This window comes from Streptomyces sp. ADI95-16, assembly GCF_003721495.1.
GTDB classification, from domain to species: Bacteria; Actinomycetota; Actinomycetes; order Streptomycetales; family Streptomycetaceae; genus Streptomyces; species Streptomyces goshikiensis.
Map to the genome: position 1 here is coordinate 1,657,867 of NZ_CP033581.1, position 457,501 is coordinate 2,115,367.

At 72.8% G+C, this 457,501-nt stretch carries 406 protein-coding genes, 8 tRNA genes, 3 rRNA genes and 2 riboswitches (1 of these 419 cut by a window edge); of the genes, 142 read left to right on the forward strand and 275 right to left on the reverse strand.

All coding sequences use genetic code 11. The annotated features are described in order from the left end of the window. Window positions 1–11 precede the first annotated feature (11 nt). Entirely contained in the window at window positions 12–368 is a 357-nt protein-coding gene (locus EES41_RS07020; protein WP_123076591.1) for a thioredoxin family protein, read from the reverse strand. Between the two features lie 236 nt (window positions 369–604). Here EES41_RS07020 and EES41_RS07025 point away from each other — a divergent pair, with 236 nt between their 5' ends. Together EES41_RS07025 and EES41_RS07030 are read left to right on the forward strand one after the other, a co-directional pair. Next, window positions 605–1,327: a 1-acyl-sn-glycerol-3-phosphate acyltransferase gene (locus EES41_RS07025; RefSeq protein WP_037797106.1), complete on the forward strand. Its 723-nt coding sequence runs from the start codon at window positions 605–607 to the stop codon at window positions 1,325–1,327. A 399-nt stretch (window positions 1,328–1,726) separates the two neighbouring features. Further along, the gene (locus tag EES41_RS07030; RefSeq protein WP_254211359.1) at window positions 1,727–2,770 is read left to right on the forward strand and encodes an MFS transporter; all 1,044 of its coding nucleotides are present in this window, start codon (window positions 1,727–1,729) and stop codon (window positions 2,768–2,770) included. On the opposite strand, the gene EES41_RS07035 is transcribed toward EES41_RS07030, so the two are convergent. The 6 genes from EES41_RS07035 to EES41_RS07060 form a co-directional block, all read right to left on the reverse strand. Further along, a complete protein-coding gene (locus EES41_RS07035) occupies window positions 2,706–3,311 on the reverse strand; it encodes a transglutaminase domain-containing protein (RefSeq protein WP_123076593.1) in 606 nt (201 codons plus the stop codon). The two genes, EES41_RS07030 and EES41_RS07035, sit on opposite strands and share 65 nt — an antisense overlap. Before the next feature lie 60 nt (window positions 3,312–3,371). Next, on the reverse strand, window positions 3,372–4,433 hold the full coding sequence (locus EES41_RS07040) for a low specificity L-threonine aldolase (RefSeq protein ID WP_123076595.1): 1,062 nt from the start codon (window positions 4,431–4,433) through the stop codon (window positions 3,372–3,374). Then, a complete protein-coding gene (locus EES41_RS07045) occupies window positions 4,430–5,191 on the reverse strand; it encodes an SDR family NAD(P)-dependent oxidoreductase (protein WP_037795339.1) in 762 nt (253 codons plus the stop codon). The genes EES41_RS07040 and EES41_RS07045 overlap by 4 nt, the downstream gene beginning before the upstream one ends. Window positions 5,192–5,217: 26 nt before the next feature. Then, complete coding sequence (locus tag EES41_RS07050) at window positions 5,218–6,642, reverse strand: DUF6421 family protein (protein ID WP_123076597.1); 1,425 nt, start codon at window positions 6,640–6,642, stop codon at window positions 5,218–5,220. 81 nt (window positions 6,643–6,723) lie between these two features. Beyond that, on the reverse strand, window positions 6,724–7,821 hold the full coding sequence (locus EES41_RS07055) for an alpha/beta hydrolase (protein ID WP_123076599.1): 1,098 nt from the start codon (window positions 7,819–7,821) through the stop codon (window positions 6,724–6,726). Between the two features lie 12 nt (window positions 7,822–7,833). Continuing rightward, window positions 7,834–8,955, reverse strand: coding sequence for an LLM class flavin-dependent oxidoreductase (locus EES41_RS07060; protein ID WP_123076601.1), 1,122 nt, complete (start codon window positions 8,953–8,955; stop codon window positions 7,834–7,836). Window positions 8,956–9,004: 49 nt separating this feature from the next. On the opposite strand from EES41_RS07060, the gene EES41_RS07065 reads away from it, so the two are divergent. Beyond that, window positions 9,005–9,655, forward strand: a complete 651-nt coding sequence (locus EES41_RS07065) for a PadR family transcriptional regulator (RefSeq protein WP_164495776.1) — start codon at window positions 9,005–9,007, stop codon at window positions 9,653–9,655. 301 nt (window positions 9,656–9,956) lie between these two features. Continuing rightward, on the forward strand, window positions 9,957–10,649 hold the full coding sequence (locus EES41_RS07070) for a glycerophosphodiester phosphodiesterase family protein (protein WP_008743783.1): 693 nt from the start codon (window positions 9,957–9,959) through the stop codon (window positions 10,647–10,649). A gap of 290 nt (window positions 10,650–10,939) precedes the next feature. On the opposite strand, the gene EES41_RS07075 is transcribed toward EES41_RS07070, so the two are convergent. Further along, a complete protein-coding gene (locus tag EES41_RS07075; RefSeq protein ID WP_123076605.1) occupies window positions 10,940–11,479 on the reverse strand; it encodes a GNAT family N-acetyltransferase in 540 nt (179 codons plus the stop codon). Between the two features lie 168 nt (window positions 11,480–11,647). On the opposite strand from EES41_RS07075, the gene EES41_RS07080 reads away from it, so the two are divergent. The 5 genes from EES41_RS07080 to EES41_RS07100 all read left to right on the forward strand — a co-directional run bounded on the left by EES41_RS07080 (window position 11,648) and on the right by EES41_RS07100 (window position 15,015). Beyond that, the gene (locus tag EES41_RS07080) at window positions 11,648–12,241 is read left to right on the forward strand and encodes a DUF5134 domain-containing protein (RefSeq protein WP_123076607.1); all 594 of its coding nucleotides are present in this window, start codon (window positions 11,648–11,650) and stop codon (window positions 12,239–12,241) included. A gap of 91 nt (window positions 12,242–12,332) precedes the next feature. Further along, window positions 12,333–13,277, forward strand: coding sequence for a M56 family metallopeptidase (locus tag EES41_RS07085; RefSeq protein WP_073780376.1), 945 nt, complete (start codon window positions 12,333–12,335; stop codon window positions 13,275–13,277). A gap of 33 nt (window positions 13,278–13,310) precedes the next feature. Then, the gene (locus tag EES41_RS07090; RefSeq protein ID WP_164495777.1) at window positions 13,311–13,997 is read left to right on the forward strand and encodes a phosphatase PAP2 family protein; all 687 of its coding nucleotides are present in this window, start codon (window positions 13,311–13,313) and stop codon (window positions 13,995–13,997) included. A 4-nt stretch (window positions 13,998–14,001) separates the two neighbouring features. Continuing rightward, window positions 14,002–14,253: a hypothetical protein gene (locus EES41_RS07095; RefSeq protein WP_008743777.1), complete on the forward strand. Its 252-nt coding sequence runs from the start codon at window positions 14,002–14,004 to the stop codon at window positions 14,251–14,253. A gap of 129 nt (window positions 14,254–14,382) precedes the next feature. Continuing rightward, window positions 14,383–15,015: a TetR/AcrR family transcriptional regulator gene (locus tag EES41_RS07100; protein WP_123076609.1), complete on the forward strand. Its 633-nt coding sequence runs from the start codon at window positions 14,383–14,385 to the stop codon at window positions 15,013–15,015. Window positions 15,016–15,044: 29 nt separating this feature from the next. On the opposite strand, the gene EES41_RS07105 is transcribed toward EES41_RS07100, so the two are convergent. Next, window positions 15,045–16,544 carry an LVIVD repeat-containing protein gene (locus EES41_RS07105; RefSeq protein ID WP_123076611.1) on the reverse strand — a complete coding sequence of 500 codons (1,500 nt, stop codon included), beginning with the start codon at window positions 16,542–16,544 and terminating at the stop codon, window positions 15,045–15,047. Between the two features lie 123 nt (window positions 16,545–16,667). Between EES41_RS07105 and EES41_RS07110 the strand changes: the two genes are divergently transcribed. Both EES41_RS07110 and EES41_RS07115 read left to right on the forward strand, forming a co-directional pair. Continuing rightward, entirely contained in the window at window positions 16,668–17,423 is a 756-nt protein-coding gene (locus tag EES41_RS07110) for a DUF305 domain-containing protein (protein ID WP_254211360.1), read from the forward strand. Between the two features lie 52 nt (window positions 17,424–17,475). Further along, the gene (locus EES41_RS07115; RefSeq protein WP_123076613.1) at window positions 17,476–18,840 is read left to right on the forward strand and encodes an FAD-dependent oxidoreductase; all 1,365 of its coding nucleotides are present in this window, start codon (window positions 17,476–17,478) and stop codon (window positions 18,838–18,840) included. Window positions 18,841–18,846: 6 nt separating this feature from the next. Here the strand turns inward: EES41_RS07115 and EES41_RS07120 are convergent, their stop codons facing one another. Then, entirely contained in the window at window positions 18,847–20,019 is a 1,173-nt protein-coding gene (locus EES41_RS07120; RefSeq protein ID WP_123076615.1) for a protein-L-isoaspartate O-methyltransferase, read from the reverse strand. Between the two features lie 290 nt (window positions 20,020–20,309). Between EES41_RS07120 and EES41_RS07125 the strand changes: the two genes are divergently transcribed. After that, complete coding sequence (locus EES41_RS07125; protein WP_164495778.1) at window positions 20,310–21,050, forward strand: helix-turn-helix domain-containing protein; 741 nt, start codon at window positions 20,310–20,312, stop codon at window positions 21,048–21,050. A 25-nt stretch (window positions 21,051–21,075) separates the two neighbouring features. On the opposite strand, the gene EES41_RS07130 is transcribed toward EES41_RS07125, so the two are convergent. The 3 genes from EES41_RS07130 to EES41_RS07140 form a co-directional block, all read right to left on the reverse strand. Further along, a complete protein-coding gene (locus tag EES41_RS07130; protein WP_123076617.1) occupies window positions 21,076–21,423 on the reverse strand; it encodes a helix-turn-helix transcriptional regulator in 348 nt (115 codons plus the stop codon). A 52-nt stretch (window positions 21,424–21,475) separates the two neighbouring features. Next, window positions 21,476–22,612, reverse strand: coding sequence for an NADH:flavin oxidoreductase/NADH oxidase (locus EES41_RS07135; protein WP_123076619.1), 1,137 nt, complete (start codon window positions 22,610–22,612; stop codon window positions 21,476–21,478). An 82-nt stretch (window positions 22,613–22,694) separates the two neighbouring features. Further along, the gene (locus EES41_RS07140) at window positions 22,695–24,257 is read right to left on the reverse strand and encodes a wax ester/triacylglycerol synthase domain-containing protein (RefSeq protein WP_123076621.1); all 1,563 of its coding nucleotides are present in this window, start codon (window positions 24,255–24,257) and stop codon (window positions 22,695–22,697) included. A gap of 220 nt (window positions 24,258–24,477) precedes the next feature. Here EES41_RS07140 and EES41_RS07145 point away from each other — a divergent pair, with 220 nt between their 5' ends. The 3 genes from EES41_RS07145 (at window position 24,478) to EES41_RS07155 (ending at window position 27,304) form a co-directional block, all read left to right on the forward strand. Then, the gene (locus EES41_RS07145) at window positions 24,478–25,581 is read left to right on the forward strand and encodes an exo-alpha-sialidase (protein WP_123076623.1); all 1,104 of its coding nucleotides are present in this window, start codon (window positions 24,478–24,480) and stop codon (window positions 25,579–25,581) included. Between the two features lie 11 nt (window positions 25,582–25,592). Then, a complete protein-coding gene (locus EES41_RS07150; protein WP_123076625.1) occupies window positions 25,593–26,279 on the forward strand; it encodes a uracil-DNA glycosylase in 687 nt (228 codons plus the stop codon). Window positions 26,280–26,389: 110 nt separating this feature from the next. Further along, window positions 26,390–27,304 (forward strand): sirohydrochlorin chelatase, encoded by a 915-nt coding sequence (locus EES41_RS07155; protein ID WP_123076627.1) that lies wholly within the window; start codon window positions 26,390–26,392, stop codon window positions 27,302–27,304. An 84-nt stretch (window positions 27,305–27,388) separates the two neighbouring features. On the opposite strand, the gene EES41_RS07160 is transcribed toward EES41_RS07155, so the two are convergent. Both EES41_RS07160 and EES41_RS07165 read right to left on the reverse strand, forming a co-directional pair. After that, window positions 27,389–28,408, reverse strand: coding sequence for a lactonase family protein (locus EES41_RS07160; protein WP_214351261.1), 1,020 nt, complete (start codon window positions 28,406–28,408; stop codon window positions 27,389–27,391). Between the two features lie 177 nt (window positions 28,409–28,585). Further along, window positions 28,586–29,737, reverse strand: coding sequence for a nitric oxide synthase oxygenase (locus tag EES41_RS07165; RefSeq protein WP_123076631.1), 1,152 nt, complete (start codon window positions 29,735–29,737; stop codon window positions 28,586–28,588). Between the two features lie 425 nt (window positions 29,738–30,162). On the opposite strand from EES41_RS07165, the gene EES41_RS07170 reads away from it, so the two are divergent. Continuing rightward, window positions 30,163–32,844, forward strand: a complete 2,682-nt coding sequence (locus EES41_RS07170) for an ABC transporter substrate-binding protein (protein ID WP_123076633.1) — start codon at window positions 30,163–30,165, stop codon at window positions 32,842–32,844. Window positions 32,845–32,860: 16 nt separating this feature from the next. On the opposite strand, the gene EES41_RS07175 is transcribed toward EES41_RS07170, so the two are convergent. After that, window positions 32,861–34,357: an FUSC family protein gene (locus EES41_RS07175; RefSeq protein ID WP_123076635.1), complete on the reverse strand. Its 1,497-nt coding sequence runs from the start codon at window positions 34,355–34,357 to the stop codon at window positions 32,861–32,863. A gap of 605 nt (window positions 34,358–34,962) precedes the next feature. Between EES41_RS07175 and EES41_RS42855 the strand changes: the two genes are divergently transcribed. After that, on the forward strand, window positions 34,963–37,446 hold the full coding sequence (locus EES41_RS42855; RefSeq protein ID WP_164495779.1) for a DUF4157 domain-containing protein: 2,484 nt from the start codon (window positions 34,963–34,965) through the stop codon (window positions 37,444–37,446). A gap of 36 nt (window positions 37,447–37,482) precedes the next feature. Here the strand turns inward: EES41_RS42855 and EES41_RS07185 are convergent, their stop codons facing one another. After that, window positions 37,483–38,154 carry a TetR/AcrR family transcriptional regulator gene (locus tag EES41_RS07185; protein ID WP_250569117.1) on the reverse strand — a complete coding sequence of 224 codons (672 nt, stop codon included), beginning with the start codon at window positions 38,152–38,154 and terminating at the stop codon, window positions 37,483–37,485. Between the two features lie 70 nt (window positions 38,155–38,224). Continuing rightward, window positions 38,225–39,127 (reverse strand): pirin family protein, encoded by a 903-nt coding sequence (locus EES41_RS07190; protein WP_123076639.1) that lies wholly within the window; start codon window positions 39,125–39,127, stop codon window positions 38,225–38,227. A 242-nt stretch (window positions 39,128–39,369) separates the two neighbouring features. On the opposite strand from EES41_RS07190, the gene EES41_RS07195 reads away from it, so the two are divergent. Beyond that, the gene (locus EES41_RS07195; RefSeq protein ID WP_254211361.1) at window positions 39,370–40,956 is read left to right on the forward strand and encodes an alpha/beta hydrolase; all 1,587 of its coding nucleotides are present in this window, start codon (window positions 39,370–39,372) and stop codon (window positions 40,954–40,956) included. A gap of 117 nt (window positions 40,957–41,073) precedes the next feature. Here EES41_RS07195 and EES41_RS07200 read toward each other — a convergent pair whose 3' ends face one another. Further along, on the reverse strand, window positions 41,074–41,526 hold the full coding sequence (locus EES41_RS07200) for an SRPBCC family protein (protein WP_123076641.1): 453 nt from the start codon (window positions 41,524–41,526) through the stop codon (window positions 41,074–41,076). After that, window positions 41,526–42,248, reverse strand: coding sequence for a TetR/AcrR family transcriptional regulator (locus tag EES41_RS07205; RefSeq protein ID WP_123082322.1), 723 nt, complete (start codon window positions 42,246–42,248; stop codon window positions 41,526–41,528). The genes EES41_RS07200 and EES41_RS07205 overlap by 1 nt, the downstream gene beginning before the upstream one ends. 124 nt (window positions 42,249–42,372) lie before the next feature. Between EES41_RS07205 and EES41_RS07210 the strand changes: the two genes are divergently transcribed. Continuing rightward, complete coding sequence (locus tag EES41_RS07210) at window positions 42,373–43,302, forward strand: SDR family oxidoreductase (RefSeq protein ID WP_123076643.1); 930 nt, start codon at window positions 42,373–42,375, stop codon at window positions 43,300–43,302. A 52-nt stretch (window positions 43,303–43,354) separates the two neighbouring features. Here EES41_RS07210 and EES41_RS07215 read toward each other — a convergent pair whose 3' ends face one another. Beyond that, on the reverse strand, window positions 43,355–43,768 hold the full coding sequence (locus tag EES41_RS07215) for a PaaI family thioesterase (protein WP_123076645.1): 414 nt from the start codon (window positions 43,766–43,768) through the stop codon (window positions 43,355–43,357). A 49-nt stretch (window positions 43,769–43,817) separates the two neighbouring features. Then, window positions 43,818–45,851 (reverse strand): NADPH-dependent 2,4-dienoyl-CoA reductase, encoded by a 2,034-nt coding sequence (locus tag EES41_RS07220; RefSeq protein WP_123076647.1) that lies wholly within the window; start codon window positions 45,849–45,851, stop codon window positions 43,818–43,820. A 210-nt stretch (window positions 45,852–46,061) separates the two neighbouring features. Here EES41_RS07220 and EES41_RS07225 point away from each other — a divergent pair, with 210 nt between their 5' ends. Continuing rightward, on the forward strand, window positions 46,062–46,763 hold the full coding sequence (locus EES41_RS07225) for an alpha/beta fold hydrolase (protein ID WP_250569116.1): 702 nt from the start codon (window positions 46,062–46,064) through the stop codon (window positions 46,761–46,763). Window positions 46,764–46,830: 67 nt separating this feature from the next. Here the strand turns inward: EES41_RS07225 and EES41_RS07230 are convergent, their stop codons facing one another. From EES41_RS07230 to EES41_RS07260, 7 genes are all read right to left on the reverse strand, one after another. After that, on the reverse strand, window positions 46,831–49,869 hold the full coding sequence (locus EES41_RS07230) for a glycoside hydrolase family 38 C-terminal domain-containing protein (RefSeq protein ID WP_123076649.1): 3,039 nt from the start codon (window positions 49,867–49,869) through the stop codon (window positions 46,831–46,833). A 91-nt stretch (window positions 49,870–49,960) separates the two neighbouring features. Further along, entirely contained in the window at window positions 49,961–50,863 is a 903-nt protein-coding gene (locus tag EES41_RS07235; protein ID WP_174261654.1) for a carbohydrate ABC transporter permease, read from the reverse strand. Next, window positions 50,860–51,753: a carbohydrate ABC transporter permease gene (locus tag EES41_RS07240; protein WP_250569120.1), complete on the reverse strand. Its 894-nt coding sequence runs from the start codon at window positions 51,751–51,753 to the stop codon at window positions 50,860–50,862. The genes EES41_RS07235 and EES41_RS07240 overlap by 4 nt, the downstream gene beginning before the upstream one ends. A gap of 44 nt (window positions 51,754–51,797) precedes the next feature. After that, window positions 51,798–53,129, reverse strand: a complete 1,332-nt coding sequence (locus EES41_RS07245; RefSeq protein ID WP_254211362.1) for a sugar ABC transporter substrate-binding protein — start codon at window positions 53,127–53,129, stop codon at window positions 51,798–51,800. Window positions 53,130–53,453: 324 nt separating this feature from the next. Next, on the reverse strand, window positions 53,454–53,828 hold the full coding sequence (locus EES41_RS07250; RefSeq protein ID WP_123076651.1) for a hypothetical protein: 375 nt from the start codon (window positions 53,826–53,828) through the stop codon (window positions 53,454–53,456). A 150-nt stretch (window positions 53,829–53,978) separates the two neighbouring features. After that, on the reverse strand, window positions 53,979–54,914 hold the full coding sequence (locus EES41_RS07255; protein ID WP_123076653.1) for a serine/threonine dehydratase: 936 nt from the start codon (window positions 54,912–54,914) through the stop codon (window positions 53,979–53,981). 172 nt (window positions 54,915–55,086) lie between these two features. Next, on the reverse strand, window positions 55,087–55,728 hold the full coding sequence (locus EES41_RS07260) for a TetR/AcrR family transcriptional regulator (protein WP_073796247.1): 642 nt from the start codon (window positions 55,726–55,728) through the stop codon (window positions 55,087–55,089). Window positions 55,729–55,951: 223 nt separating this feature from the next. On the opposite strand from EES41_RS07260, the gene EES41_RS07265 reads away from it, so the two are divergent. From EES41_RS07265 to EES41_RS07290, 6 genes are all read left to right on the forward strand, one after another. Further along, the gene (locus EES41_RS07265) at window positions 55,952–57,640 is read left to right on the forward strand and encodes an alpha-galactosidase (RefSeq protein WP_254211363.1); all 1,689 of its coding nucleotides are present in this window, start codon (window positions 55,952–55,954) and stop codon (window positions 57,638–57,640) included. A gap of 11 nt (window positions 57,641–57,651) precedes the next feature. After that, on the forward strand, window positions 57,652–60,039 hold the full coding sequence (locus EES41_RS07270; protein ID WP_123076657.1) for an alpha-N-acetylglucosaminidase: 2,388 nt from the start codon (window positions 57,652–57,654) through the stop codon (window positions 60,037–60,039). A gap of 214 nt (window positions 60,040–60,253) precedes the next feature. Continuing rightward, window positions 60,254–60,550 (forward strand): hypothetical protein, encoded by a 297-nt coding sequence (locus EES41_RS07275; protein WP_123076659.1) that lies wholly within the window; start codon window positions 60,254–60,256, stop codon window positions 60,548–60,550. A 22-nt stretch (window positions 60,551–60,572) separates the two neighbouring features. Continuing rightward, entirely contained in the window at window positions 60,573–61,577 is a 1,005-nt protein-coding gene (locus EES41_RS07280; protein ID WP_254211364.1) for a polyprenyl synthetase family protein, read from the forward strand. 114 nt (window positions 61,578–61,691) lie between these two features. After that, a complete protein-coding gene (locus tag EES41_RS07285; protein WP_254211365.1) occupies window positions 61,692–62,876 on the forward strand; it encodes an oxygenase MpaB family protein in 1,185 nt (394 codons plus the stop codon). Between the two features lie 81 nt (window positions 62,877–62,957). After that, window positions 62,958–64,592, forward strand: coding sequence for a molybdopterin-dependent oxidoreductase (locus EES41_RS07290; protein WP_123076665.1), 1,635 nt, complete (start codon window positions 62,958–62,960; stop codon window positions 64,590–64,592). Here EES41_RS07290 and EES41_RS07295 read toward each other — a convergent pair. Beyond that, on the reverse strand, window positions 64,552–65,292 hold the full coding sequence (locus EES41_RS07295; protein ID WP_164495780.1) for a hypothetical protein: 741 nt from the start codon (window positions 65,290–65,292) through the stop codon (window positions 64,552–64,554). The genes EES41_RS07290 and EES41_RS07295 overlap by 41 nt on opposite strands. A 285-nt stretch (window positions 65,293–65,577) precedes the next feature. Here EES41_RS07295 and EES41_RS07300 point away from each other — a divergent pair, with 285 nt between their 5' ends. Further along, window positions 65,578–66,678 (forward strand): esterase family protein, encoded by a 1,101-nt coding sequence (locus EES41_RS07300; protein WP_123076669.1) that lies wholly within the window; start codon window positions 65,578–65,580, stop codon window positions 66,676–66,678. An 18-nt stretch (window positions 66,679–66,696) separates the two neighbouring features. Here the strand turns inward: EES41_RS07300 and EES41_RS07305 are convergent, their stop codons facing one another. The 3 genes from EES41_RS07305 to EES41_RS07315 all read right to left on the reverse strand — a co-directional run bounded on the left by EES41_RS07305 (window position 66,697) and on the right by EES41_RS07315 (window position 70,241). Continuing rightward, complete coding sequence (locus EES41_RS07305) at window positions 66,697–67,965, reverse strand: cytochrome P450 (protein WP_254211366.1); 1,269 nt, start codon at window positions 67,963–67,965, stop codon at window positions 66,697–66,699. Window positions 67,966–68,052: 87 nt separating this feature from the next. Beyond that, the gene (locus EES41_RS42305; RefSeq protein WP_254211367.1) at window positions 68,053–69,249 is read right to left on the reverse strand and encodes an Ig domain-containing protein; all 1,197 of its coding nucleotides are present in this window, start codon (window positions 69,247–69,249) and stop codon (window positions 68,053–68,055) included. A 98-nt stretch (window positions 69,250–69,347) separates the two neighbouring features. Continuing rightward, a complete protein-coding gene (locus EES41_RS07315) occupies window positions 69,348–70,241 on the reverse strand; it encodes a LysR family transcriptional regulator (RefSeq protein WP_164495781.1) in 894 nt (297 codons plus the stop codon). 689 nt (window positions 70,242–70,930) lie between these two features. Between EES41_RS07315 and EES41_RS07320 the strand changes: the two genes are divergently transcribed. The 9 genes from EES41_RS07320 to EES41_RS07360 are packed head-to-tail and all read left to right on the forward strand — an operon-like array spanning window position 70,931 to window position 90,413. Next, window positions 70,931–78,163, forward strand: coding sequence for a type I polyketide synthase (locus EES41_RS07320; protein ID WP_164495782.1), 7,233 nt, complete (start codon window positions 70,931–70,933; stop codon window positions 78,161–78,163). Beyond that, window positions 78,156–83,024, forward strand: a complete 4,869-nt coding sequence (locus EES41_RS07325) for a type I polyketide synthase (RefSeq protein ID WP_123076675.1) — start codon at window positions 78,156–78,158, stop codon at window positions 83,022–83,024. The genes EES41_RS07320 and EES41_RS07325 overlap by 8 nt, the downstream gene beginning before the upstream one ends. Beyond that, on the forward strand, window positions 83,008–83,376 hold the full coding sequence (locus EES41_RS07330) for an acyl carrier protein (RefSeq protein WP_254211368.1): 369 nt from the start codon (window positions 83,008–83,010) through the stop codon (window positions 83,374–83,376). The genes EES41_RS07325 and EES41_RS07330 overlap by 17 nt, the downstream gene beginning before the upstream one ends. Before the next feature lie 5 nt (window positions 83,377–83,381). After that, entirely contained in the window at window positions 83,382–84,212 is an 831-nt protein-coding gene (locus EES41_RS07335; protein WP_123076677.1) for an alpha/beta fold hydrolase, read from the forward strand. Continuing rightward, window positions 84,209–85,372 carry a glycosyltransferase gene (locus EES41_RS07340; protein WP_123076679.1) on the forward strand — a complete coding sequence of 388 codons (1,164 nt, stop codon included), beginning with the start codon at window positions 84,209–84,211 and terminating at the stop codon, window positions 85,370–85,372. Before EES41_RS07335 ends, EES41_RS07340 begins: the two co-directional genes overlap by 4 nt. Further along, window positions 85,369–87,285: a class I SAM-dependent methyltransferase gene (locus tag EES41_RS07345; RefSeq protein ID WP_216827250.1), complete on the forward strand. Its 1,917-nt coding sequence runs from the start codon at window positions 85,369–85,371 to the stop codon at window positions 87,283–87,285. The genes EES41_RS07340 and EES41_RS07345 overlap by 4 nt, the downstream gene beginning before the upstream one ends. Next, a complete protein-coding gene (locus EES41_RS07350) occupies window positions 87,285–88,193 on the forward strand; it encodes a galactokinase (RefSeq protein WP_123076681.1) in 909 nt (302 codons plus the stop codon). Before EES41_RS07345 ends, EES41_RS07350 begins: the two co-directional genes overlap by 1 nt. A 27-nt stretch (window positions 88,194–88,220) precedes the next feature. Next, window positions 88,221–89,447 carry an alkaline phosphatase family protein gene (locus EES41_RS07355; RefSeq protein ID WP_123076683.1) on the forward strand — a complete coding sequence of 409 codons (1,227 nt, stop codon included), beginning with the start codon at window positions 88,221–88,223 and terminating at the stop codon, window positions 89,445–89,447. A gap of 42 nt (window positions 89,448–89,489) precedes the next feature. Next, window positions 89,490–90,413, forward strand: a complete 924-nt coding sequence (locus tag EES41_RS07360; RefSeq protein WP_123076685.1) for an SDR family oxidoreductase — start codon at window positions 89,490–89,492, stop codon at window positions 90,411–90,413. A gap of 18 nt (window positions 90,414–90,431) precedes the next feature. Here the strand turns inward: EES41_RS07360 and EES41_RS07365 are convergent, their stop codons facing one another. After that, window positions 90,432–91,487 (reverse strand): enoyl-CoA hydratase/isomerase family protein, encoded by a 1,056-nt coding sequence (locus tag EES41_RS07365; RefSeq protein WP_254211369.1) that lies wholly within the window; start codon window positions 91,485–91,487, stop codon window positions 90,432–90,434. A 27-nt stretch (window positions 91,488–91,514) separates the two neighbouring features. On the opposite strand from EES41_RS07365, the gene EES41_RS07370 reads away from it, so the two are divergent. Then, on the forward strand, window positions 91,515–92,081 hold the full coding sequence (locus tag EES41_RS07370; RefSeq protein ID WP_123076687.1) for a dihydrofolate reductase family protein: 567 nt from the start codon (window positions 91,515–91,517) through the stop codon (window positions 92,079–92,081). Here the strand turns inward: EES41_RS07370 and EES41_RS07375 are convergent. Then, window positions 92,078–92,851, reverse strand: a complete 774-nt coding sequence (locus EES41_RS07375; protein WP_123076689.1) for a helix-turn-helix transcriptional regulator — start codon at window positions 92,849–92,851, stop codon at window positions 92,078–92,080. The two genes, EES41_RS07370 and EES41_RS07375, sit on opposite strands and share 4 nt — an antisense overlap. A gap of 153 nt (window positions 92,852–93,004) precedes the next feature. On the opposite strand from EES41_RS07375, the gene EES41_RS07380 reads away from it, so the two are divergent. Further along, on the forward strand, window positions 93,005–94,171 hold the full coding sequence (locus tag EES41_RS07380) for an MFS transporter (RefSeq protein ID WP_123082331.1): 1,167 nt from the start codon (window positions 93,005–93,007) through the stop codon (window positions 94,169–94,171). A gap of 98 nt (window positions 94,172–94,269) precedes the next feature. Next, window positions 94,270–94,842, forward strand: a complete 573-nt coding sequence (locus tag EES41_RS07385) for a hydrolase (RefSeq protein ID WP_123076691.1) — start codon at window positions 94,270–94,272, stop codon at window positions 94,840–94,842. Between the two features lie 141 nt (window positions 94,843–94,983). Here EES41_RS07385 and EES41_RS07390 read toward each other — a convergent pair whose 3' ends face one another. Genes EES41_RS07390 through EES41_RS41325 form a run of 5 tightly spaced genes read right to left on the reverse strand, consistent with a single transcriptional unit; the run spans window position 94,984 to window position 97,577 of the window. Beyond that, on the reverse strand, window positions 94,984–95,451 hold the full coding sequence (locus EES41_RS07390; RefSeq protein WP_254211739.1) for an ATP-binding protein: 468 nt from the start codon (window positions 95,449–95,451) through the stop codon (window positions 94,984–94,986). A 5-nt stretch (window positions 95,452–95,456) separates the two neighbouring features. After that, window positions 95,457–95,582: a hypothetical protein gene (locus EES41_RS43795; protein WP_302186152.1), complete on the reverse strand. Its 126-nt coding sequence runs from the start codon at window positions 95,580–95,582 to the stop codon at window positions 95,457–95,459. Between the two features lie 6 nt (window positions 95,583–95,588). Beyond that, window positions 95,589–96,815 (reverse strand): MAB_1171c family putative transporter, encoded by a 1,227-nt coding sequence (locus EES41_RS07395; protein ID WP_123076695.1) that lies wholly within the window; start codon window positions 96,813–96,815, stop codon window positions 95,589–95,591. Next, window positions 96,812–97,366, reverse strand: coding sequence for a hypothetical protein (locus EES41_RS07400; RefSeq protein ID WP_250569603.1), 555 nt, complete (start codon window positions 97,364–97,366; stop codon window positions 96,812–96,814). Before EES41_RS07400 ends, EES41_RS07395 begins: the two co-directional genes overlap by 4 nt. Before the next feature lie 37 nt (window positions 97,367–97,403). Continuing rightward, entirely contained in the window at window positions 97,404–97,577 is a 174-nt protein-coding gene (locus tag EES41_RS41325) for a hypothetical protein (RefSeq protein ID WP_164495783.1), read from the reverse strand. A gap of 289 nt (window positions 97,578–97,866) precedes the next feature. Here EES41_RS41325 and EES41_RS07405 point away from each other — a divergent pair, with 289 nt between their 5' ends. Both EES41_RS07405 and EES41_RS07410 read left to right on the forward strand, forming a co-directional pair. After that, window positions 97,867–98,778, forward strand: a complete 912-nt coding sequence (locus EES41_RS07405) for a methyltransferase domain-containing protein (RefSeq protein WP_123076697.1) — start codon at window positions 97,867–97,869, stop codon at window positions 98,776–98,778. Between the two features lie 3 nt (window positions 98,779–98,781). After that, the gene (locus EES41_RS07410) at window positions 98,782–99,903 is read left to right on the forward strand and encodes a hypothetical protein (protein WP_164495784.1); all 1,122 of its coding nucleotides are present in this window, start codon (window positions 98,782–98,784) and stop codon (window positions 99,901–99,903) included. 1 nt (window position 99,904) lies between these two features. On the opposite strand, the gene EES41_RS07415 is transcribed toward EES41_RS07410, so the two are convergent. Genes EES41_RS07415 through EES41_RS07435 form a run of 5 tightly spaced genes read right to left on the reverse strand, consistent with a single transcriptional unit; the run spans window position 99,905 to window position 104,378 of the window. Further along, window positions 99,905–101,296 carry a cytochrome P450 gene (locus tag EES41_RS07415; RefSeq protein ID WP_123076699.1) on the reverse strand — a complete coding sequence of 464 codons (1,392 nt, stop codon included), beginning with the start codon at window positions 101,294–101,296 and terminating at the stop codon, window positions 99,905–99,907. Continuing rightward, window positions 101,293–101,913 (reverse strand): ATP/GTP-binding protein, encoded by a 621-nt coding sequence (locus tag EES41_RS07420; protein ID WP_123076701.1) that lies wholly within the window; start codon window positions 101,911–101,913, stop codon window positions 101,293–101,295. The genes EES41_RS07415 and EES41_RS07420 overlap by 4 nt, the downstream gene beginning before the upstream one ends. Further along, entirely contained in the window at window positions 101,894–102,253 is a 360-nt protein-coding gene (locus EES41_RS07425; RefSeq protein ID WP_073780262.1) for a DUF742 domain-containing protein, read from the reverse strand. The genes EES41_RS07420 and EES41_RS07425 overlap by 20 nt, the downstream gene beginning before the upstream one ends. Next, window positions 102,250–102,636: a roadblock/LC7 domain-containing protein gene (locus EES41_RS07430; RefSeq protein ID WP_037795596.1), complete on the reverse strand. Its 387-nt coding sequence runs from the start codon at window positions 102,634–102,636 to the stop codon at window positions 102,250–102,252. The genes EES41_RS07425 and EES41_RS07430 overlap by 4 nt, the downstream gene beginning before the upstream one ends. Before the next feature lie 14 nt (window positions 102,637–102,650). After that, window positions 102,651–104,378: a sensor histidine kinase KdpD gene (locus EES41_RS07435; protein WP_123076703.1), complete on the reverse strand. Its 1,728-nt coding sequence runs from the start codon at window positions 104,376–104,378 to the stop codon at window positions 102,651–102,653. A gap of 440 nt (window positions 104,379–104,818) precedes the next feature. On the opposite strand from EES41_RS07435, the gene EES41_RS07440 reads away from it, so the two are divergent. Then, window positions 104,819–105,400 (forward strand): hypothetical protein, encoded by a 582-nt coding sequence (locus EES41_RS07440; RefSeq protein WP_123076705.1) that lies wholly within the window; start codon window positions 104,819–104,821, stop codon window positions 105,398–105,400. Between the two features lie 58 nt (window positions 105,401–105,458). Here EES41_RS07440 and EES41_RS07445 read toward each other — a convergent pair whose 3' ends face one another. After that, window positions 105,459–107,309, reverse strand: coding sequence for a VanW family protein (locus EES41_RS07445; RefSeq protein WP_123076707.1), 1,851 nt, complete (start codon window positions 107,307–107,309; stop codon window positions 105,459–105,461). A 281-nt stretch (window positions 107,310–107,590) separates the two neighbouring features. On the opposite strand from EES41_RS07445, the gene EES41_RS07450 reads away from it, so the two are divergent. The 4 genes from EES41_RS07450 (at window position 107,591) to EES41_RS07465 (ending at window position 111,820) form a co-directional block, all read left to right on the forward strand. Continuing rightward, a complete protein-coding gene (locus EES41_RS07450; RefSeq protein WP_254211370.1) occupies window positions 107,591–108,274 on the forward strand; it encodes a YitT family protein in 684 nt (227 codons plus the stop codon). 79 nt (window positions 108,275–108,353) lie between these two features. Then, window positions 108,354–109,271 carry an ADP-ribosylglycohydrolase family protein gene (locus tag EES41_RS07455; protein ID WP_123076709.1) on the forward strand — a complete coding sequence of 306 codons (918 nt, stop codon included), beginning with the start codon at window positions 108,354–108,356 and terminating at the stop codon, window positions 109,269–109,271. Between the two features lie 67 nt (window positions 109,272–109,338). After that, window positions 109,339–110,181, forward strand: coding sequence for a hypothetical protein (locus EES41_RS07460; protein WP_123076711.1), 843 nt, complete (start codon window positions 109,339–109,341; stop codon window positions 110,179–110,181). 262 nt (window positions 110,182–110,443) lie between these two features. Further along, window positions 110,444–111,820, forward strand: coding sequence for a chloride channel protein (locus EES41_RS07465; protein WP_123076713.1), 1,377 nt, complete (start codon window positions 110,444–110,446; stop codon window positions 111,818–111,820). Between the two features lie 396 nt (window positions 111,821–112,216). Here EES41_RS07465 and EES41_RS07470 read toward each other — a convergent pair whose 3' ends face one another. Genes EES41_RS07470 through EES41_RS07485 form a run of 4 tightly spaced genes read right to left on the reverse strand, consistent with a single transcriptional unit; the run spans window position 112,217 to window position 116,093 of the window. After that, window positions 112,217–113,962 (reverse strand): ABC-three component system protein, encoded by a 1,746-nt coding sequence (locus EES41_RS07470; protein WP_123076715.1) that lies wholly within the window; start codon window positions 113,960–113,962, stop codon window positions 112,217–112,219. Next, window positions 113,940–114,206 carry an ABC-three component system middle component 6 gene (locus EES41_RS07475; protein WP_123076716.1) on the reverse strand — a complete coding sequence of 89 codons (267 nt, stop codon included), beginning with the start codon at window positions 114,204–114,206 and terminating at the stop codon, window positions 113,940–113,942. The genes EES41_RS07470 and EES41_RS07475 overlap by 23 nt, the downstream gene beginning before the upstream one ends. Continuing rightward, window positions 114,203–115,129, reverse strand: a complete 927-nt coding sequence (locus EES41_RS07480; protein WP_164495785.1) for an ABC-three component system protein — start codon at window positions 115,127–115,129, stop codon at window positions 114,203–114,205. Before EES41_RS07480 ends, EES41_RS07475 begins: the two co-directional genes overlap by 4 nt. Before the next feature lie 43 nt (window positions 115,130–115,172). After that, window positions 115,173–116,093, reverse strand: a complete 921-nt coding sequence (locus EES41_RS07485) for a hypothetical protein (RefSeq protein ID WP_216827251.1) — start codon at window positions 116,091–116,093, stop codon at window positions 115,173–115,175. Between EES41_RS07485 and EES41_RS07490 the strand changes: the two genes are divergently transcribed. Continuing rightward, window positions 116,080–119,010 carry an NACHT domain-containing NTPase gene (locus tag EES41_RS07490; RefSeq protein WP_216827252.1) on the forward strand — a complete coding sequence of 977 codons (2,931 nt, stop codon included), beginning with the start codon at window positions 116,080–116,082 and terminating at the stop codon, window positions 119,008–119,010. The genes EES41_RS07485 and EES41_RS07490 overlap by 14 nt on opposite strands. Before the next feature lie 228 nt (window positions 119,011–119,238). Here EES41_RS07490 and EES41_RS07495 read toward each other — a convergent pair. Beyond that, window positions 119,239–119,312 (reverse strand) — tRNA-Pro (locus EES41_RS07495). A gap of 117 nt (window positions 119,313–119,429) precedes the next feature. On the opposite strand from EES41_RS07495, the gene EES41_RS07500 reads away from it, so the two are divergent. Further along, window positions 119,430–119,900 carry a DUF309 domain-containing protein gene (locus tag EES41_RS07500; protein WP_123076724.1) on the forward strand — a complete coding sequence of 157 codons (471 nt, stop codon included), beginning with the start codon at window positions 119,430–119,432 and terminating at the stop codon, window positions 119,898–119,900. A 6-nt stretch (window positions 119,901–119,906) separates the two neighbouring features. Here the strand turns inward: EES41_RS07500 and EES41_RS07505 are convergent, their stop codons facing one another. From EES41_RS07505 to EES41_RS07520, 4 genes are read right to left on the reverse strand one after another with little or no spacing between them, the layout of a single operon-like run. Beyond that, window positions 119,907–120,302 carry a VOC family protein gene (locus EES41_RS07505; RefSeq protein WP_123076726.1) on the reverse strand — a complete coding sequence of 132 codons (396 nt, stop codon included), beginning with the start codon at window positions 120,300–120,302 and terminating at the stop codon, window positions 119,907–119,909. A 5-nt stretch (window positions 120,303–120,307) separates the two neighbouring features. Further along, window positions 120,308–120,940, reverse strand: a complete 633-nt coding sequence (locus EES41_RS07510) for an LUD domain-containing protein (RefSeq protein WP_123076728.1) — start codon at window positions 120,938–120,940, stop codon at window positions 120,308–120,310. Further along, a complete protein-coding gene (locus EES41_RS07515) occupies window positions 120,937–122,511 on the reverse strand; it encodes a lactate utilization protein B (protein ID WP_123076730.1) in 1,575 nt (524 codons plus the stop codon). The genes EES41_RS07510 and EES41_RS07515 overlap by 4 nt, the downstream gene beginning before the upstream one ends. After that, entirely contained in the window at window positions 122,508–123,263 is a 756-nt protein-coding gene (locus EES41_RS07520) for a (Fe-S)-binding protein (RefSeq protein ID WP_123076732.1), read from the reverse strand. The genes EES41_RS07515 and EES41_RS07520 overlap by 4 nt, the downstream gene beginning before the upstream one ends. Before the next feature lie 18 nt (window positions 123,264–123,281). Between EES41_RS07520 and cobF the strand changes: the two genes are divergently transcribed. After that, the gene (gene cobF / locus EES41_RS07525) at window positions 123,282–124,034 is read left to right on the forward strand and encodes a precorrin-6A synthase (deacetylating) (RefSeq protein WP_123076734.1); all 753 of its coding nucleotides are present in this window, start codon (window positions 123,282–123,284) and stop codon (window positions 124,032–124,034) included. A gap of 4 nt (window positions 124,035–124,038) precedes the next feature. Here cobF and EES41_RS07530 read toward each other — a convergent pair whose 3' ends face one another. The 3 genes from EES41_RS07530 to EES41_RS07540 form a co-directional block, all read right to left on the reverse strand. After that, entirely contained in the window at window positions 124,039–125,175 is a 1,137-nt protein-coding gene (locus tag EES41_RS07530; protein ID WP_123076736.1) for an aminotransferase class V-fold PLP-dependent enzyme, read from the reverse strand. A 146-nt stretch (window positions 125,176–125,321) separates the two neighbouring features. Then, window positions 125,322–127,016, reverse strand: coding sequence for a glycoside hydrolase family 71 protein (locus EES41_RS07535; RefSeq protein WP_254211371.1), 1,695 nt, complete (start codon window positions 127,014–127,016; stop codon window positions 125,322–125,324). Between the two features lie 120 nt (window positions 127,017–127,136). Beyond that, window positions 127,137–128,072 (reverse strand): cation diffusion facilitator family transporter, encoded by a 936-nt coding sequence (locus tag EES41_RS07540; RefSeq protein WP_123076738.1) that lies wholly within the window; start codon window positions 128,070–128,072, stop codon window positions 127,137–127,139. Window positions 128,073–128,229: 157 nt separating this feature from the next. Between EES41_RS07540 and EES41_RS07545 the strand changes: the two genes are divergently transcribed. Then, window positions 128,230–128,688, forward strand: coding sequence for a hypothetical protein (locus EES41_RS07545; RefSeq protein ID WP_164495787.1), 459 nt, complete (start codon window positions 128,230–128,232; stop codon window positions 128,686–128,688). Between the two features lie 128 nt (window positions 128,689–128,816). On the opposite strand, the gene EES41_RS07550 is transcribed toward EES41_RS07545, so the two are convergent. The 3 genes from EES41_RS07550 to EES41_RS07560 form a co-directional block, all read right to left on the reverse strand. Further along, window positions 128,817–131,036 carry an NADP-dependent isocitrate dehydrogenase gene (locus tag EES41_RS07550; RefSeq protein WP_123076742.1) on the reverse strand — a complete coding sequence of 740 codons (2,220 nt, stop codon included), beginning with the start codon at window positions 131,034–131,036 and terminating at the stop codon, window positions 128,817–128,819. A 231-nt stretch (window positions 131,037–131,267) separates the two neighbouring features. Continuing rightward, window positions 131,268–131,621 carry a DUF805 domain-containing protein gene (locus EES41_RS07555; RefSeq protein WP_123076744.1) on the reverse strand — a complete coding sequence of 118 codons (354 nt, stop codon included), beginning with the start codon at window positions 131,619–131,621 and terminating at the stop codon, window positions 131,268–131,270. A gap of 338 nt (window positions 131,622–131,959) precedes the next feature. Beyond that, entirely contained in the window at window positions 131,960–132,796 is an 837-nt protein-coding gene (locus EES41_RS07560) for a chitosanase (protein ID WP_123076746.1), read from the reverse strand. Window positions 132,797–133,215: 419 nt separating this feature from the next. Here EES41_RS07560 and EES41_RS42865 point away from each other — a divergent pair, with 419 nt between their 5' ends. Beyond that, the gene (locus tag EES41_RS42865; protein WP_254211372.1) at window positions 133,216–134,367 is read left to right on the forward strand and encodes a class I SAM-dependent methyltransferase; all 1,152 of its coding nucleotides are present in this window, start codon (window positions 133,216–133,218) and stop codon (window positions 134,365–134,367) included. Here EES41_RS42865 and corA read toward each other — a convergent pair. The 5 genes from corA to EES41_RS07590 form a co-directional block, all read right to left on the reverse strand. Next, window positions 134,325–135,407 carry a magnesium/cobalt transporter CorA gene (gene corA / locus EES41_RS07570; protein WP_123076748.1) on the reverse strand — a complete coding sequence of 361 codons (1,083 nt, stop codon included), beginning with the start codon at window positions 135,405–135,407 and terminating at the stop codon, window positions 134,325–134,327. The genes EES41_RS42865 and corA overlap by 43 nt on opposite strands. Window positions 135,408–135,526: 119 nt before the next feature. Next, window positions 135,527–135,850 carry a hypothetical protein gene (locus tag EES41_RS07575; RefSeq protein WP_123076750.1) on the reverse strand — a complete coding sequence of 108 codons (324 nt, stop codon included), beginning with the start codon at window positions 135,848–135,850 and terminating at the stop codon, window positions 135,527–135,529. Window positions 135,851–135,925: 75 nt separating this feature from the next. Continuing rightward, a complete protein-coding gene (locus tag EES41_RS07580; RefSeq protein WP_123076752.1) occupies window positions 135,926–136,468 on the reverse strand; it encodes a DM13 domain-containing protein in 543 nt (180 codons plus the stop codon). A gap of 116 nt (window positions 136,469–136,584) precedes the next feature. Continuing rightward, entirely contained in the window at window positions 136,585–136,980 is a 396-nt protein-coding gene (locus EES41_RS07585; RefSeq protein ID WP_123076754.1) for a molybdopterin-binding protein, read from the reverse strand. Between the two features lie 40 nt (window positions 136,981–137,020). Then, a complete protein-coding gene (locus EES41_RS07590; RefSeq protein WP_123076756.1) occupies window positions 137,021–137,920 on the reverse strand; it encodes a LysR family transcriptional regulator in 900 nt (299 codons plus the stop codon). Window positions 137,921–137,994: 74 nt separating this feature from the next. Here EES41_RS07590 and EES41_RS07595 point away from each other — a divergent pair, with 74 nt between their 5' ends. Continuing rightward, entirely contained in the window at window positions 137,995–138,969 is a 975-nt protein-coding gene (locus EES41_RS07595) for a DMT family transporter (RefSeq protein WP_174261655.1), read from the forward strand. 67 nt (window positions 138,970–139,036) lie between these two features. Here EES41_RS07595 and EES41_RS07600 read toward each other — a convergent pair whose 3' ends face one another. Next, entirely contained in the window at window positions 139,037–140,368 is a 1,332-nt protein-coding gene (locus EES41_RS07600; protein WP_123076760.1) for an aminotransferase class I/II-fold pyridoxal phosphate-dependent enzyme, read from the reverse strand. A gap of 35 nt (window positions 140,369–140,403) precedes the next feature. Here EES41_RS07600 and EES41_RS07605 point away from each other — a divergent pair, with 35 nt between their 5' ends. Beyond that, the gene (locus EES41_RS07605; protein ID WP_123076762.1) at window positions 140,404–141,105 is read left to right on the forward strand and encodes a pyridoxamine 5'-phosphate oxidase family protein; all 702 of its coding nucleotides are present in this window, start codon (window positions 140,404–140,406) and stop codon (window positions 141,103–141,105) included. Here the strand turns inward: EES41_RS07605 and EES41_RS07610 are convergent. Next, on the reverse strand, window positions 141,087–142,046 hold the full coding sequence (locus EES41_RS07610) for a DMT family transporter (protein ID WP_123076764.1): 960 nt from the start codon (window positions 142,044–142,046) through the stop codon (window positions 141,087–141,089). The two genes, EES41_RS07605 and EES41_RS07610, sit on opposite strands and share 19 nt — an antisense overlap. A 509-nt stretch (window positions 142,047–142,555) precedes the next feature. Next, complete coding sequence (locus EES41_RS07615) at window positions 142,556–143,596, reverse strand: DMT family transporter (RefSeq protein ID WP_254211373.1); 1,041 nt, start codon at window positions 143,594–143,596, stop codon at window positions 142,556–142,558. Window positions 143,597–143,777: 181 nt separating this feature from the next. On the opposite strand from EES41_RS07615, the gene EES41_RS07620 reads away from it, so the two are divergent. Then, window positions 143,778–144,206, forward strand: coding sequence for an SRPBCC family protein (locus EES41_RS07620; RefSeq protein ID WP_123076775.1), 429 nt, complete (start codon window positions 143,778–143,780; stop codon window positions 144,204–144,206). 116 nt (window positions 144,207–144,322) lie between these two features. On the opposite strand, the gene EES41_RS07625 is transcribed toward EES41_RS07620, so the two are convergent. Further along, entirely contained in the window at window positions 144,323–144,934 is a 612-nt protein-coding gene (locus EES41_RS07625; RefSeq protein WP_123076777.1) for a PadR family transcriptional regulator, read from the reverse strand. Window positions 144,935–145,119: 185 nt separating this feature from the next. Here EES41_RS07625 and EES41_RS07630 point away from each other — a divergent pair, with 185 nt between their 5' ends. Continuing rightward, window positions 145,120–145,938 (forward strand): PhzF family phenazine biosynthesis protein, encoded by an 819-nt coding sequence (locus EES41_RS07630; RefSeq protein WP_123076779.1) that lies wholly within the window; start codon window positions 145,120–145,122, stop codon window positions 145,936–145,938. A gap of 83 nt (window positions 145,939–146,021) precedes the next feature. On the opposite strand, the gene EES41_RS07635 is transcribed toward EES41_RS07630, so the two are convergent. Together EES41_RS07635 and EES41_RS07640 are read right to left on the reverse strand one after the other, a co-directional pair. Continuing rightward, window positions 146,022–146,825, reverse strand: coding sequence for a CPBP family intramembrane glutamic endopeptidase (locus EES41_RS07635; RefSeq protein ID WP_254211374.1), 804 nt, complete (start codon window positions 146,823–146,825; stop codon window positions 146,022–146,024). A gap of 123 nt (window positions 146,826–146,948) precedes the next feature. Then, window positions 146,949–148,484: a glutamate-cysteine ligase family protein gene (locus EES41_RS07640; RefSeq protein WP_123076781.1), complete on the reverse strand. Its 1,536-nt coding sequence runs from the start codon at window positions 148,482–148,484 to the stop codon at window positions 146,949–146,951. Between the two features lie 494 nt (window positions 148,485–148,978). Here EES41_RS07640 and EES41_RS07645 point away from each other — a divergent pair, with 494 nt between their 5' ends. Beyond that, window positions 148,979–149,590, forward strand: coding sequence for a hypothetical protein (locus tag EES41_RS07645; protein ID WP_008742861.1), 612 nt, complete (start codon window positions 148,979–148,981; stop codon window positions 149,588–149,590). Window positions 149,591–149,858: 268 nt separating this feature from the next. Beyond that, complete coding sequence (locus tag EES41_RS07650) at window positions 149,859–150,065, forward strand: DUF5999 family protein (RefSeq protein WP_073780205.1); 207 nt, start codon at window positions 149,859–149,861, stop codon at window positions 150,063–150,065. A 112-nt stretch (window positions 150,066–150,177) separates the two neighbouring features. Here EES41_RS07650 and gcvP read toward each other — a convergent pair whose 3' ends face one another. After that, window positions 150,178–153,063 (reverse strand): aminomethyl-transferring glycine dehydrogenase, encoded by a 2,886-nt coding sequence (gene gcvP / locus EES41_RS07655; RefSeq protein ID WP_123076783.1) that lies wholly within the window; start codon window positions 153,061–153,063, stop codon window positions 150,178–150,180. A gap of 198 nt (window positions 153,064–153,261) precedes the next feature. Further along, window positions 153,262–153,360: riboswitch (glycine riboswitch) on the reverse strand. Between the two features lie 154 nt (window positions 153,361–153,514). Here gcvP and EES41_RS07660 point away from each other — a divergent pair. Then, window positions 153,515–153,910, forward strand: a complete 396-nt coding sequence (locus EES41_RS07660; RefSeq protein ID WP_123076785.1) for a PRC-barrel domain-containing protein — start codon at window positions 153,515–153,517, stop codon at window positions 153,908–153,910. 1 nt (window position 153,911) lies between these two features. Here the strand turns inward: EES41_RS07660 and EES41_RS42870 are convergent, their stop codons facing one another. The 13 genes from EES41_RS42870 to EES41_RS07730 form a co-directional block, all read right to left on the reverse strand. Continuing rightward, the gene (locus EES41_RS42870) at window positions 153,912–155,915 is read right to left on the reverse strand and encodes a DNA polymerase IV (RefSeq protein ID WP_254211375.1); all 2,004 of its coding nucleotides are present in this window, start codon (window positions 155,913–155,915) and stop codon (window positions 153,912–153,914) included. Between the two features lie 56 nt (window positions 155,916–155,971). Further along, on the reverse strand, window positions 155,972–156,607 hold the full coding sequence (locus tag EES41_RS07675; RefSeq protein ID WP_123076787.1) for a MerR family transcriptional regulator: 636 nt from the start codon (window positions 156,605–156,607) through the stop codon (window positions 155,972–155,974). Between the two features lie 190 nt (window positions 156,608–156,797). Further along, window positions 156,798–157,271 carry a bifunctional nuclease family protein gene (locus EES41_RS07680; protein ID WP_007262890.1) on the reverse strand — a complete coding sequence of 158 codons (474 nt, stop codon included), beginning with the start codon at window positions 157,269–157,271 and terminating at the stop codon, window positions 156,798–156,800. Window positions 157,272–157,345: 74 nt separating this feature from the next. Continuing rightward, window positions 157,346–158,119: a MerR family transcriptional regulator gene (locus EES41_RS07685; RefSeq protein ID WP_174261657.1), complete on the reverse strand. Its 774-nt coding sequence runs from the start codon at window positions 158,117–158,119 to the stop codon at window positions 157,346–157,348. 47 nt (window positions 158,120–158,166) lie between these two features. Then, complete coding sequence (locus tag EES41_RS07690) at window positions 158,167–159,063, reverse strand: FHA domain-containing protein (RefSeq protein WP_123076789.1); 897 nt, start codon at window positions 159,061–159,063, stop codon at window positions 158,167–158,169. Window positions 159,064–159,190: 127 nt separating this feature from the next. Then, on the reverse strand, window positions 159,191–160,000 hold the full coding sequence (locus EES41_RS07695) for a DUF881 domain-containing protein (protein ID WP_123076791.1): 810 nt from the start codon (window positions 159,998–160,000) through the stop codon (window positions 159,191–159,193). A 5-nt stretch (window positions 160,001–160,005) separates the two neighbouring features. After that, window positions 160,006–160,338 carry a small basic family protein gene (locus tag EES41_RS07700; RefSeq protein ID WP_008742851.1) on the reverse strand — a complete coding sequence of 111 codons (333 nt, stop codon included), beginning with the start codon at window positions 160,336–160,338 and terminating at the stop codon, window positions 160,006–160,008. Next, window positions 160,335–161,243: a DUF881 domain-containing protein gene (locus EES41_RS07705; RefSeq protein WP_123076793.1), complete on the reverse strand. Its 909-nt coding sequence runs from the start codon at window positions 161,241–161,243 to the stop codon at window positions 160,335–160,337. Before EES41_RS07705 ends, EES41_RS07700 begins: the two co-directional genes overlap by 4 nt. Before the next feature lie 98 nt (window positions 161,244–161,341). Beyond that, the gene (locus tag EES41_RS07710; RefSeq protein ID WP_073796298.1) at window positions 161,342–163,837 is read right to left on the reverse strand and encodes a mannose-1-phosphate guanyltransferase; all 2,496 of its coding nucleotides are present in this window, start codon (window positions 163,835–163,837) and stop codon (window positions 161,342–161,344) included. Between the two features lie 99 nt (window positions 163,838–163,936). Further along, window positions 163,937–164,527 (reverse strand): CDP-alcohol phosphatidyltransferase family protein, encoded by a 591-nt coding sequence (locus EES41_RS07715; RefSeq protein ID WP_123076795.1) that lies wholly within the window; start codon window positions 164,525–164,527, stop codon window positions 163,937–163,939. Window positions 164,528–164,665: 138 nt separating this feature from the next. Further along, window positions 164,666–164,782 (reverse strand): 5S ribosomal RNA (gene rrf, locus EES41_RS07720). 73 nt (window positions 164,783–164,855) lie between these two features. Then, a 23S ribosomal RNA gene (locus EES41_RS07725) occupies window positions 164,856–167,979 on the reverse strand. Between the two features lie 285 nt (window positions 167,980–168,264). After that, window positions 168,265–169,789 (reverse strand): 16S ribosomal RNA (locus tag EES41_RS07730). Together the 16S, 23S and 5S rRNA genes form the textbook arrangement of a ribosomal RNA operon. 717 nt (window positions 169,790–170,506) lie before the next feature. Between EES41_RS07730 and EES41_RS07735 the strand changes: the two genes are divergently transcribed. Continuing rightward, window positions 170,507–170,956 carry a PTS glucose transporter subunit IIA gene (locus EES41_RS07735; protein WP_123076797.1) on the forward strand — a complete coding sequence of 150 codons (450 nt, stop codon included), beginning with the start codon at window positions 170,507–170,509 and terminating at the stop codon, window positions 170,954–170,956. A 76-nt stretch (window positions 170,957–171,032) separates the two neighbouring features. Beyond that, complete coding sequence (ptsP, locus tag EES41_RS07740; protein ID WP_123076799.1) at window positions 171,033–172,703, forward strand: phosphoenolpyruvate--protein phosphotransferase; 1,671 nt, start codon at window positions 171,033–171,035, stop codon at window positions 172,701–172,703. Window positions 172,704–172,780: 77 nt separating this feature from the next. Here ptsP and EES41_RS07745 read toward each other — a convergent pair whose 3' ends face one another. Then, window positions 172,781–173,743, reverse strand: coding sequence for a hypothetical protein (locus EES41_RS07745; RefSeq protein ID WP_250570142.1), 963 nt, complete (start codon window positions 173,741–173,743; stop codon window positions 172,781–172,783). A 63-nt stretch (window positions 173,744–173,806) separates the two neighbouring features. Next, window positions 173,807–175,789 (reverse strand): acetoacetate--CoA ligase, encoded by a 1,983-nt coding sequence (locus EES41_RS07750; RefSeq protein ID WP_123076801.1) that lies wholly within the window; start codon window positions 175,787–175,789, stop codon window positions 173,807–173,809. A gap of 211 nt (window positions 175,790–176,000) precedes the next feature. On the opposite strand from EES41_RS07750, the gene EES41_RS07755 reads away from it, so the two are divergent. Beyond that, window positions 176,001–178,508, forward strand: coding sequence for a glycoside hydrolase family 31 protein (locus EES41_RS07755; RefSeq protein ID WP_123076803.1), 2,508 nt, complete (start codon window positions 176,001–176,003; stop codon window positions 178,506–178,508). A 99-nt stretch (window positions 178,509–178,607) separates the two neighbouring features. Here EES41_RS07755 and EES41_RS07760 read toward each other — a convergent pair whose 3' ends face one another. Continuing rightward, window positions 178,608–179,129 (reverse strand): NUDIX domain-containing protein, encoded by a 522-nt coding sequence (locus EES41_RS07760; protein ID WP_123076805.1) that lies wholly within the window; start codon window positions 179,127–179,129, stop codon window positions 178,608–178,610. Between the two features lie 29 nt (window positions 179,130–179,158). Between EES41_RS07760 and EES41_RS07765 the strand changes: the two genes are divergently transcribed. From EES41_RS07765 to EES41_RS07780, 4 genes are all read left to right on the forward strand, one after another. Continuing rightward, on the forward strand, window positions 179,159–179,830 hold the full coding sequence (locus EES41_RS07765) for a M15 family metallopeptidase (protein ID WP_250570065.1): 672 nt from the start codon (window positions 179,159–179,161) through the stop codon (window positions 179,828–179,830). A gap of 5 nt (window positions 179,831–179,835) precedes the next feature. Beyond that, window positions 179,836–180,183 carry a DUF962 domain-containing protein gene (locus tag EES41_RS07770; RefSeq protein WP_123076809.1) on the forward strand — a complete coding sequence of 116 codons (348 nt, stop codon included), beginning with the start codon at window positions 179,836–179,838 and terminating at the stop codon, window positions 180,181–180,183. Window positions 180,184–180,288: 105 nt separating this feature from the next. Then, window positions 180,289–180,771: a Zn-ribbon domain-containing OB-fold protein gene (locus EES41_RS07775; RefSeq protein ID WP_254211376.1), complete on the forward strand. Its 483-nt coding sequence runs from the start codon at window positions 180,289–180,291 to the stop codon at window positions 180,769–180,771. Beyond that, complete coding sequence (locus tag EES41_RS07780) at window positions 180,768–181,958, forward strand: lipid-transfer protein (protein ID WP_123076813.1); 1,191 nt, start codon at window positions 180,768–180,770, stop codon at window positions 181,956–181,958. Before EES41_RS07775 ends, EES41_RS07780 begins: the two co-directional genes overlap by 4 nt. Before the next feature lie 208 nt (window positions 181,959–182,166). Here the strand turns inward: EES41_RS07780 and EES41_RS07785 are convergent, their stop codons facing one another. The 4 genes from EES41_RS07785 to EES41_RS07800 are packed head-to-tail and all read right to left on the reverse strand — an operon-like array spanning window position 182,167 to window position 186,625. Continuing rightward, on the reverse strand, window positions 182,167–182,760 hold the full coding sequence (locus tag EES41_RS07785; RefSeq protein WP_241846311.1) for an ATP/GTP-binding protein: 594 nt from the start codon (window positions 182,758–182,760) through the stop codon (window positions 182,167–182,169). A gap of 13 nt (window positions 182,761–182,773) precedes the next feature. Continuing rightward, window positions 182,774–183,184, reverse strand: a complete 411-nt coding sequence (locus EES41_RS07790; protein ID WP_123076815.1) for a DUF742 domain-containing protein — start codon at window positions 183,182–183,184, stop codon at window positions 182,774–182,776. 10 nt (window positions 183,185–183,194) lie between these two features. Continuing rightward, window positions 183,195–183,632, reverse strand: a complete 438-nt coding sequence (locus tag EES41_RS07795) for a roadblock/LC7 domain-containing protein (RefSeq protein ID WP_037797174.1) — start codon at window positions 183,630–183,632, stop codon at window positions 183,195–183,197. Further along, complete coding sequence (locus EES41_RS07800; protein WP_123076817.1) at window positions 183,629–186,625, reverse strand: nitrate- and nitrite sensing domain-containing protein; 2,997 nt, start codon at window positions 186,623–186,625, stop codon at window positions 183,629–183,631. Before EES41_RS07800 ends, EES41_RS07795 begins: the two co-directional genes overlap by 4 nt. A gap of 388 nt (window positions 186,626–187,013) precedes the next feature. Here EES41_RS07800 and EES41_RS07805 point away from each other — a divergent pair, with 388 nt between their 5' ends. After that, on the forward strand, window positions 187,014–187,475 hold the full coding sequence (locus EES41_RS07805; RefSeq protein ID WP_254211377.1) for a hypothetical protein: 462 nt from the start codon (window positions 187,014–187,016) through the stop codon (window positions 187,473–187,475). Window positions 187,476–187,557: 82 nt separating this feature from the next. Here EES41_RS07805 and EES41_RS07810 read toward each other — a convergent pair whose 3' ends face one another. The 3 genes from EES41_RS07810 to EES41_RS07820 form a co-directional block, all read right to left on the reverse strand. Then, the gene (locus EES41_RS07810; protein WP_123076819.1) at window positions 187,558–192,219 is read right to left on the reverse strand and encodes a hypothetical protein; all 4,662 of its coding nucleotides are present in this window, start codon (window positions 192,217–192,219) and stop codon (window positions 187,558–187,560) included. Window positions 192,220–192,272: 53 nt separating this feature from the next. Continuing rightward, window positions 192,273–193,196, reverse strand: coding sequence for a membrane protein (locus tag EES41_RS07815; protein ID WP_037797177.1), 924 nt, complete (start codon window positions 193,194–193,196; stop codon window positions 192,273–192,275). A 97-nt stretch (window positions 193,197–193,293) separates the two neighbouring features. Next, window positions 193,294–194,817, reverse strand: a complete 1,524-nt coding sequence (locus EES41_RS07820) for a hypothetical protein (protein WP_254211378.1) — start codon at window positions 194,815–194,817, stop codon at window positions 193,294–193,296. A gap of 194 nt (window positions 194,818–195,011) precedes the next feature. Here EES41_RS07820 and EES41_RS07825 point away from each other — a divergent pair, with 194 nt between their 5' ends. The 4 genes from EES41_RS07825 to EES41_RS07840 all read left to right on the forward strand — a co-directional run bounded on the left by EES41_RS07825 (window position 195,012) and on the right by EES41_RS07840 (window position 198,246). Further along, window positions 195,012–195,773 (forward strand): LamB/YcsF family protein, encoded by a 762-nt coding sequence (locus EES41_RS07825; protein WP_123082338.1) that lies wholly within the window; start codon window positions 195,012–195,014, stop codon window positions 195,771–195,773. Next, the gene (locus tag EES41_RS07830; protein WP_123076823.1) at window positions 195,770–196,381 is read left to right on the forward strand and encodes an allophanate hydrolase subunit 1; all 612 of its coding nucleotides are present in this window, start codon (window positions 195,770–195,772) and stop codon (window positions 196,379–196,381) included. The genes EES41_RS07825 and EES41_RS07830 overlap by 4 nt, the downstream gene beginning before the upstream one ends. Next, complete coding sequence (locus EES41_RS07835; protein ID WP_123076825.1) at window positions 196,378–197,304, forward strand: biotin-dependent carboxyltransferase family protein; 927 nt, start codon at window positions 196,378–196,380, stop codon at window positions 197,302–197,304. Before EES41_RS07830 ends, EES41_RS07835 begins: the two co-directional genes overlap by 4 nt. 534 nt (window positions 197,305–197,838) lie before the next feature. Beyond that, on the forward strand, window positions 197,839–198,246 hold the full coding sequence (locus EES41_RS07840; protein ID WP_123076827.1) for a DUF3224 domain-containing protein: 408 nt from the start codon (window positions 197,839–197,841) through the stop codon (window positions 198,244–198,246). A gap of 404 nt (window positions 198,247–198,650) precedes the next feature. Here the strand turns inward: EES41_RS07840 and EES41_RS07845 are convergent, their stop codons facing one another. Both EES41_RS07845 and EES41_RS07850 read right to left on the reverse strand, forming a co-directional pair. Continuing rightward, complete coding sequence (locus EES41_RS07845) at window positions 198,651–200,048, reverse strand: HEAT repeat domain-containing protein (protein ID WP_123076829.1); 1,398 nt, start codon at window positions 200,046–200,048, stop codon at window positions 198,651–198,653. A gap of 342 nt (window positions 200,049–200,390) precedes the next feature. After that, window positions 200,391–200,831 carry an ankyrin repeat domain-containing protein gene (locus EES41_RS07850; protein ID WP_123076831.1) on the reverse strand — a complete coding sequence of 147 codons (441 nt, stop codon included), beginning with the start codon at window positions 200,829–200,831 and terminating at the stop codon, window positions 200,391–200,393. Window positions 200,832–201,141: 310 nt separating this feature from the next. Here EES41_RS07850 and EES41_RS07855 point away from each other — a divergent pair, with 310 nt between their 5' ends. Both EES41_RS07855 and EES41_RS07860 read left to right on the forward strand, forming a co-directional pair. Further along, a complete protein-coding gene (locus tag EES41_RS07855) occupies window positions 201,142–201,336 on the forward strand; it encodes a hypothetical protein (protein WP_008743136.1) in 195 nt (64 codons plus the stop codon). A 79-nt stretch (window positions 201,337–201,415) separates the two neighbouring features. Next, complete coding sequence (locus EES41_RS07860; protein ID WP_123076833.1) at window positions 201,416–203,047, forward strand: ATP-binding protein; 1,632 nt, start codon at window positions 201,416–201,418, stop codon at window positions 203,045–203,047. Window positions 203,048–203,082: 35 nt separating this feature from the next. Here the strand turns inward: EES41_RS07860 and EES41_RS07865 are convergent, their stop codons facing one another. Next, window positions 203,083–204,585 (reverse strand): PLP-dependent aminotransferase family protein, encoded by a 1,503-nt coding sequence (locus tag EES41_RS07865; RefSeq protein WP_123076835.1) that lies wholly within the window; start codon window positions 204,583–204,585, stop codon window positions 203,083–203,085. 182 nt (window positions 204,586–204,767) lie between these two features. Between EES41_RS07865 and EES41_RS07870 the strand changes: the two genes are divergently transcribed. The 3 genes from EES41_RS07870 (at window position 204,768) to EES41_RS07880 (ending at window position 207,675) form a co-directional block, all read left to right on the forward strand. Then, window positions 204,768–205,538 (forward strand): glycerophosphodiester phosphodiesterase, encoded by a 771-nt coding sequence (locus EES41_RS07870; protein WP_123076837.1) that lies wholly within the window; start codon window positions 204,768–204,770, stop codon window positions 205,536–205,538. Between the two features lie 71 nt (window positions 205,539–205,609). Further along, entirely contained in the window at window positions 205,610–206,977 is a 1,368-nt protein-coding gene (locus EES41_RS07875; protein WP_123076839.1) for an MFS transporter, read from the forward strand. 323 nt (window positions 206,978–207,300) lie between these two features. Next, a complete protein-coding gene (locus tag EES41_RS07880; RefSeq protein WP_007262928.1) occupies window positions 207,301–207,675 on the forward strand; it encodes an RNA polymerase-binding protein RbpA in 375 nt (124 codons plus the stop codon). Between the two features lie 102 nt (window positions 207,676–207,777). Here EES41_RS07880 and fxsA read toward each other — a convergent pair whose 3' ends face one another. The 4 genes from fxsA to EES41_RS07900 form a co-directional block, all read right to left on the reverse strand. Next, window positions 207,778–208,356: an FxsA family membrane protein gene (fxsA, locus tag EES41_RS07885; RefSeq protein WP_123076841.1), complete on the reverse strand. Its 579-nt coding sequence runs from the start codon at window positions 208,354–208,356 to the stop codon at window positions 207,778–207,780. An 80-nt stretch (window positions 208,357–208,436) separates the two neighbouring features. Beyond that, the gene (locus EES41_RS07890; protein WP_123076843.1) at window positions 208,437–209,297 is read right to left on the reverse strand and encodes a polyprenol monophosphomannose synthase; all 861 of its coding nucleotides are present in this window, start codon (window positions 209,295–209,297) and stop codon (window positions 208,437–208,439) included. Between the two features lie 270 nt (window positions 209,298–209,567). Continuing rightward, window positions 209,568–211,202, reverse strand: coding sequence for an amidohydrolase (locus EES41_RS07895; RefSeq protein WP_123076845.1), 1,635 nt, complete (start codon window positions 211,200–211,202; stop codon window positions 209,568–209,570). Between the two features lie 68 nt (window positions 211,203–211,270). Then, the gene (locus EES41_RS07900) at window positions 211,271–211,711 is read right to left on the reverse strand and encodes an Lrp/AsnC family transcriptional regulator (protein ID WP_030240692.1); all 441 of its coding nucleotides are present in this window, start codon (window positions 211,709–211,711) and stop codon (window positions 211,271–211,273) included. A 219-nt stretch (window positions 211,712–211,930) separates the two neighbouring features. On the opposite strand from EES41_RS07900, the gene EES41_RS07905 reads away from it, so the two are divergent. Next, entirely contained in the window at window positions 211,931–212,377 is a 447-nt protein-coding gene (locus tag EES41_RS07905; RefSeq protein ID WP_123076847.1) for a hypothetical protein, read from the forward strand. 25 nt (window positions 212,378–212,402) lie between these two features. Here EES41_RS07905 and EES41_RS07910 read toward each other — a convergent pair whose 3' ends face one another. Together EES41_RS07910 and EES41_RS07915 are read right to left on the reverse strand one after the other, a co-directional pair. Further along, a complete protein-coding gene (locus EES41_RS07910; RefSeq protein ID WP_123076849.1) occupies window positions 212,403–213,509 on the reverse strand; it encodes a phosphotransferase family protein in 1,107 nt (368 codons plus the stop codon). 65 nt (window positions 213,510–213,574) lie between these two features. Further along, entirely contained in the window at window positions 213,575–214,708 is a 1,134-nt protein-coding gene (locus EES41_RS07915) for a hypothetical protein (RefSeq protein ID WP_123076851.1), read from the reverse strand. A 722-nt stretch (window positions 214,709–215,430) separates the two neighbouring features. On the opposite strand from EES41_RS07915, the gene EES41_RS07920 reads away from it, so the two are divergent. Beyond that, the gene (locus EES41_RS07920; protein ID WP_123082339.1) at window positions 215,431–215,658 is read left to right on the forward strand and encodes a hypothetical protein; all 228 of its coding nucleotides are present in this window, start codon (window positions 215,431–215,433) and stop codon (window positions 215,656–215,658) included. Window positions 215,659–215,927: 269 nt separating this feature from the next. On the opposite strand, the gene EES41_RS07925 is transcribed toward EES41_RS07920, so the two are convergent. The 5 genes from EES41_RS07925 to EES41_RS07945 form a co-directional block, all read right to left on the reverse strand. Further along, window positions 215,928–217,100: an acyl-CoA dehydrogenase family protein gene (locus EES41_RS07925; RefSeq protein ID WP_123076853.1), complete on the reverse strand. Its 1,173-nt coding sequence runs from the start codon at window positions 217,098–217,100 to the stop codon at window positions 215,928–215,930. A gap of 148 nt (window positions 217,101–217,248) precedes the next feature. Then, a complete protein-coding gene (locus tag EES41_RS07930) occupies window positions 217,249–217,944 on the reverse strand; it encodes a TetR/AcrR family transcriptional regulator (RefSeq protein WP_123076855.1) in 696 nt (231 codons plus the stop codon). A gap of 86 nt (window positions 217,945–218,030) precedes the next feature. Beyond that, a complete protein-coding gene (locus EES41_RS07935; protein ID WP_367995771.1) occupies window positions 218,031–218,207 on the reverse strand; it encodes an SCO1431 family membrane protein in 177 nt (58 codons plus the stop codon). Window positions 218,208–218,383: 176 nt separating this feature from the next. Then, window positions 218,384–218,806, reverse strand: coding sequence for an SPW repeat protein (locus EES41_RS07940; RefSeq protein ID WP_123076859.1), 423 nt, complete (start codon window positions 218,804–218,806; stop codon window positions 218,384–218,386). A gap of 118 nt (window positions 218,807–218,924) precedes the next feature. Continuing rightward, the gene (locus tag EES41_RS07945) at window positions 218,925–220,295 is read right to left on the reverse strand and encodes a peptidase C39 family protein (protein ID WP_123082340.1); all 1,371 of its coding nucleotides are present in this window, start codon (window positions 220,293–220,295) and stop codon (window positions 218,925–218,927) included. A gap of 145 nt (window positions 220,296–220,440) precedes the next feature. On the opposite strand from EES41_RS07945, the gene EES41_RS07950 reads away from it, so the two are divergent. After that, window positions 220,441–221,103, forward strand: a complete 663-nt coding sequence (locus EES41_RS07950) for a uridine kinase (RefSeq protein WP_123076861.1) — start codon at window positions 220,441–220,443, stop codon at window positions 221,101–221,103. A gap of 377 nt (window positions 221,104–221,480) precedes the next feature. Further along, complete coding sequence (locus EES41_RS07955) at window positions 221,481–223,436, forward strand: AAA family ATPase (RefSeq protein WP_123076863.1); 1,956 nt, start codon at window positions 221,481–221,483, stop codon at window positions 223,434–223,436. 52 nt (window positions 223,437–223,488) lie between these two features. Here EES41_RS07955 and EES41_RS07960 read toward each other — a convergent pair whose 3' ends face one another. The 10 genes from EES41_RS07960 to ribD all read right to left on the reverse strand — a co-directional run bounded on the left by EES41_RS07960 (window position 223,489) and on the right by ribD (window position 232,124). Next, a complete protein-coding gene (locus tag EES41_RS07960; RefSeq protein WP_123076865.1) occupies window positions 223,489–224,583 on the reverse strand; it encodes a hemolysin family protein in 1,095 nt (364 codons plus the stop codon). Continuing rightward, complete coding sequence (locus EES41_RS07965; RefSeq protein WP_123076867.1) at window positions 224,580–225,956, reverse strand: hemolysin family protein; 1,377 nt, start codon at window positions 225,954–225,956, stop codon at window positions 224,580–224,582. The genes EES41_RS07960 and EES41_RS07965 overlap by 4 nt, the downstream gene beginning before the upstream one ends. 200 nt (window positions 225,957–226,156) lie before the next feature. After that, entirely contained in the window at window positions 226,157–226,621 is a 465-nt protein-coding gene (locus EES41_RS07970; RefSeq protein WP_008743113.1) for a PH domain-containing protein, read from the reverse strand. Window positions 226,622–226,679: 58 nt separating this feature from the next. Further along, complete coding sequence (gene hisG / locus EES41_RS07975; RefSeq protein ID WP_123076869.1) at window positions 226,680–227,528, reverse strand: ATP phosphoribosyltransferase; 849 nt, start codon at window positions 227,526–227,528, stop codon at window positions 226,680–226,682. Window positions 227,529–227,601: 73 nt separating this feature from the next. After that, the gene (locus tag EES41_RS07980; RefSeq protein WP_008743111.1) at window positions 227,602–227,883 is read right to left on the reverse strand and encodes a phosphoribosyl-ATP diphosphatase; all 282 of its coding nucleotides are present in this window, start codon (window positions 227,881–227,883) and stop codon (window positions 227,602–227,604) included. A 35-nt stretch (window positions 227,884–227,918) separates the two neighbouring features. Beyond that, entirely contained in the window at window positions 227,919–228,404 is a 486-nt protein-coding gene (ribH, locus tag EES41_RS07985; protein WP_007262951.1) for a 6,7-dimethyl-8-ribityllumazine synthase, read from the reverse strand. 74 nt (window positions 228,405–228,478) lie between these two features. After that, on the reverse strand, window positions 228,479–229,762 hold the full coding sequence (locus EES41_RS07990) for a bifunctional 3,4-dihydroxy-2-butanone-4-phosphate synthase/GTP cyclohydrolase II (RefSeq protein ID WP_073778821.1): 1,284 nt from the start codon (window positions 229,760–229,762) through the stop codon (window positions 228,479–228,481). After that, a complete protein-coding gene (locus tag EES41_RS07995; protein WP_174261658.1) occupies window positions 229,759–230,415 on the reverse strand; it encodes a nicotinamide mononucleotide transporter family protein in 657 nt (218 codons plus the stop codon). The genes EES41_RS07990 and EES41_RS07995 overlap by 4 nt, the downstream gene beginning before the upstream one ends. Next, on the reverse strand, window positions 230,412–231,041 hold the full coding sequence (locus EES41_RS08000) for a riboflavin synthase (protein WP_123076871.1): 630 nt from the start codon (window positions 231,039–231,041) through the stop codon (window positions 230,412–230,414). Before EES41_RS08000 ends, EES41_RS07995 begins: the two co-directional genes overlap by 4 nt. Beyond that, window positions 231,042–232,124 (reverse strand): bifunctional diaminohydroxyphosphoribosylaminopyrimidine deaminase/5-amino-6-(5-phosphoribosylamino)uracil reductase RibD, encoded by a 1,083-nt coding sequence (gene ribD, locus EES41_RS08005; RefSeq protein WP_123082341.1) that lies wholly within the window; start codon window positions 232,122–232,124, stop codon window positions 231,042–231,044. A gap of 215 nt (window positions 232,125–232,339) precedes the next feature. Further along, window positions 232,340–232,470, reverse strand: a riboswitch (FMN riboswitch). Window positions 232,471–232,813: 343 nt separating this feature from the next. On the opposite strand from ribD, the gene EES41_RS08010 reads away from it, so the two are divergent. Together EES41_RS08010 and EES41_RS08015 are read left to right on the forward strand one after the other, a co-directional pair. Next, window positions 232,814–235,207 (forward strand): chitinase C-terminal domain-containing protein, encoded by a 2,394-nt coding sequence (locus EES41_RS08010; protein WP_123076873.1) that lies wholly within the window; start codon window positions 232,814–232,816, stop codon window positions 235,205–235,207. Between the two features lie 181 nt (window positions 235,208–235,388). Beyond that, on the forward strand, window positions 235,389–236,147 hold the full coding sequence (locus EES41_RS08015) for an SDR family oxidoreductase (RefSeq protein ID WP_123076875.1): 759 nt from the start codon (window positions 235,389–235,391) through the stop codon (window positions 236,145–236,147). Window positions 236,148–236,340: 193 nt separating this feature from the next. Here the strand turns inward: EES41_RS08015 and EES41_RS08020 are convergent, their stop codons facing one another. Further along, window positions 236,341–237,498: an ROK family transcriptional regulator gene (locus EES41_RS08020; RefSeq protein ID WP_123076877.1), complete on the reverse strand. Its 1,158-nt coding sequence runs from the start codon at window positions 237,496–237,498 to the stop codon at window positions 236,341–236,343. A 52-nt stretch (window positions 237,499–237,550) separates the two neighbouring features. On the opposite strand from EES41_RS08020, the gene EES41_RS08025 reads away from it, so the two are divergent. The 3 genes from EES41_RS08025 (at window position 237,551) to EES41_RS08035 (ending at window position 240,999) form a co-directional block, all read left to right on the forward strand. Beyond that, entirely contained in the window at window positions 237,551–238,771 is a 1,221-nt protein-coding gene (locus tag EES41_RS08025) for an MFS transporter (RefSeq protein WP_123076879.1), read from the forward strand. A gap of 61 nt (window positions 238,772–238,832) precedes the next feature. Next, window positions 238,833–240,236, forward strand: coding sequence for a uracil-xanthine permease family protein (locus EES41_RS08030; RefSeq protein WP_123082342.1), 1,404 nt, complete (start codon window positions 238,833–238,835; stop codon window positions 240,234–240,236). Window positions 240,237–240,357: 121 nt separating this feature from the next. Beyond that, window positions 240,358–240,999, forward strand: a complete 642-nt coding sequence (locus tag EES41_RS08035) for a DUF5995 family protein (RefSeq protein WP_123076881.1) — start codon at window positions 240,358–240,360, stop codon at window positions 240,997–240,999. A 290-nt stretch (window positions 241,000–241,289) separates the two neighbouring features. Here the strand turns inward: EES41_RS08035 and EES41_RS08040 are convergent, their stop codons facing one another. The 4 genes from EES41_RS08040 to EES41_RS08055 form a co-directional block, all read right to left on the reverse strand. After that, window positions 241,290–242,987, reverse strand: a complete 1,698-nt coding sequence (locus tag EES41_RS08040) for an NAD(P)/FAD-dependent oxidoreductase (RefSeq protein ID WP_037797193.1) — start codon at window positions 242,985–242,987, stop codon at window positions 241,290–241,292. A gap of 49 nt (window positions 242,988–243,036) precedes the next feature. Then, on the reverse strand, window positions 243,037–243,837 hold the full coding sequence (locus EES41_RS08045; protein WP_123076883.1) for a carbon-nitrogen hydrolase family protein: 801 nt from the start codon (window positions 243,835–243,837) through the stop codon (window positions 243,037–243,039). Between the two features lie 167 nt (window positions 243,838–244,004). Then, window positions 244,005–244,640: a glutathione S-transferase family protein gene (locus tag EES41_RS08050; protein WP_123076885.1), complete on the reverse strand. Its 636-nt coding sequence runs from the start codon at window positions 244,638–244,640 to the stop codon at window positions 244,005–244,007. Window positions 244,641–245,538: 898 nt separating this feature from the next. Next, window positions 245,539–245,733: a hypothetical protein gene (locus EES41_RS08055; protein ID WP_254211379.1), complete on the reverse strand. Its 195-nt coding sequence runs from the start codon at window positions 245,731–245,733 to the stop codon at window positions 245,539–245,541. Window positions 245,734–245,846: 113 nt separating this feature from the next. Between EES41_RS08055 and EES41_RS08060 the strand changes: the two genes are divergently transcribed. From EES41_RS08060 to EES41_RS08080, 5 genes are all read left to right on the forward strand, one after another. Continuing rightward, on the forward strand, window positions 245,847–246,539 hold the full coding sequence (locus EES41_RS08060; protein WP_254211380.1) for a GNAT family N-acetyltransferase: 693 nt from the start codon (window positions 245,847–245,849) through the stop codon (window positions 246,537–246,539). A 257-nt stretch (window positions 246,540–246,796) separates the two neighbouring features. Next, entirely contained in the window at window positions 246,797–248,050 is a 1,254-nt protein-coding gene (locus EES41_RS08065; RefSeq protein ID WP_254211381.1) for an LLM class flavin-dependent oxidoreductase, read from the forward strand. A 19-nt stretch (window positions 248,051–248,069) separates the two neighbouring features. After that, window positions 248,070–249,470: an NtaA/DmoA family FMN-dependent monooxygenase gene (locus EES41_RS08070; protein ID WP_123076889.1), complete on the forward strand. Its 1,401-nt coding sequence runs from the start codon at window positions 248,070–248,072 to the stop codon at window positions 249,468–249,470. Between the two features lie 14 nt (window positions 249,471–249,484). Continuing rightward, entirely contained in the window at window positions 249,485–250,618 is a 1,134-nt protein-coding gene (locus tag EES41_RS08075) for an LLM class flavin-dependent oxidoreductase (RefSeq protein ID WP_123076891.1), read from the forward strand. Window positions 250,619–250,704: 86 nt separating this feature from the next. Next, the gene (locus EES41_RS08080) at window positions 250,705–251,010 is read left to right on the forward strand and encodes a WhiB family transcriptional regulator (RefSeq protein ID WP_123076893.1); all 306 of its coding nucleotides are present in this window, start codon (window positions 250,705–250,707) and stop codon (window positions 251,008–251,010) included. Between the two features lie 85 nt (window positions 251,011–251,095). On the opposite strand, the gene EES41_RS08085 is transcribed toward EES41_RS08080, so the two are convergent. Together EES41_RS08085 and EES41_RS08090 are read right to left on the reverse strand one after the other, a co-directional pair. Next, a complete protein-coding gene (locus EES41_RS08085; RefSeq protein ID WP_030027017.1) occupies window positions 251,096–251,551 on the reverse strand; it encodes an Lrp/AsnC family transcriptional regulator in 456 nt (151 codons plus the stop codon). 10 nt (window positions 251,552–251,561) lie between these two features. Then, a complete protein-coding gene (locus EES41_RS08090; protein ID WP_123076895.1) occupies window positions 251,562–253,031 on the reverse strand; it encodes an amino acid permease in 1,470 nt (489 codons plus the stop codon). A 407-nt stretch (window positions 253,032–253,438) separates the two neighbouring features. Between EES41_RS08090 and EES41_RS08095 the strand changes: the two genes are divergently transcribed. From EES41_RS08095 to EES41_RS08105, 3 genes are all read left to right on the forward strand, one after another. Then, entirely contained in the window at window positions 253,439–254,455 is a 1,017-nt protein-coding gene (locus tag EES41_RS08095) for a GDSL-type esterase/lipase family protein (RefSeq protein WP_008744038.1), read from the forward strand. A 115-nt stretch (window positions 254,456–254,570) separates the two neighbouring features. Further along, entirely contained in the window at window positions 254,571–255,572 is a 1,002-nt protein-coding gene (locus EES41_RS08100) for an SCO0930 family lipoprotein (protein ID WP_164495788.1), read from the forward strand. Between the two features lie 179 nt (window positions 255,573–255,751). Next, entirely contained in the window at window positions 255,752–256,624 is an 873-nt protein-coding gene (locus tag EES41_RS08105; RefSeq protein ID WP_123076897.1) for a LytTR family DNA-binding domain-containing protein, read from the forward strand. A gap of 32 nt (window positions 256,625–256,656) precedes the next feature. On the opposite strand, the gene EES41_RS08110 is transcribed toward EES41_RS08105, so the two are convergent. Together EES41_RS08110 and EES41_RS08115 are read right to left on the reverse strand one after the other, a co-directional pair. Continuing rightward, window positions 256,657–257,520: a class I SAM-dependent methyltransferase gene (locus EES41_RS08110; protein WP_123076899.1), complete on the reverse strand. Its 864-nt coding sequence runs from the start codon at window positions 257,518–257,520 to the stop codon at window positions 256,657–256,659. 22 nt (window positions 257,521–257,542) lie between these two features. Next, entirely contained in the window at window positions 257,543–258,721 is a 1,179-nt protein-coding gene (locus EES41_RS08115; protein ID WP_123076901.1) for an alpha/beta hydrolase, read from the reverse strand. Between the two features lie 469 nt (window positions 258,722–259,190). On the opposite strand from EES41_RS08115, the gene EES41_RS08120 reads away from it, so the two are divergent. From EES41_RS08120 to EES41_RS08130, 3 genes are all read left to right on the forward strand, one after another. Continuing rightward, window positions 259,191–259,466: a hypothetical protein gene (locus EES41_RS08120; RefSeq protein ID WP_123076903.1), complete on the forward strand. Its 276-nt coding sequence runs from the start codon at window positions 259,191–259,193 to the stop codon at window positions 259,464–259,466. A gap of 111 nt (window positions 259,467–259,577) precedes the next feature. Then, window positions 259,578–261,392 (forward strand): cation acetate symporter, encoded by a 1,815-nt coding sequence (locus EES41_RS08125; protein ID WP_123076905.1) that lies wholly within the window; start codon window positions 259,578–259,580, stop codon window positions 261,390–261,392. Beyond that, window positions 261,389–262,624: a sensor histidine kinase gene (locus EES41_RS08130; protein WP_123076907.1), complete on the forward strand. Its 1,236-nt coding sequence runs from the start codon at window positions 261,389–261,391 to the stop codon at window positions 262,622–262,624. Before EES41_RS08125 ends, EES41_RS08130 begins: the two co-directional genes overlap by 4 nt. Window positions 262,625–262,731: 107 nt before the next feature. Here the strand turns inward: EES41_RS08130 and EES41_RS08135 are convergent, their stop codons facing one another. From EES41_RS08135 to EES41_RS08285, 28 genes are all read right to left on the reverse strand, one after another. Continuing rightward, window positions 262,732–264,174: a GuaB1 family IMP dehydrogenase-related protein gene (locus EES41_RS08135; protein ID WP_037797205.1), complete on the reverse strand. Its 1,443-nt coding sequence runs from the start codon at window positions 264,172–264,174 to the stop codon at window positions 262,732–262,734. Between the two features lie 146 nt (window positions 264,175–264,320). Then, window positions 264,321–265,475: an XdhC family protein gene (locus tag EES41_RS08140; protein WP_123076909.1), complete on the reverse strand. Its 1,155-nt coding sequence runs from the start codon at window positions 265,473–265,475 to the stop codon at window positions 264,321–264,323. Continuing rightward, window positions 265,475–266,785, reverse strand: coding sequence for a transposase (locus EES41_RS08145; protein WP_123076911.1), 1,311 nt, complete (start codon window positions 266,783–266,785; stop codon window positions 265,475–265,477). The genes EES41_RS08140 and EES41_RS08145 overlap by 1 nt, the downstream gene beginning before the upstream one ends. 73 nt (window positions 266,786–266,858) lie before the next feature. Continuing rightward, window positions 266,859–267,506, reverse strand: coding sequence for a TMEM175 family protein (locus tag EES41_RS08150; RefSeq protein WP_037799405.1), 648 nt, complete (start codon window positions 267,504–267,506; stop codon window positions 266,859–266,861). A gap of 82 nt (window positions 267,507–267,588) precedes the next feature. Then, window positions 267,589–267,930 (reverse strand): nuclear transport factor 2 family protein, encoded by a 342-nt coding sequence (locus EES41_RS08155; protein WP_037797207.1) that lies wholly within the window; start codon window positions 267,928–267,930, stop codon window positions 267,589–267,591. A gap of 15 nt (window positions 267,931–267,945) precedes the next feature. Then, entirely contained in the window at window positions 267,946–269,523 is a 1,578-nt protein-coding gene (locus EES41_RS41330; RefSeq protein ID WP_164495789.1) for an ATP-binding protein, read from the reverse strand. Next, complete coding sequence (locus EES41_RS08180) at window positions 269,520–270,827, reverse strand: MFS transporter (RefSeq protein ID WP_123076913.1); 1,308 nt, start codon at window positions 270,825–270,827, stop codon at window positions 269,520–269,522. The genes EES41_RS41330 and EES41_RS08180 overlap by 4 nt, the downstream gene beginning before the upstream one ends. 23 nt (window positions 270,828–270,850) lie before the next feature. Further along, a complete protein-coding gene (locus EES41_RS08185) occupies window positions 270,851–271,693 on the reverse strand; it encodes a xanthine dehydrogenase family protein subunit M (protein ID WP_123076915.1) in 843 nt (280 codons plus the stop codon). Further along, complete coding sequence (locus EES41_RS08190) at window positions 271,690–274,158, reverse strand: xanthine dehydrogenase family protein molybdopterin-binding subunit (RefSeq protein WP_250569171.1); 2,469 nt, start codon at window positions 274,156–274,158, stop codon at window positions 271,690–271,692. The genes EES41_RS08185 and EES41_RS08190 overlap by 4 nt, the downstream gene beginning before the upstream one ends. A gap of 5 nt (window positions 274,159–274,163) precedes the next feature. Next, the gene (locus tag EES41_RS08195; protein WP_164495790.1) at window positions 274,164–274,688 is read right to left on the reverse strand and encodes a (2Fe-2S)-binding protein; all 525 of its coding nucleotides are present in this window, start codon (window positions 274,686–274,688) and stop codon (window positions 274,164–274,166) included. Further along, window positions 274,673–275,299: an NADPH-dependent F420 reductase gene (locus tag EES41_RS08200; RefSeq protein WP_123076917.1), complete on the reverse strand. Its 627-nt coding sequence runs from the start codon at window positions 275,297–275,299 to the stop codon at window positions 274,673–274,675. The genes EES41_RS08195 and EES41_RS08200 overlap by 16 nt, the downstream gene beginning before the upstream one ends. 45 nt (window positions 275,300–275,344) lie before the next feature. Next, window positions 275,345–276,829 (reverse strand): aldehyde dehydrogenase, encoded by a 1,485-nt coding sequence (locus tag EES41_RS08205; protein ID WP_123076919.1) that lies wholly within the window; start codon window positions 276,827–276,829, stop codon window positions 275,345–275,347. Between the two features lie 40 nt (window positions 276,830–276,869). Further along, on the reverse strand, window positions 276,870–277,610 hold the full coding sequence (locus EES41_RS08210) for a type 1 glutamine amidotransferase domain-containing protein (protein WP_123076921.1): 741 nt from the start codon (window positions 277,608–277,610) through the stop codon (window positions 276,870–276,872). A 70-nt stretch (window positions 277,611–277,680) separates the two neighbouring features. After that, a complete protein-coding gene (locus tag EES41_RS08215) occupies window positions 277,681–278,424 on the reverse strand; it encodes a MinD/ParA family protein (RefSeq protein WP_123076923.1) in 744 nt (247 codons plus the stop codon). Then, complete coding sequence (locus EES41_RS08220) at window positions 278,425–279,684, reverse strand: PP2C family protein-serine/threonine phosphatase (protein ID WP_123076925.1); 1,260 nt, start codon at window positions 279,682–279,684, stop codon at window positions 278,425–278,427. Then, complete coding sequence (locus tag EES41_RS08225; protein WP_250569174.1) at window positions 279,666–280,121, reverse strand: anti-sigma regulatory factor; 456 nt, start codon at window positions 280,119–280,121, stop codon at window positions 279,666–279,668. Before EES41_RS08225 ends, EES41_RS08220 begins: the two co-directional genes overlap by 19 nt. A gap of 14 nt (window positions 280,122–280,135) precedes the next feature. Then, a complete protein-coding gene (locus EES41_RS08230) occupies window positions 280,136–280,447 on the reverse strand; it encodes an STAS domain-containing protein (RefSeq protein ID WP_008740347.1) in 312 nt (103 codons plus the stop codon). A 16-nt stretch (window positions 280,448–280,463) separates the two neighbouring features. Next, window positions 280,464–282,611 (reverse strand): glycogen debranching protein GlgX, encoded by a 2,148-nt coding sequence (gene glgX / locus EES41_RS08235; protein WP_241846219.1) that lies wholly within the window; start codon window positions 282,609–282,611, stop codon window positions 280,464–280,466. Continuing rightward, window positions 282,608–282,958 carry an STAS domain-containing protein gene (locus EES41_RS08240; protein ID WP_008740349.1) on the reverse strand — a complete coding sequence of 117 codons (351 nt, stop codon included), beginning with the start codon at window positions 282,956–282,958 and terminating at the stop codon, window positions 282,608–282,610. Before EES41_RS08240 ends, glgX begins: the two co-directional genes overlap by 4 nt. Before the next feature lie 37 nt (window positions 282,959–282,995). Continuing rightward, complete coding sequence (locus EES41_RS08245) at window positions 282,996–284,816, reverse strand: AGE family epimerase/isomerase (RefSeq protein ID WP_123076927.1); 1,821 nt, start codon at window positions 284,814–284,816, stop codon at window positions 282,996–282,998. 1 nt (window position 284,817) lies between these two features. Then, complete coding sequence (locus EES41_RS08250; protein ID WP_123076929.1) at window positions 284,818–285,270, reverse strand: VOC family protein; 453 nt, start codon at window positions 285,268–285,270, stop codon at window positions 284,818–284,820. Further along, entirely contained in the window at window positions 285,270–285,881 is a 612-nt protein-coding gene (locus tag EES41_RS08255; RefSeq protein WP_008740361.1) for a DJ-1/PfpI family protein, read from the reverse strand. The genes EES41_RS08250 and EES41_RS08255 overlap by 1 nt, the downstream gene beginning before the upstream one ends. Then, window positions 285,874–287,478: a GMC family oxidoreductase gene (locus tag EES41_RS08260; protein WP_123076931.1), complete on the reverse strand. Its 1,605-nt coding sequence runs from the start codon at window positions 287,476–287,478 to the stop codon at window positions 285,874–285,876. Before EES41_RS08260 ends, EES41_RS08255 begins: the two co-directional genes overlap by 8 nt. A gap of 14 nt (window positions 287,479–287,492) precedes the next feature. Then, window positions 287,493–287,873, reverse strand: coding sequence for a nuclear transport factor 2 family protein (locus tag EES41_RS08265; RefSeq protein ID WP_008740371.1), 381 nt, complete (start codon window positions 287,871–287,873; stop codon window positions 287,493–287,495). 13 nt (window positions 287,874–287,886) lie between these two features. Continuing rightward, window positions 287,887–288,342: a nuclear transport factor 2 family protein gene (locus EES41_RS08270; RefSeq protein ID WP_254211382.1), complete on the reverse strand. Its 456-nt coding sequence runs from the start codon at window positions 288,340–288,342 to the stop codon at window positions 287,887–287,889. Window positions 288,343–288,371: 29 nt separating this feature from the next. Further along, the gene (locus EES41_RS08275; protein ID WP_073778896.1) at window positions 288,372–288,803 is read right to left on the reverse strand and encodes a nuclear transport factor 2 family protein; all 432 of its coding nucleotides are present in this window, start codon (window positions 288,801–288,803) and stop codon (window positions 288,372–288,374) included. An 87-nt stretch (window positions 288,804–288,890) separates the two neighbouring features. Next, on the reverse strand, window positions 288,891–290,534 hold the full coding sequence (locus EES41_RS08280; protein ID WP_123076935.1) for a thiamine pyrophosphate-binding protein: 1,644 nt from the start codon (window positions 290,532–290,534) through the stop codon (window positions 288,891–288,893). 8 nt (window positions 290,535–290,542) lie between these two features. Further along, on the reverse strand, window positions 290,543–291,367 hold the full coding sequence (locus EES41_RS08285) for a type 1 glutamine amidotransferase domain-containing protein (protein ID WP_123076937.1): 825 nt from the start codon (window positions 291,365–291,367) through the stop codon (window positions 290,543–290,545). A gap of 280 nt (window positions 291,368–291,647) precedes the next feature. On the opposite strand from EES41_RS08285, the gene EES41_RS08290 reads away from it, so the two are divergent. The 5 genes from EES41_RS08290 to EES41_RS44160 all read left to right on the forward strand — a co-directional run bounded on the left by EES41_RS08290 (window position 291,648) and on the right by EES41_RS44160 (window position 295,128). Beyond that, window positions 291,648–291,914 (forward strand): UBP-type zinc finger domain-containing protein, encoded by a 267-nt coding sequence (locus EES41_RS08290; RefSeq protein ID WP_037792351.1) that lies wholly within the window; start codon window positions 291,648–291,650, stop codon window positions 291,912–291,914. Between the two features lie 125 nt (window positions 291,915–292,039). Continuing rightward, entirely contained in the window at window positions 292,040–293,674 is a 1,635-nt protein-coding gene (locus EES41_RS08295; protein WP_254211740.1) for an FAD-dependent oxidoreductase, read from the forward strand. A gap of 60 nt (window positions 293,675–293,734) precedes the next feature. Further along, window positions 293,735–294,247, forward strand: a complete 513-nt coding sequence (locus tag EES41_RS08300; protein WP_123076941.1) for a hypothetical protein — start codon at window positions 293,735–293,737, stop codon at window positions 294,245–294,247. A gap of 78 nt (window positions 294,248–294,325) precedes the next feature. Next, a complete protein-coding gene (locus EES41_RS44155; protein ID WP_008740383.1) occupies window positions 294,326–294,655 on the forward strand; it encodes a putative quinol monooxygenase in 330 nt (109 codons plus the stop codon). After that, the gene (locus EES41_RS44160; RefSeq protein ID WP_123076943.1) at window positions 294,652–295,128 is read left to right on the forward strand and encodes a group II truncated hemoglobin; all 477 of its coding nucleotides are present in this window, start codon (window positions 294,652–294,654) and stop codon (window positions 295,126–295,128) included. The genes EES41_RS44155 and EES41_RS44160 overlap by 4 nt, the downstream gene beginning before the upstream one ends. Window positions 295,129–295,228: 100 nt before the next feature. Here EES41_RS44160 and EES41_RS08315 read toward each other — a convergent pair whose 3' ends face one another. The 5 genes from EES41_RS08315 to rpe all read right to left on the reverse strand — a co-directional run bounded on the left by EES41_RS08315 (window position 295,229) and on the right by rpe (window position 298,360). Further along, on the reverse strand, window positions 295,229–295,672 hold the full coding sequence (locus EES41_RS08315) for a barstar family protein (protein WP_123076945.1): 444 nt from the start codon (window positions 295,670–295,672) through the stop codon (window positions 295,229–295,231). Beyond that, entirely contained in the window at window positions 295,669–296,115 is a 447-nt protein-coding gene (locus EES41_RS08320; protein WP_123076947.1) for a ribonuclease domain-containing protein, read from the reverse strand. The genes EES41_RS08315 and EES41_RS08320 overlap by 4 nt, the downstream gene beginning before the upstream one ends. 67 nt (window positions 296,116–296,182) lie before the next feature. Then, the gene (locus tag EES41_RS08325) at window positions 296,183–296,404 is read right to left on the reverse strand and encodes a CarD family transcriptional regulator (RefSeq protein ID WP_031145007.1); all 222 of its coding nucleotides are present in this window, start codon (window positions 296,402–296,404) and stop codon (window positions 296,183–296,185) included. Window positions 296,405–296,510: 106 nt separating this feature from the next. Then, window positions 296,511–297,524, reverse strand: coding sequence for a sugar-binding transcriptional regulator (locus EES41_RS08330; RefSeq protein ID WP_037792315.1), 1,014 nt, complete (start codon window positions 297,522–297,524; stop codon window positions 296,511–296,513). A 149-nt stretch (window positions 297,525–297,673) separates the two neighbouring features. Then, window positions 297,674–298,360, reverse strand: coding sequence for a ribulose-phosphate 3-epimerase (rpe, locus tag EES41_RS08335; protein WP_123076949.1), 687 nt, complete (start codon window positions 298,358–298,360; stop codon window positions 297,674–297,676). Window positions 298,361–298,492: 132 nt separating this feature from the next. Here rpe and EES41_RS08340 point away from each other — a divergent pair, with 132 nt between their 5' ends. Beyond that, on the forward strand, window positions 298,493–299,749 hold the full coding sequence (locus EES41_RS08340) for an MFS transporter (protein ID WP_123082348.1): 1,257 nt from the start codon (window positions 298,493–298,495) through the stop codon (window positions 299,747–299,749). Between the two features lie 1,399 nt (window positions 299,750–301,148). Here the strand turns inward: EES41_RS08340 and EES41_RS08345 are convergent. Both EES41_RS08345 and fmt read right to left on the reverse strand, forming a co-directional pair. Then, the gene (locus EES41_RS08345) at window positions 301,149–302,654 is read right to left on the reverse strand and encodes an RsmB/NOP family class I SAM-dependent RNA methyltransferase (RefSeq protein ID WP_123076951.1); all 1,506 of its coding nucleotides are present in this window, start codon (window positions 302,652–302,654) and stop codon (window positions 301,149–301,151) included. 154 nt (window positions 302,655–302,808) lie between these two features. Then, on the reverse strand, window positions 302,809–303,753 hold the full coding sequence (fmt, locus tag EES41_RS08350) for a methionyl-tRNA formyltransferase (protein ID WP_123076953.1): 945 nt from the start codon (window positions 303,751–303,753) through the stop codon (window positions 302,809–302,811). A 254-nt stretch (window positions 303,754–304,007) separates the two neighbouring features. On the opposite strand from fmt, the gene EES41_RS08355 reads away from it, so the two are divergent. Beyond that, on the forward strand, window positions 304,008–304,547 hold the full coding sequence (locus EES41_RS08355; RefSeq protein WP_123076955.1) for a hypothetical protein: 540 nt from the start codon (window positions 304,008–304,010) through the stop codon (window positions 304,545–304,547). Window positions 304,548–304,673: 126 nt separating this feature from the next. Here EES41_RS08355 and EES41_RS08360 read toward each other — a convergent pair whose 3' ends face one another. From EES41_RS08360 to pyrR, 14 genes are all read right to left on the reverse strand, one after another. After that, entirely contained in the window at window positions 304,674–306,806 is a 2,133-nt protein-coding gene (locus tag EES41_RS08360; RefSeq protein ID WP_123076957.1) for a primosomal protein N', read from the reverse strand. A 99-nt stretch (window positions 306,807–306,905) separates the two neighbouring features. Beyond that, a complete protein-coding gene (gene metK, locus EES41_RS08365; protein ID WP_008740396.1) occupies window positions 306,906–308,114 on the reverse strand; it encodes a methionine adenosyltransferase in 1,209 nt (402 codons plus the stop codon). A gap of 194 nt (window positions 308,115–308,308) precedes the next feature. Then, complete coding sequence (gene coaBC, locus EES41_RS08370) at window positions 308,309–309,523, reverse strand: bifunctional phosphopantothenoylcysteine decarboxylase/phosphopantothenate--cysteine ligase CoaBC (RefSeq protein ID WP_123082349.1); 1,215 nt, start codon at window positions 309,521–309,523, stop codon at window positions 308,309–308,311. Between the two features lie 100 nt (window positions 309,524–309,623). Further along, entirely contained in the window at window positions 309,624–309,896 is a 273-nt protein-coding gene (gene rpoZ / locus EES41_RS08375; RefSeq protein WP_004948662.1) for a DNA-directed RNA polymerase subunit omega, read from the reverse strand. A 63-nt stretch (window positions 309,897–309,959) separates the two neighbouring features. After that, window positions 309,960–310,523 (reverse strand): guanylate kinase, encoded by a 564-nt coding sequence (gene gmk, locus EES41_RS08380; RefSeq protein ID WP_073778917.1) that lies wholly within the window; start codon window positions 310,521–310,523, stop codon window positions 309,960–309,962. Between the two features lie 61 nt (window positions 310,524–310,584). After that, entirely contained in the window at window positions 310,585–310,908 is a 324-nt protein-coding gene (locus EES41_RS08385) for an integration host factor (protein WP_008740406.1), read from the reverse strand. A gap of 316 nt (window positions 310,909–311,224) precedes the next feature. Continuing rightward, on the reverse strand, window positions 311,225–312,064 hold the full coding sequence (gene pyrF / locus EES41_RS08390; RefSeq protein ID WP_302186153.1) for an orotidine-5'-phosphate decarboxylase: 840 nt from the start codon (window positions 312,062–312,064) through the stop codon (window positions 311,225–311,227). Continuing rightward, window positions 312,061–313,170 carry a quinone-dependent dihydroorotate dehydrogenase gene (locus EES41_RS08395; protein WP_123076959.1) on the reverse strand — a complete coding sequence of 370 codons (1,110 nt, stop codon included), beginning with the start codon at window positions 313,168–313,170 and terminating at the stop codon, window positions 312,061–312,063. Before EES41_RS08395 ends, pyrF begins: the two co-directional genes overlap by 4 nt. 81 nt (window positions 313,171–313,251) lie before the next feature. Further along, window positions 313,252–316,560 carry a carbamoyl-phosphate synthase large subunit gene (gene carB, locus EES41_RS08400; protein ID WP_123076961.1) on the reverse strand — a complete coding sequence of 1,103 codons (3,309 nt, stop codon included), beginning with the start codon at window positions 316,558–316,560 and terminating at the stop codon, window positions 313,252–313,254. Beyond that, window positions 316,553–317,710 (reverse strand): glutamine-hydrolyzing carbamoyl-phosphate synthase small subunit, encoded by a 1,158-nt coding sequence (carA, locus tag EES41_RS08405; RefSeq protein ID WP_123076963.1) that lies wholly within the window; start codon window positions 317,708–317,710, stop codon window positions 316,553–316,555. The genes carB and carA overlap by 8 nt, the downstream gene beginning before the upstream one ends. Continuing rightward, window positions 317,707–318,288, reverse strand: a complete 582-nt coding sequence (locus EES41_RS08410; RefSeq protein WP_073778923.1) for a hypothetical protein — start codon at window positions 318,286–318,288, stop codon at window positions 317,707–317,709. The genes carA and EES41_RS08410 overlap by 4 nt, the downstream gene beginning before the upstream one ends. Next, window positions 318,285–319,571, reverse strand: coding sequence for a dihydroorotase (locus EES41_RS08415; RefSeq protein ID WP_073778925.1), 1,287 nt, complete (start codon window positions 319,569–319,571; stop codon window positions 318,285–318,287). The genes EES41_RS08410 and EES41_RS08415 overlap by 4 nt, the downstream gene beginning before the upstream one ends. A gap of 2 nt (window positions 319,572–319,573) precedes the next feature. Further along, window positions 319,574–320,566, reverse strand: coding sequence for an aspartate carbamoyltransferase catalytic subunit (locus tag EES41_RS08420; protein WP_073795910.1), 993 nt, complete (start codon window positions 320,564–320,566; stop codon window positions 319,574–319,576). A gap of 114 nt (window positions 320,567–320,680) precedes the next feature. Next, entirely contained in the window at window positions 320,681–321,259 is a 579-nt protein-coding gene (gene pyrR, locus EES41_RS08425) for a bifunctional pyr operon transcriptional regulator/uracil phosphoribosyltransferase PyrR (protein WP_123076965.1), read from the reverse strand. Between the two features lie 247 nt (window positions 321,260–321,506). On the opposite strand from pyrR, the gene bldD reads away from it, so the two are divergent. After that, the gene (bldD, locus tag EES41_RS08430) at window positions 321,507–322,007 is read left to right on the forward strand and encodes a transcriptional regulator BldD (RefSeq protein WP_007263032.1); all 501 of its coding nucleotides are present in this window, start codon (window positions 321,507–321,509) and stop codon (window positions 322,005–322,007) included. A 182-nt stretch (window positions 322,008–322,189) separates the two neighbouring features. Here bldD and nusB read toward each other — a convergent pair whose 3' ends face one another. The 15 genes from nusB to EES41_RS08510 all read right to left on the reverse strand — a co-directional run bounded on the left by nusB (window position 322,190) and on the right by EES41_RS08510 (window position 335,931). Continuing rightward, window positions 322,190–322,624, reverse strand: coding sequence for a transcription antitermination factor NusB (nusB, locus tag EES41_RS08435; RefSeq protein ID WP_008740417.1), 435 nt, complete (start codon window positions 322,622–322,624; stop codon window positions 322,190–322,192). Window positions 322,625–322,626: 2 nt separating this feature from the next. Further along, window positions 322,627–323,193: an elongation factor P gene (gene efp / locus EES41_RS08440; RefSeq protein ID WP_008740420.1), complete on the reverse strand. Its 567-nt coding sequence runs from the start codon at window positions 323,191–323,193 to the stop codon at window positions 322,627–322,629. A gap of 59 nt (window positions 323,194–323,252) precedes the next feature. Continuing rightward, a complete protein-coding gene (locus EES41_RS08445) occupies window positions 323,253–324,359 on the reverse strand; it encodes an aminopeptidase P family protein (RefSeq protein WP_008740421.1) in 1,107 nt (368 codons plus the stop codon). Between the two features lie 424 nt (window positions 324,360–324,783). Further along, window positions 324,784–325,554 carry an AAA family ATPase gene (locus EES41_RS08450; protein ID WP_123076967.1) on the reverse strand — a complete coding sequence of 257 codons (771 nt, stop codon included), beginning with the start codon at window positions 325,552–325,554 and terminating at the stop codon, window positions 324,784–324,786. Window positions 325,555–325,646: 92 nt separating this feature from the next. Beyond that, window positions 325,647–326,087, reverse strand: a complete 441-nt coding sequence (aroQ, locus tag EES41_RS08455; protein WP_123076969.1) for a type II 3-dehydroquinate dehydratase — start codon at window positions 326,085–326,087, stop codon at window positions 325,647–325,649. Next, window positions 326,084–327,175, reverse strand: a complete 1,092-nt coding sequence (gene aroB, locus EES41_RS08460) for a 3-dehydroquinate synthase (RefSeq protein ID WP_123076971.1) — start codon at window positions 327,173–327,175, stop codon at window positions 326,084–326,086. The genes aroQ and aroB overlap by 4 nt, the downstream gene beginning before the upstream one ends. Then, complete coding sequence (locus tag EES41_RS08465; protein WP_123076973.1) at window positions 327,172–327,690, reverse strand: shikimate kinase; 519 nt, start codon at window positions 327,688–327,690, stop codon at window positions 327,172–327,174. Before EES41_RS08465 ends, aroB begins: the two co-directional genes overlap by 4 nt. Further along, window positions 327,687–328,871 carry a chorismate synthase gene (gene aroC, locus EES41_RS08470; RefSeq protein ID WP_123076975.1) on the reverse strand — a complete coding sequence of 395 codons (1,185 nt, stop codon included), beginning with the start codon at window positions 328,869–328,871 and terminating at the stop codon, window positions 327,687–327,689. The genes EES41_RS08465 and aroC overlap by 4 nt, the downstream gene beginning before the upstream one ends. A gap of 114 nt (window positions 328,872–328,985) precedes the next feature. Next, the gene (locus EES41_RS08475; RefSeq protein ID WP_123076977.1) at window positions 328,986–329,180 is read right to left on the reverse strand and encodes a hypothetical protein; all 195 of its coding nucleotides are present in this window, start codon (window positions 329,178–329,180) and stop codon (window positions 328,986–328,988) included. 38 nt (window positions 329,181–329,218) lie between these two features. After that, window positions 329,219–330,043, reverse strand: a complete 825-nt coding sequence (locus EES41_RS08480) for a shikimate dehydrogenase (RefSeq protein WP_123076979.1) — start codon at window positions 330,041–330,043, stop codon at window positions 329,219–329,221. 6 nt (window positions 330,044–330,049) lie between these two features. Beyond that, window positions 330,050–331,873, reverse strand: a complete 1,824-nt coding sequence (mltG, locus tag EES41_RS08485) for an endolytic transglycosylase MltG (protein ID WP_123076981.1) — start codon at window positions 331,871–331,873, stop codon at window positions 330,050–330,052. A gap of 128 nt (window positions 331,874–332,001) precedes the next feature. After that, the gene (ruvX, locus tag EES41_RS08495) at window positions 332,002–332,472 is read right to left on the reverse strand and encodes a Holliday junction resolvase RuvX (RefSeq protein ID WP_123076983.1); all 471 of its coding nucleotides are present in this window, start codon (window positions 332,470–332,472) and stop codon (window positions 332,002–332,004) included. 2 nt (window positions 332,473–332,474) lie between these two features. After that, window positions 332,475–335,153 (reverse strand): alanine--tRNA ligase, encoded by a 2,679-nt coding sequence (gene alaS / locus EES41_RS08500; protein ID WP_123076985.1) that lies wholly within the window; start codon window positions 335,151–335,153, stop codon window positions 332,475–332,477. Beyond that, window positions 335,153–335,494: a DUF6167 family protein gene (locus EES41_RS08505; RefSeq protein WP_073778945.1), complete on the reverse strand. Its 342-nt coding sequence runs from the start codon at window positions 335,492–335,494 to the stop codon at window positions 335,153–335,155. Before EES41_RS08505 ends, alaS begins: the two co-directional genes overlap by 1 nt. A gap of 8 nt (window positions 335,495–335,502) precedes the next feature. Next, window positions 335,503–335,931, reverse strand: a complete 429-nt coding sequence (locus tag EES41_RS08510; protein WP_123076987.1) for a DUF948 domain-containing protein — start codon at window positions 335,929–335,931, stop codon at window positions 335,503–335,505. A gap of 146 nt (window positions 335,932–336,077) precedes the next feature. Between EES41_RS08510 and EES41_RS08515 the strand changes: the two genes are divergently transcribed. Next, window positions 336,078–338,312 carry an AAA family ATPase gene (locus EES41_RS08515; protein WP_123076989.1) on the forward strand — a complete coding sequence of 745 codons (2,235 nt, stop codon included), beginning with the start codon at window positions 336,078–336,080 and terminating at the stop codon, window positions 338,310–338,312. A 30-nt stretch (window positions 338,313–338,342) separates the two neighbouring features. Here EES41_RS08515 and rpsD read toward each other — a convergent pair whose 3' ends face one another. Next, entirely contained in the window at window positions 338,343–338,954 is a 612-nt protein-coding gene (rpsD, locus tag EES41_RS08520) for a 30S ribosomal protein S4 (RefSeq protein WP_008740451.1), read from the reverse strand. 388 nt (window positions 338,955–339,342) lie between these two features. On the opposite strand from rpsD, the gene EES41_RS08525 reads away from it, so the two are divergent. Continuing rightward, window positions 339,343–339,945, forward strand: coding sequence for a DUF2470 domain-containing protein (locus EES41_RS08525; protein WP_367995773.1), 603 nt, complete (start codon window positions 339,343–339,345; stop codon window positions 339,943–339,945). On the opposite strand, the gene EES41_RS08530 is transcribed toward EES41_RS08525, so the two are convergent. The 5 genes from EES41_RS08530 to EES41_RS08550 form a co-directional block, all read right to left on the reverse strand. Continuing rightward, window positions 339,942–340,628, reverse strand: a complete 687-nt coding sequence (locus EES41_RS08530; RefSeq protein WP_123076993.1) for an HNH endonuclease family protein — start codon at window positions 340,626–340,628, stop codon at window positions 339,942–339,944. The two genes, EES41_RS08525 and EES41_RS08530, sit on opposite strands and share 4 nt — an antisense overlap. Before the next feature lie 83 nt (window positions 340,629–340,711). Then, a complete protein-coding gene (locus EES41_RS08535) occupies window positions 340,712–342,067 on the reverse strand; it encodes a replication-associated recombination protein A (RefSeq protein WP_123076995.1) in 1,356 nt (451 codons plus the stop codon). A 41-nt stretch (window positions 342,068–342,108) separates the two neighbouring features. Next, window positions 342,109–342,723, reverse strand: a complete 615-nt coding sequence (locus EES41_RS08540) for a vitamin K epoxide reductase family protein (protein ID WP_123076997.1) — start codon at window positions 342,721–342,723, stop codon at window positions 342,109–342,111. A gap of 158 nt (window positions 342,724–342,881) precedes the next feature. After that, entirely contained in the window at window positions 342,882–344,141 is a 1,260-nt protein-coding gene (hisS, locus tag EES41_RS08545) for a histidine--tRNA ligase (protein ID WP_123076999.1), read from the reverse strand. A gap of 10 nt (window positions 344,142–344,151) precedes the next feature. After that, a complete protein-coding gene (locus EES41_RS08550; RefSeq protein ID WP_123077001.1) occupies window positions 344,152–344,862 on the reverse strand; it encodes an MBL fold metallo-hydrolase in 711 nt (236 codons plus the stop codon). A gap of 164 nt (window positions 344,863–345,026) precedes the next feature. On the opposite strand from EES41_RS08550, the gene EES41_RS08555 reads away from it, so the two are divergent. Both EES41_RS08555 and EES41_RS08560 read left to right on the forward strand, forming a co-directional pair. Next, entirely contained in the window at window positions 345,027–345,773 is a 747-nt protein-coding gene (locus EES41_RS08555; protein WP_123077003.1) for a peptidylprolyl isomerase, read from the forward strand. Between the two features lie 191 nt (window positions 345,774–345,964). Further along, window positions 345,965–347,194 carry a DUF349 domain-containing protein gene (locus tag EES41_RS08560; protein ID WP_123077005.1) on the forward strand — a complete coding sequence of 410 codons (1,230 nt, stop codon included), beginning with the start codon at window positions 345,965–345,967 and terminating at the stop codon, window positions 347,192–347,194. 102 nt (window positions 347,195–347,296) lie between these two features. Here EES41_RS08560 and EES41_RS08565 read toward each other — a convergent pair whose 3' ends face one another. From EES41_RS08565 to pgsA, 15 genes are all read right to left on the reverse strand, one after another. Next, window positions 347,297–349,720, reverse strand: a complete 2,424-nt coding sequence (locus EES41_RS08565) for a bifunctional (p)ppGpp synthetase/guanosine-3',5'-bis(diphosphate) 3'-pyrophosphohydrolase (RefSeq protein ID WP_073778958.1) — start codon at window positions 349,718–349,720, stop codon at window positions 347,297–347,299. A gap of 212 nt (window positions 349,721–349,932) precedes the next feature. Beyond that, complete coding sequence (locus EES41_RS08570) at window positions 349,933–350,484, reverse strand: adenine phosphoribosyltransferase (protein WP_037792335.1); 552 nt, start codon at window positions 350,482–350,484, stop codon at window positions 349,933–349,935. Further along, window positions 350,481–351,557 (reverse strand): protein translocase subunit SecF, encoded by a 1,077-nt coding sequence (gene secF / locus EES41_RS08575; protein WP_123077007.1) that lies wholly within the window; start codon window positions 351,555–351,557, stop codon window positions 350,481–350,483. Before secF ends, EES41_RS08570 begins: the two co-directional genes overlap by 4 nt. 3 nt (window positions 351,558–351,560) lie before the next feature. Then, complete coding sequence (secD, locus tag EES41_RS08580) at window positions 351,561–353,363, reverse strand: protein translocase subunit SecD (RefSeq protein ID WP_123077009.1); 1,803 nt, start codon at window positions 353,361–353,363, stop codon at window positions 351,561–351,563. A gap of 157 nt (window positions 353,364–353,520) precedes the next feature. After that, window positions 353,521–354,015 (reverse strand): preprotein translocase subunit YajC, encoded by a 495-nt coding sequence (gene yajC / locus EES41_RS08585; protein WP_123077011.1) that lies wholly within the window; start codon window positions 354,013–354,015, stop codon window positions 353,521–353,523. Between the two features lie 164 nt (window positions 354,016–354,179). Further along, entirely contained in the window at window positions 354,180–355,241 is a 1,062-nt protein-coding gene (gene ruvB, locus EES41_RS08590; RefSeq protein ID WP_008740478.1) for a Holliday junction branch migration DNA helicase RuvB, read from the reverse strand. 318 nt (window positions 355,242–355,559) lie between these two features. After that, window positions 355,560–356,192 (reverse strand): Holliday junction branch migration protein RuvA, encoded by a 633-nt coding sequence (ruvA, locus tag EES41_RS08595; RefSeq protein ID WP_008740479.1) that lies wholly within the window; start codon window positions 356,190–356,192, stop codon window positions 355,560–355,562. After that, the gene (gene ruvC, locus EES41_RS08600) at window positions 356,189–356,719 is read right to left on the reverse strand and encodes a crossover junction endodeoxyribonuclease RuvC (RefSeq protein ID WP_073795938.1); all 531 of its coding nucleotides are present in this window, start codon (window positions 356,717–356,719) and stop codon (window positions 356,189–356,191) included. The genes ruvA and ruvC overlap by 4 nt, the downstream gene beginning before the upstream one ends. A gap of 103 nt (window positions 356,720–356,822) precedes the next feature. Then, entirely contained in the window at window positions 356,823–357,575 is a 753-nt protein-coding gene (locus tag EES41_RS08605; RefSeq protein WP_008740481.1) for a YebC/PmpR family DNA-binding transcriptional regulator, read from the reverse strand. 57 nt (window positions 357,576–357,632) lie between these two features. Beyond that, entirely contained in the window at window positions 357,633–358,223 is a 591-nt protein-coding gene (gene pdxT, locus EES41_RS08610) for a pyridoxal 5'-phosphate synthase glutaminase subunit PdxT (protein WP_037792337.1), read from the reverse strand. A gap of 8 nt (window positions 358,224–358,231) precedes the next feature. Further along, entirely contained in the window at window positions 358,232–359,149 is a 918-nt protein-coding gene (gene pdxS, locus EES41_RS08615) for a pyridoxal 5'-phosphate synthase lyase subunit PdxS (RefSeq protein ID WP_008740483.1), read from the reverse strand. Window positions 359,150–359,294: 145 nt separating this feature from the next. Continuing rightward, window positions 359,295–359,837 carry a hypothetical protein gene (locus EES41_RS08620; protein WP_123077013.1) on the reverse strand — a complete coding sequence of 181 codons (543 nt, stop codon included), beginning with the start codon at window positions 359,835–359,837 and terminating at the stop codon, window positions 359,295–359,297. A 110-nt stretch (window positions 359,838–359,947) separates the two neighbouring features. Further along, window positions 359,948–361,111 (reverse strand): glycosyltransferase family 4 protein, encoded by a 1,164-nt coding sequence (locus tag EES41_RS08625; protein ID WP_123077015.1) that lies wholly within the window; start codon window positions 361,109–361,111, stop codon window positions 359,948–359,950. Beyond that, window positions 361,108–362,013 (reverse strand): phosphatidylinositol mannoside acyltransferase, encoded by a 906-nt coding sequence (locus EES41_RS08630; protein ID WP_123077017.1) that lies wholly within the window; start codon window positions 362,011–362,013, stop codon window positions 361,108–361,110. Before EES41_RS08630 ends, EES41_RS08625 begins: the two co-directional genes overlap by 4 nt. Continuing rightward, entirely contained in the window at window positions 362,013–362,678 is a 666-nt protein-coding gene (gene pgsA / locus EES41_RS08635) for a phosphatidylinositol phosphate synthase (RefSeq protein ID WP_008740487.1), read from the reverse strand. Before pgsA ends, EES41_RS08630 begins: the two co-directional genes overlap by 1 nt. A gap of 273 nt (window positions 362,679–362,951) precedes the next feature. On the opposite strand from pgsA, the gene EES41_RS08640 reads away from it, so the two are divergent. Next, window positions 362,952–365,147, forward strand: coding sequence for an elongation factor G-like protein EF-G2 (locus tag EES41_RS08640; RefSeq protein WP_123077019.1), 2,196 nt, complete (start codon window positions 362,952–362,954; stop codon window positions 365,145–365,147). A 141-nt stretch (window positions 365,148–365,288) separates the two neighbouring features. Continuing rightward, complete coding sequence (locus tag EES41_RS08645; protein WP_100582404.1) at window positions 365,289–366,953, forward strand: hypothetical protein; 1,665 nt, start codon at window positions 365,289–365,291, stop codon at window positions 366,951–366,953. A 63-nt stretch (window positions 366,954–367,016) separates the two neighbouring features. Here EES41_RS08645 and EES41_RS08650 read toward each other — a convergent pair whose 3' ends face one another. Beyond that, a complete protein-coding gene (locus EES41_RS08650; RefSeq protein WP_123077021.1) occupies window positions 367,017–367,577 on the reverse strand; it encodes an HIT domain-containing protein in 561 nt (186 codons plus the stop codon). A gap of 67 nt (window positions 367,578–367,644) precedes the next feature. Between EES41_RS08650 and EES41_RS08655 the strand changes: the two genes are divergently transcribed. After that, a complete protein-coding gene (locus EES41_RS08655; RefSeq protein ID WP_123077023.1) occupies window positions 367,645–368,334 on the forward strand; it encodes a potassium channel family protein in 690 nt (229 codons plus the stop codon). Window positions 368,335–368,348: 14 nt separating this feature from the next. On the opposite strand, the gene thrS is transcribed toward EES41_RS08655, so the two are convergent. Then, window positions 368,349–370,325, reverse strand: coding sequence for a threonine--tRNA ligase (gene thrS / locus EES41_RS08660; RefSeq protein ID WP_123077025.1), 1,977 nt, complete (start codon window positions 370,323–370,325; stop codon window positions 368,349–368,351). A 159-nt stretch (window positions 370,326–370,484) separates the two neighbouring features. On the opposite strand from thrS, the gene EES41_RS08665 reads away from it, so the two are divergent. After that, entirely contained in the window at window positions 370,485–370,958 is a 474-nt protein-coding gene (locus EES41_RS08665; protein ID WP_123077027.1) for an N-acetyltransferase, read from the forward strand. A 25-nt stretch (window positions 370,959–370,983) separates the two neighbouring features. Here the strand turns inward: EES41_RS08665 and EES41_RS08670 are convergent, their stop codons facing one another. After that, window positions 370,984–372,189 (reverse strand): hypothetical protein, encoded by a 1,206-nt coding sequence (locus EES41_RS08670; RefSeq protein WP_254211383.1) that lies wholly within the window; start codon window positions 372,187–372,189, stop codon window positions 370,984–370,986. Then, entirely contained in the window at window positions 372,189–372,779 is a 591-nt protein-coding gene (locus tag EES41_RS08675) for a DUF4365 domain-containing protein (protein ID WP_008740498.1), read from the reverse strand. The genes EES41_RS08670 and EES41_RS08675 overlap by 1 nt, the downstream gene beginning before the upstream one ends. Window positions 372,780–372,995: 216 nt before the next feature. Here EES41_RS08675 and EES41_RS08680 point away from each other — a divergent pair, with 216 nt between their 5' ends. After that, window positions 372,996–373,721: a 3'-5' exonuclease gene (locus EES41_RS08680; RefSeq protein WP_123082351.1), complete on the forward strand. Its 726-nt coding sequence runs from the start codon at window positions 372,996–372,998 to the stop codon at window positions 373,719–373,721. A 79-nt stretch (window positions 373,722–373,800) separates the two neighbouring features. Here the strand turns inward: EES41_RS08680 and EES41_RS08685 are convergent. After that, window positions 373,801–373,872: transfer RNA gene (locus EES41_RS08685), tRNA-Val, on the reverse strand. 141 nt (window positions 373,873–374,013) lie between these two features. On the opposite strand from EES41_RS08685, the gene EES41_RS08690 reads away from it, so the two are divergent. Next, window positions 374,014–376,368, forward strand: a complete 2,355-nt coding sequence (locus EES41_RS08690; RefSeq protein WP_123082352.1) for an SCO7613 C-terminal domain-containing membrane protein — start codon at window positions 374,014–374,016, stop codon at window positions 376,366–376,368. A gap of 95 nt (window positions 376,369–376,463) precedes the next feature. On the opposite strand, the gene EES41_RS08695 is transcribed toward EES41_RS08690, so the two are convergent. Both EES41_RS08695 and EES41_RS08700 read right to left on the reverse strand, forming a co-directional pair. After that, window positions 376,464–376,535 (reverse strand) — tRNA-Val (locus tag EES41_RS08695). Between the two features lie 67 nt (window positions 376,536–376,602). Next, the gene (locus tag EES41_RS08700) at window positions 376,603–377,061 is read right to left on the reverse strand and encodes a TIGR02611 family protein (RefSeq protein WP_073774585.1); all 459 of its coding nucleotides are present in this window, start codon (window positions 377,059–377,061) and stop codon (window positions 376,603–376,605) included. A gap of 177 nt (window positions 377,062–377,238) precedes the next feature. Here EES41_RS08700 and EES41_RS08705 point away from each other — a divergent pair, with 177 nt between their 5' ends. Both EES41_RS08705 and EES41_RS08710 read left to right on the forward strand, forming a co-directional pair. Then, entirely contained in the window at window positions 377,239–377,652 is a 414-nt protein-coding gene (locus EES41_RS08705) for an SsgA family sporulation/cell division regulator (RefSeq protein WP_030011909.1), read from the forward strand. A 210-nt stretch (window positions 377,653–377,862) separates the two neighbouring features. Next, on the forward strand, window positions 377,863–378,483 hold the full coding sequence (locus EES41_RS08710) for a CGNR zinc finger domain-containing protein (protein WP_123077029.1): 621 nt from the start codon (window positions 377,863–377,865) through the stop codon (window positions 378,481–378,483). On the opposite strand, the gene EES41_RS41335 is transcribed toward EES41_RS08710, so the two are convergent. Both EES41_RS41335 and EES41_RS08715 read right to left on the reverse strand, forming a co-directional pair. After that, window positions 378,424–378,597 (reverse strand): hypothetical protein, encoded by a 174-nt coding sequence (locus EES41_RS41335; RefSeq protein WP_164495791.1) that lies wholly within the window; start codon window positions 378,595–378,597, stop codon window positions 378,424–378,426. The two genes, EES41_RS08710 and EES41_RS41335, sit on opposite strands and share 60 nt — an antisense overlap. An 87-nt stretch (window positions 378,598–378,684) precedes the next feature. Beyond that, window positions 378,685–379,164 carry a hypothetical protein gene (locus tag EES41_RS08715; protein WP_123077031.1) on the reverse strand — a complete coding sequence of 160 codons (480 nt, stop codon included), beginning with the start codon at window positions 379,162–379,164 and terminating at the stop codon, window positions 378,685–378,687. Between the two features lie 193 nt (window positions 379,165–379,357). Here EES41_RS08715 and EES41_RS08720 point away from each other — a divergent pair, with 193 nt between their 5' ends. Then, a complete protein-coding gene (locus tag EES41_RS08720) occupies window positions 379,358–379,852 on the forward strand; it encodes a DsbA family protein (protein ID WP_037792343.1) in 495 nt (164 codons plus the stop codon). A gap of 10 nt (window positions 379,853–379,862) precedes the next feature. Here EES41_RS08720 and EES41_RS08725 read toward each other — a convergent pair whose 3' ends face one another. From EES41_RS08725 to EES41_RS08735, 3 genes are all read right to left on the reverse strand, one after another. After that, window positions 379,863–380,687 (reverse strand): GNAT family N-acetyltransferase, encoded by an 825-nt coding sequence (locus tag EES41_RS08725; RefSeq protein ID WP_123082353.1) that lies wholly within the window; start codon window positions 380,685–380,687, stop codon window positions 379,863–379,865. Between the two features lie 73 nt (window positions 380,688–380,760). After that, window positions 380,761–381,582: an aminotransferase class IV gene (locus EES41_RS08730; RefSeq protein WP_123077033.1), complete on the reverse strand. Its 822-nt coding sequence runs from the start codon at window positions 381,580–381,582 to the stop codon at window positions 380,761–380,763. After that, a complete protein-coding gene (locus tag EES41_RS08735; RefSeq protein ID WP_164495792.1) occupies window positions 381,579–382,676 on the reverse strand; it encodes a chorismate-binding protein in 1,098 nt (365 codons plus the stop codon). Before EES41_RS08735 ends, EES41_RS08730 begins: the two co-directional genes overlap by 4 nt. Window positions 382,677–382,856: 180 nt before the next feature. On the opposite strand from EES41_RS08735, the gene EES41_RS08740 reads away from it, so the two are divergent. The 5 genes from EES41_RS08740 (at window position 382,857) to EES41_RS08760 (ending at window position 383,318) form a co-directional block, all read left to right on the forward strand. After that, window positions 382,857–382,929: transfer RNA gene (locus tag EES41_RS08740), tRNA-Gly, on the forward strand. 38 nt (window positions 382,930–382,967) lie between these two features. Then, window positions 382,968–383,041: transfer RNA gene (locus EES41_RS08745), tRNA-Cys, on the forward strand. A gap of 1 nt (window position 383,042) precedes the next feature. Then, window positions 383,043–383,114 (forward strand) — tRNA-Val (locus EES41_RS08750). A 20-nt stretch (window positions 383,115–383,134) separates the two neighbouring features. Beyond that, window positions 383,135–383,206: transfer RNA gene (locus EES41_RS08755), tRNA-Val, on the forward strand. Window positions 383,207–383,246: 40 nt separating this feature from the next. After that, a tRNA-Val gene (locus EES41_RS08760) sits at window positions 383,247–383,318 on the forward strand. Between the two features lie 67 nt (window positions 383,319–383,385). Here EES41_RS08760 and EES41_RS08765 read toward each other — a convergent pair. The 3 genes from EES41_RS08765 to EES41_RS08775 all read right to left on the reverse strand — a co-directional run bounded on the left by EES41_RS08765 (window position 383,386) and on the right by EES41_RS08775 (window position 385,122). Next, window positions 383,386–383,691 carry a zf-TFIIB domain-containing protein gene (locus tag EES41_RS08765; RefSeq protein WP_008740516.1) on the reverse strand — a complete coding sequence of 102 codons (306 nt, stop codon included), beginning with the start codon at window positions 383,689–383,691 and terminating at the stop codon, window positions 383,386–383,388. Between the two features lie 65 nt (window positions 383,692–383,756). Beyond that, window positions 383,757–384,701, reverse strand: coding sequence for a phosphotransferase (locus EES41_RS08770; protein ID WP_123077037.1), 945 nt, complete (start codon window positions 384,699–384,701; stop codon window positions 383,757–383,759). A gap of 235 nt (window positions 384,702–384,936) precedes the next feature. Then, window positions 384,937–385,122, reverse strand: coding sequence for a hypothetical protein (locus tag EES41_RS08775; protein WP_037797219.1), 186 nt, complete (start codon window positions 385,120–385,122; stop codon window positions 384,937–384,939). Window positions 385,123–385,673: 551 nt separating this feature from the next. Between EES41_RS08775 and EES41_RS08780 the strand changes: the two genes are divergently transcribed. Further along, window positions 385,674–386,915 carry a serine/threonine-protein kinase gene (locus tag EES41_RS08780; protein WP_123082354.1) on the forward strand — a complete coding sequence of 414 codons (1,242 nt, stop codon included), beginning with the start codon at window positions 385,674–385,676 and terminating at the stop codon, window positions 386,913–386,915. A gap of 28 nt (window positions 386,916–386,943) precedes the next feature. Here EES41_RS08780 and EES41_RS08785 read toward each other — a convergent pair whose 3' ends face one another. From EES41_RS08785 to EES41_RS08820, 8 genes are all read right to left on the reverse strand, one after another. Further along, window positions 386,944–387,756 carry an RNA methyltransferase gene (locus tag EES41_RS08785; protein ID WP_073774591.1) on the reverse strand — a complete coding sequence of 271 codons (813 nt, stop codon included), beginning with the start codon at window positions 387,754–387,756 and terminating at the stop codon, window positions 386,944–386,946. A 58-nt stretch (window positions 387,757–387,814) separates the two neighbouring features. Next, window positions 387,815–389,023 (reverse strand): uroporphyrinogen-III C-methyltransferase, encoded by a 1,209-nt coding sequence (gene cobA / locus EES41_RS08790; protein WP_123077039.1) that lies wholly within the window; start codon window positions 389,021–389,023, stop codon window positions 387,815–387,817. A gap of 276 nt (window positions 389,024–389,299) precedes the next feature. Next, window positions 389,300–392,494, reverse strand: a complete 3,195-nt coding sequence (cobT, locus tag EES41_RS08795; RefSeq protein ID WP_123077041.1) for a nicotinate-nucleotide--dimethylbenzimidazole phosphoribosyltransferase — start codon at window positions 392,492–392,494, stop codon at window positions 389,300–389,302. A gap of 270 nt (window positions 392,495–392,764) precedes the next feature. Further along, window positions 392,765–393,988 (reverse strand): precorrin-6y C5,15-methyltransferase (decarboxylating) subunit CbiE, encoded by a 1,224-nt coding sequence (gene cbiE / locus EES41_RS08800; protein WP_123077043.1) that lies wholly within the window; start codon window positions 393,986–393,988, stop codon window positions 392,765–392,767. A gap of 90 nt (window positions 393,989–394,078) precedes the next feature. Beyond that, window positions 394,079–394,774 (reverse strand): GNAT family N-acetyltransferase, encoded by a 696-nt coding sequence (locus EES41_RS08805; protein WP_123077045.1) that lies wholly within the window; start codon window positions 394,772–394,774, stop codon window positions 394,079–394,081. Window positions 394,775–395,049: 275 nt separating this feature from the next. Further along, a complete protein-coding gene (locus tag EES41_RS08810; protein WP_123077047.1) occupies window positions 395,050–395,916 on the reverse strand; it encodes a MetQ/NlpA family ABC transporter substrate-binding protein in 867 nt (288 codons plus the stop codon). Window positions 395,917–396,051: 135 nt separating this feature from the next. After that, complete coding sequence (locus EES41_RS08815) at window positions 396,052–396,723, reverse strand: methionine ABC transporter permease (RefSeq protein WP_123077049.1); 672 nt, start codon at window positions 396,721–396,723, stop codon at window positions 396,052–396,054. Next, the gene (locus tag EES41_RS08820; protein WP_123077051.1) at window positions 396,720–397,811 is read right to left on the reverse strand and encodes a methionine ABC transporter ATP-binding protein; all 1,092 of its coding nucleotides are present in this window, start codon (window positions 397,809–397,811) and stop codon (window positions 396,720–396,722) included. Before EES41_RS08820 ends, EES41_RS08815 begins: the two co-directional genes overlap by 4 nt. Before the next feature lie 614 nt (window positions 397,812–398,425). Here EES41_RS08820 and EES41_RS08825 point away from each other — a divergent pair. Both EES41_RS08825 and EES41_RS08830 read left to right on the forward strand, forming a co-directional pair. Continuing rightward, a complete protein-coding gene (locus tag EES41_RS08825) occupies window positions 398,426–398,794 on the forward strand; it encodes a hypothetical protein (protein WP_008743324.1) in 369 nt (122 codons plus the stop codon). 7 nt (window positions 398,795–398,801) lie between these two features. Then, window positions 398,802–399,215 (forward strand): hypothetical protein, encoded by a 414-nt coding sequence (locus EES41_RS08830; RefSeq protein WP_107484552.1) that lies wholly within the window; start codon window positions 398,802–398,804, stop codon window positions 399,213–399,215. A 4-nt stretch (window positions 399,216–399,219) separates the two neighbouring features. On the opposite strand, the gene EES41_RS08835 is transcribed toward EES41_RS08830, so the two are convergent. From EES41_RS08835 to EES41_RS08845, 3 genes are all read right to left on the reverse strand, one after another. After that, the gene (locus EES41_RS08835; RefSeq protein ID WP_123077053.1) at window positions 399,220–399,726 is read right to left on the reverse strand and encodes a GNAT family N-acetyltransferase; all 507 of its coding nucleotides are present in this window, start codon (window positions 399,724–399,726) and stop codon (window positions 399,220–399,222) included. 37 nt (window positions 399,727–399,763) lie between these two features. Beyond that, the gene (locus EES41_RS42880; protein WP_123077055.1) at window positions 399,764–400,285 is read right to left on the reverse strand and encodes an RNA polymerase sigma factor; all 522 of its coding nucleotides are present in this window, start codon (window positions 400,283–400,285) and stop codon (window positions 399,764–399,766) included. Window positions 400,286–400,361: 76 nt separating this feature from the next. Further along, on the reverse strand, window positions 400,362–401,522 hold the full coding sequence (locus EES41_RS08845; protein WP_123077057.1) for a glycerophosphodiester phosphodiesterase: 1,161 nt from the start codon (window positions 401,520–401,522) through the stop codon (window positions 400,362–400,364). A 310-nt stretch (window positions 401,523–401,832) separates the two neighbouring features. Between EES41_RS08845 and EES41_RS08850 the strand changes: the two genes are divergently transcribed. After that, window positions 401,833–402,453 (forward strand): 1-acyl-sn-glycerol-3-phosphate acyltransferase, encoded by a 621-nt coding sequence (locus tag EES41_RS08850; protein ID WP_254211384.1) that lies wholly within the window; start codon window positions 401,833–401,835, stop codon window positions 402,451–402,453. Window positions 402,454–402,466: 13 nt separating this feature from the next. Here EES41_RS08850 and EES41_RS08855 read toward each other — a convergent pair whose 3' ends face one another. The 3 genes from EES41_RS08855 to EES41_RS08865 form a co-directional block, all read right to left on the reverse strand. Further along, window positions 402,467–403,948 carry a membrane-associated oxidoreductase gene (locus EES41_RS08855; RefSeq protein WP_123077059.1) on the reverse strand — a complete coding sequence of 494 codons (1,482 nt, stop codon included), beginning with the start codon at window positions 403,946–403,948 and terminating at the stop codon, window positions 402,467–402,469. A gap of 78 nt (window positions 403,949–404,026) precedes the next feature. Beyond that, entirely contained in the window at window positions 404,027–405,571 is a 1,545-nt protein-coding gene (locus tag EES41_RS08860; protein WP_123077061.1) for an MFS transporter, read from the reverse strand. Next, window positions 405,568–406,119, reverse strand: coding sequence for a TetR/AcrR family transcriptional regulator (locus EES41_RS08865; RefSeq protein WP_123077063.1), 552 nt, complete (start codon window positions 406,117–406,119; stop codon window positions 405,568–405,570). The genes EES41_RS08860 and EES41_RS08865 overlap by 4 nt, the downstream gene beginning before the upstream one ends. Window positions 406,120–406,204: 85 nt before the next feature. Between EES41_RS08865 and EES41_RS08870 the strand changes: the two genes are divergently transcribed. Beyond that, a complete protein-coding gene (locus tag EES41_RS08870; protein ID WP_123077065.1) occupies window positions 406,205–406,720 on the forward strand; it encodes an HAD domain-containing protein in 516 nt (171 codons plus the stop codon). A gap of 67 nt (window positions 406,721–406,787) precedes the next feature. Here EES41_RS08870 and bla read toward each other — a convergent pair whose 3' ends face one another. The 3 genes from bla to EES41_RS08885 all read right to left on the reverse strand — a co-directional run bounded on the left by bla (window position 406,788) and on the right by EES41_RS08885 (window position 410,571). Continuing rightward, window positions 406,788–407,765 (reverse strand): class A beta-lactamase, encoded by a 978-nt coding sequence (gene bla, locus EES41_RS08875; RefSeq protein WP_254211741.1) that lies wholly within the window; start codon window positions 407,763–407,765, stop codon window positions 406,788–406,790. Window positions 407,766–407,841: 76 nt separating this feature from the next. Beyond that, window positions 407,842–409,272, reverse strand: coding sequence for an argininosuccinate lyase (gene argH, locus EES41_RS08880; RefSeq protein ID WP_123077069.1), 1,431 nt, complete (start codon window positions 409,270–409,272; stop codon window positions 407,842–407,844). Between the two features lie 105 nt (window positions 409,273–409,377). Further along, window positions 409,378–410,571, reverse strand: coding sequence for an argininosuccinate synthase (locus tag EES41_RS08885; RefSeq protein WP_037797237.1), 1,194 nt, complete (start codon window positions 410,569–410,571; stop codon window positions 409,378–409,380). 169 nt (window positions 410,572–410,740) lie between these two features. Between EES41_RS08885 and EES41_RS08890 the strand changes: the two genes are divergently transcribed. Both EES41_RS08890 and EES41_RS08895 read left to right on the forward strand, forming a co-directional pair. Next, entirely contained in the window at window positions 410,741–412,105 is a 1,365-nt protein-coding gene (locus EES41_RS08890; protein ID WP_123077071.1) for a hypothetical protein, read from the forward strand. A 95-nt stretch (window positions 412,106–412,200) separates the two neighbouring features. Next, window positions 412,201–412,860 (forward strand): L,D-transpeptidase, encoded by a 660-nt coding sequence (locus EES41_RS08895; protein WP_254211742.1) that lies wholly within the window; start codon window positions 412,201–412,203, stop codon window positions 412,858–412,860. On the opposite strand, the gene EES41_RS08900 is transcribed toward EES41_RS08895, so the two are convergent. The 6 genes from EES41_RS08900 to argC form a co-directional block, all read right to left on the reverse strand. Next, entirely contained in the window at window positions 412,847–413,662 is an 816-nt protein-coding gene (locus EES41_RS08900; RefSeq protein ID WP_123077073.1) for a hypothetical protein, read from the reverse strand. The genes EES41_RS08895 and EES41_RS08900 overlap by 14 nt on opposite strands. A gap of 102 nt (window positions 413,663–413,764) precedes the next feature. Beyond that, window positions 413,765–414,301, reverse strand: coding sequence for an arginine repressor (locus tag EES41_RS08905; RefSeq protein WP_008743345.1), 537 nt, complete (start codon window positions 414,299–414,301; stop codon window positions 413,765–413,767). Window positions 414,302–414,308: 7 nt separating this feature from the next. Next, window positions 414,309–415,532 carry an acetylornithine transaminase gene (locus tag EES41_RS08910; RefSeq protein WP_123077074.1) on the reverse strand — a complete coding sequence of 408 codons (1,224 nt, stop codon included), beginning with the start codon at window positions 415,530–415,532 and terminating at the stop codon, window positions 414,309–414,311. Then, window positions 415,529–416,506, reverse strand: a complete 978-nt coding sequence (gene argB / locus EES41_RS08915) for an acetylglutamate kinase (RefSeq protein WP_254211385.1) — start codon at window positions 416,504–416,506, stop codon at window positions 415,529–415,531. The genes EES41_RS08910 and argB overlap by 4 nt, the downstream gene beginning before the upstream one ends. After that, a complete protein-coding gene (gene argJ / locus EES41_RS08920; RefSeq protein WP_123077076.1) occupies window positions 416,503–417,660 on the reverse strand; it encodes a bifunctional glutamate N-acetyltransferase/amino-acid acetyltransferase ArgJ in 1,158 nt (385 codons plus the stop codon). Before argJ ends, argB begins: the two co-directional genes overlap by 4 nt. Before the next feature lie 91 nt (window positions 417,661–417,751). Next, entirely contained in the window at window positions 417,752–418,780 is a 1,029-nt protein-coding gene (gene argC, locus EES41_RS08925) for an N-acetyl-gamma-glutamyl-phosphate reductase (RefSeq protein ID WP_123077078.1), read from the reverse strand. A 176-nt stretch (window positions 418,781–418,956) separates the two neighbouring features. On the opposite strand from argC, the gene EES41_RS08930 reads away from it, so the two are divergent. Next, a complete protein-coding gene (locus EES41_RS08930; protein WP_123077080.1) occupies window positions 418,957–419,412 on the forward strand; it encodes an SRPBCC family protein in 456 nt (151 codons plus the stop codon). Between the two features lie 13 nt (window positions 419,413–419,425). Here EES41_RS08930 and EES41_RS08935 read toward each other — a convergent pair whose 3' ends face one another. Both EES41_RS08935 and EES41_RS08940 read right to left on the reverse strand, forming a co-directional pair. After that, window positions 419,426–420,001, reverse strand: a complete 576-nt coding sequence (locus EES41_RS08935; protein WP_037799421.1) for a histidine phosphatase family protein — start codon at window positions 419,999–420,001, stop codon at window positions 419,426–419,428. A 31-nt stretch (window positions 420,002–420,032) separates the two neighbouring features. After that, window positions 420,033–421,490: a PLP-dependent aminotransferase family protein gene (locus EES41_RS08940; protein ID WP_123077082.1), complete on the reverse strand. Its 1,458-nt coding sequence runs from the start codon at window positions 421,488–421,490 to the stop codon at window positions 420,033–420,035. On the opposite strand from EES41_RS08940, the gene EES41_RS08945 reads away from it, so the two are divergent. Beyond that, window positions 421,489–422,406, forward strand: a complete 918-nt coding sequence (locus tag EES41_RS08945; RefSeq protein WP_123077084.1) for a DMT family transporter — start codon at window positions 421,489–421,491, stop codon at window positions 422,404–422,406. The genes EES41_RS08940 and EES41_RS08945 overlap by 2 nt on opposite strands. A gap of 61 nt (window positions 422,407–422,467) precedes the next feature. Beyond that, complete coding sequence (locus EES41_RS08950; RefSeq protein ID WP_037797244.1) at window positions 422,468–422,665, forward strand: DUF1918 domain-containing protein; 198 nt, start codon at window positions 422,468–422,470, stop codon at window positions 422,663–422,665. Window position 422,666: 1 nt separating this feature from the next. Here EES41_RS08950 and EES41_RS08955 read toward each other — a convergent pair whose 3' ends face one another. Beyond that, window positions 422,667–423,962, reverse strand: a complete 1,296-nt coding sequence (locus EES41_RS08955; protein ID WP_123077086.1) for a glycoside hydrolase family 10 protein — start codon at window positions 423,960–423,962, stop codon at window positions 422,667–422,669. A gap of 154 nt (window positions 423,963–424,116) precedes the next feature. Between EES41_RS08955 and EES41_RS08960 the strand changes: the two genes are divergently transcribed. Further along, the gene (locus EES41_RS08960) at window positions 424,117–425,010 is read left to right on the forward strand and encodes a 3-hydroxybutyryl-CoA dehydrogenase (protein WP_123077088.1); all 894 of its coding nucleotides are present in this window, start codon (window positions 424,117–424,119) and stop codon (window positions 425,008–425,010) included. Window positions 425,011–425,025: 15 nt separating this feature from the next. Here the strand turns inward: EES41_RS08960 and EES41_RS08965 are convergent, their stop codons facing one another. The 9 genes from EES41_RS08965 to infC form a co-directional block, all read right to left on the reverse strand. Continuing rightward, window positions 425,026–425,556 (reverse strand): NUDIX hydrolase, encoded by a 531-nt coding sequence (locus EES41_RS08965; protein WP_123077090.1) that lies wholly within the window; start codon window positions 425,554–425,556, stop codon window positions 425,026–425,028. 53 nt (window positions 425,557–425,609) lie between these two features. Next, on the reverse strand, window positions 425,610–426,947 hold the full coding sequence (locus EES41_RS08970; RefSeq protein WP_123077092.1) for a transcriptional regulator: 1,338 nt from the start codon (window positions 426,945–426,947) through the stop codon (window positions 425,610–425,612). A gap of 495 nt (window positions 426,948–427,442) precedes the next feature. Further along, the gene (gene pheT, locus EES41_RS08975) at window positions 427,443–429,971 is read right to left on the reverse strand and encodes a phenylalanine--tRNA ligase subunit beta (RefSeq protein ID WP_123077094.1); all 2,529 of its coding nucleotides are present in this window, start codon (window positions 429,969–429,971) and stop codon (window positions 427,443–427,445) included. After that, complete coding sequence (gene pheS / locus EES41_RS08980) at window positions 429,971–431,098, reverse strand: phenylalanine--tRNA ligase subunit alpha (RefSeq protein WP_008741872.1); 1,128 nt, start codon at window positions 431,096–431,098, stop codon at window positions 429,971–429,973. Before pheS ends, pheT begins: the two co-directional genes overlap by 1 nt. Window positions 431,099–431,247: 149 nt before the next feature. Continuing rightward, complete coding sequence (locus EES41_RS08985) at window positions 431,248–432,348, reverse strand: ATP-binding protein (RefSeq protein WP_123077096.1); 1,101 nt, start codon at window positions 432,346–432,348, stop codon at window positions 431,248–431,250. Window positions 432,349–432,404: 56 nt separating this feature from the next. Beyond that, window positions 432,405–433,271: an RNA methyltransferase gene (locus EES41_RS08990; protein WP_008741874.1), complete on the reverse strand. Its 867-nt coding sequence runs from the start codon at window positions 433,269–433,271 to the stop codon at window positions 432,405–432,407. A 146-nt stretch (window positions 433,272–433,417) separates the two neighbouring features. Beyond that, window positions 433,418–433,810, reverse strand: coding sequence for a 50S ribosomal protein L20 (gene rplT / locus EES41_RS08995; RefSeq protein ID WP_008741875.1), 393 nt, complete (start codon window positions 433,808–433,810; stop codon window positions 433,418–433,420). Between the two features lie 99 nt (window positions 433,811–433,909). Further along, entirely contained in the window at window positions 433,910–434,104 is a 195-nt protein-coding gene (rpmI, locus tag EES41_RS09000) for a 50S ribosomal protein L35 (RefSeq protein ID WP_008741876.1), read from the reverse strand. A gap of 117 nt (window positions 434,105–434,221) precedes the next feature. Further along, the gene (gene infC, locus EES41_RS09005) at window positions 434,222–434,953 is read right to left on the reverse strand and encodes a translation initiation factor IF-3 (RefSeq protein WP_123077098.1); all 732 of its coding nucleotides are present in this window, start codon (window positions 434,951–434,953) and stop codon (window positions 434,222–434,224) included. 324 nt (window positions 434,954–435,277) lie between these two features. Between infC and EES41_RS09015 the strand changes: the two genes are divergently transcribed. Further along, on the forward strand, window positions 435,278–435,658 hold the full coding sequence (locus EES41_RS09015; protein ID WP_073774625.1) for a DUF1844 domain-containing protein: 381 nt from the start codon (window positions 435,278–435,280) through the stop codon (window positions 435,656–435,658). A 98-nt stretch (window positions 435,659–435,756) separates the two neighbouring features. Here the strand turns inward: EES41_RS09015 and EES41_RS09020 are convergent, their stop codons facing one another. The 3 genes from EES41_RS09020 to EES41_RS09030 are packed head-to-tail and all read right to left on the reverse strand — an operon-like array spanning window position 435,757 to window position 438,470. Then, window positions 435,757–436,503 (reverse strand): SseB family protein, encoded by a 747-nt coding sequence (locus tag EES41_RS09020; protein ID WP_123077100.1) that lies wholly within the window; start codon window positions 436,501–436,503, stop codon window positions 435,757–435,759. 12 nt (window positions 436,504–436,515) lie between these two features. Further along, the gene (gene mycP, locus EES41_RS09025; protein WP_123077102.1) at window positions 436,516–437,715 is read right to left on the reverse strand and encodes a type VII secretion-associated serine protease mycosin; all 1,200 of its coding nucleotides are present in this window, start codon (window positions 437,713–437,715) and stop codon (window positions 436,516–436,518) included. Beyond that, window positions 437,712–438,470, reverse strand: coding sequence for a hypothetical protein (locus EES41_RS09030; RefSeq protein ID WP_123077104.1), 759 nt, complete (start codon window positions 438,468–438,470; stop codon window positions 437,712–437,714). The genes mycP and EES41_RS09030 overlap by 4 nt, the downstream gene beginning before the upstream one ends. 215 nt (window positions 438,471–438,685) lie before the next feature. Here EES41_RS09030 and EES41_RS09035 point away from each other — a divergent pair, with 215 nt between their 5' ends. After that, the gene (locus EES41_RS09035) at window positions 438,686–439,891 is read left to right on the forward strand and encodes an amino acid deaminase/aldolase (protein ID WP_123077106.1); all 1,206 of its coding nucleotides are present in this window, start codon (window positions 438,686–438,688) and stop codon (window positions 439,889–439,891) included. Between the two features lie 19 nt (window positions 439,892–439,910). On the opposite strand, the gene EES41_RS09040 is transcribed toward EES41_RS09035, so the two are convergent. The 4 genes from EES41_RS09040 to EES41_RS09055 form a co-directional block, all read right to left on the reverse strand. After that, window positions 439,911–441,218, reverse strand: a complete 1,308-nt coding sequence (locus EES41_RS09040) for a haloacid dehalogenase-like hydrolase (protein WP_123077108.1) — start codon at window positions 441,216–441,218, stop codon at window positions 439,911–439,913. A gap of 140 nt (window positions 441,219–441,358) precedes the next feature. After that, a complete protein-coding gene (locus EES41_RS09045; protein WP_073795984.1) occupies window positions 441,359–442,153 on the reverse strand; it encodes a 3-oxoacyl-ACP reductase in 795 nt (264 codons plus the stop codon). Window positions 442,154–442,158: 5 nt separating this feature from the next. After that, window positions 442,159–443,523: an aldehyde dehydrogenase gene (locus tag EES41_RS09050; RefSeq protein ID WP_123077110.1), complete on the reverse strand. Its 1,365-nt coding sequence runs from the start codon at window positions 443,521–443,523 to the stop codon at window positions 442,159–442,161. A 72-nt stretch (window positions 443,524–443,595) separates the two neighbouring features. After that, window positions 443,596–444,960, reverse strand: a complete 1,365-nt coding sequence (locus EES41_RS09055; protein ID WP_123077112.1) for a glutamine synthetase family protein — start codon at window positions 444,958–444,960, stop codon at window positions 443,596–443,598. A gap of 77 nt (window positions 444,961–445,037) precedes the next feature. Between EES41_RS09055 and EES41_RS09060 the strand changes: the two genes are divergently transcribed. From EES41_RS09060 to EES41_RS09070, 3 genes are all read left to right on the forward strand, one after another. Beyond that, window positions 445,038–445,784, forward strand: coding sequence for a FadR/GntR family transcriptional regulator (locus EES41_RS09060; protein ID WP_123077114.1), 747 nt, complete (start codon window positions 445,038–445,040; stop codon window positions 445,782–445,784). 129 nt (window positions 445,785–445,913) lie between these two features. Beyond that, window positions 445,914–447,392, forward strand: coding sequence for an ethanolamine permease (gene eat, locus EES41_RS09065; RefSeq protein WP_250570039.1), 1,479 nt, complete (start codon window positions 445,914–445,916; stop codon window positions 447,390–447,392). Window positions 447,393–447,437: 45 nt separating this feature from the next. Then, window positions 447,438–448,139: a gamma-glutamyl-gamma-aminobutyrate hydrolase family protein gene (locus EES41_RS09070; protein ID WP_123077116.1), complete on the forward strand. Its 702-nt coding sequence runs from the start codon at window positions 447,438–447,440 to the stop codon at window positions 448,137–448,139. Window positions 448,140–448,509: 370 nt separating this feature from the next. Here the strand turns inward: EES41_RS09070 and EES41_RS09075 are convergent, their stop codons facing one another. Further along, window positions 448,510–449,448 carry a LysR family transcriptional regulator gene (locus EES41_RS09075; protein WP_123077118.1) on the reverse strand — a complete coding sequence of 313 codons (939 nt, stop codon included), beginning with the start codon at window positions 449,446–449,448 and terminating at the stop codon, window positions 448,510–448,512. A gap of 70 nt (window positions 449,449–449,518) precedes the next feature. On the opposite strand from EES41_RS09075, the gene EES41_RS09080 reads away from it, so the two are divergent. Then, window positions 449,519–450,643, forward strand: a complete 1,125-nt coding sequence (locus EES41_RS09080; protein WP_164495794.1) for a TDT family transporter — start codon at window positions 449,519–449,521, stop codon at window positions 450,641–450,643. A gap of 89 nt (window positions 450,644–450,732) precedes the next feature. Here EES41_RS09080 and EES41_RS09085 read toward each other — a convergent pair whose 3' ends face one another. Further along, entirely contained in the window at window positions 450,733–451,467 is a 735-nt protein-coding gene (locus EES41_RS09085) for a helical backbone metal receptor (protein WP_123077122.1), read from the reverse strand. Window positions 451,468–451,475: 8 nt separating this feature from the next. Beyond that, window positions 451,476–452,087, reverse strand: a complete 612-nt coding sequence (locus tag EES41_RS09090; RefSeq protein WP_123077124.1) for a helix-turn-helix domain-containing protein — start codon at window positions 452,085–452,087, stop codon at window positions 451,476–451,478. A gap of 157 nt (window positions 452,088–452,244) precedes the next feature. Here EES41_RS09090 and EES41_RS09095 point away from each other — a divergent pair, with 157 nt between their 5' ends. The 4 genes from EES41_RS09095 (at window position 452,245) to EES41_RS09110 (ending at window position 456,956) form a co-directional block, all read left to right on the forward strand. Beyond that, window positions 452,245–453,150 carry a 5'-3' exonuclease gene (locus EES41_RS09095; RefSeq protein ID WP_123077126.1) on the forward strand — a complete coding sequence of 302 codons (906 nt, stop codon included), beginning with the start codon at window positions 452,245–452,247 and terminating at the stop codon, window positions 453,148–453,150. Window positions 453,151–453,199: 49 nt separating this feature from the next. Continuing rightward, on the forward strand, window positions 453,200–454,033 hold the full coding sequence (locus EES41_RS09100; RefSeq protein ID WP_123077128.1) for a siderophore-interacting protein: 834 nt from the start codon (window positions 453,200–453,202) through the stop codon (window positions 454,031–454,033). 363 nt (window positions 454,034–454,396) lie between these two features. Continuing rightward, window positions 454,397–455,944, forward strand: coding sequence for a serine hydrolase (locus EES41_RS09105; RefSeq protein ID WP_123077130.1), 1,548 nt, complete (start codon window positions 454,397–454,399; stop codon window positions 455,942–455,944). A 37-nt stretch (window positions 455,945–455,981) separates the two neighbouring features. Then, the gene (locus tag EES41_RS09110; protein ID WP_123077132.1) at window positions 455,982–456,956 is read left to right on the forward strand and encodes an RluA family pseudouridine synthase; all 975 of its coding nucleotides are present in this window, start codon (window positions 455,982–455,984) and stop codon (window positions 456,954–456,956) included. Here EES41_RS09110 and EES41_RS09115 read toward each other — a convergent pair. Continuing rightward, window positions 456,953–457,501 carry the 3' portion of an RNA helicase gene (locus EES41_RS09115; RefSeq protein ID WP_123077134.1) on the reverse strand. Its footprint extends 2,286 nt past the window's final position, so 549 of the gene's 2,835 nt are visible here — the last part of the coding sequence; the start codon falls outside the window, past its right edge; its stop codon occupies window positions 456,953–456,955. The genes EES41_RS09110 and EES41_RS09115 overlap by 4 nt on opposite strands.

The following is a 457,501-nucleotide window of genomic DNA, read 5'->3' on the forward strand; positions in this document are numbered from 1 at the left end:
CCCCCGGGGTGTCATCCGGCGTCCACCGCCGCCCCCAGGGCGGCGATCACGTCCGCCTTGCGCGGCATCCCGACGCCCCGGCGGACGATCCGGCCGGCGCCGTCGAGCACGAGCACCGTGGGCGTCTTCTCGATGCCCAGGGCCCGCACCAGGGCGAGGTTGCGCTCGGCGTCGACCTCGATGTGGGCGACCCCGTCCACCAGCTCCGCCACCTCGGCCAGGATCCGCCGGGTGGCCCGGCAGGGCTGGCAGAAGGCGCTGGAGAACTGCACCAGAGTGGCCCGCTCCCCCGGTTCGGCGCCCAGCTGGGCGCTGCCGAGCCGCTCGCGCTCCTCGTGGCCACCGCTTTCCCGCCCGCGCACGCGCACTCCCCGTCCTCGTCCGCGTACTCATGGGTACGCTCGGTCGCCTGATGGTCCGTACCCTGGTCCGAGCGCCCCGCGAGGGCGCCACATTCCCGGCGTGACGAGAATCTCGCCGGGTGCGGCCCTCTGGACTGGCCAGCAGGCGGCATTTGGGGCACGATCCCCATGGTCGCGTACCTACGCTTCCGTAACTTCCGGCCGGGAGCACCTCCCCAGGCAGAAAGCGGGGTCTCCCCTCCATGGCTGAGCTCGTCTACCCCCCGGTGATCGGCGCCGCGCACACGCTGTTCCGCGCGCTGGACATCCGCATCGACATGAAGGGCACCGAGAACATCCCCCGCAAGGGCGGAGCGGTCCTGGTGTCCAACCACATCGGCTACCTCGACTTCATCTTCGCCGGACTGACGGCGCGGCCGCAGAAGCGCCTGGTCCGCTTCATGGCGAAGGAGTCGGTGTTCCGGCACAAGGTGTCCGGCCCGCTGATGCGCGCGATGAAGCACATCCCGGTCGACCGCAAGCAGGGCGAGGCCGCCTACCAGCACGCGCTGGACGCGCTGCGCTCCGGCGAGATCATCGGGGTGTTCCCGGAGGCGACGATCTCCCAGTCCTTCACCCTCAAGAGCTTCAAGTCGGGTGCGGCGCGGATGGCCCAGGAGGCCGGGGTCCCGCTGATCCCGGTGGCGCTGTGGGGCACGCAGCGGCTGTGGACCAAGGGCCGCCCGAAGGACCTGAAGCGCAGCCACATCCCCGTGACGATGCGCGTGGGCGAGCCGATGGACGCCCCGGCCGACCAGTACGCCGGCGCCATCACGCGCCGGGTGCGCGAGCGGGTGCAGGAGCTGCTGGAGGCCGCGCAGCGCGCGTATCCGGCCAAGCCGGCGGGGCCCCAGGACTCGTGGTGGCTGCCGGCCCACCTGGGCGGCACCGCGCCGACGGCCGCCGAGGTCAAGGACCTCGGCTGAGGATCCGGCCCCCGGCCCGACCTCGGCTCCCGATCCGGCCCCGGTCACGCCCGACCACCGGCTCACGCCCGACCACCGAGCGCGGCCCCGCCTTCCCGGCGGGGCCGCGCTCCGGCGTTCCGGCGGGAGCCGGTGGGTAACGTCTCCTCCGGTCATCGCGCGACACACCAGGGGGAGGGGTCCGGGTATGCACGGGTTCGGGCGGTATCTGGCGGCGGCGGTCTCCGCGCGGTTCGCCTCCGAGGGCATGGGCATGGCCGTGGTGCTGCTCGCCCTGGAGCGGACCGGGAGCGCGGCGTACGGGGCGTACGTACTGACGGCCTGGCTGGCCCCGCACGTGCTGGCGGCCCCGCTCGCGGGCGCGGCGGCGGCCGGGCGCGCCGGCCCCGGCTGTTCCACGTGGCCGCCCTGGGCGGGTTCACCGCGGCGGTGGCCGCGCTCGCCGTGCTGCTGGGCCGGGCCCCGGCGGTGGTGGTCCTCGCGGTGGCGGTGCTCGGCGGCTCCTGCGGGCCGATGGTGACGGGCGGGCTCTCCAGCCTGGTCGCGGGCCTGGTCCCGGCGGGTGCCCGGCGCGACCGGGCGTACGGCTGGGACGCGTCCACCTACAACGCCGCCTCGGTCACCGCTCCGGCGGTGGTCGGGCTGGTCGCGGCGCTGGCCTCGGCGGCGCCCGCGATGGCGGTGCTCGCGGCGTCCGGGGTACTGGCGGCGGCGCTGGCCGCGAGCCTCCCGTACGGGGAACCGGGCCCGGCCCCGGCGTCCGGCGGGCCCCGCGCCGGGCTGGGGGCGGGACTGGCCGCCCTGTGGCGGGTGCGGGAGCTGCGGGCGATCACCTCGGCGACGACGCTGGCCTTCGTCGGCATCGGCTCGCTGACCACCACCTCGGTGCTGCTGGCCGGCACGCTCGGCAGTCCGGGCGCGGGCGGCGTCTTGATGACGGCCTTCGCGCTGGGCGCCCTGGGCGGTTCGCTGACCCTGGGGCGGATGACATCCGTGGAGCCGGGGCGGCTGGCCCGGTGGGCCCTGGCCGGCACCGGGGTGGCGCTGGCGGCGGCCGCGCCGTCCCCGTCGCTCGCGGTCACGGCGGCGCTGTTCGCGGTGGCCGGGGTGTGCGACGGCCCGCTGCTCACGGCCACCTTGCGGATCCGCTCGGAGTGCGCGCCGGAGGCGGTGCGGACCCAGGTGTTCACCCTGGGCGCGGGGCTGAAGCTGACGGCGGCCTCGGCCGGCGCGGCCCTGGTGGGGCTCACGGCCGACGCGCCGGCGCAGCTCCTGCTGGGCGGGATCGCCGTGCTCCAGCTGGCCGCGGCCCTGCTGCACGGCGCGCTGGCCGCGCGCAGGCCCGTACCCGCCGCGCCCGGGCTCGCGGCCGGGGCGGCTACAGCCCCGTCGGCAGGTTCCGCCACAGCTCCGGCCGGTCGGCGGAGCCCCGGAGGGCCGTGAGCACGGCCGGGTGCGGGGCGGCGTACAGCCCGGGGTAGTCGAGCTCGCCGAGCTCGGGGCGTACGGGGAAGGCCAGCCGCTCCCGGTCCAGGGTGAACTGGGCGTCCACGCCGGGCTTGTTGCCGCGCGGGTCGAGGCGGGCCCAGCCGGCGGCGGCGCCGGGCGGGCGCAGCGCGATCAGGCCGTGGAGGGCGGCGTTCGAGCCGTCGTCGGCGGCGAGGAGCTGGTAGCAGAAGGCCGTGGGGATGCCCTGGGCGCGCAGCAGGGCGGCGAGGGCGTGGGCCTTGGCGTAGCAGATGCCGGTGCGGGTGCGGAGCACGTCGGAGGCGCGCCAGGTGACGCGGGGGTCGCCGGAGTCGGCGGAGTGCGCGACGGTGTCGCGGACGTACTCGAAGGCGGCCTTCGCGTAGGCGTACGGGTCGCCGCCCGCGGCGGTCCACAGGGCGTCGGCGGTCTCGCGTACGAGGGGGTGGTCGTGGTCGACCACGTCGTCGGCGGCCAGGTAGGCGGCGGCATGAGGATGCTCCTGGATCATTTCCATGATCCAGGAGCATACCTATGCACGCCAATGCATGCCTATCGAATTATGCGGAGGGCGGGCTCAGCGGGCCAGCTCTTCCTTCAGGGCCTGGAGGAAGCCGTCGACGTCCTCTTCCTGGGTGTCGTAGCTGCACATCCAGCGGACGTCCCCGGCCGCCTCGTCCCAGAAGTAGAAGCGGTAGCGCTCCTGGAGCCGGCGCGACACCTCGTGCGGAAGCCGCGCGAACACGGCGTTCGCCTGCACCGGGTAGAGGATCTCCACCCCGTCGGTCTCGCGCACGCCCGCGGCCAGCCGCTGCGCCATCGCGTTGGCGTGCCGGGCGTTGCGCAGCCACAGGTCCTTGGCGAGCAGGGCCTCCAGCTGCACCGACACGAAGCGCATCTTCGACGCGAGCTGCATCGACATCTTGCGGATGTGCTTCATCTGCCGGACGGCGTCCGGGTTCAGCACGACCACGGCCTCGCCGAACATCATGCCGTTCTTGGTGCCGCCGTAGGACAGCACGTCGATGCCGGCGGTGTTCGTGAACGCGCGCATCGGCACGTCGAGCGAGGCCGCGGCGTTGGCTATCCGGGCACCGTCGAGGTGGACCTTCATGCCCTTGGCGTGCGCGTGCTCGGTGATGGCCTTGATCTCGTCGACCGTGTACACGGTGCCGAGCTCGGTGTTCTGGGTGATCGAGACGACCTGCGGCATCGCGCGGTGCTCGTCCTCCCAGCCCCAGGCCTGCCGGTCGATGAGCTCGGGGGTGAGCTTGCCGTCCGGCGTGGGCACGGTGAGCAGCTTGAGGCCCGCCATCCGCTCGGGCGCGCCGCCCTCGTCGACGTTGATGTGGGCCGACTCGGCGCAGATCACCGCGCCCCAGCGGTCTGTGAGGGCCTGGAGGGCCGTCACGTTCGCACCGGTGCCGTTGAAGACCGGGTAGGCCTGCGCGTACGGACCGAAGTGGCTGCGGAAGATCTTCTGCAGGTACTCGGTGTACTCGTCGTCGCCGTAGGAGACCTGGTGGCCCCCGTTGGCGAGCGCGATGGCCTCCAGGATCTCCGGGTGCACCCCCGCGTAGTTGTCGCTCGCGAAACCGCGTACCGCCGGGTCGTGGTGGCGGTGCGCATCGGTCCTCACGGTTGCGGAGTGAGCCACAGACGCTGTCCGTTCACATCGGTGGCGGGCCGCTCCCAGACGCCGGCGATGGCCTCGGCCAGCTCCTTGACGTCGGTGAAGCCCGCGAACTTCGCACTGGGGCGCTCAGCGCGCATCGCGTCGTGCACCAGTGCCTTGATGACCAGGATCGCAGCCGCGGCGCCGGGGCCTTCCTCGCCCCCCGCCTTGCGGAAGGAGTCGGCGAGCGCCAGCGTCCACGCCTCGGCGGCCGCCTTGCCCGCGTTGTACGCGGCGTTGTTGGCGACCGGCTTGTGCGCGCCGGACTGGCTGATCAGGACGTAGCGGCCGCGGTCACTGCGCAGCAGGGCGTCGTGGAAGGCGAGCGAGGTGGTCTGGACGGTGCGGATGAGGAGCTTCTCCAGGAAGGTCCAGTCCGCGAGGTCCGTCTCCGTGAAGGAGCTGCTGCCGCGCCAGCCGCCGACGAGGTGGACGAGCCCGTCGACGCGCCCGAACTCCTTCTCGGTGTGCTCGGCCCACGCCTTGGTGGCGGCCAGGTCGAGCAGGTCGACGGTCTCGCCGACGACGGTGGCGCCGCCGTGGGCGTAGCGGGCCGCGTCCACGGCCTCCGCGAGGCGCGCCGGATCGGCGTCGGAGGCCACCACGGTGGCACCCGCCTCCGCGAGGCGGAGCAGGGCGGCGCGGCCGGCGGGCCCGCCGGCCCCGGCCACCGCCACCACGGCGCCATGAAGCTTTCCGTTGCCGTTCCCGGACCCGTTCATCTGTGCGGCCTCCTGTGGGCGAGAGCTCACGCGGCGGCTCGCTCTGCCTTGTCGACGTTCTCGGTGTGCCCTGCGTTCAGAGCGGTGATGCCCTTCGTGGAGGCGATCACGCCCTTGAGCTTCTTGGCAAGGGCCTCATAGAACATGCTCAGCGGAAACTCGTCCGGAAGCACGTCGTCGACGAGCTTGCGCGGCGGCTGGGTCAGGTCGAGGGCGTCGGGGCCCTTGGCCCACTTGGAGCCCGGGTGCGGGGCGAGGTACGTAGAGACCAGTTCGTACGCCTTGAACCAGTGGACCAGCTTCGGGCGGTCGATGCCGGCCCGGTAGAGGTCCTCGATCTCGGCGCACAGCTGGTTGGTGACCTGCGGGGCGCGCATCCAGTCGATCTTCAGCGTGTTGTCCGTCCAGCGCACGACGTCGTGCTTGTGGAGGTACGCGAAGAGCAGCTGACCGCCGAGGCCGTCGTAGTTGCGGTTGCGGTCGCCGGACACCGGGAAGCGGAACATCCGGTCGAAGAGGACCGCGTACTGCACGTCACGGCCGTGCTCGTTGCCCTCGGACTCCAGCTTCACGGCCTCCTTGAAGGCGGTGAGGTCGCAGCGCAGCTCCTCCAGGCCGTACATCCAGAACGGCTGGCGCTGCTTGATCATGAAGGGGTCGAACGGCAGGTCGCCGTGGCTGTGGGTGCGGTCGTGGACCATGTCCCACAGGACGAAGGCCTTCTCGCAGCGCTCCTGGTCCTCGACCATGCGCGCGATGTCCTCGGGCAGCTCGATGCCCAGGATGTCGACGGCGGCCGCGGTGACCTTGCGGTAGCGGGCGGCCTCGCGGTCGCAGAAGATGCCGCCCCAGGTGAAGCGCTCGGGGGCCTCGCGGACCGCGATGGTCTCCGGGAAGAGCACGGCGGAGTGGGTGTCGTAACCCGGGGTGAAGTCCTCGAAGGTGATGCCGAGGAAGAGCGGGTTGTCGTACCGGGTGCGCTCCAGCTCGGAGAGCCACTCGGGCCACACCATCTTCAGGACGACGGCCTCGAAGTTGCGGTCCGGGTTGCCGTTCTGGGTGTACATCGGGAAGACCACGAGGTGCTGGAGCCCGTCCGCGCGGCCGGCGGCCGGGTGGAAGGCCAGCAGGGAGTCGAGGAAGTCCGGCACCTCGTAGTCGCCCGCGACCCACTTGCGCAGGTCGGCGACGAGCGCCGCGTGGTACGCGGTCGCGTGCGGCAGCAGCGGGGACAGCGTCTCGACGCCGCCGATGACCCGCTCCACGGCGGCCTCGACGTCGATGCGGGCGGGCGCGCCCTCGGCCTCGAAGTCGATCGAGCCGTCCTTGGCCTGCCAGGGGCGGATCTCCTCCACGGCGGCCTTGAGCTGGGGCCACGCCGGGTGGTCGACCACCCGAGCGGCGGCGGTTATCACGGCACCGCCGGAACCCGGCACAAGAGTTTCCGTCATGTCACTTCCTCCACAGGAGAACCTCACGTCATCACAGCGTATGCAGAGGGGGCTCTTCCGCTCAAGAGGTAACTCGGGAAATTATCCTGTGGTACCCCCCACTCCGCCGGAAGTCTTCCCGTCGTTTGCTGTGGAACTGATCACTCCGCCTAGTCGCCGCACGGCTTGGCGGGCCTGGGGCAGTACGTCGGCCAGCGCGAGGAATCCGTGGAACATCCCGGGGTGGTGGTCGAGCTCCGCCGCCGTACCCGCCGCGCGCAGGGCCCGGACGTAAGCGGCCCCCTCGTCCCGCAGCGGATCGCACCCGGCGGTGACCACGTGGGCGGGCGGGAGTCCGGACGGGTCGGCGGCCGCCGGCGAGGCCAGCGGATCCGCCGGGTCGCCGCCCGGCCCGAGGTACTGCTCCCAGAACCAGCGCAGGTGGGCGGCGGTCAGGAAGCCCCCCTCGGCCCCCTCGGCGGCGGTCCGGTACGAGGCGGTGTCCTGGGCGGCGTCCAGGCACGGGTAGATCAGCACCTGGAGGGCGAGCGCCGGTCCGCCGCGGTCGCGGGCCAGCAGCGCCGAACCCGCCGCGAGGTTGCCGCCGGCGCTGTCCCCGGCGACGACGAGCGCGGCGGGGTCCCCGCCCAGCTCCGCCACCCGCCCGGCGGCCCAGCGCAGCGCGGCGTACGCGTCGAGGACGGCGGCGGGGAACCGGGACTCCGGGGCGCGCCGGTAGCCGACGGACACGATCACGGCCCCGGAGGCCCGGCACAGCGCCCGCACCGTGCGGTCGTGGCTGTCGAGGTCGCACAGCACCCAGCCGCCGCCGTGGCAGAACACGACGGTCGGCCGGGGTCCCGGCCACCGCCCGGGGTCCGGGCGGTAGACGCGGACCGGGACCGGGGGCGCCCCGTCGGGGCCGGGCACCTCGCGGTCCTCGACGGAGCCGACGGCGGGCGGCGGGGCGGCGGACACCGGCGCGGCCGCGAGGATCCGGCGGGCCTCGGCGGCGTCGGTGACGGCGCCGCCGAGATCGGGGAACGCGGCGGCGAGCGCGTCCACGTAGGGCCGGGCGGCGGGATCGAGCCGGGCCGCCGTGTCCGGCGCGTCCGGCGCGTCCGGCGCGTCCGGCACGCCCGCCGCGTCCGGTGCGTCCGGTGCGCCCGCCGCGTCCGGTGCGTCCGGCGCGTCCGTCATCGCGGCGCGGCCTCAGGCGTTCCGGAAGTGCGGGATGACCTTCTCGCCCCACTGCCGCAAGGTCTCCAGACAGGCCTCCTGCGGCACCGTGCCCATCTGGATCAGGCACATGATCTCGTCGGCCCCGGCCGCCGCGAGCCGTTCCACGTAGGCGATGGCCTCGTCCGCGCTCCCGTAGGCGTGGTCGGCGTTGAACGTGGCCGTCGAGGTGGGCCGGACCGGGATGTCCAGCTCGTGCAGCCGCGCCACCACCTGCTCGGCCGCCGCCCGCATCCGCGCCGGCTCGTCCGCCCCGGCGATCACCGCCTCGTCCGGGATGCCGGCGCCGCCGTACCAGTGGCCGATGGACTGGGCGAAGAACCGCTGCCCCCGGACGCCGATCCGGCGGGCCTCCCGCGCGTCGTCGAGCACGATGGTCGGGCAGAGCACCGAGAAGTGGTCGTTGACCACGGTGGACACGAACCGCGCGCCGTCCCGCCCGGCGATCGCCGCGTCGTAGACGCCCCGCAACCGCGCGATCGACTCCGGCCCGGCGAAGCCCATGACCAGCGCCCCGACGCCCAGTTCGGCGGCCTGCGCCAGCGTCTCGTCCCGGCTGCACGCCAGGAACAGCGGCGGATGCGGGGTCTGCGCCGGCCTCGGCAGGATCGGGTGCGGGGCGATGTCGATGAGCTCCCCGCGGTACTCCAGCTCCTCCTCCTGCCAGGCCTTCCCGATGATCCGCAGCGCCTCCTCGACCTCGGCGGTGGTGCGGTCCCGGTCCACCCCGCACAGCGAGGTCTCCTGCTCGGTGCCGCCCCGGCCGGCGCCCAGGTCGAGCCGCCCTCCCGAGAGCAGGTCGAGCATCGCGGCCCGCTCGGCGACCCGGACCGGATGGTTGAAGTTGAAGGGCATGCACACGACGCCATGGCCGATGCGTATGGTGTTCGTCCTGGCCGCGACCCAGGTCAGGAAGATCTCGGGAGCGCTCATGTGCGCGTACCACTTCAGCGAGTGGTGCTCGACGGCCCAGATCCGGTCGAATCCCATCTGCTCGGCGAGCACCGCCTGTTCGACGCAGTCACGGATGACCTGATGCTCCCGTTCCACCGTCGGGTCGGCCAGCTGCGCTTCGAAGATCACGGAGAACTTCACGATGCCTCCAGGGTTGCGTCCCGTGCCCGGCCTTGTTTCGACTAGGAATATGACTAGTAGTCATAAGTCGAAGAAGCAAGACCTGCCACCGACCGCGTGGGCCGTCCTCGGCCTGCTGTCCTTCCCCGGGGAGCGCACCGGGTACGAGCTGAAGAAGTGGGCGGACTCCTCGCTGCGCTTCTTCTACTGGTCACCTGCCATCAGCCAGATCTACGCCGAGCTGCGCCGCCTGGAGGAACTCGGCTACGCGGCCTCCGCCCGCTCGGGTCCGGAGGAGGCGCGGGCCAAGCGCCGCTACGCCATCACCGCCGCCGGGTGCGAGGCGCTGGCGGGCTGGGCCGCGGACTCGGCGGAGGCCGGGCCGCCGGTCCTCAAGCACGGGCTGCTGCTGCGGATCTGGCTGGGGCACCTGGCCGAGCCGGAGCGGCTGCGCGCGAGGGTGGGCGAGCACCTGGAGCACACGCGGAGCGAGCTGGCCGCCGTACGGGAGGCCATGGAGCACGCGCGGGAGGTGCCACAATGGGCCTTCCCGGCGCTCGCGCTCCGCTGGAGCGAGCGACAGCACCTGGCCGAACTGGAGCTGGCCGAAGCCCTGTTGGCCGACCTGGCCGACCTGGACGCCTCGGACGCCCCGGACGCCCCGGCCGCGCCGCACGGCCCGGACGCCCCGGCTGCCCCGGACGCCCCGGAACCGCGCTGACCGGCGCGGACTCCCTTCGGGACCCTCCGCGGAGCCCCGCTCCGGCCGTGGCCGCGGGCGCGCCGCGGGGCCGCGTCAAGCAGCCGGGGACGCGCCCACGCCCGGGTGACACGGCCGGGCCTGCGACGCCGTGCCCGCCCCCGCGCGGCCCTGGCGGGAAAGGGCCACCGGCCCGTTCCGGGTCGCCGCACGGGCGGTCTCATCGCGGGCGCGGCGCACTAGCATGCGTCCTCACCGCGCGCGGCCGGTCGGGACACCGCGACCGCGGCGGGGAGCCGCCGTCGACGGAAGCGAGAGAACCTTGACTTTCCTCACCATCGGTCACCGCGGGGTCATGGGTGTCGAACCGGAGAACACCCTCCGGTCGTTCGTCCGCGCGGAACGCTCCGGCATGGACGTCATCGCGCTGGACGTACGGCTCAGCAAGGACGGCGCCCTCGTCGTCCTGCACGACGCCGCCGTGGACCGGACCACCGACGGCGTGGGCGCCGTCGCCGATCTGACCCTGGCCGAGCTGCGCGAGCTGGACGCCGGACTCGGCGAACGCGTGCCGGTCCTCGAAGAAGCCCTGGACGCCGTCCGGTCCCCGCTCCAGGTGACGGTGCGGGACCAGGCGGCCGCCGCCGCGCTCGCGGCGCTGGTGCTGCGCCTCGACCTGACCGCCCGCGTGGAGGTGGCCTCCTTCCACGAGGCGGTGCTCTCCGAGACGGCCCGCCTGGTGCCGGGCGTACGGACCGCCCTGTACGCGGAGCAGAGCGGCGCCGACGCCCCCGAGATCGTGGACCGGGCGCGGGCCGCGCGGGCCGGGACGGTCTCCCTGGACATCCGGCGGCTCACGCTGGAGACCGTCGGGGCGGCGCACGCGGCCGGGCTGAGGGTGACCGGCTGGACGGTGAACACCCTGGAGCAGCTGCGCGTGGCGCGGGCGCTCGAACTCGACGGTGTGACCACGGACTTCCCGGAAATCCGCAGCACGGGCCGGTTCATGGCCTAGGGCCGGCCCGGCGCCTGGACCGGGCCGGGGCAGGTTCCTCCGGACCGTCCGCGCCAACGGTGGCGGCTGCCCCGCCACGGACGGGCAGGGCAGCACATCACCCCCGGGGCGTGTCGGTCCCCGCGATGTGGGCACACGGGACGTCATGACTCTGCTGCTGCTCTTCCTGCTGCCGCTCGGACTGGCCCTCGTCCTCCTCGCGACCGCCGAACCGACCCACCACGGCCGGCACCGCCAGCGCCGGTGACTCCCGCCCCCCGCGATCGGCCGATCCGGCAACCCCGGTGCCGCTACAGCGGCTTGACCAGCAGCTCGAAGGCCAGGTCGTCGCGGAGCGGGACGCCGAAGCGCGCGTCACCGTAGGGGAAGGGGGTCAGCTCGCCGGTGCGCCGGTAGCCGCGGCGCACGTAGTAGGCGATGAGCTCCTCCCGTACGTTCACCACCGTCATCCGCATCTCCGTGGCGTGCCAGGTCTCGCGGGCGCGCCGCTCCGCCTCGGCCAGGATCTCCCTGCCGAGGCCGGCGCCCTGGAGCCCGGGACGGACGGCGAACATCCCGAAGTAGGCGTGGTCACCGCGGTGTTCGAGCTGGCAGCAGGCGACGAGTTCGCCCGCGCGCTCGACGACGAGCAGGACGCCGTCCGGGGCGCTGATGACCTGGCGGACCCCGTTCTCGTCGGTGCGCTGCCCGTCCAGGTAGTCCGCCTCCGTGGTCCAGCCACCGCGGCTGGCCTCGCCGCGGTAGGCGGACTCCACGAGCTTCACCAGCTCGGGCACGTCCGCCTCCACGGCGCTGCGGAAGTTCAGGGCGGCGGGATTGGCGGTGGACATCGGGGGCTCCGATCTGCGCGGTGACATACGCGGCGCGTATGAGTGGCATATGACATGCCCGGTACGGCAAGGAGAGCCTAACCCGGTCCGGCGTGCGGGCCGCCGGACAAGGGCATCTCTTCCGGTGACGCCGACGAACCGGGGGGTTCCGCCGTGCACGGTCCCGCGATGTCCCTGCCCGCTTCCGTCTCTTCCTGGCTGCTCGTGCTGCTGTGCGCGGTCAGCGGGGCGTACTGCCTCGGGCGGGTGCGCAGATCGAGCGGCGCGGCGGCCCGGGAGGCCGGCCCCGAGGCCCTGATGGGGTTCGGGATGGCGGCGATGGCCGTCCCGGGCGGGTTCGGCGAGGGCTGGCGGGCGCCCGTGCTCGGGGCGGTCTTCTGCGGCGCCGCGCTGCACGCCGGGTGGCTGCTGCGGGGCGGGATCCACCACGCGCATCATCTGGTGGGCTCGCTGTCCATGGTCTACATGGCGTTCATGCCGGGTTCGGGGCACGGGGCCGGCCGGCACGGGGCCGGGCTGCCCCTGGTCACCGGCGCCCTCCTCCTCTATTACGCCGGGTACGTGGTGCTGGGCGGATCCCGGCTGGTCACGGCGGGTGCCGCCGGGGCGACCGGCACCCCGTACCCGCTCGCGGGCGACGGCCAGGACGGCCAGGACGGTCAGGACGGCCAGGACGGCCAGGACGGAGGTCCCGCCGAGGTGATCCGGGCCTGCCGACTCGCCATGGGGACAGGGATGTTGGCGATGCTGCTGGCCATGTGACCTCCCGCCCGCCGGGAGGCAAACGTGTGCTGCGTCACCAAACCCCGCAAGCGATACCCGTGCGCGGGCACCCGCTCATAGGCTGACCGCCATGATGGTCTCCGCCGCTCTCCTGATGCTCGGCGCACTGACCGCGGTGCTCGCCCCCCGCCTGCTGGCCCGGGCCGAGTGGCCCGAGCGCGAACCCGTGGTCGCGCTGTGGGCATGGCAGTGCGTGGTGGGCGCGGTGCTCCTGTGCTTCGCGCTGTCGATGCTGCTGAGCGCCGCCGCGGCCTGGTTCGCGGTACGGGGCCCGCTCTTCGCCGCCGCCCCGCACGGGGTGGTGCACGCGTACGGGCTGGGCGGTCCGCGGGAGGGCGGTCCGTGGGCCGCGGTCACCGCGCTCGCGCTGGCGGGCGGCGCACTGTGGACCGGGGCGATGCTGACCCGCGAGGTGATCCGGGCCCGGGCGCGGACGCGCGCCCAGGGCGCCGAACTGCGCTTCCGGGCCCCGCTGCTGCCCGGGGAGGAACCGGACGGCGCGCGGCTCGTCGTACTGGAGGGGCCGCGGCCGGACGCGTGGTGGCAGCCGGGTGCGAGGCCGCAGCTGGTGGTCACGACGGCGGCCCTGGACCGGCTCAAGGGCAGCCAGCTGGACGCCGTACTGGCGCACGAGCAGGGGCACGTCGCGGCGCGGCACGACTGGCTGCTGCACTGCTCGCGGGCGCTGGCCGGCGGCTTCCCGCAGGTGCCGGTGTTCGCGGCGTTCGAGGCGGAGATGTACCGGCTGGTCGAACTGGCCGCCGACGACGTGGCCTCGCGGCGCTTCGGCCGGCTGACGACCGCGCTGGCGCTGGTCGGGCTGAACGAGGACCGGGGCGTCTTCGGGACCTCCCCGGCTCCGCAGGCGCACGTGTCGCAGCGGGTGCGCCGGCTGCTGTCGGCCGCGCCCCGGTTGTCGGCGGGGCGGCGGCTGCGGCTGACGGCGCTGGCCACGCTGGTCCCGGCGGTACCGCTGATGGTGGCGTTCGTGCCCGGCCTGAGCGCGCTGGCGTAGGGCCCGCGGGCCCGGCGCTGCGAGGATCCCCGGATGCGGAGCGATCGCCTGCGGTGGACCGGGGTCGGCTGCGCGCTGCTCGCGGCGGCCCTGACCGTCCTGGTGGCGGCCGGCTCGGGCCCGGTCGTCTCGTACGACGAGCAGCTCGCGCGGTATCTGCACGCGAGCGCCGTTTCCCGGCCCGGGGTCACTGCCGCGACGCGGGCGCTGAGCGACTGGGCCTGGGATCCCTGGACCATGCGTGGCCTCGCCGCCCTGGCCTGCTGCCTGCTGTGGCGGCGGGGTGAGCGCGGGCGGGCCCTGCGGATCGGGGTCGCCACCGCCGTGGCCGCGGCGGTGCAGCGGGGGCTGAAGGAGCTGGTGGGCCGGGAGCGTCCGGTGTGGCCGGATCCGGTGGACTCGGCGCAGTACGCCGCCTACCCCTCCGGCCACGCGATGACGGCGACGGTGGTGTGCGGGCTGCTGCTGTGGCTGCTGCCCCGCCCCGCACCCGGGACGGCCGGGAACCGGCTTGCGCGAACGGCGTGGGCGCTCGCGGCGGTCTCGGTGGCGGGGGTCGGATTCACCCGGCTGTACCTGGGTGTCCACTGGCTTTCGGATGTCGTCGGCGGCTCGCTCCTGGGCGTGGCCCTGGTCGCGCTCGTGATCCGCTTCCCGGGTCCCGGCCGCCCGGCGCGCGCGGCGAGCGGATGCGTCCCGGTCGACGCCGACCGACGCTGAGGGCATGCGCCACACGCCGATCGTCGTACACCGGATCTCCGCCTCGGGCGGCCGCCAGGTCACGTTTCGCCAGGTCGGGCGGGATGTGGTGCTGGGCGTGGCGCACAACGACGCGGATGTGATCGAGTTCCTGCGCCGGGCGGAGGTCCCGGACCCGGACGAGGTCGTGCTGGGCGAGGACTCGGACCTGATCGCGTGGGAGGGCGACGAGCCGCACGCGTACGAGCCGACGCCCCCCGATCTCGACGTCCCCTGAGGCCTCGAACACGACCGCTCGCGAGCCGGCCGGTGCACCTGCCGTGGGGCGATCCCCCGCGTCGCCCCACAGCAGGCAAATCCGTGCGCTGAGTATATTGGCCGAGAGCCAGTCAACGCAGGAGTAAGCATGTCCCCGCGCAGCGCATCGGTCAATGAAGAATTGCGGAGACGTTCAAGGGAGCGGCTGCTCCACGCCACGGTCGAGCTCGTGGGCGAACGCGGCTACGAGGCGACCACGCTCGGCGACATCGCCGACCGGGCGGGCACGGCCCGCGGCCTGATTTCGTACTACTTTCCGGGCAAACGGCACCTGCTGCAGTCCGCCGTGCACCGGCTGATGCACCTCACCCTGGAAGCGGCGCTGGAGCGGGAGCCGCGTACGGAGGACGGCCGCGAGCGGCTCGCCCGTGCCGTCGACGCGATACTCGGCCTGGCCCGGGACCGGCCGCGGCTGATGCGGACCCATATGGCGGGCATCCTCCAGGCCGAGGGATTCGTACGGTGCTCGGAGCAGCAGCGCCTGGCGGAACTGCTGCGGGAGACGGTGGTGCGGTACGGCTCGCCGGACCCGGACACCGACTACCCTCTGCTGCGCGCGTTGCTGATGGGCGCGGTGGTGGCGGTGCTGCTGCCGGGGGCGCCGATGCCGATGGCCCGGCTGCGGGCCGAGCTGTTCCAGCGGTACGGGCTGGAGTGGGAGCTGGGAGTCCCGCCGGACGGGGGGCCGCCCGGCGGAACCTTTCCCTCACCGCGTCAGTGATGCCTCAGTGACGCCTCACGGCGACCGCGTCAGCGGTAGTCGCGGTAGTCGGGCTGGCTCTGCACGTTGAGGCGGTCCATCCACACCCACTTGGCGCTCTCGGTGCGCCAGTCGTCGAGCCTCAGCACGTCGAGGCCCTTGACGATGTCGTTCGAGTAGATGTGCCCGTTGTAGTAGTAGGCCGACCAGGAGCCGCCGAGTCCGAGCACGTCGGTGGTCAGCGGGCCGCGCTCGAAGTAGCCGATCTCCTTCGGCTTGTCGGAATCGGTGAAGTCCCAGACCGAGACGCCGCCCTGGTACCAGGCCTGGACCATGATGTCGCGGCCGCCGCCGACCGGGATCAGCGAGCCGTTGTGGGCCACGCAGTTCTCGGTGTCGGCCTGGTGGCGCGGGATCTTGAAGTAGCTGCGGAAGGCGAGCTTGCGCTGGTCGCCGCGGCCGGTGATGTCGTAGATGCCGTCGGCGCCCCGGTTCGGTCCGGTGGCCTCGTTGCAGGTGGCACCGCCACCGCCGCCGAGCTCGTCGGTGAAGACGACCTTGTTCGCCCGCTCGTTGAAGGTCGCCGAGTGCCAGAACGAGAAGTTCACGTTGTCCTGGACCCGGTCGATGACCCTCGGCTGCTCGGGCTTGCTGATGTCGAAGAGGATGCCGTCGCCCATGCAGGCGCCGGCGGCCAGGTCCTTGGACGGCAGCACGGTGATGTCGTGGCAGCCGGTGGTCTTGGAGACGCCCGGGTTGACCGGCCCGCCCGGGTTGCCGCCGTCGGGGAAGAGGACCGGGAAGCCGACGACCGCGGCCTGCGTCGGGGCCTTCTTCGGAACCTTGACGACCGAGATGCCGTCGTGCGGGGGCTGGCAGTCGGGGAAGGCCTCGCTCGGGGAGTACGAGGAGACGTAGAGGTAGATGTCGCGGTTGCCCGGAACCAGCGTGTGGGTGTGGGAACCGCAGGCGGTCTCGACGGACTTGATGTACTTGGGGTTCTTCTTGTCCTTGATGTCGAAGATCTTGATGCCCTCCCACGAGGACTTCTCCGTCGCGGGCTGCGAGACGCTGTTGCAGGAGTCGTCGCTGCGGGAGGAGTCGGTGGAGAGGAAGAGCAGGTCCCCGGAGACGGAGATGTCGTTCTGGCCGCCGGGGCAGAGCACCCGGCTCACCGTCTTCGGCGCCTTCGGGTCGTCGATGTCGTAGATCGTGAAGCCGTCGTAGCTGCCCGCGTAGGCGTACCGGCCCTGGAAGGCCAGGTCGGAGTTGATGCCGTCGGGGTTGGCGCTGGGGATGTTGGCCAGGGGCTTGATGTTCCGGCTGTGGACGATCTCGTCCTTGCCGGGGATCTCGCCGGGACTGATGTCCCGGCCCTGGGCGATGCCGGAGCCGAGGCCCGGCGGGGAGCCGGCTCCGGGGGTTAAGTCGCCCGGGTCGGGGGTGGCGGCCGCGGGTCCTGCCGCCAGGAGCGTGGCGAGGAGTCCGGCCGCCGCGACGGCCACCCCCAGACTCCTGTTCCGCACTCTGGTGGTGTGCAACGAGGTCACTGTGCCCTCCCATGGGAGTCCGATCGGTTCCGTTCTTGGTGGGACCGGAACCAGGACCCCGGCAGTATCTTCCTTTCCATGGACATGGCAAAAGGGTTACTTCGCGGATTAGCCGGAGCGGCCGTGGTCTCGGCGACCCTGCTCGCGCTCGCCGGATGCCAGGACGACGACGGGAAGACCGGGGCGAACGGGGCCAAAGACGGCCGGAATCCGGTGATCGCACCCGGCAAGCCGGGCGAGCGGGCCCGTACGCTCTCGCCTGAACAAGCCGCGCGGGAACGGCCCGATGACACCCCCAACGCGGCCGACCAGACCTACGTACGGGGCATGATCGAGCACCACCGCCAGGCCCTCACCATGAGCGCGCTCGCGCCGGACCGGGCGTCGGCGGAGGCCGTGAAGGGGCTCGCGGAGCGGATCGCGGCCGCGCAGAAGCCCGAGATCGGGGCGATGGAGAGATGGCTGGCGCGCTACCCAGCGCCGGGCGGGGCGGGCGCCACCGGGGGCACGGGCGGCATGGGGGGCACGGGCGGCACGGGCAGCGCCGGGGGCGGGGGCACGGGCGGTACCGGGGGCTCCGGCGGCAGTGGGGGCTCCGGCGGCACTGGGGGCTCCGGCGGCACTGGGGGCTCCGGCGGCCACGACCACGGCGCGATGCCGGGCATGGCCACCGAGCAGCAGCTCAAGGAGCTCGCCGACGCCAAGGGTGTCGACTTCGACCGGCTCTTCCTCAAGCTGATGACCGCCCACCACGAGGGCGCCCTGAAGATGGCCGGCCAGGCCCTGGCCGGCGGGAACAACGTGGCGGTCGAGGAGATGGCCACCGAGGTGGTGGCCACCCAGACCGCGGAGATCCACCGGATGCGCGCGCTGGGCTGACGGCCCCGGGCGCCGGTGGCATGCTGGGAGCACCTGCGGGAGGAGCTCCGCCGTGCTTCGTATCGCCGTCGTCGGTTCGGGCCCCAGCGGGGTCTACGCCGCGCAGACCCTGACGCGGCAGCGCGAGGTGCCGGGGGTGCGGGTCGACGTACTGGACCGGCTGCCGGCTCCGTACGGGCTCGTGCGGTACGGGGTGGCCCCCGACCACGAGAAGATCAAGTCGCTCCAGGGCAGCCTGCGCACGGTCCTGGAGGACGAGCGGATCCGCTTCCTCGGCAACGTCGAGGTCGGCGGGGAACTGCTGCCCACCGCGCGACTGCTGGAGCTGTACCACGCGGTGGTGTACTGCGTCGGGGCGGCGCGGGACCGGCTGCTCGGGATCCCCGGCGAGGAACGGGCCGGGGTCCACTCCGCGACGGCGTTCGTGTCCTGGTACAGCGGCCACCCGGACACGGACCCCGGCGCCTTCGACCTGACCGGGGTGCGCTCGGCGGTCGTGATCGGGGCCGGGAACGTCGCGGTGGACGTGACGCGGATGCTGGCGCGGGGCGTACCGGAACTCGCCCCCACCGACATGCCGCAGGCGGCGCTGGGGGCGCTCGGCGCCAGCGGGGTGCGCGAGGTGCACATGGTGGCGCGCCGGGGGCCCTCCCAGGGCAAGTTCACCACCAAGGAGCTGCGCGAGCTGGGCACGCTGCCGGGCGTCGGCATCCGCGTCGAGGAGGCGGAACTGGCCCTGGACCCGGCGTACGCGGACCCGGGCGCGGCCCTGCCCGCCGTGAACCGGCGCAACGTGGAGGCCCTGCGGGGCTGGGCCGCGACCGCGAGCCCGCCGGCCGACGGCGACCGGCGCATTCGCCTGCGGTTCTTCCTGCGCCCGGTGGAGGTGCTGGGCGGCCCGGACGGCGGGGTGAGCGGGGTGCGCTTCGAGCGGACGGCCCCGGGCGAGCGGGGCGCGGTGACGGGCACGGGCGGGTACGAGGACATCCCGGCGGAGCTGGTGCTGCGCTCGGTGGGCTACCAGGGCGTGCCGCTGCCCGGCCTGCCGTTCGACCCGGTGACGGCGACGGTCCCGCACGCGGCGGGCCGGGTGCTGCGCGAGGGCCGTGCCTCGGTCGGCGAGTACGTGGCGGGCTGGATCAAACGCGGCCCGACCGGGGTGATCGGCACCAACCGCCCGTGCGCGAAGGAGACGGCGTCCTCGCTGCTCCAGGACGCGGGCGTACTGGCCCGCCGCGACCTGCCCGAGGACCCGCTGCCCGCCCTCCGCGCGGCGGGCCTGCACCCGGTGGAATGGCCGGGCTGGCTGGCGATCGAGTCGGCCGAGGCCGCCCTGGGCCGCTCCCTGGGCCGCCGCTCGGTCAAGATCCCCGACTGGCCGGGCCTCCTCACCGCCGCCCGCCCCACCCCGCCCTGACCCCCGTCACGCGTACGCACCGCTGCCGCCGCCGCAACGACGGCCGGACCCCCGGCCGACCAGCCGGTCCCGACGGTCGAGCCACACCTGCTGGCCGTCCGCGTCCACCGTGACGCCGAAGCGGGTGAGGTGCGGACGGTCGTTCTCCTCGTACCAGGTGTACGCCGCCGTCACTTCCGCCCAGAGGTCCCGCGGACCCCACGAACGGACCGCACCCTCTTCCCACCAGTCGGCGTACCGGACGACGGTGGCCGAGGTCCCGGCCTCGTCGACGAACTGCACCCGGCGGCCGTCCCCCTCTCCACGATGTGAGTACGAGATGTCCGCGACCTGGAGGCCGATGGCGAAGTCCTGGAGATGGCCCCCTCCGAGGAGCCGCGCGGGGTCGACGGGCGAGGGGCGGGTGACCGGCTCCTCGGGGACCCTCAGGTCCACCGTCGGCCGCTCGGAGCGGATCCACATGTACGCGGCCTCACCGACGAACCGGCCCTCGGCCCGGTTGCCGTCGGCGGTCAGCTTCAGCAGGCCGGCGTTGCTGTAGGCCGTGCCGAACGGAGTGAGGATGACCCCGCCCCGCGCGCACTGGTCCACCCACGCCCGTGGGACGCGCCGCAGCGAGGCCGTGTTCACGATCCGGTCGAACGGACCCCGCGCGGGCACTCCCGCCAGGCCGTCACCGCGGACCAGGTGCGGGGAGTACCCGCACGCCGTGAGGGTGGACGCTCCCCGGGCCGCCAGCGCTTCGTCCACCTCCACGGCCGTGACCCGCCGCGACGTCACGCGCTCGCAGAGCAGGGCGGTGTGGTAGCCGGAGGCGTAGCCGATCTCCAATACCTGGTGCTCCGGCTCCAGATCGAGGTGGTGCAGTTTCCGCATCACCACGTCCAGAGCGGACACCGACGACGTGAAGTCTCCGGTGGCCGGGCCGCTGGCCGCGCTCCCCCCGTCGTCCAGCTGCGTCACCACCGACCTGCCGGGGTTCCAGACGGCGCGCGCCCACCGCTCCGGGTCGGCCAGGCGGTCAACGAACTCCCACCGGCCGTCGGCGTCCTTCACCGGCAGCCAGACCGCGTCCGGTACGAAGCGCTCCCGCTCGACGCGGTCGAAGGCCGCCACCAGCCACGGGTCCCGCAGCAACCCCATGACCGCCAGCGCCCGCCGGCAGACTTCCCTGTTCACTCCGCCGACGCGCCTTCCTGCGGCCGGTCACCGTCAGGGCTGGGAGGCGTGGGCGGAGGCGACCACGGCTTGTCGTCCGGCTCTCCGCCGTGCTTGCCGGAATCCATGAGCATGTACGTTCTCCATCCCGTGGTCGAAGCCGCAGCAGGTCTGCGGGTGCCCCACAGACTGCCAGCCCATTCGGGGACGTATCTGCCCCATACAGGCGGACAGTTGAGACGTCTGGCGATACCGTACGAGAAAGTCCAGACGTCCTGGGGAGCCCCTTGAATACGGCGTTACGAGACGCTATGGCGGATGCGCGCGTGTCTCAGCGGGAGCTCGCGTTCAAAGTGGGCGTCACCCCGAAGAGCGTGGAACGCTGGATCTCGGATGAAGAGCTGATCCCGCACGCGCGAAACCGGCTCGACGCCTGCCGGGTGCTTGGAGTGACGGAAGAGATGATCTGGCCGGAAGCGGTGACTACCCGCGTCAAGGTGGGCAATGATCGGGAGCTCGTTCACAGCTACCCGTACCGCTCCGCCTGCCCGTCGACGACATGGACCGCTTTGGTCAGGGACGCCACGTCGGACTTGCTCCTCGGCGGCTACACGAACTACTTCTTCTGGACCATGATCCCCGACTTTCCCGGCATCGTGCGGCGCAAGACGGAGGCAGGGTGCCGGGTGCGGTTCCTGCTGGGGGATCCGGACGGAGAGGTGACGCGGCAGCGCGAGGTCATCGAGGGGGCGACCCTCACGGTCTCCACGCGGATTCGGATGACCCTTGAGGCCCTGGAACGCCTTGGCCCGCTCCAAGGGCTGGAGGCGCGGTACAGCGATCCTTCAGACGCCGTCAACCACGTCGGACTGTCCGTGTTCCGCTTCGACCACGACGCGCTCGTGACGCCGCACCTGGCCCGGGCCGTCGGCCACGACTCCCCCGTGCTCCACCTGCGCCGGCGAGGCGACGGCGGCATGTTCGACAGGTTCGCGGGCCACGCGGAAGAGCTGTGGGAGAGGGGCGTGCCGACAGGCCTGCGTACCGGATAGGCGGCAGGGCCTGTCGGCGGTGGGGTTAGTCGGACAGGCGGGTGGCCTCGGCTTCGGCGGCGGTCAGGATGCTGGTCAGGAGGCCCGGGAAGAGGGCCTCCAGGTCTTGGCGGCGCAGGGTGTTCATTTTGGCCGTGCCCCGGTACGTCTGGCGCAGGACGCCGCTCTCGCGCAGGACCCGGAAGTGGTGCGTGGTGGTCGACTTCGTCACGGGGAGCACGAAGTGCGAGCACGCCAGCTCCTCCTCCGAGGCCGCCAGGTCCCGGACGATGGACAGCCGCATCGGGTCGGAGAGGGCGTGCAGCACTCCGTCCAGCCGGATCTGGGCGGGCTCCGGGTGGGGAAGGGTGCGGGCCGTGTCACGTTCCGTCATGTCCCTGCTCCACTCGTTCGCTTCACCGGCTCCCATCGTACGAGAGCCGTGGCTACCAGGACCGGTGGTACGGGCTCGGCTGCCGGACCTCCCCGCCCAGCTCGGCGGCCGCCCGCCGGGCCCAGTACGGGTCGCGGAGCAGCTCGCGGCCCAGCAGGACCGCGTCCGCCTCCCCGTCGGCCAGGATCTTCTCGGCCTGCTCCGGGTCGGTGATCAGGCCCACGGCGGCCACCGGCAGGCCGGTCTCGGCCTTGACGCGGGCCGCGAAGGGCACCTGGTAGCCGGGGCCGACGGGGATCCGCACGCCCGGGGCGAGCCCGCCGGTGGAGACGTCGAGCAGGTCCACGCCGTGTTCCTGGAGCAGCCCGGCGAGCCGGACGGTCTCGTCGGCGGTCCAGCCCGCCCCGTCCAGCCAGTCGGTGGCGGAGATCCGGAAGAACAGCGGGAGTTCCTGCGGCCACACCGCCCGTACGGCGTCGACGACTTCGAGGGCGAAGCGGGTGCGGTTCTCGAAGGAGCCGCCGTACGCGTCGGTGCGCTTGTTGCTGTGCGGGGAGAGGAACTCCCCGATGAGGTAGCCGTGGGCGCCGTGGATCTCCACGACCTCGTAGCCGGCGTCCAGCGCCCGGCGCGCGGCGTCGGCGAACTGCCCGGCGATCTCGTGGATCTGATCAATGGTCAGCTCGTGCGGAACCGGGTCGCCCTCCGCGAAGGGGAGCGGGCTCGGCGCGCTCGGGAGCCAGCCGTGCGCCTCGGGGCCGACGACGCCGCCGCCCTTCCAGGTCCGGTCGGTGGATCCCTTGCGGCCGGAGTGTCCGAGCTGGATCCCCGCGACGGCGCCCTGCGCCTTGACGAAGGAGGTGATCCGGCGCAGCGCCTCGACCTGGGTGTCGTTCCAGATGCCGAGGTCGTACGGGGAGATCCGGCCCTCCGGGGAGACGGCGGTGGCCTCCTGGATGATCAGCCCGGTGCCGCCGACGGCGCGGGCGGCGTAGTGCGCGAAGTGCCACTCGTGGGCGACGCCCGCGTTCGGGCCGAAGGCCTCGGCGCTGTACTGGCACATCGGGGCCATCCAGACCCGGTTCGGGATGGTCACCGAACGCAGGGCGTAGGGGGCGAACAGGGCGGCGGAGGCAGCGGGGGCGGCGGGATCCGCGGGGGCCGCAGGGGCTACGGGGGCAGCACTCATCAGGGGTCTCCAGATGTCACCGGACGCGCGCCGGGAATCGGCGGCTCAGTACGAGAGTCACCGTACTACGAGTTTCCTCGTACTACGAGACCTCTCGTACAAATGCGTCCAGCTCGGCCCGCAGCGCCCCGGCCAGCGCGGCCAGGTCCGGCACGGCGGCCGCGTCCGCGACCAGCCCGTAGTGGACGGTGCCCTTGTACGTGGAGACCGCGATGGCCAGGGACTGCCCCCGGGCCAGCGGCGCGAGCGGGTAGACCTCGCGCACCGTGCTGCCGCCGAGGGTGAAGGTCAGGCCGGGCAGCGGGACGCTGGTGACGAGGATGTCGTAGAGCAGCCGGGCGGCCTGCGCGACGAGCGGACCGCCGAGGCGGTGCCCGAGCGGGTGGACGTGGTCGGCGAGCAGGGCGACGGCCCCGGCGCCGCGGGCGGGCCCCGCCTCCTTGTTGCGGTCCATGCCGGCCCGTACGGCGTACAGCCGGCGCAGCGGGTCGTCCTCGGCGAGCGGGAGCCGGAGCAGGTAGCCGGAGAGCCGGTTGCCGGCGCCGGGGGCGGCTCCGGGTCTGCGGCGGGAGACCGGTATCAGCGCGCGGGGTCCCGCGCCGCGGGGCAGGGGGTCGCCGCGCTCGGCGAGCCAGCGCCGCAGGGCGCCCGCGACCAGGGCGATCAGGACGTCGTTGACGGTGCCGCCGGCGACCTTGCGGATCAGGTTGACCTCGTCGAGGTCGAGGGCGAGGCCCGCGACGCTGCGGTTGCCCGCGCCGGCCCCGGGCCCGGGCTCGGCGGCGACGAGCGCGTCCGGGACCCCGAGGGGCAGCCCGGCGCGGGCCACGGCGGCGCCGATCTCCAGGGCCTGGCCGAGGTCGTGGACGCGGGAGGCGAACACCCCGGGCAGCCGGCGCAGGGCGGCGCGGGGGCCGCGCGGGGCGGGCACCGGGCGCACGGGAACCCGTACGGCGGGGCCCGGGGCGAACGGGGGCTCCCGGTCGAAGAGGCCGGCGGCGAGGGCCAGGGCGCCGAGGCCGTCGGCGAGGGCGTGGTGGAACTTGAACAGCACCGCGAAGGAGTCCGGGCCGGGGCCGGCCAGCACGTGCGCCTCCCAGGGCGGCCGGGTCCGGTCGAGCGGCCGGGCCATCAGCGGCCCGGCGGCCGCCCGCGGATCCACCGCACCCGCGCCCGCGGCTCCGGCGCGGCCATCGGCACCGGCCGCCCCCGCGCGGGCGGCGTCGCCGCCGGCATCGACACGAGCGGTGCCGCCGGCCCCGGCACGAGCGGCACCAACGGCGTCGGCACGAGCGGCACCAACGGCGTCGGCGTCGGCCCAAGCAGCGGCCCCGGCGGCGGCACTGCCCCCGGTACGCGCGGCAGCGGCAGCGGCGCCGGCGTCGGCCAGGAAGACGTGCCGGGCCGGGTCGAAGTCCGGGTCGGGGGACCAGACGGCCGCGCCGACGGGGAGCAGGACATCGTGGATGCGGCGCCGCAGGCCCGGCAGACCGGCGCAGCGCTCGGCGAGCAGCGCGGCGGCGCGGGCGGCCGCGTCCGGTCCGTCGGCGCTGAGGACGGCGAGGGCGCCGAGGTGCATGGGGTGCGCGGCGGATTCGATCCGCCAGAAGGCGAGGTCGAGCGGGGACAGGTGCTCGGTGGCCACGGAGTGCCTCTCGCGTGCGGCGGCAGAGGCCGGAAGTCAATCCCTTTCGGTCACCTACGAGCAAGTAACCCGGGCGGAGTCGACACGTGGTCGACCCTTTCGGACCTCCCGCGATCGTTCCGCGCCCACGCGGCGGGCGGCTTCCGGGCCGCTGTCGGCGGGGCGGTGCAGACTGGCTGAAAGCTGCCGTGAAGGACAACGCCGTCCGGAGGTGCCGGTCATGACCGAGGTGCTCCTGCTCGCGGGAACCCGCAAAGGGCTTTTCATCGGCCGCCGCGAGGGCGGCGGTCCGTGGGAGTTCGACGGGCCCCATTTCAACGCCCAGGCCGTCTCCGCGGTCGCGATCGACACCCGGGGTCCGGCGCCCCGGCTGCTGGTCGGCGGGGACAGCGCGCACTGGGGGCCGTCCGTCTTCAGCTCGGACGACCTCGGGGCGACCTGGCGGGAGCCCGCCACGGCGGCCGTGCGGTTCCCGAAGGACACCGGGGCCTCGCTGGAGCGGGTCTGGCAGCTGCACCCGGCCGGTCCGGAGGCCCCGGACGTGGTCTACGCGGGGACGGAGCCGGCAGCGCTGTTCCGCTCGACGGACCGGGGCGAGTCCTTCGAGCTGGTCCGGCCGCTGTGGGAGCACCCGACCCGCGGGGGCTGGGTGCCGGGCGGCGGCGGTGAGGGCCTGCACACCGTGATCACCCACCCCGGCGACCCCGACGCGGTGACGGTGGCGGTGTCCACCGCCGGGGTGTTCCGGACCCGGGACGGCGGGGCGAGCTGGGCGCCGTCCAACCACGGCGTCTCGGCGGTGTTCCTGCCGGATCCGGATCCCGAGTTCGGCCAGTGCGTGCACAAGATCGCCCAGGACGCCGGGGACGGCGGGCGGCTGTACCTCCAGAACCACTGGGGCGTCTACCGCAGCGACGACGCGGGCGGCGAGTGGACCGACATCGGTGCCGGCCTGCCCTCCGACTTCGGCTTCGCCGTGGCCGCGCACCCGCACCGGCCGGACACCGCGTACGTGTTCCCCCTCAACGCCGACTCCGACCGGGTCCCGGCCGGGCACCGCTGCCGGGTCTTCCGCACCCGGGACGCGGGTGCCAGCTGGGAGCCGCTGTCGCGGGGCCTGCCGGCCGGGGACCACTACGGCACGGTGCTGCGGGACGCCCTGTGCACGGACGACGCGGATCCGGCGGGGATCTACTTCGGCAACCGCAACGGCGAGCTGTACGCGAGCGAGGACGACGGGGACAGCTGGCGGCTGCTGGCGGAGCACCTGCCGGACGTGCTGTGCGTCCGGGCCGCGGTACTGCCCGCGGGGATCGGCCAGTAGAGTGACTCACCGTGGCAGCACGACCGTTGAACGAGATCGTCGAGCCGGGCTGGGCCCGTGCTCTTGAGCCGGTGGCGGGGCAGATCGCCGCCATGGGCGACTTCCTGCGCGCCGAGATCGCGGCGGGGAGAACCTACGTACCGGCCGGGGCGAACGTCCTGCGCGCCTTCCAGCAGCCCTTCGACGAGGTGCGGGTGCTGATCGTGGGGCAGGACCCGTACCCCACCCCGGGGCACGCGATGGGCCTGTCCTTCTCGGTGGCGCCCGAGGTCAGTCCGTGGCCGCCGAGCCTGGACAACATCTTCCGCGAGCTGCACGCCGATCTCGGCACGGGCCGCCCGGCGAACGGTGACCTGACCCCGTGGACCCGGCAGGGCGTGCTGCTGCTGAACCGCTCGCTCACCACGGCCCCGCGCAAGCCCAACGCCCATCGCGGCAAGGGCTGGGAGGCCGTCACCGAGCAGGCGATCCGGGCGCTGGCCGCGCGCGGGAAACCGCTGGTGTCGGTGCTGTGGGGCCGGGAGGCCCGCAATCTGCGGCCGCTGCTGGGCGAGTTGCCCGCGGTGGAGTCCGTCCACCCCTCCCCCATGTCCGCGGACAACGGTTTCTTCGGGTCGCGGCCCTTCAGTAAGGCCAATGACCTGCTGGTACGTCAGGGCGCGCAGCCGGTCGACTGGCGCCTGCCGAACGCCCACTGAACGATCAAGTTGAACCGTGTACGACATTCTTCGGATAAATACGGACAGATGCCGCCGGAGGTGGCCCTGCCCGAACACCCGGTTCCGATAAACCAGTAGCATGCGGCGCCATGAGCTCCCCCACTGGGCCCGCAAATGGCCTGCCCGTACGAATGCCGCGACCCCGCCAGACCGGACGGCACCGCCGGCCCGAGCCCGCGGTGGCGCCCGAGGGCGCGCCCGCGCTGGTGCTCGCCGTGCCCGGTGCCCCCTCGGCCGCCTCGCGTGGGCTGGCGGAAGAGATCATCAGCATCGGCCGCTCCGAGCTGCCCGGCCTGGACGCCCGCCTCGGCTTCCTGGAGGGTGCCGAGGGGTCCGAGTTCCCGTCGCTGTCCGGTGTCCTTGACGCCGTCGCGCGCGAGCGCGCCGAGCGCGCGGAGTTCGCCCGCGCCGCCGGGCACGAGGTGCCCGCGCCGACCGGCCCCGACGCCGTCGTCGTCCCGCTGCTCGCCGGCCCGGACGCGGATCTGCTGCGCCGCTTCCGCCAGGCGCTGATGGACTCCTCGGCCGCCGCCGAGCTGGCCGACGTACTCGGCCCGCACCCGCTGCTCGCCGAGGGCCTGCACGTGCGGCTGTCCGAGGCCGGCCAGGCCCGCGCCGACCGCGCGCGCCTCTTCTCCGTGACCACCGCCGCCGACGGCATCATCGTCGCCACCACCGGTGGCGAGGAGGCCGTCCAGGCCGCCGCCGTCACCGGCATGCTGCTGGCCGCCCGCCTCGCGGTGCCGGTGAAGGCGGCCGCGCTGGACCAGGAGGGTTCGGTGGCCGCGGTCGCCGAGCAGCTTCGCCTGGAGGGCTCCACTCAGCTCGCGCTGGCCCCGCACCTGATCGGCCCGGAGGCCGCCGAGGGACTGCTGGACACCGCCTGCAAGGAGGGCGACTGCGTCGCCGCCGAGGTGCTGGGCGCCTACCCGGCGCTCGGCAAGCTGGCCGTCGCGCAGTACTCCGCGGCCCTAGGCCTCAGCCAGGGCGCCGCCGCGCACTGACCCGCTCACGACACGTGCGTACGAGGGCCCGCGCCCCGGATCTCCGGAGCGCGGGCCCTCGTCCGTACGGGGTGGCGGGCCGGGTCAGCCGAAGACCACGCAGGTGGCGGCGGGCACGGCCACCGAGCCGGCCCGGCGCGGCTGCCCGGTCAGCGGGTCGACCTCGAACCAGGTGACGTCCCCGGAGTGCTCGTTGGCCGCGTACAGCCGGCGCCCCGAAGGGTCGGCGGCCAGATCGCGCGGCCACCGGCCACCGCAGGGGACGGCGCCGGTGAGCTGCGGCTTCTCGGCTCCGTCGGCGAGGGAGAGGGTGACGATGGCGTCGGCGCCGCGGACGGCGGCCCAGACGAAGCGCCCGTCGGGCGAGGCGATCACCGCCGAGGGGTAGGCCCGCGCCGCCCCGTGGGCGCCCGCTGGGGCCACCGGGATCTCCGAGACCGGTTCCAGCCGCCCGCCCGCCGGATTCCAGCGGCAGACGGTCAGCTGCGGCTCCAGCTCGTGCAGTACGTAGACCACCCGGCCGCCGGGGTGGAAGGCGAGGTGCCGGGGGCCGGTCCCGGCGCGCAGCGCGGTCTCGGCGTGGACCCGGAGCGCGCCGCCCGCGGGGTCGGGTGCGCAGATCCGCACCGAGTCGGTGCCGAGGTCCACGCTGAGCACCCAGCGGCCGCCGGGGTCGGGCAGCACCTGGTGCGCGTGCGGGCCCGCCTGCCGGTCGGCGTCGAGGCCGGAGCCGCGGTGGCCGAGGACCGAGGCGGGCCCGCCGACGGAGCCGTCGGCGGCGAGCGGGAGGCCGCTGACGCTGCCCGAGGTGTAGTTGGCGGTGTACAGCCGGCGCCCGGCCAGGCTGAGGTGGGTGGGGCCGGAGCCGCCGACGCGGACGGCGGAGCCGAGGGCGGCGAGGCCGTCGCGGGTGGGGCGGAAGGCGCCGACGGCGCCCTGCTCGGTCTCGCTGACGGCGTAGAGCACCCCGGCGCCGCGGTCGAGGGCGAGGTACGAGGGGTCCGGGAGGGCGCGGGTGGCGGTGAGCGGGGTCAGTGCCCCGGTGGCCGGATCCACGGCCGCGGTGGTGATGCCGCGGCCGCCGCCCGAGGTGAAGGAGCCGATGTAGGACCGGCGTTCGCCGCCCCGGTCCGCGTCGGCCGCGCCGTCCGCGTCGCCGCCCGCGCCGCCGGCCGCGTCGCCCGGGCCGCCGCGCGTGCCCTCCCCCGCCCTGTCCGCGTCGTCCACGGAAGTCCCTCCCAGCCGTTCCGGATCCGTCCGGAGCCGACGGTAACAGAAGGTCTAGACCAAGTCCCGTCCCTGGGCCCGGTCCTGCGCGCCGGGGTGGTGCACGTACGCCGGGGAGACCTGCCGGTCCTCGTAGGTGCGGTGGAAGACCGGGGTGGCCGAGCCGGAGATCGGCGGCACGATCCACGACCAGTCCGCGCCCACGTCACGCCCCCGGCGCTCCTCGCGCTCCAGGTGGGTCAGGAACCGCCGGGACTCGGTGTGGTGGTCGGCGATGGTGACCTCGGCCCGGTCGAAGGAGTGCAGCACGGCACGGTTGAGCTCGACCAGCGCCCGGTCCTTCCACAGCGAGCGGTCGCTGGAGGTGTCGAGGCCCAGGCGGCGGCCGACGGCCGGGAGGAGGTTGTAGCGGTCGGCGTCGGCGAGGTTGCGGGCGCCTATCTCGGTGCCCATGTACCAGCCGTTGAAGGGGGCGGCCGGATAGTGGACGCCGCCGATCTCCAGGCACATGTTGGAGATGGCGGGCACGGCGTGCCAGCGCAGTCCCCAGTCGGCCCAGCCGTCGCCGTCGCCGTCGTCCCCGTCGGGGTGCCTGATCGGCACCTCCAGGACCGCGTCGGCGGGGGTGTCGAACCAGCGGGGCTTGTCGTCGACGCCCTGGACCACCAGCGGGAGGAGGTCGAAGGGGGTGCCCGCGCCGCCCGACCAGCCGAGCCGGAGGAGCGCCTCGGTGAGGGGCGCGTTGCGGGCGTCGCCCACGGTGACGGAGTGGTGGTCGCCGTAGCCCGCGTAGCGGACCAGCTGCTCGCTCCAGATCAGCGGGCCGGGGCTCTGCGGGGTGTCCGGGGCGAAGACGGTGATCGTGGGGCGGACCCGGCCGCCGTTGGTCGCCTCGCGCAGGTGCTCGAAGCACTCGGCGGCGATCGCGTCGGAGTCGGTGAGGCCGCGCCGGTCGCGCACGCGCAGCGAGTTCCAGTAGAGCCGGCCTATGCAGCGGTTGCTGTTGCGCCATGCCACCCGGGCGCCGTGGACCAGCTCCTGCGGGGTGTGCCGATAGGTTCCCGACTCCGCGAGCTCGGCCCGTACGGCGGCGAGCCGAGTACGCGGATCACCGGCTCCCGGAGTTTCCCGATGGAAGAGCCGGATGAACTCCTCGGCCGCTCCCCACACCTGAGCGGTGGTGGAACGCCGTTGCAGAATTTCCATTCCGGGCCGTTACCCCCTGTCCTGCCAGATCCACCCTGTACGTGCCGGACGAATGTGCTGCGAACAATGCCCCGTTGTACAGGCGGCAGGTCAGCGGCGTGAGGGGGTGAGGGAGGGAACAACACCTCCGGGCGGTCTTCGTGCATCGGCCTGCGGAAGAGAGCTGACGCGGCGTAGCATCCGTCGCAGTTCTCGTACGCATATGCCCGTAGGCATATCCGATATACCGAAGGCAGTGCATTCCCCGGCGGGAACACGGCCCGCACCGCTAGCGTGACGCACCTCACTGCCGTCGGGGGGCAGGCGGTCGTTCGCGGTCGCCGGGGCGTGGTTCCTCCTTGCCGCGATCGGCCTCCCGGCGGTGTTGTCCCAGGGACGCCGGACCTCGCATCGGCCGCCGTGACGCGCAGAGGAGCAGCGTGCACATGCCGCTTCCACAGAAGATCCACCATCTCATCGACTGCTTCGACACGTTCGCGGGGAACCGGGGCAAGAAGCGCCGGTTACCCGTCATGCTGCTGAGGCGGGATCCCTCGCCGGACGGCACCGTCCGGGAATCGACGGCGCGGACCGTCATCCTGGACTACGAGAAGCGCCTGTACCTCGCGGGGCGCGACCCGAAGGTCCGGCTGGTCCCGCACGCGCTGCTGGAGGAGGGCGAGTTCGCGCCGCAGGACGCGGCTCACGGCGGGCCGGCCCGCGCGGTGGTCGAGCCGCACGTCGCCGTGCTGGACGCGATCGCCGGGCAGCTCGTCTCGATGCCTCCCGGCGCGGGCCGGATCCGGCTGCCGCGCTATGACACCTGCCGCGCCGCGCTGAACGCGACCGTCGACGTCGTCGCGCCCGACGCCGGGGTGCGGCAGCTGCGCGACGAGCTCTACCGCACGCTCCTGCTGCGGCGGGGCGGGCTGGACGCGCTGGCGCAGCTGGCCGGCAACGCCCCGGACGCTCCGGTCGCCAGCCTGTGGGCCGGTGTGGTCCAGTTCCTGGGCGTCCGGGTGCCCCGCTCGTTCTACGGCCTGTGGCTCAGGAGACGCCGCACCCTGCGCTGGGTCGGCAGCCGGCACCCCGACGGCGCGAACTTCCTCCGCATGGCGCTGTCCATCACCACCTGGGGGAACTCCCGGCACAGCCCGGACCTGATCCAGCGCATGCTGTTCATGGCGCTGCTGGGCGACCTGTCCAAGGCGGTGGCGCCGTCCCGCTTCTGGGTCTACCGCGCCCGCCGCCGCTGGTCCTTCGTCCTGCTCCTGCCGGACATCGGCGAAGAGGGCACGCCGATCCGCCGGCTGCTCGACACCTACGCGGACATCGCCCGCAACGAGCCTCCCGCTCCGCTCATGGTCCTGGGGGGCGTGTCCGGTCAGCCGCCCTCCTACGCGCAGCCGCTCGCCCCGGACCCCGGCGACCCGAACGGGACCGCCAACCAGGTGCGCGCGCTGTACGCCCGGCCCGCCGCGTCCGCCGTCTACCTCGTCGACCTGTCCCCCAACGACGACGACGGTCCGGCCAGGAGCTGGGTGCAGACCAAGCCCAAGGTCACCGTGCGGACCAGCGGCCGCGGGGCCTACGTGCGGGCCGTGGCGACCCCCCTCCTGGTACTCGCGCTGGTCGCCGCCGGGATCTCCTACTGGCGCCAGGAACCCGAGCTGCCGCCGTCCTGCCACAAGGTCGGTTCGGGCGAGACCGTCGGCGTCACCGAGGGGCGGGAGTGCCACCTCGCCACCGCGGGCCGGGACGACGAACTGCTCGCCCTGGAAGCGGTCGCCGCGAAGCAGAACGACGACGCGCTGGGCAGTGGCCGGCCGTACCGGACGGTGGTCTTCTTCGCCCCCCTCACGGCGGATCCCGGCGATTCCACCCCCGTCAGCCTGCAGTCCCTGCGGGGCGCCCTGGCCGCCCAGAAACAGATCAACGGCCGCGAGGGGGACGTCGTCCAGATCCGGCTGCTGCTCGCCAACCCGGGGAAGTACTTCGCGTACGGATCGCAGAACGCCCAGGGGCCCGATGTCGCGGCGGAGATCATCCAGCGGAAGGACCGCGAGAAGATAGCCGCGGTCATCGGCATCACCCAGAGCCGGCCCGCGTCCTTCGCGGCGGTGGCGGAGATCTCGGCGGCGAGCATTCCCGTGATCGGCAATTCCGTGTCGGGGAGCAAGATGGTGGACGAGCGGTCGTCGTCCTACTACTTCCAGGTGTCCCCGTCGAACGACCGCGTCGCCCAGGTGATGGCCGAGTTCACCGCGCACTCCGACGAGATCGGAGAGCTGACGACGGCCAAGGAGGGCGCGAGGACCGCCGTGGTGGTCTACGACCCGGACGACGAGTTCTTCAGTTCCGACCTGGCGGAGAAGTACACCAAGCACTACAAGGGCGGACCGGTGGTCACCGTGCCCTATTACGAGAACCGCAGCGGGCAGATCACCTCGTCCGTGGCGCGGGACATCTGCGCCGAAGTCGCGCGGTCGAACGGATTCATCCTCTACGCCGGCCGCTCGGGCGAGATGCCCGAGCTCTTCGACGCCCTCCAGGCGGCCTCGGAGTGCCGCAGGCAGGACGGGCGGAAGGTGGCCGTCCTCTCCGAGAGCACCGCGGCCAAGTACCTCCAGGATCCCGAGGACATGCTGCGCAGGCATTCCCTGCTGAGGCCGTTCTACGTGATGTACAACAATTCCAACGGAAAGGAGACGGCGGACAGTCCGTATTCGGAATTCACCGCCCGGTTCCGGGACGTCTTCAAGGACGGTTCGGTGCCCGAGGGCAACGCGGCGGGGGCCTACGACGCGCTGCAGGTGGCGTCGGAGGCGATCAACGCGGTCTACGCCCAGTACCGGACGGGGACGAACAGCAGCGCGCCGTTCCAGGCGACGGACGTGTACGCGCGGCTCTCGAACCCCGGCATCCAGAACCTCTCGGGTGCCTCCGGGCTGCTGACCCTGAACAGCCGCAACAAGTACCCGCCGAGCGCCGCCGTCTACATCCTGGAGTCGCACCTCGACAAGAGCGTGACGACCTGGATGGCCTGCGGCAACCTGCCCGACCAGCCGCCGAACTCGGCGATGGGCAAGTCGTGGGGGCAGCCCGGCAGGACCCGGGCCTGCCCGTAGCGGCGGTCCCCGCCGGTCAGGCGGCGGGGATCAGCGGAGCCCTCGGGTCGGTGCGCAGTGGGGTCGCGAGGGCGACCAGGGCGTGCTCCAGCCCGTGCAGGTGCGCGAGGGCCGACTCGGCGGCGGCCGCCGGGCGGGGCGCGGCCGGGGCGGTGAGCTCGGCCGCGCCGTGCGGGGCGGTGAGCGCCTCGACGGCCGCCTGCACGCGCCAGCAGGCGGCGGCGAGGCGGGCGTCGTGCGAGGCCTGCGGGTCGGCGGCGACGGCCACGAGGCCGCGTACCTCGCGGGCGCAGTCGTCGAGCAGGGCCAGCACCTGGCGGGCCCGGGCCTTGCGGGCGCGCAGCGGGCTCAGCGGGTGCACGAGGGGGGCGAGGGCCATGCGCACGCGGCCCAGGAGCAGTTCGAGCTCGGCGGCGTGCGGGGCCGGATCGGCGTCCGGGTCGCCGGCGAGGCGGTCGAGGGTGGCGGCGGTGGAGGCCCGTACGCAGTGCAGCGCGCGCTGGATCCAGGCGTCGTTGGCGGCGTGGGTGGTCACCGGGAGCACGATCACGACGGCGAGAGCGGCGCCGAGCGCGCCGATCGCGGTCTCCTGGAAGCGCAGGAGCAGCAGGCCGGGGTGCAGGACGCCGAGGAGTCCGTAGAGCAGTCCGGCCATGACGGTGACGAAGAACATCATCCAGGAGTACGAGGGCGCGGCGGTGTAGAAGATGCCGAAGACGCATACGGCGACCAGCGCGGCGGTGGGCGCGGGGGCGCCGTGCAGCGGTACGGCGATCAGCAGGCCGGCGGCGATGCCGATGACCGTGCCGAGGACCCGGCGGAAGCCGCGCACCAGGGTCTCGCCCCGGGAGGTGGTGTTGACGAAGATCCACCAGGCGGTGCCGACGGCCCAGTACCAGCGGTCGTCGGAGAGGGCCTGGCCGATGGTGAGGGCGAAGCCGCAGGCGGCGGTGGCCTGGAAGGCCTGCCGGGTGGTGGGCCGGGCCAGGCCGGTGCCGGGGAGGCCGGGCGGGGCGGCGGGCGGCGGGGTGCGGCGCTCGATGGGCCACAGGACGAACCGGGCGGCGCCGGCCGAGAGGAGGGCGAGGCCGACGGCGGCGTACAGCTCGGGCAGCTGGCCGGGGCGGGCGTGGAGGAACTGGGTGACGAAGAACATCATGAAGCCGAAGATCCCGAGCGCGTGTCCGCGCGGCCCCCAGCGGCGGGCGTAGACCCCGGCGAAGACGACGGCGAGGAACGCGGCGTCACGGACGAGCGGCAGGTCGTGCAGGGCGGTGGCCAGCGCGAGGACGGGGAACCCGGCGGCGGGCAGCAGGGCGGTGGTCAGGCGCTGGGCGCGCACGGTGGAGTCGAGCACGGTGAAGAGGGCGAGCAGGGCCGCCAGTCCTCCGGTGATGGAGGCGGTGAGGGAGAGCCCGCAGAGCTCGGCCATGACGACGGCGAGAGCGACGCCGATCACCGCCCGGCTGGAGTTCCTCAGTCGCATCAGCCCCGGATCCGGAGCCACGAACATTCTCTTCACGGCGGTGTGCCGCCCCCCTTGCAGTGGTGCGCGCCGGCCCGGCGACCGCCCGGGGGTGGTGGGCGGCGAAGGGCACGGCGAAGGCGCCGCGCTCCGGTCCGGCCTCGTTGCCGCCCGGCGCTGCGCGGCGCCGTAAGTACATGGATACGCCACAGATAAACATGTACGGCCCACTGGCTCAACCGTGCGGCGCTGGACTGTGCCATTGGTACAGCTCTGGAGGGTGAGGTTCGGCCGGTCACGGCCAACGGACCAGCTCGGGGGCACGGTATCGGACCCATGCGTGGATTGCAGGGCGTAGGGGGGCAACCTAGACTGAAAATGATCAATCCGCCAGCCCCATCCCCTTCCCGGATCCCCGCGCGAGCGGGGTGAGACCCATGGCCGAGCGCGTACGTCAGTCGCAGGTCCGCAGCGGCGCCCACCGCGGCGGGCGGGCCCCTCGGACGCCGTCGAAGGCGCAGCCGCGGTCGAGGGGGCGCGCGTGGGAGCGGTACCGAGGGCGGGGGCGGGAACCCGTACGGGACCCGGAACCGGGATCCGGACCGGGACCCGAACCGGGAGTCGTCGAGGCTCCGCCCGGGCTGGCCCGGCTGATGGCGTCCGGCGCAGGCAACCGCGCCGTGGGCGCGTACCTGCGCGAGGAGGCCCGGAGCGCCGAGGGGCGCGAGCTCGCCCCTCCGCTGCGGGCGGAGATGGAATCCCGTCTGGGCGCCGACCTGTCCGCGGTGCGGCTCCACACCTCCACGGCCGCGGCGGAGTCGGCGAACGCGCTACGGGCCAGGGCCTTCACGGTGGACCAGGACGTCGTCTTCGCGGCGGGCGAGTACCGCCCCGGCGACCCGGGCGGCCGCGCCCTGATCGCCCACGAGCTGGCGCACACGGTCCAGCAGGCGCGCGGCGGACCGGCGCCCGCGGGGACGGACCGTACGGAGCGGGCGGCCGCCGCCGCCGCGAGCGCCGCCGGGGCGCGCGGCACGGCCCCCGCGCCGGCCGTGGAGGGGTCCGCGGTCGGCGTGGCCCGGGTGGCGGCCGGGGAGCAGACCCAGGAGCAGGCGGCGCCGGAGAAGCCGGACTCCCTCGGCTTCTGGGGCGACCTGCTGGTCGACGAGCTCGCGGGGGTGGCGGTCGGGTCGGGCTTGCAGCAGCAGATGCTGAAGGCGGCCGTGATCGGCTTCTTCGCGGAGCTGGACCGCCAGATCCAGGATCCGAAGTCGAGGGCCGACATCCACGCCGGCGCCATGGACCTGGCCAAGAGCGGCAACCAGGAGAAGATGATCGCGGCGTACTACGCCGGCGCGGCCGCGGGCCTCGTGAGCCCGCTCACCGACCTCCTGGGCATCGGCGTCCTGCTCGAACAGCTCCAGGCGTTCGGAGGGAAGCTCGCGACCGGCGTCCTGAAGGGCGAGATCGACCTGATCGATGAGGTCACGGGGCTGATCGGGGCGTACGAGGACTTCAAGTACCACCTGGCCGCTTCGCTGATCGAGACCATCAAGGAGCACCCGGAGGACCTCTTCTTCTTCGGCAGCCTCCAGGACGTGGCGGTGCGCAAGGCGGGAGAGGCCGGCCGCACCGGAGCCCGGCGCGTCGTCGCGGCGATCTCCGAGAAGGACGGGGACAAGCCGGCCGCCGCGCCCGAGACGGCGAAGCAGATCCTGACGCAGCACACCGAGGCCGAGAAGGCCGGTGCGGCCAGCGCCCTCACCTCCAAGGCGACCCGGGCGCGGCAGGCCATCTTCCACACGCACCCGGAGCGCCTGGGGTACGACGTGGGGGAGGCGGTCGGCTCCGCCGTCGGCAACCTGCTCATCGCCGTGTTCACGGAGGGCGTCGGCAACGCCGTCACCAGGATCGCGGGCGAGATCGGGCGCGTCTGCCCGGTCCTCGCCCGCGGGGCGGAGGCGCTCGCCGAGATCGGCAAGGCCATCACGGCCGTGGAGAACGCGATCGGCGCCCTCGTCGAAGGGGCGCTCAGCACGCTGAAGGGCCTGGGCAGGATCCTCGGGCCGTTCCGCACGCTGATGACGCGCCTGCGGAACTTCCTGGGCAAGGTCCTCGGCCGGGCGGCCCAACTGGAGGCGGCGGCGCTCCGCGCGGCGGAGTCGACGGCGCCGAAACTCGCCCCCAAGGCGGTGCCCGGGCTCCCGGGTCCGGGCAAGGCGGGCACACCGCACACGAAGCCGTCGGCGGCGCCGAAGCGCGGGCGGCCCGGGCCGGGGGGCGGCGCGGTGAACGACAACGACGTTCCGCTGCGCAGGGGCGAGACGGTGAAGGAGCCCGCCCCCAAGGCCGCCGATCCCACCGCGCGGCCGGAGGCCCCGGAGCCGCACCCGCAGAGCGGGGTCCAGCCGGCGGCCCGGGCCACCGAGGAGCAGGCCGAGGAACAGGCCGCGCAGCAGGTCGAGCAGAAGATCGCGGTCAACGCCCCGCCTCCCGCGCACACCCCGACCACGGCCGTGAAGACCCCGCCGCCCAAGAAGCCCGCGACGCTCAAGGTGGTCCCCCCGCCGAAGGGCGCCCCGGCATCCGTGAAGCCGGTGTCCCCGAAGGGGACCACAGGACCGGGCAAGAAGCCGGTCACGGCCGCGACGAAAGCCGCGCTCGCCGCGAAAAGGGCGGAGGCGCGGGCGATCAAATTCAAGCTCGCCGCCCCGGCCGCCCGCTTCACCGCCCCGCTGACCCTCGCGGAACGGTCCATGATCGTGGAACACCTCTTCGAACAGCAGCCGCTCACGGGTGCGATGAAGGACAGGCTGCGCACCGATGCGAGGGCGTGGTGGAAGAGCGCCACTCAGGGGAAAGGACTACAGCCGGGAGGGGCGTACCAGATCCATCACATCGTTCCCCTGGAATTCGCGCACCAGATACCCGGGAGGTATCCCAACGACCTCGGCAATCTGGTGTTGATGGAAAACGTCACCCACAACCAGTGGCATTCCATCGTCAGCAAGCACCAGCTCGCCCAGGGTCGCCGCCTCACCCTTGAGGAAATAATGACACTTGAGCGGACCACCGTGCCCTACAACAAGGGGAACGTCTTCGTCATCCGGAACGGCAAGGTCGTTCCGGCACTCTGAGGCGCCGCCCGGAGGGACTCGATGGCCCGGTCCGGGTCACACGGCGGCGTAGCGGGCCAGGAAGAGGTCCACGCCGGAGGTGATGACCCGGGAGAGCTCGGCCTCGTCGACCTCGGTGTCGGTCGAGAAGGTGTGCACCAGCTGGAGCACCCCGAGGGTGGCCGCGACGAGCTGCTGCACGGCGAGCGCGGGGTCGGGGACCTCCAGCGTCCCGCGCGCGTCGAGTTCCGTGAACGCCTCGGTCAGCGGGCCGTTGTTCATGTCGTACGTGACCCGGTACCAGAGCTGGCCGAGCTGGGGGAAGCGGTCGATCTCGCCGATGACCAGGCGGCGCAGCGACATGATGTCGGGGCGCAGCACCAGCCTGGTCCAGTCGGTGGTGAAGTTGATCAGCGCGGCCCGCAGGTCCGGGGCCTCGGCGATGGTGGAGCCGCAGCACTGGAGGCCCGCGTACGTCTGGGGCAGGACGCCCCCGACGACGGCGAGGAAGAGGCGTTCCTTGTTGCCGAAGTGCTTGTAGATCGTCGCCTTCGAGACCCCCGAGCGCTGGGTGATGGCGTCCATCGAGGCCGCCGAGTAGCCCTCGGTGAGGAATTCCGCGAGGGCCGCGTCGATGATCGCCTGCCGCTTGCGCTGGGCGGAGTCGGAGGGCCCCGGGATGATCGGGATGCCGTACTCGTCCGTGGCGTTCATCGTCTCGGCGTCCATGCGGGGGCGGTGTCCTTCTGATCTGCTGCGCTGACGGGGGGTCTCTCAGTATATGAACTGAACCGTTCGGTCACACCTCGATGCGCCCCATCAGGCCCCGCTGGTAGTCGAGCTGCGCCTGGTGCAGCTCGGCAACGGTGTTCATGACGAACGGCCCGCTGCGGGCGACGGGCTCGCCGATCGGTTCGCCGGCCAGGACCAGGACCTCGGCGGCCGCGTCCGGGGCGGACACGGCGAACCGGTCACCGTCCTGGCCGAGGACGGCGAGGTGGCCGTTCGGGAGCGCGCCGTCGGGGGTGGCGGCGGCGCCGGACAGGACGTACAGCATGGCGTTGTGACCGGCCGGGACGGTGAACTCGGCGCGGCCGCCGGCCGCGAGGCGGGCGTGCACGACGAGTACGGGGGTGTGGGTGGCGAAGGGGCCGGTCACCCCGTGGGTGGAGCCGGTGATCACGGTGAGCTCGGCGCCCTCGCCGGTGGCGACCGTGGGGATGTCGGCGGGCGAGCCGTACTGGACCCGCGGCGGCGTGCCCTTGAGGCGGGCGGGGAGGTTCACCCAGATCTGGAGCAGGTGCTGCGGGCCGCCCCGCGTGAGCAGTTCGGGGGTGGGGCGGGCGAGGTGGACGAGTCCCGAGCCCGCGGTGAGCCACTGGACCTCGCCGGGGTTCATGACCCGCTTGTGGCCCTCGGAGTCGATGTCCTCCATGGCGCCCTCGATGACGTACTGGATCGTCTCGAAACCGCGGTGGGGGTGCGGCGGAGCGCCCTTGGCCTCGCCGGGCCCGAGGACGTGCGGGCCGACCTGGTCGACCATCAGGAAGGGGTCGACGAAGGGGAGTTCGTCCTGCGGGAAGGGGCGGCGGACCGGGAAGCCCTCGCCCTCCAGGGTGTGGAAGGGCGCGACGACGCGGGCGGTGGAGCGCAGGGTGGCGTCCGGGGCGGCGACTGCGGTGGTGGCTGCGGTGGTGTCCATGCCCCGACTGAACTATACCCACCAGTTCACTGTCAAGACTGAACAGTTCAGTTGGCTGAATGAACCGCTGCGTTTACTCATTTCGCTCCCCCAACACCCTCGGCGTGTCGGCCAGTTGTCCGGATTTCAGGTCATACGCGCGGAGGATCGAGACCAACTCTCGGGGATGATTCGCCCGCGCGGCGGGTGCAACAGGGTGGACTGCGACCATCCCTCAGCCGAAAGGACCGGTCTTCGTGCGCATGAAGCGATTCGCACCGTTGCTCGCCGCCGCCGGACTCGTCGCCACCACCGTTCCCCTGCTGTCCGCCACCCAGGCCACCGCCGCGCCCGGGCCCGACTACGGTGCGCGGAAGCCCGCTTGGCACCGTTGCGGCGCCGACACTCCCGCCTCGTACGAGTGCGCGACCATCAAGGTCCCGCTCGACTACAGCCGTCCGCAGGGCCGCAAGCTCGACCTCGCGATATCCCGCGTCAAGAGCGAGAACCCGGCCAAGCGGCACGGCGTCCTGCTCCTCAACCCGGGCGGCCCCGGCGGATCCGGGCTCGACCTGCCGCTGATGACGGCCGAGGCGATGCCCAAGGAGGTACGGGACCAGTTCGACCTCATCGGCTTCGACCCGCGCGGCGTCGGCCAGAGCAGCCCCATCAGCTGCGGACTGACCGACGCCGAGCAGAACATGGACCGGCCGTACCGGAAGGCCACGTTCGGGGCGGATGTGGCGTGGGCGCGCACCGTCGCCGACAAGTGCCGCGAGAAGGCGGGCGCGGTGCTCCCGCACATCACCACCCGCAACACCGCGCGCGACCTGGACGCGATCCGCGCCGCGCTCGGCGAGCGGAAGATCTCCTACCTGGGCTACTCGTACGGGACCTACCTCGGCGCGGTGTACACGCAGATGTTCCCGAACCGGACGGACCGCTTCGTGCTCGACAGCGGGGTCGACCCGCAGCGGATCTGGCGCGGGATGATCCAGGTGTGGGCGACCGAGGCCGAGCCGGCGTTCAAGCGGTGGACCGAGTGGACCGCCGAACGCTCGGGCGAGTTCCGGCTCGGCGACAGCCCGCAGGCGGTGTCACAGACGTTCTGGGCGCTGGTGGCGCGCGCCGACAAGGACCCGATCGTCGTCGACGACATGAAGATCACGGGCGACGACATCCGGGCCTCGCGGGGCGTGTTCTTCTACCCGGCGCAGGCCGCTCCCTTCGTCAAGTCGCTGAAGGACGCGGCCGACGGCAAGGCCCCGGACGGAGCCACTCCCACCGCCGCCACCGCCGAGCTGAAGCGCGTCTTCCGGACGGCCGAGCCCGCCACGGACAACGGCACCGCCGTCTTCTGGAGCGTGGTGTGCGGGGACACCGGCGCCTGGCCGCGCGATCCGGAGCAGTACCGGCGCGACGCGGTCAAGGACAAGGCCGCGTACCCGCTGTACGGGGACTTCGCCTCGAACATCAAGCCGTGCGCCTTCTGGCAGCGGCCGGTCGAGGCGGCCACGCCGATGAAGACCCGGGCGAACGTGATGACCGTGCAGAACGAGTGGGACTCACAGACCCCGCTGACCAGCGGCCAGGGCCTGCACCGCGCGCTCAAGGGATCGAAGATGGTGCTGGCCAAGGGCGGTGAGGGCCACGGCGTGTACCTCTCCGACCCCAACTCCTGCGCGAACGCGCCGGTCAGTGCCTACCTGACGACGGGCAAGCTGCCGGCCGAGGACGTGACCTGCCAGACGCCGCCGGGTACCGCCGAGCGGCGCGCCTCGCAGGCCCCGCAGGCCCCGCAGGCCCCGCAGAAGCCCCTCCCGCTGCCTTCCACCCCCGGGCGGTTCTGACCCGGTCCCCGACCGGAACGACAGGGCGGGCGCCCTGCCCGCCGGGCACCGCTCACCCCGTGGTGGGCGGTGCCCTTCGCGTGGCGCCGGTGCTCCCGCGAGCCGTCCCGCGGTGACTCACGCAGGGACGGAGGCCTCCACCGCCGCCTTGATCCGGCGGCCGAAGTCGGGGGCGTCCCGGCGGGCGGCCGAGAGCGCCAGCCCGACCAGGAGCTTGCCGAAGCCGTGCCCTTCGAGGGTGTTGAAGATGCGCACCCTGGTGCGGCCGCCCGGCAGCGCGTCGAGGTCGTAGCCGCCCTCGGCGGTGACCAGGTTCTTGCTCTGCTCGCGCCAGCGGATCCGGCTCGGCGGGTCGTGGCCGACGATCCGGAACTCCCGGCTGCTCTTCATCCCGGCGTCCTTGACGGTGCTGCGGAAGACGGTGCCGACCGCCGTCGGGCCGTCCGGCGTCTTGGTGATCTCCTGGACGCGCGGGCTGAACTCGGGGTCGTGACGGCCGTCGGCCAGGTACGCGAAGACCTGCTCGACGGGGCGGTCGATCTCGACGATCGACTCGAACTCTCCGGACATCACCGCTCCTCGCTGGGCTCCCCCACGGCCCACGATCCCAGACGCGCCCGGCCCGCGCGCGCCAGCAGCCCGGACAGCAGCACTTCCAGCGTCTCGCGCAGCGTGTCCTCGAAGTCGAGGCGGAACACCGCGAGCGCGGGGTCCTCCTCGTAGGCGGTGAGCATCGCCGCGCAGGGCTGCGCGTGCGCCCAGACGGATCCGGTGACCATGACGGTGGCCGCGACGAACCGGAAGGCGTCCTCCTGCCCCAGCTCCGGCACATGGGTGGCGACGAGCCCGGCGAGGGCGGTCGCGTTGGCGATGGCGGCGCGCTTGAACTGGGCGGCGACCTGCGGGGAGACGTTGCGCTCCAGGACTGCGGCCTGGGCGCTGATCAGGTCGCACAGCACCGGACGGTCCGCGAGCGCCCGCGCGACGCGGGCCGCCAGCCGGTCGGCCCGCTCGGCCGGCTCGGCCGGGCCCGCGGCCTCGGCGAGCGCGACCTCCAGGTGACCGACGAGTTCCCGGGTGGCGGAGCCGAGCAGCTCCAGCAGGACGTCCTCGCGGGATTCGAAGTACCGCAGCACGTTCGATTTGGCGAGGCCCACGCGGCGGCTGAGTTCGTTCAGGCTGACCTGCGCCACGGGCATCTCCGCGAGCATGTCGGCCGCGGTGTCGAGGATCGCCTCGCGGCGGGCGGCGCGCTGCTCCTCGCTGCGGGCGCGCTGGAACTTCTGGGGCAAGGTCACCACGCCAGCTTACAGACCTGCGGTCTGTTGTTATCAGACCGGCGGTCTGCTAGCGTCGGAGGGCAGGCAACAGACCGCCGGTCTATTACCTGCCCCGCCCCCGTCCCGAGGAGCCCCCATGTACGCCGTCCCCGATCAGTCCGGACAGTTCGTCGTCGTCACCGGCGCCAACAGCGGTACGGGCAAGGAGGCCGCGCGCCGCCTCGCGGAGGCCGGGGCCCGCGTGGTGCTGGCCGTCCGGACGCCAGCCAAGGGGGAGCAGGCCCGCGCCGAGATCCTGGCCCGCCACCCCCGGGCGCGGCTGGAGGTACGCCGGATCGACCTGGCCGACCTGTCCTCGGTCGCCGCCTTCGCCGACGGGATCCTCGCCGACGGCACCCCGCTCGACCTGCTGGTCAACAACGCCGGGGTGATGGCCCCACCGGCCCGGATGACCACGGCCGACGCCTTCGAGCTCCAGTTCGGCAGCAACTTCCTCGGCCCGCTGGCCCTGACGGTACGGCTGCTGCCCGCGCTGCTGGCCGCGCCCGCGCCTCGGGTGACGACCATGAGCAGCCGTACCGCCGACTTCGGCCGGATCGACTTCGGCGACCTCCAGTGGCAGCGCCGGCGGTACGTCCCGATGCTTTCCTACGCGCAGTCGAAGCTGGCCGACCTGATGATGGCCCGGCACCTGGCCGAACTCGCCGCCGAGCGGGACTGGCCGCTGCGCAGCACGGCCGCGCACCCCGGGTACACGAAGACCAACCTCCAGACCGCAGGGGCCAGCCTCGGCCGGGACGAGCCCTCGCGGCTGCACCGCGCGATGAGCGCGCTCGACTTCCTCCCGAAGCAGGAGGTCGGCCCGGGCGCCGAGCCGCTGCTGTACGCGGCCACCAGCCCGGACGCGGTGGCGGGCGGCTACTACGGCCCGGGCGGCCGCTTCGGCCTGGTCGGCCCGACGGCGGAAGCCCGGATCACCCGCCGCGCCCTGGACCGTACGGCCAATGCCCGCCTGTGGTCCGAGGCGGAACGCCTCACGGGCGTCAGCGTCACGGCCGCCCACTGACCTCGGGGCCACCGGCCACGGAACCGCCGGCCGCGAGGCCGCCGGAGCCGGGTCAGCCCAGCAGGGCGTAGACCGTGGCGGCCTTGGCGGCCGGCTCCTCGGAGCCCTCGGGGGTCATGGTGATGTCGGCGAAGGCCATCCGCTTGCCGAGCTTGGTGATGCGGACGTCGATCAGGACGTCCACGCCGGTCACCGGGCGCTGGAAGCTGGTGGACTGCTGGACCGTGGTCATCGGGCCGTACCCGCCGCGCGCGGCGGAGATCGCGATGACCGTGGCGGTGTCCGCGGCGGCCATCAGGGCCTGCCCCGAGAGCCCGCCGCCGTCCCGGGCCAGCGCCTCCGACCAGGGCAGCCGCAGTACGGCGTGCCGCTCGCCCGTCTCCGCGACGGTGAGGCCGAGGGCGAGGACCCAGGGCGCGAAGTTGTCGGCGAGGATCTTGTCCGCGTCTGCCGGTGTCAGCGTCACCGGACGATTGTGGCGGCCCGGGCCGGGCCGCCACAACTCCCCGTACGGGTCAGAGCGTTGCGGCCAGCTCCGTGCCCTGGCGGATCGCGCGCTTGGCGTCGAGCTCCGCGGCCACGTCCGCGCCGCCGATCAGGTGCGCGGCCACGCCGGCGGCGCGCAGCGCCTCGTACAGGTCACGGCGCGGCTCCTGGCCGGTGCACAGGACCACGGTGTCGGCGGGGACGAGCCGCTGCTCGCCGTCGACGGTGATGTGCAGGCCCTCGTCGTCGATGCGGTCGTACGCGGCGCCCGCGACGGAGACGACCCCGCGGTGCTTGAGCTCGGCGCGGTGGATCCAGCCGGTGGTGGTGCCGAGGCCGGCGCCGACCTTGGTGTTCTTGCGCTGGAGCAGCACGACCTGGCGCGGGGGCGCGGGCCGCTCGGGCGCGGCGAGCCCGCCGGGGCCGGTGTACGCGGTGTCGACGCCCCAGTGCCGGAAGTAGACCTCGGGGTCCTGCGAGGCGCCCTCGCCGCTGTCGGTGAGGAACTCGGCGACGTCGAAGCCGATGCCGCCGGCGCCGACGACGGCGACGCGCTCGCCGACGGGGGCGCCGTCGCGCAGGACGTCGAGGTAGCTGACGACGTTGGCGTGGTCCACGCCCTCGATGTCGGGGGTGCGCGGGGTGACTCCGGTGGCGACGACTACCTCGTCGTAGCCCTGGAGGGTGGCCACGTCGGCGCGGGTGTTCAGCCGTACGTCGACGGCGCGCTCGGCGAGCTGGGTGCCGAAGTAGCGGATCGTCTCCTCGAACTCCTCCTTGCCGGGGATCCGGCGGGCGACGTCGAGCTGTCCGCCGATGTGGCCGGAGGCCTCGTAGAGGGTGACGGCGTGGCCGCGTTCGGCGGCGGAGACGGCGCAGGCGAGGCCGGCCGGGCCGGCGCCGACGACGGCGACGGTCTTCTTCAACCGCGTCGGGAAGAGCACGAGTTCGGTCTCGTGGCAGGCGCGCGGGTTGACCAGGCAGCTGGTGATCTTGCCGCTGAAGGTGTGGTCGAGGCAGGCCTGGTTGCAGCCGATGCAGGTGTTGATGGTCTCGGAGCGGCCGGCGGCGGCCTTGGCCACGAAGTCGGCGTCGGCGAGGAAGGGGCGGGCCAGCGAGACCAGGTCGGCGCGGCCGTCGGCGAGCAGTTCCTCGGCGATCTCCGGGGTGTTGATGCGGTTGCTGGTGACGAGCGGTACGGAGACCGCGCCCATCAGCCGCTTGGTGACCCAGGTGTAGGCGCCGCGCGGGACGGAGGTGGCGATGGTGGGGATGCGCGCCTCGTGCCAGCCGATGCCGGTGTTGATGATGGTGGCGCCGGCGGCCTCGATCTCCTTGGCGAGGTGGACGACCTCGTCGAGGGTGGAGCCGCCGGGGATCAGGTCGAGCATCGAGAGGCGATAGATGAGGATGAAGTCCTCGCCGACGGCCTCGCGGGTGCGCCGGACGATCTCCAGCGGGAACCGCACCCGGTTCTCGTACGCACCGCCCCAGCGGTCGGTGCGCTTGTTGGTGGCGGCGGCGATGAACTCGTTGACGAGGTAGCCCTCGGAGCCCATGATCTCGACGCCGTCGTACCCGGCCAGCTTGGCGAGGCGGGCCGCGCGGACGAAGTCCTCTACGGTGCGCTCGACCTCGGCGTCGGTGAGCTCGTTCGGGACAAACGGGCTGATGGGGGCCTGGAGGGCGGTGGGGGCGACGAGGTCCTTGTGGTAGGCGTAGCGGCCGAAGTGGAGGATCTGCATCGCGATCTTCCCGCCCTCGGCGTGCACGGCCTCGGTGATCACCCGGTGCTCTGCGGCCTCCTCCTCGGTGGTGAGGCGGGAGCCGCCCTCGAAGGGGCGGCCGGCGTCGTTCGGGGCGATGCCGCCGGTGACGATCAGGCCGGCGCCGCCGCGGGCGCGCTCGGCGTAGAAGGCGGCGAGGCGTTCGAACCCGCCCGCGTGCTCCTCCAGGCCGGTGTGCATCGAGCCCATGATCACGCGGTTCGGCAGGGTGGTGAACCCGAGGTCCAGGGGGCTGAGCAGGTGCGGGTACCTGCTCCGGGTGCTCTGCGTGCTCATCGGGGTGTGCCTCCTCGCGCGGGGGTGAATGAACCTGTTCTAGCGAGGAGGCGAGGGTTTTGCAACTAGGTGCATAACCGGGACGGGGCGGTCCTCCGCCGCTTCCCCGGCCCCACGGGCCGCTCCCGGCGGAACCTGTGGCGCAGTTCACGCCGGACGCCGCCGCCGAGCCCCGGCGGACCCCCGCCCCGGCCCGGTAGCGTCGGCGCCATGACGGATCGGTGCGCGGTGACGGCGAACGGGGTACGACTGGCGTACGAGGCGTCCGGCCCGGCCGACGGCCCGCCCCTGGTCCTGCTGCACGCGCTCGGCCAGAGCGCCGGGCACTGGGCCCCCGTCCGGGACGCGCTCGCCCCCGGCCGCCGGGTGTACGCCCTCGACCTGCGCGGGCACGGCCGCAGCGAGTGGCCGGGGCGGTACTCGCTGGAGCTGATGCGGGACGACGTGCTCGGCTTCCTCGACGCCCTCGGGCTGGACCGGGTGGAGCTGGTCGGGCATTCGCTGGGCGGGGTGGTGGCCTACCTGGTCGCGGCGGAGCGGCCGCACCGGGTGACCCGGCTCGTCCTGGAGGACGCCCCCGCGCCGCTCCCCCGCGAACCGGTCGCCCCCGTACGGCCCGAGGGCGACCTGGACTTCGACTGGGCGATGGTGCTCGCGGTCAGGCAGGAGCTCGACCGGCCCCCGGCGGGCCGACTCGCCGCCCTGGAACGGATCTCCGCCCCCACCCTGGTCGTCTACGGCGGCCCCGCCAGCCACCTCCCGGCCGCCTCTTTCGACGAGGTCACCCGCCGCGTGCCCGACGCCCGGATGATCACCCTCCCGTACGGCCACCTGATCCACGCGGCCGCACCGCGGGAGTTCGCCGAAGCGGTGACGGCCTTCCTCGCCGCCCCGGCCCCGGCCGGCCGCTAGGCACCCGACCGGTCGGGCCCGGCGCAGGCGACCGCCCGGTCGGGCCCGGCACAGGCGACCCGGCCGGTCAGGCCCCGTCCGGCCGGGCCCGGCGCAGGCGCACCGTCACGATCTGGAACGGGCGCAGGGTGAGGGGCACCGCCCCGTCGGCGGACCGCGGGCCCACCGCCGAGCCCTCCAGCGGGCGTTCCAGCAGGTCGCTCTCGACCGCCCCGGCGACCGGGAAACCCGCCGCCAGCGTGGCCTTCGCCCGCCCGCCGCGCGATTCGTAGAGGCGGACGATCACGTCCCCGCCGCGGTCCTCGGCCAGTTTGACCGCCTCGACCACCACCGCGTCGTTGTCCACCGCCAGCAGCGGGGCGACCGGGCCCGCGCCCGTCAGGGTCCGCTCGGGCAGGTTGAGCCCGTGCCCCTCCCGCACCGCGTCCCCGATCGTCGCGCCCGGCGCCAGCGAGAAGCGCAGGGTGTGCCCGCCCTGGTCGGTCTCGGGATCCGGATAGCGCGGCGCCCGCAGCAGCGAGAGCCGCACCGTGGTGGTCTGGCCGCCGTCGGCGCGCACGCCCCGCGTCACGTCGTGGCCGTACGTGGAGTCGTTGAGGACCGCGACGCCCCAGCCCGGCTCCTCGGCGTGGATCCACCGGTGGGCGCAGATCTCGAACTTGGCCGCCTCCCAGGAGGTGTTGGTGTGCGTGGCCCGGTACACGTGCCCGAACTGCGTCTCGGAAGCGGTCCGTTCGGCCTTCACGTCCAGCGGGAAGGCCGCCTTCAGGAACTTCTCCGTCTCGTGCCAGTCCACCTCCGTGACGATGTCCACCGTCTTCGCGCCGGCCCGCAGGGTGATCGACTGGACCACCCGGGAGGCCCCGAAGGAGCGGCTCACCCGCACCGTCGCCGCGTCCGGACCCGACTCCGCGATCTCCAGCGCGTCCAGCGCGACCAGGTCGGTGACCTTGTTGCGGTAGAACGCGTCGATGTCCCACGCGTCCCACATGTTAGGGAAGTCCGGGTGGACCTGGAGCAGGTTCGCGGCCCCGCCGGGGGCCACCGCCTCGCGGCCCGCCTCCAGGTCGTAGGCCGAGACGAGCAGCCCCCGGCCGTCGATCTCCACCAGCAGCCGCCCGTTGGCGAGGATCTGCCCGCCGCCGTGCCGCTCCTCCAGGGTCACCGGCTGCCCCGCGGCCACCGGCCGCCCCGCGCCGCCGGCCGGGACGCCGCGCCGGGTGTGCGGGGCGCAGTTGAAGACGAGTTCCGCCAGCCCCTCCCCCGCGAGCGCGCGCTGCGCGGCGAGGGTGATCGCGTTCAGCTCCTCCCGCACCCGCGCGTACGTCTCGCGGGCCTCGCGGTGCACCCAGGCGATGGAGGACCCCGGCAGGATGTCGTGGAACTGGTGCAGCAGCACCGTCTTCCAGATCCGCTCCAGGTCCTCGTACGGGTAGTCGTACCCCTCCACCCGCACCGCGGCCGTGGTCGCCCAGAGTTCGGCCTCGCGCAGCAGCGATTCGCTGCGCCGGTTGCCCTGCTTGGTCTTGGCCTGGGAGGTGTACGTACCGCGGTGCAGCTCCAGGTAGAGCTCGCCGGCCCACACGGGCGCGTCCGGGTATTCGGCGTGGGCCTTCTCGAAGAACGCGTCCGGGCGCTCGATCTCGACGCGCGGGGAGCCTTCGAGGTTCCGCTGGCGGCGGGCCCGGGCGAGCTGCTCGCGCGTCGGGCCGCCGCCGCCGTCTCCCCAGCCGAAGGGGGCGAGCGAGCGCGAACCACGCCCCTTCTCCTGGTAGTTGCGGGCGGCGTGCGCCAACTGGGCGCCGCCGAGGTCGCAGTTGTAGGTGTCCACGGGCGGGAAGTGGGTGAAGACCCGGGTGCCGTCGATGCCCTCCCACCAGAAGGTGTGGTGCGGGAACTTGTTGACCTGCGACCAGGAGATCTTCTGGGTCAGGAACCAGCTGGCGCCGGCGAGCTTGACGATCTGCGGCATCGCCGCGGTGTACCCGAAGGAGTCGGGCAGCCAGACGCCCCGCGTCTCGACGCCGAACTCGTCCCTCAGGAACTTCTTGCCGTACAGGAACTGGCGGGCCATGGCCTCGCCGGCCACCATGTTGGTGTCGGACTCCACCCACATCCCGCCGACGGGCACGAACTGCCCGTCCGCGACCTTCTTCTTGATCCGCTCGAAGAGCTCGGGGCGGTACGTCTTGATCCAGTCGAGCTGCTGCGCCTGCGACATGGCGAAGAGGAACTCGGGGTGCTCGTCCATCAGGGCGACCATGTTGGAGGCCGTACGGGACACCTTGCGCACGGTCTCGCGCAGCGGCCACAGCCAGGCGGAGTCGATGTGGGCGTGGCCGACCGCGCTGATCCGGTGCGCGGAGGCGTGGGCGGGGGCCGCGAGCACCCCGGCGAGCCGCGCGCGGGCCGCGGCCGCCGAGCCGGGGACGTCGTCGAGGTCCACCGCGTCGAGCGCGGCGTCGATGGCGCGCAGGATCTCGTACCGCCGGGCGTCGTGCCGTTCCAGCTCGGTCATCAGGTCGTAGAGGACTTCGAGGTCCTGTACGAGTTCCCAGACCTCGGTCTCGAAGACGGCGAGGTCCATCCGGGCGAGCCGGTAGAGGGGCTGGTCCCCGCTGGTCTGCCGGTCGCCCTCGTACGTGGCCGAGTGGTCCACCAGGACCGGGTTGGAGGCGGCTTCGACGTACCACTCGACCCGCTCGCCGCCCGCGGCGCGGTCCGCGACGCGCACCCAGTCGTTGTACGGGTTGAGCGCCTTGACCTCGCCGCCGTCGGCGCGGTGGACCAGGCCCTCGCACTGGAAGCCGGGCATCATCCGGTCGAAGCCGAGGTCGAGGACGGCCTCGACGGTGCGGCCGGCCCACTCGGCCGGGACGGCGCCGGTGACCTTGAACCAGGTCGTGCCCCAGGCCGGGCCCCACGGGTCGCCGACCGCGCAGGGCTCGTAGGTCGCGGCCAGCCCCTCGGCGACCGGGACCGGCTCGCCGGGCGCCTCCCAGCGCGCGAGGGTCAGCGGGACCGGGCGGGAGTGGACGGCGGGCTTGATCCGCTGGGCGAGGACGCGGCGGAGGCGGTGTTCGGTGATGCTGCGGTCGTCATGCATGACGGCTGCTCCAGGGGTGGTCGTCTGACGTACGGAGCGGAGCGGGTGCGGGCGGTGCGGGCAGTGCGGGCGGTGCGAGGGCGGCGGCGGGTCAGGTCTTGACCGCTCCCTCGCCCACGCCCTTGAAGAAGTAACGTTGGAGGGCGAAGAAGAGGAGCATCATCGGCAGGAGCGCGGCCATCGCCCCGGCGGCGATCAGTCGTTGGTCGTTGACGGTGGTGGCGCCGGCCAGGGTCTTCAAGCCGAGCTGCAGCGTGTAGTGGTCGCTGTTGGTGAGGACCAGCAGGGGCCAGAGGAAGTCGTCCCAGGCGCCCATGAAGCTGGTGATGCAGACGACGGCCAGGGCGCCCTTGACGGCGGGCAGGAAGACCCGGGTGAAGCGGGTCCACTCGTTGGCCCCGTCCAGGACGGCGGCCTCCTCGACCTCCCTGGGCACGGCGAGGAAGGCCGCCCGCATGACCATGATGTTGAGGACGGAGACCGCCCCCGGCAGCCAGACGCCGATGAGGGTGTCGACCAGGCCCATCCCGCGGACGGTCAGGAACATCGAGATCATCACGGACTCGAAGGGGAACATCAGGGTCGCCACCAGCACGGTGAAGACGGTCTTGCGGCCCTTCCAGCCGGCCCGCGAGAGCGCGTACCCGCCCATGGCCGCGAACAGCAGGTTCGAGGTGACGGCCAGGGCCGCCACGATCAGGGTGTTGCCGACGTACTGGAGGAGCGGGAAGGACTCGGCGACCCGGACGTAGTTGTCGAGGGTGGGGTGTGAGGGCAGCAGCCCGTCGTAGACGTTCTCGGTGCGGCCGCGGATCGAGGTCAGGAACTGCCAGACGATCGGCCCCAGCATGACCACCAGCATCAGGACGAGCGTGGCGTAGCGGGCGGCCAGGCCGAGCCGCCGACGGGGCGCGGGGCGGGGCGCGGTGCCAGGCGCGGGACGCGGCGCGGGGCCAGGCGCGGGACGGGGCGCGGGGCGGGGCGCGGGGCTCAACTCTCGTCCCCCTTCGACAGGCGGCGGCCCAGCAGGCTGAAGACCAGGGTCAGCAGGAACAGCAGGATGGAGACGGCGGAGGCGTAGCCGGTCTCGCCGGCGAAGCCGAGGCCGACCTGCCGGATGAGGAACGGCAGGGTGCGGGCGCCGCCGCCGGGGCCGCCGCTCTCCCCGCCGAGGATGTAGATCTCGGTGAACACGCGGAGCGCGGAGATCGCGGACAGCGTGCCGACGAGCAGCATCATCGGCTTCACCTGCGGGATGGTGATGCTGAAGAACCGGCGGACGGGGCCGGCGCCGTCGATGGCGGCCGCCTCGTGGAGGGAGACGGAGACGTTCCCGAGGGCGGCCAGGTAGAAGACCATGTAGTAGCCGAGGCCCTTCCACACGGTCACGATCATCGCGGAGACCAGCAGCATGGTGCTGTCGGTCAGGAACGGGACCGGCTCGGAGACGATCCGCAGCTTCTGGAAGACGGTGTTGACGAGCCCGTCGCTGCGCAGCACCCACTGCCAGATCAGGCCGACGACCACGGCGGAGGCGATCACCGGGGTGTAGAAGGCGGAGCGGAAGAACCCGATGCCGGGGATCTTGGCCTGGACGAGGACGGCGAGGGCCAGCGGCAGCAGGACCAGGCAGGGGACGACCACCACCAGGTAGAGCACGCTGTTGCCGGTGGCGACCCAGAAGTCGGGGTCGTCGAAGGCGCGGGTGTAGTTGTCGAGGCCGACGAAGCCGCCGCCGCGCAGGATCTGGGCGTCCGTCAGGGAGAGGACGACCGTGTTGACGAAGGGCCAGAGGCTGAACAGCGCCACCATCACCAGGCCGGGGGCGAGGAAGAGGTAGGGGGTCCACCAGTTCCGGTGGACCAGCCCCGTCTCGGCCTCCATGGCCCGCCGGGCGGCCTTCCCCGCCGGCCCGGTCGGTGCGGGCGTCACCGCCGCGCCGTCTTGGCGAGCAGTTCGTTGGCCTCCTCCTGTGCCTTCCTCACGGCCGTCGCCGGGTCCTGCTCCCCCTTGATGGCCTTCTGCATCTCGCGTACGACGGCGTCGCCGACCTGGTTGGTCCACTGGACGGGCGTGTTGGCGTCGAGCGCGGCCGTCTTCAGCTGCCCGGCGCCGACCGCGCGCGCCACGGTCTCGGCGTCCTTGCCGTCGCCCCGGTCGGAGAAGTACGGGTCGGCCAGGCCGTTGGCGTTGGAGGGGTAGATGGTGGCCTTCTTGGAGAACTCCACCTGGTTGGGGCCGTTGGTGACCCACTTGGCGAACTCGGTCGCCGCGTCCAGGTGCTTGGTGTCCTTCTTGATGCCGAGCGACTGGGCGTAGATCCCGATGTGGCCGAGTTTCCCGGTGACGGCGCCCGCCACCTGGGTGTTGGCGTAGACCTCGGGCGCGTTCTGCTTGATGTCCTTGACGAAGCCCGGGGAGCCGGGGCCGAAGACGAGCTTGCCGCCGCCGTAGAGCTGGTTGATGTCGTCGGACTTGAGCAGGGACTCCTTGGGCATGGCGCCCTTGGCGTACAGGTCCTTCATCCGTTCGACCCACTGCACCGCCTTGTCGGTGTCGAAGGTGAAGGCGTCCCCCTGGCCGTTCAGGATCGGGACGCCCATCTTCTGCCAGTCGCCGGGCAGCCGGCCCTTGGGGTCGGCCATGAACGCGGCGTACCGGCCGTTGGACCCGGCGGCTATCCGCTCGGCGTAGTCGAAGAACTCCTCGACGCTGGTGGGCGGCTTGGCCGGGTCGAGGCCGGCCTTCGCGAAGAGCACCTTGTTGTACGTGAGGATCTCGGGCGTCACGTACCAGGGGTAGGCGTACACGCCTTCGCCCTTGCCGGGGAGCCTGAACTGCTCCCAGGCGCCGGGGACGTAGTCCCGGGCGACCTGCCCGTCGAGCTTGGCGACGTCGGCGAGCATGCCGCGGTCGCCGAGGAGCTGGAAGGAGTCGGTGGAGAGGTTGACGACGTCGGGGAGCGCGCCGGCCTGGGCGTCGGCGACGAGTTTCTCGTTGTAGCCGTCGCCCGGCACGTCCTCCCATCTCACCTTGACCTCGGGGTACTTCCGCTCGAAGGCGTCGATGACGCCCTGGACGTACGCGGTGAAGACGGGTTTCAGCTGGAGGGTGCGGAAGGTGATCTCGCCGGCCACCTTGCCGGTCCGCTCGGCCTCCTTCACCTCCCCGCCGCCCCCGACACCACAGGCGGTGGCCGACAGGAGGGCGCCGGCCGCGAGCGCGGAGAGGGCCACACGGGTCAGGTACGAACGGGTCATCGTCGCCGCCTTCAGGGGGAGTTCCGGCCTCGCCGCCGGAGCGCGGAGCCCACGCTGGCCCGAAAGGGACGGTCCGTCAATGCGGTCAAAGTCCCGGTGGCCGGGTACCCGTACGCGGCGAATGCGGCCGAGGGGACGGCACGCAGACGGACGGCCTCTCGTCAACACGGCATCGACCTGGACTGATGCGCTTTAGTTCTTAACCCCGAAGTGATGATATCGATTCGATAACGACCCTGTTTTTCCTTCAGGGTTTGACTTCTTATGGGCGGTTCCCCGAAGCACGCACTAATGCGCTTTACCAGCCGGCATCGCGGAAACCCGCTACTTCATCTTGTAGTCGGCCTTCTCCGCGAGCCTGCCGTCCTTGAAGCAGAAGCGGAACACGGTGGTGCCGACGCCGTCGCCATCGCCGTTGTCGTCGCTGGAGAGGTACCAGGAGCAGGTGCTGCCCTCGGGTTCGGCCGGACCGCCCTCCTTGAGGGCGTTCTTGACGAAGGTCTCCCCCGAGGGGAGCTTCTTGCGGACGGCGTCCTCGGGGTCGCCGGTCTTGACCGACGTGTACACGTCCGGGTCGACGAGGGTCTTGTCGGCGACGTCGACTATCTTGCCGATCCCGAAGAGGAGCAGCACCACGGCCCCGATCCCCAGGACCAGCGCCACGCCGCAGCCGATCAGACAACCCTTGCGCTGTGCCACGCCCGTTCCTCCGTGCGATCACCGTGTCCGGCGTCCTTCGCCGTGACATCTGCGACCTTCGCAGGAGGGGCGGGCGCCGTACTGTCCTCCAAAGTCTTCGGCTCTCGCAACGATCGTCGTTCGAGGTCGGAGCCGGTTCCCGTCGGTCCGTCAGATACCGGGGGACGTCAGGTCACCGGGGTCGGTGTTCGCCCCGCACAGGACCACGGCTACCCGCCCGCCCAGCGGTTGCGGCGCCGTACGCAGCGCCGCCAGGGCGGTGGCCGCGCCCGCCTCGACCACGATCCGGTGCTCCTCCCACAGCGCCCGCCGGGCGGCGGTGATCGCCGGGTCCGGGACGAGCACCGACCGGACGCCCTCGTACCGCGCGGCCGCCAGCGCGTCCGCCGAGACCCGGGTGGCACCGAGCGAGTCGCCGGCCACCGAGTCCACGGCCACGTCGACGACGCGGCCCGCCTCCAGGGCGGCGTTCAGCGCCCGGGAGTTCTCCGGCTCGGCCGCGACCACCCGTACGCCGTGCTCGCGCGCGGCGGTGGCGATCCCGGCGAACAGCCCGCCGCCGCCGACCGCCACGACCACGGTGTCGAGGCCGGGCAGCGCGGCCCGGATCTCGTCCAGCAGGGTTCCGGCCCCGGCGGCGATCAGCGGATGGTCGTAGGCGTGGCTGGCGAGCGCCCCGCTCGCGGCGGCGAACTCCTCGCACGCGGCGAGCGCGTCGGCGTACCGGTCGCCGACCAGCCGGACCTCGGCCCCGTAGCCCCGCAGCCGCTCCACCTTCACGCGCGGCGCGTTGGCCGGCAGGAACACCGTGGCGGGCACCCCCTGCGCCCGGGCCGCCCAGGCGCAGGCGAGGCCCGCGTTGCCGCCGGAGGCGATGGTGACGCCCGCGTCCGGGAGGGTGCCGGCGCGGTGGTGGGCGGCGAGGAAGTTGCGGGCGCCACGGGCCTTGAAGGAGCCGGTGTGCTGGAGGTACTCCAGCGCGTACCAGACCCCTTCGGCGGCGGGCACCACGGCGGCCGGGCGTATCGCCCCCGCGATCCGGCCGGCGGCGGCGCGTACGGCGGCGTAGTCGAGCTGCTGTTCCATGACGGGATCTCCTCGGGGCGGCGGGCGAAGGCTTCGGTCGGCGGGCGGCTTCCGGCGGCAGGCGCGGCGGGCGGCGGGCGGCGGGCGGCGGGCGGCGGGCGGTTCAGGCTGCGGGCGGTTCAGGCTGCGGGCGGTTCAGGCTGCGGGCGGCGGGCGGCGGGCGGCGGGCGGTTCAGGCTGCGGGCCGGTTGGCCTCGATCAGCTGGCGCAGGGCGCCGTAGTACACCTCGTGGTCGGTCAGCGGCGGCAGCACGTCGGCCAGCCCGCCCGAGAGCACCGGGAACCGCTCCGGGTCGAGCGCGGCGAGCGCCGCCCGCGAGGCGGCGGTGGCCCCGGCCGGGTCGCGGTGGTCGACGAAGGCCGCGCTGCCCAGGGTGAGCAGGTACATCCGGCGGTACGCGGTCATCGCCTCGGCGGGCGTCATCCCGGCGGCCACGCTGTCGGCCAGCGCCGGTTCGACGAGCCGGGCCAGCAGCTGCCGCCCGAGCCAGGGGCGGCCGCCGCGCAGCACCAGCAGCCCGGGGTGCGCGGTGAGGAGCCGGTACAGCGCGGTGAAGCGGAGCTCGGTGGCCTCGGCCCAGCCGGTTCCGGCGGGGACGTCGGGCAGTTGCGCGGCGAGGTGCTCGGTGCACAGGTCCAGCAGTCCGGCGAGGTCGGCGCAGCGGCGCTGGACGGTCGCGTGGGAGACGTCGAGCCGTTCGGCGAGGGCGCGGAAGCTGAGCGCGCCCGGGCCCTCCTCGTCGAGGATCCGCAGGGCGGCGACGGCGATCGCGCCGGGTGTCGCGCGGTCCAGGGCGGCTGATCTCCTAGGCATGCGATACACCGTATCAGACGGCGTAACAGCCACCGTATCCCACGCCACGGCACACACCCCACCCCGACGGAACTCCCCGATCGTGTGACCCCGACTACGGCCATATTGCTGGTCATTGGCCGATATGCGTCGACCGTCGTTGACAGAGGGTAACCACGGCGCTGCACTGGGCGACACGCCCACCCGTCCCCGGTACCGCTCGCCCCCACGTCTAGGAGACCCCGTGCCGCCTCGCCTGCGTGCGTCGCTCCCCTGTCTGACCGCGGTCGCCCTGTTCGCCCTCTCCCTCGCCGCCGCCCCCGCCCCGGCGGCCGCCGAGCCCACCGCCGGCTCCGACACCCCGCTCGCGCTCACCCCGCCCATGGGCTGGAACAACTGGGCGCACTACATGTGCGACATCGACGAGGCGAAGGTCGTCGCGAACGCGGACGCGCTCGTGCGCACGGGGCTCGCCGCCAAGGGCTACGACACGGTGACCGTGGACGACTGCTGGATGCGCAAGAGCCGCGACGCCGGGGGCGGCCTCGTCACCGACACCGCCAGGTTCCCGCACGGCATGGCCTGGCTCGGCGAGTACCTGCACGCCAAGGGCCTCAAGTTCGGCATCTACGAGGACGCCGGCTCCCTGACCTGCGAGAAGTACCCCGGAAGCGGATCCCCGGCCGGCGGCGGCGCGGACCACTACGACCAGGACGCCCGGCTGTTCGCGTCCTGGAAGGTGGACTACGTCAAGATGGACGGCTGCAACCTGTGGGTGCCGCCCGGCAAGACCAAGGAGCAGGCCTACCGCGACGCGTACGGCTCCGTGGCCCGGGCGCTGCGCGCCACCGGCCGGGACATGGTGCTCTCCGCCTCCGCGCCCGCCTACTTCCAGCAGGGCGAATGGGGCGGCTCCGACTGGCACAAGGTGCTGGGCTGGGTCGGCGAGACCGGACAGCTGTGGCGCGAGGGCAAGGACATCAAGGTCTACCAGCCGGCCGCGCCCGGGGCCTCCCGCTGGAGCTCGGTGATGGGCAACTACGGCTACAACCGCTGGCTCGGCCGGTACGCCGGGCCCGGCAACTGGAACGACCCGGACTTCCTGATCGCGGGCGCCCCCGGGCTCACCGCCGCCGAGAGCCGCAGTCAGGTCGGCCTGTGGGCGATGATGGCCGCCCCCTTCATCCTGTCCTCCGACGTCTCCGGGCTGACCCCGGCCGGGGTCGCGGCGCTCGGCAACGCCGATCTGATCGCGCTCGACCAGGACCCGATGGGCCGTCAGGGCGCGGTGGTCTCCTCGAACGCCACCTTCGAGGTCCTGGTCAGGCCGCTGGCGAACGGGGACCGCGCCGTCGCCGTCCTCAACCGGTCCGGCAGCGCCCGGGACATCTCCGTACCGCTGGCCGACATCGGGCTGGATTCCTGCACGGTGAACGCCAAGGACCTGTGGAGCGGGGCCCGCACCGACGTCTCCGCATCGCTGACCGGGAAGCTGGCCGCGCACGACACGGCCGTGTGGCGGCTGCGCCCGCGCGGCTGCGCCGAGGCCGTCCCGACCGGGCAGGTCAACGGCGCGGGCGCGAGGTGCGCCGACGGGGCCAACACCACCGGTGTCGGAGCGGTCGTGATGGCGGCCTGCACCGCGGGCGCCGACCAGCGCTGGACGGTGGGACGCGGCGACGCCAGCCTGCGGCTGGCCGGCGAATGCCTGTCGGCGGGCGAGGACGGCGCGGTGGAGCTCGCGGACTGCGCGCCCGGCGAGCCGGGGCAGAGCTGGACGCACCGGCGGGACGGGGCGCTGGTCGAGGCCGTGAGCGGGCTGTGCCTGACCGCTCCGGCGGCGGCCGCGACCCCGGACGCCCCGGCCGAGCGGCTGCGGCTGACCGCGTGCGGCGACCACCGGGTCGACCAGGCCTGGTCCCTGCCGGTCTGAGGGGGCAGGCGATGACGCACTCACGGACGAACCCGGCGAACACGGCGAGCACGGCAAACCCGGTGGACCCCCCGCCACGGCGACCGCGGGCGCGGCGGGCCGCCCTCGCGGTGCTGCCCGCCGCGCTGCTGACCCTGCTCTGCTCGGGGGCCGCGCCCGGAGCCACCGCTCCGGGCGGCCGCCCGCCCGCGCGGGCCGCCGTACCGGACCCGGCGCCGGAGGCCGTACACAAGGGCGTACGGGAGGACGCGCGGCCGGCGGCCCCCCGGCCGCGAGCCTTCGACGTCGCCCCGGCACGGGCCGCCCTGAAGCGGCTGCTGCCCCGGCACGCCGGGCAGTTCACCCTGGTCCCCGACACGGCCGCCGGGGCCGACACCTTCACGGTGTCGGGTTCGGCGGGCGCCCTCACCGTCCGCGGCTCCACCGGGGCCACCCTCCTCACCGGCGTCGGCTGGTACCTCCAGCACGTCGCGGGCGCCGACATCGGCTGGCCCGGCGACAGTCTCGGGATGCTGCCCGCGAGGCTGCCGGCGGTGCCGGCGCCGGTCACCCGCAAGGCGCTGGTCCCCCACCGGTACGCGCTCAACGACACGGACGACGGCTACTCGGGCCCGTACCGCTCCTTCGAGGAGCACCAGCGGCAGATCGACCTGCTCGCCCTGCACGGCATCAACGAGGTGTTCGTACAGGTCGGCGCCGAGTACCCGTACTACCGGGCGCTCCAGGGCTTCGGCTACTCGGCCGCGGAGCTGCGGGAGTGGATCCCCGGCCCCGGCCACCAGAGCTGGTGGCTGCTGCAGAACCTGAGCGGGTTCGGCGGCCCGGTCACCGAGCGGCTGATGCGCGAGCGCGCCGAACTGGGCGGGCGGATCGCCGAGCAGCTGCGCGGACTCGGCATGACCCCGGTGCTGCCGGGCTACTTCGGCACCGTGCCGCCGGAGTTCGCCGCCCGCAACCCGGGCGCCGCCACGGTGGCGCAGGGTGACTGGGCCGGGTTCGACCGGCCCGACTGGCTGGACCCGTCCTCGCAGGTGTTCCAGCGGCTCGCGGCCTCCTACTACGCCGAGCAGCGCGCGGTGTTCGGGGACAGCGCCATGTACCGGATGAGCCCGCTGCACGAGGGCGGCCGGACGGGCACGGTGGACGTGAAGTCGGCCGCCGGGGCGATCCAGCGGGCCCTGCACGCGGCGCATCCGGGCGCCCTGTGGGCGGTGCTGGGCTGGCAGGACGATCCGGCCGCGGAACTGCTCGCGGGGGTGGACACCTCGAAGCTGCTGATCCTGGACGGGCTGTCCGACCGGTACAACCGCCTCGACCGCGAGACCCGTTGGGGCGGCGCCCCGTACGCGATCGGCACGATCTACAACTTCGGCGGGCACACCACGGTCGGCGCCAACACCTCGGTGTGGATCGACCGGTTCGGCGCCTGGCGGGCGAAGCCCAACAGCGCGCTGAAGGGAATCGCGTACCTGCCGGAGGCCACGGGGACCAACCCGGCCGCCTTCGACCTGTACACGGACCTGGCGTGGGAGCCGGGGCCCGTCGACCAGAAGAAGTGGTTCGCGGCGTTCGCGGCCCGCCGGTACGGGCGGCCCGACGCGGAGGCCGCCGCGGCCTGGGAGGAGCTGCGCAAGGGCCCGTACAGCACCTCCTCGGGGCTGTGGTCGGAATCCCAGGACAGCCTGTTCACCGCCCGGCCGGACCTGGCCGCCGCGGGGGCCGCGTACTGGAGCCCCAAGTCCATGCGGTACCAGGCGGATTCGGTGCGCAAGGCCCTGGACCACTTGCTGAAGGTCAAGCCGGGGCTGCGCGGGTCCAGCGCCTACCGCTTCGACCTCGTGGACACCGCCCGGCAGGCGCTCGCGAACCGTTCGCGGGTGCTGCTCCCGAAGATCAAGGCGGCGTACGGGGCCAAGGACCTCGCCGGCTTCCGGAAACTGACGGCCCAGTGGCGGGACGGCGAGCGGGACCTGGACGCCCTGGTCGGCTCCGATCCGAACTTCCTGCTGGGCAACTGGCTGGGAGCGGCCCGCTCCTGGGGCGCGGACGAGGCCGAGCGGGACCGGTACGAGTACGACGCGCGCTCGATCCTGAGCGTGTGGGGCCGGCGCGGCACCAGCGAGGGCGGTTTCCTGCACGACTACGCGAACCGTGAATGGAGCGGCCTGATCGGCGAGTTGTACGCGCGCAGGTGGGAGGCCTACTTCGGCTCGCTGGAGGACGCCCTGGTGACGGGGACCGCGCCGCGGGCGATCGACTGGCACGGTTTCGAGGAGGACTGGGCGCGGCGCACCACCCGGCATCCGAGCGAGCCGAGCGGAGACCCGTACGCGCTGGCCGCCGGGGTCGCGCGCACCCTCGCCGCTCCCGCCGCAGCGGCGGTGAAGGGCGCCGGCTGAACCACCCCACCGGGGGCGGTGCCGAGCGCCTTCCGGGGCGGTCTCACCCTCCCGTGGGAATCTCGCTACCCGTCCGGGGGAGAAGGACCCGGGCCGCTCGCGGCCCGGGGCGGGCACTCGGTTCACTGGCACGAATCGATCGGGGGCGGCCGCCGGAGCTCGTGCGAGCTCACCGGCGGCCGCCCCTTCCAACGCCGTCAGGAGTGCACCGGGCATGTCCGAGACCGAACCGGAGCGACCGGAGCGGCCCTCAGCGACGCTGGAGCTGCTGACGCTCCTCGCCGCCGGGGCCGCCGATCTGGCGCTCGACCAGTTACGCCAGTCCGCGGACCGGGCCCAAGAGGCACTGCGCCGCTCCGACCTGCGGGAGCTGCTCACGGACGGGGTCGTGGAGCTGCGCAAGCGCGGGGAACTCGCCACCCGCCGGGCGGGCGCGGCGGCCGAGCACGAGAACTACCTGGAGGTCATGGCCCGCCGCGCCGCCGAGCGGGCCGGCCACCCGCGTGCATGACCACACCGGCTTCAAGGAGCGCGTGGACGGGGTACTGGTCCGGCTGGCCGACGAGGAGGAAGAGACCCTCCTCGCCCTGCACACCGAACTCTTCCCGCTGACCGAGCAGTTGCGCCGGTCGCTGGCGCGCGGCAAGCGGATCCGCGCGGCGTTCCTGTACTGGGGTTGGCGAGCCGCCGGACAGCCCGACTGCGAGGCGGTGATCCGGGCCGCGGCCGCGATGGAACTCGTCCACGCGGCGGCCTGCACCCACGACGACATCATCGACGGCAGCCGGATGCGGCACGGCCAGCTCACCGCGCACGCCGCCTTCGACGCCGCCGGACAGCGCTCCACCGCCCTCGCGATGATCCTCGGCGATCTGCTGATGGGCTACGCGGGCCACCTGTTCACCTCCTGCGGGCTGCCCGGGGCCTACCTGGCGCGGACCGTGCCGCTCTGGACCGCCCTGATGCGCGAGACGATGGCCGGGGAGTTCCTGGAGGTGCTGCGCACCGCCGCCGCGCCGGCCCGGGAACCGCGGGTGGCGGAGTCGCTGGAGGTGGCCCGCTACAAGACCGCCAAGTACACGGTGGAACGGCCGCTGCAGCTCGGCTCCACCCTCGGCGGTGGCCCCGGCGCCCTGTCCGAGGCGTTCTCCGCGTACGGGCTGCCGCTGGGCGAGGCCTTCCAACTGCGCGACGACCTGCTCGGCACCTTCGGGGACCCGGCCCGGACCGGCAAGTCGAACCTGGACGACCTGCGGGGCGGGAAGCCCACCGCGCTGCTCGCCCTGACCCTGGAGGCGGCCGGGGAGGACGACCGGCGCCTCCTCGCCAAGCTGGTGGGCAACCCGGAGCTGGTCCCGGAAGAGGCGGCGTCCGTACGGGAGCTGATGGACCGCTGCGGGGCCCGGCAGCGGGTCGAGGACATGATCCGGGACCGGATCGGCCGGGCCGCCGGCGCGCTGGACACCGTACCGATGCCGGCGGAGGCACGGTCCGCGCTGCGCGAGCTGGCGGGCACGGCGGCCGACCGCTCGCTCTAGCCGCGCCACCGTCACCGTCACCGTCACCGTCACCGTCACCGTCACCGTCACCGTCACCGTCACCGTCACAAGAAGCCTTGGACTCCACGAGCCATGACAAGAGGGACGACCGTAGTGAACGCCACCCAGACCACCCCGCCGCGCCCGGCCCGCTACGACGAGGCCGCCCTCGACGTCCTGGCCACCCGGGGGGACCCGCTGGCCGACGCGACCGTCGCCACGCTGATCGAGCGCGGCGAGGTGGGCGACCTCAACACCCTGATGCGGTTCTTCTCCACCTCCGGGGACAAGCTGCCCGAGCGGCTCCCGGCTGCCGCGGCCGAGTACTTCGAGGCCACGGCCATGCCGCCGGACTGGGTGGACTGGGACGTCATGGAGCGGGCCCGGCTGTTCTTCATGGACAACGCGGCCCACATCAACACCGGGCTGGCCTTCGCCGCGATGCCCGTGACCTACGCGGTCCCCCGGCTCGCCCGGCTGCTCTCCTCGACGCACTCCCTCGCGTACCCCTCGCGGCGGATGGCGGGCACCGGGCAGTTCGTCACGTACCTGATGCGGAGCGATTCCTTCGAGGAGGGCGGCAAGTTCATCCCGGCCGCCCAGAAGGTCCGGCTGCTGCACGCCGCGGTCCGCCACCACCTGCGCGGGGGCGGCCACTGGGACGTGGCGCGGGACGGGACGCCGATCTGCCAGGAGGACATGATCGGCGGGTTCGGCATGTTCTCGCTGCTGGTCCTGGACGCCATGCACCGGCTGGGCGTGCACATGACCGAGGAGGGCGCGGAGGCGTACTTCTACGCCTGGCGGGTCGTGGCCGCCATGCTGGGCTGCGACATGTCGGCCGTGCCCGGGACCCTGACCGAGTGCCGCGCCTACCTCGACCTCTACCTGCGGCGCGGCCTCGGCCCCTCGCCCGAGGGGGTCGCGCTCACCACCCGGCTGACCCGGCTGTACGAGGACGTGGTGCCCGGCACCCTCTTCGACCCGATGGTCCCGGCGACCATCCGCTACCTGGTCGGCGACACCATCTCCGGCTGGCTGGAGGTCCCCCGCAGCCCCTGGGACGCGGCGGCCCGGGCCGTGCCCGTCTTCCTCGGGCTGCTGGAAACCATCGAGGACAGCAGCCCGCTCGCGGAGTGGGCGCTCGACAAGGCGGGCTCCGCGCTGGCGGGCTTCGAGCTGTCCGCGCTGACCCGGGGCCGGGTGATGCACCACGCGATCCCGGCGGAACTGAGGCCCGAGTACGGGATGAAGGCCCCGCGCACCGGACGGTGGATCCCGCCCGCGCCGGTGCACTGAGCGCGGGGAGCGCGTCGCGGCGGCGCCGCCCGGGGGCCGGGGAGGATAATTCGTAGCATTCCCGGCGGATGGTGGGCGCGCATGACCTCTGAGAAGACAGCCCCGGGGCAGCCGCACCGCCGCCTGTTCGGCGTCGTCAGCGGGCTGGCCGCCGCGTGCGCCGGGCTGGCGCTGGCGCAGCTGGCCGCCGCCGTGGTGCGCCCCGAGGCCGCGCCGCTCACCGCCGTCGGCGGGGCGGCGGTCGACCGCACGCCCGCCGCCCTCAAGGAATGGGCGATCCGCCAGTTCGGTACCGGCGACAAGCTGGTCCTGACCCTCGGGATCGTCGCCGCCCTCGCCGCGGTGGCGGCCCTGGCGGGGCTGCTCGCCGTACGGCGCCTGCCCGCCGGGATCGCCCTCGCCGGGTGCTTCGGGGTGATCGGGGCGGCGGCCGCGCTCAGCCGTCCCGAGGCCACGTGGAAGGACGCCCTGCCCTCGCTGGTGGGCGGGCTGACCGCGGCCGGGGTACTGTACCTGCTGGTCACGGCGGTGACCCGGCCCCGGCCGGGGGGCGCGCCGGCCGACGGGACCCGGGCGATGGACCGGCGCGGCTTCGGGCGGCTGCTCGTCGCCGTGCTGGCGGTCTCGGCGGGCGCCGGGTACGCCGGGCGCCGCCTCGGCGCCTTCGGCGCGGCGGGAGCGACGGCCTCGCGCGCCGACTTCGTCCTGCCCCGGCCGGCGGTGCCCGCGCCGCCCGTACCGGCGGGAGCGCAGCTGCGGGTGCCGGGGATCTCGCCGTTCCTCACCCCGAACCGGGACTTCTACCGCGTGGACACCGCCCTCGTCGTCCCGCGCGTCGACGCGGACGCCTGGCGGCTGACCCTCCACGGCGAGGGGGTCGCCCGACCCCTCACCCTCAGCCTGCGGGAACTGCTCGCCCGCCCGCTCGTCGAGCACGACATCACCTTGACCTGCGTGTCCAACGAGGTCGGCGGCCCGTACGCGGGCAACGCGCGCTGGCTCGGCGTCCGCCTCGCCGACCTGCTCCGCGAGGCGGGGGTCGAGCCCCCGTCCCGGGGCGGCCCGGCCGACCAGCTGGTGGCGCGCTCCGTGGACGGCATGACCCTCGGCACGCCCGTGGAGGCGGTCATGGACGGCCGGGAGGCGCTGCTGGCCGTCGGGATGAACGGCGAGCCGCTGCCCTTCGCCCACGGCTTCCCCGTCCGCATGGTCGTACCGGGCCTGTACGGGTACGTCTCCGCCTGCAAGTGGCTGAGCGAGCTGCGGCTGACCACCTTCGCGGCGTACGACGCGTACTGGGTGCGCCGGTCCTGGGCGGCCCGGGGTCCGGTCAAGACCCAGTCGCGGATCGACACCCCGCGCCCCTTCGCCGAACCGACCGAGGGCCGGGTGGCGGTGGCGGGGGTGGCGTGGGCGCAGCACCGGGGCATCGCCGGGGTGCAGGTGCGGGTGGACGGGGGCCCGTGGCGGGAGGCCCGGCTGGCGGACGCGGACGGGGTCGACACCTGGCGGCAGTGGGTGTGGCAGTGGGAGGCCACCCCCGGCTCGCACACGCTGGAGGTGCGGGCCACGGACGGCACCGGTGCCGTCCAGACGGGCGAGCGCGCCGGGACCGTCCCGGACGGCGCGACGGGCTGGCACTCGGTGGTGGTACGGGTCCGCTCCCGGGCGGGGATCACGGGCGCGGGCGCGGGGCGAGGATCAGGTCGGTCTTGAAGGCCTCCCGCTCCAGCAGCCAGCCCTGCGGGCGGAGCGCGGCGATCAGGTCGGACCTGAGGTCCACGGCCTCGCGGAGGGTGGCCGCCTTGGCGGTGATCTCGGCGAACCAGGGCGGCTCCCCCGGTCCGGTGCGCAGCGGGGTCACCTGCATCTCCAGGTCGCGGCCGAGGAGCCGGCCGCCGTGGCTGGTCTGGCGTACGGGGCCGTAGACGAGGGAGTTCGCGGCCACGGACTCGGCCCAGCCGGGGGGCTTCGGCGACCATCTGCGGAGCTTGCCGGGCATCCGGTCGCGGGCGAGGGCGCGGGAGGCCTCGGGGCCGGGGAGTTCGCCGGGGGCGAGGTGCGGGGCGGGCTCGCGCTTCTTGTTGCAGAAGTCCAGGGTGGCCCGGGCGTAGCCGAGGTTCACCTGCGGGGCGTAATTGGTGTCGTTCGCGCCGAAGTTGACGGTGCTGGCGATGTCGAGCGCGCGCTGGACGGCCGCCGGGTCCGCGCCGTCGCCCTCGATGGCGAAGCGGGTCTTGTAGGTGAGGCGGATGCGGTCCTCGTCTCCGTCGCGGCGCATCCGGATGATCCAGCGCTGGGCGGCCAGGCTCAGCCGTTCGTCGTCCACGTACTGGGCGGATTCGAAGCGGACGGCTCCGGCGAGACGGAGGGCGGCGGCGGGTCCGGCGAGGGGGGCGCCTTCCGCGTCCAGCACCGTGGCGGGATCGAGTAACAGCTTGACCTGGTAGGTCGGTTCGGCGCATCCGGCCGCCGCGTCCCGCAGGCCGCGAAAGCGGTGACACGGGGCACTCTCCGCGAATCCGTTGATCACAGTGCATACAACGCCGTCCTGGCGCGGGAGGTACGCCCGGGCGGGCCGTGTCGGCCAGCCGTTCGAAGGCCCCCTCATGCGGCTCGACACGGCGCGCACCGGCCCCCTCGCGAGCGGGGCGCACCGTACATTGGCAGCACGACCCAGGACACGTCAGGAGCCCGGACCGTGGAGCTGACCAGTACGTCGTTCCTCGTCACGCTCATCGTCGTCACCGTCCTCGCGATGCTCGCCCTGCTGCTCCTGTGGAACCGGATCCCGGGACCGGGATGGCTGCGCTGGCCGGCGCGGGTGCTGATGATCGGGCTGTGCCAGCTCACCGCGATCTGTGTCGTCGCCGCCTCGATCAACGGCGGCTACGGGCTGTACGCGTCCTGGGACGACCTGCTGGGCACCGACACCGGGCCCGCCTCGGCGATGACCGGGCCGCCGCCGGGGCGGGCCCGGTTCACCCAGGGCGGGGACGGCACCCAGAGCGTCTACTTCCGGGGCTCCCGTTCGAAGCTGGCCGGGCAGGTGACCGTGTGGACTCCCCCGGAGTACGGGGCGCCGGGCGCGGAGCGGACCCGGTTCCCGGTGCTGGTGCTGCTGCACGGGTACCCGGGCTCGCCCCGGACCTGGATCGACCTGGGCGACATGCCGGGCTCGCTGGACCGGCTGGTTCGGGCGGGCGCGTCGCATCCGTTCATCGTGGTGATCCCGGAGCTCTATCCGGGCGGGATGAACACCGACTGCGCCAACATCGGGCCGCACCGGGTGGCCGACTGGCTGGGCCAGGACGTCCCGGACCTGGTCGCCCGGAACTTCCGTACGCTGCGCCGGCCCGAGGGCTGGGGGCTGCTGGGCGTGTCCACCGGCGGGTTCTGCGCGGCCAAGCTGCCGTTGCAGTTCCCGAAGGCGTTCCGCGCGGGCGCGGCCCTGGACCCCGACCCGCTGGTCGGGGATCCGGCGGTGCTCTCCGACCCGGCGGTGCGCGAGCGCAACAGCCCGATGTGGCTGCTCGGACGGACGAAGAAGGCCGACACCGGTCTGTTCCTGGCCACGTCCGCGCAGGACAAGGACAGCCCACCGGCCCAGCTGCGGGTCTTCGCCCGGGCCGCCGAGGGCACCGGAGTCCGGGTCAGGACCCTCGTCCGGCCCCAGGGCGGCCACAACTTCCAGACCTGGAGGGGCATGTACCCCGAGGCGCTGGGCTGGCTGAGTACGGAGATCCCCCCGCCGGGCTCCGGCCGCCCGGGCACCGCGGCGGACGCGGAGGACCGGGAGTGATCTGCCGCTCCCGGCTGGTCAGGACCGGTCCAGGCGGACGGGCAGCGCCTCGACGCTGTTGCCGATGAAGCTGCGCTGGTGCGGGAGTTCGGGCTCGGGGACGGCCAGGTCGAGGTCCGGGAAGCGGGTGAACAGCCGCTCCAGGGCGATGGTGGCCTCCAGCCGGGCGAGCGGGGCGCCGACGCAGTAGTGCGCGCCGTGGCCGAAGGAGAGGTGGCGGGCGGCGGTGGGGCGGGTGACGTCGAAGCGGTCGGCGTCGGGACCGTGGAAGGCCTCGTCGCGGCCGGCGGCCGTGTAACCGGCGAGGACCGGGGTGCCGCGCGGGATCAGGGTCCCGTCGACGGTCAGGTCGCGGGTGGGGTAGCGGAACGGGAACCAGCTGACGGGGCCGTCGAAGCGCAGGGTCTCGTCGACCACGTCCGACCAGGTGGCCCTGCCCTCGCGGACGAGCTCCAGCTGGTCGCGGTGGGTGCACAGCGCGCGGACGGCGTTGCTGATGAGGTTGAGGGTGGTCTCGTGGCCGGCGACCAGCATCAGCCGCATGGTGCCGATGAGTTCGGCCTCGCTGAGCCGGTCCCCGTCGCCCTCGCGGGCGGCGATGAGGGCACTGGTGAGGTCCTCGCCGGGCTGTGCGCGGCGGGCGGCGGCGATGGCGCCCATCAGCTCGACGAGTTCCCGTACGGCGGCCATGGCCTCGGCCGGGGTGGTGTCGGTGGCGATGATCACGGTGTTGGAGAGGTGGTGCAGCCGGCCCCGGTGCTCCGGGTCCACTCCGAGGAGTTCGCAGATCACGCTCATCGGGAGCGGGAGCGCGAAGTGGGTGCGCAGGTCGGCGACGCCGTCGGGGGCTTCGGCGGCGGCCCCGGCGAGGTCGTCGAGCAGCCCGGCGGTGAGTTCCTCGATGCGCGGGCGCAGCCGTTCCACCTGGCGGGCGGTGAAGGCGTTGCCGACGAGGGAGCGGAGCCTGCGGTGGTCGGCGGCGTCGGCGGTGTGCATGCCCTGGGCGTTGGCGAAGACGCGCAGCGGCCAGTCGGGGGCGATGGTGCCGTCGTGCAGGGCCGGGAAGTGCCGGGCGTCCTTGGCCACGTCGGGGTGGCCCAGGAACTCCCGCAGCGCCTCGTGACCGAGCACCACCGCCCCGGGCACCCCGCCGGGAAGCACGACCTCGGACACGGAGCCCCTGGCGCGCAGCCGGGCGTTGAGCGCGTGCGGGCAGCCGCCCGCGGGGTCGATGACGTGGGCGGGGACGTGCGCGGGGGTGGGGGTGGGGGCGTCGGCGGGGTTCAAGCCAAATCTCCTGACCGGGTGGGGGGCGAAACTCGGTCAACAGTGCGTCCCGGGAGCGGTGTTGTACAAGCCCGACACCACCGCGTCTCAGAACCAGCCGATGGTGAGGGGGAAGGTGGCGTCGGCCGTGCTTCCTGTGGAGTCGGTGGCGGTGGCGGTCACCTGGAGGGTTCCGGTGGCCCAGGGTTTGCCGGTGATGCGGCCGGTGGCGGCGTCGACGCTCATGCCCCAGGGGAGTCCGGTGGCGGCGTAGCGGAGGGCGGGTTTGCCCCCGGTGGCAGTGAGCCGGATGACGCAGGACTGGTTGAACTTGCAGGCCTGCGGGCCGGGGTTGGCGAGCTTCAGGTCACCGGGAGTCGGTGTCGGCGTCGTGCCGCACCCCGGGGCGGCTTCCGGCGGCAGCGGGACGCGCCAGATCTGGGTGTCGTTCTCCGACCCGACGAGCAGCCCGGCACAGTCGTCGTACGTCACCGTCTCGCCCTGCGACTGGGCCGGCAGCGCGACGTCCGCCAGCTTGGTGCCCGCCGTGTCGTACACGGAGGCGGTGTTCGCGCCCAGCGGCCCGCCGCTGCGCAGGGCGTACGAGGCCCCCGTCGGCGAGAACGCCCCGTCGGTGGCGAAGACCGGGCCCGGGCGGACGGCGGTGAGGGTGTTGACCTGCCCGGTCACCGGCGGCAGCGGGGCCTTGTAGAGCCGCCCGGCGGCGCCGATGACCTTGCTGGCGACATAGATCTGCCCCGACACGGGGTCGGCGAGCAGGGATTCGGCGTCGTGCCGGCCGTCGGCGTAGGCGAAGCGGTAGGTCACGGGGGTCACGGTGGCGTCGGCCAGCCGGTCGGGCTCGGCGAAGGCGTGGACGGCGATCTCCGCGCGGCCGCTGAGGTTGTCCCCGATGTCGCCGACCAGGATCGCCGGGAGCCCGGCGGCGTCCTTGCCGATCGCGAGCCCTTCCCAGTCGGTGTTGCCGGCACCGGAGACGGTGTAGGTGGCCACGAGCCGGCCGCCCGCTCCGGCGCAGTCGACGGCGAAGACCTGGTTGGTGTTGCCGCTGTCGTTGACGGCGTAGAAGACGCCGGGGTGCTTGCGGCTCATGGCGAGGCCGCTGAGTTCGGCCAGACCTGCGGGCAGCGTGCACTTCCTCTCCGGGGCCGCGGCTGTGGCGCCCGCCGGGGCCGGCCCGGTGGACACGGCCGCGCCGGCCGTCCAGACGGTGGCCGACAGGGCGGTGGCGAGGACCGCGGTCGCCAGGGCGGCGGCTCTCGGGGGTGTGAGGAGTCGATGCATGGCCCTCATATGACAGGCCATCAGAATACGGCGCCAGCGCCAACCGGCGCCCCACTGGGCATCGTTCGGTGCCGTGCGGGCATACCTGGCGGCGGGCTTCATCGGGCGGGCTCCCTTACCGGCGCCTTGCGCCGGGCCTCCGCGATGAACGCCCGGGCGGCGCGGCTCAGCGGGCGCCGCGGGTGCGCGATGCCCACCGGGCGCAGCAGGGGCGGATCGAAGGAGCGGATCTCGGCGCGGTGCCCGAAGGCGCGCAGCGCCACGTCCCGGTACCAGATGAGCGAGCCGCGCCCGTCGGTCACGCCCGTCACCCAGGCGAGCCGCTCGTCGGCCTCCAGCGAGGGCGCGGGCCGGACGCCGAGGCAGCTGAACATGGCCTCCAGCTCGGTGCGGCGCCCGGCGCCCGGGGTCGGCAGGACCATGGGCAGCCCGTCGAGCAGCCGGAACGGCACCGGGTCGGGCAGCCGGGAGCCGACCGGCGAGATCAGCACCACCTCGCGCTCCTGGATGTGGTGCGTGGAGAGCTCCTTGTCGACCGGCAGGTCCACCAGGGCCAGTTCCGCGCGCCCGTCCATGAGCTCCCGGACCAGGTGCTCCCTGCTGTCGCGCTGCTGGATCCGCACGTCCACCCCGGGGTGCCGCTCGGTGAAGCCCGGTATCAGGCGGGCGGCCAGATCGAGGGCCAGCGTCGGCGTGGTGACGAGCGTGAGCGGGACCCGGGAGCCCTTGCCGTGCGCCGTTCCGATGTCGTCGATCGCCTCGACCGCGTCGAGCACGGTCCGGGCCAGCCGGACCACCCGGGAGCCTTCGGGGGTGAGGTCGACCCCTCTGCCCCGGCGGGCCAGGAGGTCGACCCCGAGGTCCCGTTCCATGGCCTGGACGGCCCGGGACAGGGCGGACTGGGCGACGAAGACCGAGGCGGCCGCTCCTGTGATGGAACGGCAGTCCGCGACGGCGACGAGATAACGAAGCTGCGCGAGTGTGGGGGTCATGACCGGACGGTAACCGCGCCCTGCCGTACCTGTAAGGGCCATGCGGTGAACAAACGTCCGACCGGCGCCCCGAGTTCATACCCGGAGGCCGCCGAGGCATGCCGGTCCGGCATGACCCCGTGCCCGTACGGTACGCCGGCCCGTCCGCCGGGGCCGGCCCGCGCGGGCACCATCGCCGCAGGCCACCGCCTCGGCGGGGGGTGCGCGCGGTCCGGCGGGAAGACGCCTTGCGCGAAATGCCTTCCTCCGCATGGCCGTTGACACTGCGGGAAGGTCACCGCACGATGCATCCCGGCGCCAGGGAAGTTGACCACCGTTCAACCGGCCGCGTCCACGGCGGGCCGGACGCGAGCGGGTCCCGCCCGGACGCCACGCAGCCCGAGCACCGCGCAGCCGCAGGCACGGCAGGCACCGCACCGCACCGCAGGCACCGCACAGCCGCAGGCACGGCAGGCACCGCACCGCACCGCTGGCCCCGCACCGCACGGCCGAAGCACCGCAGGTACCGCAGGCACCGCACCGCAGGCACCCGCACCGCACCGCAGGCACCCGTACCGCAGGCACCCGTACCGCGGGTACGCGGGGGCTCCCGCCCCGCGCACTCTCCGCAGTCCTCGTACGGCCCCGGTCCGCCCGGGGTGTGTCGTCCGCCGCGACATGTCACACAGCACCTACTCAGAGGAGCGCCCGTGACCCCCCAGCCCCCGCGATCCGCCCCCACCCGCGACCTCGTCGTCGCGGTCAGCCCGTTCGAAGAGCCGCAGCCACGGATCGTGACCGCCGCCGAACGGGCGGGCGCCCTCGGGCTGCTCGACCTGGGCCGGGATCCCGCCGCCGCCCGGGCCGCCTTCGCCGAACTCGCCCGGCGGCTCGGCGCGGGCCGCCGGTACGGGGTGCGGGTGCCGTGGGGCTGTCCGCTCGGGCCGGCCGACCTGCCGGCCGAGGTGGACACGGTGCTGCTGGCCCACCCGGCCGAGCACACCCCCGAGCGGGTCGCCGCCTGGGCGGGCGCCGCCGGGCGGCCCCGGGTCTGGGCCGAGGCCACCGCCCTCGCGGAGGCCCTCGCGGCGCGGGCCGCCGGGGCCGGGGCGGTCGTCGCCAAAGGGCACGAGGCCGGGGGCCGGGTGGGCGGGGCCACCACCTTCGTCCTCCTCCAGCAGCTCCTCGCCGCCCCCGACCTGCGGATCCCCGTACTGGCCTGCGGCGGCATCGGGCCGCACACGGCGGCCGCGGCCGTCGCGGGCGGCGCGGCCGGGGTGCTGCTCGACGTACAACTGGCCCTGACCGCCGAGGGAGAGGCGGGCCTGCCGGCCGAAGTGGCGGCGGCGCTACGGGCGATGGACGGCTCCGAGACCCGGCTCGTCGACGGCCACCGGGTGTACGCCCGGCCCGACCTGACCCCGCCGCGTGGCCCCGCCGCGGCCCTGCTCGGCGCCCGGGACCTGCGGGCCCAGCTGCTGCCCGTCGGGCAGGACGGGGCCTCGGCGGCCCGGCTGGCCGACCGCCACCGCACGGCGGGCGGGGTGCTCCAGGCCGTACGGGACGCCATCACCGGACACCTGGAGGCGGCGGCCCGGGCCCGCCCGCTCACCCGCCCGCGCCCCGTCGCCCAGGGGCCGATGACCCGCGTCAGCGACCAGGCCGCCTTCGCCGAGGCCGTCGCCGCCGCGGGCGGGGTCCCGTACCTGGCGCTCGCGGTGATGACGGGGCCGGAGGTCCGAAGACTGCTGGCCGAGACGGCGGAGCGGCTCGGGGAGCGCCCCTGGGGCGTGGGCCTGCTCGGCTTCGCCCCGCCCGAGCTGCGCCGCGAGCAGCTCGCGGCCGTCGCCGAGGTGCGGCCGCCGTACGCGATCATCGCCGGCGGCACCCCCGCGCAGGCGGCGCCGCTGGAGGCGGCCGGGACCCTGACCCACCTGCACGTGCCCTCGCCGGGGCTGCTGGAGCGCTACCTCGCCGAAGGGGCGCGGCGGTTCGTGTTCGAGGGGCTGGAGTGCGGCGGCCACGTCGGGCCGCGCGCCTCGTTCCCGCTGTGGGAGGAGCAGATCGAGCGGCTGCTGGCCTGCCCCGAACCGGCCGCGCTGGACGTGCTGTTCGCCGGGGGCATCCATGACGCGCGCTCGGCCGCCATGGCGGTGGCGGCCGCCGCCCCGCTGGCCGGGCGGGGCGCCCGGATCGGCGTGCTGATGGGCACGGCCTACCTGTTCACCGAGGAGGCGGTCGCGGCCGGCGCGGTCCTGCCCGGCTTCCAGCGGGCCGCGGTGGACTGCGCGGACACCGTCCTGCTGCGCACCGCGCCGGGGCATGCCACCCGGTGCGCGGCCACCCCGTACGCCACCACGTTCGAGGCCACCCGGGAGCGGCTCACGACGAGCGGGACCGAGCCGCGCGAGATGTGGGAGGAGCTGGAGCGGCTCAACCTGGGGCGGTTGCGGATCGCCAGCAAGGGGCTGCGCAGGGGCGCGTCGGGCTCGCTGGATCCGGTGGACGCCGAACAGCAGTACGCCGACGGGCTGTTCATGCTCGGGCAGGCCGCCACCCTGCGGACGGGGACCACGACGATCGAGACCCTGCACGCCGAGGTGACCGGGGGCGCCACGGAGCTGCTCGACCGGCGCGCCCGGGAACTCCCGCGCCCGGCCCCCGCCGAGGACGCGGCGGCCGGCCCGTACGACATCGCGGTCGTCGGGATGGCCTGTGCCTACCCGGGCGCCCCCGACCTCGCCGCGTACTGGGCGCGGATCCTGGCCGGGACGGACGCGGTGACCGAGGTGCCGGCCGAGCGGTGGGACCCCGCGCTGTACTACGACCCCGACCCGGCGCGGGCCGGCGAGCGCACCCCGTCCCGGTGGGGCGGGTTCCTCGACCCGATGCCCTTCGACGCCCTCGCGCACGGCATCCCGCCCGCCTCCCTGGCCGGCATCGAGCCGGTGCAGCTGCTGGCCCTGGAGATCTCGGCGCGGGCCCTCGCGGACGCCGGATACGGCAAGGACCGGGCGTTCGACCGCACCCGTACGTCGGTGGTCTTCGGCGCGGAGGCCGGTACCGAGCTGGCCGGCGCGTACGGGCTGCGGGCGCTGCACCCCGGCTACCTGGGCGACCTCCCGCGCGACCTGGACGAGCAGCTGCCGCGGCTCACCGAGGACTCCTTCCCCGGCGTCCTCGCCAATGTGATCGCGGGCCGGGTCGCCAACCGGCTGGACCTCGGCGGCGCGAACTGCACGGTCGACGCGGCCTGCGCCTCCTCGCTCGCGGCCCTGGACCTGGCCTGCCGCCAACTGCGCGACGGCGACAGCGACATGGTGCTGTGCGGGGGCGCCGACGTCCACAACGGGATCAACGACTACCTGCTGTTCGCCTCGGTGCACGCCCTGTCGCCCACCGGGCGCTGCCGGCCCTTCGACGCCGAGGCCGACGGCATCGCGCTCGGCGAGGGCGTGGGCGCGCTGGTGCTGAAGCGGCTCGCGGACGCCGAGCGGGACGGCGACCGGGTGTACGCCGTGGTCAAGGCGGTCGGCGCGTCGAGCGACGGCCGGGCGCTGGGGCTGACGGCGCCCCGGCCGGAGGGGCAGCGGCGGGCGCTGGAACGGGCCTACGCGCGGGCCGGCGTCTCCCCCGCCGAGGTGGGGCTGGTCGAGGCGCACGGCACCGGCACCGTGGTCGGCGACAGCACCGAACTGGCCGTGCTGAGCGAGCTGTTCACCGCCTCCGGGGCGTCCGTCGGCTCCTGCGCGCTGGGGTCGGTGAAATCGCAGCTCGGACACACCAAGTGCGCCGCCGGGCTGGCCGGGCTGATCAAGGCGGCCCGGGCGGTGCACGCCGGGGTGCGGCCGCCGACCCTGCACATCGACACCCCGAACCCGGCCTGGCACGAGGACAGCAGCCCCTTCGCCTTCGTCACCGAGGCCCGCCCCTGGACGGCGCCGGCCGCGCGGCGGATCGCGGGCGTGAGCGCCTTCGGCTTCGGCGGCACCAACTACCACGCCGTGCTGGCCGGTTACGGGGGCGCGGCGGAGCCCCGGCACGGCCGGGAGGAGTGGCCGGCCGAGCTGTTCTGCTTCCGGGGCGAGGACCGGCGGGCGGCGGGCCGGGCGATGGCGCGGCTGGCGGCCCGGCTGGAGCAGAACGACACGGCCGGGCGGCCGTGGGCGCTGCGGGACCTGGCGGCGGAGACGGCGGCCGCCGCCGGGACCGGGCCGGTACGGGTGGCGGTCGTGGCCGCCGGTCTGGACGAGCTGGCGGCCCGGCTGGAGCGGGCCCGGGCGTTCTCGGCGGGCGAGGGGGTCCACGTACGGGAGGAAACGGCGGACCCCGGCCGGGTGGCGTTCCTGTTCCCCGGGCAGGGCAGTCAACGGGTCGGCATGCTGGGCGAGTTGTTCACGGCGTTCCCCGCGCTGCGGGAGCTGCTGGACGAGGCGCCGGCGCCGGTGGTCTCGGCGGTGTTCCCGCCGGGGGCGTTCTCGGCCGGGGCGCGGGCCGCGCAGCGGGCGGCGGTCACCGACACCCGTGTGGCCCAGCCGGCCCTCGGGCTGGCGGGGGCGGCCGCGCACCGGCTGCTGGAGCGGCTCGGGGTCCGCCCGGACTGCGTGGCGGGGCACTCGTACGGGGAGCTCACTGCGCTGTGGGCGGCCGGGGTCTACGGCACTCCGGACCTGCTGCGGCTGAGCGCCCGCCGGGCCGAGGCCATCGTGGCGGCGGCCGGGGCGGATCCGGGGTCGATGGCGGCGGTGTCGGCCGCGCCGGAGGAGGTCCGGGAGATCGCGGAGCGGGCCGGATGCGTGGTGGCGAACCACAACGCGCCACGGCAGTGCGTGATCTCGGGGCCGACGGAGGCGGTGGCCGCGGCGGTGGCCGGTCTGCGGGCGGCCGGGCTCTCCGCCGAACCCCTGCCGGTGGCCTGCGCGTTCCACAGCCCGGTGGTGGCGGGGGCGACGGCCGCGCTCGCCGAGGAGCTGGCCGGGACGGCGGTGGCCGGGGCCACCGTCCCGGTCTGGTCGAACACCACGGCCGAGCCGTATCCGGCCGGGGCCGGTGCCGTACGGGAAACCCTTGCCGGGCAGCTCGCACGGCCGGTCCGGTTCGTGGAGCAGGTGGAGGCCATGTACGCGGCCGGCGTCCGCACGTTCGTGGAAGCGGGGCCCGGGCGGGTGCTGTCGGGGCTCGTGTCCCGCGTCCTCGGCGACCGGCCGCACTCGGTGGTGCCGCTGGACGTGCCGGGCACGCACGGCCTGGTCCGGCTGGTCACCGCGCTGGCCGAACTCGTCGCGGCGGGCGTGCCGATCGCCCCGGAGGCCCTGTTCCGCGGCCGGACGGCCCCCCTGCCCGACCGCGCCCCGCGCCGCCCGGGCTGGCTGGTGGACGGCCACCTGGTCCGCGACGCGGCCGGCGCCCCGGTCCCGGGCGGTCTCCGGCCCGCCCGCCGGGTGTCCGCCCCGGCGGCTCCCCCCGGGGCGCACCCCGCCCCGGCCCCGTCGACCCCCACCACCCGATCGGAGCCCCACGGGATGACGCCGCCCGGATCCTCTCCCCACGCGGAGGCCAACGGAATGCCATACGGAGCCCTGCCCCAGCCCGCCCCGGCCGCGCCGGGCGGCGATCGGCGGGAGGAGGCGGTGCTGGAGTACCTGCGGGGCTCGCGGGCGCTGGTGGAGGCGCAACGGGACGTGCTGCTGCGCTACCTGGGCGCGGCCCCGGCCGCGCCGGCCGCGCCGCACCACCCGGTGCCCCCGGCGCAGGTCAACGGGTGGAGCCCGGCCGCCCTGGTCCCCCCGCCGGTCACCCCGGGCACCGCACCCGCACCCCTGGCCGCAGCCGCACCCGTAGCCCTCGCCGCACCAGGGCTCTGGGGCGAGGCCGCTCCCCCCTCGGACGACGCGGAGCGGACCGCCGCTACGTCGGCCGGGCCGGCCGGGCCGACCGGGCCGGCGTCGGCCGAGGAGGTGATGGAGGTGGTGCTGGAGATCGTCCACACCCGGACCGGCTACCCGTTGGACATGCTCGATCCCGAGCTGGACCTGGAGGCCGACCTGTCCATCGACTCCATCAAGCGGGTCGAGATCATCGGCGCGCTGGCCGACCGGATCGGGCTCCCCCGGGACGCCGCCGGATCGGCCGAGTCGGCCGTCGAGGAACTGTCCCGCATCAAAACCCTGCGGGGCGTCGTCGACTGGGTCACCACCCACACCACCACCGCCGACGCCGATGCCCTCACGGCTCCCGAAGCCGCACACCCGGCCGCTTCGGCTGGCGCAGCCGACGCGGCCGGTGCGGCCGACGCGGCCCGTGCGGCCCGTGCGGCCCGTGCGGCCCGTGCGGCCCGTGCGGCCCGTGCGGCCCGTGCGGCCCGTGCGGCCCGTGCGGCCAGTGCGGCCGACGCGACCGGTGCGGCAGGCGCGACCGGTGCGACCGGTGCGGCAGGCGCGACCGGTGCCGCCGACGCGGCCGGCATGGCCAGCGTGGCCCGTGCGGCCGACGCGACCCGTGCAGCAAGCGCGACCGGCCCGGCCGGTGCGGCCGCGGCCGTCCGGCGGTGGCGGGTGGACGCCGTCCCGATCGGGCGGGCCGACGGGGACGGCGAGGGTCTGCGGGGGCTGCGGATCGGGGTCGTCGAGGACGGTCAGGGCGTCGCCCTCGCACTCGGCGGGGCCCTGCGGGAGCACGGGGCCGAGGTGGTCCCGGTGGCCGGGCAGGGCGGCGTCACCGGCCCGCTCGACGGGCTCGTCGACCTCTCCGCGCTCCGGGCCGGCCACGAGGCCGTCCTGCCCGCCGCGTTCCCCGGGCTGAAGCGCGCCCTCGTCGGCGGCGTGCCCCGGCTGCTCCTCGTCTCCGCCCCCGGCGGCACCGGCCTGCACGGCTTCGCCCGCAGCGCCGCCCTGGAGTTTCCCGCCGCCCTCGTGCGCGCCGTGGACGTCGACCCCAAGGAGGACCCCCGGCAGACCGCGCTGCGGCTGATCGCGGAGCTGGGCTCGGACGCCGGGGAAGGGCTCGCCTCCGTGGGGTACACGTCCGAGGGGACCCGGGTCACGCGCCGGCCGGTGCCCGCGCCCTTGCGGGACGGCCCCGGCGGACCGCCCCTCGGCCCCGGCTCCGTGGTCCTGCTCACCGGCGGCGCCCGCGGCATCACCGCCCAGGCCGCGCTCGCCCTGGCCCGGGCCACCGGCTGCCACGTCGAGCTGATCGGCCGTACGCCCGAACCGGCCCCCGGCGAGGACGCGTTCGCGCAGGCTCGGGACCTGGTCGCGCTGCGCGCCGCGCTCATCGCGGCCGGGCTGCGCACCCCGGCCGAGATCGAGGCGGCCGCCCGCCGGGTGCTCGCCGAGCGGGAGGTACGGGCCACCCTGGCGGCCCTCGCGGGCGCCGCCGCCTCCGTCCGCTACCACCGCGCCGACGTCACCGACGAGCGGGCCGTACGGGCCGTCGTGGCCGACGTACGGGCCCGGCACGGCCGGCTCGACGGCATCGTGCACGGCGCCGGGACCCTGCGCGACGCGCTGCTGCGCGACAAGGAACCGGCCGCGTTCGCCGAGGTGTTCACCACCAAGGTGACCGGCGCCCGCCACCTCGCGGCGGCCGCCGCCGAGCACGGCGACACCCCCGCCCCCGCCTTCCTGGCCCTGTTCGGCAGCGTCGCCGGGGTCTACGGCAACCGGGGGCAGACCGACTACGCCGCCGCCAACGACGCCCTCGACGGCCTCGCCCTCGCCTGGGCGGATTCCTTCCCGGGCCGGGTGCTGTCCGTCGACTGGGGCCCCTGGGCGGCGGAGGCGGGCGGGATGGTCACCCCCGAACTGGAGCGGGAGTACGCCCGGCGCGGTGTCCCGCTGATCGAGCCGGGGGCCGGTACGGCCGCGTTCCTCGCGGAACTCGCGCACGGGACCGACGTACAGGTGGTCCTGATGGCGCAGGACGGCCCCGGCGATGAGTGAGCGGCGGCGGCGCGGCCCCCGGCCGGGCGATGCCGCGATCGTCGGGATGGGCGCGGTGTTCCCCGGCGCCGCCGACCTGGCCGCGTACCGGCGCAACCTGCTCGCCGGGACCGACTGCATCGGCGAGGTGCCGCCCGGGCGCTGGGATCCCGAGGTGTACTACGAGCCGGCCGGCGCCGCCGGGCCGGCGCGGGGCGACCGGTTCTACTGCCGGCGCGGCGGCTTCGTCGACGGTCTGGCCACCTTCGACCCGACCCGGTTCGGCATCATGCCGGCGGCCGCGGAGGGCGCCGAGCCGGACCAGTTGCTGGCCCTGCACGCGACGGCCGAGGCGATCGCCGACGCGGGCGGCGAGGACCGGCTGCCGGCCGACCGCTCCCGGATCGGGGTGGTGCTGGGGCGCGGCGGGTTCATGGGCGTGGCCACCGCCCGGCTGGACCAACGGGTGCGTACGGCGCACCAGTTGGCGCAGACGCTGCGCGAGGTGGCACCGGAGCTGGGCGAGCGGCGGATCGCGGAGGTGCGGTCCGCGTTCCAGGAGGCGCTGGGTCCGGAGCGGCCGGACGCCTCGATCGGGCTGGTGCCGAGTTTCACCGCCGCGCGGACCGCGAACCGGCTGGACTTCCGCGGCCCCGCCTACACGCTGGACGCGGCCTGCGCCTCCTCGCTGCTGGCCGTCGACCAGGCGGTGGGGCTGCTGGCGGCGGGGCGCTGCGACGCGGTGGTGGCGGGGGCCGTGCACCACTGCCACATCGCCACGCTGTGGAGCGTGTTCACTCAGCTGCGGGCGCTGAGTCCGAGCGAGCGGATCCGGCCCTTCGACCGGCGGGCCGACGGGACCCTGCTCTCCGAGGGCACCGGGGTGGTGCTGCTGAAGCGGCTGGCCGACGCGGAACGCGACGGCGACCGGATCTACGCCGTGATCCGCGGCACCGGGGTGGCCGGGGACGGCCGGGCGGCGAGCCTGATGAGCCCGCTCGTCGCCGGCCAGGTGCAGGCGCTGGAGCGGGCCTGGCGGGAGGCCGGGCTGGATCCGCGCGCCCCCGGGGCGCTGGGCCTGCTGGAAGCGCACGGTACGGGCACCCCGGTGGGTGACGCGGCCGAACTGGACACCCTGGCGCAGGTGTTCGGCCCGCCCGAGCCCTCCGGGCGGCCGGGGATCGGCTTCGGCTCGGTGAAGTCGATGGTCGGCCACACCATGCAGGCCTCCGGCATGGCCGGGCTGATCAAGGCCGCGCTCGCGGTGTACGAGGGGGTGCTGCCGCCGACGCTGCACCTGGAGGAACCGCACGCGGAGCTGGCCCGTACCCGGATGCGGCCCGTGACGGCGGCGGAGCCGTGGGAGCGGGGGCCCGGGCCGCGCCGGGCGGGGGTCAACGCGTTCGGCTTCGGCGGCATCAACGCGCACGCGGTGCTGGAGGAGGCGCCCGGCCGCGCCGCCCCGGTCGCCCCCTTGGTCCCGGCCGTGCCCGCCCCGCCGGTACGCCGCTTCCCGCCGCCGGGTTCCGGCGGCGCCGGGGCGCCGGTGGTGGGGGCGGGCGCGCGGGAAGACGTACTGCTGCTCGCGGCCGACGGTCCGGCGGAGCTGGCGGAACTGCTGGCCGCCGGGTCGGCGTCCACGGGCGACGGGCCGTGCCGGCTGGCGGTGGTCGGGCCGACGCCGCGACGGCTCGCGCTCGCGGCCAAGGCGGTGGCGCGGGGGCGGGCCTGGCACGGGCGCGGTGACGTGTGGTTCGTGCCGGAGCCGCTGGGCGGGCGCACGGCGTTCCTGTTCCCGGGTCTGGAGCCGGAGTTCGCGCCGGTCCTGGACGACGTGGCGGACCGGCTGGGGCGGGAGCGGCCCCGGCTCGGCCGCGGACCCGAGCTGATGGAACGGGCGCTCGACGCGATCGCCACGGGCCGCTTCTTCGCGCGGGTCCTGCCGGAACTGGGCATCGAGGCCGATGTGCTGGCCGGGCACAGCCTGGGCGAGTGGGCGGCGATGGTGGCCGGCGGGATGTACCCGCGGGACGCGGCGGACGCCTTCCTGGACTCGCTGCGCCCCGGTTCGCTGAAGGTCCCCGACCTCGTGTACGCGGCGCTGGGCTGCGGGGCGGAGCGGGCCCGGGCGGCGCTGCGCGGGGTGGACGGGGTGGTCGTCAGCCACGACAACTGCCCGCACCAGTCGGTGGTGTGCGGGGACCCCGCCGGGGTCTCGGCCGTCCTGGAGCGGTTGCGCTCGCACGGGGTCCTGGGGCAGGAGCTGCCGTTCCGGTCGGGGTTCCACACGCCGATGTGGGAGCCGTACCTGGGGCAGGTCCGGGCGGCGTTCGCACGACTGCCGCTGCGGCCGGGCGCCGTGCCCGTGTGGTCGGCGACGACCTGCGCGGAGTTCCCCTCCGCTCCGGAGGAGGTACGGGAGCTGGTGGTGCGGCACCTGCTGGAACCGGTCCGGTTCCGGGAGCTGACGCTGCGGCTGTACGAGGACGCGGGCGTGCGGAGTTTCGTGACGCTGGGGCCGGGGAGCCTGCCGGGGTTCGTGGAGGACACCCTGCGGGGCCGCCCGCACCTGGCGGTGTCCACGTCCTCGCCGCGCCTGTCGGGCCTGGACGCCTTGCGCCGCGCCTGCGCGGCCCTCTGGTCCGAGGGCCACGCCCCGGACTGGGACCGCCTTCGCCCCCCGGCGGCCCCGGAGCCGTCCGCCCCGCACCCCGCCGGACCTGCTCCGACGCCCCGGCCCACGCCCGCCGCACCCCCAACGCCCGGCGGTGCCAGTGCCGTTCCCCCGCCGCCCGGCGGCCCCCGGCCCGTCCCCTCGACGCCCGCCGGCGCCCCGGCGGCACGGCCCGGCGGCTCCCGGGCCGTGCCGCTGGACCTCGGGTCCCCGTTGGTCCGCCTGCCCGAGGCGGCGCGCGCCGCGCTGCGCCGAGACCCGCAGCCCGAGCCGGTGCCGAGGCCTGGGCCGGGGCCGAGGCCTGGGCCAGGACCTGGGCCTGGGCCTTGGCCTGGGCCGCAGCCCGAGCCGGTGCCTGGGGCCGGGCCGGTGCCTGGGCCGGTGCCTGAGGCTGGGCCTGGGCCTGGGCCCGGGCCCGGGCCGGGGCCGGGGCCGGGGCCGGGGCCGGGGCGGCCGGTCCTGTTGTCCGCCCTGGACGCGGTTCTGGCCGACACCCGGGCGGCGGCGCGGACCGTCACCGAAGCCTGGACCGCCGCGCCACCGCCTGAGGCTCCGCCCCTGAACCGGGGCGCCGCGAGCCCCGACGGGGCCGGCCGTTCCCCCGGGGGCGTCGCGGAAGGTGCGGGGAGGGCCACGGGGATGCGGCATTCGCTGCGACTGTCGCTCCGGACCCTGCCCTGCGTACGGGACCACCGGGTGTACGCGCAGCCCGACGGGTGGGCCGAGGAGTCGGACTGGTTCCCGGTCGTGCCCATGACGACCATGCTGGAGCTCGCCGCCGACGCGGCCCGCCGCCACACCGGGGCCGGCGCAGCCACCGTCACCGGGTACGACGACGTCCGCGCCCTGCGCTGGCTCCCCGTCGAACCGGCCGTCGACGTCGCCGTCGCCACCCGCGACGACGGCCCCGGCCGGGTCCGGGTCACGCTCGGGGAGTACGCCTCCGTGGTCGTGCTGCTCGGCGGCCCGTACGACGCCCCGCCCGTACCCGACCGCACGCCCCTGACCGCCCCCGGCCCCGCCCCCGTCAACGCCGCCGCGCTCTACCGCGACCGGTGGATGTTCCACGGCCCCCGCTTCGCCGGGGTGCACGAGGTACGGACCGTCGCCGCGGACGGCATCGAGGGCGTCATCCGCGCGCTCCCCGACCCCGGCGCGCTCCTCGACGCGGCCGGGCAGCTCTTCGGGCACTGGATGCAGCTGCGGCTCCCCGTGGACCGGCTGGTCTTCCCGGCCACCGTCGACCGGATCCGCTTCCACGGGCCCCCGCCCGCCCCGCACGCCCTGCTCTCCGTCACCGCCCGGGTCCGGGAGGTCCGTGACGTCACCGTGCGCGGCGATCTGGAGCTGTGCGACGCGGCCGGAAGGGTGTGGGCCCGGATCGACGGCTGGACGTACCGCCGGTTCGGCGCCGACGAGCGGGTCTGGCCGATGAAGTTCACCCCGGAGGTGTGCGGGATCGGCGAACCGCAGCCGGCCGGCTGGTGCCTGGCCCGGCGCCGGTGGACGGACCCCGCCTCGCAGGAGCTGGTGATGCGCCGCTACCTCGGCGCCGCCGAGCGCGCGGCGTACGAGCGGCTCGCGCCCCGCGCCCGCGCGCCCTGGCTGCTCGGCCGGATCGCCGCCAAGGACGCGCTGCGGCAGCTCCTGTGGGACGGCGGCGCGGGGCCGGTGTTCCCGGTGGAGGTGCCGGTCGGCAACGATCCGTCCGGCCGGCCCGTCGTCGGGGGCGCGCTGGCCGCCGGAGTCCGGCTGTCGATCGCCCACAAGGACCGGCTCGCGGTCGCGATCGTCCACCCGGGCCGCCGCGTCGGGATCGACGTGGAGCCGGTCACCGCCGATCCCGGCGCCCTGATCCGCGTCGCGCTCACGCCCGACGAGCTCCGCCTCGCCGAGGAGCTGGCCGCCCGGGACGCCACGGGGCTGCCGGCCGCGCTCACCGCCCTGTGGTGCGCCAAGGAGGCCGCCGCGAAGGCGCACGGCACGGGGCTCGGCGGGCGGCCCAGAGACTGGCGGGTCACCGATGACCCGGGCTCGGGCCCCGGCAGCCTCCGGGTCGCGTCGCCGGACCGCCGCGGCGGGCCCTCGTACCCGGTCCGCACCGCGCCGCTGCCCGAGGACCACGTCGTCGCCTGGACCGCTCACCCGGCGGCGCCCTCCCCCGTCCCCTCCCACCTCATGGAGACCAGCCATGACCACCACCGCTGACACGATCCTCGCGGAGATCACCGGCATGCTCGTGGAGATCGTCGGAGACGAGTTCCTCCTCTCGGAGGAGGTCACGATGCGGACGACCTTCAACGAGGACCTCGCCCTGGAGAGCATCGAGTTCGTCGCGCTCGCCGAGTTGCTGCACCACCGCTACGGCTCCGACGTGGACCTGATGGGGTTCCTCGCGGAGAAGGACATGGACGCGATCCTCGCCATGTCGGTCGGCGAGCTCGTCACGCACATCGGCCGGGTCACGCACGCCTCCCTCGCCCGGGCCGCCTCGGCGAGCGCCCCGGCAGCCCCGGCGGCCCCCGCCGCCCCGTTCCCGACCCCGACCCCGGCGGGCTGACGGCCATGGCGTTCGTCCTCGCCAACGCGCTGCGCTTCCACGTGCAGCGGCTCCCGGCCACCGCCGCGGCGGCCTCGGGTCCCGGCCGGCCCGTGGTGGTCTTCCTGCACGGCCTGGTCGTCGACAACCTGTCCTCCTTCTACTGCCCCCTCGCCCTGCCCGCGGCCCGCGCCGGGCACGAGGTCGTCCTCTACGACCTCCGCGGCCACGGCCGCTCCGAACGCCCCGCCACCGGCTACGACAGCGCCGCCGCCGTGCGCGACCTCGTGTCGCTGCTCGGCGCGCTCGGCCTGGGCCACCGCCGCGTCCACCTGGTCGGCAACAGCCACGGCGGCACCCTCGCCCTGCACACCGCCCTCGCCCGCCCGGACCTGGTCGCCGGGCTCACCCTGCTCGAACCGCCGCTGGGCGGCGCCTGGGTGGAGAACATGGTCGACACCCTCTCGGCGGCCGCGCTCAGCCTGGAGGACAGCCCGGTTCCGGCCGAGCTGCTCTCCCTGCGGCTGCGCAAGGCGGCGAACCTCACCGCGATCGCCGACGACCTGCTGAACCGGACCAGCCTGATCGACGACATGGCCGCGAGCCTCCCCTTCACCCCGGCGGACTACGCCCGGCTCTCCTGCCCGGCGCTGATCGTGTGCGGCGAGCACTCCGAACTGGTGCCGGAGGCGAGGGAACTGGCCCGGCACGCCCCGTACGCCACGATCGAGATCCTGCCGGGCCTGGGCCACGACGTCCTGAAGGAGAGCAGCGGCGTGCTACGGAAATCCGTGCTCGCCCACCTCGAAGCGACGGCCGCCGCGGCGGGAACGGGGACGGGGGCGCTGGTCCGATGAGGGTCCTGTTCACGGTCCCGCCGCTGGCGGGGCACGTCAATCCGACGGTGGCCGTGGGGGCCGAACTGGCCTCCCGGGGCCACGAGGTGGCCTGGTGCGGGCCGGCCGGGGCGCTGGCGCGGCTGCTTCCCGCGCCCGCCCGGATCCTGCCGGCCGGCGAGGAGGCGGGCGGCGCGTACGAGGCGCTGCACGCGCGCTGGCGCGATCTGCGCGGGGTCGGCGCGCTGCGGTTCCTGTGGGAGGAGGCGCTGGTGCCGCTGGCGCGGGCGATGACGCCCGGGGTGACGGACGCGGTCCGCGCCTTCGCGCCCGATCTCGTGGTCGCCGACCAGCAGGCCCTGGCCGGGCCGCTGGTCGCGCGGCGGCTCGGGATCCCCTGGGCCACCTCGGCCACCACCTCCGCCGAACTGACCCGGCCCTTCGCGGACTTCCCGAAGGTCGGCGAGTGGGTCGAGGGGCAGATCGCCGGGCTGCTCGCCGCGTGCGGCGAGGACGCGTCCGGCTGGGACCCGCGGTTCTCGGAGCGGCTGGTGCTGGTGTTCTCCACGCCCGAACTCGTGGGCGCGGCCGACCGGTTCCCGGCGCACTACGCGTTCGTCGGCCCCGCCTTCGGGGCCCGCCCGGCGGCGCCGGTGTTCCCCTGGCACCGGCTGGACCCGGACCGGCGCCGGGTCCTGGTGTCCCTGGGCACGCTCAACCAGGAGGCCGGCGACCGGTTCTACGGCGCGGTGCTGGAGGCGGCCGGACACCTGGGCCGGGACGTCCAGCTGGTACTGGTGGCGCCCGCCGCGCTGATCGGGGCGGTGCCCGCGAACGTACTGGTCCAGGACGGCGTGCCGCAGCTGGAGCTGCTGCCGCACCTGGACGCGGTGGTCTGCCACGGCGGCCACAACACCGTGTGCGAGGCGCTCGCGCACGGGCTGCCGCTGGTGGTCGCCCCGATCCGGGACGACCAGCCGATCGTGGCGCGGCAGGTCGTCGAGGCGGGGGCCGGGGTCCGGGTGCGGTTCGGCCGGCCCCGGGCCGAGGAATTGCGTGACGCGCTCACGGCCGTGCTGGACGACCCCGGCCCCCGCCGGGCCGCCCGGCGGATCCAGGCCTCCTTCGCCGCGGCGGGCGGGACCGCCGCCGCGGCCGACCGGTTGGAGAAGCTGCTATGACACCTCCCGCTTTCCACGGGGTCCGGTGGACCTCCGCGCTGCTGCTGGCCGCGCTCGGCGCGGGTACGGTACGCGCCCGCCGCCGGGTGCGGGCGATCCCGGTGCTGCCGGCGACCCCGCCCGGTTCGGCCGGGCTGCCGCGCGCCGCCGGGTGGCGGCTGCTGACCGCGCGCGGGGTCGAGGCGGACGCGGGGACCTTCCTGGCCGCCTGCGCGCACGCCGAGCGGGAGGGCCTGCGGGTGCTGGACCTGCTGCCCGGGGACCTCGCGGCCGAGCGGCTGCTGGGGCTGCTGCGGCTGGTGGACCCGGCCGGGTACCGGGAGGACCGGCTGGGCGAGGGCCGCGGGGCCGGGTACGCGGTGCTCGTCGCCGAGGAGGTACTGGCCCGCGCCGGGCTGGAGCCGGGCGGGGCGGAGCCGGGCGGGGCGGAGCCGGGCGGCGGACCGCGGCCCGAGCCGGCGGAACTCCTCGCCCTGGTGCGGCGTTTGAAGGAGTACGCGGCCGGCGCGACGGGCCTGGCCGTCGCGCCGGGGCTCAGCGCGGGCCACCCCGCCGAGCCGACCGGGCCGGCGCGGGTCGCCGAAATGCGGGCGCAGGGGCTGCCGCCGGGGGCGCTGGCCGCCGCACAGCTCGGCGGGCTCGCGCTGCTGGCCGGGGTCGCCGCCCGCCAGGGCCGGTGGGGCGCGGCCGCGGCCGGCCTGTACTGGCTACAGCCGTATCTGGCGCTGGGCGGGCCGGGCAGTGCGCTGCGCCCGGCGGATCTGGCCGGGGCGACCGCCGCCCGGCCGGTGCGCTCCCTGCGCGCCGCCGCGGTGACGGCCGCCGCGAGCGCCCGTACGGCGGATCGCCCCGAGGAGGAGGACGCGGCGCGGGCCACCGCCTACCGGGCCGAACTGGCCGCCGGGACGGACCGGTTCCTCGAACCGCGCCGCCAGGACTGCCCCTGGTGCGGTTCGACGCGGCTCACGGTCCGCCTCCGGGTGCCGGACCTGCTCCAGGGCAAGCCGGGCCGGTTCACCCTGGAGCGGTGCGGGGACTGCGGCCACGTCTTCCAGAATCCGCGGCTGACGCCGGAGGGGCTGGACTTCTACTACCGGGACTTCTACGACGGGCGCGGCGGCGAGGGCGCGGGGACCGTCTTCGGGCGGCTCGGCGCCGCGTACCGGGCCCGCGCCGAGATGCTCGGGCCGCACACGCGCGTCTCGGGCCCCGACTCCTGGCTGGACGTCGGCACCGGGCACGGCCACTTCTGCAACGCGGCGCGGGCCGTGTGGCCGCGGACCCGCTTCGACGGCCTGGACATGGGCGACGGGGTCCGCGGGGCCGAACGGCGCGGCTGGGTCGAGGCCGGCTTCCAGGGCCAGTTCCCGGAGTTCGCGGACAAGCTGGCGGGCCGGTACGAGGTGGTCAGCATGTACCACTACCTGGAGCACACCCGGGATCCGCTGGCCGAGCTGGACACGGCCGCGGCCGTCCTGGCCCCCGGCGGCCTCCTGGCCATCGAGCTGCCCGACCCGGAGTCGCGGATGGCCCGGCTGCTGGGTCCGGCCTGGCTGCCCTGGTTCCAGCCGCAGCACCAGCACCTGATCCCGGCGGCGAACCTGCGCGAGGCGCTGGCCGACCGGGGGTTCACCGTGCTGGCCGAGGAGCACGGCCCGGCCCACCAGGGCAATGACTTCGTCGGCGCGGTCGCCCTGACCGCCACCCGGCTGGCCCCGGACCCGGACCGCCCGTGGGCTCCCCCGGCGACGCCCCGGCAGCGGACGGCCGCGCGGGCGGTACGGGCCGCGGCGCTGCCGCTCTTCGCCGGTGCGGCGGCGCTCGACGCGGTGCGGACGGTCGCGGCCCGCCGCACCGACGGCGGGAACGCCTACCGGATGCTGGCCCGCCGCACCCGCGCCGGGGAGCGGTGATGACGGCCGTTCCCGTCGGGGCCGGCGCTCCGGGGCTCGCCCGCCGGGCCACCGCCGACCCGCTGTTCCGGCTCGTCGCCTACGCCCTGGAGGCCGCGCACGAGCGGCCTCCGGCGGCCGTCTGGAGCGCCCCGTACGCCTTCCACCTGGGCTCCCCGGGGCTGGTCGCGGCGGCGGGCTGGCCGGTGGCGGCCGCCGCCGCGCCGCGCGGCGACGGCCTGGTGCGGCTGAGCTCGCTCGGCCACCCCGCCGACAGCTGCGACCTCCCGCTGACCCCGGCCGGGCCGGCGCCCGCCGCTCCGGCCTGGGCCGTGCGGCCGTACGCCGTGCTGCGGGCCCTGGCCCGGGCGGGGTTCGGGTCCGGCGGGACCGACCTGCACCTCCAGGGCTCGCTCACGGCGGCCGCCGGGCTGGCCACGGCGGAGCCCGCCGACTGCGCGGTGGCGCTCGCGGTGGCCGACGTACACACCCGGGCGCAGGAGGAGCCGGACCGCGAGCGGCTGGCCAGGCTGCTGGCGCGGGCGCTGCCGGACGGGGACGACGCGCTGCGCCGGGCGGCGCTGTTCGCCCGGCCCGGTGAGGCGCTGCTGACCACCTCCGGGGGCCGGCGGTACGTGCCCTTCGACCCGGCCGCGTCACAGTCCCGGCTGGTGCTGCTCGCGGTCCGGGGCGACCCCGGGGAGCGGGCGGCGGAGCTGGCCCGGGCGGTGGCGTGCGCCCGCCGGGCCGGGGCGCTGAGCGCGTGGCCGCCCGGGCGGCGGCCGGGGCGGAGCGTGCTGGTGCTGCTGCCCGCGGCACGCCTGACGGCGGTGCGGGCCGCGGTCGCGGAGGAGTTCCGCGGCCGGGGGCGCCCCGTACCGCGCTTCCTGAACATCGCCGTGGCCGGTGCGGCCCGGCGCGAGGAATGACCCACCGATCCCGGGGAGGGACCGCTCATGGCAACACCTTCGGCTGTCGCGAGGCGCAGGACCCGCCGGTCCGCGCTCGTGGCCGCACTCGGCGCGCTCGGCCTGCTGGGCGCCTTCACCATCGCCGACTCGCAGGCCGCGCAGGGCGGTCCGGCCGCGCCGCGGACGGCGGCCGCCGCAGGGCTGCCGTCGTACGACCACGTGGTGGTCGTCGTCTACGAGAACAAGCAGTACGGGGAGATCATCGGGAGCGCGAACGCCCCGTACGTCAACCAGCTGGCGAACGGCGGCGCGAGCCTGACCGGCATGAAGGCGCTGACCCATCCGAGCCAGCCGAACTACTTCAACCTGTTCTCCGGCGCCACCCAGGGCATCACCGGGGACGGCTGCTACACCCCGCAGTCGATGACGGCGCCGAACCTGGGGCAGGAGCTGATCGCGGCCGGCAAGACCTTCGCGACGTACAACGAGGACCTGCCGGCCGAGGGGTCCACGGCGTGTACGAACGGCCAGTACGCGCAGAAGCACAATCCCTGGTTCGCGTTCAAGAACGTACCGCTGAACACCGGGAAGACCTGGGCGCAGTTCCCCCAGAACGACTTCTCCGCGCTGGCGAACCTGTCGTTCGTGATCCCGAACCAGTGCAACGACATGCACTCCTGCTCGGTGAACACGGGTGACACGTGGACGAGGAACAACCTCGACGCGTACGCGCAGTGGGCGAAGGCCAACAACAGCCTGCTGGTCCTGACGTGGGACGAGGACAACTACCTCGGCTCCAATCAGATCGCCACCGTGTTCTACGGCGCGAACGTGAAGACCGGCAGGTACGCGACCGCCTTCAACCACCACCATCTGCTGCGCACCTTCGAGGACCTGTTCGGCACCGGCCACGCGGGCAACGCGGCCGGCGTCCAGCCGATCAGCGAGGTGTTCACCGACGGAACCACACCGACACCGACACCGATACCCACACCCACGCCGACTCCCGGGGATCTGAAGCTCGCCAACCCCGGCCCGCAGAGCTGCAAGTTCAACCAGTCCTGCGTCATCCGGCTCACCGCCACCGGGGGCAAACCCGCCCTCCGCTACGCCGCCACCGGACTCCCCTGGGGCATGAGCGTCGACGCCGCCACCGGCCGCATCACCGGCAAACCCTGGGCCACCGGAACCCTCCAGGTGACCGCCACCGCCACCGACTCCACAGGAAGCACGGCCGACGCCGCCTTCCCCCTCACCGTCAGCTGGTTCTGAGTCCCGCGCGCCCCACGGACGCGGGCGACGTACCGTCGGGGCATGGCGGAACCACAGCGGACACTCGAAGGCAAGGTCGCCCTGGTGGCCGGGGCGACCCGGGGCGCCGGCCGCGGGATCGCGGTCCAGCTCGGCGCGCGGGGCGCGACCGTGTACGTATCGGGGCGCAGCACGCGCGGGCGCCGGTCGGAGTACGACCGCCCGGAGACGATCGAGGAGACGGCCGAGCTGGTCACGGCGGCGGGCGGGCACGGGATCGCGGTGGCCGCCGACCATCTGGTGCCCGCCGAGGTGGAGGCGCTGGTGCGGCGCGTCGACGCGGAGCGCGGGCGGCTCGACGTCCTGGTGAACGACATCTGGGGCGGCGAGCTGCTCTTCGAGTGGGACAGCACGGTCTGGGAGCACGACCTGGACAAGGGGCTGCGGCTGATGCGGCTGGCGGTGGAGACCCATGCCATCACCAGCCACTTCGCGGTGCCGCTGCTGCTGCGGGAGCCGGGCGGGCTGGTCGTGGAGATGACGGACGGCACCGCGGAGTACAACGCGAGCCGCTACCGGGTGTCGTTCTTCTACGACATCGCCAAGTCGGCGGTCCTGCGGATGGCGTTCGCGCTCGGGCACGAGCTGGGTCCGCGCGGGGCGACGGCCGTGGCCCTGACGCCGGGCTGGCTGCGCTCGGAGATGATGCTCGACGCGTTCGGGGTGACCGAGGCCAATTGGCGGGACGCGCTGGAGAGGGTCCCGCACTTCGGCATCTCCGAGACGCCCTCGTACGTGGGCCGGGCGGTCGCGGCGCTGGCCGCCGACCCGGACGTGTCGCGCTGGAACGGGCAGTCCCTCTCCAGCGGGCAGCTGGCCGGGGTCTACGGCTTCACGGACCTGGACGGCAGCCGGCCGGACGCCTGGCGCTACATGGTCGAGGTCCAGGACCCGGACCTGCCGGCGGACGCGACCGGCTACCGCTAGGCGGGCCTTCCGCGCTCGTCACAGGTCCAGTTCGCGGCCCTCCCCGAGCGGGGCGAAGAACCGGGCCACGTCGTCGCCGGTGACCTCGGGCAGGGTGGCGGGTGACCAGCGGGGCGCGCGGTCCTTGTCGATGACCTGGGCCCGGATCCCCTCCACCAGGTCCGGCGAGCGCAGCGCGTTGCAGGAGACCCGGTACTCCTGGACCAGCACCCGCTCCAGCGGCCCCAGTTCGCGTGCCCGGCGCACGGCGGCCAGGGTCACCTTCAGCGAGGTCGGGGACTTGGCCAGGATCGTCTCGGCGGCCTCCTTCGCCGCCGGGTCGCCCTCGCCGAACAGCCGTTCCACGATCTCCTCCACGGTGTCGGCCCGGTAGCACCGGTCGATCCACCCCCGCCGCTCGGCCAGTTCACCGGGGGCGGGCCGGCCGGTGTGCCGCGCGAGCGTCTCCCGCAGCGGTGCTCCGGCGAGCAACTCGGCGGTGAGTTCCGCCAGCCGGCCGGCCGGGACGAAGTGGTCGGCGAGGTCGCAGAGCAGCGCGTCGGCCGCGCCCACGGCGGCTCCCGTCAGCGCGAGGTGGGTGCCGAGCTGCCCGGGGGCGCGTCCGAGCAGGTGGGTGCCGCCGACGTCGGGGACGAAGCCGATGCCCGTTTCCGGCATGGCCACGCGGGAGCGTTCGGTGACGATCCGCACGCTGCCGTGGGCCGAGACGCCGACCCCGCCGCCCATCACGATGCCGTCCATGAGGGCCACGTACGGCTTGGGGTAGCGGGCGATCAGCGCGTTGAGCCGGTACTCGTCGCGCCAGAAGTCCGCCGAGGCCGAGCCGGCGGCCTTCGCGTCGTCGTGTATGGCCCGGATGTCGCCGCCCGCGCACAGTCCGCGCTCACCGGCGCCCCGGATCAGCACCCGGGTGACGGCGGGGTCGCCCGCCCATGCCGTCAGGGCCTCGGAGATCCGCAGCACCATGGGGTGGGTGAGGGCGTTGAGGGCCTTGGGGCGGTTGAGCGTGATCACCGCCGTGGGGCCGTCGGCAGCGAACAGGACCGTGTCGTTCACGGGATCGTCGGTCTTCACACCGGCAAGTATGTAGCGTGGGCGGGCATGGGAAAGATCATCCTGATGATGTCGGTGTCCCTCGACGGCTTCATCCAGGGACCTGAGCGGCAGATCGACTGGCACCGCGTCGACGACGAGCTGCACCAGCACTTCAACGACCAGCTCCGCGCCATGAGCGGTTTCCTCCACGGCCGCGTGGTGTACGAGCTGATGGCGGAGTTCTGGCCGACCGCCGATGCCGACCCCTCGGTCGACGGGCCGACGGCCGAGTTCGCGGGCATCTGGCGGGACATGCCGAAGTACGTGTACTCGCGGACCTTGCGGCAGTCCGACGTCGGCTGGAACAGCACCGTCGTACGGGACGTCGTCCCCTCCGAGGTCGCCGCGCTGAAGGCGGCCGCGGGCGGTGACCTGGCGCTGGGCGGTGCGAACCTCGCCGCCTCGTTCCTCCGGCAGGACCTGGTCGACGCGTACCTGATCACCGTGCACCCGGTGCGGATCGGCCGGGGCACCCCGCTGTTCCCGCCGTCCGACGGGGTGGTGCCGCTCCGCCTCGAAGGCACCCGTACGTTCGGCAGCGGCGTGGTACAGCTCGAATACACCCGCGCCTAGGGGGTGTCAGGGCCGCCCGCGTGCGCGCCGGGGTGGGCGCCCGGGGTGTGTCCGAACGCCCGCCGGAAGACGTCGATGAACGCGCTCGCGGACGACCATCCGCAGCGGTGCGCCACCGCCGTCACCGGGGTGCCCACGGCCAGCAGCCGCAGCGCCTGGTGCAGCCGCAGCTGGGTGCGCCACTGGGGGAACGTCATGCCGAGCTCGGCGCGGAACAGCCGGCTCAGGGTCCGCTCGCCGGCCCCCGCGCCCGCCCGCGCGGCCAGCGCCGCCAGCCCCCGCGGATCGGCCGGGTCCGCGTACAGCAGCGCGCACACCGCCACCAGCCGGGGGTCCGTGGGCGCGGGCAGGTGCAGGGGCTGGAGCGGCGAGGCCTTCAGCTGGTCGAGCAGCACCCCGAGCAGCCGGCGCCGCTGCGGGCTTTCGTCCTCGGGCTCCCGGGTGTAGGCGAGGATCAGCTCCCGCAGCAGCGGTCCGACGGCGAGCACCGCCGGCGCGTCCAGGGACAGCGGGTTGAGGTGGACGGGCAGGCCGACGGAGTGCAGGTCGGTGCGGCCGTACCCGCGGTGCTCGTGCACGGTCCCGGCGGGGATCCACAGCGCCCGGGTCGCGGGGGCCACCCAGGTGCCGGCGTCGGTGGTGATGGACAGCACCCCGGAACCGGCGTAGGCGATCTGGTGGTCGTCGTGCCGGTGCGGGTCGATCCCGACGCCGGTGTCGAGCTCGCGGACGCTGGTCGCGGCCCTCGGGGTGTGGCGGATTTCCTGCATCACCCGGCAATTTATCGGAAGCGCGACGCGCCCCGCGCGGGTGATCCTCGACCGGTGAACCCACAGAACCCGGTGCCGACACAGGCCCCGACAGATCCCCGGAAGCCGCAGGATCCGCTGAACCCCGCCGCATTGCGCCGGCGGACGGCCGCCCTGTCGGCGGGCCACGCCTGCGTGGACGTCTACCAGGGCGCCGTCGCCGCGCTCGTGCCCTTCCTCGTCTCCGAGCGCGGCTACGGCTACGCGGCCGCGTCCGGCATCGTGCTCGCCGCCTCGCTGCTGTCCTCCGTCATCCAGCCGCTGTTCGGGGTGCTGGCCGACCGCCGGCCGATGCCGTGGCTGATACCGCTGAGCACCGCCGCCGCCGGCGTGGGCGTCGCGCTGGTCGGGGCGGACGCCGGATATCCGGCCACGGTGGCCGCGGTGGCCCTGTCCGGGCTGGGGGTCGCCGCGTACCACCCGGCGGCCGCCCGGCTGGTCCGCACCGCGCTGGGCGGCGGCTCCGGACACTCGGCCATGAGCTGGTTCGCGCTGGGCGGGAACATCGGCTTCGCCTGCGCTCCGCTGCTGGTCTTCGCCGCCCTGTCGGTGCCCGGGGCGGCGGGCTGGTGGCTGCTGGCCCTGCCGGCCGCGCTCGGCGCCTTCCTCAACCGGCCCCCGGCCGCCGCCCGTCGGCGCGGCGGAGCGGGCGCGCCGGGCGCCGCGACGCCGGAGGCGGCACCGGGCCCGGAGGACCGGCGGGCGTTCGCGCGGCTGTCGCTGGTCGTCATCGTCCGCTCGGTCGCCTTCACCGGGCTGAGCACCTTCATCGCCCTGTACGTGCGCGAGCGCGGCGGCGGTGAGACCGCCGGGGCCGTCGCCCTGTTCGCCCTCTTCGCGGGCAGTGCGGGCGGCACCCTGCTCGGCGGCCGCCTCGCCTCCCGCTGGGGCCGGGTCACCACCGTGCGCCGGGCCTACGCCGCCGCCGTGCCCGCCATCGCCGGGATCCTGTTCCTGCCGCTGCCCCTCGTCTACGGGTGCGCGGCGCTGGCCGCCGCCGCGCTGTACGTGCCGCTCTCCCTCCAGGTCACCCTCGGCCAGGACTACCTGCCGACCCGGATGGGCACGGCGAGCGGGGTGACCCTCGGGCTGACGGTGAGCGTCGGCGGCGTGGCGAGCCCCCTGATCGGCGCCGCCGCGGACGCGACCTCCCTGCGCACGGCCCTGCTCCCCCTGGCCCTCCTGCCCCTGCTGGCCTGGGCCCTGGCCCGCCGCCTCCCGGACCCCGACCCGGGCGCCCCGGGCGCGGGCGGCTTGCGAGGGCTGCCCGTAGATCCCTAAGGTCGCCCCGAGACCGGCACTCCGCCCGCGTGATCACCGGCGGAGCGGCGCGGTGGCCGGGGCGGAAGCGGAACGCCCCCACGTACCGAGGAGCTCCCATGACCGACACGCTGACGCTCGACTCCAGCACCGCGCTCGTCCTCATCGACCTCCAGAACGGCATCCTGAGCCTGCCGACCGCCAAGCCCTCCTCGGAGATCCTGCGCAACGGGATCGCGCTCGCCGAGGCCTTCCGCGCCCGGAAGCTGCCGGTGGTCCTGGTCAAGGTCGCCTGGTCCCCCGACGGCGGCGATCTGCCGACCACCGATGTGGACCGCCCGGGGCCCGCCATCGCGCCGCCCGCCGCGTTCTCCGAGATCCCGGCCGAGCTCGCCGCCCTCGGTGACGTGGTCGTCACCAAGCGCCACTGGGGCGCCTTCACCGGTACGGAGCTCGACCTCCAGCTGCGGCGGCGCGGGATCCACCGCATCGTGCTGGGCGGCATCTCCACCAGCGTCGGCGTCGAGTCCACCGCCCGTACGGCCTGGGAGCACAGCTACAGCCTGGTCTTCGCCGAGGACGCCACCGCCGACACGGACGCCGCGTCGCACGCGCACAGCTTCGGGAAGATCTTCCCCCGCATCGGCCGGGTCAGCACGACCGCCGAGATCATCGCGGCCCTGAACGCCTGAGCGCCTGGGCGGCGGGCGGCTGAGCGCCTGGGCGGCGGGGCGTGAGCGCCTGGGCACGCATGCGCCCGTGCACCGGTGCGCCCCTGCGGCCAGCCGGCCCGAGCTGAGGACCCGCCCGCGCGGCGCCCCGGCCCCCGGCGGTCACCAGGCCGGGAGCCGCCGTCGCACCGGGGGCGGGCAGGCCACCTCGGCCCACACGCACTTGCCGCCCGCTCCCGGCTGGGAACCCCAGCTACGGGCCAGCCGTTCCACGATCAGCAACCCGTACCCCCCGGGCCGGCCCCCGCCCGCGGGGCGGGGGGACAGCGGCGTCGGCGGCGTCGGGTTCCCGTCCGTCACCTCGATCCGCAGCCGCTCCGGGGTGCAGTCCAGGACCAGGGCGGTCGGCCCGCCCCCGTGCAGGCAGGCGTTGGCGACCACCTCCGACACCAGCAGCAGTACGTCCTCGGCCGCCTCGCGGTCCTCGTCCGTCCCCGGCGGCAGCCACCGCCAGGCGGTCAGCGCCCGCCGGGTGAAGTCACGGCTGCGGGTGACGACGTCGGTGGTCCCGTCCAGCACCAGGCGTCGGATCCGGCCGGCGGGTTCGGGGTGGCGTCCGCGTTCCTCCACGGGGCTCAACCCCCGCTCCACGGCGCCCGGGCCGGGTCGTGGCCGAGCTCCGCGGCGGGCGCGAGGACGACGGCCCCGTCGGCGGCCTCGACCGCCACGGTGAAGCGTTCCCGGTCCACTGGAGTCACCATCCGGCATCACCCCTCACACCGCTCCCCCGGCCCCTGCCCGGATCCCGCCGGGATACGCCTGAGCGCGGGAGTGCCCGCCGTCAGATGGAACGGCGGCCGGCGGATCATCCGGGACACCCGGAGCAGCGCCCGCTGGTCGAGCGCCGGCAGCGCGGTCGCGGTGCCGTCGTCGAGGAGCGGGGGCTCGGCGTCCCCGGACGCCGCCTTGGCGGCCATGGCGTCGACCAGGACGGCGGCCTCCACGGCGGCCGCCACCTTGGCCGGGGCCAGCCGTAGCGCCGAAGCCCGCGCCGCGGCCGCCCGCGCGACGTCCGGGTTCCGGTACGGCCGCAGGGCGAGCCGGCCGTCCTGTACCTCGGCGACCCGCCGGGTCGCCTTGAGCTCGACGTCCCACCACGGCACCGGGAGGGCGGCCGCGACGGCGGGCGTGGCCTCGCGCAGGGCCCGCCACAGCGGACCCAGTCGCAGGAAGACCCGCTTCGCCCACAGGGTGCGCTCCACACTGCCCCCGACCATCGGCAGCACGAAGCCGATCCCGGTGAAGAGGGTGCAGGCGAAGGCGAACCCCCGGGACACCTCGGAGTCCAGCCAGTCCCACCGGGTGCCGCCGCACCAGCGTGCGGTGACGGCGAGCAGTTTCGACCCGTCGAGCCCGATGTTGAGGGCGAAGCCGAGGATGAGCACCCGCAGGCCGCGGCGCAGCCACTTCGGCCCGGTGACGCCCGCGGCCCAGCGCACGCACAGTACGGTCGCCATGACTCCGGCGACGGTGTGGGCGGCGAGGTACAGCAGGATCATTTCCCTGATGAACGGGGTCTTGGCGTAGTACGGGTCGAAGTCCACCCGGCGTTCCACGGGTGCGTCGCCGAGCGCGAAGAGGGTGACGATGCCGATGACGGCGAGTCCGTAGGCGGCCATCAGCCAGCGCACCCAGCGGCCGGCCTTCTCGGGGCTCCAGTCGCGCCAGTAGATGATCAGGGTGAGGACGAGCGCGCTCTCCACGGTGAGCATCGCGTACACCAGCGGCGCGCTGACGTTGGGGATGCCGGTCGCGGCGTTCACCACGCCGATCACGTCGGGGTTGGCGCAGGCGAAGCAGGTGCCGCCGAGGAGCAGGACGCCGCAGACGAGGACGTACAGCGGGTCGCGGTTGTGGCGCAGGCCGGGCGCCTTGCCGAGGAACGCGAGCCACATCAGGCCGGAGACGACCCAGAAGCCGCTGTTCTCGCTCACCAAGCGCCGCCGCCCGCCGGTCCCAGGGAGACGTTGAGCTTGTGTCCGAAGGCGCTGGAGGACTGCGGGACGTGGGCGCCCTTGCCGAGCCAGTGCTTGCTGCGCATGGCGAGCAGGGAGCCGAACAGCTCGCAGGCGCGCTCGCCGTCCTCCCCGCAGTCGGTGCGGGCGGAGGAGCGGGCGGCGATCCGCTCGACGGTGCTGGCGCTCAGGTCGGGGGCGAAGAGGTCGGCGCAGTCCGACTCGCCGAGGATCTGGGCGTGGCCGGAGTCCTCCTCCATGTGCCACAGCTCGTGGCCGAGGATGCCCAGTTGGTGCTCCGGGTCGGTGTTGGCCTCGATGAGGACGAGGTTGCGGGTCCGCGTCCACACGAGCAGGCCGCTGACGGTGCTGACCGGGAAGGACACCAGGTGAGGTTCGACGGGCCGGCCGTGCCGCCTGGCCATCGCCTCGCAGAGCGCGCTGAAGACGACGGCGGGTTCGACGGGAGCGTGCAGCTCGATGCCGCGGATGAGGTCGTCCCGGGTGCGGCGCATTCTCTTGATGTCCATGTCGTCCTTTGACCTGAGGAAGTCGTCGTGCTCCGCGCTACCGGCCGCGCGTAGCGGGGCGCAGCACGCTTTCCGCCAGGCCGAGCGGGGTGGCGGCGCCGCCGGTGGGGCACGGGGGCGCGGCGGGTCGGACGAAGTGGTCGACGCCGTCGGGGCCGAGGAACTCCGCCAGGCTCAGCGCCCGGTCGAGCCCGGGCCCGGGGGGGATCATGATTCGGAATCGTAGGTGCCGGGCGCGGCCCTTCGGAAGAGACGAATCCACAATTGTTGACCCGACCTGCACTATCGGCCATATCTGGGGAAATGATCGCGCCAGTACCCCTTCTGACGTTCACTCAATCCCCATCCACCACTCCTGATGTAACGTCAATTGACCGAAAATGTGGCCGTTTCAAGTGTGGCTATGCTCATGTCCCGAGCGATCACGCATCTTTATCGATCGCTTACGGGCAGAGCGGGGCGGCCGACAACACCCCCACGACCGCAGGACCGGAGAACCGATGGACAGCAACCTCGCCATCCAGCCCCCCACTGGCGGCCAGGCGTTCGACGAGAGCCAAGTGCCGCTCTACTACAGCCGCAAGACGGCCGACATCCTCCACAAATACGGCCCCGGACCGAGAGTCCACTTCCACATGGGGCTCTTCGCCCCCGGCGCCACCCCCAACACGACGGTCTCCCAGCGCGTGCTCAAGCGCCGCATCGTCGAATCGCAGGAGGCGATCGTCGAGCACGCGGCCCGCAGCTGGGGCGCGTACGCCACCCCGCCCGCCCGCGTCCTCGACATCGGCTGCGGGGTCGGCGGCGGTTCCCTCTACTGGGCCCAGGAGCACGGCGCTTCGGTCACGGGGCTCACGGTCGCGGCCGATCACGTCCCCGTCATCGAGGACTTCGCCCGCCAGGCGGGCGTCGGCGACCGGGTGACCCCGCTCCTCGCCGACATCCACGGCTTCAGCACCCGGCAGAAGTACGACGCCGCGTACGCGAACGAGAGCTCCGGCTACATGGACCGCGAGCGGCTCTTCCAGGTGGTGGCGGGGGCCCTGAAGCCGGGCGGCTGGTTCGGCATCCAGGAACACTTCATATGCCGTCCCGAGTGGACCGAATTCATCGACGGCTACTACAAGACCCGGCTCGGCACCCTCACCGAGTACATCACCGCCGCCGAGGCCGCCGGCTTCGAGCTGGAGCAGGACGAGGACGTCACCGACCGGGTCGCCGAGTTCTGGGTGCAGTCCATGGCGTGGAACACCGCCGAGCTCGACGGCGTCGAGCGCTCCGGGATCCAGTCGGCCTGGAGCCGCGAACGGCTCCAGGAGTCGACCATCACCCACGGCAAGCTGTTCCGGATCTGGCGGGACCACGCGCTGGAGACCCGGCTGCTGCTGTTCCGTCTGGGCGGGGGAAACTGACCGATGCCGCCCGTGTACGACGCCGACGCGCACCCGTCCCGCATCGGCTGGCGACTCCCGCCGTTCTACTGCCCGTTCGAGCGCGACCTCATCCACCCCAAGGCGGCGGAGCTCGAAGAGCGGGCCATCGCGTGGATCGACTCGTACGGCCTCTACCCGAACGCCACCGAGCGCGCCTGGGGACTGGCCACCCGTAGCGCCGAGTTCACCAGCCGGATCATCCCGTACGGCGACGTGGAGCCGATGCTCCTGTTCACCCAGTGGAACTACTGGGCGTTCGCCACGGACGACTGGCAGGACTCCGACCACTCGCTCGCGGCCCGGACCGCGGCCGTCGCCGACCACGGCGCGCGGCTGGTCCGCACCGTCGAGACCCCCGGCGCCGGTCTGCTGCCCCCCGGGCCGCACACCGACGCGCTGGAGGACCTGGTGGCCCGTACCCGGGCCGTGTTGACCCCCTTCCAGCTCCGCCGCTTCACCGAGGGCATCCGGGACTGGGTCTTCGGCGCGGCCTGCCAGACGGCCAACGCGGAGCGGGGCGGGATGCCCGGCCTCAACGACTTCGCGGCGATGCGGATGGCGGCGAACGGCACCCGGTTCACCCTCACCTGGTGCGATGTGGCGAACGGCATCGACGTGCCGGCCGACGTGCTGTACTCGGCGCCCGTCCAGGCGCTCACCGACGCGGCCGGGTTCATCGTCAGCTGCGACAACGACCTGTTCTCGTACAACAAGGACGACCACCAGGAGCCGTGGGAGCAGAACCTCCTCAACGTCCTGGCGCTGCGCGACGGTTGTACGCCCGCCGAGGCGCTGCCCGCCGCATTCGCGCTGCGGGACCGGGCGATGACCCTGTTCGTCCGGCTGCGCGAGCAGCTCGGCCGGGGCGCCGGCGAGCAGCTGGGACGCTACCTCGTCCAGCTGGAGCAGTGGATCGCGGGCGACACCGAGTACCACAACCGGGCCCCGCGCTACGCCAGTCCGCGCAACCGCAACGCGCTGCCCGCCGCGGAGGCCTCGTTCGACATCGTCTGGAGCGACACGCCCAGCGACCCGAGCGTCGAGCCGCTGCCGGTCCCGGCTCTCGCCTGGTGGTGGCAGCAGCTCGACGGCTCGTCGCGCTGAGTCAGCCGCGGCCCAGCAGGCGCGTCCACAAGGACGTCCGTCCCGTCGGCCGGCCACCGGCCGGCGGGCCGGACGGCGCGCTTGCCGGCGCGGTGGCCGGCCTGGCCTCGGTCCGGGGCCGGGGGACGGTGACGGGGACGGGCGTGGACCCGGTGACCGTGCTGCCGCGCGGGGTGAACCGCACCGGGAGCGCCACCAGATGACGGGACATCAGCGAGGAGTTCCACTCCAGCTCGCCCTCGGGGACGGCCAGTTCCAGGTCGGGCAGCCGGGTCAGCAGCGTGTCGATGCCGGTGTCCGCGATGGCCCGGCCGATGTCCTGCCCGGGGCACTCGTGGGGGCCGCTGCTGAAGGCCAGGTGGGACCGGTTGCCGTGGACGGGCAGCGTCGCGTCGGGGCGGATCTCGGGGTCGAGGTTGCCCGCGCCGAGGCCCAGCAGCAGCATGTCCCCGGCCTCGATGCGCACGCCGGCGATCTCGGTGTCACCGGTGGCCCAGCGCCCGAGGACCGTCATGAGCGGCGGTTCGTCCCACAGGACCTGCTCCAGCGCGTCCGGCAGCGTCATGTGACCGCCGGAGAGGTTCGCGCGGAAACGGCTGTCGGTGAGCACCATGCGCAGGGTGTTGGCGATCAGGTTGGCCGTCGTCTCGAAGGCGGCGATCAGCACCAGGCGCAGGTGTTCCACGATCTCTTCGTCACCGAGCGCCGTGGGGTGCTCCAGCAGCCAGGTGGTGAAGTCCCGTCCGGGCACCTCCCGCTTGCGCGCGACGAGTTCGCGCAGGGTGACCGTGACGTACTCGCTGCTGATGAGGGCCGTCTCGGTGCCCCGGATCATGTCGCGGGCGGCCTCGACCAGGCGCGGCCCGTAGGACTCCGGCGCCCCGACGAGCTGGGTCATCACCAGCATCGGCAGCGGCTCGGCGAAGGCGGCGACCAGGTCGGCGCGCCCGGACTGGACGAAGGCGTCGATCAGCTGGTCGGCGAAGCGCTTGACGTACCGGCGCACTCCGCGCCGGTCGAAGCGCTCCAGCGACTCGGTGATCGCCCCGCGCAGCCGGTCGTGCTCCACGCCGTCGACGAAGTGGCACACGGGCTGCCAGGCCGTCATCGGGGTCAGCGGGTGGTCCGCCGGGACGTTGCCCTCCTGCATGTCCCGCCAGCGGCGGGGGTCGCGGGAGAACCGTGACGGGGTGCGCGCCACGTCCAGGTTCTCGCGGTGGCCGAGGACCAGCCAGGCCGGGAGGTCGCCGTGGACCAGGACGGGCGCCACGGCGCCGTGCTCGGCGCGCAGCTTCTCGTACAGCCCCATCGGGTCGGCCTCGGCCTCGGGCCCGTAGAGCCGGTGGGCCGGGCAGCCCGGCGGCGGGGTCTGGTCTGCGTACGGGCTGCTCACGATGCCTCCGGGGTCACGGCGATGGAGTGCAGGTAGCGCATGAGCGCCATCAGGACGTCACGGCTGGAGTCACGGCGCCGGGCGTCGCAGACGACCAGCGGCACGGACTCGGGCAGGTCGAGGGCGGCGCGCAGCTCGTCCAGGGGGTGCTCGGGCGCCTCGGGGAAGGAGTTGACGGCGACGACGAACGGTACGCCGCGCTCCTCCAGCCGGCCGATCACGTCGAAGCTGACCTCCAGCCTGCGGGTGTCCACGAGGACGACGGCGCCCAGGGCGCCCTCGAACAGGCCGTGCCAGAGGAACCAGAAACGTTGCTGGCCGGGGGTGCCGAACAGGTACAGCACCAGTTCCTCGTTGATGCTGATGCGGCCGAAGTCCATGGCCACGGTGGTGGAGCTCTTGCGCTCCACCCCCTGGATGTCGTCGACGCCGACCCCGGCCTGGGTCATCGTCTCTTCCGTGGTCAGGGGCCGGATCTCGCTCACCGAGCCGACCAGGGTCGTCTTGCCGACCCCGAACCCGCCGACGATGACGACCTTGACCGCGGCGGCGGCCGTGGCCGGCAGCGCGTCCTCGCGCCGCGGGCCCGCGGGCTTCTCAGAGCTTTCGAAGTCCATCGATGACTGCCTCAATCAGTGCCAGGTCCGGGAGTTGGGCGGGTGCGACGGGTGGGCGTGACAGCACCTGGTTGGCGGCGAGCAGGTCACCGAGCAGTACGGTGACCACGCTCACCGGCAGGCCGAGGTACGCGGAGATCTCGGCCACCGAGAGCGGCGACTGACACAGCCGCATGATCGCCGCGTGCTCGGGCTGCATGCCGGGCCTGGGCCCCGACCTGGCGATGATCAGCGTCACCAGGTCGAGGGAGGTGGACTGTAAAGGTCCGCTGCGACCGCCGGTAATGACGTAGAGCCGCTCGGGGGTGCCGTCTTCCCAGCCCCGGCCCGGGTTGCTCACGCGGGCTGCCCCTCGCGGCGGGGCGGGCTGCTCAGGTGCTCTCCGATCCGGGCGACCAGATCGCGCATCCGCTGGCCCATCAGGCCCGCGTCGACGCCTTCGTTCGCGAGTACGGCGAGGTAGGCGCCGGCCCCGGCCGCCATCAGGTAGAAGAAGCCGCCGTCCATCTCGATGACGACGAGCCGCATCCGCCCGCTGCTGTTGGGGAGTTCGGAGGCGACCGCGCCGGCCAGGCTCTGCAGTCCGGCGCAGGCGGCGGCGAGCCGGTCCGCGGTGTCGGTCTCCGCGCCGTACTGCGCCATGCGCAGGCCGTCGGCGGAGAGCACGATGACGTGGCGGGTCTGCGGAACGCTCTCGGCCAGGTCCTTGAGCATCCAGTCCATATTGGTCGGCTGACTCACGGCTGTCCCCCCTTGCTCGCCGAGTCCGGCGAGGCGTCTGTGTTCTGGCTTGCTCCGCCGGTCCGGCTCGTGGCGGTCTGACTGTCCCCGGACAGGCCGCCCTGGAAGGCGGCCAGCCACATTCCGGGCTGCACCTGGGGCTCGGGCTCGGTCATGGCCCGGGCCGCTTCGGGTGCGGGCGCGGTGGTGCGGTCGTGGGCGCCGGGCAGGGCCGGCGCCGGGGTGTGGGCCTTGCGGCGGCGCTGCGGAAGGCCGTTCGCGGTCCGCTCGGTGACCACGGGGATCTCCTCGTCGTCCGCCGCAAGCCGCGGCCCGGTGGCCGGGCGCGCGGGCTCCGGCCGGGAGTGCTCGGACCGCGCGTGCTCGGGCCTCGCGTGCCTGGGGCGAGCCGCCTCGGGCCGTGCGGCCTCGGTGCGGGCGGGTTCCGGGCGGGCGGGCTGGGTGCGTACCGGCTCCGGGCGGGCGGCCTCGGTGCGGGCGGGCGGGATCGCGGCCTGCGCCGCGGCCGGCCGGGCCGCCGCGGGCAGGGCCGCCCGGGGCCCGGACGCGGTACCGATGCCGTGGGCGACACCGGTGGCGGCCTCGGCGGTGGTGATCAGGGCCTGGGGGATGACCAGGACGGCGCGCACCCCGCCGTACGCGGAGGAACGCAGCGAGACCTGGAAGTCGTACGCCTGCGCGAGGCGGCCGACGACGGCGAGGCCGAGGCGCGGCGTCTCGCCGAGGTCGTTGAGGTCGATGCCCTGCTGCGCCTGGCGCAGCATGCGCTCGGCCCGCTTGCGGGCCTCCTCGCTCATGCTCACGCCGCCGTCCTCGATCTCGACGGCGATGCCCGAGTTCACGTCGACCGCGGTCAGGTGGACCTTGGTCCGCGGCGGGGAGTAGCGGGTCGCGTTGTCCAGCAGCTCGGCGAGCGCGTGGATCAGCGGTTCGACGGCGGGGCCGACGACGGCGACCTGCGAGACGGAGTGCAGCTCCACGCGCTGGTAGTCGATGATCCGCGACATGGCGCCGCGCATCACGCTGTACAGCGGGACGGCCTTGCTCCACTGGCGGCCGGGCCGGGCGCCACCGAGGACGGCGATGGAGTCGGCGAGCCGGCCGATCAGGGCCGTGCCGTGGTCGAGCCGCAGCAGGTCACCGAAGACCTCGGGGCTGTGGCCGTGCCGGTCCTCCATCTCCCGCAGTTCCTGGGCCTGTTGGTGCACGATGGCCTGGACGCGACGGGCGATGTTCACGAACGCGCGCTGCGCGGAGTCGCGCAGGTCCTCCTCGGCGACGACGGCGTCGAGCACCGAGCGCAGCACCGCCTGGTGGGCGGCCCGGAACGCGGGCGTCAGGCCCGGCTCGTAGGCGTCCGGGTCCTCCAGGGAGGCGAGCACCTCATCGGGGAACTCCCCCTTGCGCAGCCGCTCCACGACGTCGGGCAGGAGGTCCTGCGCGAGGCGTACGGTCTCGGCCTCCTGGCGCGACAGGGAAGCCTCCTGGCCCGCGACCGTGGCCCGCAGGGCCGCGATCGCCCTGCCGCGCCGGGCGGCCTCGGCGCAGGAGAGCGCCACGGCGACGAAGGCCACCGCACCGACCCAGGCGACGGGGGTGCGGGCAGGCGCCGAGACGATGACGACGGCGGCCACCGCGGCGGCGGCGGTCACCAGGGCGGGCAGCGCCCACACGACGGGTGAGGTGGGCCCTGGACTTCCGGGCGACGATCCCACTCGAACCATCAGAACCCTCAAACGATCGAAAGCGAATGATCATATGACAACGGCCCGGAAGCTTAGCGGGTTGTGCGCGTTGGTCTTGACAGCAGGTCATGATCTGCGCCCTGTAAGCCCGTTGGGGATACCAGATGTGGCCGAAACCCGCATGTTCCATCAACCGGTCGCGCGCCATCCGCTTCCACTTCCGGTCCGCGCGGGACCCGTGGCGATACGGTTCCGGGCCCCTTCCGGCGGCTTCCGGGCGACTCCCGGACGGCCCTCGCGGATCGGCCGGTTCCCGCTGCGACACGCCCGGCCGAGCGCCGCCGAGTACGCCGGAATTGCCGGGTTCCGCCCGCCACGGCATCCCGATGATCAAGAGGAATCCCAGGTCAGCGACAATCGTTCGGGGCAGGACACAATCCTCGCCCCGCCGATCCACCGACTGAACAGGAGCTGGCGCGTTGAACCAGGAGAGGCGCGAACAAGCCCAGGGATTCCTGCATCCGGACGAGCGGCTGATCGCCGCGTGTCCCTACGAACTGGGGCCCGGCGTACCGCTTCCGCCGGAGGACCTGCTGGCCGCGCCGGAGCCCCCGGACCTCGGCCGGCGCATCGAGGCGAGACTCCCCCGCTCACTGCGGCAGTTGGTCACCCGCGGACACGACCGCGCGCCGGACCCGGTGGAGGACCCCGGCACGGCGCTCGCGCACGGCACCAGCATGGAGGGCGGCTGGCAGAGCGCGGCCGGCCACTTCCTGGTGAGCCGCGCCAACGTGCGGGGCTCGGCCACCGGCGTCCTCGCCGTCACCGACCGGCGCTGGTTCGGGCTGAGCGACGTCTCGCCGCTGTGGCAGGCCACGCCCGCGATGAAGCAGTACTGGGAGGCCCCGAGGTCGGCCATCGCCGCGCTGCGCGCCAGCCCGGGCGTGACGCAGCGGGGCCGGATGGAGATCCAGTTCACCGACGGATCGTGGGTGGCCGTCGTGGCCACCGTCCCGGCGCAGGCGGCACCCTTCGCCGCGGCCGCCGCCCGCCTGCGCTGACGCGGGGCGGGCGGGGGCACACGAGCCGATCGGGCAGGTCAGGCGCGGGGCTCCGGGCTCAGGCGCGGGCCTGCCCGGCGGGGACGGAGGCCGACGCCTGGGACGGCGCGGAGGCCGTCGGCGCGGCGGGCGTCGGCGCGGCGGGCGTCGGCGCGGCGGGCGTCGGCGCGGGGGACGCGGCCGGGCCCTCGGCGTCGCAGGTGACCTCGTCGCGCGGGGTGTAGTGCGTCCGGAAGGTCTCCTTCTTGACCTCCTGGCCACCCTTGACGAAGACGCGGCCGACGGACACGTCGAACCCCTCCAGCGGGGTCTGCACCTCGCACGTCGGGCCGGCGCCCGTGCGCTTGCCCGGCGGGACGGGGTTGGTACGCGGCCCGTGGGTCGCGCGTATCTCGTCGTACTTCTTCGTACCGAGGAAGCTGATGGTCACCGAGGTGTCGGTGGACCGCGCCCGGATGTAGATCGCGTGACCGGAGTCGTTCTTCCAGCGCAGGTCCAGGGTGCCCCAGGCGACGGTGGCCTCCCGGCCCTCGGGGTAGCGCTCGATGTAGAACGAGTGCGCCCCGTGCTCCAGCGGCTTGACGCCCGCGAAGAAGAGGGCGTTGTACATGGTCGTCGCGACCGCCGAGACACCGCCGCCGGGCGACTTCGTGAACTGGCCGTCGTTGATCATGATGCCGTCGACGAACCCGTTCTCCTTGGTCCGCTCGCCGACCGTCTTGTTGAAGCTCCACGTATCGCCCGGCATGACGAGCGAACCGTTGATCAGGTCGACGGCGCGCCCGATGTTGGTGGTGCGGTACGGGGCGGCCGGGAAGTTGACGGTGAAGGACGAGACCTGCTCCTTGATGCCCAGGCGCTCGGCCTCGGCGCCCGTCAGGCGCGGCTGGACGGCGGGTGCGGCGAGCTCGGCGCTACGGGCGGCTCCCGAGCGCGTCAGCAGCGGCATGACCGCGTCCCCGAGGGCCTTGGCCGTGACCTTGAGCCCGGGGCGCCCGGCGTCGGCGACGACCACCCGGTTCGCGGCGTCGGTGCGCAGCGTCGCGTTGCGCGGGGCGGGGGCGGCCTCGGCCACCTGGCGGGCGACCGCGGGGTCGTCCAGCAGCCCCTGCGCGTCGAGGTGGGGGACGAGACGGCCGTGGCCGTCGTCCTTGACCGTCAGGTGCTTGCCGAGCACGGTGGGCGTGATGGTGACGGGCTTCCCCGCCAAGGTGAGGGTGACCGGGCCGGACATCGCGGGCTCGGCGAACTCCTTCATGGCCCGGGCGGTCTCCTGGGGCCCGACGGCCGGGGCCGTCCGCTTCACCGGGAGCGCGACGGGGCCGGACGCCGGGCGCAGGTAGGCGGCGCGGACGGCGTCCGCCGCCTGACCCGCGTGCACGGTGACACCGGTGACGGGGGCGGTGACCTTGGCGGTGCCGTCCTCGAAGGTGATGGCGCCGCTGCGGGCCTCCTGGCGCCGGGCGGCGGCGAGCCGGTCGGCCGCGGCCGTCCCGGCCGGGGCGTCCACCCGGATCACGGGCTCGACCTCGCGGTCCCGCTCGGGCGCGAAGAGGCGGCCGATGACGGTGACGGGGTCGGATCCGTTGTCGGTGGCGCGCGCGGCGGTGGCGGCGGTGTCCACGGACAGGCCGAAGGCGGCGGGAGCGGCCTTCTCGACGCGGTCGCCGATCTTCAGCTCCATCGGCGCCGCGGCGGCGGGGCCGAGCCGGTGATCGAGGGCGGTCTTGGCCTCCGTACGGCTCATGCCGCCTATGTCGACGCCGCGCACGGTGGTGCCGTCGGCCACGGCGCCGCCGGTCACGATCAGGCCGGTGACGTAGAGGCCGCCGAAGCCGAGAACCGCGGCCCCGGCCGCGAGGGGCAGGGCTGTCCGCAGAGTGGCTTTCCGGTCGTGTACGCGTCGCATCTCTCTCCCGGTGGCGCTTGACGTCGATGGCGCCTGGCACCCCACCCGCGAATTCGCAAATACGGCCAGACCGGACACAATCATTCACCAATTCGGACTAAACGGGTCATAAATGTGCCGGTTCTCACGCCGGAAGGGCGAGCCGGGAGACCGGCCCGCCGAAGCGGGCGATCACGGACACCGAAGTAAGGCCACTTGGGTCGGATTGGCCCTGTCGGGGCCGTGGGCGCATGCCACACCGTGAGATCCGTCGATCTTTGGCCCCAGGAAAGGCTCCACCGGTGTCCTCCACCCCTCCGCGACCCGCACCCCGCGCGCGCCGCCTCCCCCGCCGGCTGTCGCAGCTCTACGTCGGCCTCGCCCTGTACGGGGCGAGCTCGGCCTTCCTGGTCCGCGCGGGCCTGGGCCTGGACCCGTGGGACGTCTTCCACCAGGGCCTGGCCGAGCGGCTCGGGTGGAGCATCGGCACCGTGTCGGTGGCCGTCGGGGCGCTGGTCCTGCTGCTGTGGGTGCCGCTGCGGCAGCGGCCGGGGCTGGGCACCGTGTCCAACGTCTTCGCGGTGGGCCTGTCCATGGACGCCACCCTCGCCGTCCTGCCGGACGCGCACGGCCTCGTCCCGCAGGCGGCCCTGCTCACGGCGGGCATCGTCCTCAACGGCGTCGCGACCGGCCTCTACATCTCCGCCGCGTTCGGGCCGGGGCCGCGCGACGGCCTGATGACCGGGCTGCACCGGCGGACGGGCCGCTCGGTGCGGCTGGTGCGCACCGGCATCGAGCTGACCGTGCTCGCGGCCGGTTTCCTGCTCGGCGGCACCGCGGGCATCGGCACGATCGCGTACGCGCTCGCCATCGGCCCGCTGTCGCAGCTCTTCCTGAAGGTGTTCGCCCTGCCCGAGCCGGTCGAACCCGCGCAGGCGCGGGCGGCTGAGGCGGAGGTCGTCCTGCCGCGCGTCGCGGCCTCCTGAACGCCGCCGCGTCCGGCCGCGGCCGCCGCCGCCGGGAAACCGGGTGCGGCCGGGTAAGAGGCGCTGACAGCATGCGGGCATGACCTCAACTGCCGCCGCCCGCGACTCCCTCGAAGGCCTGGCCCTCGGCGACGCCTTCGGGGAGCGCTGGTTCCCGCTCTTCTGGCCGGGCCAGGACCCGTACGAACTGATCCGGGCGCGCCGGACGCCCGAGGACCCGGCCTGGCGCTGGACGGACGACACCGCGATGGCGCTCGCGGTCTACCGGGTCCTGGCGCTGCACGGTGCCACCCACCAGGACCAGCTGGCCGAGGCCTTCGCCGCGGCCTACCTCGACGACGCGTACCGCGGCTACGGGTACGGGATGCACCAGCTGCTGCCCAAGCTCGCCCAGGACCCGTCGAGTTGGCGGACCGAGAGCAAGAACCTGTTCGACGGCACGGGCAGCCTCGGCAACGGGGCGGCGATGCGGGTGGCGCCGCTGGGCGCCTGGTTCCACGAGGACCTCGACGAGGTGGCGGAACAGGCCGTGCTCTCCGCCGAGGTCACGCACGCCCACCCGGAGGCGGTCGCGGGCGCGGTGGCCGTGGCCCTGGCGGCGGCGCTGGCCGCCCGCAGCCGGAACCGGCCCGCGCCGCAGGCCGTGGCGTTCCTGACGGAGGTGGCCGACCGTACGCCGTCCGGGCCGGTCGGGGACGGACTGCGCGAGGCGGCCGCACTCCCCGCCGACACCGGCGCGCGCCGGGCCGCCGCCGTCCTCGGCAACGGCGCGAGGATCCGCGCGAGCGACACGGTGCCGTTCGCCCTGTGGTCGGCCGCCCGGAACCTGGACAGCCTGGCCGACGCGCTCTGGACCACGGCGGAGGGGCTCGGTGACGTCGACACCACCTGCGCCATCACCGGCGGCACGGTCGCCGCCCGTACCGGCACCCGCGCCGTCCCCGGGTCCTGGCTGGCTCGCCGCGAACCCCTTCCCGGCTGGCTCGCCGAGGCCTGAGCCCGCCCGGGTGCGACGCCGGGTTTCACTGCCCGCCGGACGGCGCCCCCGGCACTAGGCTCGGGCCGTGGGACAGCCCGAGCAGCACGCCGAAGGCGCAGGACCGTTCACCACCCGGCTCACCTGGCAGCGCGCCGAAGGGGAAACGGTGGTCTGGGAGTCGCGGCTCGCGCGCCGGCGCGGGGTGCTGTCGGTCCGCGGCCCGGGGGACGCGGCCGGCCGGCCCTCGACCGCCGGCCCGCGGGCGCTGCGCCGGCTGCGCAGGCTCAACGCCATCGCCTCCGGTGCCTTCGTGGCCGGCGGGGCGCTCTTCGCCGCCGGCGCCGCGATCTCCCAGTTCGGCTCGGGCGATCCGCTGCTGAGCGCCTCGGTCTACTTCGCGGGCGGCCTGTTCTTCAACACCGGTGGCTACGTATCGCTCCTCCAGGTGCTGAACGCGCCCCGGCACGCCCCCGGCGGCGGCGCGCTGGTCACGGCCGGCTGGCGGTGGTGGGGGTACGAGCCGATGCGGCTGGACTGGCTGAGCACGTTCGTACTGTTCGTCGGAACCCTCGTGTTCGGCGTCAACCTGCTGGACTCGTTCCTGCGGGGCCTGAGCGTCCAGCAGGTCAACCGGCTCGTCTGGACCCCCGACATGATCGGGTGCGTGCTCTTCCTGATCTCGGGCCACCTCGCGTTCGCCGAGATCTGCCACCGGTCCCTGCCCTGCCTGCGCTCGCGCAGCCTCGGCTGGTGGGTCGTGGCCGTGAACCAGTTCGGCTCGCTGCTCTTCATGGTCTCGGCACTGGCCGCCTTCACCCGGCCCGCCACCGGAAGCCTGCTCAACACGGGCATCGCCAACTGGGGGACGCTGACGGGGGCGGTGTGCTTCTCGGTCGGCGGCGTGCTCCAGCTCTTCGAGCGCCCGTAGGCCGATGCCCTGCCGGTGCCGCGCGGGTACGGCCCGCTGCCGGGCCGTCAGATCCCGGACGCCCCTCCCCCGCGCCGACGCGGCGGATCCCGGACTCCGGAGGCCCTGACGGGCGGGTGAATACGACCGAACTGTCCGTAATGCTGCCATCATCGGACCGAAGGCCGGCCCCGCTCCGCCCGCCGGGGCCCGCGACACTCCCCCTCCAGGCCGTCGTTCCCGGAGCGGCACCCATCGACCAGGACGGCATCGAGGAGCCACTTTGACGTCACCCACTCCGCCGGAACGGCACGGGCCGCCCCAGGGCGGCGGGTTCGCCTCCCTCCGCACCGACCCCTTCGGCCCGCTGCGCACCCGGGGCTACCTCAAGCTCCTCTTCCTCGCCGCCATCCTGGGTGTCGTGCTGTCCGCCGGCGCGTACGGGTTCCTCCAGGCGGTCGATCAGATCCAGCAGGCCCTGTTCGACGACCTGCCCCGGGGCCTCGGATTCGCCCGGCCCCCCGTGTGGTGGCCGCTGCCCCTCCTCGCGCTCTCCGGCCTGCTGGTCGCGCTGTCGATTCGGTACCTGCCGGGCAGCGGCGGCCACGAGCCGGCCGAGGGCCTCAACACCAAGGGGGCGCCCCCCGCGGCCGAAATCGCCGGCATCCTGCTCGCGGCACTGGCCTCGCTCGGCTTCGGCGCGGTGATCGGACCCGAGGCACCGCTGATCGCGCTCGGCGGCGGCATCGCCCTGTACGCGATCCGGCGCGTCCAGCCGACGGCCGACGCCACCACCCAGGCCGTCGTGGCGGCCTCCGGCAGCTTCGCGGCGATCAGCGCGCTGCTGGGTTCGCCCCTGCTCGGCGCCTTCCTGCTCATGGAGACCGCCGGAATCGGCGGGCCCGCACTCGGGCTCACCCTGCTCCCCGGACTGCTGGCCTCGGGCATCGGCTCGCTGATCTTCACCGGGCTCGGGTCCTGGACCGGCGTCGGCGGCGGGCAGCTCGTCATCCCGAGCCTGCCGGCCACCGGCCGCCCGGACCTCGCGCAGTTCTGCTGGGCCCTCGTGATCGGCGTCGCGGCCGCCGCGGCGGGCACCACCATCCAACGCCTCGCGCGGCGGCTGCAAACGGACGTGAAGCGCCACCGCCTGCTGTGGACCCCGCTGCTCGGCCTCGTCGTCGCCGGCCTGGCCATCGCCTACGCCGAAGCCACCGGCAACGACTCCTCGGAGGTGCTCTTCTCCGGCCAGAGCGCGCTCCCCCAGGTCCTGCTCCACGCCGGCGAGTACACCGGGGCCGCGCTCACCCTGCTGGTCGTCTGCAAGGGCATCGGCTACTGCCTCTGCCTGTCGGCGTTCCGCGGCGGCCCGATCTTCCCGGCCCTGTTCATCGGCGCGGCGGGCGGCATCGCCCTCTCGCACCTCCCCGGCCTGCCGTACATCTCGGCCGCCGCCATGGGCATGGGAGCGATGGCGGTCGCCCTGCTCAAGCTGCCGATGACGTCCGTACTGCTCGCCACGCTCCTGCTGGGCTCGGACGGCGTGACCGTGATGCCGCTCGTGATCGTGGCCGTGGTGGTCTCCCACGTGACGGCCTCCCGGCTCACCCCGGCCCCGCCCCCCGAACCGGCCGTCACCCCACCCCCGGTCCCGGCCTGACACCCCCGACCCCGCGCGGGGCCCCCGGAAACAACCGAGGGCCCTGTTCCACTTTCGTGAAACAAGGCCCTGATCTACGACTGCGGAGCGAACTCCCAGTCGGGACGACAGGATTTGAACCTGCGACCCCTTGACCCCCAGATGTGCGGGCCACCGGGATTGTCTGCACATAGCAGACTTAATCCGGGTGCAAGTTGTGCGTGGGGAGGGCTATCGTGCGCCATCGCGCACACCGTATGGTCCCCAGCTGGTCCCCACGGGGATCGCCTCGTAGAGCGATCCCCACAGGCTCCTCCGAGGCAGCCTGGACGGGCAGCAACATGCCGACGCTGCGGGGAACCCCTCCGAAGACGCACACCATCCGTGTCAACTCCGGAGGCGCAGCGGCTTGAACAGTCAGAACCGGAACCCGAACAGCCCGCCGTCTTCGTACTCGTCGTTGAGCCTCGGCTCAACGATGTACGGCGCCGGATCGAAGCCGCCGTCGCTCGCCCGCTGGAGCTTGTCCGAGTTGAAGGTGGCGATGTACTGGAGCCCTTCCTGCTCGGCAACCTCAGCAGCAAGCCGCAACGCCTCAGTGACCTGGCGGTCGTCGACGCCATCGAAGAGGTGACTGTCGTGGACGAGGAAATCGGGACCCCTTCCGTGCCGGTGCGCGAGCACCGCCGCCGTCAGGTCCAGGCAGAAGATCACCATCTTGTTAATGCCAGTGCTGTCCCGGCTGTCGACATGAGCGGTGATCTCCAGGCTGTGCGTGCCTGCGTTGATCCGCAGATACGCTTCACGGTCCTGCCCGTACAGACGGCGGGCGAACCGGGAGAACATCCAGGTCGCCTCGCGTGTCTGCTCCCCGCGCTCCTCCAGATCAAGGGCAAGCTCCTCCTGGAGCTCGGCACGCCGGACCGAGATCTCCCGCCCCGTCGACTCTAGGACCTGCGCGGTCTCGTGCTGCTTCCGGAGCGCTTCGAGGGCCGCCTGTTTCTGGGCGAGGACCTGTTGCAATCCCGTCAGGCCGTCAAGAGCCCCGCCTTCCCGCAGAGACTTGAGCGTGGTGGTGAGCTCCTCCCCCAGGCGCTCGCGCTCCCGTACCCGCTCCGCGAGACGCTGCTCCGTCTCGTCGATCTCGTCGGCGAGATAGCGCCGCCGGTTGCGAACGACCGACGCGTGGAAGCCACGAACGTCGTCGAAGGTCCGGTGCACCTGGCCGGGAAGCACCACACCGAGCTCGCGGTAGGCGGCGTCCAGGTACGCGGTGTCGGGGTCGTTGGCCTCCGCGACAGCTCGCCGGAGGTCGGCCAGGTTACGCCGATCGATTACGTCGCCCTCCGGCAGGGCACGTACTTTCTGGTCCAGTTCGTCGGCCCGCCGTTTGAGGTCCTCGTAGGCGGGCACGACCCGGAAGGACGCGATCTCCGCCTTGAGGTTTTCGACGTCGCCCTCGGCAACGATGATCTTCGCCCGCAGATCCGCCGTGGAGCCGACGACCTGACCCCAGGCGGGGTCGTTTAGGGCTGCCTTCAGCTGCTTGCGCGTGGCCTCCTGTAGCGCGATGGCCCGGTACCCGCCGGCCAGTCTCCAGTCGAGGCCGAGCAGATAGGCAAGGTTGGCGGCGGCCTCGGAAGGAGCCTGCTGCGGGAACGTCCTTACCGGATCGTTGAAAGCGTGCGACCCAACCCGGCGCATGAGCAGCGCCAGCATCGCCCGCCCCGAGATCCCGGCGTGGTCGGCGGGCAGCCGAAACAGTTCCTTCTCGATACGCGCCGACCACTCCGCCAGCGGCATCTCCGCCATGTGGCGGAAGGAAAAGAGGTTCTCGCCGCTCTCCGCACCGGCGAGATCCGTCCGTACCAGATTCGGCTTCGCGCCGCCCCTGGAGACCTGCACTGGTTCGTCGAGACCGGGCCAGTCCAGGAGGAGAGAGAAGGTCGTGGTGCGCAGCGCGGGCCGGGCAGCGAGGGATGTCTTCTTCACTCCCGCACCCAGCAGGAAGTGCAGCAGTTCGACCACGCTGGACTTACCGGTTCCGTTGCGGCTGTCGGTACGGGTGGAACCAGGTGTCGCCTCTGCCACAAGGAGGTTCATTCCCGGCCGGAGGTCGACGGCACGGAAACGCGGGTCGTTAGCTGTCAGCCGTCGCAGCATCACGCCTCCTCCGGGTCAGCAGATCGTCACGGAGCTCGACGACGCCGAGCGAGTAGAGCACATCGAGCCCCAGGACAAACCACTGGAACGAGACCGGGGAGTGGTGTCCGAGACGGGTACGTTCAGCCCGGAACCTCGACCACGTCTGGGTCACGGTCATGGGAGTGTCGAGGACCCGGGCAATCTGGGCGCCGACGGCGAGCAGGGAACGGTCGGGGGAGATCCCCTTGGTGGGGGTGATCACGGTTGACTCCTCTCGGCCGCATCCGGCGCCCAGCCCTCGGGCGGAACGTCATACACATCGCACTGCTGGAAGAAGTAGGCGATCACGATCCAGGCGCAGTACATGGAGCTCAGACTCGGGTTCGCGTTGCCCAGGATGTACTGCTGCAGCGCCGCCCACAGCTTCTCGTCGTCAGGCGTTCCCGCACGGACCTGCTCGTAGTAGACCCGGAATCCCCCTGCCACCCGGTCGTACTCGTCCGGCGAGGCGATCCCCTGGTAGTAGCCGTCCACGAGATAGCTGTGCTTCATCCCCTGGATCAGGGCACTGTGCACATCGCCGGTCAGCCCGTTCCACTGGATCTTGTATTGGTTCACCTCAGGGATGGCGGCCAGGGGTTCCGCGACATGGCGCTGCTCACCCAACTGAGCGAGCAGCACCTCCAGATCGTCGGTGAGCCCGATGCCGTACGTCATCGCCTGCACGGGAAGCTCGCATCCGAGGAGGTCCTCCGCCGCCATCCGGTCGAGGCGCATCACGTCGGCCCACAGGGCATGCCATCCGTAGGGGATCACTCGCCGCGGGCGGAGCTGCTCCTGGGCCTCCGTCATGAGAACACTGAGCTCGGGATGGATCCCCTTGAGGTCGTTGACAGCAAATCGGAACGTGTCGAACGCGTCGGGCCGCTTGGCGAGCGCCTTTTCCAAGTCCGACCGGAATTTGGCCTTGACCTTGTTGATGTCCTCCGTCTGCGGCGAGTAGCAGGCCCAGAGCTCCCGCTCCCAAAGGAGGAGACCGTCGGCTCCCATGTCACCCAGGTTGCCGTGAGTACGGACCGCCACGAAATCCGGATGACGAAGGCTCAGGAGGTGATGAATCAGCTTCTCGAACTGCTCGCCGGGCATATCGGTGAGGTGACTACGCAGGGTGAGGCGCGCAAGCATGCGCTGAGTGAAGTCCACGATTCAGAGCTGTGTGGTCTGCCGCTCACACCCTGGCGCGGAGATCCGCGAGCGGCGTGCCGTCGTCAGTGCACCACACGTCCCACCCGTTGATCTTGCACCGGGCCGCCGCCTCGCAGGCGCCGGAGGGCGAGTCGCAGACCGCGCCGTCCTCCAGTCGCAGCCGGCCCTCCTCGGTCACCTGGGCCGCGTACGTGACGCCCAGATGCCGGCGCTGCCAGGTGAGCCGCTGGCCGGGACTGACGAGGCCCTTCGCGAGCAGAGGCGCAAGCGAAGGCTTGCGCCGCCGCTGGCCGCCACCGCTTGGACCGTCCATGTTGAGGATTCTGCGCAGGACGCTGTTCGGAGTGTCCACCAGAGGCTGCGCTTCGCGCTGGAGCCGCTCGAAGACCTCATCGTCCACAGTGATGGCATGTCCGGCCATGGTGATCCCCCGCCGCCCTGATTCGGAAATTCGGACAAAGCTTACGAGATTCCGAACGGGGTTGTCCACCCCCACGCTCCCCTTCGTCGCCGCACCACAGCCCTGACTGTCGAGGTAGGCACGCCACAAGGCATTGCCGCGGACCTGCTGAACGCTCCAAGGCCAGGAGGAGCTCCTGCCGCCCTTCTCCGCGGAGTTGTACGCCATGGACGTCTCACGCGACTCGAAGCTCCGCGCCACCCGCAAGGCAAGCGAGGAGATAAACGCCGGACGGAATGGGCGGCTGGACCGCACTACGCCGTGTTGGTGATCGACACAGAGAGGGGACTCCCCTTCAGGAACCGCCCGGGCGGTAGGGTTCGACAGCCCCGAATACGCGAACTCCTTGGAGCAGACGGTGACTTGGACGCCAAGGTCAATCTTCCATAGTATGCTGTCGGCGTATCCCTCCGTCCCAGAAGGGAGACCGAGAAGCGTCCACGAGGGCTTCGCCGTCCTCGATTTCGAGATGCGCTTTCTCACCCTCCTCTCCACCGCCGCTATCCGCGCCTCGGGCTCCCAAGCTCCCAAGATCGGCCGATCCCCCGGCCTCGGAGAATGGATCTCACTGCTCCGCGCGAACAGCCGTCAGCTCATGGACTGCCCGGGTTCGCCTCAGGCGCTGGTGGCGCGTGCGGTGTCCCGATCCCTCACTCTCTTCGATCGTGGGGATCCCAGCGCGCCTCCGGAGTTCCGCAACGTCAAGCGTCTCCGGGACCACATCAGTCACGGCGGTCCGCTGCCGACCGGCCATGCGGAATCAGCAACCCTCGACAGCCTGGTGCACGGCATCACGGAAGCCATCACAGAGTGCCTGGACGGTGCCGATGTCCGCATCGAGGCCGCTGGCAGCGACGAACAGCGGCCGGTCTTCGCCTGGGGTGGGGAAGAAGTGCTGCTATGGCCGCTCGTGTACGTGACACAGGCTGGCACCTGGCACCTGTACTCACGATCCGCCCGCAGCGGTGGCCCTGGATACATGTGCTTCGATACGCGAAATGCCATCCGGGTTCCCTCGGACGAATCCCTCATCGTGGCGCTCAACCTTCTCCTGAAGGCCCCACGGACTGATCGCACGCTGCGGGATTTCATCGAAGATGCAGGCAGGGACCTCAAAGGCTTCGCCGAAGAGGACACCGAACCTCTTTACGCGGATCGAGAGCACGGGTTCGAGTACTACTGGGACAAGGCGACCTCCGACGGCACCATGCCACGCCGCGATTACTTCCGGCTCGGTCCCGATAACACGAGGGAATGGCAGCACGCGGACCTCTGGGTCCCCTACTCTCGATACCTCCGCGACCTTGCCAACTGGCAGGTCGTAGCCACCCGGTTCCGCCAGCGCATGGAGCAGATGGAGACTCGTCTAGCGCAGGACGAGCGCGAGACGCTGGGGTGGCCGACGGAGCCGCATCAGAGTACCCGGATGGCCCGCGTCGTCGTGTCCGACATGGACGGCAGCCACAAGCAGCCTGAGTGCTCCTTCGCGGACCTGGTCGGCTCCGTCGATAAGGACCTGCAGGCAAATCGCGGCCAGACCCAGGTGGTCTTCATCAACGGCGAGGCGGGGATCGGCAAGACACGCGCTATGGTCGACGCCGCTCGGTCACGAGCGCGACAGGTCGAGCAGGAGCTGCTGGAGAAGGGCGCTTGTGACCTTCCACTGTTCCTCTATGTCCGCTCAACGGGCCACGTTCTGGACAGCCTCACGACAGTGGTCAACGGAGCTGTCACCGCCACGCGCAACCTAACTGATGGAGGGGTCAAGGCGCTCTGCCGAAACGGTCTGATGATCCTACTCATCGACGGATTCGACGAGCTGCTCGGAGGCGCCGGCTACAGCGACGCCCTCGGCTCCCTGCGTCCGTGGCTCAGCGAGCTCGGGGGCCGAGGGGTTGTCGTGGTGTCCGCACGTTCCTCGTACTACATGGGTCAGTACCGAGCCAGCGCGGAACGAGCCACGGAACAAGGAATGCCCTTCGTACAGCACCGCATCGCGGAGGTGCAGCGCTGGCGCCGACCGGACACTGCATCCTTCCTCGCGGACTACGGCGTCTCGGCTTCAGCCATCGAGACATTGTCGCCACAGGACCGCGAGCTCCTCGGGCTCCCGTTCTTCGCGCGTGCCTTCGCAGAGATCCAGCGCAGCCCCGATTCACGGACAGGCCTCCAGGACAATTCGCTGACGCAACAACTCCTCAGCCAGTACGTGGCCCGAGAAGAGCGGAAGCTCGCTGCCGAAGACGGAAATGGTGCGCTTCTCAACCGTGACGAACTGAATCGTGTGTTCGAACTCGTGGCGGAGACCATGGCCGGCAATGAGGAGCGCGAAGCGGCCGTGAGCGACCTTGAGGGCGCTGCGGAGCAGGCCATAGTCGCGGAGCTGAGCTCCCGAAAGGGACTGCAGAAGCGGCTGCCAGTGCTGTGCGGGCTAACCGGCGTCTCGGGGGACGCTTCGACCAGCCGGTTTCAGTTCCAACACGAGCTGTTCTTCGACCAATTCCTCGCTGGCGCCATCGGCCATTACCTGCGCGAGGGACAGGTCGGTCAGTTCGAAAGGATGTTGAAAGAGTCCCACTGGCGGTCGGCTACCGTCGTTCGCATCGTCGCCGCGGCGGGCCCGGACACCACGGCTGCAGCCCTCGCCGGACTGCGGACGGCTGCGGACCACACGGAGGGCACGACGGTGGCCTCCACGAACCTAGGGGCCCTGTGGACAGCCGTCATCCGCGCCACGGGCCGCATGCCCAACACCAGCATTGTCGGCGCGGTCTTCTCCGAGGAGCTCGACCTCAGTGCAATCGAATGCCCCGGAGGGCGACTGATCGACTGCGAAGTCGACTCGCTGGTCCTGCCGTCCAGCAAGGGCTGGCAGCTGTCCGTCCAGTCCACCCCAATCAAGCGCATGCGGTCCGAGCTCGTCTCGCCGGACCTGTCGGGCCTCCGCGGAGTGCAGCATAAGCATCTGGCGCAGCTCCTCCTTAAGCCTGACACGTTCGCGGACCGCAATGACGAGGTTCTCGCGGCACTGCGCACGCATGGCGTACACGTGGTCGACGCGGATCCCGCAGTCCAACCCAAACTGTCTGCCCTGACGCAGGCCAGCCTGTATTTTCTCGGGTGCCTGTCCCGAAGGGCAGAGCACGCCGTCGTGCTGCGACAGGACCAAACGCCGGAGGACACTCGTCTGTCCTGGGCTCTGACGTACGGTGCCGCCTCGTGGCGCAAGTTCGTCAAGGCTCTCGACGACGCGTCCCTGGCCGTGGTCGAGCCCTTTTCTGCAAGTGGCGAACGGAAGGTGCGTCTCCGCTTGAAGACCAACGCCAGTACGATCCTCGCCAACGACGGGACTCGTCCGGACGTCGACGACTTCTGGCGGGGGTTGGAAGGACGGAAGTGAGCTGCCGTCCTGGCTGCGCTTCGTAGGACCTAGGCTTGCCGACCTCGTTGCACCCGGTCGCTTGCCCCTCGCGCAGGCGCCTCCTACGCACTTGTGGCGCACCTTGACCCAGTCAAGGTGCGCCACAAACTTACTCAGCTGGGACTGGTCCCCAGCTGGTCCCCAAAAACGAGTCAGAGGCGGTTTTGGGTTGCCCCAAAACCGCCTCTGACCTGCGACTCTTTCGAGTCGGGACGACAGGATTTGAACCTGCGACCCCTTGACCCCCAGTCAAGTGCGCTACCAAGCTGCGCCACGTCCCGTTGTGCTTCCGACTGGGCTTCCCACTTGGGGTTTCCCGCCCGGCGGCACATGCAGAACATTACCCCACGCCGAGGGGTGTGCATGCACCGGTAATCGCCGGGAGGGAGGATGAGGGGGTGAACACACGGGATCGGGACGCCGAGGGGCGGGCGCGGAGCGCTCGGCCGCGGGACGGGCTGGGGCGGCCGCTGGCCTACGGGGCGCCCGGGGTGGAGCGGCAGCCCGAGGGGGTGGCGCGGACCCCGGAGGAGACCGTGCGGGAGGCGCAGCGGCTGCTGGACGCGGGGATGCCCTTCCACGCGCACGAGGTGTTCGAGGACGCCTGGAAGACCGGGCCGCAGGGCGAGGCCCCGCTGTGGAAGGCGCTGGCGCAGCTGGCGGTCGGGCTGACGCACTCCGCGCGCGGGAACACGGTCGGCGGGGCGCGCCTGTTGCGGCGCGGAGCCGACGCGCTGGCCGGGTGGGAGGCGGGGCGGGCCCACGGGATCGACGTGGCCGGGCTGGTCCGGTGGGCCGGGGAGCTGGCCCACCGGGTGGCGGCCGGGGAACGCGTCGACGCCGCGGCCGAGGCGCCCCGGCTCCGCTGAGCCTGGCTACGCGGCCTTCGGCTGGAGCAGGTCCCAGCGGTTGCCGTAGAGGTCCTCGAAGACGGCGACGGAGCCGTACGGCTCGTGGCGCGGCTCCTCCAGGAAGCGGACGCCCTCGGCGGTCATCCGGGCGTGGTCGCCCGCGAAGTCTTCGGTGTGGAGGAAGAAGCCGACGCGGCCGCCCGTCTGGTCGCCGACCCGGGAGCGCTGGGCGTCGTCCTTGGCGCGGGCCAGCAGGAGGGCCGATTCGCGGGCGCCGCGCGGGCGGACCACGACCCAGCGCGAGCCGTCCGGCCGGGCGGTGTCCTCGACGAGGTCGAAGCCGACGGCCCGGGTGTAGAAGTCGATGGCCTCGTCGTAGTCGTGGACGACGAGGGAGGTGAGGGCGATGTGTGCGGACATGACGCCTATTGTGCGCCGAGGAGTACGACCTCCAGGGTGCGGGGGCCGTGCACGCCCTCCACCCGGTCGAGCTCGATGTCGCTGGTCGCCGAGGGGCCGGAGATCCAGGTCAGCGAGCGGGTCGGGTCCAGCAGCGGCAGTGCCCGCGGGACGGAGTCCACCACCTGGTCCGGTACCCGCACCACGCAGACGTGGTGGTCCGGAACCAGGGTGATGCGCCGCCGGCCCTGCCCGGGGCCGCCGTCGAGGACGATCGTGCCGGTCTCGGCGATCGCGAGGGCGCAGCCGGTCACCACGCTGTCCACCGCGTCCAGTTCGTACGGGGTGGACTCCGCCCGGTCGTGGACCCGCGCCGGAGCCGCCGCCGCGAGCCAGTGCGGCGGCAGCCCGGCCGGTACGAGGACGCTCCCCGCGCCCCGCGCGGCGAGGAGCCGCGCCAGCAGCGGCGCGAGGCCGTCCTCGTCGGTCCGGTGCACCTTCGCCCGGTACTCGGCGAGGTTCGCGGCGAGGAGGTCCGCCGCCCCGGCCGGGGTGCGGGCGCCGTGGACCCGGAGGTAGTCCCGGGTGACGGCGGGGGCGGGGGCGGCGGTCTCCGTCGCGCGGCGGATGCGGCCCAGGATCCGGTCCCTGCTGCTCATGCCCGCCCTCCCCGCTCCGGCTGCTGCCGGTCCCGCTCTCCCCGCTCCGGCTGCTGCCGGTCCCGCTCTCCCCGCTCCGGCTGCTCCCGGTCCCGCTCTCCCCGCTCCCGCGCCCACCAGTCCCGGAACGGCTCCGCCGGGAGTTCCGGCAGCTCGCGGCTGTCCGTCCACGCCCGCCCGGGCCCCGGCAGCCGGCGCGGCCGCAGCCGCCGGGCGCGGGCCAGCAGCCGCTCCCCCGCGCGCAGCGCCCCCGGGTGGTCCAGGAGCCGCCGGGCGGCCCGCATCGCGGCCCGTTCGGCGGCGTGACCCCGGGCCGGGCGGATCCGTACGCGGACGCCCTCGCGGGTCACCGGTCCGCCCTGGACCACCCGTTCACGCAGGTGGACCAGGACCTCGGGGATGTCGATGGCGACCGGGCAGACCTCGTAGCAGGCCCCGCACAGGGTGGAGGCGTAGGGCAGCGAGGCGTCGATCTCGCTGCCGGTGCCCCGGAGTTGGGGGCTGAGGATGGCGCCGATCGGGCCGGGGTAGACGGAGCCGTAGGCGTGGCCGCCGGCGCGCTCGTAGACCGGGCAGACGTTGAGGCAGGCGGAGCAGCGGATGCAGCGCAGCGCCTGGCGGCCGACCTCGTCGGCGAGGGTGTCGGTGCGGCCGTTGTCGAGGAGCACGAGGTGGAAGGCGGAGGGGCCGTCGCCGTCCGCCCCTTTCGACGGACCCAGCCCGGTCCACATGGTCGTGTACGGGTTCATCCGCTCGGCCGTGGAGGAGCGCGGCAGGGTCTGGAGGAAGATCTCCAGGTCGCGGAAGGTCGGCACCACCTTCTCGATGCCGACGACCGAGATCAGGGTGTCGGGCAGGGTCAGGCACATCCGGCCGTTGCCCTCGGACTCGAAGACGACCAGGGTGCCCGTCTCCGCGACCATGAAGTTGGCGCCGGACACGGCGACCTTGGCGCGCAGGAACTTCTCCCGCAGGTGCAGGCGCGCCGCCTCGGCGAGTTCGCGCGGGTCGTCGCCCAGCCCCTCGGGCGCCGGCCGGCCCCACGCGCCCATCTCCGCCGCGAAGACGTCCCGGATCTCGGCGCGGTTGCGGTGGATGGCCGGGACCAGGATGTGCGAGGGCCGGTCGTGGCCGAGCTGGACGATGAGCTCGGCGAGGTCGGTCTCGTACGCGGCGATCCCGGCGGCTTCCAGCGCCTCGTTGAGGCCGATCTCCTGCGTGGCCATGGACTTGACCTTGACGACCTCGCGCTCTCCGGTGGCGAGCACCAGCCCCGTCACGATCCGGTTGGCCTCCTCGGCGTCGGCCGCCCAGTGGACGACCCCGCCCGCGGCGGTGACGGCCTCCTCCAACTCCAGCAGGTACCGGTCGAGATGGCGCAGCGTGTGGTCCTTGACGGCCTTCCCGGCGGCGCGCAGCCGGTCCCAGTCGGCGAGTTCGGCGACGGCGCGGGCGCGTTTGTCGCGGATGGTGTGCGTGGCGCGGCGGAGGTTGGCGCGCAGCGCCTCGTTCCCGACGGCTTCCCGGGCCGCGGCGGGGAAGGCCGGCATCCCGATGAACGTGCCCGTCATGCCGGGGGTTCCTCCTCGGTCGCGGCCAGGATCTCGGCCAGGTGCAGGGTGCGCAGCGGGGCTCCGCGCCGGCGCAGGATGCCGTCGAGGTGGGCGAGGCAGGAGTTGTCGGCGCCGCACAGGAAGTCCGCGCCGGTGGCGGCCGCGCTGCCCGCCTTGTCTGCGCCCATGGCGGCCGATACGTCCGGGTTCTTGACGGCGAAGGTGCCGCCGAACCCGCAGCACTCCTCGGCGCCGGGCAGCTCCACCAGCTCCAGCCCCTTGACCGCGGCGAGCAGCCGGCGCGGGCGGTCCCCGAGCCCGAGGCCCCGCAGGCCGTGGCAGGAGGGGTGGTAGGTGACGGTGTGCGGGAAGTACGCGCCCACATCGGTGACGCCGAGCACGTCGACCAGGAACTCGGTCAGCTCGTAGACCCTCGGGCCCAGCGACGCCGCGGCCTCGGCGAGTTCCGCGCCCCGCCCCTCGGCCGCCGCCTTCCGCCCGATCCGGGGGTAGTGCTCGCGGATCATCGCCGCGCAGGAGCCGGAGGGGGTGACCACGTACGCGTACCCCTCGAAGGCCGCGGCGGTACGTCGTACCAGTGGTTCGCTCTCGCGGCGGTACCCGGTGTTGTACTGCGGCTGACCGCAGCAGCTCTGGGCCGCGGGGAAGTCCACCTCGGCCCCGAGCCGCTCCAGCAGACGTACGACGGCGATGCCGGTCCGCGGGTACAACGCGTCATTGACGCAGGTGACGAACAGGGCGACACGCATGACGGGCAGAATAGCGGGGTGAAGACGTTCTCAGTGATCGGCATCGGCGCGGGCGACCCGGACCACCTGACCCTCCAGGCGGTCAAGGCGATCGGAGCCACGGACGCATTCCTCATCCTGGAGAAGGGCGAGGAGAAGGCGGACCTGACCGGGCTGCGGCGCGCGATGCTCGACGCGCACGCCCGCCCCGGCCACCGGCTGGTGGAGGGCCGCGACCCGGACCGCGACCGGACCCCGGCCGACTACGCCCCGACCGTGGACGGCTGGCGCAGCGCGCGGGCCGAGATCTTCGAGCGCTTCGTCGCCGAGGATCTGGCGGAGGGCGAGACGGGCGCGTTCCTGGTGTGGGGCGACCCCTCGCTGTACGACTCCACCCTCGCCATCCTGGACGAGGTGCTGGAGCGGGGCCGGGTGGCCTTCGAGCACGAGGTCGTGCCCGGCATCAGCAGCATCTCCTCCCTGCTGGCCCGGCACCGGACCAACCTGAACCGGGTCGGCCGCCCGGTCCAGATCACCACGGGCCGGCGCCTCGCGGAGGGCTGGCCGCAGGACGTGGACGACGTGGTGGTGATGCTGGACGCGCGGCACGCCTTCACCGCGCACCTGGACAAGGACCTCTACATCTACTGGGGGGCCTACGTGGGCACCCCGGACGAGATCCTGGTGCAGGGCCGGCTCGCGGAGGTCTCCGGCCGGATCGAGGAGCTGCGGACCGAGGCCCGCGCCCGCAAGGGCTGGATCATGGACACGTACCTGCTCCGGCGCGGCTGACGCCTCATTCCAGGAAGGCCGGGAGCGCGGCGGCCAGGCGTTCGTACTCCTCGGGCCGGTTGTAGATCTGGCCGCAGACCCGGATGCCGCCGCCGCCCGGCCAGGGCCAGATCAGCACCCGTACGCGCAGCCGCGCCGCCAGTTCCTCCCGCAGCGCGCGGGCGGCCTCCGGGGTCTCGGCGTTCCCCGGCGGCAGCCGCAGCGCGCGCATCGCGAGGCCGTCGGTGTACGGGAGCGGGGCGAGGCCGGGGATCCGGGCGAGCAGGGCCGCTCCGTGGGCGGCGAGGGCGGTGTTGTGGGCCCGTACCCGGGCGGCGTCGAGGCGGTCGAGCAGGTCCAGCCCCTCGGGGGCGGCGAGCCAGCCGGTGTAGTCGGCGGTGGCCCGGTACTCGACGGAGCGCGGGAATCCGTGCCCGTCCTCCCAGGAGGGCACCAGGGGCCGGATCCGGGCGCGGTGTGCCGGGGCGACGGCGAGGACCGCGGTGCCGGGCGGCGCGTAGCCCCACTTGTGGAGGTTCCCGAACCAGAAGTCGGCGCCGCCCGCGAGCGGGTCCGCCACCATGCCGGGGGCGTGGGCGCCGTCGACGACGGTGGTGACGCCGCGGGCCGCGAGCTCGGCGAGCAGCCGGGGCGTGGCGATGACGCGGGCGGTGGGCGAGCTGATGTGGTCGAGGACCGCGACCTTGGTGCGCGGGGTGACGCCGGCCAGTACCGCCTCGCGCACCGCGTCCTCGTCGGGCAGGTCCGGGTCCAGCGGCACGGTGGTGACGGGGGCCCGGCGGGCGGCGGCCGCGACGACGGTGCCGTAGCCGTGGTCGGTGACCAGGATCTCGTCCCCCTCGGCCAGCGGGACGGCGTCGAGGGCCAGGTTGGCGCCCTCGGTGGCGTTGGCGATGAAGGCGATCCCGTCCGGGTCGGCGCCGAGGTGCGCGGCGACGCGGGTGCGGGCGGCCGCGATCCGGTCCGCGACGCCGACGAAGAAGGTGTCGGGGTCCTCGTGGGCCTCGGCCCGCAGCGCTGCCTGGGCCTCCTGGACGGGGACGGGGACCGCGCCGAAGGACCCGTGGTTCAGGTGGGCGATGCCGGGGTCGAGGCGGAACAGGGCCGGCCCGCCGGGGAACGGGGTGGGGCTCACGGGCACGGGGGGTCTCCTTCCGCGTGCGCGGGCCTTCGGGGCGGCCCGCCGCGCGGAGCCTCTCTCCCCGCCGCACCCCTTCCCGAAACCGAACCCGAGACCGAATCCGAGACCGAATCCGGACCAGTCCCGCACGCGCGGGCGCGGCCGGGCTACTCGCGGCCGCTGGTCGCCGCGTAGTACTGGAGGTCCTGGACGGACACCGTGTGGTCCACCGGGTACGGCAGCTCCACGTCCGCCCGGGCCTTCCCGTCCCGTACCAGCACGGCCGAGGCGCTGCCCGCCCGCAGCGGCAGCAGTTCGCTGTGGATCCCGGCCGCGGCCTCGTGGGAGCCCGTGGCGGGGCCGACGGCGGTACGGACGGTCCCCGGCTCCGTGAGGAAGCTGAGCACCTCCACCGTGTCGCGGGGCGCGGCGCTGCCCTTGCGCGGGGCCATCACCAGCGACTGGGCGCCCGTCGGGTCGGCGGCCGCGAACTGGGTGCGGGCGGTGAGGTAGAGGGTGTCGCGGACGACCTTCGGCCAGGCGCCGGTCTTGAACCGGGTCAGGTAGTAGGAGGTGAGGTCCAGGTACGCGTACCCGTTGTGCAGGGAGGGCGCGAACTGGCTGCCCTCGGAGTAGTCGTTCCAGGTGGTCAGCTGGACCCAGTCGGCCCCGTCGTCGATGGCGTGCTGCCAGGTGGAGCGCAGGGTGGCGGTGTTGCCGGCCTCGTCGTAGATGCCCTGGTTGGGGCGGGCGTCCTGGACCGAGACGGGCTGCATCCAGAGCTTGCCCATGCCGTGCGCCCGCTCGGCGTCGCGCGTGGAGCTCTCCTGGCCCACGTAACTGCGGCTGCCCCATTCGGAGAAGCCGTGGCTGATGGGGGCGAACTCCCCGCCGTGCGCTCCGAAGTCGAGGAAGAGGGGGACGAAGGCGGTGCCGATGCCGTGCTTCGACTTGAGGGCGGCGATGACCCGCGTCCACCACTGCGCGCTCTTCGCCTCCGCCTTGAACGGGGAGACGACGAGCCGTCCGTCGCCGAGGCGGTGCGCGGCGGGGGCCTTGCCGAGGGCGGCGAGGGCGTCGGCGAGGACGCCGGGGTCGTCGGTCTTCAGCGAGGTCATGTCCGGCATCAGCATGATCTTGAAGGCGGGGTCCACCGAACGGGCCGCCTCCATCAGGAGGTTGGACCGCTCCCAGTTCTTGCCGGAGAGGGAGAGCATGTCGAGGGTGAACCCGTCGATGCCGGCGGCGCGGGCGGTGCGGACCTCCTGCTGGAGGTTGGCGTACTCCCAGTCGCCGCCCTTGGGCGGGACGGGCAGCGGGCGGTCGCGCAGCAGCCCGCCGTAGCGCTCGTGCTTGCCGCTCTCGCCGGCGGGTTCGAGGTAGTTGCGGGTGTAGTAGTCGCCGTCGGCGGGGGCGTTGTCGAGGGAGAGCGGGTACGGGGTGAAGTAGTGGGCGAACACCAGCTTCTTGCCCGCCTCGCCGGAGCGCAGCGCCGCCGGCTGGGGCATGTCGAAGGGCAGGGCTCCCGCGGGGCGCGGGGCGCCGGAGCCGGCCGGGGTGCCGGTGGCGCGCTTGTCGGGGGTCTTGGGGGCCGGCTCGGGCGCCGCCGTGCCGGAAGGGGCGCCGGTGGTGGGGCCCGCGCCGGGCTCCGTGGACCCGGGCGTGCCGGGGGCGGGCGCGGAGGCGTTCTGGCCCGCGCCGTCCGCGAAGGGGTCCCAGGCGGCGCCGGTGGCGGCGAAGGCGCCGGCCAGCAGGAAGGCGGAGATCAGGAGGGCGAGCAGGGGCCCCCGCCCCCGGAAGCCCGGGCGGCGCCGGTGCGACGGGGGGCGCGCCTGCCGTTCGGTCCGCCGCTCTGCTGCCATGGTGAGCCCTCTCCCGTACGTCCGCCCCGTGTTGGGGTCGCACAGCAGTAGAGCCGATTACCGGCCGCCCGACAACCGTCCCCGGCGCGGCCTTCGTACCCCTGGACGCGGCGGCGGCGTTCAGGCGTGCAGGGCGCTCCCGTCCTCCGGGTGCCCCTCCGGTTCCAGCTGGAGGGTGGAGTGGGCGACGTCGAAGTGCCCGCCCACGCAGGCCTGCAACCGGGCCAGCAGCAGCCCGTGGCCCTCCCCGCGCAGGGTCTGCTCGGTGACGACGACGTGCGCGGTGAGCACCGGCATGCCGGAGGTGACGGTCCAGGCGTGCAGATCGTGCACGTCGAGCACGCCGGGCTCTTCGAGGAGGTGGCGGCGCACGTCGGCGAGGTCCATGTCCTGCGGGGTGGCCTCCAGCAGGACGTGGGCCGCGTCGCGCAGCAGTCCGTAGGCGCGCGGGATGATCAGCAGGCCGATGACGATCGAGGCGATCGGGTCGGCGGCCTGCCAGCCGGTGAGGAGGATGACGAGGGCGCCGACGATGACGGCGACGGAGCCGAGGGCGTCCCCGAGCACCTCCAGATAGGCGCCGCGCAGGTTGAGGCTGTGGTCCTTGGCGTCGCGCAGCAGCCACAGGCCGACGCCGTTGGCGGCGAGGCCGAGGACGGCGATGCCGAGCATCAGCCCGCCCTTGACCTCGACGGGTTCGCTGAACCGGCCGATCGCCGTGTAGAGGACCCAGACGAAGATGCCGAGGAGGAGCAGGGCGTTCAGGACGGCGGAGAAGATCTCGACCCGGTAGAAGCCGAAGGTGCGGCGCGGGGTGGGGGCGCGCTGGGCGAGGGTGATCGCGCCGAGGGCGAGGGAGACCCCGATGGCGTCGGTGAGGCTGTGGGCGGCGTCCGCGAGCAGCGCGAGGCTGCCGGACAGCACCGAGCCGAGCACCTGGAGGAGGGTGATCGACACGCTGATGCAGATCGTCCACAGCAGCCGCTTGCGGTACGTCCCGCTGAGGGTTCCGGCGGCCGCCGGGGGTGCACCGTGGTCATGGCCCATGATCACCATCCGACCACAGGTACCGGCCCGTGGCCCGGCGGCACGGCGTTTTCCCCGGAGTCCGCCATTCCCCTGGCCTTACGGGGGAACTGACGCATAATCATCGACACGCGGCCCGAATCAACCCTCCGCCGCGGAACTGGTCACGCATGCAATGGGGGGCATCGTGCCGATGAGGGAACCCGGCGGCGCCGGAACACTGCCGACCACGTCCGACGAGCTGTCCCGGCTGCTCACCGCCGTACGGCGGGGCCGGGTCCTGACCGTGACCGGGGGCTTCCGCGCACCCCGGAGCCTGCTGGTCCGGGAGGTCGCGCAGCGGATCTCGTCCAACTTCTGCGACGGTACGGCGCTCCTCGCCCTGGAGCGGGACACCGGCGTACGGGAACTCGTGGCCGCGCTGGGTTCCCTACCCGGGATGCCCTTCCTGCCGTACGGGACGGCGAACGCCGCGTCGTGGCTCGCGGAGCGGGACATGCTGCTCGTCCTCGACGACAGCGGCCGGCTGGACGCGGAGGCGCTCGCCTGGCTGCGCTCGCTGCTCACGATCGCGCCCGGGCTGCGGATCCTGGCGGCCGGCAGGCACCCGCTGGCCGTCGGCCAGGGCCGGGTCCACCGGCTCTGACCCCGGGCGTCACCCCGCTGCGGCCAGGGACCCCGCCCGCCACGCGTCGGGCCGGAGTACGCCGCCGCCCCGGCCGGTGGATACCGGCCGGGGCGGGGCGTACCGCAGGATCCGTGGGATCCGTGGGATCAGGCCAGGCTCGCGATCGCCTGGTTGAACGTGGCGGACGGGCGCATGATCGCCGCGGCCTTGGCCGCGTCGGGCTGGTAGTAGCCACCGATCTCGGCCGGGGAGCCCTGGACCGCGATCAGCTCGGCGACGATCTTGTCCTCGGACTCGGCCAGCGTCTTGGCGAGCGGGTCGAAGGCGGCCGCCAGCTTCGGGGCGTCGGTCTGGCGGGCCAGCTCCTGCGCCCAGTACAGGGCGAGGTAGAAGTGGCTGCCACGGTTGTCGATGCCGCCCAGCTTGCGGCTCGGCGACTTGTCCTCGTTGAGGAAGGTGCCGGTCGCGCGGTCCAGGGTGTCGGCCAGCACCTGGGCGCGGGCGTTGCCGGTGGTGGTCGCGAGGTGCTCGAAGGAGACGGCCAGCGCGAGGAACTCACCGAGGGAGTCCCAGCGCAGGTAGTTCTCCTTGACGAGCTGCTGGACGTGCTTCGGGGCGGAGCCGCCGGCGCCCGTCTCGAAGAGGCCGCCGCCGTTCATCAGCGGGACGACCGACAGCATCTTGGCGCTGGTGCCCAGCTCCAGGATGGGGAAGAGGTCGGTCAGGTAGTCGCGCAGCACGTTGCCGGTCACCGAGATGGTGTCCTCGCCGCGACGGATCCGCTCCAGCGAGTAGGCGGTGGCCTTGACCGGCGAGAGGATCTCGATGGTCAGGCCCTCGGTGTCGTGGTCGGCGAGGTACGTCTTGACCTTGGTGATCAGCTGCGCGTCGTGCGCGCGGCCCTCGTCGAGCCAGAAGACGGCCGGGACGCCGGTGGCGCGGGCGCGGGTGACGGCGAGCTTGACCCAGTCCTGGATCGGCGCGTCCTTGGTCTGGCAGGCGCGGAAGATGTCGCCGGCGGCGACCTCCTGCTCCAGGACCGTGTTGCCCTCGGCGTCGACGAGGCGGACGGTGCCCGCGGCGGCGATCTCGAAGGTCTTGTCGTGGCTGCCGTACTCCTCGGCCTTCTGGGCCATCAGGCCGACGTTCGGAACCGAGCCCATGGTGGCCGGGTCGAACGCGCCGTGCGCGCGGCAGTCGTCGATGACGGCCTGGTAGACGCCCGCGTAGCTGCTGTCCGGGAGGACCGCGAGGGTGTCGGCCTCGTTGCCGTCCGGGCCCCACATGTGGCCGGAGGTGCGGATCATGGCCGGCATCGAGGCGTCGACGATGACGTCGGACGGGACGTGCAGGTTGGTGATGCCCTTGTCGGAGTCCACCATCGCGAGGGCCGGGCCCTCGGCGATCTCGGCGTCGAAGGAGGCCTTGATCGCGTCGGCGTCGGGCAGCGCGCCCAGGCCGTTCAGGATGGTGCCGAGGCCGTCGTTCGGGGACAGGCCGGCGGCGGCCAGGGTCTCGCCGTAGCGGGCGAAGGTCTTCGGGAAGAAGGCGCGGACCACGTGGCCGAAGACGATCGGGTCGGAGACCTTCATCATCGTGGCCTTGAGGTGCACGGAGAACAGGACGTCCTCGGCCTTGGCGCGCTCGATCTGGGCGTTCAGGAAGGTGCGCAGCGCGTCGACGTGCAGGACGGACGCGTCCACGACCTCACCGGCGAGGACCGGTACGGAGTCGCGCAGCACGGTGGCGGTGCCGTCGGCGGCGACGTGCTCGATGCGGAGCGTGCCGGCCTCGGAGATCACGGCGGACTTCTCGGTGGAGCGGAAGTCGTTCTCGCCCATGGTGGCGACGTTCGTCTTCGACTCGGAGGTCCAGGCGCCCATGCGGTGCGGGTGCGCCTTGGCGTAGTTCTTCACCGAGGCCGGGGCGCGGCGGTCGGAGTTGCCCTCGCGCAGGACCGGGTTGACGGCGCTGCCCTTGACCTTGTCGTAGCGGGCGCGGGTCTCGCGCTCCTCGTCGGTCTTCGGGTCGTCCGGGTAGTTCGGGAGGGCGTAGCCCTGGCCCTGGAGCTCGGCGATCGCGGCCTTCAGCTGCGGGATCGAAGCCGAGATGTTGGGAAGCTTGATGATGTTGGCTTCCGGCGTCTTCGCCAGCTCACCGAGCTCGGCGAGGGCGTCCGCGATGCGCTGGCCCTCTTCCAGGTGCTCCGGGAAGCTGGCGATGATCCGACCGGCCAGGGAGATGTCACGGGTCTCGACATTCACACCGGCCGTCGACGCGTACGCCTGGATCACAGGCAGGAACGAATACGTCGCGAGGGCCGGGGCCTCGTCAGTGTGCGTGTAGATGATGGTCGAGTCAGTCACCGGATGCTCCGCTCCACAGTCTGCGTCTCTCGTCTGCAACATTGCTCGACATCAAGATATCTCGTGATCGGGCCGGTCTGGACAGCCCCCTGCCCGAGTCTCGGGGAGACGCGCGTCACCCGGTGCCCCGCGCGGCCTCCCGGAACGGGGTGAGCGCCGCCACCGGCTGTTTCCAGCCAGTGGCGGCGCTCAGATACTCAGGCACTCACGCACCCGGGCGTACGGACCCGATCAGGCGTGGACGGCCTTCGGGCTCGGGCCGTACTCGTTCGGCTGGGCGTGGCCCTCGCTCGCCATGAGGACCAGGAGCCAGATGCCACCGATCAGCGGGACGAGGGAGATCAGCAGCCACCAGCCGGACTTGCCGGTGTCGTGCAGGCGACGGACGCCGACGGCCAGACCCGGGAGGAGGACGGCCAGCACGTAGATCGCGTACAGGAGCGGGTACGTGCCGATCAGGCTGTCGATGACGGCGACGATGATCAGCGCGATCAGGTTGAAGAGCGTGAACATCCAGTACTCCTGCCGGCGGGCGCGGCCGGAGAAGACGGTGTACTTCTTCAGAACGTCGGTGTAGTAGTGCATGAGTCCCCCCAGAGGACGGTTCGTGGGCCCGTCCTGCTGGAGCAAGCCGGGGCAGAACTTATGCCCCGCTTACGCGGCGGTCAAGCCAGTTCGCAAGACGCCAGAAGAGCCACTTTCCTTGAGATCATCAACCAAACCCATGGGTACCGGGCGCCACTTGGAACCCGCTGATCGCGCCATGTCACACCGGGTGAGGACACAAGGGCGACAACGGGCATTTCGTCCGGCCCAAGTGACGCACGGGCCCTTCGAATCAGGCTCGAACACGCTCTTGCCATCACCGCCGCGGACGTCTCCGCGCCCACATCGTTACGGCTCTGCGACCTACCCCGGCCGATTCAGCCGATGTGGAAGGAGTCCCCGTAAACCTTCCAGTCGAGCGGGGCATTGAGGTTCAGATTGCCCTTCTTGAGGAAGACCCGCTGGGCGGTGTCGACCCGGCTGGTGTCGCTGTGCGCCTCCTCCTGCTTCATCGCCCAGACACGGGCGTCGAGGAAGGCGTTCAGCCAGGTGGTCTCGTTGCCGCCCTGGGCCGGGGGCTTGGCCTTGGACAGCGCCCGCTTGCGGATGTTGCGGAAGCTGGTGGAGTCGGTGCCGTCGCCATGCATGACGATGGCGTCGTAGTACATGAACTGGCCGAGCGTGCCGACCCCGTCGGACTTGCCCTGCTTGACCGAGGGGTTGAAGTAGACGCGGTCGCGCTCGTGGTCCTGGGCCTTCTTGAACTCGCCGTCCTGCGCGGCCTTCGCCCAGTCCTTGGTGAAGTTCGGGTCGAGGCCGGCGTGTGAGTCGCTGCCGTTCACCCGGCGCAGCGCCGGAAGGTACTTGGCGAGCACGTTGCCCGGTTTGACCTGCGTGTAGTACTCGACGAGGTCGAGCATGTCGCCGGTGCCGGAACAGAAGCCGATGATGCCGGCGGTGTAGCCGCGCTCGTCGCCTATGTCCTCGATGTACTTGTACTGCGCCTTCCAGTCCAGCGAGGAGTTCTCGGCGCTGGAGACGATCTGCATGGCGATCTCCTTCTTCGCCGGGTCGTCGAGGCCGGTGGCGGCGGCCGCCGGGGCTGCCGGGGCCGCGTGTGCGGCGGCGGATGCGGCCGTCGCGGGGGCGGCCGTCGCATGAGCGGCGATCGGGGCGGCGAGGAGCGCCGTCCCGAGGAGCGCTCCGAACGCCATCGTCTTGCGCTGAGGAGTGAACACAAGGCCTCCGTAGGGGGGTTGAGGCTTTCCGATTCCGTTAGGAAACTTTCCTACCAGACATTCGGAGCGGGGAACACCCCTCCGGCCGGGGCGGCGGCTTTGGATCATTGACCAGGCCGGGAGCGCGCGACCGGAGGCTTTTCCGTGTCCGAAACCAGTCGCCCGGGCGGTGCGCCGGTTGTTTGACTGGCGGCACGCTCCGAAGGCGGTCCGGCACGGCGTTTGCGGCTCTCTCGCCCTGCCGGCGGCCCCCGGAGCCGAGGGAGGTGTCCCCGCGCGCCGACAGCGGTGTACGGCGCGCGGGGCCCTGGCATATGCGGCTCCAGATCCGGCATCCTTACGCATATGCGGCCGCTGGCGGCCGTCTGAGCCCGCAAGCGAGGGTGGAGGCCCCGATGGCCGTAGTCGTGATCGGTGAACCCGCGTCGCAGCCGGGCGGCGCGCTCCCCCCGGCGGTGACCGCCGCCTTCGAGGCCGTCGGGCTGCGGACGCACCTGTGCCGCCCCGGCGACGGCGACCCCCTTCCGGCCACGCTCACCGGCGCCGACGCGCTCGTCCTGGCCTGCGCCGGGCCCGAGGCGTTGCCGCTGCTCCGCGCGGCCCTGGCCGCCGAGGTCCCGGTGCTGGCGCTGGGCGGCGGGGCGCCGTTGCTGGACCGGGCCGCGGCGCAGCCCCCGCCCCTGCCCGCGGCGGCGGGCGCCGACCCGCTGCGCGGGGCCGGGGAGGCCGCGTACGGCCACGGCTTCCGGAGGCTCGGCGGGAGCGCCTGGGTGCTGCCGGGCCCGCTCGGGGACCCGGCCGGCGCCGCCCCGCTCCACCGGTTCGCCGCGCTCGCGGCCGCCCGGGCCGAACACACCGCCACCCGCGCCTTCTTCACCCCGCGCGCCGACGCCTGGGAGGAGCGGTTCGCCTACCAGGCCCCGGCCTACGAGGCCGCCGTCGCCCGGATGCGGCTGTCGCCCGGGCAGACGGTCCTGGACCTCGGCTGCGGCAGCGGCCGCGCCCTGCCCGCGCTGCGCGCGGGGGTCGGCGCCGCCGGCACGGTGCTCGGCGTGGACCTGACCCCGGCCATGCTCACGGCCGCCGCCCGCGCGGGCCGGCGGGGCCCGGCCGGGCTGCTGGTGGCGGACTGCGGCCGGCTCCCGCTGCCGGCCGGCGCGGTGCACGGGATCTTCGCCGCCGGGCTGCTCGACCACCTGCCGCAGCCGCGTACCGCGTTGACCGAGTGGGCCCGGGTCAGCGCCCCCGGCGCGGAACTGCTGCTGTTCCACCCCTCGGGCCGTGCCGAACGGGCCGCCCGGCACGGCCGTCCCGTCAGCCCCGACGACCCGCTCGCCGAGCCGAACCTGCGCCCGGCGCTGGACGCGACGGGCTGGCGGCTGGCCGAGTACGAGGACGCGGTCACCCACTTCGTGGCCCGCGCCCGGCGGTCGGGCGGGCCGGCCAGCGCGCACGGCGCGGACCGGGCCGACAAGGCAGACAAGGCCGACGCCCGCCGGAGGGTTCAGAGCCAGCCGTTGCGGCGGAAGCCCCGGTGGATGACGTAGCAGATGACGGCCATGACGACGAGGACGGCCGGGTACCCGTAGGTCCAGTGGAGTTCCGGCATGTGGTCGAAGTTCATGCCGTAGACGCCGCAGACCATCGTCGGCACGGCGACGATCGCGGCCCACGCCGTGATCTTGCGCATGTCCTCGTTCTGGGCGACGGTCACCTGCGCGAGGTGCGCCTGGAGGATCGAGTCGAGCAGCGCGTCGTACGCGCCGATCTGCTCCGTGGCGCGGGTCAGGTGGTCCGCGACGTCGCGGAAGTACGTACGGATCTCCGGCGGGATGACCGGTATCGGCTGCGTGGCCAGCTGCTGGAGCGGCCGGGCCAGCGGGGCCACCGCCCGGCGCAGTTCCAGGAGTTCGCGCTTGAGCTGGTAGATCCGGCCGGCGTCACCGCGGCCGCCGTACTCGCTGAACACGGCGGTCTCGACGGCGTCTATGTCGTTCTGCACGGCGTCCGTGACGGCCATGTAGTCGTCCACGACGTGGTCGGCCATCGCGTGCAGCACGGCGGCCGGTCCCTTGGCGAGCTGCTCCGGCGAGGCTTCGAGTTCCTCACGGACCGGGCCGAGGGTGCCGCGGCCGCCGTGCCGGATCGTGATGACGAAGTCCTCGCCGATGAAGGCCATCAGCTCGCCGGTCTCCACCACCTCGCTGGTCGCCGTCAGCTCCTCGTGCTCGACGTAGCGGACGGTCTTGAAGACGGAGAACAGGGTGTCGTCGTAGCGCTCCGCCTTCGGCCGCTGGTGTGCGTTGACCGCGTCCTCGACGGCGAGCGGGTGCAGCCCGAACAGCGCGGCGAGCCCGGCGATCTCCTCCTGCGAGGGCTCGTGCAGGCCGATCCAGACGAACCCCTCACCCGTCTTGCGGACCCTGCGCAGGGCTTCCTCGACCTCGGCGCAGCCCTCCTGCCGTACGCCCTCGTGGTAGACCACGCAGTTGACCACCGCGCTGCCGAGCGGGGAACGGGCCGGGTGGCTGAGGTCGACGGCCCGCCGGTAGCCGCGGCTCACGGCCCGGCGGAGATTGCTGAACATGGACAACGCGGTATTCCCTTCGGCGGATCACCGGCCAGTGTGCCACCGCCGCCGATCCGCCCCCGCCAGGCGGGTCGGGCGACAGCCCCGCGAGCCCGGCATGATCCGAAGGACAGGCCCTAGCCGCGTCGCCCGGTCCGGGACGCGCGGGCCGCCGAGAAGGCCGCCACGAGGAAGAACGCCACGCCGACGAGCCCGCAGAGCATGCCCGCCGCCGAGAGGACGAGGACCACACCGGTCCCCGCGTCCAGGATCCGCGGCACCGCGTTGAGCGGCGCGGGGAGCCAGAAACCGATCATCGCCAGCGCCAACCAGCGCGGTTCGGCGACCCGTGCGCGCAGCCGGGCGGGTGTGCGCCCGGTCAGGACGAGCAGCGGCAACGGCAGCAGAAGCAGCGAGATGAAGACCAGTCCCACGGCGTGGAACAGCGCGTTTCCGTTCATCGGTCCCCTCCGGTGCGAGAGGTCAGACTAGCCCGCACGACGCTGACGCGTTCATGCCGCCCCCGCGCCCGTCCGTTACGCGGGCCTCGCGAGCGGCGCCGCCCCGAAGGACACGTCGAAGCGGTCGCACCAGATGGCGACGCTGGTGTACTCGGACACGTTCAGCCCGGCCGGGATCTCGTAGTTCTGGTCGCCCTTGTTGCCCTTGAGCTTGCCCAGGCTGACGTACTTGCCGTCGTCGAAGACGCGCCAGCCGGCCACGCCCTCCTTGACCGGGGCGTCGGTCAGCCACACCCGCAGGTCGGGGCCGTTGCTGGTGTCGAGGTTCTCCAGGCGCAGGGTGTAAGAGCCGTCGCCGAGGCGGATCACCTTCGCGGTGCCGGAGGTGGTGTGCTCATGGCTGATCAGCGACCCCTCGGCCACGGTACGGGGCGCCTGCGCCGCCGGCCCGGCGGCCGCGGGCGCCGAGGCGCCCGGCAGGGCCTCCGTCACGGTCGCGTCCTGCCACAGCTTCCACGGCTGGAACCAGTACGTCCCGACTCCCAGCACGACCACGGCCGTACCCAGCAGCGCCCACCGCCACCTGCCCCGCACCCACACCACGACGACCATCCCCATTTCACACGTGCTCGCACCGGCCGCGCCGGCGTCACCCCATCCAACCCCCTGCGGCCGCCCTCCCCCACCCCCGAACCGATGACGAAACCCTTACGTCGCTCCGGGGGCGCGGCGCGTCAGGGGCGGTCGACGAAGACGCTGGTCGACTTCACCCGCGCCGTGGCCCGCGCGCCCACGGCCAGGCCGAGTTCCTCGACCGCCTCCCGCGTCAGCAGCGACACGATGCGGTGCGGCCCCGCCTGGATCTCCACCTGGGCGTCGACCGTGCCGAGCTTCACGGCGGTGACGATCCCGGGGAAGGCGTTGCGCGCCGAGGTGTACGGGGCGTCGCCCTCGCCCTCCGCGCCCTCCTGCGCGGCCTGGACGCAGAACGCCGCCAGGTCGGGCCCGTCGACCATCCGCCGGGCGCCTTCCCGACGGGTCGGGAACCGCTCCGCGTCGGCCCAGCGCCGGGCCGTGTCAACGCTGACGCCGAGCAGCCGCGCCGCCTGGCCGATCGTGTAGGACTCCATACCGGAAAGCCTAGCTCCGCATCCATCCGCGGCAGACGGCCTACACGTTGAGCGCGGCCACCTGGAGCGCCTCGACGGCCGCCCGGATCGAGGGCCGGCGGTCCGCGTCGGCGCGCCAGACGACGTACACGTGGCGGCGCACCGCGTCGCACACCGGCAGCAGCCGGACCCCCGCCGGGACCGGGCCGCGCCCGAGCCGGGGCGTCACGCACACCCCGAGCGCGGCCTCGACGAAGGCCAGCTGGGTGTGGTGCTCCTCGGCGATGTGCGCGATGCGCGGCTCGATGCCGGTGCCGCGCAGGGTGTAGACGAGCCACTCGTGGCAGAACTGGCCCTCGTTCCAGGAGATCCAGTCGTCCTCGGCGAATTCGGCGAGGCTGATCCGGTCGCGGTCGGCCAGCCGGTGGCCGGTCGGCACCGCGATGTCGCAGGAGTCTTCGAGCAGGTGCGCCCGCGTCAGCTCCGCCGGCACCGGCATCCGCTTGTTGTGCCAGTCGATGGCGAGGGCCAGGTCGAGGTCCCCGCGGACGACGGCCGCCATGCTCTCCTCCGGCTCCTGCTCCCGTACGAAGGACCGCAGTTCGGGGTGCGCGGCGCGCAGCGCGGTCAGCGCCCCGGGCAGCAGCCCGCGCATGGCGGTCGGGAAGGCCCCGATCCTCAACTCACCTACGGCACAACCCCGTTGGGCCTCCACATCGGCCTGGGCCAGCTCCACCTGGGAGAGGATCCGGGCCGCGTGATCGGCGAGCAGCCGCCCGGCGTCGGTGAGCCGGACGCCGCGCCCGTTCTTGGCGAGCAGCGGCTGGCCGATCTCCCGTTCCAGCTTGGCCATCTGCTGGGACACGGCGGAGGTGGTGACGTGGAGGCCATCCGCCGCGCCGCTGACCGAGCCGTGGCGGGCGAGGGCGTCGAGGGTGCGCAGCCGCTCCAGGTTCAACATGTAAGCGATGCTACGTCGTCCCCGCCAAGAAGTCTCGCTTGTTCTACGAGGTTGAACACCGCAAAGTTAGCTCCATGAGCGCACCCGCCACCCCACGCCCCACCCTCTCCACTCCGGCCGCCACCGCCACCCCCGCCGCCGCCATCACCACCCGGCCCACCGGTCTGGACTGGCGGCTGCGCTTCGCGCTCCTCTCGGTCATCTGGGGCTTCAGCTTCCTCCTGATCAAGGTCGGCACCGAGGCGTACGCACCGTTCCAAGTCGCCCTCGGCCGGGTCTTCTTCGGCGCGCTCGCCCTGCTGACCGTGCTCCTGGTCCGCCGCGAGGGCCTGCCGCGCGGCCGGCGCACCTGGGCCCACCTCACGGTGGCGGCGCTGCTCCTGAACACCGCCCCGTTCTCGCTGTTCGCGTACGCGGAGCTCAGCATCCCGTCGAGCCTGGCGGGCATCTGCAACGCGACCTCGCCGCTGTGGGGCATGGCGCTGTCGCTGGTCGCGCTGTCCGAGGACCGGCCGACGCGGCGCCGCTTCGCCGGCCTGGGCCTGGGCTTCCTCGGGGTGCTGACGGTGCTCGGCGCCTGGCAGGGCTTCTCCGGCGTGGACGCCAAGGGCACCGCGCTGGCCCTGCTGGCCTCGCTCTGCTACCCGATCGGCTGGATCTACGTCCGCCGCACGCTGGCGTCGACGCCGGGCTCGCCGGTGGCACTGACCGGCGCCCAGCTGCTGGTCTCCACGCTCCAACTGCTCCTGGTCAGCTCGCTCTTCACCTCGGCCCCGACCTCGTTCCCGCTGTGGCCCACCCTGTCGGTGATCGCCCTGGGCGCGCTGGGCACGGGCATGGCCCTGCAGATGCAGTACGGCCTGGTGACCGAGGTCGGCCCGACGACCGCCCAGATGGTCACGTACTTCATCCCGGTGATCGCCACCACGGCGGGCGTCGCCCTCCTCGGCGAACAGCTCCACTGGAACACCCCGGTCGGCGCGGCCATCGTCCTCACCGGCGCCGCCCTCACCCAAGCCCGCCGCGAATCCAGCCCCGCCGACGCCTGAGGCGGTGGGCGCGGGGGCGGAGCCCCGACGACGGCGGCGCACCGCCCCCGCGCCCACCGCCCCGCCCTCAGCCCACCCGCCCCCCGCCCACCGGCCCCACGGCGGAGCCCACCGCGTCCGCGAGCTGCTCGATCTCCCCCGCCCCGACCCCGGACACCGTGATCCGGATCCCGGGCCCGGAGTCCACCCGGAACCTCGCCCCGGGCGCCACCGCCCATCCGGCGGCCAGCAGTCGCGTCACCGCCCCCGTCTCGTCCCCCACCGGCACCCACACGTTCATCCCGCTCCGCCCGTACGCCGCGACCCCCCGCCGCGCCAGCGCCGCGACCAGCCCGTCCCGCCGCTCCCCGTACGAGCGCGCCACCGCCGCCCGGTCCACGGCCCCCGATTCCCACAGCTCCACCACCACGTCCTGGAGGAGCCGGCTCACCCACCCCGGGCCCAGCCGCTGCCGCCCCCGCACCCGGTCCATCGTCACGGCGTCCCCCGTCAGCACCGCCACCCGCAGGTCCGGCCCGTACGCCTTGGCCGCGGAGCGGACCAGCGCCCAGTGCCGGGTCACGCCGCCCAGGGAGCACAGCGGCAGGTCGACGATGCCGTGCCCGTGGTCGTCGTCGACCACCAGCGTCTGCGGGTACCGCTCCAGCAGCGCCCGCAGCTCCCCGGCCCGGCCCGCGCCGACCGCCGCGCCGGTCGGGTTCTGGGCCCGCGCCGTCACCACCAGGGCCCGCGCCCCCTCGGCCAGCGCCCGCGCCACCGCCTCGACGACCGGCCCGTCGTCGTCCACGGCGACCGGCAGCACCCGTAGCCCCAGCGCGGCCGCCAGGTCCAGCACGCTCCCCCAGCCCGGATCCTCGACCGCCACCGCGTCCCCCGGCCTCAGGTGCGCGACCAGCACCCGCTCGATCCCGTCGAGCGCCCCCGAGGTCACGCCCACCGGCCCGGCCGGCACCCCGTCCGCGTCGAAATCGGCCCGGGCCCGCCGCGCCAGCTCAGGGGCCACCGGGTCGGCCCCGTACAGCACCGGCTCCCGCGCGCAGCGCCGCGCGGCCGCGGCCAGGGCCCCGTCCAGCGAGGGCAGCAGCGACACGTCGGGATTGCCCGCCGCGAGGTCCCGTACGCCCTCCGGCACCGGCATCCGCAGCGCGTCGCGCGGAGCGCTGGCCGGCCGCGCCCGGACCCGGCTGCCACGCCGCCCGTTCGTCTCGATGACCCCGCGTTCCCGCAGGGTCCGGTACGCGGCGGCGACGGTGTTCGGGTTCACCCCGAGCTCTACGGCCAGCTCCCGCATGGGCGGCAGCAGCGCTCCGGGCGCGAGCGCGCCCGATCCCACGCCCGCTTCGACACTGGCCGCGATGTCCGATGCGCGGCGCCCAACGATCCGATAGTCTCCTAGCACAAAGACAAGTATGCACTAGTACAACGGAGTCCGCCATGGCCTCGACGACCGAGACGACGAACGCGCGACGGGCGACAACGCCCGGCACCGCCTACGAGCCCACCGACCGCACGGTCCCCAGCCGCTCCCGCGAGCGGGCGCGCTACGACCGCGAGACGGTGCACTCGATACTCGACCAGGCCTACCTCTGCCACCTCGGTTTCATCCGCGACGGAGCGCCGGTGGTCCTCCCGACCCTCTTCGGCCGGGTCGGCGAGCGCCTCTACCTCCACGGCTCCACCGGCTCCCGCCCCCTCCTCGCCACCGCCAAGGCCGATCCGGGCCTGCCCGTGTGCGTGACGGTGACGCACGTCGACGGCCTGGTGCTGGCCCGCTCGGCCTTCCACCACTCGCTCAACTACCGCTCGGTCGTCGTGCACGGCACCGCCCACCAGGTCACGGACGAGGCCGAGCGCCGGATGGCCCTGAACGCCCTGGTCGACCAGGTCGTGCCGGGCCGCTCGGCCGACTCCCGGCCCGCCGACGCCAAGGAGCTCGCGGCCACCGCCGTGATCCGGCTGGACCTCACCGAGGTGTCCGCGAAGGTCCGTACCGGCGGGCCGAACGACGACCCCGAGGACCTGGACCTGCCGTTCTGGTCGGGCGTGGTCCCGGTCGCCCCGGCGTACGGAACCCCGGTCCCGGCCGCCGACCTGGCCCCCGGCATCGCCGCCCCGGACTACCTCGCGGCGCTCTGAACCGCCCGGGCGGGCCGTACCCGCGGCCCGTCCACCGGGCGCCGCGCCTCGGCGGCGATCAGCGCGCCCACCGCGGTCAGCAGCAGTACGGTGCCCAGCACCACGGCACCGGTCAGCCGCTCCCCCAGCAGCAGGACGGCGATCACGGCCGCGCTCACCGGCTCGATCAGCATGATCACGGACACCGTGGCGGCCCGCACCGAGGCGGCTCCGGTGAAGTAGAGCGCGTACGCCAGGGCCGTCGGCACGGTGGCGACGTACACCAGCAGCCAGACCACCCTCCCGAGCTCGACGGTGTGCGGAAGCAGCCCCTCCACCACCGCGAACGGCAGCAGGCACACCGCGCCCACCGCGGTCGACCACACCGTGGTGACCAGCGGGTCCCCGCCCGCCCCGCGCTGCCCGAGCCAGCGCGCCCGCAGGGTCATCCCCGCGTATCCGGCGGCCGACAGCAACGCCCACCCCACCCCGAGGGGCCGCACCTCGCCGCCCCCGCTGCCCAGCACCAGCACGGCCAGCCCGGCGAGGGCCCCGCTGACGGCGACGACCCCGCCCGTACCGAGCCGCTCACCCATCCAGCGCCGCGCCCCGAGCGCGATCAGCACCGGCCCGGCGCCCAGGGTCACCACGGTCCCGACCGCGAGGCCGGTCTCCTGCACGGCGGCGAAGTAGGCGGCCTGGAACAGGGTGAACATCAACCCCGTGGTGACCAGCGAACCCACCGAAGGCCGCACCGCCCGCCGCGGCCGACGGCGTACGGCGAGCACCCCGAGCAGCACCACCAGCCCGCCGGCGCAGCGCCAGAAGGTGAGGGAGAGCGGCCCGAGGTCACTGGCCAGGAAGAGCAGGGAAGCCGCCGCTCCGGCGGTGCCCCAGGCCGTACCGGCGATGACGAGGTACAGCAGACTGCGCCCGGAAGAAGCGGGCGATTGGTTCAACACGTGTGTCTCCGCGCATGCGTGAGGGATGAGAAAGAGGAGTCATCGCATCGCGGGCAGCGCCAACCCGCCCGGGAACGCCCGGGCCTGGGTCTCGTACGAGGGGGCCTGCCGCCCGCGCTAGGCGGCGGGAGGCGGAAGCACGGTCAAACGCATGATCGCCACCCTACGGCCTCCCCGCCACCCGGACCAGCCCAAGCCCCCACCGGACCCTCTCCTCGCAGGTCACGCCGGTACGCGAGCCCCCACCAACCGACGCCCGGCAACGGACCGGACGACCACCGGCCCCTCCCCGCAGGTCAGGCTCGAACATCAACCACGAAGCACCCGACACCCGGCAACGGACTGGACGACCACCGGCCCCTCCCCGCAGGTCAGGCTTGAACATCAACCACGAAGCACCCGACACCCGGCAACAGACAGGACGACCACCGGCCCCTCCCCGCAGGTCACGCTTGAACACCAACCACCAAGCACCCGACACCCGGCAACAGACAGGACGACCCACCCCCCTAGGCCTGCGCTTGCACCCGATCCAGCACGGCCGACTCACCAGGCCCACCAGACCCACCCGACTTACCCGGCTCGGCCGACTCACCCGGCTCCACCACCCCCACCAGCTCCACAGGACCCCCCGGTCCCCCCGCACCACCGGACCGCGAGGACTGGGCGATGAACGCCCCGCCCAGCACCAGCCCACCGCCCACGATCTGCCAGGTCGAGAGGTGCTCGCCCAGCAGCACCCACGCCAGCACCGTCGCGATGACCGCCTCCAGGCAGGCCACCACCCCGGCCACCTGCGGCGAGAGCCTGCGCACCGAGACCACCCCGGTCAGGTACGCGAAGACGGTGGCGATCAGCACCACCCAGGCCAGCAGCACCCCCGCGGGCACCGAAAGGCCGCCCATCGCGGCCCGCCCGCCCAGCACCTGCCAGTCGATCTCCCAGGGCCGGGCGATCACGGTCATCACCAGCGTGCCGACGATCATTCCGTACGCGATCACGCCGAGCGGGTCGGGGACGTCGTCCCCGTCGGCGCCCTGGTCGGCGAAGACGAAGTAGCAGGCCTGGCAGCAGGCGGCGGCGAGGCCGAGCAGCACGCCGAGCGGGTCCAGGCTCAGCCCGGCCCAGATCTCCACCACGCACGCCAGGCCCACGACGGCCACCGCCGCCCCGGCCGCGGCCGCCCGCGTGACGGGCTTGCGCTGGACGAACCGGATGTAGCCGAGCAGCAGGGCCGGGCCCAGGTACTCCAGCAGCAGGGCCACGCCCACGGGGATCCGGGACAGGGAGGCGAAGTAGAAGGCCTGCACACCGGCGACGGCGACGAGCCCGAAGCCGGCCAGCAGCAGCGGTTTGCGGCGGACCAGATCGCGGTGGCGCCAGGCCAGCGGGGACAGCACGAGAGCCGCCCCGGCCACCCTGAGCCACACCATGTGCAGCGGGTCCAGCCCCGCCTCGATCAGCGGCTTCGCCGCGACTCCCGAACCACCGAACGCACACGCCGAGACGAGGGCGAGGCCCAGTCCGGCGTTCTTCCCTGACGCTTGCATCCGGCCATCATGACAGGACCGGTCAGCACCGTCACGGGCGTGACACCTGTTGAGACGGACTCGATACCGCCCTGACCGGCGGACACGGGCCCGGCGCATTTCTGACAGGTCGTCAGTATTGAATGTTCCGGCCCCCGGGGCTACGTTCCGCCGCACGTACCCGACGAGAAGGGGTGGCCGCATGGCCGAAGTCACCGCGGAATCACGCATCGAGGCGCCCGCCGCGAAGCTCTGGGCCCAGCTGACGGACTGGTCGGCGTACGGCCAGTGGAGCATGACCCACACCAATTTCCCCAAGGGCGGCCCCGAGACCCTCGCGGTGGGAGCCACCTTCGAGGAGAACATGAAGATGATGGGCTTCCCGGCCGAGGTCGCCTGGACCGTCTCGGAGCTGGAGAGCGAGCGCCGCTTCGCCATCACGGGCAAGGGCCCGATGGGCGTCGCCATCCTCACCCGGTACACCCTGATCCCCGACGGCGAGGCCACGACGGTCCGCATCGACGGGGAGTTCAACGGGGCCGCCGTCTCCCTGATGGCGGGCAAGCTCAAGGACTCGGCCACCGCCGCGCTGAACGAATCGCTCCGCAAGCTCGCCGGCCTGGTCACCTAACGCCGGACCACCACCGCCACCGCCATCGCCACCACCGCCACCACGGCCCCTCCATACGCCGACGCGCCCCGCGAGAATCCTCGCGGGGCGCGTCGCGCAAATGACCTCCGGCCGGCTCAGTGCTCGTCGGCCAGGATCAGATAGAGCTTCTTGCGGGCGTCGTTGATGACGGCGACGGCCTTGTCGCGCTGCTCGGGCGAGCCGGTCTTCCAGACCTGGCCGAAGGCCTCCATCAGGCCGATGCCGGCCGTCCGGATCTCGCTCATCGCCTCGCGGTCGAAGCCGCGGCCGGCGTCGTCCCAGGGGGCGGCGGAGCCCGACTCAGCCTCGGTGCGGCCGGCGTCGGTGAGCGTGAACAGCTTCTTGCCGCCCTCGCTCTCGCTGGTGATCAGCCCCTCGTCCTCCAGCAGCTGGAGGGTCGGGTACACCGAGCCCGGGCTGGGCTTCCAGGTCCCGCCGCTGCGCTCGCCGATCTCCTGGATCATCTCGTAGCCGTGCATCGGCCGGTCGGCGAGCAGCGCCAGGATCGAGGCGCGTACGTCACCGCGCCGGGCCCGGCCCCGCGGTCCGCCGCGGCCGCCGCGACCACCCCAGGGCCCGCCACCGAAGCCGGGCCCGAACGGCCCGAAGGCGGCGCGCCGCCCCTGGAACTCCTCCCGACGGTCCGGCCCGCAGTGACCGTGACCCCGTCCGTGTTCATGTCCGTGTCCGTGTCCGTGTGAACGCATGGCTGCGCTCCTCTCGTCATTCGTCGTGGATCAAGACCTTCGTCGGCGTTCCCTCACTCCGACATCTCCACTATCACTGATCGATCGCGATGCGTCAACGATATATCGGAAACTCTTCGACGATAGAGCCATCCACACTCGATTGGCCTTTGTCGACGATCAAGGAGCCCTCCTACCGTCGGGGCATGCGCCTCCGAATCGTCGACGCCTTCACCGACCGCCCGTTCGCCGGGAACCCCGCCGGGGTCCTGCTCCTCGACGACGGGTTTCCCCCGGACCCCTGGATGCGGCGGGTCGCCGCCGAGGTGAACCTCTCCGAGACGGCCTTCGCCCACCCGCTGCCACCCGGCGGCGACGCCGACTGGGCGCTGCGCTGGTTCACCCCGGCCGCCGAGGTGGACATGTGCGGCCACGCCACCCTCGCCACCGCCCACGTACTGGCGTCGACCGGTCTCGCCACCGGGCCCGTCCGCTTCGAGGCACGCTGCGGGATCCTCACGGCGGACGCCGCCGAGGACGGTGCGATCACCCTGGACTTCCCGACGTCCGCACTGACGCGGGTCGAGCCGGCTCCGGAGGTGAGCGCCGCGCTCGGCGCGGCGATCCGCTCGGTCCACGACACGTCCGAGCACGTCGGCGACCTGGTGGTCGAGCTGACGGACGAGCGGACCGTACGGGAACTCGCCCCGGACCTGCACGCCCTGCGCGGCTACGCCCGCCGCGGGATCATCGTCACCGCGCCCGCCGAGGACCGCTCGCGCGGGTACGACTTCGTCTCGCGCGGCTTCTTCCCGGCCGTAGGCATCGACGAGGACCCCGTCACCGGCAGCGCCCACACCGCCCTGGCACCGTTCTGGGCCGCGCGCCTGGGCCGTACGGAACTCGTCGGCCTCCAGGGCGGCATCCGTCAGGGCCTCGTCACCGTCCGCCTCCGCGGCGACCGCACCCTGCTGACGGGCCACGCGGTCACCGTCATCGACGGCGACCTCCTCGCCCGCCCCTGATCCGGCGGCGCAGCCAAGCCCCTGGAACAAGGGGAACAGAGAGGCAGAGGGGCAGAGGGACAGGGGCTCAGGGCGTACGGGAATCAGGGCGTCGGCAGCCAGCCCACCTTGCCCGCGAGCAGGGCGTACCCGCCGAAGGCGACGATGTCGAGCAGCGCGTGCGCGACGACCAGCGGTGCCACCCGGCCCCAGCGGCGGTAGGCGAGGACGAAGACCACGCCCATCACCATGTTGCCGATGAAGCCGCCGATGCCCTGGTACAGGTGGTACGAGCCGCGCAGCGCCGAGCTGGCCAGCAGCGCGGCCATCGGGGACCAGCCCAGCTGTCCCAGCCTGCGCAGCAGGTAGGCCAGCACGATGACCTCCTCCACCACGGCGTTCTGCAGCGCGGAGAGGATCAGTACCGGGAACTTCCACCACACGTCCGGCAGCGCCTCCGGCACCACCGTCAGGTTGAACCCGCCGGCCCGCGCCGCCAGGTAGAACGCCAGGCCCGCGCTCCCGATCCCGGCGGCGACCATCGCACCCCGGCCCAGGTCCCACAGCGGCCGGGTCCGGTCGAAGCCCAGCACCCGCAGTCCGGGGGCGCCCTCCCGGGTCAGCAGATGGGCCACCAGCAGCACCGGCACCAACGCGCTCGCGATGCCGAACAGCTGCCAGGCGAGGTCCAGCCAGGGCCGGCCGGGGGCGTACGAGCCGTTGAGCGTGGCGGCCTGGTCCTTGAGGCCGCCCGGCTTGGTGAGCGAACCGATGAAGCTGATCAGCGCCGAGACGCCGCTCGCGCCCAGCGACAGCGCCAGCACGAGCAACGTCTCGTTCCGCAGGAGCCCGCGGTCCTGCCCGCCCAGTTCCCCGGCCACCGGCTCCGACTCCGACTCCGTCCGCACGCCCGACTCCCGTCCCGCCAACCCGCGGCGCTGACCGCCCCGACCACCCCATACTGCCTCGTCGGCCGGAGAACGGGATCACCGGACGACCGGGGAGGGCCACGGCACACGATCCGCGCGGGCTCAGCGCCCCGTCGGTATCGAGGCGCTCACCTCCTCCTCCGTGATCCCGACGGGCCAGGTGTGCACGGGGTCGCCCTTGTGCATCAGCTCGCTGTAGCGCCGGGTGGTGGCGGCCAGCGCCGCGTCCCGCTCCAGTCCGGCCGCGAGCGCCCGGTGGTACGTGCCCACCTGCCAGGTCGCCCCGTTCGCCCGCCGCCGGCACCGCTCCTCGATGATGCCGAGGTAGTGGTCCCGGTCGGCCGGCTCGATGCCCCAGGCGTCCAGCCCGGCCGCCGCCATCGGCAGCAGCTCGTCCAGTACGAGCCGGACCGCGGGCACGCTCGCCAGGCCCCCGCCCCGGCCCCGCCGCGGCCAGCGCAGCCGCGCGTCGATCCCGTACCGGCAGGCCGCGTCGAAGTTGGCCTCCGCCTCCGCGAACGGCAGCCGGGTCCACACCGGGCGCTGCTCGTCGGCGAGGGTCCGTACCAGCCCGTAGTAGAAGGCGGCGTTGGCCACCACGTCGACCACGGTGGGCCCGGCCGGCAGCACCCGGTTCTCCACCCGCAGGTGCGGCACCCCGCCGGCGACCCCGTACACGGGCCGGTTCCACCGGTAGATCGTGCCGTTGTGCAGCACCAGCTCCTGCAAGCTCGGCACCCCGCCCTCGCCGAGCACCCGCAGCGGCTCCTCCTCGTCACAGATGGGCAGCAGGGAGGGGAAGTAGCGGACGTTCTCCGCGAAGAGCTCGTACGCGGAGTCCACCCACCGCTCCCCGAACCAGGTCCGCGGCCGTACCCCCTGCGCCTGGAGCTCGGGCGGCCGGGTGTCGGTGGCCTGGGTGAACAACGGCGGCCGCGACTCCCGCCACAGCTCGCGCCCGAACAGGAACGGCGAGTTGGCACCGACGGCTATCTGTACGGCGGTCACGGCCTGCGCCGCGTTCCACACGTCCGAGAACCGCGCCGGGGTCACCTGGAGGTGCAGTTGTACCGAGGTACAGGCGGCTTCCGGGACGATCGACCCGGAGCTCCAGGTGAGCCGCTCGACCCCGTCGATGTCGAGGGTGAAATCCTCCCCCCGCATCATCAGGATCTGCTCGTTCAGCAGCGAATAGCGGTCCACGGCCGAAAGATTCGCGGTGACCAGGTCGGCGCGCGAGATCGTCGGCAGAATACCGATCATCACCACGCCGGCGTCGATCTCCGACGCCTGCCGGTGGGCATATGCCAAACCGGCGCTCAGTTCTTCGGCGAGCTGGTCGAATACCCGGCCGCCCAGCCGGTGCGGCAGGACGTTCACCTCCAGGTTGAACATTCCGAGTTCGGTCTGGAAATCAGGGCTCGCAATCCGCTCCAGAACCTGGGCATTCACCATGCGCGGCAAACCGTCGGCACCCGCGAGATTCAGCTCGATCTCCAGCCCCATCATGTTCTTCGGGCGATCGAACCTCTTCTCGGCCAGAAGCCGCTCCAGTCCCTCAAGGCACTCGTGAAGCTTCCTCCGATACCGTTGCCGATCGGACAGGTCGAATCCGCCTGCCACGACCTTCTCCCCCATCGAAGTGTCCCTCCTCGACTGGCCCTGGCCCTGGGCACCCAGGCGCGCGTTACGGTCGATGATGCCCCGGCGGGATGATCGATAACTCCCGGGGGGCCTGCGTGGCGGGGAGCGCGCGCCGGTTTGGCCGACGGGCGCCACGGCACATTCACCTGGCAACTCTCCTCGCGCAAATTCCGCGTAGACATTGCCGATTCCGGATAACCGGCGCTTTCCAGCCGAGCCCCCGTCCGGTAACCTCCGAGGTCAGCGCGGGATGTTCACGCGCAACCGGCATGAAACCCCTGGCAGCGGGACCGGTAAACGCCTTGTCGGCAATAGCCGGGACAGCTAGCCGAAACATCACGTGAACACATGTCGTATAAACTCCGCAAACGAGGCAGAGAGTTGGCGCGCGGCCATTGCACCTCAGCCCCCCTCTGGCCCCAGAATGCGACAGCGCCGTCAGAACATTCCCCAGCACCACAGGTCTCCCAAGTGAGAGGCGACCCACCATGCCGCTGCACGTCCCTCCGGCTCCCGCGCCCGCCCTGCGCAGCGTCCTCTCGGCACTCGGTTCCCCCGCGGCCGTCAACGACGCGCACACCCCGGCCCTGCGTGCCCATCAGGGGCCGATGACCGTCGAACTCCCGCTGCCGGTGCACGTCCTCGACCGGTTGCACACCTCCCACCTGGCCGCGGGCGGCCGGCCTCCCCGCACCCGGCTCACCGGATGGCGGTTCCTGATCCGCGGCGGCGACCGCTTCATCGCCGCCGCCGACACCCGGCTGACCCCGGAGGGCTGGGTCTTCTCGCACTTCTTCGAGGGCCCCTACGTCGCCGCCACCGAACGCGCCCTGCGCCAGGCGGAGTCGCTCGGCAGCAACTTCCAGCCGAGACTCCTCTCCGTGCCGGAGCTGTACATGCTGACCCTCTGGCTGCACGGGGCGGTGGGCGCCGACGCCTCCGCCGGGCTGCCCGCCGCCGCGGACCTGCTGGTTCCGCTGGCTCCCGCCCCGCCCGGGATCGCCGCGTACCGGCCGCACCCGGTGTCCGAACTCCTGCCGGTGCTGACGCACCGGCTGACGCCTCCGCTGCCGCCGGAACTGGCCGCCCCCGCCGCCTGACCATCCCTTCCACCCGGACGGCCCATTCGGCCTAGCCCACTCGGGCCCCCGGCTAACCACCCGAAATGACAGGGGAGTTGACTTGAACCGCCCGCACGGGTGATGCGTCATCACTGTATGAGGACAGCTACCGGGAAATCCCTCCGGACACAGTGCCGTAGGGCAACACTGGGACCCTGACCGAACCGAGACAGTGATACGGGGGGCGGCCATGAACAAGGCTTCGAGCCGCAGCAGCCAGACCACACCGCAGCGAAAGAACGCATCCATGTGCAAGCACCAGCCAGCGTGCCCGTCAGCCGACTCCGCCGACCGGGAGGCCGCGCACCCCGTGGCCAATCACCCGGAACAGGGCTGGAGCCTGCTGTGCAATGGTGTCCTGCTCTTCGAGGACACCGGTGAGCTGCTGCCGGACGGCCAGATCATCGCCCCGCACCGCCCGCTCGCGGCGGCGCACGTGGCGAAGGCGGCCTAGCCGACGACAGCCCACCGCGTTCGTGTACGGCGAAGGGGCCGGCCCCGGAGCTGAGCTCCCGGACCGGCCCCTTCGTCATGCCTCGGACTCACCCGTTCGGCGAGCCCGCGGCTCAGTTGTCGTACTCGTCCAGCGGCGGGCAGGAGCAGACCAGGTTCCGGTCACCGAAGGCACCGTCGATGCGGCGCACCGGCGGCCAGTACTTCTCGGTGGCCGTGACACCACCCGGGAAGACGGCCTCGTCGCGGCTGTACGGGTGGTTCCACTCGCCGCCCAGCGCCGCCGCCGTGTGCGGGGCGTTGGCCAGCGGGTTGTCCTCCAGCGGCCACTCGCCGCCCGCGACCCGCTCGATCTCGCCGCGAATGGCGATCATCGCGTCGCAGAAACGGTCGATCTCGGCGAGGTCCTCGGACTCCGTCGGCTCGATCATCAGCGTGCCGGCGACCGGGAAGGACATGGTCGGCGCGTGGAAGCCGTAGTCGATCAGACGCTTGGCGATGTCGTCCACGCTGACGCCCGTGGCCTTCGACAGCGGGCGCAGGTCGATGATGCACTCGTGCGCGACCAGGTTGCCCGGGCCCGTGTACAGCACCGGGTAGTGCGGCTCCAGGCGCTTGGCGATGTAGTTCGCGCCGAGCACCGCCACCTGGGTGGCGCGCTTGAGGCCCTCGCCACCCATCAGGCGGACGTACGACCAGGAGATCGGCAGGATGCCGGCCGAACCCCACGGCGCGGCCGAGATCGGACCGACGCCCGTCTCCGGACCCGCGGTGGGCTGGAGCGGGTGGTTCGGCAGGTACGGGGCCAGGTGGGCCCGGACACCGACCGGGCCGACGCCCGGACCGCCGCCGCCGTGCGGGATGCAGAAGGTCTTGTGCAGGTTCAGGTGCGAGACGTCGCCGCCGAAGTGACCCGGCTTGGCCAGGCCCACCAGGGCGTTGAGGTTGGCGCCGTCCACGTAGACCTGGCCGCCGGCCTCGTGCACCTGCGCGCAGATGTCGGCGACGTGCTCCTCGAACACACCGTGCGTCGAGGGGTAGGTGATCATCAGCACGGCGAGCTCGTCGCGGTGCAGCTCGATCTTGGCGCGCAGGTCGGCCGCGTCCACCTCGCCGTCATCGGCGGTCTTGACGACGACGACCTTCATGCCGGCCATCACGGCGCTGGCGGCGTTGGTGCCGTGCGCGGACGAGGGGATCAGGCAGACGGTGCGCTGCTCGTCGCCGTTCGCGCGGTGGTAGGCGCGCACGGCCAGCAGGCCGGCGAGCTCACCCTGGGAGCCGGCGTTCGGCTGGATCGAGACCTTGTCGTATCCGGTGACCTCGCAGAGACGTTCCTCCAGCTCGGTGATGAGCGTGAGGTAGCCCTCCGCCTGCTCCACCGGGGCGAACGGGTGCAGCTGGCCGAACTCGGGCCAGGTCACCGGCTCCATCTCGGTGGTCGCGTTGAGCTTCATGGTGCAGGAGCCCAGCGGGATCATGCCGCGGTCCAGCGCGTAGTCCTTGTCCGAGAGCTTGCGCAGGTAGCGCAGCATCGCGGTCTCGGAGCGGTGCTGGTGGAACACCGGGTGCGTCAGGTACGCGTCCGAGCGCAGCAGGCCCTCGGGCAGCGACTCCGCGGTGGTCTCGTCGAGCGCCTCGATGTCGGCGGTGACGCCGAAGGCGGCCCAGACGGCCTCGACGTCGGCGCGCAGCGTGGTCTCGTCACAGGCGAGGGAGACCAGGTCGGCGTCGACCTGGTACAGGTTGACCCCGCCCTCGCGGGCGGCGGCGACGACCTCGGCAGCACGGCCCGGAACCCGGGCGGTGATCGTGTCGAAGTACGAGCCGTGGACGATCTCGACCCCGCCGGCCGTCAGACCGGCGGCGATCAGCGTCGCGTAGCGGTGGGTGCGGCGGGCGATCGTCCGCAGGCCGTCGGGGCCGTGGTAGACGGCGTACATGCCGGCCATGACGGCGAGCAGCACCTGCGCGGTACAGATGTTGCTGGTGGCCTTCTCGCGGCGGATGTGCTGCTCGCGGGTCTGGAGCGCCAGGCGGTACGCCTTGTTGCCGTCCGCGTCCACGGAGACGCCGACGAGGCGGCCGGGCAGCGAGCGGGCGTGCTTGTCCTGGACGGCCATGTAGCCGGCGTGCGGTCCGCCGAAGCCCATCGGGACGCCGAAGCGCTGCGTGGTGCCGACGGCGATGTCCGCGCCGAGCTCGCCCGGGGAGGTCAGCAGGGTCAGCGCGAGCAGGTCGGCGGAGACGGCGACGATCGCGCCGAGCCCGTGCGCCTGGTCGATGACCGGCTTGATGTCCCGTACGGCACCGGAGGCGCCCGGGTACTGGACGAGGACGCCGTAGACGCCGCGCTCGGCGATCTCGGCCGGGATGCCGTCGGACAGGTCGGCGACGACGACCTCGATGCCGATCGGCTCGGCGCGGGTCTCGATGACGGCGATGGTCTGCGGCAGCGCGTCGGCGTCGATGAGGAAGACGTTGCCCTTGGCCTTGCCCACCCGGCGGGCCAGGGTCATGGCCTCGGCGGCGGCGGTGCCCTCGTCGAGCAGCGAGGCGCCGGAGGTCGGCAGGCCCGTCAGCTCGGCCACGACGGTCTGGAAGTTCAGCAGCGCTTCGAGGCGGCCCTGCGAGATCTCGGGCTGGTACGGCGTGTACGCCGTGTACCAGGCCGGGTTCTCCATGACGTTGCGCAGGATCACCGGCGGCGTGAAGGTCCCGTAGTAGCCGAGGCCGATCATCGACGACAGCACCTGGTTGCGGTCCGCGAGCTGACGGAGCTCGGCGAGCACCTCGGCCTCGGTCCGCGCGTCGGGCAGGTTCAGCGCCTCGGCGGTCTTGATCACATCCGGTACCGCGGCGGCGGTCAGCTCGTCCAGGGAGCCGTAGCCCACCTGGGCGAGCATCTTCGCCTGCGCCTCGGCATCCGGGCCGATGTGGCGCTGCTCGAAGGGGATGCCTCGCTCCAGCTGAGAGAGCGGAATGCGGTTGGCGGTCATGTACGGAGGCCTCCTGGTCGTACGACCTGCGAGGGGCACCACGGCGCGGGCACCCGGACGGCCTCCCCCTCTGTCATCTGCACCTGAGAGCTTCGCCGGTCCTGTCGGGGGTCGCCCTTGAGGTCCGACTTTCACCGTCGGTGAGGAGCGGCACCGGCATTGCGCTCCCGGTACCCGCCCCTGCTTTCCAGAGTGGCCTCACCACGTGCGGTACGTATGCCTGAGAGATTCCGGGGAGGATTTGCTCCTTCGGCGCCTCCGTCGAACTCACTCGGAGGACTCTCCCGCACAGGGTCGACAGCCGCCACCCAGCCTACCAGCGAGGGTCTGGGGGCTCCCTCAAGTGGCTCTCTTCTCCGATATGCACTTTTGTAGTCGGTACGGAGGAGTTGCGACGAGTGCGACGAGTGCGACGAGTGCGCCGAGTGCGACCAGAAGGAGGGACGGGACCGTGCAGACCGACATCGATCCGCGCAACCTGATCGGCCGCAAGGCGTTCGACCGGAACGGCACCAAGATCGGCACCGTCGACGAGGTGTACCTCGACGACGCCACGGGCGTCCCCGAGTGGGCCGCCGTCCGGACGGGCCTGTTCAGCCGGGACGCGTTCGTACCCCTGGAGCCGAGCGAGATGGTCGGGGACACCCTGCGGGTGCCCTTCGAGCGCTCCCTCATCAGGGACGCCCCCGACTTCGGGGTCGGCCGCCACCTCTCTCCCGAGCAGGAGCTGCAGCTCTACCACCACTACGGCCTGGACGTGGCCCTCCCGAGCGACTTCCGCCGGTCACTGCCGCCGGCCCCCGGCTCCGACCGCGACTTCGGCCACCTGGCGGGCGAGGACGGCTGACTCACTCGGCTCCCGCCGCAGGCCCGTCCCCCACCAGCGGCAGCGGATCGGAAGGCGCCAGCTCCGGATCGTCCACCCGGAACGTACGCACCCGGCCCGGCCCGGACCCGGGCCGCTCGAACCGCACGGTCACCCGCCCCACCCCACTCCCCTGCACCCACCCCGCCCCATAAACGGCATGCCACACATCACTCCCCGCCCCCCACCGTCTCCCCACCCCGACGCCCTCAGCACCCCCGGCGGCCCCAGCAGCCACGGCACCTCCAGACACCCCGGTGCCCCCAGCGCCCCCAGGCACCCCGCCCCCAGCGGCCCCGGCGCCCCCTGCACCCCCAGCGACTCCGGTGCCGCCGGGCACCCCGGCGGCCCCGCCGGCTCTCGGCGCACCGGAAGCGTCGGCCGCGTCGACAGTCCCACCGGCTTCACCGGACCCGGCCCCGGGCGTACCGGCGCTCCTGGGGGCCCCATCTGCCCCGTGCACCTCGGCAGCCGCAGCGGATCCGTCCGGGCCCGCCTCTACGGCCCCATCAGCGCCGGCACTCACCCGCGCACCACCAACACCCCCAACGGGGTCCAGACCGGCCCCAGACGCCCCGACAGCCCCGAGCACCCCGCCAGCCCCAGCGAGCCCGTCCGAGCCGTCGCCCGGGTCCACCCCTGCCGCCCCGGCAACCCCGCCAGTCACCTGCGCACCACCGACACCCCCAACAGGGTCCAGACCGGCCCCAGACGCCCCGACAGCCCCGAGCGCCCCTGCGACCCCAGCGGGCGCGTCCGGGGCGGTGCCCGGGCCCGTCTCCGTGGCACCGCCGGCACCGCTACTCGCCCGCGCGCCCCCGGCATCACCCGCATCACCCGCATCACCGGCACCGGCACCGGCACCGGCGGGGTCCGGGTCGGCGGGGTCCGGACCCGCCACCTCCCCCTCAGCGGCCAGCGCAAAGGCGAAGAGGTCTTCCTGCGTGTAGTCCGCCAGCCCCGACACCCCCACGCCCAGCAGCCGCACCCCGCCCGTGGTGTCCACCGATTCCAGCAGCCGCGCCGCCGCCTCCCGCACCACCGCGACGTCGTCGGTCGGCCCCCGCAGCGTCTCGGACCGGGTCAGCGTCGAGAAGTCGTACCGCCGCACCTTGAGCACGATCGTGCGCCCCGAGTGCCCGGAGTCCCGCAGCCGCCCCACGCACCGGTCCGCGAGCCGCTGCACCTCGTACCGGATCCGGACCCGGTCGTGCAGGTCCACGTCAAAGGTGTCCTCCACGGACACCGACTTCGTGTCCCGCTCCGCGACGACCGGCCGGTCGTCCAGCCCCAGCGCCATCCGGTGCAGGCCCACCCCGTGCGACCGGCCCAGCATCCGGACCAGCTCGTCCTCGCCGGCCTCGGCCAGCTCCCCCACCGTGGTGATCCCGGCCCGCCGCAGGTGCTGCCCGGTCACCGGCCCCACCCCGGGCAGGGTCCGGACGGACATCGGCGCGAGCAGCTCCCGCTCGGTGCCCGGCTCGATCAGCAGCAGCCCGGCCGGCTTGGCCTCCTCGGAGGCCACCTTGGCCAGCATCTTGGACCCCGCCAGCCCCACGGACCCGCTGAGCCCCGTCGCGGCCCGGATGTCGGCCCGCAGCCGCTCCCCCGCGGTCCGGGCCGCCGCCGAGTCGAAGGCGACCCCGCCGGCCTCCAGGTCCACGAACGCCTCGTCCAGGCTGAGGGGCTCCACCAGCGGGGACAGCTCGCGCAGCAGCCCCATGACGATCTCGCTGACCGCCTGGTACAGCCGGAAGCGGGGAATGAGGTACGCGCCGTTCGGGCAGAGCCGCCGCGCCTGGGCCATCGGCATCGCCGAATGCACCCCGAACCGCCTGGCCTCGTACGAGGCGGTGGCGACGACCCCGCGCGGACCGAGCCCGCCGACGATCACGGCCTTGCCGCGCAGGCTCGGCTTCGACGCCTGCTCCACGGAGGCGTAGAAGGCGTCCATGTCCAGATGCAGGATGGTCGGCGCGGCTCTCACCCCACCGATGCTGCCCTACGCCACTGACAACGGCGGGAGCAGCACGGCACGGCCGCCTAGACGGCCCGGTTGCGCCGGGCGGCGAGCTCGTCGGCCGGGTTGTGCCCGACCACCGTCTCCCCGGTGTCGACGCGCTCCCCGTGCAGCTGGGACAGCGTCTTCTCGACGTCGCGCCAGACCACGCCGACGGCGATCCCGAAGATGCCCTGGCCGCCTTGGAGCAGGCTGACCACCTGGTCGGAGGAGGTGCACTCGTACACGGTGGCGCCGTCGCTCATCAGCGTCATGCGCTCAAGGTCGGCGAAGTCGCGGTCGTGCAGGTGCTGCACGGCGGTGCGGATGTTCTGCAGCGCCACCCCGGTGTCCAGGAAGCGCTTGACGATCTTCAGGACGACGACGTCCCGGAAGCTGTACAGCCGCTGCGTGCCCGAGCCGTACGCCGGGCGCACGCTCGGCTCCACCAGCCCGGTCCGCGCCCAGTAGTCGAGCTGCCGGTAGGTGATACCGGCCGCGGCGCACGCCGTGGGTCCCCGGTAGCCGACCTGCTCGGGCGCCGGTTCGCCGCCCGCCGCAGCCACTGGCGTCGACTCCGGCTGACGGCGCGCCGCGCCCGCACCGCCGCGCAGCGGGTACGGCCCAGCCTCACTCCGTACGGGGATGCCCCCGGTCGTACCGTCGCCCGTGATCCTCACGCCGACCCTCCGTCCTTGACCTGCCACCTTGAAGGTAGGCAGTCACCAGGGGTGCGTCAACGATCGCCACACTCGGCACGCCGAGTGATAATCACCCTGAGAGTGGTTTCGCGTGCCCTTTATCGGGGAAAGGCTACTCGAATGGGCTGGTTGTCCACGGTGGACAGCGCGGTCGGCGCGGCCGCCGCGCTCACTGCGGCCCGGTGCCGAAGTCCTCGGGCGAGATCTGGTCGAGGAACTCGCGGAACTTCTCCACCTCGTCCTCCTGCTCGTCCGGAATGGCGATTCCGGCGTCGTCCAGCACGCCGTCACTGCCGTAGATCGGCGTCCCCGTGCGCAGGGCCAGCGCTATGGCATCGGAAGGCCGCGCGCTCACCTCGACCCCGCTGGCGAAGACAAGCTCCGCGTAGAAGACGCCCTCCCGCAGATCCGTGATGCGGACCTCGGTGAGCTCCTCGCCGACCGCCTCCAGCACGTCCTTGAACAGGTCGTGTGTCAGCGGCCGGGCAGGGGCCATGCCCTGCTGCGCGAAGGCAATGGCGGTCGCCTCCCCTGGTCCGATCCAGATGGGGAGGTACCGGTCGCCTCCCACTTCACGCAGGAGCACGATCGGTTGGTTGGAGGGCATTTCCACCCGGACACCCACAACGTCGAGCTCGTTCACACAGCAACCCTAGGACCTGCCCGGCCGGTTTGGGTAGTCGGGCCCGCATCGGACCCTTCCCGGACGCTCCGAGATCAGGACAGCCGGACCCCGAGAGCCGTCTGCACCAAGGCCTCGTGGAGCCGTACGGACAGTCCCGCGAGTTCTTTCAGGGTGGCCTCGGCATGCGCCCTGGTCTGCGGGTTGCGGTGCCGGCGCAGGGGTGCCACGACCTGCTCCACCAGGCCCGCCTCGCGGTCCGCGGCGGCCTTCATCGCCCGCAGGTGGCGCGGCTCCAGCCCGAAACGGCCGAGATCCGCGATCAGCCGGGCCACGGTGACCGCCTCCGCGTCGAATCCGCCGCCGGGCGCCTCGCCCAGCAGCCCGTACGACTCCCACTCCACCAGCTGGGCCTCGTCCACGTCAGCGGCGGCGAGCAGCTCTCCGCGCCCCACCCGGGCCGGTGCGGCCCGCTCCCGGCCCACCTCCCCGTACACGGCGGAAGGGCTGCCCGGGTCCACGGTGTCCGCGTGCGCGGTGGGCGCGGGGATACGGATCTGCTCGCCCCGGGCCAGCGCGTCGAGCTGCTCCCGGATGACCTTCAGCGGCAGGTAGTGGTCGCGCTGCAACCGCAGGACGCGGGCCAGCCGCTCCACGTCGTCCGTGCTGAACTTGCGGTATCCGGAAGGTGTGCGCCGGGGCTCGACGAGCCCCTCCGCCTCCAGGAAACGGATCTTCGAGATCGTGACTTCGGGGAACTCGTCGCGCAGCGTGGCCAGCACCGTGCCGATGCTCACCAGCCGCCCGGCCGAGCCGGAGCTACCGGCGGTGCCACTCATCGGGGCACCGCCGGGCGGGGTACGCAGCATGGGACCTTCCCTCTGGGGGTAACCCCCGGACGGAGTCCGGGGGTGGGTCAGATGCCCCGCAGGCTCGCGTAGAAGACCAGCCGGTACTTGCCGATCTGAACCTCGTCACCGTTGTGCAGGGCGACGGAGTCGATCGGCTCACGGTTCACGTACGTGCCGTTGAGGCTGCCCACGTCGGAGACGGTGAAGCCACCGTCCTGGCTCCTGCGGAACTCGACATGCCGCCGGGAGACGGTGACGTCGTCCAGGAAGATGTCGCTCTGCGGGTGCCGGCCCGCCGTGGTCAGCTCGCCGTCCAGCAGGAAGCGGCTGCCGGAGTTGGGACCGCGCCGCACGATGAGCAGAGCGGAACCCGGAGGCAGTGCTTCCACCGCGGCCTGGGCCTCGGGGGACAGTGAGGACGAACCGTGCGGTTGTCCCGACACCTCGGCCTCGTAGGCCTCCAGGCCCGAGATCGAGATGGTGGACGTGGTCTCCGAGGCACGCTCCGGCGTCAGACCCGGCCGCAGCGGCGCCCCGCAGTTGGAGCAGAACCGGCTGGCCGCATCGCTGCGGTGGCCACACCTGCTACAAACCTGCTCGGCCGACATGGACGGCTCCTCGCGCCGCGGCTGCCCCGCGGAGGCATTGGTGGCATACGGGTCGGAGGCAAACCCTCCACCCGAACTTGAGGTTGATGGTTCACCGAAACCTATGCGGCCGGTACCGGCAGGGTCAACAGCCGACGCGCCCTGCGCGCCCGAAACATCACCGCGGCCCGCGACCTCGTCGCGGAAGAGCGGCCGGTCGCCCTGCCCTTCCACGTCTCCATGACCGGCGCGGTGCCTGGATCCACCGCTTTCCTCGCGGTTCTTCTTGCCGAACAACTTCTCAAACAACTTCACGGGCGATTCCCCTTGACCGAAACAGACCCGCCCGTGGGGCAGGACGAACTCCGAATGCACACACCTGCCGACCCGGACACACTCACAACGTCCGTAACCACCAGACAGTTTCCACCACGCACCGCGGCTTCGGTGCGCCGACCCCCCGCAGGCCTCGACCCGCGTGAGCTCCATCTTCCGCCCCGCCTCACGGCGATGACGACCGAGCGTAGTCAGGCTGCTCCGCAGCCCGCAAGGCGTCCACAACGATCTTCGCCGACCGTGTGACGGCCACGCCCGCCTGCTCCTTCTCCAGCGTCTGCACGACACCGCCGGGAATGTTGAGCGCCGGCTCCAGATCCTGCGGCTTCCCGATCACCTTGAATTCGTAGGGTTGTGAGATCTTCTTACCGTCGATCCCGATCCCTCCGCCCTCATCCGAGAAGTAGGAGCCCGCCACGACGCGCACGCCATTGATCTGGATGGCCTCCGCGCCGGCGGCCCGCAGCTCCTGGAGGGTGTCCAGCAACTGGTCCGACCGCACCTGGCCCTTCGGATCGGTGATCTTCAGGGTGATACCGGGCCCCTGAGCTGCCACGGTACCGGCCAGAATGCCCAGTTGCCGCTCCTTCTCCACGGTCTGCCGCCGCGCCTCCTCGGCTTGGTTGGAGCTGCTCTCCAGCTCCTTGCGCTGGTCCTCCAGCTTCTGCTTCTCGTCCTCCAGACGCTTGGTCCGCCCGTCGAGCTCGTCGAGGATCCGCACCAGGTCCTCCTGGCGGGCTCCGCGCAGCGCGCTGGAGTCGCTGTTCGACCGCACCTGGATCGCCAGGCCCAGCCCCAGCAAGAACAGCAGCGCCGCGACGATCAGTTGGGCCCGGCTGATCCTCGGCGGCCACAGACCGGCCGCCAGCCGCTGCCGGCCCGTCTGCTCCGGCTCCGTGATCTTCGCCGGCTCCTCTTTAAGAGGCCGCTCGGGAACGTTCGGTTCCGAGGGAGGGGTGTCGTCGTTCGCGTTCATCGGCCTCACGCCCGGAAAACGTGCCGACGGATGGCCGCGGCGTTGGAGAAGATGCGGATGCCCAGGACCACGACCACGCCCGTGGACAGCTGCGCACCGACCCCGAGCTGGTCACCGAGGAAGACGATCAGCGCGGCGACCACCACGTTCGACAGGAACGACACCACGAAGACCTTGTCCACGAAGATGCCGTCCAGCATCGCGCGCAGACCGCCGAACACCGCGTCCAGCGCCGCCACCACGGCGATCGGCAGATAAGGCTCCACCACGGCCGGCACCTCGGGCCGGACCAGAAGTCCGGCCACCACTCCGGCCACGAGGCCCAGTACCGCGATCACGATGCACCCTTCTTCGGCTCTTCTGCTGTAGCTGTCCGTACGGTCAGGCTCGACGCGGCCGGCAGCCGTACGTCGTTCTCGGCGGTCAGGCCGTAGCGGATCCCGTAGCTCTCCTGCAGCACGTGCAGGTACTGACCGTCGGCGGAATTCTGGAACGTCGGGCCGAGCCGCTTCTTGTCACCGATCGCCAGCACTTCGTACGGCGGCACCAGCGGCTTGTTGTCGACCAGTATCGCGTCACCCGCGGCCCTGATCGCCGACAGCGCCGTCAAGCGCTGCCCGTTGATGGAGACCGCCTCCGCCCCGGACTGCCACAGTCCGTTGACGATGCGCTGCATGTCCCGGTCGCGCACCCGGCCGGTGTCCGAGAACCCCGCGCTCTCCCGCGGTCCGCCGCCCCCGCCCGACGAGGAACCCTTGGCGTCGTCCACGACCAGCTTCACACCGGGCCCGCGGACCTCCGTGGCACCCGACAGCAGCCCCACGAGCTGCCCCTGGTCCCCGCCGCCCTGCTGCTTGAGGGCCGCGCGCTGGCGGTCCGCGACGGTGCCGCGCAGCCGCTCGATGTCCCGCTCCACCCCGTCCGCGTGCTCGTCCGCGCGCTTGACCCGGTCGATCAGCTCTTGGCGCTCCTTGGCCAGCACCGGCGCCGACACGCGCGCCTGGGCGGCGCCCAGCGTGACCACCATCGCCGCGAGCACCAGCCCCGCGGCGAGCCCCAGCTTGGCCTTCAGCGTCCGCGGCAGTCCCGCCGTACCGTCGGCCCGGCGCTGGGCCGTGGCCTGCGCGTAGCCCTCGTCGAGACCGTGGTCCATCACGTGGGTCAGCAGCGACATGGAAGCGTCCGGGCGCGCGGGCGGCGTGGCCGAACTCCGGTTGTTGGGCGGCTGCGACATGCCGCACATCGTCGCATGTCGGCCCCGTACACACCGAATGCGGCCGACCGGTGGGACGGAGCGGGCGAACAGCCGCTCAGCCCCACCGGACGCCGATCATCCGCCGCTCAGTGCCCGGCGCCGTCCACCACGGCCGCCCATTCGTCCAGCAGCGCCTGCGCGGACGCCGCGTCGGGGCCCTCGGCCCACAGGTGCGTCACCGCCTCCGCCGGGTCCGGCAGCACCAGCGCCCACCGACCGTCGGTCTCGACCACCCGCACGCCTTCGGTGGTGTCCACCTGCCGGTCCCCGGCCGCCTCCACCACGCTCCGCATGACGAGCCCCTTCACGGCCCACGGGGTGGGCACGTCCCGCTTGAGCACGTGCGCCCGCGGGATCCGCGCGTCGATCTGGCTCAGCGTGAGCTGCGTCCGCGCCACCAGCCCGATGAGCTGCACGAACGCGGCGGAACCGTCGAAGACGCTGCTGAACTCCGGAACGATGAACCCGCCCCGGCCGTCCCCGCCGAAGATGGTGTCCTCCGCGCGCCCCACCCGGGTCAGGTCGTCGGGCGAGGTCGTCGTCCACTCCACCTGCGTCCCGTGGTACGCGGCCACCTGCTCGGCGATACGGGTCGTGGTCACCGGAAGCGCCACCTTGCCGCTGCGCTTCTCGGCCGCGACCAGATCGAGCAGCACCAGCAGCGCCCGGTCGTCCTCGATGATCCGCCCGCGCTCGTCCACCAGCGAGATCCGCTCGCCCACCGGGTCGAAGCGCACCCCGAAGGCCGCCCGGGACGAAGCCACGATCTCCCCGAGCCGGACCAGCCCGGCCCGCCTCGTCTCGGCGGTCTCGGTCGGCCGGGACTCGTCCAGCCCCGGGTTGACGGTGAGGGCGTCGACCCCGAGCCGGCCCAGCAGGCTGGGCAGCACGAGCCCGGCGCTGCCGTTGGAGGCGTCGACGACCACCTTGAGCCCGGAATCCGCGACCCCGGTGATGTCGACCCGGCGCAGCAGGGAGCCGGTGTAGGCGTCGAAGACGCTGCCCGGGAACTGCAGGTCGCCGATCTCGCCGGGGAAGGCCCGCCGGTACTCCTGGCGCGCGTACACGCGGTCCAGCTTGCGCTGCTGCTGGAGCGAGAGGTCCGCTCCCCGCTCGTCCAGGAACATGATGTCCACGGAGTCGGGCACCCCGGGCGAGGTCCGCAGCACGATCCCGCCGGCGCTGCCCCGCGCGGTCTGCTGCCGCGCCAGGGGCAGCGGTACGTTCTCCAGGTCGCGCACGTTGATCGCGCTGGCCTGGAGCGCCGAGATCACGGCCCGCTTGAGCGCGCGGGCACCTCGGGAGTGGTCGCGGGCCGTGGTGACGGTGGCGCCCTTCTTCAGGGTCGTCGCGTACGCACCGGCGAGCCGGACCACCAGTTCGGGGGTGATCTCCACGTTCAGGATCCCGGAGACTCCGCGCGCGCCGAACAGATGCGCCTGGCCGCGCGACTCCCAGATCACCGACGTGTTGACGAAGGCGCCCGCCTCGATCGTCTTGAAGGGGTAGACGCGCACGTTCCCCTGGATGATCGATTCCTCGCCGACGAGGCACTCGTCCCCGATGACGGCCCCGTCCTCGATCCGGGCGGCCCGCATGATGTCGGTGTTCTTCCCGATGACGCAGCCGCGCAGATTGCTGTGGGCCCCGATGAACACGTTGTCGTGCACGACGGCCTTGTGCAGGAAGGCCCCGCTCTTGACGACGACGTTCGACCCGATGACGGTGTGCTCTCGGATCTCAACGCCGGCCTCGACCTTGGCGTAGTCCCCGATGTACAGCGGCCCGCGCAGCACCGCGTCCGGGCTCACCTCGGCGCCCTCGGCGATCCACACCCCGGGGGAGATCTCGAAGCCGTCCATCTCGACCTGGACCTTGCCTTCGAGTACGTCGGCCTGCGCCTTGACGTAGCTCTCGTGCGTGCCCACGTCCTCCCAGTAGCCCTCGGCGACGTAGCCGAAAATGGGCTTGCCCTCCTTCATCAGCTGCGGGAAGACATCACCGGACCAGTCCACCGGAACATCCGGGTCCACGTAATTGAAGACTTCGGGCTCCATGACGTAGATGCCGGTGTTGACGGTGTCCGAGAACACCTGCCCCCACGTCGGCTTCTCCAGGAAGCGCTCGACCTTTCCTTCCTCATCCACGATGGTGATGCCGAATTCCAGCGGGTTCGGCACCCGGGTCAGGCACACCGTGACGAGTGCGCCCTTCTCCTTGTGGAATCTGATCAGATCGGTGAGGTCGAAGTCGGTGAGCGCATCGCCGGAAATGACGAGGAACGCGTCGTCCTTCAAGGCCTCCTCGGCGTTCTTCACGCTGCCGGCGGTGCCGAGTGGCTTCTCCTCGTTGGCATACGTGAGCTCCATTCCGAGCTCTTCGCCGTCACCGAAGTAATTCTTGACCAGCGATGCCAGGAACTGCACGGTGACCACGGTCTCGCTGAGCCCGTGACGCTTGAGCAGCCTGAGCACGTGCTCCATGATCGGCCTGTTGGCCACCGGCAGGAGCGGCTTGGGCATGCTTGAGGTCATGGGGCGAAGACGCGTACCTTCGCCACCGGCCATCACGACGGCCTTCATGTCGGAAGAGTCCTCCTTGAGAGACGACGTTCTCGCCGACCTCACCCGTCCCGGACGGTGATTCCGCAACTCCTCCGCGTCATCCGGCGCCGAGCGAGCTCAATCGGCCGTGGTGTCCGCCTTCACCAGCCGACGGACTTGCACCACGTAAAGGATTCCTGCCCACCAATAGAGGGTTGTACCCCATCCGGCGAACGCCCATCCGAAAACTGCGCCCGTCCAGGCCAACCAACCCGTGCCGTCACTGAGCAGCAGCAACGGGAACGCGTACATCAGGTTGAAGGTCGCGGCCTTGCCGAGGAAGTTCACCTGGGGCGGCGGATAGCCGTGACGGCGCAGGATCCAGACCATCACGAGGAGCATCAGCTCACGGGCCACCAGCGCGGCGGTGAGCCACAGCGGCAGAATCTCGCGCCACGTCAGACCGAACAGCGTGGACAGGATGTACAAGCGGTCCGCGGCGGGATCCAGCAGCCTTCCGAGGCTGCTGATCTGATTCCACTTGCGCGCGAGCTTCCCGTCGAGGTAGTCACTGACCCCGCTGAGCAGGAGGACGGCCAGAGCCCACCCGTCGTACTCCGCCAGAATCAGCCACAGGAACAGGGGTACGCCGGCGAGGCGAGCCATGCTCAGGACGTTCGGAATGGTGAAAATTCGGTCAGTCTGAACCCGAGTCTCCTGGACCTCCACCCGGGGGCCTCCACTGTGACTGTAGAAATGTTGAACCTGCCCCCTGACCCTACAGGAGTGCGGGTGTGGGCCCGGCGGGCCCCAAACGCAGAAAAGCCCCGCACCAGTTACCTGGTGCGGGGCTTTCCCACAATGATTGTTCGGCGGCGTCCTACTCTCCCACAGGGTCCCCCCTGCAGTACCATCGGCGCTGAAAGGCTTAGCTTCCGGGTTCGGAATGTAACCGGGCGTTTCCCTAACGCTATGACCACCGAAACACTATGAAGTTAACCAACCGGGCATAAACACGGTCGTTACTTCAGAACTAACACAGTGGACGCGAGCAACTGAGGACAAGCCCTCGGCCTATTAGTACCAGTCAGCTCCACCCGTTACCGGGCTTCCACATCTGGCCTATCAACCCAGTCGTCTACTGGGAGCCTTACCCTCTCAAGGAGGTGGGAATACTCATCTTGAAGCAGGCTTCCCGCTTAGATGCTTTCAGCGGTTATCCCTCCCGAACGTAGCCAACCAGCCATGCCCTTGGCAGGACAACTGGCACACCAGAGGTTCGTCCGTCCCGGTCCTCTCGTACTAGGGACAGCCCTTCTCAATATTCCTACGCGCACAGCGGATAGGGACCGAACTGTCTCACGACGTTCTAAACCCAGCTCGCGTACCGCTTTAATGGGCGAACAGCCCAACCCTTGGGACCGACTCCAGCCCCAGGATGCGACGAGCCGACATCGAGGTGCCAAACCATCCCGTCGATATGGACTCTTGGGGAAGATCAGCCTGTTATCCCCGGGGTACCTTTTATCCGTTGAGCGACGGCGCTTCCACAAGCCACCGCCGGATCACTAGTCCCGACTTTCGTCCCTGCTCGACCCGTCGGTCTCACAGTCAAGCTCCCTTGTGCACTTACACTCAACACCTGATTGCCAACCAGGCTGAGGGAACCTTTGGGCGCCTCCGTTACCCTTTGGGAGGCAACCGCCCCAGTTAAACTACCCATCAGACACTGTCCCTGATCCGGATCACGGACCGAGGTTAGACATCCAGCACGACCAGAGTGGTATTTCAACGACGACTCCACAACCACTGGCGTGGCCGCTTCAAAGTCTCCCACCTATCCTACACAAGCCGAACCGAACACCAATATCAAACTGTAGTAAAGGTCCCGGGGTCTTTCCGTCCTGCTGCGCGAAACGAGCATCTTTACTCGTAGTGCAATTTCACCGGGCCTATGGTTGAGACAGTCGAGAAGTCGTTACGCCATTCGTGCAGGTCGGAACTTACCCGACAAGGAATTTCGCTACCTTAGGATGGTTATAGTTACCACCGCCGTTTACTGGCGCTTAAGTTCTCAGCTTCGCACGCCCGAAAGCGCACTAACCGGTCCCCTTAACGTTCCAGCACCGGGCAGGCGTCAGTCCGTATACATCGCCTTACGGCTTCGCACGGACCTGTGTTTTTAGTAAACAGTCGCTTCTCGCTGGTCTCTGCGGCCACCCCCAGCTCACGGAGTAAATCCGATCACCAGTGATGGCCCCCCTTCTCCCGAAGTTACGGGGGCATTTTGCCGAGTTCCTTAACCATAGTTCACCCGAACGCCTCGGTATTCTCTACCTGACCACCTGAGTCGGTTTAGGGTACGGGCCGCCATGAAACTCGCTAGAGGCTTTTCTCGACAGCATAGGATCATCCACTTCACCACAATCGGCTCGGCATCAGGTCTCAGCCTTAATGAGGGACGGATTTGCCTACCCCTCGGCCTACACCCTTACCCCGGGACTACCACCGCCCGGGCTGGACTACCTTCCTGCGTCACCCCATCGCTTACCTACTACAAGTCTGGTTCGTCGGCTCCACCACTTTCCTTTCCCCGAAGGGTCCGGAACGGCTTCACGGACTTAGCATCGCCTGATTCGATATTGGGCGTTTCAAAGCGGGTACCGGAATATCAACCGGTTGTCCATCGACTACGCCTGTCGGCCTCGCCTTAGGTCCCGACTTACCCTGGGCAGATCAGCTTGACCCAGGAACCCTTAGTCAATCGGCGCACACGTTTCTCACGTGTGTATCGCTACTCATGCCTGCATTCTCACTCGTGAACCGTCCACAACTAGCTTCCGCTGCTGCTTCACCCGGCACACGACGCTCCCCTACCCATCACAACACCCGTTGGGGCTATACGCTGCAATGACACGACTTCGGCGGTACGCTTGAGCCCCGCTACATTGTCGGCGCGGAATCACTTGACCAGTGAGCTATTACGCACTCTTTCAAGGGTGGCTGCTTCTAAGCCAACCTCCTGGTTGTCTCTGCGACTCCACATCCTTTCCCACTTAGCGTACGCTTAGGGGCCTTAGTCGATGCTCTGGGCTGTTTCCCTCTCGACCATGGAGCTTATCCCCCACAGTCTCACTGCCACGCTCTCACTTACCGGCATTCGGAGTTTGGCTAAGGTCAGTAACCCGGTAGGGCCCATCGCCTATCCAGTGCTCTACCTCCGGCAAGAAACACGTGACGCTGCACCTAAATGCATTTCGGGGAGAACCAGCTATCACGGAGTTTGATTGGCCTTTCACCCCTAACCACAGGTCATCCCCCAGGTTTTCAACCCTGGTGGGTTCGGTCCTCCACGAAGTCTTACCTCCGCTTCAACCTGCCCATGGCTAGATCACTCCGCTTCGGGTCTAGAGCGTGCAACTCAATCGCCCTATTCGGACTCGCTTTCGCTACGGCTTCCCCACACGGGTTAACCTCGCTACACACCGCTAACTCGCAGGCTCATTCTTCAAAAGGCACGCAGTCACGACCGTTGTTCCGAAGAACAACGGCGACGCTCCCACGGCTTGTAGGCACACGGTTTCAGGTACTATTTCACTCCGCTCCCGCGGTACTTTTCACCATTCCCTCACGGTACTATCCGCTATCGGTCACCAGGGAATATTTAGGCTTAGCGGGTGGTCCCGCCAGATTCACACGGGATTTCTCGGGCCCCGTGCTACTTGGGAGATTCTTAAGCAAGCCGCTGATGTTTCGTCTACGGGGGTCTTACCCTCTACGCCGGACCTTTCGCATGTCCTTCGACTACATCAACGGTTTCTGACTCGCCGACCGGCCGGCAGACCGATCAAAAGAATTCCCACAACCCCGCATGCGCAACCCCTGCCGGGTATCACACGCATACGGTTTGGCCTCATCCGGTTTCGCTCGCCACTACTCCCGGAATCACGGTTGTTTTCTCTTCCTGAGGGTACTGAGATGTTTCACTTCCCCTCGTTCCCTCCACACTGCCTATGTGTTCAGCAGTGGGTGACAGCCCATGACGACTGCCGGGTTTCCCCATTCGGACACCCCCGGATCAAAGCTCAGTTGGCAGCTCCCCGGGGCCTATCGCGGCCTCTCACGTCCTTCATCGGTTCCTGGTGCCAAGGCATCCACCGTGCGCCCTTAAAAACTTGGCCACAGATGCTCGCGTCCACTGTGTAGTTCTCAAGCAACGACCAGCCACCCATCACCCTCATCCCTAAGGACCAGGTTCACTGGGGCCGGCATCGCGAAGATAAGACCTTACGGCCGTACCTTCAGATACCCAACAACGTGCCAGGCACGATCCCCCGTCAGTGACTCACTTTCCACGCCGAAGCAGTACTCGTGATCCATCCAGGAAACCGTGCCAAATAATCAACGTTCCACCCATGAGCTGACCGTGCAGAACATTTGTCTGCAATCGGTACTGTGCTCCTTAGAAAGGAGGTGATCCAGCCGCACCTTCCGGTACGGCTACCTTGTTACGACTTCGTCCCAATCGCCAGTCCCACCTTCGACAGCTCCCTCCCTTACGGGTTGGGCCACCGGCTTCGGGTGTTACCGACTTTCGTGACGTGACGGGCGGTGTGTACAAGGCCCGGGAACGTATTCACCGCAGCAATGCTGATCTGCGATTACTAGCAACTCCGACTTCATGGGGTCGAGTTGCAGACCCCAATCCGAACTGAGACCGGCTTTTTGAGATTCGCTCCACCTCACGGTATCGCAGCTCATTGTACCGGCCATTGTAGCACGTGTGCAGCCCAAGACATAAGGGGCATGATGACTTGACGTCGTCCCCACCTTCCTCCGAGTTGACCCCGGCGGTCTCCTGTGAGTCCCCATCACCCCGAAGGGCATGCTGGCAACACAGGACAAGGGTTGCGCTCGTTGCGGGACTTAACCCAACATCTCACGACACGAGCTGACGACAGCCATGCACCACCTGTATACCGACCACAAGGGGGGCACTATCTCTAATGCTTTCCAGTATATGTCAAGCCTTGGTAAGGTTCTTCGCGTTGCGTCGAATTAAGCCACATGCTCCGCTGCTTGTGCGGGCCCCCGTCAATTCCTTTGAGTTTTAGCCTTGCGGCCGTACTCCCCAGGCGGGGAACTTAATGCGTTAGCTGCGGCACCGACGACGTGGAATGTCGCCAACACCTAGTTCCCAACGTTTACGGCGTGGACTACCAGGGTATCTAATCCTGTTCGCTCCCCACGCTTTCGCTCCTCAGCGTCAGTAATGGCCCAGAGATCCGCCTTCGCCACCGGTGTTCCTCCTGATATCTGCGCATTTCACCGCTACACCAGGAATTCCGATCTCCCCTACCACACTCTAGCTAGCCCGTATCGAATGCAGACCCGAGGTTAAGCCTCGGGCTTTCACATCCGACGTGACAAGCCGCCTACGAGCTCTTTACGCCCAATAATTCCGGACAACGCTTGCGCCCTACGTATTACCGCGGCTGCTGGCACGTAGTTAGCCGGCGCTTCTTCTGCAGGTACCGTCACTTTCGCTTCTTCCCTGCTGAAAGAGGTTTACAACCCGAAGGCCGTCATCCCTCACGCGGCGTCGCTGCATCAGGCTTTCGCCCATTGTGCAATATTCCCCACTGCTGCCTCCCGTAGGAGTCTGGGCCGTGTCTCAGTCCCAGTGTGGCCGGTCGCCCTCTCAGGCCGGCTACCCGTCGTCGCCTTGGTGGGCCATTACCCCACCAACAAGCTGATAGGCCGCGGGCTCATCCTTCACCGCCGGAGCTTTCAACCCCCACCCATGCGGGCGGGAGTGGTATCCGGTATTAGACCCCGTTTCCAGGGCTTGTCCCAGAGTGAAGGGCAGATTGCCCACGTGTTACTCACCCGTTCGCCACTAATCCACCCCGAAGGGCTTCATCGTTCGACTTGCATGTGTTAAGCACGCCGCCAGCGTTCGTCCTGAGCCAGGATCAAACTCTCCATGAATGTTTACCCGTAATCGGGTGCACACGCACTTAGAGCGGGTCAGTCATGTCGGAATAAGACCGACTGACCACTGCGTCCTCGCTGTGTAATTGCCTGCAAGCATCACCCGAAGGCGACCTCACAGGTCTTTTTCAAAGGAACCTCATCCACCGAAGTGGACGGGGTATCAACTTCTGGCGTTGATTTTTGGCACGCTGTTGAGTTCTCAAGGAACGGACGCTTCCTTTGTACTCACCCTCGCGGGCTTTCCTCCGGGCTTTCGTTCTTCGTTCTTGCGTTTCCGACTCTATCAGAGTCAGTCCCGCTCGCTTTCCAGGTGATTCGCTTTCGCGTTTTCCCTTTCCGGCGGTTCCGACTCTATCAGTGCTTTTCCTTCGCTCTGACCACTCACCGTCTTGCCGAATGGCAGGCAGGCAGAAGTCGAGATCAAGATCGGTACTTAAGAGGAGGAGTCCCGTCCATCGGCAGTTCGCGAGATGTTCACGCGGTGCGTCCTGGCGGGAGACTCGACAGTACAGGCCTGCCGGTGCCCAAGCAAATCGATTCAGGCGTATGGTCTAGTCCACTACTCTGTCGCGGGAGCACGTCGTGACCTCGTTCGAGAGGTGCACTTCGGGCGGAACCGGGACATCTAATGACTTACCCTTCTGAAAGTATGCCGTCCAGGACAGATTGTGACGGTGACATGAAGAAGCCCCACCCCCTGGGAGGCCCCCCATGACCAGCGTGACGTCCCCACTTGCCGGGCGTGCGATCGGACTCGCGGCAGTGCCCGATCCGGTCTTCTCCGGCGCGATGGTGGGACCGGGCACCGCTATCGACCCCGTGCGTGAGCCCTCGGAGGCGGTGGCCCCCGTCGACGGTGTGGTCGTCTCCCTTCACCCGCACGCGTACGTGGTCGTCGACAGCCAGGGGCACGGCGTGCTCACGCACCTCGGGATCGACACGGTTCAACTCAACGGCGAGGGCTTCGAGCTCCTCGTCAACAAGGGCGACACCGTGACCCGTGGTCAGGCCGTCATCCGCTGGAACCCGCAGGCCGTCGAAGCGGCCGGCAAGTCTGCGATCTGCCCCGTCGTGGCGCTGGAGGCCACCCCGGACTCCCTCTCCGACGTCGTCGAGTCCGGAGACGTGAAGACCCACGACGCCCTCTTCGGCTGGCACTGATCCTTGTCCGCCCGCACAGGCGGGTCGGACAACCATCGCGGCGGCTGGGCTCGCCGCTCTATCGGAGACGGGTGAAATGGAGACAACGCTGCGAGGCGTCGGCGTGAGCCACGGTGTGGCGATCGGCGAGGTCCGGCACATGGGCACGGCGGTTCTCGAACCGCCGGCCAAGCAGATCGCCGCTGCGGAGGCGGAGCGCGAGCAGGGGCGCGCCCGTCAGGCCGTCAGCGCGGTCGCGGCCGACCTGATCGCGCGCGGCCAGCTGGCCGGCGGCGAGGCCCAGCACGTGCTTGAGGCTCAGGCCATGATCGCTGAGGACCCCGAGCTCATCGCGGACGTCGACCGCCGCATCGCGGTCGGCAGCACCGCCGAGCGTGGCGTGTACGACGCGTTCGCCGCCTACCGCGAGCTGCTCGCGGGAGCCGGCGAGTACATGGCCGGCCGGGTGGCCGACCTGGACGACGTGCGCAACCGGATCGTGGCGCGCCTGCTGGGCGTGCCGATGCCGGGTGTGCCGGACAGCGACGAGCCGTACGTACTGATCGCGCGGGATCTCGCCCCCGCCGACACGGCTCTGCTGGACCCGGCGCTGGTGCTCGGCTTCGTGACCGAGGAGGGCGGGCCGACCAGCCACAGCGCGATCCTCGCGCGGGCGCTGGGCGTGCCGGCCATCGTGGCGCTGCCGGGTGCGGGTGAGATCGCCGAGGGCACCCTGATCGCCGTGGACGGCAGCACGGGTGACCTGTTCGTGGACCCGTCGGCCGAGAAGCGGGCCGAGCTGGAGGCCGCGGCCGCGGAGCGCAAGGCCGCTCTGGCCGCGTCGTCCGGTCCGGGTGCCACCTCCGACGGGCACAAGGTGCCGCTGCTCGCCAACGTCGGCGGTCCGGCGGACGTGCCGGCGGCCGTGGAGGCCGGGGCCGAGGGTGTGGGCCTGTTCCGCACCGAGTTCCTGTTCCTGGACGACAGCAAGAAGGCGCCGTCCGAGGAGAAGCAGGTCGAGTCGTACCGCAAGGTGCTCGAAGCCTTCCCCCAGGGTCGTGTCGTCGTCCGTGTGCTGGACGCCGGTGCGGACAAGCCGCTGGACTTCCTGACGCCGGCCGACGAGCCGAACCCGGCGCTGGGTGTGCGCGGTCTGCGCTCGCTGCTGGATCACCCGGACGTGCTGCGCACGCAGCTGACCGCGCTGGCGAAGGCCGCCGAGGGTCTGCCGGTCTACCTTGAGGTCATGGCCCCGATGGTGGCCGACCGGGCCGACGCGAAGGCGTTCGCGGACGCGTGCCGCGAGGCCGGGCTGCGGGCGAAGTTCGGCGCGATGGTGGAGATCCCCTCCGCCGCGCTGCGGGCGCGCTCGATCCTCCAGGAGGTCGAGTTCCTGTCGCTGGGTACCAATGACCTGGCGCAGTACGCCTTCGCCGCCGACCGTCAGGTCGGTGCGGTGTCGCGGCTGCAGGATCCGTGGCAGCCGGCGCTGCTCGACCTGATCGCCATGTCGGCGGATGCCGCCAGGGCGGAGGGCAAGAGCTGTGGTGTGTGTGGCGAGGCCGCTTCGGATCCGCTGCTCGCCTGTGTGCTGACCGGTCTGGGTGTCACCTCTCTGTCGATGGGTGCCGCGTCCATTCCTTATGTACGGGCGAGGCTGGCCAAGCACACGCTCGCGCAGTGCGAGCGCGCGGCGGCCGCCGCGCGCGCCGCGGACAGCGCCGAGGAGGCCCGGGTGGCCGCGCAGGCGGTGCTGTCCGGCGAATAGCAGGACGGTTGGTGTGGTGTCGAGGGGCCTTCGCCGGTGGCGAGGGCCCCTCGGCCGTTTTCCGCGGGCTCCCTCGCTCAGTGGTGCGGGTGTGGTTCGTCCACCTCGTAGCCGGGGCAGTATTCGACGCCCGGTTCGGGGGCGACGGGGTCTCCGGTGTCGGCGTCCGTGCAGTAGGCGTTGAACACGGACGCGGCGGAGAGGGGGACCAGCCGGCCGCGGTCCAGGCGCCAGCCGTGGACCCGGTCGCGGCCTTCAGCCGTGCTGCGGAGCACCAGTCCCCCGGGGCCGCCCAGGGCGATGCCGGCGGCGAGTACGGTCACGAAGTCGAGGCCGTCGCGGCCCTCGATGCGTGGTGGGGCGTCGGGATCGTCGGTGACGGCGTCGGCGTGGAGGACGGCGACGAGCTGTTCCTCTTCGGTCGGGATGCTGCACACCAGGTGGTGGTGGCCGGGGCCGGCGCCGGCCACCAGGCGTTTGAGTGCGTCGGCGGCGCGCTCGAAGGACGCGTGGCCGATGTCCTCGCCGCAGTCGGCGCAGCTGCCGACACCGGTCAGGAGCATGGTCGCGTACTCCCACATGCTCTGGCGGACGGCTTCGTCGAGGAGGAGCGGGACAAGTTCCTCGATGGGCTGGCCGGTGTAGGCCAGCCCTCCGCTGCTGCCGGCGAGCTCGGCGGTGAAGCGGGTGCGGGTATGGGCGGTGTCCGGGTCGAGGCCGTGTTCCCGGCAGAACACGGCGTACTCCTCGGGGTCGAAGAGGGCGACGGTGGTGTGGATGCCCTGGGCGGCGAGGGACCGGAGCAGTCCGTCGACCTGGCGGAGGTAGTCCTGGTGGTCCTCGAAGGTGAAGCTGCGGTAGTCGCGCATGGCCGCGAAGTCCCCGGCGTCGGCGAGGAGGCCGACGGTGCTGGGGACTTCGCGGCGCAGGGTGCGGCGCCCGCTGCTGCGGCCGGCGCCGCCGCTCCTCTTGCCGCTCCGGCCGCCGGGCCGGCTCTGCTGCTGCGGTGTCTCGTGCGTGGTCTTGTCGGTCGGTGGCATGGCTCCCCCTGAGTGGCGCAATCACTTGCTCACTCACAGTAACCATGCCCACTGACAGTGGCCTCAGCCCTGGGCGCGGGTGCGGCCGAGCTCCTCGTAGAAGGGCAGCAGGTCGAGGTTGTCGACCGAGCCCGCGTTGACCGCCTTGGCCAGGGGCGTGCCCTGGAGGAGGCGCTTGACCGGGACTTCGATCCGCTTGCCGGTGAGGGTGTGGGGGATGGCCGGGACCTCGATGATCTCGTCGGGGACGTGGCGCGGGGACAGCTGCTCCCGGATGGTCGTCTTGACCCGGGCGCGGAGGTCGTCGTCGAGGGTGGCTCCGGGGGCGAGGTGGACGAAGAGCGGCATCCAGTAGCCGCCGTTCGGCTCCTCCAGGCCGATGACCAGGGATTCCTTGATCTCGGGGAGGCGTTCGACGGCCTCGTAGATGTCGGCCGAGCCCATCCGGACGCCCTGGCGGTTGAGGGTGGAGTCGGAGCGGCCGTGGATGACGACCGAGCCGTGGTCCGTGATGGTGATCCAGTCCCCGTGCCGCCAGACGCCGGGGAACATCTCGAAGTAGCTGTCGCGGTAGCGGCTGCCGTCGGGGTCGTTCCAGAAGTGGATCGGCATGGACGGCATGGGGTTGGTGACGACGAGTTCGCCGAACTCGCCGACGAGCGGCTTGCCGGACGGGTCCCAGGCCTGGAGGTCGGTGCCGAGGCAGGCGGCCTGGAGCTCGCCGATGTGGACGGGGAGGGTGGGGACGGCGCCGGCGAAGCAGCTGCAGACGTCGGTGCCGCCGCTGACGGAGGCGATCCAGAGGTCTTCGGCGACCTCGTCGTGCAGCCAGCGGAAGCCGTCGGGCGGCAGCGGGGAGCCGGTGGTGGCCACGCACTTCACGGCGGAGAGGTCGAAGTCCCGGCCGGGGTGGACCTCCGCCTTGCGGCAGGCCATCACGTACGCGGCGGAGGTCCCGTAGAGGGTGGCCTTCGTCCGTTCGGCGATCCGCCACTGGGCGCCGGTGTCGGGGTAGCCGGGGCTGCCGTCGTAGAGGACGACCGTCGTGCCGGTGAGCAGGCCGGAGACGAGGAAGTTCCACATCATCCAGCCGGTGGAGGTGTACCAGAAGAACCGGTCCTCGGGGCCGAGGTCGCAGTGCAGGCCGAGCTGCTTGAGGTGTTCGAGGAGGATGCCGCCCTGGGACTGGACGATGGCCTTGGGGAGGCCGGTCGTACCGGAGGAGTAGAGGACCCAGAGGGGGTGGTCGAAGGGGACGGCCTCGAAGACGGGCTCGGTGGTCGCGGCGGTCAGGTCCGACCAGGCCAGGGTGCCCTCGGGGGCGTCGGTGCCCAGCAGCGGGATGTGGACGACGGCGCGCAGCGAGGGGAGCTCGGCGCGCAGCTCGGCGACGGTGTCGCGGCGGTCGTGCTCCTTGCCGCCGTAGCGGTAGCCGTCGACGGTGAACAGGACGACGGGCTCGACCTGCTGGAAGCGGTCCAGGACGCTGCGGGCGCCGAAGTCGGGGGCGCAGGAGGTCCAGACCGCGCCGACGGCGGCGGTGGCGAGGAGGGCGGTGACGGCCTCGGGGATGTTGGGGAGGTAGCCGCTCACCCGGTCGCCGGGGCGTACGCCGAGGGCGCGCAGTTCGGCGGAGAGGGCGCCGACCTGGCGGCGGAGCTCGGCCCAGGTGACGGGGACGGCCTCGTGGGTCTCGTCGACGTGGAGGAGGGCGGCCTCGTCGGCGCGGGCCGGGTCCTCGGCGGCGCGCAGGGCGTGCTCGGCGTAGTTGAGGGTGGCGCCGGTGAACCAGCGGGCGCCCGGCATGGCGCGGTCGGCGAGGACGGACTCGTACGGGGTGGTGAAGCGGACGTCGAACCACTCGGCGACGGCCTGCCAGAAGATGTCGAGCTCGTCGACGGACCAGCGGTGCAGGGCCGGGTAGCCGCCGGCCGCGGGGGCGCCGAAGCGTTCGGCGGCCCAGGCCTGGAAGGCCGTGATCCGGGCCGCGGCGATCCGGTCGGGGCCGGGGGACCAGAGGGGCTGCGGCGTGCTGGCTGAGGTCATGGGTCGGCTCCCGGTCAAGTCTGCGGCTCGCGCTTCGTGTGCGTACGGTGCCATCGCGCGGTGGGTGTGCGCGTGGCGGCTCACAGGGACGATGCCATGTGATCGACATCCGCACCAGAGCTGTCGGGGGCGGTCGCTCTTGATCCATTTATCGGTGAACGGAAGTTGAACGCGGCCCGCTCGGGCGGGGCCCGGTGGCAGGGTGAGCGGCATGGACGGTCGTGATCTGGTGCGTGCGGTGGCGGAGCTCGGTACGGCGCGGGGGCGGGGCGCGTGGCGCTCGGCCTGGCGCCACCGGCGTGCGGACGCGGTGGCGCTCCCGCGCCGGGGCGCGGAGCGGGCGCGGGTTCCGGGGCTGCTGACGGGGACGGAGCCGCGTCCGGGCGGGGGCGTGCTGCGGTTCGCGCGCTCCGAGCTGCTGGTACGGGTGACCGTGGGCGGGGCGGTGTTCTGGAGCTGGGACGGGGCGGAGCCGACGCCCTCGTACGCCGTGACGGGCGGCGGGCCGGAGCCGGATCCGCGCGCGGCGCTGGAGGCGGACACCGGGGGCGGCTGGCGTGTGGTGTCGGAGCGGGTGACGGTCGCGGTGTCCCGGCTCGGGGCGGTGGAGGTACGGACTCCGGGCGGGACGGTGCTGCGCCGGGAGCTGCCGCCGCGCTGGTGGGAGCCGGTGGGGCCGGATCCGGAGGCGGACTCGGCCGGGGCCGGCGCGGGCGACGGGGCCGGAGCCGACGCGGGCGGCCGGGCCGGGGCGGCCGGAGGCGACCGGGCCGGGGTCGGCGGAGGCGACCGGGCCGGGGTCGGCGGAGGCGACCGGGCCGGGGTCGGCGGAGGCGACCGGGCCGGGGGGCGTGAGGCGCGGTGGTTGTCGCGGGCCGAGGTGCCGGCCGACGCGCGGTTCTTCGGGCTCGGCGGCCGCGCGGCGGGGCCCCGGCTGCGGGACGGCGCGTACCGGCTGTGGAACACGGACCCGAAGGGCGGTTTCGGGCCGGGGGACGATCCGCTGTACATCACGATGCCGGTGCAGATGGTGGTCGCGGACGCGGGAACGCACCTGGTGTTCCACGACAACACCTGGGACGGGCGCGTGGTGCTGCGCGAGGGCGAGGAGGGCGCGGGCTCCGGGCCGGACCGGCCGGGGACGAGCGAACTGCGGATGGAGGGCGGCCCGTTGCGGTGCTGGGTGCTGGTGGGGACACCGGCGCGGGTGCTGCAGGGCTGGTCGGGGCTGACGGGCGCGGCCGCGGTGCCGCCGGAGTGGGCGCTGGGCTACCAGCACGCGCGGTGGGGGTTCGGGAGCGCGGCGGAGGTGCGCCGGGTGGTGTCCGGCTACCGGGAGCGCGGGCTCGCGCTGTCGGCCGTGCACCTGGACATCGACCACTACGACGGGCACCGGGTGTTCACGGTGGACGAGGAGAAGTTCCCCGATCTGCCGGGTCTCGCGGAGGAGTTGCGGGGTCAGGGGGTGCGGCTCGTCTCGATCGTCGACCCGGCGGTGAAGGCGGGTGACCCGGTGCACGCGGCGGGGCTGGAGGTCGGCGCGCACGGGGCGTTCGTACGGGACGCGCGGGGCCGGGAGGTGCGGGGCGAGGTGTGGCCCGGGGAGTGCGCGTACCCGGACTTCACGGATCCGGCGGTACGGGAGTGGTGGGGCGGGCTGTACGGGGAGCGGCTCGCGCGCGGGTTCTCCGGGGTGTGGCACGACATGAACGAGCCGGTGTCCTTCGCTCCGTTCGGGGACGCGACGCTGCCCCGTTCGGCGCGGCACGCGCTGGAGGGGGCGGGCGGGGACCACCGGGCCGCGCACAACGTGTACGCGCTCGGGATGGCGCGGGCGGGCTGGGAGGGGCTGGTGCGGCTGCGGCCGGACGAGCGGCCGTTCCTCTTCTCGCGGTCGGGGTGGGCGGGGATGCAGAGGTACGGGGGTACGTGGTCGGGGGACGTGGAGACGGGCTGGGAGGGGCTGCGGGCCTCGCTCGCGCTGGTGCTGGGGCTCGGTCTGTGCGGGGTGCCGTACTCGGGGCCGGACGTCGGCGGTTTCGGCGGTTCCCCGTCGCCGGAGCTGTACCTGCGGTGGCTGCAACTGGGTTCGTACCTGCCGTTGTTCCGGACGCACTCGGCGATCTGGGCGGGGCGGCGGGAGCCGTGGGAGTTCGGTCCGGAGGTGGCGGAGCACGCGCGGGCGGTGCTGGCGGAGCGGGAGCGGCTGCGGCCGTACTTCGTGACGCTGGCGCATCTGGCGCGGCGGACGGGGGCGCCGTACGTGCGGCCGCTGTGGTGGGGGGCTCCGGAGGACCGGGCGCTGCGGGACTGCGAGGACGCGTTCCTGCTGGGGGACGCCCTGTTGGTGGCCCCGGTGCTGGAGTGCGGCGCGGACCGGCGGGCGATCCGGCTGCCGCGGGGGCGGTGGTACGACACGGTGACGGGGGTGGCGTACGAGGGGCCCGGCCAGGTGCTGCTGGACGCGCCGCGGGGGCGGATCCCGGTGCTGGCGCGGGCCGGCTCGGTGCTGCCGGTGCGTTCCGGCGGCGGGGTGAGGCTGGAGGTGTGGGCCCCGGCCCGGGGGCGGACGGGCGGCGGGGTGGTCATCCGGGACCCGGGGCCGGGGTTCGGGGCGGGTGAGGTCGAGCGGTACGCGGTGCGGTGGGCCGGTGACGCGGTGCTGGTGGAAACGGAGTCCGGGGCCCCGGCGGAGGGCGTCACCGTGCGCGGGCTCTGAGCGCGGCCGCCGCGCCGTGCCGCGGTAACCGCAGACCCAGGACGGCGGCCATCGGCCCGGCCCGGGGCTGTCAGCCCGGGGCCTCGTACGGGGCCGGGTTCACAGGCCGGCGGGGGTGTACTTCCCCTCGAACCAGGCGGTCGCGGCGCGGGTGTGGAGGGGGAAGGCCAGGTCCGTCGGGCCGCGGAGGATGTGCCAGCCCGTCGTTTCGTCGGTCGCGACGGACGGCGGGAGGGCGGCGGCCGGGCGGGGCGGGAGGAGGCCGAAGAGCAGCAGGTGACCGGCCGGGGAGCTCATGGCGTCGGCCAGGACGACCTCCGAGGCCGGGGCCTCGATGCCGGTCTCCTCGCGCAGTTCGCGGACCACGGCCTCGCGCCAGTCCTCGCCGCATTCCATGAACCCGCCGGGCAGGGCGATGCCGCCGGGCGCGGGTTCTGTCGTACGGGTGATGACCACCAGTCCGGTGCCGTCCTCGTCCCGGACCGGGAGGAGGGTGACGGCGACGGGGAGCGGGTTGCGGTAGTGGACGGCGCCGCACGCGGGGCAGGTTCGGGGCCAGGCGGACGTGTCGAACGGGGCTCCGCAGGTGGAGCAGTGCGAGTCCCTCAGCTGTGCCGGCATGCGGCGATGGTATGCCAAGGGGTATGAGGATGCTGGCTGTTGTGACCCTGCTGGCGGGGTTGGTCGCCGGGTCGGCGGCGCCCGGGTTCGTGGCGCTGGCGGAGGTGGATCCCACCATCGGGCAGGACGTGCGGTACGCGGGTGCGCACAACTTCACCGGCGGGCGGGTGCCGGGTTACGAGGAGCCGGTGTGCCTGCTCGCCCGCCCGGCCGCCGAGGCGCTGCGGCGGGCGCAGCGGGAGCTGTTGCGGAGCGGGTACGCGCTGAAGGTGTACGACTGCTACCGGCCGCAGCGCGCGGTGGACCGGTTCGTGCGGTGGGCCCGGGACGAGTCGGACCAGTCGACCAAGGCGGAGTTCTATCCGGGGGTGGCGAAGAGCCGGCTGATCCCCGACGGGTACATCGCCGAGAGGTCGGGGCACAGCCGGGGCAGCACCCTCGATGTGACGCTCGTACGGCTGCCCGCGCGCCGGGAGCTGGACATGGGGACCCCGTTCGACTTCTTCGATCCGCTCTCGCACACGGACGACCGGCGGGTGGGCGCGGTGGCGCGGGAGAACCGGCGGCGGCTGACGGGGGTGCTGGGGCGGCAGGGTTTCGTGAACCTGCCCGAGGAGTGGTGGCACTTCACGTACCGGCCCGAGGCCTTCCCGGACCGCTATTTCGACTTCCCGGTGTCTGTCGGGTCCGTCCGCCCCTGAGTACCGTGCCAGGCATGACTTTCCGTTCGTACGAGGAATTCTGGCCCTACTACGTCGCCATGCACTCCCGCTCCGCCACCCGCTGGGTGCACCTCACCGGGACGCTCACCGGGCTCGCCGTGACGGCCTACGGGCTGGCGCGCGGCCGGAAGCGCTATCTCGCGGCCCTGCCGCTGATCGGGTACGGGACCGCTTGGCCGGCCCATTTCCTGATAGAGGGGAACAATCCGGCCACGTTCGGGCATCCCGTGTGGTCGCTGCGCGGGGACGCGCGGATGATCCGGATGATGCTGGCCGGGCGTGACGGGGAGCTGGCCGTGATCGCCGAGAAGTGGCTCACCGAGAACCGGTGACCCGGCGCCCCTCCCGTGGCAGACTTCTGACGGTTCGTCAGGTCACGATGCCTCGCGCTGCCTCCGGGAGGGGTTTTGGAACGCACACGTACACGTACGCCCGTCGTGAGCGGGTGGTTCGGCGACAGCGGCGCGGAGGGCGGGTTCCGGCTGCTCGGCACCCGCTGCTCGGCCTGCGCCGCGGTGTTCTTCCCGCGCGAGGACGCGTACTGCCGCAACCCGCACTGCGCGGGGGACGGTGAGCTCGCCGAGGTCCCGCTGTCCCCGCGCGGGCGGGTCTGGTCTTACACCGACGGGCGCTACCGGCCGCCCGCCCCCTACGTGTCCGACCCGGACGTGCCCTGGGAGCCGTACACGCTGGTCGCGGTGGAGCTGGAGGCCGAGGGATTGGTGGTGCTGGGGCAGGCGGTACCCGGAGTGGGCGTCGCCGACCTGGCGATCGGGATGGAGGTCGAGGTGGTGGGCGGCGTGCTGGACGAGACCGCAGAAACGACCTGGACCACCTGGCGGTTCCGGCCCGTGACCGACGGGGACGGGGACGGAGCCGAGGGAGACGGGGCCGGCGGGGACGGGGAGGTGCGGCCGTGACCGCCGACATCGCCGTCCTCGGAGCCGGGATGCACCCCTGGGGCAAGTGGGGCCGGAGTTTCGTCACGTACGGGCGGGCCGCGGCCCGGGCCGCACTCGCCGACGCCGGGCTCGACTGGACCGACGTCGGATCCATCGTCGGCGCCGACACCGTGCGCTCGGGCTACCCCGGCTACGTCGCCGGCGCGACCTTCGCCCAGGCGCTCGGCTGGCAGGGCGCACGGGTGACCAGCGTGTACGCGGCCTGCGCCTCGGGCGCCCAGGCGATCGGCGCGGCGCGGGCGCAGATCCTGGGCGGGCTGGCCGACGTCGTCCTCGTGGTGGGCGCGGACGCGGCGCCCAAGGGGTTCTTCGCCCCGGCGAGCGGGGACCGGCCGGACGATCCGGACTGGCTGCGGTTCCGCGTGCTGGGGGCCACCAACCCGGCGTACTTCGCGCTGTACGCGCGGCGCCGGATGGCTCTGTACGGGGACACCGCCGAGGACTTCGCCCAGGTGAAGGTGAAGAACGCGGCGGCCGGGGCGCTCAACCCGAACGCCCGCTACCGCAAGCCGGTGACCGCGCGGGAGGTGGCTGCCTCGGCCGTGGTCGCCGATCCGCTGCGGCTGCTGGACATCTGCGCGACCTCCGACGGGGGCGCGGCGCTGGTGCTGAGCAGCATGGACTTCGCGCGGGCCCGGGGGGTCACCGATCCGGTGCGGATCCGTGCGGTGTCGACCGTCACGCCGACGTATCCGCGGACGGTGCTGGACCTGCCGGACATCGCCACCGACTCGGTGACGGCGGTGCGGCCGGCGGCCGGCTCGTTCCGGGCGTCGATCGCCCGTGCCGCCTACGAGGAGGCCGGTCTCGGCCCGGACGACCTCTCGCTCGCGGAGGTCTACGACCTGTCCACGGCCCTGGAACTGGAGTGGTACGAGGACATCGGGCTGTGCGCCGAGGGGGAGGGCGCGAAGCTCCTACGGGAGGGGGCGACCGCGCTGGGCGGGCGGGTGCCCGTCAACACCAGCGGCGGGCTGTCCTCGTTCGGGGAGGCGGTGCCGGCGCAGGCGATCGCCCAGGTCTGCGAGCTGACCTGGCAGTTGCGCGGAACGGCGGCGGAGCGGCAGGTTCCGGGGGCCCGGGCCGGGATCACCGCGAACCAGGGGCTGTTCGGGCACGGCTCGGCCGTGATCGCCGTCCGTTAGGGCAGGTCAGGAGCCCGGCCGGGGTGCCCGGGGCGCCCTGCCGGAAATCTCCCGGCAGGGCGTGCCGCGCGAGTGCTTGACGGTCCCTGGTGGCGGGTTCACACTCTCCCCACAGTCTCGCGCCGCCGGCGAGAGCCTCGATCCCCCCATGAGAGCAGCGGCCCGTACCCCAGTCGGCGGGGGTACGGGCCGCCTCCGTGCCGGGCGGTCAGGTGCCCGCCGTCAGGCTCTGTCTGCGGGCCCGCGCCAGGGACATCGCGTGTTCCACGACCCCCACCAGCACGTCCTTGACGGACTCCCGGTCGCGCGCGTCGCACAGCAGCACCGGCACCTCGGGGTCGAGGTCCAGGGCCTCCCGTACGGTCACCACCGGATGGCGGTCGGCGCCGTCGAAGCAGTTGACCGCGACCACGAAGGGGAGCTGGCGCCGCTCGAAGTAGTCGATGGCGGCGAAGCAGTCGGCGAGGCGGCGGGTGTCGGCGAGGACGACCGCGCCGAGCGAGCCCTGGGACAGCTCGTCCCACAGGAACCAGAACCGGTCCTGGCCGGGCGTGCCGAACAGGTACAGCACCAGGTCCTCGCGCAGCGTGATGCGCCCGAAGTCCATGGCCACGGTCGTGGTGTTCTTGCCCTCCACTCCCCCGGTGTCGTCGATTCCCATGCCGGGTTCCGAGAGGAGTTCCTCGGTCCGCAGCGGTCTGATCTCACTCACCGCACTGACCAGGGTGGTCTTTCCCACCCCGAAGCCGCCCGCGACCAGGATCTTCAGGGTCAGCGGCTCGACCGGCGACACGGCATGCATCGCGCCGGTGCGGCTAGAGCGCCCGAAGGCCATCGATCACCTCACGCAGAATGGATTCATCGGGCAGTTCGGCCGGTGGTACCGGCCGGGTCACATGGACCAGTTCCTCGTCGACCAGGTCTCCGATCAGGACTCGGACCACCCCGATCGCGAGGTCGAGCTCGACCGCGAGTTCCGCGACCGACTGTGGGCGTCCCCGGCACAGCCCCAGGATGTGGGCGTGTTCCGGGGACAGGGTCATGTCCCAGACCGGGTCGTCGGCCGCCGCTTCGGCGACGACGAGCGCGATCAGGTCGAGCCGGTGCTGGCCCGCGTGGCTGGTCCGGCCGCGGGTCATCGCGTACGGACGGACCACGGGGCCCGCCTCGTCGTCGAACCAGTGCGGGTGGGCTGGGGTGGGGCGGTCCTGGCCTGAATCGCTCATGCCGTCCGACTCACCCTCCGGCTGGCAGCCCGGTCCGCGGGGCGGTCGCCAGGTGGTCACCGACTCGCTTGACCATCAGGGTCATCTCGTACGCGACCTGGCCGACATCGGAGTCGGCGTCGGAGAGCACGGCGAGGCAGCTGCCGTCCCCGGCGGCCATGACGAACAGGAACGCCTCGTCGAGTTCGACGACGGTCTGGCGGACCCGGCCGGACTCGAAGTGGCGGCCGACGCCCTTGGCCAGGCTGTGGAAGCCCGAGGCCACGGCGGCCAGGTGCTCGCTGTCCTCCCGGGTCAGGTCCGCGGAGCTGCCGGTGGGCAGGCCGTCGCCGGAGAGGACCACCGCCTTGCGGATGCTGCCGACCTTGTCGACGAGTTCGTCGAGGAGCCAGTTGAGCGGGCCGGAGCCGCGGCCCCTGGTGTCGTTGCCGGTCTGCGGTGCGGTCATCGACCGTCCCCCTCGTTCTCGTTCTCGGTCGCGGGACCGGTGGCGGCGGACGTGCCTGCCCCGGCCTCCGGCTGCTGCTGTGCGTCCTGTTGCTGTACGTCCTGCTGCCGTGCCGCGCGGCGCTGCTGGGCCGCGTGCTGTTCGCGGCCCGCGGTCCAGCCCCGCTGGAGCGCCGACATGCGGTTGCGCACGTCGTCCGCGTCGCGGTCCTCCAGCGGCTCGGCGGCGGCTTCGGCGGACCCGGCGGACGGGGCGTTCTTGAGCTGGGGGGCCAGGTTGGCCTGGCGGACCCGGCGGGGCAGCCCGCCGGGGCCCGGGGCGGGCTGGGGCCGGGCGCCGCCGGGGTCGGTTCCGGCGGGCGCCGGCCTGGGCGCGGCCGCCGACGGGGGCGTGGAGGTGGACGGGGACCGGCGGACCATGGACACCGGGCGGGGCTCGACGCGGCGGCCGTGCTCGGCGACCAGGGTCGGGGTCGGCCTGCGGCGCGGGAGGGGCACCGCGCCGCCGGCGCGGGGGCCGTCGGGGCGGGCGCTGTCCACCCGGGAGTGGTCCAGCCGGACCGGGCCGGTGGGCGGCAGCGGCTCCCGCTGGCGGTCTCGGTCGCGCTCGCGCTCACCGAACCGCTCGCCGAACCGCTCGCCGTCGGGCCGCTCGGCGGCGTTGCGGTCCGCAGCGCCGCGGTCGGCCCCGTTCCGGTCGGCGGCGTTCCGGTCCGCGCCATTGCGGTCCGCGCCGTTGCGGTCGTTCTTCCAGCCGCCGGCGCGCTGCGGGAGCCCCAGCAGGGAGCTGCGGGGGGTGCCGTTCGGCGGGGTCTCGTCGTCCAGGGTGGCCATGGGCGGGCGGCCGCCGCCGTTGCGCCCGGCGATCCCGGTGACCTCGTCGAGGCCCGCGAGGCCGGCGGGGGCCTCGGTGCGGTCGATGCCGTCCAGCCCGAGGACGCTGAGCGGGGCTTCCAGCTCCACCGGCCCGTGCAGCACTCCGGCGGGCAGCGGGCGGCCGGAGGCGGCGCGGCCGGGCCGGGCGCGCTCGACGGCGGCCTGCGCGGGCCGCGGGGAGCGCTTGCCGTCGGTGAGGCGGATGCCGGTGCCGTTGGTCTCGGGGGCCTCGGTGAGCAGGTCCGCCGGGAGGAAGACGACCGCGGTGGTGCCTCCGTAGGGGCTGTGCTGGAGAACGACCTTGACGCCGTGGCGGTGGGCGAGGCGGCTGACGACGAACAGGCCCAGCCGGTCGGTGTCGGAGAGTTCGAACTCGGCGGTCTCGGCGAGCCGGAGGTTGGCGTCGAGCAGCGCCTCCGGGTTCATGCCGAGGCCGCGGTCGTGGATCTCCAGGGTGAACCCGTTGGCGACGCGCTCGCCGTGGACCTGGACGGCGGTGTGCGGCGGGGAGAACACGGTGGCGTTCTCCAGGAGTTCGGCGACGAGGTGGGTGACGTCGGCGACGGCCGGGCCCTCGATGCCCAGGCGCGGGAGGCGGCGCACCTCGATGCGCTCGTAGTCCTCGACCTCGGCGACGGCCGCGCGGACGACGTCCATCAGCTGGACGGGCTTGCGCCACTGGCGGGAGGGCGCGGCCCCGGAGAGGATCACCAGGCCCTCGGCGTGGCGGCGCATGCGCGTGGTCATGTGGTCGAGGCGGAACAGGTCGGCGAGTTCCTCGGTGTCCTCGGTGCGCCGTTCCATGGTGTCGAGGAGGGTCAGCTGGCGGTGCAGGAGCACCTGGTTGCGGCGGGCCAGGTTGACGAAGACCTCGGAGACCCCACGGCGCAGTTCGGCCTGCTTGACTGCGGCCTCGACGGCGGCGCGCTGGAGGCTGTTGAGGGCCAGGGCGACCTGGCCGACCTCGTCCTTCTCGAATTCCAGGCGGGGCGCCTCGGTCTCGACGTCGACACTCTCACCGGCGGCGAGGCGGCGCATGACGCTGGGCAGCCGGACGCCGGAGGCCTCGTGGGCGTCCTTGCGGAGCCGGGACAGGTCGCGGACCAGGTCGCGGCCGATGCGGACGGAGAGGACGACGGAGACGACGAGGGCGATGAAGCCGAGGATGCCGGCGATGGCGGCCTGGATCAGGACGTCCATGGCGGCGGGCTCGACGCGCTTTTGGTAGGCGTCGCCGGCGGCGGTGCCCATGGTGGCGAGGTCGTCGAGGGCCTTGGTGGCGGCCTCGTCCCACTGGGCGGCGGTGACGGCGCGCGGGGTCTTGGTGGCGCCCGCGCTGATGAACCGTTCCTCCGCGTCGCGCAGGGGCGTGGTCTGCGGGCCCATCCAGTACGACTCGAAGCGGTCGCGGTCCTCGCTCGGCAGGATCGCCAGGTTGAACTCGTACAGCAGGCGGCGGTTGGCGGCGAAGTCGGAGACGTGCCGGATGTCGGCGGCGCTGACGTTGCGGGCGACGAGGGCCGAGGCGATGACGGCGTCCTCGCGGGAGAGCGTCTCGCGGGCGCGGGTGATGCCGACGAGGGCGCGGCCCTGCTTGTCCAGCTCCACGTTCTCCAGGGCGTGGAGATTGAGGAGGAATTCGTAGCAGGGGTCGACGAGCCGGCTGTAGAGCTCCAGGGCCTGGCTGGGGTCGAGGCTGTTCTGGTCGATGGAGCGGCGCAGCGCGGCGATGCCGCGGAAGGCTTCGAGGATGGAGTCCAGCCGCTGGGTGGTGCCCTCGCTGAGCTCGTCGAGGACCTCGGGGTCCTTGGCGTTGGCGCTGATGCTCTCGACGGCGGCGTCGGTGGCGGCGCGGCTCTTGGCGAGTTCGGCGGTGGCGACGGAGGAGCGGGGGTCGCCGACGACGACGAGGGTCTGGCGGCGTTCCTTCTGTATGACGCGGACGACGTCCTCGATGGGGTAGCCGACCTTGTCTATGACGTAGGCGACGTCGAGGAGCTGGACGGCCTGGCGGCCGGTGATGACTGTCGCGAAGCCCCAGAGGGCGGTCAGGGAGACGAGCGGCACAAGGAGCAACGCCACGATCTTCCGGCGGATGGACTTCCCGCGAAAGCGCATGGCCTCCCCAGCCTCCCCCAGCTCAACCCCATTGGCGGGGGTCGGTGTTCCGTCATTTAAACGGCGTGAGCCTACTACTGCCACGCAGCGGGTTCGAAGGCGTGTCCGGACGTTTTCGGCCGGGCCCGGGGACGGAGATCACGAGTTGTCCGGTCATTCCGGTCACGAGCGGACCGATATGTGGCAGATGACACTTGGTGGGGTGTCAGTTCCCGCTACGTGATGGATGGCTGGAATTCTTCGTTCCGCGTTGTCCGGGCGCGGGTGGGGTGTCCGCGCTCCGGGAATCTCTCGGCCGTCCCGAGCGTCTATCCGAGTGGGGCGGGTAAGTCGGACTTACCCGGAACCACTGCGGTATGACGGGCCGCGTGGAGGGAGGGAGCGGACCATGCGGATGTACGAGGACGGCGGCGCGCGCAGGGCGGGGCGGTCGCTGTGGGTGGAGGAGGAGTCGCCGCGGCGCAGGCTGCCGGACCCGGTGCGGGAATCGGCGGTGCGGGCGGTGCTGATCGTGGCCGTCACGCTGACGGAGGCGACGATCGCGTTCCTCCTCATGGTGACCGGCTCCTGGCTGGCGTTCCCGATGGCGCTCTGCGGGATAGCCGGGACCGTCGTGGCCACCTGGGCCGTGCTGGACGTGCTGATCACCCGGCAGATGTGGAACCAGCGGCACGGGGTGGTGTCGCAGCCCAGCAGTACGGCGCGGGCCCGCCGCCGGGAGGCCCGCGCGTCGGCGCCCGCCCGGGGCGGGCGAATACGGCAGCAGCAGGCGGAGGCGGCCGGCCGGGCCGCCGCCTGGCAGGCGGCGGCCGGGGACCGGCGCTACCAGCCGGGCGCCGGCCGGGGCTGACCCCGTACGTCCCGGCCCGCCGGGCCCGGGCCGGGCGGGGCGGGGCGGGGCGGGTCAGGCCGGGCGGGTCAGGCCGGGCGGGTCAGGCGCCGGCCGTGGAGCGGCGGAACATACGGGTCGCCGTGATCTCGCCGTGGATCGTCTCCTCGTCCGGGGACTGCTGCGGCAGGCCCGGGCGCAGGTGCTCCTCGACGCTGATGTACTTCAGGCCCGCGCGCAGGTCCGCGTCGTTGCGCAGCCGGATGACCAGCGGGAACTCGGCGAGGGCCGTGGTGTCGAACAGGCCGGTCGTATAGAGCAGCTGGACGCCGAGCGCGTCGGACACGGCCCGCTGGAGCTCCAGCAGGTACGTCGCGTTCGCGCGGCCGATCGGGTTGTCGAGGAACAGCGTGCCGGCGTGCCGGTGCTTGTCGCGGCCCCGGTCGTTGCTGCGCAGCGCCGCCATCGTGCAGTACAGCGCGATCGCGGCGGTCAGCAGCTGCCCGCCGGAGAAGACGTCGCCCATCTGACCGACGGGGACCCGCTCGGCGCGCAGCACCGCGTCCGGCTTCAGGATCTCGACGGAGATGCCCTTGGGTTCCAGCGCCGCCTGGACACCGCGCAGCAGCAGCGACATGCCGTCGCGGCGGCCCTCGCCGAAGGAGGCGGTGCTGTTCTTCTTGACGGCGGCGCGGGTCGCCTCGTCGATGACCTCGCCGAGCCGCTCGGTGAGCGTGGCCTGGTCGGGTTCCTCGAAGCGGATCCGCAGGAACTCCTGGCCCGACCACTCCCCCAGGCCCTCGGGGAGCTGGGAGAGCCGCTGGGCGGAGCGCAGCGTGGCCAGGGAGGACTCCACCAGCCCGCGGAGCCGGTCGACGATGCTGTCGCGGTTGCGCTCCAGCTGCGCCAGCTCGTCGGTGAGGACGCGCAGCCGGGGGGCGAAGGCCGCCGCCCAGGCCGCGGCGTGCTCGGGCAGGGCGGAGGCGGGCAGTTCGCGGATCTGCTGGCGCGCGGGGGTGCGTACCTGCTCGTAGCGGTTGGCGTTGGCGTGCCGGACGAGGATGTCGCTCGCCTCGCGGACCGCCGACTCGGCGGCCGAGAGGTCGGCCGCGCAGCCGCGCAGCGAGCGGCGGGCCTCGGTGGCCGACTGCCGGGCCTCCTCCAGCGTGCCCGGGTGCGGCGCGGGCGACTGCTCGTCCTCGTCGTGCCCGTGGTCGCGCAGCAGGTCCCGCAGCTGGGCGGCGGTCTCCTCGAAGCCGCCGGCGCCGTCCTCGGCGGTGCGGTGGGAGCGCAGCAGGTCGGCGTGGGCGGCCCGGGCGCTCTCCACGGCCGCGGTGTGGGCGGCGAGCTGGGCGGTGGCGGTGCGCAGCAGGCCCTGGGCCTGTTCGACGTCCCCGGGGATCATCTCCTCGGGCAGCTCGGTGTGCGCCTCGCCCTCGGTGGGGGCGTGCCGTTCGGCCTCGCCGCGCAGCCGGCCGAGCTGCTCGCTCGCGGTGGAGGCGCGGGACTCCAGCATCTGGACGAGGGACTCGGCGCGGGCGGCGGCCGCCTGCCGGGAGGGGCCGTCGGCGCCGTCGGTGCCTTCGAGGAGCTGGGCGGCGCGGGTGCGGACCTTGTTGGTGAGGCGGTCGAGTTCGGTGAGCGCGGCGCTCTCGTCGCCTTCGGCGCGGGCCTGTTCGGCGCGCAGGTCGGCGCCGACGCCGACCTTCTCGTAGAGCTGGGAGGCGGCGCGGTAGGCCTCGCGGAGGTCGGGCAGCGGGGCCTTGGGCGCGCCGTCGTCCTCGGGGAGGGCCTCGGGGGCGCCGGCGATCTCGGCGCGTTCGGCGCGCAGGGCGCGGGCGGTGCGGCGGGCGTCGTCGGCGGCGCGCTGGGCTGCGCGGCGGTCCTCGTCGGCGGCTCGGGCCCGATCCAGGCAGACCTCGGCACGGGCCTCGGACTCGACGGCGTCGTCGGCGAGTTCGCGGACCTTGACCTGCCAGCCGGCCCGCTCGCGCAGCCGGAAGGCGAGCCCGGCGAGGGCGTCGGCGGCGCGCCGGGCCCGCTGGGCGGTGTCCTGACGCTCGTCGCGGACGCGGGCGGCGTCGGCGGCGGTGTCCTCGGCCTCGGCGCGTACGGTACGGGCCTCCGCGAGCTCGGCGTCGGCCTCCTCGGCGAAGGTACGGGCGGCCGCGGCCTGTTCGGCCAGCTCGGCGAGGCGGCCGGGCGGGCAGCCGGTGCGCCAGGAGCCGAGGCGGGCGGCGAGCTCGCGGTCGCCGGAGAGCCGGGCGGCGAGGTCGCGGATCTCGGTGTCGCGGGCGGTGGCGCGGGTGCGCAGCGCCTGGCGCTCCTCGTCGGCGGCGTGCTCGTCGTGCATGGCCGGGTTCGGCGGTACGAGGAACACCCCGGTGTCGGAGTGGTCGGCGGGCGGCACGGGCGCCAGCAGGGCGGCGGCGGTGCCGACGGCCACGGTGGAGCGGGGCAGCAGGGCCGCGCCGGAGAGCACCTCGCGGGCCCGGTGGTGGGTGTCGGGGTCGGTGATGACGACGCCGTCGACGAGTTCGGGGCGGGCCGCGAGGACGGCGGCGTGGTCGGCGGGGTCCACGGACTGGGCGAGGTAGCGCCAGCCGGGCAGGGCGGGGATGCCGTGTTCGCCGAGGTACTCGACGGTGGCCAGGACGTCGGGGCCGGGCGGCAGCAGGCCGCCGTCGCCGAGGGCGCCGAGGATCCGGGCGTCGTCGGCGGCGGCGGTGCGCAGGTCGAACAGCTGCCGTTCGGCGGTGGCGACGCCTCGGGTGAGCAGTTCGCGCAGCTCGTCGGCGTTGCGGTCGAGGTCCGCGACCGTGAGCCCGCCGGCGGCTCCGGCCGAGCCGGCCGGTGTGCCGGATGCCGCTGGGGCGCCCGGCGTGCCCGTGCGCGGGTGCGGGAGGAAGGTGTCGGGGGTTGACGGGAGGCCCAGCAGCTCCGCCAGGCGCGGGGCGGCGGCGAGGGAGGCGGCCGCCCGGTGTTCGGCGTCGTGCGCGGACTCGGCGGCGTCGGCGGCGTCCGCCGCGCGGGCGGCGGTGAGTTCGGCGCGGGATTCCGCGGCGGCGGCTTCGCGGGCGGCCTCGGCGGCGGCGCGGGAGGCGTCGCGGGACTCGTCCCAGGCGGCCACGGCGGTCTTCTCCGCGTCGGCGGCGGCCAGGGCGGCGCGGGCCGGGTCGGCGTCGGGGGCGGTGTCGTCGAGCCAGCCGGCCCGGACGGCCTCGGCGGTCTCCTGCTCGACCTCTCCGAGGCGCGAGCGCAGGTGTTCGGCCTCGCTGCGGGCCCGCTGGGCGGCGGTGGCGGCGGCGGTGGCGTCCCGGTGGGCGGTCTCGCCGAGGTCCTGGAGGGCCGCGGAGCGCTCCTCCTCCTCGTTCGCGACCCGCTCGCCGTGTTCGGCGGCGGTGTGCAGGGCCCGTACGAGTGCGGCGGCGGCCGTGGCGCGCGCGGCGAGCGCCGGGGCGGCGTCCCGCTCGGCTTCCAGGATCGCGGCGGCGACGCGCGCGGAGCGGTCGGCGGCGGCGCGGTGGCGCAGCACGGTCTCGGCGGCCTGCCAGGCGGCGTGCAGGGTGCGGGCTTCGAGGAGCTCCCGGCGCTGGGCGGCGGCGGCCTTGTCGGCGACGGTCAGGGCCAGCGAGGCGTGCCGGTAGGCGAGTTCGGCGGAGACGGCGGCGCTGCGGTCGCGCGCGGACTCGGCGGAGGTGACGGCGTGGGCGGCGCCGGTGACCCGCTGGGCGAGGTCGGCGGCGCGGCCGCGTTCCTCGCCGGCGCGGGCGGACAGCCGCCGGGCGAGGGTGCGGGTGCGGCGTTCGGCGCCCGCGTGGACGTCGCGCAGCCGGGAGCGGGTCCCGGCCGCCTCGACGATCTTGGTGAGGAGGTCCACGGAGCCGGCGGTGAAGTCCCGTTCGGCCATCAGCTCGCCGCGCCGGCCGAGCTTGTTGCCGAAGCCGTGGACCAGGTCGGCGAGGCCGTCGGTGTCGCGGGTGTCGGTGACGGCGCGCAGCAGCAGGTCGGTGAAGTCGGAGTCCTTCTTGACCGCGAAGAGACCGGCGGCCTCGCCCTCGTCGGCGTTCATCTCGCGCTGGTAGCGGAAGAGTTCGGGGTCGAGGCCGAGTTCGGTGAGGTGCTCGTTCCAGCGGTCGTGGATCTCCTCCCAGACCACCTCCAGGTGCGGGTACGCCTTGCCCGCGTCGGTGAGGGCGTCGCGGAAGCCCTTCATGGTGCGGCGGCGGCCCTGGGCGCCGGAGGCGCCTTCGACGGACGGGCGCACGGCGGTGGCCTCGGCGACGGGGAGGTTGTCGAGGCTCAGGCCCGGGCCGGGGCGGAAGGAGTACCAGGCCTCGGCGAACTTGCGCGGGTCGCCCGACACCTGGCGGCCGCGCCATTCGCTGACCTTGCCGACGACCACGCACTCGCCGGTCTGGGTGTGCTGCCATTCCAGGGCCACGTGACCGCAGTCGTCGGCGAGCAGGAACTTGCGCAGGACGCCGGAACTGGCGCCGCCGAGGGTGTTGCGGTGGCCGGGGAGCATCACCGAGAAGATCAGCTTGAGCAGGACGGACTTGCCGCCGCCGTTCTCCAGGAAGAGCACGCCGGCGGGCGCGGGGCGCCGGGGCGGGCCGGTGGGCTCGTCCTCGAAGAACTCCGCCTGGGTGGGTGCCGGGTGGGGCACCGGCTCGCCGACTCCGCGCAGGTCGAGCACGGTGTCGGCGTAGCGCGCACCGGCGGGCCCGATGGAGTAGAGGCGGATCCGGGACAGCTCGTACATGGCGGCGGACTCTCGTGAATTCTCGGTACGGAGGGGTACGGAGGGCAGGTGGCTCAGGCGTGGAACGGCAGGCCGGCGTCGGCCGCGAGTTCCAGGTCGTCGCCCTCGGGCGGCGGCAGGAGGGTGGCGGAGCCGTCGCTGACGGGGACCACGCCGAGTTCCAGGAGTTCGGCCATGGCCGAGCTGCCCGCCATGTCGCGGACCTGGAGCTGGTAGCGGGGGGTGGTGCGGTAGGTGCCTCCGGAGTCGTCGCCGGTGCGCTGGAGGAACCCGGAGTCGGTGAGGAAGGCGGCGGCCTTGCCGACGATGCCGGTGGTGGATCCGGCGAGACGGCGGGCGTCCTTGGTGGCGCCGGTCGAACTGCGGCGGGCGTAGACGCGCCAGGCGGCCTCCAGGCCGGGGGCGTCGGAGGCCGGGTCGGTGTTCTCGCCGAGTTCCTCGGCGCGCTCCTCCAGGCGGCGGCAGGTCTGGCGGACGAACGCGTCGACCCCGTTGACGGTGATCCGGCCGATGTAGCCGTCGTCGGCGAGGTCCTCGGGCCGGGGGAAGGCGAGGGCGGCGACGGCCAGGTGCGCGAGGCCGTGCAGGAACCGGTCGGCGGAGTCGGCGGCGGTGCGGCGGGCGTAGTCGCCCATGCGGACGGCGAAGACGGAGTCCTCGTCGGCGGCGACGGCCATCCCGGCGCGCGCCGACACCTCCAGGACGACGAGGCCGAGGCCGGTGGCGACGGCGTCGGCGAGGCGGCCGAAGGCGGGGTCCTCGCGGTAGCGGCGCAGCAGTTCGGCGTACTCGGCGTCGCGCGCGGGGAGCAGCTTGGGCTGGAGCCCGAAGGCGACGAGCCGGGCCGCGTCCGCGGCGTCGGCGGGCGTGACAGTCCCTCCGGGGGCGGGCGCGACGGGGGCCGACGGGGTGTCGGCCTCGCTCCACGCGGGGTGCCGCTCGCTCCACGCGGGGTGCTCGGCGTGGTGGTCGCTCACGGGTGGGTCTCCTCGGTGGGGTGCGGTGCGGGGTGGTGCGGTGCGGGCTCGGGGGGTGCGGTGGGCGGCCGGTACGGACGGGGCGGCTCCGGGGTGGTCACAAGGCCTCCGAGCGGGCCGCGGCCATGCCGGCGGCGTCGAGGAGGGCGGTGCCGACGATCAGGTCTGCGCCGCCGAACTCCGGGTCGTCCAGCTCGGTGCCGTCGTCCACGGCGAAGAGCAGCCGCTCCTCGCCCTGCCGGTAGGCGGTGCCGACCGCCGGGCTCGCGGCGTGCACGGCCAGCAGCGCCACCAGGTACGGCAGGTCCGGGTCGGCGCGGCGGGCCTGCGCGAGCAGCCCGGAGAGGCGGCGCGGGGCGTCGTGCGGCAGGTCCAGGAGCTCCATGGCGCGGGCGAGCTGCTCCTCGCTGAAGCGGCTGTCGTCCGGGGTCGCGATGAGGTCGGGCTCGGGCATCTCCACGCCGAGGTGCTCCCGCTCCACGGGCGGGGTCAGCAGTATCTCGACGAGGTCGGCGACGCGGACGGAGACGGGGGTGCGCAGGCCGGTGCCGGCCGCGAAGAAGGCGTCGGTGACCCGGCGGGCCTGCTCCACCGGGAGCGGCAGGACGGGCGCCACGAGCTGCCCGTACAGGTCGATGCCCGAGCGCGGCGCGGGGGCGGCGAAGGCCTGGCGGTCCTGCTCGGCGCGGAACAGCGGGCCGGCGTCCAGGAGGCGGGACTGGAGCTGGGTGTGGCGCCGGATGCAGTCCTTGACGATGTCGACCAGCTCGGCGGCGCGCCGCTTGTTCTCCGCCGTCTTGGAGTCGAGCACGGCGTCGGCCTCGTCGCGGGCCTTGCGGATGTTCGTGAGGATCGCGTTCTCGTGGCGGTACCGGTCGGCGACGTGGTCCAGGGCCTCGGCGATCATGTCGGGGACGGCCTGGAGCCAGTCCACGGCGCGCACGTTGCGCCGCGTCGCGTCGAGGGTGCGGCGCAGGGTCTCCGCGTACTGGACGGTGCGGTAGCGGGCCTGTTCGGCGGCGAGCTGCGCGTCGGCGAGGCGGCCCCGGCTGATCAGGACCTCCAGCTTGACCTCGGCGGCGATCTGGGCGCTGGTGACGTCCGTGTCGAGGGCGCCGACCAGCACGTTGACGGCCTCGTCGGTGGTGCGCAGGTAGACGGCGCCGCCGTAGCCGGGGACTTCCTCGATGAGTTTGAAGTCGTAGTCGCGGCGTACGTAGACCCCGTCGGGGCCGAAGGTGCCGTAGATCGCGCGGAAGCCCCGGTCGACGCTGCCGACGTTGATCAGGTTCTCCAGCACCCAGCGGGCCACCCGCTCGTGCTCGGCGGCCGGGCGGTCAGGGGCCTGGGCGGCGACGCGGGGCAGCAGCCTGGCCACTATCTGCTCGTGGTCGGCGCCGGTGTCGAAGTCCATGTTGAGCGTGACCAGGTCGATGGCGGCGAGCGCGACCTCCGCCATCGCGTAGCCCCCGTACTCGCCCGCCAGATTGGCCTTGCGTACGTCGAGGTCGTGCAGCGGGGCGGTGCAGGCGAGGGCGCGCAGCCGCCGGGCCAGGCCCTCGTCGGCGGCCGGGCCCGGCGCCGGGGACGAGAGGGGCTTCGCCTGGGCAGGGAGAGTCACGGACAAAGACTAGGCGCTGTTGCTGACAACATCCCAAACGGCATGGTTCGGCCGGATCGGTCCCGGGGTGGCGGGGAACGCGGGACGGCCGCACGGGGAACGCGGCACGGCCTCGCGGAGAACGTCGCACGGCCGCGCGGGCGCTGTTCTACGCTCACCGCATGGCTTCCATGATCGCACCCCGGATCGCTCCCCTGATGGACCTGAACGCCGACCTCGGCGAGGGCTTCGGGCGCTGGACGCTGACCGACGACGAGGCGCTGCTGTCCGTCGTCACGTCCGCCAACGTGGCGTGCGGCTTCCATGCCGGGGACCCCTCGATCATGCGGCGGGTCTGCGAGCTGGCGGCGGAGCGGGGGGTGCGCATCGGGGCGCAGGTCTCCTACCGGGACCTGGCGGGCTTCGGGCGGCGCGCCATGGACGTGCCGCCGGATGAGCTGGCGGACGAGGTGGCGTACCAGATCGGCGCTCTGGAGGTCTTCGCCCGGGCGGCCGGGTCCAAGGTGTCGTATGTGAAACCGCACGGCGCGCTCTACAACCGCACCGTCCACGACGCGGGCCAGGCGGGCGCGGTCGTCGCCGGGATCCGGCTCGCGGCGGGCGCGCACGGGCTCCCCGTCCTCGGGCTGCCCGGGTCACTGCTGCTCGCGGCGGCCTCGGAGGCCGGGCTGGCCCCCGTACAGGAGGCCTTCGCCGACCGGGCTTACACCTCCGCAGGGACCCTCGTACCGCGCGGGGAACCGGGGGCCGTGCTGCACGATCCGGACGCGGTGGTCGCGCGGGCGGTACGGATGGCCGCCGAGGGCGCGGTGACCCCGGCCGACGGTACGGCCCCGGTGCCGGTCGCCGCGCGCTCGCTGTGCCTGCACGGGGACACCCCGGGGGCCGCGGTCCTTGCGCTGCGGGTCCGGGAGGCGCTGCGCACCGCCGGGGTCCGGGTGGAGGCGTTCGCGTGAGGGCGCTGGTGGCGGGCTCCGAGGGCCTGCTGCTCGAAGTGGACTCCGCGGCGCAGGTGGCCGCGCTCCACGCCGAGCTGCTGCGGCGCCGGGCGGAACTCGGCCCCGTACGCGACATCGTGCCCGCCGCCCGGACCGTACTGCTGGACGGGGTGCGGGAACCGCGCGCGCTGGCGGAGCGGATCTCCCGCTGGGAGGTGCCGCCGCTGGCCGAGACCGAGGGGCCGCTCATCACCGTCCCGGTGCGGTACGACGGGCCGGACCTCGCCGAGGTGGCCCGGCTGTGGGACGTGACGGAACGGGAGGTGGCCGGGGTCGTCGGCTCGCTCGTGTTCCGGGTGGCCTTCTGCGGGTTCGCGCCCGGCTTCGGGTACCTGACGGGGCTGCCCGAGCGGCTGCACCTGCCGCGCCGGGCCACGCCCCGCGCGGCCGTCCCGGCCGGCTCGCTGGCGCTGGCGGGCGAGTACGCGGGGGTGTACCCGCGCTCCTCCCCCGGCGGCTGGCAGCTGATCGGGGCGACGGACGCGGTGCTGTGGGACCCGGAGCGGGACCCGGCGGCGCTGTTCGCGCCGGGGGTACGGGTGCGGTTCGAGGAGGCGGGGACATGAGCGGGGCGCACGGGCTGCTGGTGCTGCGGGCCGGGGCGCTGACGACCGTCCAGGACCGGGGACGGCCCGGGTACGCGCACCTCGGGGTGCCCCGGTCGGGCGCGCTCGACGCGGGGGCGCACGCGCTGGCCAACCGGCTCGTGGGCAACCCGGTGGACGCCGCGACCCTGGAGACCACCCTGGACGGGGTGGCCCTGCGGGCGCTGGCCCCGGTGACCGTCGCGGTCACGGGCGCGCCGTGCGCGGTACGGGCATCAGGTCGCGCGGTCGCCTGGGGCGAGCCGGTGTGGCTGCCGGGCGGGGCCGAACTGGAAGTGGGCCGGGCGGAGTCGGGGCTGCGGAGCTACGTCGCGGTGCGGGGCGGCTTCGGCGTACCGGCGGTGCTCGGCAGCCGGGCGACGGACCTGCTGTCGGGGCTGGGACCGCCGGTACTCGCGGCGGGGACGCTGCTCCCGGTGGGCCCACCGGGACGGGACCCGGCCCGCGGAGCGGACGGGGCGGGGGCGGGGGCCGGGGCGGCGGGGGCGGGGGCCGGGGCCGCGGGCGCGGCGGGCTCGGCGGGCTCGGAACTGGTGCTGCCGTTGCGGCTGGGGCCGAGGGCGGACTGGTTCACGGCGGAGTCGATCGCGGGGCTGTGGCGGTCCGGGTACCGGGTGTCGGCCCTGTCCAACCGCATCGGGCTGCGCACGGAGGCGGGCCCGCCGCTGCGACGGGCGCGGGGCGGCGAACTGCCGAGCGAGGGCATGGTCTTGGGCGCGGTCCAGGTGCCCCCGGACGGCCTGCCGGTGGTGTTCCTGGCCGACCACCCGGTGACGGGGGGCTACCCGGTGATCGGCGTCATCCCCGAGGGCCCGCCCCTGGACGCGGCGGCCCAGACCCGGCCGGGGACGGGGGTCAGGTTCGTGCGGGCCGGGCGGAATTGAACAGTGCTGGGGGCTTCCCGCCAGTCTCACTGTCCTTCCGGTTCGGTCCGGCCTGTCAAGGGCGCTCCTCCTCGTTCCTCGTCGTCGCGTCGCTTCGCGATGGCCTCCGGCCACCCTTGACAGCCCGGCCCGCCCCGGAATGCCAAAGACTGTCGGGAAACCCCCAAAGAACGGTCAGGGGGGCGCCTGACCACCGAGCCGTACTGAGACGCCCGACCGGGACTCCTGCCCAGCGGAGAACGCCGCCCCGCTTCCAGCCTCGCCGGCGTTTGAGGCGCGGGGCCTGGGGCGGAGCCCCAGAAAGCCCCGAGCGCAGCGAAGGGGACCCACCGCGCATCAGATCGCTACCCGCCTACCACTCGGCTCAGCGACTGCGGACCGGCCGTGGCTGAACACAAGCCGCCCACACTCACCGGGCACTTCTCGCCCCACGCGGCTGCGGACCGGCCGTGGCTGGGCGCGCCCTCACTACGCGGCGCGTGCCGTTGGGGCTGGTCAGGGCCCGTTGTCAGAGGGCGTCATTACGATCGGGCCATGAGAGCTTCCGGAACGTTCAGCGTCAAGGGCTTCGACCCGACCGACGTGGCGCCTACTCCCTCCGTGACCACCGGAGTTGCGGTGGGGGTGATGACGATGGAAAAGCACTTCGAGGGGGAAATCGTCGGCCATTCGGCGACCCTGTTCACCTCTGCGTTCGACCAGGCGAAGGGTGTGGGTACCTACCTGGCCATGGAGTCCTTCGAAGGGGCACTGAACGGCCGCGAGGGCACGTTCAACTTCGCGCATTCCGCCACGACGCACGGTAGTGACCGTGTCAACGAGTTCTTCGTGATCGTGCCGTCGAGTGGCACCGGTCAGCTGACCGGTATCACCGGATCGGGTGGGCTGACCGTCGATGCCGACGGTACACACCGGGTGTGGTTCGACTACGAGCTCAGTTGATCTCAGCCACGGCCGGTCCGCAGCCGCTGAGCCGAGTGGCAGGCGGGTAGCGATCTGATGCGCCTGACCGCTGGTTTGGTCAATCTGGACACCGTTTGGTGCAGGTTCGGGAGGGTTTCCGCCCGGAGGGCGGCGTGTCCGCTATGCACGGGTCCCGGTCGGGCGTTTCGCGATGGCTCGGTGGTCATGGTCCCCCCTGACCGTTTCTTCGGGGGCTTCCCGACAGTCTTTGGCATTCCGGGGCGGGCCGGGCTGTCAAGGGTGGCCGAAGGCCATCGCGAAGCGACGCGAACGCAGTGAGCGCCCTTGACGGGCCGGACCGACACGGAAGGACAGTGAGACTGACGGGAAGCCCCCAGCACGGTTCCATCCCGCCCGGCCGGGTTCCGGTGGCGGCCGGGGTGTTACACCGCCGACTCCGGTGCTATCCGGCTCCGGACCGCCGACTGCACGTCCTCTTCCTCGGCGGGGTCCGCCGCCAGGTGGCGCAGCCGGGGGGCGACGCGGGCGTCCGCCGTTTCCGCGTGGAGGGCCGCCACCTCGCGGGTGGTCTCCTCGCAGTCCCACAGGCACTCGACCGCGAAGCCCGCCGCGAAGGAGGGGTCCGTGCTGGCGAGGGCGCGGGCCGCGCGGCCGCGCAGGTGGGACGAGGACGTCTCGCGGTAGATGTGGCGCAGCACGGGCGCCGCGCAGCCGATGGAGAGCCGGCCGGCTCCGTCCACCAGCGGGAACAGCCCGAGGCTGTCCGGGCCGGCGCCGCGGACCGTGGAGCGGAGGGCTCCGAGGACGAGGCCGGTGTCCTCGGCTCCGCCGCGGGTGGCGAGGAGGGCGGCGGCAGCCGCGCCGAGGGCGTCGGGGCGGTGGGCCCAGAGCCGGGCGCGGTCGATGGCCGCGGGGCCGTACATGCGCTGGTAGGCGGCTACGGCGGGCTCGTCCCCGGCGGCTTCGATGAGGTCGAGGACGGCCGGGTTCTCCGGTTCGGCGACGACCAGGTGGTGCAGGGCGGTGGCGCGGGCGGCCTCGCCGGCGGCTCCGGCGGCGGCCGCGAGGACCGCGGAGCGGTCCTCGGGCCCGGCCACCGCGGCGAGGCAGCGGGCGGCGGGGACGTGCAGCGGGGTGCCGCGGCGCAGTCCGTCGGCGGCCCAGTCGAAGACGGCCTGGACTCCCCAGCCGGGGCGGGGCCCGCTGGGTGTCAGCTGGCGCTGCCAGCGGTCGAAGGAGCCTTGCTGGCGGGCGGCGCGCAACCGATCGCCGAATGCGGGCGTCTCTTCCCAGAGGAACCAGGGCCTCGGCTCGTACGCGTCGCGGATGGCGGCGGCCAGCCGCGCCTCGCCGTCGGCCGTGGCCGGGAATCTGGCGAGGACGGGCGTGGCGAGGCCGCGCAGTCCTTCGTCGTCGTCGCGCAGGGCGAGTTCGTCGAGGGCCCAGGACCAGTTGGCGCCGCGGGCGGCGTACCGGCGCAGCAGCATGAGCGCGTCGTCGCGACCGTAGGAGGCGAGGTGACCGAGTACGGACAGGGCGAGGCCGGTCCGGTGGTCGTCCTCGTCGACGAGGTCGTCGGCGCTGAAGAGGTGGGTCTCGATCTCGCCGAGGGGGCCGTCGAGGTCCAGGTAGAGCCTGGCGTAGTACAGGGAGCGGTTCTCGACCTGCCAGTCCTGGCGCGGGTCGCGGAGCACACACTGGTTGAGTGCCGCGAGGGCCTCGACCCTGGGTGCGGCCAGGGCGTGCAGCGTGCCGTCGCCGCGACCCCGCTGGAGGAGCCCGAGCAGGGTGCCGCTTGGCGCTATGACTGGTTCGAACATGGGAATGGCCTCAAATCAAGCTGGGGACGCAACCGGGAATCGGGATTCACAGGGCCGCGTAACAGCATGTGAGGACGTCCGCCGTCATGTTCCGCTCGATGTAGACCATTGCCTTCTCACTCTCGTCGGTGCTTCGCGGCCAGGGCGGCCGGTGCGGCAGGTGATGGGACCGGACACCCTTCGTGTCCAGCCCGCTCCTGCCCGTCCGTCATGTTCGCGAATCGAATCCGACGCCATGATGACTCAGCCGGTTTGTGCACCGCGACCACATTTACGGCCGCCGTGATCAACCTGTGAGGTAGGTATCGGTCGATCGGCGCCCAGGTGGCGGCCAAAAGCGGACTACTTGGCTCCGAAGAGTTCCAGCAGGTCGTCCTTGGCGAACATGCGGGCGGTGTCCACGGCGGAGGGCGTTCCGGCGGCCGGGTCGGCTCCGCCGGCGAGCAGCGCGCGGATGACGGCCTCCTCGCCCTTGAAGACGGCGCCTGCGAGCGGGGTCTGGCCGCGGTCGTTGGCGCGGTCGGCCTCGGCGCCGCGGGTCAGCAGGGCCGTGACGGTGGCGGCGTGGCCGTGGTAGGCGGCGAGCATCACGAGGGTGTCGCCGCGGTCGTTGGTGAGGTTCGCGGGGACCCCGGCGTCGAGGTACGCGGTGAGCGTGACGGTCTCGCCCTGGCGGGCCAGGTCGAAGATCTTGGTGGCCAGTTCGATGACGTCCTCGTCAGGGGCGTCGTGGGATCCGGTGGATCCGCTGGATCCGGTGCCGCCGGGGATGTTCTCGCTCATCGTCCGTACCGCCTTTCACTCGCTGCTGGGTGAGTTTCCCCAGGCCGGGCGGGCATGGGGGCGTACGGCGCCGCGTCCGTACGGGTGAATCGCCAGGGTAGCGCCCGGGCCCGCACATGACGGGGTTCGACTGAGGCAAAGATCACCCTTGACCCGCTTGACCCCCCTTCGCCCCGGCCGCGCAAGCCGGGGAGGGCCGGTCAAGTGAAAAACCTCAGGATTCACTCGGATGCACCTTTTGTCGCATTGATACTTCCTGTGAGCCTGGAACAACTGATGGTGACTGCCCCCACTACCAGGAGAACCTCCCATGGTCTTGTCGATCTCAGGTGTCGTCCTACTCGGCATCATCTGCTTCCTGTTCTTCAAGAAGGACGGGATGAAGCTGTCGCACGCGTTCGTGTGCGCGCTCTTCGGCTTCTTCCTGGCCGGCTCCGCCATCGCCCCCAGCATCACGGCGAGCACCGCGAGCCTCGCGAGCCTGCTCGGCGGGATCAAGCTCTAGGCCACCGCCGAGCGAGTGGTACCGAGACACCACGCCACACCCGAAGCACCCGCCACACCGACAACTCCAGGAGACGCCCGTGGCCCGGCGCCCACTTCCCCGCATCCTCATCAGCGGCACCGCGTCGCTGGCCCGGGGCCGCGACTTCGCGCGCACGGCCGCCGACAGTGCCACGGACGTCCTCCATCCGCTCCTCGTCATCGGACGCGGCCTGCGCGTCCTGGCCTCGGCCGGGCGGCGCAAGTGGGCCGGGACCCCCAAGGACAAGCGCGGTCCCGCGCTGTTCCTGGGAGCGGCCTGCGTCCTCGTGGTCGCGCTCGTCCCCTACGGTCCGCTGCTCGCCCTGATCACCCTCATGGCGGCGGCAGCCTGGCAGGGACGGGCCCGCACCCCGGTGAAGACCGGTCCCAGCGACGCCGAGACCGAGCGGCTCGGCTCCCTCTACGAAGCCCTCGTGCCGTACTTCTCCATCCCCGAGGACCCGAACCCCCTCTTCGCCCACGGCGGGAGCTGGGACCAGGCCTTCAGTGGCTACGAGTTCGACGAGGCGGGCCGCCTCACCCGGCTGCGCATCCGCTACCCGGCCTACTTCACCGATGGCGAGGCTGCCTCACGGGCCCGGATCGAGGCACTGCTGCACGCCAAGTCCGGGCGCGGACGGGAGTACCGCTTCGACTGGGACGAGGAGGGCAACCAGCTCGACCTGAGCGTGCTGGCGGCGCTGCCGACGGGCATCGCCGCCCAGCCGTTCGTCACCTCCCCCGGTGAGACCGTGCTCGGATTCACCGACGCCGGCAGCGTGCGGCGCACCCTGCCCGTCCTGGAGGGCGACGAGCCGCGCGACGTGCCGCCGGTGATCTGGCGCACCGGCCCGCGCTCCACCGAGCCGCACCTGCTGGCCGTCGGCCAGCCCGGCAGCGGCACCTCCACCCTGCTGCGCTCCATCGCCCTCCAGGCCCTCCGGCACGGGGGCGACGTACTGATCGTCGAGGGCGGCGACACCGGCGAGTTCGCCTGCCTGTCCGGCCGTACGGGCGTCCTGGCCGTGGAATGCGGCGCGACGGGGGCGCTGGCCACGCTGGAGTGGGCCGCGCACGAGACCGAGCGGCGGCTGATCGCCGGCCACCGGGCCCGCGAGGCCGGCCGGCCGGCGCCCGAGGACATCCGGCGCCCGCTGTGGATCCTGCTGGACCAGCCGAGCGTGCTGGCCCACCTCGCCGTCTCCGAGGGGCACCCCGATCCGCTCGGCCGCCTCCAGGTGCCGCTGCGGCACGGCCGGGCCGCGCACGTCACGGTGGTGGTGGCCGAGCACTTCGACCACCTGGAGCTGCTGAACGACGCCATCTGGCAGCACACCCGGGCGCGGATCGTGCTCGGGCCCGCCGCGATCCAGCAGACCGCCGACGTCCTGGGGCTGCCGCCGCACACCACCCCGACCGCGCAGGTCCCGCCCGGCCGCGGGTACGCGCGGCTCGGCACGGGTCCGGTGCACCGGCTCCAGGTCCCGGCCACCCCGGACCCGTACGACGACGCCACGCACGCGGCGCACCGCCAGGCGGTCCTGGAGCTGCTGCCCGCCCGCAAGCCGGCCGTGGCCGGTCACCACCTCACGCTGGGCAAGCCGCTCCAGGGGCACCAGCCCCCCGCCCAGGCGCAGGCCCCGGCGATCGACGCCCCGGAGATCCCCGAGGTGCCCGCCGAGACGCCCTGAGGGCCCGCGCCCGAGGGCCCGGTCCGGCGGGGCCGCTACGCCACGAAGGTGCGCGGCGGCTCGGCTCCGCTGCCGCCCGCGCCCGTGCCGACCAGTCGGGCCGCCGCCGCGAGCCGGGCGGCGGCCTCCTCGGCCACGGGGCCGCCGACGGTGAACGGGAGCCGGACGTACCCCTCGAACGCCCCGTCCACGCCGAACCGGGGGCCCGAGGGGACCCGTACGCCGACCCGCTCCCCCACCTCGGCCAGCCGCGAGCCGGACAGCCCGCCCGCGCGGGCCCACAGGGTCAGCCCGCCCCGCGGCACCTCGAACTCCCAGTCCGGCAGTTCCCGGCGGACGGCCGCGACCAGCGCGTCCCGGTTCTCGCGGGCCTGGTCCCGCCGGATCCCGACGGCCTCCTCCCAGCCCCCGGTCCGCATCAGCCAGTTCACCGCGAGCTGTTCCAGCACCGGAGTGCCCAGGTCGGCGTAGGCGCGCGCGGCGACCAGGCTCCGGATGACGTCGGGAGCGGCGCGGACCCAGCCGATCCGCATCCCGGCCCAGAAGGCCTTGCTGGCGGACCCGACGGTGATCACGGTCGACCCGGCCGGATCGAAGGAGCACACCCGGCGCGGCATGGCCACGTCCGGATCCAGCTTGAGTTCGGCCATGGTCTCGTCCACGACGAGTACGGTGCCGGCCGAGCGGGCGGCCTCGACCATCGCGCGGCGCTGGTCCTCGGAGGCCAGGGCGCCCGTCGGGTTGTGGAAGTCGGCGACGACGTACGCGAGGCGGGGCGCGGCGTCGCGCAGCACCTGCCGCCACACGGTCATGTCCCAGCCGCCGAGCCCGTCGCCCATGGCGACCGGTACGAGGCGGACGCCGGCGGCGCGCATCAGCTGGAGGATGTTGGCGTAGGAGGGGGATTCGACGGCGATCCGCTCCCCGCGCCCGGCGAAGAGGCTGCAGATGGCGTCGATCGCGCCCATCGCGCCGGTGGTGACCATGATCTGCTCGGGCATGGTCGGGATGCCGCGCTCGGTGTAGCGGTCGGCGAGCATCCGGCGCAGCGCGGGCAGCCCGGCCGGGTAGTCCCCGTGGGTGTGCGCGTACGGCGGGAGTTCCTCCAGGGCGCCTTGGACGGCCTTGGTGAGCCAGGGCTCGGGGGCCGGGAGGGCTGCGCAGCCCAGGTCGATCATGGAGCCGAGGGACTCGGGCGGCAGGGGTTCCAGGCCGCGCGCGGGCAGCGGGTTCCCCGCGGGTACGGAGGTCCAGCTGCCGGCGCCCCGGCGGGATTCCAGGAACCCCTCGCCGCGCAGCGCCTCGTAGGCGGCGGCGACGGTGGTGCGGCTGAGGCCGAGGGCGACGGCGAGTTCCCGCTCGGCGGGCAGCCGGGCGGCGACGGGGACGCGGCCTTCGAGGACGAGCAGCCGGATGCCGTCGGCGAGGGTGCGGTACGCGGGCGGCTTGCGGGCGCCGGCCACGGCGGTCGGCCGCTGCTGGGAGCCGATGAGGCGGGCGAGCTGTGCGGCACCGACCGCCGAGGTCCACTGAGCCATGCTGTCCGGTCCACCTTCGTCGAATTGGCCCCGACCGGCCCCAGGTGCGACCGGTATTGGATTGCTTCCGTAGCCCAGACTGTCACGCGTGGATCCTGCGGGGCCAGGGCCCGGCCGGATCGGCACGGAACCGACCGAGGGGTCGTTCGGGCGGGGTGCCGCGCAGGGGGCATACTGCCGCCGTGACGCAACGACCCCCTCGCCACCCGTATCTGGACCACTCGGGTCCGATCCCCTTCGCGCACCGCGGCGGGGCCGCCGACGGGCTGGAGAACACCACCGCCGCGTTCCGCCGCGCGGCCGACGCGGGCTACCGGTACTTCGAGACCGACGTGCACGCCACGCTGGACGGGAAGCTGGTCGCCTTCCACGACTCCACCCTGGACCGGGTCACGGACCTGCGGGGCCGGATCTCCGAGCTGCCCTGGAGCCGGCTGCGGGAGGCCAGGGTCGGCGGCAGCGAGCCGCTGCCGCTGCTGGAGGAGCTCCTGGAGGAGTTCCCGGACTCCCGCTGGAACATCGACGTCAAGGCGGAGTCGGCGGTACACCCCCTCGTCAACCTGATCGCGCGGGCCGGCGTCTGGGACCGGGTCTGCGTGGGCTCGTTCTCGGAGGGCCGGGTGGCCCGGGCGCAGAAGATCGCCGGCCCCCGGTTGGCGACCTCGTACGGGGTGCGCGGGGTGCTGGGCCTGCGGCTGCGCTCGCTGGCGATCCCGTTCGCGCTGCGGGTGGGGGCGGTGGCGGCGCAGGTTCCGGAGACCCAGGGCGGCGTCCGGGTGGTCGACGAGCGCTTCGTACGCACCGCGCACGCGCGGGGACTCCAGGTGCACGTCTGGACCGTGAACGAACCGGAACGCATGCGGGCGCTGCTCGATCTGGGTGTCGATGGCATCATGACCGACCGGATCGACATCCTGCGCACGGTGCTGGAGCAGCGCGGGGCCTGGGCCTGACGACGCCCGCGCCCGCCCGCGGCCCGGCGTCGGGGCGGTGGCGGGGACCAGCGAGGGGACACCAGGTGAGTGTGCGCACGACGGAAGAAGCGGAACCGGGGGCCGAGGACGGCAGAGCCGGCGCCGCGGCGCGCAAGCGCGAACAGCACGGCTGGTACTTCTACGACTTCGCGTGCTCGGTCTACTCGACGAGCGTGCTCACCGTGTTCCTGGGGCCGTACCTGACGGCGGTGGCGAAGGCCGCCGCGGACTCCGAGGGGTACGTCCACCCGCTGGGCATTCCGGTCCGGGCCGGGTCGTACTTCGCGTACACGGTGTCGGTCTCGGTGATCGTGGCCGTGCTGATCATGCCGCTGGTGGGGGCGGTCGCGGACCGCACCGGGCGCAAGAAGCCGCTGCTGGCGGTGACGGCGTACACGGGTGCGGCGGCGACGGCCGGGATGTTCTTCCTGGACGGCGACCGCTATCTGCTGGGCGGGCTGCTGCTGATCGTGGCGAACGCGGCGCTGGCGGTGTCGATGGTGCTCTACAACGCCTTCCTGCCGCAGATCTCGACGCCCGACGAGCGGGACACCGTCTCCTCGCGGGGCTGGGCCTTCGGGTACACCTCGGGCGCGCTCGTCCTCCTGCTGAACCTCGTCCTCTACCAGGGGCACGACTCCTTCGGCATCTCCGAGGGCGTGGCGGTGCGGATCTGCCTGGCCTCGGCGGGCCTGTGGTGGGGGGCCTTCGCGCTGATCCCGCTGCGCCGGCTGCGGGACCGGGCGGTCGTGCGGGAGCCGGGGGCGGGGCCGGCGGTCAGCAGGTGGCGCCAGCTCGTCGCGACGCTGAAGGACATGCGGCGCTATCCGCTGACCCTGTCGTTCCTGCTCGCCTACCTGATCTACAACGACGGCGTGCAGACGGTGATCTCCCAGGCCTCGGTCTACGGCTCGGAGGAGCTGGAGCTGGAGCAGTCCACGCTGATCGTGGCGGTGCTGCTGGTGCAGGTCCTGGCGGTGGTCGGGGCGCTGGGGATGGGGCGGCTGGCGCGGGTGTACGGCGCCAAGCGGACGATCCTGGGGTCGCTGGCCGCGTGGGGGCTGACGCTGGCGGCGGGCTACTTCCTGCCGGCCCGGACGCCGGTGTGGTTCTTCGCGCTCGCGGCGATGATCGGGCTGGTGCTGGGCGGCAGCCAGGCGCTGTCGCGCTCGCTGTTCTCTCATCTGGTGCCGGCGGGCAAGGAGGCCGAGTACTTCTCCGCGTACGAGATGAGCGACCGCGGGCTGAGCTGGGTGGGGCCGTTGGTGTTCGGCCTGACCTATCAGGTCACGGGCAGCTACCGGGACGCGATCATCTCGTTGGTGTTCTTCTTCGCACTGGGTTTCGTGCTCCTCGCCAGGGTGCCGGTGCGGCGCGCGGTGCGGGCGGCGGGGAATCCTGTTCCCGAGCGGATCTGAGAGGGATCCGAGGGTATGCGGGAGTGACGGTGTGACCGAATTCTCTGGCGAATTCCGAACGGATTTCGACGTTGAAGCCAAGGGCCGGTAGTGTACGCCTTTGACCTGCCAGGCGGACCGTTACTGCGCGCTAAAGAAGTGAAGACGTTGGGTGACATCTGCTGCCAGATGTGACAAAACGGGCATTGGTGGGTACAACAAGGGGCGGCACGACGGGCGACGCATGACCCGGAGCGGGAATCTATACCGCCGACCGGACGTTGACCGGATGACGACGACAGCGACACCTGTCCTGTGGGCGACAAGCCCGGGAGGCACGATTCATGAGTGAGCGAGCTCTCCGCGGTACGCGGCTCGTGGTTACCAGCTACGAGACGGACCGCGGCATCGATCTGGCCCCGCGCCAGGCGGTGGAGTACGCATGCCAGAACGGACATCGATTTGAGATGCCGTTCTCGGTTGAGGCAGAAATTCCGCCGGAGTGGGAGTGCAAGGCGTGCGGCGCCATGGCACTCCTGGTGGACGGGGACGGGCCCGAAGAGAAGAAGGGCAAGCCTGCGCGAACGCACTGGGACATGCTCATGGAGCGACGCACCCGCGAGGAGTTGGAGGAGGTGCTGGCCGAGAGGCTGGCGGTCCTTCGTTCCGGCGCCATGAACATTGCCGTGCATCCGCGGGACAGCCGCAAGTCCGCCTGACAGCCGGACTGAGCACGAGCGACAAAGCCGAGGGGCCCCCACCACATCTGATGTGGTGGGGGCCCCTCGGTCTTTCGCCGCGCCGTTCGCGCCCTACGCCGGTCAGGGGGTCAGCGGCGGCCGGTACCCGGTGTCGGGGCCCTGCTGCCGGTCCTCACGGATGACCTCGCCCGGGATGACCTCACCCGGAACCACCTTGCCGTCCGGGTAGTGAATGCGGGCCTGCTGGAAGGCGTCCCCGAAGGACCCGGCGGGCGCCGCGGCCATCTTGCGCTCCAGGGAGCGCGCGGCCCGGCGGCCGACCAGGGCGCGGACGGGCGGGAGCAGCAGGAGCAGCCCCGCGACATCGGACAGCAGGCCCGGCATGATCAGGAGCAGGCCGGCCAGCATCGTGAGCCCGTTGCCGCCGCCCGGCTGCTGCGGCGTGGGCGGCACGCCCTGCTGAGCCTGCTGGAAGGTTTCCGTCAGGTTCTTGAAGGCACGCCGCCCGGCGCGCTTGATGACCACCACGCCCAGCACCATCCCGCCCGCGAGCAGCGCGGCGACGGCCAGCCCGCCGGCCTGGCTCGCGACCAGGCTGAGCAGCCAGATCTCCAGGATCAGCCAGGCGGCTACCGCCAGGGGGAGGAACGTACGGACGGGCGAGCGCCGTCGGGGGGCCGTCGAGATGCCGGTCGTCATACCGTCCAGTGTGCCTGGGTCGGTGTAAAAGCGGCCTCAGTCGGAGGTACCGGACATCCCCTAGGGGCCCCCGGGCGGGGTCAGCCCTCCTTGGGCTCCGTCTTGGGCTCCGTCTCGGCCTTCGTCTCGGCCTTCGGATCCGTCTTGCCGAGGGCCAGGTCCGTCAGCTTGGCGGTACGAGCCTTCAGGCCCCACTGGGTGACCCGCCAGAGCGCCTCGACGACGATGTCCTTGCTCATCTTGCTGTCGCCGAACTCGCGCTCGACGAACGTGATGGGCACCTCCACCACGTGGAAGCCCTGGCGCACCGCCCGGCGGGCCAGGTCCACCTGGAAGCAGTAGCCCGCCGAGGCCACGTCCTCCAGGCCCAGGCCCTCCAGGGTCTCGCGGCGGAAGGCGCGGTAGCCGCCGGTCACGTCCCGGATCGGGACGTCCAGGAGCAGCCGCGAGTACGTGGAGCCGCCGCGCGAGAGCACCTCGCGGCTCTTGGGCCAGTTGACGACCCGGCCGCCGGGGACCCAGCGGGAGCCGAGCACGAGGTCGGCGCCGGCGAGGGCGGTGAGCAGCCGGGGCAGCTCCTCCGGCTGGTGGGAGCCGTCGGCGTCCATCTCGACGACGACCCCGTAGTCGCGCTCCAGGGCCCACGAGAAGCCCGCGAGGTAGGCGGCGCCGAGGCCTTCCTTGCCCTTGCGGTGCAGGACGTGGACGTGGTCGTCGGAGGCGGCCAGTTCGTCGGCGAGCTTCCCGGTGCCGTCGGGGCTGTTGTCGTCGGCCACCAGGACGTGGGCGGCGGGCACCGCCGCGCGGACGCGCCCGACGATCAGCCCGATGTTCTCGGCCTCGTTGTAGGTCGGAATGATCACCAGAGCCGTGCCGAGTGGGCCGTAGCTCCGTGGTCCGCCGTCGCTCACTGGGTCCCCTTGTGTGTTCTCGTCCGACATCACGTCACAGGAGGATGATTTTAGAACAGCGATCGGAGCCCGCGGTCCTTCGGGCCGGTCCGGTTCCCGCTGGCTGCGGGCCCCCGGGACCGTTGTCTACTGGACCTCCGGGCTCCGATCCGGGGCCACCGCCGCCCGGCGAAACCTTCCCTCGCCCCCGAGGCGCGGGCGCGCTGAGCTCACGGATCCTTCCGGTACGGACGTCCTGATGGTGGACCCGGCCGAACCTATCCGGGTCCGGCCGCCCGTACCGAACCGGGGCCCGCCGGATCACCCCTGTGGGCGTACGAATGCCTCCCGGCCACCCACGACCGTGGCGAGGCACACCGGAAGATCCCGGCCGGGGCTCAGGTCGGGCAGTCCGGGGGTGCCGGAACGGGGGTCGGTGGACCAGCGGGCGACCCGGTCGTCGGGGGCCTGGACCACCAGTGCCCCGGTCTGCCAGACGGCGTAGTCGGCGGGGGCGCCGGGCACCAGGACGCCCGCGTCGTCGCGGCCCAGCGCCCGCCAGCCGCCCCGGGTGTGGGCCGTGAACGCGGCCCGTACGGAGATCCGGTGCTCGGGCGTCCGGTGGAAGGCGGCGGCGCGGACGGTGCCCCACGGGTCGAGCGGGGTGACGGGCGCGTCGGAGCCGAAGGCGAGCGGCACGCCGGCCTTGAGCAGGGCGGCGAAGGGGTTGAGCGTCCGGGCGCGGTCGGCGCCGAGGCGGTCCGCGTACATGCCGTCCGCGCCGCCCCAGGCGGCGTCGAAGGCGGGCTGTACGGAGGCGGTGAGGCCGAGTTCCGCGAACGCGGCGATGGTGTCGGGGGTCATCATCTCGGCGTGCTCGACGCGGTGCCGGGCGGCGCGGACGCGGTCCAGGCCGACCTTGGCGACGGCCGCCCGGGCGCCCTCGACGACGGCGGTGATGGCGGCGTCGCCGATGGCGTGGAAGCCGGCCTGGAGGCCCGCCTCCGTACAGGCGGCGATGTGTTCGGCGACGGCCCGCGCGTCGAGGTAGCCGGTGCCGGTGTGGCCGGCGTCGGCGTACGGGGCGTGCAGGCAGGCGGTGTGGGAGCCGAGGGCGCCGTCCACGAAGAGGTCGCCGGCGGCGCCGACCGCGCCGAGGGCCTTGACCTGGTCGAGGTCGCGGTCGGCCCAGTAGCCGAAGACGCGCGGTCCGGGGCGGCTCGCCGCCAGCTCCAGGAGGGCGGTGAAGTCCTCGGCGGAGGAGATGCCGGGGCCGCCGCACTCGTGCACGGAGCCGATGCCGAGGGAGGCGGCCCGGTCCAGGGCGGCCCGCTGGGCCTCGGCGCGCTGGGCCGGGGTGACGGCGTCGAGTGCGGCGGCCCGTACGGCGTGGTGGTCGTCCCGGGTCAGCGGTTCGTCGTCGCGCGTGCGGACGCCGGGGACGAGGTCGAGCAGGGCGGTGGTGACGACGGCGGAGTGCACGTCGATGCGGCTCAGGTAGAGCGGGCGGCCGCCGGTGGCCCGGTCGAGTTCCTCGCGGCGCGGGGCGCGCCGCTCGGGCCAGCGGGCGGCGTCCCAGCCGTGGCCGAGGAGCACCCGGTCGGCGGGGCGGGCGTCGGCGTACGCGCGCACCCGGTCGAGGGCGTCGGTGAGGGAGCGGGCCGTGGAGAGGTCCAGCCCGGTCAGGGCCAGGCCGGCGGAGGTGGTGTGAACGTGGGCGTCGGTGAAGGCGGGGGTGACGAGCGCCCCGTCGAGGTCGACGACCTCGTCGACGCCCTGGACGAAGGCGTCGGCGGCGCCCTCGGAGCCCACCCAGGCGATGTGGCCGCGCTCGACGACCATCGCGGTGGCGAAGGGGTCGGCGGGGCTGTGCACTTCGCCGCGGCGCAGCAGGACGGTTCGGTGCGGTGCTGTTGCTCCGGCGGCGGTGGCGGAGTCGGCGGTGCGGTCAGTCATGCGGACCAGTCTCGCGGGTCCGTACGGGCGCTCCGACCGCGGCCCCCCGGGCGGGCGGCGCCCTGCGGTCACACGCGGGGCGGCCGGGCCTCGTAGGGGGTGGAGAGGACCACGGTGGTGCGGGTGGAGACGTGGGCGAGGGCGCGCAGCCGGCCGAGCAGGTCCTCCAGCTCCAGCGGGGTGGCGACGCGGACCTTGAGGATGTAGTTCTCGTCGCCCGCGACGCTGTGGCAGGCCTCGATCTCCGGGACGCCGGCGAGTCGCTCGGCGATGTCGTCCGGGGCGCTCGGGTCGAAGGGCTTGACCGAGATGAAGGCGGTCAGGGGCAGCCCGACGGCCTCGGGGTCGACGACGGCGGCGTAGCCGCGGATCACGCCGCGCTGCTCCAGGCGGCGTACCCGCTGGTGGACCGCCGACGTGGACAGTCCCGTGGCCTTGCCCAGATCCGTGTAGCTCATCCGCCCGTCCCGCACGAGCAGGTCTACGATCTGGCGGTCCAGCTCCTCCATTGCGCTCATAGCCGCACAACCTACGGCCCAACACCGCTCCTCGCCCAGCGGTGTCCATGGATGAACCGGCACCTGCGCCGGGCATGTGACCAAGGCCACAGGAGTGAGAGGGCGTATGCCGGTCCGTTGTTGGTTACTCGTGCCGGGCTACGGGAAGTGCTTGCTGTGGCCGTGGCCGAAGAACCTGCCCGCCCGGCCCACCCAAGGGGGAGTACATCCATGCTGAACACCAAGCGCGCCGGTCGCACCGAACCGGAGCCCCTCGAACTCCTCGTCGGCTCCGAGGACGACGACTACCTCGAAGACGCCGAGGGCTTCGAGATCCACCACGCGATCTGCCCCGACTGCGGCCAGTCGATCGCGCTCGTGGCGGACGAGGAGCACCTCCCGCAGCACGCGCTCTGCCTGAGCCCGTGGAACCCGTTCGGGCTCACGGTGTGCGCGGGTACGGGCCGGCCGGTCTCCGACGCGCTGGCGGCCGTGGGCACGCTGCACGGCGAGGGCGACGCGCAGGAGCTGGAGCCCGTCGTGCTGCTGACCCTGCCGCAGGGGCTGGACTGGCGGACGCAGCCGTTCTCGCACGTCGGCGGCCCGGGCTCGCGTCCCGTGCGGGTGCCGGCGGCGGCGCTGCCGCCGCAGATGCGGCAGCACGCGCAGGCGGCCTGAGCCGGCCGGGGTCACCGGGCCGGGTTCACCAGTACGTGCCCTGCACCATGGCGGCGAGGCCGGCGTGGTGCAGGATCAGGCCGTCCGGGTCGGCGGGGATCTCGACCTCCCCGAAGTGCGCCTGCCGGTAGGCGATGCGCAGCATCACGATGCCGTGCCGCAGCGCGGCGTACAGGGTGTGGAACTCCATGGCGCGCGGGGTGTGTCCGGTGAGGTCGGCGTAGCGCCGCTCCAGGTCCTCGCGGCGCAGGAAGTCGGGCAGGCCGGTCTGGCCGAAACTCACCGTCAGGTCCTGGAAGAAGCGGTGCAGGTAGACGGTCCAGCCGAGGTCCACCTCGCGCGGGGCGAGGGCCGCCATCTCCCAGTCGAGGACGGCCACGGGGGCGAAGCCGTCGGGCTCGTAGACGACGTTGCCGATGCGGGCGTCACCCCAGTTGAGAACGGCGGGGCCCTCGTCGGCGGGCCAGAGTTCCTCCAGCCTGCGGAAGGCCCGCTCCAGTAGCGGGGACGGCGCGAGACCGGCCACCACCCAGTCGTAGTAGGCGCGTTGGGCGTCGACATGACGGCGCAGCGGGCTTCCCGGCCCCGGCGGGAGCAGGAACTCGGCCTCCTTGGCGGGGAACTGGTCGTGCAGGCGGGCGAGCAGGGAGATGCTCGCCTCCTGGAGCACGGCGCGCTCGGCGTCGGTCGCGGCGTGCAGCCAGTTGCCCTCGTAGGTGTAGGGCATGACGTCGGGCGGTACGCGGCCTTCGGCGCGGGCCATGACGAAGAAGGGGGCGCCGAGCGGGCGGGGGTCCTCTTCCAGCCACAGCACGCGCGGGACGGGCAGGTCGGTGTGCTCGGCGACCAGACTCATCACACGGTGCTGGCGGGGCATGTCGTACGTGGGGAACACGGTGTAGGCGGCCGGGTCGGCGGCGAGGCGCAGTGCGCAGGCGCGGACCGGGGCGTCGGGGTGTTCGAGGTCGAAGAGCAGGGTCTCGCTGGACATGCCGTTGGAGCCGGGGACCCGGGCGCCGGTGACCTTCGCGCCGGGCAGCCGGGTGTCGAGCCAGTCGGCGAGGCGCCGGCCGAGTTCCCCGGGCTCGCGGGTGGTGGTGCGGGGACGTGGTGCGGATGCCGCGGCCGTCATGGGATGCCCTTCCTGTCCTGCCGCGTACCCGCGTACGGGATGCCGCGTGCCGCCTTCGGCGGGGGTCACTGGGCGACGGAGCCGTAGTCGGCGAAGCCGCTGGGGTCGTGGCGGCCGAAGCTGCCGTGCTCGAAGATGCCGAAGCCGGTCCGGCCGTCGAGGGTGAAGCGGGCGCAGTGGTCGGTGACCCCGAAGGCGGCCGTGGGGTGGGCGGCGGGGTCGCAGAGGTCGTAGACGCGGCGGTCGGTCCAGCCGCGGCCCTGCCAGGTGCCGTGCTGCCAGTCGGCGGCGGGCGGGTAGCCGGCGCCGACGGCGAGCGGGGAGGAGGCCAGGATCTCCACGCCGAGTTCGAGGGGTTTGCGGGCCGGATCGGTGAGGTGCACGACGGCGCTCTCGGGGTGGCGGGTGCCGGGGCGGTAGCGGATCTCGGTGTGGGGCCAGCCGAGCTGGACGTCGCCGCGGCCCTCGCCCTCGGGGAAGACCTGGACGGCTTCGCTGAGGGTGCGGTGGCCGTCGGCGTCCTCCTGGGTGATGACCATGAGGAACCGGTCCTCGAAGCGGACGGGGATCCAGAGCCAGTGGAAGCCCTCGGGGCGGTACTCCTCGGCGGCGCGGCCGCCGTCCTCGCCGGGGAGGGGGCGCACGCCCCAGCTGCGGTCGCGGGTGCCGGTCCACTCGTGGGGGGTGAGGGCGTACTCCTCGCCCTTGGCGCGGAGGGTGCCGGTGACGTGGCCGGCCTGGACGAACCGGCGGCCTTCCAGCATGAGGCGGTCGCCGCGGCGCTGGACGTGGTGGGGCTCCCAGACGGCGGGGAACTCGGCGGTCCAGGTGACGTCGTAGGAGAGCCCTTGCGGGTCGGCGGGGTCGGCCTCGCACTGGAGGGTGATCCGCTTGAGGGGTTCGTCGACGATGATCCGGAGCGGGCCGACGGAGAGGTTCATGCGGTCGTCGGAGAGGGCGTCGGAGGCGCGGACGGCGAGGAGTTCGTCACCGACGCGGAGGGTGGCGTAGGCGTCGATGACCCCGGCGTTGGGGTAGACGCCGAGGCCGAGGATGAGGACGGCCCGGCCGGCGTGGTCGAAGACGTGGAAGATGCAGCGGTCGTAGGCGTTCCGGTCGCCGCTGACGAGGTGGCGCATCGACAACGGGGCCTGGTGGATGGGGTATTCGTCGAGCGGTACGGGGCGGTCCGCGGGCACGGCAAACCTCCTGGGCACGGGGTCAGGCGGAACGGCGAATATGACGGTACGTCAGAAACCGTGCCGGGGGCCATAGTCCTGGCACGCACTGACACCCCGTCATTCCATGCCGCTCCGCTGGCCGCGGGGTTACGGGGGGGGTGGCGCCGGGCGCGCCGGGCCGGGCGGCCCGCTCCCGCGCCACCGGCAGGCCCCTGGCCCCTGACCCCGAGGAGGTTCGCGGCGAGCCGGCAGGGCGCGGGCGACGAGGTTCGTGGCGAGCTGGTCCGCGAGCAGCTCCGGGCCCAGCGCTCCGAGGGCGCCGCGGCGGCCGGCGGGGCGGGGGCGAGGAGGGCCGGCCCGCACACGGCTCCGGGCTCAGCGCTCCGAGGGCGCCGCGGCGGCCGGCGGGGCGGGGCGACGAGGTTCGTGGCGAGCCGGCCCGCACACGGCTCCGGGCTCAGCGCTCCGAGGGCGCCGCGGCGCACGATGCCGGCGGTGCCGACCGGCACGTCCATCCGGCCGTCGAGCTCCCCTTCGGCGGGGAAGGCGGCCGACAGCGGTGCACGGCCGCTGCCCTGCCGCCCGATCGCGACCACGTCGGCGCCCTCGGCGGTGGAGCCCTGCCGTCGGCGGCAAGGTCAACGGCTCGTCGGGCGCCGGCGGGAGGGGTGGGGACACGTCGAACGGATGGGCGCGGGGTGGGGGCGGTTACCGGGGGTGCGGTGGCGCGTTGGCCCGGTATGACGACGCTTGAGACTGCCACGCCACGGACGGGGCGCCGTCGGCGGCCGACGCCGCCCGGCTACGAAGAATCGGTTCAGCATCGGCACCCCGATCCGCCCATCTACCGTGACCTGCTGGCCCGCTGGTCCGACGACGGCCGGACCCTGCCGGGGCAGGGCGACCCGGAGTGGACCCGGGTCCTCTCCTCGCCGATCTGGCCGAGCGGCCCGCTCTTCGGCGGCTGACCGCCCCCGCGCCGAGCGCGGCACGCGCCGAAGCGCGACACGTGACCGACGCGCGGCACCCGCCGAAGCGCGGCTCGTGGCCGACGCGCGGCACCCGCCAACGCGTGACACGTGGCCGACGCTCAGCACCCGCCAACGCTCGGCTCACGGCCAGCGCACGGCACCCGCCGAAGCGCGGCTCGTGGCCGCCACGCGGCCGCCGCGCCCCGGGTGCCGCCGCGCGGGGCGGGGTCCGGGGTGCGCTCCGGGAGCGGCGCGGGCGGCCCCGGTCAGCGGGTTTCGGGGCCCGCCAGGTGGCGGGCGATGACCATGCGCTGGATCTGGTTGGTGCCCTCCACGATCTGGAGCACCTTCGCCTCCCGCATCAGCCGCTCCACCGGGAAGTCCGCCGTGTAGCCGTAGCCTCCGAGGATCTGGACCGCGTCCGTCGTGACGGCCATCGCCGCGTCCGTACAGAACAGCTTGGCCATCGCCGCCTGCCGGGAGAACGGCTTGCCCGCGTCCCGCAGCCGCGCCGCCGCGAGGTACAGCGCGCGGCCCGCCTCGATCTTCGTCGCCATGTCGGCCAGCATGAACCGCAGGCCCTGGAAGTCCGCGATGGGGTGGCCGAACTGCTTGCGGTCCAGCGCGTAGGTCACGGCCTCGTCCAGTGCCGCCTGGGCGACGCCCACGGCGCAGGCCGCGATGCCGAGGCGGCCGGCGTCCAGCGCGGCCAGCGCGATGGTGAAGCCCTGGCCCTCCTCGCCGATGCGGCGCGAGTCCGGGACGCGGACCCCGTCGAAGTGCAGCTGGGCGGTGGGCGAGCCCTTCATGCCCATCTTCTTCTCGGGGACGGCCGCCGTCAGGCCCTCCACGTCGCCCGGGACCAGGAACGCCGTGATGCCCTTCGGGCCCGGCGCGCCGGTGCGGGCCAGCACGGTGTAGAAGTCGGCGACGCCGCCGTGGGTGATCCAGGCCTTGGTGCCGGTGATGACCCACTCGTCGCCCTCGCGCACCGCCTTGGTGGTCAGCGAGGCCGCGTCGGAACCGGCGGCCGGCTCGGACAGGCAGTACGCGCCGAGCAGCCCGCCGCCGAGCATCTCGGGCAGGTGGGCGGACTGCTGCTCCTTGGAGCCGTAGCCGGCCAGGCCGTGGCAGGCCAGCGAGTGCACGCTGACGCCGAGGCCGACGGTCAGCCGGGCCGCCGCGAGTTCCTCCAGGACCTGGAGGTAGACCTCGTACGGCTGCTCACCGCCGCCGAACCGGCCGTCGTACGGAAGACCGAGCAGCCCGGCCTCGGAGAGCAGGGTGAAGACCTCGCGGGGGAAACGCCCGGAGTCCTCCTCCTCGGCGGCCCTTGGACGGATCTCCCGCTGGGCGATCTCGCGTACGAGGGCGAGGAGGTCCCGGGACTCCTCGGTGGGCAGCTGACGGTCCACCGGCTGCGGGGCGCGGTCTGTCATGGCGGCGCTCTCCTCCCTGGTCGGGCACGGCGGCGGCGCGTGAAGGTGTGGGACGCGACGCCGGGTCTCGGTGCTCTCACAGCCGATGCTGCCCTTTCGGATCACGAAAGGGGCTGATCAGTGGCTGCGGCGGCTTGAGTATGCCCGATCAGGCGCGTCCCGTCACCGGGGCAAGATCATCGGCCTGACCGAACGGTCCTTCGGGAAGGGGCGGCGGGGGACACTCCGGGACGAACTCCCCGATGACCGTGAGCGTGGCGCGCAGCTGGCGCACCAGGAGGGCGCCGAGCCGGTCCCGGTCCGGCCGCCCCTCGGCCCCGTCGGCCGGTGCGGCGATCCACTCCAGCGTCGTGCCCTCGACCGCGGCGAGCCATCCCACCAGCGCGAGCCGGGCGATCGGCGGGATCTCGCGCCGCCCGTAGGCGCCCTCGGCGATGGCGGCCACCAGCTCCTCGCGGACGGCGTCCCGGATGGCGAGCACCTCGGCGTCGGAGCCGACGCCGCCGGTGACGATGGTGCGGTACGCGGCCTGGTGGTGCTCGGCGTAGACGAGGTAGCCCTCGATGGTGCGGCGCACCCGCTCGGCGCCCGGGAGGTCGGTGTCCCCGCCGGCGCGGGCGACGAGCTCGGCGACGGAGTCCTCGACGATGGCGAGGTAGTAGCCGCGCTTGCTCGTGAAGTAGTAGTAGATCAGCCCCTTGGCGACGCCCGCCTGTTTGGCGATGTCGTCCATGGAGAGCGCGTCGTACGAGGTGTCGGCGAACAACCGCCGCCCGATCGCGATGAGTTCCGCTCTGCGGGTCTGTGAGCGCAGGGTCGAGCCACGCTGTTGACTATTGTTCAAATCCGGCCCCAGCCTCGAACTGCCTCAGGATGCCGGAAGTATGGCAGAGCCGTCCTGGAGGGCGGACCCGGGCCGGGAGGAGGCCGTCAGAGCCAGCCGACCTGGGTGACGAACATGGCGACGACGACCACCAGCGTCCAGCCGAGCACGTGCTCCAGCCAGGAGGAACCGTCCTCGGGGCCGCCGGTCCGCAGGAGGTTCCGGGCGCGGGTGGTGAGATCGGTGGCTGAGGTGGCGGCGGTGGGGTCTGCGGTCGCGGTCATGGCGTCCAATGTGCCAGCGTTCGCGGCTTTCGCGGTAGATGATGCTGGTCACTCGTGGCGCACGTCACGCCGCCCGCGGTACGTCGCCGCCCGGCGCCGGGCGGCGACGTACCCGCTCCGCTCCGGACATCGTCGAGCCCCGGCCGGATCGCGACCGGGGCCCGGCGTGCTCGGGGTCAGGCGGCGCGTTCGCGGCCCGCCATGCCGGCCATGGCCAGGGCGAGGCACAGGGCGACGGCTCCGGTGATGACGTTGTTGACCACGGTGCGGGTCGTGTCGACATTGCCGGCGACGACCCAGGGAGCCACGATCGTCCAGGCTCCGAGGCCCACCGCCGTCCAGGCCATCGCGTGGGTGCGCTCGTAGGCGGAGCCGAGCCCGCTCATGCACACGCAGTAGGCCAGGCCGGTGATCAGGTTGTTGACGGCCAGCGCGCCCAGGACGCTGAATCCGGCGATCCACGGGGAGGCCGCCAGGTACAGGCCCGTGATCAGGGCCAGCGCCTCCACGGCCTGGGCGGCGGGGGTGCTGGTGACCCGCTCGAACCGCGTCCTCATCTCGGCGAGGTCCGGGTGGTGTTCGATGCTGTGAGTGGTCATGGTGGGCCGCCTCCACGTAGAAACGTTTATACGCCCTTTATGCCCCATATTGCGCTTGTCATACCTCGCGGTCAACGGTTGCGGCGACGGTACGTCCGGCTTCCTTCCGCCCCTGCCCTCACAGCACCCCGACCGCCCTCAGCGCCGCGATCTGGGCCGGGTTCGGCCGGGCCGGGGCGTAGAGGTAGCAGATGCCCCCGCTCCCCGAGACGACCTTGCCGGCCGTGTTGTGGCGCTTGGTGCGCAGCCAGATGGTCTCCCATTCGGCGCGCTCGTAGACGCGGCGGACGGCCGCGTTGTCGGCCGAGTTCGGGTCGTTGGCGATCACGTCTCCGGCCGCGGTGAAGCCGATGACGGTCATCAGGTGGCCGGCCGTGCCGTAGCCCGCCCCGGTGAGCTCCTCGGGACGGAAGGACTGGGAGGTGATCGCGGGGATGCCGGCGCGGACCAGGGTCTCCAGGTCGGCGAGGGAGCCCAGCCGGGTGACGACGCCGCCGAGCCCGCGGTAGGTGGCGGCGTACGCGGCGTTGAAGGGCCAGTTGCCGCAGCCCTTGTAGGCGGCGTCGTAGGTGGAGCGGGCCGCGTGGCAGACCTGCGGGTCCTTGTACGTGCGGTCGACCCAGCCCAGGGCGCCGGCGCTGGCCCTGCCGCCCCAGTACTCGATGATCATCTGCGAGGAGGTGGGGCTGCACCAGGCCTCGCCGCCGTTGTCGTACTCGGGGTACTGGCCCTTGTGGGTCTCCTGCGAGTAGCGCGGGACCTTCAGTTCGTGCGCCTCGCCGGAGGAGGGGGCGGAGGCCGGGACGGTGAACCGGTCCGGGACGTCGGAGACCATGGCGCCGGCCAGCCAGACCAGCGGTCCGCCGTCGGCGCCGGGCCTGCGGTGGAGGGTCAGGCGCAGCTGCCAGTCCCTGATCCGCAGCCCGCCCGCCGGGTGGTCGACGGCGAGGGTGTCGGTCCAGACGGTGCTCTTGCCGTCGGTCTGGCCGTCCACGGAGGTGCGGCGGATGTCGCCGTCCCCGGCGGCCCAGCGGCCCATCACGTACCAGGGGCCGGTGACCCCGTCGGTGTAGGTGGGGCGCAGCTCGATCTGGATCCAGGTGCCGGCCGGGGTGCGGGCGTTCCAGGAGGCGATGGCCTCGGTGGCGGGTACGGCGGAGCGGTGGACCGGGGAGGTCCAGGTGGCGTACTCCCAGGTGGTCTTCTTCCCGGTGTGCGGGTCCTGGTACTCGGTGCGGCCGGCGGGGGTCTCGATGCGCAGGGCGGGCCGGTCGCCCGCGGCGGCGGCGGTGCCGTGGTGGGTGCCGGCCAGCCAGTGGGCGTGCGCGTACCAGAACCGGTTGTCGACCGTAGCCGGGGTGGCCGCTCCCCCGGTAGGGGCGGAACGGGCGGCTCCGGCGGCCGAGGAGCGGCCGCCGGGGACGGTGGCCGTGGCGGCGGCCGCGAGGGCGACGGCCAGCAGGGCCCGGCGTGGTGTGGCTGCGGTCATCGGCGTGGCCCCCCTGGGGTCGGTGCGGTGGGTCGGCTGCTCCACCCTTCCAGTTCCCGGTGCCCGGGTGCCGAAGCCACGACTCCGCGTCGGGGTGACATCGAGGGCGCTCCGGTGCCGGTACCCCGCCCTCTAGGCTGGCCGGGTGGAGTCACGCAGGTCACATCAGTCTGACGAGTCACATGAGTCACTCGAATCCCTGGCGCGCGAGCTCGCCGCGCTGCCCCCCTCGCTCGGCCCCGTGCGCCTGATCGGCATCGACGGGCACGCCGGTTCGGGCAAGAGCACCTTCGCCGGGCGGCTCGCCGAGGCGCTCGGCGGGGTGCCGGTGCTGCACCTCGACGACATCGCCACCCACGAGGAGCTCTTCGGCTGGCAGGAACGGCTGCGCGCGCAGGTGCTGGAGCCGCTCGCCGCCGCGCGGCCCGCGCACTGGGCCCCGTACGACTGGGTCCTGCGCCGCTTCGGACCGGAGCGGGTGCTGGACCCGGTGCCGGTGCTGCTCGTCGAGGGGGTGGGGGCCGGGCGGCGGGCGCTGCGGCCGCACCTGGCGCGGCTGCTGTGGATGGAGACGCCGCGCGCGCGGTCCTGGGGGCGCGGGCGAAACCGGGACGGGCGTGAACTCTCCGACTTCTGGGACGGATGGGAGCGCGCGGAGCTCGCGCACTTCTCGGATGATCCTTCGCGCCCCTTCGCCGACACCCTGGTACGCCAGAGCGGTACGGGATACGAGTGGTCTTCCGGGACGGGTGCGACCTCAGGAACCTCCCCTTCCATCACTGATGGTGACGGGCTCCCCCAGGCCTGAGCCGCCTCGGAAATCCGCCCGCGCGGGCCCGCTCCGACGCGCTTGACCGGGGGCCCGCGGCCGCCGTACGTTCTCCATGCACGGCCTGCGAAGGCCGCAGCGGACGCGAAGCCCCCGATTGTTCCCCCGTGATCGGGGGCTTCGTTCTGTCCGCGGCCCGCTCCGCACCGCCGCCCCGCGCCCCCGTACCGCCCCGACAGTTCACCCTGAGTCACCGTGCGCCCTCGGCGCACCGGCGCTACCGGTGGCCGCCGCACCCTACGTAAGGTGCGTAACCGCAGGTACGATGCAGCCCTGATTTCATCGGCGCAGGAACAACTCGCGCGTGCCACGCGGGGGTTGCCGCGCACCACGGGGGCAGGCTTGTGGGGGATGTGATGGACTTCGGCACTCCGGGCAGCACGCACGCCCCGGCCGAACTCGCCTGGCTGCGCGGGGTCGACGCCTGCACCATGGGCGCGTACCCGCAGGCCGAGGAGGAGTTCCGGGCCGCCGTACGGCTCGATCCGGCGATGGCCGACGCCTGGCTGGGCCTGCACGCCCTCCGGGTGGACACCACCAACGCCTTATTGCGCATGTACGCCCACCGGGACCGGTTCGGGGAGCAGCGGGCCCGGCACCGGCGCACGCTGAACTCCTGGTACTGGCTCGGCTGGTGGGTACAGCCGGTGCTGGAGAGCCCCCGGGACCTGCTGCTCGCCCACGCCTCGCACTGGCTGGACGGCCGCCACGTACCGGAGCTGGACCAGGCGCTGGCCGCCCTGCCGCCGGTGGACACCGATCCGCAGGTGCGGTTCCTGCACGCCTGCCGGGCGTATCTGGTCAAGGACTGGGAGCAGTTGGTCCGGCACACCGAGCCGCTGGTGGACGATCCGCTGCTGGGCATCGAGGCGGGCCTGTTCGGCGGGATGGCCCGGGTCCGGCTGGAGATGTACGGGCAGGCCGAGCCGCTGCTGTCGACGGCGCTGATGCGCTGCCGCAGCGAGCAGCCGCAGCGCAAGGAGCTGCGCTACTGGCTGGCGCGGGCGCACGAGGGCACCGGGCGCAGTGCGGCGGCGCTGCCGCTGTACCGGGCCGTGCACCGGGTGGACCCGGCGTTCATGGACACGGCGGCGCGGCTGACGGCGATCGAGGACAGCGACTACGTCGACGGCGCGGACGGCTACGCGGGCTTCGGCGGGCACGTGGCCGGGGGCGTCGCCGGTCACGGCCTGTCCCCGCTCGGCGGGGACTTCGCGGCGGTGGCGCTGGGCGGGGGCGGCGGTCCCGTCCAGGACATCGCGGCCGACGGCCAGCCGGACGGCGATCCGCCGGCCGCGCCGGAGCCGCCCGGCCAGCGGTTCGCGCCGCCGTCGGACGCGGGCCGGCCGCAGGGCGTACGACGCAAGGCGTCCGTACCGCCGCAGGGCGCCCCGGTGGGGCTGCCGCCCGGGCCGGCCGATCCGCGGGCCCTGGCCGAGGCGCTCGCGGAGCTGGAGCGGATGGTCGGCCTGGAGCCGGTGAAGCGGCAGGTGAAGGCGTTGTCCGCGCAACTGCACATGGCCCGGCTGCGCGCCGGGCAGGGGCTGCCGGTGCAGCCGCCGAAACGCCATTTCGTGTTCTCGGGGCCCTCCGGCACGGGCAAGACCACGGTGGCCCGGATCCTGGGCCGGGTGTTCTACGCGCTGGGGCTGCTGGGCGGGGACCACCTGGTGGAGGCGCAGCGGGCGGACCTGGTGGGCGAGTTCCTCGGGCAGACCGCCGTGAAGGCGAACGAGCTGATCGATTCGGCGATCGGCGGGGTGCTGTTCGTGGACGAGGCGTACAGCCTGTCCAACTCCGGCTACAGCAAGGGCGACGCGTACGGGGACGAGGCCCTCCAGGTGCTGCTGAAGCGGGCGGAGGACAACCGGGACCACCTGGTGGTGATCCTGGCGGGCTATCCGGCCGGGATGGACCGGCTGCTGGCCACCAATCCGGGGCTGTCCTCGCGGTTCACGACCCGCGTGGACTTCCCGAGCTACCGGCCGCTGGAGCTGACCGCGATCGGCGGGGTGCTCGCGGACGCCAACGGGGACCGCTGGGACGAGGAGGCCCTCGACGAGCTGCGCAGCATCAGCGGGCACGTGGTCGAGCAGGGCTGGATCGACGAGCTGGGCAACGGGCGCTTCCTGCGCACCCTGTACGAGAAGAGCTGCGCCTACCGGGACCTGCGGCTGGCGGGTTTCGCCGGAGAGCCCTCGCGGGACGATCTGGCGACGCTGCGGCTGGCGGACCTGATGCAGGCGTACGGGGAGGTCCTGTCGGGCCGTGGGCCGCAGGACCGCGATCGCCCGGAGCCGCCGCCGATGTAGTGCGTCGGCGGCGGCTCCGGGGCCGGTGCGGGCCGGGACTCGCCCGGCGGGGTCAGACCGCCAGCGCTTCCCCGGAGCGTGCGGCCACGGCCAGGCCGGGCTCGCGGCGGGCCGCCGGGGCGGTCCGGTGCGCGGGGTCCCGTACCTCGCCGACGAGCATCTCCAGGACGTCCTCCATGGCGACCAGGCCCAGGATCCGTCCGGCCGGGTCGGCGACCTGGGCCAGATGGGTGGCGTCCCGGCGCATGACGCTGAGGGCGTCGTCCAGCGGCAGGGTGGAGCACAGGGTGGTCATCCGGCGCCAGACCCGCTGGGGCACGGCCCGCTCCCGGTCCTCCAGGTCGAGTACGTCCTTCACGTGCAGGTAGCCCATGAAGGCGCCGCCGTCGGAGCGGACGGGGAAGCGGGAGTACCCGGTGCGGACGGTGAGCTGCTCGATCTGCCGCGGGGTGACCGAGGGGCCGACGGTGACCAGCCGGTCCCGGGCGAGGAGGACGTCGGTGACCCGGCGGCTGCCCAGTTCCAGGGCATCTTCCAGGCGCTCCTGTTCGACGGCCTCCAGGAGCCCGGCCTGCCGGGAGTCCTTGAGCAACCGGCCGAGCTGGGCGCTGGTGTAGACGGCCTCGACCTCGTCCTTGGGCTCGACCTTGAAGAGGCGGAGCACCCAGGTGGCGCAGGCGCCGAGCGCGGTCGTGATCGGTCCGCAGAGGCGGGCGAAGGCGACCAGGCCGGGGCTGAACCAGAGGGCGGTCTTCTCGGGGGCGGCCATGGCGAGGTTCTTGGGGACCATCTCGCCGATGACCAGGTGCAGGAAGACCACGGCGGCCAGCGCGAACGCGTAGCCGAGGGGGTGGATCAGGCCCTCGGGCACGTGGACGGCGTGGAAGACGGGCTCCAGCAGCCGGGCCACGGTGGGTTCGGCGACCGCGCCCAGGGTGAGCGAGCAGACGGTGATGCCGAACTGGGCGGCGGCCATCATCCGGGGCAGGTTCTCCAGGCCGTGGAGCACCTGGCGGGCCCGCTTGGAGTCGGCCGCGAGGGGCTCGATCTGGCTGCGGCGGACGGAGACGAGGGCGAACTCGGCGCCGACGAAGAAGCCGTTGGCCAGGACCAGGAGCAGGGCGAACAGGAGCTGGAGGGCGTTCACCGGCCCACCGCTTCCAGCCGGGCGGGCGCGGGCACCGCGGCGACGGGCACGGAGTCGGCCGCCGGGGCGGTGCGGACCAGCCGGACCCGTTCGGCGCGGTAGCGGCCGACCTGGCGGACGGACAGCTTCCAGCCGGGCAGCTCCGCGCGGTCCCCGGGGGCGGGGATCCGGCCGAGCAGGTCGGCGACGAGCCCGGCGACGGTCTCGTAGGGGCCCTCGGGCACTTCGAGGCCTATCCGGCGCAGGGTCTGGACGCGGCAGCTGCCGTCGGCCTCCCAGGAGGGGCGGCCGTCCTCGGCGGGTACGGGGGCCAGTTCGGGGCTCTCGTCCTCCGCCAGGTCGTGCTCGTCGCGGACCTCGCCGACGAGTTCCTCCACGATGTCCTCCAGGGTGACCACGCCGGCGGTGCCGCCGTACTCGTCGACGACGACGGCCATCGGCTGTTCGCTGCGCAGCCGCTCCAGCAGCGGCTGTACCGGCAGGGAGCCGGGCACCAGCAGCGGGGCGACGCAGATCCGCGCCACGGTGGTGCGGGCCCGCTCGGCCTCGGGCACGGCGAGGGCGTCCTTGAGGTGGACGACGCCGGTGACCTCGTCGATGCGGTCGCGGTAGACGGGGAAGCGGGACAGGCCGGTGGCCCGGGTCAGGTTGAGCACGTCGGCCGCGGTGGCCGTGTGCATCAGGGCGCTGACCTTCACCCGCGGGGTCATGACGTGCTGGGCCGTGAGCTCGCCCAGCGAGAGGGTCCGTACGAAGAGGTCGGCGGTGTCCTGTTCGAGGGCGCCGGCCTGGGCCGAATGGCGGACCAGGGAGACCAGTTCGCCGGGGGTGCGGGCCGAGGCCATCTCCTCGGTCGGCTCCACGCCGAGCGCCCGGACGAGCCGGTTGGCGACGGCGTTCAGGCCGGCGATGACCGGCCGGAAGGCGCGGGAGAAGACCTGCTGGGGGCCGGCGACGACCCGGGCGACCTGGAGCGGGCGGGAGACGGCCCAGTTCTTCGGGACGAGTTCTCCGACGACCATCTGGACGGCTGAGGCGAGCAGCATGCCGATGACCACGGCGACGCCGGAGACGGCTCCCTTGGGGAGGCCGGTCGCGGCGAGGGGTCCGGAGAGCAGTCCGGCGAGGGCCGGTTCGGCCAGCATGCCGACGACGAGGGAGGTGATGGTGATGCCGAGCTGGGTGCCGGAGAGCTGGAAGGACAGCTCCCGCAGGGCCTCGACCACCGTACGGGCACGGCGGTCACCGTCGGCTGCGGCGCGTTCGGCCTCGGGTCTCTCCACCGTGACGAGGCCGAATTCGGCTGCCACGAAGAAACCGTTGGCGAGGATCAGCGCGAAGGCCGCCACGAGCAGAAGTAGCGGGATGATCATGCCGCCGCCTCCGGGGGGAGGGCGGCGCGGGTATAACCGGACGATCCGTCCATTGCTGGAAGGAGTCACTCCTCAAGTAGCAGTTGCCCGCGGGCCACGGGGTCCCGGGGCCGGTGGGAGGGCACACGGTCGTGCCCCGCCACCAGGGTAGTCATTGAGATCGCGGCCGCAATGGGACGCAGCGACAAGGGCGGCTCGGCTCAGCGGCCGTTCGAGCCGGTTCCCCGGTTTTCGGCGAGGGCCCGCAGGGCGCGGGCATCGCCGATGGCCTGGGCCTTGGCCACACCGGGCTGGATGCCGAGGGCGGGCAGGCTGGTGCCGTCGCTCAGGTCGAGGAACACCCACGGGTCGCCGGGGCGCAGGTTCACCCGGAGGATCTGGGCCCACTCCAGGCGACGGGTGGTCGTCAGGTTGACGACGGTGACCCCGGTCTCGTCCGCGACCACCTTGGGGCGGCTGAGCAGGACGAGTACGGAGGTCAGCAGGACGGCGGTGAAGACGAAGCTGATCCGCTCGCCCGGGCTGAGGTTCTCCAGCAGTACGGCGATCGCCGTGATGGTGGCGAACATGGCGAGCCCGACGCCCAGCAGGACGGCCCGGGTGCGGGTCGGCCGGAAGGTGACCGGCAGGGCGGGCGGTGCGGGCTGGGCGGCGGACTCGGCCATGATGCTGGTGATGCCTTCTGGAGGGGGTGTACGGATCGGGTGACCGCGTGCGTACGGGTCAGAGACGGCAGGCGTGGATCGAGGTGGTGAGGATCGCGCGAGCGCCGACCTCGTACAGGTCGTCCATGATCCGCTGGGCTTCCTTGGCGGGGACCATCGCGCGGACGGCGACCCAGCCCTCGTTGTGCAGCGGGGAGACGGTCGGCGACTCCAGGCCCGGGGTGAGGGCGACCGCGCGCTCCAGGTGCTCGGCGCGGCAGTCGTAGTCCATCATCACGTAGCTGCGGGCCACCAGGACGCCCTGGAGGCGGCGCAGGAACTGCTGGGCGCGCGGGTCCTCGGCGTCGGTGGAGCTGCCGCGGATGACGATCGCCTCGGAGGTCATGATCGGCTCGCCGATGACCTCCAGGCCGGCGTTGCGCAGGGAGGTGCCGGTCTCGACCACGTCCGCGATGATCTGGGCGACGCCGAGCTGGATGGCGGTCTCGACCGCGCCGTCGAGGTGGACGACGGAGGCGTCGATGCCCTGCTCGGCGAGGTGCTTGGCGACGATTCCCTCGTACGAGGTCGCGATCGTCATCCCCGTGAAGTCTTCCGGGCCCTTCGCGGTGCCGGGCCGGGTGGCGTAGCGGAAGGTGGAGCGGCCGAAGTTCAGCGGCAGGATCTCCTCGGCGCTGGCGCCGGAGTCGAGCAGCAGGTCCCGGCCGGTGATGCCGATGTCGAGCTTGCCGGAGGCCACGTAGATCGCGATGTCCTTGGGGCGGAGGTAGAAGAACTCCACCCCGTTCTCGGGGTCGAGGACCACGAGCTCCTTGGACTCCTTGCGCTGCCGGTAGCCGGCCTCATGGAGCATCGCCGACGCCGCTCCGGAGAGTGAGCCCTTGTTGGGGACGGCGATGCGCAGCATGGGGTTTCCTTTGGTGCGTAGGTTGCGAAATGTCGGCTGTGGCGGGCGGGGGGCCCGCGGGAGGAGCTCGGGCCTAGAGGTGCGCGTAGACGTCGTCGAGGGAGATCCCGCGCGCCACCATCATCACCTGGACGTGGTAGAGCAGCTGGGAGATCTCTTCGGCGGCGGCTTCCTTGCCCTCGTGCTCGGCGGCCATCCAGACCTCGGCGGCCTCCTCGACGATCTTCTTGCCGATCGCATGGACGCCCTTGCCCACGAGCTCGGCGGTACGGGAGGTGCTGGGGTCGCCGTTGGCGGCCTTGAGCTGGAGCTCGGTGAAGAGCTCTTCGAAGCTCTTGGAGGGTTCGTTCGCCATGATGGTCCTCAGAATAAGGGGTCCCCCGCCGCCACTCAGCGCCAGGGTTCGCTGACGGTCCGCAGGGTCATGGCGGTGGAGACGGCGGCGGTGACCGCTTCGTGCCCCTTGTCCTCGTTCGACCCCTCAAGCCCGGCGCGGTCCAGCGCCTGCTCGTCGTTGTCGCAGGTCAGGACGCCGAAGCCGACGGGGACTCCGGTGTCGATCGACACCTGTACCAGGCCTTGGGTGACGCCCTGGCAGACGTAGTCGAAGTGCGGGGTGCCGCCGCGGATGACCACTCCGAGCGCGACGATGGCATCGTAACCGCGACCGGCGAGTACCTTCGCCACCACGGGCAGCTCGAAGCTGCCCGGGACGCGCAGCAGGGTGGGCTCGTCGATGCCCAGCTCGTGCAGGGCCCGCAGGGCGCCGTCGACCAGACCGTCCATGACCTTCTCGTGCCACTGGGCCGCGATCACGGCCACCCGGAGGTCGCCGCAGTTCTTCACGCTCAGTTCGGGTGCGCCCTTGCCGCTCACAGCTCTGCTCCTCGGTGCGTTACGTACGTGGTGTGGTTCGGTCGGGTGTTGCGGGTGGTGCGGGTGGTGCGGGTCTACTGGTTGCCGCAGGCGGCCGTGGTCACTGCCCCGTCCAGCCAGGGCAGGTCGTGGCCCATCCGGTCCCGCTTGGTGCGCAGGTACCGCAGATTGTGCTCGCCCGCCTCGACCGGCATCGGTTCCCGGCCGGCGACGGTGATGCCGTGGCGGACCAGCGCCGCGGACTTCTCGGGGTTGTTGGTCAGCAGCCGGACGCTGCGCACCCCCAGGTCGGCGAGGATCTGCGCGCCGGCCCCGTAGTCGCGGGCGTCGGCGGGCAGGCCGAGTTCCAGGTTGGCGTCCAGCGTGTCGCGGCCGCGCTCCTGGAGTTCGTACGCGCGCAGCTTGGACAGCAGTCCGATGCCGCGTCCCTCGTGGCCGCGCAGGTAGACGACCACGCCGCGGCCCTCGGCCTTGATGCGGGCCATGGAGGCGTGCAGCTGGGGGCCGCAGTCGCAGCGCAGGGAGTGGAAGATGTCGCCGGTCAGGCACTCGGAGTGCATCCGGACCAGGATGTCCTCGCCGTCCCCGATCTCGCCGTGGACGAGGGCGACGTGCTCGACCCCGTCGACGGTGGAGCGGTACCCGTACGCCGTGAAGTCGCCGTGGGCGGTCGGGAGGCTGACCTCGGCCTCGCGGCGCACGGTCGGCTCGGCGGAGCGGCGGTAGGCGATCAGGTCCTCGATGGAGATGATCGTCAGGCCGTGCTTGCGCGCGAACGGGATCAGCTCGGGCAGCCGCAGCATGACGCCGTCCTCGCCGGCGATCTCCACGATGGCGCCGGCCGGGCGCAGGCCCGCGAGGCGGGCGAGGTCGACGGCCGCCTCGGTGTGACCGTTGCGTACCAGGACCCCGCCCGGCTTGGCGCGCAGCGGGAAGATGTGGCCGGGCCGGACGAAGTCGGCGGGCTGGGAGACGCCGTCGGCGAGCAGCCGCAGGGTGGTGGCGCGATCGGCGGCCGAGATGCCGGTGCTGACGCCGTGGGCGGCGCTCGCGTCGACGGAGACGGTGAAGGCGGTCTTCATCGACTCGGTGTTGTGCTGGACCATCTGGGGGAGTTCGAGCCGCTCCAGTTCGGGGCCCTCCATCGGCGCGCAGATCAGGCCGCGGCACTCGCTCATCATGAACGCGACGATCTCGGGGGTGGCCTTCTCGGCCGCGATGACGAGGTCGCCCTCGTTCTCGCGGTCCTCGTCGTCGACGACGACGACCGGGCGGCCGGCCGCGATGTCACGGATGGCCTGCTCGACGGGGTCGAGGCGGAAGGTCTCGGTCTCGCTGGGCACGGGCTTGAGGGTCATGCCGTTGCTCCTTCCAGGGCCGTGGCGGGGTTGGTGCGCGAGCGCTGGTACCAGTCGTAGGCGCCCCACAGGACGAGCGCGCCGTAGATGACGTAGACGAAGGCGGAGAAGGCGTAGCCGCTCGTGTAGGCGAGGGGGACGCCCACCGCGTCGACCAGCAGCCAGGCGAACCAGAACTCGACCATGCCGCGCGCCTGGGCGTACATGGCGACGATCGTGCCGACGAAGATGTACGCGTCGGGCCACGGGTTCCACGACAGGCTGGGGAACAGGGTGAAGAGTCCGCCGACGGCGAGGGTGCCGAGGGCTGCCGCGCCGAGGAGGTAGCCCCGCTCGCGCCAGGTGGCGAACCGGACGGCGAGCGTGCCGTCCTGGGCCCGCTGCCTGCCGAGGCTCCACTGCCGCCAGCCCCACAGCGCGACGATGACGACGACGAGCTGCTTGCCCGCGTTGCCCGAGAGGTGGCCGGCGGCGAAGGTGAGGAAGAGGATCGCCCCGGACAGGAGCTGGGCGGGCCAGGTCCAGATGGAGCGGCGCCAGCCGAGTGCGAGGGCGATGAGGCCCATCGTGTTGCCGACCATGTCGGACCACAGGATGTGCTGGCCGAAGAGCGTGAACGCCTCGGTGGTGCCGAGCCAGTTCAGGGCGTTCACGACCGCTCCTCCCCGGCCTTGGCGGAGAGCGGGTCGACGCCGGCGGCGAGCAGGCGCTCGACGTACTTGGCGAGGACGTCCACCTCCAGGTTGACCGGGTCGCCGGGCTGCTTGATGCCGAGCGTGGTCAGGGCGAGGGTGGTGGGGATCAGGCTGATGGTGAAGTGGTCGGCCGCGGCCTCGACCACGGTGAGGCTGACGCCGTCGACCGTGATGGAGCCCTTCTCCACGACGTACCGCGACAGGTGCGCGGGCAGCGCGACCTTGACGAGCTCCCAGTGCTCCGAGGGGGTGCGGGAGAGGATCTCGCCGGTGCCGTCCACGTGTCCCTGGACCAGGTGGCCGCCGAGCCGGCCGCCGAGGGCCATGGGCCGCTCCAGGTTGACACGGGAGCCCTGTCCGAGGGTGCCGAGGCTGGAGCGGTTCAGGGTCTCCTGCATGACGTCGGCGGTGAACTCGCCGTCGGCGGTCTCCACGACGGTCAGGCACACGCCGTTGACGGCGATGGAGTCGCCGTGCTTGGCGCCGTCGGTGACGACGGGGCCGCGCAGGCGGAAGCGGGAGGCCTCGGCGAGCTGCTCGACGGCGGTGACCTCGCCCAGTTCTTCGACGATTCCGGTGAACACTCAGCGCTCCTTGGGGGCGGTGGGGACGGCTTCGGGGACTGCGGTGACGCGGAGATCGGGGCCGATGCGGACGGTCTCGGTGATCCGGAGCCGGAGCGCGTCGGCGATCGTGTCGATGCCGGCGTCGCCGAGGGCGGTGCGGCCGGCGCCGAGGAGGACGGGGGCGAGGTAGCCGACGACCTTGTCGACGGCTCCGGCGGCGACGAAGGCGCCGGCCAGGGTGGGGCCGCCTTCGAGGAGGACGGAGCGGACTCCGCGCCGGTGCAGTTCGGCGAGCAGGGCGTGGACGGAGATCCCGTTGGCGTCGGCCGGGAGCCGGACCAGGTCCACGCCGGGCAGGTGCCCGGTGTCGGCGTCCTCGGCGACGGCGATGAGGGTGGGGGCGGCGTCGTCCAGGACGCGGGCGCCGGGCCGGACGGTGGCGCGGGTGTCGAGGACCACCCGCAGCGGCTGGTCGGCGGGGTCCGTGCCGGGGCGGCCGCGGACCGCGAGGTGCGGGTCGTCGGCGCGCAGGGTGCCGGAGCCGACGACGACGGCGTCGGCCTCGGCGCGCAGCCGGTGGACGTCGGCGCGGGACTCCGGGGAGCTGATCCAGCGGCTGGTGCCGTCGGCGGCGGCGATCCGGCCGTCGAGGGTGGCGGCGTACTTCCACAGGACGTGGGGGCGCCCGCGCCGTACGGAGGTCAGCCAGGCGGCGTTGCCCTCTTCGGCCTCCTGCTCCAGCAGCCCGGCCTCGGTGGCGATCCCGGCGGCGCGCAGGGTGGCGCCGCCGCCGCTGGCCTGCGGGTTCGGGTCGGAGACGGCGTAGACCACACGGGTGACGCCGGCCTCGATGAGGGCTTGGGCGCAGGGGCCCGTCCGGCCGGTGTGGTTGCAGGGCTCCAGGGTGACGTAGGCGGTGCCGCCGCGGGCCGCCGCGCCCGCCGCGCGCAGGGCGTGGACCTCGGCGTGCGGGCCGCCGGCCCGCTGGTGCCAGCCCTCGCCGACGACGGTGCCGCGGGCGTCGGTGATGACGCAGCCGACGACGGGGTTGGGGCTGGTGGAGCCGAGTCCGCGGGCCGCGAGCTCGATGGCTCGGCGCATGGCGGTGGCACGGGTGTCGGGTGCTGCGTGCGCGGCGTGGGTCGCCACCGGGTCCTCCTGCCTCATCGGGCACGGACTCCGGGGCCTGTCGGGATACGACAGTTGAGCGGGACACCACACGCGGGGACGCCGAGGCCGGAAGAACGGTCCGATCGGGCACGCCCCCAAGGGTGTGCCGATGAACCGCCGACGGCGGCGTACCGGTGACTGGCCCGCCGCGCACTGCCTCCCATCCGGACTTTAACCGTCGGTCCAGGAATTTCACCTGGTCAACCGGCCGCTGGCTGCGGACGGGTCGCGGACTATAACCGCCGGTTCGGAATTACACCGACCCCGGAGTGCGCTGCTACTGGTACTAGGGCCAGTGTGCCACGGGTGATCGGCGGCCATGCGAGTGAGGACCTGTGGCCTGACTCACAGCGGGGGGTTTCGCGCCGCCCTTGTCAAGGCCGCGTCGCGCCGGTCCGGCGGTCGGTACCGGACCGGCGCGGCGGGCCGCCCGGGCCGGACCACCACCCCTCCCCCACTTTGGTCCAGACCTATTGACGGTTTGGTCTAGTCCTCTTAACGTTCCCTTCATCCTCCCCGGGAGACAGCCCGTCAGATGTGCGCACGTCACGGGCCAACGAGCGCCACCCGTCCGCAAGTTGTGTCCGTGTCCTGACACCCTCCCCTCCCCAGGAGGCACGATGCCGTCCCCCACCCGTACGAGAGCGATGCTGCTGGCATCCGGCGCGGCGATCGCCGGACTGCTGCTACCGGCACTGTCGACGACCTTTTCGCACGCCGCCTGGGGGTCCCCCCGGACGGAGTCTGGGGGGGAAGGCTGTCGCCCCGACGGTCTGTACAAGACGGCCGGCGCCGACGTCCCGTACTGCTCGGTCTACGACTCCGAAGGCCGCGAGAAGATGGGCCCCGACCACCAGCGCCGGGTCATCGGCTATTTCACCGGCTGGCGCACCGGCAAGGACGGCACGCCCGCCTACCTCGCCAACAACATCCCGTGGTCCAAGGTCACCCATCTGAACTACGCCTTCGCGCACGTCGGCGCCGACAACAAGATCTCGGTCGGCGCGGACAACGCGAACAACGCGGCCACCGGGATGACCTGGCCGGGTGTCGCGGGCGCCGAGATGGACCCCGCGCTCCCCTACAAGGGCCACTTCAACCAGCTGACCAAGTTCAAGAAGCAGTACCCGAACGTGAAGACCCTGATCTCGGTCGGCGGCTGGGCCGAGACCGGCGGCTACTTCGGTGACGACGGCAACCGGGTCGCCTCCGGCGGCTTCTACTCGATGGCCACCAACGCCGACGGCTCCGTCAACCAGGCCGGCATCGACACCTTCGCGAACTCCTCGGTCGAGTTCATCCGCACGTACGGGTTCAACGGCGTCGACATCGACTACGAGTACCCGACCACCATGAAGGACGCGGGCAACCCGCTGGACTGGCAGCTGTCCAACACCCGCCGCGCCGGCCTGGTCAAGGGCTACGCGGCCCTGATGAAGTCGCTGCGCGAGAAGCTCGACCGCGCGGGCGCCACCGACGGCAAGCACTACCTGCTCTCCGTCGCCGCCCCCTCCTCCGGCTACCTGCTGCGGGGCATGGAGACGTTCCAGGTGCAGCAGTACCTGGACTACGTCAACATCATGTCCTACGACCTGCACGGCGCCTGGAACGAGTACGTCGGCCCCAACGCCTCGCTCTTCGACGACGGCAAGGACGCCGAACTGGCCGCCGCGGGCGTCTACTCCACCTCCCAGTACGGCGGTGTCGGCTACCTCAACACCGACTGGGCCTACCACTACTTCCGCGGCTCCATGCCCGGCGGCCGCATCAACATCGGCCTGCCGTACTACACCCGCGGCTTCAAGAACGTGCAGGGCGGCACGGACGGTCTGTGGGGCAAGGCCCCCGCGACCACCTGCCCGGCCGGCGCAGGTCTGACCAAGTGCGGTGACGGCGCGGTCGGCATCGACAACCTGTGGCACGACAAGGACACCAACGGGGCCGAGTCCCCGGCGGGCTCCAACCCGATGTGGCACGCCAAGAACCTGGAGAAGGGCGTCGTCGGTGACTACGTCACCGCGTACGGCTTCCCCGCGAACACCACGCTGACCGGCACCTACGCCCGCAAGTACGACTCCACGCTGGTGGCGCCGTGGCTGTGGAACGCGCAGAAGAAGGTCTTCCTGTCGACCGAGGACGAGCAGTCCGTCGCCGCCAAGGCCGACTACGTGGTCAACAAGGGCATCGGCGGCACGATGGTCTGGGAGCTGGCGGGCGACTACTCCTACAACTCCGCCAAGGGCCAGTACGAGAGGGGCGACACGCTCACCTCCCTGATGTACGACAAGTTCAAGGCGGCCGCCCCCTACGGAGCGAAGAAGGCCAGCGGCGCGCTGCCGGCGCAGGCCGTGGACATCAAGACGGAGTTCACCGAGTTCAAGCTGGGCGACTCCAACTACCCGATCACCCCGAAGCTCAAGATCACCAACAACACCAAGGCCACGCTGCCCGGCGGCACCGAGTTCCAGTTCGACTACGGGACCTCGGCCCCGGCCAACGCCTCCGACCAGTCCGGCTTCGGCACCAAGGTGATCGCCGTCGGCCACAGCGGCAGCAACGTCGGCGGCCTGAAGGGCGACTTCCAGCGGGTCTCGCTGAAGCTCCCGGCCTGGCAGACGCTGGCCCCCGGCGCCTCGGTGGACCTGGCGTTCAACTACTACCTGCCGGTCTCGACGCCCTCCAACTGGACGGTGAACATCTCCGGCACCACCTACGCCCTCGCCGGGGACCTGGCGCGCGGCACGACGGTCACGGAGCCGGGCGGCAGCCAGCCCCCGACCACGCCGCCGACCACCCCGCCCACGACCCCGCCGACCACTCCCCCGACCACGCCGCCGACCACGCCGCCGGGCGGGACCTGCGCGAACCCGGCGTACGCCGCGGGGACGGTCTACAACAGCGGCAGCCTCGTCTCGCACAAGGGCCACAACTGGAAGGCCCAGTGGTGGACGCAGAACGAGGAGCCCGGCACCACCGGTGACTGGGGCGTCTGGAAGGACCAGGGAGCCTGCTGACACCCCGCGGGTAAAGGCGTTGTGAGGACCCGGTGGCCCGGCGTCCACCGGGTCCTCCCGCGTGTGGGGACGCGGGCGGCCCCGGAAGGGCCGAGACTTCTTCGGCCACGACCGGCACGTTCTCGCGGGCCGGCCCGTCCGTACCGGTGAACGCATCTCTCGCAGGGAAGGGACGCACACGATGAGCACCATCCTGGTCACCGGAGGCACCGGGAACCTCGGCGCGCTGGTCGTCACCCGGCTGCGGGACGCGGGACACGAGGTCCGCGTCCTGAGCCGGCACGCGAAGGAGTACCCGGTCGACCTGACCGACGGCAGCGGGCTGGACGCTGCGATGGCGGGCGCGGAAGTCGTCGTGCACTGCGCGAGCAGTCCGCGCGGGGGCGACGACCGGGCCGCCGGACACCTGATCGAGGCGGCCCGGCGGGCCGGGACGGTCACGAACGTCGTCTACATCTCGATCGTCGGCGTCGATGTGGTCCCGTTCGGCTATTACACGGTGAAGTACGAGGTGGAGCGGCTGCTGGAGGAGTCCGGGCTGGGCGTGACGATCCTGCGGACGACGCAGTTCCACGACCTGGTGGCGACGCTCCTGGACGCGCTGGCGAAGGTCCCGGCGCCGCTGCCGCTGCCGTTGCCCAAGGGGGTACGGGTGCAGTCGGTCGCGGTCGAGGAGGTGGCGGCGCGGCTGGCCGAGCTGGCGGTGCCGGTGCCGGCGGGCCGGGTCCCGGACATGGGTGGTCCGGAGATCCGTACGCTGGCGGACCTGGGCCGCTCGTACCTGGCCGCGACGGGGCGCCGGCGGCGGATCCTCGCGGTGCCGCTGGCCGGGAAGGCGTACAAGGCCTTCGTGCGCGGCGGCCACCTCGCCCCGGGGCACGCGGTGGGGCGCCGCACCTTCGCCGACTTCCTCGCGGAACGCGCTGCCCGTACCTCTTGAGGCTCCCGGGATCAGTCGCCGAGCGGGAGCGGACGGTCGGGGGTGGGCTCCTCCGCGGCACGTTCGGCGATGGCCGGGGCGCAGACCATGAGGGCCGGCTCCCGCGCCGGGAGGCAGGCCGGGACCGCCGGCCGGCCTTGGAAGGCGGCCGGGACCGCCGCGCAGCCGGAGAAGGCCGGGCGGGCGGCCCGCGTCAGGGGGCGAAGAGGGTGGCCTGGGCGGCTTCGCGGGCGGCGAGGCGGGCGCCCGTCAGGACCGCCGGATCCCCGAGGGTGGTGGCGAGGACCGCCGTCGTCACCGGGGTCAGCTCGGCCAGCCGGCCGGCGACGCGCGCGGCGAGCTCCGGCCCGCCCGCGCGGCCGAGTCCGCCCGCCAGGACCACGCACCCCGGGTCCAGCACCGCCGCGACGGCCGCCGCGCCCAGCGCCAGCCGCCGCGCCAGCGCGTCGAGGAACGCCTCCCCGGCGGCGCCCGCCACGGCCTCCTCCACCGGCCCCCCGTAGCCGTGCTCCGCGGCCAGCGCGGCCACCGCCGCCCGGCCGGCCAGCGCGTGGAAGCCGCCTCCGCAGTCCGTGGCGGACGGCAGCCCGGCCGTACCCGGCACCGGGAGGAAACCGATCTCGCCCGCCCCGCCGGACGCGCCCCGCCGCAGCCGCCCGTCCAGGACCACGGCCGCGCCGACCCCGGCGCCCAGCCAGAGCAGCACGAACGAGTCCAGCTCCCGCGCCACCCCGACGCGCTGCTCGGCCAGCGCCGCCAGGTTGGTCTCGTTCTCCACCACCACCTCGGCCGGCAGCCGCCGCCGCAGGGCCGCCACCAGGTCCCGGTGCCAGGCCGGCAGCCCGCTGGTGTCCTCCAGTACGCCGCTGTCGGGGGCGACCATGCCCGGGGCGCCGACCACCACCGTGTGCAGCCGGTCCGCGCCGGCCTCCCGGGCGAGCGCCTCCAGCCGGTCCACCGCCTCCTCCACCGCGTCCACGGGCAGGGCCGCCCGGGCCAGGGGCCGCCCGAGCAGGTCCGCGATCACCGCCGTCGCGCTGTCCGTCCGTACGTCCAGGGCCGCCAGGTAGGCGCGGGCGGCGACGATCCCGTACAGCCGGGCGTTGGGGCCGCGGCGCTGCGCCCCGGACTCGCCGACGACCTCGATCAGCCCGGCCTCGGTCAGCCGCTCGACGAGGTCGGCGACGGAGGGGCGGGAGAGTCCCGTCATCTCCTTGAGCTGGGTGGCCGTCAGGGGGCCCTCCTCCTGGAGGAGTCCCAGCGCCAGCCGGTCGTTGAGGGCCCGGGCCGTGCTCGGGGAGGCGGGCGACGGAGCGGGGGTCAGGGCCTTGGCAGGAGTCACGGCGCTCATCCTAGGAGTTCCGGCATAACTATCAGGCAGGTTCCCTGATAGTTTACTTGTCATGACCGGGGACACCGACAGCACCCTCAGCCCGGCGCGGCTGCGCCGTGCCCGCCACGCCATCGCCGCCGTCTTCTGCGCCCACGGCGCGGTGACCGGCTCCTTCGCCACCCGCATCCCGTGGATCCAGGAGAACGCGCAGCTCAGCGCGGGCACCCTGGGCCTGGCCCTCGCGTTCCCCGCCCTGGGCGCCGCGTTCGCGATGCCGCTCGCCGGCCGGATCAACCACCGCTTCGGCGCCCGCGCCGCGCTGCGCGGGCTGCTGGCGCTGTGGACCCTGGCCCTGATCCTCCCGAGCCTGGCCCCGAACCTGCCGGCGCTCTGCCTCGTGCTCCTCGTCTACGGGGCCACCGCCGGGATGTCGGACGTGGCCATGAACGCCCTCGGCGTGGAGACCGAGAACCGGCTCGGGCGCTCGATCATGTCCTCGCTGCACGGCATGTGGAGCGTGGGCGCCCTGATCGGCTCGGCCGCCGGCACGGTCGCCGCGCACTCCGGGACCGACGCGCGGCTGCACCACCTGATCGCGGCGCTCGCGCTGACCGCCGTCGGGCTGATCGCCGTACGGGGGGTGCTGGACCTGCGCAGCGGCGCGGACGACGACGCTCCGCCGCACTTCGCGCCGCCTCCGAAGTCGGCGCTGCTGATCGGCGCGATCGGGTTCGCGGCGGTCTTCGCGGAGGGCGCGAGCCTGGACTGGTCGGCGGTCTACCTGCGGGACGTGCTGGACACCGACGCGGGCCTCGCCGCCGCCTCCACCACCGCCTTCGCGCTGACCATGGCCGTGGCGCGGCTCGCCGGGGACCGGGTGGTGGACCGGTTCGGCCCGGTGCGCACCGTACGGGCGGGCGGAGTACTGGCCACCGGGGGCGGAGTGCTGGTGGTGACGGCCGCTCATCCGGCGGCGGCCCTGGCCGGGTTCGCGCTGATCGGCCTGGGGATCGCGGTGGTGGTCCCGCTGGCCTTCGCGGCCGCGGGGCGCAGCGGGCCGGCCCCGGCGCAGGCCATCGCCGGTGTCGCGACGATCACGTACACATCCGGCCTGATCGCCCCGTCCGCGATCGGGGCGGTCGCGGACGCGACCTCGCTCGTGGTGTCGTTCGGGCTGGTCACGCTGCTGGCGTTCGCGCTGGTCGTGGGCGCCTCCGTACTGCGGCCGAAGCCGGCCGTGACGGACTCCCGGACGGCCGGCAGGGACGAACCGGCCGGTATCCGGCCGTAATATGTCGCTGGCCGCCCTGCGGCCGGATCGCGTGACCCCGGCGGAACGGAAGTGGTGGAACATGGGCCTCGGCGTGGGCTGGACCCTGCACGGAGACGGGCGGACCCCCGCCCCCGGCGCGGTGGTACGGCCGGACGAGCGGCTGTCGTGGCCGCGGACCGCCGGGCTCGGCGCCCAGCACGTCGTGGCGATGTTCGGGGCGAGTTTCGTGGCACCGGTGCTCATGGGCCTGGACCCGAACCTGGCCATCATGATGTCCGGCGTCGCGACGGCGATCTTCCTGCTCGCGACGCGCGGCCGGATCCCCTCCTACCTCGGCTGCTCGCTCGCCTTCGTGGGCGTCGCCGCCGCGATCCGGGCGGGCGGCGGGGACAGCGCGGTGGTCACCGGCTCGGTCTTCGTGGTCGGCGGGGTGCTGTTCCTGGCCGGGCTCACCGTGCGCCGGTTCGGGGCGCGGGTCATCCACACCGCGATGCCGCCGGTGGTGACGGGCGCGGTGGTGATGCTGATCGGCTTCAACCTGGCGCCGGTGACGGCCTCGACGTACTGGCCGCAGGACCAGTGGACGGCGCTGGCGACCATGCTGGTCACGGGGATGGCGGTGGTCTGCCTGCGGGGCTTCTGGTCGCGCATCGCGATCTTCCTCGGGCTGCTCTTCGGGTACGCGCTCTCCTGGGTCCTCGACCTGGTCCTCGGCAAGATCCACTCCCCGGCGGGCGGGACCGCCGCCGTGGACCACTGGCGCCTGGACCTCTCCGGGGTCGGCGAGGCCGACTGGATCGGACTGCCGTCCTTCCACGCCCCGGCGTTCGAGTGGTCGGCGATCCTGATCGCGCTGCCGGTGGTGATCGCCCTGATCGCGGAGAACGCCGGGCACATCAAGGCGGTCGGCGAGATGACCGGCGACCCGCTGGACGACGAGCTCGGCACCGCGATCGCCGCCGACGGCGCGGCGTCCATGCTGTCCACGGCGGTGGGCGGCCCGCCGAACACCACGTACTCCGAGAACATCGGCGTCATGGCCGCGACCCGCGTCTACTCGACGGCGGCCTACTGGGCGGCCGCCTGCTTCGCCCTGCTGTTCGGGCTGTGCCCGAAGTTCGGGGCGGTCGTCGCCGCGATCCCCGGCGGGGTGCTCGGCGGGATCACCGTCATCCTGTACGGCATGATCGGCCTGCTCGGCGCGCAGATCTGGATCACCGGCCGGGTGGACCTGCGCAATCCGCTGAACCTGGTACCGGCCGCGGCGGGCATCATCATCGGCATCGGCGGCGTGACGCTGCGGATCACCGACAGCTTCGAGCTGGGCGGGATCGCGCTCGGCACGATCGTGGTGATCACGGGCTACCACACGCTGCGGTACTTCGCCCCGGCGCACATGAAGCAGGAGGAGCCGCTGCTCGACGGGGGCACCTCCGCCTACGACGACGGGCCGGCCGGGGACGCCCGGGGCGCCGGGGGCTGAAGCAGCTCAGGGGACTCGGGGGACTCGGGGGACATGCCGAGTTGACGGGGCTTCGCCCGAACCGGCGAAGCGTACGGCCAAGTTCCCCGGATCGGCGCCGGCGGCTGCGACGCTGCCTCCCATGGAAGCGGTGCTCGCGCGGATGCGCGCCCTGGATCAGCGGCTCCCCCAGCGGGACGGCGTCGCCGTCTTCAACCGGGTGTACCTGACGGTGACGGAGACCCTGCACGAGCGCATCTCCCACGGGGCGTTCCCCGTGCCCCGGCGGGCGACGGCCCTCAGCGCGCGGTTCGCGGAGCGCTACCTGACGGCGGTGGAGGCCGAGCGGCCGCCGGCCTGCTGGCGGCCGCTGCTCCAGTACCGCCGGCACCCCGGGGTACGGCCGCTCCAGCACGCGCTGGCCGGGATCAACGCGCACATCGGCCATGACCTGGCGCTGGCGGTGGTGGCGACGTGCCGGCACCTGGACTGCGAACCGGCGGCGCTCGAAGCGGACTTCGACCGGGTGGGCGACACCCTGGTCTCCCTGGAGGAGCACATCCGGGAGGACCTGATGCCGGGTCCGGACCTGCTGGAGATCGCGGACCCGCTGACGCATCTGGTCGGCTCCTGGAGCCTGGAACGGGCCCGCGCCGGGGCCTGGGCGGCGGCCCGCCTGCTGTGGGCGCTGCGCCGCTCGCCCGAACTCACCGCCGAGTTCACCCAGTCGCTGGACGCCGGCGTCGGCCTGGTGGGCCGCTGCCTCCTGACCCCCCGGGGCTGACCGGGCCGCGCCCGGCCGCTCAGGGTCCACCGGGTGACCGGTTTCCGCACGCACCGGCTGCGGGTGCAGGACCGCTCGCGGACGCCCCGGCAGCGGTTCGCCGCGTTGCGGACCTGCCCGACCGAGTTCGCCCCGTACGGTTTCCGCTCGACCTACCACCACCTGCGCCGCAGCGCCGGGGCTGAGCCATTGAAAACGGGCCGCCGCCGCGATGTTTGCGCGGGGGCGGCCCGTGGTCACGGGGCCGGAGGGACCGGTGGGGTTCCTGCGGCGGTGGTGGCTCGGGGAGGTCAGTCCTCCGGGAGCTCGACCGGGGCGATCTCGTCGTACACGTCGCCCGGGCCCGGGTTGGTGGAGTCGGTGGAACCGCCGAGGTGGTGCATGACGCCCCACACCGCGTTCAGGGCCGTCTGCACGGCGCCCTCGGCCCAGCCGGCCGTCCAGGAGATGTCGTCACCCGCGAGGAAGATGCCCCGCTTGTCCTCCGGCAGGCGGTCCTGCATGAAGTGGGTGAACAGGCGGCGCTGGTAGCGGTAGTGACCGGGCAGGTTCGCCTTGAACGCGCCCATGAAGTAAGGCTCGTTCTCCCAGGACACGGTCACCGGGTTGCCGATGATGTGACGGCGGATGTCGACGTTCGGGTAGATCTCGCCGAGGGACTTCAGCATGACCTCCATCCGCTCGTTCGCGGACAGCGGCAGCCACTTCAGGCTGTCGTCGCACCACGTGTACGAGAGGCAGATGACGGCGGGCTGGTCCGGGCCGTTGTCCAGCAGGTACGTGCCGCGGGTCATCCGGTCCGTCAGCGTCATCGACATGACGTCGCGGCCGGTCTGCTCGTCCTTGTCCAGCCAGAACGGGCGGTCCACCGGGATGAAGAGCTTGGAGCTCTCCATGTAGTGGGTGCGCTCCATCGCCGTCCAGTGGTCGATGGGGAACAGCGAGTCGTCGCACGCGATCTTGGACAGCAGCATCCACGACTGCGCGGTGAAGATCGCCGCGCGGTACGTACGGATGTCGCCGGAGGCGTCGGTGACCGTGATGCGGTTGCCGGCCGTGCGGTGCAGACGGGTCACCGCGGGGCGCGGGGTGCCCTCGTGCAGGGAGGACAGCGAGGTGCCCTGGGCCCAGTGGACGATCTTCTCGGGCTCGCGCTCCCACAGGCGCAGCGGCAGCTGCTGCGAGCCGCCGACGATGCCGCGGTGGTGGTCGTCCGCCTCGGTGTAGACGACGCGGAGGATCTCCAGGATGGAGTTCGGGAAGTCGGTGTCCCAGCCGCCCGTGCCGAAGCCGACCTGGCCGAAGATCTCGCGCTTGCGGAAGGACTGGAAGGCCTCGGACTTGCAGAGGAAGCCGTAGAAGGTCTCGTCGTCGAGCTTCTCGACCAGCTTGGCCCAGATCTCCCGGATGCGCGGGACGTCCCGCTCGCGCATCGCGGTGTTCATGTCGGAGAAGTCGGCGCCCTCGTCGAGGCAGGCGTTCCACGCGTCGGCGACGTCGCGGTAGACCTGCGGGAGGTCGGCGATCGTCTCGGCGTAGTGGGTCTCGCCCTTGAGGTCCACGACCGTCGAGGGGGTGGCCTCGGCGAGCGGGTTCGGGAAGGGCTCGGTGACCAGGCCGACCAGGTCGATGTAGTGCTGGAGCGCCGTGGAGGACGGCGGGAAGCGCATCGCGCCCATCTCCGCGGTCAGGCCCTCGGTGCCGGTGCCCTCGAAGCCGACGGTGCGCAGCCGGCCGCCGATCTGGTCCGCCTCGTAGACGACGGGCTTCAGGCCCATCTTCATCAGCTCGTAGGCGGAGATGATGCCGGACAGCCCGCCGCCGATGACGGCGACCTCGGTGCCGAGCTCGGTCGCCGGAACCTGACCCAGACCCGCCGGGTGGGCGAGGAAGTCGTCGTACGCGTACGGGAAGTCCGGGCCGAACATGGTGATCGGCGGCTGACCGTCGCTGTGCGGGACGGCGGTGGTGGGCACCGTGGACGTCATGGGGTACGACTCCTTGCAGGGTGGGGCAGGGGGGAAGGCTCGGGCGGGCTCAGACCAGGGAGGCGTAGAGCCCGGGCCGCCGGTCGCGCAGGTAGGGGTTGGCCGCGCGGGAGGCCCGCAGCAGCTCCGGGTCGACCTCGCCGACCACCGTCTCCTCGCCGCGGCCGGCCCGGGTGCGGGTGACTCCGTCGGGGCTGGCGAGGCAGCTGAGGCCGACGAACTCGAACTCGCCCTCGGGGCCGGTGCGGTTGACGTACGCGATGTACATCTGGTTCTCGAAGGCCCGTACGGGGACCAGCTGCTCGGCGACGAACTGGAACGGGTGCATCTGCGCCGTCGGGACCAGGAGGAGGTCGGTCCCGGCGAGCGCGTGGGCACGGACGTTCTCGGGGAACTCCACGTCGTAGCAGATCATGATGCCGATGCGGAGGCCGTTCAGCTCCGCCTGGACGACGGGGGTGTCGCCCGGGGTGAAGGCGTCCTGCTCGAAGCAGCCGAAGAGGTGCGTCTTGCGGTAGTTCGCGAGCGGGGTGCCGTCGGGGCCGATGAGCTGCGCCGAGTTGTACACGGCGTCGCCGGCGCGCTCCGGGTAGCCGTACAGGACGGCGATCCCGTGGCGGCGGGCGATCTCGCCGATGGCGCGGGCGGACATGCCGTCGGCCGGTTCGGCGATGCCGGGGATGTCCTGGAGCTCCAGCGCGTAGCCGGTCAGGAACATCTCCGAGGTCACGAGGAGCCCCGCCCCGCCCCGCGCGGCACGCTCCGCGGCCTCTTCGAGCGCCTTGAGGTTCTCGGCGGTGTCGCCGAGCCGACCGGAGCTCTGGAGGAGGGCGGTGCGCAGCGGGGGCATGGGCGTACCTCTGTGAGTCTGTGACAGGTGGGGTGGGTGTGTCATACGAAGGTACGTTTGCGCGTTCGATCGCGACAAGCCATGACTGTTGCGCTCTGCGCATCGATTCGTTGCGTCTTCCGGACGCGGGGCGGCGATTCGTTGCGCGGGGGCGTTTGCGCGGGGCGTTACGCGGGGAGCCGGAAGGCGGGGTGCGCGGCGAGACCTCGCAGGTACGAGCGTACGTGCGGGCCGGGCGCGGGCGCCGTGGCGGGGTGCCGGAGGGCGACCCAGAGGTCGGCGTCGGCGATGGTCGGCCGGTCGCCGGGGAGGGCGTACGGGTGCACCGCGAGCCGGTGCTCGACGGACTCCAGGGCGGCGGACCGCTCGGCGCGCGGGGCGGCGGGGTCGAGGAGCGCGCGGACGGCGTCGGCGTGGGCCGCGGGGACGGGCGGACTCAGCTCGGGCCGGCCGGCGAGCCGGAGGGCGAGGTCGTCGAGGATGTCCGGCGTGTGATCGCTGACGACGCGGCCGCTCCAGGTGTCACAGAGGGCGGGGACGGTGAGGGACCCGGTGTGGTGGTGCCGGGTGGCCTCGTAGGCGCGGCGGAGCCCGGCGTGGTCGGGGGCGTCGGGGGTGAGGGTGGTCGTGGACACGTCGCCCTCCAGCCCGAGGAGGGCGAGGGCGATCCGGACCCGCAGCGAATCCCGACACCCGGCGCGGAGGTAGAGGTGGTACCGGTGCGGCGCGGGCGAGAACCCGGCCCCGATCCGCCCCCGCAACGCGGGCCCCGAACCGGTCCGGGGCAGTGACATCTGAAGCATGGCTCTCCTTCTTCTGCGTACGTATGCGTATACGTCCACGCCCGCACCCCGCGAGCGCCATGTACCCCTCCCGCCGACGGCGGGGGCACCCCGGGCGGGGCCGTCGGATCCGCTCGCCGCGCCCCGGTGCGATGGGCGCGGTGAGCCGGGCCGACCGGGCGGCCACGACCGCGACCCTGGCGGGGTCGCGGCCCGGCCGCACGCGGTGCGTCCGGCCCGGTGGAGGCCGCCACGGCGCCGGGCCGGAGCCCCGGCCGTGCCGGGCCGGGCCCGACCGGCCCGGCACCGGCCCGCGCCCCGGGCACACCCGGCCGCCCGGGGCGCGGAAGGCTGGGACACCGCCTGCGGGCCGGGCGGCCCCGGACAGCGCCTGGGAGGCGTTGCGGAAGCCGCGCGGACCGCGTACGAACCCGGCCGGCGCGGGCTGGCCGGCCGCCCCCGTGGGGCATCGCGACACCCGCCCCGACACCGGCGAGGGCCGCTACGCCCGGCAGGCACCGCACGAGCCGGGCGGCACCGGCCCGGGACTGGCCGGGGCGGCCACGCCCGGCAGCCGTTGCGGGGCCGCACGGCACCGGCCCCGGCCGCCGGCCGCCCGGGGGCGGTGGGTGGGGCTGATGGCAGGTTCCGGCTCGGCCGGGCCGACGTGGCCGGACCGGCCGGAAGCAGGCCGGATCCGGGCGCCGCCTCGGGTACGGGGCCGCCGTGCCAAGGCCGGGTGGCGGCCACGCGGCCGGACCAGCCCGGGCCTCATGGCGGCCTCGGAGCCGAAGGCCGGGTGGCGGCCACGCGGCCTGACCAGCCCGGGACCCGTGGCCACCTCCGAGCCGAGGGCCGGGTGGCGGCCTCGGAGCCGAGGCCGGGTGGCGGGATCGGGGCCGGGTCGGGTCGGGTCGGGTTAAAGGGGGCCCGGGGTGGCGCTGCAGACGCGGAGGAGGTCTATGTGCAGGCGGCGGGTGAGCCAGCAGCGGCGCAGCGGCGGTCCCGCCGCATCCCCTTCGCGGCGGCGCGGCGTACGGGCCGTACGGGCCGTGCTCATCGGTCCGCCCCATCCCTCCGCAGCGGCCAGCGCACCGGTGGATACGCTGATCACGGCGGGCACTTGAACGCGTGGCCGCCGTCCCCCGCAGTCTCGTGGCGGCGCGCCGGGCCGTCAAGAAGGCGGTGGCGGTCGGCCGTACGCCCCGACGGAAGGAGATCCGCGCCATGTCCCCCGAAGACGCAGCCCTCGACAACCCGGTCTGGGCCGCGCTGACCGGCCCGCACGCCGCCTTCGCGGAGGTGTCCGGGCTCGCCGCCCGCTACCAGGGCGACACCACCCCGTTCGCCGCGCTCGCCGACCCCGAAGACCCCCTGGCCTGGGCGGATCTGGCCGCGCTGGCCGGTCCCGGGATGCCCGTCTGGGTCACCGGGCTGCTGACGCCGCCGCCGGGCTGGGAGACCGTCGCCACCATTCCCGGCGTCCAGCTCGACGGCCGGGCCGTACGGGCCGTGGCCGCGCCGGACGCCGTCGCGCTCGGCCCCGCCGACGTGCCGGAGATGACGGAGCTGGTCGAACTGGCCAAGCCCGGCCCGTTCCTGGCGCGCACCGTCGAGCTCGGCACGTACCTCGGGATCCGGCACGAGGGACGGCTCGTCGCGATGGCCGGGGAGCGGATGCGGCCGGCCGGCTGGTCGGAGATCAGCGCCGTGTGCACCCACCCCGACCACCGCGGCCAGGGGCTGGCCGGCCGGCTGATACGCGCGGTCGCGGCCGCCGTCCGGGAGCGCGGCGACAGCCCGTTCCTGCACGCCGCCGCGGACAACACCCGCGCCGTCGCGCTGTACGAGTCGATGGGGTTCACGCTGCGCCGCCGTCCGGACTTCCTCGGGCTGCGCACGCCTGACAAGAAGCCGTAACACGGCGTTCGTCGCCGGGCGGTAGCGTCGACGCGAGGAACAGCGGAGGCGGAGAGGGGGCGGTGGTCGTGAACGCGTCGCGCGGCATTGCCGTACGCCCCGTCCTGCGCCCGGTCCGGCTGTTCTCGCGGGCGCACATCGACCTCGTACGGGTCGCCGCCTCGCTCTGTCCTTCCTGACCTGCTCTCGCGTCCGCGCCGCGGCGTCCTCCCGACGCCGGCGGTCCTCCACGCCTGCTCGGGAAAGGCCGCTCCGCCATGCCCTCCCCCTCCTTCTCCCTCTCTCCCTCCCCCGCCCTGCACCTGGCCGTCGCCCTCGACGGCGCCGGCTGGCACCCGGCCGCCTGGCGCGAACCGGGCACCGAGCCCACGCGGTTGTTCACCGCCGCCCACTGGGCGTCGCTCGTCGCCGAGGCCGAGGCCGGCCTGCTGGACTTCGTCACCTTCGAGGACTCCCTCGCCCTCCAGTCGACGCATCCCACGGAGTCCGACGGCCGCACCGACCAGGTACGGGGCCGGCTCGACGCCGTGCTCCTCGCCGCCCGGGTGGCGCCGCTGACGCGGCACATCGGGCTGGTGCCGAGCGTGGTCGCCACGCACACCGAGCCGTTCCACGTCTCCAAGGCCGTGGCCACCCTCGACCACGTCAGCGGCGGGCGCGCCGGGCTGCGCGTCCGGATCTCCGGGCGGGCGGACGAGGCACGGCACTTCGGCCGCCGGTCGCCCGGCGAGGGCCGCGCCGGGCTGCTCGACGAGGCGGCCGACCACATCGAGGTGGTCCGGCGGCTCTGGGACAGCTGGGAGGACGACGCCGAGATCCGGGACGTGGCCACCGGGCGGTTCATCGACCGCGACAAGCTGCACCACATCGGTTTCGAGGGGCGCCGCTTCAGCGTCAAGGGGCCCTCGATCACGCCGCGGCCACCTCAGGGCCAGCCCCCGGTCAGCGCCCTCGCCGCCGACAGCGCCGCGTACCCGCTCCTCGCGCGCGCCGCCGACATCGGGTACGTGACCCCGCGGGACACCGACGAGGTCCGTGTCGCCGTCGCGGGCGTCCGGGGCGCCCGGGAGGCGGCCGGCGGGGACCCCGGCCGGCCGGCGCACGTCTTCGGGGAGCTGACGGTGTTCCTCGGCGACACCCGGGCGGCCGCGGCGCGCCGGCTCCAGCGGCTGGACGCCGCGCACGGCTCGGCGTACACGAGCGACGCCGCGGTGTTCACGGGCACGCCGGCGCACCTCGCGGACCTGCTGCTGGAGTGGCGGGCGGCCGGGCTGTCCGGGTTCCGGCTGCGGCCCGGGGTGCTCGCGCACGACCTCCCGGCGATCACCCGGGGCCTGGTCCCGGAGCTCCAGCGGCGGCGCGCCTTCCGGCGGTCGTACGAGGCCTCCTCGCTGCGCGGCCTGCTGGGACTCGCCCGCCCCGCCAACCGGTACGCCACCCCCGCCGGCGCGGACGCCGCCGTCCCCGCCCGCGCCGTCCCCGCCGTCCCCGCCCGCGCCGCCCGCGCCTGATCCGGAAGGACCGGTCACGATGAACAGGCCGCTCAAGCAGATCCACCTCGCGGCGCACTTCCCCGGGGTCAACAACACCACCGTGTGGAGCGACCCGGCCGCCGGGAGCCACATCGATTTCGCCTCGTTCGCCCACTTCGCCCGCACCGCCGAGCGGGCGAAGTTCGACTTCCTCTTCCTCGCCGAGGGCCTGCGGCTGCGCGAACAGGGCGGGCGGATCCACGACTTGGACGTGGTCGGAAGGCCCGACACCTTCACCGTGCTGGCCGCCCTGGCCGCCGTCACCGAACACCTCGGGCTGACCGGCACCATCAGCTCCACCTTCAACGAGCCGTACGAGGTGGCCCGGCAGTTCGCCAGCCTCGATCACCTCTCGGGCGGCCGGGCCGCCTGGAACGTGGTCACCTCCTGGGACGCCTTCACCGGCGAGAACTTCCGGCGCGGCGGCTTCCTGCCGCGCGACGAGCGGTACGCGCGGGCCCGGGAGTTCCTGGCGACCGCGCACGAGCTGTTCGACTCGTGGGACGGCGGGGAGATCCTGGCCGACCAGGAGTCCGGGGTCTTCCTGCGGGACGCGGGCGCGGGCGCCTTCGCGCACCGGGGCCCGCACTTCGACATCTCGGGGCACTTCAACGTGCCGCGGAGCCCCCAGGGGCGGCCGGTGATCTTCCAGGCGGGCGATTCCGAGGAGGGCCGGGAGTTCGCCGCCGCCGACGCGGACGCCGTCTTCAGCCGGTTCGCCTCGCTGGAGGCCGGCCGGGCCTTCTACGCCGACGTCAAGGGCCGGCTCGCCCGCTACGGCCGCACCCCGGACGAGCTGAAGATCCTGCCCGCGGCCACCTTCGTACTCGGCGACACCGACGCCGAGGCGCGGGAGCTGGCCCGGGAGGTGCGGCTGAAGCAGGTCAGCGGGGCCACCGCGATCGCGTACCTGGAGCACGTCTGGAACCGTGACCTGTCCGGATACGACCCGGACGGGCCGCTGCCGGAGGTCGACCCCGACCCCGGGGAGAACACCATCGCCCTGGGGCGGGCCAGCGTGCGGCAGTTCCGCGACCCGTTCGCGGTGGCCAAGGAGTGGCGGGAGCTGGCCGCCGCCCGGAACCTGTCGATCCGGGAGCTGGTGATCGAAACCACCGGCCGGCAGTCCTTCGTCGGCTCCCCGGCGACCGTCGCGGACTCCATCGACCACCTGGTCCAGGAGGACGCGGCCGACGGGTTCATCCTCGTCCCGCACCTCACGCCCGGCGGCCTGGACGTCTTCGCGGACACCGTCGTCCCGCTGCTCCAGGAGCGCGGGGTGTTCCGCCGCGAGTACACGGGGCGCACCCTGCGCGACCACCTCGGGCTGCGCGACGCCCCCGGACCGGCCGCCCCAGGGGCCCTGACCGCGTCCGGCCGCACCGCCGCCCACCGCTGAGGAGCGTCCCGCCCATGCCCGGTACACCGCTCGGGGTCCTGGACCTCGTACCGATCACGTCCGGTTCCACCGCCGCCGACGCGCTGCGCGCGAGCATCGACCTCGCCCGGCAGGCCGAGCGGTTCGGCTACGCCCGCCATTGGTTCGCCGAGCACCATCTGAACCCGGGTGTCGCCGGGACCTCCCCGGCCGTGCTGCTGGCGCTGACCGCCTCGGCCACCTCCACGATCCGGCTCGGCTCCGGCGCGGTCCAGCTGGGGCACCGGACGGCGCTGTCCACCGTCGAGGAGTTCGGGCTGATCGACGCCCTGCACCCGGGGCGGCTGGACCTGGGCCTGGGCCGCTCGGCGGGCCGGCCGCCGCAGCGCACGGGCCCGCCGCCGAGGCCCGCGCCGGCGGGCGGGTACACGACGGAGAACGGCCTGCGCATCCCGCCGCCGTTCTCCTTCTCCCACCTGCTGGGTCACCCCCGGGTCGCCCTCCAGGAGCGGTTGCTGAACCTGCCCGGGGCCCGCCCGCAGGACTACGCCGAGCAGGTGGGTGACGTACTGGCCCTGCTGCGCGGGGAGTACCGGTCGCAGGAGGGGGTGGCGGCGCACGCCGTCCCCGGCGAGGGGGCCGACGTACAGGTGTGGATCCTCGGCAGCAGCGGCGGGGTGAGCGCGCGGACGGCCGGGGAGAACGGGCTCCGGTTCGCGGCGAACTACCACGTGAGCCCGGCGAGCGTGCTGGAGGCGGCGGCGGGCTACCGGGAGGCGTTCAAGCCGTCGGCCGGGCTGGACCGGCCGTACCTGACGGTGTCGGCCGACGTGGTGGTGGCACCGGACGAGGCGCAGGCGCGGGAGCTGGCCACCGGGTACGCGCCGTGGGTGCACGGCATCCGTACGGCCAAGGGCGCGATGCCGTTCCCCACGCCGGCCGAGGCGCGGGCGCTGACCCGGTCGTGGACGGCGGCGGACCACGCGCTGGTCGCGGACCGGGTGGAGACCCGGTTCGTCGGCTCGCCGGGGACGGTCGCCGACCACCTGGAGCGGCTGCGGGACGCCACCGGGGCGGACGAGCTGCTGGTCACGACGATCACGCACGGCCACGCCGACCGGGTGCGCTCGTACCGGCTGCTGGCGCGGGAGTGGGCGCGCAGGCGGTAAAGGCGTTGCGTCTGGGCGGGTTTCGGCGGGCGGTGAGTGGTCACACGCGCAGGGGTGACCGCCGCTTCCCGAGGAAGGGACCTGCCATGACCGACGACACCCGCCTGCCCGGACCTGCCGCGCACCACTGGCAGTGGCAGCTGCGCGCGGCCTGCCGGAGCCTGGGGCCGGAGCCGTTCTTCCACCCCGCCGGTGAGCGGGGCGAGGACCGTGACGAACGGGACGAGGCCGCCAAGCGGGTCTGCGCCGGCTGCCCGGTGCGGACGGCCTGTCTGGAACACGCGCTGCGCACCCGGGAGTCCTTCGGCGTCTGGGGCGGCCTGACGGAGGAGGAGCGGCGCACGCTCCTGACCCGGGCCGCCCGCCGCCCCGAACCCGCCGGCCGGCGCTAGGTCCCACTGACACCGCCGCCCGCAGCCGGACGAATCGGCTGCGGGCGGCGAGGTGTTGGGGGGCGGGGCTCCGGAGCGGTGTCGCTCAGGCGGGGGCGCCCGAGGTGAAGCGGCGCAGCAGCGGGGAGAGGACCAGGACCGACTTGGTGCGCTCCACGAAGGGCTCGCCGGCGATCCGCTCCAGGACCCGCTCGAAGTGCCTCATGTCGGAGGCGAAGATCTGGACGAGGGCGTCCGCGTCGCCGGTGACGGTCGACGCGGACACCACCTCGGGGTACCGCTCCAACCCTCGCCGGATGTCGTCGGGCGAGGTGTTGTGGCGACAGTAGATCTCGATGAAGCCCTCGGTCTCCCAGCCCATCGCGGCGGGGTCGACGCGGACGGTGAAGCCGGTGATGGCTCCCTCGGCCCGCAGCCGGTCCACGCGTCGCTTCACGGCGGGGGCCGAGAGCCCGACCTCGGAGCCGATGTCCGCATAGGAGCGGCGGGCGTCCTCGGCGAGGGCGTGCACGATGCGTTCGTCGAGATCGTTCAGTCGCACTGCGGGTCGATCACTTTTCTGCTGTGACCACTTCTGCCGTGGCCAGTCCGGAGCGGCGGATGCCGTACAGGAAGTAGAACACGAGGCCCACGATCATCCAGCCACCGAAGACCATCCACGTGGCCGAGTCCAGCTCGAACATCATGTAGGCGCAGGCGATGGCGCCCAGGATCGGGGTGACGGGGAAGAGCGCCACCTTGAAGGTGCGCGGCATGTCCGGGCGCGTCCTGCGCAGGATGATGACGGCGACGTTGACCAGACCGAAGGCGAACAGGGTGCCGATGCTGGTGGCGTCGGCGAGCTTGCCCAGCGGGATGAAGGCCGCGAGGGTGCCGCAGAACAGGGAGACGATCACGACGTTGGTGCGCGGGGCGCCGGTCTTCTCGTCGACCTTGGCGAAGACCTTGGGCACCAGACCGTCGCGGGACATCGCGAAGAGGATGCGGGTCTGGCCGTAGAGGACGGCGAAGACGACGGAGAAGATCGCGATGACGGCGCCGGCGGCGAGGACGACGCCCCAGACGCTGTTGCCGGTGACGTCGGTCATGATCTGGGCGAGCGCGGCCTCGGTGCCCTCGAAGTCCTTCCACGGCATGGCGCCGACGGCGACGAAGGCGACGAGCACGTAGAGGGCGGTGACGATCGCCAGCGAGAGCATGATCGCGCGCGGCAGGTCCTTCTTCGGGTTCTTGGCTTCCTCACCGGCGGTGGAGGCGGCGTCGAAGCCGATGTAGGAGAAGAAGAGGGTGGAGGCGGCAGCGCTGATGCCGGTGACGCCCAGCGGGGCCAGCGGGGTGTAGTTGCCGGACTTGATGCCCATGACACCGATGCCGATGAAGAGCAGCAGGGTGACGATCTTCACCCCGACCATGATCGAGTTGACCGTGGCGCTCTCCTTGGCGCCGCGCATCAGGAAGACCATGGAGAGCAGGACGACGACCAGGGCAGGCAGGTTGATGAACCCGCCCTCGCCCAGCGGAGCGGAGACCGCCTCGGGGACGGTGACGCCTATGGTGCCGTCGAGGAGCTCGTTGAGGTACTGGCCCCAGCCGACGGCGACGGCCGCCACGGAGACGGCGTACTCCAGGACCAGGCACCAGCCGCAGATCCAGGCGATGAGCTCGCCCATGGTGGCGTACGCGTACGAGTACGAGGAGCCGGAGACCGGGACGGAGCCGGCCAGCTCGGCGTAGGAGAGCGCCGAGAACAGGGCGGTCAGACCCGCGAGGATGAAGGAGATCGTCACGGCGGGGCCGGCCTTGGGGGTGGCGGTGCCGAGGACGACGAAGATGCCGGTGCCCAGGGTGGCGCCGATGCTGATCATGGTCAGCTGCCACATGGTGAGCGAACGGCGCAGCGAGCCGCCCTCGCCCTGGCCACCCTCGGCGACCATCTGCTCGACCGGCTTGCGGCGCAGCAGAGGGTTCACAGGCTTGCGGGGCTCGGAAGTGAGCGGTGGCGCCTGGCCGGTTTCGAGCACGGGGGGTCTCCTTTGACACTGCGGGTGGGGATAAGGCGTCGACCGCAGCGGTCCTGAGCAGGAGCAGGCGTGCGCGAGGCGCGCCTGGGCATGGGGGACCGCCGAGCAGGCGGTCCACGCCACTCCACGTACAGCGAGTGAGCCTACGAGCTGAGTGATAGCGCCCGTAATGCACCATCCTTGCACATTGCCGAACGATCGTTGCGCGGATCTGTCCCAGATGGCCCTTTGTTGCGCGCGGATGATCGATCACTGCGCGGTCACTCTCCGCTCCGTTCTCCTGACGCTCGCCGGCCGCGGCGCACCGCGGCGCCCCCGGCGGTCGAACCGGCTCCGGGAGGGGTACGGAAGAACCGGGCGGCCCCGGGAGCGGCACGGCAGCCGTACCCGACGAGCGGAGGCGATGCGTGAGACCACTGAGCGGCGCGGAGGACCCGTGGCAGGACCCCGGGCCGTTCCTGCGCGGGGTCGCCTGGCTCGACGGCGGGCGTCCCGTCCGGGCCGACCCGGCCGACACCATGCGGCTGCCCTGGGACACCGGCGAGCGGGCCACCCTGCCCATCGGCGTCCGGCTGGAATTCACCGCCGGGACGGCCCGGGCCGTGGAGATCCACTACCGGGCCACCGTCCCCGGCCCCACCGACGCGCTGCGCGACCTCGCGCACGGCTTCGCCCTGTGGAACCGGCACGGCCGCCTCGACGAGGTGTACACCGAACCGGCCGCCGAGTCCGTCGTCCGCATCGGACTCCCGCCCCGGCACGGCCCGTTCACCGTCCACCCGCCCGAGAGCCAGGGCCCGCTGATCCTCGGCCTGCGCGGCATCGGCGGCCCCCTCTCCCCCGCCCCGGCCGCCCCGCGCTGGGTGGTGCACGGGGACTCCATCACCGAGGGCTGGTGGTCCACCCGCCCCGCGCACGGCTGGCCCGCCGTCACCGGCCGGGCGCTCGGCTGGGACACCGTCAACCTCGGGTACGCGGGCGCCGCGCGCGGGGAGCTCGCCACCGCAGAGCAGCTCGCCGGACTCCCCGCCGATGTCCTGACGCTCGCCTTCGGCACCAACTGCTGGTCCCGCGTGCCCCATTCGGCGCCCCTGCTGTACGAGACCACGCGCGCGTTCCTCGACCTGCTGCGCCAGGGCCACCCCAGGACCCCGGTGCTGCTCGTCTCCCCCGTACTGCGCCCCGACGCCGAACGCACCCCGAACAAACTCGGCGCCACCCTGGGCGCCCTGCGGGACGCCATGGAGCGCGCCGTCCGCGACCGGACGGCCGCCGGGGACTCCTTCCTCGCCCTGCTTCCGGGGCGTGACCTGCTGGGACCCGAGCACCTCGCCGACGGACTGCACCCCAACGACTCCGGACACCAGGTCCTCGGCCTCGCTGTGGCCACGGCCCTGCGGCGGTCCGGGTTCGACGGAACATGAGTGAGACAGCACACAGCACCCGCACTGAACACCGTGGACCCCTCACCCCGTGTTCTGCACGAAGTTGGCGCGGCCCCGGTCGCGGCAGGAGAGACAGCACACGGGAGAGAACACGATGGGCATCAAGCGCGGAACCACCCTGGCGGCCGTGGCAGCGGTCGTCGCCCTCACGGCGACGGCCTGTGGCGGGGACGACTACAAGGCTGCGGGCACCGCCCAGCCCGTCGCGGCCGCCTCTCCCCAGTCGAAGGCCGGGGACTACGGCTCCGAGACCCCGGCGAACAGCGCCGCGGGCGTCGGCGCCAAGTCCGCCGCCGGGCAGCTGGCGGTCGCCGACAACGAGAAGATCGGCTCCTTCCTCGCCGACAGCTCCGGGCGCACCCTCTACCGCTTCGACAAGGACACCGCCAAGCCCCCGAAGTCCAACTGCGAGGGCGACTGCGAGAAGACCTGGCCCGTGGTCGCGGCAGGCGATGCCACCGCCGCCGCCGGCATGGACCCGGCGCTGCTCGGCGAGGTCGTCCGCGGCGACGGCACCAAGCAGCTGACGATCGCCGGCTGGCCCGCGTACCGTTTCGGCAAGGACGCCAAGGCGGGCGACGTCAACGGCCAGGGCGTCGGCGGCGTCTGGTTCGCGTTCGCCCCCGACGGCAAGAAGGCCTCCAAGGCGGAGGCCCCGGCCGCCTCGGCCGCCCCGAAGGCCTCGGCCGCCCCGGAGGCCCCGGAGGCCCCGAAGGCCCCGAAGGCGCCCGCCGAGGGCCAGGACGGACGGCTGAGCGTCGCCAAGGACCCGAAGCTCGGCGACCACGTCGTCGACGGCAAGGGCATGACCGTCTACCGGTTCAAGCCGGACACCGCATGGCCCATGGTCTCCAAGTGCACCGGCGACTGCCTGGCCAAGTGGCCGGCGGTGGCCCCGGCGGAGAAGGGCGAGGGCATCATCGAGAAGAACTACCTGGTGCTCGACCGCCCGGACGGCAAGAAGCAGCAGACGGTCAACTGCTGGCCCGTCTACACCTTCAGCGGTGACAAGCAGCCCGGCGACATCAACGGCCAGGGTGTCGGCGGCACCTGGTACGCCGTCGCCCCCGACGGCAAGCCGATCACCGTCAAGTAGCCGTCCGCGGGGCCGGCCGGCCCCCCCCTTACCGGCCGGCCTCCCGGACATCCCGCCGCCCGCCCGGTCACCCGCCGGGCCCGCCCCCCACGCCCGACCGCGCGGCCCTCGCCCTACCTCCCCCGGGGCGGGGGCCGCGCACCGTTCCGCCACGGCGGACCACTGCCTACACTCCCCCCATGCTGCGCGCACTGGCCGTCGACGACGAGAAGCCGCTCCTGGAGGAACTCCTCTACCTGCTGCGCTCCGACCCCCGGGTGCACAGCGCCGAGGGGGCCTCGGACGCCACCGAGGCGCTGCGCCGGGTCACCCGGGCGCTGGAGAGCGGCCCCGACGGGCCCGACCGCATCGACGTGGTCTTCCTCGACATCCACATGGCCGGGCTGACCGGGCTGGACATCGCCCGGCTGCTGGCCGGGTTCGCGCGGCCGCCGCTGATCGTGTTCGTCACCGCCCACGAGGGTTTCGCCGTACAGGCCTTCGACCTCAAGGCCGTGGACTACGTACTCAAGCCGGTGCGCCCGGAGCGGCTGGCCGAGGCCGTCCGGCGGGCCTGCGTACAGCTGGGCGGGCCCGCCGGGGCGCCGGCGGCCGCCTCCGGGCCGCCGGTACGGGGCAAGGCGCCGGCGACCGCGGGGGCCCGGCCGGCGCCGCAGCCGCCGCAGCCGCCCCTGCCTGCGCACCGCCCCGTTCCCGAGGTCACCGTCGCCGACCGCGCCGCCGACCAGATCGCCGTCGAGCTGGGCGGGGTCACCCGCTTCGTGGCGATCGCCGACATCGCGTACGTCGAGGCCCAGGGCGACTACGCCCGCCTCCACACCGACGGGGGCAGCCACCTGGTGCGGATCCCGCTGTCCACGCTGGAGCAGCGCTGGGCGGCGCGCGGGTTCGTCCGGATCCACCGCCGCCACCTGGTGGCGCTGGGCCGGATCGACGAGCTCCGGCTGGACGCGGGCACCACCAGCGTCCGGGTCGGGGCGGCAGAGCTCCAGGTCAGCCGGCGCCACGCCCGGGAGCTGCGGGACCTGCTGATGCGGCACGCGACGGGCTGACCGCCCGGCCGGCTGACCTGCTGCCCCTCGCGTCAGCCGGCCGGCGGCGCGGCCCGCAGCCGGGCCACGGAGTAGGCCGGTGCGCCGAGGGCGAGCAGCCGGAACAGGCCGCCGGCCGCCCGGTGGCCGAGGCTGATGCGCTCCATGACCCGGTGGTCGCTCACCTTCTCCCAGCCGGGCGCCGAGCCCGCGAGTCCGCGGCCGCCGCGGGCGCCGGAGCGGAACCGCGCCCCGGTCGCCCTGACGATCGGGTGCAGCCCGCTGAGGGCGATCCTCGGGTGGAAGTAGTCCGCCACCAGCTCGGCGGCGGGGAACGCGGTCCTGCAGGAGACCAGGAAGGACCGCAGGCCGGCCTGGTCCAGGTACATCAGGACGCCCTCGGTCAGGACCAGGACGTTCCGCCGCTCCCCGACCAGGGGCAGCAGCCGCTCCGCCCACTCCGGCTCGGTGATCGAGGCGGGGAACACCCGGGTCAGGTCGCCGGGCAGCAGTCGGGCGCGCAGTTCGACGACGTCGGGCACGTCGACGCCGAGCCAGGTGACGGAGCCGGGCAGGGCGCCCGCGAGCCGCTCGGCGCGGGTGCCGAGGCCGATGCCCGCCGAGACGACCACCGCGTCGGGGTGTTCCCGGCAGAAGGCGGCGGTCAGCTCGTCGAAGACGATGGCCCGGTGGACGGAGCCGAGCGCGTTGCCGCGGTCGGTCAGCACCTCGGGCGCCCGGTAGCCGGTGGCGGCCAGTACGGAGGCGGCCGCGGGATCGCGGAAGGAGGTGCCGGGAAGGAGTTCGGCGGCGTGGGCGCGGCCGTAGAGCGGGGTGAGCAGGGTCTTGGCCACACCGCTGAGGCCGTGGGCCGGGCCGCCGCTCCCGGGAGCGTCCGGCGTGGGCGTGTTCGACATGGGGTGAGCTCCTCCGGCCGGTTCAGCCGCTGCGGTGGAACACGACTTCCGGGTCGGCCGGTGCCGGGCCGTCCAGGCGCGGCGCCGGTGTCCCGCGCAGGTGCAGGCCGAAGAAGTCGCCGACGTAGGCCCGGGTGATCTGCTGGGAGCGGGTGCCGGAGAGCGGGGTCTCCGGGTGGTCGTAGCCCACCTGGTCGCCGAGCACCGGCCAGTCGGTGAAGCCGGGGTGGCCCGCTCCCGTGACGGTCAGCCAGCGCTTCCAGCCGTCCAGGCGGGGCCAGGAGTCCTCCCAGGAGGTGTCGGGGAGGTCGGGCGGCAGGAGGGCGGGGTCCTCGGCGAGCATCAGGAACGGGCGTCCGCCGAGGCCGCCTTCGGGGACCGGGGTGAAGAACGTGCCGTCCATGTTGACCCCGGCGTCCACGCGCGGGTCGGCGGCCATGGTGGCCGAGGCCGCGGCCCCGCCGATGGAGTGCCCGGCCATGCCGATGTGCCGGGCGTCGATCAGCCGGGAGTAGCGCCACGCGGGGTGCGGGCCGGTGAGCCGGTCCAGGGCGAAGGAGACGTCACGGGCCCGGCCTTCGGTGACCCGGTGCAGCGACCCGTCGGGGAACACCTGCTCGCAGGCCTTGCAGGAGAGCGTCCGGCCGCCGGGGAAGAGGGTGCCGTCCGACTCGTACGCGTGGTCCACGGCGGCCACGACGTAGCCGCGGCTGGCGAGGTCCTCGGCCAGGGTGGTCAGCGTGGAGCGGGGCATGGTGAAGCCGGGCGAGAGCACGATCAGCGGGTGGCGCTGCGCGGCGGGCCGGGGCAGGGCGCCGTCCCGGGCGTGGGTGCGGGTGGCCGCGAGGCGCTCGGGGGTGACGTACTCGCCGAGCCGGCCCCGGTCGGTCAGCAGCGCCTTGGCCTCGGGAACGGCCATGTAGGGGGCGGGAGTTCCGGTGTGCGCGAGCGCGGGGTAGTAGAGCGAGAGCAGCAACTCCCGGTCGACCGTGGGAACCCAGGGGTCCTTGCGCTCCCGGTCCACGAGGTGGAGGGTGTCGCGGCCCACCGCCAACGCGCCCGTGGGGCGCGGGAGTTCGAGTCTCGTGGGCTGGCCGGCCGGGGCGGGGCCGGCTGCGGCGGCAGGGGTCGCGAGGGTGCCGGGCGCGGCGAGGGCCAGACCGGCGGCCACGGCCGTCAGCGCGCGGATGATCTTCTTCATGCCCGCACCCTAAGTGAATTAAGGCAAGGCTTACCTAAGTTTTCGGAGAACGGCCGGACCGGACCGCCGGGTTGCCCGCCGGGGCGCCGCCGGCCGCGGCCGCACCACCGGTCTGGACACCGCCGCACCACCCGCCCGGACACCGCCGGGGCCGACCGTCCGGACACCGCCGCACCACCCGCCCGGACACCGCCGGGGCCGACCGTCCGGACACCGCCGCACCACCCGCCCGGACACCGCCGGGGCCGACCGTCCGGACATCACCGCACCACCCGCCTGGACACCACCGCACCACCCGTCCGGACACCGCCGGGGCCGACCGTCCGGCGTGCGGCGGCTGCCGTTCGTCGCGCCGGGAGGGACGTACGGCGATCCGGCACTGCCGTCGGCCGCAGCGGCTGCCGAGCGATCCGCCACCGCCCCGCCCCGCGCGTATCGTGGATCTTCCGGCCCGGAAGCAGGGGGTGTCATGTCCGAGATCCAGGCGCTGCTCGACGCCCTGAGCGGACTTCCCCGGACCCGCCCGGCCGGACCCGCGGAGGCCGAGGCGCTGCTGGCCCGGCTGCGGAGCGCGGCCGCCCGCTGGGCCGACGTGCTCTACGAGGCGCACGAGGGGGTCCGGCAGGAACTGCCGCCCCGCGCCGAGGCGGCCCTGACGCTGGCCTTCCGGCGCGCGGAGGAGTCGTACGTGGAGCTGGAGATCGCGCTGCGCGACTGCGCGGAGCACCGCGACCCCGCGATCTGAGACCGCCCGGCCGAGGCCGGGTCAGACGTGCCGGAACACGCCTGTCGCCCGGTCCGGGCCCTGCGTAGACTCCGGTCACCCCGCTGCCCCGCCCCGAAGGAACCGGCCCCCGTGAACCAGACGTACGCGCTGACCGCGGTCACCGTCGTCGTCCTGGTCACCGTGCTGGTCGGGGCGCTCGGCCTGCGGATATCCCGGACCACCTCCGACTTCTACGTCGCCTCGCGCACCGTCGGCCCGCGCCTGAACGCGGCCGCCATCAGCGGGGAGTACCTCTCCGCGGCCTCCTTCCTCGGCATCGCGGGGCTGGTGCTGCTCCAGGGGCCGGAGATGCTCTGGTACCCGGTCGGCTACACGGCCGGATACCTGGTGCTGCTGGTGCTGGTGGCGGCCCCGCTGCGGCGCTCGGGCGCTTACACGCTGCCGGACTTCGCCGAGGCGCGGCTGGAGTCACTGGCGGTGCGGCGGATCGCGGTGCTGTTCGTGATCGGCGTCGGCTGGCTCTACCTGTTGCCGCAACTCCAGGGCGCCGGGCTGACGTTGCAGATCCTGACCGGGGCCCCGCACTGGGTGGGCGGGGTGGTGGTCGCCGTGGTGGTGACGGTGGCCGTGGCCGCCGGCGGGATGCGCTCCATCACCTTCGTCCAGGCCTTCCAGTACTGGCTGAAGCTCACCGCCCTGCTGGTGCCGGCCTTCTTCCTGATCGCGGCCTGGGCCGGGGACGGCGGGCCGCGCGCCCGCTTCGACGCCCCGGCCGTCTTCCGCGAGCACACCGTCGTCACCCTCGCCGACGACGTACGGCTGACCTTCGACGAGCCGCTCACCCTGACGGTGACGGGGCAGGTGGACGGCCGGTCCTACGCGGGCGAGCCACTGACCCTGGCCGCCGGGCGGCACGCGGTACGGGCCCGCGCGCGGCTGGAGTTCACCCCGGGCAGCGCCGTCCCCGAGGCCCGGGCGGAGGCGGGGCTGGGCGTGTCCAGCTGGTCCGAGCCGCTGTCCGGGAACCGGCCGGAGTTCCGGCTGTACGCGACGTACGGGCTGATCCTGGCCACCTTCCTCGGCACCATGGGGCTGCCGCACGTGGCGGTGCGGTTCTACACCAGCCCGAACGGGCGGGCCGCGCGGCGCACCACGCTGGTGGTGCTGGGGCTGGTCGGCGTCTTCTACCTGCTGCCGCCGGTCTACGGGGCGCTCGGCCGGATCTACGCCCCCGAGCTGGCGCTGACCGGGACGGCGGACGCGGCGGTGCTGGTGCTGCCGGAGCGGGTGGTGGGCGGGGTGCTCGGCGACCTGCTGGGGGCGCTGCTGGCGGGGGGCGCCTTCGCGGCGTTCCTGTCGACGGCCTCGGGGCTGACGATGGCGGTGGCCGGGGTGCTGCACCAGGACGTGCTGCCGACGCGGGGGGTGCGCAGCTTCCGGGTCGCGGCGCTGTTGGCGATGCTCGTACCGCTGGGCGGCAGCGTGGCGGCGACGGACGTGCCGGTGGCGGACGCGGTGGCGCTGGCGTTCGCCGTGTCGGCCTCGTCGTTCTGCCCGCTGCTGGTCCTCGGGATCTGGTGGCGCGGGCTGACGCCGCCCGGGGCGGTGGCCGGGCTGGTCACCGGGGGCGGGGCGGCGCTGAGCGCGGTGCTGGCGACGCGGGCGGGGCTGGCCCCGGTGGGCTGGCCGCACACGCTGCTGGCGTGGCCGGCGGTGTGGTCGGTGCCGCTGGGGTTCCTGACGATGGTGCTGGTCTCGCTGGCGACCCGGTCGCGGATTCCGGCCGGGACGGCGGCGACACTGGCCCGGCTGCACCTGCCGGAGGCGCTGTACCCGTCGGAGCCGGGCCCCGGCCGCAGCCCCGGCCGTACGGCTGACCGTACGCCCGGCCGTACGCCCGGTCCCGGCCCCGGCGACGCCGCCCGCGCGGGCGGTGCTCCATGACCGGAGCGGTGCTCTCGGTACTGGCCGTCGCGGGCGCCGCCCTGCTGCTCGGGACCGGCTGGGCCGCCGGCCGGTGGCAGTCCCGGCGCGGCGAGCGGGCGGCCGGGCCGGATCTCGGGACGCCCGTGGAACGGGCCACCTTCCACACCCTGCACACCGCCTCGCTGGCCGCGCCCCCGCTGCGCGCCGGCCTGACCGAGGACGCCGCCCGCAAGGCGGCCCGGCGCCTGCGGTCGCTGCTCGGCACCGAGGCGCTGTGCCTCACGGACCGGGAGGCGGTACTGGCCTGGGACGGCCCGGGCGCCGACCACCACCAGCGGCGGGCGATGGCCCGGGTGACGCTGATGCTGGAGTCCGGGCGCAGCCAGAGCGTGCGCACCGAGTGCCAGCGCCCCGGCTGCCCGCTGAAGTGGGCCGTGTTCGCCCCGCTCACCGGCGAGGACGGGATGCTGGGCGCGCTGGTGGCGTACGGGTCGCGGGAGTCGGCGGTGCTGGTGCGGGCCGCGACGGAGGTGGCCCGCTGGGTCTCCGTACAGCTGGAGCTCTCGGAGCTGGACCGCTCGCGGACCCGGCTGATGGAGGCGGAGATCAAGGCGCTGCGGGCGCAGATCTCCCCGCACTTCATCTTCAACTCCCTCGCCGCGATCGCCTCGTTCGTGCGGACCGATCCGGAGCGGGCCCGGGAGCTGCTGCTGGAGTTCGCGGACTTCACCCGCTACTCCTTCCGGCGGCACGGTGAATTCACCACGCTGGCCGAGGAGTTGCGCTCCATCGAGCAGTATCTGGCACTGGCCGGGGCCCGGTTCGGGGACCGGCTGAAGGTGACCTTGCAGGTGGCGCCGGAGGTACTGCCGGTGGCGCTGCCGTTCCTGTGCCTGCAGCCGCTGGTGGAGAACGCCGTCAAGCACGGGCTGGAGGATTCGACCCAGGAGTGCCGGATCACCATCGCCGCCCGGGACGCGGGCGCGGAGGCGGTGATCACCATCGAGGACAACGGCGTCGGCATGGATCCGGCCCTGCTGCGCCGCATCCTGGCCGGGGAGCGGACGGGCTCCTCCTCCGGCATCGGACTGCCGAACGTGGACGAGCGGATCCGCCAGGTCTACGGCGACGCGTACGGCATGGTGCTGGAGACCGGCCCCGGCGCCGGGATGAAGATCACCCTCCGGATCCCCAAGTACCGCGCGGGCGTCCACACGTCCCCTCCGGGAGAGCGCCGGCCCCCCTCCTGACCGCCCCGGCGGACCGACCTGCCCCGGCGGACGCGCCGCGGCCCCGGCGCGTCCGCGAGGGACGGGCCGGGGCCGCGGTGGTGGGACGTACCGGGGAAGGGACCGGCCTAGCTCCAGCTGGCGTGGAGCGGCTTGCCCTCGGCGTAGCCCGCCGCGGACTGGATGCCGACGACGGCCTTCTCCTCGAACTCCGCGAGGGAGCCGGCACCGGCGTAGGTGCAGGAGGAACGGACGCCCGCGATGATCGAGTCGATGAGGTCCTCGACGCCCGGACGGGCGGGGTCCAGGAACATCCGCGAGGTGGAGATGCCCTCCTCGAACAGCCCCTTGCGGGCCCGGTCGTACGCCGACTCCTCCGACGTCCGGTTCTGCACCGCACGCGCGGACGCCATGCCGAAGGACTCCTTGTAGAAGCGGCCGTCGGCGCTCTGCTGGAGGTCGCCCGGGGACTCGTACGTACCCGCGAACCAGGAGCCGATCATCACGTTGGAGGCGCCGGCCGCGAGGGCCATCGCCACGTCACGCGGGTGCCGGACGCCACCGTCGGCCCACACGTGCTTGCCGTACTTCTTCGCCTCGGCCGCGCACTCCAGCACCGCGGAGAACTGCGGGCGGCCCACGCCGGTCATCATGCGGGTGGTGCACATCGCGCCGGGGCCGACACCGACCTTGATGATGTCCGCGCCGGCGTCGATCAGGTCCTTGACGCCCTCGGCCGCGACGATGTTGCCCGCCACGATCGGGACCTGCGGGTCCAGCGCGCGGACGGCCTTGATCGCGTTGATCATCGATTCCTGGTGGCCGTGCGCGGTGTCGATGACGATCGTGTCCACGCCCGCGTCGAGCAGCTGCTTGGCCTTGCCCACGAAGTCGCCGTTGATGCCGACGGCGGCCGCGATCCGCAGCCCGCCCTTGGCGTCCACGGCCGGCGCGTACAGGGTCGCGCGCAGCGCGCCCTTGCGGGTCAGGATGCCGACGAGCCGGCCGTCCTTGTCGACGGCGGGGGCCAGCTTGCGGTGGCCGGCGTCGAGCTGGTTGAACGCCTGGCGCGGGTCGATGTCGGCGTCGATGAGCAGCAGCTCCTTCGACATGACCTCGGAGAGCTGGGTGAAGCGGTCCACGCCGGTCAGGTCGTGGTCGGTGACGACACCGACGGGCCGGTTCTCGGCGTCGACGACGACACCGGCGCCGTGCGCGCGCTTGGGCAGCAGGGACAGGGCGTCGGCGACGGTCTGGGTGGGCGCCAGCGTGATCGGGGTGTCGAGCACGTGGTGGCGGGTCTTCACCCAGGAGATGACGTCGGTGACGACCTCGATCGGGATGTCCTGGGGGATGACGACGATGCCGCCGCGGCGGGCGACGGTCTCGGCCATCCGGCGGCCCGCGATGGCGGTCATGTTCGCCACGACGAGCGGAATGGTGGTGCCGGTGCCGTCGGGCGAGGAGAGGTCGACACCCTGACGGGAACCCACCGCGGAGCGGCTCGGCACCATGAACACATCGTCGTACGTCAGGTCGTACGGCGGCTTCAGGTCATTGAGGAAACGCACGTGCAGAACATCCCAGTCGAGTCGGAGGATCCCGTCATACCCAGCGGGGCAGCCGAGGAAAACGCACGTACTTCATTCTCCCACGTCCCGGCGTTCACCAGGCCCGGGTGGATCGTCCAGGACCCGATGGCCCGGGTGGTTCTTTCCTACGGGACTTTGGTCCCGAAAGGGGCGCCGACCCGCCGGTGTACGGGTCCTGCGAGCCCGGCCAGCGGAAGGACGGAGCCGCCGTTGCGGACGGCCGTGAGTTCGGCGGCGATGGCGAGGGCCGTCTCCTCGGGGGTGCCGCCGCCCAGGTCCAGGCCGATGGGCGAGCGCAGCCGGGCCAGCTCCCGCTCGGTGACCCCCTCGCCGCGCAGCCGCGCGGCCCGCTCCCCGTGGGTGCGCCGCGATCCCATGGCTCCTATGTAGCCCAGCGGCAGCCGCAGCGCCAGGGCCAGCAGCGGTACGTCGAACTTGGCGTCGTGGGTGAGCACGCAGACGGCGGTACGGGAGTCCAGCCGGCCCGCCTCCCACTCGGCGGCCAGGTGCCGGTGCGGCCAGTCCACGATCACCTCGTCGGCCTCGGGGAAACGGGCCGGCGTGGTGAACACGGGCCGGGCGTCGCACACGGTGACCCGGTGTCCGAGGAAGGCCCCGATGCGCGCCAGGGCGGAGGCGAAGTCGATGGCCCCGTAGACGATCAGCCGGGGCGGTTCGGCGGCGGATTCGACCAGCAGCGTCAGCGGCTGCCCGCAGAGGCCGCCGGCCGTGCCCAGCTCGGCGGTGCCGGTCCGGCCGGCCAGCAGCAGCGCGCGGGCCTGCCGGGCGGCGGCCCGGTCGAGCTCCGTACCGCCGCCCAGGCCGCCCTCGTAGGAGCCGTCGGCGTGGACGGCGAGGGCGCGGCCGAGCTGCCGCGGCGGCCCGGTGACGACCCGGGCGAAGGCGGCCCGGGCCCCGCCGAGCGCGGCGTCGAGCACCGAGCCGAGCACGGGCCGGACCGGGTCCTGCCCGCGGACCGGGGTGACCAGGACGTCGAGGACTCCCCCGCAGGTCAGCCCGACGGCGAAGGCGTCGTCGTCGCTGTATCCGAAGCGGTGGACGCCGCTCTCGCCGGAGGCGAGCGCGTCGAGGCAGATCTCGTGCACGGCGGACTCCACGCAGCCCCCGGACAGGGAGCCGAGCGCGGTGCCGCCGGCGTCGACGGCCAGCGAGGCGCCCGGCCCGCGCGGTGCGCTGCCGCTGACGGCGACCACGGTGGCCAGGGCGAACTCCCGCCGGGCGGCGCACCACGCGCGTAGCTCTCCGGCGATGTCGAGCATCAGCGGATGTACTCGCGGCGCGGGGTCTGTCCGGGCAGTCGGGGGGTCTGCCCGGGTATGAGCGGTCTTGGTGGCCTCGGCGGCAGCACGGTCTGCTCGCCGGGCCGGGCGGAGGGGCCCGGGTAGGCGAGGGGGCCGGGGTCGGGGCGGTGTCCTCGGGCGCCGAGCAGCATGGCGGCGTGGGCCACGCTGGCGAGGGTGGCGTGGTGGTGCCAGCCCCGGAAGGAGCGGCCCTCGAAGTCGCGGATCCCCACGGGTTCGCAGGTGTCGGAGAAGTCGAGGGACACCCGGTCGGTGAGTTTGGCGAGCAGGAAGAGCTGGGCGAGGGGCCGGTCACCGATGTTGGTGATCCAGAACTCGGACGGCAGCATCGCGGCCTCGGTCCAGGCGCCCACCAGGAGCAGCGGGGTCGGCGGGGCGGGGACCGGCCGGTCCTCGCAGGGGGTGGCGAGGATGGCGGCGGAGGTCAGCAGGGTCACCGATCCCTCGGCGCGGCCGTGCCGGGTCCATTCGACGACGCGGCGCTGGGAGCGCAGGGAGTCGATGAGTTCGCGGGCCGGCGCGGTGTGCGGCCCGGGCTTGTGGCGGCCGGCGCCGCCGAAGGAGACGGGCAGGGTGCCGTCGACCTTGAAGACGAAGGGGATGTCCTGGAGCGCGAACGACTCGACGCAGTGCGGGAGATCGCTGTTGGCGACCTCCATCACCACGGGCCGGCGCTGGAGTTGCCAGCTCGCGGCCATGCGCTGGACGGCGTGCACCGCGTCCTGGGCGGGGGTCAGGGAGCGGGCGGTGTCGGGGATGCCGGCCCGCCGCCGGCGCAGCAGCTCGCTGGTCCAGGGCCCGGGGAGGGTGAGGGTCCATTCGACCGGGAAGCTGGCCTCGCTGGAGGCGAGCCAGATCCCGCTGGCCTGCTGGCAGTTGGCGGTGCGGCCGAGCTGGGGGACGAACTGCCGGCCGACGCCGACCGAGCGGTCGCCGGCCTTCTCGACGACCATGGGCTGGATCACCCAGGCGAGCGGCCGCTGCGCGGTGCGTTCGAGGTGCTGGGCGAGGGACCGGCGTACGGGGGTCCAGTCCCACGGGGACTTGCTGATGAACTGCTGGAGGCTCTGCTCGACGGAACTGGCCCCGGTTCCGGCAATGTTTCGGATTGTTTTCTTCCCGGCCGTTCCCACCAGACCGTTCAGATATACGCGGGCCCAGTTGCGCTGGTCCCGCCGGGGTAAGGACTCGAAGAAGAGCGAGATCAGTACGTCGATCAATTCGGAGATTTCCTTGGTGGAATCCTCCGGCAGGACTAAGCGAGCCATCTGGTGCCTCCCCCGCGACCAGCTAGATCCAATACCCTACTTGACCGCGGAGAACGGCCGTAGGCCCCGGCGGCTACTTCCTGAGGTCGCTGGCAGTTTCGAGCCGCTCTTCCTCTACCACGAGGGGGATGGGGATCTGGTTCGCCGCATAGTAGATCGCGATCAGGAAGTGTGCGACAAGAGTGAGCGGTGCGGAGACGAAGGCCAGGAGGACCGTGAGGGGGTAGGCGATGGCGCCGAGGCCGAAGCGGACCCGGGTGGCGCGGGCGCCTTCCTTGTCCACCTTTTCGTTGAAGAGGTGGCCGACCCGCGTGACGTACCACCAGAAGCCCAGGAAGGCCAGGGCATAGGCGACGGTGACGCCGCTGTAGAGGACCGCGGCCGCATTGGCGGAACCGCCCTCTTCCATGAGGTGTTCGGCGAGGACATTGGTCGTGTAAGGAATCACCGATACCACCATCAGCACCAGGAGATTCAGGAACAACAGCGGTCGGTCCACCCGCCTGAGATGGCTGAAGATGGTGTGGTGATTCACCCACATGACACCGATGATGAGGAAACTCACCACGTAGGCGGCGTAATGCGGCCATTGCTCCCGGACGCCCTGCCAGAAGTGGGATCCGGTTTCTTCCGGAACCTTTAACTCCAGCACGAGAATCGTGATGATGATGGCGAATACGCCGTCACTGAATGCCTCGACCCGCCCGGTTTCGCGTTCCATGACCTCCCCTTTGCCTTTGCCCTGCACATACGGGGAGGGCGTTCCCCCGCCCTCCCCGCACACGCTACCCAGGTTTCGGGCCTCAGCCGCCGAAGCCGGCCGTCTGGCGCCAGATTCGGCCATCGCGGACGACGAGCGTCCCGAACGCGTGCTCCGGTTCGCCGTTGAGGTTCATGATCGCCCGGTAGAAGATGGTGTCTTCGGTTTCGATGTACTCCTGGAGTTCGACCAGGGTCGGCTTCACCGTGAGGTAGCCGGTGAACGTCTCACGGACGGCTTCGATGCCGACGGACGCCCCCTCGAAGCGGAGCAGTACGGCGTCGTCGGTGTAGTTCTTCATCACCGCCTCGATGTCCAGGGCGGCCAGGGCGTCCATCTGGCGGACGAACACCGGGTGCAGTTTCGAGATGTCGTACTCGGCCATGTCGACTCCATTCCTTCACGTGGTGGAGCTGCTGGTGGAGCGGTCGGTGGTGCGGGCGGTGGAGCTGGTGGTGGAGCTGGTGGCGCCGGCGCCGGGCTCCGCGCCGGCGCTCTGACCAGGGACGTCGTCGACCACGGCGCAGGCCGGCGCGTTCCCCGCGAAGGGCAGCCGGATGACCATCCGGGTCTCCCCGGGCCGGGAGCGGGCGGCGATCGACCCGTGGTGGCGCTGGGTCACGATGCGGTAGCTGAGGTGCAGCCCCAGGCCCGTGCCCTTCCCGACGTCCTTGGTGGTGTAGAAGGGTTCGAAGATCCGCGGCAGGGAGTCCTCCGGGATGCCCCGGCCGGTGTCGGTGATCTCCACGACCATGCAGACGCCCTCGGTCCGGACGCGTAGCGTGAGTACGCCGGAGCCCTCCATGGCCTCGGCGGCGTTGTCGACCAGGTTGGTCCACACCTGGTTCAACTCGCTGGGATAGCCCGTCAGTTCGGGCAGGTCGGGCTCGTACTTCCGTACGATGCTGATGCCCGCGAGCTTCGCGCGCAGTACGACCAGCGTGTTCTCCAGCCCGTCGGTCACCGAGAAGGTCTGCTCGGGGGCGCGGTCGAGATTGGCGTAATCGCGGGTCGCCGCCACCAGTTGGGAGATCCGCGGACCCGCCGCCCGGAGCTCGGCGGCCAGCGACCGGGTCTCCAGCAGCGCCGCCAGGTGGTCCAGGGCGGCGGGCAGGGCCGGCTCACCGACGCCTTCCAGCCGCTCCAGCAGCCAGCCCAGCTCCAGCCCGAGGTCCGAGATCCCCGAACCGAGCAGCCCGGCGCGCTCGGTGCCCGCCTCCTGCGCCCAGTCGGCGATCTCCTCCTCGGCGTCGGCCTGGGCCAGCGGGTCGGTGATCTCCGGCGGCGGCAGCTTGTCGAGCTCCTCCGCCAGCCGGTCCAGTACGGAGCGCTCCGCGCCCGAGGCGGCCGCGCCCCAGGCGTACGCGGTCCGGGTCAGCCGCTCCAGGGCGGGCGCCAGTTCCTGCGCGGCCCGGGCCACGGCGGCGGCCGGGTTGTTCAGCTCGTGGGCCAGCCCGGCGGCGAGCGTGCCGAGCGCCTCCACGGTGGCCCGCTTGCGGGCCTGTACCTCGGAGGACTTGATCCGCCAGGCCAGCACCGGGATGAGCACCGCGGCCACCCCGTGGCAGCGGGTCAGCATCTCGAAGAACACCGGCTTCGGGTACGCGACGACGGTCGTCGTCGGCCCGCTCGCGGCGGCGGTGGCCACGTACGAGCCGTCAGTCAGCAGGGGCAGCTCCCCGGTGAAGCGGTGCGCGGCGGAGGGCTTGCCGTCGTGCTCCTCGGCGGCCGCGCTCTCCTCCTCGGTGGAATGCCGGGTGAGCACCTCCTCGCGGCCGTCGACCACCTTGGTGACGACGAGGCCCCCGGCGAGCAGCACGTGGAAGCCGGTGGCCTCCTCGCCGTCCCGGAAGAGGACCTCCCCGTCGCCGAGGACTCGGGGCTCGGAGACCGAGACCAGCCAGTCCAGCTGCTCCTCGGTGAGCCCTTCGAAGATCTCCAGCCCGCTCAGGGCCGTGCGCAGCTCCGGCTCGGTCATGCCGTCCTTCCCTCGGCCCGGGTACGGGCGGCCAGTCGCAGGGTCACCAGCAGGGCCAGCGCGCACACGGCGGCGACGGCGGCCATGAAGCCGACCGAGGTGCGGTGCAGACCGTGGATGTTGGTCAGCATGCCGGCGAGCACCGCCGGCACGCTCATCGCCAGGTACGCGAACACGTAGACGGCGGCGGTCAGTTCGCCCCGGTGCTCCGGTTCGGCGAGGGCGCTCAGCGCGCGGAAGGAGCCGAGGAACGCGGCGCCCCAGCCGCTGCCGAGGACGGCGGTGGCCACCAGGAACAGGGCGGCTGATCCGGTGCCGAGCGAGAGCAGCACCAGACCCAGCCCGGCGAGCAGCCCGAGCAGCCCGATGACGGCGGTGCGCAGCGCCTCCGTAGCGCCCAGCAGCAGCTGCGCCGCGGTGGCGGCGCCGGCGAGCAGGGCCACGGTGGCGCCGCCGACGAGGTAGTTGGTGCTCTGGAGCAGGGACAGCGCGAGGTGCGGGCCGAGCGAGAGGTAGAAGCCGCCCACGGACCAGACGGCGACGATGGTCAGTACGAGGACGGCGAACCGGCCGCGCACCGCCGCCGGGATCCGGATCCGGCGCGGTACGACGCGGAAGCCGCCGCCCGCGCCGGGAGCGCTCTCGGGCATCCGGGCGACTCCCGCCAGGGAGAGCGCGAACGCCCCGATCAGCAGCAGGTAGCTGAGCGCGGTCGGCGCGGGCGCGTACTGGACGAGCAGCCCGGCCCCGATCCCGCCGAGCCCGATGCCGACGGTCGGCCCGGCGCTGTTGACCTGCGCGCCGAGCGCGGGCCGCGAGCGCGGGGTGAGTTCCAGCAGGGCCGCGCCCATCGCCCCGGTGGCGAGGCCCACGGCGAGGCCCTGGACGGCGCGGGCGGCGAGCAGCATCCCGAGGCCCTGGGAGCCGGCGAACAGCCCCATGGAGACGATGGCCAGGACCAGGCCGGCGCCGAGTACGGGGCGCCGGCCCAGGGTGTCCGACAGGGAGCCGAACAGCAGGAGCCCCGCCAGGACGGTGACGGCGTAGAGGGCGAAGACCACCGTGATGGTGCCGGAGGACAGGCCCCACTCCTGCTGGTAGAGCACGTAGAGGGCGGAGGGTACGGAGGAGGAGAGCATCAGCAGGACCAGGACGGCGCCCACCACCCAGAAGCCCGAGCCTCTCGGTGCGCCGGCCGTCCGGGCGGCTGGGTTCAAGGTCACCCCCGTGGTCGGCGCGGTCGGCACGATCGGCGTGGTCAGCGTCGTCGGCGTGGTCGGCGTGGACGTCTGGTCCGGTTCCACTGCAACTCCCCCGTGGTGGGCGGTCAGGCGACTGCCTGGACCGCCCTCGCGAGCGCGCGGGCGGTCAGTACCCCCGCGAGGTGGCCGAGGTATTCGGCCGAGGTGCCGCGCCCGGGGACGAACAGTTCCCTGGGCTCGGCGCGGAACGCCGCGAGGACGGCGTCGGTCGTGTACGGGCCCCCGCCGAGGCGGTCCTCGACCCCGCGCAGGCGCAGCGCGCGCGGGGTGGCGCCGGTGACGGCGATCCGCGGCCCGTCGGAGGTGATGCGTACGGCGGTGGCGCAGACCGGGTAGCGGGTGGCCCGGTCGGCGGTCTTCTCGAAGGCGGCGGCCGGCCCCCCGGCCGGCGCGAGGAGCGCGGTGACGACCGATCCGGCGGGCGCGCCGGTGACGGCGAACTCCTCGGCCGGTACGGTCGACCGCCCGCCGGGGCCGGCCAGTTCGACCAGCGCGTCGGCGGCGACGGCCGCGACCGGCAGGTCGGTGGCCCGCCCGGTGGCGGCCAGGTTCCCGCCGACGGTGCCGAGGTTGCGGACCTGCGGGTCGCCGTTGGCGCGGGCCGCGGCGGCCAGCTCCGGGGCCTCGGCGAGCACCCGGGGGTGCGCGGCGAGTTCGGCGAGGGTGGTCAGGGCGCCGATGCGCAGTCCGCCGCCGGGCCCCTCCTCGATGCCGCGCAGCTCGTCCACGTGCCGGATGTCCACCAGCAGCGGGCCGCCGGCCGGGTCGAGGACGATCTCGCCGGTGCGCAGCGCGGGCAGCAGGGTCTGGCCGCCGGCCAGCAGCCGGGCGCCCCGGGTGCCGGACAGCAGGGTCAGGGCCTCGTCGAGGCCGACGGGCCGGACGTAGTCGAAGTCGGTGAGGATCACTGGGCTTCCCCTCTCAGGCGGCGCCAGACCTTCTCGGGGGTGACGGGCATGTCGATGTGCTCGACACCCAGGTCGCGGAGGGCGTCGACGACGGCGTTGACGACGGCCGCGGCGGGCGGCACGGTGGCGATCTCGCCGGCGCCCTTGGCTCCGAGCGGGTTGTGCGGGGAGGGCGTGGTGGTCTTGTCGAGGGTGAAGAACGGCGCGTCGAAGGCGCGCGGCAGCGCGTAGCGGGTGAGGTCGGAGCTTTCGAGCAGCCCGTTCTCGTCATACACGGCGTGTTCCATCAGCGCCTGGCCGAGGCCGTGCATGATGCTGCCCTCGATCTGGCCGAGGACCACCTTCGGGTTGCCGATGTTCCCGGCGTCGTCGACGGCGGTGTAGGCCACCACCTCGGTCTCGCCGGTGAGTTCGTCGATCTCGACGACCGCGACATGGGTCCCGAAGGGGTAGTTGAAGTCCGGCGGGTCGAAGTGGGTGGTCTCGTCGAGGGCCGGCTCGATCTCCGGCGGCAGCCCCCAGCCGTACCACATGGCCATGGCCAGCTCGGCGAAGGTCTTGGTGTTCTCCGGGTTGCCGTCCTCGTAGACCTTGCCGCCCTCGTAGACCACCTTGTCCTCGGGGACGCCGAGGAACACGGCGCCGGCCTTGACCAGCTTCGCCTTGAGCTTGCGGGCGGTGAGGGCGACGGCGGGCGCGGCCATGCTGTAGGAGCGCGAGCCGTAGGTGCCCTGTCCGTACGGGGCCTTGAGCGTGTCGCCCTCGTACACCTGGACCTGCGCCGGGTCGATGCCGAGCTCGTCGGCGGCGACCTGCGCGAAGACGGTGCCGTGGCTCTGGCCGGTGGAGGCGGAGCCGACGGTGACGGTGACCTCGCCGGTCGGGTGGACGCGGATGTTCGCGCTCTCCCAGGTGCCGCCGAGCATGCCCTCCTTGGACATCCGGGTGGAGGGGCCGACACCGCAGATGGCGACGTAGCTGGCGATGCCGACGCCGAGCCGCTTGCCGCGGGCGCGGGCCTCGGCCTTGCGGGCGGGCATCCCGGCGTAGTCCGACAGTTCCATGGCCCGGTCGAAGTTGAGCTGGTAGTTCCCGGAGTCGTACGTCCAGCCGAGGCCGTTGTCGTACGGGAACTTCTCCTTCGGCACCAGGTTCTTGCGCCGTACGGCCGCCGGGTCCATGCCGATCTCCGAGGCGTACCGGTCGACCAGGCGCTCCATCAGGAACGCGGCCTCGGCGCGCCCGCTGCCGCGCTGGGCGCCGAGCGAGACGGTGTTGGTGAAGGCGGCGTACACCTCGCAGAAGGCCGCGTCGATGTCGTACATGCCGCTGATGGAGCGTCCCATCAGGGCGGTGGCGACACCGGGGCCGATCGTGGAGGGGTAGGCGCCGAGGTTGGCGTAGCTGGTGGCGCGCACGGCGGTGATCCGGCCGTCGCGGGTGCCGGCGAGCACCACGTGCTGGCGGTGGTCGCGGCCCTGGACGGTGGAGTTCATCAGTCCGGTGCGGGTGTCCACCCACTTCACGGGCCGGCCGAGGGCCTTGGAGAGCAGCAGGACCAGCGCCATGTCCGGGTACAGGTAGCCCTTGGTGCCGAAGCTGCCGCCGACGGTCGGGGCGATCACGCGGAGCTTGTTGAAGGGGATGCCGAGGACCAGCGCGGAGAGCAGGAAGCGGTGGTTGTGCGGGCCCTGGGTGGAGGCGTAGAGGGTGTACTCCCCGGTGGCGGCGTTGTAGTCGCCGACCGCGCCGCGGGGTTCGATGGGGCTGTTGATGGTGCGCTGGTTGACCAGGTCGAGCTCCACGGTGACCTCGGCGACGGCGATGGCCGCGTCGGTGCGGTCCTTGTCGCCGCAGGTCCAGTACGCGTTCAGGTTGCCGGGAACGGCCTCGTGCAGCTGGGGCGCGCCCTCCTTGAGGGCCTCGTCGGCCAGCGTGACCACGGGCAGCGGCTCGTAGGCGACCTCGATGGCGGCGAGCGCGGCGGCGGCCTGGCGCGGGGTCTCGGCGACGACGACGGCGATGGGGTCGCCGACGTGCCGGACGGCGTCACCGGTCAGGACGGGGCGGGCGCCGGGAAGTCCGTAGGGGTGGGGCGGGAAGTGGCTCTCGACCCCGCCGGGTATCCAGATGCAGGGCAGCGGCATGACGTCGGTGAAGTCGGCCGCGGTGGCCACCTTGAGCACGCCGGGCAGCTGTTCGGCGGCTTTGGTGTCGATGGAGAGGATCTTCGCGTGGGCCACCGGGCTGCCGAGGATGGCCATGTGGGCGGTGCCGGGCAGGTTGATGTCGGCGACGTACGTGGCCTCGCCGCGCAGCAGCTGCGGGTCCTCGCGGCTGTCGAGCGGCTGGCCGAGCACCCCGTTGCCGTAGGACGCGGTCTCAGCGGTCTCCGCGGTCCCTGCGGTCTCAGCGGTCTCCACGGCCTCCGTGACCTCCGTGGTCTCCCCCGTCACTGTGGTCATCTCCCTCACACCTCCTGTGCGACGGCGGTGGACGCCGCGGAGTCGGCGGGCACCTCGGCCCGGGAGGCCGCGCAGGCGCGCTGCACCCCGCGCACGACGCTGTGGTAGCCGGTGCAGCGGCACAGGTTGCCGGTGAGCCACTCGCGGATCTCGGGCTCGGTGGGGGCCTCGCCGTCGGCGGTGGCCTCGACGAGCTCGCCGAGCGCCATGACCATGCCGGGCGTGCAGAACCCGCACTGGGTGCCGTGTTCCTGGCGCAGGGCCTCCTGGAGGCCGGTGAGTTCACCGCCGGTGGTGGTGATGCCCTCGATGGTGGTGACCTCGGATCCGGCGGCCGCCACGGTGAGGACCAGGCAGCTCTTGACGGACTTGTCATCGAGCCGAACGACGCAGGACCCGCACTGGCCGGTGTCGCAGCCGACCTTGGTGCCGGTCAGCCCGAGGCCGTCGCGGAGCCGCTCCACGAGCAGTTCGTTCGGCGCCGCCGCGAATTTCTCGGGTCTTCCGTTGACATTCAGTGTGAGATCCATGCGAGCGCCTGCGCTTCCGTGAGCGACCGGTTGAAGAGGGGCCCGCCGGGCTGCTGGAGAATTCCCCCGGAGTGCAGCGGACCGGTGTCCACGGGAGCGAATCCGAGATCCGTGATGACTCCCGCGACGATTTCCTTGGCTTTCCCGTCGTCGCCGGCCACGAAATGGGCCAGGCGCTGTGACCCCTCTCGGCCCGGTTCGGTGCCGGCGACGGCGAGTGTCTCGAAATGCATGGTGTTCAGGGATTTCACGATCCGCGCGCCGGGATACCACTCGGCGACGAGTTCGCTGGAGCCGCGCCCGCCCGGCTCCCGGGGTGCGCCGGGGCCGCTGAAGGCGTTCGTCGCGTCGACGATCACGCTGTCGCGGACGGCGTCCTGGGGCAGCAGGCCCCGGACGCCGTCGAACGGCACCATCAGCACCAGGAGTTCGCTGCGGTCGGCCGCTTCGGCGGGGTGCGCCGCCGAGGCCGCCGGGCCCAGTTCGGCCAGCAGCGGTCCGATGCTCCGGGGGCCCCGGGCGTTGGCGAGCACCACCTCGTGGTCCGCCGCCACCAGGATCCTTGCGAGCGTGGAGCCGATCCGCCCGGTGCCGATGATGCCCAGTCGCATTGCCGCTCCTTCGGGAGGGTGCTCGGGAGGTGCTCGGGAGGGTGCTCAGTCCATGCCGATCCAGACCGACTTGGTCTGGGTGTAGCTCTCCAGGGATTCGGGCCCGCACTCGCGGCCGAATCCGGAGGCCTTGTAGCCGCCGTAGGGGACGGAGGGGTCGTACTGGTTGTAGCAATTCACCCAGACGGTGCCGGCCTTGATCTGCGAGGCGACCCGGTGGGCACGCCGCAGGTCCTTGGTGTGGACGCCGGCGGCGAGGCCGTACGCGCTGTCGTTGGCGATGCGCACGGCGTCCTCCTCGGTGTCGAAGGGGATGATCGACAGGACCGGGCCGAAGATCTCCTCCTGGGCGATCCGCATCCCGTTGTCGACGCCGGTGAAGACGGTCGGCAGGAAGTACAGGCCTTCGGAGGAGGCGCCCTCGGGGGTCCAGCCGGTGCCGCCGGTGCGCAGGACGGCGCCTTCCTTCTCGCCGATCTCGATGTACGAGCTCACCTTGTCGAACTGGCCGCGGTGGGCCAGCGGGCCGAACAGGGTGGCGGGGTCGCGCGGGTCGCCGGGCCTCAGGGCGGCGGCCCGGCGCACCAGGCGCTCGACCATCTCGTCGTGGACGGGACGCTGGAGCAGCAGCCGGGAGCCGGCGGTGCAGATCTCGCCCTTGTTGTAGTAGATGCCGAAGAACGCAAGCTCCTCGGCGGCGTCGAGGTCGGCGTCGGCGAAGACGATGTTGGCGGACTTCCCGCCGAGCTCCATCGTCACCTTCTTCAGGGTGCCGGCCGACTTGCGGATGATGGACTGGCCCACGACGGTGGAGCCGGTGAAGGCGATCTTGTCGATGCCGGGGTGGTCGCTGAGGGTCTGGCCCAGCTCCACGCCGGGACCGGTGACCACGTTCAGCACCCCGTCCGGGATCTCCGCCTCCTGGAAGAGCTCGGCGATCTTCAGCGCGGTGAGCGGGGTCGCCGGGGAGGGCTTGTGGACCACCGTGTTCCCCGCCGCGAGCGCCGGTGCGATCTTCGTCATCGACAGCAGCAGCGGGAAGTTGAACGGGGTGATCGCGCAGACCACGCCCAGCGGTTCGCGCAGGGTGTACGCCAGCTGCCCGCCGGCCGGGGCCCGCGAGGAGCCGTCGACGCGGGTCACCGCCCCGGCGTAGTAGTGCATGAGCTGCGCGGCCATGGGGGCGTCGACCGTGCTGGAGAAGGCGAACGGCTTGCCCATGTCCACCGTCTCCAGCAGGGCTATCTCCTCCAGGTCGCGTTCGATCAGCTCACCGACCCGGTTCAGCCTCAGCGCGCGCTCCTGGGCGGACAGTCTGCTCCAGGGCCCCTCCTCGTACGCCGTGCGGGCGGCGGCCACGGCCGCGTCCGCGTCGGCGGCGGTGGCCTGGGCCACCGGCACGATCTCCTGTCCGTCCACGGGGCTGATGTCCGGCTCGGTCCTCCCGTCCTGGGAGGCGACCCATTTGCCGCCGATGAACAGCTTGCCGGGGTTGGCGAGGGGCGGACCGCTCAGCTCACGCTTGGTCATGGCTGCCTTCCGGTGTCGGGTGCGGGGGCGCGCGGTGGTGCTAGCCCTTCGCGAGCTGCGTCAAGAAGGTCTCGGCGAGGGCCTTGGAGGAGTACGGGTTCTGGCCGGTGGTGAGCCTGCGGTCCACCACCACGTGCGAGTCCCAGATCGCTTCGGCCTTCTCGTACCGGGCACCGAGCCGGGTGAGCTCGGCCTCCAGGATCAGCGGGAGGCGGCCGGCCATGTTGGTGACCAGCTCCTCGGCGTGGGAGAAGGCGGTCATCCTGTAGCCCTCGAACGGCCACCGGCCCTCACCGTCGCGGAGCGCGAGGAGCGAGGTGTGTCCGTGGCAGACGGTGGCCAGCGGCTTGTCCTGGGCGATGGCCCACCGCAGGATCTGGGCGAGCTCGTCGGATTTGGGCAGGTCGCCGATGGCGCCGTGGCCACCGCTGACGTAGATGCCGTCGTAGGCGGCGATGTCCTTCTCGCCCAGGCTCTCCAGGGCGATCGGGTTCCGCAGCTCGGGGCTGTCCGCGATGACGCGGACGTACTCGGCCGCGTTGGCCTCGTCCTCGTTCGGCGAGCCCTGGGGACGGACCCACTGGAGGAACTGGGGGTCGATGCTGGTCTGGTCGACCGTGGGTGCCCGCCCCCCGATCGTCGCCAGGTCCACGGTGTGGCCCGCGGCCTTGAAGAGGGTGAAAGGAACCACGAATTCCTCGGCCCAGAATCCCGAGGGGTGCTGTTCCCCGTCCAAGAGATGGAGCGTTGCCTTGGCCGTCATGACGACGAGAATCTTCATGACTGTTCTCCTTGTTCTGGAATCGCTGCCGATTCAACACGCCGCCCGCGAGGGGCGTAAGGGGGGAGCGTCAGGCGCGTGATACTTCGTCACGTGCGTCCAACGCGGAGATGATGGTGCGGAATTCACCGACCAGGGGGTGGTCGGGATGGGCTTCGGCGAATATGCGTTCGCCGCACAGAGCGGCCATTTCCGGCGCGTAGGGGAGGATTCCGGCCAGGGGTGCGTCGTACGCCGCCTCGGCGCGCCGGCCGACCTCGTCCCGGTCGACCCCTGCCGGGGCCATGCTCATGACCAGGGCGCGCCGGCAGGGCAGCCGCCCGGCCAGGGCGAGCGTCTCCTCGACCCCGGAGAGGTCGATGCGGTCCGCCCGCGCCAGGATCATCAGGACGTCGGCGCTGGCCATGGCCGTCACCGACTCGTTGTTGAGCCCGGCGTGCGTGTCCAGCAGCAGCACATCGAGCGCGAGGTGCCGCGACAGCCGGTCGAACCCCTCCGGCAGCAGCCCCACGTCGTACCCGGTGGACATGAGCTCCCGCAGGGCGGCCGTCCCGGTCCGGGCCGGTACGACGTACAGCCCGGGCGCGCCGGCCTGCTGGGCCGCCGCCTCGATCTCGCAGCGGCCGAGCAGGTAGTCGGCCAGCGAGAAGCCCGGCTCCAGCCGGAACAGCAGGTCCAGGGTGGGCGAGTGGATGTCGGTGTCGACCACCCCCACCCGGCGCCCCCCGGCCGCGATCAGCAGCGCGAGGTTCGCCAGCACCGAGGACTTCCCGGTGCCGCCGCGGTGCGAGTGCACCACGATGGTCCGGGTCATCTACGCCACCACCCGGTGGTCCGCGCCGTCCGCGCGCGGCCCCCGCGCCGCGCGTGGCCGGTGCAGGGCCAGCATGGTGACGTCGTCGTGCTGTTCGGCGGTGCCGGTGTGCTCGCGCACCGCCAGGTCGATCCGGTCGACCACGTCCTTGCCGCTCACCGGGGGGCCGGCGAGCAGGTCCAGCATCCGTTCGTCACCGAGGAAGCTGCCGCCCGGGCAGCGGGCCTCGGGGACCCCGTCCGTGAACACGAAGAGGGTGTCCCCGGGATCGAGCTGGGCGTAGCCGAGGGTGTAGACGCAGTCGGGCAGGACCCCCACGGCCGGGCCGGTGACGTCCAGCGGGACCGGGTCGCTGCCGTCGGCGCGCAGCAGCAGCGGCGGGTTGTGGCCGCCGTTGATGTAGACGAGGCTGCCGGTGACCGGGTCGAGCACCCCGAAGAACAGGGTGGCGAAGTAGCCCTGCCGCAGGTGGTTGCGGGTGAGGTAGCCGTTGGTCGCGGTGACCGCGTTGAGCAGCGGAGTGGCGCCGACGACCGGAGTGCGCCGGCCGCCGCCGGCCCGGCCGGCCGCCATCAGGTGCTGGAGGCCGCTGTTCTCGGCGGTGTGCCGCAGCAGGGAGCGGATGAGCGCCATGAACAGCGCCGCTCCGACCCCCTTGTCGCAGACGTCGGCGACGACGACCGCGAGCCGTCGGCCGCGGGAGATCTCGAAGACGTCGTAGAAGTCCCCGGCGACCTGCCGGGCCGGCCGGAAGCGTACGTCGATCTCCCACCCGTCCGGGACCGGCAGCGATTCGGGCAGGAAACCGGCCTGGATCTCCCGGCCGATCTCCAGTTCCTTCTCGTACCCCATGAGCTCGGCCCGGGCGTCGGCCTCCCGCAGGGTGCGGCCGAGTCCGGCGCGCTCCGAGCAGCTGTGCAGCCGGGCCCCGACCAGGGCGGGCAGGAAGGGCGGTACGAGGTAGTCGTGGCCGAGCCGGACGTGCTCCTCCAGGGCGGCGAACCCGGCCACGGTCCAGACGACCACGATGGGTGCCCCGGCCCGGTGGCGCAGCCGGCGCACGGCCGTGCGGACCGACTCGCCGTCGGACTCGGCGGGGACGAGCAGCACGTCGGCGACGGGCAGCTCCTCCGTATCGCCGTACATCAGGTCGGGCAGGGTGCGGGTGACGAGTTCCGCGTCCATCGTCCGCAGTGCGTCGTACAGCTGCGGCGGCGGGGGCGGGTACTCGTCGAGGATGATCACGGTCGTGGAGGGCATGGGTCCGTCCCCTCAGCCTTCACAGTCAGCGTGCTGATGTTGCGGCCGTCCCTGCGGGTGTAGCTGAATTCGTCCACGCTGGTCAGCGCCAGGTGGATGCCGAGACCGCCGACCCTGCGCCGCTCCGGGGGGAGCCCGGGGACGGGGGGCAGGCAGCCCTCGACGGGGTCGAAGGCGGGTGCGGTGTCCTCGATCGTGATCCGCACCCCGCCGGGACCGGAACGGCCCCGGACGGTGATCCGTCCGTCGCCGCCCCGGTACCCGTGCATCACGATGTTCGTGGCCAGCTCGTCCACGGCCAGCCGGATCCGGTACGCGGCGCCCTTGTCGAGGCCCGCCCCCCTGGCCAGCCGAAGGACGAACGCGGCGATGTCGCCCAGTGCCCCCACCGTGGCGGGCACGTCCAGCGCGGCGGGCGTCCTCGCCAGTTCGACCATCTCACTCACCGGTGTCAGTCATCGGAGAGCAGGATGCTGCGGTCCAGCCCGGCCGTCCGGATGGTCCGGGACACGGGCTCGATGGCGCCGACCACCTTGATGGTCACGTGGTCCGCCACCTTCTGCTGGGCGAAGACCAGGGAGCGCAGTCCGGCGCTGGCCATGTAGCCGACGCCGGCCATCCGGATCTCCACGGTGCTCGTGCCGTGCCCGGCGGCCTTCTCGATCGTCTGGTGGAAGTCCGGCGCGGTCTTGGCGTCCAGCTCGCCCGTCAGCTCGATCACGGTGGTGTCGCCCTCGATGCTCAGGGACACGGAAAGCGGCATGTCAGGTCTCCTTCGGTCAGGGCGTCCCGGTCGTCTCGGGATCGTTCGTGCGGCCCACCAGGATCACGACGGAGCGGGGGCCGATGAGGTACTTTCCGGCGTTGTCCAGCTCCTGCTCCGCCCCGGGGGTGCGGATGTCGTACGGCGCTTCGGCCCCGGTGTCGGCGAACAGGTGCCAGCTCCGTCCGCCCGGGAGGGCGGGCAGTTCCAGGTCGTGCGACTCCCAGTGCGAGTTCATGGCCACGTACACCACGTCGTCGTCCCCGGTGCCGCAGCGGGCCACCGCCAGCAGCCGGCTCTCCGGCGACCAGTCGGGCTGCCAGGCCCGCTCCCCGTGCCAGCTGATGTCGGGCAGCCCGAGGCTGTCCCGGAGCGCTCCGGTGGGGTGCGAGGTGGAGCGCAGCTCGCGGTGGCGACCCCGGAAGGCGATCATCTCCCGGGTGAAGCGGAGCAGTTCGGCGTTGTCGTCGACCTGGTCCCAGTCGAACCAGGACAGCTCGTTGTCCTGGCAGTACGTGTTGTTGTTGCCCTGCTGCGTCCGCGCGACCTCGTCCCCGGCCAGCAGCATCGGGATGCCCTGGCTGGTGAAGAGGATGGCGAGGGCGTTCTTCATCTGCCGCAGCCGCAGCGCGTTGATCCCGGGGTCGTCGGTCGGCCCCTCCGCCCCGCAGTTCCAGCTGGCGTTGTCGTTCCCGCCGTCGTTGTTGCCCTCGCCGTTGGCCTCGTTGTGCTTGTCGTTGTACGAGACCAGGTCGGCCAGGGTGAAACCGTCGTGCGCGGTCAGGAAGTTGACCGACGCCGAGGTGCCTCGGCTGGAGTACAGGTCCGGCGAGCCGGCGATGCGGGTGGCGAGCTCCCCGGTGATCCCGGGGTCGCCCTTGAGGAAGCTGCGCACGGTGTCGCGGTACTTGCCGTTCCACTCCGCCCAGCGGCCGTACGCCGGGAAGTTGCCGACCTCGTAGAGGCCGCCCGCGTCCCACGCCTCGGCGATGAGCTTGGTGTGCCGCAGCACCGGGTCGTAGGCGAGCAGTTCCAGCAGTGGCGGGTTGGGCAGCGGGGTGCCGTCCGCGGACCGGCCGAGGATGGCGGCGAGGTCGAAGCGGAAGCCGTCGATGTGGTAGTCGGCGACCCAGTGGCGCAGGCAGTCGAGCACGTAGTTGCGCACGACGGGGTGGTTGCAGTTGACCGTGTTGCCCGTGCCGCTGAAGTTGAAGTAGTACCCCTCCGGCGTGAGCATGTAGTACGTGGCGTTGTCGAGCCCCTTGAAGGAGATCGTCGGGCCCTGCTCGTTGCCCTCGGCGGTGTGGTTGAAGACGACGTCGAGGATGACCTCGATGCCCGCCGCGTGCAGGTCCTTGATCAGGGTGCGGAACTCGTCACCCTGCATGCCGTAGCGTCCGGTGGCCGCGTAGCCGGCCTTGGGCGCGAAGAAGGAGACGGTGTTGTAGCCCCAGTAGTCGTAGAGCTTCTCGCCGGTCTCCGGGTTGCTGCGCGGGTTGTCGCACTCGTCGAACTCGAACACCGGCAGGAGCTCGACGCAGTTCACACCGAGTTCCTTCAGGTACGGGATCTTCTCCCGCAGCCCCGCGAAGGTGCCGGGGGCGGTGACGCCCGAGGAGGGGTGCCGGGTGAATCCGCGCACGTGGGTCTCGTAGACCACGAGGTCCTCGGCGCGGATGCCCAGCGGGGTGTCGTCGCCCCAGTCGAAGTCCTGGAGGCAGACCCGGGAGCGGTACTGGTAGCCGCGGCTGCGGTCCGGTTCCACGCCCCACACGTCGCGGCCCGCGATGAGCCGCGCGTACGGGTCGGAGAGGACCTGCCGGGCGTCGAAGCGGTGTCCGGAGGCCGGGTCGAAGGGACCGTCGGCCCGGTAGCCGTACTCGATGTTCTCGTGGTCGAGGCCGAAGACCGTCATGGCGAAGACGCTGCCGGTGCGGAATTCCTCGGGGAATTCCAGCTCGGCCATCGGCTCGGGCTCTCCGCGCTTGTAGATGACCAGGGACATGGAGGTGGCCTGGTCGGAGAAGACGGAGAAACTGACCCCGCCGGGGACCACGTTGGCCCCGAAGGGGAAGGGTTTGCCGGCGCGGACGCGGTACCCGCCCACCTCGTGGGTCGGGTACGCGTCGACGCGCAGCACCAGCTCGGACTGGGCCTCGGTCATCGCACGGTCCCCGCCTGGACCTTGGCCTCGGCCGCCGCCGCCTCGCCCGCCTCGAAGAAGTCGAGGAACCCGGTGGCCGACATGACGAACCGGACTTCCTCGCTCACCCCGTAGAGGGTGACGGAGACCCCGGCGTGCTGGGCCTCGCGGTAGACGACGAGCAGGGTGCGCAGCCCCGCGCTGGAGACGTAGGTGACGGCCGTGAGGTCGATGCGCAGCGGCCGGCCCTCGCGCACGAGCGGCAGCAGTGCCTGCAGCATCGATCCGGAGGTCTCGCTGTTGATCTCGCCGGTGGCGACGAGCACGGTGCTCGCCTTGTTCCGGCGCTGCTTCAGGTTGAGAGTCATGATGTTCCCCTCTTCTCGGGGCGCCCCCCGTTGGGCCTTACTTGGTCACCGGCCGCAGCCGGACCTTGACCTTGACCCGTCCCTGGACGTCGGGCAGCCGGACGCTGAGGCCCTGCGCGTCGAAGTCGGTCCACGGCTTCTCGTCGATCTCGACGGACGCGACCTGGACCGAGCCCGCGGGAAGCAGGTCGGGCGAGACGCGCAGCACGCGGTCGGGCAGGTTGGTCGGGTCGGGCTGGAAGTGGAAGTCCATCTCCCGGCCGTTGATGAGCAGGTTGTTGTAGACGGCGGAGAGGTAGCAGAGCTCCGCCGAGTGGTACATGGACATCGAGTGGCTGCCCTTGAGCCGCTCGGTGCCGAGCAGGTACGGCGTACCGCTGGCGAGCACGTTGAAGTAGACGGCACCCTCGTCGTGGTCGAGGAAGAAGGTGTTGTAGAAGGACTGCGCCTGCCGCGCCTCGCGCAGGAAGTCGTCGCCGCCGACGGTGCCGTTCAGGATGAGGTAGGCGAGGATCGCCTGCTCCTGCTGCCACCAGGCCTTTCGGTCGTGCCAAGCGAAACGATACGCCTCCTGGTCGCCCTGCTTGATCCGCTCGACGACGTCGTACCAGCCGCCGCGCTGCACGTCGCTTCCGACGGCCGGCATGATCTCGCCGATCTTCTTGGCGAGGTCCTCGTACGCCGGCTTGGGCTTCAGCGAGTTCATCCGCATCAGGTTCCAGGCGATCTTCAGGTTGTGCCCGACCACCGCGCGGTTCTGCTGCCAGCTGTGCGCGGTGTCGTGCGACCAGTCGCGGAAGAAGCGCTCCTGGACGAAGGGGCTGTTCTTGTAGTCCGGGAACCTGTCCGCGATGGTGTCGAAGGTGTACTCCAGGAAGTCGGCGTAGGTCTGGTCGCCGGTCGCCAGGTACAGGTTGATGAGGTACGCGGGGGCGTGGTCGCCGACCGAGTTCCAGTTCTTGCGCTCGGCGTTCTCGCCGAGGGACTCGTGGTCCGCGCTGAACAGGATCGGGTCGATGTGCGAGTAGTAGCCGCCCTGCTCCGGGTCCTTGAAGAACTTGTCGAACAGCCGGATCGTGGCGTCCGCGTCGTTCTTGATCCGGATGTCACCGGTGACGCGGTACGTCTGGATGGGGCCGGCGAGCGCGTAGATCTGCTCGTACATCGGGATCGCGTCGTAGTCGTCGGAGAACTCCGAGGTGAACAGCTTGCGTTCGGAGTCGCCGTCCACGCTGATGCCGTGGTACCAGAAGACCACGTCCTCCTCGCTGTCCACGACCCGCATGTGCTTGCGCAGGTACTCCGTGCCGCGCTCGGCGACCTCCAGGTACTCGTCCTTGCCGGTCAGCAGGTAGGCCGAGGCCATGCCGTAGACCAGGCGGGAGATCGTGTCGGTCTCCTGGACATGACTGGCGGTCTTGTCACCGCCGAGCCGGACCTCGGTGCGGTACTCGGTGAAGTCCACCGGCCCGTCGCCGAACTGCGCCCGAATGTAGAAGTCGGCCAGCGACTCGATCTGCTTGACCCACCAGCTGCCCTCCTCGAAGCGGTAGTCCTCCGCCCCGCGGCCCAGGAACACCAGGCGCTTGGCGTCGAAACGGCCGCCGTGCTCCGGGTAGTGGACCCCGTAGACGAAGAGGAACCGGCCCGGCGAGAGCATCTCGTCGATGTGCCCGGAGGCGTCGATGTACGGCTCGTCCAGGTTGCGGACCAGCTCGGCGCTCGGGTCGCCGGCCAGCGAGACGTCGAACTCGCGGCCGTCCGAGGTCCTCAGCCGCAGCAGCCGGGTGCCGGAGTCGAAGCGGACGACATAGCCCGCGATGGTGTCGGAGAAGGAGAAGCTCACGGCGTCCGCCATGTCATGCACCGTCCTTATTCTCTGAAGGCGTGCGGTCGTCCTCGAATCCCTGGCTGACCTCGACGATCACCCCGTCGGGATCGCGGACCCACACGGTCCGCCACCCGCAGATGAAGTCGTCGAAGTCCAGCGGCCCCAGGGTCACTTCGGCCGCGTCACCGAGCGATGCCAGGAACGCGTCCACGCTGTCGGTCTGAAAGGCCAGGTGCCGCATCCGGCCGGGCGCCTGCGGCCCGTCCTCGTGCGCCGCGCCCGCGGGGGCGGCGTCGGCCGCGAAGAGCTCCAGGTACGCGTCCCCCTTGCGCAGGAACACGATCCGCGACTCCCCGAGATCGACCACCCGGGCCCGGGAGAAGCCGAAGTACCGGGTGTAGAACTCCTCGGTGGTCTTCTGGTCCGCGCAGTTCAGGCCCACGTGCGACCAGACCATCACCTGCTCCCCGGCGCCGGCCATCAGCCGGTCCCCCGGCCCCGCCCCGCCGCGATCAGCTCGATGATGCGGCGGGCGAACAGGTGGTGGTGCGCGCCGGTGCGGCCGGTGACCAGGTCACCGTCGACCACCACGTCCTCGTCGACGTACTGGGCTCCCATGTTGCGGACGTCACCGATGAGGTTGTTGTGGCACACCACCTTGCGGCCGCGCACCTTCCCCGGGATCGAGGCGGCCAGCCACATGCCGTGGCAGATGATCCCCTTGAGGACCGTCGGCTCCTCGAACGCCCGGCGCAGCAGCTCCGTCGCCGGCGCGAGGACGTCCACGTCCTCCGTGTAGCGCAGCCGGTCGGCCACCATGCCCGAGGGCACGATGATCGCCGCGTACCGGCGCAGCTCCTCGTCGCTCAGCCCCTCCAGGGACCGGCTGGCGGTGAACGGGGCCCGGTACTCGTGCCCCGAGAAGGTGATGGAGTCGTTGCCCCACAGCCGGGTCAGGAAGTCGACCTCGGCGCCCTCCTCGGCGAACCGGTGCTGGTAGTAGAAGATCTCCGGCTCGTAGAAGTCGCTCTCGACCAGGACCGCGATCCGGGTCCCGGACAGCGCGCCCTCGCGCAGTACGGCGTCAGGCACGGGAGGTCCCCCTCAGGAAGTCCGCCGCGCGCTCGGCGATCATCGCGATGGCGGTGTGGCAGTTGCCCGACGGGACGGCGGGCATCACGCTGGCGTCGACGACGCGCAGGTTCCGTACGCCGTGCACCCGCAGCTCCGGGTCGACGACGGAGAGGTCGTCGATGCCCATGCGGCAGGAGCCGGACTGGTGGTGGTAGCTCTCCGACTTCTGCTTCACGAAGGTCCGCAGCTCGTCGTCCGTGACGTGGCCCGGCCCCGGCTGGAGCTCCTGCTTGTACCAGGGCGAGAACGCCGAGGTCGCGAAGAGCTCCCGCGCGGTCTTGACGCCCTGCACCATCCGCTCCAGGTCCCACCGGTCGCCCAGGTAGTTCGGGTGGATCAGCGGGTGGGCCAGCGGATCGGCGCTCGCCAGCCTGATCCAGCCGCGCGAGACGGGACGTACGACACCGGGCAGGATGCTCACCGTGTTGGGGTGGTCCTGGCCGACGATCACGTCGAACGGCACGTGCACGAAGGCGATCTGCAGGTCGGGAGCGGGCAGGCCGGGCCGGGAGGACAGGAATAGAGCGCTCTCGGACAGGTTCTGCGCCGGTGGCGGCAGCTCCTGCGTGACCTCCGCCATCAGCCCGGTCAGGACGTGGTTGTGGAAGTTCTCGCCGACCCCGGGCAGCGCCGCGGTCGGCTTGATGCCGTGCTCGCGCAGCTGCGCGGGCTGCCCGATGCCGGAGAGCAGCAGCAGCTTCGGGGACTCGATCGCCCCGGCCGCCACGATCACCTCCCGGCGGGCCCGTACGGTGTGCGGCCCGGGCTCGCCGGCCGTGTCGCCGACGGTCCGGCCCGGGAACCCGGCGGGCGGCGCCAGCTGGGCGTACTCGACGCCCGTGCAGGTGTCGCCGTCGAAGAGCAGCCGGGTGGTCTGCGCGCTGGTGCGCAGGGTCAGGTTGGAGCGCTCCAGGGCCGGCTCCAGGTAGGCGGCGAGGGTGCCCTGGCGGCGGCCGTCGGCCACGTCGATGTGGTGCCAGCCGGTGCCGAAGAGCCCGCGCCGCGGGCCGTCGGTGTTGAAGTCCTCGATCTCCTCGTGGCCGAGCTCGACGGCCGCGTCGATGAAGGCGCGGGAGACCGGGTTCGGGCCGTGCCGTCCGGCGTGCGTGATGCGCTGCGGGCCGCGGGTGCCGGTGGTGGCGGCGGTCGCGTCCTCCTGGCCCTCCAGCAGGGCGAAGTAGGGCAGGACGTCCTCGTACGCCCAGCCGGCCGCGCCCTGGTAGGCCCAGTTGTCGAAGTCCGAGGCGTGGCCCCGGATGTGCATCATGATGTAGAGGTTGCTGCTGCCGCCGGGGGCCTTGCCGCGCGGTTCGTACGTACGGCGCCCGTCGAGGCCGGGCTGGGGGACGCTGGTGTAGCCCCAGTCGACGGGCCCGCCGAGCAGCTTGTACCAGGAGGACGGGTCGTCCACCTCGGGCGGGATCCGGGAGCCGCCGGCCTCCAGGACCAGGACGGAGACGTCCGGGTCCTCGGAGAGGCGGTTCGCCAGGACGCTGCCGGCGGTGCCGGATCCCACGATGACGTAGTCGTACTCGTCTGTGTCGGTGATGGCCACGATCGGTTTCCCCCTCAGTCCTGGCTCAGCACCTGGAAGGGGACGGTGTCGTGGTAGTTCGCCATGTACGCGATCTTTCCGTCCACGATCCGGAAGAAGTTCATGACCTCGGCCTCGATCGCCTCGCCGGAGGCGCTGACGGCGCTGAGGTGGGAGACGGCAGCGGCCTTCTCGCCGTCGACGATGAAGTGCGCGGGCTCGTTCCGGAAGACCCGGTACATGGTGCCCATGCCCTTCATCATCGAGCGCAGCACCTCCAGGCCCTCGATGTGGCCGGCCAGCTGCTCGTCCATGACCTGGTCGTCGGCGAACAGGTCGCACCAGCGGTCCCAGTCCCCGGCGTTGGCGTATTCGTAGTACTTCTCAAGGATCTGTCGTGCGTCCACAGCGCTCATCGCGCTCCTCCCCCTATCGGTCCCGGCGGGTTCCGTCGGGCGCGAACGGCGCCCAGAACTGGCTGAAGGCGGTCGCCGTGTCCCCGAAGAGACCGTCACGGCCCTCGACGATCCGGCCGTCCCGCCACCGCATGAAGTGGAATACCGGGTAGTCCATCCGCTCGTACGGGGACCGGCTCTCCCGGTCCGCGCCGTCCCGCAGGGCGACGTTGCGGCACACGTCGGCGCTGCAGTCCTCGCCGACCAGGACCGCCTGGATGTCCATCCGGAAGGTGCCGCCCGTGAGCTTGTGGGTCTGGCCCATCAGCTCCAGGAAGGCGTCCAGGCTCTCGTACCAGCCGGCCAGCGGGTGGCTGCCCGGCACCAGCCAGCGCAGGTCCTCGGAGTAGTACCCCAGGATGCGGGCCCGGTCGCCGGAGCCGAGGGCGGCGTAGGCGGCCTCGACGCGCTCGCGCGTCACTTCGGTCATCGTGGCTTCTCCTTCGCCTTCGCAGCCGCTCAGAGCGAGCCGGAACCGGGCATCGGCGCCAGGTCGTTGACGGTGTACTGCTTGATCAGCGGCCCGTCGGGGCCGGCCACCACCGTCCAGGTCTGGTCGGCGTCGAAGCCGAGCCACTCGCTGCGGGCGGCCGGCGGGTCCCAGATCTTGGCCTGCCAGTTGACGATCACCCGGACGATGGCCCGGTCGCCCTCGATGACGGGCTCCACCTTCGTGACCGTGTGCACCTCGTCGAAGAACCGGCTGGTCACGGCCGCGTACCAGCGGCCGAAGCCCTGGTGTCCGAGGAAGGTGTCCTCGGGGACCTTGAACTCCAGGTCCTCGGTGATGAGGGCGAGCACCCGGTCCAGCGGCAGGTGCTGGTCCAGGGCCACGTACCAGTTCTCGGCGAAGCTGCGGATCGCGTCCTCGGTCAGCCGTTCGGCGGGCATGCGGTCTCCTCCTGTCCGTACGGATGTGGTGTGCGGGGCGGATGACGCTGTGCGGGGCGGGTGCCGTGGTGCGGGCGGCGGCGTGCGTCAGATCTGGACGTCCACGAGGAACGGTCCGGGGTGGGCCAGCATCCGGCCCACGGCGGCGACCGCCTCGTCCGGCTTCTCCACGCGGACCCCGTCCGCGCCCAGCGACCGGGCCAGCCCGGCGAAGTCGATCTCGGGGTGGGAGAGGTCGAAGGAGCCCGGGAAGCCGTGCTCGGGGATCTCCCGCTCGCGCCAGTACTGGGCGATGTTGTCGTCGAGCAGCCGGTACTTGCGGTTGTTGCAGACCACGAACTTGGCGTTGATCCCGTGCCGGACCGCGGTCCACAGCGCCTGGTAGGTGTACATCGAGCCGCCGTCTCCCGCGAACCCGACGACGAGCCGGTCCGGATGCGCCAGCTGGGCGCCGACCGCGCCCGGGAAGCCCACGCCCAGCGAGCCGCCCCGGGTCAGGTGGTAGTCGCCGGGCCGCTCGGGCGGCAGGTACTTCGTGACCAGCGGCGAGGTGGTCAGCGCCTCGTCGAAGACGATCAGGTCGCCCCCGGTCCGCTCGGCCAGGGTCCGCAGGAAGACCGCCATCGGCGTGCCGTCCCGCTCGTCCTCCCCGGACCGCAGGGCCAGCGCCCGCTCCCGGGTCCGCGCGTCCAGCCGGGCCGCCGCGGCCGCCCGCCGCGGCGCCGTCAGCCGGCGCTCCAGTACGCCGGCCAGCGCGCGCAGCGCCTGCTTGGGGTCGGCGGCGAGCCCCAGGTCCACCGGGTGGTTCTTGGCGATCTCGTACGCGTTGAGGTCGATGTGGACGACCTTCGCGTCCGCCCGGAAGGGGCTCTCCAGCTCGGGGAACACCTCCGGGAAGACATAGGTGCCGACGATCAGCACCCCGTCGGCGGCGCCCACCAGCTCCTTGCTGTGCGGGCCGAACATGTGGCCCGTCTGGCCCCGGCGCAGCGGGTGCGAGGCCGCGATGTTCACCTCGGAGGAGTCCACCTCGTACACGTCCGCGCCCAGCAGCTCGGCGACGGCGACGAGTTCGCGCTGCGCGCCGGAGAGCGAGACCCCGTCACCGACGAGGACGATCGGCCGCTCGGCGGACGCGAGCAGTGCGGCCGCCCGTCCCACCGAGGCCGGCGAGGGCGCCACGTCCGTGAGCGGCACCGCGGCGGGCAGGACCGGCTCGGAGTTGAGCTCGTCCAGCACGTCCATCGGCAGGGCCACGAACACCGGGCCGCGCGGCGGGGTCAGGGCGATCTTCACGGCCCGGCGGATGGTGCGCAGTACGGAGTGCCGGTCGGTGACCCGGGTCGCGTACTTGGTCACCGGCTTGGCCATCGCCACCAGGTCGGACGCCATCTGCGCGTCCATCGCGTCGTAGCGCACCCCGGCGTCGCCGGCGACGACGACGAGCGGGGTGTGCCCGCGCAGCGACTGGTAGAGCATGCCGATGCCGTTGCCCAGCCCCACTCCGGAGTGCAGTTGGAGCAGGGCCGCTCCGCCGGTGGCCCGGGCGTAGCCGTCGGCGATGCCGGCGGCCACGGTCTCCTGGAGGGCGAGGATGTACGAGAAGTCCCGCGCCGCGTCGACCGCGTCGAGGAATCCCTGTTCCACGGTCCCCGGATTTCCGAACATCACCTTCAGGCCGTCGGCCTTGAACTGCTCGATCAGCCTTTCCCGTCCGGGAGTGGCTTCCATGATTCCCCCTACCACCCGTAACGGGTGAGACCGTCCTCCAGGACTTCCACGATCTTCTGCCCCGTCAGATATGAATCAGGGGTGGAACGGCCGGTCACGAACGGGAAGTCGACGATCACCGAAAGCGGGTGACCGAAATTCCCGTGATACGCGCCGCGCGGCCCGGTGGCATCGCGCAGGATGTACTCCAGCGGATACGGCGGCGGGCCCATGTTGAAGTCGGTGCCGAGGAATCCGGTGCCGTCCTTGTAGTCGTACTCCTTGCAGTGCCCGGTGACGTGCTTGCCCCAGATGATGCTCTTGCGGTCGCCCCAGTCACGGGCGAAGGCCAGGCAGGCCACGCCGTAGCACTCCGCCGCCACGACCTTGCCGGCCTTCTTGAAGGCCAGGATCAGGGCGTGCACGCGCTCGTTGTTCGCGAGGTCGACGATGGGCCCGCTGCCGCCGACGATCAGGATCGCGTCGTAGCCGGCGATGTCGGACTCCAGCTTGTCCAGATCGCGGTGGTACTGCTCCAGCTTGGGCAGATAGCTCTCGTCACTCGTGTACGGACGCTCGGGGACCCACGCCTCGATGTCGAGCGGCGAGTCCAGCCGGCTCGACTGCTCGAACTCCCGCCCCAGCCGGGCGTTCTCCTCGGTGGTGACGGAGCGGCCCAGCGGGGGGTCGACGTAGCTCGCGTCGAGGCTCGGCGGAAGAGCGTGCGCACGCTTTCCGGTCGGTGTGGCGAATACGACTTCATAGCCCCGCTCATCGAACTTGGATACCGGGCCTATCAGTTCTTCGGCCCAGTAACCGTGTTCGGAGACAATGACCAGAATCTTTCTGCTCACAGATTCCTCCAGGCGCCGCCTGTTGTCGTTGGCGTTCCCCACACTGCGTGCGGCCAGGGCCTGCGTCAAAGCGCCCGTATGCGACTTCGTGAGGTAGGAACCCAGGTCACCCGGACACCTCAGGTAGTAGTCCGCGGACCTGAGGAAGTCGGCTCAGGACTTCCTGACTTCGGCCGAATCGGTGAACCATCTCGCGAGTCCCGCCCTATGGTCTGGACGCGTCGTGAATCACTGACGCGAGGGGCAAGAGTGCATGAGGAGAGGGACGGGGACGATGACGATGGACCTGTTGTGCACACACATCGATCAGATACGTCCGGTGAAGCCCGGCACGGAGGGCTGCGAGGAATGCCTGGCCCTCGGGGACAGCTGGGTGCACCTGCGGATGTGCCTCAGCTGCGGGCACGTCGGATGCTGCGACTCGTCGAAGAACCGTCACGCCACCCGGCACTACGGCAGCACCGACCACCCCATCGCGGCCTCGCACGAGCCCGGTGAGGACTGGGCCTGGTGCTACGCCGACAAGCTGATGCTGGACCCGGCGTGAGCGCGGCCCCGGAGAACGCTCCGGCCACCAAGACCGCGACCAAGACCGCCGCCAAGACCGCCGGCCCGGCCACCGCCACGGCGGCCGCCGAGCGGGCCGAGAGCCGCAAGCCCGTCATACTCGCCGTGGACGACGACCCGCAGGTGCTGCGCGCCGTCCGCCGCGACCTGCGCAGCGCCTACGGCGACCGCTACCGGGTGCTCGGCGCCTCCTCGGCCGCCGACGCCCTGAAGATCCTGGACTCGCTCGACGAACGCGGCCACGACCCCGCCCTGTTCCTCGTCGACCAGCGGATGCCCGACGTCACCGGCGTCGAGTTCCTGCTCGAAGCCGTCAGCCGCTTCCCGGACGCCCGCCGCGTGCTCCTGACCGCCTACGCGGAGACGGACGCGGCGATCACGGCCATCAACCGGGTCCGGCTGGACTACTACCTGCTCAAGCCGTGGGACCCGCCGCACGAGCGGCTCTTCCCCGTCCTGGACGACCTGCTGTCGGACTGGCTGGCCACCTACCGCCCCGCGTACGACGGGATCATCGTCGCCGGCCACCTGGTCTCCCCGGGCACCCACGCCGTCCGGGACTTCTTCACCCGCAACGGCCAGCCGTTCCGCTTCCTCAACGTCGAGCGGGACCCCGAGGCGCTGACCCTGATCGCCGCCCAGCCCGACGCGGCGCTCCCGCTCGTCCGCTTCCCGGACGGGGCGGTGCTCTCCGCCCCGACCGACACCCAGCTCGCCCAGCGTCTGGGTCTGGCCACGACCGCCTCCCGCCCGCACTACGAGTGCGTCATCGTCGGAGCGGGACCCGCGGGCCTCGCGGCCGGCGTCTACTCGGCGTCCGAAGGCCTCTCCACCCTCATGCTGGACTCCCGCGCCCCGGGCGGCCAGGCCGGCACGTCCAGCCTGATCGAGAACTACCTCGGGTTCCCGTCGGGCCTCTCGGGCGGGGACCTCACCCGCCGGGCCACCATCCAGGCGTCCCGGTTCGGCGCCGAGATCCTGCACCCGGTGGAGGTGACCTCGCTGACCCGGGACGACCCCGCCAAGATCCTGACGCTGGCGGACGGCACGGAGATCAGCGCGGAGACGGTCCTGCTGGCCACGGGCGTCTCGTACAACCGGCTGGAGGCTCCGGGCGCGGACCGCTTCGAGGGGGCGGGGCTCTACTACGGGGCGGCCACCACCGAGAGCTCGGCCTGCATCTCGCAGCACGTGTTCATCGTCGGCGGCGCCAACTCGGCCGGTCAGGCGGCGGTGCACTTCGCCAAGTACGCGGCCCGCGTGACGATCCTGGTCCGCGCGCGGTCGCTGGACGCGAGCATGTCCCGCTACCTGATCGACGAGATCGACCGCACCCCCAACATCGAGGTCAGGGTCCGCACGACGGTGGTGCGGCTGGACGGTGACGAGCACCTGGAGAAGCTCACCCTCCACAACGCCGACACGGGCGAGGACACCGAGGTCCCGGCCCGCTTCATGTTCACGTTCATCGGCGCGCGTCCGCACACGGACTGGCTGTCGGGCGTCGTGGAGCGCGACGAGTACGGCTTCGTCCTGACCGGCTCCGACCTGATCTCCAACGGCGGCGAGCTCCCGGCCGAGTGGAGCCTCGAACGGGCCCCCTACCCGCTGGAAACGAGCGTCCCCGGCGTCTTCGCGGCCGGTGACGTCCGGGCCCACTCGGTCAAACGGGTGGCTTCCGGCGTGGGCGAGGGCGCCATGGCGGTCTCGCTGATCCACCGCTACCGCTCAATGGGCTGAGAGCGAACAACCGGCCCGGCCGCTTGCGATCACGACGCGAGCGGATGCAACGTTAATTACATGATTACAGCCGAACAGAGCGAACAGCTCCGCACGTGGTTCGCCGAGCGCCTGCCGGTGGACGTCTTCGAGTCCCTCGTCTCGGTCACGGTCGACCGCGAGGAGATCACGGTCGTCGGGGCCATCCCGGCGACCGAATCGGTGAAGGAGTTCCGCGAACGCACCCGCGAACAGCGCATCGAGGTGGCCCGCGAGGCGGAGGAGCTCTACCGCCGCAAGGTCGCCTGGGGCGTCCAGTCGGGCACCGAGCGCCACCTCTTCACGCACCTCGCGGTCCCCGTCATGACCCGGCTGCGCCAGTCCGAACGCCAGGTCCTCGACACCCTGGTCGCGGGCGGCGTCGCGCGCAGCCGGGCCGACGCCCTCGCCTGGTGCGTCCGCCTCGTCGGGCGCAACACGGACGAATGGCTCGGCGACCTGCGGGAGTCGCTCGACAAGGTCCAGCAGGTCCGCGCCCAGGGCCCGGACGTCAAGGAATCCGGCGCCGACTCCATGAAGTCAGGGGACGAATAGGTAAAACCGTCGCGAGGACCGCCATGATCCCGGGAGGGTAGCCGGGACCACCTGAACCCAGGGAGAGGCACGCACACCATGACCACGACCGTCGAATACATCCGCTACCGGATCGCATTGGACGACCAGCAGGCCTTCGAGGACGCGTACACCAGGGCCGCGGAGGCCCTGGCCGCCTCGCCCGAGTGCGTCGACTACGAGCTGACCCGCTGCTCGGAGGAGGCCGAGCGCTACATCCTCCGGATCCGCTGGACCTCGATCGACGCCCACCTCAATGGCTTCCGCAAGGGTGAGCACTTCCCGGCGTTCTTCACCGCCATCCGCCCCTACGTGACGGCCATCGAGGAGATGCAGCACTACCTCCCGACCGCGGTGGTCGGAACGGGAAAGGCCAGCACGGACTCATGAGCACCACGCCCAGCACGCCCACGATCTACGAATGGATGGGCGGCGACGAGGCGATGCGGCGCCTCACGGACGCCTTCTACGCCCATGCCCTCCAGGACGAGATCCTCGCCCCCGTCTTCGCGGGCATGGACGCCGAGCACCCCCAGCACGTCGCGGTCTGGCTCTCCGAGGTCTTCGGAGGCCCGTCCGACTACACGGCCCACCACGGCGGCCACCAGCACATGGCCACCAAGCACCTCGGCCGCGGCATCACCGAGAAGCAGCGCCGCCGCTGGGTGGACCTGCTCATGGACACGGCCGACGAGGTCGAACTCCCGACGGACCCGGAGTTCCGCGCGGTGTTCACCTACTACATCGAGTGGGGCACCCGCATGGCCCTGATCTACTCGGGCCCCAACCCGCCCCCGGTGGACGCGGCCAAGATCCCCGTCTGGTCCTGGGGCCAAACCCCACCCTGGATCCCGAAGACCTGACCCGATCCAGCCCGCCGGCTCTTCCGGCCCGTCCGGCGCTCGAAGACCGGGTCCGGGCAGAGCCCGGGGAACGGAGAAAGGGCGGGGCGGGGAGAGAACCTCACTCCCCGCCCCGCACCCGCTCCCCGGACGGCCCGGCCGCCTCCCCGAGCAACACCACCAACGGCACGCCCCCACCGTCCCGCCAGAACTCCACGGCGGACTCCAGCACCTCCGTGAACGTCTCCCACTCCCCCGCCCGCGCCCGGGCGAACTCCCACCACCCGGTCACGGCCACCAGCCGCCCCGGCGCATCCGCCTCGCCCGGCGCATCCGGCGCATCCGCGCCCCCCGGCAGCCACGACAGATCGATCAGGGCATCCGCCAACGCGTCCCAGTTCCCGCCGAACCAGCCCGGCACCCGCAACGCGTCCCCGCACCGCCGCATCAAAGCGGCCTTGCTCCGCACCCCGGCCAGGTCCAGCCGCACCGTCACCCACCCCGCCGCCCCGGCATCGGCCAGCGCGGCGTCGATCGCTTCGAGCGGTCGCGGATCCAGGCTCATCGGAGAACCGCCTTGAACGTGTTGTAGTGGTCGTCCGTGTAGTAGAACTCCCCACCCGCGCCCGTCACGATCCGCCGGGCCCCGCGGTCCCGTTCTCCCGGCGTCCTCACGGTGAACTCGTGGTAATAACCGCGGCCCTGCTTCGGCAGCGCCTTCTCGAAGTTCCCGAAGACGGTCCCGTCCTGCCTGTACGGGTACGGCCCGCCCTCGTCGATCAGCGCGAGCACGTCACGCGCCTGTTGCGGCAGCGCGGAGGCCCGTACGGTCGCCATCCCCTTGGCCCACCCGGGCACGGCGGGCGTGGCAGCACCACCGGACGGCGGTGACGGCGGCGCGGTCTCACCGGCACCGGCGCCGCACCCCACCGCACCGATCAGCGCGGCACAGAGGAACAACGCCCCCAGCACGCGCAGCAGCGATCGGGGCACGTTCCGAAAGATCATGCACCGATCGTGCCAAATATCCGATTCGCCCGCGAATCGCGTGCGAACCGGCCCTGCGCTCCTCAGTTCAGAGCGCGGCCATCTTGGTGTAGGGACTCAGGATCCGTTTCTGGACCGATCCGAAGTCGACGAGGACAGCGATCCCCTCCTCGATACCGACGACACGGCCGAGACCGTGCTCATCGTGAGTAACCCGGTCGCCGACGCTGAACTGCCGGAGCGGCGGTTCCACGGGGGCCTTGAACGGGCTGGACGGCAAATGGCGGCGAGGTACTGCTGACTTTGTCATTGAGACCAGTATGCGCCCCGCAGGCCGCCTCGCGGTCCGCCGTTCGGATCTCAATTCCAGCACCATCCGCACCACACACCTTGCGGACCCCGGATCCGACGCCGGATCAGTCGTCCGGGTCGGCCCGGTCCAGCGCCGGCCGCAGCCCCGGGGCCGACTCGGTGAGCAGGTAGTCCGCGACCGCCGTGTCCGTGACCAGGCTGGTCACCAGCCCCGACCGCAGCACCGCCCCGATCGCCGAGGCCTTCCGCAGCCCGCCCGCGATCGCCACGACCTCGGGGATCCGCCGCAGCCGGTCCGCCTCCACGGTGATGCACCGCTCGCCGAGGTCCCGGCCGACCCGGCGCCCCTCGGCGTCGAACAGGTGCGCCGACATCTCGGCCGCGACACCCAGCGAGGCGTAGTGCGCCCGCTCCTCGTCGCTCAGCATGTCGTGGACGGTCGAGATCCCCGGCTCCCACGAGCCGATCGAGACGGCCGCGACGGTCACCTTGTCGAAGTACTCGAACGCCCGGGCGATCCCCGTCTGCGACCGCAGCGCCGACGCGGTCGCGGGATCGGGCAGCAGCATCGGCGCGTAGATCGGGTGGGCGTCCCCGCCGGAGACCTGCGCGGCCCGCCGTACGGCCTCGACGGAGCCGCGCTCGGCGGTCCCGGCGTCGTACACGCCGGTCAGCTGGACCACCGTGCAGGGCGGGAGGCGGTGCAGGGAGGCGGCCATGTGGATGGTCGACCGCCCCCACGCGAGACCCAGTACGTCGCCCTCGTTCACCAGCTCGCCCAGCAGGTCGGCCGCGACCGCGCCCAGGTTCTCCGGATCCGGGGCGTCCTCGGTCGCGTCGGCCGGGGACTCCACCACGACGGCGTGCCGCAGCCCGTACCGGGCCCGCAGCGCGTCGGAGCGCTCCGCGTCGAGCTCGGCCGGAACCCGGATCTCGATGCGTACGAGGTCACGTTCCAGGGCGGTCTCCAGGACCCGGGCCACCTTGAAGCGGCTCACACCGAACTCCTCGGCGATCTGGATCTTGGACTTGCCCTCCAGGTAGAAGCGGCGCGCCATGGCCGCCGCCTGTACCAGCTCCGCGGGTCCCATCCGCAGGGCTGACCGTCCCGCCGACATAGCAGACACCGCGTTCTCCTCACTGCTGTTCACACTCTCGTGTTCACACTCTCGACTCGTCGTTCATCCTGTCAGATCCAACGGCCCCTGATCAGCCCGGACAGCTCCCGTTCACCAAGCTGTTCACGAACCCTCGCCCAGGGACGCCCCTAGTGGTCGCAGCCCCACGGCGCGGCGGCGATCGCCGCGCCCGCCTGCTCGCGCAGCGTCCGCACCGCGGCGGCCGGATCGACGGCCCCGTATACGGCACTGCCCGCGACGAACACGTCGGCGCCGGCCTCGGCCGCGCGCTCGATGGTCGTCGCGGAGACCCCGCCGTCGACCTGCAGCCACAGGTCGAGCCCGTGCTTGGCGATCATCTCCCGGGTGCGGCGGATCTTGGGCAGCATGATGTCGAGGAAGGACTGCCCGCCGAAGCCGGGCTCGACGGTCATGATCAGCAGCATGTCGAGCTCGGGCAGCAGGTCCTCGTACTGCTCGATCGGGGTGCCCGGCTTCAGCGCCATGGCCGCCCGGGCCCCCTTGGCCCGGATCTCCCGCGCCAGCCGCACGGGCGCCGCCGCGGCCTCGGCGTGGAACGTCACGGATCCGGCCCCGGCCTCCACGTACTGCGGAGCCCAGCGGTCGGGGTCCTCGATCATGAGGTGCAGGTCCAGCGGAATGTCCGTGGCCCGGCTGAGGGACTCCACGATCGGCATTCCGAGGGTGAGGTTCGGGACGAAATGGTTGTCCATGACGTCGACATGCAGCCAGTCCGCGCCCTCGACTGCCTTCGCCTCCTCGGCGAGCCGGGCGAAGTCCGCGGACAGGATGCTGGGATTGATCTGAACGGCCATGCCCCAAGCCTGCCATGCCCTCGCACGGTTCCGGCCATGACCCCGAATCTCGTGACTACCGCAGCACCGCTTAAATGATCATGGAGAACATTTCAATTGTCCTTCGGAGTCACCTCCGGCACGGTACTGCTCATGACAACGCAGCCCACCGGCGTGCCCGTCGCCCCGGACATCACGACCGCCGACCCCACCCCCTGGCGCAACAAGGACTTCCGCACCCTCTTCACCGCCTCCACCCTCAACCAGCTCGCCACCAACACCGGCCAGGTGGCCGTCCCGCTGCTCGCCCTCACCGCCCTCGACGCCACGGCCGCGCAGGTCGGCGCCCTCGCCACGCTCTCCACCCTCGCGTTCCTGCTGATCGGCCTGCCGGCCGGCGCCTGGGTCGACCGGCTGCGCACCCGCCGGGTCCTGATCGCCTCCGACCTCGCCCGCGCCGCCCTCTACGCCTCGCTGCCCGTCGCCTGGTGGCTCGACGCGCTCACGTTCGCGCAGCTGTACGCCGTCGTCCTGCTCGGGGGCTGCGCCACCGTCTTCTCCGACATCGGCTCGCAGAGCGTGCTGCCCCGGCTGATCGGCCGCGACGGCCTGGTCCGGGCCAACGCGGCCATCGTGACCCTCATGGCCGTCGCCAACATCGCGGGCCGCGGCGCCGGCGGAGCCCTGGTCGCCGCCCTCACCGCGCCCTTCGCCCTCGCGTGCGCCTCGACCGCCTACCTCGCCTCCGCGCTCCGCCTGACCCGCATCGGCGCCGCCCCGGCCCCGCCGGCCGCCGACCGCACCCGGCTGACGACCCGGATCCGGGAGGGGCTGCGGCACGTCCTGGGCCACCCGGAGCTACGCGCCCTGGCGCTCAACTCCACGCTGAGCAACCTGGGCGGCGCGATCATCAACACCATGCTGCCGGTGCTGTTCGTACGGGAACTCGGGCTCTCCCCGGCCTCCCTCGGCCTGTTCTGGGCGGCGGGCGGCATCGGCCTGCTCCTCGGCGCCCGCCTGGCCCGCCCCTTCGCGGCCCGCGTCGGCTACGGCCGCGCCCTGGTCCTCAGCCTCACCCCGGCCACCCTGCTGGTACCCCTGCTGGACCGCGGCCCGTGGCTCTGGCTGGCGGGGGCGGGGTGGACGCTGGCGATGACGACGATCGGCGCGAACAACGTCCTGGGCGTCAGCCTCCGCCAACACCTCACCCCGGACCCCCTCCTGGGCCGTATGAACGCCACTTTCCGCTTCATGCTCACCGGTGCCCTGGCCCTGGGCGCCGCCACCTCAGGCCTCCTGACGGAGCTCACGACCCTCGGCACCACCCTCTGGACGGGCGCGACCATCACGGCCCTGGCCTGGATCCCCCTCTCGCTCTCCCCGGTACGGAAAAGGGTGAGGGGCGTGTGAGGCGCAGGAGCCACCGAGCCGGGATCGAACAGCGCTGGGGACTTCCCGCCAGTCTCACTGTCCTTCCGTGCCGATCCGCCCCGTCAAGGGCGCTCCTCCTCGTTCCTCGTCGTCGCGTCGCTTCGCGATGGCCTTCGGCCACCCTTGACAGCCCGGCCCGCCCCGGAACGCCAATAAGCCTGCCGGGAACCCCCCAAAGAAACGGTCAGGGGGAGCCTGACCACCGAGCCGTACCGAGACGCCCGGCCGGGGCTCCCGCTCGGCGGAAACGCCGCCCGCACTCCAGCCCCGCCGGCGTTTGAGGCGCGGGGCCTGGGGCGGAGCCCCAGAAAGCCCCGAGCGCAGCGAAGGGGACCCACCGCGCATCAGATCGCTACCCGCCTACCACTCGGCTCAGCGGCTGCGGACCGGCCGTGGCTGAACACAAGCCGCCCACGATCGCTACCCGCCTGCCTCTCGGCTCGGCGTCTGCGACCCGCCTGTGGCTGGACACAAGCCGCCCACGATCGCTACCCGCCTACCACTCGGCTCAGCGACTGCGGCCCGCCTGTGGCTGGACACAAGCCGCCCACGACCGGAACCACAGTGCGGACCGGCCGGCGGCCGCAGGTAGTCGGGTGGTGTGGCCTGAGACGGTCGGATGCGTCATTTCATGCAGGTTGGAGGCCATCGGACCTCCAGAGACCCCAATCCCACCCCAATCCCACCCCAATCCTGTCCAGATTGTGGCGGTTTGGCGGGTGGGTGTGGGCTGTCGGGTCGCCCTGACCGCAATCCAGGCTGATCTCTTCGTCTTCTGGCTACAAGAACCACAGACAAGCCGCAGCCGCGTGAGGTGAGACGCGTATGGCGAGCGTGGGCGGCTTGTCTCCAGCCACGTCCGGGCCGCAGTCGCGTGGGGCGAGAAGTGCGCCCAGTGTGGGCGGCTTGTGTTCAACCACAGACGGGCCGCAGCCGCGTGGGGCGAGACGCGTGTCGGGGCCATGGGCGGCTTATGTCCAGCCACGGCCGGGCCGCAGCCGCTGAGCCGAGTGGTAGGCGGGTAGCGATCTGATGCGCCTGACCGCCGCCTTGGTCAATCTGGACACCGTGGGGTGCAGGTTCGGAAGGGTTCCGCCCGGAGGGCGGCGTTTCTGCCAAGCCGGAGCCCCGGCCAGGCGTCTCACTCGGGCTCGGTGGTCATGCTCCCCCCTGACCGTTTCTTCGGGGGGTTCCCGACAGTCTTTGGCATTCCGGGGCGGGCCGGGCTGTCAAGGGTGGCCGGAGGCCATCGCGAAGCGACGCGACGACGAGGAACGAGGAGGAGCGCCCTTGACAGGCCGGACCGAACCGGAAGGACAGTGAGACTGGCGGGAAGCCCCCAGCACGGTTCGACCCCGCCCCGGGAGCTACCGCTCCCCTACGCCGTCCGCCGCAGCAACGCCAGGTACATCGCATCGGTGCCGTGCAGGTGCGGCCACAGCTGGACGTCCGGGCCGTCGCCGAGCGCCGGGACGCCCTGCATGAACGGGCGGGCGTCGATCAGTTCGGCCGACACCGGCTCCGCTCCCGCACCGCGCCCCTTGAGGACGTCGTCCACGACCACCCGGGTCTCCGCCAGGTGCGGGGAGCAGGTCGCGTAGCCCACGACCCCGCCGATCCGTACCGCCGACAGCGCCTCCCGCAGCAGCCCCCGCTGGAGCGGCGCGAAGCCCTCCAGGTCCTGGGGGCGGCGGCGCCAGCGCGCCTCCGGGCGGCGGCGCAGCGCGCCCAGGCCGGAGCAGGGCACGTCCATCAGCACGCGGTCGAAGGATCCCGGTCGCCACGGCGGCCGGGTGCCGTCCGCGGTGATGACCTGGTACGGGCCCGGATTGCCGGCCAGCGCCTTCTCCACCAGGCGCGCGCGGTGCGGCTGCTTCTCGGAGGCCAGCAGGAACGCCCCGCGCTCGGCGGCCAGCGCCGCCAGCAGGGCCGCCTTGCCGCCCGGTCCCGCGCAGCCGTCGAGCCAGCGCTCGTCGCGGCCGTCCACGGGCACGGCCGCCAGGGCCATCGCCACGAGCTGGCTGCCCTCGTCCTGGACTCCGGCGCGGCCTTCGCGCACCGCCTCCAGCGCGCCCGGCTCGCCGCCCTCGGCCATCCGGACGGCGTACGGGGACCAGCGCCCCGGCAGCGCCGAGTCCTCGCCGACGGCGTCGAGCAGTTCCTCGGTCGTGGACCGGCCGGGCCGCGCGACCAGCGTGACCTCGGGCCGCTCGTTGTCGGCCTCCAGCAGGTCCTCGATCCCGGCGCGGCCGCCGCCCAGCGCGTCCCACAGGGCGCTGACGACCCAGCGCGGGTGCGAGTGGTAGACGGCGAGGTGTTCCTCGGCGTCGTCCTCGTAGGGCGGCGCGACCTTCTCCAGCCAGGCGTCGAGGTCGTGCGCGGCGATCTTCCGCAGGACGGCGTTGACGAACTTGGCGCGCCCGTCGCCGAGCACCACCCGGGCCAGCTCCACGCTGGCCGAGACCGCCGCGTGGCTGGGGATGCGGGTGCCGAGGAGCTGGTGGGCGCCCAGGGCGAGGACGTCCAGGACGGGCGGGTCGACCTCGCGCAGCGGCCGGTCGACGCAGGCGGCGATCACCGCGTCGTACGTCCCCTGGCGGCGCAGGGTCCCGTAGACGAGTTCGGTGGCCAGGGCCGCGTCCCGCGCCTCGAAGTTCTCGTCCTGGCGGGCCTTGCGCAGCAGCGGCGGCAGGACGAGGTTCGCGTAGGCGTCACGCTCGTCCACCGCCCGCAGCACCTCGAAGGCCAGCATCCGGACGGGGTCCTTCTGCGGCCGGCGGTACGGCTTGCCCGACTGGCCGCCCCGGTTGCCCGACTGGCCGGACGGCTTGCCACCCCCGCCCGCGGCGGGTCGACGACGAGGCTGACGAGGCTGTTCGCTCACGTGAAAGGTGCTCCGGGGTTACGAGGCGCTGCTGATACGGAAGGCCGGTACGGAAGGCCGGTACGGAAGGCCGGTACGGAAGGCCGGTACGGAAGCCGATACGGACGGCCGTGGACAGGGAAAGCCGCCGATACGGCAGGCAGTACGACTGGGATCAGCCTACGTCGGCCCCGCCGAGCCGCTCGCCGGGGGCGATCCGCACTCCGCGGGCCCAGTCGGCGCCCTTCATCGGCTTCTTGCCCTGCGGCTGCACCCAGAGCAGTTCCACGGCGTGCGAGCCGGTGCCGACGCAGACGCTGTTCTTCGCCGGGGCCAGCTCGCCCGGCGCCAGGTCCGTGCGGTCGGTGACCAGGCCGAGCGAGATCAGCTTGAGCCGCTCCCCGCGGAAGACGGTCCACGCGCCCGGCGCGGGCGTGCAGCCGCGTACGACGCGGTCGGCCCGCATCGCCGGGGCCTTCCAGTCGATCCGGGCGTCCTCGACGGTGATCTTCGGCGCGAGCGAGAGCCCGTCGGCCGGCTGTGCCACGGCGCGCAGCGTGCCGTCCTCGATGCCGTCCATGGTGGCGGCCAGCAGTCCGGCGCCCGCGAAGGCGAGACGGGTGAGCAGGTCGCCGCTGGTGTCGGTGGCGCGGATCTCCTCGGTCAGGTGCCCGTAGACGGGCCCGGAGTCCAGCCCCTCCTCGATGAGGAAGGTGGAGGCGCCGGTGACCTGGTCGCCGCCCATGATCGAGTGCTGGACGGGCGCGGCCCCGCGCCACGCGGGCAGCAGCGAGAAGTGCAGGTTGACCCATCCGTGGCGGGGGATCTCCAGGGCGCTCTTCGGGAGCAGCGCGCCGTAGGCGACGACCGGGCAGCAGTCCGGGTCGATCTCGCGGAGCCGGGCCTGGAAGTCGGGGTCGCGCGGCCGGGCCGGCTTGAGGACCTCGATACCGGCCTCCTCGGCGCGTTCGGCGACGGGGCTGGCGACGAGACGGCGGCCGCGGCCGGCCGGTGCGTCGGGCCGGGTGATGACGGCCGCGACCTCGTGCCGCCCGGAGGCGATGAGGGTGTCCAGGGCGGGCACGGCAACCTCGGGGGTGCCTGCGAAGACGAGCTTCACTGGGGTCCTACCTCGCTATCTCGGCTGTCAGCAGCACACCAGTCTATGGGGTGTCCGCCGGGCGGCCCACCTGCGCGGTTGAGGGGGCGTACACGCACTCACGCGCCCTTCGCATATGCCGACACGCCCCCCTAGCGTGACCTGGGCGCCGGGTGGCGCGTTGGTCAAGAGAGATTGACCGAAACCGGGCCGCCGACGAGAACGGTGTCTGCGACCCTATCCGCTCTTCAGCACCGGTTCGAGAGGCTTCTTCAATGGCCGACCACGCCACCCACGACGCCCAAGCACGGGCCAGCCTGCACCTGTTGGTGCGGGACATCGAGCGGGTTCGCCGGCAGGTGGATGCTCTGCGTACGCTCACCGCCCAGCTCGGCAACGTGTACCGCCCGCGCCGCTCCGGTCCCTCCACGGGCTTCGTCGTGTACGGGAGGGCGCCCGCGCCCACCGTCCGTCTCGCGCAGGAGCTGCGCGACAGCGTCGAGACCCTGGTCACCGCCGCTGTGGACTTCGACCGCTCGCTCGGCTTCTCGTGGGACGCGGTCGGTTCGGCCCTCGGCGTCACCAAGCAGGCCGTACACCGCCGTTACGGGGCCCGCCGGGCGCAGGCCGCCGCCGAGTCCACCGCCGAGCAGCAGCCGGCCGAGGGGGCGACCACCCGGACGCTGGGGCCGCTCCCCACGGTCCCCGCCGCCCGCTCGGCCCCGCCGCAGCCGGTGCGCGAGGAATCCCAGAGCGCGGCGGGCGCGAGCGCCGCCACCCGTTCCCCGGCCTTCCCGGGCCCGCGGGGCGGTTGACGCCGTCCCGGCCGCCGGGACGCCGACCCCCGACGGCTCCGCCCTACCCACCGACCCGCCCCCGGCGGGCGTCCCCTCCCCCGGCCCCCGCCGGGAGCGCGGCGCTCCGCCGGGGGCGTTCGGCGCTCAGCCGATGTCGGGCGGGTCGATCCGGACCCGGACCGATTCGGCCGCCGAGACCCCGCGCGCCAGCCGGGCCGCCTGGGCCGCCTTGAGCGCGGCGGCCAGCGCCGCCCCGCTGCCCGGCGGCACCCGGACCAGGGCCCGCTCCCCGGGCGAGGGTTCGCCGCGCCGGCCCGGCAGCGCCACCGGGCCCAGGATCTCCGCGTCCGGCGGCAGTTCGGCGGCGGTGAGGAAGGCTTCGACCGCCTCGGCCCGCCCGGCCACGGCGGCCATCCGGGACACCGGCGGGAACCCCAGCTGGGCCCGCTCGGCGAGTTCCCGTACCGCGTGGCCCACCGGGTCCCACCGCACCAGCGCCTGGACCGGCCGCAGCGTCGGCTCGGCGACCACGACGACCTGCCCGGCCCCCCGCACCAGCGAGGCCGCGCCGATCCAGCGCCGCAGGGCGTCCTCCCCGGCGCGCAGGTCGGGCCGGGTCAGCATGGCCCAGCCGTCCAGCAGCAGCGCGGCCGCGTACCCCTCGCCCGCGGCGACGGGCTCGGCGCCGGGGGTGCACACCACCAGCGCCGGCCGGTCCGGCACCTCGTCCAGTACGTGGTCCCGCCCGGAGGTCCGTACGGGCACGGCGGGGAAGGCCCGCCCCAGTTCCTCGGCGGTCCGCCGGGCGCCGACCACCTGGGCGCGCAGCCGGAACGCGCCGCACTCCTCGCAGTGCCAGGCCGGTTCGGCCCGCCCGCACCAGCCGCACCGCAGGTCCCGCTCGTCGGGAGCCTCCAGCGGTCCCGCGCAGACCGTGCACCGGGCCGGTGTCCGGCACCGCTCGCAGGCCAGCCGCGGTACGTAGCCCCGCCGGGGCACCTGTACCAGTACGGGCCCGGTCTTCAGCCCCTCCCGTACGGTCTCCCACGCCAGGCTGGGCAGTCGCGCGGCGCGCGCCGCTCCGTCCCGGGCCAGCAGCTCGTCCCCGACGGTCCGGATCCGGGGCGCGCAGGTCCGTACCGTCTCGCGGGCGGCGACCAGCGGTCGCGCCCAGCCGGACTCGACGAGCTGGGCGGCCTCCACGGTGCAGCTGGTGCTCCCGGCGAGGAATCCGCAGCCGTCGCTGACGGCGCGCAGTTCCAGCACCTCCCGGACGTGCGGGAACGGGGCGTGGTCATCGCTGTGGCTGGAGTCCCCGTCGTCCCAGATCGCCACCAGGCCGAGGTCCCGCACCGGAGCGAACATCGCGGCCCGGGTGCCGATGACGGCGCGCACCGAGCCCCGGTGCACGGCGAGCCACTGGCGGTAGCGCTTCTCCGGTCCGGACTCGGCGGTCAGCAGCGCGTGCCGTCCCTCGCCGAGCAGGGCGGTGAGCGCCGCGTCGACCCGGGCGGCGGTGCGCCCGTCGGGCAGTACGGCGAGGGCGCCGCGGCCGGAGGCGAGGGTGGCCGCCATGGCCCGGGCCAGTTCGTCGGCCCAGCCGGGGCCGGGCAGCGCGGTCCACACGGCGCGCGGGGCGGCGCCGGTGGCGAGGGCGCGCAGGAAGGCGGGGCCGGCGCCGTACCGCGCCCAGCCGCCGGGTTCGGGCACGGCGGGCGCGGGCAGCGGCTCGGGGGACGGCTTGGCCTCGGCGCGGGCGTTGCGCGGGGGCAGGGCGAGCTGGAGGACATCGGCCAGGCTGCCCGCGTAGCGCTCGGCGACGGCCCGGGCGAGGGCCAGCATGCGGGGGCTGAGGACCACCTCGGGCGAGACGACGTGGGCGAGGGCGGCCAGCGCCCCGCCGTAGTCGGATTCGGCGCGGCGCTCGACGATGAAGCCGTCGATGAGACCGCCGCCCTCCCGGCGGCCGCCGTGCACCTGGTGGGAGCCGGCTCCGAAGCGGACCCGGACGCGGACGCCGGGCTGCGCGGCCTCGGAGAGCTCGGCGGGGACGGCGTAGTCCCAGAGCTGGTCGAGGTGGAGGACGCCCTTGTTGACGAGGATCCGGGCGACGGGGAGCTCTTCGGCGAGCGCCGCGCCCCGCCAGGTGCGCGGCTTGGCCTTCGGGGCCTTGGCCTTCGCTCCGGCGACCATCTCCCGCATGAGCGCGAGCTGCTCCGGCGGGCCGCCGGGACCCTGGTCCCCGCCCCGCTGCTCGGACTCGTTCGCGCTGCTCACACCCGCATTCTTACCAAACCCCACCGACAACGGGCGGGTCCGGGACGGAACGCGGACGGCCCCGGACCGCGAGGGTCCGGGGCCGTACGTGGTGAGGTCTTACAGACCGGCGGCCTGGCGCAGGGCGTCCACGCGGTCGGTGCGCTCCCAGGTGAAGTCCGGCAGCTCGCGGCCGAAGTGGCCGTAGGCGGCGGTCTGGGCGTAGATCGGGCGCAGCAGGTCCAGGTCGCGGATGATCGCGGCCGGGCGGAGGTCGAAGACCTGGCCGATGGCGTCCTCGATCTTCTGGACCTCGACCTTGGCGGTGCCGAAGGTCTCGACGAACAGGCCCACCGGCTCGGCCTTGCCGATCGCGTAGGCGACCTGGACCTCGCAGCGCGAGGCGAGACCGGCGGCGACCACGTTCTTGGCGACCCAGCGCATCGCGTAGGCGGCGCTGCGGTCGACCTTGGACGGGTCCTTGCCGGAGAAGGCACCGCCACCGTGACGGGCCATGCCGCCGTAGGTGTCGATGATGATCTTGCGGCCGGTCAGACCCGCGTCGCCCATCGGGCCGCCGATCTCGAAACGCCCGGTCGGGTTGACCAGCAGGCGGTAGCCCTCGGTCTCCAGCTTGATGCCGTCCTCGACCAGCTGCGCCAGCACGTGCTCGACGACGAACTCGCGGATGTCCGGAGCCAGCAGCGAGTCCAGGTCGATGTCCGCAGCGTGCTGCGAGGAGACGACGACCGTGTCGAGGCGGACGGCCTTGTCACCGTCGTACTCGATGGTGACCTGCGTCTTGCCGTCGGGGCGCAGGTACGGGATCGTCCCGTTCTTGCGGACCTCGGACAGCCGGCGGGAGAGCCGGTGCGCGATGTGGATCGGGAGCGGCATCAGCTCGGGGGTCTCGTCGCACGCGTACCCGAACATCAGGCCCTGGTCGCCCGCGCCCTGCTTGTCGAGCTCGTCCTCATCGCCCTCGACCCGGGTCTCGTAGGCGGTGTCGACACCCTGCGCGATGTCCGGGGACTGCGCGCCGATGGACACCGACACGCCGCACGAGGCGCCGTCGAAGCCCTTCTTCGAGGAGTCGTAACCGATCTCCAGGATCTTGTCACGGACGAGCTGCGCGATCGGCGCGTACGCCTTCGTCGTCACCTCGCCCGCGATGTGCACGAGACCGGTGGTGATGAGGGTCTCCACGGCCACGCGAGAGGTCGGGTCCTCGGTGAGGAGCGCGTCGAGGATCGTGTCGCTGATCTGGTCAGCGATCTTGTCGGGGTGGCCCTCGGTCACGGACTCCGAGGTGAACAGGCGGCGGGACACATCGCTCCCTGGGGTTGCAGCGGCTGCTGGCTGATCATTTGGCGGAACCACATCGGGGGCTGCGCCCGATCACGTTCCGGGTGCAGTTTATCGGTCCGCACCGTTTACCGGACCACCCGTCTCGCCTTGTGGGAGACGTGTGACCTGCGGCACTCCATTCTGACGCACGGAATTGCCGGGGAGAAGGGCGCCACTCAGGCGGTTCGGCGGGCGAGTCGCGCGGCGACCTGATCCCAAATGGCGTCCGCCAGGGCTTCCTTCGGACCATGGGCGACCGGCGTCTCGGTCCCGTCGGATGCCAGGATGACCGCTTCGTTCTCCTCGGAACCGAAGGTCTTGGTCTCGCCGACCTCATTGACCACGAGAAGATCACATCCCTTGCGGGCGAGTTTGGTCCGCCCGTTCGCCAGGACGTCGTCCGTCTCGGCGGCGAATCCGACGACGATCTGGCCCTCCCTCGCCCGTTCGGCCGAGATCTCCGCAAGGATGTCCGGATTTCTCACAAGGTTCACCGGGGCCGGCTCCTGGCCGTCCTTCTTCTTGATCTTGCCGTCGGCGTAGACGGCGGGCCGGAAATCGGCCACGGCCGCCGCCATCACCACGGCGTCCGCGTCGGCGGCCGCCTTGAGCACCGCCTCCCGCAGCTGCAGGGCCGTCCCCACCCGTACGACGTCCACCCCGGCCGGGTCGGCCAGCGCGGTGTTGGCCGCCACCAGCGTGACCCGGGCGCCGCGGGCGGCGGCGGTGCGGGCCAGGGCGTAGCCCTGCTTGCCTGAGGAGCGGTTGCCGAGGAAGCGGACCGGGTCGAGCGGCTCCCGGGTGCCGCCCGCGCTGATCACGATGTGGCGGGCGGCCAGGTCGGGCTCGGCCGCGCCGCGCGCCAGGACCCTGCGGCAGACCTCGTAGATCTCCTCGGGGTCGGGCAGCCGTCCCTTGCCGGTGTCCTTGCCGGTCAGCCGGCCGACGGCGGGCTCGATGACGATGGCGCCCCGGCGCCGCAGCGTGGCCACGTTCTCCCGGGTGGCGGGGTGCTCCCACATCTCGGTGTGCATCGCGGGCGCGAAGACCACCGGGCAGCGGGCGGTGAGCAGGGTGTTGGTGAGGAGGTCGTCGGCCAGTCCGTGGGCGGCCTTGGCCAGCATGTCGGCGGTGGCCGGGGCGACGACGACGAGGTCGGCGCCCTGCCCGATGCGGACGTGCGGGACCTCGTGGACGGTCTCCCACACCTGGGTGCCGGCCGGGTTACCGGACAGCGCGGCCCAGGTGGCCTCGCCCACGAAGTTCAGGGACGCCGCCGTGGGGACCACCCGCACCTCGTGCCCGGACTCGGTGAGCCGGCGCAGCAGCTCGCACGCCTTGTAGGCGGCGATGCCGCCGCTGACTCCGAGCACGACCTTCGGCTTACCCACCACACACGCCCTCTCTCGCTGATCGTCGTACGTGTCTATGACACACCACAGGCCCGGCAGATGTTCTGCCGGGCCTGTGGTGAAAGGATTTCTCGGTGCCTTACTGGGCCGGGGCCTCGATGGCCTCGGAGGTCAGCAGACCCGCGTTGATCTCGCGCAGCGCGATCGAGAGCGGCTTCTCGTGGACGTGGGTGTCCACCAGCGGGCCGACGTACTCAAGCAGGCCCTCACCGAGCTGCGAGTAGTACGCGTTGATCTGACGCGCACGCTTGGCCGCGTAGATCACGAGGCTGTACTTCGAGTCCGTGGCCTCGAGCAGCTCGTCGATCGGCGGGTTGATGATGCCCTCGGGCGCGGTGATGGAAGAGGACACGCTCTACCTTCCGAAGAATGGGTGAATGATCAAGCATTGACCGAAATGAACAACGGTCAACGATCAGACAACTTCCATCAAGGCTAGCAGCTCGCGCGCCACGTCCTCGACGGAGGTGTTGACCAGGGTGGTGTCGAACTCGGACTCGGCAGCCAGTTCGACCTTGGCGGACTCCAGACGGCGCTGGATGACCTCCGGTGATTCGGTTCCCCGGCCGGTGAGCCGGCGGACCAGCTCGTCCCAGCTCGGCGGCGCCAGGAAGACGAGCTGGGCCTCGGGCATCGACTCGCGGACGAGCCGGGCGCCCTGGAGATCGATCTCCAGCAGGACCGGTTCGCCGTTGTCCAGGCGCTCCAGCACCGCGCCGCGCGGAGTGCCGTAGCGGTTGCCCGCGAACTCGGCCCACTCCAGCAGCTCGCCGTTGGCGATCAGCTTGTCGAACTCGTCGTCGTTGACGAAGAAGTAGTGGACTCCGTGTCGCTCACCGGGCCGCGGCTTGCGGGTGGTGGCCGACACCGAGAGCCATACCTCCGGGTGGACCTTGCGCATATGCGCGACGACCGTGCTCTTGCCGACACCCGAAGGGCCGGAGAGCACGGTCAGCCGCGGACGAACCTCTGCTGCCATAGAGCGATTATCCAGCTTCTCGGGACTGCCTGAGAACGCCGGGAGAACTTCAGGCGACGCGTCAGCCGGCGGGAGTGCCGAACTCACGCTCCAGAGAGGCGATCTGATTGGAGCCGAGACCTCGGACACGCCGGGATTCGGAGATGCCGAGGCGCTCCATGATCTGCTTGGCGCGGACCTTGCCCACGCCAGGCAGGGACTCCAGCAGGGCGGAGACCTTCATCTTGCCGATGACGTCGTTCTCCTGGCCCGTCTTGATGACCTCTTGGAGCGAAGCGCCGGAGTGCTTGAGTCGATTCTTCACCTCGGCCCGCTCCCGGCGAGCCGCGGCGGCCTTTTCGAGCGCGGCTGCGCGCTGTTCAGGGGTAAGGGGCGGAAGAGCCACGCCTACGTCACCTCGGATGTCGAACTGTCGGATACGGACCGGTGGGGAGCCCGAAGGCACCACACCAGGCGAGCCCCCGAACAGCGCCGATAATCGCTCGCTGCTCGTTCACTCTGCTCGGAGACTAGCGTCCAAGGCCGCTCCAGTCAGCGAGAACGAACGAAAAGTCCTGGTCAGCCTCCACTGAACCGTACATCACGGACAAATCACCCCGGTTTTGTCCGGTGAAAGACGTTCGAATTTCGTCAAGAGGTGCGACACGCTCCTCCGGAGAGGCCGTCGGAGGTTCCTCCGGAGGAGCGGAACGGCACTCCGATCAGGCCGAAACGGCCTTGCGGATCTCCTCGGCGAACCCGGCGGCCGACGCGCGGAGCGCGGCCGCGTCCGGACCGTGCTTCAGGACGCCCCGCGAGACGTTCGGGACGACGTTGCGCACGGCCGCGCCGAAGACGGCCGGCAGATCGGCCGCGGTGGCACCCTGGGCGCCGATGCCGGGGGCCAGCAGCGGGCCGTTGATGTCCAGGTCGAAGGAGGACAGGTCGCCGAGCGTGGCGCCGACCACGGCTCCGAAGGAGCCCATCGGAACGGCGCCCTCGTTCTCCGCCGCGAGGTGCGCCAGCATCGTCGCGCCGATCGAGCGCCCGTCCTCCCGTACGGCGCGCTGGACCTCGGCGCCCTCCGGGTTGGAGGTGAGGGCGAGGACGAACAGGCCCGCGCCGGACTCGCGCGCCAGCTCCACGGCCGGGGCGAGCGAGCCGTAGCCCAGGTACGGGGAGACCGTCAGGGCGTCCGAGAACAGCGGCGAGGAGGGCGACAGGAACGTCTCGGCGTACGCGGCCATGGTCGAGCCGATGTCGCCGCGCTTGGCGTCCATCACGACGAGCGCGCCCGCCGCGCGGGCGTCCGCGACGGTCCGCTCCAGCACGGCGATGCCGCGCGATCCGAACCGCTCGAAGAAGGCGGCCTGCGGCTTGAACACCGCGACCTCCTCCGCCAGCGCCTCGACGACCGTGCGGGAGAAGGCCTCCAGCCCCGCGATGTCGTCGCTGAGGCCCCAGGAGGCCAGCAGGGCCGCGTGCGGGTCGATGCCCACGCAGAGCGGGCCACGGGAGTCCATCGCCTCGCGGAGGCGGGTGCCGAACGGGGTCACGGTCACTGCGAGGCCTTTCGGGTCTCGGCGCCCACCGCTTCGGCGAGGGTCGCGTACGGGCTGTCGGCCAGGCGCGCGGCCAGGCCCTTGTGGATCGCGCGGGCGTAGAACGGGCCCTCGTAGATGAAGGCGCTGTAGCCCTGGACCAGGCTCGCGCCGGCCAGGATCCGCTGCCAGGCGTCCTCGGCGTTCTCGACGCCCCCGACGCCCACGAGGGCCAGGCGGTCCCCCACGCGGGCGTACAGGCGCCTCAGGACCTCCAGGGAGCGCTCCTTGACCGGCGCTCCGGAGAGCCCGCCGGTCTCCTTGACGAGCGAGGGGTCGGACTTCAGCCCCAGGCCCTCGCGGGCGATGGTGGTGTTGGTCGCGATGATGCCGTCCAGGCCCAGCTCCAGGGCGAGGTCCGCGACGGAGTCGACGTCCTCGTCGGCGAGGTCCGGCGCGATCTTGACGAGCAGCGGGACCCGGCGGTCCGTGACGGTGCGGTCGGCGGCCTCGCGCACGGCCGTCAGCAGCGGCCGCAGCGACTCGGTGGCCTGGAGGTTGCGCAGGCCGGGGGTGTTCGGCGAGGAGACGTTGACCACGAGGTAGTCGGCGTGGCGGGCCAGCCGCTCGGTGGAGGCGACGTAGTCCCCCACGGCCTCCTCCTCGGGCACGACCTTGGTCTTGCCGATGTTGACGCCCACGACCGTCTTGAAGACGGCCTTGCGGGCCGCCAGACGGGCCGCCACGGCCTCGGAGCCCTCGTTGTTGAATCCCATGCGGTTGATCAGCGCGCGGTCCGGCACGAGCCGGAACAGCCGCTTCTTCGGGTTGCCGGGCTGGGCCCGCGCGGTGACCGTGCCGATCTCGACGTGGTCGAAGCCGAGCATCGCCATGCCGTCGATCGCGACGGCGTTCTTGTCGAAGCCGGCCGCGAGCCCGAAGGGGCCGTGCATCCGCAGCCCGAGCGCCTCGGTGCGCAGCTCCTCGTGCCGGGGGGCGAGGGCCGCCGCCACGAAGGTGCGCAGCACGGGGGTGCGGGCCGCGCCGCGGATCCAGCGGAAGGCCGCGTAGTGGGCCCGCTCCGGGTCCATCCGCTTGAAGACCAGGTTGAAGAACAGTTCGTACATGTCGAAGATCCCTTGTGCGCTCATGACGAGGGGGACACCGACGCGCGTCGCGCGTCCGTGTCCCCCTCCTCGTACGGGCTGCTAGTCGCGGGCCGCGGTCAGCTGTTCCGCGTGCTCCTGGAGCGAGCGGACGCCCACGTCCCCGCGGTTGAGCGCGTCGATGCCCTGCACGGCGGCGGCGAGCGCCTGGACCGTGGTCAGGCACGGGACGCTGCGCGCCACCGCCGCGGTACGGATCTCGTAGCCGTCGAGGCGGCCGCCGGTGCCGTACGGGGTGTTGACGATCAGGTCGACCTGGCCGTCGTGGATGAGCTGGACGATGGTCTTCTCGCCGTCGGGGCCCTCGCCCTCGCTGAGCTTGCGCACGACGGTGGCGTTGATGCCGTTGCGGCGCAGGACCTCGGCGGTGCCGGAGGTGGCCATCAGCTCGAAGCCGTGGGCGACGAGCTCGCGCGCCGGGAAGATCATCGAGCGCTTGTCGCGGTTGGCGACGGAGATGAACGCGCGGCCCTTGGTGGGCAGCGGGCCGTAGGCGCCGGCCTGCGACTTGGCGTACGCCGTGCCGAAGACGGTGTCGATGCCCATGACCTCGCCGGTGGAGCGCATCTCCGGGCCGAGGACGGTGTCCACGCCGCGGCCCTGGATGTCGCGGAAGCGCGACCACGGCATGACGGCTTCCTTGACGGAGATCGGCGCGTCGAGCGGCAGGGTGCCGCCGTCGCCGGTCTTGGGCAGCATGCCCTCTTCGCGCAGCTCGGCGATGGTGGTGCCGAGCGAGATGCGGGCGGCGGCCTTCGCGAGCGGGACGGCGGTCGCCTTCGAGGTGAAGGGGACGGTCCGGGAGGCGCGCGGGTTGGCCTCCAGGACGTAGAGGATGTCGCCCGCCATCGCGAACTGGATGTTGATCAGGCCGCGGACGCCGACGCCCTTGGCGATGGCCTCGGTGGAGGCGCGCAGGCGCTTGATGTCGTAGCCGCCGAGGGTGATCGGGGGCAGGGCGCAGGCGGAGTCGCCGGAGTGGATGCCGGCTTCCTCGATGTGCTCCATGACGCCGCCGAGGTAGAGCTCGGTGCCGTCGTAGAGGGCGTCGACGTCGATCTCGATCGCGTCGTCGAGGAAGCGGTCGACCAGCACGGGGCGGGTCGGGGAGATCTCGGTGGACTCCGCGATGTACGAGGACAGCCGGTCCTCGTCGTAGACGATCTCCATGCCGCGGCCGCCGAGCACGTACGAGGGGCGGACCAGGACCGGGTAGCCGATCTCGTCGGCGATGGCCTTGGCGCCCGCGAAGGTGGTGGCGGTGCCGTGCTTGGGGGCCGGCAGGCCGGCGTCGGCGAGGACCTGGCCGAAGGCGCCGCGGTCCTCGGCGGCGTGGATGGCCTCGGGCGAGGTGCCGACGACGGGGACGCCGTTGTCCTTGAGCGCCTGGGCGAGACCGAGGGGGGTCTGGCCGCCGAGCTGGACGACGACACCGGCGATGGGGCCGGCCAGCGACTCGGCGTGGACGATCTCCAGCACGTCTTCGAGCGTCAGCGGCTCGAAGTACAGGCGGTCGGAGGTGTCGTAGTCCGTCGAGACGGTCTCCGGGTTGCAGTTGACCATCACGGTCTCGTAGCCGGCGTCGCTGAGGGCGAAGGAGGCGTGGACGCAGGAGTAGTCGAACTCGATGCCCTGGCCGATGCGGTTCGGGCCGGAGCCCAGGATGATCACCGCGGGCTTGGTGCGGGGCGCGACCTCGGACTCCTCGTCGTACGAGGAGTAGAAGTACGGGGTCTTCGCGGCGAACTCGGCGGCGCAGGTGTCGACCGTCTTGTAGACCGGGCGGACGCCGAGGGCGTGGCGGACCTCGCGGACGACGTCCTCGCGCAGACCGCGGATCTCGGCGATCTGGGCGTCGGAGAAGCCGTGCCGCTTGGCCTCGGCGAGGAGCTCGGGGTCGAGCTTCTCGGCGGCGGCGAGCTCGTCGGCGATCTCCTTGATCAGGAAGAGCTGGTCGACGAACCAGGGGTCGATCTTCGTGTACTCGAAGACCTCTTCCTGGGTGGCGCCGGCGCGGATGGCCTGCATGACGGTGTTGATGCGGCCGTCGGTCGGGCGGACCGCGGTGGCCAGCAGCTCGGCCTTGTCACCGGGGTCTCCGACGAAGGTGAACTGCGAGCCCTTCTTCTCCAGGGACCGCAGGGCCTTCTGGAGGGCCTCGGTGAAGTTGCGGCCGATGGCCATGGCCTCGCCCACCGACTTCATCGTGGTGGTGAGGGTGGCGTCGGCCAGCGGGAACTTCTCGAAGGCGAAGCGCGGGGCCTTGACGACGACGTAGTCGAGGGACGGCTCGAAGGAGGCCGGCGTCTTCTCGGTGATGTCGTTGGGGACCTCGTCGAGGGTGTAGCCGATGGCCAGCTTGGCGGCGATCTTGGCGATCGGGAAGCCGGTGGCCTTCGACGCGAGCGCCGAGGAGCGCGAGACGCGCGGGTTCATCTCGATGACGATGACGCGGCCGTCGGCCGGGTCGATCGCGAACTGGATGTTGCAGCCGCCGGTGTCGACGCCGACCTCGCGGATGATCGCGATGCCGATGTCGCGCAGCCGCTGGTACTCGCGGTCGGTGAGCGTCATGGCCGGGGCGACGGTGATGGAGTCGCCGGTGTGGACGCCCATCGGGTCGAAGTTCTCGATGGAGCAGACGACGACGACGTTGTCCTTGGTGTCGCGCATCAGCTCCAGCTCGTACTCCTTCCAGCCGAGGATGGACTCCTCCAGGAGCACCTCGGTGGTCGGGGAGAGCGTGAGGCCCTGGCCGGCGATGCGGCGCAGCTCGTCCTCGTCGTGGGCGAAGCCGGAGCCGGCGCCGCCCATGGTGAAGGAGGGGCGCACGACGACGGGGTAGCCGCCGAGGGTGTCGACGCCCTTGATGACGTCGTCCATCGTGTGGCAGATGACCGAGCGGGCGGACTCGCCGTAGCCGATCTTGGCCTTGACCGCCTCGACGACGCCCTTGAAGAGCTCGCGGTCCTCGCCCTTGTTGATGGCCTCGACGTTGGCGCCGATGAGCTCGACGCCGTACTTCTCCAGCACACCCTGCTCGTGCATGGAGATGGCGGTGTTGAGCGCGGTCTGGCCGCCGAGGGTGGGGAGCAGCGCGTCGGGGCGCTCCTTCGCGATGATCTTCTCGACGAACTCGGGGGTGATCGGCTCGACGTACGTGGCGTCGGCGATCTCCGGGTCGGTCATGATCGTCGCGGGGTTGGAGTTGACCAGGATCACCCGCAGGCCCTCGGCCTTGAGGATGCGGCAGGCCTGGGTGCCGGAGTAGTCGAATTCCGCGGCCTGGCCGATGACGATCGGGCCGGAGCCGATGACCAGGACGGACTGGATATCGGTGCGCTTAGGCACGCTCGGCCTCCATCAGGGCGGTTTCCATCAAAGACGTGAAGCGGTCGAAGAGGTAGGCGGCGTCGTGCGGGCCGGCTGCCGCCTCGGGGTGGTACTGGACGGAGAAGGCCGGCTGGTCGAGCAGCTGGAGGCCTTCGACGACCTGGTCGTTCAGGCAGACGTGGGAGACCTCGGCGCGGCCGTAGGGGGTCTCGGAGACCTTGTCGAGGGGCGCGTCGACGGCGAAGCCGTGGTTGTGCGCGGTGATCTCGACCTTGCCGGTGGTGCGGTCCTGCACCGGCTGGTTGATGCCGCGGTGGCCGTACTTCAGCTTGTACGTGCCGAAGCCGAGAGCGCGGCCCAGGATCTGGTTGCCGAAGCAGATGCCGAAGAGCGGCGTCTTGCGGGCGAGGACGCCCTGCATGACGGCGACGGGGCCGTCGGCGGTGGCCGGGTCGCCCGGGCCGTTGGAGAAGAACACGCCGTCGGGGTTGACCGCGTACACGTCCTCGACGGTGGCGGTGGCGGGGAGCACGTGCACCTCGATGCCGCGCTCGGCCATCCGGTGCGGGGTCATGCCCTTGATGCCGAGGTCCACGGCGGCGACGGTGAAGCGCTTCTCGCCGATCGCGGGGACGACGTACGCCTCCTTGGTGGCGACCTCGGCGGAGAGGTTGGCGCCCTTCATCTGCGGGGCGGCCTGGACGCGGGCCAGCAGGGCCTCGTCCTCGGCGATCGCCACGCCGGAGAAGATGCCGACGCGCATGGCGCCGCGCTCGCGCAGGTGGCGGGTCAGGGCGCGGGTGTCGACGCCGGAGATGCCGACGACGCCCTGCTTGACCAGCTCCTCGTCCAGCGAGCGCCGGGAGCGCCAGTTGGAGGGGACGCGCGCGGGGTCGCGCACGACGTAGCCGGAGACCCAGATGCGCGAGGACTCGGGGTCCTCGTCGTTGACTCCGGTGTTGCCCACGTGCGGGGCCGTCATGACGACGACCTGGCGGTGGTACGACGGGTCGGTCAGGGTCTCCTGGTAGCCGGTCATCCCGGTGGAGAACACGGCCTCGCCGAAGGTCTCCCCCACAGCGCCGTAGGCACGGCCGCGGAAGATCCGGCCGTCCTCCAGGACGAGTACGGCGGGAGCTTTGGCTGCTCCCCTGGTGGAGGTCGTCATCGTTCGGCGCCTTCCGTCGTGATGGATGAGTTCATGTGGTTGATCGCCTCGACCCAGGCGGCGTGCTCGGCCGCGCGGTCGGAGCGGAATCCGGAGTCGATCAGCTTGTCGCCGTGCGCCCATGTGACGACGAGCAGACCGCCCTCGGTGAGTACCTTGCCCGCGATTCCCTTGTCGAGGCGGGCGCCGCGCAGCTGCGCGGCCGGTACGAAGAAGTCGTTGGCCCCCGGACGGACCACGTCGAGGCCCGCGTCGGTGAGCGTGAGCTCGACCCGGCTGCGCAGGCCCAGACCGTGGGCGACGATCCGGTCGAGCCATTGCCCGGCGGTGGTGGACCCGTGGTACCGGCCGGTCAGGGCCAGCCGGTGCTCGGGGAGACCGCTCGGGGCGGCGGGCAGCTCCGGCAGATCGCTCTGCAGGGCGCCGCGCCATTTCCAGCCCTGCCGCATCAGCCAGTACACGAACGCGATGAAGACGAGCAGACCGACGACCCACGAGATGCGGGCGCCCCAGTCCGTCACCTCCGCCGACTGTCGTTCGGCGGCCTCGGCGGCCAGTTGGATTACTGCAGGTGTCACGCCAGCGTCCCGTCCACGACCGTTGCCCGGCCCCGCAGGAAGGTGTGAGTGACGCGTCCCGGCAGCTCGCGGCCCTCGTAGGGCGTGTTGCGGCTGCGGGAAGCGAACTGTGCGGGGTCCACGACACCACGGTACGAGGTGTCGACCAGGGTCAGGTTCGCGGGTTCACCCACCGAGACGGGACGGCCGTGGTTGTCCAGGCCGCCGATCCGGGCCGGGGCGAAGGACATCCGCTCGGCGACGCCCGCCCAGTCGAGCAGTCCGGTCTCGACCATCGTCTGCTGGACGACGGAGAGCGCGGTCTCCAGGCCCACCATGCCCATGGCGGCCGCGGCCCACTCGCAGTCCTTGTCCTCGTGCGGGTGCGGGGCGTGGTCGGTGGCGACGATGTCGATCGTGCCGTCGGCGAGCGCCTCGCGCAGGGCCGTCACGTCGCGCTCGGTGCGCAGCGGCGGGTTGACCTTGTACACCGCGTTGTACGAGCGGACGAGCTCGTCGGTGAGGAGGAGGTGGTGCGGGGTGACCTCGGCGGTGACGTCGATGCCGCGGGACTTGGCCCAGCGGACGATCTCGACGGAGCCGGCGGTGGAGAGGTGGCAGATGTGCACGCGGGAGCCGACGTGCTCGGCGAGGAGCACGTCGCGGGCGATGATCGACTCCTCGGCCACGGCGGGCCAGCCGCCGAGGCCGAGCTCGGCGGAGACGATGCCCTCGTTCATCTGGGCGCCCTCGGTCAGGCGGGGCTCCTGGGCGTGCTGGGCGACGACGCCGCCGAAGGCCTTCACGTACTCCAGGGCGCGGCGCATGATCACGGCGTCGTCGACGCACTTGCCGTCGTCGGAGAAGACGGTGACGCGGGCGGCGGAGTCGTGCATCGCGCCGAGTTCGGAGAGCTGCTTGCCCTCCAGGCCGACGGTGACGGCGCCGATGGGCTGCACGTCGCAGTAGCCGGATTCCTTGCCCAGGCGCCAGACCTGCTCGACGACGCCGGCGGTGTCGGCGACCGGGAAGGTGTTCGCCATGGCGAACACGGCGGTGTAGCCGCCGGAGGCGGCGGCGCGGGTGCCGGTCAGGACGGTCTCGGAGTCCTCGCGGCCGGGCTCGCGCAGGTGGGTGTGCAGGTCGACGAGGCCGGGGAGGAGCGTCTGGCCGGCGGCCTCGATGACGGTCGCGCCCTCGGCGTCCAGGCCCGTGCCCACGGCGGCGATGGTCTCGCCGTCGATCAGGACGTCCTGCGCCTCGCCGCCGAGTACCTTCGCGCCACGGATCAGGATCTTGCTCATGGTTACTTGCTCTCCTCGGTGCGCGCGGCGGCGGGGGTGGTGGTGACGGCGGGCTCGGAGCCTCCGAGCAGCAGGTACAGGACGGCCATCCGGGTGGAGACGCCGTTGGCGACCTGCTCGACGGCCGTGCAGCGGTCGGAGTCGGCGACCTCGGCGGTGATCTCCATGCCGCGGTTCATCGGGCCGGGGTGCATCACGATGGCGTGCTCGGGCATCTTCGCCATGCGGTCGCCGTCGAGCCCGTACCGGCGGGAGTACTCGCGCTCGGTCGGGAAGAAGGCGGCGTTCATGCGTTCGCGCTGCACACGCAGCATCATCACCGCATCGGACTTCGGCAGCACCTCGTCGAGGTTGTACGAGACCTCGCAGGGCCAGCTCTCGACGCCGATCGGGACCAGCGTGGGCGGGGCCACCACGGTGACCTCGGCGCCCAGGGTGTGCAGGAGCTGCACGTTGGAGCGGGCCACCCGGCTGTGCAGGACGTCGCCGACGATGGTGATGCGGCGGCCGCCGAGGTCCTTGCCGAGGCCGGCGTCGCGGCCGACGAGGCGGCGGCGCATGGTGAAGGCGTCCAGCAGGGCCTGGGTGGGGTGCTCGTGGGTGCCGTCGCCGGCGTTGACGACGGCGGAGTCGATCCATCCGGAGGTCGCGAGCCGGTAGGGGGCGCCGGAGGCGTGGTGGCGGATGACGACCGCGTCGGCGCCCATGGCCTCCAGGGTCAGCGCGGTGTCCTTCAGGGATTCGCCCTTGGAAACGGAGGAGCCCTTGGCGGAGAAGTTGATGACGTCGGCGGAGAGCCGCTTGGCGGCCGCCTCGAAGGAGATCCGGGTGCGGGTCGAGTCCTCGAAGAAGAGGTTGACGACCGTGAGCCCGCGCAGGGTGGGCAGCTTCTTGATCGGCCGGTCCGCCACGCGGGCCATTTCCTCGGCGGTGTCGAGGATCAGGACGGCGTCGTCGCGGGTGAGGTCGGCGGCCGAGATGAGGTGGCGCTTCATCTGGATGGCTCCGTAAGTCGGGGAGGGCAGGCTGAGGGTGCCCGGTACGGCGGGCAGGGCGGTGCTGGGCAGACGTCGCCGCGGTCCCCGCGCGGGGGCCGGGCGCGCGGCGGGCTAGAGCCCTGCTGCCTGGACGGTCCGCTGGCCGAGCAGTACGGCGTCGCGGCCGTCCTCCTCCTGGAGCTGGACCTTCACGGTCTCCCGGAGCGAGGTCGGGAGGTTCTTGCCGACGTAGTCGGCGCGGATCGGCAGTTCGCGGTGGCCCCGGTCGACGAGGACCGCGAGCTGCACGGCGCGGGGGCGGCCGATGTCGCCGAGCGCGTCGAGGGCGGCGCGGATGGTGCGGCCGGAGAAGAGCACGTCGTCGACGAGGACCACGAGGCGGCCGTCGATGTCGTCGCCGGGGATCTCGGTGCGGCCGATCGCGCGGGCGGGCTTCATGCGCAGGTCGTCGCGGTACATGGTGATGTCGAGGGAGCCGACGGGGATCTTCGTGCCGGTGATCTCTTCGAGCTTGGCGGCCAGCCGGCGGGCGAGGTAGACACCGCGGGTGGGAATGCCGAGGAGCACCACGTCGTCGGCGCCCTTGGCGCGTTCGACGATCTCGTGGGCGATGCGGGTGAGGACCCGCGCGATGTCCTGCGCTTCGAGTACGGGGCGCATGTCATCGGTGCTGTGCTGCTGGGTGTCCATGGATGGACCTCCTTCTCCGCCTCACGGGACGGACCTTAAAGGACGTCTGATGTACGCCGTCCACGGTAGCAGGGGCGATCGCGCGGCCCGCAAGGGGGGCGGCCTGGAACCCCTCTCGCGGGGCGATCAAGACCATTCGGCTTGACGCATCCAAGTAACGCTGCGTAACCTCACAGTGAGTTACCAGCCGCGCGGCTGAACCGCATGCAGTCCATGTAGTCACAGCGTCACAGCGTCCGGGAGCGTTATGTCCAGCGAATACGCCAAACAGCTCGGGGCCAAGCTCCGCGCCATCCGCACCCAGCAGGGCCTTTCCCTCCACGGTGTCGAGGAGAAGTCCCAGGGCCGTTGGAAGGCCGTGGTGGTCGGTTCTTACGAGCGCGGAGACCGCGCCGTGACCGTCCAGCGCCTTGCCGAGCTGGCGGACTTCTACGGGGTTCCGGTGCAGGAGCTGCTGCCGGGTACGACCCCCGGCGGAGCGGCCGAGCCGCCGCCGAAGCTGCGCCTCGACCTGGAGCGCCTGGCGGGCGTACCCGCCGAGAAGGCCGGCCCCCTCCAGCGTTATGCGGCCACGATCCAGAGCCAGCGCGGGGACTACAACGGCAAGGTGCTGTCGATCCGCCAGGACGACCTGCGCACCCTGGCCGTGATCTACGACCAGTCGCCCTCGGTCCTGACCGAGCAGCTCATCAGCTGGGGCGTGCTGGATGCGGACGCGCGCCGCGCCGTTGCCCACGAGGACATCTAGTCCCAGCAGCAGGACCAGCAGAAACGTTACCGGCGGGTGCCGGGAGGCCTGAGAGGGCTTCCCGGCACCCGCCGGTTTCTTCGTGGGCGGCGCGGGTGGATGCCGGCTCCATACGGAAGGGCCCGCAGCTCGTGCGCTGCGGGCCCTTCCGTATGGCGTGGTACCGGTGACTGGCGGCGCGGTCAGCTCTCGCTGCGGCGCAGGCTCGGCTTCAGGTCCTTGAAACGGGCCAGCAGCCCGTTCACGAACGAGGGCGACTCGTCCGTGGAGAACTCCTTGGCCAGCTGGACGGCCTCGTCGATGGCCACGGCGTCCGGGGTGTCGTCCACCCAGATCAGCTCGTAGGCACCGAGGCGCACGATGTTCCGGTCCACGACCGGCATGCGGTCGAGGTCCCAGTCCACGGCGTACGTGATGATCAGATCATCGATGCGGTTCACCTTGTCGGCGTAACCCTCGACGAGATCCATCGTGAAGGCGCTGACCGGCGGCTGCCGGTCGTCCGACCGCGCGTGGCGGATCCAGTCCGCGAGGACGTCGCGCACGGGCACCCCGCGCTGGTCGGCCTCGAACAGGATCTGGAAAGCGCGCTTGCGCGCGTTGCTCCGGGCAGCCACGGTTAGCTGTTCACCCGGCCGAGGTAGTCGCTGGTGCGGGTGTCGACCTTGACCTTCTCGCCGGTGTTGACGAAGAGCGGGACCTGGATCTCGTGACCGGTCTCCAGCTTGGCCGGCTTCGTGCCACCGGTGGAGCGGTCGCCCTGGACGCCCGGGTCGGTGTGCTCGATGACGAGCTCGACGGCGGCCGGGAGCTCGACGTAGAGCACCTCGCCCTCGTGCTGGGCGACGGAGGCGGTGAAGCCCTCGATGAGGAAGTTGGCGGCGTCGCCGACAGCCTTCTTGCTGACCATCAGCTGGTCGAAGGTCTGCATGTCCATGAACACGAAGTACTCGCCGTCCATGTACGAGAACTGCATGTCACGGCGGTCGATGGTGGCCGTCTCGACCTTCGTGCCGGCGTTGAACGTCTTGTCGACGACCTTGCCGGAGAGCACGTGCTTGAGCTTGGTGCGCACGAAGGCCGGGCCCTTGCCGGGCTTGACGTGCTGGAACTCGACGACGGACCAGAGCTGGTCACCGTCGAGCTTGAGCACCATGCCGTTCTTGAGGTCGTTCGTGGAAGCCACGGTTGCGGAATCTCCTGCACTGGAAGACCACGGATGCGCGCACGGCCCGGTGTTGCGGGCTAGAGCGCGAGCAGCTCCTTGGTCGTAATGGTGAGTAGCTCGGGACCGCCGTCCGCCTCGGGGCGTACGACGAGCGTGTCATCGATCCGGACACCTCCCCGGCCGGGGAGGTGAACCCCCGGTTCGACGGTGACCGGCACGCAAGCGTCCAGTTTACCCATTGCCGTAGGTGCAAGCTGCGGGTCCTCGTCGATTTCGAGTCCGACACCATGTCCGGTCCACGGGGAGAGGGCTTCACCGTGCCCCGCGGAGTCCAGTACGGAGCGCGCCGCGTGGTCGACCTCGCGGTACGCGGCACCCGGTACGAGCGCCTCGCGGCCGGCCCGCTGAGCCGCGAAAACAAGATCGTAGAGCTCGATCTGCCAGTCGGCCGGGCTGGTGCCGATGACGAAGGTACGCCCGATCTCACAGCGGTAGCCGCGGTAGTTGGCGCCGAGGCAGACGGTGAGGAAGTCCCCCTCCTCGACCCGGCGGTCGGAAGGCCGGTGCCGGGAGCGGCCGGAGTTCGGGCCGGTGCCGACGGAGGTCGGGAAGGCGGGGCCGTCGGCGCCGTGGTCGACGAGACGGCGCTCCAGCTCCAGCGCGAGGTGCCGTTCCGTCCGGCCGACGAGGATCGACTCCAGCAGCTCGCCGAGGGCCTGGTCGGCGATCTCGGCGGCGATGCGGAGGCAGGAGATCTCCTCCTCGTCCTTGACGAGGCGCTGCTGCTCGACCGAGAGGCCGAGGTCGGCCAGGCGGAGCCCCGGCGCGACGGAGCGGAGGGCGCGGTGACGGGCGACCGTGAGGTGGTGCTCCTCGACGGCGAGGGAGTCGGCCCGTACGACGGCGGCCATGTCTCCGGCGGCGACGGCGGGATCCGCGCCGGGGGCGGAGAGCACCGACACCCGCAGGTGCTCGTCGAGGCGGCCCTCGTCGGCCTCGCCGGTGGGGGTGTGGGAGCAGAACAGCATGTCGTCGGAGGGCCCGACCAGCAGCGCGGCACCGGGCGGGGACGCCCCGGCGAGGTACCGGACGTTCGCCGGCCGCGTGATCAGCGCGGCGGCGTTGCCCGCTGCGGCACAACGGTCGCGAAGCAGGCCCCTGCGGGTCGCGTACACGTCTGACATGACTCCGAGCCTACGAGCGCCTCGCCCATCCGGCCTGACGAGCGCCGCCGTCCGATGCCCCACGCCTGTCCGGCGCCCGGCACATCCAGCCCCGCCGGCGGGCACATCCAGCCCCGGCGGCGGGCACATCCGGCCCGGCGCCCGGCACATCCAGCCTCGGCGGCGGGCACAACCAACCTCGCCGGCGTTTGAGGCGCCGGTCGGGGCGGAGCCCGGTGCCCGGCACATTCAGCCTCGCCGGCGTTTGAGGCGCGGGTCCGGGCGGAGCCCGGTGCCCGGCGGAGCCGGGTTTCCTGGGGCTCCGCCCCAGACCCCGCGCCTCAAACGCCGACGAGGCTGAGATTGCCCCGGCAGGGCTGAGATTGCCCGGCGGGGCTGGAACGTGCCGCCCGGACTGGGAGGGACCGCGTAACAGCCGGAGAGGCTAGAAGGCGGGAGCCGTGATGGCGCGCGCCAGGGTCTCGTCGAGGGCCCGGGCCGTCGCTTCGACGTCGAGGTGCGAGTTGTCGATGATCGGCAGGCCAGAGCCGTACCAGCCCGCCATGCGGCCGTGGATCCGCGCGACTTCCTCGTCGGACAGCCGCCGGTTCCCGGACCGCTCCGCGTTCCGCTCCAGGACGATCTCCAGCCCCGGCAACAGCACGACCGGCAGCAGGTGCGGGCCCACGTGCCGTTTCCAGCCGCCCAGGCCCACCACCGGCCGGTCCGGGAAGACCGCGTCGTCGAGGATGCAGGAGATCCCGTTGGCGAGGTAGTTGCGGGCGGCGAACCCGCAGGTGCGGCGGGCGAGGCGGTACTGCGCCTCGGAGTGGTCGTTCCAGCCCGCCTGCGGGTCCGCGAAGCCGGAGCAGACCCACTCCCGGACGTCGTCCAGGCTCACGTGCGCGGTCGGGACCGGCCGGGTGCTGGCCCAGTGCCGGGCCACGGTGGTCTTCCCCGCGCCGGCCGGGCCGATCAGCAGCACCGCGAGCGTCGCCCCGCCGGTACCCGGCGCCACGGGCGCCACCGGCGGCAGCGGGATGTGCCCCGTCGGCTCCTGCCCGGGGACCGGAAACGGAACCGGGATCGGCGCCGGCGGCGGTGTCGGCCACCCCTGCGCCGGCGGTATCGGCGGCTGCGGCGGGGGCGTCACCGGAGGCTGCTGTCCGGGCTGCTGCCCCCAGCCCGCTCCCCCGTCCCCGACTTCTTGCTGCATCCGCTGCCACTCCGTCTCGTTCCAGGTACTGATGCGAGAACGTTATATGACCGCGCGCCCCCCGACCGCCCACCGGCGGCCGGGGGGCGTCGTCAGGCGGAGACTTTCTCCGCCAGCGCGCGCAGCGCCAGCCGGTACGAGCCGAGGCCGAACCCGGCCACCGTCCCGGTCGCCACCGCGGCGATGACCGAGGTGTGCCGGAACTCCTCGCGGGCGTACGGGTTCGAGATGTGCACCTCGATCAGCGGCGCGGTGCGCTGCGCCGCCGCGTCCCGCATGGCGTACGAGTAGTGCGTGAACGCGCCCGGGTTGATCACGACCGGGATCTTGCCGTCCGCCGCCTCGTGCAGCCACCGGACCAGCTCGCCCTCGTCGTTGGTCTCGCGGACCTCGACGTCGAAGCCGAGCTCCTCGCCCAGCGTGCGGCAGCTCTCCACCAGCCCCGCGTACGAGGTGGCCCCGTAGACGTCGGGCTCGCGGGACCCGAGCCGGCCCAGGTTCGGGCCGTTCAGGACGAGGACCCTGCGGCTCACGCCGACACCTCGCCGTACGCGGCGATCAGGTGCGCCGGGTCCGGGCCCTCCAGGACGGTGGGCTTGCCCAGGCCGTCCAGGACGATGAAGCGCAGCAGGTTGCCCCGGGACTTCTTGTCGACCTGCATGGTCTGGAGCAGCTTGGGCCACTGGTCGCCGCGGTAGGTCAGCGGCAGCCCGACGGCGGCGAGGATCTCGCGGTGGCGGTCGGCGGTCGCGTCGTCGAGCCGGCCGGCCAGCCGGCCGAGTTCGGCGGCGAAGACCATGCCGACGGAGACGGCCGCGCCGTGCCGCCACTTGTAGCGCTCGTTCTTCTCGATGGCGTGCGCGAGGGTGTGGCCGTAGTTGAGGACCTCGCGCAGGCCCGACTCCTTGAGGTCGCTGGAGACCACGTCGGCCTTGACCCGGATGGACCGCACGATCAGCTCGGCCGTGTGCGGGCCCTCGGGCGTACGGGCCGCCGCCGGGTCGGCCTCGATCAGGTCGAGGATCTCCGGGTCGGCGATGAAGCCCGCCTTGATGATCTCGGCGAGGCCGCTGACGTAGTCGTTGACCGGCAGCGAGTCGAGGGCCGCGAGGTCGCAGAGCACCCCGGCCGGAGGGTGGAAGGCGCCGACGAGGTTCTTGCCCTCGGCGGTGTTGATGCCGGTCTTCCCGCCGACCGCCGCGTCCACCATGGCCAGCACGGTCGTCGGGACCGCGATCCAGCGCACCCCGCGCAGCCAGGACGCCGCGACGAAGCCCGCCAGGTCGGTGGTCGCCCCGCCGCCCACGCCGACGATCACATCGGTACGGGTGAACCCGGACTGCCCGAGCGCCTTCCAGCAGTACGCCGCGACCTCGATGGTCTTGGCTTCCTCGGCGTTCGGCACCTGGATGGCCACGGCCTCGTAGCCCTGGTCGGCCAGGTCGTCCCGCAGCGCCTCACCGGTCGAGGCCAGCGCCTCGGGGTGGATCACGGCGACCCGCTGGGCCTTCGTACCGATCAGGCTGCCCAGCTCGCCGAGCAGCTGCCGGCCGACCAGCACGTCGTACGCCTCGTGTCCGGCGCTCGCGCCGACCTGGATGCGCGTCACCTGGTCTGTCATACGTCCTTCAACTCCAGAGCGTCGAGGACCGCCTGGGCGACCTCTTCGGGGGTGCGGTCGTCGGTGGCCACCACGACGCGCGCGACTTCGGTGTACAGGTGGCGGCGGGCCTCCATCAGCTCGCGCCACTGGCGGCGCGGGTTGACGGCGAGCAGCGGGCGCGCGGCGCCCAGGCCGACGCGCCGGACGGCTTCCTCGACGTCCATCGACAGGTACGCGACGGGCAGCCCGGCGAGCAGCTCGCGCGTGCCCCCGTCGAGGACGGCGCCGCCGCCGAGGGAGAGCACTCCGGTGTGCTCGGCGACGGCGGCCGCGACGGCCCGGCGCTCCAGCTCACGGAAGTGCGGCTCGCCCTCGTCGATGAAGAGGTCGGAGATCTCCCGGCCGGTGGCCGCGACGATGTCGGCGTCGGTGTCCCGGTAGGGGGCGCCGAGCCGTTCGGCGAGGAGTTCTCCCACCGTGGACTTGCCGGACCCCATGGGGCCGACCAGGACGATCTGCGGGCCGTGGCTCACCGGATGCGCAGGTGTTCGAGGTAGGACCGGACGTTGCGGCGGGTCTCCTCGACCGAGTCGCCGCCGAACTTCTCGACGACGGCGTCGGCCAGTACGAGGGCGACCATGGCCTCGGCGACGATGCCGGCGGCCGGGACGGCGCAGACGTCGGAGCGCTGGTGGTGGGCCACCGTCGCCTCGCCGGTCGCCACGTCCACGGTCGCGAGCGCACGGGGCACGGTCGCGATCGGCTTCATCGCGGCGCGCACGCGCAGCAGTTCACCGGTGGTCAGGCCGCCCTCGGTGCCGCCGGAGCGGCCGGAGGTCCGCTTGAGGCCCTCGGGGGTGGAGACGATCTCGTCGTGCGCCTGCGAGCCGGGGACGCGGGCCAGCTCGAAGCCGTCGCCGACCTCGACGCCCTTGATCGCCTGGATGCCCATGAGGGCGGCCGCGAGGCGCGCGTCGAGACGACGGTCCCAGTGGACGTGCGAGCCGAGGCCGACCGGAACGCCGTAGGCGAGGACCTCGACCACACCGCCGAGGGTGTCGCCGTCCTTGTGGGCCTGGTCGATCTCCGCGACCATCGCCTTCGACGCGTCGGCGTCGAGGCAGCGCACCGGGTCGGCGTCGAGCTTGTCGACGTCGGCGGGGGTCGGGTAGACGCCGTACGGGGCCTTCGCGGCGGCCAGTTCGACCACGTGCGAGACGATCTCGATGCCCGCGACCTCCTTGATGAAGGAGCGGGCGATGGCGCCGAGGGCGACGCGCGCGGCCGTTTCACGGGCGCTGGCGCGCTCCAGGATCGGGCGGGCCTCGTCGAAGCCGTACTTCTGCATCCCGGCGAGGTCGGCGTGCCCGGGCCGCGGGCGCGTCAGCGGGGCGTTGCGGCCGGTGTCCTTGAGCAGCGAGGGGTCGACCGGGTCGGCCGACATGACGGTCTCCCACTTCGGCCACTCGGTGTTGCCGATCATGACCGCGACCGGGGAGCCCTGGGACAGGCCGTGGCGGACACCGCCGAGGAAGGTGATCTCGTCCTGCTCGAACTTCATCCGGGCACCGCGGCCATAGCCGAGCCGGCGCCGGGCCAGGTGGTCAGCCACCAGCTCGGTGGTGACCGGGACGCCGGCGGGAAGGCCCTCCAGCGTCGCCACCAGCGCCGGTCCGTGGGACTCTCCGGCGGTCAGCCAACGCAACCTGCTCAACGATGCTCCTCATGCTCGCGCCTGGCTACTGCGACGGCGCGACCGGGTGCGCGGCCCGGACCCGCCGTACTTGATCCTCCCATGTCCGGCGGCCGGGACCGCGCTCCGGTCCAGCTATCGGACGGTGGACCGGCGCCCCCGCAGCCACTTCCCGGCCTCCCAGAGCACCGCGAAGGCCAGCAGTCCCCCGATGGTCCACTTCGCCCAGCCGGGCACCGCGTCTCTGACCAGGACCCCGATGAAACGGAACACCCCGCCCGCGATGTCCCACCGCCCGGCCAGTATCTGGCTCGATTCCGCCGTCTCCACGCCGTCCCCCCTCGCTCCCGAACACGTGGGTGAGAAGCCTAACGGGAGCGGAGCGCGGCCTCTCCCGCCGCACGCATGGCGGCCAGCGGCGCCCGGGGCCGCCCGGTCATCCGCTCGACCTGGAGGACGGCCTGGTGGACGAGGAGGTCCAGGCCGCCGATGAGCTTGCCGCCGCGCTCGGACCAGGCCGCCGCGAGGGCCGTCGGCCAGGGGTCGTACAGGACGTCGAACAGGGTCCCCGCGCCGTCCGGTACGGAAGCGGCCAGGGCGTCCGTGGTCCCGGCCGGGGTGGTCGCGATCACCAGCGGCTCGGCCAGCGCCTCGGCCGCCAGCGACCAGTCGGCGGTACGGACGGGCACGCCGAGGCGCTCGCCCCACTGCCGCATCTCGTCGGCGCGGGCGCGCGAGCGGACGTACGCCGTGACCTCGCCGGTGCAGATCCGCGAGAGCGCGGCCAGCGCCGAGGAGGCGGTGGCGCCCGCGCCGAGGATGGCGGCGGACGGCACCTTCTCCACGCCGCGCTCGTGCAGCGCGGAGACGATCCCGGGGATGTCGGTGTTGTCGCCGAGACGGCGGCCGTCCTCGGTGAAGACGACCGTGTTGACGGCCTCGACCGAGGCGGCGGTGTCACTGATGCCGTCGAGCAGCGGGATGATCGCCCGCTTGAGCGGCATCGTCAGGGACAGCCCGGCCCACTCGGCGCCGAGGCCCGCCATGAACTCCGGGAGCGCGGCCTCGTCGATCTCGAACCGGTCGTACGACCAGTCGGCGAGGCCGAGCTCCTGGTAGGCGGCGCGGTGCAGCACCGGTGAGAGGGAGTGCTCGATGGGCGAACCCAGCACCGCGGCCCTTATGTGTGACATGTACCGCTACCCGCCGTTCTTCTGCTTCTGCCGCGCCTGGAACTCGGCGACGAGCTTGAGGTGCTCGTCGTAGGTCTTGGTGAAGGTCGTCTTGTTGCCGTCGACCGACACGAAGAACATCCAACCGCCGTGGTCCGGGCTGAGCGTAGCCGTCAGCGCGTCCATGCCCGGGTTCCCGATCGGACCGGCGGGCAGACCCTTGATGAAGTGCGTGTTGTAGGGGCTGTTGAACGCCTGGGCTTCCTTGAGGTTGAAGTTGATCTCGCTCTGGCCCTTGGCGTAGTTGTACGTCGAGTCGAACTCGATCTTCTGGTTGGTGACGTCGTTGGTCTTCTTGAGGCGGTTGTAGACCACCTCGGACATCTTCCGGAAGTCGTCGTGGTTCTTGCCCTCGGCGTTGACGAGGCTGGCGACCGTGACCACCTGGAGCGGATTCTCCAGGCCCAGCTCCTTGGCCTTGCCCTCGACGCCCAGCTCCGCGTACTTGTCGCTGGCGTTCTTGACCATCTGCTTGAGCAGGGACTGGGGGGTGCTCGACTTGGTGAGGTCGTAGCGCGCCGGGTACAGGAAGCCTTCGAGGGGGTCCATGATCTTCGGGTTGTTGTTCGCCCAGGCCGGCAGGCCGAGGTTCTTGACCTCCCGCTGGGCGACCTCGGCGGTCGTGCCCTGGGGCTGGCCGAGCTTCCTGTCGATCGCCTCGTACACCGTGGCGTTGCGCATGCCCTCGGCGATGGTGATGACGTTCAGCTTGCTGGGGTCGGTCATCAGCTCGACGGCGGCCGCGGCCGACATCTTCTTCTTGAGCGGGTAGACGCCCGGCTGGATGGCCTTGCCCTTGGGGTGGAGGCCGGCGGCGTTGACGAACGCCTGGGCGCTGGCGACGACCCCGTTCTCCTGGAGGATCGTGCCCATCTTGAAGAGGCCCGTGCCCGGGGGGATCTCCACGTCCACGGTCTCGTCGAGGCCGGCGCCCGCGAAGTCCGCGGGGGCGCCGAAGCGCGCCTTGAGGTAGGTGTAGCCGTAGTACCCGCCGCCGCCGACCACGCCGACGATCACCACGGCGGCGATCAGGCAGGCCATGCCGCTGCGCTTCTTGGGCTTGTCCCCGCCCTTGCCCTTCGAACGGCCCGGGCGGCGGCCGCCGCCGCCCGCCCCGTCGGGCTCGTCGTCGTCCTCGTCGCGGTCGGCGAAGAAGGAGCCGGGCTCCTCCTCGTCCTTCGCCTCCTCGGCGTCCTCCTGCCACTCCTCGGCCTCCGGTTCCGGCGCCAGGTGGCGCTGGTTCGGGGGCTGCGGCGGCGGATAGGCCTCGGGGGTGCTGTACAGGTCGGGGGCCTCGCCCGTGTAGCCGCCGACGGGCTGCTGGGTGTACGGGTCGACCGCCACGTAGGGATCGGCCGGCGTGGTGACCTGCGGGCTCTGGCCGGTGTCCCAGACCTGGCCGGCGTACGTCGGCTGCTGGTGCTGCTGCGGCTGCTGGTGCTGCTGCGGCTGCTGCTGGTGCTGCTGCTGGTACTGGGGTTCCTGGTACTGCTGCGGGGCATAGCCCTGCTGCTGCCCGGGGTACTGCTGCTGCGGCTGCTGCGGATACGGCTGGTGCTGCGGCTGCTGGGCGTACGGATCGTGCGGGACCTGCTGCGGCTGCGGGTACGACGGCTGCTGCTGGTACTGAGGCTCCTGGTACCGCGGCTCCTGCGGATACCGCTGCTGCGGGTCACCGGCCTGGGGCATCTGACCCTGCTGGGTCTCGTGCCCGTTCCACCCCTGGTCGCCGTACAGCGGGTCCTCGGGGTGCCACGGTTCGGAGCCGCGGCCCCGGCCATACTCAGTCATCGATCCCCTAGCGCCGCGAGACGAAGGCCACGGTTGCGTTCTTCCGCGACACCCGGTACCGCCTCTTTGGTGGTGGGCGACGGCTGTTCGAATGCCGTCTCATCGCGCGGAACGTTACCGTATCGCGATCAGACAACCACTTCGACGCACTCGCCGGGCGGATTACCTGATACCCGTTCGGTCTCAAGAGCGTTCTGAAGGATCACCACGGCGGCGGCCTGGTCGATGACCGACCGCCCCTTCTTGGCGTTCTTCCCCGACGCACGCAGCCCCTGGGCGGCGGTGACCGTGGTCATCCGCTCGTCCACGAGCCGGACCGTCACCGGCTTGATGCCCTTGGCGAGTTCACCCGCGAAGGCACGGACCTTGGCCGCTGCCGGCCCCTCCCGCCCGCTGAGCGAGCGGGGGAGGCCGACCACGACTTCGAGGGGCTCGTACTCCTCGACGAGCTGCCGCAGCCGCCGGTGGGCGAACGGGACGTCCCGGCCCGGCACGGTTTCCACCGGTGTGGCGAGGACCCCGTCGGGGTCGCAGGAAGCGACCCCGATCCGGGCGTCCCCGACGTCGATGGCGAGCCGGCGGCCACGGCGCAGAGTCATCGTCAGACCGTCTCGACGACGAGGCGCTCGACCGCGGCGATGGCCTCGGGGACGGCGGCCGGGTTCTGGCCACCGCCCTGGGCCACGTCCGGCTTGCCGCCACCGCCGCCACCGAGGGTCTTGGCGGCGGTACGGACCAGGTCGCCGGCCTTGAGACCGCGCTCGCGGGCGGCCTCGTTGGTGGCGATGACGGTCAGCGGGCGGTCGTTCGCCGTGGTGAACAGGGCCACGACGGCCGGGCGGTCACCCTGGATGCGACCGCGGACGTCGAGGACCAGCTTGCGCAGGTCGTCGGCGCCGGTGCCGTCCGGGACGCTGCCGACGACGAGGGCGACACCACGGATGTCCTGGGCGCCCGCGGCGAGACCGGCGGCGGCCTGGAGGACCTTCTCCGCGCGGAACTTGTCGATCTCCTTCTCGGCGTCCTTCAGCTTGCCGAGCATGGAGGCGATCTTCTCCGGCAGCTCCTCCGGACGTCCCTTGACCAGCTCCTGGAGCTGGGCGACGACCGTGTGCTCCTTGGCGAGGAAGTTGTACGCGTCCACACCGACCAGGGCCTCGACGCGGCGCACGCCGGAGCCGATGGAGGACTCGCCGAGCAGCTTCACCAGACCCAGCTGGGCGGTGTTGCCGACGTGGGTGCCGCCGCACAGCTCCTTGGAGAAGTCGCCGATGGTCACGACGCGCACGCGCTCGCCGTACTTCTCGCCGAACTCGGCGATGGCGCCCTGCTTCTTCGCCTCGTCGATGCTCATGACCTCGGCCGTGACGTCGAGCTCGCGGGAGAGCACGTCGTTGATCTTCTGCTCGACGTCGGTGAGGACCGTGCCGGGGACGGCGTTCGGCGAGCCGAAGTCGAAGCGGAAACGGCCGGGCGAGTTCTCGGAACCGGCCTGGGCGGCCGTCGGGCCGAGGGCGTCGCGCAGCGCCTGGTGCGTCAGGTGCGTGGCCGAGTGGGCGCGGGCGATGGCCCGGCGGCGGTTGATGTCGATGGCGGCGTACGCGGAAGCACCCACCGTCACCTCGCCGACCTGGACGGAGCCCTTGTGCACGGAGACGCCCGGGACCGGCTGCTGGACGTCGCGGACGTTGATGATGGCGCCCGAGTCGAGCTTGATGCGGCCCTGGTCGGCGAGCTGGCCGCCGCCCTCGGCGTAGAAGGGGGTGCGGTCGAGGACGACCTCGACCTCGTCGCCCTCGGAGGCGGCGGGCGCGGAGACGCCGTTGACCAGGAGGCCGACGATGGTGGACTCGCCCTGGGTGGTGGCGTAGCCGGTGAACTCGGTGGCGCCGGAGCCGTCGGCGATCTCCCGGTAGGCGGACATGTCCGCGTGGCCGGTCTTCTTGGCCTTGGCGTCGGCCTTGGCGCGGTCGCGCTGCTCCTGCATCAGGCGGCGGAAGCCGGGCTCGTCCACGGAGAGGCCCTGCTCGGCGGCCATCTCCAGGGTGAGGTCGATCGGGAAGCCCCAGGTGTCGTGGAGCAGGAACGCCTTGTCGCCGGAGAGGACGGTGCCGCCGGCGGCCTTGGTCTCGGTCACGGCGCTGTCGAGGATGTTGGTGCCGCCCTTGACGGCCTTGAGGAAGGCGGCCTCTTCGGCGAGCGCGACCGTCTCGATGCGCTTGCGGTCGGTGACCAGCTCCGGGTACTGCTGCCCCATCGTGTTGATCACGACGTCGACCAGGTCCTGGACCACCGGGCCGGTGGCGCCCATGAGGCGCATGTTGCGGATGGCGCGGCGCATGATGCGGCGCAGCACGTATCCGCGGCCCTCGTTGCCGGGGGTGACGCCGTCGCCGATGAGCATGACGGAGGTGCGGATGTGGTCGGCGACCACGCGCATCGAGACGTCGGTGGCTGTGCTGGCGGCGGAGCCGCCGTAGGGCACGCCGGTAATTTCGGTGGCCTTGTCCATGACCACGCGCAGGGTGTCGGTCTCGTACATGTTCTGCACGCCCTGCAGGATCATCGCGAGGCGTTCGAGGCCGAGACCGGTGTCGATGTTCTTCGACGGCAGGTCACCGAGGATCGGGAAGTCTTCCTTCCCGTCGCCGGCGCCGCGCTCGTACTGCATGAAGACCAGGTTCCAGATCTCCACGTAGCGCTCGTCGTTGACGGCCGGGCCGCCCTCGACGCCGAAGTCGGGGCCGCGGTCGTAGTTGATCTCGGAGCACGGGCCGCAGGGGCCGGGGACGCCCATGGACCAGAAGTTGTCCTTCTTGCCCAGGCGCTGGATGCGCTCGGCGGGAACGCCGATCTTCTCGCGCCAGATCGTCTCGGCCTCGTCGTCGTCGAGGTAGACGGTGATCCAGAGCTTCTCGGGCTCAAGGCCGTAGCCGCCGTCCGCCACGGAGCCGGTGAGCAGCTCCCAGGCGTACTTGATGGCGCCTTCCTTGAAGTAGTCCCCGAAGGAGAAGTTGCCGCACATCTGGAAGAACGTGCCGTGGCGGGTGGTCTTGCCGACCTCTTCGATGTCCGGCGTACGGACGCACTTCTGCACGCTGGTGGCGCGGGGGGCCGGGGGCTTGGTCTCGCCGAGGAAGTACGGCTTGAAGGGGACCATGCCCGCGTTGACCAGCAGCAGAGTCGGGTCGTCCGCGATGAGCGACGCCGAAGGGACAACGGCGTGACCGCGCTCCTCGAAGAAGCTCAGCCAGCGGCGGCGGATTTCAGCCGACTCCATCAGTGGTCCTCATTCCGGTCGTACGAAAACTTCATGTGGGTGGTCTTGTCGTTCTGGATGGCCCGCGTCCGCCTCGGCCCGGGGAGGGCGGTGACGTTGTCGGGCCGGTCTGGGTCCTGGTGGAGTCCCAGTGCGTCGTTCAGCTCGTCCTCGCGCTGCGTCATTCCCGCCTTGACGTCGAGGGCGAAATCCTTGAGGCGGTGACCCGCCTCGACGGCCTTGTCCGCGGCCTGCGCGGCGAGGCTCTCCGGCGTCAGCTTCTTGAGCTGGCGGTTGACCTTGGTGGTGGCCCACACGCCGGCGGCGGCGCCTGCGGTGAACCAGAAGGCTCGGCGGAACATCGGAGGTCTCAGCCCTTCTGCTTCCGGCGCCGGGCGGCCGGCACCGTACGGCCGACGATCACGGTGCGCCGGGTGGTCTTCTGCGGAGCGTCGTCGGTCTTGCCCAGCGCCTTGCGGACTCCGTAGCCGAAGGCCGCGACCTTGACCAGCGGGCCGCCGAAGGCGGAGGCCACGGTGGAGGACAGCGCGGAGGCGTTCGAGGTCACTTCCTGGACGTCGCTCGCGATGGCGTCGACGCGGTCGAGCTGCGTGCGCGCGGAGCGGACGGTCGTGGAGGCGTCGGCCAGCAGCGGGACGGCCTGATCGGTCACGTCGGCCACCAGCTTGGTGGTCGCTTTGAGCACCTGGGCCAGTCTCACCAGCACCACGGCGAGGAAAGAGACCAGGATGGCCCAGAAGACGGCCACGAGGATCCCGGCCACCTCTCCACCGGACACGTTGCACCGCTCCCTGCACATCGATCAGTACGCGAAAAGTCGTCCTCCGACCCTATCGCGCCGGAGATCCGCCGCCGTACCGGAATTCCGGTGCCGGGCTCCTCGCGTTGTACGCGGCGCATCCGGACCAGTACCCTCCGTGTCCCATGCGACAGCGACCCCTTCACACGAACACCCGGGGCAATCTTCCCTCAGAGCTGAGCGGCCTCGTCGGGCGGGGTGGCGAACTGGGCGAGCTGGCGCGGCTGCTGGAGTCCTCGCGGCTGGTCACCGTGACCGGGGTGGGTGGGGTCGGCAAGTCCCGGCTGGTCCTGGCGGCGGCCCGGCGCGTCGCCGAGCGGGCGGCGGGGCCCTCGGACGGCGCGCCGGAGGGGCTGCGGGAGGAGCCGCAGGAACGCTACTTCGACGGCGTGTGGCTGGCCGAACTGGCCTCCGTACGGGAACCGGAGCTGCTGGAGCTGACGCTCGCGGAGGCCCTGGGGCTGACCGACCACACCACCCGCCCGCCCCGGACCGTACTGGCCGAGCACCTGGCCGGGCGGCGGCTGCTGCTGGTCCTGGACGGGTTCGAACAGCTGGTGGAGGAGACCGCCGGGCTGGTACGGGAGCTGCTGGTCCGCTCTCCCGGCCTGCGGGTGCTCGCCGCCGGACGGCGTCCGCTCGCCCTCGACGGGGAGCAGGCGTTCCCGCTGGCCCCGCCGGCCCCGGAGGAGGCCCTGGCCCTGCTGTGCGCGCGGGCGGCGGCCGCCGATCCGGGCTTCACGGTGACGGAGGCCGGCCGGCCGGTGCTGGTCGAGCTCTGCGCCCGGCTGGACGGGCTCCCCCTCGCGCTGGAGCTGGCGGCCGGCCGGCTGCGGGCGCTGTCCCCGGCGCAGCTGCTGGCCCGGCTGGAGGACCGGTTCGCGCTGCTGACGGGCGGAACGCGCGGGGCACTGCCCCGGCACCGGGCGCTGCGCACCGCGATCGGCTGGAGCCACGAGCTGTGCACGGCGCCGGAGCGGCTGCTGTGGGCCCGGCTCTCGGTGTTCGCCGGGCAGTTCGACCTCGACGCCGCCGAATACGTGTGCTCGGGCCCTGACCTGCCGGTGGAGTCGGTGCTGGACCTGGTCGGGGAGCTGCTCGCGCAGTCGCTGCTGTGCCGGGTGGAGACGGGGGCGGGGGTCCGCTACCGGATGCTGGAGACCGTACGGCTCTACGGGGCGGGCTGGCTGGAGTCGCTGGGGGACGCGGCGCGGCTGCGGCGGCGCCACCGGGACTGGTACACGGGACTGGCGACCTGGTGCGAGCTGGACTGGTTCAGCCCGCGCCAGCACGAGGTGGCCGCGCTGATGGAGGCGGAGCTGGCGAACCTGCGGCTCGCGCTGGAGTGCTGCCTGGAGGATCCGGAGGAGGTTCACCTCGGCCAGTACCTGGCGGGGACGCTGTGGTTCTACTGGGCGGGCTGCGGGCGGCTGACCGAGGGCCGGCACTGGCTGGACCGGGCGCTGGAGAACCTCCCGGAGGCGGGGTACGAGGGCTCGCGGCTGAAGGCGCTCTGGGTGCTGGGCTACGTGGCGGCCCTACAGGGCGACTCGGTGGCCTCGATGAGCGCCCTGTACGAGTGCCGGGACGGGGCCGCGCGGACGGAGAACCCGGTCGCGGCGGCGTACGCGGTGCACCGGCTGGGCTGCCTGGCGCTGGTCTCGGACGACATGGCGCGGGCCGGGGAGCTGCTGGGCTCGGCGCTGGAGCGCTACCGGGAAGCCGGGGAGCTGAACAGCAACGTGCTGATGTGCCAGGTCGAGCTGGCCATGGCGCTGGCCTTCCAGGGCGATCTCGCGGGCGCGCTCTCGCTGTGCCGGGAGGTCCGGGACATCTGCGAGGAGCGGGGGGAGCGCTGGACGAAGGCGTACGCCCTGTACGTACTGGCGTACGCGGCCCTGGACGCGGGCGGCACCGGGGAGGCGCGGCGGCTGCTGGCCGAGTGCGTGGCGATCAACCACGTCTTCCGGGACCTGGTGGGGCTGGTGCTGGCGGTGGAGCTGCTCGCGCTGGTCACGGTCACCGAGGGCGAACCGGCCGAGGCGGCGGTGCTCCAGGGCGCGGCGGAGCCGATGTGGGACGGGGTGGGCCTGCGGCTGTTCGGCTCGGGGTACTTCAACGCGCCGCGGCTGATGTGCCAGGAGCGGGCGGGTGAGCTGCTGGGCGCGGAGCGGTACGCGGCCTGTGCCGGGCACGGCCGCGCGCTGGCGCTGGACGAGCTGGTCGAGCGGGCGCTGCGGGGTCCGGAGCCGAGGCCGGTGCCCGCGCTCCCGAGGCCCCGTACGGCGGCCGGGCGGGCGGCGGGGTACCCGGGAAGCAGGAAACCCGCCGGCTCCCCCGAGGGGGAACCGGCGGGCTGACCAGCCAGTGAGGCTACGTCCGCGGATGAATCAGCGGGCGTAGTACTCGACGACGAGCTGCTCGTCGCAGATGACCGGGATTTCCTTGCGGTTCGGGTCGCGGTCCAGGCGGAAGGCCAGGGCCTTCAGGTTGACCTGCAGGTAACGGGGGGTCTCGCCCTCGCCTGCGTAGCCACCCTCACGGGCAACCTGGAACGGAACCTTCTCGCGGCTGCGCTCGCGAACGGTGATGACGTCGTCCGGGCGGACACGGAACGACGGCTTGTCGACCTTGTCACCGTTGACCTCGATGTGGCCGTGAACGACCATCTGGCGGGCCTGGTAGATGGTGCGGGCGATGCCCGAACGCAGAACCAGGGCGTCGAGGCGACGCTCGAGCTCGACGACGAGCGCCTCGCCCGTCTTGCCTTCGGCCTTCTTGGCGCGGTCGTAGGCGCGAGCCATCTGACGCTCAGAGATGTCGTACTGGGCGCGCAGACGCTGCTTCTCGAGCAGACGAACCTTGTAGTCCGAGTTCTGCTTGCGGCCACGGCCGTGCTCGCCCGGCGGGTAGGGGCGGGCCTCGAAGTACTTGACGGCCTTCGGGGTCAGCGCAATGCCGAGGGCACGCGACTTCTTGACCTTGGGTCGCTTCTGGTTCACGTGGAACCTACCTCCATGTAAGTTAGGTGAGGCTTACCTTAGCGAGGAGGACGTAATGTCTCGACCACATGGGATCCCCCTGCCCAGTGCGCGTCGAAGTTCGGGTTCCAACGAAACGGAATCCGCTTTCGACGACGATAAGCAAGGTCAGCCGCGTCCCAGGGAAGGCGTTCGGCAGCTCACCGGAGCCGAACGCGTACGAACCCTCGTAGAGTCCAACGCCTCAGTATCCCTCACGCTGCCGGGTGCTTTCGACCAGGGCGAGTTCGGGACAGGGGTGGTGGCCGCGCGGACCGTCACCCCGGACGGGGACGTGATTCTCCTTGTTCCAGGGGAATCCGCGGCTGCCAGGGCAGCCGCTTACGCCCAGGACGACGACCTCAGGGCCGTGATCGAGATCACGGATGTGGCGCCGGTGTCCGTGCCCCATCGTATCCGAGGCCGCGCGTGGCTGGCCGGGTGGCTGACGCGGGTGCGCGGGGACGACCGCGCGGTGTGCGCGGCGCTGATGGCGGAGCGGCACCCGGTGGGCGAACTGCTCGGAGTGCACGGCGGCGCCTCCTACGTCCTGCTCCGCCTTGAGGTCGGCGAGATCTCGGTGGACGACCTGTGGGGCGCCGACCACGTCGACCCCGAGGACCTGGCGACGGCCGAGCCGGACCCGCTGGTGCACCACGAGACGGAGGTGCTCCAGCACCTGGCGTCCGCGCACGCGGACCGCGTCGCCGACCTGTGCGGGCTGCTCGGATCGCGCGAGGCCGACGGGATGGCGGCGGTACCGCTGGCCCTGGACCGGTTCGGCCTGCGGGTCCGCTTCACGGGCGGCGGCGTCTCGTCGTTCGACGCCCGCTTCGACTTCCCGGACCCGGTGGCCGACGCGTGCGGGCTGCGGCAGGCGATGCGGCGGCTGTTCGCGGCGGCCGGCGAGCGGCCGGAGGACCCGGCGGACGACCCGGCGGACGACAGGGCCGCCGACCGGGCCGCCGACTAGCAGGTGGCCAGCATCGCGCCGAGCGCCGCCTTCTCGGGCGCGGTGACGGACAGCCCGTACCTCGCCTTGATCCCGGTGTAGCGGCGGGCGTACTCGCACCAGTACGTCTTGAGCGGCGGCTTCCACTTGTCGGCGGTCCTGCTGCCCTTGTCCTGGTTGGTCCGTTTGTCGACGGCGAGGAGCACGTCGAGGTCGTTCGCGTACTCCAGCCTGCGCCGCGGCGTCCAGGCGTACGCCCCGGCGCGCCAGGCCGCGCCGAGGGCGACGACGTGGTCGGTCTCGATCTGCGAGGCGCGGCGGTAGGAGTAGGGCAGCCGCTTGCCGGTGTACGGATCGTCCAGCACTCCCGAGACCACGACGCAGCGGTTCCGGTCGCCCTCGCGGAGCTCCTTCAGGTCCCGGCGCAGGACGTCGTCCCGGGTGTCGCAGCCGTTGCGGCCGCCGGTGGCGTCGGTCTCGTCGGACCAGTAGCGGCCGAAGTTCTCGCGCTTGTACGTCTGCCAGTTCCCGCCCCGCTCGACCTTGAGCCCGGCCAGCTGGGCCTCGGCCGCCGCCGCCCCCGGCGGAAACCCGGGCCCGACGAGCGGGAGCGCGCTCCCCCGGGGCGGCCCGGGGTTCCCGTGATGACACCCGCTGATCAGCAGCGCCGCCGCCACGGCGATGAGCGAAGCCCTACGTCCCATGCCAGGACCCTAGGCCCGGGCCCGGCCCTTCCCCGGCCCCCACGCCGCCGGCGGAGCCCGCACCCGCGCCCGGGCCCGGCCCGTCAGGGGTGGTCGGTGCGCAGGCGCTCGCGGACCTTTTCGACGACGTCGGCGTACCGCGCCTCCGCGCCGTACCGCGTCGGCTCGTAGTACCGCTTCCCCTGGATCTCGTCCGGCGCGTACTGCTGCGCGGCGATGCCGCCCGGCACGTCGTGCGGGTACACGTACCCCACCGCGTGTCCCAGCTTGGCCGCTCCCTTGTAGTGCCCGTCCCGCAGGTGGGTCGGCACGGCCCCGGCCAGGCCCGCCCGGACGTCGGCCAGGGCCGCGCCGATCGCGGTCGTCGCAGTGTTCGACTTCGGGGCGAGCGCCAGGGCGATCGTCGCGTGCGACAGGGTCAGAGCCGCCTCGGGGAAGCCGATCATCGCCACCGCCTGCGCCGCCGCGACGGCGATCGGCAGGGCCGTCGGGTCCGCGAGCCCGATGTCCTCACTCGCCGAGATCATCAGGCGCCGCGCGATGAACCGGGGGTCCTCCCCCGCCTCGATCATCCGCGCCAGGTAATGCAGCGCCGCATCCACGTCGGAGCCCCGGATCGACTTGATCAGCGCGCTCGCCACGTCGTAGTGCTGGTCGCCGTCCCGGTCGTAGGTGACCGCCGCCCGGTCGACCGCCTCCTCCAGCGTCTGGAGGGTGATCTCCGCCTCCCCCTTGGCGATCGCCGATCCGGCCCCCGCCTCCAGCGCCGTCAGCGCCCGCCGCGCGTCACCGCCCGCGATCCGCAGCAGGTGCGCCTCCGCGTCCGCCGGCAGGGTCACCGCCCCGCCGAGGCCGCGCTCCTCCTCCAGGGCGCGCCGCATCAGCGCGCTCAGGTCCTCGTCCGTCAGGGATTCCAGCGTGAGCAGCAGCGACCGGGACAGCAGCGGGGAGATGATCGAGAAGTACGGGTTCTCGGTGGTCGCCGCGATCAGCGTGACCCACCGGTTCTCGACGGCCGGCAGCAGCGAGTCCTGCTGGGCCTTGCTGAAGCGGTGGATCTCGTCCAGGAAGAGGACGGTCTCCTTGCCGTACCCGCCGGCCGCCCGCTTCGCGCCCTCGATGACGGCGCGCACCTCTTTCACGCCCGCGGTGATGGCCGAGAGCTCCACGAACCGCTTCTGCGTCGCCTGGCTCACCACGTACGCGAGGGTGGTCTTCCCGATGCCCGGGGGGCCCCAAAGGATCACCGAGGAGGCCCCGGCGGGGCCGCCAGCGCCCTCCCCGACGAGCCGGCGCAGCGGCGATCCGGGCTTCAGCAGGTGTTGCTGGCCGACGACCTCGTCCAGGGTGCGGGGGCGCATCCGGGCGGCGAGCGGTGCGCTCGTGGGGTCCTTCTCCCGGCGTTCTTCGGCGGCGGCGGTGAACAGGTCTGGTTCCACACAGGAAGCCTAAGCGAGCCCACCGACAGCGCGGCCGCGGCTCAGGAGGTCCAGAAGTCCCACCAGCGGGTCAGGATCAGCATGCCGATGATCCCGACGTGCAGGACGGGCAGCACCCAGGTGAACTCGTCGAGGAAGCCGCGCAGCCAGCCGGGGGCCGGCAGCAGCCGCTCCCGCACGTTGTGCGCGGTGACGTACCAGAACATGAAGATCGTGGCGACCCAGGCCAGGCAGCACCACAGGCACAGCGAGTTGATGTTGTACAGGGACTGGTACATGAGCCAGGCGCAGAAGACGACGCCGAAGAGGGTGCCCACGTTCAGGGTCAGCCAGTACCAGGGGCGGAACCGCGCGCCGGCCAGCAGGCTCATGCCGACGCAGATGACGATCCCGTAGGCGACCAGGCCCAGCATCGGGTTCGGGAAACCGAACACGGCCGCCTGGTCGCTCTTCATGATGTTGCCGCAGGAGACGATCGGGTTCAGGCTGCAGCCCGGCGTGAAGTTCGGGTCCTCCAGCAGCTTGAACTTGTCGATCGTGATCACCCAGGCCGCGAGCAGGCCCGCGGCTCCCGTGATCACCAGCAGCAGCGCCAGGGCGCGACTGCCCCCGACGGTCCGCGGGGCGGTCTGCGCCTCAGCACTCTTCGTCGTCATACCGCCCGCTCCACATCTGCCAGGTGATCAAGCCCCGGACATTGTGCCGCACCTGCCTGTGTGCCGGCCGTTCGGTGGACATAAGTACGGGCGGGGCAGGGGACCCGTACGACGGGATCACCCCACCCCGCCCGAAGACGGCCGGTGGCCGGAGCGGATCAGGCCAGCTTGGCCCGCAGCACCTCGGCCACCTCGGCCAGCGCGACCGGGGACTGCTCCCCGGACTCCATGTCCTTCAGCTGGACCACGCCCTCGGCGAGGTCGCGGTCGCCCGCGACGACCGCGAACCGCGCGCCCGACCGGTTGGCGTCCTTCATCGCGCCCTTGAGGCCCTTGCCCCCGTACGAGATGTCCGCCGCGATCCCGCTCTTGCGGAGCTCCGTGACCAGCCCGAACAGCACCGGCTTGGCCTCGCCCAGCGCCACCGCGAACACCGAGGTCGCGGCGGGGATGTCCAGCTCGACGCCCTCGGCCTCAAGGGCCAGGACCGTACGGTCGACACCGAGCGCCCAGCCGACCGACGGGAGCGCCGGTCCGCCGATCATCTCGGAGAGGCCGTCGTAGCGGCCGCCGCCGCCGACCGCCGACTGCGAGCCCAGGCCGTCGTGGACGAACTCGAAGGTGGTGCGGGTGTAGTAGTCCAGCCCGCGCACCAGCTTCTCGTCGTCCTCGAAGGTGACGCCGGCCGCCGTGATCAGCGCCCGCACCTCCTCGTGGTACGCCTTGCACGCGTCGCACAGGTACGCGCGCAGCATGGGCGCACCGGTCAGCTGCTTCTGCACCTCGGGCCGCTTGTCGTCGAGGACGCGCAGCGGGTTGATCTCGGCCCGGCGGACGGTCTCCTCGTCCAGGTCGAGGCCGCGCAGGAACGTCTGCAGCGCCTCCCGGTACACCGGGCGGCACTCCTGGTCGCCCAGCGAGTTCAGCAGGATCCGGAAGTTGCGCAGGCCCAGGGTGCGGTACGCCTGGTCGGCCAGGATGATCAGCTCGGCGTCCAGCGCGGGGTCCTCGGCGCCGATCGCCTCGGCTCCGACCTGCGAGAAGTGGCGGTAGCGGCCCTTCTGCGGGCGCTCGTAGCGGTAGTACGAGCCGGAGTACCAGAGCTTGACCGGCAGGCCGCCGGCCTTGTGCAGGTTGGCCTCCAGCGCCGCGCGCAGCACGGAGGCGGTGCCCTCGGGGCGCAGGGCGAGGTTGGCCCCGCCCTTGGTGGTGAGGGTGTACATCTCCTTCGTCACGATGTCGGTGGACTCGCCGACACCGCGGGCGAACAGGTCGACGTCCTCGAAGCCGGGGGTCTCGACGTACCCGTAGCCGGACAGGCGCAGCGGGCCGGAGATGGCGTCGCGGACGGCCAGGTACTTCGCCGAGTACGGCGGGATGAGGTCGTACGTGCCCTTGGGGGCCTTGAAGGTGCTCACGAAACTCTCGTCACATTCCTCGTCGTGGAGCGGCGGTGCCGTCTCCGAGCCCGGCCGCGACGTCCCGCAGGTACGGGTTGGTCGCGCGCTCGCGGCCGATGGTGGTCTGGGAACCGTGTCCGGACAGCACCACGGTCGAGTCGTCCAGCGGCAGGCACACGCGGGCCAGCGACCGGAGCATCTCGGCGTGGGAGCCGCCGGGCAGGTCGGTGCGTCCGATGGAGCCGGCGAAGAGCAGGTCGCCCGAGAAGAAGACCGACGGGATGTCGGCCGCCTCGGGCATCCTGAAGGTCACCGACCCCTTCGTATGGCCGGGCGCGTGCGCCACCGAGAACTCCATTCCGGCCAATCTCAGGCTGCTGCCGTCGGTCAGCTCGCGGACGTCGTCCGGCTCCCCCACGGTCAGCTCGCCCATGAGGGGCATCCCGATGGAGCGGCCGAGGGCCTTCTCCGGGTCGCTCATCATGTAGCGGTCCGCGGGGTGGATCCAGGCCGGTACGTCGTGTGCTCCGCACACGGGGACCACCGAGGCGACATGATCGATGTGGCCGTGGGTGAGGACGACCGCGACGGGCTTGAGTCGGTGCTTCTTCAGCGTCTCCTCGACACCCTGGGTGGCCTGGTGGCCCGGGTCGATGATGACGCACTCCTCACCGGCGGCGGGGGCGACCACGTAGCAGTTGGTGCCCCAGGCGCCTGCGGGGAACCCGGCAATCAGCACGTTCGTCCTCAATCGTCGTCCGGCGGGAGCCGCGGCTGCGGCCGCGGATCGCAATGTTGCTGTTCAGAGCCTACCGGCGGCGCTCATTACACAGCGAACCCATATACGGTACGGCCTAACCGAGCCCGGACAGCGGTACCAGAGACGCACAAGGAGACGACCCGGTGGTCACGAGCGATCAGCGACGGCGACAGCTCGCCAGGGAGAAGTACGAGCGCCAGCAGAAGCGCCGCGCGGAGGCCCGGCAGAAGGCCCGGCGGCGTACGGCGCTGATCGGCGCGGCCGCGGCCGTGGTGGTCGCGGCGGTCGTCGGCCTCGTCGTGAGCGGCGTCTTCGACTCGGACGGGAAGAAGAAGGCGTCGGAGCCTTCGGGGCCGCCCGCGATGGCGATCGACAAGAGCGCGAAGTACACCCTCGGCCTGACGACGAACTCGGGCGCGATCAAGGTCGCGATGGACGCGGCGAAGACGCCGGAGACGGTGAACTCGTTCAAGTCACTGGCCGACAAGAAGTTCTTCGACGGCACCAAGTGCCACCGCCTGACCACCGACGGCATCTTCGTCCTCCAGTGCGGCGACCCGGAGGGCACCGGCAGCGGTGGCCCCGGCTACACCATCAAGGACGAGAACCTGGACTCGCTGGGCAAGCCGAACGAGACAGGCAAGGTGGTGTACCCGGCGGGCACGGTGGCGATGGCCAACACCGGGCAGCCCAATTCCGGCGGCAGCCAGTTCTTCCTCGTCTACAAGGACACCCAGCTGCCCCCCGGCTACACGCCCTTCGGGACGATGGACGCCGCGGGCCTGAAGGTGGTGGAGGGGATCGCCAAGGCGGGAACGGCCGACGGGGCCACGGACGGCGCCCCGAAGAACGCCGTGACGATCGAGAAGGCCACCGTCGGCAAGGACTGACGGGGCACGGCGCCGCCGGGCCCGGCCGGCCCGCCGCCCGTACGGCGATATTCCGTCGTGCGGGATGCGGACAGCCGGCCCGGCGGTCGCCTATGTTGGCGTTGTGCAGGGCGGGCGCGGCCCGCCCCAGGAAACTGTGGACGATGCCCAGGGGGTGAACCCCTCGCAAGGCATCAGGTGGAGGAGGCGCTGTGAGCAGCGACCCGTGGGGCCGTGTCGACGAGACGGGCACCGTGTACGTGCGTACGGCCGAGGGCGAGCAGGTCGTCGGCTCGTGGCAGGCAGGCACCCCTGAGGAGGCCCTGGCCTACTTCGAGCGCAAGTACGAGGGCCTGGTAGTCGAGATCGGCCTCCTTGAGCGGCGGGTGCGGACCACCGACCTGTCCGCCAAGGACGCCCAGACCGCGATCGACCACCTGCGCACGCAGGTGGACGAGCACCACGCCGTGGGCGACCTCGGCGCGCTGCGGGTCCGGCTGGACAAGCTGGTGGCGACGGTCGACTCGCGCCGCGAGGAGCGCAAGGCGCAGAAGGCCAAGCAGACGGACGAGGCCCGTGCGGCCAAGGACGAGCTGGTCGCGGAGGCCGAGCAGCTGGCGCAGAGCGACCAGTGGCGCAGTGCCGGTGAGCGGCTGCGGGCCCTGGTGGACATCTGGAAGGGGCTGCCGCGTCTCGACCGCAAGTCGGACGACGAGCTGTGGCACCGCTTCTCGCACGCCCGCTCGGCCTTCTCCAAGCGCCGCAAGGCGCACTTCGCCTCGCTGGACGCGCAGCGCGAGGACGCCCGCAAGGCGAAGGAGAAGCTGGTCGCGGAGGCCGAGGCGCTGTCGAAGTCGACGGACTGGGGTCCGACGGCGGCCCGCTACCGCGAGCTGATGGCGGACTGGAAGGCGGCGGGCCGCGCGCAGCGCGAGTCCGAGGACGACCTGTGGAACCGCTTCCGCGGTGCGCAGGACGTGTTCTTCGCGGCGCGCGGCGAGGTCTTCGCCGAGCGTGACGCCGAGCAGACCGAGAACCTGAAGGCGAAGGAGGAGCTGGCCGACGAGGCCGAGAAGCTCGTCCCGATCACGGACCTGAAGGCGGCCCGTGCCGCGTTCCGCTCGCTCAACGAGCGCTGGGAGGCCGTCGGCCACGTGCCGCGGGACGCGCGTCCCAAGGTCGAGGGCCGGATGCACGCCGTGGAGCGGGCGATCCAGGAGGCCGAGGAAGGCGAGTGGCGCCGTACGAACCCGGAGGCGCGGGCCCGTGCGGCCGGTCTGACGGGTCAGCTGCAGGCGGCCGTGGACAAGCTGCGCCAGCAGATCGACGCGGCGCGCGCGGCGGGCAACAACGCGAAGGCCGACAAGCTGGCGCGCGAGCTGGAGGGCCGGCAGGCGCTGCTGGACCAGGCGCTCAAGGGGCTTGAGGAGTTCGGCGGCTGATTCGATTCGGGCGGCCGTTGTCCGGCCGCCCGAGCGAGCACGGCAGAAGGGCCCGGTACGGACATCCTCCGTACCGGGCCCTTCTCACTGTGCTCGCGCGGGTTACGGCCGGCGGGCCGAGGTGACGCGGTAGACGTCGTAGACACCCTCGACGCCCCGGACGGCCTTCAGGACGTGTCCCAGGTGCTTGGGGTCGCCCATCTCGAAGGTGAACCGGGAGGTGGCCACCCGGTCGCGGGAGGTCTGGACGGCCGCCGAGAGGATGTTCACGTGCTGGTCCGACAGGACCCGGGTGACGTCCGACAGCAGCCGGGACCGGTCCAGTGCCTCGACCTGGATGGCGACCAGGAAGACGGAGGACTGGGTGGGCGCCCACTCGACCTCCAGCATCCGCTCGGGCTGCTGGGAGAGGGAGTCCACGTTGACGCAGTCGGCGCGGTGAACCGATACTCCACTGCCGCGCGTGACGAACCCGATGATCGGATCGCCCGGTACCGGGGTGCAGCAGCGGGCCAGCTTGACCCAGACGTCGTCGACGCCCTTGACGACCACGCCCGGGTCGGCGTTGCTGCGCCGCTTGTTGCGGCTGCGGGACGGCGGGACGCTCTCCTCGATGTCCTCGTTGGCGGCTTCCTCGCCGCCGAGGGCCTGGACGAGCTTCTGTACGACGGCCTGCGCCGAGACGTGTCCCTCGCCGATCGCCGCGTACAGCGAGGAGATGTCGGGGTAGCGCATCTCGTGGGCGAGGGTGACGAGCGAGTCGCCGGTCAGGATGCGCTGGATCGGCAGGTTCTGCTTGCGCATGGCCCGCGCGATGGAGTCCTTGCCCTGCTCGATGGCCTCGTCGCGGCGTTCCTTGGAGAACCAGGCGCGGATCTTGTTGCGGGCGCGCGGGGACTTGACGAAGCCGAGCCAGTCGCGGGAGGGGCCCGCGCCCTCGGCCTTGGAGGTGAAGACCTCGACGAGGTCCCCGTTGTCGAGGGTCGATTCGAGCGGCACGAGCCGCCCGTTGACCCGCGCCCCTATGGTCCGGTAGCCGACCTCGGTGTGGACGGCGAACGCGAAGTCCACGGGGGTGGCCCCGGCCGGGAGCGCTATGACATCGCCCTTGGGCGTGAAGACGAAGACCTCGTTGCGGGAGAGGTCGAAGCGCAGCGAGTCGAGGAACTCGCCCGGGTCCTCGGTCTCCTTCTGCCAGTCGAGCAGCTGCCGCAGCCAGGCCATGTCGTTGACGGTGTCCTGGCCGGCGCTGCCCTTGGCGGCCTGCGGGACGTCGGTGCGGACCTTGGAGGTGCCGGCGACGGTCTGCTGCTTGTACTTCCAGTGCGCGGCGATGCCGTACTCGGCGCGGCGGTGCATGTCGAAGGTGCGGATCTGGAGTTCGACCGGCTTGCCGCTGGGTCCGATGACCGTCGTGTGCAGCGACTGGTACATGTTGAACTTGGGCATCGCGATGTAGTCCTTGAACCGGCCGGGGACCGGGTTCCATCGCGCGTGCACGGTGCCGAGGGCGGCGTAGCAGTCGCGGACGGTGTCGACGAGGACTCGGATGCCGACCAGGTCGTAGATCTCCGCGAAGTCGCGACCCCGCACGATCATCTTCTGGTAGACGCTGTAGTAGTGCTTGGGCCGTCCGGTGACGGTGGCCTTGATCCGGGCCGCCCGCAGGTCGGTCTGGACCTCGTCCGTGACGACGGCGAGGTACTCGTCGCGCTTGGGCGCGCGCTCGGCGACCAGGCGGACGATCTCGTCGTACATCTTCGGGTAGAGGATCGCGAAGGAGAGGTCTTCGAGTTCCCACTTGATCGTGTTCATGCCCAGGCGGTGGGCCAGGGGCGCGTAGATCTCCAGGGTCTCGCGGGCCTTCTTCTCCTGCTTCTCCCGCTTGAGGTAACGCATGGTGCGCATGTTGTGCAGGCGGTCGGCGAGCTTGATGACGAGGACCCGGGGGTCCTTGGCCATCGCGACGACCATCTTGCGCACGGTTTCGGCCTGCGCGGCCTCGCCGAACTTGACCCGGTCGAGCTTGGTGACGCCGTCGACGAGCAGGGCCACGGCGTCGCCGAAGTCGCGGCGCAGCTGTTCCAGGCCGTACTCGGTGTCCTCGACGGTGTCGTGCAGCAGGCCCGCCATCAGCGTCGCGGGGTCCATGCCGAGCTCGGCGAGGATCGTGGTGACGGCGAGCGGGTGGGTGATGTACGGGTCGCCGCTCTTGCGCTTCTGGCCCCGGTGCCAGCGCTCGGCGACCTGGTACGCCTGCTCGATCTGGCGCAGGGTCGCCGTCTCGATCTTCGGGTCGTTGCTGCGGACTATACGGAGCAGCGGTTCCAGTACCGGGTTGTACGGGTTGGAACGCTGCACTCCGAGGCGAGCGAGGCGGGCGCGCACCCGGTTGGAGGACCCGGCGGGCTTCAGCGGCGCGGGCTTGACCGGCGGCGCCGGCGGGGGCGTGGCCGGGGCCGCCTTCGCGGGCTCGGCCTGCGGGTCGGGCTGCGCGGCGGAGATTGGCTGGACCTCGTCTGGCAAGAGCGCTCCTCAGGGGGTCCCCCCGGACGAAGTGTGGGGGAGGATCCGGTACCCGTGTCCGGTCCGGACAACCCATCGTAGCGAGGGATCCGCCCCCTCGTTCGCCGAGGCTCGGTCCGCCCGGCTCCGGGCGGGGCCCGAGCCGGATACGCCGAACGGCGGGCACCCGGGGAATCCCGGGCACCCGCCGCTTCGTGAAGGGCCGGCGGTCGTCAGACCACGATCAGCGCGTCCAGCGGGGCGCCGGCGAGCGCCCCGGACAGCTTCTCCCGGCCGGGCAGGAACGACAGCTCCATCAGGACCGCCACACCGGCGACCTCCGCCCCGGCCCGCCGGATGAGGGAGAGCGAAGCCTCCGCCGTGCCCCCGGTGGCCAGGACGTCGTCGATGACCATCACCCGGTCACCCGCCGCCAGGTCCTCCGCGTGGACCTCGATCTCCGCGGTCCCGTACTCCAGCTCGTAGGACTGCGCCAGGGTCGCCCCCGGCAGCTTCCCGGCCTTGCGCACCGGCACGAAGCCGATGCCCGCCTGCACGGCGACCGGGGCCGCCAGGATGAACCCGCGCGCCTCCAGCCCGACGATCTTCGTCGCGCCGTACCGCGCGGCCAGTTCCACCAGTACGTCCGTCAGCGCGGCGAACGCCTTCGGGTCGGCCAGCAGCGGGGTGATGTCCTTGAACATCACCCCCGGCTTCGGGTAGTCCGCAACGTCCTTGATGCGGCTGAGCAGCAGCTCCCGCGCCTGCTCGGAGATCACGCTCACCGCCGCCGCCCCGCGCGTCCCTGCGTCTGCGCGACGATCTGCGGGCCGCCCTCGGCGTCACCCTCGGCGGAGTCGTAGCCCTCGTCCGGGGACTCGCCCCTGGCGGCCGCGGCCTCACGCTTCGCGAGCACCCTCTTCTTCAGCGCCTTCATGCCCGGCTCGCGCTCCTTCAGGTCCACGACCAGCGGGGTCGCGATGAAGATCGAGGAGTACGCACCGGCCGCGAGGCCGACGAACAGCGACAGCGAGATGTCGTTGAGCATGCCCGCGCCCAGGAAGCCGCCGCCGATGAACAGCAGCGCGCCGACCGGGAGCAGGGCCACGACGGTCGTGTTGATCGAGCGGACCAGCGTCCCGTTGATGCTGCGGTTGGCGATCTCGCTGAAGGTGTAGCGGGTCTGCTTGGTGATGTCCTTCGACCCCTCCTTCAGACCGTCGAAGACGACGACGGTGTCGTAGAGGGAGTAACCGAGGATCGTCAGCAGACCGATCACGGTGCCCGGGGTGACCTCGAAGCCGACCAGCGCGTACACGCCGACGGTGATGGTGAGGTCGTGGATCAGCGCGATCAGCGCGGCGACCGCCATCCGCCATTCGAAGGCGATGGCGAGGTAGATCACCACGAGGATCATGAAGACGCCGAGGCCGGTCCAGGCCTTGTTGGCGATCTGCTCGCCCCAGCTGGGACCGACGAGGTCGGCGTTGATGCCGGCCTGGTCGACCTTGAGGTCACTGGCGAGCTGCTTCTTCACGTCGGCCGCGGAGGCGGTGTCCAGACCGGTGATCTGGATGCGCAGGCCGCCGGTGCCGAGTTCCTGGACGATCGCGTCGTGGCCCGAGGCCTTCTCCGCGTCCTCGGTCGCCTTGGCGACGGAGACGGCCGTCTTCGGGGTGGTGAAGACGGCACCGCCCTTGAACTCGATGCCCATGTTGAGGCCCTGAACGGCCAGGGCCACGATCGCCGTGATGGTGATCAGGATGGAAACGCCGTACCAGAGAAAACGCTTGCCGACGAAGTCGTATCCGACCTCACCGCGGTACAGCTTGGCGCCGAGATCTCCCAGCTTCGACATCTCTCACGCCTCCTTTGCGTCGACGGGGGCGGAGACGGTACCGGAACCGGTGCGACGGGACCGGCGCAGCGGCGGCTTCGCGCCGAGCCGCTTCGGGTCCAGCCCGGACCACGGGTGGCCGCTGGAGAAGAACTTCGTACGGGCCAGCAGCGTCATGACGGGCTTGGTGAACAGGAACACCACGACCACGTCGAGCAGGGTGGTGAGGCCCAGCGTGAAGGCGAAGCCCTGCACCTTGCCGACGGTCACGATGAACAGCACCGCGGCGGCCAGGAACGACACGAAGTCGGACACCAGGATCGTACGCCGGGCCCGCGGCCAGGCGCGCTCGACGGCCGGACGCAGGGTGCGGCCCTCGCGGATCTCGTCACGGATGCGTTCGAAGTACACGATGAACGAGTCGGCCGTGATGCCGATGGCGACGATCGCGCCGCAGACGGCCGGCAGGTTCAGCGCGAAACCGATGCCCTTGCCCAGCAGCGCCATGATCGTGTAGGTCAGGATCGCGGACACCAGCAGCGAGACGATCGCGATGAACGCCAGGCCGCGGTAGTACACGAGCAGGTAGATCACGACGAGGAGCAGGCCGATCGCGCCGGCGATCAGGCCGGCCTTGAGCTGCTCGCCGCCGAGGGCGGCGGTGACGGTGGTGACGCTGTCCTCCTGGAAGGACAGCGGCAGGGCGCCGTACGAGAGCATGTTGCCCAGGTCCTGCGCGGACTGCTGGGTGAAGCCACCCGAGATCTGGGCGTTGCCGCCGGTCAGCGCCTGGCTCACGGACGGGTCGGAGATGACCTGGCCGTCGAGCACGATCGCGAACTGGTTCTGCGGCGGCTGCTTGGCCGCGAGGTCGCCGGTGATCTTGGCGAACTTGTCGGCGCCCTTGTCGGTGAACTGCATGGTGACGATCCACTGACCGGACTGCTGGTCGATGACGCCCTTGGCGTCGTCGACGTCCTGGCCGTTGACCGCGGCGGGACCGAGCACCCACTTGCCCCAGGTGTCGCCGCGCTGGCCGCAGGCGACCATCGGCTCCTCGGGCTTGACGCCCTGGGCCGCGGTGGCGCGCTGCTTCTCGTCCGTGCAGTCCAGGGCGGCGAACTTCGCCTGGAGCGCGGAGGCGGCGGCGTCGGCCGACGGCGTCGCGGACGGGGTCGGAGCCTTGTTGTCGTCTGCCTTCTTCGACTCGCTCGCGGAGGGCGAGGGAGTGGGGCTGCCCGGGGCCTTGAGGGCCTCACTGAGCGCGCGGCCCTGAGAAGTGGCGCTGGACGACGGGGTGGCGGACGGGCTGGCCTTCTTGCCGTCCCCGGCCTTGGGGGCGCCGGAGCCGCTCGGGGAGGCACTGGGCGATCCGCTGGGCGACCCGCTGGGCGAGGCATTGGGGGCGGCCGGCTCACCGCTCGTGAACGCGAGCACCGGGCGGAAGTAGAGCTGGGCGGTGGTACCGACCTGCTCGCGCGCCTGCTGCTCGTTCATCCCCTTGGGGATGTTCACGATGATGTGGTCCTTGCCCTGCGTCTGGACCTCGGCCTCCGTCACACCGAGACCGTTGACACGGCGCTCGATGATCCCGACGGCGGTGTTCATGTTCGTCGGGTTGATAGCGTCCGGCTTGCCGGGCTCGCTCTTGGCCTTGAGCGTGATGCTCGTACCGCCCGCGAGGTCGATGCCGAGACGGGGGGTCGTCTGCTTCGTGAGGAACATCCCCGCGGTGAGCGCCACCATCGCGATCAGGATGATGGCCAGGGCGCGCCCCGGCCTCCCCTGAGCCCCCGTGGGCCGCCGGCCCTTCTTCGGTGCTGCCACCTTGTCGTATCTCCCTGTCCAACCGTCCCGCGCCGGGTCAGCGCGCGGACGGCCAAGAAATGTGTGGTGGGGACCCCTGCCCCCCGCAGAAACGGGTCACCGGCCGGCACCGCGGCGGCCGCCGGTCAGGCGCCGCCGCGATCCGTGCCGCGTACTGCTACTTGGCTCCGGCCTCGCCGTCGGCCTTGCCGTCCTTGGGCTCGTCACCCTTGGGCTCGTCGGCCTGGGGCTCATCGGCCTTGGGCGCGTCGGCCTGGGGCGCGTCCTTCTTGCCCAGGTCGAGCTTCGGGGCGTCGCCCTCGGTCTCGGACTGGGTGAGCGAGGAGGCGTCGTCCGGGACGACCGGCGTGTCGATCGTCAGATCAGCAGCCTGGCCGTGGACGATGCGGTTGTACTCCTCGTCGTCGAGGACGGCACCGATGGCGTTCTTCGCGAAGATCGCGTGCACGCCGGGGGCCACTTCGAGGGTGACCGTGTCGTCACCGATCTCCTTCACCGTGGCGTACATGCCGCCGATGGTGCGGACCCCGGTGCCGGGCGTCATGTGGTCGCGCATCTGCGCGGCCGCCTGCTGCTTCTTCTTCGCGGAGCGGGTCATCAGGAACATCGCCCCGATGAGCACGATGAACGGGAGGAGTGTCACGAGATTCACGGGACGGAGATCCTTCGCACGACCGCACGGGAGACGGCCTTTTTCTACGGGGGTGGGCACGCCGACCCGAAGGGTCGGCATCGGCGGAGTCTAGGCGAGTCCGCACCGATGGAACAACGCCCAGCATGGCACCGCAGTTCCTGACCGGGCGAACCTCCGCGCCGTCAGGCCCCGAACAAGCCCTGTTGTCCGCTTGATCCGCCGCCGCCGGGCTGCGGCGGGACGAGCCCCAGGTGAACCCATGCGGCGGGGGTCGCGACACGGCCCCGGGGGGTACGGGCGAGCAGTCCCTCCCGTACCAGGAAGGGCTCCGCGACCTCCTCCACGGTCTCCCGCTCCTCCCCCACGGCCACGGCGAGCGTGGACAGCCCGACGGGGCCGCCGCCGAACAGCTTGAGCAGTGCCTCCAGCACGGCCCGGTCGAGGCGGTCGAGGCCGCGCGCGTCCACCTCGTAGACCTGGAGGGCGGTTCCGGCCACCTCGCGCGTGATCACCCCGTCGGCCTTGACCTGGGCGTAGTCGCGGACGCGGCGCAGCAGCCGGTTGGCGATGCGGGGGGTGCCGCGGGAGCGGCCGGCGATCTCGGCGGCGCCGGCGGTGTCGATCTCCACGTCGAGGAGGCGGGCGGAGCGGTGGATGACGCGCTCCAGCTCCTCGGGGGCGTAGAACTCCATGTGGCCGGTGAAGCCGAAGCGGTCGCGCAGGGGCGGCGGCAGCAGCCCGGCGCGGGTCGTGGCCCCCACGAGGGTGAAGGGCGGCAGCTCCAGGGGGATGGCCGTGGCCCCGGGCCCCTTTCCGACGATCACGTCGACGCGGAAGTCCTCCATCGCCATGTAGAGCATCTCCTCGGCGGGCCGGGACATGCGGTGGATCTCGTCGAGGAAGAGCACCTCGCCCTCCTGGAGGGAGGAGAGGATCGCGGCGAGATCGCCCGCGTGCTGGATGGCGGGGCCGGAGGTGATCCGGATCGGCGCGCCCATCTCGGCGGCGATGATCATGGAGAGGGTGGTCTTGCCGAGGCCCGGGGCGCCGGAGAGCAGCACGTGATCGGCGGTGGCCCCGCGCTGCCGGGCCGCCTTCAGGACGAGGTCCAGCTGCTGGCGGACCTTCTCCTGCCCGACGAACTCGCCGAGGTCCTTGGGGCGCAGGGCCGCCTCGACGGCGGTGTCCTCCCCGTCCGCCGCCGCCGCCACGATCCGGTCGTCGCTCTCGTCGTCCCAGTTCACGCTGTCAGTCTGCCTTCTCGCTTCGCGGATGTTCACCAACGCTGCCTTCTCCCCGCCCCCGGGCTCCCCCCGGCCCCTCCCCCCGAGGCCGGCCCCCCTCCGCCCCGGGGTGCGGCCCGGGGCCCCGGCCCCACCGGCCGGCCCCGGTTCCCCCCGGCCAGCCCCGGTCCCCACCGGCCGGCACCTTCAGCCCCGCCGGCGTTTGAGGCGCGGGCCCGGGCAGAGCCCGGTGAACGGGAGAAGGGCGGGGAGGGGCAAGCCCCGCGCAGCGGCACCGGACCGGACGCCCCGCGCCTCACACGCCTGCGGAGCACACGGTCAGCGGGTGCGGTTCAGGGATTGGAGGGCCGCTCGCAGGAGCTGGGGGACCGGGGCCGAGCCACCGGCGGCGATGGCCGCCTCGGCCTGCGGCGTCACCGCCGAGACCGCCTCCTCCGCGTCCCTGGACGCGTACCCCAGGCCGATCAGCGCGGCGGACAGCTGCTCGGTCCAGGGCGCTGGCCCGGCCGCGGCCGCGCGCTGCGCGCCCACCAGGCCGCTCGACCCCAGCGGAGCGCCCAGCTTGCCCTTCAGCTCCAGCAGGAGCTTCTGCGCGCCCTTCTTGCCGATGCCCGGCACCGCCGTCAGGGCCCGCTCGTCCCCCGACTCGACGGCCAGTCGCAGCGCGTCCGGGCTGTGTACGCCCAGCATCGCCTGGGCCAGCCGCGGCCCGACCCCGCTCGCCGTCTGGAGCAGCTCGAACACCTGCCGCTCGTCGTCGTCCGCGAAGCCGTACAGCGTGAGCGAGTCCTCCCGTACGACCAGGGAGGTCGCCAGCCGGGCCGGCTCCCCGACGCGCAGGGCGGCGATGGTGTTCGGCGTGCACTGCACGGCCATGCCCACTCCCCCGACCTCGATCACGGCCAGGGTGGGGGCGAGCGCGGCGACCGGGCCGCTGACGAAAGCGATCATGAGGGGCGGCCTTTCGAGGCGTGCAGGGCGACCGCCTGCTGGAGGCGGTTCTGGGCGGGAGCCCGCCAGATGTGGCAGATGGCGAGCGCGAGCGCATCGGCGGCGTCGGCCGGCTTCGGCGGGGCGGCGAGCCGCAGCAGCCGGGTGACCATCGCCCCGACCTGTGCCTTGTCGGCCCGGCCGGATCCGGTGACGGCGGCCTTGACCTCGCTCGGGGTGTGCAGCGCGACCGGGATGCCGCGCCGCGCGGCGCACAGCATGGCGACGGCACTCGCCTGGGCGGTTCCCATCACCGTACTGACGTTGTGCTGGCTGAACACCCGCTCCACGGCGACGACTTCGGGACGGTGCTCATCGAGCCATTCCTCTATGCCCCGCTCGATCGCGACGAGCCGGTTGCCCAACTCCGCGTCCGCGGGGGTCCGGACGACCCCCACGCCGATCATCGTCAGCGGGCGGCCGGCGACGCCCTCGACCACGCCGACACCGCACCGGGTCAGCCCCGGGTCCACGCCGAGAACTCGCACCCCGCCCCTCCTTCGCTCGCCAGTGCGTGCAGGCTAGCCGCTGGCACTGACAAAGCGGCGGGCCGGCGGGGTGTGTCCCCGCCGGCCCGCCGCTGATGCCCGATCAGGCGTCGACCTTCTCCATGACCTCGTCCGAGACGTCGAAGTTGGCGAAGACGTTCTGCACGTCGTCGCTGTCCTCCAGCGCGTCGATCAGCTTGAAGATCTTGCGCGCGCCCTCCTCGTCCAGCTCGACCTGCATGGTCGGCAGGAAGTTGGAGTCGGCCGAGTCGTAGTCGATGCCGGCCTCCTGGAGGGCCGTGCGGACGGCGACCATGTCGGTGGCCTCGCTGATGATCTCGAAGCTCTCGCCGAGGTCGTTGACCTCTTCGGCGCCCGCCTCCAGCACCGTCTCCAGGACGTCGTCCTCGGAGAGCTCGCCCTTGGGCAGGAGCACGACGCCCTTGCGGTTGAACAGGTACGAGACCGAGCCCGGGTCGGCCATCGAGCCGCCGTTGCGGGTCATGGCGACGCGGACGTCGGAGGCGGCGCGGTTGCGGTTGTCGGTGAGGCACTCGATGAGCACCGCGACGCCGTTGGGGCCGTAACCCTCGTACATGATCGTCTCGTAGTCGGCGCCGCCGGCTTCGAGGCCGCCGCCGCGCTTGACCGCGGAGTCGATGTTCTTGTTCGGGACCGAGCTCTTCTTGGCCTTCTGGATGGCGTCGAAGAGGGTCGGGTTGCCGTCGATGTCGGCACCGCCCATACGGGCCGCGACCTCGATGTTCTTGATCAGCTTCGCGAAGAGCTTGCCGCGCTTGGCGTCAACCACGGCCTTCTTGTGCTTCGTCGTAGCCCATTTAGAGTGGCCGGACATCTGCCTGTCTCCTTCGCGTCACCAACAGTGTTCGCCTCAGATCCTACCGGGACGCCGTCACAGCCCGGCGCGCACCATGTCGACGAAGTACGCGTGGACGCGGTCGTCCCCGGTCAGCTCCGGGTGGAACGAGGTCGCGAGGACGTTGCCCTGGCGCACGGCGACCGTGTGGCCGTCGTACGTGGCGAGCACCTCGACCGGGGCGCCGACCGATTCGACCCACGGGGCACGGATGAAGACGCCCTCGACGGGGCCGCCCTCGATGCCCGCGAAGTCGATCTTCGCCTCGAAGGACTCGTTCTGGCGGCCGAAGGCGTTGCGGCGCACGATCATGTCGATGCCGCCCAGGGTCTCCTGGTCCTCACGGCCGTCGAGCAGCTTGTCGGCGAGCATGATCATGCCGGCGCAGGTGCCGTAGACCGGCATGCCGGCCTTCACGCGCTCGCGCAGCGGCTCCAGCATGCCGAACAGGACGGCGAGCTTCGACATGGTCGTCGACTCGCCGCCGGGGATCACCAGGGCGTCGACCTCGGCGAGCTCGTCGGGACGCCGGACCGGCCTGGCCACGGCGTCCGCCGCGGCCAGGGCGATCAGGTGCTCCCGTACGTCGCCCTGGAGGGCCAGGACACCAATCACGGGGTTGGTCATGGCAGTGACTACCAGCCGCGGTTGGCGTAGCGCTCGGCCTCGGGCAGGGTGTCGCAGTTGATGCCGACCATGGCCTCGCCCAGGTTGCGGGAGGCGTCCGCGATGATCTTCGGGTCGTCGTAGAAGGTGGTGGCCTTCACGATGGCGGCGGCGCGCTTGGCCGGGTCGCCGGACTTGAAGATGCCGGAGCCGACGAAGACGCCCTCGGCGCCGAGCTGGCGCATCAGGGCGGCGTCGGCCGGGGTGGCGACGCCACCGGCGGAGAACAGCACGACCGGGAGCTTGCCGAGTTCGGCGACCTCCTTGACGAGCTCGTACGGCGCGCGCAGCTCCTTGGCGGCGGCGAACAGCTCGTTGTTGTCGTAGCCGCGCAGGCGGGCGATCTCGTTCTTGATCTGACGCAGGTGGCGGACGGCCTCGACGACGTTGCCGGTGCCGGCCTCGCCCTTCGAGCGGATCATGGCCGCGCCCTCGGCGATGCGGCGCAGGGCCTCGCCGAGGTTGGTGGCGCCGCAGACGAAGGGGGTGGTGAACGCCCACTTGTCGGAGTGGTTGACCTCGTCGGCCGGGGTCAGGACCTCGGACTCGTCGATGTAGTCGACGCCGAGGGACTGGAGGACCTGGGCCTCGACGAAGTGGCCGATGCGGGACTTGGCCATGACCGGGATCGAGACGGCCTCGATGATCTCTTCGATCATGTTGGGGTCGGACATGCGCGCGACGCCGCCGTCCTTGCGGATGTCCGCGGGGACCCGCTCCAGGGCCATGACGGCCACGGCGCCGGCGTCCTCGGCGATCTTCGCCTGCTCGGCGTTGACCACGTCCATGATCACGCCGCCCTTGAGCTGCTCGGCCATGCCGCGCTTGACGCGGGAGGTGCCGATCGCGGACTCAGCGGACTGCGGGGTGGAGGGAAGCGTGCTCACGGGTTGACCTCACTCGAAGGAAGACGGGTGCTGCGGGTTTTACCGGGCTGAGCAAACCGCCATCGACCAGTCCACTGCAAGGGCCAATAAGGAGCCGGTGGCTCCTTCCAAGTTGGCCTTTCGGTACAACTCGCGGAGCGGGAACCTAGGCCGGGCGGTCGGCGAGGTCCACGGGGGGTTCGTCGTCCATCTCGAAGGCGAGCGGGAACGGCGCGTGTCCGGCCAGCCTGAACCAGCGGACCTTGCGGTGCCGGCGCAGCGCGCGGGCGGCGCGTACGGCGTCGTTGTGGAACCTGCGGGCCATCGGCACCCGGCGGACGGCCGCCGCCAGTTCCTCCGCGGCCTCCTCGCCCCCGGGAGCGGCCTTGACGGCCTCGACCTGGTCGGCGTCGGCGAACACCGCGCGCAGCGCCTGGCTGAGTTCGCTCTCGGCGACCTCGCGGTGGTCCTCCTCGGCCTGGCGGGCGGCGTGGGCGGCCTCGTACAGCACGAGCGAGGAGGCGGGGTCCAGCACTCCGGACGTCGCCACCTCCAGCACCACGGAGGCCCGCCGGACGAGCTGGGCGTCGAGGGCGGCGCGGGCGGCGTCCATGCGGGTGTGGAGCCGGTCGAGCCGTCCGGCGGTCCAGCTGAGGTAGACCCCGATGACGCCGAGCGCCAGGGCGATCCAGACAAGGGTTTCGATCACGGGCCGCGACTCTACCCGCGAACGCGCCGGTCAGGTCCCGGCGCCCGGCCTCCCGGACTGCCGGTCTCCCGGTCTCCCGGCCCCCGGTCTCCCCCGGACCCGCCGGGAGGTCATGTCTCCCGGGAGAGCCCCCACCGGGTCCGCAGCGGAACCCGCTCGTCGGTGGCCACCGCCGCCGCGCCGTCCGTGACCGTCTCGTAGACGGCCAGGATGTCCGCGCCCACGGTCGACCAGTCGAAGCGGCGTACGTGCGCCGAGCCGCGGGCGCTCAGTTCCGCCCGCCGCGCCGGATCGCGCAGCAGCCGTACGGCGGCCGCGGCCAGGGCGCCCGCGTCCTCGTTGGCGAAGAGCTCGCCCGCCGCGCCCTGGTCCAGGACCTGCGCGAACGCGTCCAGGTCGGAGGCGAGCACGGCGGCGCCCGCCGAGAGGGCCTCGACGAGGATGATCCCGAAGCTCTCGCCGCCGGTGTTGGGCGCGACGTACACGTCGACGCTGCGCAGCAGCCTCGCCTTGTCCTCGTCGGAGACCATGCCGAGGAACTCGACGCGGGAGCGCAGGTCGGCCGGGAGGGAGGCCACCGCCTCCTCCTCGTCGCCGCGGCCCGCCACGAGGAGCCGTACGTCCGGGCACTCCTCGACGATCCGCGGGAAGGCAGCCATCAGCACCGGCAGGCCCTTCCTCGGCTCGTCGATGCGGCCGATGAAGCCGAGCGTGCTCGTGCCCCACTCCTCCTTGGGCTCGGCGGAGGCGAAGAAGTCCACGTCGACGCCGTTGGGGATCACGACCGCGTCGCCGCCGAGGTGCTCGACCAGCGTGCGCCGCGCGTACTCGCTCACCGCGATCCGCGCGCTGATCTTCTCCAGCGCGGGCTGCAGGATCGGGTACGCCGCGATCATGGCCCGGGAGCGCGGGTTCGAGGTGTGGAAGGTGGCCACGATCGGCCCCTGCGCCGCCCAGCAGGACAGCAGCCCCAGCGAGGGCGAGGCCGGTTCGTGGATGTGGATCACGTCGAAGACCCCGTCGTGCAGCCAGCGCCGCACCCGGGCCGCCGAGAGGAACCCGAAGTTCAGGCGGGCCACCGAGCCGTTGTACGGCACCGGCACCGCCCGCCCGGCCGAGACCACGTACGGGGGCAGCGGGGTCTCGTCGTCGGCCGGGGCGAGCACCGAGACCTCGTGGCCGAGGCGGATCAGGTGCTCGGCGAGGTCACGGATGTGGAACTGGACCCCGCCCGGTACGTCCCAGGAGTAGGGGCACACGATGCCGATCTTCACAGCGCGCGCTCCTCCAGGTCGTCCAGCCACAGCCGCTGCAGCATGTGCCAGTCCTCGGGGTGCTCGGAGATGCCCGACGCGAAGGCGTCCGCGAGCGCCTGGGTCATGGCGGCGGTCTTCTCGGTCCGGGTGCCGGTCCGCGGCACCGCCACCTCGGGGTGGATCCGGCCGTACATCGTGGGCGTGTCCCCGTAGTACAGGGTCGCCGGGAGCAGCACCGCCCCCGTCTGCTGCGCCAGCAGGGCCGGGCCGGCCGGCATCCGCGCCGTGGAGCCGAAGAAGTCCACTTCCACGCCGGAGGCCGACAGGTCGCGGTCCGCCACGAGGCAGACCAGCCCGCCGGAGCGGAGCCGGCGGGCGAGGGTGCCGAAGGCGGCGCCGCCGGTGTGCGGCAGGACCTCCATGCCGAGGCTCTCGCGGTAGGCCACGAAGCGGTCGAAGAGGGTCTCGGGCTTGAGCCGCTCGGCGACCGTGGTGAAGGGGACGCCGAGGTGGCCGACGGCCCACGCTCCGGCGAGGTCCCAGTTGGCCAGGTGCGGCAGCGCCACGACGACCCCGCGGCCGGAGGCGAGGGCCTCGCGCAGGATGTCTTCGTCCTTCATCCGGACGTCCTGGCCGAAGCGGCTGGTTTCCATCGTCGGCAGCCGGAAGGACTCCATCCAGTACCGCATGTACGAGCGCATCCCGGCCTGCGACAGCGCGCGCAGCCGTTCCGGCGAGGCGTCCGGCACCACCCGGGCCAGGTTCGACTCCAGCCGCAGCACGCTCTTGCCGCGCCGCTTCCACGTGAAGTCCGCGATGCGCCGGCCCAGGGCCACCGCCGCGGGCTCGGGGAGCTTCTTGACCCCGGCCCAGCCGAGCCCGTACAGGCCGTCGACCAGCTTCTCCCGCGCCGTCCCCATCAGGCAGCGCCGCCTTCGGCGACCGCGGCGGCGGCGTCGGCCTCGGCGGCCTCGCGGCGTACGGTGACCACCCGCTGGATCAGGGTGACCAGCGAGCCCACGGCGACGATCCACAGCGCGATCGGCAGCAGCACCCCGATCCAGGAGGGCACGCCGAAGGTCTGGAGTCCGGACAGGCCGGCCGCGACCAGCGAGATCACCAGGCGTTCGGCGCGCTCGATGAGCCCGTTGACGGCCACCGGCAGGCCAATCGATTCGCCGCGCGCCTTGGTGTACGAGACCACCTGGCCGCTGGCCAGGCAGAAGATCGCGACCGCGCACAGCACGTTGTCGTTCCCGTTGCCCGCGTACCAGAGCGCCAGGCCGCCGAAGATCGCCGCGTCCGCGACCCGGTCGAGGGTGGAGTCGAGGAAGGCGCCCCACCGGCTGGAGACGCCGGCCTGGCGGGCCATGTTCCCGTCCACGAGGTCGGAGAACACGAACAGGGTGATGGTGATCGTGCCCCAGAAGAACTCGCCTCGGGGGAAGAAGACCAGCGCGCCCGCCACCACTCCGGCCGTGCCGATCAGGGTGACCGCGTCCGGGCTCACCCCCCGCCGGAGCAGAAAAGCGGCGAATGGCGTGAGAACACGCGTGAAGAATGCACGCGCGTACTTGTTCAGCATGGCCTTCCCGGAGGGTCGCTGGGCCGCACGGCCACATCGGCCACCGGCTGGCCCATCGTAGCCAGCGCCCCGGGCGCCCGGTGCCGCGCACCCACCGGTTCGTGCCGGACAATCCGCGCGCCGTGCCCACGTCACTCTCCGGACAGCCCTCGGTACGACGTATGGACGGAGTGTGACGGCAGTGCAAAGCTCGAAGGGCCGCGTTTCCTGCGGAACAACTTCTTCCGCACCTGGACATCCCCCTCACCGTCCCAACCGGGAGGTACGAGCATCATGGGAGCCACCTCACACCAAGCCGGGGCCGCCGGCAGGGCACTGACGGCCGACCGCCCCTCCTCGATACGGAACGTCGTGCTGGTCGGCCACAGCGGAGCCGGTAAGACCACCCTGGTCGAAGCCCTGGCCTTGACCGCGGGCGCGGTGGGCCGGGCGGGCCGGGTCGAGGACGGCGGGACCGTCTCCGACTACGACGAGATCGAACACCGCCGCCAGCGTTCCATCCAGCTCTCCCTCGTCCCCGTCGAATGGGGCGGGATCAAGATCAACATCCTGGACACCCCCGGATACGCCGACTTCGTCGGTGAGCTCAGGGCCGGTCTGCGCGCCGCGGACGCGGCCCTCTTCGTCGTCTCGGCCGCCGACGGCATCGACGGCGCGACCCGCATGGTCTGGGACGAGTGCGAGGCCGTGGGCATGCCCCGGGCGATCGTCGTCACCCATTTGGAGGCAGCCCGCGCCGACTACGCCCAGATGACCAGCGTCTGCGGCGAGGTCTTCGGCGCCGAGGACCCCGACCGCGTGATCCCCCTCTACCTGCCCCTGTACGGGCCGGCCGGGCACGACGGCCACGCCCCCGTCGCCGGCCTCCTCGGCCTGCTCTCGCGGCGCGTCTACGACTACACCTCCGGCGAACGCGTCGAACGCGACCCGGAGCCCGACGAGCTCGCCCTCATCTCCGACGCGCGCGCCCGCCTCATCGAGGGGATCATCGCCGAGAGCGAGGACGAGGGCCTGATGGACCGATACCTGGGCGGCGAGGACATCGACCTGGGGACCCTCGTGGACGACCTGGAGCGCGCGGTCGCCCGCGGCACCTTCCACCCCGTCCTGATGGCCGCCCCCGCCGCCGAGGGCTCCCGCCAGGGCCTCGGCACCGTCGAACTCCTCGAACTGGTCACCGGCGGGTTCCCCACCCCCCTGGAACGGTCCGCCGTCGCCGTCACCGCCCCGGACGGCGCCGCCCGCCCCGACGCCACCTGCGATCCCGACGGGCCGCTGGTCGCCGAGGTCGTCAAGACCTCCTCCGACCCCTACGTCGGCCGGGTCTCCCTGGTCCGCGTCTTCTCCGGCACCCTGCGTCCCGAGGAGACCGTGCACGTCAGCGGGCACGGCCTGACCGACCGGGGCCACGAGGACCACGACCTGGACGAGCGCGTCGGCGCCCTGTCCTCCCCCTTCGGCAAACAGCAGCGCACCCTCACCCGGGCCATCGCCGGGGACCTCGCCTGCGTGGCCAAACTCACCCGCGCCGAGACCGGCGACACCCTCTCCGCCAAGGACCGGCCCCTCCTCATGGAGCCCTGGCCGATGCCCGACCCGCTGCTCCCCCTCGCCATCGAGGCCCACAGCAAGGCCGACGAGGACAAGCTCTCCCAGGGCCTGGCCCGGCTCGTCGCCGAGGACCCCACCATGCGGCTGGAGCAGAACCCGCACACCCACCAGGTCGTCCTGTGGTCCCTCGGCGAGGCCCACCAGGACGTCGCCCTCGAACGGCTGCGCATCCGGTACGGAGTCCAGGTCGACGCCGTGCCGCACCGGGTCAGCCTGCGCGAGACCTTCGGCGCCAAGGCCTCCGGCCGCGGCCGCCACGTCAAGCAGTCCGGCGGGCACGGCCAGTTCGCCGTCTGCGAGATCGAGGTCGAGCCGCTCCCGCCCGGCAGCGGCGTCGAGTTCGTCGACAAGGTCGTCGGCGGCTCCGTGCCCCGCCAGTTCATCCCCTCCGTGGAGAAGGGCATCAGGGCCCAGGCCGCCCGCGGGCTCGCCGCCGGCTACCCGCTGGTCGACGTGCGCGTCACGCTGCTCGACGGCAAGGCGCACTCGGTGGACTCCTCCGACGCCGCCTTCCAGACGGCCGGCGCCCTCGCCCTGCGGGAGGCGGCCGCGGAGGCCCGGATCCACCTCCTCGAACCGGTGGCCGAGCTCGACGTGACCGTCCCCGACGAGTACGTCGGCCCCGTCATGAGCGACCTCGCCGGCCGCCGCGGCCGTGTCGTCGGCACCGAACAGGCCGGCCCCGGCCGGACCAGGGTGCGCGCCGAGATCCCCGAGATCGAGATCGGCCGGTACGCCCTGGAGCTGCGCTCCGTATCGCACGGCACGGGCCGCTTCGGCCGCTCGTACGCCCGCCACGAACCCATGCCGCCGCAGCTGGCGGACAAGATGCGCGAACAGGCCGAGAAGGGGAACTAGTTGACATAGCACACCGGAGGCCGCCCACCCAACCAGCTTGCGGTGGGCGGTATTTCCCTGTCCCATGACCATGGGGCAAGCCGCGCCGATAGGCTCTTCGGCGCGGCGCAGGAGCACAGACGCACAGCGATGGGGGCAGCGGTGGCGGACGACGGATTCGACTTCAGGCCCGGCGCGCAGATTCCGCTCCAGGGCAACGGCGGGCAGACGGCGGCGACCAACGCGCTGGCCTCCGCCGCGTACCGGGACGGCGGCAAGGACACCAAGCTGGAGGCCATCCTCGGCGCCGACAGCGATCTCCACAAGTCGACGGTGAAGGCCGGGAAGCTCTCGCTCCTCGAACCCAGCCTCGGCGAGGCCTTCTGCCGCGCCGTGGAGGCCCGGACCCTCGGCCCGGGCCGCAAGCCGCTCATCCAGTCCTTCGGGGCCGACCCGCAGACCGTCGTCGAGCACTGCCTGGCGGCCTCCCGCATCCGCAAGGTACGGGACCGCAAGCTGCGGCTGATCATGCTCGTGTGCGGGGTGGTCTTCCTGCCCGGACTGCTGCTGTGGCTGGGCCTGTTCCAGCTCCGCAAGACCCTGGCCTCCGGGACGGGCAAGCGCGCCTCCTGGCTCGGCACGGTGCTGCTCGTCGGCTTCGCGCTGATCGTGGCCGTGCTGATGTTCCGGCTGCCCTTCACCGGCTTCCTGGGCATCTACCTGCGCGCCATGATCATCGCCCCGGCGCTGGGCTGGTTCTTCGCCCGCCGGATCTGCCAGGCCACCGCCGTCGACCTGCGCTCCCGCTGGGAGGGCCTGCTGTCGGGCGGCGGGGTCGCCGCCAAGATCCCGGAGGCGGTGCCCGGCAACCCGGACGAGAAGGCCCGCGAGGACCTGCGCCACTCCCTCGCCAAGCTCACCGCCGAGGACCGCAGCAACTCCGTGTTCTACGCCGGCCCCAAGGGCATCCTCGGCATGGGCACCCGCTGGGGCAGCTGGCAGATGGCCGAGGAGCTGGCCCCCAAGACCGAGGGCGCCGAGATCCACCCGTTCCGCAGCTGGGACGTCATACGCGCGGTCGACACCGAGCTGCGCAAGCTGGAGCGCGGCCCGCTGCACACCGGCGGGTTCCCGGCGGCCTCCATCAAGCACTGGATCGTCACGCCGATCGGCGAGGGCGCGACGGAGGTGGCGCGGCCGTCCGGCGAGGGCGTCGACACCTTCGTCGTGAAGCCGCACGAGATCACCCGGATCTGCAACGAGCAGCAGTTCAGCGCCGGCGACCGGCACTACCTGGGCATCCAGTACCCGCTGTGGGACGGACAGCTGGTCATCAACATGCTGGTGACGGTCACCGTGCTCTACAAGACGCTGCGGGTGGACGTCACCGCGCACGCGCTCGGCCCGGTGCACGGGCTGTTCACCACGAAGCCCAAGACGCCGACGGTCGAGGTCCCCAAGTCGATCCGGTTCTGGGAGACCGTGGAGCGCCCGCTGCCGCTGGTCGACACCATGGAGGTGGTGCGGGTGACCGCGCGCGCCCCGCTGACCTGGTACCCGCCGCTCCTGGAATTCCTCGGCGGCAAGCTGGCGCTGCCGGAGCCCTTCGGCCTGCGGCACGTCTGGGCCGGATCGATGTGGCGCCACCGCTTCATGGCGGACGACGCCCTGCGTACGGTCGCCCCGGTGCTGCGCGCGGTGCACGCGGCCGCGTTCCGGGTCCTGGAGGAGAACGGCTGCGACACCGAGCGCTTCACCAACCGCTCCTCGATCATGAGCGGCATCATCCAGGAGCCCTCGCCGCGCAAGGCGGACGTGTACGAGTGACGAGCGGTCCCGTACGCGCCGACGGGACGTACGGGTACCAGGGCCTGATCCGGAAGACGGGCCCTAGCCGACGGGCCAGGCGTCGGCCAGCATCTGGCGGGTGTCCGCGAGGAGTTGCGGGAGCACCTTGGTGTGGCCGACGACCGGCATGAAGTTCGTGTCCCCGCCCCAGCGCGGCACGATGTGCTGGTGCAGGTGCGCGGCGATGCCGGCGCCGGCGGCCGCGCCCTGGTTCATGCCGATGTTGAAGCCGTGCGCCCCCGACGCCTTGCGCAGCGCGGCCATGGCCCGCTTGGTGAGGTCCGCCAGCTCGGCCGTCTCCGGCCCGTCCAGCTCGGTGTAGTCGGCGACGTGCCGGTACGGGACGACCATCAGGTGTCCGCCGTTGTACGGGTACAGGTTCAGCACCGCGTAGACGTGCTTGCCCCGGGCGACGACCAGGCCGTCCTCATCGGACATGTCGGGAATCCCGCAGAAGGGACAGCCGTCCCCGGCCTCCGGACCGGTCGGCTTGTTCTCCCCCTGGATGTAGGCCATCCGGTGGGGCGTCCACAGACGCTGGAACGCGTCCTGCGTGCCCACACCGATCTGCTGCTCCGGCTCAGTCGTCATGGCATGCAGCATATGACCTTGCCCCCGCTGGGCGTGTCGCCGGGGCGAAGGCAGGTGGCGGGGCCGCGATGCTGGGTCCATGCACGCAGAAGCCGAGAGCCGCGACGTCGCCTGGGAGCACCGTACCGAGATCCCGCTCTTCTACCTCTCGCTGGTCTTCCTCGCCGGGTACGCGGTCCGCGTGCTCGCCCACGCCCACTCCCTCTGGCGCGACATCGCCGCGATCACCGTCGTGCTGACCTGGCTCTGCTTCGTCGTGGACTACGTGGTGCGGCTGGTCCTGAGCCGCCAGCGGCCGCTGCGGTTCGTCCGCCGCCACTGGCTGGACACGTTGATCGTCATCCTGCCGACGCTGCGGGCGCTGCGCATGGTCAAGGTCCACGACGCGGTCATGGCCAAGAGGCAGGACCGCCCGCGCCGCAGCCTGTACCCGCGCGTGATCACGTACGCCGGCCTCTCGTCGCTGCTGCTCGGCTTCTCCGGCTCGCTGGGCCTGTACGACGCCGAGCGGCGGGACCCGCACTCCCCGATCCAGACGTTCGGGGACTCGCTGTGGTGCGTGGTCCAGACGCTGACGACGGTCGGCTACGGAGACGTGGCCCCGGTGACCCTGTCGGGCCGGCTGATCGCGACCACCTTGATGATGTTCGGTCTGGGTCTGCTGGGGGCGGTCACGGGTTCCTTCTCGTCCTGGCTGATCCAGATCTTCCGCCGGGGCGACGAGGAGGAGCCCCCGGGGGACGAACCGTCCCCGGGGGCTCCTCACTGACCCGACCGCGTCGCTCAGACCTGGACGCGGTCCGCGACGACCTTGGCCAGCTTGGCCAGGGCCTCGTCCTTGGCGATGCCGTTCTCCTGGGAACCGTCGCGGTAGCGGAAGGAGACGGTGCCCGCGGCCATGTCCTCGTCACCGACGATGATCATGAACGGGACCTTGAGCTTCTGGTGGTTCCTGATCTTCTTCTGCATCCGGTCGGAGGAGGCGTCCACCTCGACCCGCAGGCCCTGCTTCTTCGCCTCGGCGGCGAACTCCTGCAGGTACTCGACGTGCCCGTCACCGATCGGGATGCCGACCGCCTGGACCGGGGCCAGCCACGGCGGCATGGCGCCCGCGTAGTGCTCCAGCAGCACCGCGAAGAACCGCTCGATGGAGCCGAACAGGGCGCGGTGGATCATCACCGGGCGCTGACGGGAGCCGTCGGGCGCGGTGTACTCCAGGTTGAAGCGCTCCGGCAGATTGAAGTCCAGCTGGACGGTCGACATCTGCCAGGTACGGCCGATGGCGTCCTTGCACTGCACCGAGATCTTCGGGCCGTAGAAGGCGGCGCCGCCCGGGTCCGGGACCAGCGGGAGGCCCTGCTTCTCGGCGACCTGCGCGAGGACGGCGGTGGCCTCCTCCCACGCCTCGTCCGAGCCGACGAACTTCTCCGGGTCCTTGGTCGACAGCTCCAGGTAGAAGTCGGTCAGACCGTAGTCGCGGAGCAGGTTCAGCACGAAGGTGAGGGTGCGGTCGAGCTCCTCGGCCATCTGCTCACGGGTGCAGTAGATGTGCGCGTCGTCCTGGGTGAAGCCGCGGGCGCGGGTCAGGCCGTGGACGACGCCCGACTTCTCGTACCGGTACACGGTGCCGAACTCGAAGAGGCGCAGCGGCAGTTCGCGGTAGGAGCGGCCGCGCGCGTCGAAGATCAGGTTGTGCATCGGGCAGTTCATGGGCTTGAGGTAGTAGTCGGTACCACCGTCGAGCTGCATGGGGGGGTACATGCCCTCCGCGTACCAGTCCAGGTGGCCGCTCTTCTCGAAGAGGGCGCCCTTGGTGGCGTGCGGGGTGTAGACGAACTCGTAGCCCTCCTCCTCGTGCCGGCGGCGCGAGTAGTCCTCCATGGTCCGGCGGATGATGCCGCCGCGCGGGTGGAAGACGGCGAGGCCGGAGCCGATCTCGTCCGGGACGGAGAAGAGGTCGAGCTCGTTGCCGAGCTTGCGGTGGTCGCGCTTCTCGGCCTCGGCGAGGAAGTCGAGGTGGGCCTTCAGCTCGTCCTTCGACGGCCACGCGGTGCCGTAGATGCGCTGGAGCATCGGGTTCTTCTCGCTGCCGCGCCAGTAGGCGGCCGCGTTGCGCATCAGCTTGAACGCGGGGATGTTGCGGGTGGTGGGCAGGTGGGGACCGCGGCAGAGGTCCTTCCAGCACAGCTCGCCGGTCTTCGCGTCGAGGTTGTCGTAGATGGTCAGCTCGCCGCCGCCCACCTCGACGTTCGCGCCGTCGTCGGTCGAGGCCGCGCCCTTGATGCCGATGAGCTCCAGCTTGTACGGCTCGTCGGCGAGCTCCTCGCGGGCCGCCTCGTCGGTGACGACGCGGCGGGCGAAGCGCTGGCCGCGCTTCTGGATCTCCTGCATCTTCTTCTCGATGGCCTTGAGGTCATCGGGGGTGAAGGGCTTCTCGACGTCGAAGTCGTAGTAGAAGCCGTTCTGGACCGGCGGGCCGATGCCCAGCTTGGCCTCGGGGAACAGCTCCTGCACGGCCTGCGCCATGACGTGCGCGGTCGAGTGGCGCAGGATGTTCAGGCCGTCCTCGGAGGAGATCTCCACCGGCTCGACGGTCTCGCCGTCCCGCACCTCGTACGCGAGGTCCTTCAGCTCTCCGGCGATGCGCGCGGCGACGATGGTGCGCTCGCCGGCGAAGAGCTCCGCCGCCGTAGTGCCCGTGGCCACCACGCGCTCGTCCCGCTCGGAATCGCGTTGGATGATCACACGGACGTCTGACACCGGTCTCTCCTGACTCAGGGGGTGCGCGAGCGAACACTGCGCGCCTGAATCGTACCGAGCCGAGCGGCCGCGCCGCTAAACGGTTACGGCCGCCCCGCCCGCGCTGGCTACCGTGGGCCCCGCACCGCTCCCCCACGAACCCGCGAAGGGACCCCTCCCGTGCCGACCCCGCCCGTCCGCCCGCTGGACCTGACCGACGACCGGACCGCCCGGGCCGTCCACCGGATCGGCCTGGCCGCGTACGCGGTCGAGGCGGAGCTGATCGGCTTCGACGGCATCCCCGCGCTCGGCGAGAGCCTCGCGGACCTGCGGGCGCGGCCGCTGCGCTGGCTGGGGGCGGTGGGCGCCGGGGGCACCGTTGACGGGTTCCTGGCCTGGGAGGAGACCCCGCCCGGGGAGCCGGTCCGCCTGGACCGGCTGTGCGTGGACCCGGCCCGGTTCCGCCGGGGGATCGCCTCCCTGCTGCTGCGCCACGCGCTGACGGAGCTCTTCGCGGGGCGCCTCGTGGAGGTCACCACCGGCGCGGCCAACGCCCCCGCGGTGACCCTGTACGAACGCCTCGGCTTCGTCCGTGGCGCCGACTTCTCCCCCGTCCCGGGCCTGACCATGGCCTCCTTCGGCCGCCACGGCTGAGCCCCGGCCCGCCGGGCCCGGCGCCCTACTCGTCGTCCGGCAGCGCGTCGGCGGGGTCGAACGCGGCGTCGAGCGACTTCATCAGCCGGTCCCGCTCCACCTCGTCCAGCGGTACGGGCGTCACGTCCGTCGCGTCGGAGAGCCGGCGGAAGCCGCCCCGGCGCTGGAGCCGGCCGCTGACCCGGACCGGCAGGCCCACCAGGTGCGCGTGGCCCGCGATGCGGTACGACTCCTCGTCCAGCGCGGCCCTGACGTAGGGGACCTCCGCTCCCGCCAGCACCCGCAGCCGGACCGTCCCCCCTCCCCCGGCGGCCTTGCGCCGCATCCGGACCACGGCGCCGGCGAGCCGGACCGGGACGGCGGGTTCCGCCCGGGTGTAGCGCGCGGCGGCCTCCCGCAGCACGGGCAGGTCGCCCGGGGAGAACTCCACCGGCTCCGGCCGCGCCGCGCACCCCGCCGGGACCCCGGCCGCCGGCGCCCACGCCAGCGCGACCCGCGCCCCCTCCGAGCCCCGGACCAGCGCGATCAGCGCGTCCGCGAGCTCCCGGCTGACCCCCGCCCCCACCGCCGCGTCGAAGGCCTCCATGCCGCCGGTGGCCCGCTGGTAGTCCACCGCCTCCCGCGCCGCGTGCAGCGCGTGGTGGAGCCGGGTCATCGCGCCCCGGCCCCCGTCCACCGGGACGTACGCCGTCAGCCGCCGCCCGCCCGGCGCCGGTCCCACCAGCACCCCCTCCAGGGCCCGTTCGGCCTGCGCCCGGTGCCGCGCCCCGTAGTACCCGGCGCGCGCCCGGTCCGCGAGGGCCCCGGCCAGCAGCAGCTGCCGGGCCGCCGAGCGCAGCTGTTCCTGCACCGTCCAGTCGGCCTCGGCCCGGAAGCCGTGGGGGCCCTCCGGTATCTCCCGCTCCCACCGGATCTCGTCGCTCGGCACGCTCAGCCCGTACAGCACCTCCCGCGCCGACGGCAGGGCGCTGCGCGCGAGGGCGCCGAGCGCCTCCTCCAGCAGGTCCGCGCAGTCGGGGAAGGCCCGGGTCTCGGGGACGAGCAGGCTGGTGCCGCCGTGGCCGGGCGGGCTCCAGCGGCCGTAGCGTCCGGCGGCCCCGCCGCGCCGCAGCCAGCCGTGCCGGTGCAGCAGCGCGCCCAGCACCGCCGGATCGACGAGGGCCGGGTCCGGGGTGCCCGCGGTGAACTCCGGGGACGACAGCGGCTCCAGGTGCGGTGAGTGCCAGTTCATCAAGGTGTCCCTCCCGACCCGACCCGGGTCATGATCTCGCACAGCGCCCGGTCGTCGAAGATCCGCGTGGTCGGGATCCGTACGGTGGTCCGGCGGCGACCGGTCACGGGGTGTCCGGCGAGGTTGGTCCAGTAGCAGCAGTGGCGCAGGTCGAGCCGGTCGTGCCCGGCGGACAGCCACTGGTCGCGCTCCCTGGGCACGAGCATCACGACCAGGATCTTGTGCACGGCGACCGGGCTCCGGGCGAGTTTCACCAGGTGCTCGTTGTCCAGGGTGAAGCCGAAGGTGGGTCCGGCCGGTCTGGGCGGTACCTGGTAAGTCGCCTTCAGCTGCACCTTGATGGTGACCTCGTCGTCGACGACGTGTTCGGGTGCGCCGTGGCTGACGTGCCAGTCGATGCCGTTGTCCGGGAAGGGCTGGGACAGCGAGCAGCCGGCCGCGGCGGCGACGGCGTGCAGATAGCCCACCTGGAGGGTCTCCATGCAGGCGGTGGTGGCGAGTGTGCCGCGCAGCGGTCCGGTCCGCGCGTCGGGCCGCGGATCGATCCGTCCCGCCAGCACCCCGCCCGGTTCGGGCTGCGCGAGCGCCATGGCCGGCTCCCCATGCCTTCCGGGCTCTGCCGAATGAGGGTGGAGTGGTGGGTGGGGTGACGACCGGTCATGTGTGCGGTCCCCCAGGAAAGTTGTCTCCGTACCCGGCCGCCCGCAAACGGCGTACAGCGCAAACAGCCCGGGTATCACCGAATCGGGCAACGGTGGCGCGTCATGGGTGCGCCCCATCTGCCGATCGGGGACGAGGAGTTCACCATGACGCGCTGGTACGAGGGGCCGCTGGCCGCATTCGACACCGAAACCACCGGGGTGGACGTGGAGCAGGACAGGATCGTGTCCGCCGCGCTCATCGTGCAGGAGTGCGCGGGCGGCCGGGTCCGCTCCACCCGCTGGCTGGTCAATCCCGGCATCCCGGTTCCCCCGGGGGCCACGGAAGTGCACGGACTGACCGATGAGCACCTCCAGCGGCACGGGCGCTGGCCCGCGCCGGTGGTGGAGGAGATAGCCCGCGCGCTCGGCGAGCAGCTGATGGCGGGGCGACCGGTGGTGGTGATGAACGCGCCGTTCGACCTGACGCTGCTGGACCGGGAGTTGCGCAGGCACCGGGCGTCTTCGCTGGCCCGGTACCTGGACAACCGGCCGCTGACGGTGCTGGATCCGCGGGTGCTGGACAAGCACCTGGACCGCTACCGCAAGGGGCGGCGGACCCTGACGGACCTGTGCGCGCACTACGGGATAGAGCTGGAGGACGCGCACGACGCGGCGGCGGACGCGCTGGCCTCGCTGGAGCTGGTGCGGGCGGTCGGGCGCCGGTTCGCGGCGCGGCTGGAGCGGCTGACGCCGGGCGAACTGCACACGCTGCAGACGGTGTGGCACGCGGCGCAGGCGCGCGGGCTCCAGGCGTGGTTCGCGCGCCAGGGGACGCCGGAGTCGGTGGATCCGCACTGGCCGCTGCGACCGGAGCTGCCGGCGGCGGCGTAGTCGCGCTGGGGTGACGCGGGCGACCGGGTCCGGGAATGCGGAAGGCCGGTCCGTCATCAGACGGACCGGCCTGTCCCGGTGGGCGATACTGGGATCGAACCAGTGACCCCTTCGGTGTGAACGAAGTGCTCTCCCGCTGAGCTAATCGCCCGGGAACGGGTTGAACAATACAAGAGCCTGCGGGTCGGTTCAAACCGCTTCCGGCGCCGCGTCCGCCGCGGTGGGTACTCAGTGGCGAGATGAGTAGCCGCGCCCATGTGCCGATGCCGTGACCGGCGCCACACTCCCCACCATGAACACCCCTCTGCCGCCGGCCGACGAGCTGGCGCTCATCGATCGCGAGTTGGGCCAACTCGACGCCCGGCGCCTGCACTTGCTCGCGCGGCGGGACTGGCTGCTGCGGCAGCCGGCCCCCTTGGCCTGGGGCGCCCCGGCCGCCGCGGCGGCTCCCGGGCGCCCGGAGGAGGCCTCCGCGCCGGGCGCGCAGAACCTGCTGCTGACCCTCGGCGCCGTACTGCTCGCCGTGGCCGCGCTCGCGTTCACGCTGGTCAGCTGGGGCTCCCTCGGGATCGGCGGCCGCTCGGCGGTCCTCGCGGTGGTGACGGCCGCCGCACTGGTCACGCCCGCGCCGCTGCTGCGCCGCGGCCTGCGGTCCACGGCCGAGTCGGTCGCGGCCGTCGGCCTGCTGCTGACGGTGCTGGACGCGTACGCCCTGTTCGCGGTCGGCATGCCGGGCGCCGCCGCCGGCACCGCCGCCGCCTACGCGGCCGGGGCGGCCGCGGTGCTGGCGGCGGCCTGGGCCGGGTACGGGCGGGCGCTGCCCGCGCTGCGGATCCCGCTCCCGGCGGCGCTGCTGACGGCGCAGCTCCCGCTCCCCCTGGCCGCGCTGGCCGCGGACGCGGGCCCGGCGGAGCTGGGCTGGGCGCTGCTGGCGACGGCCGCGCTGGACCTGGCCCTGGCGGCGGCCGCCCCGGGCCGGTGGCCGGCGCGGGCGGCGTGGATCCCGGCGGCGGCGCTGGGCGCGGGCGCGCTGTTGATCGGGCTGTCGGAATCGGCGGTGGCGGCCTCGGCGGCGGAGGCGGCGGCTCCGGCGGCGCTCCTGGCGGCGGTGGCCGCGCTCGGTGTCGCGGCGGCCTGGCGGATCCCGGGGGCCTGGCCGGCGGCCACGGCCGGCGGGCTCGCCGCGGTCGCGGCGCTCGGCGGGACGGCCCGGCCGGAGCTGGCCCCGGGCTGGGCGGTGGTCACCCACCTCGCGCTGGCGCTGCCGCTGCTCGCGGCGGTACGGGTGACGGCGCTTCCGGAGCCGGTCCGCCTCGGGCTCGCCCGGGCCGGGGCGGGCATCGCCGGCCTGGCCGCGCTGTGGGGCTGCGCGGCGGCGGTGACGGCGCTGGCGGCCCGGCTCCGGGTCCTCGACGAGGTCTGGGCGGCCACGACCCCGGCCGCGGGCGTCCCCCTGGCCCAGCCGGGCGCGGCCGCGCCGGTCGCGCTGCTGCTGGCGGCCGGGGCGGCCCGGTGGCTGTCCCGGACGCTGCCGGGCCGCCCGGAACCGGCGGCGGCGGCGGTGGCCCTCGGGTGGGGCGGGCTGTTCACGGCGCCGCTGGCGCTCGGGCTCCCGGTGGCGGCGGTGCTCGCCGCGCAGCTCGCGGTGACGGCGGCCGCCGGGGTCCTCGCGCTGCGCTCCCCGGACCGGCCCACCGCGATCGCGGCCGGGGCGGCCGCGCTCCTCGGGGCCGGGAACGTGTCCCTGGCGGCGCTGGACGGCCGCGCGGCCACCTTCGCGGTGCTCGGCCTGCTGGGCGCGGGCTGCGCGGCGGGAGCGGCGTACGGGCCCGCTCCGCGCTGGGCCCGCTCGGGGGCGGCGGCGCTCGCCGTCGGGTACGGCACGGCCCTGGTGGTGGCCCTGAGCGCGCTGACGGACCTGGCGGCGCCCTGGTGGGCGCTGCCGGTGCTGGCGGTCCCCGCGGCCGTGACGGCGGCCGGGCCGGGGCTCGGCGCTCAGCGGCTCGCCGCCGAGGCCGCGGCGGCCGTGGCCGGGGCCCTCGCCCTGGCCCTGGCCTGCGGGGACGCCCCGGTACTGGCCCTGGCGCTGGCGCTGGCCGGGGTCGTCTGCGCGGGCTCGGCGGTCCGGGCGGACCGGCGCGCGCTGGGCTGGGCGGCCGGGGTCCTGTTCGTGGCGGCGGCCTGGGTCCGGCTGGCCTCGGCCGGGGTGGGCGCGGCGGAGGCGTACACGCTGCCGGTGACGCTGCCCGCGCTGGCGGTGGGGTTCCTGCGCCGCCGCCGGGACCCGGCGGCCTCGTCCTGGACGGCGTACGGCCCGGGGCTGGCGGCGACGCTGCTGCCGAGCCTGGCCGCCGCCTGGGGCGACCCGCACTGGCTGCGGCCGCTGCTGCTGGGGGCGGCCGCGCTCGGGGTGACCCTGGCGGGCGCGCACCGCCGGCTGCGGGCCCCGCTCCTGCTGGGCGGCGGCACGCTCGCGGCGGTGGCCCTGCACGAGCTGGCCCCGTACGTGGTCCAGGTCGTCGACGCGCTGCCCCGCTGGCTGCCGCCGGCCCTGGCGGGTCTGCTGCTGCTCGCGGTGGGGGCCACGTACGAGAAGCGGCTCCGGGACGCCCGGCGGCTGCGCTCGGCCCTCGGCCGCCTGCGCTGACCGGGGCCCGGGCCGGGGCGGGACGACGGGGCGGCCCGGGCCCGGAAACGCCAGAGGCCCGGAGACTCAAAGAGTCTCCGGGCCTCTGGTCCGGGTGGGCGATACTGGGTTCGAACCAGTGACCCCTTCGGTGTGAACGAAGTGCTCTCCCACTGAGCTAATCGCCCGGACGCACCGCAAACATTACCGCATGTCAGCGGTGCTCTTTGACCATGCCCGGACGGCCCCGGCCGATCACTGGTCCTTGAGGTTCCACGGCAGGGTCAGGCCGTACTTCCACAGGTAGAAGCCGATCAGCGCGCCCGCGATCGCGAGGCCCACGCTGGTCAGGATGATGTTGCGGCGGCGGACCTTGGGGTCCAGGGCCTTCTGCGCGGCCTCGCTCACCTTGCGCTTCGTCCAGCGCAGCACGAGGTGGGCCCAGGCGAACTCGGTCGCCCAGATCGCCAGGCCGGCGAAGATCGCCACCCAGCCCGGTCCGGGCAGGACCAGCATGGCGATGCCGGCTCCGATGACGGCCAGGCCGACGACGAAGACGCCGACCTGCCAGCTCAGGTGCAGGCTGCGGTTGGCCTTGATGAAGGCAGGCGCCTTGGAGACGTGCGGCGCCTCCTGCGCGTCGGGCCCGGCGGTCGCGCCGTCCGGTCCGGCCGGTGCGGACTCGTGGGTTCCGTGGTCACTCCCCGTATTCATGCGCCCGAATCTACCGGAGCCGGAAGCACACGTGAATGCCGCTTTGGATCCGCCGTCCGAGGGACCCAAGGGTCCGCAAAACGGTCAGAGGGGTTTACAACGGCACCGTAGGTGGCATGTCGATTTCGCCGACGTGCGAATCCCCGAGCGCACACTGAGCGAAAGGCCCTGGCGCTTATGAACACCACGGTCAGCTGCGAGCTGCACCTGCGCCTCGTTGTGTCGAGCGAGTCCTCACTGCCTGTTCCCGCGGGCCTGCGGTATGACACGGCCGACCCCTACGCCGTGCACGCCACCTTCCACACCGGCGCCGAGGAGACGGTCGAATGGGTATTCGCCCGCGACCTCCTCGCTGAGGGTCTCCACCGGCCCACCGGTACCGGCGACGTCCGCGTCTGGCCGTCCCGCAGCCACGGTCAGGGGGTCGTCTGCATCGCCCTGAGCTCACCGGAGGGAGAAGCGCTGCTCGAAGCCCCCGCCCGAGCACTCGAATCGTTCCTCAAGCGGACGGACGCCGCGGTCCCACCCGGGACCGAGCACCGGCACTTCGACCTCGACAAGGAGCTCTCCCACATCCTGGCCGAAAGCTGAGCCAGCTCCGACGAGTGCCTGACCGCGCGACACCGTCCGACTCGGGGCGACGGTGCGGCGCGGACAACCACATACGGCTGTGCCGGCGCTGTCCTCGCGGGAGCCACCCGCGCGGATGGCGCCCGTGCGCTTTGGGGGGAACCCGCTAGAGTCGGCCACCAGCGGCGGCAGCGGTCCGTCGCCGCAGGCCCGGCCCTCAGGGAGCGACCCGTGCAGATCCCCCACGACACCCGTCGCGCGCTCGACGTCGTCGTCGCGCTGGTGAACACCGCGGCCGAGCCGGACCAGCCGGACGGCCTGTCGGACCTCAGCTCGCTGCGCGGCTTCGTCCAGGAGTACGCGATCAGCGACGTCGGCGAACTCGGCGTCCGCGACCTCGCCGGCGTCCGGACGGTGCGCGGCAAGTTCGCCCAGGTCTTCGCGGCCCCGAACTCCCGTGCGGCCTCCACGCTGATCAACGAGCTGGTCGCCACGGCCGGCACCACCCCGCAGCTGACCGACCACGACGGCTACGACTGGCACGTGCACTACTTCGCACCCGGCGCCTCGGTGGGCGACCACCTGGCGGCGGACGGCGGCATGGCGCTGGCCTTCATCGTGGTCTCGGGCGAGGAGGAGCGGCTGCGCCGCTGCGAGGCCCCGGACTGCCGGCGCGCCTTCGTGGACCTCTCCCGCAACCGCTCGCGGCGCTACTGCGACAGCCGGACCTGTGGGAACCGGCTGCACGTGGCGGCGTACCGGGCGCGGCGCAAGGAGGCCGACGCGCACGGTTCAGAGCAGGAAGAGATCGTGGACGGCGGCGAGCAGCAGCAGGGTGCCGATCACCGCTAGGAAGATCATCAGGGGCGGCTGGGAAAGCGCGAAGAGGCAGCCTCGCGGCTCCTCGGCGACGGATGCGGTGGCCGGCGCGGGAACCGACGGCTCACCCTGCGATGTGTCGAGCATGTCCGGCCGATGATGGCGCAGCGCGCCGCCGCCCGCTTCTCAACACGCCAAGATCTACGCGGGAGTTCGTCAGATCCGGCGCAACCGTCAGATTCCGTGCTTCTTCAGAATCGCTTCGATGTCCGAGAAGTCATCCGCAGGAGTGGCGGGGGCGCGGCCCGCCTCGGGCGCCTGCCGGGATCCGGCGCCCAGCGAGGGCGCCGAGGCGGCCGGCGCGACGGCGTCCCGTACGGGAGCGCCCTTCGCGGCCCCGGACGCCTTGGGGGCCTTGGCCGCCCGGGGCTCCTTCGCCGGCTTCCCGGCCCCGCCGAGGCTCCGGCGCTCGATCGCCCGGGTGGTCATGAACAGCAGCCAGGAAGCGCCCAGCAGCCCGAAGCCGATCCAGACGCTCGGATCGAAGACCGTCCCGGACACCCACTCCACGACGCCGGTCAGCACCAGGCCGATCGGCACCAGCGCGTACGCGGTGATCCGCGCGGCGGTCAGGAAGCGCCTGCGGTAGGCCGTCAGCGCGGCGATCCCCAGGCCCGCCGCGGACACCGCGGCACATATCGTCTCGGCGAGCATGCGGTCCTCCAGGGGGTGGCCTGCGGTCGGGCTGGGCGATCCGTCCCTTCCATCCTGCACCGGGCACCACCGCACGGGCCACGCCCGCCGCGCGGTGCGGCCCGATCTCGGGGACATCTCGGGGTCCGCCTCCTCCCCAGGTCCCGGTCGGTGCGGTGCTCCGGGCGCCGGGGCCGGCTGGGAGACTGTCCGTATGACCGATTCCGTGATCCTCGACGTCTGGTGCGAACTCCAGTGCCCGGACTGCCACAGCGCCCTCGACGACGTACGGGCCCTGCGGGCCCGCTACGGCGACCGGCTGGACATCCGGCTGCGCCACTTCCCGCTGGAGAAGCACAAGCACGCGTTCGCGGCCGCGCAGGCCGCCGAGGAGGCCCTGGAGCAGGGTCAGGCGTGGCCCTACACGGAGGCCGTGCTGGCGCGCACCGCCGAGCTGGCCGAGCGCGGCGAGCCGGTGCTGCTGGACGTGGCGCGTGAACTGGGTCTGGACGTCGAGGAGTTCGACACCGCGCTGATCGACGGCCGGCACATCCTGATCGTGGACGCCGACCAGGCCGAGGGCAAGGCGATCGGTGTGACGGGCACCCCGACGTACGTGATCGACGGGCAGCGCCTGGACGGCGGCAAGAGCCAGGAGGGCCTGCGCGCCCGGATCGAGGAGATCGCCGACCGGCTGCTGGCCGGATAGCCCCGCCCCCTCAGATCAGGTCCTTCGCGAAGTTGACGTCGGTCGGGCGGTAGCCGAGGGACTCGTACAACCGCAGGGCCGGGGTGTTGTCGGCGAAGACGTGGAGCGCGAGGAGGCGGTGGCCGCCGGCGAGGGCGGCGCGCTCGGCGAGCAGCATCAGGTCGCGGCCGTACCCCCGGCCGCGGTGTTCGGCGCCGACCTCGACGTCGAAGACGTACGCGCGGTCGGTCTGCGAGGAGACCCAGACGTGGCCGACGGGTGCGCCGGCCGCCTCCAGGATCTGGAAGGCGACTCCTGGGGTGGCCAGGCCCCGCGGCAGCAGGGTGTCGTGGTCGGCCGCCGACTTCGCCCGCGCGGCCTGCGGGGACATTCCCCGGCCGGCCCAGGTCTCGGCGTAGTCCTCGCGGGCCGCGGCCTCCCAGGCCTCGTACTCGGCCGGGGTCATGGGGCGGCCCCGCACCCCCGCGGAGAGGGCGGGCGGCTCGGCGGGGAGTTCCTTGGCCATGTTGCGGCCGTCCTCGGTGTACCCGAGGGCGCCGGCCATCCGCAGCCCGCCCGCCGACCCGGCCGGCACCCGGACGCGGACCCGGCGGCAGCCCCAGCCGCGCAGCACTTCCTCGGCGGCGAGCGCCGCGACGGTGGCGCGCCCGCGCCGCCGGTCCGGTTCGTCGATGGACAGGTCGCGGATCTCGCCGACCGTCGGCCCGAAGGGGGTGTCGGAGGCGATCAGCAGGGCGCCGACGCGCCTGCTGTTGACGCGGACCTCGTACGGGCGCGAGCGGGCCCCGTCGGTGCTCTGCTGAAGCGGCGCGCTCGGCCGCAGGGTGGTGGTCATCATTCGATTTCTACCCGCCCCGCGGCCCGGGCGACAGCCCCTGTCGGGCCGCCGCCGTCCGCTCGCGCGTCGGTCAGGGGTCGATGTCGGAGGCGGCGCGTTCGTCGAAGACGCGCATGGCCTTCGCGGTGACGGGGCCGGGCGGATGGGCGAGGGTCCGCCCGTCGACCCGGTGGACGGCCTGGACGTCGCGCAGGGTGGAGGTCAGGAAGATCTCCTCGGCCCGCTCCAGGGCGTCGAAGGGCAGGTCGGTCTCCTTGGCGCCGGTCCATTCGACGGCCAGGGCGCGGGTGATGCCCGCGAGGCAGCCGGAGGCGACGGGCGGGGTGTGCAGTTCCCCGTCGAGGACGACGAACACGTTGGAGCCGGTGCCCTCGCAGAGCCGCCCGACGGTGTTGGCGAACAGGGCCTCGGAGGCGCCCGCGCGGCCCGCCTCGGCCAGCGCGACCACGTTCTCCGCGTACGAGGTGGTCTTGAGGCCGGTCAGCGCGGAGCGCTCGTTGCGGACCCAGGGCACCGTGATCACGGCGGTGGTGTCGGGGCGGCGGGAGGTCTCGCCGACAGCGACCACGAGGGTGGGGCCGGTGTCGCCCCGGTCGGAGCCGAGCGGGGACAGGCCGCCGGTATAGGTGATCCGGAGCCGGCCGAGCGGGACCGGGTTGGCCTCCAGGACGGCCGCGCAGGCGCGGCGGACCTCGTCGAGGTCGGGGTCGGGCAGCCCGAGGCCGCGGGCCGAGCGGGTCAGCCGGTCCAGGTGGCGGGTCAGCGCGAAGAGCTTCCCGTCCTGCGCCTTGAGCGTCTCGAAGACGCCGTCGCCCACGGTCAGCCCGTGGTCGAGCACGGACACCTTCGCGTCGTCGGCGTCCCGCAGTGCTCCGTCGAGCCAGATCCTCACCGTACGGTCCCTCCACTTCCACTCGCTTCGCGGGCCCCGGGCGCACCCGGGGCCGCTTGGGTACCGGAGGCCGACGCTACCCCGAGCAGCCGGGCGGCCTTGAGTTCGGTTTCCGCCCATTCGCGGTCGGGGTCGGAGCCCCAGGTGATCCCGGCGCCGGTGCCGAAGCAGAGGCGGGGGCCGCCGGGGGCCGCGCGGTCGATCCAGAAGGTGCGGATGCCGACGGCCAGCTCGGCGGTGCCGCGGTCGGCGTCGACCCAGCCGATGCCGCCGCAGTAGGGGCCGCGGGGGGCGGTCTCCAGGGCCTGGATGATCCGCAGGGCGGAGGACTTGGGGGCGCCGGTGACGGAGCCGGGCGGGAAGGTCGCGGCGAGCAGACGGGGCCAGCCGGCTCCGTCTGCGAGTTCGCCGCTGACGGTGGAGACGAGGTGGACCAGGCCCGGGTGCTCCTCGACGGCGCACAGTTCGGGGACGGTGACGGTGCCGGTGGCGCAGACCCGGCCGAGGTCGTTGCGGACGAGGTCCACGATCATCACGTTCTCGGCGTGGTCCTTGGGGAGCAGGTCCGCGGCGGTGCGTCCGGTGCCCTTGATGGGGCCGGACTCGATGTGGCGGCCGGCGCGGCGCAGGTACAGCTCGGGCGAGGCGGTGGCGATCTCGACGCCGTGGGCGGGGAGCCGAATCGTTCCGGCGTACGGGGCCGGGTTGCCGCGCGCGAGCAGGGCGGTGAGGGCGTCGACGTCGGCGGCGGCCGGCTCCGGCAGCGGCGCGGACATCACCCGGCAGAGGTTGGCCTGGTAGACCTCGCCCGCGGCTATGTGCTCGCGGATGCGGCGGACGCCCGCGACGTACGCGGCCCGGTCGAGCGAAGAGGTCCACCGGTCGGCGCGGGGGCCGCGCCAGGCGCCGGGCACGGGCGCGGGCACCGGGTCGGGGCGGACGTCACCGAAGCGCGCGCAGACGAGACCGCCTTCGAAGTCGGCGGTCACGGCCCAGAACCCGGTGGAGTCGAGGGCCGAGGGGTCGCTGGTGACGTCTCGGAGGTCGGTCGCGAGGAGGCCGCCGAAGCGGGCCAGAGGAAGCAGGTCGTGCACGGCTGCGAGTCTATGACCGGTGGCGGCGCGGCGCCGGGGAGGTGACGGTCGGGTGACCGCCGGTGATCGGGCGGCAGCACGCTGCGGAAACGCGTTTTTGAGCTGGCCCGGGAATCCGCTAGAGTTCAACACGTCGCCAGGGAGCGAAGGGGGAAACCCCCGGAGCGAACACGGTGACCTGCGGACGTAGCTCAGTTGGTAGAGCACCACCTTGCCAAGGTGGATGTCGCGAGTTCGAGTCTCGTCGTCCGCTCGAAGTGGGGGATCTTCCCGAGAACCCCCGCAGCTCCGGGTGGAGTGGCCGAGAGGCGAGGCAACGGCCTGCAAAGCCGTCTACACGGGTTCAAATCCCGTCTCCACCTCCAAGGACGATTAGCTCAGCGGGAGAGCGCTTCCCTGACACGGAAGAGGTCACTGGTTCAATCCCAGTATCGTCCACTGGTCCGCGAGGACCACCCGCGCGATTAGCTCAGCGGGAGAGCGCTTCCCTGACACGGAAGAGGTCACTGGTTCAATCCCAGTATCGCGCACGCAGTACACGCACCACCTGCGGTCTTCGACCGTGGTCCCGCGCGATTAGCTCAGCGGGAGAGCGCTTCCCTGACACGGAAGAGGTCACTGGTTCAATCCCAGTATCGCGCACAAGATCCGGAAGCCCCGGCCGTCTCGACGGCCGGGGCTTTCGCGTGGTCGGGGCTCGGAGCGGGGTTCAGGAGGAGAACAGCATCCGGCCGAAGCCGCCCTTGTGGTGGCCGTGGTGACCGTGTCCGTGGCCGTGTCCGTGCTGCGGGGCTCCCCAGGCGGGGGCGGGGGCGTGCTGGCCCGGGTACGGGGCCGGCGGCGCGGCGGGCGGCGGGACCTGGCCGTACTGGGCGGTGTACTGCGACTCCAGGCGGGTCAGCGCCTCCAGCTCGCCGTAGTCGAGGAAGATGCCGCGACAGCCGCTGCACTGCTCTATCTGGACGCCGTTGCGGTTGTACGTGTGCATCATCGCGTGACACTTCGGACACTGCATGACCTGATCAACTCCTCGCCGTATGCGTCGACACCGGACGCGTGCCCGGTGGCGTGCCGCTCACCCTACGACGCGGAGGCTGGCTCCAAGTGGGGCGGGAGGGTGGCGATTCGGACACAGGCGTCCACCATCAGGCGCTCCACGTCCTCCAGTCGGCGCTCCTCCCCCGCCGCCTTGGCCAGCGCGAGGGCAGCCGTCTGTACGGTGAGCGCGCGCGCCGCCAGATCGAGTTCCGGCCACGGGTCACAGCCGGGCGGACCGGCACCGGGCCCCCCGGCGTCGCGGTAGGCGTCGAGGAACCGCAGCCAGGTCCGCGCGTCGACCAGCCCGGCCGCGTACCAGGCGGCGGGGCGGGCCAGGTCCCAGGCGGGGGCGCCGACGCCGAGGTCGTCCACGTCGATGAGCCGCCAGGACCCCTCGGGGACGGGGAAGCGGACCAACTGCCCCAGGTGCAGGTCCCCGTGGCACAGCACCCCGCCGGCGGGCGCCGGGGCCTCGCCCCGCGCCCAGGCGGGCAGCGTCCGCGCGGCGGCCCGCACCGCCCCGGCCTCGGCCCGCGTACCGGCGCCTGGGGCGGCCGCGAGGCGGCGCAGGGCGCGGGCGACCTTGGCCGGGCCGCGCATCGGCGGGACCGGGCCGGGGAGCCGGCGCAGCGGCACCTGGTGCAGGGCCGCCAGCAGCCGGGCCGTCGGCTCCCAGGGGGCGTCCTCGGGGCGGTGCGGGTCCACGGGCGCTCCGTAGGGCCACAGGGACACCGGGCGGCCCTGAATGTGCCCGACCTCGGCGCGCAGGGGCTGGAGCAGCACCTGGGACAGCGCCCGGGCCGAGGCGATCCGCATCCGGACGGCGAGGCCGTCCCGGTCGGTGTCCTCGGCGTGCGCCTTCGCGACGGAACCGCCGCAGCGGACGACGGTGCCGTCGTCCCGGTCGGCGAGGAGCTCGTACGGGGCGGGGCGGCCGGAGGGGGCCGCGTAGGCCGCGAGCGCGGCGGGGAGGGTCTGCTGGGTCATCGCGGCTCCGCGCTCCTCCGTTCCGTTCCGTCCGTGGCCTCGGGGTCCGCAGTCAGATTACGGAACGCGCCGGGGTCGCGGGCGGGCGCGCGGGACGCGAAAAAGGGTGCTGCCCGTCCGACTCCCCAGTCGTACGGGCAGCACCCTTCACCTGCCGTCCGCCGCGCCCCCGTCCCCACGGGGTTCGACGGGCCGATGTCTGACCCGGGCCGCTCTCCCGGGTCTGGTGCGCCGTTCAGCGCCCCAGCATCACACCCACGGACGACGCCTGTGCCGCCACCTGGTCGAAGCCTCCGAAGAGGAAGAGCAGGAGGGCGGCCAGGGGGAGCACCATGGCCGCGGCCACCAGCGGGTGGCGCGTGCCGGACTCATGGCCGTTGAACGCGAATGCCTTGCGTCCCTGCCGTGCGATGTCCGCCATGGTCCTCTCCCTGTCGTTTGGCAGCGGCGGGCTGTGACCTCGGGGGACGAGTGCGCCACCCGCCGCTTGTCTTCAACACTAGGCATCGGGAAGGCCTCTGGCCTCATGCCCTCGTACCCTTTGGCGGGCCTCCAGGAGGATGACGAGCCCCCTCCTCGTGTACTCCCCTGGGTGGAGACGGCTCCCCCGTGATGAGGGTCTTCCCGGAGGGAATGACCGGAGGGTAGTGACTTCGCTCACTTCAGTCACTCCCCGCACACACGTGTCCTCCTGCCGGGTGTTCGCAAGATCAATCCGGGTTGACGGGCCGTACGGACCGAGGCTGTCGCCCGGGCCGGCCCCCGGATCCGCCAATCCCCTTGGGGCGCGGGGCCTTTGGAGCCTTCCGGCGGCTGCCGCCCGGCGGCGGGCCGGGGGTGCGCGAAACCCCCAAGTGGGCTGTGAGGCAACTACGATCGAATCCCCCGGCGAGGGCGCGGCCTCTGAGCGCTGGTGGCGGATGGTCCGTAAGCTGTGCCGAGTCAACAGGACGACCGGTCAGCGGGGTGGACATGGCGATGATGCGGCTCCGGCGGGAGGACCCGCGTGTCGTCGGCTCGTTCAGACTGCACCGCCGGCTCGGCGCCGGCGGGATGGGCGTGGTCTACCTGGGCTCGGACCGGCGCGGCCAGCGCGTCGCCCTGAAGGTGATCCGGCCCGACCTGGCCGAGGACCAGGAGTTCCGCTCGCGGTTCGCGCGCGAGGTGTCCGCCGCCCGGCGGATCCGCGGCGGGTGCACCGCGCGGCTGGTGGCCGCCGACCTGGAGGCCGAGCGCCCGTGGTTCGCCACCCAGTACGTGCCCGGCCCGTCGCTGCACGACAAGGTGGCCGAGGAGGGCCCGCTGACGGCCGCGCAGATCGCCGCCGTCGGCGCCGCGCTCTCCGAGGGGCTGGTCGCCGTACACGAGGCGGGGGTCGTGCACCGGGACCTCAAGCCCTCCAACATCCTGCTGTCCCCCAAGGGCCCCAGGATCATCGACTTCGGGATCGCCTGGGCCACCGGCGCGAGCACCCTCACCCACGTGGGCACCGCCGTCGGCTCCCCCGGGTTCCTCGCGCCCGAGCAGGTGCGCGGCGCCGCCGTCACCCCCGCCACGGACGTCTTCGCGCTCGGCGCCACCCTCGCGTACGCGGCGACCGCCGACTCGCCCTTCGGGCACGGCAGTTCCGAGGTCATGCTGTACCGCGTGGTGCACGAGGAGCCGCACCTGGTCGGCGTCCCGGACGCGCTCGCGCCCCTCGTACGGGCCTGCCTGGCCAAGGATCCCGAGGAGCGGCCGACCACCCTCCAGCTGTCGATGCGGCTCAAGGAGATCGCGGCGCGCGAGGCGCACGGGCTGTCCGACGGGCGCCCGCCCGCGCAGCGGGCCCGCGCCGAGCGGCCGACGGGCCGGCTCGCCGAGCCGCCGTACGAGGAGCAGCGCACCACGGAGCGCCGTACGGCCGGCACCCCCGCGCCCCGGCCGCAGGGCCAGGGCCAGGGGCAGGGCCAGGGCCACGGGTCGCACAGCGGACCGCACGCACGGCCCTCGTCCTCGCGGCAGTCCTCCGCCCAGCACTCCGGCGCCGCCGGTGGCGGCCCGTCCTCCCGGCCGACCTCGGGACGTACCGGCGGCCGGCCCGCCCCCCGTACGACGGGCACGGGGCGGCGGCCCTCGCGGCCCGACCCGCGGCTGATGCGGCAGCGGCTGATCGTGTTCGTCGTGGTGACGCTGATCGTCGCGCTGGGGATCGCCGCCGCCCAGAAGCTGTGAGCGGGGCGGGCCCGCGGGCCGCCCGCTGCTACGGGCGGCCGCTCGCCACCGCGTAGAAGGCGACGGCGGCGGCCGCGCCCACGTTCAGCGAGTCCACCCCGTGCGCCATGGGGATCCGCACCCACTCGTCGGCGGCGACCAGCGCCTGCGTGGACAGCCCGTCGCCCTCCGCGCCCAGCATCAGCGCGACCCGCTCCAGGGTCTGCGGGGCGGCCTCGTCGATGGGCGAGGCCTTCTGGTGCGGGGTGAGGGCGAGCAGCTTGAAGCCGGCCTCGCGGACCGAGTCCAGGCCCTTGGGCCAGGTCTCCAGGCGGGCGTACGGGACGGAGAAGACCGCGCCCATCGACACCTTCACCGAGCGGCGGTACAGCGGGTCGGCGCAGTCGGGCGACAGCAGCACCGCGTCCATGCCGAGGGCGGCGGCGCTGCGGAAGATGGCCCCGATGTTGGTGTGGTCGTTGACCGCTTCCATGATGGCCACGCGGCGGGTGGTGGCGAGCAGTTCCTCCGCCGTCGGCAGCGGCTTGCGCTGCATCGAGGCGAGGGCGCCGCGGTGCACGTGGTAGCCGGTGACGCGTTCGGCGAGGTCCGGGCTGACGGCGTAGACCGGGGCCGGGAGCTCGTCGATGACGTCGCGCATGACATCGACCCACTTGGCGGAGAGCAGCATCGAGCGCATCTCGTACCCGGCGTCCTTGGCCCGTCTGATGACCTTCTCGCCCTCGGCGATGAAAAGGCCTTCCGCGGGCTCGCGCCGGCGCCGGAGTTCGACGTCGGTCAGGCCCGTGTAGTCGCGCAGGCGCGGGTCGTCGGGGTCTTCGATGGTGATGAGATCAGCCACAGGGTGATACTGCCTTGTCCTGGGTGTGGTGCCAACGGCCCTGGCGGGTGCTGGTGGTTCAGGCGTCCGGGGTCCCGACCCGGACGACCTCGCCGATGACGATGACGGCGGGCGGACGGACCTCCCGCGCGCGGACGGTCTCGCCGACCGTGGCGAGGGTGGCGTCCACGCGGCGCTGGGCGGCCGTGGTGCCTTCCTGGACGACCGCGACGGGGGTGTCGGCGGAGCGGCCGTGCCGGACCAGGGCCTCGGCGATCAAGCCGATCTTGTCGACGCCCATCAGGATCACCAGGGTGCCGGTGAGCCGGGCGAGGGCGGCCCAGTCCACGAGCGAGCGCGGGTCGTCGGGGCCGACGTGCCCGCTGACGACGGTGAACTCGTGCGCCACGCCCCGGTGGGTGACCGGGATGCCGGCGGCGCCGGGGACGGAGATGGAGCTGGAGATGCCGGGTACGACGGTGCAGGAGATCCCGGCCTCGGCGAGGGCCTGGAGCTCCTCCATGCCGCGGCCGAAGACGTACGGGTCCCCGCCCTTGAGCCGGACCACGGCCTTGCCGGCCTTGGCGTGCTCGATCAGGGCGTTGTTGATGGCCTCCTGGGCCATGAACCGGCCGTACGGGATCTTCGCGGCGTCGATGACCTCGACGTGCGGCGGGAGCTCGTCGAGGAGGTCGCGGGGGCCGAGCCGGTCGGCGATGACGACGTCGGCCTCGGCGAGGAGGCGGCGGCCGCGGACGGTGATCAGGTCCGGGTCGCCGGGACCGCCGCCGACGAGGGCGACACCGGGGGTGTGCGGGCGGGCGGCCGTGAGGGAGCCGTCGCGCAGCCCCTCCACGACGGCGTCGCGGACGGCGGCGGAACGACGCGGGTCGTTGCCGCTCAGCACGGCCACGGTGACGCCGTCGACGCGGCCGGTGGCCGGGGTCCAGGCGGTGGCGGCCTCGGCGTCGTCGGCGCGGACGCACCAGACGCGGCGGCGCTCGGCCTCGGCGGAGACGGCGTCGTTGGCCGCGCGGTCCCGGGTGGCGATCAGCGCGTACCAGGCGCCGTCCAGGTCCCCGTCCTGGTAGCGGCGGCGTTCCCAGCGGATCTCGCCGGTCTCGGCCATGACGTCCACGGAGGGGGTGGCGGAGGGGGAGATCAGCAGCACGTCGGCGCCGGCCGCGACGAGCGCGGGCAGCCGACGCTGGGCGACCTGACCGCCGCCGATGACGACGACGCGGCGGCCGGCCAGGCGGAGTCCTACGGGGTATGCCGGGTGTGCCATGGCGGTTGCGGCTCCTGATGCGGCGGTGATCTGCTGGGCCGCTGCTGCGCTGGAGCGGCTTGTCGGGTGTGACGTGCGGTTTCGCCCGTCCGGGTCCACGATACGACCCCCACCCCCGGCCCCACCTCGGCCCCCCGCCCGGCCACGGCGCGGCGGGCACGTCCCGCCGCGCCGGCGCGTGAGGTGCGGGGTCCTGGGCGGAGCCCCAGGGGCCTTGAGGTGCGCCGCCCCGCCCCGGTAGGGGCAAGGGCGGCGAACGCGGGACGTGGCGCGGGGTTACTTCTCCGTGACGCCGGCGGAGTCGAAGGTGGCCACCTCGTGCATCGCGCGGGCCGCGCTCTGCACCAGCGGAAGGGCCAGCAGCGCCCCCGTGCCCTCGCCGAGGCGGAGGTCCAGGTCGACCAGCGGGCGCAGGCCGAGCTTGTTCAGCGCGGCGACGTGCCCCGGCTCCGCGCTGCGGTGACCGGCGATGCAGGCCGACAGCGACTCCGGAGCGATGGCGCGAGCCACGAGGGCGGCCGCGCCGGCGCTCACGCCGTCCAGGATGACCGGCGTACGGAGCGACGCTCCGCCCAGCAGGAGGCCGACGATCGCCGCGTGCTCCAGGCCGCCGATGGCCGCGAGGACACCGATCGGGTCCGCCGGGTCGGGCTGGTGGAGTTCCAGGGCCCGGCGGACGACCTCGACCTTGCGGGCGTGCGTCTCGTCGTTGATGCCCGTACCGCGCCCGGTGACCTCCGCCGGGTCGACGCCCGTGAAGACCGCGATCAGGGCCGCCGACACCGTGGTGTTCGCGATGCCCATCTCACCCGTGAGCAGCGCCTTGTTGCCGGCCGCCACCAGGTCGCGGGCCGTCTCGATGCCCACCTCGATCGCCGCGACGGCCTCCTCGCGGGTCATCGCGGCGCCGACGGACAGGTCGGCCGTGCCCGGACGGACCTTGCGCGGGAGCAGCCCCGGCGTGGCCGGGAGGTCCCCGGCGACGCCGACGTCGATCACGCAGACCTCCGCGCCGACCTGGTTGGCGAACGCGTTGCAGACCGCCCCGCCGCCCAGGAAGTTGGCCACCATCTGCGTGGTGACCTCCTGGGGCCAGGGGGTGACCCCCTGCGCGTGCACCCCGTGGTCACCCGCGAAGATCGCGACCGCGGCGGGCTCCGGGATCGGCGGCGGGCAGACCCGCGACAGACCGCTGAGCTGCGCCGAGATGATTTCGAGCATGCCGAGCGCACCGGCGGGCTTGGTCATGCGCTTCTGGCGCTCCCACGCCTCGCCCAGCGCCTTCGCGTCGAGGGGGCGGATGCTGGCGACCGTCTCGGAGAGCAGGTCGTGCGGCTCCTCGCCGGGCAGCGCGCGGCGGCCGTAGGTCTCCTCGTGCACGACCCAGGACAGCGGGCGGCGCTTGGACCAGCCGGCCTGCGCGAGCTCGGGCTCTTCCGGGAACTCGTCGACGTAGCCGACGCACAGGTACGCGACGACCTCCAGGTGCTCCGGCAGGCCGAGTTCGCGGACCATCTCGCGCTCGTCGAAGAAGCTGACCCAGCCCACGCCGAGGCCTTCGGCACGGGCGGCGAGCCACAGGTTCTCGACGGCGAGGGCCGAGGAGTACGGGGCCATCTGCGGCTGGGTGTGCCGGCCGAGGGTGTGGCGGCCGCCGCGGGTGGGGTCGGCGGTGACGACGATGTTCACCGGGGTGTCGAGGATGGCCTCGATCTTGAGTTCCTTGAACTGCTTCGCCCGGCCCTTGGGCAGCGACTTGGCGTAGGCCTCGCGCTGGCGCTGGGCGAGCTCGTGCATCGTCCGGCGGGTCTCGGCCGAGCGGATGACGACGAAGTCCCAGGGCTGGGAGTGGCCCACGCTGGGGGCGGTGTGGGCCGCCTCCAGGACGCGGAGCAGCACCTCGTGCGGGATCGGGTCGGTGCGGAAGCCCTTGCGGATGTCGCGGCGCTCGCGCATGACGCGCAGGACGGCCTCGCGCTCGGCGTCGGCGTACGCGGGGGCCGGCTCGCCGGCGGAAGGCTGTACGGGCTGGAGTGCCTGGACGGGTTCGGCCTCGGGAGCGGTCTCCGGCTCCGGCTCCGGCTCCACGGGGGCGGCGGCCTCGGGCTCGGGCTCGGCCGCGACCGGCTCCGCGATGACGTCGGTGACCGGCTCGGGCTCGGGCTCCACGACCGCGCGGGCCGCGTCGGGCTCCGCCGCCGGAACCGTTTCCGCGACGGGCTGCTCGGGCTCCGGCTCCGGTACGACGGCCACGGCCACCGGCTCCGGAACGACCTCGGCGGCGGCCTCGACGACAGGCTCGGGCTCCGGGGCCACGGGCTCGACGACCGGCACGACGGCCTCGGGAGCGGCCTCGACGACCGGCTCGGGCTGCGGGACCACCGGCTCGACCGGCTCGACCGGTTCCGCCGGCTCGGGCGCGGGCTCCGCGGCCGCGACCGGCTCCGGAGCGGCGACGACGGCGGCAGCGACCGGGGCCTCGGCCACGGCGGGAACCCCGGCCGGCTCCGCGATGACCTCGGGCGCGGGCTCTACCTCAGGCGCGGGCTCTACCGCGGCCGCGGGCTCCGGCTCGGGCGCGGGCTCCGGCTCGGGCGTGGCGGCGGGGGCCGCCTCGGCGACCGGCTGCTGCGCGACCGGCTGCTCGGCGACCGGCTGCTCGGGCTGCGCCGCCCACGGCGCGCCGGCCTGCGGCGGGATCTCGCTCAGCTGCGGCGCGGCCGGGGCCGGCTCGGCGACGGCCTCCGCGCGCGGGACGTCCAGGTACTCGGGGCCGGTGGTCGGCGGCCCGGCGTGGTGCACCGGAACCGGCGCCACCGCTGCGGCGGCGGCCGGCATCGGCTGGGCGGCCGGACCCCGGTCCGCGAGGGACCGTACGAGCCCACCGGCCTCCGGCACGGGCGGGCCCATGTGCAGGGGGCGGCGCGGCTGGGCCACCTGAGCCGCGGGCGCCACCGGGGCGGCGGCGGGCGGCGGGACCACCAGGCCGCCGAGGTCGAGCGCGCCGGAGTCCCGGCCGCCCGCCTCGTGGGCGCCCGTGCTGTACGCGGACTCGGGGAAGGCGGGCTCGGGGAACGAGGGCGCGGGGTAGCCCGCGGGCGCCTCGGGGAAGGACTGATCGGCGGAGCCGGGGTGCTGGGCGTAGGCCGCGGGCGCCTCGGGGTACTCGGTGTAGACGGGCTCCACGGGGAAGTCCGGCACCGGCGGGACCGGCTGCGGGTCGCTCCAGGCGCCCTGTCCGCTCGGCATCAGCAGCAGTTCCTCGTCCTCGGCCTCGGCCGGGAGGTCCATGAGGTCCTGGAAGGCGTAGCCCGCGGGAGCCGAAGGAGCGGGAACGGGCGCGGCGGCGGGGGTCGCCAGAGGGTGCGGAGCCGGTGCGTGGGCCTGGACCGGAGCGGGGATGCCCTGCTGATCCACCATGCCCGCGTTGTCCGGGAGCCCCTCGCCCGGGACCTGGCCGGTGTCAGTCATGCGTACCCCTCGCCCATCGGTGTTGCCTCTTCGATCGCCCGGCGCCCACGTGACCAACGAGCGGGGATGCCGCGCGACGCGAACGCCTCACGCACGCCCGCACGACAACCAGTAAGCATTGTCGCGCTCGTCAGCCGCAATGGCGGCCATTACCGGCGCGGTCCGCTGTGGACTGCGCCACGTCGCGCACCCCGCGTACCGCCTCCGTTGCCGTCGTGCCCGGACGTCCAGGGCAGTACGACGATCGGCCAGCCTACCCCGGCCCTCGTGCTAGCGGTTCACGGGGCGTTCGGCGGACAGCAGGAACACGACGGAACGGTCCTGTTCGGCCCAGGTGCGGGGGTCGAGGCCCACGGACTGGAGGAACGCGCACTCGACGGCGTACCCGTGGGCGGCCAGTACACGGCCGATGGCTTCCGCTTCGGCGCGTGACAGGGCGTGGCTGACGATCCGTTCGGGGCGGCGTTCGGCGACGGCCTCGACGACCTCGGCCCCGCCGCCGCCGACGCGGACGACGTCGGGTTCGGGGAGGTTCTCCAGGACGTGCGGAGCGCGTCCGGTGACGACCTGGACCTGTACGCCGCGCTCGCGGGCGGCGGCGCTCACGTGGTCGCAGGCCTGCGGGTCGGCGTCGACGGCGATGACGGCGGCGCCGAGCGCGGCGGCGTCCACGGCGAGGGCGCCGCGGCCGGCTCCGATGTCCCAGACGAGGTCGCCGGTGCGCGGGCCGAGGCGGGCGAGTTGGGCGGCGCGCAGCGGGGCGGACTCCCCCTCCCCGGTGGCGTCGGCGTGCGGGCGGGCCCAGCCGCGCGGGCCGCTCTGGCCGGGGGTCTGGCCGAGCAGCCAGGCGGGCTCGGCGGTGGCGCCGGCGGCGGTGGTCTGGGCGGTGGCGCCGCCGCCGATGACGATGACGACGTTGGGGTCGCGCCAGGTGTGGTCGGCGGCCTTGTCGGAGGTGAGGACGCTGACCTGTTCGTTGGCGGTGCCGAGTTCCTCGCAGATCACGAAGGTGCGGTGGACCCCGTCGAGCAGCAGGGCGAGTTCGGCGGGGCCGGCGCCGGGCGAGGTGAGTACGGCGACCTTGCCGTGGGCGCGGATGACGTTGACGGCGCGGCGCAGGGTGCGGGGGTGGGCCACGACGACCTGGGCGTCGTCCCAGGGCATGCCGGCGCGGGCGAAGGCGGCGGCGACGGAGGAGACGGCGGGGACGACCTCGACTTCCAGGCCGTGCTCCGGGGCGCGCAGGATGCGGACGACGCCGAAGAAGCCGGGGTCGCCGTCGGCGAGGACGACGGCGGTGCCGCGGTGGCCGGCGATGCGGCGGGCGGCGAGGCCCACGCTGCCGAGGCGGATGCGTTCGGCGGCGGGCGGGACTTCGGGCAGTGCGAGGTGGTGTGCGGCGCCGGCCACCAGCGTGGCGGCGGAGAGCGCGGACCGGGCGGCCGAGGTCAGGGGGGAGCCGTCCCAGCCGATCACCGTGACCCGGTCGGCCATCGTCGTCAGTCTCCAGAGGTGGGGGCAGCGCGGATGTGGGGGGCAGGCGCGGAGGGAGCGGGTTTACGGTGAGACTACCTGGTCATCGGGTCAGTGCCAGTCCGTCGAGACGGCGTACCCGTGCGCGTCGGCCCGGCGGCCGAAGCCGTATCCGTCGTAGCCGTCGGAGAAGCTGCCGGAGGAACCGTCCGAGAATTCGTCGGTGTCTTCGAGGTCCTCGGGGACCAGGCTCCAGACGATGAGGTCGGTCCGGGTGTCGCTCCAGGAGCCGTCGGGGGTCTGGGTCCGCACTATCCACGCGTTGCGCAGGACGCCCTCGCTGATGCAGCCGATCTTCTGGGCCACTTGCTGGGAGGCGGTGTTGTCGGCGGCGGTGCGCAGTTCCAGGCGTTCGAAGCGCTGGGCGCGGAAGAGCCACTGGGCGACGGCGAGTACGGATTCGCTGGCGTAGCCCTCGCCGCGGGCCCAGGGGGCGGTGACGTAGCCGACCTCGGTGACGCGGGTGTGCCAGTTGGTGTTCTGGAGGTGGACGATGCCGACGAGGCGCTGGGTGAGGAACTCGGTGACGGCGAAGGCGATGCCGCGGCCCTCGCCGCGTTCCGCGTGGGAGTCGCGGGTGGCCCAGGCGTGGGCGTCGGCGCGGGTATAGGGGTGCGGGCTGGAGGTCCAGGCGGTGACCTGCTCGTCGTTCATCATCTCGGCGAGCGCGGTGACGTCGTCTTCCTCGAAGGGGCGCAGCACCAGCCGGTCCGTGCTGATGGTGACGTCCGGGAAGGTGGTTGTCATGCGCAGCTCCATGCCTGAGACCGTGGTGCGACCGTGTTGCGATGCGACCGCGGTGCGGGACCGTTCGTGCGGGACCGTTCGTGCGGGTCGTAAACCACAGCATGCAGCATCGGCGGCGGGATGTGCATGGGCGGGGTTGTCCGGGGGCGGGCACGGCTCGGCCCCGCCCGCCACGAGGGCGTGCGGGGCCGAAGTACCCGTGTTTCCGGGCGGCCTTCGCGCCGGAAGGCGGCGGGCCGTCAGGAAGTGGCGGGGCGTCAGGAGAGGGTGGGGCGTCAGGAGGCGGTGGGGGCGCCGAAGGCCGGGACGACCGAGCCCTGGTACTTCTCCTCGATGAACTTCTTGACCTCGTCGGAGCCCAGGAGCTTGGCGAGCTTCTCGATGCGCGGGTCCTTCTCGTTGCCGGCCTTCACCGCGAGGAAGTTGGCGTACGGGTTGCCCTCGGCCTTCTCCAGGACGAGCGCGTCCTTGGCGGGCGCGAGCTTGGCTTCGAGGGCGTAGTTGCCGTTGATGACCGCGGCGTCCACGTCGCCGAGGGCGCGCGGGACGGTGGCGGCCTCCAGCTCCTTGAACTCCAGGCCCTTCTTGTCGGTGATGTCGGACAGCTTGGCGCCGGTGCCGACACCCTCCTTGAGGGTGATCAGGTTGTTCGAGGCGAGCAGCTGGAGCGCGCGGCCCTCGTTGGTGGTGTCGTTCGGGACGGCGATGGTCTGGCCGGGCTTGATGTCGCCGATGGCCTTGACCTTCTTGGAGTAGAGGCCGAGCGGTTCCAGGTGCACGTTGGTGACGGGCACGATGTGCGTGCCGTTCTTCTTGTTGAAGTCGTCGAGGTACGGCTTGTGCTGGAAGTAGTTGCCGTCGACCTGGCCCTGCTCGGTGGCGGTGTTGGGCAGGACGTAGTCCGTGAACTCCTTCACCTCCAGCTTGAGGCCTTCCTTCGCCGCGAGCTTGTCCTTGACGAAGTTCAGGATGTCGGCGTGCGGGCTCGGGGAGGCCGCTATGACGAGCGGCTTGCTCGCGTCGGTCTTGCCGCCGTCGGCCTTGGAGGAGGACGGGTCCGAGGAGCTGCCGCAGGCGGTGAGGCCGAGGGCGAGCGCGGACGCGGTGGCGGCGAGGGCGGTGAGCTTGATGTTCTTACGCACGAAGAGTGCCTTTCATTGCGGGTGCAAGTGCGCGGATCGTGCGCGGTTCTTGCGGGTGGAGGCCCAAGCACGACAAGTGCGGGCTTTTCTGGGGTGGGGAAGGTCTGTGCGGCCCGTGGTCCGGGGCCGGGTGCCTCAGGCCGTGCGCCCGCCGCGGCGGGCGAGGAAGCGGACCACGCCGTCGCCGATCAGCTGGACCACCGTGACGAGGGCGACCAGGATCACGACGGTCGCGAGCATGAACCCGGTCTCGAAGCGCTGGAAGCCGTAGGTGATGGCCTTGGAGCCGAGGCCTTCGCCGCCGACCGCGCCGGCCATGGCCGAGTAGCCGATCAGGGTGATCAGGGTGGTGGTCACGCCGGCGATCAGCGAGGGCAGGGCCTGCGGCAGCAGCACCTTGCCGACCAGGGTGGGGACACCGCCGCCCATGGACTCGACGGCCTCGATCAGGCCGGGGTCCACTTCGCGGACCGCCGTCTCGACGAGGCGGGCGAAGAAGGGGATGGCGCCGATGGCGAGCGGGACGATCATCGCGGTGGGGCCGATGAAGGTGCCGACGACGGCGGTGGTCACCGGGATCAGGGCGATCAGCAGGATGATGAACGGCAGCGAGCGGCCGAGGTTCACTATCACGCCGAGGACCTTGTTGAGCGGCTGGTTCTGCAGCAGGCCGCCCTTGTCGGTCAGGACGAGCAGGATGCCGACGGGCAGCCCGCCGACGACGGTCACCAGGGTGGACCACAGCACCATGTAGAGGGTGTCGTACGTGCCCTGGGTGAGCAGGGGCTGCATCTCGGACCAGGTCACTGGGCACCATCCTTGACGAGCTGGGCGAGCTCGGCGTCGGCGTCTTCTGCGGTTACGGGATCTGCGGCGCCGGCGGCTTCGGCGTCCTCGTCGACGATGTCGACCTGGAGGCCCTGCTCGCGCAGGAAGCCCACGGGGACGACGTTGTCCTCGTAGCGGCCGGGCAGCTCGATGCGCATCCGGCCGATCTGGCGGCCGGCGACGGTGTCCATCGCGGCGCCGAGGATCGAGATGTCGATGTTGTACGTCCGCGCCAGCTGGGAGATGACCGGCCGGGTGGCGGCGTCGCCGTGGAAGGTGACGTCGACGACGGTGTGGTCGGGCCCGGTGGCGGCGCCGCTGACGGGGAAGAGTTCACCGGCGAGCTCGGAGCCGGGGGTGGCGAGGAGCTCGGCGACGGTGCCGGATTCGACGATCCGGCCCTTCTTCATCAGGGCGGCGGAGTCGCAGACGGCCTTGACCACGTCCATCTCGTGCGTGATGAGCAGGACCGTCAGGCCGAGTTCCCGGTTGAGGTCGCGCAGCAGCTGGAGGATGGAGCGGGTGGTCTCGGGGTCCAGGGCGCTGGTGGCCTCGTCGGAGAGCAGCACCTTGGGGTCGCCGGCCAGGGCGCGGGCGATGCCGACGCGCTGCTTCTGGCCGCCGGAGAGCTGGGCGGGGTAGGCCTTGGCCTTGTCGGCCAGGCCCACGAGGTCGAGGAGTTCGGCGGCCTTGCGGGAGCGCTCGCGGCCGGAGATCCCGAGGATCTCCAGGGGCAGCTCGATGTTGTCCTGCACGGTGCGCGAGGAGAGCAGGTTGAAGTGCTGGAAGACCATGCCGATGCGGCTGCGGGCCTCGCGGAGCTCCTTGCCGGCGCGGCGGCCGCGGCCGGCGAGCGCGGTGAGGTCCACGCCGTCGACGGTGACGGTGCCGGTGGTGGGGCGTTCCAGCAGGTTCACGCAGCGGATCAGGGAGGACTTGCCGGCGCCGCTCTGGCCGATGACGCCGTAGACCTCGCCCTCGCGGACGTGGAGATCGACGCCGTCCAGGGCGGTGACCTCGCGGCCACGGGACTGGTAGACCTTCGTGAGGCCCGATGTGGTGATCACAGGAATTCCGTCGCTGTCGAGTGCTCGGCGCAAGCGGGTGCCGGGCACGGGGCAAACATCTGGTGACGCGATACGGCTCAGATCGTCAGAAAACGACGCTGACGGCGCGTACGCGGGGCAGGAGCGATCCGGTGCTGCTTCGGGGCGGCGGCGCGGACGGGCTCGGCCGGTCTCGCTTCGGGGCGCGAGACTGCGAGAAGAGGGGCCCTCAGAAGGCGCACATTCGACACATACAACGAGCACCGGGCGTCATCGTCGCCTCGGTCGCAAGGGTGCGGCTGCTCGTCGTGGTCATGGGCCCCAGTAAAGCAGACCTCCCCCTTCACCGATCAACGCTGTCCGAATAGCGGACGGAATCCAACCGCATTCCGGACAGGAGGGGCCCGCGCCGGCCAACCGTCCCGGACCCCGTGTGCCCTGCTCACCTGCGCGAACACCGCTCGCAGGGCCGCGCGGAGCGGCCCGCCAGTCCGGGTGCGGGGGCATCGGTTGTGGCCAAGGCCACGGCGCCCGGCGCCGGCGGCCGCGCGGGCGCGGGGGCGGTCCCTGGAGCGGGACGGGGGCGGGACGGGGGCGGGGACGGCGCGGGGCGCGGCCCGTAATACGCTCGCTGCATGCTCGACGCCCTGACGGTCGCCATCGGTGTGACCGCACTCGCCCTCGCCGCCTGGTGCGGCCTCGCCGCCTGGCGGGACCAGCCGACCAAGGACTGGCACTTCATCGGCATGGCGGTCGTGACCGTGCTGGTGCTGGCCCAGCTGGTGGTGGGACTCGTCAAGCTGGCGCAGGGCGGCAAGCCCGACGAGGGCACGGTGATCTTCGTGGCCTACCTGGTCGGGGCGTTCGCGGCGGTCCCGGCCGCCGGGCTGCTGTCGCTCACCGAGCGGACCAAGTGGGGTTCGCTGACCGTGGCCGCCGGCGCGGTCGTCCTCGCCGTGCTCGAAGTACGCCTCTATGACATTTGGGGAACCCCCGGTGCCTGACACACAGATGGACGACGCCGCCGGAGCGGCCCCCGCGCGCGAGCGCCTGGTCTCCGGACCGGGGCTGCTGCTGGTCTGGGTGTACGGGGTGATCACGGTCGGCGCGGTCTCGCGCTCGGCCTACCAGATCTCCACCGAGTTCGACCGCGCCCCGCTGCCGTACGCGCTGAGCGGCATCGCCGCGCTCGTGTACGCCTTCATCACGTACTCGCTGGTGCGCGGCGGGGAGACGGCCCGCAAGGCGGCGCGGATCTGCTGCGCCGCCGAGCTGACCGGCGTACTGACCGTGGGCACCTGGACGCTGGTGCGGCCCGAGTCCTTCCCGGACGCGACCGTGTGGTCGGACTTCGGGATGGGGTACCTCTTCATCCCCGTGATCCTGCCGATCACCGGGATGCTCTGGCTGCGCACGAAGCGCTGACCCGTCAGGCGCTGACCGCGAAGTCGCCGGCGCTCTTGGCGTCCTTCTCCAGGATCACCAGCCGCACGCCGTCGGAGGCGGTGCGGCCGCCGACCTGGGTGTAGCCCGCCTTGCGGTAGAGCCGCAGGTTGGACTCGCTCTTGTGGCCGGTGTGCAGCCGGAAGCGGGTGGTGCCGCCGTCGCCCTGGAGGGCCGCCTCCACCGCGCGCAGCAGCCGGCCGCCGAGTCCGTGACGCTGGAGGCGGGGGTGCACGCACAGCTTGGCGATCTTGGCGGTGCCGTCCTCGTCCACGTTGCCGCGGACGGTGCCGACGACCTCGTCCCCGAGCCGGGCCACGAGCACGGTGTCCGTCTCCAGCTCGCTCTTGAGGGAGTCCAGGGTCTGGGTGAGCGGCTGGATGCGGTAGTTGCCGTAGAGCTCGGCCTCCCGCTGGAACGCCAGGTACTGCAGTTTGAAGATCTGCTCAACGTCCTCGGCGGCCGCCGCAGAAATCGTCACGCTCATGCCCATGTGCGCATGCCTCCAGCTCACCTGGTAGCCCGTTGGTCTACCGCTCCTTTCCCCGCAGGCCAGGAGCCGCAACCTCTGCAGCCAGCATTCTGCGCAGACATCCCAGGCAACGGGAACGGACCGGCCCCAAACTTCCTTGTGAGATACCCAACTCCCCTGCGATTTCACGGTAAGTCAAGTCCCTGGGCGAAAGAAGTGCCCCTATGAGTTCCGGACACCGTCCGGGCAGCCGGGCGACGGCCGATCGGATGACCTTCCTTTCCTCCCCGTTCAGGAGTGCGTCCTCCGGCTCGGCCGCGCCGTCCGCGAGATGAGTGCGCCGGCCGTACGGAACCTCGCGCCTGGCCCGGCGCCTTGCGACCCGGGCCTCGGCGCGCACCGCCCGGCGCAGCCAGCGCACGGGCTCGGCGGGGGCGGGGCCGCTCTCCAGCAGCCTGACCCAGACGGCTTGTTCCAGATCGGCCGCCTCCACACCGGCCGCGGGGGCTTCCGCGGCCGCCTCGGCGGAGAGCAGCGGGCCCAGTTGGTCCAGGAGGTCGGGGTCGTTCAGCAGGTCCATGCCGGGCGGGACGCGCGGGGTGCGCCCCGCGGTTTCGCCACGGCGCACGCCCCACCCGAACGGGATATTCCGCTTATCAGTTGACGCCGCGGCCCGGGCGGAAGGCCTCGGCGGCGAGCAGCCCGGTGTCGGGGTTGTCGGTGAAGATCCCGTCGATCCCGAGTTCGAAGTACCGCTGGAAGGCGCCGAAGGCGTCGCCGTACGCGGCCGGATCCGTTCCCTTGCGGTACTCGGCCGGCAGGAAGCTGTTCTCGTTGCGCGCCGTATAGGGGTGCAGCACCAGAGAGCGGGCGTGGGCGTCCTTGACCAGCGTGGTCGGGGTGCCCAGCCTGCCGTCCGCGTCGCGCGGCAGGATCAGGTCGAGGGTGGGGCCGATGCCCTGGGCGAAGGAGGCGATCCACTTCAGGCCCTCGGGCTTGACCAGGTCGGCGACCGTACGCGGGTCCTTGGCCACCTCGAAGTCCCAGGGGCGGGTGTTCGCGGCGGACAGCAGCACCACCCGCGGCGCGGACACCAGCCGCGACAGCCGCTGGATGCTGGACGGCTCGAAGGACTGGAGGAAGACGGCGGCGCCCCGTCCGTCGCGCCCGTAGCGGCGCAGCAGCCGGGCGAGCGGCTCCTCCAGGGCGAGGCCGAGGGAGCGGAAGTAGGTGGGGTGCTTGGTCTCCACGTGCAGCCAGACCCGCTTGCCGCGCCGCTTGCCCTCGCGGTCCGCCCAGCGCAGCACCTCCTCGAAGGTGGGCACCGCCCAGCGGCCGTCGTAGAGCGTGTTGCGCTGGCGGACGGCGGGGATGCGTTCCTTCGCGCGCAGGGTCTTCAGCTCGGCGAGCGTGAAGTCCTCGGTGAACCATCCGGTGACGGAAACGCCGTCGACCGACTTGGTGGTGCGCCGGGAGGCGAAGGCGGGGTGGTCGGCGACATCGGTGGTGCCCCCGATCTCGTTCTCGTGGCGGCACACCAGGTGGCCGTCCTTGGTGGGCACCAGGTCCTGCTCGACCACGTCGGCGCCGAGGTCGAGCGCGAGCTGGTAGGAGCCGAGGGTGTGCTCGGGCCGGTACCCGCTGGAGCCCCGGTGGCCGATCACGGTCGGCACGGGAAGGTCCCGGTAGCCGCCGGTGCCCTCGCGGCCGCTCCCGGCCGCCGCGGCGGATCCCGCCGGGCCCGTGGCGATCACGCCTCCGGCCGCCAGGACCGCCGCCCCCAGGACCGTGCGCCGCGCTGCCCCACCCTGCGTCATGAGTGCCACTCCTCCGTCTGGAGGGCCCGGGCCCGGGGTCTCCGGGGCCCGCGGCCCGATTCGGCGTGGCGATCGTAGGCACCGGCCCGTGTCCGCTGTATGGGCCGGAGGGGAACATGGCGCAAACGTGTGTCAACGCGTCAACACTTGGTATCCACCGCGTGAACCCGATGTGCGATCAGCCCGGACCCGCGAGTATCGTCCTCACCTGCGCTACCGCCGTGTGGTGCGCACCGCATTCGATGCCGGAGGGCTCACGTTGTTCCGTACCGCGCTCATCAAGGCCACTGTCGGACCAATCATGCGCATGATGTTCCGCACCCGTGTGGAGGGCGTGGAGAACATTCCGGGGGACGGTCCGGTGATTCTGGCGGGCAACCACCTCACCTTCATCGACTCCATGATCCTTCCGCTGCTCTGCGACCGTACGGTCCACTTCATCGGCAAGGACGAGTACGTGACGGGCAAGGGGTTCAAGGGCCGCCTGATGGCGTGGTTCTTCACGGGCTCCGGCATGATCCCCGTCGACCGCGACGGGGCCAACGGCGGGGTCGCGGCCCTGATGACCGGCCGCCGGATCCTCGAAGAGGGCAAGATCTTCGGCATCTACCCGGAGGGCACCCGCTCCCCCGACGGCCGCCTCTACCGCGGCCGTACCGGCATCGCCCGCCTCACCCTGATGACCGGCGCCCCCGTGGTCCCGTTCGCGATGATCGGCACCGACAAGCTCCAGCCGGGCGGCGCGGGCATGCCGCGCCCGGGCCGGGTCACCGTCCGCTTCGGCGAGCCGATGGAGTTCTCCCGCTACGAGGGCATGGACCGCGACCGCTACGTGCTGCGCGCCATCACCGACTCGGTGATGGCCGAGGTCATGCGGCTCTCGGGCCAGGAGTACGTGGACATGTACGCCACCAAGGCCAAGGCGGCCTGACCCCGGCCGGGGCCTACTGCCGTTGCAGTGACCGGCTGACGCCCGCCGCGGCCGTCGTGGCGAGGACCCAGCCGGTCACGATCAGCAGGTACGACAGCCACTGGTACCAGCCGGCCGGCGCGAAGGCGGCCTCCTGCCCGAAGCCGATGATCGGGACCAGCAGGTCGAGGGTGTAGAACACCGCGTTGAAGTCCGGGGCCTCCCCGGTCTTGAGGGCCCGCGGCGGGTGGATCCCGTACGCGATGGCCCCCGTCGTCAGCAGCGCCAGCAGCCAGCCCGCCGCGCGCAGCGGCCGGAAGCCGTAGCCGACGGTGGCGTCCTGGAGCAGACCCCAGAGCCGGGCGTGCCGGGGCAGCGTGCGCCGGTGGCGGCGCAGTTTGGCGAGCTGGACGGTCCGCGCGGCCGCCTCGTCCCCGGCCGTACGGTAGGCGCCCGCGAGCTGCTCGTAGGCGTACGGGAGGTAGCCCGACTCCTCGCGCTCCAGGGCGGGCAGCCGCTGCTCGGCGGGGAGGTGCGGGGCGAGGGTGCGGTAGGTCAGGCCGTCGATGCGGATCCGCTCGGGCCAGGTCTGCGGCGAGACGTGCAGCATGTCGAACTGGGAGCGCCGCAGGTTCACGTCGCCCTCGACGGGGTCGCAGCGGCGCAGCCACATCTCGCCGATGACGCAGCTGGAGGCGCGCAGCGCGGTTCCGCCGGGGTTGATCAGCCGGGCGTAGGCGAAGTAGGCCTGGCCGGGCACGCGGGCGCCGGTGAGGTTGACCATGCCGCGGGCCTGGAGGCCCCGGGCCCGCAGGTCGGTGCCGATGATGAGGGTCTCGGCGTGCAGGGCGATCCCGCCGGGGGCGTGCAGGCGGGCGCCGTCGAGGTTGACCTGACCGCCGACGGTGGCGCCGTTGACACGGGTCTGCCCGTGGACGGTGAGGTCCATGGCGATGACGTCGGTGCCGATGTCGGCGTGGTTGAACTGGAGCGCGGGCTCGGCGGCCTCCTCGGGCGCGCCCGGGTCGCCTATGACGGCCCGCTGGAGGAAGAGGCCGCCCGCGATCCGGGCGCCCTGGAGGCGGACGGGCCCGGTGATGCGGCAGCAGGACAGCCGCAGGGAGATGTCCACGCTGACGGTGGCGGCGGTCAGGCCGGGCAGGACGGAGTCCGACAGGACGAGGGCGCGCAGCCGGGCCCCGTAGAGGAGGGGTTTGCGCTCGAACCAGCAGCCGCGCAGCCGGACGGCGTGCTCGACGACCGCGTACTTCAGGTCGAGTTTCCCGGTGATCCGGGCGCCCTTGACGTTGAGCCCGGCCACCCGGCCCCGCACGGCGGGAGTGTCCCCGCGCAGGAGCAGCGCCGCGAGCACCTCGGCGCGCAGGGTGCGCTCGGGCTCCCAGGCGGCCCCGGCCGAGACGTCCTCGTCGGGGTCGGCCCGGAAGTCGACCCGCTCGCCGAGCGGGAAGGCGTCCCATACGCGGCGCTCGGCCGGGGTCAGGTCGGTGATCTCCATCGCCGGGATGGTGTCCCGCGGGTCAACGGACTGTCAACTCCTTAAAGGACAACGCCCCTTGGCTGGAAATCGCCGGGATCAGTGCTCGATGCCGTCCTGGAGCTTCTGGCCCCTCAGCAGGAACCAGGCGGCCACGGCGGTGGCCAGCAGGACGGCCGCGCCGACGCCGGAGGCGAACCGGAGCCCGTCCACGAAGGACTCCTGGGCGGCGTGCACCATGGTCCGCGCGGTCGCCGGGTCCACCAGCCTGGCGGCCTCGACGGCGCCGCCCAGCGACTCGTGCGCGGCGCCGGCCACGGCGGCCGGCACCCCGGCCGGGGCGGTGAAGCCCTGGTAGACGCCGGTGACGACGGAACCGAGCAGCGCGATGCCGAGGGCGGCGCCGAGCTCGTACGCCGTCTCGGAGACGGCGGAGGCCGAACCGGCCTGCTCCTTGGGCACGCTGGAGAGGATCACGTCGGCGGTGACCGTGAAGGAGAAGCCGGCGCCGAGGCCGACGACCAGCAGGGCCGCGCCGAGCAGCGGGTATCCGCTCTCCTTGTGGATCAGGGTGAGCGCGCCGAGCGCGAGGCCGATGGCCGCGAGGCCGCCGGTCACGATGGACCGCACCGAGTACCGGCGGGCGTACCGGCCGGCGACCAGACCGGTGACCACCGCGCCGATGGCGGCGGGCAGTTCGGCGAGGCCGGCCTCCAGCGGCTCGCGGCCCTGGACGAGCTGGAGGAACTGGGAGAGGAAGAAGACCAGTCCGGACAGCCCGAACACGGTGAGCAGGTCGGCGAGGACCGCGCCGGAGAAGCCGCGGTGCTTGAAGAGCCGCATGTCGAGCAGGGGCGAGGCGAGCCGGAACTGGCGCCGCACGAAGGCGTACAGCGCGCCGGCGCCGAGGGTGGCGGTGGCCGCGACCTCCCAGGTCAGGCCGTGGGTGGCGACTTCCTTGACGGCGTAGACGACGGCGATGACGCCGACGAGCGAGAGGCCGACGCTGACGAGGTCCCAGGGCCCGGCGACGGGGTTCTTGGACTCGGGCAGCAGCTTGCTGCCGACGACGACCAGGACGATCATCACGGGCAGGTTGATGAGGAAGACCGAACCCCACCAGAAGTGCTGGAGCAGCGCTCCGCCGACCACGGGGCCGACGGCCGCGCCGGCCGATGCGGTGGCGCCCCAGATGCCGATGGCGAGGCTGCGCTCCTTGGGGTCGTGGAAGATGTTGCGGATCAGCGCGAGGGTGGACGGCATCAGGGTCGCACCGGCCACGCCGAGCAGGGCGCGGGCCAGGATCATCATCTCGGGGCTGGTCGCGTAGGCGTTGAGGACGGACACGGCTCCGAAGGCGGTCGCGCCGACGAGCAGCAGCTTCTTGCGGCCTATCCGGTCGCCGAGGGAGCCCATGGAGACGAGCAGGCCGGCGATGACGAAGGAGTAGATGTCGCCGATCCACAGCAACTGGGTGCCGGACGGCTTGAGGTCCTCGCTGAGGGCGGGCGTGGCGAGGCCGAGTACGGTGGCGTCGACCGCGACCAGCAGCACGGCCAGCACGAGCACGGAGAGCGCGAGCCAGCGCCCGCGGCTCTTCTCCTCCACCCCCGTCTGACGGTTCAGCTGTTCGGTACGGCTCATTTCTCCACGCTCCGTCGTGCGCCACCGAGCAGCAGCTCGATGATCATGTACTGAAAGTCCTTGGCGGCGACCCGGCCGTCCATGACGGCCCAGGCGCAGGTGCCGATGAGGCCGTAGAGGGCCTCGGTGAGCCAGGCGGGGCTCAGGTCGATCCTGATGTGCCCCTCTTCCTGGCCGCGCCGGAAGAGCGCGCTGACCCGGGCGTCGAGCCGGGCCCATCCCTCGTGGATCTGGTCGCCCTCGAAGAGCTGGTTCTCGGTGACGAGGAAGGCCAGCAGCTGGGCGTTCGGCTCGGCTTCCGCGACGAGCCGCCGGAGCCCGTCCACCGCCGTCCCCTCGTCGAGGCGGGCGTTGTCGAACGCCACCTCGAACTCCCGGATGCCGAGTTCCTCCAGGGCGCGCACGAGGGCGTCGCGCCCGGCGAAGTGCCGGTGGAGGGTCGCGCGCCCGATTCCGGCGGCGCGGGCGACCTCGTCCATCGTGGCGGTCGATTTGCGGGAGAGCAGGGCGGCCGCATCGCGCAGCACCTGGTCACGATCCATGGCCATGAGACAAGCATAACCCGAATGAGACATCTCTGTCTCATCGAATAAATGAGCTGCCCCCCTGGGCGGCGAAAGGAATCCTTCCGTGATGAACCGCAAACCCCTGCTGCTGATCGATGTCGACGGCCCGCTGAACCCGTACGCGGCCAAGCCGCAGCGGCGTCCCGAGGGCTACACCACCCACCGGATGCGGCCCACGGGCTGGACGGGGGCCGAGAGCGCGAAGCCGCTGCGGGTCTGGCTGAACCCGGACCACGGAGCGGAGCTGCTCGCGCTGGCGGACGCGTACGAACTGGTCTGGGCCACCACCTGGAAGGACGAGGCCAACGACTGGATAGCCCCGCCGCTCGGGCTGCCCAGGCTCCCCTTCATCGACTGGCCGCAGATGCACGGCCGGGCGCCGCGCGGCACCTTCTGGAAGACGCAGTACGTGCTGGAGTACGCGGGCGGGCGCCCGTTCGCCTGGATCGACGACGACATCACGGCCCTGGACCGCGAGTACGTCGACCAGCGCCACCCGGCGCGGGCGCTGCTGCTGCGCGTCGACGAGCGGATCGGGCTGCTCCGGGCGGACTTCGACGCGCTGGCCGCGTGGGCGGCGTAGCGGCGGGCCGGGCCGGCCGCCGGCGGGAGGTCCCGCCGGCGCCCGGGCCCGATCCGAAAGACAAGCCCTAGGTGAGGGTCTGCGCCAGGAGGGCCGCGGTCTTCGCGACCAGGGGGTTGTCCCGGGGGCCCTCGGGGGATCCGGGCTTGGTGGAGAGCACGGCCATCACGATCGGCGGTCCGTCGGGGGCCCGGACGACGCCGACGTCGTTGGTCACGCCGTACTCGTTGCCGCCGCCGGTCTTGTCCGCGAGGATCCAGTCGGGCCCGAGCCCCGCGCGGAAGCGCTCGCCGTTGGTGGTGTTCGCGAGCAGCCACCCGGTCAGCCGCTCGCGGTCCCGGGGGTTGAGGGCCTCGCCGAGCAGGAGGTGCCCGTAGGACGTCCCGATGGCGCGGGGGCTGGTGGTGTCGTTGGTGCGCCAGGGCTCCGCCGAGTTCAGCTCGGGCTCCCACCGCTCCAGCCCGGTGATCCGGTCCCCGAGGGAACGGCTGAAGCGGGTGATCGCCCGCGGGCCGCCCAGCTCGCGCAGCAGCAGGTTCGCCGCCATGTTGTCGCTCTCGCTGACGGCGGCGGCGCACAGCGCCTCGACCGTCATGCCGCCCGCGACGTTCTCGGGCCTCCCGGTGACCACGGCGTAGCCCGACTTCTCGGCTTCCTCCGCGGTGTACCGGATGCGCCGGGCGAGGAACTCCCCGTCCCGGTCGAGGTCCCGCAGTACGGCCGCGGCCGCCAGGGTCTTGAACACCGAGCACATCGGGAAGCGCTCGTCCGCGCGGTAGGCGACCGTACGGCCCGTGGCGGTGTTCCGGGCGAAGACGCCCAGCCGGGCGGAGTGCTCCCGCTCCAGCTCCCCGAGCGCCCCGGCCAGCGGTCCGGTCAGCGACTCGGTCGGCGGCGCGGCCGCGGGCCCGGCCGCGTACGCGCCGCCCGCCGGGACAGCGGTCAGGCCGACGGCCAGCGCGGCGCCCGCGCCCAGGGTCAGCAACGTGCGGCGGGAGGGATGTGCTCCTGCGGATTCCACTGCCTGCTCCTCCTCGTTCGTGATCACGACACGAGACAACACGCCCATCACGGGACGCATGGTTCCCTTCGGACGCGAACGAAGAGGAGCCGGAGCGGTGCTACTGCTTGTGCGTGGCCCAGGCGTGCTGGATCACCAGGTCGGCCTTCAGCTCGGTGAGCTGGAGCGCGACCGCGGAGGGGGCGGTGCCGCCGCGGCCCTTGCGGGAGGCCAGCGCGCCGGGCACGTTGAGGACGCTGCGGACCTCCGGCGTCAGGTGCGCGGAGATCTTCGCGAACTGCTCGTCGGTCAGCTCGTCGAGCTCGATGCCGAGGGCCTCGCACTCCTTGACGCACTCGCCGGCCACCTCGTGCGCGACGCGGAACGGCACGCCCTGCTTGACCAGCCACTCGGCGATGTCGGTGGCGAGGGAGAAGCCCGCCGGAGCCAGCTCCTCCATCCGCGCCCGGTTGACCGTGAGGGTGGCCATCATGCCGGTGAAGGCCGGGAGCAGGACTTCGAGGGTGTCGCAGGAGTCGAAGACCGGCTCCTTGTCCTCCTGGAGGTCCCGGTTGTAGGCCAGCGGCAGCGCCTTCAGCGTGGCCAGCAGGCCCGTCAGGTTGCCGATGAGGCGGCCCGACTTGCCGCGCGCCAGCTCCGCGATGTCCGGGTTCTTCTTCTGCGGCATGATCGACGACCCGGTCGAGAAGGCGTCGTGCAGCGTCACGAAGGAGAACTCCTTCGTGTTCCAGATGATGATCTCCTCCGCGATCCGGGACAGGTTGATCCCGATCATCGCGGTGATGAAGGCGAACTCGGCGACGAAGTCACGGGAGGCCGTGCCGTCGATCGAGTTGCCGACCGAGCCGCGCTCGAAGCCCAGGTCGGCCGCGACCGCCTCCGGGTCCAGCCCGAGCGAGGAACCGGCCAGCGCCCCCGAGCCGTACGGGGAGACCGCGGTCCGGGTGTCCCACTGCCGCAGCCGCTCCGCGTCCCGGGACAGGGCCTGTACGTGGGCCAGTACGTGGTGGGCGAAGAGCACCGGCTGCGCGTGCTGGAGGTGGGTCCGGCCCGGCATGGCCACGTCGGCGTGGGTGTCGGCGAGGTGGACCAGCGCGTCCTGGAGGTCGGCGATCAGGCCGCCGATGATCCGGGCGTGGTCGCGCAGGTACATCCGGAAGAGGGTGGCGACCTGGTCGTTGCGGGACCGGCCGGCGCGCAGCTTGCCGCCGAGGTCGGCGCCGAGCCGCTCCAGCAGGCCGCGCTCCAGGGCCGTGTGCACGTCCTCGTCGGCGATGGTGCCGGTGAAGGAGCCGTCGGCGACGTCGGCTTCGAGCCGGTCCAGGCCCGCGATCATGCGGTCGAGCTCGTCGGCCGTGAGCAGGCCCGCCTTCGCGAGCACCCGGGCGTGGGCGCGGGAGCCGGCGATGTCGTAGGGCGCGAGACGCCAGTCGAAGTGGACGGACGCCGACAGCAGGGCCAGCGCCTCCGAAGGGCCGTCGGCGAACCGGCCGCCCCAGAGCCGGACGTCACCACCGTTGTTGCTGCTCACAGCTACTGCTCCTCAAGACTGCATGGCCTGTACGGCTGCTTCTGGATGTGAAACAGCCTCCCCGCCGCGGAGGAAACGGGGAGGCGGTCACGTACTGCTGGTGGGTCAGGCGAGGTCGCGCCGGGCCGCGATCTTCGAGGAGAGGCCGAAGATCTCGATGAAGCCCTGGGCCTTGGACTGGTCGAAGGTGTCGCCCGAGTCGTAGGTCGCGAGGTTGAAGTCGTAGAGCGACTCGTCCGACTTCCGGCCGGTGACGACGGCGCGGCCGCCGTGCAGGGTCATCCGGATGTCACCGGTGACGTGCTGGTTGGCCTCGTTGATGAAGCCGTCCAGGGCGCGCTTGAGCGGGGAGAACCACAGGCCGTCGTAGACCATCTCGCCCCAGCGCTGCTCGACCTGCCGCTTGTAGCGGGCCAGCTCGCGCTCGACGGTGACGTTCTCCAGCTCCTGGTGGGCGGTGATCAGCGCGATCGCGCCCGGAGCCTCGTACACCTCGCGGGACTTGATGCCGACGAGGCGGTCCTCGACCATGTCGATCCGGCCGATGCCCTGGGCGCCGGCCCGCTCGTTGAGCTGCTGGATCGCCTGGAGCACGGTGACGGGCTTGCCGTCGATGGCGACCGGGACGCCCTCCTTGAAGGAGATGACGACCTCGTCGGCCTCGCGCGCCTCGGCGGGGTTGGAGGTGTACTCGTAGATGTCCTCGATCGGCGCGTTCCAGATGTCCTCCAGGAAGCCCGTCTCGACGGCGCGCCCGAAGACGTTCTGGTCGATGGAGTACGGGGACTTCTTGGTGGTCGCGATCGGGAGGTTCTTCGCCTCGCAGAAGGCGATCGCCTTGTCGCGGGTCATCGCGTAGTCGCGGACCGGGGCGATGCACTTGAGGTCGGGGCCGAGGGCGGCGATGCCGGCCTCGAAGCGGACCTGGTCGTTGCCCTTGCCGGTGCAGCCGTGGGCCACGATCGAGGCGCCGTGCTTGTTGGCGGCGGCGACCAGGTGCTTGACGATGGTCGGCCGCGACAGGGCCGAGACCAGCGGGTAGCGGTCCATGTAGAGGGCGTTCGCCTTGATCGCCGGGAGGCAGTACTCGTTGGCGAATTCGTCCTTGGCGTCCGCGACCTCGGCCTCGACGGCACCGCAGGCGAGCGCGCGCTTGCGGATGACGTCCAGGTCCTCGCCGCCCTGGCCGACGTCCACGGCGACGGCGATGACCTCGGCGCCCGTCTCCTCGGCGATCCAGCCGATGGCGACGGAGGTGTCCAGGCCGCCCGAGTAGGCGAGTACGACGCGCTCGGTCACGGGTTTCTCCTTACGGTGCATTCAACGACAGGCATAACTATGCACTACTCCGTATGTTTCGTCAATCGACGCCCCGCCACCGCCTTGACCAGGCCGAATATGAGAGGCGGGCCTCCCCCGCGGCCGCCTAGGCTCGGCCACCGCAGACCTGAGGACACGGGGAGGGCACATGGGCGCCGCGGTGCGTTCGGAGACGGAAAGCGGGCGCGCCGCGGCGCGGGCGCTGCTGAGCGGCGCGCGCGCCGGCTTCGGCGGGGTCCGCCCGCCCGACCTGCCGGGGGCCTGGACGGCCTTCGACGAGGAGGTCCGGCGCGTCCACTCCCGCTCGTACCCGCCCCCGCCCGGCACCCGGGTCGAAACCCGGCTCTGCGACCCCGACGGCCACGTCCGCGAGGCCGCGCTGCGGGATCCGAAGGCACCGCTGCCGCTCGTCGCGATCCGGTGCGCCGACTGGGTCCCGGCGGTGCGCGACCTCGCCCGGCAGGTCCTCGCCGGGGCGCTCGCCGCCGACCCCGGGCGGACCCTGACCGCCCTCGTGCCGCTCGTCCTGCGGCTGGGCCGGCGCGAACAGGGGGGCTGGGCGCTGGAGCTGTTCGACACCGCGCTGCGCGCGCAGGAGCCAGTCCTCGCCCCGTGGGCCCGCCCGGCGCGCCCCGCGCGCTGGGGGCGCCCCGAGCGGCCCGCGCGCACCCTGACCGGGGAGGTGCCCGACACCGTCATGGCCTGGCTGCGGCGCAGCGGGGACCTGCCGGTCCGGCGGTACGCCGCCCGGCTCACCCTCGACTCCGGGCTGTTCGGCGTACGGGAGCTCGCCCGGCGGGCCGCCGTGGAGTCCGATCCGCTGACGAGCCGGCTGTGGGCGGAGGCGGCGATGGCCGCGATGGCCGCCGACGGGCCGGGCGGCGGGCCCGATGACGAGGCGATCGACACCCTGCTCGGCGGACACGTCCCGATGGTCCGCGCCTGCGGGGTCACCGCCCTGCGCCGGGCCGGCCGGGCCGCGGAGGCCGCGCGGCACCTCACCGACCGCTCGGCCCTCGTACGGGCCTGCGCGCGCTGGGCGGTCAAACAGGCCGGGGGCGATCCGTACGCGCTCTGCCGCGAGCTGGTCCGGGACCCGGAGCGGGTCTTCCCGTACGCCGTGACCGGCTTCGCCGAGTGCGCCGGGCGCGCGGACGCGCCGCTGCTGCGCGCGCTCCTGGACCACCCCGCCGGGGCGGTGCGGGCGGCGGCGCTGGCCGGGCTGCGCCTGCTGGAGGGGCCGGTGGACGTCGAGCGGCTGCTCCCACTGCTGGACGACCCCTCGGCGTCGGTGGCCCGCGAGGCCGCGCTGTGCCTGTTGTCCTCGGCCGTGCGGCTGGACGCCGCCCCGCTGGAGGCCCGGCTCGGTGCCGACCGGCCCGCCCACACCCGCCGGGCCGCGTTCCGGCTGCTGCGCGCCCGGGGCGGGGCGGCCGCGCTGCGGGCCTCCCGCGCGCTGGCCGGGGACCCGGATCCGGCCCTGCGCGCGCTCGCGCTGGGACCGGGCGGGTGACGTTCCCGGCCGGAACCCGGCGCCCTGCCCGCGTCGGCGCCCGGTCTCCCCGTACCGTCTGACGCGTGCTGCGTACCGCTCTCGTCACCGGCTCACTGATCGTCACCTCCCTGCTCCCCCACGGCCGCGGCCCGCTGCCGGAGCGCCTCGCCGACACCGGCGGCGGAAGTCAGCTCATCACCGCCGTCGCCCCCGCCCCCGGATCCACGACCGGGCGCCTGACCTGGTGGGACCGGCGGGCGGGGCACTGGTACAAGGCGGGCACCGCCGAGGCCCGCTTCGGTGCGAACGGGCTCACCGAGGGCGCGACCCGCACGCAGGGCACGAACACCACGCCGGCCGGGCTGTACGCGCTGCCGTTCGCGTTCGGGATCCGGTCCGCGCCGGCCGGGACGGACTACCGCTACCGGCGGGTGACGGACCGTTCGTGGTGGTGCCAGGACAACGCGTCGGCCAGCTACAACCGTTGGGTGGAGCCGCTGCCGGCGGACTGCGCCCCGGGCGAGGCCGAGCACCTGGTGACGTACGAGAAGCAGTACGCGCACGCCCTGCTGATCGCCTTCAACTACGAGCGCCCGGTACGGGGCCGGGGCGCGGGCATCTTCCTGCACGTCAACGGCAAGGGGGCGACGGCCGGGTGCGTGTCCGTGCCGGAGCCGGCCATGCGGGCCGTCCTGCGCTGGGCCGACCCGCGCCGCCGCCCGCACATCGCGATCGGCACGGAGTCCGGGGCGCTGGCGGTCACCCGCTACTGAGGGCCTCGCCACTCTCGCCGCTCTCGGCGGACGCCCGGCGGCGCGGGCGGCCCCGGTTGCGGCCGCGCCGGGTGCGCCTGCGGCTCACGCCCAGCCGCCGCAGGGCCTCCGGATCGCCGGCGTCCAGCGCGGCGAGCGCCGGGTGGGTCGGGCTCACGTCCCGCGCGACGTCGGCGTCGGCCGTCCAGCCGGTCCCGCGGGCCCGGTGGTGGACGGGGAACCAGATCACCTGGGCGATCAGCACGGTCCAGGCGGCCCAGGCGGCCGTCCGCTCGGCATCGCCCGCGGGCCGCAGCGCCATCAGGCCGAAGGCGCAGAAGAGCATCTCGGCCATGACCAGGTACAGCCCGGCCATGACCGGGCGGCCGGGCTCGCGGACCTTGAGGAGGGCCGGGCGGGCCGCCCGGAACTCCGCGAGGGCCGCCGCGAATCCCGCGTCCCGTGCCTCGACGCTGCCGAGGGTCGCGGGGGCGGTCCGGCGCAGCAGGGCGGCCAGCAGGGCCTCCGGCACGGGATGGCCGGGGACGCGGGCGGGGTCCGAGGCGGCCGGGGAAGGGCTCAGGCTGCCGCGGTGGTTGACGGTGACGAGCCCGTCGAGGACCAGGCGCGCGGCGGCCGCCTGAGTCGTGTCGTACGGCCACCAGCGGCCCATGGCCGCCTGGTACGGGTCGGCCAGGACGGCCGCCCACCGGGCGAGGGCGCGCCGCTGCCGCGCCGTGGTGCGCCTCCGCAGCACGCCGGTCAGCCCGTACAACGCCGCTGTGACGGGCACGGCGACACCGGCGAGGGCGTAGGCATGCACATGCCGAGCGTAGGACGCGGCACCGGCGGGGTACACCGCTTATCGGCGCGCCCGGAGCGGGACCGGACCCGGAAACTGGCCCGGAAACGGGCCCGGGCCGGCTCAGCCCTCCTTCTGGGCCAGCCTCAGCAGGTGGTCGGCCAGGGCCTGGCCGCCGACCGGGTCGCGGCTGATCAGCATCAGGGTGTCGTCGCCCGCGATGGTGCCGAGGATCGCCCGGAGTTCGGCCTGGTCGATCGCCGAGGCGAGGAACTGGGCCGCACCGGGCGGGGTGCGCAGGACCACGAGGTTCGCGGAGGCCTCCGCCGAGATCAGCAGCTCACCGGAGAGGCGCCGCATGCGCTCCTCCTTCGCCGACTCGCCGAGCGGGGCCTGCGGCGTGCGGAACCCGCCCTCGCTGGGGACCGCGTAGATCAGCTCGCCGCCGGTGTTGCGGATCTTCACCGCGCCCAGCTCGTCGAGGTCCCGGCTGAGCGTCGCCTGGGTGACGCTCAGGCCGTCGTCGGCGAGCAGTTTCGCCAGCTGGCTCTGGGAGCGGACCGGCTGCCGGTTGAGGATGTCCACGATCCGGCGGTGGCGGGCGGTGCGGGTCTGCGGGACGGACGGGCCGTTCTGCTCGTGTTCCTGCGCCTGACTCATCGTCGTCTCATTCCCCGGTTGTTCCGTCCCCGTTGGCCGCGTTCTCGGCAGCGCTCCTGGCCGCCTCCAGGATGCCGGGCAGCGCCCGGACGAACGCGTCCGCCTCGGCCTCGGTGAGGACGTACGGGGGCATCAGCCGTACGACGTCGGGGGCGGGCGCGTTGACCAGGAAGCCGGCGTCCTGAGCCGCCTGCTGCACCTGAGGTGCGAGGGGCTCGGTCAGCACGATACCCAGCAGAAGGCCCGCACCGCGGACATGGGAGACGAGCCCGCTCCCGGAGGCCTCGATTCCGGAGCGCAGCCGCTCGCCCCGCGCCTTGACCTGGTCGAGCAGCCCGTCGGCGGCGATGGTGTCGATCACGGCGAGGCCGGCGGCGCAGGCGACCGGGTTCCCGCCGAAGGTGGTGCCGTGCTGGCCGGGCCGGAGCAGGTCCGCGGCCGGCCCGAAGGCGGCGACGGCGCCGATCGGCAGCCCGCCGCCGAGCCCCTTGGCGAGGGTGACGAGGTCGGGCTCGACGCCCTCGTGGGCCTGGTGCTCGAACCACTGGCCGCAGCGCCCGATGCCGGTCTGCACCTCGTCGAGGACGAGGAGGGTGCCGGTGGCCCGGGTGATCTCGCGGGCGGCCGTCAGGTATCCGGCGGGCGGTACGACGACGCCGTTCTCGCCCTGGACCGGCTCGATGACCACGAGGGCCGTCTCCTCGGTGACGGCGGCCCGCAGGGCCTCCACGTCTCCGTACGGGACGTGCGTGACGTCGCCGGGCAGCGGCAGGAACGGCCCCTGCTTCGCGGGCTGGCCGGTGAGCGCCAGGGCGCCCATGGTCCGGCCGTGGAAGCCGCCGTCGGTGGCGACCATGTGGCTCCGCCCGGTCAGCCGGCCGATCTTGAAGGCGGCCTCGACGGCCTCGGCGCCCGAGTTGCAGAAGAAGACCCGGCCGGGGCGGCCGAAGAGCTGGAGCAGCCGCTCGCCGAGCGCGAGGACGGGCTCGGAGGCGTACAGGTTGGAGACGTGGCCGAGGGTGGTGATCTGCCGCGTCACGGCGGAGACGATCGCCGGGTGGGCGTGGCCGAGGGCGTTGACCGCGATGCCGCCGACGAAGTCGGTGTACTGCCGGCCGTCGGCGTCCCAGACCTGGGCGCCTTCGCCGCGTACGAGGGCCAGCGCGGGCGTGCCGTAGTTGTTGGTCAGGGCGCCCCGCCAGCGGGCGGCGAATTCCTGGTTGCCGGTCATGCGGGTTCCCCTCCCAGTGCGTCGGGCACGACCATCGTGCCGATTCCCTCGTCCGTGAAGATCTCCAGCAGGATCGAGTGCTGGACCCGGCCGTCGATCACGCGGGCGGTCGTCACGCCGTTGCGCACGGCGTGCAGGCAGCCCTCCATCTTGGGCGCCATGCCGCTGGACAGCTCGGGCAGCAGCTTCTCCAGCTCGCTGACGGTGAGACGGCTGATGACCTCGTCACTGTTCGGCCAGTCCGCGTACAGGCCCTCGACGTCGGTGAGGACCATCAGCGTCTCGGCGCCGAGGGCGGCGGCGAGCGCCGCGGCCGCCGTGTCGGCGTTGACGTTGTACACGTGGTGGTCGTCGGCGCTGCGCGCGATGGAGGAGATGACCGGGATCCGGCCGTCCGCCAGCAGCGCCTCGATCGCGCCGGTGTCGATGGCGGTGATCTCGCCGACCCGGCCGATGTCGACGCGCTCTCCGCCGATCTCCGGGGTGTGCTTGGTGGCGGTGATGGTGTGGGCATCCTCGCCGGTCATGCCGACGGCGAGCGGCCCGTGCTGGTTGAGCAGCCCGACCAGCTCGCGCTGGACCTGGCCCGCCAGGACCATCCGTACGATGTCCATCGCCTCCGGGGTGGTGACCCGCAGGCCCGCCTTGAACTCGCTGACCAGGCCCTGCTTGTCCAGCTGGGCGTTGATCTGCGGGCCGCCGCCGTGCACGACGACCGGCTTGAGGCCGGCCTGGCGCAGGAAGACCACGTCCTGGGCGAAGGCCGCCTTGAGGTCCTCGTCGATCATGGCGTTGCCGCCGAACTTGATGACGACGACCTTGCCGTTGTGGCGGGTGAGCCAGGGCAGGGCTTCGATGAGGATCTGCGCCTTGGGGAGCGCGGTGTGCTTGCGGGCGGTGGTGCCGGGCTGCCCGGCCTTGCCGCTCTGGTCGCCGTGATCGCCGTGGTCGCCGTGGTCGCTGTGGTCGTTCATGAGGAGTACGCGCTGTTCTCGTGGACGTACTCGGCGGTCAGGTCGTTGGCCCAGATCACGGCGGACTCGCCGCCGGTGGCCAGGTCGGCGGTGATGCGGACCTCGCGGCCCTTCATCGAGACCAGGTCGCGGTCCTCGCCCACCGAACCGTTCTTGCAGACCCAGACGCCGTTGATGGCGACGTTCAGACGGTCCGGGTCGAAGGCGGCCCCGGTCGTGCCGATGGCGGAGAGCACCCGGCCCCAGTTCGGGTCCTCGCCGTGGATGGCGCACTTGAGCAGGTTGTTCCGGGCGATGGACCGGCCGACCTCGACCGCGTCGTCCTCGTCGGCCGCGCCGATGACCTCGATGCGGATGTCCTTGCTGGCGCCCTCGGCGTCGCCGATCAGCTGGCGGGCGAGGTCGTCGCAGACCGTGCGCACGGCCTCCGCGAAGGCCTCGTACGCGGGGACCTCGCCGGAGGCTCCGGAGGCGAGCAGCAGCACCGTGTCGTTGGTGGACATGCAGCCGTCGGAGTCGACCCGGTCGAAGGTGGTGCGGGTGGCGGAGCGCAGCGCCCGGTCGAGGGTGGCGCTGTCCAGGTCGGCGTCGGTGGTCAGGACGACCAGCATGGTGGCCAGGCCGGGGGCGAGCATGCCCGCGCCCTTGGCCATGCCGCCGACGGTCCAGCCGTCCGCGGACACCGTGGCCGTCTTGTGCACGGTGTCGGTGGTCTTGATGGCGACGGCGGCGTCCTCGCCGCCGTCGGCGGTGAGCGCGGCGACCGCGGTGTCGATGCCGGGGAGCAGCTTGTCCATGGGGAGCAGGACACCGATCAGGCCGGTGGAGGCGACGGCGACCTCGCCGGCGTTGTGCTCGCCGCCGAGGGCCTCGGCGACCTTCTCGGCGGTGGCGTGGGTGTCCTGGAAGCCCTTGGGGCCGGTGCAGGCGTTGGCACCGCCGGAGTTGAGGACCACCGCGCTGACGATGCCGCCGCGCAGGACCTGCTCGGACCAGTGGACCGGCGCGGCCTTGACGCGGTTGGAGGTGAAGACGCCCGCGGCGGCCAGACGCGGCCCGTGGTTGACCACGAGGGCCAGGTCCGGGTTGCCGTTCGCCTTGATCCCGGCGGCGATGCCCGCCGCCGTGAACCCCTGTGCTGCCGTGACACTCACTGCGTCTCCTCCTCGTTCGCTTCTCCGCCCGCGCAGCGCGCACCCGCGGCCGTCGTCGTTGTCCGCAGCCCGGTGGCTGCGCCTGCGTCGCTCATGGAGCGACTCCGATCGTCGAAAGGCCCAGGCCCTCGTGGAGCCCCAGGGCGATGTTCATGCTCTGGACGGCGCCGCCGGCGGTGCCCTTGGTGAGGTTGTCGATGGCGCTGATGGCGATGATGCGCTGGGCGGCCTCGTCGTAGGCGACCTGGATCTGAACGGCGTTGGAACCGTAGACCGACGCCGTGGCGGGCCACTGGCCCTCGGGGAGCAGGTGGACGAAGGGCTCGTCGGCGTACGCCTTCTCGTACGCGGCGCGCACCGATTCGGCCGTGGTGCCCGGGAGGGCCTTGGCGGAGCAGGTGGCGAGGATGCCGCGGGGCATCGGCGCGAGGGTCGGGGTGAACGACACGCTGACGCGCTGTCCCGCCAGCGGGCTCAGGTTCTGGATCATCTCCGGGATGTGGCGGTGGCCGCCGCCGACGCCGTACGGGGTCATGGAGCCCATCACCTCGGAGCCCAGCAGGTTCGCTTTGGGCGCCTTGCCCGCGCCGGAGGTGCCGGAGGCGGCGACGATCACGGCCTCGGGCTCGGCGAGCCGCGCCCCGTACGCCGGGAAGAGGGCGAGCGAGACGGCGGTGGGATAGCAGCCGGGGACGGCGATCCGCTTCGACCCGGCCAGCGCGGCGCGGGCGCCCGGGAGCTCGGGCAGGCCGTAGGGCCAGGTCCCGGCGTGCGGGGCGCCGTAGAACCTGTCCCAGTCGGCGGAGTCCTTGAGGCGGTGGTCGGCGCCCATGTCGACCACGAGGACCTCGTCGCCGAGCTGGGCGGCGACGGCGGCGGACTGGCCGTGCGGCAGGGCGAGGAACACGACATCATGTCCCGAGAGCACCTCGGGGGTGGTCGCCTCCAGGGTGCGGCCGGCGAGCGGGACGAGGTGCGGCTGCAGCGGGCCGAGGGGCTGCCCGGCGTTGGAGTTCGCGGTCAGCGCGCCGATCTCCACCTCGGGGTGCGAGAGCAGCAGGCGCAGTACCTCACCGCCCGCGTACCCGCTCGCCCCGGCCACCGCTGCACGAACCACCATCGGACCCTCCTCGTCGATGGCATGACTATACGTACCTACGCACGTTTATGCAACGCGCTCCCGAGGGGTCCGTTTGGGCCTGCCGGACTGCGCGGGCGGGTGGGCGGCGGGAGGCTGGGGCGGTCCGGCGCCGGGGCGCCGGGGGCCGGCCCGCCCTGTGAAGGAGTGTGATCCGCGTGGCACGGAACCGTCGGCTGATCCTGAGCCCGCCTGCCGAGGTGTGGCGGTTGCTGGCCGACGGCCGGCGGTACGGGGAGTGGGTCACGGGGACCCGGCAGGTCCTCGCCGCCGACCCGCACTGGCCGGCCGTGGGTGCCCGGCTGAAGGTCCGGGTCGGGGCCGGGCCGCTGACCCTGGACGACACGTGCGTGGTCCGCGTCTGCGAACCGGAGCGGCGCCTGGAGCTGGAGGCGAAGGCCGAGCCGTTCGGCGCGGCGCGCATCGCCATGCGGCTGGACCCCTGGGGCGGAAGCACCCTCTTCACCCTCGACTGGCACCCCCTGCGGGGCCCCGGCACCCGGATGCACGGGCTGCCCGTGGACTACGTCGTCGCCGTCCGCAACGGCATGATGCTGACGAAGCTGGCCCGGATCGCGGTGCGCGAGCACGCCGGGAACTCCCGGGCCGGGTGAGGCCCTTCGCACCTCAGGCGGGCGCCTGCAAGGACAGGTGCCAGCGGCCGGACCAGCCCGTCAGGGTGATCGTGGACAGGGGGCGGACGTCCACGTTCCAGTACGTCAGCGGGGGCGCCCCCAGCGCGTAGACCAGGGCCGCCCGGACCACCGCCGGCTCGGCCACCGCCACGATGGCCCCGCCGTCGTCCGCGGGCCGGGTGTCGAGCCAGCCGCCGATCCGGGAGATGAAGGCCAGCAGGGACTCCCCGCCGTGCGGGGCGGCCAGCGGGTCGCTCAGCCACAGCTCCACCGCCCCGGGTTCGCGGGCGGCCACCTCACCCAGGGTCAGCCCCCGCCAGCGCCCCATGTCGCAGTCGCGCAGCGCCGGCTGGGCGAGCGGGGCGTATCCGAGGGCCTGCCCGGTGGCCCGGCTGCGCGGGGTCGGCGAGCAGTAGCGGAGCTCGGCGGCGCCCAGCGGTACGAGGCCCCGCGCGGCGGATTCCACCGCGCGCCAGCCGGCCCCGTCCAGCGGGCGGTCGTCGTCGAAGCGCTCGGCGAGCAGCGGGGTACCACGCGCTGCCGCGACGAGCGAGACCCGAACGTGCATGCGGTGATGGTGGGCCGCCGGCGGCCCGGGGTCAAGCGTGCGGACCCGCCCCGCCGCCCGGCAGCGGCTCCGCCGCGCCCCGGAGCCGCTGTACGGCCTCGGCCAGCTCCGCCGCGCCCGACACGCCGGAGAAGCTGAGCCGTACGTACGGACCCGGAGGTTCCGCGCAGAAGTACGGCCGCCCGGGCGCGACCGCGACCCCGGCGCGCAGGGCCGCCGCCGCGAAGGCCGCGTCGTCGCCGCCCTCGCCGAGCCGGGTCCACAGCTGGTAGCCGCCGGTCGGCCGGTGCGACAGCTCCACCCCGGGCAGCTGCCGCCGCAGCGCATCCGCGAGCACGTCCCGGCGGTGGCGCAACTCGGCGGCGACGGCCCGCAGATGACGGGGCCAGGCGGGCGCGCCGACCAGTTCGAGCGCGGCCTCCTGGAGCGGCCGGGGTACGAAGAAGCTGTCCACGACCTGGATCGCGCGCAGCCGCTCCAGCACCGGGCCCCGGGCGGCCAGCGCGCCCACCCGCAGGCTGGGCGAGGTGGCCTTGGTCAGCGAGCGGACGTGCACGACGACCCCGTCGCGGTCCTCGGCCGCCAGGGTCGCGGGCAGCGGCCCGGCGTCCTCGTGGGCCAGGGCCCGGGCGTAGTCGTCCTCGACCACGAACGCCCCTGCGGCGCGCGCGATCCGCAGCACCTCGCCCCGCCGCCCGGCGGACAGCACCGCGCCCGTCGGGTTCTGGAACAGCGGTTGGCATACGAACACCCGCGCGCCGGTCGCCTCGAAGGCGGCCGCCAGCAGCTCCGGCCGGACCCCGTCGGCGTCGACCGGTACGGGCACGGGCCGGCAGCCGGAGGCACGGGCGATGGCGAGCAGCCCGGGGTAGGTCGGGGACTCCACCAGGACCGGCGCCCCGGGCGGGGCCAGCGCCCGCAGCGCGGTGGTCAGCGCGCTCTGCCCGCCCGCGGTGACCAGGACGTCGGCGGCCGCGACGGCGCCGCCGATCTCCCGGGCGAACCAGTCGCGCAGCTCCGCCAGCCCCTCCATGGGCGGCCGCCCCCAGGCGCCGGGGCGGCGCCCGGCCCGGGCCAGCGCGGCGGCCATCGCCCGCTCCGGCTGGATGGAGGGGTGCAGGTAGCCGCTGTTGAGGCCGATCACCCCGGCCGGGGGTTCGGTCAGGCAGACCAGCACCCCGGAGGCGTCCACGGAGCGGGGCACCACCTCGCCCGCGCCCTCCGCGCTCAGGGCGACCTCCTGCCAGGAGGTGTCCCCGGGCGCGCCGGTCTCCGTACGGGGCTGGGCCCGGTACACGCCGGCGCCGGGCCGGGTGATCACCAGCCCCTCCGCGGCGAGCTGGGCCAGGGCCCGGGAGACGGTGACCGGGCTGACCCGGTAGCGGTCCACGAGAGCCCGGCTGGACGGCAGCTTTCCACCTACCGAGTAGCGGTTGAGTTCCGACCGCAGGGATTCTGCCAGTTCCGCGACACTGCTACGCTCGTACATGACAGCACAGAATAGCGCTACTCGTCTCAGCCCGATAGCGGTTCACGGCCGGGCGGGCAGTCGCTGGAACTCCGGAACCGCCCTCGCCACGCTCGGCGTCGTCGCCTTCTCCCTGACCTTCCCCGCCACCGCCTGGGGCCTGGAGAGCTTCGGCCCCTGGTCCCTGGTCTCCCTGCGCAGCGTGCTCGCCGCGCTCATCGCGGGCGGGTTCCTGCTGGCCGGGCGGGTACCGCTGCCCGGCCGGGAGCACTGGGCGGGGCTGGCCGTCGTCGCCGGCGGGGTGGTCGTCGGCTTCCCGCTGCTCACCACCCTCGCCCTGCGGACCTCGACCACCTCGCACGCCGCCGTGGTGGTCGGCCTGCTGCCGCTGACCACGGCCGCCCTGGCGGCGCTGCGCACCGGGGTGCGGCCGCCGCGCCGGTTCTGGGCGGCGGCCGTCGCCGGAGCCGTGATCGTGCTCGGCTTCACCCTCGCCCAGAGCGGCGGCGGCGTATCCGCCGGCGACGGCTTCCTCTTCGCGGCCCTGCTGGTGTGCGCGGCCGGATACACCGAGGGCGGGCGCCTGGCCCGCCACCTGCCCGGCTGGCAGGTGATCGGCTGGGCGCTGGTGCTGTGCCTGCCGCTCAGCGCGGCCGGTTCCGCGCTCGGGCTCGCGTACGAGCCGGTCCACCTGACCGGTCACGGGCTGGCCGGGCTGGTCTGGGCGGCGGTCGGTTCCACCTTCCTCGGTCTGTACGTCTGGTACCGCGGGATGGCCGAGATCGGCCCGGCCCGGGCGAGCCAGCTCCAGCTCGCCCAGCCGCTGCTGACCCTGGTGTGGTCGGTGGCGCTGCTGGGCGAGCGGCTGTCGCCCGCGGCACCGCTGGCCGCCTGCGCGGTACTGGTCTGCATCGCCGTCACCCAGCGGGTCAAATAGCCTCGATCCGCCCTAAACTGCTAACACCGGATCGGATCGGACCGCCATCGAGGAGGTCACCATGCGTGCGACCGAGGGCGACCAGCTGGTGCAGCACGGCAGGATCGTTGGCCAGCACGACAAGGTCGGCGAGATCACCCAGGTACTCGGCGAGAACGGGACCCCTCCCTACCGGGTCCGCTTCCAGGACGGCCACGAAGCCGTCATGTCCCCCGGCCCCGACTGCGTCGTCAAGCACCCGTCGGAGCCCGCGCACTGACTCAGCGCGGCGCCACCGCCGTCGGGTAGTGGTCCGCGACCACCCTGGCCATCGCTCCGTTGGGGTCCGCGGCCACCTGCTTCGCCGAGAAGTAGGCGTGGCCGCGGACCTCGGCGTACCGCTTGGCGAAGGTGACGTGCCGCGACAGCTCCGCGGGGTCGCGCCAGGCCTCCGTGGCGCTCTCCGCGTCGCAGCGGTAGAGCGCCTCGCCGATGTAGAGCCGTACGCCGGTGCCCGCGACCGTGCGCGCCCACCAGGGCACGATGTCCGCGTAGTCGGCGGTCGGGTGGCCGATCTGCCAGTAGGCCTGCGGCACGATGTAGTCGATCCAGCCCTGCCTGACCCACTTGCGGGTGTCCGCGTACAGGTCGTCGTAGGTCGCGACGCCCGCCCGCGTCGGCGAGCCCTGCGGGTCCACGTCGTCGTTGCGCCAGACCGCGAAGGGGCTGACGCCGAACCGCGCGGCCGGCCGGATCTTCTTCAGCCGGTCCGACATCTCCTTGACCAGGGTGTCGATGTTGTCGCGGCGCCAGTCCGCCCGGGAGCCGAAGGCGCCGCCGTACTCCTCGTAGGCGTCGTCGTCGTCGAAGTACTCGTCCTCGACGGGGTACGGGTAGAAGTAGTCGTCCCAGTGGACCCCGTCCACCGCGTAGCGGGAGACGGCGTCGAGCATGGCCTCCTGGACGAACTGCCGCACCTCGGGCAGGCCCGGGTTGTAGTAGGTCTTGCCGCCGTACCGGACCACCCAGTCGGGGTTGCGCCGGGCCGGATGGCTCGCGACCAGCCGGTCGAGGTCCGTGTGCTGGGCCACCCGGTACGGGTTGAACCAGGCGTGCAGTTCCAGCCCGCGGGCGTGCGCCTCGGCGACGGCGACGCCGAGCGGGTCCCAGCCGGGATCACCGCCCTGCACGCCCGTCAGCCACTGGGACCAGGGCTCCCGCGCCCCCGGCCACATCGCGTCGGCGGCCGGCCGGACCTGGAGGATCACCGCGTTCAGCCGGCGCCTGACGGCGGTGTCGAGGAGGGAGATCAGCCCGGAGCGCTGTTCGGCGGCGGACAGCCCGGCCCGGGAGGGCCAGTCCACGTTCTGGACGGAGGCGATCCACATCCCCCGGAACTCGGCGGTGGCCGCCCGGCCCGCCGCCCCCGCCCGGTCGACCGCGCCCGCCCGGCCCGCCTCGGCCGCCCGTTCCACCGCGACCGCCGGGGCCGCCGCGCCCGCCGCCCCGGCCGTCGCCGCGACGGTCAGCGCCCCCGCCGCTCCCGCCAGCAGCCCCCGCCGTCCGATGTACTCCATGTGAGGACTCCACTCCGCTCGGTGACATTGCCCTGCGTGCGCCCAGCATGCCCGCCCCGGCCCGCCACGCCGGTCAAGGTCGGGGGTAACGTCGTGGGGCGTGGCGGGCGCCGGAAAGCAGTGACCACTGTCGAGCACGGGGGACCCGCGATGGATGAGCAGCGAAAGGCACGATGTGACGGACCTCCCTACCGACATCGCACGCGTCGGCGTAGTGGGCTGTGGCCAGATGGGCGCGGGCATCGCGGAGGTGTGCGCCCGCAGCGGTCTTGAGGTGAAGGTCGCCGAGACCACCGGCGAGGCCCTGGAACTCGGGCGCACCCGGCTGCACAACTCCCTGATGAAGGCCGCCGAACGCGGCAAGATCAGCGAGGAGGAGCGGGACGCCACCCTGGCCCGCCTCACTTTCACCACCGACCTCGGCGAGTTCGCCGACCGCGACCTCGTCATCGAGGCCGTCGTCGAGAACGAGCAGGTCAAGACGGAGATCTTCCAGGTCCTCGACCAGGTCATCACCCGTCCGGACGCGATCCTCGCCTCCAACACCTCCTCGATCCCGCTGGTGAAGCTGGCCGTCGCGACCTCGCGGCCGGATCAGGTCATCGGCATCCACTTCTTCAACCCGGCCCCGGTGCAGAAGCTCGTCGAGCTGATCCCGGCGCTGACCACGAGCGAGGAGACGGTCAAGCGGGCCGAGGCCCTGGTGCGGGACGTGCTGGGCAAGCACGCCGTCCGCGCCCAGGACCGGTCCGGGTTCGTCGTCAACGCGCTCCTCGTCCCGTACCTGCTGTCCGCGATCCGGATGTTCGAGTCCGGCATCGCCAGCCGCGAGGACATCGACAACGGCATGGAGCTGGGCTGCGCCCACCCGATGGGACCGCTCAAGCTGTCCGACCTGATCGGCCTGGACACCATCGCCTCCATCGCCGACTCGATGTACGCCGAGTACAAGGAGCCGCTGTACGCCGCTCCCCCGCTGCTCCAGCGGATGGTCGACGCGGGCCGCCTCGGCCGCAAGACCGGCTCGGGTTTCTACCCGTACGACTGATCCCCGCGGCGGCCGTCACCCCAGCCGCAGATGGTGGAGCAGCAGGAGCCCGGCCGCCATGTTGGCGGCCGGGACCTCGCCCCGGGCGATCATGTCCGGCACCAGTTTGAGCGGGACCCACTCGCGGCGCGAGGACTCGAAGTCGTCCTCGGGGTGGCCGGTGTACGTGGCCCCGTCCGCCCAGTAGAGGTGGTGGCGGGCATCGGTGAGCCCGTTGGAGGGCTCCACGGTCATCAGGTGGTGGAGCGGGCCGGGCCGCCAGCCCGACTCCTCCTCCATCTCGCGCGCGGCGGCCGCCTCGACGCACTCGCCGTCCTCGACGACCCCCGCCGGGAGCTCCCAGCCCCAGCTGTCGGTGATGAACCGGTGGCGCCACAGCAGCAGCACCTCGTTGGCCTCGTTGACGGCCGTGGCGACGGCGACCGGCCGCAGCCGGATCACGAAGTGGTCCAGGTGCCGCCCGTCGGGGAGTTCCACATCCGCGAGGTTCACATCGAACCAGCGGTTCTTGTACACGGTCTGCTCGCTCAGGTTCGTCCACTGCACGGTTGTGCCACCTTCCGTTCGAGTAGGTGGCAACATGGCAGCAGCTCGGACCGTCACAGGGGAACGCGCAGCGCCCCGTCGATGAGCTGAGCGGTCTCCTCCGCTCCGGAACAACCGCTGGTCAGCAGCTGTTCGCGGACCTCCCGAAGCCGCTCCCGCAGCCGGAGTGATTCCATCCCCTTGGCCCGCTCGGCCATTTCGGCGGCGGCCACCACCGCCCGGTCGGCCTCGCCCTGGCGCAGCTGGACCTCGCACAGCATCGCCAGCCGGTGGACGCGCCCGCGATCGTGCGCCGGTGTGTCCACGGCGGCGGTCGCCTGCTCGTGGGCCGCGGCCAGGTCCCCGAGGCTGAGCAGCGCCTGGGCCACCTGTACGTTGACCAGCCCGGGCTGGACGTACCCCGTCTCGTCGGGCTCCGTACCCGGCCGGATCCGCTCGGCGGCCGCCTCGGCCCGCCGGATGCACTCCAGCGCCGCCCGGGTGTCGCCGAGTTGGGCGTACGCCTTGGCCTGCATCGCGTACAGGTCGGCGGCCAGGGCGGGGGTGGTGTGGCGGCCCGCGGCGCGCAGGGCGGCCTCGGCGAAGGCGACGCCCTGGCGGTGCTCCCGCAGGTACAGCGACTGGTTGACGAGCAGCGCGATGACGTACGCCCCCAGTCCCCGGTCCCCGCTGGCCTTGGCGAGCCGCAGGGCCTGGTGGAAGTAGCGCTGCGCCAGCCCGTGGGCGTCCGAGTCGTACGCGCAGATGCCCGCCACCGCCACCAGGGAACCGGCGGCGCGGTGCAGACGGCGGCCGAGGGCGTCGGGGTAGCTGCCGCGCAGCAGGGGGGCCGTCTCGCTGCCCAGGAAGCGGACGATGCGGTCCCGGGTGGCCACCCCGCCGGCCCGGCGGTACATCAGCTCGTAGTGCGCGCGGGCCGCCCGCAGGATCTCGATGTGCTCGGGCCCGACCCGGGTCGCGCCCTCCCGGGACACGTCCATGTCCTCGGGCGGGTTCTCCCACTCCCAGACCGGGATGACGGCGGGCGTGCCGGTGACCGCCTCGGCCGTCAGGAGCCGGATCCGGCCCTGCTCGTCGGCGCGCCACAGGGCGGCGGCCCGGTCGACGAACCCGCTGAGCGGTGTGGCGTGCGGGGACGGCGGGCCGGGGACGCCGAGCCCGGCGTCGTCCAGGCCGACGGACCGGCCGAGGCGGCCGCCGAGGACCTCGCAGATCAGGTCGGGGACCTGCCCGCGCGGGCGCTGCCCCTTCAACCAGCGGGAGACCGCGGTGTGTTCGTAGCGCAGCGCGAGTCCGCGGGTACGGCCCGCCTGGTTGACGTGCGCGGCAAGTCCGGCGTGGGACATGCCCGCCTCGGCGAGAAGGGCGTCGAGCAGGGTGTTCGGCTGCATGGGCCCCTCCAAGGGCTCGTGGAATTCAGGCTAGTGGGTGCGCGGTTCACACGGGGTGTGAATGCAGTACGCGCATAAATGCGATGCGCACCCTCGCGCGGAGGTGCCCCGGGGCGCTTCACTTAAGGGCCTCCTCAAGAGGCGGCCCGGGTCGTCGGCTCCCCCTCGTACAGTGCGACGACCCGTCACCGCGCCGCCCGTTCTGCTGTCTGCCCGACACTCCATGGCAGGCGGGCGGCGCGTCCCGGCTCCGCCGGCGCCCGGTTGGTCGCCGGGCCCCGGCAGGGCCGGCCGGACGCGCGCCGGGCCCTCCCACCGGGCCCGGTGCGCGTGACCGGGGCCGCGCGCCACCGGTCGTCGCGGAGCACCGGCAGGGCGACATCGTCGGCGAGCCGCCCGCCGGTGCGACGCGACTCACCCGCACGAGTGAGGGGCGCACCCGGTGTTCCGGATGCGCCCCTCAACAGGCCTTGCGTGCGGTCGGACCGCGACGGGCTACGCGCCCCGGAGCACCGCCCCGGTCCGCTCGCCCGCCAGCGCCACCGCCGCGTCGCGCGCGGCCGTGGACTCCTCGGCCGTCAGCGTGCGGTCGGCCGCGCGGAAGCGCAGCGCGTACGCGAGGGACTTCTTGCCCTCGCCCACCTGCTCGCCGGTGAACACGTCGAACAGCCGCAGCGACTCCAGCAGTTCACCCGCGCCCGCGCGCAGCGCGGCCTCCACCTCGGACGCCGGGGCCGTCGCGTCGACGATCAGCGCGACGTCCTGGGTCGCCACCGGGAAGGTGGAGATCCGGGGCGCCCGCACGGGCTCGCCGCCGGCCGCCGCGAGGCGGTCCAGGTCGAGCTCCATGGCGCTGGCGCGGGCCGGCAGGCCCATCGCCTTGACGACGCGCGGGTGCAGCTCACCGGCGTGGCCGATGACCGTCTCCACCCCGTCCAGGGTGACGAGCAGCTCGGCGCACCGGCCCGGGTGCCACGGACCGTACTGGCCCTGGCGCACCACGAGCTCGGCGCCGGCCTCGACGGCCAGCGAGCGCGCCGCCTGGACGGCGTCCGCCCAGTCGGCCGGACGGCCCTTGCCCCACCAGCCGGCCTGCTCGCGCGCACCGGCCAGCACGACCGCGGCGTACCGCGGCTGCGCCGGCAGGGCGGCGTCGAGGGTGGCGATCTCCTCGTCCGTGGGACGGCGGTCGGCGGGCAGCCGTACGGCGACCCCCGGCTCCTTGCCGGCCCGGAAGACCGAACCGGTCTCGAAGAGCGCGAGGTCGTGGCTGCCCCGGCTGTCGTTGCGGCGCAGCGCGCCGAGCAGACCCGGCAGCAGCGTGGTGCGCAGCGCCGGCTCCTCGTCGGAGATCGGGTTGACGAGCCTGACCACCTGACGGGTGGCGTCGTGCGCGGACAGCTGGAGCTGGTCGAAGACGCCCTCGCCCAGGAACGGGTAGCTCAGCGCCTCGACGTAGCCCGCGCCGGCCAGCGCCCGGCCGACCCGGCGGTGCAGCTGCTGCCGCGCGGTCAGACCCCGGCCGGAGGGGACCTGCGGGAGGGTGGACGGGAGGTTCGCGTAACCCTCCAGCCGGATGACCTCCTCGGCGAGGTCGTTGGGCTCGGCGAGGTCGGGCCGCCACGACGGGACGGTGACGACGAGCTCGTCCTGCCCGTAGACGTCGCAGCCGATCTCCTGGAGGCGGCGGACGACGGTCTCGCGGCCGTACTCCATGCCCGCGACCCGGTCGGGGTGGTTCGCGCTCATCGCGATGGTGCGCGGGGCGCCCGGCGCGATGAGCTCGGTGACGCCGGCCTCGGCGGTGCCGCCCGCGAGCAGGACGAGCAGGTCGACGGTCCGCTGCGCGGCCGCGGCGGCGGCCAGCGGGTCGACGCCCCGCTCGAAGCGCTTGGACGCCTCGGAGGACAGCTTCAGGCGGCGGGCGGTGCGCGAGATCGACACGGGGTCGAAGTGCGCGGCCTCGATGACGACGTCCGTGGTCCCGGTGACCCGGCCGGTCTCCGGGTCGGTGACGGAGTCGGCGATCTCGGTGTTGGCGCCGCCCATGACACCGGCGAGCCCGATCGGGCCGCTGCTGTCGGTGATCACCAGGTCCTCGGCGTCGAGGGTGCGCTTGACGCCGTCCAGCGTGGTGAACTCCTCGCCCTGCTCGGCACGGCGGACGCCGATGGCGCCGTCGAGCCGCGAGCGGTCGTAGGCGTGCAGCGGCTGGCCGAGTTCGAGCATCACGTAGTTGGTGATGTCGACGGCGAGCGAGATCGGGCGCATGCCCGCCTTCTGCAGGCGGCGCGTGAGCCAGATCGGAGAGCGCGCCTCGGGGTCCAGGCCGGTGACGGTGCGCGCGGTGAAGCGGTCGCAGCCGGCCGGGTCCTCGACCTTGACGAGGTAGCCGTACGAGTTCGGCGCGGGCACGTCGAGCAGCGCCGGGTCGCGCAGCGGCAGGCCGTACGCGGTCGCCGCCTCGCGGGCGACACCGCGCAGGGACATGCAGTAGCCGCGGTCCGGGGTGATGTCGATGTCGAGGACCTCGTCGACGAGCTGGAGCAGCTCGATCGCGTCGGTGCCCACCTCGTGCTCCGGCGGCAGCACGATGATGCCGTGCGTGCCGTCGTCGCCCATGCCGAGCTCCTCGCCGGAGCAGATCATGCCGTGCGAGGTCCTGCCGTACGTCTTGCGCGAGGCGATCGCGAAGTCGCCGGGGAGCACCGCGCCGGGCAGGACCACGACGACCTTGTCGCCGACGGAGAAGTTCCGGGCGCCGCAGACGATCTCCTGCGGCTCGCCGGTGCCGTTGGCCCGGCCGACGTCGACCGTGCAGAAGCGGATCGGCTTGCGGAAGCCTTCCAGTTCCTCGATCGTCAGGACCTGACCGACGACGAGCGGGCCGGTGAGCCCGCCGCCGAGCTGCTCGACCGTCTCGACCTCAAGGCCGGCGTCGACGAGCTTGGCCGCGACATCGCGACCGGTCTCACCGGCGGGGAGGTCGACGTACTCCCGCAGCCAGGAAAGCGGGACCCGCATCAGATCTCCATCCCGAACGGCCGGGTGAAACGGATGTCACCCTCGACCATGTCTCGCATGTCTTCGACGTTGTGGCGGAACATCAGCATCCGCTCGATGCCGAACCCGAAGGCGAACCCGCTGTACTTCTCCGGGTCCACACCGCAGGCGATGAGCACCTTGGGGTTGACCATGCCGCAGCCGCCGAGCTCGATCCAGCCCTCGCTGGAGCAGGTGCGGCAGGGGCGGTCGGGGTTGCCCACCGACGCGCCGCGGCACACGTAGCACTGCATGTCCATCTCGGCGGACGGCTCGGTGAAGGGGAAGAAGTGCGGGCGCAGCCGCGTGGTGGTCTCCTCCCCGAACAGCTCCTTGACCATGTGGTCGATGGTGCCGCGGAGGTCCGCCATGGTCAGGCCCTCGTCCACGGCGAGCAGCTCGACCTGGTGGAAGACCGGGGTGTGCGTCGCGTCGAGCTCGTCGGTGCGGTACACCCGCCCCGGGCACACGATGTAGACGGGGGGCTTGCGCTCCAGCAGCGAGCGCGCCTGCACCGGGGAGGTGTGGGTGCGCAGCACGACGCCGGACTCGTCGCCCTCGGTGCCCTCGGGGCCCCGGACGAAGAAGGTGTCCTGCATCTGGCGCGCCGGGTGGTCGGGCGTGAAGTTGAGGGCGTCGAAGTTGAACCACTCCGCCTCGACCTCGGGGCCCTCCGCGACCTCGTAGCCCATGCCCACGAAGATGTCCGCGATGCGGTCCATCAGCGTGGTCAGGGGGTGCCGGGCGCCCGCCGGGACGCGGTCGTGGGGCAGCGTGACGTCCACGGCCTCCTCGACCAGCACCCGCTCGTCGCGCTCGGCTTCGAGCTCGACCGTGCGGGCCCCGAAGGCCTTGTTCACGGCGCCGCGGGCCTGTCCGACGCGCTTGCCCGCCTCGGCCTTGGCCTGGGGCGGCAGGGCGCCGATCTCCCGGTTGGCGAGCGCCAGGGGCGAGCGGTCGCCCATGTGCGCGGTCTTCGCCTCGCGGAGCTCGTCGAGGTCGCCGGCGGACGCGAAGGCGGCGAGCGCCTCGTCCCGCATGCGCTCGATCTCTTCCGGTTTCAGTGCCTCGACCTCGACAGGGTCGTACGACTTGTTCGGTGCCGACATCTCTTCCCGTACTTCCGATGGCTGGCTGGTGGTCCCCGACGACTCGATCGACCTGATCGGACAAGGACACAAAGGTGCCAAAGGACGAGTCTAAAGGTCGCTGGGGGTGGAGGGAGCCCGTGGGCCACCTGGCGAGACCCCGCGCAGGGCTACTGCGTGAGATAGGCCGGGGCGGCGACGGGCAGGATAAATCGGAACTCGGCGCCGCCGCTGTGCCCGCGGCCCACCGTGATGGTGCCGCCGTGGACCTCCACGATGCCCTTGACGATGTACAGGCCCAGGCCGGTGCCGCCGCGCTTGCTCCCCCGCCAGAAGCGGGTGAAGACGCGGCCCATCGACTCCTCGGGGATCCCGGGGCCTTCGTCGGTCACGGTGACGGCGGTTCCCTTCTCATGCGGCGACACGTCGATGGTGACCGTTCCGTCGCCGTGCCGCACGGCATTTTCGAGGAGGTTGCCGAGGATCTGGTCGATCTTGTCGGGATCGGCCCAGCAATCGGGGAGCGGCCGGCTGACGCGGACGAGGAACCGGTCGGGTGACTGGCCGTTCGCGGTCAGCGCCTGGACGTGCCGGCCGACGGCGGTCGCGAGGTCGACGGGCTGGCGGCGCACCTCCAGCCGCCCGGAGTCGATGCGGGAGATGTCGAGGAGCTCGGCGATCAGCCGGGTGACGCGGTTGGCGTCGGCGTCGACGGTCTCCAGCATCAGCCGCTTCTGGTCGTCGGTGAACCGCTCCCACTTGGCGAGCAGCGTCGCCGTGAAGCCCTTGACGGAGGTCAGCGGGGAGCGCAGCTCGTGCGCGACGGTCGCGATCAGCTCGGCGTGGCTGCGCTCGGTGCGGCGCCGGGCCTCGGTGCCCCGCAGGGTGACCACGAGGCGGCGCAGCGGCCCGGTCGGGTGGGTGCGCACGTAGCGGGCGGAGACGAGCACCTCGCGGCCGCCGGGGAGCAGCAGGTTCCGCTCGGGCTGGCCGCGCCGGGTGGCCAGTCCCCCGTACGGGTCGGTCAGGGTCCACCAGCGGCGGCCTTCGAGGTCCTCCAGCGGCAGCGCCCGGTCGATCAGGTCGCCGAGCGCGTCCCCCGCCTTCAGGGCGGTGATCCGGGCCGCGGCGGAGTTGAAGCAGATGACCCGGCCGGTGTCGTCGGCGATGACGAGCCCGTCGGGCAGGTCGTCCGGATCCATCCCGAGCCCGGAGAACCCGGCCGGGGCCGCGTCGACGGCCGCGGGCGAGCTGTTCGTACCGACGGTCATGTCCCCGTACCCCACATCTCCGAGTAGCGCAGTGGGCCCCCCGGATCGCCACATTACTAGCTGGGGGTCACGGAGCGGCACCCTCCGGGAGCCCGCTGTGCACGCGCGGAGGCGTAGAGGCACACGGCGGCGGCCGTGGCGAGGTTCAGGCTCTCCGCCTTGCCGTGGATCGGGACCCGTACGACGGCGTCCGCCAGCGCCCGGGTCTCCTCCGGCAGGCCCCACGCCTCGTTGCCGAAGACCCAGGCCGAGGGGGTGCCCATGGTGCCCGCGTCGAGCTCGGCGTCCAGGTCGTCCTCGCCGGCCCCGTCGGCCGCGAGGATCCGCACGCCCGCGGCCCGCAGCCCCTCGACGGCCTGCTCGACCGGCACGCCGACCGCGACCGGCAGGTGGAAGAGGGAGCCCACGGAGGCCCGTACCGACTTCGGGTTGTACAGGTCCACGGAGGCGTCGGTCAGCACCACCGCATCCGCGCCGGCGGCGTCCGCGCAGCGCAGTACGGTGCCGGCGTTGCCGGGGTCGCGGACGTGCGCCAGGACGGCGACCAGCTTCGGCCGGGCGGCCAGGATGTCCTCGAAGGGCGAGTCGAGGAAGTGGCAGACGCCGACCAGGCCCTGCGGCGTGACCGTCTGGGAGACCTCGGCGAGCACCTCGTCGCAGGCGTAGTGGACGCGCGCCCCGGCGGCCAGTGCGGCCTCGACGATGTCGTGGTAGCGCTCGGCGGCCTCGGCGGTCGCGAACAGCTCGATCAGGGTCGAGGCGCCCCCGGCGCCCCGGTGCTCCACGGCCTCGCGGACCGCCTGCGGTCCTTCGGCGATGAAGCGGCGCTCCTTGGTGCGGAAGTTGCGTCGCGCCAGTCGCCTGGCGGCGGCCACCCGGGGGGACCGGGGGGAGATCAGCTCGGCGGGGGCGGGGGTACCCATGGCGGTCGGCTCGCTTCCGTACGTACTGCGGGTGAAAACGGGTGGTTCATCGACCCGGCGGGTCGTCAACAACGCACGGACCCGCAGGCACAGGGCCTGCGGGTCCGGACTGAAGCCAGTGAGGCTCGCTGCGCGAAGCGGATCGCTTAGGCGGCGGCGGGGGCCTTCGGGGCGTTCACGTCGGCCGGAAGCGCCTTCTGCGCGACCTCGACGAGCGCGGCGAACGCGTTGGCGTCGTTGACGGCCAGCTCCGCGAGGATCTTGCGGTCCACCTCGATGTTGGCGGCCTTCAGACCCTGGATGAGGCGGTTGTAGGTCATGCCGTTCTGGCGGGCAGCGGCGTTGATGCGCTGGATCCACAGCTGACGGAAGTCGCCCTTGCGCTTCTTGCGGTCGTTGAAGTTGTAGACCAGCGAGTGGGTGACCTGCTCCTTGGCCTTGCGGTACAGGCGCGAACGCTGACCGCGGTAGCCGGAGGCAGCCTCGAGGATCGCCCGGCGCTTCTTGTGGGCGTTTACTGCCCGCTTGACGCGTGCCACTTTTTACTCCTTGTAGCGGGGCCGTGGGTGTCTTCACACGGCCCGAAATTCGATGGGGTCCCGGTCATGCCGTCCCGCTCCCGGGAGGGAGCGGAGACGTCAGATGCCGAGAAGCTTCTTGATCTTCGCGGCGTCGCCCGGGGCCATCTCGGCGTTGCCGGTGAGGCGACGCGTCAGCTTGGACGACTTGTGCTCGAGCAGGTGGCGCTTGCCGGCGCGCTCGCGCAGGATCTTGCCGGAGCCGGTCACCTTGAAGCGCTTCTTGGTACCGCTGTGCGTCTTGTTCTTCGGCATAGCGCCGTTATCTCCTCGTCGGTGGCGCTCCCGCCGGTCCGGTCCGCTGGGCGGACCGGGCACGCGGGAGCGTCATGTTGTGTCGGTGACCCGGGACGGGCTGTCCCTGGATCAGGCCTAGGCAGATGCCTCGTGAGAGGTCGGTGCCTCGACGTCCTCGGCAACCTCGGCAGAGGCGGCAGCCTCGTCCGGGGCGCTCTCCGCCTCGACGGTGGCGTCCTCGGAAGGAGCCTCCTCGTCGGTGGCGGAAACACCCTGGCGCTCGGCCTTGCGGGCGGCCTGCGCCTCGCGGGCTTCGGCCATCGCCTCGGTCTTCTTCTTGTGCGGACCGAGAACCATGATCATGTTTCGGCCGTCCTGCTTCGGGTTCGACTCGATGAACCCGAGGTCCTCGACGTCCGAGGCGAGACGCTGCAGCAGTCGGTAGCCGAGTTCCGGCCGGGACTGCTCGCGACCACGGAACATGATCGTGATCTTGACCTTGTCGCCCTGCTTGAGGAACCGAACGACGTGACCCTTCTTGGTGTCATAGTCGTGCGGGTCGATCTTCGGCCGGAGCTTCATTTCCTTGATGACCGTGTGCGCCTGGTTCTTGCGCGCCTCACGGGCCTTCATGGCCGACTCGTACTTGAACTTGCCGTAGTCCATGAGCTTGCAGACCGGCGGGCGTGCGGACGCCGCGACCTCGACCAGGTCCAGGTCGTACTCCTGCGCGAGCTCAAGCGCCTTCGCAAGCGGGACGATGCCCACCTGCTCGCCGCTGGGACCGACGAGTCGCACCTCAGGGACACGAATCCGATCGTTGATGCGGGGCTCGGTGCTGATGGATCCTCCTCGGTAGCACCACACGGCTGTCTGGCAGACAGCCGCTGACGTTTTTCCGTCAGACCGACCGCGGCGGGGAAAACAAAAAAGCCCCGCCGGGCACAGGCAGGGGCTCCAACACAACCGGAGCACCTCCGCATGCGAACCGCGGGGCGCAAACTCGGGCAGCTTCCCATCGTCCGTACGGAACGATGGACACCGCCTGACCGGATGACCCGCCGCCCGTGAGGGCAGTCAGGTGGGAGATCGGAGCCTCCACTTGTGGGCCGGGCACACAGGTGTCCGGCCGGTCGAAGTACATACTAGCACCCGCGTTGCAAGGCCGCCGCACGGCATATCGTGGGACACATGACTGACGCGACGCCTCCCCTTGACTCCACCGATTCCGCCCCGGCCCCCGACTTCGACGCCATGACCCGCGACATCGCGGACGTGCCCGCCGTCGAGGTCATCACCACGGTGGCCGTGCACCTGATGAGCGCCGCCGCGGTCAACCTGGGGCTCGACAAGCCGGACTCCGAGCACAAGGACCTCGACGAGGCCCGCAAGCTGATCCAGGCGCTGGCCGGCCTGATCACCGCGAGCGCCACCGAGATCAGCTCCTTCCACGCGGCCCCCCTGCGCGACGGCCTGAAGTCGCTGCAGCTCGCCTTCCGCGAGGCCTCCGTCGTCCCGGACGAGCCGGGCCAGGGTCCGGGCGAGAAGTTCACGGGCCCGGTGTACGCGTAGCCGTCCCCGCCCCCGCGCGCGGCCCGTACGCGCGCCGGGGCGGAACGAGAAGGAGGCCGGGGCCTGGCGCCCCGGCCTCCTTCTCGTTCCGGCCGCCCTTACGGGCGCGTGTACAGGGGCTCGCCGGGCGGGTTCGGTGCCTGCGCCGGCAGCAGCGCCAGGTTCAGCCCGCGCACCAGACGTCCGCGCAGGGTCTCGTCGCCGGCCAGCGCCTCGGCGACCCGGCGGGCCGCCGCCTGGGCGGCCCCGGCGTCACCGGCCAGCGCGATGGCGAGGGTGCCGTCGGCGTCGGCGCCGCCGGGGCCCAGGTGGGCGCGGAGTACGGCGGGCTCCCCGGCCACGGCGGCCCGTACGGCCTCCCGCACCGCGGGGTCGGCCAGCGGGCCGGCGTCCGTACGGCCCTCGGCGAGGGCGCGCAGGGCGGCGCCGGTGAGTTCGTAGCTGACCGGGCCGGCCAGGTCGAGGACCACGGTGTCGGCCTTCTCGTGCGCGGCGGCCTTGAGGGCCTGGTGCAGCGGGACGGCCACCGGCCGGGCCGCCGGGTCCCAGAGCGCGAGCGAGGCGATGGAGGTGAAGGCGGGCAGCGCCCGCCGGTCCCCGGCCTGGAGGGTGGGGACGGCCATGTCACTGGTCTTCTCGCGCCGCAGCCCGGTCTCCGGGTCGGTCTCCACCTCGCCGAGGACCGCGACGACGGGCACCAGCAGGCGGGCGTCCGCCAGCGCCGCCAGTACCTCGGGCTCGTTGGCCCTGTCCTCGGCCCAGGCGGCCAGGGCCGCGCTCAGCCGGGGGTCGGCGGAGCCGTCGTCATCGGAGAAGCCGGGGTCGGGGATGTTTTTGTTCGCCACAGTTACCCGACCCTATCCCGGCCCGGGCCGCCGCGGCCGCCGGGCCAGTACGAGGGCCAGCGCGAGCAGCGCCACCCCGGCGGCGGCCGCCGCCACGGCCGCGAACCGGTCGCCGCGCCCGGGGGCTCGGGCGGGCTCGGGACCGGGGCCGAAGTAGGGCCGTCCGGCCGCGACGGGCGAGGGGACCGGCCGCTCCGGGCGCAGTTCCTCCGCGGCCTGGATCGCGGCGACGGGATCCGCCATCCCGTGGCCCCGGGAGTCGTCGCGGCCGCCGGGCGGGGTGTCGGAGGCGGTGTCCTCCAGCAGTTTCTTGACCTGGGCCGGGGACAGCCCCGGGTGGGCGGCCTTGACCAGGGCGACGGAGCCGGAGACGAAGGCCGCGGCGGCGCTGGTGCCCCAGCCCTCGTAGTAGGAGCGGTCGGGGTCGGCGATGACCACGTCGACGCCGGGGGCGCTGACGGTGGCGTACCAGTTGCGGGTGGAGAAGGCGGCCTTGCGGCCGCGGCGGTCGACGGCGGCGACGGCGATGACCCCGGGGTAGGCGGCCGGGTAGGAGACGGGGTCGCCCTGTTTGCCGCTGTTGCCGGCGGAGGCCACGACGACGACGCCCTTGGCGAGGGCGTACTGGACTGCCTCGTCCTCGGCTGCCTCGTGGTGCGCGGACTCGCTGTCGTCGCCGAGGGACATGTTGATCACGTCGGCGCCGTGGTCGGCGGCCCAGCGGATGCCCTCGGCGAGGGCGCCGCCCTTGCTCTCGCGGGCCTTGGCGCGGCCGGGGTCGCCCTCTTCGAGGATCACCCGGACCGGGAGGATCTTCGCCTGGGGGGCGATGCCTAGGACGCCCTGGCTGCGGTTGGCCCCGTGGCCGTGCCCGGCGATGATCCCGGCCATGGCGGTGCCGTGGCGGGCCCAGGCCCGGTCGCCGCGGCCGGCGCCCATGCCGATGAGGTCGGCGCCGTCGAGGACCTGCCCGGCGAGGTCGGGGTGGGTGGGGTCGACCCCGGTGTCGAGGACGGCGACGGTGACCCCGTCGCCCCGGGTGGTGCCCCAGGCCTCCTCGGCGCGCAGGGCGAGCAGGCCCCACTGGCGGTCGCGTATGGCGTCGACGGTGTCGGCGGCGGCGGGCGGCGCGGCGGCCGCGGCGAGCAGGAGGGCGGCGAGCAGGAGGGCGGCCGGGTGACGGGTCCTGCCGGCGGGGCGGGGTCGGTTCATTTCGGGGGCTCCGGCGCGGTGGCGAGGGCCTGTACGGCGCGTCCCGTCCGGTCGGCGACGGCCTGCGCCTCGTGGCCGAGGCCGGCGCGGGCGACGGCTCCGGTGGCGTCCTTCTTCAGGGCGTCCCCGGCGGGGAGCGGCTTGTCCAGGGGGCGGCCGTCCGCGAAGGCGGAGACGGCGTAGACGACGACGGGGGCCTCGGGGAGGACCGTCGCGGTCCAGGCCGCGCGCTGCGGGTCGGTGAACCCGTAGGCGGGCGGGGCGGTGAGGCGCTCGCGCAGGCCGGCCATGGCGGTGGCGGGGGCGGGGGTGAAGACCAGGCCGACGGCGATCAGGGAGCTGCGGGTGGCGTCGGTGTAGGTGGCGCGGAGCACGCGGGTGCAGCCGGCTCCGGTCTCGGTGAGCAGGCTCTGCCACTCGGGGGCCAGCGCGGCCGCGCACTCGGCGTCGGGGGCGAGGGCCACCCGGGTCCAGGTGCGGTCGGAGCCGCCGGGTCCGGCGGCGGCTCCGGCGAGGACGGGCGGGAAGAGGGTGTCCACGGGGGTGTCCCGCCAGAGCGAACCGGCCTTGCGGTAGGCGGCGTCGGCGGTGAGCGGGCGGTGCGCGGCCCGGTGTTCCCGCCAGCCGGTGATCCCGGCTCCGCCGAGGAGTCCGGCTCCGAGCAGTGCGCACAGGACGGCGGCCGTCAGGCGTCGGGGGGCGGGGCGGGGCGCGGCTTCCGCGGGGAATTCGCTCTGCGGTGTCGACGTCGTCATGCGGCGGCTCAGCCCCCCGTTCGTCCGCTGCGGCCCCCGTACTCTACGTCCGCCCTCGGTTCGTCCGCTGCGGCGGTCCCGGCACCGCCGCGGGGGCGGTGGCGGGCGGGGTGCGGACGGCGGCTTCCGGGAGGGCGGCCGACGACGGGGCCGAGGGGTGAGACGGCGGGGTTCGGGGCCTACCCACCGGTAGAGGGGTCTGGCAAGCTGCCGCCATGACACCCCCCGCCGGAGGCGACCGGGCCCGGTACGACCGGGCCACCGCCCACCTCGACGCGCCGCTGGCCATCGTCGACCTCGACGCCTTCGACGCCAACGCCGACGACCTCGTGCGCCGGGCCGGCGGGAAGCCCGTCCGCGTGGCCAGCAAGTCCGTCCGGTGCCGTGCGCTCCTGGAGCGGGTCCTGGCCCGGCCGGGGTTCGCCGGGATCATGTCGTACACCCTCGCCGAGAGCCTCTGGCTGGCCCGCTCCGGGTTCGAGGACGTGCTGCTCGCCTACCCCTCCGCCGACCGCGCCGGGTTCGCCGAGCTCGCCGGGGACCCCAAGCTGGCCGCCGCCGTCACCGTGATGGTCGACGATCCGGCCCAGCTGGAGCTGATCGACCGCTCCCGCGCCGGCGGCGCCCAGGAGATCCGGGTCTGCCTGGAGCTCGACACCGCGCTCCGGCTCCTCGGCGGCAAGCTGCGCGTCGGCGCCCGGCGTTCGCCGCTGCGCGAGCCCGCCCAGCTCGCGGACCTGGCGCGCGCCGTCTCCGCCCGGCCGGGCTTCCGGGTCGTCGGGGTCATGGGCTACGAGGGCCATGTCGCGGGGGTCGGGGACGCCCTCGCGGGGCGGCCGCTGCGCTCGCGGGTCATCCGCCTCATGCAGGCCGCCGCCCGCAAGGAACTCGCGGGCCGCCGGGCCGAGGCCGTCCGGGCCGTCCGCTCCGTGGTTGCGGACCTGGAGTTCGTCAACGGCGGCGGTACCGGCAGCGTCCAGCAGACCGCCGCCGAGGACGCCGTCACGGAGATCGCCGCCGGTTCGGGGCTCTTCGTACCGCGCCTGTTCGACAACTACACCTCGTTCCGGGGCCGTCCCGCCGCGCTCTTCGCGCTGCCGGTGGTCCGCCGGCCCGGGGTCGGCGTGGTCACCGTGCTGGGTGGCGGTTACCCCGCCTCCGGTGCGGCCGGGGCCGACCGGCTGCCGGTCCCGTACCTTCCGCGGGGGCTGCGCTACGACCCGCAGGAGGGCGCCGGCGAGGTGCAGACCCCGCTGCTGGGCAGCCCGGCCGACGATCTGCTGATCGGCGACCGGGTCTGGTTCCGGCACGCGAAGGCGGGGGAACTGTGCGAGCGGTTCGACGCGTTGCACCTGGTCGAGGGCGACCGGGTGACGGCCACCGCCGCGACCTACCGGGGCGAGGGCCGCACCTTCCTCTGAGAGGAGGGGCCTGCGGGAGCTAGGAGGCCGCGTACACCGTGTCCGTCTGGTCGGGGATGACGCTGGTGTCACCCCGGCGGACGGGGCCCGGCGTGCCGTCGTGGTCCACGTACCCGCTCGTCGCGCACGGGTAGGGCGTGGCCTTCTGCTTCTTCGGCTCGATGAACATCGGGTTCACGATCCACTTGCCGTCGCTGTTGTCGTAGGCGCGGCACATCAGTTCGTTCTTGTTACGGTTGACCACGAGCCGCAGCGCGGTCGCGTCCCGCAGGAACGATATGTCGGTGTCGGAGTCGCCCGCCGCGAACACCTGCCGGCGCGCGGCCGGCTGGACCTTCTCGGCGGCGGCGCCGCGGACGCCGAAGATCTCCTTGTTGATCCAGCAGCGCTTGCCGTCGACGTACGTGATCATCGTGTCGGCGCCGTCCCGCACCGATCCGCAGCCCTCCAGGTGCGGGGTGAACTTCCCGCCGCGGGAGGTGACGTTGCGGATGCCGATGACGTGGCCGGCGTCGATGCCGACGCCCTCGGCCCACACCTCGACGACCGGCTGGGGCGAGGCCGAGCTGATCCACACGTCGAAGCCGGCCTTCTGCAGGCCCTTGACGAGGTCCCGCTGCTGGTCGTAGTAGCGGACCCAGCCGGTGACCTTGCCGCTGCCGACCTGCTGGGTGGCGCCGACCGGCGCCGCCAGGTTCTCGGCGCGGGCGGCGGCCGCGAAGCCGCGGATCTCGCGCGCGGTCCAGCCCTGCGTCAGCTGCGGGAGCCAGGCGTAGCCGGGTTCGGTCGTGCGCCGGTCCCAGCCCGCGAAGGCGGCGGCTCCGCCGCGCGTCGCGGCGGTCCCGTAGACGGCGTTGATCTCGTCGGCGCAGCCGGCGCCCGCGGGGGTCCCGGTGGGCAGCGGGGCGCCGGGGCGGGCGAGCGCGCCGCAGGCGTCGGCGAGCGCCGCGGTGGCGGCCGGGGTGAGGAAGCGGCTGGTGGTGGCCCAGTCGCCGGCGGCGGGCTGGCGGATCTTCCCGCTCCGCAGCAGCCAGAACATGGTGGCGTCGCCGACGTCGTTCTTGACGACGGTGTTGTCCCAGTCGAAGACGGCGACGGGCTTCTCACGGCTCGGCCGGTACGGGGCGCAGCGGCCGTACTGGTCGATCAGCTGCTGGAGGCGGGCCTGGTTGTCCCCGTACCAGCCGGCCGCGAGCTTCGGGGTGACGCAGTGGCCGCCGGGGCGGGCGGCCTGGGCGGCGGGCGCGGTGGTGACGAGGGCGGCGGCGGTGAGCGCGACGGCGGCGCCGACGGACTGGAGCCGTCGTACGGTGCTACGTGGGGTCACTGAGGTGAACGCTCCCTTTTCCTATGAAGATCATCTCGGACGGTAAACCCGACAGCCGGGCGTCGCGCGACGCCCGGCTGTCGGGTGGATGGAGTACGGGTGAACGCCCGGGAGCCCCGGCGCCCCTCCCGCCGGTCCGGCTACAGCGGGGTCACGTACGCCCCGGAGATGCCGCCGTCGACCAGGAAGTCGGTGGCGTTGATGAAGGAGGAGTCGTCGCTGGCGAGGAAGGCCACGGCGGCGGCGATCTCGGTGGGCTCGGCGAACCGGCCCAGCGGGATGTGCACGAGGCGGCGGGCGGCCCGCTCCGGGTCCTTGGCGAACAGCTCCTGCAGCAGCGGGGTGTTGACGGGCCCCGGGCACAGGGCGTTGACGCGGATGCCCTCGCGGGCGAACTGCACGCCGAGCTCGCGGGACATGGCGAGCACGCCGCCCTTGGAGGCGGTGTAGGAGATCTGCGAGGTCGCGGCGCCCATGATGGCCACGAACGAGGCGGTGTTGATGATCGAGCCGCGGCCCTGACGCTGCATGTAGGGCAGGGCGGCCTTGCAGCACAGGTAGACGGAGGTGAGGTTGACGTCCTGGACGCGCTTCCAGGCCTCCAGGCCGGTGGTGAGGATCGAGTCGTCGTCCGGGGGCGAGATGCCCGCGTTGTTGAAGGCGATGTCGACCGAGCCGTAGGTGTCGAAGGCGGTCTTGAACAGGGCCTCGACCTCCTCGGGGCTGGTGACGTCGACCTTGACGAACAGGCCGCCCACCTCCTCGGCGGCGGCCTTGCCGGCGCTCTCGTCGATGTCCGCGCAGACCACGTTGGCGCCTTCGGAGGCGAGCCGGCGGGCGGTGGCGAGACCGATGCCGCTGCCGGCTCCGGTGATGACGGCGGTACGGCCGACCAGGCGGCGGCAGACGATCTCTTCGTGGGACGCAGTGGTCATGTGTTTCAGGCCTCCGTGCTGATGAAGACGTTCTTGGTCTCGGTGAAAGCGGTGAGGGCGTCCGGTCCGAGCTCGCGGCCGAGCCCGGACTGCTTGTAGCCGCCGAAGGGGGTCCAGTAGCGGACGCTGCTGTGGGAGTTGACGGACAGGTTGCCCGCGGCGACGGCGCGCGAGACGCGCAGCGCGCGGCCGACGTCGCGGGTCCACAGGGAGCCGGAGAGCCCGTACTCGGTGGCGTTGGCCAGGCGTACGGCCTCCTCCTCGTCCTCGAAGGGCAGGACGACGGCGACCGGGCCGAAGACCTCCTGGGTGGCCACGGGCGCGGTGGGGGCGACGCCGGTGACGAGGGTCGGGGGGTGCCAGAAGCCGCGGCCCTCGGGGGCGCTGCCGCGGATCGCGGTGAGGTCGTCGGTGACGTACGACCGCACCCGGTCCAGTTGCGACCGTGAGATCAGCGGCCCCATCTGGGTCTTCTCGTCCGCCGGGTCTCCGACGACGACGCCCTCGATCCCGGGCGCGACCAGCTCCAGGAACCGGTCGTACACCGAGCGCTGGACGAGGATCCGGGTACGGGCGCAGCAGTCCTGGCCGGTGTTGTCGAGGAAGGCCATGGGGGCCGCCGCCGCGGCGGCCTCCAGGTCGGCGTCCGCGAAGACGATGTTGGGGCTCTTGCCGCCGAGTTCGAGGGTGACCCGCTTCACCCGGTCGGCGCACTTGGCCATGATCTGCTTGCCGACCCGGGTGGAGCCGGTGAACACGATCTTCGCGACGCCCGGGTGCTCGACGAGCGCGTCGCCGGTGACGTCGCCGCGGCCGGGGAGCACCTGGAAGAGGTGCTCGGGGATCCCGGCTTCGAGGGCGAGTTCGGCGAGGCGCAGCGCGGTGAGCGGGGTGGTCTCGGCGGGCTTGAGGATGACGGCGTTGCCCGCGGCGAGTGCGGGGGCCAGGCCCCACGCGGCGATCGGCATGGGGAAGTTCCACGGGGCGATCACGCCGATGACGCCGAGGGGTTCGAGGAAGGTGACGTCGATGCCCCCGGCCACCGGGATCTGGCGGCCGGAGAGCCTTTCGACTCCCCCGGCGGCGAACTCCAGCAGGTCACGTACGTTGCCGGCCTCCCAGCGGGCGTTGCCGACGGTGTGTCCGGCCTCCCGGACCTCCAGCTGGGCCAGTTCCTCGATGTGTCCGTCGACCACCGCGGCGAAGCGGCGCAGCAGCCTGGCCCGGTCGGCGGGGGCGGCCGCCGCCCAGCCGCGCTGGGCAGCGGCGGCTCGGGCGACGGCGGCGTCGACGTCGTCCCGTGTGGCGGCCGGGACGACGGCGACGATTTCCTCGGTGGCCGGGTTCAAGACGTCCAGCGCATCGGACACGTGGTGGCCTCTCAGGTGTGCGGTTCGGGGTTTCCGGTGGCGCGGTGGGCGCGGTGGGCGCCGTAGGCCTGGTTACAGGCGTTCGAAGGAGCGGCGCAGCTCCCAGTCGGTCACCGCGGAGTCGTAGGCGTCGAGTTCCACGCGGGCCATGTTCTTGTAGTGGGCGACCACTTCGGGGCCGAAGGCGGCCTTGGCGATCTCGCTGTTCTCCCAGAGCTCGGCGGCCTCGCGCAGGGTCGTCGGGACGTGGGCGAAGTCGGCGGTGTACGCGTTGCCCGCGCAGGCCTCGGGCAGCTCCAGCCGGTGCTCGATGCCGTAGAGCCCGGCCGCGACCAGGCCGGCGACGGCGAGGTACGGGTTGACGTCGCCGCCGGGGAGGCGGTTCTCGAAGCGCATCGAGCGGCCGTGGCCGACGACTCGGAGCGCACAGGTCCGGTTGTCCACGCCCCAGGCGACGGCGGTCGGCGCGAAGGATCCCGGCCGGAAACGCTTGTACGAGTTGATGTTCGGGGCGTAGAGAAGGGAGAAGTCGCGCAGCGCGGCCAGCTGGCCGGCCAGGAAGTGCCGCATCACCGGGGACATTCCGCCCGGTCCGTCACCGGCCATCGCGTTGTGCCCGTCGGCGTCACCGAGGGAGAGGTGGATATGACAGGAGTTGCCCTCGCGCTCGTCGAACTTGGCCATGAAGGTGAGCGAGACGCCTTCCTGGGAGGCGATCTCCTTGGCCCCCGTCTTGTAGACGGCGTGCTGGTCGCAGGTGGTCAGCGCCTCGTCGTAGCGGAAGGCGATCTCGTGCTGCCCGAGGTTGCACTCGCCCTTCGCGGACTCGACGATCAGGCCCGCGGCCTGCATCTCGTTGCGGATGCGGCGCAGCAGCGGTTCGACGCGGCCGGTGCCGAGGACGGAGTAGTCGATGTTGTACTGGTTGGCCGGGGTCAGGCCGCGGTAGTTGCTGTTCCAGGCCTGCTCGTAGGTGTCCTGGAACACCATGAACTCCAGCTCGGTGCCGACCATCGCGGTGTAGCCCTGCTCGGCGAGCCGGTCCAGCTGGCGGCGCAGGATCTGGCGGGGGGCGGCCACGACGGGCGTGCCGTCGTTCCAGGCCAGGTCGGCCATCAGGAAGGCGCTGCCCGGGTTCCAGGGGACGCGGCGCAGGGTGGCGAGGTCGGGGTGCATGGCGAAGTCGCCGTAGCCCCGGTCCCAGGAGGACATCTCGTATCCGTCGACGGTGTTCATGTCGGTGTCGACGGCGAGGAGGTAGTTGCAGCCCTCGGTGCCGTGCGCGAGGACCTCGTCGAGGAAGAACTGTGCGGCGAACCGCTTGCCCTGGAGGCGTCCCTGCATGTCGGGGAAGGCCAGGACCACTGTGTCGATCTCACCGCTGGCGACGAGGGCACGGAGCTCCTCGGGCGCGAGCGGCGGCTTGCGGTCTACCACTGGAATCTCTCCTTCGGTGAGCCGAGTGCGCCTAAGGTATTGAATAGAACCATTGCTTGGGAAGGGGAGGAGCCAAGATGACCGACACGGCGAGCGAAGGCGGCGCGATCGCGCGGCTGAATCCCGTGCTGCGACAGGTGCGGGCGGGCAACGGTTTCGAGGAGGCGCTGGAGCAGATCCTCCAGGTGGTCCGGCTGGGCCTGGTGCCCGGCGGGGAACGGCTGCCGCCGGAGCGCGAACTGGCCGAGCGGATGGGCATCAGCCGGGTCACCCTGCGCGAGGTGCTGAAGGTGCTCCAGGACCAGGGCCTGGTGGAATCCCGGCGCGGCCGCTACGGCGGGACGTTCGTACTGCCGCGCCCGGACACCCCGGCCGGCGGGGCCGAGGAGGAGCTGCGGCGGCGGGTCGCGGGCGTGGACATCGAGGACGTCCTGCGGTTCCGCGAGGTCCTGGAGGTGGGCGCGGCCGGCCTGTGCGCCTCCCAGGGACTGACCGGGGAGGGCTCCGAACGGCTGCTCGCGGCCCTCGCCGCCACCCACGACGCCCCGCTCGCCGACTACCGCCGCCAGGACACGCTGTTCCACCTCACGCTGTGCGAGCTCGCCGGTTCCGCGTCCCTGACCGCCCAGTACGCGGCCGTCCGGGCCGGTGTGAACGACCTGCTGGACTGCATCCCGCTGCTGGTGCGCAACCTGGAGCACTCCCAGCAGCAGCACACCACGCTGGTCGGGGCGGTCCTGGAGCGGGACGCCGGGGCCGCCCGCGAGACGATGCGCGAGCACTGCTGCGGCACGGCGGCCCTGTTGAGGGGGTTTCTGGCCTGATGGGCGGGTTCGCGCTCCCCCGCGCCGGGAGGGATTCGTAACCGCTCTTTAACGCAAGGGCCTTGCGCGTTCCACTCCACTGACGCAAAGGTACGCCTCACAACCATTGCCCTCAGGTAGGAGCGCACCATGGCCGACGACATCGAGGCACGGCTGACAGCCGTGCCCGAACCCACCACTTCCCCCCAGGGTGGCGACAGCCATGACGGGTACCTGGAGCGCCGCACGCTGCGCCGCGGCAGCGCCGGCTGGCTGCTCCTCACCGGTCTCGGCGTCGCGTACGTCGTCTCCGGCGACTTTTCCGGCTGGAACATCGGCCTCGCGCAGGGCGGCTTCGGCGGCCTCGCCATAGCCACCGCCCTGATGGGCGCGATGTACGCGTGTCTCGTGTTCTCCCTCGCGGAGCTGTCCGCGATCCTGCCGACGGCCGGCGGCGGCTACGGCTTCGCCCGGCGGGCCCTGGGCACCTGGGGCGGCTTCCTCACCGGCACCGCGATCCTCATCGAGTACATCCTGGCCCCCGCCGCGATCGCCATCTTCATCGGCGACTACGTCGAATCCCTCAACCTCTTCGGCCTCACCTCCGGCTGGCCCGTCTACCTCGCCTGCTTCGCGGTGTTCATCGGCATCCACCTGTGGGGCGTCGGCGAGGCCCTGCGCTTCTCCCTCGTCGTCACCGCGATCGCCGTGATCGCGCTGATCGTCTTCGCGCTGGGCGCCTTCACCGAGTTCGACGCCTCGAACCTCGACAACATCGCCGTGGACACCACCGCCGCCGGATCGAGTTCCTGGCTGCCGCTGGGCGTCCTCGGCATCTGGGCGGCCTTCCCCTTCGGCATGTGGTTCTTCCTCGGCGTCGAGGGCGTCCCGCTCGCGGCGGAGGAGGCCAAGGACCCGGTGCGCTCGATGCCGAGGGCCCTGTCGATCTCCATGGGCATCCTGGTCCTGCTCGCCCTGATCACCTTCCTGGCCTCGACCGGCGCCCGCGGCGCCGACGCCATCAAGGACGCGGGCAACCCGCTCGTCGTCGCGCTGGAGGGCAACCCGGACCTGTCCTGGCTGAAGACCTTCGTCAACTACGCCGGTCTCGCCGGGCTGGTGGCCTCGTTCTTCTCCCTGATCTTCGCCGGATCGCGCCAGCTGTTCGCCCTGTCCCGGGCCGGCTACCTGCCGCGCTTCCTGTCCCTGACCTCGAAGCGCAAGGCCCCGTACCTCGGTCTGCTGATCCCCGGCGCGATCGGCTTCGCCCTCGCCGCGGCCACCGGCAACGGCCCGCGCATGCTGAACATCGCGGTGTTCGGCGCGACCATCTCGTACGCCCTGATGGCCCTCTCGCACATCGTGCTCCGCAAGCGCGAACCCGGGCTGGAGCGCCCGTACCGCACCCCGGGCGGCATCGCGACCTCCTCGGTGGCCTTCGTACTGGCCCTTTCGGCCCTGGTCGCCACCTTCCTGGTGGACAAGGACGCGGCGTTCATCGCGCTGGCCGTGTACGCCGTCGCCCTGGCCTACTTCGCGCTCTACAGCCGCCACCACCTGGTGGCCTCGGCGCCCGAGGAGGAGTTCGCGGCCCTCGCGGAAGCCGAGGCGGAACTCTCCCGCGACTGAAATCCTTGCCCCGTCCGACCGCATCCGCTCCCGGAGGTAGAAACCGTGCCCAGGCCGCTCATCGGCATCTCCACCTATGTGGAGGAATCCACCCGCTACGGGGTGTGGGACCTCCCCGCCGCACTCCTTCCCGCCGGGTACCACGAACTCGTCCAGGCGGCGGGCGGCGCGGCCGTGCTGCTCCCGCCGGACGAGCCCGGCAGGGCGGCGGAGGTGCTGAGCCGGGTGGACGGCCTGGTCATCGCGGGCGGCCCGGACGTGGACCCCGTCCACTACGGAGCCGCGCGCGACCCCCGTACGGGCGCGCCCGCCACGGTCCGCGACCACTGGGAGCTGGCGCTGATCAACGCCGCGCTCGAAGCGCGGATGCCGCTGCTGGGCGTCTGCCGGGGCATGCAGGCCCTCAACGTGGCCCTGGGCGGCACGCTGCACCAGCACATCGACGGCCACGTCGACACCCCGGGCGAGATGTCCTGGCACCCGGTCCGCCCCGTCCCGGGCACCCGGTACGCGCGGCTGGTCCCGGAGGAGGCGCAGGTCCCGACGTACCACCACCAGGCGGTGGACCGGGTGGGCCGCGACCTGGTGGTCTCGGCCCACGCCCTGGACGGCACGGTGGAGGCCGTCGAACTCCCCGACCCGGACCGCTGGGTCCTGGGCGTCCAGTGGCACCCGGAACGCGACAAGGACACCCGCGTGATGGCCTCCCTCATCGAGGCCTGCGCCTTCACCCCGGCCACGGTCTGACCCAAACCGCCACCCCTCGGCCCCACCCTCAGCCCCGCCGGCACCCCTCACCCCCCGCCGGCACTCCCTCGCACCCGCCACCCCCTTCAGCCCGCCGGCGTTTGAGGCGCGGGGGTCCAGGGGCTGGCACCCCCTCCAGCCCCGCCGGCGTTTGAGGCGCGGGGGTCCAGGGGGTGGCACCCCCTCCAGCCCCGCCGGCGTTTGAGGCGCGGGGGACCGGGGGCCGGCCTCCGCTTCAGCCCCGCCGGCGTTTGAGGCGCGGGGGTCCGGGGGCTGGCCCCCGGCAACGGCGCCGCACCCGGCGACGCCGAGACCGGCCGGGCGGCGCGTGAGGGGCGGGGTCCAGAACGGGCCTCGGCGACGGCGCCGGTCAGGCGGCGGCCGGGGGCTGGCCCCGGGTCAGCGAGAGCAGGTCCCGCGCCGGCCCCGCCGGCCGGGTCCCACCGGGCCACACCGCCCGCAGGGCCCGGCCGAGCCCGGCCGCCCCCGACACCGGGACCTCCACCAGCCGCCGCCCCGCCAGCTCGACCCCCACCGCCAGCTCCGACAGGACACACGGCCCGGCCCCGCTCAGCGCCGCCGCCTTCACCGCCGTGGTCGACGCCAGCTCCAGCAGCGGCTCCGCCAGCCCCCCGCTCCCCGCCAGCGCAGCGTCCAGCACCTGCCGCGTCCCCGACCCCCGCTCCCGCAGGATCAGCGGGGTCGCCGCCAGCTCCGCCGCCACCACGCCCCGCGAGCGCCGCGCCCACGGGTGCCCCGGCGCCACCGCGACCACCAGCCGGTCCTGCGCGATCACCACCGAGTCCAGACCCTCCGGCACGGAGAGCCCCTCCACGAACCCCAGGTCCGCCTCGTGGGCCAGTACCCGCTGCGCGACCACCGCCGAGTTCCCGGCGTGCAGGGACACCGCCGTGTCCGGCCGCTGCCCCCGCAGCGCGATCAGCCACCCCGGCAGCAGGTACTCCGCGATCGTCATGCTGGCCGCCACCCGCAGCCGCGAGTCCCGCCGCCCGCGCAGCGCCTGCGCCCCCGCGTCGAACGCCTCGGCCGCCTCCACCACCCGCCGGGCCCAGTCCGTGACGAGTGCGCCGTCCGCCGTCAGCGTCGATCCCCGCGGGGAGCGGTCCACCAGCGCGACGCCCAGCCGGGTCTCCATCGCCCGGATCCGGCTGCTCGCGGCGGGCTGGGTGATCCCCAGCCGGCGGGCGGCCGCGCTCAGACTGCCCACGCGCGCCACCGCCAGCAGCAGCTCCAGCGCGCCGAGGTCCGGCACGCGGTGCGCGAGCGGCACCCACTCCTCATTACCCATAAATCCAGTTTATGCCCTCATATGAAGGTGACCTCTGCCGCCCCGCCCGCTCCGGCGGGACGCTGGCTCCATGGCCACCACCCTCGCGCTACCGCGCTCCGCCACCGCCCCCGCGCCCCTGGCCCACAAGGCCCCCGCGCTCCGGCACCTCGGCCCCAACTGGTACGCCGCCGTCATGGGCACGGCGATCATCGCCAACGCCGGCGCGAGCCTCCCGTACCAGCTGCCCGGCCAGCGCGTGGCCTGCCAGCTGTTCTGGGCGCTGTCCGCCGCCGCCCTCGCCGTGCTGCTGACCGCCCGCGCCGGGCACTGGATCCACCACCGCGACCAGGCCCGCGCCCACCTCCTCGACCCCGCCGTCGCGCCCTTCTACGGCTGTCTCTCGATGGCGCTGCTGGCCGTCGGCGCCGGCACCCTCACCGTCGGCAAGGACCTGATCGGCATCGGCCCTGCCGTCGCCGCCGACACCGTCCTGTTCACCGCCGGCACCGCGACCGGGCTGGTCATGGCCGTCGCCGTGCCGTACCTGATGGTGGTCCGGCACAAGGTCGAGCCGCACCAGGCCACCCCGGTCTGGCTGCTGCCCGTGGTCGCCCCGATGGTCTCCGCCGCCGTGGGCCCGCTGCTGATACCCCACCTGCCCGCCGGCCAGCCCCGCGAGGCGCTGCTGCTCGCCTGCTACGCCATGTTCGGCATCAGCCTGCTGGCCACCCTGCTCATGCTGCCCCTGATCTTCGGCCGGCTGATCGTGAGCGGCCCGCTGCCGCTGGCCCTGACCCCCGCCCTGTTCCTGGTGCTGGGGCCGCTCGGCCAGTCCACCACCGCCGTGAACCAGCTCGCCGACATGGCCCCGCAGTCGATCGGGGCCCCCTACGCCGGTGCGTTCGGCGCCTTCGCGGTCGTCTACGGGGTGCCCGTGATGGGCTTCGCGCTGCTGTGGCTGGCGCTGGCCGCCGCGATGCTGGTGCGGGCCGCCCGCCGGGGCATGGGGTTCGCGATGACCTGGTGGGCCCTGACCTTCCCCGTCGGCACCTGTGTCACCGGCGCCGCCGCACTGGCCCGCCACACCGGCCTGACGGCCTTCGCCTGGCTGGCCACCGCCCTGTTCCTGGCCCTGGTCACCGCCTGGCTGCCGGCCGCGACCCACACCCTGCGCGGCCTCGCCTCCGGCCGCCTCCTCGCCGCCCCGCGCTGAGCGCGCCCCCGCCGCCGCCCCGCGCTGAGCGTGCCCCCGCCGGCCCGCGCGCCCCGGACGCCGACGGGGGTGCCGGGCGCGGGCTTGCCTCAGCCCGCCCCCCGCAGGGCCCTCGACAGCACCGCCGGGGCCTGCGCGAGCGAGGGGCCGTACCAGGTCAGGTGCCGGCCGCTGACCAGCGCCGCCGGTAGTCCCGGGAAGGCCTCCGGCCCGTCCTCGGCCGTGAAGCGGTACGGCTCGTCCGGCAGCACCACCAGATCGCAGCCCGCCGCCGCCAGCTCCGCCACGGCCACCCTGGGGTACCGCTCCGCGTGCCCGGCGTAGACGTTGCGCACGCCCAGCCGCGCCAGCAGGTCCCCGGCGAAGGTGTCCCGGCCGAGCACCATCCAGGGGCGCCGCCAGATCGGCACGAACGCCCGCCGCTCCGCGTCCGGTTCCACCCGGGCCCACGCGCCCTCCGCGTCCGCCAGCCACCCCGGCCGCGCCAGCCCCAGGGCCCCCACCAGCACCCGGTCCAGCTCGCGCAGCGCCTGCGGCAGTCCCCGTACCTCGGTGACCAGCACCTCCACCCCGGCCGCCCGCAGCTGCGCGAGGTCCGGGGCCCGGTTCTCCTCCTCGTTGGCGATCACCAGGTCGGGGCGCAGCGCCGCGATCGCCCGTACGTCGGGATTCTTCGTGCCCCCGATCCGCGCCACCCCCGCCAGCTCCGACGCGGGATGCGTGCACCAGTCAGTGACCCCGACCAGCAGGCCGGGCGCACTCACCGCCACCGCCTCGGTCAGGGACGGGACCAGCGAGACGACCCGCTTCCGGTTGGGCCGCACCGGCCGGCTCACTGCCCCGGCGAGGGCGGCTCGGAGGTCGCGTGGATGTGCTCACCGACCGCCACGACCAGGAACCGGGTGTCCTCGGTGACGGCCCGCCAGCGGTGCCGCACGCCGCCCGACAGGAACAGCGCGTCCCCGCGCTCCAGCCGGTACGCGCGCCCCTCGGCCTCCACCTGGCAGGCGCCCGAGACCACGTACATCAGCTCGTCGTTGCGGTGCTGGTACTCGCGGCCGGCGTCCTGGTCCCCGGTGAACTCCAGTGCGTGCAGCTGGTGGTGCCCTCGTACGAGGGGACGGACACCGGGAACGGGTTCGAGCCCGGAGTCGTCCCCGGCCCGTACGAGGTCCACCGTGCGCGCGGTGTCGGAGGCGGCCAGCAGCTCGACGGCCGTGGTCTCCAGCGCGTCGGCGACCCGCTCCAGGGAACGCATGCTCGGCCGGGCCCGCTCGTTCTCTATCTGGCTCAGGAAGGGCACCGAAAGACCGCTGCGCGCCGACACCGCGGCGAGCGTCAGGTGGAGGGCGCGCCGCCGCTTGCGCACGGCCACACCCACCCGGAGCGGTTCTTTGGCGTCCTTGTCCCGTTCCTTGTCGTCCGCGCCGTCCCTGTCGTTCATGTCGGGGCTGCCCTCCCCTTGTCCGTCGCACATCGGTCTGCTGTAAGCACCATACGCAGCAACCGCCTCCGGTTTCGCGCGCACGGCCTCGCTGGCCGGAGTCAGCGCCTCGTGGTGCGGCTGCGGCATCATCGTCACCGTGACGACACGACGCCTGATGCTCCTTGACACCGCCTCCCTCTACTACCGCGCGTACTTCGGTGTGCCGGACTCCGTGAAGGCCCCGGACGGCACCCCCGTCAACGCCGTGCGCGGGCTGCTCGACTTCATCGGGCGACTGGTCCAGGACCACCGCCCGGACGATCTGGTGGCGTGCATGGACGCCGACTGGAGGCCGCAGTGGCGGGTGGAGCTGATCCCCTCGTACAAGGCCCACCGGGTCGCCGTGGAGACGGAGACCGGCCCCGACCTGGAGGACACCCCCGACACCCTGGCCCCGCAGGTACCGATCATCGAGGCGGCGCTGGACGCGTTCGGGATCGCGCGGGTGGGGGTCGCCGGATACGAGGCGGACGACGTGATCGGCACGCTGACGGACCGCGCGAGCGGCCCGGTGGACATCGTCACCGGCGACCGGGACCTCTACCAGCTGGTCGACGACGCCCGGGGGCGGCGCGTGCTGTACCCGCTCAAGGGCGTGGGCACGCTCCAGGTGACGGACGAGGCGTGGCTGCGCGAGAAGTACGGGGTGGACGGCCCCGGCTACGCGGACCTGGCGCTGCTGCGCGGGGACCCGAGCGACGGCCTGCCGGGGGTTCCCGGGATCGGCGAGAAAACGGCGGCGAAGCTGCTCGACGCGTACGGGAACCTGGCCGGAATCATCGAGGCGATCGACGATCCGCGCTCCCGGCTGACCGCTACGCAGCGTAAGCGGCTGGACGAATCACGGCCGTATCTGGCCGTGGCGCCGAAGGTCGTCAAGGTCGCTTCGGACGTTCCGCTTCCGGATTTCGACCCCGCTCTGCCGAGGGTCGCGGCGCAGCCCGATCTCGTGGACGCGCTGGCGCACCGGTGGGGTCTGGGCGGAGCGGTGTCGCGCCTGAGCAGCGCGCTACTTCCCTGAGGTGCTAACTTAGGTAATCCTAAGTTCTACTGGAGTCAGGGGAGACGCCGTGGCAGAAGGACGCGCCCGCACGGTCGGCACAGCCGTCGTTGTACGCACCGAGCGGCTGACACCGCACATGGTGCGCGTGGTGCTGGGCGGTGACGGGCTGGCCGATTTCGACGCGGGCGAGTTCACCGACCACTACATCAAGCTCCTGTTCCCGCCGGAGGGCGTCACGTACGCCTCTCCCTGGGACCTGGAGACGATTCGTTCCTCCCACCCGCGCGACGAGTGGCCGCGCCAGCGCGCGTACACCGTGCGGGCGTGGGACGCCGTGCACCACGAGCTGACCCTCGACTTCGTGGTCCACGGGGACGAGGGCCTGGCCGGCCCCTGGGCCGCGCGGGTCCAGCCGGGCGAGACGGTACGTTTCCTCGGCCCGGGCGGCGCGTACGCCCCGGACCCGACGGCGGGCTGGCACCTCCTGGTCGGCGACGAGAGCGCCCTGCCGGCGATCGCCGCGGCGATGGAGCGGATGCCGGTCGGCGCGGACGTGCGCGCGTTCGTGGAGGTCGAGGGCCCGCAGGACGAGCAGAAGATCGCCACGCCGGACGGGGTGGTCCCGGTCTGGCTCCACCGCGCCGGGCGCCCGGTCGGCGAGGCGCTGGTGGAGGCGATCACCTCACTGGAGTTCCCCTCGAAGGACGTCCACGCCTTCGTCCACGGCGAGGCGGGCTTCGTGAAGGACCTCCGCCGCCACCTCCGCATGGAACGCGGCGTCCCCCGCGAACGCCTGTCGATCTCGGGCTACTGGCGCCTCGGCGAAACCGACGAGGGCTGGCGCGCGATCAAGCGCGACTGGAACGCCACGGTGGAAGCCGAACAGGAACGCGCCGCCTGACCCACCCCAGCCCCGCCGAGCGTGCGCGACGGGGGCCCAGCCCCAGCCCCGCCGAGCGGGCGCGACAGGGAGCCAGCCCCAGCCCCGCCGAGCGGTGCGAGGGCGGGAGCCAATGCCCAGCCCCACCCAGCGGGCGCGGCGACGGCCGCCAGTTCAAGCCCCGCCGGCGATTGAGGCGCACCGGGCCGAGCGGGTGCGACGGCGGCGGCCAATCCCAGCCCCGCCGGCGATTGAGGCGCGGGGGCCGGGGCAGGGCCCCGTCGCCGCCCGGCGCGCTCGGGCTCGGGAGTTCCCCGCCGCCCGGCCCAGGGCAACGGCGCCGCCCGGGGAGCGGGGCACGGGGTCCGGCAGGACAATGGCGGCATGCGTACGCCGCGCGTGCTCACCGCCACCGGGGTGCTCGTCGTGCTGGCCGCCGGGACGGCAACGGCAGCGGCGACCCCCGCCCCGCCCCCGCCCCCGAAGCCCCAGATCACCGACGCCGCCGTCGAAAAGGCCGTGGCCCGCCTCGACGGCACCGTCGCCGCCATGATGCGAAAGACCGGCGTCCCCGGCGCCTCCGTGGCCGTCGTCCACAACGACAAGGTCCTCTACCTCAAGGGCTTCGGCCTCCGAAGGACCGGCGAGAGCGGCAAGGTCGACCCCGACACCGTCTTCCAGATCGCCTCGCTCTCCAAGCCCGTCTCCTCCACCGTCGTCGCCGGCACCCTCTCCGACCCCGCCGAGTGGGACAAGCACGTCCCGCTCCCCGGCTTCGCGCTGAAGGACCCCTGGGTCAGCGACCACGTCGCCACCGCCGACCTCTTCTCCCACCGCAGCGGCCTCCCCGACCACGCCGGGGACCTCCTCGAAGACCTCGGCTACGACCAGTCGTACATCCTCGACCACCTCCGCCTGGAGCCCCTCGACCCGTTCCGCATCAGCTACGCGTACACCAACTTCGGCTTCACCGCCGCCGCCGAGGCCATCGCCGCCGCCCGCGGCACCAGCTGGCAGAAGCTGTCCGCGGACACCCTCTTCAAGCCCGCCGGCATGACCCGCACCAGCACCGAGTTCTCCGCGTTCCGCGACGCCCCCGACCACGCCGCCACCCACGTGAAGAACCCCGACGGCACCTGGAGCCCCCGCTACGTCCGCGACCCCGACGCCCAGTCGCCCGCCGGCGGCGTCAGTTCCACCGCCCGCGACATGTCGCGCTGGCTGCGGCTCCAGCTCGGCAACGGCGTCCTCGACGGCAAGCGCATCATCCCCGCCGACACCCTCGCCCGCACCCACCAGCCGCAGATCCTCTCGCAGCCGCCCACCACCGCCACCGGCGAGCACACCGGCTTCTACGGGCTCGGCTGGAACGTCTCCTACGACGACGCCGGCCGGCTCCGCCTGAGCCACTCCGGGGCCTTCGAACTCGGCGCCAACACCAACGTCACGATGCTCCCCCTGGAACAGCTCGGCATCATCGTCCTCACCAACGGCGCCCCCGTCGGCCTCGCCGACGCCGTCGCCCTCGACTTCTTCGACGTGGCCGAGCACGGCCGGGCCTCCACCGACTGGCTCGCGGTGGCCTCGGCGCTGTACGCGCGGGCACTCGAAACGGGCCGCTCCCCCACCGACTACGCGCACCCGCCCGCAGGCGCCAAGCCCGCCGGGAACGACTCCGCGTACACCGGAACGTACGACAACCCGTACTACGGCAAACTCACCGTGGCGGCGAACCCGGACGGCAGCGGCCTGACCCTCTCCCTCGGCCCCAAGCCCCTGAAGTTCCCCCTCACCCACTACGACGGCGACGTCTTCAGCTTCGAGACCGCCGGCGAGAACTCGGTCGGCCGCACGGGCGTCACCTTCGCCGACGGCACGGTCCGCGTCGAGTACCTGGACGCGAACCACCTGGGCACCTTCACCCGGCAGTAGGACGCCGCCCCCGCCGGGGCGCCTACGCTGGACCCCGATGAGACGCAGACCCCTACCCCCCGCGCCGCTCCCCCAGGTCGCCGGCATCGACCCGGTCCGGCTGCGGCTGCCCTCCGACCCGGACGGGCTCTGGCCGGACCTCGGCGCCTACCTCACCCATCGCTACGCCGGCACCCGCGGCGCCGAGACCATGCCCGGCCTGCTCCGCGCCGGCCGGGTCCTCGGTGTGGGAGGCCGCGTGCTGCGCCCGCAGGACCCGTACGAGCCGGGCAGCTACCTGTGGTTCCACCGGGACATGCCGCCCGAACCGGCGGTGCCCTTCCCCATCGGCGTCGTCTACCGCGACGAGCACCTCCTCGTCGCGGACAAGCCGCACTTCCTTGCGACCACCCCGCGCGGCAGCCACGTCACCCAGACCGCGCTGGCCCGGCTCCGCGACGAGCTGGACCTCCCCGCCCTCAGCCCCGCGCACCGGCTCGACCGGCTGACGGCCGGCCTGGTCATGTTCAGCATCCGCCCCGAGGACCGCGGCGCGTACCAGCTGCTCTTCCAGAACCGGCGGGTCGAGAAGCAGTACGAGGCCCTCGCGCCGCTGGATCCGGAACTCACCCTCCCGCGCACCCTGCGCAGCCGGATCGAGAAGACCCGCGGCGTCATCGCGGCGGCCGAGATCCCGGGCGGCGAGCCGAACGCCGAGACGCTGGTCGAACTCGCCGGGTCGAAGGGGGACACTGGCCGCTACCGGCTGACCCCGCACACCGGCCGCACCCACCAGCTGCGGGTGCACATGAACAGCCTGGGTCTGCCCATCCTCGGCGACCCCGTCTACCCGCAGGTCACCGACCCGGACCCGCTGGACTTCCGCCGGCCGCTGCAACTGCTCGCCCGGGTCCTGGAGTTCACCGACCCGATCACCGGGATCGCCCACCGCCTGGAGAGCCGGCGCACCCTGGAGGCCTGGGAAGACCCCACCGCCTGGGACGCCGGCCTCCAACCGGAAGACAGGCCCTAGCCGACGGAGCTGTAGGCCACCACACCGCGCAGCAGCGAGTCGACGGCCTTGCGGGCGTTCTTCGCCACCGTGCTGCCGGTCGAGGACGGCGGCGCGGCCGCGGCGATCTGCCCGAGCACGTCGATGACCTGCTTGCACCAGCGCACGAAGTCACCGGCCGGCATCTCCGCCTCGCGCAGCACCTCGTCCAGGCCCTTGTCGGAGGCCCACTGGTACGCCGCCCACGCGAAGCCGAGGTCCGGCTCGCGCTGGCCCACGCCCTCCGCCTGGTTGATGCCGTGTTCCTCCTCCAGCGCGTCGAGGCGGCCCCAGATCCGGACCATCTCGCCCAGCGCCACCTTCGCGGCCCCGTTCGGCACCTTCGGCGCGGCCGCGTCGTCGGACTGCCGCGCCTCGAACACCAACGCCGAGACACAAGAGGCCAGTTCGGCCGGGCTCAGGCCCTCCCAGACCCGCTCGCGCAGGCACTCCGACGCCAGCAGATCGAGCTCCCCGTACAGCCGGGCGAGCCGCTTGCCGTGCTCGGTGACCTCGTCCTCGCGCAG

Coding starts and splice junctions, on each gene's coding strand:
- EES41_RS08780 (WP_123082354.1), top strand. CDS start 385,674: ATGGCGATGATGCGGCTCCGGCGGGAGGACCCGCGTGTCGTCGGCTCG.
- EES41_RS07605 (WP_123076762.1), top strand. CDS start 140,404: ATGGCCTCGACGACCGAGACGACGAACGCGCGACGGGCGACAACGCCC.
- EES41_RS08140 (WP_123076909.1), bottom strand. CDS start 265,475: ATGCTCGACATCGCCGGAGAGCTACGCGCGTGGTGCGCCGCCCGGCGG.
- EES41_RS08340 (WP_123082348.1), top strand. CDS start 298,493: ATGACAACGCAGCCCACCGGCGTGCCCGTCGCCCCGGACATCACGACC.
- EES41_RS07790 (WP_123076815.1), bottom strand. CDS start 183,184: ATGAGCGATTCAGGCCAGGACCGCCCCACCCCAGCCCACCCGCACTGG.
- EES41_RS08960 (WP_123077088.1), top strand. CDS start 424,117: ATGAGCAGCGAAAGGCACGATGTGACGGACCTCCCTACCGACATCGCA.
- EES41_RS07135 (WP_123076619.1), bottom strand. CDS start 22,612: ATGAGTGCTGCCCCCGTAGCCCCTGCGGCCCCCGCGGATCCCGCCGCC.
- EES41_RS08225 (WP_250569174.1), bottom strand. CDS start 280,121: ATGGTCGAACTGGCGAGGACGCCCGCCGCGCTGGACGTGCCCGCCACG.
- EES41_RS42880 (WP_123077055.1), bottom strand. CDS start 400,285: ATGGACCTGCTGAACGACCCCGACCTCCTGGACCAACTGGGCCCGCTG.
- EES41_RS07350 (WP_123076681.1), top strand. CDS start 87,285: ATGACGGCCGTTCCCGTCGGGGCCGGCGCTCCGGGGCTCGCCCGCCGG.
- EES41_RS08210 (WP_123076921.1), bottom strand. CDS start 277,610: ATGAAGATTCTCGTCGTCATGACGGCCAAGGCAACGCTCCATCTCTTG.
- EES41_RS08315 (WP_123076945.1), bottom strand. CDS start 295,672: ATGAGCCTGGATCCGCGACCGCTCGAAGCGATCGACGCCGCGCTGGCC.
- EES41_RS07130 (WP_123076617.1), bottom strand. CDS start 21,423: ATGACGGAACGTGACACGGCCCGCACCCTTCCCCACCCGGAGCCCGCC.
- EES41_RS08040 (WP_037797193.1), bottom strand. CDS start 242,987: ATGACGTCCACGGTGCCCACCACCGCCGTCCCGCACAGCGACGGTCAG.
- EES41_RS07935 (WP_367995771.1), bottom strand. CDS start 218,207: ATGACCGCGACCGCAGACCCCACCGCCGCCACCTCAGCCACCGATCTC.
- EES41_RS08195 (WP_164495790.1), bottom strand. CDS start 274,688: ATGGATCTCACACTGAATGTCAACGGAAGACCCGAGAAATTCGCGGCG.
- EES41_RS08190 (WP_250569171.1), bottom strand. CDS start 274,158: ATGACCACAGTGACGGGGGAGACCACGGAGGTCACGGAGGCCGTGGAG.
- EES41_RS08970 (WP_123077092.1), bottom strand. CDS start 426,947: ATGCAGCCGAACACCCTGCTCGACGCCCTTCTCGCCGAGGCGGGCATG.
- EES41_RS08855 (WP_123077059.1), bottom strand. CDS start 403,948: ATGGAGATCACCGACCTGACCCCGGCCGAGCGCCGCGTATGGGACGCC.
- EES41_RS07745 (WP_250570142.1), bottom strand. CDS start 173,743: ATGCCACCGACCGACAAGACCACGCACGAGACACCGCAGCAGCAGAGC.
- EES41_RS07575 (WP_123076750.1), bottom strand. CDS start 135,850: ATGAACGGAAACGCGCTGTTCCACGCCGTGGGACTGGTCTTCATCTCG.
- EES41_RS09045 (WP_073795984.1), bottom strand. CDS start 442,153: ATGACCACTGCGTCCCACGAAGAGATCGTCTGCCGCCGCCTGGTCGGC.
- EES41_RS08070 (WP_123076889.1), top strand. CDS start 248,070: ATGAACAGGCCGCTCAAGCAGATCCACCTCGCGGCGCACTTCCCCGGG.
- EES41_RS08035 (WP_123076881.1), top strand. CDS start 240,358: ATGGAAGCGGTGCTCGCGCGGATGCGCGCCCTGGATCAGCGGCTCCCC.
- EES41_RS08130 (WP_123076907.1), top strand. CDS start 261,389: ATGACCGGAGCGGTGCTCTCGGTACTGGCCGTCGCGGGCGCCGCCCTG.
- EES41_RS07625 (WP_123076777.1), bottom strand. CDS start 144,934: ATGCGTTCACACGGACACGGACACGGACATGAACACGGACGGGGTCAC.
- EES41_RS07905 (WP_123076847.1), top strand. CDS start 211,931: ATGCTGAACACCAAGCGCGCCGGTCGCACCGAACCGGAGCCCCTCGAA.
- EES41_RS07045 (WP_037795339.1), bottom strand. CDS start 5,191: ATGAACGGGTCCGGGAACGGCAACGGAAAGCTTCATGGCGCCGTGGTG.
- EES41_RS07540 (WP_123076738.1), bottom strand. CDS start 128,072: ATGGTGATCATGGGCCATGACCACGGTGCACCCCCGGCGGCCGCCGGA.
- EES41_RS07410 (WP_164495784.1), top strand. CDS start 98,782: ATGCCGCCCGTGTACGACGCCGACGCGCACCCGTCCCGCATCGGCTGG.
- EES41_RS07965 (WP_123076867.1), bottom strand. CDS start 225,956: ATGATCATCCCGCTACTTCTGCTCGTGGCGGCCTTCGCGCTGATCCTC.
- EES41_RS07240 (WP_250569120.1), bottom strand. CDS start 51,753: ATGGAGGCCGAGACGGGGCTGGTCCACCGGAACTGGTGGACCCCCTAC.
- EES41_RS07100 (WP_123076609.1), top strand. CDS start 14,383: ATGTCCCCGCGCAGCGCATCGGTCAATGAAGAATTGCGGAGACGTTCA.
- EES41_RS08450 (WP_123076967.1), bottom strand. CDS start 325,554: ATGCAGCAAGAAGTCGGGGACGGGGGAGCGGGCTGGGGGCAGCAGCCC.
- EES41_RS08890 (WP_123077071.1), top strand. CDS start 410,741: ATGGGCGCCGCGGTGCGTTCGGAGACGGAAAGCGGGCGCGCCGCGGCG.
- EES41_RS07685 (WP_174261657.1), bottom strand. CDS start 158,119: ATGCTGCGTACCCCGCCCGGCGGTGCCCCGATGAGTGGCACCGCCGGT.
- ribD (WP_123082341.1), bottom strand. CDS start 232,124: ATGCGCCGAGCCATCGAGCTCGCGGCCCGCGGACTCGGCTCCACCAGC.
- EES41_RS08690 (WP_123082352.1), top strand. CDS start 374,014: ATGAACACCCCTCTGCCGCCGGCCGACGAGCTGGCGCTCATCGATCGC.
- EES41_RS07480 (WP_164495785.1), bottom strand. CDS start 115,129: ATGCTTGCGCGCCTCACCCTGCGTAGTCACCTCACCGATATGCCCGGC.
- EES41_RS07710 (WP_073796298.1), bottom strand. CDS start 163,837: ATGAAGGCCGTCGTGATGGCCGGTGGCGAAGGTACGCGTCTTCGCCCC.
- EES41_RS07455 (WP_123076709.1), top strand. CDS start 108,354: ATGACCTCAACTGCCGCCGCCCGCGACTCCCTCGAAGGCCTGGCCCTC.
- EES41_RS08075 (WP_123076891.1), top strand. CDS start 249,485: ATGCCCGGTACACCGCTCGGGGTCCTGGACCTCGTACCGATCACGTCC.
- EES41_RS08415 (WP_073778925.1), bottom strand. CDS start 319,571: ATGAGCAAGATCCTGATCCGTGGCGCGAAGGTACTCGGCGGCGAGGCG.
- hisG (WP_123076869.1), bottom strand. CDS start 227,528: ATGCTGCGCATCGCCGTCCCCAACAAGGGCTCACTCTCCGGAGCGGCG.
- EES41_RS08080 (WP_123076893.1), top strand. CDS start 250,705: ATGACCGACGACACCCGCCTGCCCGGACCTGCCGCGCACCACTGGCAG.
- rpe (WP_123076949.1), bottom strand. CDS start 298,360: ATGGCCGTTCAGATCAATCCCAGCATCCTGTCCGCGGACTTCGCCCGG.
- EES41_RS07185 (WP_250569117.1), bottom strand. CDS start 38,154: ATGGACGCCGAGACGATGAACGCCACGGACGAGTACGGCATCCCGATC.
- EES41_RS08300 (WP_123076941.1), top strand. CDS start 293,735: ATGATTACAGCCGAACAGAGCGAACAGCTCCGCACGTGGTTCGCCGAG.
- EES41_RS41335 (WP_164495791.1), bottom strand. CDS start 378,597: ATGCTCGACACATCGCAGGGTGAGCCGTCGGTTCCCGCGCCGGCCACC.
- EES41_RS08775 (WP_037797219.1), bottom strand. CDS start 385,122: ATGGCGGACATCGCACGGCAGGGACGCAAGGCATTCGCGTTCAACGGC.
- EES41_RS07615 (WP_254211373.1), bottom strand. CDS start 143,596: ATGCAAGCGTCAGGGAAGAACGCCGGACTGGGCCTCGCCCTCGTCTCG.
- EES41_RS08680 (WP_123082351.1), top strand. CDS start 372,996: ATGACGCGCTGGTACGAGGGGCCGCTGGCCGCATTCGACACCGAAACC.
- pyrR (WP_123076965.1), bottom strand. CDS start 321,259: ATGGACACCCAGCAGCACAGCACCGATGACATGCGCCCCGTACTCGAA.
- EES41_RS09105 (WP_123077130.1), top strand. CDS start 454,397: ATGCGTACGCCGCGCGTGCTCACCGCCACCGGGGTGCTCGTCGTGCTG.
- EES41_RS08910 (WP_123077074.1), bottom strand. CDS start 415,532: ATGACCGGCAACCAGGAATTCGCCGCCCGCTGGCGGGGCGCCCTGACC.
- EES41_RS07220 (WP_123076647.1), bottom strand. CDS start 45,851: ATGAGCACGCAGAGCACCCGGAGCAGGTACCCGCACCTGCTCAGCCCC.
- EES41_RS07850 (WP_123076831.1), bottom strand. CDS start 200,831: ATGAGCGAGAACATCCCCGGCGGCACCGGATCCAGCGGATCCACCGGA.
- EES41_RS08275 (WP_073778896.1), bottom strand. CDS start 288,803: ATGCCCGCCGAACGGCTGACCGAGGACGCGATCCGCAGCTTCGCCGAG.
- EES41_RS08905 (WP_008743345.1), bottom strand. CDS start 414,301: ATGAGTCAGGCGCAGGAACACGAGCAGAACGGCCCGTCCGTCCCGCAG.
- EES41_RS08700 (WP_073774585.1), bottom strand. CDS start 377,061: ATGAATACGGGGAGTGACCACGGAACCCACGAGTCCGCACCGGCCGGA.
- EES41_RS07330 (WP_254211368.1), top strand. CDS start 83,008: ATGACCACCACCGCTGACACGATCCTCGCGGAGATCACCGGCATGCTC.
- EES41_RS08770 (WP_123077037.1), bottom strand. CDS start 384,701: ATGACCCAGCAGACCCTCCCCGCCGCGCTCGCGGCCTACGCGGCCCCC.
- EES41_RS07400 (WP_250569603.1), bottom strand. CDS start 97,366: ATGGACATCAAGAGAATGCGCCGCACCCGGGACGACCTCATCCGCGGC.
- EES41_RS08150 (WP_037799405.1), bottom strand. CDS start 267,506: ATGGAACGCGAAACCGGGCGGGTCGAGGCATTCAGTGACGGCGTATTC.
- EES41_RS08990 (WP_008741874.1), bottom strand. CDS start 433,271: ATGGGTACCCCCGCCCCCGCCGAGCTGATCTCCCCCCGGTCCCCCCGG.
- bldD (WP_007263032.1), top strand. CDS start 321,507: ATGTCCAGCGAATACGCCAAACAGCTCGGGGCCAAGCTCCGCGCCATC.
- EES41_RS42305 (WP_254211367.1), bottom strand. CDS start 69,249: ATGCATCGACTCCTCACACCCCCGAGAGCCGCCGCCCTGGCGACCGCG.
- EES41_RS07580 (WP_123076752.1), bottom strand. CDS start 136,468: ATGGGGATGGTCGTCGTGGTGTGGGTGCGGGGCAGGTGGCGGTGGGCG.
- EES41_RS08845 (WP_123077057.1), bottom strand. CDS start 401,522: ATGACGCAGGGTGGGGCAGCGCGGCGCACGGTCCTGGGGGCGGCGGTC.
- EES41_RS08230 (WP_008740347.1), bottom strand. CDS start 280,447: ATGCCGCTTTCCGTGTCCCTGAGCATCGAGGGCGACACCACCGTGATC.
- secF (WP_123077007.1), bottom strand. CDS start 351,557: ATGTCGAAGCTGGGAGATCTCGGCGCCAAGCTGTACCGCGGTGAGGTC.
- EES41_RS08280 (WP_123076935.1), bottom strand. CDS start 290,534: ATGGAAGCCACTCCCGGACGGGAAAGGCTGATCGAGCAGTTCAAGGCC.
- EES41_RS08860 (WP_123077061.1), bottom strand. CDS start 405,571: ATGAGCCGTACCGAACAGCTGAACCGTCAGACGGGGGTGGAGGAGAAG.
- EES41_RS08320 (WP_123076947.1), bottom strand. CDS start 296,115: ATGATCTTTCGGAACGTGCCCCGATCGCTGCTGCGCGTGCTGGGGGCG.
- pgsA (WP_008740487.1), bottom strand. CDS start 362,678: ATGCTGAACAAGTACGCGCGTGCATTCTTCACGCGTGTTCTCACGCCA.
- EES41_RS07445 (WP_123076707.1), bottom strand. CDS start 107,309: ATGCGACGCGTACACGACCGGAAAGCCACTCTGCGGACAGCCCTGCCC.
- EES41_RS07560 (WP_123076746.1), bottom strand. CDS start 132,796: ATGGCGTTCGGAGCGCTCCTCGGGACGGCGCTCCTCGCCGCCCCGATC.
- EES41_RS07050 (WP_123076597.1), bottom strand. CDS start 6,642: ATGACGGAAACTCTTGTGCCGGGTTCCGGCGGTGCCGTGATAACCGCC.
- EES41_RS08955 (WP_123077086.1), bottom strand. CDS start 423,962: ATGGAGTACATCGGACGGCGGGGGCTGCTGGCGGGAGCGGCGGGGGCG.
- EES41_RS07055 (WP_123076599.1), bottom strand. CDS start 7,821: ATGACGGACGCGCCGGACGCACCGGACGCGGCGGGCGCACCGGACGCA.
- EES41_RS44160 (WP_123076943.1), top strand. CDS start 294,652: ATGAGCACCACGCCCAGCACGCCCACGATCTACGAATGGATGGGCGGC.
- EES41_RS43795 (WP_302186152.1), bottom strand. CDS start 95,582: ATGGTGACTCCAGTGGACCGGGAACGCTTCACCGTGGCGGTCGAGGCC.
- EES41_RS08025 (WP_123076879.1), top strand. CDS start 237,551: ATGACCGGGGACACCGACAGCACCCTCAGCCCGGCGCGGCTGCGCCGT.
- EES41_RS07490 (WP_216827252.1), top strand. CDS start 116,080: ATGCGCTTTCTCACCCTCCTCTCCACCGCCGCTATCCGCGCCTCGGGC.
- mycP (WP_123077102.1), bottom strand. CDS start 437,715: ATGAACCGACCCCGCCCCGCCGGCAGGACCCGTCACCCGGCCGCCCTC.
- EES41_RS08120 (WP_123076903.1), top strand. CDS start 259,191: ATGTCCGAGATCCAGGCGCTGCTCGACGCCCTGAGCGGACTTCCCCGG.
- EES41_RS08940 (WP_123077082.1), bottom strand. CDS start 421,490: ATGTACGAGCGTAGCAGTGTCGCGGAACTGGCAGAATCCCTGCGGTCG.
- EES41_RS07800 (WP_123076817.1), bottom strand. CDS start 186,625: ATGCGCTTTCGCGGGAAGTCCATCCGCCGGAAGATCGTGGCGTTGCTC.
- EES41_RS09095 (WP_123077126.1), top strand. CDS start 452,245: ATGCTCCTTGACACCGCCTCCCTCTACTACCGCGCGTACTTCGGTGTG.
- EES41_RS07420 (WP_123076701.1), bottom strand. CDS start 101,913: ATGGACTTCGAAAGCTCTGAGAAGCCCGCGGGCCCGCGGCGCGAGGAC.
- EES41_RS08145 (WP_123076911.1), bottom strand. CDS start 266,785: ATGGCTCGCTTAGTCCTGCCGGAGGATTCCACCAAGGAAATCTCCGAA.
- EES41_RS07170 (WP_123076633.1), top strand. CDS start 30,163: ATGCCGCTTCCACAGAAGATCCACCATCTCATCGACTGCTTCGACACG.
- EES41_RS07535 (WP_254211371.1), bottom strand. CDS start 127,016: ATGGCAGCAGAGCGGCGGACCGAACGGCAGGCGCGCCCCCCGTCGCAC.
- EES41_RS08670 (WP_254211383.1), bottom strand. CDS start 372,189: ATGAACTGGCACTCACCGCACCTGGAGCCGCTGTCGTCCCCGGAGTTC.
- EES41_RS08870 (WP_123077065.1), top strand. CDS start 406,205: ATGAACCGCAAACCCCTGCTGCTGATCGATGTCGACGGCCCGCTGAAC.
- EES41_RS07555 (WP_123076744.1), bottom strand. CDS start 131,621: ATGCACTACTACACCGACGTTCTGAAGAAGTACACCGTCTTCTCCGGC.
- EES41_RS42855 (WP_164495779.1), top strand. CDS start 34,963: ATGGCGTCCGGCGCAGGCAACCGCGCCGTGGGCGCGTACCTGCGCGAG.
- EES41_RS07430 (WP_037795596.1), bottom strand. CDS start 102,636: ATGGACTGGATGCTCAAGGACCTGGCCGAGAGCGTTCCGCAGACCCGC.
- EES41_RS07145 (WP_123076623.1), top strand. CDS start 24,478: ATGACCGAGGTGCTCCTGCTCGCGGGAACCCGCAAAGGGCTTTTCATC.
- ruvX (WP_123076983.1), bottom strand. CDS start 332,472: ATGACTCTGCGCCGTGGCCGCCGGCTCGCCATCGACGTCGGGGACGCC.
- EES41_RS08985 (WP_123077096.1), bottom strand. CDS start 432,348: ATGACCGTCGGTACGAACAGCTCGCCCGCGGCCGTCGACGCGGCCCCG.
- EES41_RS08480 (WP_123076979.1), bottom strand. CDS start 330,043: ATGTCACACATAAGGGCCGCGGTGCTGGGTTCGCCCATCGAGCACTCC.
- EES41_RS08445 (WP_008740421.1), bottom strand. CDS start 324,359: ATGTCAGACGTGTACGCGACCCGCAGGGGCCTGCTTCGCGACCGTTGT.
- EES41_RS07335 (WP_123076677.1), top strand. CDS start 83,382: ATGGCGTTCGTCCTCGCCAACGCGCTGCGCTTCCACGTGCAGCGGCTC.
- EES41_RS08835 (WP_123077053.1), bottom strand. CDS start 399,726: ATGGGCATGAGCGTGACGATTTCTGCGGCGGCCGCCGAGGACGTTGAG.
- EES41_RS07210 (WP_123076643.1), top strand. CDS start 42,373: ATGTACGCCGTCCCCGATCAGTCCGGACAGTTCGTCGTCGTCACCGGC.
- EES41_RS07190 (WP_123076639.1), bottom strand. CDS start 39,127: ATGGACACCACCGCAGCCACCACCGCAGTCGCCGCCCCGGACGCCACC.
- EES41_RS08015 (WP_123076875.1), top strand. CDS start 235,389: ATGAGCACCATCCTGGTCACCGGAGGCACCGGGAACCTCGGCGCGCTG.
- EES41_RS08290 (WP_037792351.1), top strand. CDS start 291,648: ATGGACCTGTTGTGCACACACATCGATCAGATACGTCCGGTGAAGCCC.
- EES41_RS09015 (WP_073774625.1), top strand. CDS start 435,278: ATGACTGACGCGACGCCTCCCCTTGACTCCACCGATTCCGCCCCGGCC.
- fxsA (WP_123076841.1), bottom strand. CDS start 208,356: ATGACGACCGGCATCTCGACGGCCCCCCGACGGCGCTCGCCCGTCCGT.
- EES41_RS08010 (WP_123076873.1), top strand. CDS start 232,814: ATGCCGTCCCCCACCCGTACGAGAGCGATGCTGCTGGCATCCGGCGCG.
- EES41_RS08330 (WP_037792315.1), bottom strand. CDS start 297,524: ATGTCGGCGGGACGGTCAGCCCTGCGGATGGGACCCGCGGAGCTGGTA.
- EES41_RS07900 (WP_030240692.1), bottom strand. CDS start 211,711: ATGGAGGAGCTGGACCGCCAGATCGTAGACCTGCTCGTGCGGGACGGG.
- EES41_RS07470 (WP_123076715.1), bottom strand. CDS start 113,962: ATGCTGCGACGGCTGACAGCTAACGACCCGCGTTTCCGTGCCGTCGAC.
- argB (WP_254211385.1), bottom strand. CDS start 416,506: ATGAACGACCACAGCGACCACGGCGACCACGGCGATCACGGCGACCAG.
- EES41_RS07755 (WP_123076803.1), top strand. CDS start 176,001: ATGGACGGTCGTGATCTGGTGCGTGCGGTGGCGGAGCTCGGTACGGCG.
- EES41_RS44155 (WP_008740383.1), top strand. CDS start 294,326: ATGACCACGACCGTCGAATACATCCGCTACCGGATCGCATTGGACGAC.
- gcvP (WP_123076783.1), bottom strand. CDS start 153,063: ATGACCGCCAACCGCATTCCGCTCTCTCAGCTGGAGCGAGGCATCCCC.
- EES41_RS07345 (WP_216827250.1), top strand. CDS start 85,369: ATGACACCTCCCGCTTTCCACGGGGTCCGGTGGACCTCCGCGCTGCTG.
- EES41_RS08325 (WP_031145007.1), bottom strand. CDS start 296,404: ATGACAAAGTCAGCAGTACCTCGCCGCCATTTGCCGTCCAGCCCGTTC.
- EES41_RS07760 (WP_123076805.1), bottom strand. CDS start 179,129: ATGCCGGCACAGCTGAGGGACTCGCACTGCTCCACCTGCGGAGCCCCG.
- EES41_RS07260 (WP_073796247.1), bottom strand. CDS start 55,728: ATGCCTAGGAGATCAGCCGCCCTGGACCGCGCGACACCCGGCGCGATC.
- ptsP (WP_123076799.1), top strand. CDS start 171,033: ATGGAGACAACGCTGCGAGGCGTCGGCGTGAGCCACGGTGTGGCGATC.
- EES41_RS07595 (WP_174261655.1), top strand. CDS start 137,995: ATGAGCGCACCCGCCACCCCACGCCCCACCCTCTCCACTCCGGCCGCC.
- EES41_RS07590 (WP_123076756.1), bottom strand. CDS start 137,920: ATGTTGAACCTGGAGCGGCTGCGCACCCTCGACGCCCTCGCCCGCCAC.
- EES41_RS07855 (WP_008743136.1), top strand. CDS start 201,142: ATGGTCTTGTCGATCTCAGGTGTCGTCCTACTCGGCATCATCTGCTTC.
- EES41_RS08675 (WP_008740498.1), bottom strand. CDS start 372,779: ATGGCGCTCGCGCAGCCCGAACCGGGCGGGGTGCTGGCGGGACGGATC.
- EES41_RS09030 (WP_123077104.1), bottom strand. CDS start 438,470: ATGACGACGTCGACACCGCAGAGCGAATTCCCCGCGGAAGCCGCGCCC.
- EES41_RS08540 (WP_123076997.1), bottom strand. CDS start 342,723: ATGACGACGAAGAGTGCTGAGGCGCAGACCGCCCCGCGGACCGTCGGG.
- EES41_RS08705 (WP_030011909.1), top strand. CDS start 377,239: ATGAACACCACGGTCAGCTGCGAGCTGCACCTGCGCCTCGTTGTGTCG.
- EES41_RS07620 (WP_123076775.1), top strand. CDS start 143,778: ATGGCCGAAGTCACCGCGGAATCACGCATCGAGGCGCCCGCCGCGAAG.
- EES41_RS09035 (WP_123077106.1), top strand. CDS start 438,686: ATGACACCCCCCGCCGGAGGCGACCGGGCCCGGTACGACCGGGCCACC.
- alaS (WP_123076985.1), bottom strand. CDS start 335,153: ATGGAGTCGGCTGAAATCCGCCGCCGCTGGCTGAGCTTCTTCGAGGAG.
- EES41_RS08515 (WP_123076989.1), top strand. CDS start 336,078: ATGCGACAGCGACCCCTTCACACGAACACCCGGGGCAATCTTCCCTCA.
- EES41_RS08950 (WP_037797244.1), top strand. CDS start 422,468: ATGCGTGCGACCGAGGGCGACCAGCTGGTGCAGCACGGCAGGATCGTT.
- EES41_RS07920 (WP_123082339.1), top strand. CDS start 215,431: ATGACGACGCTTGAGACTGCCACGCCACGGACGGGGCGCCGTCGGCGG.
- EES41_RS08605 (WP_008740481.1), bottom strand. CDS start 357,575: ATGTCCGGCCACTCTAAATGGGCTACGACGAAGCACAAGAAGGCCGTG.
- EES41_RS07695 (WP_123076791.1), bottom strand. CDS start 160,000: ATGAACGCGAACGACGACACCCCTCCCTCGGAACCGAACGTTCCCGAG.
- EES41_RS08115 (WP_123076901.1), bottom strand. CDS start 258,721: ATGAAGAAGATCATCCGCGCGCTGACGGCCGTGGCCGCCGGTCTGGCC.
- EES41_RS08220 (WP_123076925.1), bottom strand. CDS start 279,684: ATGCCCTCCACGACCGTGATCATCCTCGACGAGTACCCGCCCCCGCCG.
- EES41_RS08805 (WP_123077045.1), bottom strand. CDS start 394,774: ATGACAACCACCTTCCCGGACGTCACCATCAGCACGGACCGGCTGGTG.
- EES41_RS08720 (WP_037792343.1), top strand. CDS start 379,358: ATGACCGATTCCGTGATCCTCGACGTCTGGTGCGAACTCCAGTGCCCG.
- EES41_RS08725 (WP_123082353.1), bottom strand. CDS start 380,687: ATGACCACCACCCTGCGGCCGAGCGCGCCGCTTCAGCAGAGCACCGAC.
- EES41_RS08935 (WP_037799421.1), bottom strand. CDS start 420,001: ATGCACGTTCGGGTCTCGCTCGTCGCGGCAGCGCGTGGTACCCCGCTG.
- EES41_RS08045 (WP_123076883.1), bottom strand. CDS start 243,837: ATGCCCCCGCTGCGCACCGCCCTCCTCCAGAGCTCCGGTCGGCTCGGC.
- EES41_RS07025 (WP_037797106.1), top strand. CDS start 605: ATGGCTGAGCTCGTCTACCCCCCGGTGATCGGCGCCGCGCACACGCTG.
- EES41_RS08420 (WP_073795910.1), bottom strand. CDS start 320,566: ATGAAGCGCCACCTCATCTCGGCCGCCGACCTCACCCGCGACGACGCC.
- argC (WP_123077078.1), bottom strand. CDS start 418,780: ATGGTGGTTCGTGCAGCGGTGGCCGGGGCGAGCGGGTACGCGGGCGGT.
- cobA (WP_123077039.1), bottom strand. CDS start 389,023: ATGGCACACCCGGCATACCCCGTAGGACTCCGCCTGGCCGGCCGCCGC.
- EES41_RS07065 (WP_164495776.1), top strand. CDS start 9,005: ATGACTAGTAGTCATAAGTCGAAGAAGCAAGACCTGCCACCGACCGCG.
- EES41_RS08505 (WP_073778945.1), bottom strand. CDS start 335,494: ATGTTCCGCCGAGCCTTCTGGTTCACCGCAGGCGCCGCCGCCGGCGTG.
- corA (WP_123076748.1), bottom strand. CDS start 135,407: ATGTTCAGCAATCTCCGCCGGGCCGTGAGCCGCGGCTACCGGCGGGCC.
- ruvA (WP_008740479.1), bottom strand. CDS start 356,192: ATGATCGCTTTCGTCAGCGGCCCGGTCGCCGCGCTCGCCCCCACCCTG.
- EES41_RS08865 (WP_123077063.1), bottom strand. CDS start 406,119: ATGGCCATGGATCGTGACCAGGTGCTGCGCGATGCGGCCGCCCTGCTC.
- EES41_RS07230 (WP_123076649.1), bottom strand. CDS start 49,869: ATGCATGACGACCGCAGCATCACCGAACACCGCCTCCGCCGCGTCCTC.
- EES41_RS07275 (WP_123076659.1), top strand. CDS start 60,254: ATGTCCGAGACCGAACCGGAGCGACCGGAGCGGCCCTCAGCGACGCTG.
- EES41_RS07640 (WP_123076781.1), bottom strand. CDS start 148,484: ATGGGGGAGAAGGTCGTGGCAGGCGGATTCGACCTGTCCGATCGGCAA.
- EES41_RS08215 (WP_123076923.1), bottom strand. CDS start 278,424: ATGACCCGGACCATCGTGGTGCACTCGCACCGCGGCGGCACCGGGAAG.
- EES41_RS07245 (WP_254211362.1), bottom strand. CDS start 53,129: ATGACCCGTTCGTACCTGACCCGTGTGGCCCTCTCCGCGCTCGCGGCC.
- EES41_RS07505 (WP_123076726.1), bottom strand. CDS start 120,302: ATGTCCGCACACATCGCCCTCACCTCCCTCGTCGTCCACGACTACGAC.
- EES41_RS07175 (WP_123076635.1), bottom strand. CDS start 34,357: ATGTTCGTGGCTCCGGATCCGGGGCTGATGCGACTGAGGAACTCCAGC.
- EES41_RS09075 (WP_123077118.1), bottom strand. CDS start 449,448: ATGGGTAATGAGGAGTGGGTGCCGCTCGCGCACCGCGTGCCGGACCTC.
- EES41_RS07945 (WP_123082340.1), bottom strand. CDS start 220,295: ATGACCGCAGCCACACCACGCCGGGCCCTGCTGGCCGTCGCCCTCGCG.
- EES41_RS08050 (WP_123076885.1), bottom strand. CDS start 244,640: ATGCTTCAGATGTCACTGCCCCGGACCGGTTCGGGGCCCGCGTTGCGG.
- EES41_RS09080 (WP_164495794.1), top strand. CDS start 449,519: ATGGCCACCACCCTCGCGCTACCGCGCTCCGCCACCGCCCCCGCGCCC.
- cobT (WP_123077041.1), bottom strand. CDS start 392,494: ATGACTGACACCGGCCAGGTCCCGGGCGAGGGGCTCCCGGACAACGCG.
- mltG (WP_123076981.1), bottom strand. CDS start 331,873: ATGACTGAGTATGGCCGGGGCCGCGGCTCCGAACCGTGGCACCCCGAG.
- EES41_RS07990 (WP_073778821.1), bottom strand. CDS start 229,762: ATGACCCTCAAGCCCGTGCCCAGCGAGACCGAGACCTTCCGCCTCGAC.
- gmk (WP_073778917.1), bottom strand. CDS start 310,523: ATGGCAGCAGAGGTTCGTCCGCGGCTGACCGTGCTCTCCGGCCCTTCG.
- EES41_RS41325 (WP_164495783.1), bottom strand. CDS start 97,577: ATGATCCCCCCCGGGCCCGGGCTCGACCGGGCGCTGAGCCTGGCGGAG.
- EES41_RS07865 (WP_123076835.1), bottom strand. CDS start 204,585: ATGGCTCAGTGGACCTCGGCGGTCGGTGCCGCACAGCTCGCCCGCCTC.
- EES41_RS07035 (WP_123076593.1), bottom strand. CDS start 3,311: ATGGAAATGATCCAGGAGCATCCTCATGCCGCCGCCTACCTGGCCGCC.
- glgX (WP_241846219.1), bottom strand. CDS start 282,611: ATGACCGAGGCCCAGTCCGAGCTGGTGCTGCGCGTCGACGCGTACCCG.
- EES41_RS07880 (WP_007262928.1), top strand. CDS start 207,301: ATGAGTGAGCGAGCTCTCCGCGGTACGCGGCTCGTGGTTACCAGCTAC.
- eat (WP_250570039.1), top strand. CDS start 445,914: ATGGCCGACGACATCGAGGCACGGCTGACAGCCGTGCCCGAACCCACC.
- EES41_RS08640 (WP_123077019.1), top strand. CDS start 362,952: ATGGGAGCCACCTCACACCAAGCCGGGGCCGCCGGCAGGGCACTGACG.
- EES41_RS07840 (WP_123076827.1), top strand. CDS start 197,839: ATGAGAGCTTCCGGAACGTTCAGCGTCAAGGGCTTCGACCCGACCGAC.
- EES41_RS08240 (WP_008740349.1), bottom strand. CDS start 282,958: ATGACTCTCAACCTGAAGCAGCGCCGGAACAAGGCGAGCACCGTGCTC.
- EES41_RS08205 (WP_123076919.1), bottom strand. CDS start 276,829: ATGACCAAGCGTGAGCTGAGCGGTCCGCCCCTCGCCAACCCCGGCAAG.
- EES41_RS08630 (WP_123077017.1), bottom strand. CDS start 362,013: ATGGGGACGGCGCGGGAGAAGCTGGTCGACGGCCTGTACGGGCTCGGC.
- EES41_RS08765 (WP_008740516.1), bottom strand. CDS start 383,691: ATGCAGTGTCCGAAGTGTCACGCGATGATGCACACGTACAACCGCAAC.
- EES41_RS07910 (WP_123076849.1), bottom strand. CDS start 213,509: ATGACGGCCGCGGCATCCGCACCACGTCCCCGCACCACCACCCGCGAG.
- EES41_RS08155 (WP_037797207.1), bottom strand. CDS start 267,930: ATGGCCGAGTACGACATCTCGAAACTGCACCCGGTGTTCGTCCGCCAG.
- EES41_RS07805 (WP_254211377.1), top strand. CDS start 187,014: ATGCGGATGTACGAGGACGGCGGCGCGCGCAGGGCGGGGCGGTCGCTG.
- EES41_RS07355 (WP_123076683.1), top strand. CDS start 88,221: ATGGCAACACCTTCGGCTGTCGCGAGGCGCAGGACCCGCCGGTCCGCG.
- EES41_RS41330 (WP_164495789.1), bottom strand. CDS start 269,523: ATGACCGAGCCGGAGCTGCGCACGGCCCTGAGCGGGCTGGAGATCTTC.
- EES41_RS07195 (WP_254211361.1), top strand. CDS start 39,370: ATGAAGCGATTCGCACCGTTGCTCGCCGCCGCCGGACTCGTCGCCACC.
- EES41_RS08715 (WP_123077031.1), bottom strand. CDS start 379,164: ATGCTCGCCGAGACGATATGTGCCGCGGTGTCCGCGGCGGGCCTGGGG.
- EES41_RS08060 (WP_254211380.1), top strand. CDS start 245,847: ATGTCCCCCGAAGACGCAGCCCTCGACAACCCGGTCTGGGCCGCGCTG.
- EES41_RS09110 (WP_123077132.1), top strand. CDS start 455,982: ATGAGACGCAGACCCCTACCCCCCGCGCCGCTCCCCCAGGTCGCCGGC.
- EES41_RS07925 (WP_123076853.1), bottom strand. CDS start 217,100: ATGACAGACCGCGCCCCGCAGCCGGTGGACCGTCAGCTGCCCACCGAG.
- EES41_RS07080 (WP_123076607.1), top strand. CDS start 11,648: ATGTCCCTGCCCGCTTCCGTCTCTTCCTGGCTGCTCGTGCTGCTGTGC.
- EES41_RS07255 (WP_123076653.1), bottom strand. CDS start 54,914: ATGGAACAGCAGCTCGACTACGCCGCCGTACGCGCCGCCGCCGGCCGG.
- EES41_RS07090 (WP_164495777.1), top strand. CDS start 13,311: ATGCGGAGCGATCGCCTGCGGTGGACCGGGGTCGGCTGCGCGCTGCTC.
- EES41_RS07650 (WP_073780205.1), top strand. CDS start 149,859: ATGTGCAAGCACCAGCCAGCGTGCCCGTCAGCCGACTCCGCCGACCGG.
- EES41_RS07765 (WP_250570065.1), top strand. CDS start 179,159: ATGCTGGCTGTTGTGACCCTGCTGGCGGGGTTGGTCGCCGGGTCGGCG.
- EES41_RS07075 (WP_123076605.1), bottom strand. CDS start 11,479: ATGTCCACCGCCAATCCCGCCGCCCTGAACTTCCGCAGCGCCGTGGAG.
- EES41_RS07085 (WP_073780376.1), top strand. CDS start 12,333: ATGATGGTCTCCGCCGCTCTCCTGATGCTCGGCGCACTGACCGCGGTG.
- EES41_RS07835 (WP_123076825.1), top strand. CDS start 196,378: ATGAGCGGGGCGCACGGGCTGCTGGTGCTGCGGGCCGGGGCGCTGACG.
- EES41_RS07200 (WP_123076641.1), bottom strand. CDS start 41,526: ATGTCCGGAGAGTTCGAGTCGATCGTCGAGATCGACCGCCCCGTCGAG.
- EES41_RS07315 (WP_164495781.1), bottom strand. CDS start 70,241: ATGACCCCCACACTCGCGCAGCTTCGTTATCTCGTCGCCGTCGCGGAC.
- EES41_RS07325 (WP_123076675.1), top strand. CDS start 78,156: ATGAGTGAGCGGCGGCGGCGCGGCCCCCGGCCGGGCGATGCCGCGATC.
- EES41_RS08270 (WP_254211382.1), bottom strand. CDS start 288,342: ATGACCGAAGTGACGCGCGAGCGCGTCGAGGCCGCCTACGCCGCCCTC.
- EES41_RS07370 (WP_123076687.1), top strand. CDS start 91,515: ATGGGAAAGATCATCCTGATGATGTCGGTGTCCCTCGACGGCTTCATC.
- EES41_RS09090 (WP_123077124.1), bottom strand. CDS start 452,087: ATGAACGACAGGGACGGCGCGGACGACAAGGAACGGGACAAGGACGCC.
- EES41_RS42865 (WP_254211372.1), top strand. CDS start 133,216: ATGGCCGTAGTCGTGATCGGTGAACCCGCGTCGCAGCCGGGCGGCGCG.
- EES41_RS07735 (WP_123076797.1), top strand. CDS start 170,507: ATGACCAGCGTGACGTCCCCACTTGCCGGGCGTGCGATCGGACTCGCG.
- EES41_RS08110 (WP_123076899.1), bottom strand. CDS start 257,520: ATGTCGAACACGCCCACGCCGGACGCTCCCGGGAGCGGCGGCCCGGCC.
- EES41_RS08830 (WP_107484552.1), top strand. CDS start 398,802: ATGGACGACGCCGCCGGAGCGGCCCCCGCGCGCGAGCGCCTGGTCTCC.
- EES41_RS07340 (WP_123076679.1), top strand. CDS start 84,209: ATGAGGGTCCTGTTCACGGTCCCGCCGCTGGCGGGGCACGTCAATCCG.
- carA (WP_123076963.1), bottom strand. CDS start 317,710: ATGACGACCTCCACCAGGGGAGCAGCCAAAGCTCCCGCCGTACTCGTC.
- EES41_RS07270 (WP_123076657.1), top strand. CDS start 57,652: ATGACGCACTCACGGACGAACCCGGCGAACACGGCGAGCACGGCAAAC.
- EES41_RS08825 (WP_008743324.1), top strand. CDS start 398,426: ATGCTCGACGCCCTGACGGTCGCCATCGGTGTGACCGCACTCGCCCTC.
- EES41_RS08395 (WP_123076959.1), bottom strand. CDS start 313,170: ATGTACGAACTGTTCTTCAACCTGGTCTTCAAGCGGATGGACCCGGAG.
- EES41_RS07810 (WP_123076819.1), bottom strand. CDS start 192,219: ATGTACGAGCTGTCCCGGATCCGCCTCTACTCCATCGGGCCCGCCGGT.
- EES41_RS07385 (WP_123076691.1), top strand. CDS start 94,270: ATGACCGACACGCTGACGCTCGACTCCAGCACCGCGCTCGTCCTCATC.
- EES41_RS07980 (WP_008743111.1), bottom strand. CDS start 227,883: ATGGCGAACGAACCCTCCAAGAGCTTCGAAGAGCTCTTCACCGAGCTC.
- rpmI (WP_008741876.1), bottom strand. CDS start 434,104: ATGCCGAAGAACAAGACGCACAGCGGTACCAAGAAGCGCTTCAAGGTG.
- EES41_RS07515 (WP_123076730.1), bottom strand. CDS start 122,511: ATGACGGGCACGTTCATCGGGATGCCGGCCTTCCCCGCCGCGGCCCGG.
- EES41_RS08030 (WP_123082342.1), top strand. CDS start 238,833: ATGGGCCTCGGCGTGGGCTGGACCCTGCACGGAGACGGGCGGACCCCC.
- EES41_RS08850 (WP_254211384.1), top strand. CDS start 401,833: ATGTTCCGCACCCGTGTGGAGGGCGTGGAGAACATTCCGGGGGACGGT.
- EES41_RS07970 (WP_008743113.1), bottom strand. CDS start 226,621: ATGGCCGAGTCCGCCGCCCAGCCCGCACCGCCCGCCCTGCCGGTCACC.
- EES41_RS08100 (WP_164495788.1), top strand. CDS start 254,571: ATGGGCATCAAGCGCGGAACCACCCTGGCGGCCGTGGCAGCGGTCGTC.
- EES41_RS08655 (WP_123077023.1), top strand. CDS start 367,645: ATGCACGCAGAAGCCGAGAGCCGCGACGTCGCCTGGGAGCACCGTACC.
- pheS (WP_008741872.1), bottom strand. CDS start 431,098: ATGTCGGCACCGAACAAGTCGTACGACCCTGTCGAGGTCGAGGCACTG.
- cbiE (WP_123077043.1), bottom strand. CDS start 393,988: ATGGCCGACCGGGTCACGGTGATCGGCTGGGACGGCTCCCCCCTGACC.
- EES41_RS07895 (WP_123076845.1), bottom strand. CDS start 211,202: ATGACTGACCGCACCGCCGACTCCGCCACCGCCGCCGGAGCAACAGCA.
- EES41_RS07360 (WP_123076685.1), top strand. CDS start 89,490: ATGGCGGAACCACAGCGGACACTCGAAGGCAAGGTCGCCCTGGTGGCC.
- EES41_RS07750 (WP_123076801.1), bottom strand. CDS start 175,789: ATGACCTCAGCCAGCACGCCGCAGCCCCTCTGGTCCCCCGGCCCCGAC.
- EES41_RS07375 (WP_123076689.1), bottom strand. CDS start 92,851: ATGCAGGAAATCCGCCACACCCCGAGGGCCGCGACCAGCGTCCGCGAG.
- EES41_RS09060 (WP_123077114.1), top strand. CDS start 445,038: ATGACCGACACGGCGAGCGAAGGCGGCGCGATCGCGCGGCTGAATCCC.
- EES41_RS08065 (WP_254211381.1), top strand. CDS start 246,797: ATGCCCTCCCCCTCCTTCTCCCTCTCTCCCTCCCCCGCCCTGCACCTG.
- EES41_RS07630 (WP_123076779.1), top strand. CDS start 145,120: ATGCGCCTCCGAATCGTCGACGCCTTCACCGACCGCCCGTTCGCCGGG.
- EES41_RS07845 (WP_123076829.1), bottom strand. CDS start 200,048: ATGTTCGAACCAGTCATAGCGCCAAGCGGCACCCTGCTCGGGCTCCTC.
- EES41_RS08355 (WP_123076955.1), top strand. CDS start 304,008: ATGGCCGACCACGCCACCCACGACGCCCAAGCACGGGCCAGCCTGCAC.
- EES41_RS08245 (WP_123076927.1), bottom strand. CDS start 284,816: ATGGCGGACGCCGTGAGCTTCTCCTTCTCCGACACCATCGCGGGCTAT.
- EES41_RS07645 (WP_008742861.1), top strand. CDS start 148,979: ATGCCGCTGCACGTCCCTCCGGCTCCCGCGCCCGCCCTGCGCAGCGTC.
- aroB (WP_123076971.1), bottom strand. CDS start 327,175: ATGACAGACCAGGTGACGCGCATCCAGGTCGGCGCGAGCGCCGGACAC.
- EES41_RS08945 (WP_123077084.1), top strand. CDS start 421,489: ATGACAGCACAGAATAGCGCTACTCGTCTCAGCCCGATAGCGGTTCAC.
- EES41_RS07155 (WP_123076627.1), top strand. CDS start 26,390: ATGAGCTCCCCCACTGGGCCCGCAAATGGCCTGCCCGTACGAATGCCG.
- EES41_RS08265 (WP_008740371.1), bottom strand. CDS start 287,873: ATGAGCGCTGTGGACGCACGACAGATCCTTGAGAAGTACTACGAATAC.
- EES41_RS07225 (WP_250569116.1), top strand. CDS start 46,062: ATGACGGATCGGTGCGCGGTGACGGCGAACGGGGTACGACTGGCGTAC.
- EES41_RS07165 (WP_123076631.1), bottom strand. CDS start 29,737: ATGGAAATTCTGCAACGGCGTTCCACCACCGCTCAGGTGTGGGGAGCG.
- EES41_RS08530 (WP_123076993.1), bottom strand. CDS start 340,628: ATGGGACGTAGGGCTTCGCTCATCGCCGTGGCGGCGGCGCTGCTGATC.
- EES41_RS08105 (WP_123076897.1), top strand. CDS start 255,752: ATGCTGCGCGCACTGGCCGTCGACGACGAGAAGCCGCTCCTGGAGGAA.
- EES41_RS07795 (WP_037797174.1), bottom strand. CDS start 183,632: ATGACCGCACCGCAGACCGGCAACGACACCAGGGGCCGCGGCTCCGGC.
- EES41_RS08020 (WP_123076877.1), bottom strand. CDS start 237,498: ATGAGCGCCGTGACTCCTGCCAAGGCCCTGACCCCCGCTCCGTCGCCC.
- EES41_RS08650 (WP_123077021.1), bottom strand. CDS start 367,577: ATGCTGCATGCCATGACGACTGAGCCGGAGCAGCAGATCGGTGTGGGC.
- pheT (WP_123077094.1), bottom strand. CDS start 429,971: ATGCGGGTCCCGCTTTCCTGGCTGCGGGAGTACGTCGACCTCCCCGCC.
- EES41_RS07705 (WP_123076793.1), bottom strand. CDS start 161,243: ATGTGCGGCATGTCGCAGCCGCCCAACAACCGGAGTTCGGCCACGCCG.
- EES41_RS08200 (WP_123076917.1), bottom strand. CDS start 275,299: ATGCGACTGGGCATCATCGGCACCGGGCGGATCGGCTCCACGCTCGCA.
- EES41_RS07095 (WP_008743777.1), top strand. CDS start 14,002: ATGCGCCACACGCCGATCGTCGTACACCGGATCTCCGCCTCGGGCGGC.
- EES41_RS07125 (WP_164495778.1), top strand. CDS start 20,310: ATGGCGGATGCGCGCGTGTCTCAGCGGGAGCTCGCGTTCAAAGTGGGC.
- EES41_RS07510 (WP_123076728.1), bottom strand. CDS start 120,940: ATGAGCAGCAGGGACCGGATCCTGGGCCGCATCCGCCGCGCGACGGAG.
- EES41_RS07890 (WP_123076843.1), bottom strand. CDS start 209,297: ATGTCGGACGAGAACACACAAGGGGACCCAGTGAGCGACGGCGGACCA.
- EES41_RS07585 (WP_123076754.1), bottom strand. CDS start 136,980: ATGGAGTCCTACACGATCGGCCAGGCGGCGCGGCTGCTCGGCGTCAGC.
- EES41_RS07955 (WP_123076863.1), top strand. CDS start 221,481: ATGGACTTCGGCACTCCGGGCAGCACGCACGCCCCGGCCGAACTCGCC.
- EES41_RS07405 (WP_123076697.1), top strand. CDS start 97,867: ATGGACAGCAACCTCGCCATCCAGCCCCCCACTGGCGGCCAGGCGTTC.
- EES41_RS07290 (WP_123076665.1), top strand. CDS start 62,958: ATGACCTCTGAGAAGACAGCCCCGGGGCAGCCGCACCGCCGCCTGTTC.
- pdxT (WP_037792337.1), bottom strand. CDS start 358,223: ATGACCAACCCCGTGATTGGTGTCCTGGCCCTCCAGGGCGACGTACGG.
- EES41_RS07940 (WP_123076859.1), bottom strand. CDS start 218,806: ATGACCACTCACAGCATCGAACACCACCCGGACCTCGCCGAGATGAGG.
- EES41_RS07785 (WP_241846311.1), bottom strand. CDS start 182,760: ATGCATGCCGTGTCGCCGGTCGAGCCGCTGACCCTGAAGATCCTGGTC.
- EES41_RS07435 (WP_123076703.1), bottom strand. CDS start 104,378: ATGGTTCGAGTGGGATCGTCGCCCGGAAGTCCAGGGCCCACCTCACCC.
- EES41_RS07520 (WP_123076732.1), bottom strand. CDS start 123,263: ATGCGTGTCGCCCTGTTCGTCACCTGCGTCAATGACGCGTTGTACCCG.
- EES41_RS08250 (WP_123076929.1), bottom strand. CDS start 285,270: ATGGCCGGCGCCGGGGAGCAGGTGATGGTCTGGTCGCACGTGGGCCTG.